441 protein-coding genes, 1 other RNA gene, 32 pseudogenes and 5 riboswitches (2 of these 479 running past the window's edge) are annotated in these 461,373 nt (G+C 40.5%); of the genes and pseudogenes, 341 read left to right on the forward strand and 133 right to left on the reverse strand.

The genetic code is table 11. The annotated features are described in order from the left end of the window. The 3 genes and pseudogenes from LIT25_07615 to LIT25_07625 form a co-directional block, all read left to right on the forward strand. Nucleotides 1-483 (forward strand): annotated as a pseudogene (locus LIT25_07615) (IS4 family transposase); it begins 93 nt to the left of the window's first position. Nucleotides 484-892: 409 nt separating this feature from the next. Beyond that, nucleotides 893-1,948, forward strand: coding sequence for a hypothetical protein (locus LIT25_07620; GenBank protein USK35173.1), 1,056 nt, complete (start codon nucleotides 893-895; stop codon nucleotides 1,946-1,948). Between the two features lie 54 nt (nucleotides 1,949-2,002). After that, nucleotides 2,003-2,251 (forward strand): hypothetical protein, encoded by a 249-nt coding sequence (locus tag LIT25_07625; protein ID USK35174.1) that lies wholly within the window; start codon nucleotides 2,003-2,005, stop codon nucleotides 2,249-2,251. 712 nt (nucleotides 2,252-2,963) lie between these two features. On the opposite strand, the gene LIT25_07630 is transcribed toward LIT25_07625, so the two are convergent. After that, nucleotides 2,964-3,122 (reverse strand): IS3 family transposase, encoded by a 159-nt coding sequence (locus LIT25_07630; protein ID USK35175.1) that lies wholly within the window; start codon nucleotides 3,120-3,122, stop codon nucleotides 2,964-2,966. Here LIT25_07630 and LIT25_07635 point away from each other — a divergent pair. From LIT25_07635 to LIT25_07665, 7 genes and pseudogenes are all read left to right on the forward strand, one after another. Beyond that, a pseudogene (locus LIT25_07635) lies at nucleotides 3,120-3,371 on the forward strand (DNA repair protein RadC). The gene LIT25_07630 and the pseudogene LIT25_07635 overlap by 3 nt on opposite strands. A gap of 214 nt (nucleotides 3,372-3,585) precedes the next feature. After that, nucleotides 3,586-3,753, forward strand: a complete 168-nt coding sequence (locus tag LIT25_07640) for a hypothetical protein (protein ID USK35176.1) — start codon at nucleotides 3,586-3,588, stop codon at nucleotides 3,751-3,753. Nucleotides 3,754-3,846: 93 nt separating this feature from the next. After that, nucleotides 3,847-4,089 carry a hypothetical protein gene (locus LIT25_07645; protein USK35177.1) on the forward strand — a complete coding sequence of 81 codons (243 nt, stop codon included), beginning with the start codon at nucleotides 3,847-3,849 and terminating at the stop codon, nucleotides 4,087-4,089. A gap of 753 nt (nucleotides 4,090-4,842) precedes the next feature. Beyond that, entirely contained in the window at nucleotides 4,843-5,682 is an 840-nt protein-coding gene (locus LIT25_07650) for an ImmA/IrrE family metallo-endopeptidase (GenBank protein ID USK35178.1), read from the forward strand. 101 nt (nucleotides 5,683-5,783) lie between these two features. After that, the gene (locus LIT25_07655; protein USK35179.1) at nucleotides 5,784-6,278 is read left to right on the forward strand and encodes a hypothetical protein; all 495 of its coding nucleotides are present in this window, start codon (nucleotides 5,784-5,786) and stop codon (nucleotides 6,276-6,278) included. A gap of 405 nt (nucleotides 6,279-6,683) precedes the next feature. Continuing rightward, on the forward strand, nucleotides 6,684-7,463 hold the full coding sequence (locus LIT25_07660) for an ABC transporter ATP-binding protein (protein ID USK35180.1): 780 nt from the start codon (nucleotides 6,684-6,686) through the stop codon (nucleotides 7,461-7,463). Beyond that, on the forward strand, nucleotides 7,441-8,244 hold the full coding sequence (locus LIT25_07665; protein ID USK36198.1) for an ABC transporter permease: 804 nt from the start codon (nucleotides 7,441-7,443) through the stop codon (nucleotides 8,242-8,244). Before LIT25_07660 ends, LIT25_07665 begins: the two co-directional genes overlap by 23 nt. A 127-nt stretch (nucleotides 8,245-8,371) precedes the next feature. Here the strand turns inward: LIT25_07665 and LIT25_07670 are convergent. The 5 genes and pseudogenes from LIT25_07670 to LIT25_07690 form a co-directional block, all read right to left on the reverse strand. Continuing rightward, nucleotides 8,372-8,545, reverse strand: a pseudogene (locus LIT25_07670) (alpha/beta-type small acid-soluble spore protein). 216 nt (nucleotides 8,546-8,761) lie between these two features. Further along, complete coding sequence (locus LIT25_07675; protein ID USK35181.1) at nucleotides 8,762-8,971, reverse strand: hypothetical protein; 210 nt, start codon at nucleotides 8,969-8,971, stop codon at nucleotides 8,762-8,764. Nucleotides 8,972-9,669: 698 nt separating this feature from the next. Continuing rightward, complete coding sequence (locus tag LIT25_07680) at nucleotides 9,670-9,768, reverse strand: YjcZ family sporulation protein (GenBank protein USK35182.1); 99 nt, start codon at nucleotides 9,766-9,768, stop codon at nucleotides 9,670-9,672. Between the two features lie 732 nt (nucleotides 9,769-10,500). After that, nucleotides 10,501-10,719, reverse strand: coding sequence for a hypothetical protein (locus LIT25_07685; protein ID USK35183.1), 219 nt, complete (start codon nucleotides 10,717-10,719; stop codon nucleotides 10,501-10,503). 748 nt (nucleotides 10,720-11,467) lie between these two features. After that, nucleotides 11,468-11,785: a hypothetical protein gene (locus tag LIT25_07690; GenBank protein ID USK35184.1), complete on the reverse strand. Its 318-nt coding sequence runs from the start codon at nucleotides 11,783-11,785 to the stop codon at nucleotides 11,468-11,470. A gap of 549 nt (nucleotides 11,786-12,334) precedes the next feature. On the opposite strand from LIT25_07690, the pseudogene LIT25_07695 reads away from it, so the two are divergent. The 8 genes and pseudogenes from LIT25_07695 to LIT25_07730 all read left to right on the forward strand — a co-directional run bounded on the left by LIT25_07695 (nucleotide 12,335) and on the right by LIT25_07730 (nucleotide 17,943). Beyond that, a pseudogene (locus tag LIT25_07695) lies at nucleotides 12,335-12,430 on the forward strand (helix-turn-helix domain-containing protein). A gap of 130 nt (nucleotides 12,431-12,560) precedes the next feature. Beyond that, the gene (locus tag LIT25_07700) at nucleotides 12,561-13,103 is read left to right on the forward strand and encodes a DUF6022 family protein (protein USK35185.1); all 543 of its coding nucleotides are present in this window, start codon (nucleotides 12,561-12,563) and stop codon (nucleotides 13,101-13,103) included. A 272-nt stretch (nucleotides 13,104-13,375) separates the two neighbouring features. Then, a complete protein-coding gene (locus LIT25_07705) occupies nucleotides 13,376-13,873 on the forward strand; it encodes a DinB family protein (GenBank protein ID USK35186.1) in 498 nt (165 codons plus the stop codon). Nucleotides 13,874-14,312: 439 nt separating this feature from the next. Beyond that, nucleotides 14,313-15,335 carry a DUF3231 family protein gene (locus tag LIT25_07710; GenBank protein USK35187.1) on the forward strand — a complete coding sequence of 341 codons (1,023 nt, stop codon included), beginning with the start codon at nucleotides 14,313-14,315 and terminating at the stop codon, nucleotides 15,333-15,335. Nucleotides 15,336-15,372: 37 nt separating this feature from the next. Continuing rightward, a pseudogene (locus LIT25_07715) lies at nucleotides 15,373-15,606 on the forward strand (hypothetical protein). Between the two features lie 1,151 nt (nucleotides 15,607-16,757). Then, nucleotides 16,758-16,871, forward strand: a complete 114-nt coding sequence (locus LIT25_07720) for a YjcZ family sporulation protein (GenBank protein ID USK35188.1) — start codon at nucleotides 16,758-16,760, stop codon at nucleotides 16,869-16,871. A 403-nt stretch (nucleotides 16,872-17,274) separates the two neighbouring features. Then, nucleotides 17,275-17,361 (forward strand): annotated as a pseudogene (locus LIT25_07725) (YjcZ family sporulation protein). Between the two features lie 174 nt (nucleotides 17,362-17,535). After that, nucleotides 17,536-17,943 (forward strand): DUF1259 domain-containing protein, encoded by a 408-nt coding sequence (locus tag LIT25_07730; protein USK35189.1) that lies wholly within the window; start codon nucleotides 17,536-17,538, stop codon nucleotides 17,941-17,943. A 59-nt stretch (nucleotides 17,944-18,002) separates the two neighbouring features. Here LIT25_07730 and LIT25_07735 read toward each other — a convergent pair whose 3' ends face one another. Then, nucleotides 18,003-18,341, reverse strand: a complete 339-nt coding sequence (locus LIT25_07735) for a YmaF family protein (protein USK35190.1) — start codon at nucleotides 18,339-18,341, stop codon at nucleotides 18,003-18,005. An 849-nt stretch (nucleotides 18,342-19,190) separates the two neighbouring features. On the opposite strand from LIT25_07735, the gene LIT25_07740 reads away from it, so the two are divergent. Then, nucleotides 19,191-20,708, forward strand: coding sequence for a flavin monoamine oxidase family protein (locus LIT25_07740; protein ID USK35191.1), 1,518 nt, complete (start codon nucleotides 19,191-19,193; stop codon nucleotides 20,706-20,708). Nucleotides 20,709-21,365: 657 nt separating this feature from the next. Then, complete coding sequence (locus tag LIT25_07745) at nucleotides 21,366-25,523, forward strand: S8 family serine peptidase (protein USK35192.1); 4,158 nt, start codon at nucleotides 21,366-21,368, stop codon at nucleotides 25,521-25,523. A gap of 922 nt (nucleotides 25,524-26,445) precedes the next feature. Here LIT25_07745 and LIT25_07750 read toward each other — a convergent pair. Then, nucleotides 26,446-26,549: pseudogene (locus tag LIT25_07750) on the reverse strand (recombinase family protein). Between the two features lie 1,068 nt (nucleotides 26,550-27,617). Between LIT25_07750 and LIT25_07755 the strand changes: the two are divergent. From LIT25_07755 to LIT25_07765, 3 genes are all read left to right on the forward strand, one after another. Next, nucleotides 27,618-27,950, forward strand: a complete 333-nt coding sequence (locus LIT25_07755) for a hypothetical protein (GenBank protein USK35193.1) — start codon at nucleotides 27,618-27,620, stop codon at nucleotides 27,948-27,950. Nucleotides 27,951-28,118: 168 nt separating this feature from the next. Continuing rightward, the gene (locus LIT25_07760; GenBank protein ID USK35194.1) at nucleotides 28,119-31,790 is read left to right on the forward strand and encodes a KAP family NTPase; all 3,672 of its coding nucleotides are present in this window, start codon (nucleotides 28,119-28,121) and stop codon (nucleotides 31,788-31,790) included. A 442-nt stretch (nucleotides 31,791-32,232) separates the two neighbouring features. Next, the gene (locus LIT25_07765) at nucleotides 32,233-32,706 is read left to right on the forward strand and encodes an SRPBCC family protein (protein USK35195.1); all 474 of its coding nucleotides are present in this window, start codon (nucleotides 32,233-32,235) and stop codon (nucleotides 32,704-32,706) included. Nucleotides 32,707-33,549: 843 nt separating this feature from the next. On the opposite strand, the pseudogene LIT25_07770 reads toward LIT25_07765, so the two are convergent. The 6 genes and pseudogenes from LIT25_07770 to LIT25_07795 form a co-directional block, all read right to left on the reverse strand. Continuing rightward, nucleotides 33,550-33,815 (reverse strand): annotated as a pseudogene (locus LIT25_07770) (lipopolysaccharide assembly protein LapA domain-containing protein). A gap of 27 nt (nucleotides 33,816-33,842) precedes the next feature. After that, a pseudogene (mscL, locus tag LIT25_07775) lies at nucleotides 33,843-34,238 on the reverse strand (large conductance mechanosensitive channel protein MscL). An 81-nt stretch (nucleotides 34,239-34,319) separates the two neighbouring features. Beyond that, nucleotides 34,320-34,937, reverse strand: coding sequence for a cell wall hydrolase (locus tag LIT25_07780; protein ID USK35196.1), 618 nt, complete (start codon nucleotides 34,935-34,937; stop codon nucleotides 34,320-34,322). A gap of 195 nt (nucleotides 34,938-35,132) precedes the next feature. After that, the gene (locus LIT25_07785; GenBank protein USK35197.1) at nucleotides 35,133-36,470 is read right to left on the reverse strand and encodes a UDP-glucose/GDP-mannose dehydrogenase family protein; all 1,338 of its coding nucleotides are present in this window, start codon (nucleotides 36,468-36,470) and stop codon (nucleotides 35,133-35,135) included. Between the two features lie 60 nt (nucleotides 36,471-36,530). After that, nucleotides 36,531-37,424 carry a UTP--glucose-1-phosphate uridylyltransferase GalU gene (galU, locus tag LIT25_07790; GenBank protein USK35198.1) on the reverse strand — a complete coding sequence of 298 codons (894 nt, stop codon included), beginning with the start codon at nucleotides 37,422-37,424 and terminating at the stop codon, nucleotides 36,531-36,533. Between the two features lie 44 nt (nucleotides 37,425-37,468). After that, a complete protein-coding gene (locus LIT25_07795; GenBank protein USK35199.1) occupies nucleotides 37,469-38,830 on the reverse strand; it encodes a glycosyltransferase in 1,362 nt (453 codons plus the stop codon). Nucleotides 38,831-39,530: 700 nt separating this feature from the next. On the opposite strand from LIT25_07795, the gene LIT25_07800 reads away from it, so the two are divergent. From LIT25_07800 to LIT25_07855, 12 genes and pseudogenes are all read left to right on the forward strand, one after another. Then, complete coding sequence (locus LIT25_07800) at nucleotides 39,531-40,196, forward strand: ABC transporter ATP-binding protein (protein ID USK35200.1); 666 nt, start codon at nucleotides 39,531-39,533, stop codon at nucleotides 40,194-40,196. A 4-nt stretch (nucleotides 40,197-40,200) separates the two neighbouring features. Then, nucleotides 40,201-42,525: an FtsX-like permease family protein gene (locus tag LIT25_07805; protein ID USK35201.1), complete on the forward strand. Its 2,325-nt coding sequence runs from the start codon at nucleotides 40,201-40,203 to the stop codon at nucleotides 42,523-42,525. 26 nt (nucleotides 42,526-42,551) lie between these two features. After that, nucleotides 42,552-43,712: a galactosyldiacylglycerol synthase gene (locus tag LIT25_07810; protein ID USK35202.1), complete on the forward strand. Its 1,161-nt coding sequence runs from the start codon at nucleotides 42,552-42,554 to the stop codon at nucleotides 43,710-43,712. A 313-nt stretch (nucleotides 43,713-44,025) separates the two neighbouring features. After that, on the forward strand, nucleotides 44,026-45,141 hold the full coding sequence (locus LIT25_07815) for an acyltransferase (protein USK35203.1): 1,116 nt from the start codon (nucleotides 44,026-44,028) through the stop codon (nucleotides 45,139-45,141). 189 nt (nucleotides 45,142-45,330) lie between these two features. Then, complete coding sequence (locus LIT25_07820; GenBank protein USK35204.1) at nucleotides 45,331-46,557, forward strand: hypothetical protein; 1,227 nt, start codon at nucleotides 45,331-45,333, stop codon at nucleotides 46,555-46,557. 214 nt (nucleotides 46,558-46,771) lie between these two features. Next, the gene (locus LIT25_07825) at nucleotides 46,772-48,886 is read left to right on the forward strand and encodes a polysaccharide lyase beta-sandwich domain-containing protein (GenBank protein USK35205.1); all 2,115 of its coding nucleotides are present in this window, start codon (nucleotides 46,772-46,774) and stop codon (nucleotides 48,884-48,886) included. A gap of 180 nt (nucleotides 48,887-49,066) precedes the next feature. Continuing rightward, nucleotides 49,067-49,390: pseudogene (locus LIT25_07830) on the forward strand (DUF4822 domain-containing protein). 499 nt (nucleotides 49,391-49,889) lie between these two features. Next, nucleotides 49,890-50,642, forward strand: a complete 753-nt coding sequence (locus tag LIT25_07835) for an alpha/beta hydrolase (GenBank protein ID USK35206.1) — start codon at nucleotides 49,890-49,892, stop codon at nucleotides 50,640-50,642. A gap of 7 nt (nucleotides 50,643-50,649) precedes the next feature. Beyond that, nucleotides 50,650-51,234 (forward strand): TetR/AcrR family transcriptional regulator, encoded by a 585-nt coding sequence (locus tag LIT25_07840; protein ID USK35207.1) that lies wholly within the window; start codon nucleotides 50,650-50,652, stop codon nucleotides 51,232-51,234. Between the two features lie 218 nt (nucleotides 51,235-51,452). Beyond that, nucleotides 51,453-51,635 (forward strand): hypothetical protein, encoded by a 183-nt coding sequence (locus LIT25_07845; protein USK35208.1) that lies wholly within the window; start codon nucleotides 51,453-51,455, stop codon nucleotides 51,633-51,635. Nucleotides 51,636-51,798: 163 nt separating this feature from the next. Then, nucleotides 51,799-51,912, forward strand: a pseudogene (locus tag LIT25_07850) (TetR/AcrR family transcriptional regulator). Nucleotides 51,913-52,222: 310 nt separating this feature from the next. After that, nucleotides 52,223-52,540, forward strand: coding sequence for an antibiotic biosynthesis monooxygenase (locus LIT25_07855; protein USK35209.1), 318 nt, complete (start codon nucleotides 52,223-52,225; stop codon nucleotides 52,538-52,540). A 421-nt stretch (nucleotides 52,541-52,961) separates the two neighbouring features. Here LIT25_07855 and LIT25_07860 read toward each other — a convergent pair whose 3' ends face one another. After that, complete coding sequence (locus LIT25_07860; GenBank protein ID USK35210.1) at nucleotides 52,962-54,206, reverse strand: PAS domain S-box protein; 1,245 nt, start codon at nucleotides 54,204-54,206, stop codon at nucleotides 52,962-52,964. A gap of 169 nt (nucleotides 54,207-54,375) precedes the next feature. Between LIT25_07860 and LIT25_07865 the strand changes: the two genes are divergently transcribed. The 6 genes from LIT25_07865 (at nucleotide 54,376) to LIT25_07890 (ending at nucleotide 62,987) form a co-directional block, all read left to right on the forward strand. Continuing rightward, the gene (locus tag LIT25_07865; protein ID USK35211.1) at nucleotides 54,376-55,248 is read left to right on the forward strand and encodes a dimethylarginine dimethylaminohydrolase family protein; all 873 of its coding nucleotides are present in this window, start codon (nucleotides 54,376-54,378) and stop codon (nucleotides 55,246-55,248) included. 411 nt (nucleotides 55,249-55,659) lie between these two features. Then, a complete protein-coding gene (locus LIT25_07870; GenBank protein USK35212.1) occupies nucleotides 55,660-56,577 on the forward strand; it encodes a LacI family transcriptional regulator in 918 nt (305 codons plus the stop codon). Between the two features lie 60 nt (nucleotides 56,578-56,637). Then, nucleotides 56,638-58,401 carry a glycoside hydrolase family 13 protein gene (locus LIT25_07875; protein USK35213.1) on the forward strand — a complete coding sequence of 588 codons (1,764 nt, stop codon included), beginning with the start codon at nucleotides 56,638-56,640 and terminating at the stop codon, nucleotides 58,399-58,401. Nucleotides 58,402-58,517: 116 nt separating this feature from the next. Further along, nucleotides 58,518-59,540: a M42 family metallopeptidase gene (locus LIT25_07880; protein USK36199.1), complete on the forward strand. Its 1,023-nt coding sequence runs from the start codon at nucleotides 58,518-58,520 to the stop codon at nucleotides 59,538-59,540. A 145-nt stretch (nucleotides 59,541-59,685) separates the two neighbouring features. Beyond that, nucleotides 59,686-62,805, forward strand: a complete 3,120-nt coding sequence (locus LIT25_07885; protein USK35214.1) for a S8 family serine peptidase — start codon at nucleotides 59,686-59,688, stop codon at nucleotides 62,803-62,805. Further along, a complete protein-coding gene (locus LIT25_07890) occupies nucleotides 62,802-62,987 on the forward strand; it encodes a cell wall-binding repeat-containing protein (GenBank protein USK36200.1) in 186 nt (61 codons plus the stop codon). Before LIT25_07885 ends, LIT25_07890 begins: the two co-directional genes overlap by 4 nt. A gap of 26 nt (nucleotides 62,988-63,013) precedes the next feature. Here the strand turns inward: LIT25_07890 and LIT25_07895 are convergent, their stop codons facing one another. Further along, the gene (locus LIT25_07895) at nucleotides 63,014-63,655 is read right to left on the reverse strand and encodes an alpha/beta hydrolase (protein ID USK36201.1); all 642 of its coding nucleotides are present in this window, start codon (nucleotides 63,653-63,655) and stop codon (nucleotides 63,014-63,016) included. A 166-nt stretch (nucleotides 63,656-63,821) separates the two neighbouring features. On the opposite strand from LIT25_07895, the gene LIT25_07900 reads away from it, so the two are divergent. The 5 genes from LIT25_07900 (at nucleotide 63,822) to manA (ending at nucleotide 71,708) form a co-directional block, all read left to right on the forward strand. Continuing rightward, nucleotides 63,822-64,769, forward strand: coding sequence for an ABC transporter ATP-binding protein (locus LIT25_07900; GenBank protein ID USK36202.1), 948 nt, complete (start codon nucleotides 63,822-63,824; stop codon nucleotides 64,767-64,769). A gap of 3 nt (nucleotides 64,770-64,772) precedes the next feature. After that, entirely contained in the window at nucleotides 64,773-66,293 is a 1,521-nt protein-coding gene (gene opuFB, locus LIT25_07905) for an osmoprotectant update ABC transporter permease/substrate-binding subunit OpuFB (GenBank protein USK35215.1), read from the forward strand. Between the two features lie 291 nt (nucleotides 66,294-66,584). Continuing rightward, nucleotides 66,585-68,546: a BglG family transcription antiterminator gene (locus LIT25_07910; GenBank protein ID USK35216.1), complete on the forward strand. Its 1,962-nt coding sequence runs from the start codon at nucleotides 66,585-66,587 to the stop codon at nucleotides 68,544-68,546. A gap of 125 nt (nucleotides 68,547-68,671) precedes the next feature. After that, nucleotides 68,672-70,585 (forward strand): PTS fructose transporter subunit IIABC, encoded by a 1,914-nt coding sequence (locus LIT25_07915; protein ID USK35217.1) that lies wholly within the window; start codon nucleotides 68,672-68,674, stop codon nucleotides 70,583-70,585. 181 nt (nucleotides 70,586-70,766) lie between these two features. Continuing rightward, on the forward strand, nucleotides 70,767-71,708 hold the full coding sequence (gene manA, locus LIT25_07920) for a mannose-6-phosphate isomerase, class I (GenBank protein ID USK36203.1): 942 nt from the start codon (nucleotides 70,767-70,769) through the stop codon (nucleotides 71,706-71,708). Nucleotides 71,709-71,909: 201 nt separating this feature from the next. Here the strand turns inward: manA and LIT25_07925 are convergent. Continuing rightward, a pseudogene (locus tag LIT25_07925) lies at nucleotides 71,910-73,267 on the reverse strand (IS1182 family transposase). 937 nt (nucleotides 73,268-74,204) lie between these two features. Between LIT25_07925 and LIT25_07930 the strand changes: the two are divergent. From LIT25_07930 to LIT25_07960, 7 genes are all read left to right on the forward strand, one after another. After that, nucleotides 74,205-74,384 carry a small acid-soluble spore protein H gene (locus tag LIT25_07930; GenBank protein ID USK35218.1) on the forward strand — a complete coding sequence of 60 codons (180 nt, stop codon included), beginning with the start codon at nucleotides 74,205-74,207 and terminating at the stop codon, nucleotides 74,382-74,384. Nucleotides 74,385-75,155: 771 nt separating this feature from the next. Continuing rightward, nucleotides 75,156-76,304, forward strand: coding sequence for a glycoside hydrolase family 76 protein (locus LIT25_07935; GenBank protein USK35219.1), 1,149 nt, complete (start codon nucleotides 75,156-75,158; stop codon nucleotides 76,302-76,304). 12 nt (nucleotides 76,305-76,316) lie between these two features. Continuing rightward, nucleotides 76,317-77,861, forward strand: coding sequence for a hypothetical protein (locus LIT25_07940; GenBank protein USK35220.1), 1,545 nt, complete (start codon nucleotides 76,317-76,319; stop codon nucleotides 77,859-77,861). Between the two features lie 383 nt (nucleotides 77,862-78,244). After that, nucleotides 78,245-78,400, forward strand: a complete 156-nt coding sequence (locus LIT25_07945; GenBank protein USK35221.1) for a hypothetical protein — start codon at nucleotides 78,245-78,247, stop codon at nucleotides 78,398-78,400. A 196-nt stretch (nucleotides 78,401-78,596) separates the two neighbouring features. Then, nucleotides 78,597-78,824: a hypothetical protein gene (locus LIT25_07950; GenBank protein USK35222.1), complete on the forward strand. Its 228-nt coding sequence runs from the start codon at nucleotides 78,597-78,599 to the stop codon at nucleotides 78,822-78,824. A 358-nt stretch (nucleotides 78,825-79,182) separates the two neighbouring features. Then, nucleotides 79,183-80,103, forward strand: a complete 921-nt coding sequence (locus LIT25_07955; GenBank protein USK35223.1) for a patatin-like phospholipase family protein — start codon at nucleotides 79,183-79,185, stop codon at nucleotides 80,101-80,103. Nucleotides 80,104-80,138: 35 nt separating this feature from the next. Further along, nucleotides 80,139-81,767: a M14 family metallopeptidase gene (locus tag LIT25_07960; protein ID USK35224.1), complete on the forward strand. Its 1,629-nt coding sequence runs from the start codon at nucleotides 80,139-80,141 to the stop codon at nucleotides 81,765-81,767. Between the two features lie 49 nt (nucleotides 81,768-81,816). Here the strand turns inward: LIT25_07960 and LIT25_07965 are convergent, their stop codons facing one another. The 8 genes from LIT25_07965 to LIT25_08000 form a co-directional block, all read right to left on the reverse strand. Further along, a complete protein-coding gene (locus LIT25_07965) occupies nucleotides 81,817-82,995 on the reverse strand; it encodes a NupC/NupG family nucleoside CNT transporter (protein USK35225.1) in 1,179 nt (392 codons plus the stop codon). 170 nt (nucleotides 82,996-83,165) lie between these two features. Beyond that, entirely contained in the window at nucleotides 83,166-83,837 is a 672-nt protein-coding gene (locus LIT25_07970) for a hypothetical protein (protein ID USK35226.1), read from the reverse strand. Between the two features lie 252 nt (nucleotides 83,838-84,089). After that, nucleotides 84,090-84,818, reverse strand: a complete 729-nt coding sequence (locus LIT25_07975) for an amino acid ABC transporter ATP-binding protein (GenBank protein ID USK36204.1) — start codon at nucleotides 84,816-84,818, stop codon at nucleotides 84,090-84,092. A 29-nt stretch (nucleotides 84,819-84,847) separates the two neighbouring features. Next, nucleotides 84,848-85,513: an amino acid ABC transporter permease gene (locus LIT25_07980; GenBank protein USK35227.1), complete on the reverse strand. Its 666-nt coding sequence runs from the start codon at nucleotides 85,511-85,513 to the stop codon at nucleotides 84,848-84,850. 33 nt (nucleotides 85,514-85,546) lie between these two features. After that, nucleotides 85,547-86,326 carry a transporter substrate-binding domain-containing protein gene (locus tag LIT25_07985; GenBank protein USK35228.1) on the reverse strand — a complete coding sequence of 260 codons (780 nt, stop codon included), beginning with the start codon at nucleotides 86,324-86,326 and terminating at the stop codon, nucleotides 85,547-85,549. 1,049 nt (nucleotides 86,327-87,375) lie between these two features. Then, complete coding sequence (locus tag LIT25_07990; GenBank protein USK35229.1) at nucleotides 87,376-87,879, reverse strand: GNAT family N-acetyltransferase; 504 nt, start codon at nucleotides 87,877-87,879, stop codon at nucleotides 87,376-87,378. Between the two features lie 162 nt (nucleotides 87,880-88,041). After that, the gene (locus tag LIT25_07995; protein USK35230.1) at nucleotides 88,042-88,305 is read right to left on the reverse strand and encodes a hypothetical protein; all 264 of its coding nucleotides are present in this window, start codon (nucleotides 88,303-88,305) and stop codon (nucleotides 88,042-88,044) included. Between the two features lie 79 nt (nucleotides 88,306-88,384). Continuing rightward, the gene (locus tag LIT25_08000; protein ID USK35231.1) at nucleotides 88,385-88,807 is read right to left on the reverse strand and encodes a pyridoxamine 5'-phosphate oxidase family protein; all 423 of its coding nucleotides are present in this window, start codon (nucleotides 88,805-88,807) and stop codon (nucleotides 88,385-88,387) included. Between the two features lie 164 nt (nucleotides 88,808-88,971). On the opposite strand from LIT25_08000, the gene LIT25_08005 reads away from it, so the two are divergent. From LIT25_08005 to LIT25_08015, 3 genes are read left to right on the forward strand one after another with little or no spacing between them, the layout of a single operon-like run. Continuing rightward, nucleotides 88,972-90,423: an FAD-binding oxidoreductase gene (locus tag LIT25_08005; protein USK35232.1), complete on the forward strand. Its 1,452-nt coding sequence runs from the start codon at nucleotides 88,972-88,974 to the stop codon at nucleotides 90,421-90,423. Further along, the gene (locus LIT25_08010) at nucleotides 90,413-91,021 is read left to right on the forward strand and encodes an MFS transporter (protein USK35233.1); all 609 of its coding nucleotides are present in this window, start codon (nucleotides 90,413-90,415) and stop codon (nucleotides 91,019-91,021) included. Before LIT25_08005 ends, LIT25_08010 begins: the two co-directional genes overlap by 11 nt. Next, nucleotides 90,987-91,430, forward strand: a complete 444-nt coding sequence (locus LIT25_08015; protein USK35234.1) for a GNAT family N-acetyltransferase — start codon at nucleotides 90,987-90,989, stop codon at nucleotides 91,428-91,430. The genes LIT25_08010 and LIT25_08015 overlap by 35 nt, the downstream gene beginning before the upstream one ends. A 36-nt stretch (nucleotides 91,431-91,466) precedes the next feature. Here LIT25_08015 and LIT25_08020 read toward each other — a convergent pair whose 3' ends face one another. Then, the gene (locus LIT25_08020) at nucleotides 91,467-91,892 is read right to left on the reverse strand and encodes a PH domain-containing protein (GenBank protein ID USK35235.1); all 426 of its coding nucleotides are present in this window, start codon (nucleotides 91,890-91,892) and stop codon (nucleotides 91,467-91,469) included. A gap of 222 nt (nucleotides 91,893-92,114) precedes the next feature. Between LIT25_08020 and ggt the strand changes: the two genes are divergently transcribed. The 6 genes from ggt (at nucleotide 92,115) to murQ (LIT25_08050) (ending at nucleotide 99,557) form a co-directional block, all read left to right on the forward strand. Then, nucleotides 92,115-93,872, forward strand: a complete 1,758-nt coding sequence (gene ggt, locus LIT25_08025) for a gamma-glutamyltransferase (protein USK35236.1) — start codon at nucleotides 92,115-92,117, stop codon at nucleotides 93,870-93,872. A 433-nt stretch (nucleotides 93,873-94,305) separates the two neighbouring features. Beyond that, entirely contained in the window at nucleotides 94,306-95,766 is a 1,461-nt protein-coding gene (nagE, locus tag LIT25_08030) for an N-acetylglucosamine-specific PTS transporter subunit IIBC (GenBank protein ID USK35237.1), read from the forward strand. A 224-nt stretch (nucleotides 95,767-95,990) separates the two neighbouring features. Continuing rightward, the gene (gene nagA / locus LIT25_08035) at nucleotides 95,991-97,175 is read left to right on the forward strand and encodes an N-acetylglucosamine-6-phosphate deacetylase (protein ID USK35238.1); all 1,185 of its coding nucleotides are present in this window, start codon (nucleotides 95,991-95,993) and stop codon (nucleotides 97,173-97,175) included. Next, nucleotides 97,172-97,927, forward strand: coding sequence for a glucosamine-6-phosphate deaminase (gene nagB, locus LIT25_08040; protein ID USK35239.1), 756 nt, complete (start codon nucleotides 97,172-97,174; stop codon nucleotides 97,925-97,927). Before nagA ends, nagB begins: the two co-directional genes overlap by 4 nt. Then, nucleotides 97,924-98,649 carry a GntR family transcriptional regulator gene (locus tag LIT25_08045; GenBank protein ID USK35240.1) on the forward strand — a complete coding sequence of 242 codons (726 nt, stop codon included), beginning with the start codon at nucleotides 97,924-97,926 and terminating at the stop codon, nucleotides 98,647-98,649. Before nagB ends, LIT25_08045 begins: the two co-directional genes overlap by 4 nt. After that, complete coding sequence (murQ, locus tag LIT25_08050; protein USK35241.1) at nucleotides 98,649-99,557, forward strand: N-acetylmuramic acid 6-phosphate etherase; 909 nt, start codon at nucleotides 98,649-98,651, stop codon at nucleotides 99,555-99,557. The genes LIT25_08045 and murQ (LIT25_08050) overlap by 1 nt, the downstream gene beginning before the upstream one ends. 115 nt (nucleotides 99,558-99,672) lie before the next feature. Here the strand turns inward: murQ (LIT25_08050) and LIT25_08055 are convergent, their stop codons facing one another. Next, nucleotides 99,673-100,464 (reverse strand): alpha/beta hydrolase, encoded by a 792-nt coding sequence (locus LIT25_08055; protein ID USK36205.1) that lies wholly within the window; start codon nucleotides 100,462-100,464, stop codon nucleotides 99,673-99,675. Nucleotides 100,465-100,762: 298 nt separating this feature from the next. On the opposite strand from LIT25_08055, the gene LIT25_08060 reads away from it, so the two are divergent. Beyond that, complete coding sequence (locus LIT25_08060) at nucleotides 100,763-100,960, forward strand: cold-shock protein (GenBank protein ID USK35242.1); 198 nt, start codon at nucleotides 100,763-100,765, stop codon at nucleotides 100,958-100,960. Between the two features lie 62 nt (nucleotides 100,961-101,022). Then, nucleotides 101,023-101,364, forward strand: coding sequence for an alkylphosphonate utilization protein (locus tag LIT25_08065; protein ID USK35243.1), 342 nt, complete (start codon nucleotides 101,023-101,025; stop codon nucleotides 101,362-101,364). 46 nt (nucleotides 101,365-101,410) lie between these two features. Here the strand turns inward: LIT25_08065 and LIT25_08070 are convergent, their stop codons facing one another. Further along, on the reverse strand, nucleotides 101,411-102,952 hold the full coding sequence (locus LIT25_08070) for an FAD-dependent oxidoreductase (protein ID USK35244.1): 1,542 nt from the start codon (nucleotides 102,950-102,952) through the stop codon (nucleotides 101,411-101,413). Between the two features lie 721 nt (nucleotides 102,953-103,673). Here LIT25_08070 and abc-f (LIT25_08075) point away from each other — a divergent pair. Continuing rightward, nucleotides 103,674-105,539 (forward strand): ABC-F type ribosomal protection protein, encoded by a 1,866-nt coding sequence (abc-f, locus tag LIT25_08075; GenBank protein USK35245.1) that lies wholly within the window; start codon nucleotides 103,674-103,676, stop codon nucleotides 105,537-105,539. 101 nt (nucleotides 105,540-105,640) lie between these two features. Here the strand turns inward: abc-f (LIT25_08075) and LIT25_08080 are convergent, their stop codons facing one another. The 4 genes from LIT25_08080 to LIT25_08095 form a co-directional block, all read right to left on the reverse strand. After that, on the reverse strand, nucleotides 105,641-105,949 hold the full coding sequence (locus LIT25_08080; protein ID USK35246.1) for a hydrolase: 309 nt from the start codon (nucleotides 105,947-105,949) through the stop codon (nucleotides 105,641-105,643). Between the two features lie 213 nt (nucleotides 105,950-106,162). After that, nucleotides 106,163-106,957 carry an ABC transporter ATP-binding protein gene (locus LIT25_08085; GenBank protein ID USK36206.1) on the reverse strand — a complete coding sequence of 265 codons (795 nt, stop codon included), beginning with the start codon at nucleotides 106,955-106,957 and terminating at the stop codon, nucleotides 106,163-106,165. After that, a complete protein-coding gene (locus LIT25_08090) occupies nucleotides 106,950-107,921 on the reverse strand; it encodes an ABC transporter permease (GenBank protein USK35247.1) in 972 nt (323 codons plus the stop codon). Before LIT25_08090 ends, LIT25_08085 begins: the two co-directional genes overlap by 8 nt. Before the next feature lie 12 nt (nucleotides 107,922-107,933). Next, entirely contained in the window at nucleotides 107,934-108,917 is a 984-nt protein-coding gene (locus LIT25_08095) for an ABC transporter substrate-binding protein (GenBank protein USK35248.1), read from the reverse strand. A gap of 508 nt (nucleotides 108,918-109,425) precedes the next feature. Here LIT25_08095 and LIT25_08100 point away from each other — a divergent pair. Further along, complete coding sequence (locus LIT25_08100; GenBank protein USK35249.1) at nucleotides 109,426-109,806, forward strand: hypothetical protein; 381 nt, start codon at nucleotides 109,426-109,428, stop codon at nucleotides 109,804-109,806. A gap of 79 nt (nucleotides 109,807-109,885) precedes the next feature. Here LIT25_08100 and LIT25_08105 read toward each other — a convergent pair. Beyond that, nucleotides 109,886-110,131: pseudogene (locus LIT25_08105) on the reverse strand (FCD domain-containing protein). Nucleotides 110,132-110,452: 321 nt separating this feature from the next. Here LIT25_08105 and LIT25_08110 point away from each other — a divergent pair. The 3 genes from LIT25_08110 to LIT25_08120 are packed head-to-tail and all read left to right on the forward strand — an operon-like array spanning nucleotide 110,453 to nucleotide 112,279. Continuing rightward, nucleotides 110,453-110,782, forward strand: coding sequence for a PadR family transcriptional regulator (locus tag LIT25_08110; GenBank protein ID USK35250.1), 330 nt, complete (start codon nucleotides 110,453-110,455; stop codon nucleotides 110,780-110,782). Next, nucleotides 110,769-111,329: a DUF1700 domain-containing protein gene (locus tag LIT25_08115; protein ID USK35251.1), complete on the forward strand. Its 561-nt coding sequence runs from the start codon at nucleotides 110,769-110,771 to the stop codon at nucleotides 111,327-111,329. Before LIT25_08110 ends, LIT25_08115 begins: the two co-directional genes overlap by 14 nt. After that, nucleotides 111,326-112,279: a DUF4097 domain-containing protein gene (locus LIT25_08120; protein ID USK35252.1), complete on the forward strand. Its 954-nt coding sequence runs from the start codon at nucleotides 111,326-111,328 to the stop codon at nucleotides 112,277-112,279. The genes LIT25_08115 and LIT25_08120 overlap by 4 nt, the downstream gene beginning before the upstream one ends. 40 nt (nucleotides 112,280-112,319) lie before the next feature. Here the strand turns inward: LIT25_08120 and LIT25_08125 are convergent, their stop codons facing one another. Further along, the gene (locus LIT25_08125) at nucleotides 112,320-113,267 is read right to left on the reverse strand and encodes a S8 family peptidase (GenBank protein ID USK35253.1); all 948 of its coding nucleotides are present in this window, start codon (nucleotides 113,265-113,267) and stop codon (nucleotides 112,320-112,322) included. 142 nt (nucleotides 113,268-113,409) lie between these two features. Between LIT25_08125 and LIT25_08130 the strand changes: the two genes are divergently transcribed. From LIT25_08130 to LIT25_08195, 14 genes and pseudogenes are all read left to right on the forward strand, one after another. Beyond that, a complete protein-coding gene (locus LIT25_08130) occupies nucleotides 113,410-113,727 on the forward strand; it encodes a hypothetical protein (GenBank protein ID USK35254.1) in 318 nt (105 codons plus the stop codon). Beyond that, nucleotides 113,691-114,026, forward strand: a complete 336-nt coding sequence (locus tag LIT25_08135) for a DUF2339 domain-containing protein (protein USK36207.1) — start codon at nucleotides 113,691-113,693, stop codon at nucleotides 114,024-114,026. The genes LIT25_08130 and LIT25_08135 overlap by 37 nt, the downstream gene beginning before the upstream one ends. 41 nt (nucleotides 114,027-114,067) lie before the next feature. After that, entirely contained in the window at nucleotides 114,068-115,039 is a 972-nt protein-coding gene (locus LIT25_08140) for a DUF2339 domain-containing protein (protein USK36208.1), read from the forward strand. Nucleotides 115,040-115,607: 568 nt separating this feature from the next. Beyond that, nucleotides 115,608-116,186, forward strand: a complete 579-nt coding sequence (locus LIT25_08145) for a TerD family protein (GenBank protein USK35255.1) — start codon at nucleotides 115,608-115,610, stop codon at nucleotides 116,184-116,186. A gap of 23 nt (nucleotides 116,187-116,209) precedes the next feature. Then, nucleotides 116,210-116,875 (forward strand): VWA domain-containing protein, encoded by a 666-nt coding sequence (locus LIT25_08150; GenBank protein USK35256.1) that lies wholly within the window; start codon nucleotides 116,210-116,212, stop codon nucleotides 116,873-116,875. A gap of 431 nt (nucleotides 116,876-117,306) precedes the next feature. Next, nucleotides 117,307-118,215 carry an N-acetylmuramic acid 6-phosphate etherase gene (gene murQ, locus LIT25_08155; GenBank protein ID USK35257.1) on the forward strand — a complete coding sequence of 303 codons (909 nt, stop codon included), beginning with the start codon at nucleotides 117,307-117,309 and terminating at the stop codon, nucleotides 118,213-118,215. 12 nt (nucleotides 118,216-118,227) lie between these two features. Continuing rightward, nucleotides 118,228-119,085 (forward strand): MurR/RpiR family transcriptional regulator, encoded by an 858-nt coding sequence (locus LIT25_08160; protein ID USK35258.1) that lies wholly within the window; start codon nucleotides 118,228-118,230, stop codon nucleotides 119,083-119,085. A gap of 23 nt (nucleotides 119,086-119,108) precedes the next feature. Then, a complete protein-coding gene (locus tag LIT25_08165; GenBank protein USK35259.1) occupies nucleotides 119,109-120,479 on the forward strand; it encodes a PTS transporter subunit EIIC in 1,371 nt (456 codons plus the stop codon). Beyond that, on the forward strand, nucleotides 120,476-121,486 hold the full coding sequence (locus LIT25_08170; GenBank protein USK35260.1) for a MupG family TIM beta-alpha barrel fold protein: 1,011 nt from the start codon (nucleotides 120,476-120,478) through the stop codon (nucleotides 121,484-121,486). Before LIT25_08165 ends, LIT25_08170 begins: the two co-directional genes overlap by 4 nt. Nucleotides 121,487-121,519: 33 nt before the next feature. Beyond that, nucleotides 121,520-122,881 (forward strand): penicillin binding protein PBP4B, encoded by a 1,362-nt coding sequence (pbp4b, locus tag LIT25_08175; GenBank protein USK35261.1) that lies wholly within the window; start codon nucleotides 121,520-121,522, stop codon nucleotides 122,879-122,881. A gap of 15 nt (nucleotides 122,882-122,896) precedes the next feature. Then, entirely contained in the window at nucleotides 122,897-124,816 is a 1,920-nt protein-coding gene (locus LIT25_08180; GenBank protein USK35262.1) for a glycoside hydrolase family 3 protein, read from the forward strand. A 115-nt stretch (nucleotides 124,817-124,931) separates the two neighbouring features. After that, nucleotides 124,932-126,083: pseudogene (locus LIT25_08185) on the forward strand (DUF1343 domain-containing protein). Nucleotides 126,084-126,508: 425 nt separating this feature from the next. Then, nucleotides 126,509-127,336: a sugar phosphate isomerase/epimerase gene (locus LIT25_08190; GenBank protein ID USK35263.1), complete on the forward strand. Its 828-nt coding sequence runs from the start codon at nucleotides 126,509-126,511 to the stop codon at nucleotides 127,334-127,336. A 20-nt stretch (nucleotides 127,337-127,356) separates the two neighbouring features. Further along, nucleotides 127,357-128,451, forward strand: coding sequence for a Gfo/Idh/MocA family oxidoreductase (locus LIT25_08195; GenBank protein USK35264.1), 1,095 nt, complete (start codon nucleotides 127,357-127,359; stop codon nucleotides 128,449-128,451). Nucleotides 128,452-128,501: 50 nt separating this feature from the next. Here the strand turns inward: LIT25_08195 and LIT25_08200 are convergent, their stop codons facing one another. Next, a complete protein-coding gene (locus LIT25_08200) occupies nucleotides 128,502-129,131 on the reverse strand; it encodes a YitT family protein (GenBank protein ID USK35265.1) in 630 nt (209 codons plus the stop codon). A 1,807-nt stretch (nucleotides 129,132-130,938) separates the two neighbouring features. On the opposite strand from LIT25_08200, the gene LIT25_08205 reads away from it, so the two are divergent. Next, nucleotides 130,939-131,805, forward strand: a complete 867-nt coding sequence (locus LIT25_08205; protein ID USK35266.1) for a GAF domain-containing protein — start codon at nucleotides 130,939-130,941, stop codon at nucleotides 131,803-131,805. A gap of 45 nt (nucleotides 131,806-131,850) precedes the next feature. Here LIT25_08205 and LIT25_08210 read toward each other — a convergent pair whose 3' ends face one another. Continuing rightward, a complete protein-coding gene (locus LIT25_08210) occupies nucleotides 131,851-132,666 on the reverse strand; it encodes a glycerophosphodiester phosphodiesterase (GenBank protein ID USK35267.1) in 816 nt (271 codons plus the stop codon). A gap of 126 nt (nucleotides 132,667-132,792) precedes the next feature. Between LIT25_08210 and LIT25_08215 the strand changes: the two genes are divergently transcribed. The 5 genes from LIT25_08215 to LIT25_08235 all read left to right on the forward strand — a co-directional run bounded on the left by LIT25_08215 (nucleotide 132,793) and on the right by LIT25_08235 (nucleotide 136,575). Further along, nucleotides 132,793-133,491 carry a response regulator transcription factor gene (locus tag LIT25_08215; protein USK35268.1) on the forward strand — a complete coding sequence of 233 codons (699 nt, stop codon included), beginning with the start codon at nucleotides 132,793-132,795 and terminating at the stop codon, nucleotides 133,489-133,491. 39 nt (nucleotides 133,492-133,530) lie between these two features. Beyond that, on the forward strand, nucleotides 133,531-134,871 hold the full coding sequence (locus LIT25_08220) for a HAMP domain-containing protein (protein ID USK35269.1): 1,341 nt from the start codon (nucleotides 133,531-133,533) through the stop codon (nucleotides 134,869-134,871). A 33-nt stretch (nucleotides 134,872-134,904) separates the two neighbouring features. Next, nucleotides 134,905-135,606 carry a PepSY domain-containing protein gene (locus LIT25_08225; protein ID USK35270.1) on the forward strand — a complete coding sequence of 234 codons (702 nt, stop codon included), beginning with the start codon at nucleotides 134,905-134,907 and terminating at the stop codon, nucleotides 135,604-135,606. Between the two features lie 175 nt (nucleotides 135,607-135,781). Further along, the gene (locus tag LIT25_08230) at nucleotides 135,782-136,339 is read left to right on the forward strand and encodes a PepSY domain-containing protein (protein ID USK35271.1); all 558 of its coding nucleotides are present in this window, start codon (nucleotides 135,782-135,784) and stop codon (nucleotides 136,337-136,339) included. A 134-nt stretch (nucleotides 136,340-136,473) separates the two neighbouring features. Further along, nucleotides 136,474-136,575: a YjcZ family sporulation protein gene (locus LIT25_08235; protein ID USK35272.1), complete on the forward strand. Its 102-nt coding sequence runs from the start codon at nucleotides 136,474-136,476 to the stop codon at nucleotides 136,573-136,575. A 332-nt stretch (nucleotides 136,576-136,907) separates the two neighbouring features. Here LIT25_08235 and LIT25_08240 read toward each other — a convergent pair whose 3' ends face one another. Then, nucleotides 136,908-138,440 (reverse strand): flotillin family protein, encoded by a 1,533-nt coding sequence (locus tag LIT25_08240; GenBank protein ID USK35273.1) that lies wholly within the window; start codon nucleotides 138,438-138,440, stop codon nucleotides 136,908-136,910. Next, on the reverse strand, nucleotides 138,437-138,988 hold the full coding sequence (locus tag LIT25_08245; GenBank protein USK36209.1) for a hypothetical protein: 552 nt from the start codon (nucleotides 138,986-138,988) through the stop codon (nucleotides 138,437-138,439). Before LIT25_08245 ends, LIT25_08240 begins: the two co-directional genes overlap by 4 nt. A 300-nt stretch (nucleotides 138,989-139,288) precedes the next feature. Between LIT25_08245 and LIT25_08250 the strand changes: the two genes are divergently transcribed. The 5 genes and pseudogenes from LIT25_08250 (at nucleotide 139,289) to LIT25_08270 (ending at nucleotide 141,851) form a co-directional block, all read left to right on the forward strand. After that, nucleotides 139,289-139,501 (forward strand): hypothetical protein, encoded by a 213-nt coding sequence (locus tag LIT25_08250; GenBank protein ID USK36210.1) that lies wholly within the window; start codon nucleotides 139,289-139,291, stop codon nucleotides 139,499-139,501. Nucleotides 139,502-139,525: 24 nt separating this feature from the next. Continuing rightward, entirely contained in the window at nucleotides 139,526-139,741 is a 216-nt protein-coding gene (locus LIT25_08255; protein USK35274.1) for a hypothetical protein, read from the forward strand. A 291-nt stretch (nucleotides 139,742-140,032) separates the two neighbouring features. After that, nucleotides 140,033-140,146, forward strand: a pseudogene (locus LIT25_08260) (helix-turn-helix domain-containing protein). 5 nt (nucleotides 140,147-140,151) lie between these two features. Next, nucleotides 140,152-140,705: pseudogene (locus tag LIT25_08265) on the forward strand (GntP family permease). Nucleotides 140,706-140,717: 12 nt separating this feature from the next. Beyond that, nucleotides 140,718-141,851 carry a glycerate kinase gene (locus LIT25_08270; protein USK35275.1) on the forward strand — a complete coding sequence of 378 codons (1,134 nt, stop codon included), beginning with the start codon at nucleotides 140,718-140,720 and terminating at the stop codon, nucleotides 141,849-141,851. Here LIT25_08270 and LIT25_08275 read toward each other — a convergent pair. Then, nucleotides 141,834-142,176 (reverse strand): annotated as a pseudogene (locus LIT25_08275) (hypothetical protein). The gene LIT25_08270 and the pseudogene LIT25_08275 sit on opposite strands and share 18 nt — an antisense overlap. A gap of 105 nt (nucleotides 142,177-142,281) precedes the next feature. Between LIT25_08275 and LIT25_08280 the strand changes: the two are divergent. The 6 genes from LIT25_08280 to LIT25_08305 all read left to right on the forward strand — a co-directional run bounded on the left by LIT25_08280 (nucleotide 142,282) and on the right by LIT25_08305 (nucleotide 148,026). Further along, nucleotides 142,282-142,947, forward strand: coding sequence for a response regulator transcription factor (locus LIT25_08280; protein ID USK35276.1), 666 nt, complete (start codon nucleotides 142,282-142,284; stop codon nucleotides 142,945-142,947). Continuing rightward, the gene (locus LIT25_08285; GenBank protein USK35277.1) at nucleotides 142,944-144,302 is read left to right on the forward strand and encodes a HAMP domain-containing histidine kinase; all 1,359 of its coding nucleotides are present in this window, start codon (nucleotides 142,944-142,946) and stop codon (nucleotides 144,300-144,302) included. Before LIT25_08280 ends, LIT25_08285 begins: the two co-directional genes overlap by 4 nt. A 215-nt stretch (nucleotides 144,303-144,517) precedes the next feature. Then, nucleotides 144,518-145,462, forward strand: coding sequence for an ABC transporter ATP-binding protein (locus LIT25_08290; GenBank protein ID USK35278.1), 945 nt, complete (start codon nucleotides 144,518-144,520; stop codon nucleotides 145,460-145,462). After that, on the forward strand, nucleotides 145,431-146,141 hold the full coding sequence (locus LIT25_08295) for an ABC transporter permease (protein USK35279.1): 711 nt from the start codon (nucleotides 145,431-145,433) through the stop codon (nucleotides 146,139-146,141). Before LIT25_08290 ends, LIT25_08295 begins: the two co-directional genes overlap by 32 nt. After that, on the forward strand, nucleotides 146,138-146,857 hold the full coding sequence (locus LIT25_08300; protein ID USK35280.1) for an ABC transporter permease: 720 nt from the start codon (nucleotides 146,138-146,140) through the stop codon (nucleotides 146,855-146,857). Before LIT25_08295 ends, LIT25_08300 begins: the two co-directional genes overlap by 4 nt. A gap of 443 nt (nucleotides 146,858-147,300) precedes the next feature. Beyond that, complete coding sequence (locus LIT25_08305; GenBank protein ID USK35281.1) at nucleotides 147,301-148,026, forward strand: Bax inhibitor-1/YccA family protein; 726 nt, start codon at nucleotides 147,301-147,303, stop codon at nucleotides 148,024-148,026. 35 nt (nucleotides 148,027-148,061) lie between these two features. Here the strand turns inward: LIT25_08305 and LIT25_08310 are convergent, their stop codons facing one another. Together LIT25_08310 and LIT25_08315 are read right to left on the reverse strand one after the other, a co-directional pair. Continuing rightward, nucleotides 148,062-149,393, reverse strand: coding sequence for a DUF4179 domain-containing protein (locus LIT25_08310; protein ID USK35282.1), 1,332 nt, complete (start codon nucleotides 149,391-149,393; stop codon nucleotides 148,062-148,064). Beyond that, the gene (locus LIT25_08315; GenBank protein ID USK35283.1) at nucleotides 149,386-149,910 is read right to left on the reverse strand and encodes a sigma-70 family RNA polymerase sigma factor; all 525 of its coding nucleotides are present in this window, start codon (nucleotides 149,908-149,910) and stop codon (nucleotides 149,386-149,388) included. The genes LIT25_08310 and LIT25_08315 overlap by 8 nt, the downstream gene beginning before the upstream one ends. Nucleotides 149,911-150,471: 561 nt before the next feature. On the opposite strand from LIT25_08315, the gene LIT25_08320 reads away from it, so the two are divergent. From LIT25_08320 to LIT25_08350, 7 genes are all read left to right on the forward strand, one after another. Beyond that, nucleotides 150,472-151,563: a Gfo/Idh/MocA family oxidoreductase gene (locus LIT25_08320; GenBank protein USK35284.1), complete on the forward strand. Its 1,092-nt coding sequence runs from the start codon at nucleotides 150,472-150,474 to the stop codon at nucleotides 151,561-151,563. Between the two features lie 52 nt (nucleotides 151,564-151,615). Further along, nucleotides 151,616-152,641: a Gfo/Idh/MocA family oxidoreductase gene (locus LIT25_08325; protein ID USK35285.1), complete on the forward strand. Its 1,026-nt coding sequence runs from the start codon at nucleotides 151,616-151,618 to the stop codon at nucleotides 152,639-152,641. Between the two features lie 12 nt (nucleotides 152,642-152,653). Continuing rightward, nucleotides 152,654-153,412 (forward strand): sugar phosphate isomerase/epimerase, encoded by a 759-nt coding sequence (locus LIT25_08330; GenBank protein ID USK35286.1) that lies wholly within the window; start codon nucleotides 152,654-152,656, stop codon nucleotides 153,410-153,412. Nucleotides 153,413-153,426: 14 nt separating this feature from the next. After that, the gene (locus tag LIT25_08335) at nucleotides 153,427-154,395 is read left to right on the forward strand and encodes a sugar phosphate isomerase/epimerase (protein ID USK35287.1); all 969 of its coding nucleotides are present in this window, start codon (nucleotides 153,427-153,429) and stop codon (nucleotides 154,393-154,395) included. 169 nt (nucleotides 154,396-154,564) lie between these two features. Then, nucleotides 154,565-155,569, forward strand: a complete 1,005-nt coding sequence (locus tag LIT25_08340; GenBank protein USK35288.1) for a LacI family transcriptional regulator — start codon at nucleotides 154,565-154,567, stop codon at nucleotides 155,567-155,569. 127 nt (nucleotides 155,570-155,696) lie between these two features. Further along, nucleotides 155,697-156,038 carry an AbrB/MazE/SpoVT family DNA-binding domain-containing protein gene (locus LIT25_08345; protein USK35289.1) on the forward strand — a complete coding sequence of 114 codons (342 nt, stop codon included), beginning with the start codon at nucleotides 155,697-155,699 and terminating at the stop codon, nucleotides 156,036-156,038. 48 nt (nucleotides 156,039-156,086) lie between these two features. After that, complete coding sequence (locus LIT25_08350) at nucleotides 156,087-156,488, forward strand: hypothetical protein (protein ID USK35290.1); 402 nt, start codon at nucleotides 156,087-156,089, stop codon at nucleotides 156,486-156,488. Between the two features lie 126 nt (nucleotides 156,489-156,614). Here the strand turns inward: LIT25_08350 and LIT25_08355 are convergent. From LIT25_08355 to LIT25_08365, 3 genes and pseudogenes are all read right to left on the reverse strand, one after another. Beyond that, nucleotides 156,615-157,971: pseudogene (locus LIT25_08355) on the reverse strand (IS1182 family transposase). 126 nt (nucleotides 157,972-158,097) lie between these two features. After that, nucleotides 158,098-158,274, reverse strand: coding sequence for an aspartyl-phosphate phosphatase Spo0E family protein (locus LIT25_08360; GenBank protein ID USK35291.1), 177 nt, complete (start codon nucleotides 158,272-158,274; stop codon nucleotides 158,098-158,100). A gap of 103 nt (nucleotides 158,275-158,377) precedes the next feature. Next, the gene (locus tag LIT25_08365) at nucleotides 158,378-158,818 is read right to left on the reverse strand and encodes a MarR family transcriptional regulator (protein ID USK35292.1); all 441 of its coding nucleotides are present in this window, start codon (nucleotides 158,816-158,818) and stop codon (nucleotides 158,378-158,380) included. Nucleotides 158,819-158,935: 117 nt separating this feature from the next. Between LIT25_08365 and LIT25_08370 the strand changes: the two genes are divergently transcribed. Next, nucleotides 158,936-159,349, forward strand: a complete 414-nt coding sequence (locus LIT25_08370; protein USK35293.1) for an organic hydroperoxide resistance protein — start codon at nucleotides 158,936-158,938, stop codon at nucleotides 159,347-159,349. A 67-nt stretch (nucleotides 159,350-159,416) separates the two neighbouring features. Here LIT25_08370 and LIT25_08375 read toward each other — a convergent pair. Next, nucleotides 159,417-160,744, reverse strand: a protein-coding gene (locus LIT25_08375) for an IS3 family transposase (protein ID USK35294.1) whose coding sequence is annotated in 2 segments (ribosomal slippage) — nucleotides 159,417-160,372 and nucleotides 160,372-160,744 — 1,329 coding nt in all. Because the reading frame shifts where the segments join, the coding sequence is not laid out codon by codon here. 139 nt (nucleotides 160,745-160,883) lie between these two features. Further along, entirely contained in the window at nucleotides 160,884-162,011 is a 1,128-nt protein-coding gene (locus tag LIT25_08380) for a S8 family peptidase (GenBank protein USK35295.1), read from the reverse strand. 301 nt (nucleotides 162,012-162,312) lie between these two features. On the opposite strand from LIT25_08380, the gene LIT25_08385 reads away from it, so the two are divergent. The 3 genes from LIT25_08385 to LIT25_08395 all read left to right on the forward strand — a co-directional run bounded on the left by LIT25_08385 (nucleotide 162,313) and on the right by LIT25_08395 (nucleotide 164,675). Then, nucleotides 162,313-163,566 (forward strand): helix-turn-helix transcriptional regulator, encoded by a 1,254-nt coding sequence (locus tag LIT25_08385; GenBank protein USK35296.1) that lies wholly within the window; start codon nucleotides 162,313-162,315, stop codon nucleotides 163,564-163,566. Nucleotides 163,567-163,586: 20 nt separating this feature from the next. After that, complete coding sequence (locus LIT25_08390) at nucleotides 163,587-163,742, forward strand: hypothetical protein (protein ID USK35297.1); 156 nt, start codon at nucleotides 163,587-163,589, stop codon at nucleotides 163,740-163,742. Nucleotides 163,743-164,138: 396 nt separating this feature from the next. Continuing rightward, nucleotides 164,139-164,675, forward strand: coding sequence for an MCP four helix bundle domain-containing protein (locus tag LIT25_08395; GenBank protein USK35298.1), 537 nt, complete (start codon nucleotides 164,139-164,141; stop codon nucleotides 164,673-164,675). Between the two features lie 79 nt (nucleotides 164,676-164,754). Here LIT25_08395 and LIT25_08400 read toward each other — a convergent pair whose 3' ends face one another. Next, nucleotides 164,755-165,084, reverse strand: coding sequence for a MerR family transcriptional regulator (locus tag LIT25_08400; GenBank protein ID USK36211.1), 330 nt, complete (start codon nucleotides 165,082-165,084; stop codon nucleotides 164,755-164,757). A 188-nt stretch (nucleotides 165,085-165,272) separates the two neighbouring features. On the opposite strand from LIT25_08400, the gene LIT25_08405 reads away from it, so the two are divergent. Then, on the forward strand, nucleotides 165,273-165,428 hold the full coding sequence (locus tag LIT25_08405) for a hypothetical protein (GenBank protein USK35299.1): 156 nt from the start codon (nucleotides 165,273-165,275) through the stop codon (nucleotides 165,426-165,428). On the opposite strand, the gene LIT25_08410 is transcribed toward LIT25_08405, so the two are convergent. Further along, nucleotides 165,420-165,686 (reverse strand): hypothetical protein, encoded by a 267-nt coding sequence (locus LIT25_08410; GenBank protein USK35300.1) that lies wholly within the window; start codon nucleotides 165,684-165,686, stop codon nucleotides 165,420-165,422. The genes LIT25_08405 and LIT25_08410 overlap by 9 nt on opposite strands. 152 nt (nucleotides 165,687-165,838) lie before the next feature. On the opposite strand from LIT25_08410, the gene LIT25_08415 reads away from it, so the two are divergent. From LIT25_08415 to LIT25_08425, 3 genes are all read left to right on the forward strand, one after another. Further along, nucleotides 165,839-166,024: a stress protein gene (locus LIT25_08415; GenBank protein ID USK35301.1), complete on the forward strand. Its 186-nt coding sequence runs from the start codon at nucleotides 165,839-165,841 to the stop codon at nucleotides 166,022-166,024. A 515-nt stretch (nucleotides 166,025-166,539) separates the two neighbouring features. After that, on the forward strand, nucleotides 166,540-167,139 hold the full coding sequence (locus tag LIT25_08420) for a molybdenum cofactor guanylyltransferase (GenBank protein ID USK35302.1): 600 nt from the start codon (nucleotides 166,540-166,542) through the stop codon (nucleotides 167,137-167,139). Nucleotides 167,140-167,322: 183 nt separating this feature from the next. Continuing rightward, nucleotides 167,323-167,787 carry a MarR family transcriptional regulator gene (locus LIT25_08425; GenBank protein ID USK35303.1) on the forward strand — a complete coding sequence of 155 codons (465 nt, stop codon included), beginning with the start codon at nucleotides 167,323-167,325 and terminating at the stop codon, nucleotides 167,785-167,787. A 246-nt stretch (nucleotides 167,788-168,033) separates the two neighbouring features. Here LIT25_08425 and LIT25_08430 read toward each other — a convergent pair whose 3' ends face one another. Both LIT25_08430 and LIT25_08435 read right to left on the reverse strand, forming a co-directional pair. After that, complete coding sequence (locus tag LIT25_08430; protein ID USK35304.1) at nucleotides 168,034-168,390, reverse strand: hypothetical protein; 357 nt, start codon at nucleotides 168,388-168,390, stop codon at nucleotides 168,034-168,036. 251 nt (nucleotides 168,391-168,641) lie between these two features. Further along, a complete protein-coding gene (locus tag LIT25_08435) occupies nucleotides 168,642-170,480 on the reverse strand; it encodes a DNA ligase D (protein USK35305.1) in 1,839 nt (612 codons plus the stop codon). Between the two features lie 76 nt (nucleotides 170,481-170,556). Between LIT25_08435 and LIT25_08440 the strand changes: the two genes are divergently transcribed. Next, complete coding sequence (locus LIT25_08440; protein ID USK35306.1) at nucleotides 170,557-171,090, forward strand: HAD family hydrolase; 534 nt, start codon at nucleotides 170,557-170,559, stop codon at nucleotides 171,088-171,090. A gap of 22 nt (nucleotides 171,091-171,112) precedes the next feature. Here LIT25_08440 and LIT25_08445 read toward each other — a convergent pair whose 3' ends face one another. After that, nucleotides 171,113-171,970 carry a Ku protein gene (locus tag LIT25_08445; GenBank protein USK35307.1) on the reverse strand — a complete coding sequence of 286 codons (858 nt, stop codon included), beginning with the start codon at nucleotides 171,968-171,970 and terminating at the stop codon, nucleotides 171,113-171,115. Between the two features lie 208 nt (nucleotides 171,971-172,178). Between LIT25_08445 and LIT25_08450 the strand changes: the two genes are divergently transcribed. Further along, on the forward strand, nucleotides 172,179-173,669 hold the full coding sequence (locus LIT25_08450) for an aldehyde dehydrogenase family protein (GenBank protein ID USK35308.1): 1,491 nt from the start codon (nucleotides 172,179-172,181) through the stop codon (nucleotides 173,667-173,669). Nucleotides 173,670-173,714: 45 nt separating this feature from the next. Here LIT25_08450 and LIT25_08455 read toward each other — a convergent pair whose 3' ends face one another. After that, the gene (locus tag LIT25_08455; GenBank protein USK35309.1) at nucleotides 173,715-174,485 is read right to left on the reverse strand and encodes an undecaprenyl-diphosphate phosphatase; all 771 of its coding nucleotides are present in this window, start codon (nucleotides 174,483-174,485) and stop codon (nucleotides 173,715-173,717) included. Between the two features lie 158 nt (nucleotides 174,486-174,643). Here LIT25_08455 and LIT25_08460 point away from each other — a divergent pair, with 158 nt between their 5' ends. The 4 genes from LIT25_08460 to LIT25_08475 all read left to right on the forward strand — a co-directional run bounded on the left by LIT25_08460 (nucleotide 174,644) and on the right by LIT25_08475 (nucleotide 178,712). Next, nucleotides 174,644-175,255, forward strand: a complete 612-nt coding sequence (locus LIT25_08460; protein ID USK35310.1) for a DedA family protein — start codon at nucleotides 174,644-174,646, stop codon at nucleotides 175,253-175,255. Nucleotides 175,256-175,357: 102 nt separating this feature from the next. Beyond that, nucleotides 175,358-176,155: a TerC family protein gene (locus LIT25_08465; protein USK35311.1), complete on the forward strand. Its 798-nt coding sequence runs from the start codon at nucleotides 175,358-175,360 to the stop codon at nucleotides 176,153-176,155. A gap of 710 nt (nucleotides 176,156-176,865) precedes the next feature. Then, complete coding sequence (gene sigI, locus LIT25_08470) at nucleotides 176,866-177,612, forward strand: RNA polymerase sigma factor SigI (protein USK35312.1); 747 nt, start codon at nucleotides 176,866-176,868, stop codon at nucleotides 177,610-177,612. Beyond that, nucleotides 177,609-178,712 carry an anti-sigma factor domain-containing protein gene (locus LIT25_08475; protein USK35313.1) on the forward strand — a complete coding sequence of 368 codons (1,104 nt, stop codon included), beginning with the start codon at nucleotides 177,609-177,611 and terminating at the stop codon, nucleotides 178,710-178,712. Before sigI ends, LIT25_08475 begins: the two co-directional genes overlap by 4 nt. Before the next feature lie 114 nt (nucleotides 178,713-178,826). On the opposite strand, the gene LIT25_08480 is transcribed toward LIT25_08475, so the two are convergent. After that, a complete protein-coding gene (locus LIT25_08480; GenBank protein USK35314.1) occupies nucleotides 178,827-179,033 on the reverse strand; it encodes an alpha/beta-type small acid-soluble spore protein in 207 nt (68 codons plus the stop codon). Nucleotides 179,034-179,284: 251 nt separating this feature from the next. Here LIT25_08480 and LIT25_08485 point away from each other — a divergent pair. Next, nucleotides 179,285-180,385: pseudogene (locus LIT25_08485) on the forward strand (FAD-binding oxidoreductase). 2 nt (nucleotides 180,386-180,387) lie between these two features. Here the strand turns inward: LIT25_08485 and LIT25_08490 are convergent. Further along, entirely contained in the window at nucleotides 180,388-181,077 is a 690-nt protein-coding gene (locus LIT25_08490; protein USK35315.1) for a DUF1836 domain-containing protein, read from the reverse strand. A 153-nt stretch (nucleotides 181,078-181,230) separates the two neighbouring features. On the opposite strand from LIT25_08490, the gene htpX reads away from it, so the two are divergent. The 3 genes from htpX to LIT25_08505 all read left to right on the forward strand — a co-directional run bounded on the left by htpX (nucleotide 181,231) and on the right by LIT25_08505 (nucleotide 185,988). After that, nucleotides 181,231-182,109 carry a protease HtpX gene (gene htpX, locus LIT25_08495; protein ID USK35316.1) on the forward strand — a complete coding sequence of 293 codons (879 nt, stop codon included), beginning with the start codon at nucleotides 181,231-181,233 and terminating at the stop codon, nucleotides 182,107-182,109. Nucleotides 182,110-182,498: 389 nt separating this feature from the next. Continuing rightward, nucleotides 182,499-183,845 carry a TrkH family potassium uptake protein gene (locus LIT25_08500; protein USK35317.1) on the forward strand — a complete coding sequence of 449 codons (1,347 nt, stop codon included), beginning with the start codon at nucleotides 182,499-182,501 and terminating at the stop codon, nucleotides 183,843-183,845. Nucleotides 183,846-183,975: 130 nt separating this feature from the next. Beyond that, complete coding sequence (locus LIT25_08505; GenBank protein ID USK35318.1) at nucleotides 183,976-185,988, forward strand: penicillin-binding transpeptidase domain-containing protein; 2,013 nt, start codon at nucleotides 183,976-183,978, stop codon at nucleotides 185,986-185,988. Nucleotides 185,989-187,815: 1,827 nt separating this feature from the next. On the opposite strand, the gene LIT25_08510 is transcribed toward LIT25_08505, so the two are convergent. After that, nucleotides 187,816-188,751 (reverse strand): LCP family protein, encoded by a 936-nt coding sequence (locus tag LIT25_08510; protein USK35319.1) that lies wholly within the window; start codon nucleotides 188,749-188,751, stop codon nucleotides 187,816-187,818. A gap of 274 nt (nucleotides 188,752-189,025) precedes the next feature. Here LIT25_08510 and LIT25_08515 point away from each other — a divergent pair, with 274 nt between their 5' ends. Continuing rightward, entirely contained in the window at nucleotides 189,026-190,582 is a 1,557-nt protein-coding gene (locus LIT25_08515) for a bifunctional metallophosphatase/5'-nucleotidase (GenBank protein USK35320.1), read from the forward strand. Between the two features lie 704 nt (nucleotides 190,583-191,286). Here LIT25_08515 and LIT25_08520 read toward each other — a convergent pair. After that, complete coding sequence (locus LIT25_08520) at nucleotides 191,287-191,622, reverse strand: DUF3905 domain-containing protein (protein ID USK35321.1); 336 nt, start codon at nucleotides 191,620-191,622, stop codon at nucleotides 191,287-191,289. Nucleotides 191,623-191,717: 95 nt separating this feature from the next. Here LIT25_08520 and LIT25_08525 point away from each other — a divergent pair, with 95 nt between their 5' ends. The 3 genes from LIT25_08525 (at nucleotide 191,718) to LIT25_08535 (ending at nucleotide 192,293) form a co-directional block, all read left to right on the forward strand. Then, nucleotides 191,718-191,855, forward strand: a complete 138-nt coding sequence (locus LIT25_08525) for a hypothetical protein (GenBank protein USK35322.1) — start codon at nucleotides 191,718-191,720, stop codon at nucleotides 191,853-191,855. An 85-nt stretch (nucleotides 191,856-191,940) separates the two neighbouring features. Then, nucleotides 191,941-192,117, forward strand: coding sequence for a hypothetical protein (locus tag LIT25_08530; protein ID USK35323.1), 177 nt, complete (start codon nucleotides 191,941-191,943; stop codon nucleotides 192,115-192,117). After that, nucleotides 192,114-192,293: a hypothetical protein gene (locus LIT25_08535; GenBank protein ID USK35324.1), complete on the forward strand. Its 180-nt coding sequence runs from the start codon at nucleotides 192,114-192,116 to the stop codon at nucleotides 192,291-192,293. Before LIT25_08530 ends, LIT25_08535 begins: the two co-directional genes overlap by 4 nt. Before the next feature lie 24 nt (nucleotides 192,294-192,317). Here LIT25_08535 and LIT25_08540 read toward each other — a convergent pair whose 3' ends face one another. Both LIT25_08540 and LIT25_08545 read right to left on the reverse strand, forming a co-directional pair. Next, on the reverse strand, nucleotides 192,318-194,084 hold the full coding sequence (locus LIT25_08540; GenBank protein USK35325.1) for a B12-binding domain-containing radical SAM protein: 1,767 nt from the start codon (nucleotides 194,082-194,084) through the stop codon (nucleotides 192,318-192,320). A gap of 218 nt (nucleotides 194,085-194,302) precedes the next feature. Continuing rightward, nucleotides 194,303-195,322, reverse strand: a complete 1,020-nt coding sequence (locus LIT25_08545; protein ID USK35326.1) for an acyltransferase family protein — start codon at nucleotides 195,320-195,322, stop codon at nucleotides 194,303-194,305. A 322-nt stretch (nucleotides 195,323-195,644) separates the two neighbouring features. On the opposite strand from LIT25_08545, the gene LIT25_08550 reads away from it, so the two are divergent. The 5 genes from LIT25_08550 to LIT25_08570 all read left to right on the forward strand — a co-directional run bounded on the left by LIT25_08550 (nucleotide 195,645) and on the right by LIT25_08570 (nucleotide 201,934). Then, on the forward strand, nucleotides 195,645-197,831 hold the full coding sequence (locus LIT25_08550; protein USK35327.1) for a PAS domain S-box protein: 2,187 nt from the start codon (nucleotides 195,645-195,647) through the stop codon (nucleotides 197,829-197,831). Nucleotides 197,832-197,842: 11 nt separating this feature from the next. Beyond that, the gene (locus tag LIT25_08555) at nucleotides 197,843-198,337 is read left to right on the forward strand and encodes a methylated-DNA--[protein]-cysteine S-methyltransferase (protein ID USK35328.1); all 495 of its coding nucleotides are present in this window, start codon (nucleotides 197,843-197,845) and stop codon (nucleotides 198,335-198,337) included. A gap of 243 nt (nucleotides 198,338-198,580) precedes the next feature. Then, nucleotides 198,581-199,411, forward strand: coding sequence for a tryptophan 2,3-dioxygenase (gene kynA / locus LIT25_08560; GenBank protein ID USK35329.1), 831 nt, complete (start codon nucleotides 198,581-198,583; stop codon nucleotides 199,409-199,411). 1,460 nt (nucleotides 199,412-200,871) lie between these two features. Further along, entirely contained in the window at nucleotides 200,872-201,453 is a 582-nt protein-coding gene (locus LIT25_08565; protein ID USK35330.1) for a metalloregulator ArsR/SmtB family transcription factor, read from the forward strand. A 10-nt stretch (nucleotides 201,454-201,463) separates the two neighbouring features. Further along, nucleotides 201,464-201,934, forward strand: a complete 471-nt coding sequence (locus LIT25_08570; protein ID USK35331.1) for a GNAT family N-acetyltransferase — start codon at nucleotides 201,464-201,466, stop codon at nucleotides 201,932-201,934. 13 nt (nucleotides 201,935-201,947) lie between these two features. On the opposite strand, the gene LIT25_08575 is transcribed toward LIT25_08570, so the two are convergent. The 6 genes and pseudogenes from LIT25_08575 to LIT25_08600 form a co-directional block, all read right to left on the reverse strand. Then, on the reverse strand, nucleotides 201,948-202,955 hold the full coding sequence (locus tag LIT25_08575) for an ABC transporter permease (protein ID USK35332.1): 1,008 nt from the start codon (nucleotides 202,953-202,955) through the stop codon (nucleotides 201,948-201,950). After that, complete coding sequence (locus LIT25_08580) at nucleotides 202,891-204,435, reverse strand: sugar ABC transporter ATP-binding protein (protein USK35333.1); 1,545 nt, start codon at nucleotides 204,433-204,435, stop codon at nucleotides 202,891-202,893. The genes LIT25_08575 and LIT25_08580 overlap by 65 nt, the downstream gene beginning before the upstream one ends. A gap of 2 nt (nucleotides 204,436-204,437) precedes the next feature. Continuing rightward, entirely contained in the window at nucleotides 204,438-205,565 is a 1,128-nt protein-coding gene (locus tag LIT25_08585; GenBank protein USK35334.1) for a sugar ABC transporter substrate-binding protein, read from the reverse strand. 1 nt (nucleotide 205,566) lies between these two features. Further along, nucleotides 205,567-206,625, reverse strand: a complete 1,059-nt coding sequence (mtnA, locus tag LIT25_08590) for an S-methyl-5-thioribose-1-phosphate isomerase (protein USK35335.1) — start codon at nucleotides 206,623-206,625, stop codon at nucleotides 205,567-205,569. Between the two features lie 12 nt (nucleotides 206,626-206,637). Then, the gene (gene mtnK / locus LIT25_08595) at nucleotides 206,638-207,828 is read right to left on the reverse strand and encodes an S-methyl-5-thioribose kinase (protein USK35336.1); all 1,191 of its coding nucleotides are present in this window, start codon (nucleotides 207,826-207,828) and stop codon (nucleotides 206,638-206,640) included. 96 nt (nucleotides 207,829-207,924) lie between these two features. Beyond that, nucleotides 207,925-208,085: riboswitch (SAM riboswitch) on the reverse strand. 293 nt (nucleotides 208,086-208,378) lie between these two features. Further along, nucleotides 208,379-209,177, reverse strand: a pseudogene (locus LIT25_08600) (carbon-nitrogen family hydrolase). Between the two features lie 92 nt (nucleotides 209,178-209,269). On the opposite strand from LIT25_08600, the gene LIT25_08605 reads away from it, so the two are divergent. The 8 genes from LIT25_08605 to LIT25_08640 all read left to right on the forward strand — a co-directional run bounded on the left by LIT25_08605 (nucleotide 209,270) and on the right by LIT25_08640 (nucleotide 216,769). Continuing rightward, the gene (locus LIT25_08605; protein ID USK35337.1) at nucleotides 209,270-210,442 is read left to right on the forward strand and encodes a pyridoxal phosphate-dependent aminotransferase; all 1,173 of its coding nucleotides are present in this window, start codon (nucleotides 209,270-209,272) and stop codon (nucleotides 210,440-210,442) included. A gap of 81 nt (nucleotides 210,443-210,523) precedes the next feature. After that, nucleotides 210,524-210,632: riboswitch (SAM riboswitch) on the forward strand. A 177-nt stretch (nucleotides 210,633-210,809) separates the two neighbouring features. Beyond that, complete coding sequence (gene mtnW / locus LIT25_08610; protein USK35338.1) at nucleotides 210,810-212,048, forward strand: 2,3-diketo-5-methylthiopentyl-1-phosphate enolase; 1,239 nt, start codon at nucleotides 210,810-210,812, stop codon at nucleotides 212,046-212,048. Continuing rightward, complete coding sequence (mtnX, locus tag LIT25_08615; protein ID USK35339.1) at nucleotides 212,045-212,707, forward strand: 2-hydroxy-3-keto-5-methylthiopentenyl-1-phosphate phosphatase; 663 nt, start codon at nucleotides 212,045-212,047, stop codon at nucleotides 212,705-212,707. Before mtnW ends, mtnX begins: the two co-directional genes overlap by 4 nt. Then, a complete protein-coding gene (locus tag LIT25_08620; GenBank protein USK35340.1) occupies nucleotides 212,704-213,342 on the forward strand; it encodes a methylthioribulose 1-phosphate dehydratase in 639 nt (212 codons plus the stop codon). Before mtnX ends, LIT25_08620 begins: the two co-directional genes overlap by 4 nt. Before the next feature lie 17 nt (nucleotides 213,343-213,359). Further along, nucleotides 213,360-213,893 (forward strand): cupin domain-containing protein, encoded by a 534-nt coding sequence (locus LIT25_08625; GenBank protein USK35341.1) that lies wholly within the window; start codon nucleotides 213,360-213,362, stop codon nucleotides 213,891-213,893. 394 nt (nucleotides 213,894-214,287) lie between these two features. Further along, nucleotides 214,288-214,941, forward strand: a complete 654-nt coding sequence (gene cbpA / locus LIT25_08630) for a cyclic di-AMP binding protein CbpA (protein USK35342.1) — start codon at nucleotides 214,288-214,290, stop codon at nucleotides 214,939-214,941. Between the two features lie 1,065 nt (nucleotides 214,942-216,006). After that, the gene (locus LIT25_08635) at nucleotides 216,007-216,291 is read left to right on the forward strand and encodes a hypothetical protein (GenBank protein USK35343.1); all 285 of its coding nucleotides are present in this window, start codon (nucleotides 216,007-216,009) and stop codon (nucleotides 216,289-216,291) included. 229 nt (nucleotides 216,292-216,520) lie between these two features. Continuing rightward, nucleotides 216,521-216,769 (forward strand): aspartyl-phosphate phosphatase Spo0E family protein, encoded by a 249-nt coding sequence (locus tag LIT25_08640; GenBank protein USK35344.1) that lies wholly within the window; start codon nucleotides 216,521-216,523, stop codon nucleotides 216,767-216,769. Nucleotides 216,770-217,256: 487 nt separating this feature from the next. Here the strand turns inward: LIT25_08640 and LIT25_08645 are convergent, their stop codons facing one another. Beyond that, a complete protein-coding gene (locus LIT25_08645; protein ID USK35345.1) occupies nucleotides 217,257-217,988 on the reverse strand; it encodes a ZIP family metal transporter in 732 nt (243 codons plus the stop codon). 280 nt (nucleotides 217,989-218,268) lie between these two features. Here LIT25_08645 and LIT25_08650 point away from each other — a divergent pair, with 280 nt between their 5' ends. After that, on the forward strand, nucleotides 218,269-219,216 hold the full coding sequence (locus LIT25_08650; GenBank protein ID USK35346.1) for an aldo/keto reductase family protein: 948 nt from the start codon (nucleotides 218,269-218,271) through the stop codon (nucleotides 219,214-219,216). Between the two features lie 116 nt (nucleotides 219,217-219,332). Here the strand turns inward: LIT25_08650 and LIT25_08655 are convergent, their stop codons facing one another. After that, nucleotides 219,333-220,838 (reverse strand): two-component sensor histidine kinase, encoded by a 1,506-nt coding sequence (locus LIT25_08655; protein USK35347.1) that lies wholly within the window; start codon nucleotides 220,836-220,838, stop codon nucleotides 219,333-219,335. A gap of 142 nt (nucleotides 220,839-220,980) precedes the next feature. Here LIT25_08655 and LIT25_08660 point away from each other — a divergent pair, with 142 nt between their 5' ends. The 3 genes and pseudogenes from LIT25_08660 (at nucleotide 220,981) to LIT25_08670 (ending at nucleotide 224,852) form a co-directional block, all read left to right on the forward strand. Then, complete coding sequence (locus LIT25_08660) at nucleotides 220,981-222,582, forward strand: bifunctional metallophosphatase/5'-nucleotidase (GenBank protein ID USK36212.1); 1,602 nt, start codon at nucleotides 220,981-220,983, stop codon at nucleotides 222,580-222,582. 90 nt (nucleotides 222,583-222,672) lie between these two features. Beyond that, the gene (locus tag LIT25_08665) at nucleotides 222,673-223,122 is read left to right on the forward strand and encodes a MarR family transcriptional regulator (protein USK35348.1); all 450 of its coding nucleotides are present in this window, start codon (nucleotides 222,673-222,675) and stop codon (nucleotides 223,120-223,122) included. A gap of 370 nt (nucleotides 223,123-223,492) precedes the next feature. Then, nucleotides 223,493-224,852 (forward strand): annotated as a pseudogene (locus LIT25_08670) (IS3 family transposase). A 49-nt stretch (nucleotides 224,853-224,901) separates the two neighbouring features. On the opposite strand, the gene motB reads toward LIT25_08670, so the two are convergent. Together motB and motA are read right to left on the reverse strand one after the other, a co-directional pair. Next, entirely contained in the window at nucleotides 224,902-225,657 is a 756-nt protein-coding gene (motB, locus tag LIT25_08675) for a flagellar motor protein MotB (GenBank protein USK35349.1), read from the reverse strand. Next, nucleotides 225,650-226,441 (reverse strand): flagellar motor stator protein MotA, encoded by a 792-nt coding sequence (motA, locus tag LIT25_08680; protein ID USK35350.1) that lies wholly within the window; start codon nucleotides 226,439-226,441, stop codon nucleotides 225,650-225,652. The genes motB and motA overlap by 8 nt, the downstream gene beginning before the upstream one ends. Nucleotides 226,442-226,605: 164 nt before the next feature. Between motA and LIT25_08685 the strand changes: the two genes are divergently transcribed. After that, on the forward strand, nucleotides 226,606-228,300 hold the full coding sequence (locus tag LIT25_08685) for a M3 family oligoendopeptidase (GenBank protein USK35351.1): 1,695 nt from the start codon (nucleotides 226,606-226,608) through the stop codon (nucleotides 228,298-228,300). A gap of 124 nt (nucleotides 228,301-228,424) precedes the next feature. Further along, a complete protein-coding gene (locus LIT25_08690; protein ID USK35352.1) occupies nucleotides 228,425-229,063 on the forward strand; it encodes a VOC family protein in 639 nt (212 codons plus the stop codon). A 27-nt stretch (nucleotides 229,064-229,090) separates the two neighbouring features. Here LIT25_08690 and LIT25_08695 read toward each other — a convergent pair whose 3' ends face one another. Next, nucleotides 229,091-231,160, reverse strand: coding sequence for an AAA family ATPase (locus LIT25_08695; GenBank protein USK35353.1), 2,070 nt, complete (start codon nucleotides 231,158-231,160; stop codon nucleotides 229,091-229,093). Between the two features lie 1,116 nt (nucleotides 231,161-232,276). Between LIT25_08695 and LIT25_08700 the strand changes: the two genes are divergently transcribed. The 3 genes from LIT25_08700 (at nucleotide 232,277) to LIT25_08710 (ending at nucleotide 235,154) form a co-directional block, all read left to right on the forward strand. Beyond that, on the forward strand, nucleotides 232,277-233,335 hold the full coding sequence (locus tag LIT25_08700) for a hypothetical protein (protein ID USK35354.1): 1,059 nt from the start codon (nucleotides 232,277-232,279) through the stop codon (nucleotides 233,333-233,335). Nucleotides 233,336-233,594: 259 nt separating this feature from the next. Next, the gene (locus tag LIT25_08705) at nucleotides 233,595-234,938 is read left to right on the forward strand and encodes a hemolysin family protein (GenBank protein USK35355.1); all 1,344 of its coding nucleotides are present in this window, start codon (nucleotides 233,595-233,597) and stop codon (nucleotides 234,936-234,938) included. 90 nt (nucleotides 234,939-235,028) lie between these two features. Next, nucleotides 235,029-235,154, forward strand: a complete 126-nt coding sequence (locus LIT25_08710) for a DUF6254 family protein (GenBank protein USK35356.1) — start codon at nucleotides 235,029-235,031, stop codon at nucleotides 235,152-235,154. A 255-nt stretch (nucleotides 235,155-235,409) separates the two neighbouring features. On the opposite strand, the gene LIT25_08715 is transcribed toward LIT25_08710, so the two are convergent. Together LIT25_08715 and LIT25_08720 are read right to left on the reverse strand one after the other, a co-directional pair. Next, nucleotides 235,410-235,754: a DUF2254 domain-containing protein gene (locus tag LIT25_08715; GenBank protein USK36213.1), complete on the reverse strand. Its 345-nt coding sequence runs from the start codon at nucleotides 235,752-235,754 to the stop codon at nucleotides 235,410-235,412. A gap of 49 nt (nucleotides 235,755-235,803) precedes the next feature. After that, nucleotides 235,804-235,962, reverse strand: coding sequence for a hypothetical protein (locus tag LIT25_08720; protein USK35357.1), 159 nt, complete (start codon nucleotides 235,960-235,962; stop codon nucleotides 235,804-235,806). Between the two features lie 97 nt (nucleotides 235,963-236,059). Then, a riboswitch (PreQ1 riboswitch) is annotated at nucleotides 236,060-236,104 on the forward strand. Nucleotides 236,105-236,248: 144 nt separating this feature from the next. Between LIT25_08720 and queC the strand changes: the two genes are divergently transcribed. The 13 genes from queC (at nucleotide 236,249) to LIT25_08785 (ending at nucleotide 243,734) form a co-directional block, all read left to right on the forward strand. Further along, nucleotides 236,249-236,908, forward strand: coding sequence for a 7-cyano-7-deazaguanine synthase QueC (queC, locus tag LIT25_08725; protein USK35358.1), 660 nt, complete (start codon nucleotides 236,249-236,251; stop codon nucleotides 236,906-236,908). Further along, entirely contained in the window at nucleotides 236,908-237,345 is a 438-nt protein-coding gene (gene queD, locus LIT25_08730; protein ID USK35359.1) for a 6-carboxytetrahydropterin synthase QueD, read from the forward strand. Before queC ends, queD begins: the two co-directional genes overlap by 1 nt. After that, on the forward strand, nucleotides 237,342-238,070 hold the full coding sequence (queE, locus tag LIT25_08735) for a 7-carboxy-7-deazaguanine synthase QueE (protein USK35360.1): 729 nt from the start codon (nucleotides 237,342-237,344) through the stop codon (nucleotides 238,068-238,070). The genes queD and queE overlap by 4 nt, the downstream gene beginning before the upstream one ends. A 20-nt stretch (nucleotides 238,071-238,090) precedes the next feature. Continuing rightward, on the forward strand, nucleotides 238,091-238,588 hold the full coding sequence (gene queF / locus LIT25_08740; protein ID USK35361.1) for a preQ(1) synthase: 498 nt from the start codon (nucleotides 238,091-238,093) through the stop codon (nucleotides 238,586-238,588). 183 nt (nucleotides 238,589-238,771) lie between these two features. Continuing rightward, entirely contained in the window at nucleotides 238,772-238,972 is a 201-nt protein-coding gene (locus tag LIT25_08745; GenBank protein ID USK36214.1) for a cold-shock protein, read from the forward strand. Nucleotides 238,973-239,182: 210 nt separating this feature from the next. Next, nucleotides 239,183-239,386 carry a DUF1657 domain-containing protein gene (locus LIT25_08750; GenBank protein USK35362.1) on the forward strand — a complete coding sequence of 68 codons (204 nt, stop codon included), beginning with the start codon at nucleotides 239,183-239,185 and terminating at the stop codon, nucleotides 239,384-239,386. An 80-nt stretch (nucleotides 239,387-239,466) separates the two neighbouring features. Then, the gene (locus tag LIT25_08755) at nucleotides 239,467-239,940 is read left to right on the forward strand and encodes a YhcN/YlaJ family sporulation lipoprotein (GenBank protein USK35363.1); all 474 of its coding nucleotides are present in this window, start codon (nucleotides 239,467-239,469) and stop codon (nucleotides 239,938-239,940) included. Nucleotides 239,941-239,956: 16 nt separating this feature from the next. Beyond that, nucleotides 239,957-240,436 (forward strand): stage V sporulation protein AC, encoded by a 480-nt coding sequence (spoVAC, locus tag LIT25_08760; GenBank protein ID USK35364.1) that lies wholly within the window; start codon nucleotides 239,957-239,959, stop codon nucleotides 240,434-240,436. Then, nucleotides 240,436-241,446, forward strand: a complete 1,011-nt coding sequence (spoVAD, locus tag LIT25_08765; GenBank protein ID USK35365.1) for a stage V sporulation protein AD — start codon at nucleotides 240,436-240,438, stop codon at nucleotides 241,444-241,446. The genes spoVAC and spoVAD overlap by 1 nt, the downstream gene beginning before the upstream one ends. A gap of 5 nt (nucleotides 241,447-241,451) precedes the next feature. Beyond that, nucleotides 241,452-241,802 carry a stage V sporulation protein AE gene (spoVAE, locus tag LIT25_08770; protein ID USK35366.1) on the forward strand — a complete coding sequence of 117 codons (351 nt, stop codon included), beginning with the start codon at nucleotides 241,452-241,454 and terminating at the stop codon, nucleotides 241,800-241,802. Nucleotides 241,803-241,814: 12 nt separating this feature from the next. Then, on the forward strand, nucleotides 241,815-242,021 hold the full coding sequence (locus tag LIT25_08775) for a DUF1657 domain-containing protein (protein ID USK35367.1): 207 nt from the start codon (nucleotides 241,815-241,817) through the stop codon (nucleotides 242,019-242,021). 33 nt (nucleotides 242,022-242,054) lie between these two features. Then, on the forward strand, nucleotides 242,055-242,915 hold the full coding sequence (locus LIT25_08780; GenBank protein ID USK35368.1) for a DUF421 domain-containing protein: 861 nt from the start codon (nucleotides 242,055-242,057) through the stop codon (nucleotides 242,913-242,915). Nucleotides 242,916-243,221: 306 nt separating this feature from the next. Beyond that, on the forward strand, nucleotides 243,222-243,734 hold the full coding sequence (locus tag LIT25_08785) for an undecaprenyl-diphosphatase (protein ID USK35369.1): 513 nt from the start codon (nucleotides 243,222-243,224) through the stop codon (nucleotides 243,732-243,734). 493 nt (nucleotides 243,735-244,227) lie between these two features. On the opposite strand, the gene LIT25_08790 is transcribed toward LIT25_08785, so the two are convergent. Then, entirely contained in the window at nucleotides 244,228-244,383 is a 156-nt protein-coding gene (locus tag LIT25_08790; GenBank protein ID USK35370.1) for a hypothetical protein, read from the reverse strand. Nucleotides 244,384-244,541: 158 nt separating this feature from the next. Here LIT25_08790 and LIT25_08795 point away from each other — a divergent pair, with 158 nt between their 5' ends. Both LIT25_08795 and ssrS read left to right on the forward strand, forming a co-directional pair. Continuing rightward, a complete protein-coding gene (locus LIT25_08795; GenBank protein ID USK35371.1) occupies nucleotides 244,542-244,865 on the forward strand; it encodes an MGMT family protein in 324 nt (107 codons plus the stop codon). Between the two features lie 89 nt (nucleotides 244,866-244,954). After that, a non-coding RNA gene (gene ssrS, locus LIT25_08800) (6S RNA) lies at nucleotides 244,955-245,143 on the forward strand. 261 nt (nucleotides 245,144-245,404) lie between these two features. On the opposite strand, the gene LIT25_08805 is transcribed toward ssrS, so the two are convergent. Continuing rightward, nucleotides 245,405-246,079: an SOS response-associated peptidase gene (locus LIT25_08805; GenBank protein ID USK35372.1), complete on the reverse strand. Its 675-nt coding sequence runs from the start codon at nucleotides 246,077-246,079 to the stop codon at nucleotides 245,405-245,407. Between the two features lie 100 nt (nucleotides 246,080-246,179). Between LIT25_08805 and LIT25_08810 the strand changes: the two genes are divergently transcribed. Together LIT25_08810 and LIT25_08815 are read left to right on the forward strand one after the other, a co-directional pair. Next, nucleotides 246,180-246,971 carry an AAA family ATPase gene (locus tag LIT25_08810; GenBank protein ID USK35373.1) on the forward strand — a complete coding sequence of 264 codons (792 nt, stop codon included), beginning with the start codon at nucleotides 246,180-246,182 and terminating at the stop codon, nucleotides 246,969-246,971. A 133-nt stretch (nucleotides 246,972-247,104) separates the two neighbouring features. Next, nucleotides 247,105-247,902, forward strand: a complete 798-nt coding sequence (locus LIT25_08815) for a peptidoglycan-binding protein (protein USK35374.1) — start codon at nucleotides 247,105-247,107, stop codon at nucleotides 247,900-247,902. Between the two features lie 2,077 nt (nucleotides 247,903-249,979). Here the strand turns inward: LIT25_08815 and LIT25_08820 are convergent. Together LIT25_08820 and LIT25_08825 are read right to left on the reverse strand one after the other, a co-directional pair. Beyond that, entirely contained in the window at nucleotides 249,980-250,486 is a 507-nt protein-coding gene (locus tag LIT25_08820; GenBank protein ID USK35375.1) for a GNAT family N-acetyltransferase, read from the reverse strand. A gap of 206 nt (nucleotides 250,487-250,692) precedes the next feature. Beyond that, nucleotides 250,693-250,881, reverse strand: coding sequence for a DUF2187 family protein (locus LIT25_08825; GenBank protein ID USK35376.1), 189 nt, complete (start codon nucleotides 250,879-250,881; stop codon nucleotides 250,693-250,695). Nucleotides 250,882-251,064: 183 nt separating this feature from the next. On the opposite strand from LIT25_08825, the gene LIT25_08830 reads away from it, so the two are divergent. The 3 genes from LIT25_08830 (at nucleotide 251,065) to LIT25_08840 (ending at nucleotide 252,917) form a co-directional block, all read left to right on the forward strand. Beyond that, on the forward strand, nucleotides 251,065-251,931 hold the full coding sequence (locus tag LIT25_08830; GenBank protein ID USK35377.1) for a patatin family protein: 867 nt from the start codon (nucleotides 251,065-251,067) through the stop codon (nucleotides 251,929-251,931). A 75-nt stretch (nucleotides 251,932-252,006) separates the two neighbouring features. Further along, entirely contained in the window at nucleotides 252,007-252,654 is a 648-nt protein-coding gene (locus LIT25_08835; GenBank protein ID USK35378.1) for an SDR family oxidoreductase, read from the forward strand. A 68-nt stretch (nucleotides 252,655-252,722) separates the two neighbouring features. Further along, nucleotides 252,723-252,917 carry a hypothetical protein gene (locus tag LIT25_08840; GenBank protein USK35379.1) on the forward strand — a complete coding sequence of 65 codons (195 nt, stop codon included), beginning with the start codon at nucleotides 252,723-252,725 and terminating at the stop codon, nucleotides 252,915-252,917. Between the two features lie 58 nt (nucleotides 252,918-252,975). Here the strand turns inward: LIT25_08840 and LIT25_08845 are convergent, their stop codons facing one another. Next, nucleotides 252,976-253,470: a sigma-70 family RNA polymerase sigma factor gene (locus LIT25_08845; protein USK35380.1), complete on the reverse strand. Its 495-nt coding sequence runs from the start codon at nucleotides 253,468-253,470 to the stop codon at nucleotides 252,976-252,978. A gap of 317 nt (nucleotides 253,471-253,787) precedes the next feature. Between LIT25_08845 and LIT25_08850 the strand changes: the two genes are divergently transcribed. The 8 genes from LIT25_08850 (at nucleotide 253,788) to LIT25_08885 (ending at nucleotide 262,248) form a co-directional block, all read left to right on the forward strand. Further along, entirely contained in the window at nucleotides 253,788-254,378 is a 591-nt protein-coding gene (locus LIT25_08850; protein USK35381.1) for a cell wall hydrolase, read from the forward strand. Between the two features lie 273 nt (nucleotides 254,379-254,651). After that, nucleotides 254,652-256,127, forward strand: coding sequence for a spore germination protein (locus LIT25_08855; GenBank protein USK36215.1), 1,476 nt, complete (start codon nucleotides 254,652-254,654; stop codon nucleotides 256,125-256,127). A gap of 19 nt (nucleotides 256,128-256,146) precedes the next feature. Then, nucleotides 256,147-257,247: a spore germination protein gene (locus tag LIT25_08860; protein USK35382.1), complete on the forward strand. Its 1,101-nt coding sequence runs from the start codon at nucleotides 256,147-256,149 to the stop codon at nucleotides 257,245-257,247. Continuing rightward, a complete protein-coding gene (locus LIT25_08865; GenBank protein ID USK35383.1) occupies nucleotides 257,237-258,307 on the forward strand; it encodes a Ger(x)C family spore germination protein in 1,071 nt (356 codons plus the stop codon). The genes LIT25_08860 and LIT25_08865 overlap by 11 nt, the downstream gene beginning before the upstream one ends. 90 nt (nucleotides 258,308-258,397) lie before the next feature. Next, entirely contained in the window at nucleotides 258,398-259,726 is a 1,329-nt protein-coding gene (locus LIT25_08870) for a polysaccharide biosynthesis protein (GenBank protein ID USK35384.1), read from the forward strand. Between the two features lie 82 nt (nucleotides 259,727-259,808). After that, nucleotides 259,809-259,910, forward strand: a riboswitch (purine riboswitch). A 149-nt stretch (nucleotides 259,911-260,059) separates the two neighbouring features. Further along, nucleotides 260,060-261,253 carry a NupC/NupG family nucleoside CNT transporter gene (locus tag LIT25_08875; protein ID USK35385.1) on the forward strand — a complete coding sequence of 398 codons (1,194 nt, stop codon included), beginning with the start codon at nucleotides 260,060-260,062 and terminating at the stop codon, nucleotides 261,251-261,253. A gap of 248 nt (nucleotides 261,254-261,501) precedes the next feature. After that, nucleotides 261,502-261,732, forward strand: a complete 231-nt coding sequence (locus LIT25_08880; GenBank protein ID USK35386.1) for a Ger(x)C family spore germination C-terminal domain-containing protein — start codon at nucleotides 261,502-261,504, stop codon at nucleotides 261,730-261,732. 153 nt (nucleotides 261,733-261,885) lie between these two features. Beyond that, complete coding sequence (locus LIT25_08885) at nucleotides 261,886-262,248, forward strand: cbb3-type cytochrome c oxidase subunit I (GenBank protein ID USK35387.1); 363 nt, start codon at nucleotides 261,886-261,888, stop codon at nucleotides 262,246-262,248. A 383-nt stretch (nucleotides 262,249-262,631) separates the two neighbouring features. Here LIT25_08885 and LIT25_08890 read toward each other — a convergent pair whose 3' ends face one another. Beyond that, entirely contained in the window at nucleotides 262,632-262,976 is a 345-nt protein-coding gene (locus tag LIT25_08890) for a GNAT family N-acetyltransferase (protein ID USK35388.1), read from the reverse strand. Between the two features lie 57 nt (nucleotides 262,977-263,033). Continuing rightward, nucleotides 263,034-263,183, reverse strand: coding sequence for a hypothetical protein (locus LIT25_08895; GenBank protein USK35389.1), 150 nt, complete (start codon nucleotides 263,181-263,183; stop codon nucleotides 263,034-263,036). A 378-nt stretch (nucleotides 263,184-263,561) separates the two neighbouring features. Between LIT25_08895 and LIT25_08900 the strand changes: the two are divergent. From LIT25_08900 to cadA, 3 genes and pseudogenes are all read left to right on the forward strand, one after another. Then, nucleotides 263,562-263,852 (forward strand): annotated as a pseudogene (locus tag LIT25_08900) (sporulation protein). A 23-nt stretch (nucleotides 263,853-263,875) separates the two neighbouring features. Next, the gene (locus tag LIT25_08905; GenBank protein USK35390.1) at nucleotides 263,876-264,292 is read left to right on the forward strand and encodes a competence protein ComJ; all 417 of its coding nucleotides are present in this window, start codon (nucleotides 263,876-263,878) and stop codon (nucleotides 264,290-264,292) included. Between the two features lie 211 nt (nucleotides 264,293-264,503). Continuing rightward, nucleotides 264,504-266,414 carry a cadmium-translocating P-type ATPase gene (cadA, locus tag LIT25_08910; GenBank protein USK35391.1) on the forward strand — a complete coding sequence of 637 codons (1,911 nt, stop codon included), beginning with the start codon at nucleotides 264,504-264,506 and terminating at the stop codon, nucleotides 266,412-266,414. 34 nt (nucleotides 266,415-266,448) lie between these two features. Here the strand turns inward: cadA and LIT25_08915 are convergent, their stop codons facing one another. Next, the gene (locus tag LIT25_08915) at nucleotides 266,449-266,652 is read right to left on the reverse strand and encodes a hypothetical protein (protein ID USK35392.1); all 204 of its coding nucleotides are present in this window, start codon (nucleotides 266,650-266,652) and stop codon (nucleotides 266,449-266,451) included. A gap of 572 nt (nucleotides 266,653-267,224) precedes the next feature. Here LIT25_08915 and LIT25_08920 point away from each other — a divergent pair. Next, complete coding sequence (locus LIT25_08920) at nucleotides 267,225-269,378, forward strand: GDYXXLXY domain-containing protein (GenBank protein USK35393.1); 2,154 nt, start codon at nucleotides 267,225-267,227, stop codon at nucleotides 269,376-269,378. 240 nt (nucleotides 269,379-269,618) lie between these two features. Here LIT25_08920 and crtI read toward each other — a convergent pair whose 3' ends face one another. After that, on the reverse strand, nucleotides 269,619-271,139 hold the full coding sequence (crtI, locus tag LIT25_08925; GenBank protein USK35394.1) for a phytoene desaturase: 1,521 nt from the start codon (nucleotides 271,137-271,139) through the stop codon (nucleotides 269,619-269,621). Nucleotides 271,140-271,559: 420 nt separating this feature from the next. Between crtI and LIT25_08930 the strand changes: the two genes are divergently transcribed. From LIT25_08930 to LIT25_08940, 3 genes are all read left to right on the forward strand, one after another. Further along, nucleotides 271,560-272,663 (forward strand): Xaa-Pro peptidase family protein, encoded by a 1,104-nt coding sequence (locus tag LIT25_08930; GenBank protein ID USK35395.1) that lies wholly within the window; start codon nucleotides 271,560-271,562, stop codon nucleotides 272,661-272,663. 92 nt (nucleotides 272,664-272,755) lie between these two features. Further along, nucleotides 272,756-273,547: a thermonuclease family protein gene (locus tag LIT25_08935; GenBank protein ID USK35396.1), complete on the forward strand. Its 792-nt coding sequence runs from the start codon at nucleotides 272,756-272,758 to the stop codon at nucleotides 273,545-273,547. Nucleotides 273,548-273,918: 371 nt separating this feature from the next. Beyond that, nucleotides 273,919-274,074, forward strand: coding sequence for a hypothetical protein (locus LIT25_08940; protein USK35397.1), 156 nt, complete (start codon nucleotides 273,919-273,921; stop codon nucleotides 274,072-274,074). 345 nt (nucleotides 274,075-274,419) lie between these two features. On the opposite strand, the pseudogene LIT25_08945 reads toward LIT25_08940, so the two are convergent. Further along, nucleotides 274,420-274,891: pseudogene (locus tag LIT25_08945) on the reverse strand (hypothetical protein). A 189-nt stretch (nucleotides 274,892-275,080) separates the two neighbouring features. Between LIT25_08945 and LIT25_08950 the strand changes: the two are divergent. From LIT25_08950 to LIT25_08975, 6 genes are all read left to right on the forward strand, one after another. After that, a complete protein-coding gene (locus LIT25_08950; protein ID USK35398.1) occupies nucleotides 275,081-275,299 on the forward strand; it encodes a DUF1659 domain-containing protein in 219 nt (72 codons plus the stop codon). 33 nt (nucleotides 275,300-275,332) lie between these two features. Further along, nucleotides 275,333-275,551: a DUF2922 domain-containing protein gene (locus LIT25_08955; GenBank protein ID USK35399.1), complete on the forward strand. Its 219-nt coding sequence runs from the start codon at nucleotides 275,333-275,335 to the stop codon at nucleotides 275,549-275,551. Between the two features lie 99 nt (nucleotides 275,552-275,650). Then, nucleotides 275,651-275,788 (forward strand): YvrJ family protein, encoded by a 138-nt coding sequence (locus LIT25_08960; protein USK35400.1) that lies wholly within the window; start codon nucleotides 275,651-275,653, stop codon nucleotides 275,786-275,788. Between the two features lie 60 nt (nucleotides 275,789-275,848). Next, entirely contained in the window at nucleotides 275,849-276,712 is an 864-nt protein-coding gene (locus LIT25_08965) for a cation diffusion facilitator family transporter (protein USK35401.1), read from the forward strand. Between the two features lie 143 nt (nucleotides 276,713-276,855). Further along, the gene (locus tag LIT25_08970; protein ID USK35402.1) at nucleotides 276,856-277,110 is read left to right on the forward strand and encodes a hypothetical protein; all 255 of its coding nucleotides are present in this window, start codon (nucleotides 276,856-276,858) and stop codon (nucleotides 277,108-277,110) included. A gap of 180 nt (nucleotides 277,111-277,290) precedes the next feature. Then, complete coding sequence (locus tag LIT25_08975; GenBank protein ID USK36216.1) at nucleotides 277,291-277,377, forward strand: putative holin-like toxin; 87 nt, start codon at nucleotides 277,291-277,293, stop codon at nucleotides 277,375-277,377. A 250-nt stretch (nucleotides 277,378-277,627) separates the two neighbouring features. On the opposite strand, the gene LIT25_08980 is transcribed toward LIT25_08975, so the two are convergent. After that, nucleotides 277,628-277,765: a hypothetical protein gene (locus LIT25_08980; GenBank protein USK35403.1), complete on the reverse strand. Its 138-nt coding sequence runs from the start codon at nucleotides 277,763-277,765 to the stop codon at nucleotides 277,628-277,630. Between the two features lie 210 nt (nucleotides 277,766-277,975). Between LIT25_08980 and LIT25_08985 the strand changes: the two genes are divergently transcribed. Beyond that, nucleotides 277,976-278,404 carry a hypothetical protein gene (locus LIT25_08985; protein USK35404.1) on the forward strand — a complete coding sequence of 143 codons (429 nt, stop codon included), beginning with the start codon at nucleotides 277,976-277,978 and terminating at the stop codon, nucleotides 278,402-278,404. 142 nt (nucleotides 278,405-278,546) lie between these two features. On the opposite strand, the gene LIT25_08990 is transcribed toward LIT25_08985, so the two are convergent. Together LIT25_08990 and LIT25_08995 are read right to left on the reverse strand one after the other, a co-directional pair. Continuing rightward, nucleotides 278,547-279,359, reverse strand: a complete 813-nt coding sequence (locus LIT25_08990) for an HAD family hydrolase (GenBank protein USK35405.1) — start codon at nucleotides 279,357-279,359, stop codon at nucleotides 278,547-278,549. 175 nt (nucleotides 279,360-279,534) lie between these two features. Further along, nucleotides 279,535-279,954, reverse strand: a complete 420-nt coding sequence (locus LIT25_08995; protein ID USK35406.1) for a hypothetical protein — start codon at nucleotides 279,952-279,954, stop codon at nucleotides 279,535-279,537. A gap of 135 nt (nucleotides 279,955-280,089) precedes the next feature. Between LIT25_08995 and LIT25_09000 the strand changes: the two genes are divergently transcribed. From LIT25_09000 to LIT25_09050, 11 genes and pseudogenes are all read left to right on the forward strand, one after another. Continuing rightward, nucleotides 280,090-280,479: a hypothetical protein gene (locus tag LIT25_09000; GenBank protein ID USK35407.1), complete on the forward strand. Its 390-nt coding sequence runs from the start codon at nucleotides 280,090-280,092 to the stop codon at nucleotides 280,477-280,479. Between the two features lie 303 nt (nucleotides 280,480-280,782). Next, nucleotides 280,783-281,625: a transcription antiterminator gene (locus LIT25_09005; GenBank protein USK35408.1), complete on the forward strand. Its 843-nt coding sequence runs from the start codon at nucleotides 280,783-280,785 to the stop codon at nucleotides 281,623-281,625. A 225-nt stretch (nucleotides 281,626-281,850) separates the two neighbouring features. Next, a complete protein-coding gene (gene ptsG, locus LIT25_09010; protein USK35409.1) occupies nucleotides 281,851-283,950 on the forward strand; it encodes a glucose-specific PTS transporter subunit IIBC in 2,100 nt (699 codons plus the stop codon). Nucleotides 283,951-284,049: 99 nt separating this feature from the next. After that, nucleotides 284,050-284,316, forward strand: coding sequence for a phosphocarrier protein HPr (locus LIT25_09015; protein USK35410.1), 267 nt, complete (start codon nucleotides 284,050-284,052; stop codon nucleotides 284,314-284,316). Then, on the forward strand, nucleotides 284,316-286,031 hold the full coding sequence (gene ptsP / locus LIT25_09020) for a phosphoenolpyruvate--protein phosphotransferase (GenBank protein ID USK35411.1): 1,716 nt from the start codon (nucleotides 284,316-284,318) through the stop codon (nucleotides 286,029-286,031). The genes LIT25_09015 and ptsP overlap by 1 nt, the downstream gene beginning before the upstream one ends. Nucleotides 286,032-286,111: 80 nt before the next feature. Further along, nucleotides 286,112-286,635: pseudogene (locus LIT25_09025) on the forward strand (spore photoproduct lyase). Between the two features lie 110 nt (nucleotides 286,636-286,745). After that, nucleotides 286,746-287,531, forward strand: coding sequence for an SDR family oxidoreductase (locus LIT25_09030; protein USK35412.1), 786 nt, complete (start codon nucleotides 286,746-286,748; stop codon nucleotides 287,529-287,531). 77 nt (nucleotides 287,532-287,608) lie between these two features. Beyond that, nucleotides 287,609-288,082, forward strand: a complete 474-nt coding sequence (locus tag LIT25_09035; GenBank protein ID USK35413.1) for a hypothetical protein — start codon at nucleotides 287,609-287,611, stop codon at nucleotides 288,080-288,082. Next, on the forward strand, nucleotides 288,079-288,579 hold the full coding sequence (locus LIT25_09040) for a hypothetical protein (GenBank protein USK35414.1): 501 nt from the start codon (nucleotides 288,079-288,081) through the stop codon (nucleotides 288,577-288,579). Before LIT25_09035 ends, LIT25_09040 begins: the two co-directional genes overlap by 4 nt. Before the next feature lie 30 nt (nucleotides 288,580-288,609). Further along, nucleotides 288,610-289,485 (forward strand): NAD(P)-dependent oxidoreductase, encoded by an 876-nt coding sequence (locus tag LIT25_09045; GenBank protein ID USK35415.1) that lies wholly within the window; start codon nucleotides 288,610-288,612, stop codon nucleotides 289,483-289,485. Continuing rightward, entirely contained in the window at nucleotides 289,473-289,943 is a 471-nt protein-coding gene (locus tag LIT25_09050) for a GNAT family N-acetyltransferase (protein ID USK35416.1), read from the forward strand. The genes LIT25_09045 and LIT25_09050 overlap by 13 nt, the downstream gene beginning before the upstream one ends. A 33-nt stretch (nucleotides 289,944-289,976) precedes the next feature. On the opposite strand, the gene LIT25_09055 is transcribed toward LIT25_09050, so the two are convergent. Then, nucleotides 289,977-290,732 (reverse strand): CAP domain-containing protein, encoded by a 756-nt coding sequence (locus LIT25_09055; protein ID USK35417.1) that lies wholly within the window; start codon nucleotides 290,730-290,732, stop codon nucleotides 289,977-289,979. A 385-nt stretch (nucleotides 290,733-291,117) separates the two neighbouring features. Here LIT25_09055 and LIT25_09060 point away from each other — a divergent pair, with 385 nt between their 5' ends. The 4 genes from LIT25_09060 to LIT25_09075 all read left to right on the forward strand — a co-directional run bounded on the left by LIT25_09060 (nucleotide 291,118) and on the right by LIT25_09075 (nucleotide 296,414). Beyond that, complete coding sequence (locus LIT25_09060; protein USK35418.1) at nucleotides 291,118-293,235, forward strand: penicillin-binding protein 2; 2,118 nt, start codon at nucleotides 291,118-291,120, stop codon at nucleotides 293,233-293,235. Between the two features lie 188 nt (nucleotides 293,236-293,423). Then, entirely contained in the window at nucleotides 293,424-294,083 is a 660-nt protein-coding gene (locus LIT25_09065) for a carboxymuconolactone decarboxylase family protein (GenBank protein USK35419.1), read from the forward strand. A gap of 55 nt (nucleotides 294,084-294,138) precedes the next feature. After that, nucleotides 294,139-294,312: a hypothetical protein gene (locus LIT25_09070; GenBank protein USK35420.1), complete on the forward strand. Its 174-nt coding sequence runs from the start codon at nucleotides 294,139-294,141 to the stop codon at nucleotides 294,310-294,312. Nucleotides 294,313-294,587: 275 nt separating this feature from the next. After that, complete coding sequence (locus LIT25_09075) at nucleotides 294,588-296,414, forward strand: PAS domain S-box protein (GenBank protein ID USK35421.1); 1,827 nt, start codon at nucleotides 294,588-294,590, stop codon at nucleotides 296,412-296,414. A 67-nt stretch (nucleotides 296,415-296,481) separates the two neighbouring features. Here LIT25_09075 and LIT25_09080 read toward each other — a convergent pair whose 3' ends face one another. Further along, nucleotides 296,482-297,633 carry an aminotransferase A gene (locus tag LIT25_09080; protein USK35422.1) on the reverse strand — a complete coding sequence of 384 codons (1,152 nt, stop codon included), beginning with the start codon at nucleotides 297,631-297,633 and terminating at the stop codon, nucleotides 296,482-296,484. A gap of 146 nt (nucleotides 297,634-297,779) precedes the next feature. Between LIT25_09080 and corA the strand changes: the two genes are divergently transcribed. The 3 genes from corA to LIT25_09095 all read left to right on the forward strand — a co-directional run bounded on the left by corA (nucleotide 297,780) and on the right by LIT25_09095 (nucleotide 299,651). Continuing rightward, the gene (gene corA, locus LIT25_09085; GenBank protein USK35423.1) at nucleotides 297,780-298,751 is read left to right on the forward strand and encodes a magnesium/cobalt transporter CorA; all 972 of its coding nucleotides are present in this window, start codon (nucleotides 297,780-297,782) and stop codon (nucleotides 298,749-298,751) included. Nucleotides 298,752-298,822: 71 nt separating this feature from the next. Then, nucleotides 298,823-299,023, forward strand: coding sequence for a hypothetical protein (locus tag LIT25_09090; GenBank protein ID USK35424.1), 201 nt, complete (start codon nucleotides 298,823-298,825; stop codon nucleotides 299,021-299,023). Nucleotides 299,024-299,090: 67 nt separating this feature from the next. Beyond that, entirely contained in the window at nucleotides 299,091-299,651 is a 561-nt protein-coding gene (locus LIT25_09095; protein ID USK35425.1) for a TIGR00725 family protein, read from the forward strand. 900 nt (nucleotides 299,652-300,551) lie between these two features. Here the strand turns inward: LIT25_09095 and LIT25_09100 are convergent. Both LIT25_09100 and LIT25_09105 read right to left on the reverse strand, forming a co-directional pair. Continuing rightward, a complete protein-coding gene (locus LIT25_09100; GenBank protein ID USK36217.1) occupies nucleotides 300,552-300,881 on the reverse strand; it encodes a transporter in 330 nt (109 codons plus the stop codon). A 270-nt stretch (nucleotides 300,882-301,151) separates the two neighbouring features. After that, complete coding sequence (locus LIT25_09105; protein USK35426.1) at nucleotides 301,152-301,349, reverse strand: hypothetical protein; 198 nt, start codon at nucleotides 301,347-301,349, stop codon at nucleotides 301,152-301,154. A 608-nt stretch (nucleotides 301,350-301,957) separates the two neighbouring features. On the opposite strand from LIT25_09105, the gene LIT25_09110 reads away from it, so the two are divergent. Both LIT25_09110 and LIT25_09115 read left to right on the forward strand, forming a co-directional pair. After that, nucleotides 301,958-303,205, forward strand: coding sequence for an ATP-binding protein (locus LIT25_09110; GenBank protein USK35427.1), 1,248 nt, complete (start codon nucleotides 301,958-301,960; stop codon nucleotides 303,203-303,205). 50 nt (nucleotides 303,206-303,255) lie between these two features. After that, the gene (locus tag LIT25_09115; protein USK35428.1) at nucleotides 303,256-303,741 is read left to right on the forward strand and encodes a DinB family protein; all 486 of its coding nucleotides are present in this window, start codon (nucleotides 303,256-303,258) and stop codon (nucleotides 303,739-303,741) included. 389 nt (nucleotides 303,742-304,130) lie between these two features. On the opposite strand, the gene LIT25_09120 is transcribed toward LIT25_09115, so the two are convergent. Then, nucleotides 304,131-305,417, reverse strand: a complete 1,287-nt coding sequence (locus tag LIT25_09120) for an NCS2 family permease (protein ID USK35429.1) — start codon at nucleotides 305,415-305,417, stop codon at nucleotides 304,131-304,133. 234 nt (nucleotides 305,418-305,651) lie between these two features. Between LIT25_09120 and LIT25_09125 the strand changes: the two genes are divergently transcribed. From LIT25_09125 to LIT25_09135, 3 genes and pseudogenes are all read left to right on the forward strand, one after another. Further along, a complete protein-coding gene (locus LIT25_09125) occupies nucleotides 305,652-306,971 on the forward strand; it encodes an MFS transporter (protein USK35430.1) in 1,320 nt (439 codons plus the stop codon). A 204-nt stretch (nucleotides 306,972-307,175) separates the two neighbouring features. Further along, nucleotides 307,176-307,364: pseudogene (locus LIT25_09130) on the forward strand (chemotaxis protein CheW). Nucleotides 307,365-307,497: 133 nt separating this feature from the next. Continuing rightward, entirely contained in the window at nucleotides 307,498-308,046 is a 549-nt protein-coding gene (locus LIT25_09135) for an HD domain-containing protein (protein ID USK35431.1), read from the forward strand. Between the two features lie 69 nt (nucleotides 308,047-308,115). Here the strand turns inward: LIT25_09135 and LIT25_09140 are convergent, their stop codons facing one another. From LIT25_09140 to LIT25_09160, 5 genes are all read right to left on the reverse strand, one after another. Further along, entirely contained in the window at nucleotides 308,116-308,586 is a 471-nt protein-coding gene (locus tag LIT25_09140; protein USK35432.1) for a hypothetical protein, read from the reverse strand. A gap of 169 nt (nucleotides 308,587-308,755) precedes the next feature. After that, the gene (locus LIT25_09145) at nucleotides 308,756-309,649 is read right to left on the reverse strand and encodes an HD domain-containing protein (protein ID USK35433.1); all 894 of its coding nucleotides are present in this window, start codon (nucleotides 309,647-309,649) and stop codon (nucleotides 308,756-308,758) included. After that, the gene (locus LIT25_09150; protein ID USK35434.1) at nucleotides 309,650-310,102 is read right to left on the reverse strand and encodes a hypothetical protein; all 453 of its coding nucleotides are present in this window, start codon (nucleotides 310,100-310,102) and stop codon (nucleotides 309,650-309,652) included. A gap of 122 nt (nucleotides 310,103-310,224) precedes the next feature. Beyond that, nucleotides 310,225-311,520 carry an MFS transporter gene (locus LIT25_09155; protein ID USK35435.1) on the reverse strand — a complete coding sequence of 432 codons (1,296 nt, stop codon included), beginning with the start codon at nucleotides 311,518-311,520 and terminating at the stop codon, nucleotides 310,225-310,227. A gap of 99 nt (nucleotides 311,521-311,619) precedes the next feature. Further along, nucleotides 311,620-312,117, reverse strand: a complete 498-nt coding sequence (locus LIT25_09160) for a L,D-transpeptidase family protein (GenBank protein ID USK35436.1) — start codon at nucleotides 312,115-312,117, stop codon at nucleotides 311,620-311,622. 143 nt (nucleotides 312,118-312,260) lie between these two features. On the opposite strand from LIT25_09160, the gene ppx reads away from it, so the two are divergent. From ppx to LIT25_09175, 3 genes are all read left to right on the forward strand, one after another. Continuing rightward, entirely contained in the window at nucleotides 312,261-313,793 is a 1,533-nt protein-coding gene (ppx, locus tag LIT25_09165) for an exopolyphosphatase (GenBank protein USK35437.1), read from the forward strand. Nucleotides 313,794-314,014: 221 nt separating this feature from the next. Next, nucleotides 314,015-316,126: an RNA degradosome polyphosphate kinase gene (locus tag LIT25_09170; protein ID USK35438.1), complete on the forward strand. Its 2,112-nt coding sequence runs from the start codon at nucleotides 314,015-314,017 to the stop codon at nucleotides 316,124-316,126. Between the two features lie 74 nt (nucleotides 316,127-316,200). Continuing rightward, the gene (locus tag LIT25_09175; protein USK35439.1) at nucleotides 316,201-316,347 is read left to right on the forward strand and encodes an EAL domain-containing protein; all 147 of its coding nucleotides are present in this window, start codon (nucleotides 316,201-316,203) and stop codon (nucleotides 316,345-316,347) included. A 29-nt stretch (nucleotides 316,348-316,376) separates the two neighbouring features. On the opposite strand, the gene LIT25_09180 is transcribed toward LIT25_09175, so the two are convergent. Then, a complete protein-coding gene (locus LIT25_09180) occupies nucleotides 316,377-317,237 on the reverse strand; it encodes a metallophosphoesterase (GenBank protein USK35440.1) in 861 nt (286 codons plus the stop codon). A 182-nt stretch (nucleotides 317,238-317,419) separates the two neighbouring features. Between LIT25_09180 and fadH the strand changes: the two genes are divergently transcribed. The 5 genes and pseudogenes from fadH (at nucleotide 317,420) to LIT25_09205 (ending at nucleotide 321,378) form a co-directional block, all read left to right on the forward strand. Beyond that, on the forward strand, nucleotides 317,420-318,184 hold the full coding sequence (gene fadH / locus LIT25_09185) for a 2,4-dienoyl-CoA reductase (protein ID USK35441.1): 765 nt from the start codon (nucleotides 317,420-317,422) through the stop codon (nucleotides 318,182-318,184). 120 nt (nucleotides 318,185-318,304) lie between these two features. Beyond that, entirely contained in the window at nucleotides 318,305-319,522 is a 1,218-nt protein-coding gene (locus tag LIT25_09190; GenBank protein USK35442.1) for an EAL domain-containing protein, read from the forward strand. 102 nt (nucleotides 319,523-319,624) lie between these two features. After that, a complete protein-coding gene (locus LIT25_09195; GenBank protein ID USK35443.1) occupies nucleotides 319,625-319,864 on the forward strand; it encodes a hypothetical protein in 240 nt (79 codons plus the stop codon). Between the two features lie 201 nt (nucleotides 319,865-320,065). Beyond that, on the forward strand, nucleotides 320,066-320,749 hold the full coding sequence (locus tag LIT25_09200; protein USK35444.1) for a DUF3993 domain-containing protein: 684 nt from the start codon (nucleotides 320,066-320,068) through the stop codon (nucleotides 320,747-320,749). Between the two features lie 527 nt (nucleotides 320,750-321,276). Next, nucleotides 321,277-321,378 (forward strand): annotated as a pseudogene (locus LIT25_09205) (manganese catalase family protein). Nucleotides 321,379-321,415: 37 nt separating this feature from the next. On the opposite strand, the gene LIT25_09210 reads toward LIT25_09205, so the two are convergent. After that, nucleotides 321,416-321,661: an NrdH-redoxin gene (locus LIT25_09210; GenBank protein USK35445.1), complete on the reverse strand. Its 246-nt coding sequence runs from the start codon at nucleotides 321,659-321,661 to the stop codon at nucleotides 321,416-321,418. 10 nt (nucleotides 321,662-321,671) lie between these two features. Continuing rightward, nucleotides 321,672-322,640, reverse strand: coding sequence for an MBL fold metallo-hydrolase (locus tag LIT25_09215; protein USK35446.1), 969 nt, complete (start codon nucleotides 322,638-322,640; stop codon nucleotides 321,672-321,674). A 203-nt stretch (nucleotides 322,641-322,843) separates the two neighbouring features. On the opposite strand from LIT25_09215, the gene LIT25_09220 reads away from it, so the two are divergent. The 7 genes from LIT25_09220 (at nucleotide 322,844) to LIT25_09250 (ending at nucleotide 327,276) form a co-directional block, all read left to right on the forward strand. Beyond that, a complete protein-coding gene (locus LIT25_09220) occupies nucleotides 322,844-323,080 on the forward strand; it encodes a YkuJ family protein (protein ID USK35447.1) in 237 nt (78 codons plus the stop codon). A gap of 13 nt (nucleotides 323,081-323,093) precedes the next feature. Next, nucleotides 323,094-323,243 carry a hypothetical protein gene (locus LIT25_09225; protein ID USK35448.1) on the forward strand — a complete coding sequence of 50 codons (150 nt, stop codon included), beginning with the start codon at nucleotides 323,094-323,096 and terminating at the stop codon, nucleotides 323,241-323,243. A gap of 681 nt (nucleotides 323,244-323,924) precedes the next feature. Then, nucleotides 323,925-324,443, forward strand: coding sequence for a ribonuclease H-like YkuK family protein (locus LIT25_09230; GenBank protein ID USK35449.1), 519 nt, complete (start codon nucleotides 323,925-323,927; stop codon nucleotides 324,441-324,443). 74 nt (nucleotides 324,444-324,517) lie between these two features. Further along, nucleotides 324,518-324,709, forward strand: a complete 192-nt coding sequence (gene abbA, locus LIT25_09235; GenBank protein USK35450.1) for an antirepressor AbbA — start codon at nucleotides 324,518-324,520, stop codon at nucleotides 324,707-324,709. Nucleotides 324,710-324,770: 61 nt separating this feature from the next. Next, nucleotides 324,771-325,061: a hypothetical protein gene (locus LIT25_09240; GenBank protein USK35451.1), complete on the forward strand. Its 291-nt coding sequence runs from the start codon at nucleotides 324,771-324,773 to the stop codon at nucleotides 325,059-325,061. A gap of 181 nt (nucleotides 325,062-325,242) precedes the next feature. Continuing rightward, nucleotides 325,243-325,689: a CBS domain-containing protein gene (locus tag LIT25_09245; GenBank protein ID USK35452.1), complete on the forward strand. Its 447-nt coding sequence runs from the start codon at nucleotides 325,243-325,245 to the stop codon at nucleotides 325,687-325,689. 72 nt (nucleotides 325,690-325,761) lie between these two features. Then, entirely contained in the window at nucleotides 325,762-327,276 is a 1,515-nt protein-coding gene (locus LIT25_09250; GenBank protein ID USK35453.1) for an MFS transporter, read from the forward strand. A gap of 86 nt (nucleotides 327,277-327,362) precedes the next feature. Here LIT25_09250 and LIT25_09255 read toward each other — a convergent pair whose 3' ends face one another. Both LIT25_09255 and LIT25_09260 read right to left on the reverse strand, forming a co-directional pair. Continuing rightward, a complete protein-coding gene (locus tag LIT25_09255) occupies nucleotides 327,363-327,749 on the reverse strand; it encodes a VOC family protein (protein ID USK35454.1) in 387 nt (128 codons plus the stop codon). Beyond that, the gene (locus LIT25_09260; protein ID USK35455.1) at nucleotides 327,750-328,493 is read right to left on the reverse strand and encodes a sulfite exporter TauE/SafE family protein; all 744 of its coding nucleotides are present in this window, start codon (nucleotides 328,491-328,493) and stop codon (nucleotides 327,750-327,752) included. Nucleotides 328,494-328,614: 121 nt separating this feature from the next. On the opposite strand from LIT25_09260, the gene LIT25_09265 reads away from it, so the two are divergent. The 7 genes from LIT25_09265 (at nucleotide 328,615) to LIT25_09295 (ending at nucleotide 333,735) form a co-directional block, all read left to right on the forward strand. Continuing rightward, complete coding sequence (locus LIT25_09265; GenBank protein ID USK35456.1) at nucleotides 328,615-329,493, forward strand: LysR family transcriptional regulator; 879 nt, start codon at nucleotides 328,615-328,617, stop codon at nucleotides 329,491-329,493. Nucleotides 329,494-329,601: 108 nt separating this feature from the next. After that, the gene (locus LIT25_09270) at nucleotides 329,602-330,087 is read left to right on the forward strand and encodes a flavodoxin (protein USK35457.1); all 486 of its coding nucleotides are present in this window, start codon (nucleotides 329,602-329,604) and stop codon (nucleotides 330,085-330,087) included. Continuing rightward, nucleotides 330,077-330,973 (forward strand): exo-alpha-sialidase, encoded by an 897-nt coding sequence (locus LIT25_09275; GenBank protein ID USK35458.1) that lies wholly within the window; start codon nucleotides 330,077-330,079, stop codon nucleotides 330,971-330,973. The genes LIT25_09270 and LIT25_09275 overlap by 11 nt, the downstream gene beginning before the upstream one ends. A gap of 17 nt (nucleotides 330,974-330,990) precedes the next feature. Continuing rightward, complete coding sequence (locus tag LIT25_09280) at nucleotides 330,991-331,449, forward strand: flavodoxin (protein USK35459.1); 459 nt, start codon at nucleotides 330,991-330,993, stop codon at nucleotides 331,447-331,449. 78 nt (nucleotides 331,450-331,527) lie between these two features. Continuing rightward, on the forward strand, nucleotides 331,528-332,238 hold the full coding sequence (dapD, locus tag LIT25_09285) for a 2,3,4,5-tetrahydropyridine-2,6-dicarboxylate N-acetyltransferase (GenBank protein USK35460.1): 711 nt from the start codon (nucleotides 331,528-331,530) through the stop codon (nucleotides 332,236-332,238). 71 nt (nucleotides 332,239-332,309) lie between these two features. Further along, nucleotides 332,310-333,437, forward strand: a complete 1,128-nt coding sequence (locus LIT25_09290; protein ID USK35461.1) for an N-acetyldiaminopimelate deacetylase — start codon at nucleotides 332,310-332,312, stop codon at nucleotides 333,435-333,437. Nucleotides 333,438-333,492: 55 nt separating this feature from the next. Beyond that, the gene (locus LIT25_09295) at nucleotides 333,493-333,735 is read left to right on the forward strand and encodes a YkuS family protein (protein USK35462.1); all 243 of its coding nucleotides are present in this window, start codon (nucleotides 333,493-333,495) and stop codon (nucleotides 333,733-333,735) included. Nucleotides 333,736-333,851: 116 nt separating this feature from the next. Here LIT25_09295 and LIT25_09300 read toward each other — a convergent pair. Continuing rightward, nucleotides 333,852-334,607: pseudogene (locus tag LIT25_09300) on the reverse strand (mechanosensitive ion channel family protein). 338 nt (nucleotides 334,608-334,945) lie between these two features. Here LIT25_09300 and LIT25_09305 point away from each other — a divergent pair. Continuing rightward, nucleotides 334,946-335,488, forward strand: coding sequence for a peroxiredoxin (locus LIT25_09305; GenBank protein ID USK35463.1), 543 nt, complete (start codon nucleotides 334,946-334,948; stop codon nucleotides 335,486-335,488). A gap of 69 nt (nucleotides 335,489-335,557) precedes the next feature. Beyond that, on the forward strand, nucleotides 335,558-336,013 hold the full coding sequence (locus LIT25_09310; protein ID USK35464.1) for a TlpA family protein disulfide reductase: 456 nt from the start codon (nucleotides 335,558-335,560) through the stop codon (nucleotides 336,011-336,013). Nucleotides 336,014-336,336: 323 nt separating this feature from the next. Here the strand turns inward: LIT25_09310 and LIT25_09315 are convergent, their stop codons facing one another. Continuing rightward, nucleotides 336,337-337,323: an NAD(P)-dependent alcohol dehydrogenase gene (locus tag LIT25_09315; GenBank protein ID USK35465.1), complete on the reverse strand. Its 987-nt coding sequence runs from the start codon at nucleotides 337,321-337,323 to the stop codon at nucleotides 336,337-336,339. A 664-nt stretch (nucleotides 337,324-337,987) separates the two neighbouring features. On the opposite strand from LIT25_09315, the gene cspD reads away from it, so the two are divergent. The 3 genes from cspD (at nucleotide 337,988) to LIT25_09330 (ending at nucleotide 339,448) form a co-directional block, all read left to right on the forward strand. Further along, nucleotides 337,988-338,191: a cold-shock protein CspD gene (gene cspD / locus LIT25_09320; GenBank protein USK35466.1), complete on the forward strand. Its 204-nt coding sequence runs from the start codon at nucleotides 337,988-337,990 to the stop codon at nucleotides 338,189-338,191. Nucleotides 338,192-338,338: 147 nt separating this feature from the next. Beyond that, nucleotides 338,339-338,956, forward strand: a complete 618-nt coding sequence (locus LIT25_09325) for an acetate uptake transporter (GenBank protein ID USK35467.1) — start codon at nucleotides 338,339-338,341, stop codon at nucleotides 338,954-338,956. Between the two features lie 96 nt (nucleotides 338,957-339,052). Continuing rightward, nucleotides 339,053-339,448: a cytosolic protein gene (locus LIT25_09330; GenBank protein USK35468.1), complete on the forward strand. Its 396-nt coding sequence runs from the start codon at nucleotides 339,053-339,055 to the stop codon at nucleotides 339,446-339,448. 36 nt (nucleotides 339,449-339,484) lie between these two features. On the opposite strand, the gene LIT25_09335 is transcribed toward LIT25_09330, so the two are convergent. Beyond that, nucleotides 339,485-339,778 (reverse strand): DUF6509 family protein, encoded by a 294-nt coding sequence (locus tag LIT25_09335; GenBank protein USK36218.1) that lies wholly within the window; start codon nucleotides 339,776-339,778, stop codon nucleotides 339,485-339,487. A 283-nt stretch (nucleotides 339,779-340,061) separates the two neighbouring features. Here LIT25_09335 and LIT25_09340 point away from each other — a divergent pair, with 283 nt between their 5' ends. From LIT25_09340 to LIT25_09390, 11 genes are all read left to right on the forward strand, one after another. Beyond that, the gene (locus LIT25_09340) at nucleotides 340,062-340,952 is read left to right on the forward strand and encodes an acyltransferase (GenBank protein ID USK35469.1); all 891 of its coding nucleotides are present in this window, start codon (nucleotides 340,062-340,064) and stop codon (nucleotides 340,950-340,952) included. Nucleotides 340,953-341,018: 66 nt separating this feature from the next. Further along, entirely contained in the window at nucleotides 341,019-342,335 is a 1,317-nt protein-coding gene (locus tag LIT25_09345; protein USK36219.1) for an NAD(P)-dependent oxidoreductase, read from the forward strand. Nucleotides 342,336-342,535: 200 nt separating this feature from the next. After that, a complete protein-coding gene (gene preA / locus LIT25_09350) occupies nucleotides 342,536-343,822 on the forward strand; it encodes an NAD-dependent dihydropyrimidine dehydrogenase subunit PreA (GenBank protein ID USK35470.1) in 1,287 nt (428 codons plus the stop codon). Between the two features lie 18 nt (nucleotides 343,823-343,840). Then, the gene (hydA, locus tag LIT25_09355) at nucleotides 343,841-345,259 is read left to right on the forward strand and encodes a dihydropyrimidinase (protein ID USK35471.1); all 1,419 of its coding nucleotides are present in this window, start codon (nucleotides 343,841-343,843) and stop codon (nucleotides 345,257-345,259) included. Nucleotides 345,260-345,302: 43 nt separating this feature from the next. Next, nucleotides 345,303-346,778 carry an NCS1 family transporter gene (locus LIT25_09360; GenBank protein ID USK35472.1) on the forward strand — a complete coding sequence of 492 codons (1,476 nt, stop codon included), beginning with the start codon at nucleotides 345,303-345,305 and terminating at the stop codon, nucleotides 346,776-346,778. Nucleotides 346,779-346,793: 15 nt separating this feature from the next. After that, nucleotides 346,794-347,009 carry a hypothetical protein gene (locus LIT25_09365; GenBank protein ID USK35473.1) on the forward strand — a complete coding sequence of 72 codons (216 nt, stop codon included), beginning with the start codon at nucleotides 346,794-346,796 and terminating at the stop codon, nucleotides 347,007-347,009. A gap of 125 nt (nucleotides 347,010-347,134) precedes the next feature. Next, nucleotides 347,135-348,757: a PucR family transcriptional regulator ligand-binding domain-containing protein gene (locus LIT25_09370; protein USK35474.1), complete on the forward strand. Its 1,623-nt coding sequence runs from the start codon at nucleotides 347,135-347,137 to the stop codon at nucleotides 348,755-348,757. A gap of 401 nt (nucleotides 348,758-349,158) precedes the next feature. Further along, nucleotides 349,159-350,628 carry a CoA-acylating methylmalonate-semialdehyde dehydrogenase gene (locus LIT25_09375; protein ID USK35475.1) on the forward strand — a complete coding sequence of 490 codons (1,470 nt, stop codon included), beginning with the start codon at nucleotides 349,159-349,161 and terminating at the stop codon, nucleotides 350,626-350,628. A gap of 18 nt (nucleotides 350,629-350,646) precedes the next feature. Continuing rightward, nucleotides 350,647-352,011 carry an aspartate aminotransferase family protein gene (locus LIT25_09380; GenBank protein ID USK35476.1) on the forward strand — a complete coding sequence of 455 codons (1,365 nt, stop codon included), beginning with the start codon at nucleotides 350,647-350,649 and terminating at the stop codon, nucleotides 352,009-352,011. Between the two features lie 111 nt (nucleotides 352,012-352,122). Then, complete coding sequence (locus LIT25_09385) at nucleotides 352,123-352,878, forward strand: DeoR/GlpR family DNA-binding transcription regulator (protein USK35477.1); 756 nt, start codon at nucleotides 352,123-352,125, stop codon at nucleotides 352,876-352,878. Between the two features lie 13 nt (nucleotides 352,879-352,891). Next, a complete protein-coding gene (locus tag LIT25_09390; protein USK35478.1) occupies nucleotides 352,892-353,452 on the forward strand; it encodes an acetyltransferase in 561 nt (186 codons plus the stop codon). Nucleotides 353,453-353,496: 44 nt separating this feature from the next. Here LIT25_09390 and LIT25_09395 read toward each other — a convergent pair whose 3' ends face one another. Continuing rightward, the gene (locus LIT25_09395; GenBank protein ID USK35479.1) at nucleotides 353,497-353,907 is read right to left on the reverse strand and encodes a VOC family protein; all 411 of its coding nucleotides are present in this window, start codon (nucleotides 353,905-353,907) and stop codon (nucleotides 353,497-353,499) included. A 369-nt stretch (nucleotides 353,908-354,276) separates the two neighbouring features. Here LIT25_09395 and LIT25_09400 point away from each other — a divergent pair, with 369 nt between their 5' ends. The 10 genes from LIT25_09400 to LIT25_09445 all read left to right on the forward strand — a co-directional run bounded on the left by LIT25_09400 (nucleotide 354,277) and on the right by LIT25_09445 (nucleotide 364,045). After that, a complete protein-coding gene (locus LIT25_09400) occupies nucleotides 354,277-354,366 on the forward strand; it encodes a DUF6440 family protein (protein USK35480.1) in 90 nt (29 codons plus the stop codon). Next, a complete protein-coding gene (locus LIT25_09405; protein USK35481.1) occupies nucleotides 354,356-354,943 on the forward strand; it encodes a GrpB family protein in 588 nt (195 codons plus the stop codon). Before LIT25_09400 ends, LIT25_09405 begins: the two co-directional genes overlap by 11 nt. Before the next feature lie 13 nt (nucleotides 354,944-354,956). Further along, nucleotides 354,957-355,505 (forward strand): flavodoxin family protein, encoded by a 549-nt coding sequence (locus tag LIT25_09410; protein USK35482.1) that lies wholly within the window; start codon nucleotides 354,957-354,959, stop codon nucleotides 355,503-355,505. 228 nt (nucleotides 355,506-355,733) lie between these two features. Further along, nucleotides 355,734-357,488 carry an ABC transporter ATP-binding protein/permease gene (locus tag LIT25_09415; GenBank protein USK35483.1) on the forward strand — a complete coding sequence of 585 codons (1,755 nt, stop codon included), beginning with the start codon at nucleotides 355,734-355,736 and terminating at the stop codon, nucleotides 357,486-357,488. Between the two features lie 9 nt (nucleotides 357,489-357,497). Next, a complete protein-coding gene (locus LIT25_09420) occupies nucleotides 357,498-359,318 on the forward strand; it encodes an ABC transporter ATP-binding protein/permease (GenBank protein USK35484.1) in 1,821 nt (606 codons plus the stop codon). A 140-nt stretch (nucleotides 359,319-359,458) separates the two neighbouring features. Further along, nucleotides 359,459-360,166 (forward strand): YIP1 family protein, encoded by a 708-nt coding sequence (locus tag LIT25_09425; protein USK35485.1) that lies wholly within the window; start codon nucleotides 359,459-359,461, stop codon nucleotides 360,164-360,166. Next, the gene (locus LIT25_09430; GenBank protein ID USK35486.1) at nucleotides 360,141-361,289 is read left to right on the forward strand and encodes an efflux RND transporter periplasmic adaptor subunit; all 1,149 of its coding nucleotides are present in this window, start codon (nucleotides 360,141-360,143) and stop codon (nucleotides 361,287-361,289) included. Before LIT25_09425 ends, LIT25_09430 begins: the two co-directional genes overlap by 26 nt. After that, nucleotides 361,286-361,972, forward strand: coding sequence for an ABC transporter ATP-binding protein (locus LIT25_09435; GenBank protein USK35487.1), 687 nt, complete (start codon nucleotides 361,286-361,288; stop codon nucleotides 361,970-361,972). The genes LIT25_09430 and LIT25_09435 overlap by 4 nt, the downstream gene beginning before the upstream one ends. Beyond that, entirely contained in the window at nucleotides 361,969-363,162 is a 1,194-nt protein-coding gene (locus LIT25_09440) for an ABC transporter permease (protein USK35488.1), read from the forward strand. The genes LIT25_09435 and LIT25_09440 overlap by 4 nt, the downstream gene beginning before the upstream one ends. Nucleotides 363,163-363,445: 283 nt before the next feature. After that, nucleotides 363,446-364,045 (forward strand): YdcF family protein, encoded by a 600-nt coding sequence (locus LIT25_09445; GenBank protein USK35489.1) that lies wholly within the window; start codon nucleotides 363,446-363,448, stop codon nucleotides 364,043-364,045. A gap of 82 nt (nucleotides 364,046-364,127) precedes the next feature. On the opposite strand, the gene LIT25_09450 is transcribed toward LIT25_09445, so the two are convergent. Then, nucleotides 364,128-364,766 (reverse strand): LysE family translocator, encoded by a 639-nt coding sequence (locus LIT25_09450; GenBank protein ID USK35490.1) that lies wholly within the window; start codon nucleotides 364,764-364,766, stop codon nucleotides 364,128-364,130. Between the two features lie 214 nt (nucleotides 364,767-364,980). Between LIT25_09450 and lepB the strand changes: the two genes are divergently transcribed. The 3 genes from lepB to LIT25_09465 all read left to right on the forward strand — a co-directional run bounded on the left by lepB (nucleotide 364,981) and on the right by LIT25_09465 (nucleotide 366,864). Continuing rightward, entirely contained in the window at nucleotides 364,981-365,532 is a 552-nt protein-coding gene (lepB, locus tag LIT25_09455; GenBank protein USK35491.1) for a signal peptidase I, read from the forward strand. Nucleotides 365,533-365,600: 68 nt separating this feature from the next. After that, nucleotides 365,601-366,539 (forward strand): DUF4349 domain-containing protein, encoded by a 939-nt coding sequence (locus LIT25_09460; protein USK35492.1) that lies wholly within the window; start codon nucleotides 365,601-365,603, stop codon nucleotides 366,537-366,539. Nucleotides 366,540-366,738: 199 nt separating this feature from the next. After that, a complete protein-coding gene (locus tag LIT25_09465) occupies nucleotides 366,739-366,864 on the forward strand; it encodes a DUF1499 domain-containing protein (GenBank protein ID USK36220.1) in 126 nt (41 codons plus the stop codon). A gap of 162 nt (nucleotides 366,865-367,026) precedes the next feature. Here the strand turns inward: LIT25_09465 and LIT25_09470 are convergent, their stop codons facing one another. Continuing rightward, nucleotides 367,027-367,287: a hypothetical protein gene (locus tag LIT25_09470; protein ID USK35493.1), complete on the reverse strand. Its 261-nt coding sequence runs from the start codon at nucleotides 367,285-367,287 to the stop codon at nucleotides 367,027-367,029. Nucleotides 367,288-367,483: 196 nt separating this feature from the next. Between LIT25_09470 and LIT25_09475 the strand changes: the two genes are divergently transcribed. Both LIT25_09475 and LIT25_09480 read left to right on the forward strand, forming a co-directional pair. Continuing rightward, nucleotides 367,484-369,103 (forward strand): ATP-binding cassette domain-containing protein, encoded by a 1,620-nt coding sequence (locus tag LIT25_09475; protein ID USK35494.1) that lies wholly within the window; start codon nucleotides 367,484-367,486, stop codon nucleotides 369,101-369,103. A 571-nt stretch (nucleotides 369,104-369,674) separates the two neighbouring features. Further along, nucleotides 369,675-370,589, forward strand: a complete 915-nt coding sequence (locus LIT25_09480; protein ID USK35495.1) for a ketopantoate reductase family protein — start codon at nucleotides 369,675-369,677, stop codon at nucleotides 370,587-370,589. Nucleotides 370,590-370,629: 40 nt separating this feature from the next. Here LIT25_09480 and LIT25_09485 read toward each other — a convergent pair whose 3' ends face one another. Continuing rightward, nucleotides 370,630-371,544: a GTP-binding protein gene (locus LIT25_09485; GenBank protein ID USK35496.1), complete on the reverse strand. Its 915-nt coding sequence runs from the start codon at nucleotides 371,542-371,544 to the stop codon at nucleotides 370,630-370,632. Between the two features lie 272 nt (nucleotides 371,545-371,816). Between LIT25_09485 and LIT25_09490 the strand changes: the two genes are divergently transcribed. Next, a complete protein-coding gene (locus LIT25_09490) occupies nucleotides 371,817-372,677 on the forward strand; it encodes a DegV family protein (GenBank protein USK35497.1) in 861 nt (286 codons plus the stop codon). Nucleotides 372,678-372,733: 56 nt separating this feature from the next. On the opposite strand, the gene LIT25_09495 is transcribed toward LIT25_09490, so the two are convergent. Next, the gene (locus tag LIT25_09495) at nucleotides 372,734-373,963 is read right to left on the reverse strand and encodes an aminopeptidase (protein ID USK35498.1); all 1,230 of its coding nucleotides are present in this window, start codon (nucleotides 373,961-373,963) and stop codon (nucleotides 372,734-372,736) included. A gap of 159 nt (nucleotides 373,964-374,122) precedes the next feature. Between LIT25_09495 and LIT25_09500 the strand changes: the two genes are divergently transcribed. From LIT25_09500 to abc-f (LIT25_09510), 3 genes are all read left to right on the forward strand, one after another. Then, entirely contained in the window at nucleotides 374,123-375,298 is a 1,176-nt protein-coding gene (locus LIT25_09500) for an acyl-CoA/acyl-ACP dehydrogenase (protein ID USK35499.1), read from the forward strand. Continuing rightward, a complete protein-coding gene (locus tag LIT25_09505) occupies nucleotides 375,295-376,176 on the forward strand; it encodes an aminoglycoside phosphotransferase family protein (GenBank protein ID USK35500.1) in 882 nt (293 codons plus the stop codon). Before LIT25_09500 ends, LIT25_09505 begins: the two co-directional genes overlap by 4 nt. Nucleotides 376,177-376,462: 286 nt before the next feature. Continuing rightward, on the forward strand, nucleotides 376,463-378,223 hold the full coding sequence (abc-f, locus tag LIT25_09510) for an ABC-F type ribosomal protection protein (GenBank protein USK35501.1): 1,761 nt from the start codon (nucleotides 376,463-376,465) through the stop codon (nucleotides 378,221-378,223). A 42-nt stretch (nucleotides 378,224-378,265) separates the two neighbouring features. Here abc-f (LIT25_09510) and LIT25_09515 read toward each other — a convergent pair whose 3' ends face one another. Further along, a complete protein-coding gene (locus LIT25_09515) occupies nucleotides 378,266-379,099 on the reverse strand; it encodes a VanW family protein (GenBank protein ID USK35502.1) in 834 nt (277 codons plus the stop codon). A gap of 297 nt (nucleotides 379,100-379,396) precedes the next feature. Beyond that, nucleotides 379,397-380,404: a rod-share determining protein MreBH gene (mreBH, locus tag LIT25_09520; protein USK35503.1), complete on the reverse strand. Its 1,008-nt coding sequence runs from the start codon at nucleotides 380,402-380,404 to the stop codon at nucleotides 379,397-379,399. Between the two features lie 155 nt (nucleotides 380,405-380,559). Between mreBH and LIT25_09525 the strand changes: the two genes are divergently transcribed. The 8 genes from LIT25_09525 to ade all read left to right on the forward strand — a co-directional run bounded on the left by LIT25_09525 (nucleotide 380,560) and on the right by ade (nucleotide 389,663). After that, nucleotides 380,560-381,072 carry an acyl-CoA thioesterase gene (locus LIT25_09525; GenBank protein ID USK36221.1) on the forward strand — a complete coding sequence of 171 codons (513 nt, stop codon included), beginning with the start codon at nucleotides 380,560-380,562 and terminating at the stop codon, nucleotides 381,070-381,072. A gap of 284 nt (nucleotides 381,073-381,356) precedes the next feature. Continuing rightward, nucleotides 381,357-381,809, forward strand: a complete 453-nt coding sequence (locus LIT25_09530) for a hypothetical protein (protein USK35504.1) — start codon at nucleotides 381,357-381,359, stop codon at nucleotides 381,807-381,809. Between the two features lie 81 nt (nucleotides 381,810-381,890). Next, entirely contained in the window at nucleotides 381,891-383,198 is a 1,308-nt protein-coding gene (locus LIT25_09535) for a PAS domain S-box protein (GenBank protein ID USK35505.1), read from the forward strand. 15 nt (nucleotides 383,199-383,213) lie between these two features. Next, nucleotides 383,214-384,074 (forward strand): gamma-glutamylcyclotransferase, encoded by an 861-nt coding sequence (locus tag LIT25_09540; GenBank protein USK35506.1) that lies wholly within the window; start codon nucleotides 383,214-383,216, stop codon nucleotides 384,072-384,074. Between the two features lie 131 nt (nucleotides 384,075-384,205). After that, complete coding sequence (locus LIT25_09545; GenBank protein ID USK35507.1) at nucleotides 384,206-385,534, forward strand: cytochrome ubiquinol oxidase subunit I; 1,329 nt, start codon at nucleotides 384,206-384,208, stop codon at nucleotides 385,532-385,534. 15 nt (nucleotides 385,535-385,549) lie between these two features. Beyond that, nucleotides 385,550-386,563, forward strand: a complete 1,014-nt coding sequence (locus LIT25_09550) for a cytochrome d ubiquinol oxidase subunit II (GenBank protein ID USK35508.1) — start codon at nucleotides 385,550-385,552, stop codon at nucleotides 386,561-386,563. Between the two features lie 76 nt (nucleotides 386,564-386,639). Then, the gene (locus tag LIT25_09555) at nucleotides 386,640-387,302 is read left to right on the forward strand and encodes a TrkA family potassium uptake protein (GenBank protein USK35509.1); all 663 of its coding nucleotides are present in this window, start codon (nucleotides 386,640-386,642) and stop codon (nucleotides 387,300-387,302) included. Between the two features lie 475 nt (nucleotides 387,303-387,777). Further along, nucleotides 387,778-387,879: riboswitch (purine riboswitch) on the forward strand. Nucleotides 387,880-387,935: 56 nt separating this feature from the next. Then, nucleotides 387,936-389,663: an adenine deaminase gene (gene ade, locus LIT25_09560; GenBank protein USK35510.1), complete on the forward strand. Its 1,728-nt coding sequence runs from the start codon at nucleotides 387,936-387,938 to the stop codon at nucleotides 389,661-389,663. 79 nt (nucleotides 389,664-389,742) lie between these two features. Here ade and LIT25_09565 read toward each other — a convergent pair whose 3' ends face one another. From LIT25_09565 to LIT25_09575, 3 genes are all read right to left on the reverse strand, one after another. After that, nucleotides 389,743-389,892, reverse strand: coding sequence for a hypothetical protein (locus tag LIT25_09565; GenBank protein ID USK35511.1), 150 nt, complete (start codon nucleotides 389,890-389,892; stop codon nucleotides 389,743-389,745). A gap of 156 nt (nucleotides 389,893-390,048) precedes the next feature. After that, nucleotides 390,049-391,716: a ribonuclease J1 gene (rnjA, locus tag LIT25_09570; protein USK35512.1), complete on the reverse strand. Its 1,668-nt coding sequence runs from the start codon at nucleotides 391,714-391,716 to the stop codon at nucleotides 390,049-390,051. 5 nt (nucleotides 391,717-391,721) lie between these two features. Continuing rightward, a complete protein-coding gene (locus LIT25_09575) occupies nucleotides 391,722-391,931 on the reverse strand; it encodes a DNA-dependent RNA polymerase auxiliary subunit epsilon family protein (protein USK35513.1) in 210 nt (69 codons plus the stop codon). Nucleotides 391,932-392,375: 444 nt separating this feature from the next. On the opposite strand from LIT25_09575, the gene LIT25_09580 reads away from it, so the two are divergent. Continuing rightward, a complete protein-coding gene (locus LIT25_09580; protein ID USK35514.1) occupies nucleotides 392,376-393,146 on the forward strand; it encodes a Cof-type HAD-IIB family hydrolase in 771 nt (256 codons plus the stop codon). Between the two features lie 97 nt (nucleotides 393,147-393,243). Here LIT25_09580 and def read toward each other — a convergent pair whose 3' ends face one another. Next, nucleotides 393,244-393,798 carry a peptide deformylase gene (gene def, locus LIT25_09585; GenBank protein USK35515.1) on the reverse strand — a complete coding sequence of 185 codons (555 nt, stop codon included), beginning with the start codon at nucleotides 393,796-393,798 and terminating at the stop codon, nucleotides 393,244-393,246. A 153-nt stretch (nucleotides 393,799-393,951) separates the two neighbouring features. Continuing rightward, nucleotides 393,952-394,077, reverse strand: a complete 126-nt coding sequence (locus LIT25_09590) for a YjcZ family sporulation protein (GenBank protein ID USK35516.1) — start codon at nucleotides 394,075-394,077, stop codon at nucleotides 393,952-393,954. A gap of 437 nt (nucleotides 394,078-394,514) precedes the next feature. Here LIT25_09590 and LIT25_09595 point away from each other — a divergent pair, with 437 nt between their 5' ends. From LIT25_09595 to lpdA, 5 genes are all read left to right on the forward strand, one after another. Next, nucleotides 394,515-395,201, forward strand: coding sequence for a YkyA family protein (locus LIT25_09595; protein USK35517.1), 687 nt, complete (start codon nucleotides 394,515-394,517; stop codon nucleotides 395,199-395,201). 510 nt (nucleotides 395,202-395,711) lie between these two features. Next, nucleotides 395,712-396,827, forward strand: a complete 1,116-nt coding sequence (gene pdhA / locus LIT25_09600) for a pyruvate dehydrogenase (acetyl-transferring) E1 component subunit alpha (GenBank protein ID USK35518.1) — start codon at nucleotides 395,712-395,714, stop codon at nucleotides 396,825-396,827. Between the two features lie 3 nt (nucleotides 396,828-396,830). Beyond that, nucleotides 396,831-397,808, forward strand: a complete 978-nt coding sequence (locus tag LIT25_09605; protein ID USK35519.1) for an alpha-ketoacid dehydrogenase subunit beta — start codon at nucleotides 396,831-396,833, stop codon at nucleotides 397,806-397,808. Nucleotides 397,809-397,976: 168 nt separating this feature from the next. Continuing rightward, on the forward strand, nucleotides 397,977-399,338 hold the full coding sequence (locus tag LIT25_09610; GenBank protein ID USK35520.1) for a 2-oxo acid dehydrogenase subunit E2: 1,362 nt from the start codon (nucleotides 397,977-397,979) through the stop codon (nucleotides 399,336-399,338). Nucleotides 399,339-399,341: 3 nt separating this feature from the next. Beyond that, nucleotides 399,342-400,754: a dihydrolipoyl dehydrogenase gene (gene lpdA, locus LIT25_09615; GenBank protein ID USK35521.1), complete on the forward strand. Its 1,413-nt coding sequence runs from the start codon at nucleotides 399,342-399,344 to the stop codon at nucleotides 400,752-400,754. 59 nt (nucleotides 400,755-400,813) lie between these two features. Here the strand turns inward: lpdA and LIT25_09620 are convergent. Next, nucleotides 400,814-401,058 (reverse strand): annotated as a pseudogene (locus tag LIT25_09620) (IS3 family transposase). A gap of 40 nt (nucleotides 401,059-401,098) precedes the next feature. Between LIT25_09620 and LIT25_09625 the strand changes: the two are divergent. Both LIT25_09625 and LIT25_09630 read left to right on the forward strand, forming a co-directional pair. Then, nucleotides 401,099-401,323, forward strand: a pseudogene (locus tag LIT25_09625) (DDE-type integrase/transposase/recombinase). Between the two features lie 292 nt (nucleotides 401,324-401,615). After that, the gene (locus LIT25_09630; protein ID USK36222.1) at nucleotides 401,616-402,158 is read left to right on the forward strand and encodes a DUF3995 domain-containing protein; all 543 of its coding nucleotides are present in this window, start codon (nucleotides 401,616-401,618) and stop codon (nucleotides 402,156-402,158) included. A gap of 133 nt (nucleotides 402,159-402,291) precedes the next feature. Here LIT25_09630 and LIT25_09635 read toward each other — a convergent pair whose 3' ends face one another. Together LIT25_09635 and LIT25_09640 are read right to left on the reverse strand one after the other, a co-directional pair. Further along, nucleotides 402,292-402,576 (reverse strand): transposase, encoded by a 285-nt coding sequence (locus LIT25_09635; protein USK35522.1) that lies wholly within the window; start codon nucleotides 402,574-402,576, stop codon nucleotides 402,292-402,294. A 122-nt stretch (nucleotides 402,577-402,698) separates the two neighbouring features. Then, nucleotides 402,699-403,088, reverse strand: a complete 390-nt coding sequence (locus LIT25_09640) for a hypothetical protein (GenBank protein USK35523.1) — start codon at nucleotides 403,086-403,088, stop codon at nucleotides 402,699-402,701. Between the two features lie 239 nt (nucleotides 403,089-403,327). Here LIT25_09640 and LIT25_09645 point away from each other — a divergent pair, with 239 nt between their 5' ends. Further along, on the forward strand, nucleotides 403,328-403,579 hold the full coding sequence (locus LIT25_09645) for a hypothetical protein (protein ID USK35524.1): 252 nt from the start codon (nucleotides 403,328-403,330) through the stop codon (nucleotides 403,577-403,579). A 182-nt stretch (nucleotides 403,580-403,761) separates the two neighbouring features. Beyond that, the gene (locus LIT25_09650; protein USK35525.1) at nucleotides 403,762-404,604 is read left to right on the forward strand and encodes a polysaccharide deacetylase family protein; all 843 of its coding nucleotides are present in this window, start codon (nucleotides 403,762-403,764) and stop codon (nucleotides 404,602-404,604) included. Between the two features lie 26 nt (nucleotides 404,605-404,630). On the opposite strand, the gene LIT25_09655 is transcribed toward LIT25_09650, so the two are convergent. Further along, nucleotides 404,631-405,029, reverse strand: coding sequence for a DUF1885 family protein (locus tag LIT25_09655; protein USK35526.1), 399 nt, complete (start codon nucleotides 405,027-405,029; stop codon nucleotides 404,631-404,633). 150 nt (nucleotides 405,030-405,179) lie between these two features. On the opposite strand from LIT25_09655, the gene LIT25_09660 reads away from it, so the two are divergent. Then, nucleotides 405,180-405,479: a DUF3055 domain-containing protein gene (locus LIT25_09660; protein USK35527.1), complete on the forward strand. Its 300-nt coding sequence runs from the start codon at nucleotides 405,180-405,182 to the stop codon at nucleotides 405,477-405,479. Between the two features lie 201 nt (nucleotides 405,480-405,680). Further along, nucleotides 405,681-405,821 (forward strand): GapA-binding peptide SR1P, encoded by a 141-nt coding sequence (locus LIT25_09665; GenBank protein USK35528.1) that lies wholly within the window; start codon nucleotides 405,681-405,683, stop codon nucleotides 405,819-405,821. Between the two features lie 149 nt (nucleotides 405,822-405,970). Here the strand turns inward: LIT25_09665 and LIT25_09670 are convergent, their stop codons facing one another. Continuing rightward, the gene (locus tag LIT25_09670) at nucleotides 405,971-407,443 is read right to left on the reverse strand and encodes an aminotransferase class I/II-fold pyridoxal phosphate-dependent enzyme (GenBank protein ID USK35529.1); all 1,473 of its coding nucleotides are present in this window, start codon (nucleotides 407,441-407,443) and stop codon (nucleotides 405,971-405,973) included. A gap of 258 nt (nucleotides 407,444-407,701) precedes the next feature. Between LIT25_09670 and LIT25_09675 the strand changes: the two genes are divergently transcribed. The 16 genes and pseudogenes from LIT25_09675 (at nucleotide 407,702) to LIT25_09750 (ending at nucleotide 421,548) form a co-directional block, all read left to right on the forward strand. Continuing rightward, on the forward strand, nucleotides 407,702-408,928 hold the full coding sequence (locus LIT25_09675) for an acyl-CoA dehydrogenase (GenBank protein ID USK35530.1): 1,227 nt from the start codon (nucleotides 407,702-407,704) through the stop codon (nucleotides 408,926-408,928). Nucleotides 408,929-408,939: 11 nt separating this feature from the next. Next, entirely contained in the window at nucleotides 408,940-409,716 is a 777-nt protein-coding gene (locus LIT25_09680; GenBank protein ID USK35531.1) for an SDR family oxidoreductase, read from the forward strand. 16 nt (nucleotides 409,717-409,732) lie between these two features. Continuing rightward, nucleotides 409,733-410,071: pseudogene (locus LIT25_09685) on the forward strand (acetyl-CoA C-acyltransferase). Nucleotides 410,072-410,124: 53 nt separating this feature from the next. Further along, complete coding sequence (locus LIT25_09690; protein USK35532.1) at nucleotides 410,125-410,688, forward strand: TetR/AcrR family transcriptional regulator; 564 nt, start codon at nucleotides 410,125-410,127, stop codon at nucleotides 410,686-410,688. A 76-nt stretch (nucleotides 410,689-410,764) separates the two neighbouring features. Then, nucleotides 410,765-411,642: pseudogene (locus tag LIT25_09695) on the forward strand (3-hydroxyacyl-CoA dehydrogenase family protein). After that, nucleotides 411,639-412,421, forward strand: coding sequence for an enoyl-CoA hydratase (locus tag LIT25_09700; GenBank protein USK35533.1), 783 nt, complete (start codon nucleotides 411,639-411,641; stop codon nucleotides 412,419-412,421). The pseudogene LIT25_09695 and the gene LIT25_09700 overlap by 4 nt, the downstream one beginning before the upstream one ends. Before the next feature lie 17 nt (nucleotides 412,422-412,438). After that, nucleotides 412,439-412,848: pseudogene (locus tag LIT25_09705) on the forward strand (acyl-CoA thioesterase). 24 nt (nucleotides 412,849-412,872) lie between these two features. Then, complete coding sequence (locus tag LIT25_09710; GenBank protein USK35534.1) at nucleotides 412,873-413,931, forward strand: phosphotransferase family protein; 1,059 nt, start codon at nucleotides 412,873-412,875, stop codon at nucleotides 413,929-413,931. Continuing rightward, nucleotides 413,931-414,671 (forward strand): 2-phosphosulfolactate phosphatase, encoded by a 741-nt coding sequence (locus LIT25_09715; protein USK35535.1) that lies wholly within the window; start codon nucleotides 413,931-413,933, stop codon nucleotides 414,669-414,671. The genes LIT25_09710 and LIT25_09715 overlap by 1 nt, the downstream gene beginning before the upstream one ends. A 25-nt stretch (nucleotides 414,672-414,696) precedes the next feature. Then, on the forward strand, nucleotides 414,697-415,461 hold the full coding sequence (locus LIT25_09720) for an SDR family oxidoreductase (protein USK35536.1): 765 nt from the start codon (nucleotides 414,697-414,699) through the stop codon (nucleotides 415,459-415,461). 20 nt (nucleotides 415,462-415,481) lie between these two features. Next, complete coding sequence (locus tag LIT25_09725; protein ID USK35537.1) at nucleotides 415,482-416,255, forward strand: enoyl-CoA hydratase; 774 nt, start codon at nucleotides 415,482-415,484, stop codon at nucleotides 416,253-416,255. Nucleotides 416,256-416,263: 8 nt separating this feature from the next. Next, complete coding sequence (locus tag LIT25_09730; GenBank protein ID USK36223.1) at nucleotides 416,264-417,247, forward strand: quinone oxidoreductase; 984 nt, start codon at nucleotides 416,264-416,266, stop codon at nucleotides 417,245-417,247. Between the two features lie 243 nt (nucleotides 417,248-417,490). Beyond that, nucleotides 417,491-419,164: an AMP-binding protein gene (locus LIT25_09735; protein USK36224.1), complete on the forward strand. Its 1,674-nt coding sequence runs from the start codon at nucleotides 417,491-417,493 to the stop codon at nucleotides 419,162-419,164. A 4-nt stretch (nucleotides 419,165-419,168) separates the two neighbouring features. Further along, on the forward strand, nucleotides 419,169-420,170 hold the full coding sequence (locus LIT25_09740) for a phosphotriesterase-related protein (GenBank protein USK35538.1): 1,002 nt from the start codon (nucleotides 419,169-419,171) through the stop codon (nucleotides 420,168-420,170). 116 nt (nucleotides 420,171-420,286) lie between these two features. After that, complete coding sequence (locus LIT25_09745; GenBank protein ID USK35539.1) at nucleotides 420,287-421,243, forward strand: nitronate monooxygenase family protein; 957 nt, start codon at nucleotides 420,287-420,289, stop codon at nucleotides 421,241-421,243. 35 nt (nucleotides 421,244-421,278) lie between these two features. Next, nucleotides 421,279-421,548: a UPF0223 family protein gene (locus LIT25_09750; protein USK35540.1), complete on the forward strand. Its 270-nt coding sequence runs from the start codon at nucleotides 421,279-421,281 to the stop codon at nucleotides 421,546-421,548. Between the two features lie 34 nt (nucleotides 421,549-421,582). Here LIT25_09750 and LIT25_09755 read toward each other — a convergent pair whose 3' ends face one another. Further along, a complete protein-coding gene (locus tag LIT25_09755; GenBank protein ID USK35541.1) occupies nucleotides 421,583-422,221 on the reverse strand; it encodes a DUF1054 domain-containing protein in 639 nt (212 codons plus the stop codon). Between the two features lie 253 nt (nucleotides 422,222-422,474). On the opposite strand from LIT25_09755, the gene LIT25_09760 reads away from it, so the two are divergent. From LIT25_09760 to LIT25_09770, 3 genes are all read left to right on the forward strand, one after another. Beyond that, nucleotides 422,475-422,663 carry a hypothetical protein gene (locus LIT25_09760; GenBank protein ID USK35542.1) on the forward strand — a complete coding sequence of 63 codons (189 nt, stop codon included), beginning with the start codon at nucleotides 422,475-422,477 and terminating at the stop codon, nucleotides 422,661-422,663. Nucleotides 422,664-422,820: 157 nt separating this feature from the next. Continuing rightward, a complete protein-coding gene (locus LIT25_09765) occupies nucleotides 422,821-423,612 on the forward strand; it encodes an inositol monophosphatase family protein (GenBank protein ID USK35543.1) in 792 nt (263 codons plus the stop codon). Beyond that, entirely contained in the window at nucleotides 423,613-424,068 is a 456-nt protein-coding gene (locus LIT25_09770) for a GNAT family N-acetyltransferase (protein USK35544.1), read from the forward strand. 59 nt (nucleotides 424,069-424,127) lie between these two features. Here the strand turns inward: LIT25_09770 and LIT25_09775 are convergent, their stop codons facing one another. Next, nucleotides 424,128-424,313 (reverse strand): YlaF family protein, encoded by a 186-nt coding sequence (locus LIT25_09775; GenBank protein USK35545.1) that lies wholly within the window; start codon nucleotides 424,311-424,313, stop codon nucleotides 424,128-424,130. A 140-nt stretch (nucleotides 424,314-424,453) separates the two neighbouring features. On the opposite strand from LIT25_09775, the gene typA reads away from it, so the two are divergent. The 3 genes from typA to LIT25_09790 all read left to right on the forward strand — a co-directional run bounded on the left by typA (nucleotide 424,454) and on the right by LIT25_09790 (nucleotide 426,940). Beyond that, complete coding sequence (gene typA / locus LIT25_09780) at nucleotides 424,454-426,298, forward strand: translational GTPase TypA (GenBank protein USK35546.1); 1,845 nt, start codon at nucleotides 424,454-424,456, stop codon at nucleotides 426,296-426,298. Nucleotides 426,299-426,404: 106 nt separating this feature from the next. Beyond that, the gene (locus LIT25_09785; GenBank protein USK36225.1) at nucleotides 426,405-426,659 is read left to right on the forward strand and encodes a YlaH-like family protein; all 255 of its coding nucleotides are present in this window, start codon (nucleotides 426,405-426,407) and stop codon (nucleotides 426,657-426,659) included. After that, nucleotides 426,656-426,940 (forward strand): hypothetical protein, encoded by a 285-nt coding sequence (locus LIT25_09790; GenBank protein USK35547.1) that lies wholly within the window; start codon nucleotides 426,656-426,658, stop codon nucleotides 426,938-426,940. The genes LIT25_09785 and LIT25_09790 overlap by 4 nt, the downstream gene beginning before the upstream one ends. A gap of 84 nt (nucleotides 426,941-427,024) precedes the next feature. On the opposite strand, the gene LIT25_09795 is transcribed toward LIT25_09790, so the two are convergent. Both LIT25_09795 and LIT25_09800 read right to left on the reverse strand, forming a co-directional pair. Continuing rightward, nucleotides 427,025-427,285 (reverse strand): hypothetical protein, encoded by a 261-nt coding sequence (locus tag LIT25_09795; protein ID USK35548.1) that lies wholly within the window; start codon nucleotides 427,283-427,285, stop codon nucleotides 427,025-427,027. A 95-nt stretch (nucleotides 427,286-427,380) separates the two neighbouring features. Further along, nucleotides 427,381-427,581 (reverse strand): YlaI family protein, encoded by a 201-nt coding sequence (locus LIT25_09800; GenBank protein ID USK35549.1) that lies wholly within the window; start codon nucleotides 427,579-427,581, stop codon nucleotides 427,381-427,383. Nucleotides 427,582-427,980: 399 nt separating this feature from the next. Between LIT25_09800 and LIT25_09805 the strand changes: the two genes are divergently transcribed. Beyond that, the gene (locus tag LIT25_09805; protein ID USK35550.1) at nucleotides 427,981-428,436 is read left to right on the forward strand and encodes a pyridoxamine 5'-phosphate oxidase family protein; all 456 of its coding nucleotides are present in this window, start codon (nucleotides 427,981-427,983) and stop codon (nucleotides 428,434-428,436) included. Nucleotides 428,437-428,502: 66 nt separating this feature from the next. Here the strand turns inward: LIT25_09805 and LIT25_09810 are convergent, their stop codons facing one another. Then, nucleotides 428,503-429,120, reverse strand: coding sequence for a YhcN/YlaJ family sporulation lipoprotein (locus LIT25_09810; protein USK35551.1), 618 nt, complete (start codon nucleotides 429,118-429,120; stop codon nucleotides 428,503-428,505). 171 nt (nucleotides 429,121-429,291) lie between these two features. On the opposite strand from LIT25_09810, the gene LIT25_09815 reads away from it, so the two are divergent. Further along, on the forward strand, nucleotides 429,292-430,620 hold the full coding sequence (locus tag LIT25_09815; GenBank protein ID USK35552.1) for a PhoH family protein: 1,329 nt from the start codon (nucleotides 429,292-429,294) through the stop codon (nucleotides 430,618-430,620). Nucleotides 430,621-430,655: 35 nt separating this feature from the next. On the opposite strand, the gene LIT25_09820 is transcribed toward LIT25_09815, so the two are convergent. After that, complete coding sequence (locus LIT25_09820) at nucleotides 430,656-431,150, reverse strand: peptidyl-prolyl cis-trans isomerase (protein ID USK35553.1); 495 nt, start codon at nucleotides 431,148-431,150, stop codon at nucleotides 430,656-430,658. A gap of 117 nt (nucleotides 431,151-431,267) precedes the next feature. Between LIT25_09820 and glsA the strand changes: the two genes are divergently transcribed. From glsA to pyc, 4 genes are all read left to right on the forward strand, one after another. Next, a complete protein-coding gene (gene glsA, locus LIT25_09825; GenBank protein USK35554.1) occupies nucleotides 431,268-432,197 on the forward strand; it encodes a glutaminase A in 930 nt (309 codons plus the stop codon). 124 nt (nucleotides 432,198-432,321) lie between these two features. Beyond that, the gene (locus LIT25_09830) at nucleotides 432,322-432,603 is read left to right on the forward strand and encodes a YlaN family protein (protein USK35555.1); all 282 of its coding nucleotides are present in this window, start codon (nucleotides 432,322-432,324) and stop codon (nucleotides 432,601-432,603) included. 380 nt (nucleotides 432,604-432,983) lie between these two features. Then, nucleotides 432,984-434,186 carry an FtsW/RodA/SpoVE family cell cycle protein gene (locus LIT25_09835; GenBank protein USK35556.1) on the forward strand — a complete coding sequence of 401 codons (1,203 nt, stop codon included), beginning with the start codon at nucleotides 432,984-432,986 and terminating at the stop codon, nucleotides 434,184-434,186. Between the two features lie 75 nt (nucleotides 434,187-434,261). After that, entirely contained in the window at nucleotides 434,262-437,705 is a 3,444-nt protein-coding gene (gene pyc, locus LIT25_09840; protein ID USK35557.1) for a pyruvate carboxylase, read from the forward strand. 182 nt (nucleotides 437,706-437,887) lie between these two features. On the opposite strand, the gene LIT25_09845 is transcribed toward pyc, so the two are convergent. Next, the gene (locus LIT25_09845) at nucleotides 437,888-438,829 is read right to left on the reverse strand and encodes a heme A synthase (GenBank protein ID USK35558.1); all 942 of its coding nucleotides are present in this window, start codon (nucleotides 438,827-438,829) and stop codon (nucleotides 437,888-437,890) included. Nucleotides 438,830-439,344: 515 nt separating this feature from the next. Between LIT25_09845 and cyoE the strand changes: the two genes are divergently transcribed. The 9 genes from cyoE to LIT25_09890 all read left to right on the forward strand — a co-directional run bounded on the left by cyoE (nucleotide 439,345) and on the right by LIT25_09890 (nucleotide 447,773). Next, nucleotides 439,345-440,274 carry a heme o synthase gene (gene cyoE / locus LIT25_09850; protein ID USK35559.1) on the forward strand — a complete coding sequence of 310 codons (930 nt, stop codon included), beginning with the start codon at nucleotides 439,345-439,347 and terminating at the stop codon, nucleotides 440,272-440,274. 98 nt (nucleotides 440,275-440,372) lie between these two features. Further along, nucleotides 440,373-441,452, forward strand: a complete 1,080-nt coding sequence (gene coxB / locus LIT25_09855) for a cytochrome c oxidase subunit II (protein ID USK35560.1) — start codon at nucleotides 440,373-440,375, stop codon at nucleotides 441,450-441,452. Nucleotides 441,453-441,485: 33 nt separating this feature from the next. Continuing rightward, nucleotides 441,486-443,357 (forward strand): cytochrome c oxidase subunit I, encoded by a 1,872-nt coding sequence (gene ctaD / locus LIT25_09860; protein USK35561.1) that lies wholly within the window; start codon nucleotides 441,486-441,488, stop codon nucleotides 443,355-443,357. Next, complete coding sequence (ctaE, locus tag LIT25_09865; protein ID USK35562.1) at nucleotides 443,357-443,980, forward strand: cytochrome c oxidase subunit III; 624 nt, start codon at nucleotides 443,357-443,359, stop codon at nucleotides 443,978-443,980. The genes ctaD and ctaE overlap by 1 nt, the downstream gene beginning before the upstream one ends. 4 nt (nucleotides 443,981-443,984) lie before the next feature. Beyond that, the gene (gene ctaF / locus LIT25_09870; protein ID USK35563.1) at nucleotides 443,985-444,317 is read left to right on the forward strand and encodes a cytochrome c oxidase subunit IVB; all 333 of its coding nucleotides are present in this window, start codon (nucleotides 443,985-443,987) and stop codon (nucleotides 444,315-444,317) included. 224 nt (nucleotides 444,318-444,541) lie between these two features. Next, nucleotides 444,542-445,432, forward strand: coding sequence for a cytochrome c oxidase assembly factor CtaG (gene ctaG / locus LIT25_09875; GenBank protein ID USK36226.1), 891 nt, complete (start codon nucleotides 444,542-444,544; stop codon nucleotides 445,430-445,432). Nucleotides 445,433-445,490: 58 nt separating this feature from the next. Next, nucleotides 445,491-445,952, forward strand: coding sequence for a DUF420 domain-containing protein (locus LIT25_09880; GenBank protein ID USK35564.1), 462 nt, complete (start codon nucleotides 445,491-445,493; stop codon nucleotides 445,950-445,952). Between the two features lie 134 nt (nucleotides 445,953-446,086). Continuing rightward, nucleotides 446,087-446,596: a GNAT family N-acetyltransferase gene (locus LIT25_09885; GenBank protein USK35565.1), complete on the forward strand. Its 510-nt coding sequence runs from the start codon at nucleotides 446,087-446,089 to the stop codon at nucleotides 446,594-446,596. 16 nt (nucleotides 446,597-446,612) lie between these two features. Beyond that, complete coding sequence (locus LIT25_09890) at nucleotides 446,613-447,773, forward strand: GNAT family N-acetyltransferase (GenBank protein USK35566.1); 1,161 nt, start codon at nucleotides 446,613-446,615, stop codon at nucleotides 447,771-447,773. A gap of 39 nt (nucleotides 447,774-447,812) precedes the next feature. Here LIT25_09890 and ytvI read toward each other — a convergent pair whose 3' ends face one another. Both ytvI and LIT25_09900 read right to left on the reverse strand, forming a co-directional pair. Then, nucleotides 447,813-448,871, reverse strand: coding sequence for a sporulation integral membrane protein YtvI (gene ytvI / locus LIT25_09895; GenBank protein USK35567.1), 1,059 nt, complete (start codon nucleotides 448,869-448,871; stop codon nucleotides 447,813-447,815). Nucleotides 448,872-449,038: 167 nt separating this feature from the next. Next, complete coding sequence (locus tag LIT25_09900) at nucleotides 449,039-449,395, reverse strand: YugN-like family protein (protein ID USK35568.1); 357 nt, start codon at nucleotides 449,393-449,395, stop codon at nucleotides 449,039-449,041. Nucleotides 449,396-449,585: 190 nt separating this feature from the next. Between LIT25_09900 and LIT25_09905 the strand changes: the two genes are divergently transcribed. Together LIT25_09905 and LIT25_09910 are read left to right on the forward strand one after the other, a co-directional pair. Then, entirely contained in the window at nucleotides 449,586-450,017 is a 432-nt protein-coding gene (locus tag LIT25_09905) for a CBS domain-containing protein (GenBank protein USK35569.1), read from the forward strand. A gap of 239 nt (nucleotides 450,018-450,256) precedes the next feature. Next, nucleotides 450,257-451,294 carry a CAP domain-containing protein gene (locus tag LIT25_09910; GenBank protein USK36227.1) on the forward strand — a complete coding sequence of 346 codons (1,038 nt, stop codon included), beginning with the start codon at nucleotides 450,257-450,259 and terminating at the stop codon, nucleotides 451,292-451,294. 255 nt (nucleotides 451,295-451,549) lie between these two features. Here LIT25_09910 and LIT25_09915 read toward each other — a convergent pair whose 3' ends face one another. After that, complete coding sequence (locus LIT25_09915; protein USK35570.1) at nucleotides 451,550-452,032, reverse strand: PaaI family thioesterase; 483 nt, start codon at nucleotides 452,030-452,032, stop codon at nucleotides 451,550-451,552. A gap of 157 nt (nucleotides 452,033-452,189) precedes the next feature. Between LIT25_09915 and LIT25_09920 the strand changes: the two genes are divergently transcribed. The 4 genes from LIT25_09920 to LIT25_09935 all read left to right on the forward strand — a co-directional run bounded on the left by LIT25_09920 (nucleotide 452,190) and on the right by LIT25_09935 (nucleotide 453,867). Beyond that, nucleotides 452,190-452,585 (forward strand): YlbD family protein, encoded by a 396-nt coding sequence (locus LIT25_09920; protein ID USK35571.1) that lies wholly within the window; start codon nucleotides 452,190-452,192, stop codon nucleotides 452,583-452,585. Between the two features lie 14 nt (nucleotides 452,586-452,599). Beyond that, the gene (locus LIT25_09925; GenBank protein ID USK35572.1) at nucleotides 452,600-452,839 is read left to right on the forward strand and encodes a YlbE-like family protein; all 240 of its coding nucleotides are present in this window, start codon (nucleotides 452,600-452,602) and stop codon (nucleotides 452,837-452,839) included. 97 nt (nucleotides 452,840-452,936) lie between these two features. After that, nucleotides 452,937-453,356: a hypothetical protein gene (locus LIT25_09930; protein ID USK35573.1), complete on the forward strand. Its 420-nt coding sequence runs from the start codon at nucleotides 452,937-452,939 to the stop codon at nucleotides 453,354-453,356. 61 nt (nucleotides 453,357-453,417) lie between these two features. Beyond that, nucleotides 453,418-453,867, forward strand: a complete 450-nt coding sequence (locus tag LIT25_09935; GenBank protein ID USK35574.1) for a YlbF family regulator — start codon at nucleotides 453,418-453,420, stop codon at nucleotides 453,865-453,867. Nucleotides 453,868-453,890: 23 nt separating this feature from the next. Here the strand turns inward: LIT25_09935 and LIT25_09940 are convergent, their stop codons facing one another. Beyond that, nucleotides 453,891-454,214, reverse strand: a complete 324-nt coding sequence (locus LIT25_09940; GenBank protein USK35575.1) for a hypothetical protein — start codon at nucleotides 454,212-454,214, stop codon at nucleotides 453,891-453,893. 104 nt (nucleotides 454,215-454,318) lie between these two features. Between LIT25_09940 and LIT25_09945 the strand changes: the two genes are divergently transcribed. Further along, nucleotides 454,319-454,591, forward strand: coding sequence for a YlbG family protein (locus LIT25_09945; GenBank protein ID USK36228.1), 273 nt, complete (start codon nucleotides 454,319-454,321; stop codon nucleotides 454,589-454,591). A 385-nt stretch (nucleotides 454,592-454,976) separates the two neighbouring features. On the opposite strand, the gene LIT25_09950 is transcribed toward LIT25_09945, so the two are convergent. After that, the gene (locus tag LIT25_09950; protein USK35576.1) at nucleotides 454,977-455,357 is read right to left on the reverse strand and encodes a methylthioribose kinase; all 381 of its coding nucleotides are present in this window, start codon (nucleotides 455,355-455,357) and stop codon (nucleotides 454,977-454,979) included. A 421-nt stretch (nucleotides 455,358-455,778) separates the two neighbouring features. Here LIT25_09950 and rsmD point away from each other — a divergent pair, with 421 nt between their 5' ends. After that, a complete protein-coding gene (rsmD, locus tag LIT25_09955) occupies nucleotides 455,779-456,348 on the forward strand; it encodes a 16S rRNA (guanine(966)-N(2))-methyltransferase RsmD (protein ID USK35577.1) in 570 nt (189 codons plus the stop codon). Between the two features lies 1 nt (nucleotide 456,349). Continuing rightward, nucleotides 456,350-456,832 (forward strand): pantetheine-phosphate adenylyltransferase, encoded by a 483-nt coding sequence (gene coaD / locus LIT25_09960; GenBank protein ID USK35578.1) that lies wholly within the window; start codon nucleotides 456,350-456,352, stop codon nucleotides 456,830-456,832. 138 nt (nucleotides 456,833-456,970) lie between these two features. On the opposite strand, the gene ylbJ is transcribed toward coaD, so the two are convergent. Beyond that, nucleotides 456,971-458,182 carry a sporulation integral membrane protein YlbJ gene (gene ylbJ / locus LIT25_09965; GenBank protein ID USK35579.1) on the reverse strand — a complete coding sequence of 404 codons (1,212 nt, stop codon included), beginning with the start codon at nucleotides 458,180-458,182 and terminating at the stop codon, nucleotides 456,971-456,973. 169 nt (nucleotides 458,183-458,351) lie between these two features. Here ylbJ and LIT25_09970 point away from each other — a divergent pair, with 169 nt between their 5' ends. Together LIT25_09970 and LIT25_09975 are read left to right on the forward strand one after the other, a co-directional pair. Continuing rightward, on the forward strand, nucleotides 458,352-459,158 hold the full coding sequence (locus LIT25_09970) for a patatin-like phospholipase family protein (protein USK36229.1): 807 nt from the start codon (nucleotides 458,352-458,354) through the stop codon (nucleotides 459,156-459,158). Then, entirely contained in the window at nucleotides 459,148-460,167 is a 1,020-nt protein-coding gene (locus tag LIT25_09975) for a PDZ domain-containing protein (protein USK35580.1), read from the forward strand. The genes LIT25_09970 and LIT25_09975 overlap by 11 nt, the downstream gene beginning before the upstream one ends. A 34-nt stretch (nucleotides 460,168-460,201) precedes the next feature. Here LIT25_09975 and LIT25_09980 read toward each other — a convergent pair whose 3' ends face one another. Continuing rightward, nucleotides 460,202-461,373, reverse strand: the 3' portion of a protein-coding gene (locus LIT25_09980; GenBank protein USK35581.1) for a nucleotidyltransferase. The gene runs 58 nt beyond the window's last position; 1,172 of the gene's 1,230 nt are visible here — the last part of the coding sequence; its start codon lies off the right edge, out of view; the stop codon is at nucleotides 460,202-460,204.

The raw sequence follows: 461,373 nt of genomic DNA on the forward strand, positions 1-461,373 counted from the left end.
AGTAAACGACTCAGTGGTATCAATGTATATATGACAAACACTCCTACAGATATTGTCCCGATGGGACAAGTACATGATTGGTACTCTTTACGTTGGCAAATCGAAATTTTATTTAAAACGTGGAAATCATTCTTTCAAATTCATCAGTGTAAAAAGATAAAACCAGAAAGATGGGAGTGCCATTTGTATGGACAATTGATTGCCATTCTACTCTGTTCTTCTATCATGTTTCAAATGCGGCAATTTATGAAAAAGAAACGAGAACTGAGTGAGTATAAGGCCATATATATGGTTAAAGATTATTTTCTTCTTCTTTTCCAAGCTATACAGAAAGACACCCAAGAGCTATCAAAGGTTCTACTTCGCCTGTTCAACCTCCTACAGCAAAACGGGCGAAAATCTCATCGATATGAGAAGAAAACAGTCTTTGATATATTAGGTGTCGTTTACAATTGTACCATGTCTGATAATCAAGCGGCTTAATTCAAAAAAGGAAACACGTTAGGGTTTATTTCGTATGCAAATCTTTAAAGCATCTACATATAGACTTTCGAAAAAAAGAAACAATCTTGCTTATCATTGACGTTACATGAGCTTAGCTTGATAGCGATGGGGTTTCACCAGCAAAACGCAGATTTACAACGTTAAGGAGATTCAGTCAATCAAATTGCCTTTTTTCACAACGTTAAGGGGTAATACCAGCGTCCGTGACACCAGGGCAAACGTCTGTAATAAATCGGAAATACATATCAAGAAGTTCTAATATGTTGGCCAGGATCTGCTTCTTGGAGAGATCGGCTTTAGGCTCCTCTGCCGCGCATGCATAAGCGCCGTTAGAATAAGGCAAACTATCCCCAACCAGCGCCAATTATCGTGCAAAGGGGCAATAGTTATGACGGTTAAGATGATCGCAAAGTGGGATGGGAACAGCTTTCTAAAGGTCCTCGATGCAGCCGGAAAAGAGACAAAGCTGCCGCAATATCTGAAAGTCGATCACACAGGTACAACTAACGGAAGAGATTATTTCACTGTGCTTGAAGGACGGGCAAAGGATCAAAAATACAGCGTCGATTCTCAGGCTAAAGCGCTCGGCCCTGTGACTAGCTATAAACCCTCAGAAGTTTTGAAATTCCACCCAGCGAAAAATTTGCTCCGCATCCCGCACCAGGTCGAGTATGAAGCGGAAACCGATCCATATAATCCTATTCCTGAGGGGAATCATTGTATACAGGTCGTGGATACTGATCATAAAAACAATTATCCTGAAGCCGGTCCGTATCAATTTTCCTGGTTTCCAATCGGTTTGGAAGGAGCACGCTATCTTCATCCTGGAACAGTTTCTGCGGGTTGCCTTACCGTAACTGACCTCACAAAATGGAATGACATCTACGATTTTTTGATCAACCGACGCAAGAACAATGATTGCGTGAGTATGCTGCAGGTTTGTCCTCCCGACGCAGAGGATTGGTGCAGGTTATTTAACGGCAAATACCAAATTACTGTTGATGGTGTAGCGTATGCTTGGGGCATACTGAACTTAAACTTTTCGAAAGGCGCAGACAACTGGCTCAATGTTGTGGGCACAACAGACAATCATCGCTACACCTTCCGTGGTGCTTTTGCACTCACCAAAGATGCACCGGTAGCCCATTCCTTCGGCCCTCAAGATGGAGGCATCATGGAAGGCAGGCTGACAGATAACCAGCCAAGCTCGCACTGGCCGCGTGAATGTGATCTGCGCGTGGGATGCTGGGAACTCAATTTCCAACCGGGTCTCATGATTCCGGTGCAAATTCAATGGAAAGGAACTATCGCACAAGGATACTGGAATCACGGTGCTCCTCACAGACTTGAATTGAAGGCGCTAGAACTGAGAAAGCGCCCCTGGTACAACTATCCATGGAACTATCCGGTCTGGAGCCCATATCCGCCACCACTGCCAGTTTAGATTCACGTTCCAATAAATGACAAGGACAATACCCTTGCACAAGGAGATGGGAAAATGACAGAGAAAAAGGAAGAAATCAACAAAGAGCTCAGCGAGAGAGACAGAGATACTCGGCCAGCCGAGCAAGGTGGAAGCGGAAACGAAGCAAAAAACGAGGCTGGCACTAAGGACCGCGAGAACTTTTCCTCACTTTACGGAGAGAAGAGCACTGGACCCAGCGAGAAAACGACTGATACTCAGAACGGAGAGAAGAGCACTGGACCCAGCGGAAAAACGAGTGATACTCAGAGCAACGAAAAATGATACGTTTTGAGTGACGCTTGACCAAGCTCCGCAGCTAGATTGCTCAAACCAAAAACAAGCCTTCGAAGGGCGAGCCCCAGCAAGTCTCTCAAATATCTCGCGCCCAATGGGATTCAGACTCCATTGACCAAGCATATACGGCGCGGCAACTTCCGCCAACAAATGTCTTAGCGTGGGTAACGTCATTTGGTTGGCGGTACCCTAAATTCAAACAATCAGGTGGAAAAGAGCATTGTGCGGCTTCATTTTATTCCGATACTCACCGTTTTCGGAACTATCAGCAAGATTGCTCCATTATTTTACAAACGTTTGCGGGTGGTGACAGCTACGCTGGTACTACCCCGTTAAGGATGTCCAATGTCAAAAAGCAAGCTTTATGACATAGTGGGATGGCTCTAATTCGCATGTCAAAAGGCTAATTTTCAAAAATGATTTTCCTTATCCTTAGCGTTTTTTCGCGTTTTGGTTGGCGCTACCCCTGTTAGAATTCAGAAGAGATTGTGAAGGTTTGTACTTAAAGTAACGGGTGCTTATCTTGAATAAGGTTTAGGCAATGATCTTCAACAATAGGGCCCGATTGTGGAACAACATAGGTAGAAAATGATCAAACTTTTTTATGGAAAACAAACTGAAATCTGCTGGAGAAGAATCTATTTTGATCAATCTTTGAACAGCTCCCTGTCAAGTAGACAGTGGAAATAATAAAAATACTTTAAGCGGCTTGAACCCTGTATTCCAATGGGCTCAAGCCGTTTAATCTTTCTTGGTAACGTTCGTTATTGTAAAACTGGATATAATCATCTATTGCTTGTTGTAACGCTTCAAATGTTTCATACTTATGTAGGTAATATTTTTCACACTTCAACGTCATGTTGGAGGGTTGAATGCAAGTCTTGTGATGCCGAGAGAGGTGTTCAAGTCAGCCATCCTGAACAACACTGCTTCCATCATTGTCAGTCACCAGCACCCCTCGCAGGACATTCATCCCTCAAGAGAAGATATGGATGTCACAAGACGGTTGGTGGAATGCGGGAAGATCCTCGGGATAGAGGTACTGGATCATATCATCGTAAATGCGAGTGCCGATTATTACAGCATGAAAGAAAAAGGATACGTCTAAGACATGAAGAGGAGGATTCCGCCCTCTTCTTTCTTTTTTTATTTTTGTGAAAGTCGAGTTGTAGGGGCATTGGGCCCCTACAACTCGAGCTGCATGCAACGTTACACGTTGCTACAGCATAAAAAAAGAACATAAAACAGAAAGGTTGTCTATGTTGACTAAGTCAACAATGGAACACATAATGATGTTGACTAGGTCAACTGGAGGGAGTTACATGAAACAATCAACTGGGCGTATTCTTGAGACTTTCCCTGCATTTAAAGGGAAATTAAAGGCGTATGAGAACGTTTTATCAGCAGAAGAAGCAATGGACGGATTAAATCCTGTAGAAGCAACATTTTTAACATTAGCTTGGTTTTTTGAAGACCCTGGACGCCAATAGTTTAACATTGGTTTGTTGTATAACCATTTAGACGATGACTGGCTGGAACAAGCATTAGAATTAATGGCTCTATTTTTCAGAGAAGATACCTTTTTGATAAAAAAGCCAGCTCTTTCGTTTGTTCGGAAAGGCAGCGATGGCTTCTTTTCGCAAAAACAATTTGCCGATTATTTAAAAGAGAATGGATTGAATTATGATAAACGGAAACTGAATGTGTATTATTATCGAGGCAAGATACCAGAACCGGATTTGGAACTGGGAGGAACGGTCTATTGGAGCAGGGCATCGGTTGAGACATTTTGTGAACAAGAAAAAAGCCGTTTGAAAACGGATTAATCGGTAAGGGGAAGGGTCTTGTCTTAAGGGAATGGCTATATCTGAATCCTAGAAAGATCGTGGCAAAGGGTATGTATTATCATGTTCTTGTTGATGTGCGTTTTTAACCAGGAGTCTAGGGTACCTGTTCTTTTTACTGCACAAATAAAAAGGTAAAGAACGTAAGCAAAGGATATAAAACTAAGTTCATTAAAACCTTGGTACTTTTGGGGAGCCCAAAAGGGTCTGCTCATCGATTGTAAGGCTGCAAAAAACGCATCCTAACATTCCCTGGCATCTCGCTTCACTCTAAAATTCAAGCGAACAACAGTCTGTAAGAATGATAGCCATCATTCAACATTCTGTTTGTTCCAATGCATTTCTTAACGAGTGAACGACTCTGAAGATCAAAATCAAAAACGAAAAGAATTAAGCCAAACATGACAGCAGCCAATCGGCTGCTTTTTATTTTGTGTTTTTCCACCCTTTTGCGCTGCGAATCGTACAAGTACGCAATCCGAGCTAACCTTTCAGCAGCCTGAGCCTCCTAGGCTTGCGCCCTCCACCTGCTGAAAGCTAAGTCGGATAGTCAGCCAGTCAAGGGGCAATAAAGTATTTTGATTACCAACACTTCGTACCATCAAAAAACTTTTTGTGCTTATCCCTTGACCGTCTGCCTATGCTGCTTGTTCGTTCTCCACGTTAAAAGGGCGAAAATCATCCCCTTTAGGGAAGCGACTCGCTCACAGCGCAAAAACAAGGGAGGAAAAATCAATGGCAAAAACAAAAAGTAAAGCACTAGAAGAAATCAAAGATCAATTAGATCAAGGCATTCAGGAACTGATGACGAGTGAGAAGTTTCAAAAGTGGCTGCAATTCCTATCTAGTTTTCATAGCTACAGTTTTAACAATACCATTCTTATCTACATGCAACGACCTAATGCAACGCTTGTCAAAGGCTTTAACGAATGGAAAAAACATGGCCGGTTCGTTGAAAAAGGGGCTAAAGCCATTAAGGTGCTTGCTCCGTTAATTGGGAAGAAAAAAGAGAAAGAAGAAAGTAACAACGAGGAAAAAGAAAAGAATGTTCTTTACGGTTTTCGATTTGTGAATGTGTTTGATGTTTCAAGTACAGATGGAGAAGAGCTTCCAACACCTACAGTCAAAATGTTAGAAGGAGACGGAGAACAGGAAAAAGCCTTGCTGCAGGAATGGATCCAAAAAATAGATGTACCCGTCATTTTTGAAAACACAGGAGAGGCAAACGGCTATTATCACCTCATCCATCATTACATTGCCATTCATGAAGGGAGAAGCACCATCCAGCAGTTAAAAACATTGATCCACGAATACGGCCATCATTTACTGCATGCTAAGGGTGCAAAATTTGAGGAGGAAGGCAGTTGTATCAGAGAAGCACAAGCAGAAGCCGTGGCGTATGTAGTCATGAATCATTTTGGCTATGAGACTGGACAATATAGTTTTGGATACATTGCTGGATGGAGCCAGGATATCAACATCATGAAACAGATTGGGAGCGATATTGTCACCTGTAGCCGTCAAATCATTGAAGTACTTAATCAACAACAGCCTAAAGAAACGGCGACTGCTTAAATGCGGTTGCCCCCTTTCGGGGGTTTAAAATAATGGAAATAATTGACGCAATTATCTTGATGTCACTGCTAAACTGGATAGAAGAGGAAGGATGATAGTGGATGAAAACCTGTGCATATTGTGGAAGCCCGGTTCAATCTATTGATCGATATGAATACTATTGCACTTTTTGTATGATGAAGCTGAAAGATGAGGATGTTCAGGAGAACGGAAAGAGGAAAAACTACCTACCTGCATCGCAGCCTTCTCATTCTGACTTGAACAAAAGTACACCGGAGCTTATGCGTTTTTCCACGGTTGAACTGCTGTTCCTTTTGAAGTTCGCCAGAAAGGAACGAGCGGACATTTACACGCAGCGGTATATCTTTATTCGAGCGATGAAGGAAGGAGCAGACGAATTTACTGATGCAGAGGTATACACTTTTAATGAATATGAAAAAGCCACCCGAAAATGTTTTGTTCTTGAGAACCTAATCCGGGTACGGCTTGGATACTACCCTGCTAAACTGACAGATTCTTATATTCAGACTCTTGCAGCAAGAGTGGAGGAGTCCGTTAAAAAAGATATGGTGATCCAACAGCCAAAACTAATTTAGGGAAAATTATCATTAAAAGTACTAATCATTACATGATAGCGAAGACGATTAATAACCACCTTTAAATTCCAGGTGGTTATTTTGATGATCAATATGTAAGGAGGGTTATCGAATGCTCTTTTGTTGGCTTCCGATATCATGCTACCTTGATACAAGTCAATTCGGTCTAATTTTTATGCTTTCACTTTCACTTTTGAGACAGTTTTAGATTTCTTTCCTAAGGAAAATGGTCTCCCAACTATCTAACAATAAATAAAAGCTTATTTTAATCGTATTACTGGTTTTAACATCCAATCTGTTTTTACCAAACTACCATATGATAAAATATATTCTTTTTCCTAAAAACAAATATTATTGATGAAAGAGTTTACATTTTATTATTATCCTAATTTTGGAGGGATCGCCGTGGTCTTTTTACAGTTAAATTCCATTAGTCAAACCTACTTTTCAAAACGATCGGCCACAACGGCCTTAGAAGATATATCATTATCTGTTCGAGAAGGAGAATTCATCTCCTTTCTTGGTCCGAGTGGTTGTGGGAAAACGACAGTTTTATCGATTATTGCGGGATTGTTTCCTCCCACAGAGGGTTCTGTTACTCTAAGCGATCAACTCATTAAAGGACCACATCCAAAAATCGGATATATGCTTCAACAAGACTACCTGTTCCCGTGGAAAACAGTCAAAGAAAACGTGCTTCTCGGATTAAAATTAAGAGATCAGCTTAACGAACAACATGTATCTAACACCTTTTCGTTACTTAAAGAAGTTGGTTTAGAGGGTACCTTAGATATGTATCCATCACAACTTTCAGGTGGAATGCGGCAACGGGTGGCTTTTGTACGGACACTTGCTACCAACCCTAAGATATTGTTGCTTGATGAACCCTTTTCCGCACTCGACTACCAGACGAAACTAAAGCTTGAAGATCTAGTTTCAGTTACATTAACTGAGCATAACAAAACCGCAATCCTTGTTACACATGACATCAGTGAGGCCATTGCTATGAGTGAAAGGATCATTTTATTTTCAAAGAATCCAGGACGTATCTTTCGTACCTTTAAAATTCCAGAAACCCTAAGGAAGCTTACCCCATTTGAGGCTCGACAGCATCCTGATTTCTCTTTGATGTTCCAGCAAATTTGGGAGGAGTTGGAGCACACTGAACAAAACGACAGTGAATAAATCACATGCTGATTATCTTCAACGTATAAAAAAAGAAAAAAGAAATGTATTGTTTGTCCAGATTTTTATTTTTATTGCGTTTATGGGTTTATGGGAAGTTTCCTCAAATAATGGGTGGATTGATCCGTTATTATTTAGTTCGCCTAGACGGATAGGGTTACTGTTTATGAATAAGGTTAGTGACGCAAGTTTATTTCCTCATTTAGGAGTTACACTATCCGAAACATTCTTCGGTTTCTTGTTTGGAACCTTGTTAGGTACCCTTTTTGCCTCCCTTTTATGGTGGGTACCGTTCCTCTCAAAAGTGCTTGATCCCTATCTTGTCATTTTAAATGCTCTACCAAAAGTTGCGCTTGGTCCGTTATTAATTGTAGCACTTGGACCGAATTTCACATCTATTCTTGCTATGGGTATATTGATTACCGTTATTATTACAATAATTGTGGTATACTCTGCTTTCATAACAGTCGAGCCAAACTATCTTAAAGTAATCCAAACGTTTGGTGGTTCGAAGTTACAATGTTATAAAGAAGTCGTTCTGCCCGCATGTTTCCCAGCGATTATTTCAGTCCTAAAAGTAAATATTGGTCTTGCTTGGGTTGGTGTAATTATCGGGGAGTTCCTTGTTTCAAAACAAGGTCTCGGCTACTTGATCATATACGGATTCCAAGTATTTGATTTCACCCTTGTCATGCTCAGCCTCCTCATTATTGCAGTCCTTGCGACATTTATGTACCAACTTATCGAGATACTTGAACGAAAACTAATTAAAAATAGATAAGAGGCCGGTTGTCAGTCTTATCAACATTTTTATGAAATTTGGATCAATAGAGAATAATTTCAAAGAAAGAGACCCAAAAATGGGTCTCTTTCTTTGAAACAAACGTTACTGCCCTTGTTGTTTGACTAAGTTGCTGTTCTGCCATTGCGATAAGTTGCTTAGTCATTTGGCCTCCAACAGCACCGTTTGCGCGAGCGGTAGTATCTGCTTCAGGTTTAACTCCAATCTCATTGGCGGCTTCTTGCTTCATCTGATCTAGTGCATTCTCTGCAGTAGGTACCAAAAGTTTGTTCCTTGCCAAGACTCCACACGTTTATTTGAGCAATCGAATTACTGGTCATTAAGTTAACCGATTCTTTAATGGAGTAACATGACAGTAGTTTGCCAACATCAACAAGTGCAAAAAGAAAAATCCTGTTTAAATTAATACAGGATTTTGATCAATCTTTATTATAAACGAACAGACTTTTTTATAAATTATCAAACTTTATTCGAAATCTACAGTTTAAACCGGGTTTCATAGTTGACTTGTTAATTCAACTTTTCGGGCATGAAGATATTTATCCTCTTTTTCTAATTTTCTGATCTGCTCTCGGACATTTTCATCTGTTAAATCTTTATCAAGCTCATCTAATAATTCCATTTTTCTTTCCTTGTTATCAATTTGTTTTTGGATGATTTCCTCAATTTCTAATCTGATTTCATTTCTTTCTTCATTAAACCTCATATTCATTCCCCCTTTCGCCTATAAGTATTCTGCGAGAGAAGTGGTTATACTTGTCAGGTTTTTAAAAAAAGTTGTTTAAGGTATGTTTAGAACTCTAAAATTATTGGGATAATGTAATGAGGATGAAAGAATTGGGACATAATCTTGCTCACATTTATAAAATTAATACTTGCAATCTCTTATTTAAAGGGTTTTGATGCTCGTATGAGGTGGACGATAAATTTAACTAAACCTTAATTGGGGTACAGACACACCGCCGTCAAGCTAACAAGAATGAGATGGGCATGGGGTAGCGTCAGGAAAATGCGGATTTACAACGTTAAATATATATTTTCCTGACGCTACCCCTTGGAAGTGGAAAAAGATTTCTGGCGCAGGTTTAATCATTATCAACTTGGTTGGTCTATTCATGAACGGATTATTCTTCATATTGGCATTTATATTCTTATTGATCGCGGGAATCTTGGCGTTCAGAATCAAACCAAAACACAAACCTGAAATAGCTGCATAATTAAAAGGAAAAGCTGGAAAGTAATTTCTCCAGCTTTTCCTTTTAATTATGCCGTCCGATTTCAACTAAAACACACATTCAGTGTCTAAGGCATAAGATATAGAAAATGGCTGCCGATTCTTTATCAGCATCCTAATAAATGAGGTATCTGGTGGTATACCCCATTTGAGAGGAAGATAAACAGCTTTTAGCAGTGATCTTTCTTGAAAGAAGCGCCTACAATAATCAATAAGATAAACAATACAACGATTAACACAAAATCGTCTTTTCTGCGAAAATCACTCATTTATGATTCCTCCCTCCATTATCAGCTACTAATACATTATGTGGAGGAGTTATCAGTTGTTTGGACAAATGTATACAATTTCAAAGTTATTAACGGAAATTTTTATAATTTACTTGCCTTCTCAATTAAGAGTAGGCTTTTTTTATGCCGTCCGGAGGTTATTTCTCCCTTTAGAACACTGTCAGCACCTTCATGTGTAAGCTAAAGGATGCCATACTTCAAGAAGGAAGTATGCCTAGCGATAAACTTTTGATATTATCTGTTTTATGATAATAAAGTTAAAAACTTCAGTCATTCTATTCCACAATCGGGCCATATTCTGGAGTAAAAAAAGGCAATTAGGTGGTTCATCTCGAAATGTATGTTATTCCTTTCTTTATAGAGGGAGTTTAATGGAATAAGGATTGTAGTGTGAGTTATTATAACCTTGCTTGTGATAACAATTTATTATAAACTAAAAATCTTCTATATCTGCTAGTTTGCATGGAGAGCATAAAGTAGATACTGTATCTTAACTGACCTACCTGCCATGGGTCAGTTTTTTTATTCTGTCTCCCTCAATGTAATTTATAAAGTTATAACAACAGTTGTGACTTGAGGCACTTAATTATGGATTGGATAGGGTGGCTATCAAAGAAAAAAGCAACCGTCAATAGGTTGCCTTTTCTGACTGAAAAATAGAAGGTTGGAGGTATGATACTTGGCTTAATCTAATGTATTCAATACTGTTTTTTAGTGTGTTAGTCTTTTCTCATCAAATATTCTTATATAACGTACTTTTGAGGTGGTAATAATATTATTATCACTTTTTATGATAATAAAATCACATCGTTCTATCCTTTTTATAATTTCCTGAAAAACATCATCTTTCTTTATACTTGATTTTTTTCTTATATTTCCCCACTTAACATCACCATCAAGTGTATAACATACCCTGAATTCTTTTAACAATTTAATCTTCCCCTTAATTACTCTATACAGTATTAATTTTCTAGTTTTTAAAAACATTTAATACACAAGAAATAAAGAGTAATATAGATAATAATAAAGCCAATACTGCAATTACTTTAATTAGGTATCCACCTGTTGTATTAATAAATAAGTTATTAATTCCAAACCAAAACCCTATAATAAGTAATAATAAATCATGTATAGTTATTTTAATTTCTCTCACTCCATTGTACTAATTCCTTATTACTACAATTCGAAAAAATAATCTTATTTAATAGGGTTAGGATAATTATTATCTTCATTTTTAAAAAAGACAGTTACTTTTAAGACATTAAACATTTAAAAAACTACATTTATAATGAAATAACTATTATAAGCGACATCTACATGTATTTTCAAATATATGTTGGGGTAGCATCGGATTAGGGCGTCCTGAAGCTTTCTAAGAAAAAGAGGTTCGATTTCAGAATCAGCATGGGGATTTATTATAGCTTAATTGAATTGGTCTTTTGCTTTATATGGGACTGACTGTACAAGGTCATCAAGTCAAGAAAGTAAGGTAGCTTGATGATAAAAAAACGCTATTCTTTCTTTAGAAACCAAAGAAAGGATGGCGTTTTTTAATGAGCCTTATAGCTTCAACATGAGATTCATCTATATGCTAGAGAGTTGCAGAATTATAATATGGGCGAGTATTCTGCTCCCTCGTTTTAAATGGGAAAAACGAGACAAGGGGTTCCTTGTGATATTATTTCTTCTCGACTTTTACTAATCCTTTACCAAAATTATTTTTTTCAAAATAGCATATAACCTCATCATTAACTTGTATCTTATCACCCGAAAGTATGTTTTTAGCAGAAAAATAGATCCCTGTACCGTCATCAGCTTTTCCGTAGTATTGATTACCATTAATATCGCTAATCTTGTATTCCATCGTAATGTACCCAGAGGAACCATTGCTTTTAGGACTTGTATTGTTAACAGGAGCAGCTGTATGAGCTCTATCTAATACTAATACTATTAAAATTGATGAGAGCACCACAAGGATGATCACTTTTTTGAACATGTTGCTCTACCTCCTTCTATGTATTTTAAGAGATGAAAGAGGAAAGTAAATCCTTCTATTTTCCTTTAGTCTTTATACCTATGTCAGGACCAAACCACATTTATTGTAATGATTATCTCCCTCTCCCCCTAATTAAAGCTCTAAGTAATTATTAGAATAAGAGCTTCCCATGCCCAATCGTTAACTGTAAACTTTTCGATGGGAAGTGAATTTTTAATGAACTTATACAGAATGGTGATTTTTAAACTTACGAGGTAACTGAGGAGCCATTTTGCATCACTTTCACATTTTTCAATATTCCGTAATCGGGCGATTTCCTGTAGTAAGGATTGAGCTCTTTTTACATATAAGGGCCATATTCTGGAGTAAAAAAAGGCAATTAGGTGGTTCATCTCGAAATGGTATGTTATTCCATTGATATGAACGTTAGGGTTTATTTCGTATGCAAATCTTTAAAGCATCTACATATAGACTTTCGAAAAAAAGAAAAAATCTTGCTTATCATTGACGTTACATGAGCTTAGCTTGATAGCGATGTGGCGGTACCCCTATAAGGAAGGAAATATGACTGTAAATCAAATTTGTGAAATTACAAATGTGTATAGAGCTTCATTATATAGAAAGCTATCAGAAGGGAACAAATAGTCTTTCTTTATTCCATTTAAACCAATTGTTCATTCCAAAAAAAATAATTACAAAGTTGGTATGATTTGTTAAGATGAATGCGAAAGATGCTGTCGTCACTGAATGAAGAACATTTGGGAGGGGATTAACAATGAATGAGACCAAACCGTTAAAAGAGTTTCTTCAGGAAAGGAAAGAAAGTAGCATTGCCACGATCGCTCAGTACATTGAGGACCATATCGCGGAAAACTGGCAAAGCCTCTTCGAGAATAACCGGGATAAGTTGATGCAAGCATATAATGAGGCAGGCGATAGGGCGTACGGGACGTATTTACATCTGCTGTTTTTATCTGTTCATAAAGAGCTTAATAAGGCAGGATTGCGTGCGGAACCTAGATTGCCAGGCGATTTCGGCATTTCAAGAGAGTGGGGCAACATGGAAGACAGACAACGTTGGATGTGGAGCACCATTTTTTCTATGAATGAAGAGCCTTTAGGTACCTTAGTCACTATTGTGTTTCATGATCACACGCAGTTTCGGGTTCCCCGTCAGCCTGAAATCATCGCTTTACTCGAAACGCACAAGGAGGATGTCGTTGAGGCCCTCTCTTTCCGTTCCATTGACTTCAAGCAGGCGCGTGAATTCAAGATTGAATACGAAGAATACGTGCAGAATCAGCATAACAAAGGCTGAAGAACCAAAGGGTTACGGCTTATAGAGTTCTCAGTCTATAAAAATAGAAGCAGCAATTAACCCTATGAGCCTTCTATTGTATGAAATTAAAATACGAACGAAAAAAGCAGCCGTCAGCTGTCGATCGGACTTCAAAACCGAACAATAAGGGTGATTTCCTCTGGCTTTTCGGATTTTTGGGCGGACTACCTATCTGCTTTTGTTACGACTATAAATAAATTCGACAATATCGAGAAATGTTATGAGATAAAAAAATGGAAGGAGAGGAATTTATGGTCAAACAACTGATCGTCGGCGATGCAACGCATGAACTGGCCACTACGCGCCGCATTCTGGGACGCTTGCCCGAGGAGCATATGTCGTGGAAGCCGCACGAGAAATCGATGACGCTCGGCGGGCTGGCCACGCACCTGATCAACCTGCTGAACTGGCAAATCGCGATTTTTCAGTACCCGGAGTTCGATCTTTCGACCGTGCCGTTGCGGCGGGAGCCTTTGGAAAAACGCGCTGACGTTCTGGAGGAGTTCGACGTGAACGTCGACAAGTTTGAAAAGCTGCTCGCCGAATGCGACGAGAAAACGCTCGGCGAGGAATGGACGCTGCGCCACGGCAACCATATCATCCTCCGCGAGCCGCGGGCGATCGCGCTCCGCACCTTCGGATTAAGCCACATGGTCCACCACCGGGCGCAGCTCGGGGTATACTTGCGGCTTCTCGATATTCCGGTGCCGGGCATCTACGGTCCCTCGGCCGACGAGGAAGCCCAATGAACTAAGTTTCTCGATCCGATACGCGCCAAAAAGGTCGTAGGGCACCGGCATGAACGCCTGTACTCTGCGACTGTTTTTATTGTCGTCGAATACTGCTTTTGTAATCCATCCTTTGTCAAAATAACACCTAAAGTGACACATCCGGATTTAAAAGTTCTTTTTTTTGTTCATTTTGAGTATACTTTTACGAACTTTTTTGATTGTTACTTTCTTTAAAATAGACTCTGTTAAACAATGCTTTTGATTTTTCTTCTTACTAATGAAAAAACGCTAGTTCACATAATCAGATATTATCGGTATTAAAAAAGGATCTTCAAACGAAGATCCTTTTCTACTGCTTATTGACTAAAGATTAGCTTTAGGTAGCTTTTGTCATAATATACGATTATTTACAAAGAATATATCTATCAGAAAAAATATTCTTTGGAGGTAACTAATTATGACCGAAAACCGTACAAAACTAACCTCAGCCGAAATAGGCGCAATTTGGACTGCTTACATGAATGATAGTATGTCCAAGTGCATGTTAGGTTATTTTCTTAAAGATGTAGAGGATCAAGAAATTCGTTCTATTATCCAACAAGCCTATGACCTTTCATCTACCCACATCGAAAAACTTACTTATTTGTTTCAAGAAGAACAACTCCCATTACCTACAGCATTTTCAAGTGAAGATGTGAATATGAATGCTCCTCGCTTATATACTGATACGTTTATGCTTGAATATATTGGCCACATATCGAGAGCTGGTTTACTTGCATATGGTGGCTACGTTGCAATGAGTGCTAGAAAAGACATAAGAGCCTATTTTATGGAGGGGCTTACAGAAGTATCTAACTTATACGACACTGGTGCGGATGTATCTCTTTCAAAAGGATTATTTGTTAGAGCACCTTATATCGCTTATCCAACTAAAACAGACTTTATAGACAGCAAAAATTATTTTAGTGGGTTAAATCCATTTACCAACAAAAGACCACTAAATACAATAGAGATATCTTACTTACATATGAATACCCAAACCAACGTTATAGGAGGAAGCTTGGCACTTAGTTTTGCTCAAACATCCTCGAGTGAAAATATTCAAAAATGGATGTTAAGAGGAAGAGATATTACAAAAAAACATGTTCAAGTCTTTACAAAGATGCTTATTGATAACGATATACAACCACCTCTTTCGTCAGAAGTTGCTATTACTGATTCAACAACACCGCCTTTTTCAGATAAATTAACAATGTTTTTTATGTCATTGTTAAGTGCCATTGGAACAGGTAATTATGCAACGGCAGCAGCCGCAAGTCAGCGAAATGATTTAGCCATAAATTACGAACGTCTATCACTTGAAATCGCTCAATATGCGAAGGATGGTCTCGATATCATGATTAGTAATGAATGGATCGAACAACCACCTGGAACGATGGATAAAGAGAAACTTGCAAGAAATAAGAACCAAAATAGTTAAAATTTATTAGATTGGTTAACCAGTAGGAAGTGGATAAATGTCAAAGGAAGGACGAATGGAGAAAGTCCTTTGGAGTATTGCATTACCTGGCTTTGGACAAATTTTAAATGGTAAGTTTCTCAAAGGACTACTTTTGATACTATTAGAATTTTTAGTTAACGTTCAATCAAATTTCAATAAAGTGATTATGTATAGCTTTCAAGGTGAAATTCAAGCAGCTATTGACCATGTTAACTATCAATGGCTTATGTTTTATCCCTGTCTGGGGTACCGCCAATGTCTGAACCCCTAATTGGCGCTTTTTTTATCATTAAGGCCTATATTGGAAGTTTGAAAAAACCATGGACTCTGTCCAAACCTGCTGGGGAACTCTTCCCCAGCCCCCCTTTAAGGAGACGGCTCAGATATTAACAATACAACTCCGGTGATCCTTGCTGAGAATCCGCATATTAAATTTTTTAACAATTACCGCGGTTATGTACGTTGCACGGTAACTCCTGAAACTTGGACTACTGATTACCGAGTTGTACCCTATGTTAGACGTCCTGATGCACCGATTGCAACACGGGCAACGTTTATCGTGGAAAATGGAAAGAACGAATTGAAGAAGATTTATGATGTACCTCTCACTGTTACATCTCAATAAGGGGTACCACCAGGGTGTACCCTATTGATAAAAAGTACAGTATTGATTCTTAAGGATTTAAAACTTATCAAATACACCTATCAAAATTATATAATGGGATATTTTTGAAGTGTGGTCCTTGAAACCCTAAATCGTTTCCGTACCCCTTTAACAAGAGAAAAGAGCAAATCGAGGATCTCTTCTCACCATACCCAGAGACCATTTTTCACGACGATCCGGCTAAATGGGCAGAATTACTTGCAGCCAATTGGGGACTTGTTAAAGAACGCGAACTCGAATTCGCATAAAAACCACTGGAAAATAACCAGTGGTTTTTATTATATATTTTAAAGATCTCCAAACATCCGTTTCCAAATGCTTTTCTTTTCGATTTTATCTGGCTGTCTTTCTAAGCTTTGTATGTAATCTACATTTTTCGTTATATTATCTCCCAACAAAACGATCGAAATAGATAAAAGCGTATGTATCAAACATACGCTTTTACCTTTGAGGTGACAATATGGGTGGGAGGCACCAGAGATACTTGCGTTCTCTTACTATAAAATATGCCTTAAAACTAAAAAGGTTTGGACAGCTATTGAGAAAAAAAGTGGATATTAGAAAAGATAGACAAAGTTAATCAGAATAATTTATTCCATCTACAGAAATAAGAAAATGACGGACATATGTTGTTACTTTTTTTGTAAAAATCATTGAATGCCCAGAGTGTCTGTCCAATCATTCTCAATCTTTCCGCATAATTTAGAAGTAGCTTATATTGGGGGGAGGAATCATAAATGAGTGATTTTCGTGATGATTTTCGTAGAAAAGACAACGATTTTGTGTTAATCGTTGTATTGTTTATCTTATTGATTATTGTAGGCGCAGCATTTATGAAAGACCACTACTAAAATCGTTTAGATTTACAAAAAACACCTAGCTTAATTGAAAGCTAGGTGTTTTTTGATTTAATGTATAAAACCTATATATAAGCCATAATTAGTCATGCAATCACAAATATGCTCTTGTTGCAGTGGTTTACATCCTGGGCAATAGACTGTGTTTAATCGATTTAGGCTGCGAATAAGCTTCACATAAGGACCGTACAACATATTAATACTTTATCAAAGCTTTATGAAATGGATAATCACAGGGCTTTACAAACGAAGGGAAGATGTGAAAATGTATAATAACGTAAACGCACCATTTACTTCTGGAGAGAATATTCCTTTCTCACCTGCGTTATCTCACGGATATATAGCTCCTGTTTATGGATACGCAGCTCCTGTTTGTGAATATAGAGATCACCGTCATGGATGTCATGATTTCGTGATTATAGTAGTGTTGTTTATTTTACTAATCATTATTGGCGCATGTACTTTCTGTGGTTATAAGTGCTGACCTAATCACAGGCATCCGCCTTCAAAAACTCCAGTATGAGTACTGGAGTTTTTATTGAGAGGATTGACTTAGTTACTTTTAAGTAAGAGATAGAGACACATTTTCATTCAAGTTCCATATATAAATAAGAGGTAAATCGAGAAGTAACCTTATTTCTTTGAAAGGGAATTTTTTATGAAGAGGAAAGATATGGAAAAATTATGTCGGGAATTTGCTAGAATCCTTGGCGGCATTGGTAGTTTAGATGAAAATGGGGTTTGTCTTGTACAAAAGTTTCGCGATATTGACTTTACGATTCTTGGCCGTAAAACGAATTCTCCACTAGTCAACCCTCAATTTTTTACGTTTGAAAATCTCGACAGCAAAGGGAGAGCTTTAAATTTAGGCGAAACAGTACTTTTAGAAAAAGAAATTAACCCATTATTAACTGAACTTCGAAAAAGGGACATTATCGTTACCGCCGTCCATAATCACTGGTTATTTGACGAACCACGGGCGATGTATATGCACTTTGAATCGGTTGAACCACCACTAGAATTTGCTAAAAAAGTAAGAGAAGCATTGAAAGTATTAAAAGATTAAAACATTGACTTCCCTCTAACAACATCAAAAACTCCTTGATAGACAAGGAGTTTTAAATGTTACTTATTCCCTGGGGCTGGTTGATCTACTCCTGTAACACGATGTCGATGTCCGTCATCCTCGGTTGTGTAAAAATCGTAATAATGAACGTGCATGCCGTTCCCAACGGGAATAGCTGGACCTGAATAAGCTTTATAATAATGAGTATGCCCATCTTCAAAGAGAACATATCCTTCTGTATAGTGAATATGACTCCCCTCCCCAGCCGAAATCGGTGGAGATGTCACATCAAGACACTGATGAACATGGTCGTCATTGACAGATGTATAGTCGACAGAGCCATGATTATGATTTGGAACAAACCCTGAGACAAAATCATTCTTTCCTACTCTTTTCATTCCGATCACCCCTAGTCAATATAAAAATTAAACAACACTAAAGTATATGTATTAGAGTCCTTGTTATATATCATTTAAGTGGGAAATTTAAAAAGAACCGAGCACAACACAATATCATTATGTTACATTCAATTCCTATTTAGAATCTACATATCTATCTTGTAGGACTACTGGAGATAAAAAGTATTGTAGCTCTTGCGCGAAAAGATTTAGTTCATTTGAAATGATAGGATTCATCAAAAACGCCATCCTTTCTCGTAAACTTCTTACGATAAGCATAGCGTTTTTTCATTTTGAGGGTATGATTTTAACTTCGCTTGATGGGTATGGGGTGGGACCCCTTTTTGGATAGTCGAAGGAGAAGAAATATTATACACGGCGGCTGCTTGTGTAATGGACACTCCAAAATCGGTCATATAAGTTAGTACATCCATTTTAAATCTACGATCATAGTTTGTATAGGTATGCGTTAACCCCTCTATGCCATGTTCTATATAATGAGCCACCCAATTCTTTAAAGGTGTCAGACTAACATTATATCTATTGGCGACCGTATTAAAAATAATCCTTTCCTTCTAAATAAGCAAAAACAGCTTTTACTTTTAACTCTAATGAATATTTTGTCATAAAAAACAGCACCTCCAATTGTTAGATGGTGTCAAACAATTGGGGTGCAGTTCAACCGACGGTCTCTTTATTTTATTAACTTTCATGAAGCCTATTTTATCTTTTTGGTTTTCAGTGGAATGCTGTTGAGGGAGTTGAATAGGATGATAGTAAGCATCCTTAAAGAATGGTTTATAACTATCATCTATCGGGTGTGCTGAGTAATTGCAAAGGAGACAAAGTATGTTAAATTACGTATTTCCTCAATTACCACCCGATCAAATGGTTTCGTTCATCAGAAATGGACTTAACAAAACACAAAACCCCAAAAAGATCATCATTGTCGGCGCAGGGATGTCAGGACTTGTCGCTGCTTCATTATTAAAGGACGCCGGACACAATGTTACAATCCTTGAAGCAGACGAAAGAATGGGTGGCCGTGTCTACACGTTGAAATCTGATTTTACTGATGGATTATATCTTGAAGCAGGCGCAATGCGTATTCCTCATACTCATTATTTAACATTGGAATACATAAAAAAATTTCACCTATCAGTTAATCGGTTTATTAACAGTACTCCTAACGACATCATCTATGCTAGAGGAATTAAGACCCGATTGAAGTTTTATAAACAGAACCCTGATATTCTAAGGTTTCCGGTAGCTCCACATGAAAGAGGTAAAACGGCTTCAGAATTGCTTACATTAGCAATAAAACCCATCACAGATTTTATCAACCAAAACCCGCAGAGAAATTGGCCTTTGGTCATAAAAGAACTTGATAAATACTCGATGGATGCATTTTTGAGATATAACCCGTTTGGTGTCACTTTATCACCGGCTGCTATCGAAATGATTAAAGTACTTCTTTCACTGGGAGGATTCCCGGAGCTCTCTTTCCTGGAATTATTGCGTGAACTGATGATTTTATTTACCCCTGATGTTCGCTTCTATGAGATCCCGGGTGGAAACGACCAACTTCCTAAAGCATTTCTCCCACAATTGAAGGATAACATTATGTTTGGGCATAAGGTGACGAAAATTACACAGCATCATAACCAAGTAACGCTTGACTCTATCCATACCAAAATCTTGAGACCATTTCAAATCACCGGTGATCTTGCCATCGTGACCATTCCCTTTTCGATATTGCAATTTGTCGAGGTTGAACCCCGGAATTCCTTTTCCGAAAACAAATGGAAAGCGATCCGTGACCTACATTATGTTGGCTCCACTAAAACCGGTATCCAGTTTAAAAGCAGGTTCTGGGAAAGAGAAGGTATGTTTGGGGGAAACACAGCTTCTGACCTCCCTATTACATACACTCAATATCCAAGCCATGGGGTGGGTACATCATCCGGGCCAGGTGTCATTTTGGCTAGTTATACATGGGAAGATGATGCGTTACCTTGGGATAGTTTGAATACTGAAAATCGACTGGAATATGCATTGAGAAATTTGGCCACCATTCATGGGGAACAGGTGTATCGTGAGTTTATAACAGGAACGGGCTTTAGTTGGGTTCGAAATCCGTATTCCGGTGGAGCTTTTGCTATGTTTAAACCGGAACAGATAACAGAACTATCTCCCTATATTGCTTCTCCGGAAGGTCGTGTTCACTTTGCCGGTGAACACGCTTCAACAGTTCACGGTTGGATCCAAGGTGCAATTGAATCAGGTATACGGGTTGCAGATGAAGTTAATGACTTACAGAGGACTCTTTTTATCGAGGAAGAATTAACGCAAATTCTTAAGCAGTAAATGCAAATTTTCTAATATCACCAAACAGAAAAAAACCATTCCTTATGTAATAATTCACAAAAACCAGGCCTTATTTTTATCGTTTTGAGGTGTTAGAGTTTCTTAGCTTGATGGGCATGTGGCTGGACCCCATATACATAAAAATATTGAATGAATTGGATTAGTTGGAACGCCGTATGCTGGGAAACTCGCCTGTACGGTGTGAAGCGGGGGAAAAGCTGGCGATAACGTCAAAAGCTTACCTATCACTATAATTACACTCGGAAGATTTTTATGTTAATTCATAGAGATTGTGAAGAAATAATAGTTTTTTTACAGTATTCCCCCAATTTTTAGCAGGATTACAATCTGAAAAAAATACAATTTCCAACAAAAAAGGACATTTTCGCCGAATTTATATAATAGATCTTCGCTAATTTCGTCAAAGTAAAAATATTTTTTTAATAAATATTAAGAAAATTGTCATTATAAAAATCGGAAATTCCCCCAATTTTAAATATTCTAAATATTCGTTATAATGAGAAATGCATAGGTAACAATTAATAGCAATTAACGAAAGTAAATGTAGGCTATAAATACTTGAACCTTTTTAGAATCATTTTTTCGTGTTGCATTAAATACTTACATATGTAAAAAAGGGATTGGGAGGAAAAAAACTTGGTAAAAAAAGCTATCAAAAGCAAGATTGTAAAAAACTTAACTATAGCAGCCCTATCATGTAGCTTTATATTAAGTTCTATGGGACAAACACCGTATGTTCCAAAGGCTGCTAGTTATTCGAAGGCGGAGGAGATATTAGGCAGCTTAACACCAGAACAAAGAGCAGCTCTTAAGCAGATTTCAACGAATGAAGAAACAGGGTTACAACTTTCTTCCGATATCGATTTAACTTCTTTGGATTTAACTAATGTCATTGTTGAATTTAAGAATAAGCCGGCAAAGGTTGCACAAGTTGTTGCAGGAAAACAAGGTCAACCATTATCTGAAACTGAAGCAGCCGACTTAGTAAATCAGGACCATGAAACCTTTAACAAAGATTTTCAACAATTAAAGGATGAAAATAATAAAAAGGTAGATGTTAAAATTGAACGTTATTATAAGCATGCTTTCAATGGTGTTTCTATTAGTCTGCCTGCAAACCAAATTAAAAATCTATTAAAATCAAATGCAGTTAAAGCGGTTTGGAGTAACGAAACATTTTCCGTTGAACCTCCTGTTCAAGTTGAAGGTAATGGTCAAGAAAAAGGAGATCAAATCACGGTTGCGAATTACACACCATATGATGGCCTAGATCGTTTACATGCAGAAGGTATTACTGGTAAAGGAATTAAGGTTGGTGTTCTAGATACAGGAATCGATTATAATCATCCTGACTTAAAGGATGCTTATAAAGGCGGATATGATTTCGTCAATAATGATGAGGATCCGATGGAAACCACCTACGCAGAATGGAAAAAATCCGGTAAACCTGAAAAGGATGGAAGCTCGATATATTATACAGAACATGGTACGCATGTGGCAGGAATCATTGCGGGCCGTGGAGTTGCTAATAGTGAGTATAAAATGACAGGTGCAGCACCTGAAGCCGATATTTATGCTTATCGTGTACTTGGGCCATACGGCAGCGGGTCAAGTGATGCCATTATTGCAGCATTAGATCGAGCTGTTCAAGACGATATGGATGTCATCAACATGTCATTAGGTGCCGCTATTAATGATCCCAATTCTCCAACTTCCATGGCAGTAAACAATGCCGTCCTTCATGGAGTAACAGCGGTTGTATCAGCTGGAAATAGCGGTGACAAGATGTATACACTTGGTTCACCAGGAGCGGCAGCATTCGCTTTAACCGTTGGTGCATCATCGATCGCAATGGATGTTTATCAATATTCAGGCGTCCAAAATGGAAAAAATTATTCGTTAAGACAGCTGGCAAAAAACTATGCGGATGATTTAACGCAATTAAAAGGAAAAACCTATAAACTTGTGAATGTTAATCTAGGTAACCCAGGTGATTTTACTGGGAAAGGTGTAAGCGGAAACATTGCATTCATTAAGAGGGGATCCATTGCCTTAATTGATAAAATCAAAAATGCAAAAGCAAATGGTGCCGTTGCAGTCATTATGTATAATGATGAAGCCAATCAGGCAGAAGGGGCGATTCAGGCCTATTTAGGAGAATCGATGGACGCGATTCCAGCGTTTTCTGTATCAAATGCGGAAGGTAATGCCATTTTAGCAGCTATGCAAGCTGGTAATGCCAATTTCACTTTTGGTGACTTTACAAAGGTAAAAACGGCCGGAGATGAACTTGCAGGATTTAGTTCAAGAGGTCCATCTCGAGCTAATACTGATATCAAACCGGAAATAACTGGACCAGGAGTGTCCATTCTTTCAACCGTGCCATTTTATATGAATGATAAAAATGCTGATGGTACCAAACCGGAGGACTATAAATTTGCATACGAACGCTTATCAGGAACATCCATGTCTTCACCATATGTGGCAGGTGTATCCGCATTAATGCTTCAATCCAATAAGGATCTTCAGCCAGCTGATGTTAAGACGATTCTAATGAATACGGCAGATCCTCTTTCAAAGGATTATAGTGTTTTTGAAATAGGAAGCGGTCGAATCGATGCGTATGAAGCGGTTCACTCAAGTGTTGAGTTTGCAGTGATGGACAAAACACCTATTAACCTAAATGGAAAAGAAAAATCCTTGGATGATATAACAGGTGCCATGAGCTTTGGAACCTATGGTTTTAAAGATGAAGATATTAAGGATTCCCGTCACATTAAAGTAAAGAGTCTTTCCAAACAAGATAAAACTTTTAATGTAGAGGTTAATTTCCAAACGGGATTAAGAGGATCAAAAGATGCTGCACAAAACAACGTGACATTACAAGGTCCAGCAACCGTAAAAGTTGAGGGCAATAGTGACAGAGAGATCAAATTTGATTTACACATTCCAAAAACAGCAGAAATAGGAACGTATGAAGGAAATATTGTATTTACGAACAATGATAATCCTTCAGAGCAATACCAAATTCCGTTTGGCGGTCGAGTAGTAAATGAAGGAATTGATAAATTTAATCTCTATAACCCTATTTTTACAGCAATCAAAACAGCGGCTGGAAACCCTATACCTTATATAGCCGGAGAAGTATCAATCAAATCATATATGAAAACGTTGGATGTTATTATTTCTGATCCAAAGACAGGAGAAGACTTAGGTTTTGTGGGTGCATTCAATACCGCTGCAATGGATGAAAATAAATCGTATCCAGTTTATAAACTAATCGGTTATATTTACTATCCATTTACTGGTGATAAGAAAAATCCAATCAGCAAGGACTGGAAGACATTAAAACCAGGTCATTATATTGCAAAACTAGTAGGGAAAAATGAAAAGGGAGATACTTTCATAGCATCAAAAGATATTATGCTCGATCATGGAGTACCAAATGTAACGACAAGCTTTGACTCATTAGACCAGAAGGTAATTGAATATAGTGATAGTCAGCTAGATTCAAAAGGACAATTTCTATATGACTTTAAAGTCCATGTAGAGGATCCAGAGATGAAAGAAGCGAAGAGCTACGGTATACCTGTAGATGGAAGGTTTGCAGTAGTTCCTTACTACAATGGTTACCCTAGGGGAGCAGGTCTAACTGATACTAATGGTGACTACGTTGATAAAATTTTAGTTAGAAGTGAATACAAAGTACTGCCAGTTAGTTTTCTTGGGGTGGACGATGCAGGTAATGGACCTGTTGAAAGAAGGCTCGTCTTCACGAAGAATTCAACACCTTATTATTATTTGAAAGCTAATAAACAAGCGGTTACGACTGGCGATACGATCAACTATTCCGTTCGTTCCAATAATATCAAAAGTTTAAAAACAACCAAAATGGAGCTCCAAGTAGTAAATACTCAAGCGACAATTGAAAACGTTACTCTAAATGATGCGGTTAAACAATATGGTGACGCTCAAGTGACCGTAACAGCTGCACCTACAAAGTATTCTTATATGACAGCATACACCTTTACGTTTACGTATTTAGGTAATAAAACATTACCTGAAGATCTAAAATTATTTAACTTCGACTTAAGAACACTTGATAAAGGCTATACTCATAGAGAAGCCTTCTACGTAGAGAGTGCAAGCTCCATTGACCAATCAAATGTAGAAACGAAAGATATTTACTCTTTTGCAGACATTTATGATGTAAAACCAAAAGTCACTAGATTCGTAAGTTCAGTACAGGCAGAAGGAGCAAAAGATCCGGTAACAGGTCAATCGATTATAGGCATTGACTACAGAACACTTGGAGCGAAAATAACTTTAACATCATATGATGGAAAAACAGTCCTTGATGCAGTACCAACACTATCGAGTGTCGGCCTATATGAGTTTGATGGCATTAAAGTTGATCCAAATCCACATACGATTATGGTAGATGTTCCTGGACATTTTACGATGTATAGATCATTGGAATTTTTATCTGATGAAGTTCGTGGTGAATTGGTTGGAAAATACATCCGCGATCCATTAGAATTGTCTCTGGCTGGAGATGTGAATAAAGATAATGTCATCGATGTTCTAGATGCCATCGAGCTGCAAAAAAATTGGGACACCAATAATCCATCTTCAGATTTAAACTTTGATAAGAAAGTGGATAGTAAAGATATGTATTTTATAAAGAAAAATTATGGAATCAGTAATCCTACATTAACAGATGCGCCAAAAGCTAAAACCATTTATAAAGGGGCTACATTGGATAGTATACTAAGTGAATTAAGTTTAAAATAAAAACTAATACAAGGTTAAGTTATAATAATTTGCCACTAGCTAGTGCTGGTGGTTTTTTTACGTTTAGTCATAAGAGCACTTTATAGTTATCATTATCACATATTCAAATAGTCCTTCCTTGAGCACTGTAGAAGCTGTATTTTAATTAAGAAGTAATGGTAATTTTCTTAAGTTAACGGGACCGTTGCGTTTGCTTAATGCTATAATCAAGCCTAATATAGCTTTCCCCTTTGCAAATAATCACTTGCTATGTGAATAGAGATACAATTTATAACCCCGGCTAAATTGCCAGATTGACTAGAACCGCAAACTTATTATCTTTTCAATATTCTCCATAGAACGATGAAATCATGAAACGAGAAAATGGCTTACAAGGACTCCAACCGTTTTTTTATGGGCAAATGTCTAAACCGATAGAATTGTGATTCAGGGTGATGGTATTTTGCTGGAGGTGGAAAAGACCAATGTGAATGTAGACACTCCCCTTTAAACCTTTCAAATACAGCTGCATACCCACATTCCTTATGGAAGTGATCAACCAAATGTATGAGATGTGGATGTCTTAAAGTACTGTATAATGGTATTGCCCTCTGTAATCGTGTTACCGCACCTTGGGGATTCCCTGATAAATCTAATGGTCTTGAACCTGCATACTTCTCGAATCTTTTTTTGCCGTCCTTCTCAACCCCAAAACAAATATTACCTGAATCATGTTCGTCAAACACGCAAAACACATGACCGAGAGGAGATTGTAACCATTCGAAATCATGTTGTTCTTGAAGCTAAAACGTAACATTGTCCAAAGAAATTGTAACTGGAATTCTTCCTGTTTTATTAGATATATAAACTACTTCATCATAAACGATTTTCTTCTTGCCCTTTGCAGCTGCGCGATATGTCTTCTTTCCGCCTTTATATATTCCTTTTTTTTTGCAATCTCGATGCCTTCACGTTGAGCTGTCTTGATTCGATTTCGTTCTTCATCTACCATCCACGAAAAAAGTTTAAAACAAGGTCCGATACTAGTTGACTAAATCTTGGCCAACTGTACTGACTCTCGCATAACCAATCTTCATTATTAAACTCCTTTTGTCTATAAATTAACAATCTTTTATACCTTTGATTATAGACTATCTTTTAGACTAATTTCTACTAAAAAATACATAAAAAATAACTTCCAAACATAAGTGTCTAGACAACTTTTATACAAGTTATTTTGGTTATTAATGGTAAATGTAAATTGATGAAGTAAATTAAATCCTTTATTTATATCAAATTTGCCAATAGACATTTCTAATGAATTTCAGAAAGTATACTTGCACTCCTTTTGGTTTTTGATAGAGAAATAGAAAGGAAGTAAAAAAAAAGTGTAATTAATATTGATGTTCTAATATTTGGATACAAAAGTGTCAGAGCCGACATAGTGGAAAATATTCCAATCAAATTCAATATAATTATTAGAACGTGTAATCTGTAAAGATTATATCCTTTATATTCACTCTCTTGATCGTTTTGGTAAATTGAATGACATCACTAAAAATCAGGGATACATTGATATTTTTGGATGTTCTTTGCTCGATAGCACTCAATTTAAGGATAGTCTTAGTGCTTTCATAGCAGATCTTGTTTTAGCCGGTTCTATAATGGATGGCACAAGAAGAACGAGATCGTTTTAGAAAGGGCAGCGTGAATTTTATAAGTCGGTTATAGAATATGAAAATGAATTTAAAAAAACCACTATTTAAATAGAAGAAACTCGTCAAATAAGTAGCATTTGTTCAACGAGAGCAAATGCTAATCCAAAGTATGTAGATTGGTTTATCGCCTTACCTATTTTGTAGAGGTATTTAAACCCTTAATAAAATAGTTAATTATAATCAAAGAGTTAATCTTAGTTATATGATTCTTATAATTATTAAGACATATACATTATTGAAAAAATAGTAAGGTGGTACTATATCTCTAACATATGGTAAAATATTTAATATGTTTATAGTAAAATATACCAAAATTGGGATGTCTCTAAGTGGATATGAGATTTTTTTCTAGCTGCCTCTCTTACCGTATAAAAAATATGAATGTAGGAGGATTTCTTTGGCTATATGGGAAGTTGAGTTATTAGTTTTATGGACCGGTAAAAGTGGAGGGTGTAATAAGATTCCAAAATTCAATCCATTTTTTAGTGATATAGAAATAAAAAACATACTTGAAGGAGTAGTTGTTAATATAACAGCTTATGCACCAACTAGTGATCTGGCTAATAACGCTGCTCTAGTATTTGTTGGACATATGTTGGACTGTTTAGTGATTAATTTAGTAGAACCATTACCATTGTTCCTAAGTTTTGATGGTAAGAGAAAAAGTAGTTCTCGAAATAGTAACGTTAAAATGTTTGTAACAAAATATGAATGGTCTCTTGCCTTTTAAGTTATTTTTCTAATAATTATGAAAAATATAGATATTTTATTTGGAAACTTAATATTTAAGTGGCATTAATTAAAATTTAAAATTAAAATTAATATTATCCTATATATATTAACTATTAAGTATAATAGTGGAAAAATGATGAATATGCATTAGAAAGGTGAAATATAAATGAATATATTTGACAGGGGATCTAAAACAATAGAAGAGAAAATTTATTTGAATGATCTACCTCTAGAGAATGGTTTAGATGATAAATTTCAAGCAATCCAGATTGGTGAAATATTAAAACAAAGCATTGAGCAATCTACTCTTCCTCTTCATATAAGTTTACTAGGGAAGTGGGGTTCAGGTAAAACAACAGTTATTAAGATGTTAGAAAGTTTGCTCGATAAAAGTGAATATGAATTAAAAGTAATAAGCGTTTGGAAATTTGCAGATGATGCCCCCTCTTTACATAGAAAAATAGTTAGGGAAATAGAAATTCAACTTAAACAAGAAAATCCGGAAAACCTAGATGTATCTACAACTTTTGAGGAACAATTTAGATCAAATGGTGTAATATCAAACCTATTGCTTTTACGAAGGTTAGGAAATTATAAATATATTATTTTGTTTGGAACATTGATTTATTTAGCATTACTTCTCATACAATTTCTCATCCCATTAATATATAAAGATTTAGTTAATAATATTGTTTTAATTGGCATATTAGGTTTAATAACGATTCTACTTTCTAGAAATAGTTATTCATTATTTACTGCTATAAAAAACGTTCGTTCTAATCTTCCTCTAAATCATGGTGATCAGTATGAAAATAGATTTAGAAATGTAGTAAATGAATACTTAGGTAAATCCACTAAAAAAAAATTAATATTAGTGTTTGACGATTTAGATAGGTTACCTCCTAAACAATTATATGGAGCTCTTAATACAGTAAAAACATTTTTAGATTCAAATAGATGTGCATTTATTATTCCGTGTGATGAAGAAGTTCTTAAAAAGGAACTTGCGGATGCATTTGAAAAAAAGAATATGGAACAATTTGATGTTAAGGAATACTTAAATAAAACTTTTGATTTGACTGTTAGATTACCTAAACTTGAACAAGCAAATATGAGAAAGTACGCACTTTCACTATTGGAAAAAAATAATATTTTATGGTATAAGGAAAATTCCCGAATTTACCATGAAATATTAACTATTCTTATTCACTCTGATGTATTAACTCCAAGACATGTTAAAAAGAACATTAATGGGTTTGCAACTGATTGGGAGTTAGCTAAAAGAAGGGATAATGTAAATAAAAGTGGGAATTTCCTTACATTACATCCAGTAGAACTTGCTATATTTGTTGTGCTTAAGTCAGACTTCAGCGAGTTTTACAATATTATGATGGAAAATCCATATATCATATGGGATTTAATTGATGAAAAAGATGGGATAGAAGTGCAATTAAGTGAGTTAAATAACATTAATAGCTTAAAAGGTTTTTTATCGCGGGTAGAACCAGTATTGCCAACTGATCCAAGACCATTTATATATTTTAATAATCAAGAACTTAACCCTTTAACTGGAAGGATCGAACTGGAAAAAATAAAAAAATATATTTTAAATGGCCAAATAAATGAATTTGAGGAAAGTATTGAAGAGATTGATAAAAGTGAACTAGAGTTTGTATTTAATTCCGTGTTAATAGATTTAAGTTCTAGTCTAGATTGTAAAAATGTATTTTCTATTATTTTTAGTTATCCTGAAGTGGTAGATGTATTAAGGGAAGACGATAAGATAAAATTACAAGATATCATTAGGAACAACCTTAATATTGTAATAGAATATAATTTAAATAATATACTCAATATATTTGAAAAGGTTATTCGACATAGCAGTGTTTGGAGCTTGTTAGGTGGATTAATTTATAATCAAGAAGAAAAATATTTTGAATTATTTAATGCTAGTATAAAGTATCCTGCATTAGTTAATAAATTACAGATAAAAGATATAAATAACTTGTTTACAAACCATTCATCCTTAATTGGTTTCCAAGCAAATGATACTTATTTTGTGCCCAAATCATTATTCAATTTACCTTTTGAACATGTTATGGTACAAGAAATTGATTGGTATGCATCCTTAAATAACTGCTTTTCTCAGATTGCAAAACTAAAAGACATTGAAGATGCAGAAGCTTATCAAGAAGAAGTAGAAAGGCTAAAGTTGAATTTCAAACTTTCTGAATGGGTATTAAGTGTAAACGAAAAAACTAATCAAATTATAGAATGTAAAGGGTTTAACTTATTAATAAAAAAATATAAATTTATCGACACAAATAGTTTAGAAGGAATTATTCCTGTATGGATAAACTTATTTAACGATTCACCACAGCCAGAAAATCTAATTTCTTTCTTTAAAGTTATTAAAAATAATTTATTAATCCTGGCTAAAAATAATGGTGATTTAGATCTTTTGGGAAGAGAAATAAGTAATTTTAATGGGAATGAAGAATTATCTAAAGAAATTTACAGCTTTTTAGAAACTAGAAAAGATATAAAAAATAAGGAATTATTTATGAGAATCTTGCAGGGATTTCGGAATGTTGACGCTGTCGCTAGATTTTCATTAGAATCATTTGCTTTTGAGACAGACGAAATAAACGAAGTTTTTCTAGAGATATTAATTCGTAGAGATAAATTCTTTGATGAAGAGTCCAAAGACACTTTATTTAATGCTGCAACCACACATATATTTAATGTTCCTAATAACAAATCATCAAATAATCTGTTAAAGCTACTAATTCAATCTGAAACATGGCTAAAAGCAGCTATTAAATATAGAGACAATTGGTTTTTGAGTAACGATTTAACCTCATGGTTTAGATGGGATGGATCTGAGCAAAATTATTATGATAAATTAGAAATCTACTACCTATTATATATGAACGAAACATATATATGGAAGAATTTAATAGACTGCTTAGTAAGAATAATCTCTAATAATAGTTATCATTATAATATCTCTTCATACCCATTTGCTTCTAATTGGAGAACATTCTTAAATAGTGTAATTAATTTATTTATTAATAAATGCACTAATGAAGAAATTTGGGATCAAGTCTTAAATGATTTAACTTCTGTTAGTTTATATTCAAATAATTCAATTAAGAGTTCGATTTTTGATTTTATGGACAAAGATATGATAAACAAAGTACTAACTCATTGCCCTAATATCATAGCTCTCAATAATGAAAAGTTTAATGAAGTATTATTTGAGCTGGCAGATCTAGATAATTCAAACCATTTAAACCATGTATTGAGTAGATGGAATTACTTTAGCTCTGCACATAGAAAAGAGTTAACATCAAATATCCCGAAAGAAAATGAATCGCTATTAACTAGTTACATTGAAAGGAATCCGGAGCTGAAATATATAAGTGAGTTAAATGATTATGTTTTAGAGGATAATATAAAGCAAGATATTATGGAGACAATCGTTATTAATTCCAGTAAAGATGCTTTTAACCAATGGGTGTTACAAAGTATAAAATTATTTATTGAACAAGGTTTAAATAAATGGAGGTTGACAGCAATTGAATTTGCTATTCAATCGAGAAATGATTTAGTAATACCAAATCTTGAAAGCATAAATTTACTCTTTAGTTTTAAAGACAATAGGACTGCACTAGCAATTAAATTAGTTAACAACCTTTACTCCAAAAGAAATAAAAATAAATCTGAGATAAAAGAAATAAGAAAAAATATATTGTTGTTAGAAGATAATATAGAATTTAAAGAGTTGGTTTTAGGTGCAAAAAGTAAATTTGGTTGGAGAAATAACATGTTATAAATTATTCAATAATAAGCAAACTTAAAATATATATATTAAAATTTTGATAATTTAGGTTAAATTCCCAATTATTTGCTTGTAACCTGTGAATTAGTGCGAAAAAATTTTACTTTTCGTACTGTTTTTTCTTTGTTTACATAATACAGATTATAAACAGCTATTTAAAAAGAGCAGTGAGAGCTGCTCTTTTTGATTGTTGTAAGTTTGATGTCAGCTGCTGCTGTTGAACGACAATAAGATGTTTCATTACAAATAAGGTTGTTTAAAACTCCAGTTATTCAACAATCGGGCCAGATTGTTGAATAAGGGGTTGTTCCTAGAAAGAATGTTTGAAATAATTGTAAGTGAATTATTATATAAATATTTTCATATTTAAATTCAAGGGCTTGTAATCATAGTGATATAGGTTTCAACAAGTCAAAGTCATTTTGGAGGGAAGGACATGAACCAAAACAACGCAACAAACAAAATCGCAACGCAAGTAGGTGAACGCGAGATTGTGATCACCCGCGTATTTGATGCTCGACGCGATCTTGTGTTTGATGCTTGGACGAAAGAGGAGCACCTGTCGAAGTGGTGGGGACCTCGAGGTTTTACGACGACTTTTCAGAAGTTTGATATGAAACCGGGCGGTACATGGCAGTTTATCATGCACGGTCCTGATGGCGTTGATTATCCCAACACCAACGTCTTTGTCGAGGTCGTTAAACCCGAGCGAATCGTCATCAAACATGCTGTGTTTCCCCATTTTCTGGCGACAGTAATCTTTGAGGATCTGGATGGTAAGACCAAACTTACTTATAGCACAGTTTTTGAAGAAAATGCCGCTGTATTCGATAAGGTGAAAACATATGCCGTCCCAGGTGCCGAACAGACCATGGATCGTCTTGAGGAGCATCTGGCAAGTATGTCTTAAAAAACCAAAAGTATTTATCCAGCTATACTGTTCCACGTCATCATAAACTCGGGAATGGCTTTTAATGGTTGGATCATTTGAACTACTGGATAAACTTTTTAATAATCGGGTGCGATTGTGAAGTATCGGGTTGTTTAGCAAAGCACTTTTTATCACGTATTCTTCGTTCAATTACGAGTGCTTACTAAAAATAAAAAACTATTTTTTGGAGTAGCCGCATTTTCTGTTGAGAATAAACAATTTTTTACTGTACAGCTACACTGCTTCTATACGTCTTTTCCGATGACAAAAAAGCGACAAAACAAATGAAAAGTAACAAATTATCAACTGGTTGTTTTTTGATAAAGTTATTTTTAGCAGCATAAACGTCTGTTTATGGATAAAGAGTGCTTTTTTAGTTTTGTTCAGCAAACGGGCCAGATTGTGGAATATCTGTTTTTTAAGGAAAAGGGATTTTGGAATTAACAGTTAAGAATTATATGTCAGGATGGGGTGACTTTAATAAAAGTTTTTGGGATGAATATAACGAATTAATAAACTTTCATTCCAAAGCAAATAATTAAAAAAATTCAGATTACTTATTCAACTCCCTCAGTTTGATAGGTATATCTCGGGTGATACCTCCATAATAGTGAAAGACGAAGGCTATTAATAGATACCCTGGGTATCAAAATAATCATTGTCTAAAGAAAAATGAAACAGGTTAAGTGTTTTTTAAAAATCAGTTTCCTGTAAGAATGAAAGGATTAGTAAAAATAATGAGTAGGGAAATAGTATAAGCGATCTTGCATTCTAGTCAGAGGAATAACAAGATCGCTTATTTTCGTTGTAAACCCTTTGATTTTAATCAAAAAAACCTAGGATATTAAGGTGTTTATCTTCACTTTCTGCTTTTTTTAAAGCTCTTTGAAGCTGATAAATCTTCATCATACCTATTAATCCAACGAATAGGGCTCCCAATAAGACTGACCCAATAATGACGAGGATCAAAGGCCACTCAGCTTTTCCAAATAAATAATTAACCGTTACGGATCAACATTGATAACTGAAAAAATCGCAATAATTAAAACGACAATTAGTGCTAATAATAAGTTCCATTGATATTTTATAAGCCACCTCATTAATAAATTTTTAGATTATGATTGTTCTCTTGCTGATTCAGTTCTTAGCAAGTCACGAATTTCGGTTAATAACTCTTCTTCTTTGGATAGTGTTGGTTCTGTCGCTTCCTCTTGTTTTTCTTCTTTTTCTTTAATCTGCTAATCAATTAGATAAAAATGAAAATAGAAAAGGCAACAATTAGAAAGTCTACAATTGTTTGAATAAACGTTCCATACTTTACAACAGCACTTCCAACTTTAATTTGTAAATGATTAAAATCGATACCACCCATTAATAGCCCAATTAGTGGCATGATCATATCATTCACTAACGATGTGACAACCTTACCAAAAAGCTGCACCTATAATTACACCTACAGCTAAATCAATCACATTTCCTTTTAAGGCAAATTCCCTAAACTCTATTATCATTTTCATTTCCTCCTAACCATATAAAGGATTGTTTACCAAAACTATAATATAAGATTTACTTAGTATTATGTAGGTTAGCTTTTACTTTGCAAATAAGTGGTTTCCTATTCTAATTACTGTTTCCCTAGTAAAAATCCATTCATCAGATGCCAAGAGGGGATTATAATAATAAACAGAACCATGCGTAGGGTCCCAGCCTTTTAAAGCATCAATGACTGCTCGATAAGAATAGCTGTTAGGGGTCAAATAATATTGACCATCATGTACAGCTGTAAAAGCATTCGTCTGGAAAATAACATCGTAAGTATTTTTAGGAAAACCTGGCGTTGACATCCGATTCATAATAACAGCAGCTACAGCTACTTTTCCTTCATAAGACTCACCGCGAGCTTCTCCATGAACAACCCTTGCCATCATTTCTATACTATTTAATTTTTGTTGCGTTTGGAATCCAAAGACTCCATCTGGGAATAGTCTAGTATCTAGCTGAAATTGTCTAACTGCATTATCTGTAATAGAACCATAATACCCTGTCGGTTGACTGGTAAAGTAACCCATTTTCTTTAAATTCTCTTGCAAGTCATAAACTGCTTGTCCTTGACTTCCTTTGTGTAAAACTTCTTGAGCAAAGATTGAATTTGGTATTAAAAACATGAAACAAATAAAAACAACAAACGAAATTTTTACATTTAATCTCAAGATACCACATCCTTCGAGTTTTTTTCTAAGATTTCACTTTATCATACAAGCAAAGTATATTTCTCATAAAATAGTTCTATTTTTAACTAGTCTAATTTTCCCTGAAAAAAAGTTACCGATGTTTCTAATATGTAGTGCTAAAGCGAAAAAGACTCATTCGGTAAATGAGTCCTTCCTTTAAAAGAGGATAATCTATTAAATGACAGCGGCCACTCTGTTTTCCCGTATATTTAATAGGCGTTCTCTTCCAACCGAAATATATTCAACTTCCAGATTGAAAAGATCTTCACTTGTATAACAATTGCGTCCGTCGAAAATGATTGGCTCGTTCATGAACAGGGTGGAAAGGATGAGCGTTTTTTCTACGATTTCTTTCCACTCTGTCAAAATGAACACAACGTCTGCTTGTTTTATTGCTTCCTCGATTTGATCGGCATACAGCACTTCCTCAGGCAGAACTTTTTTTGCATTATTCGCAGCGATTGGATCATATCCGATCACTTCTGCTCCTTCTTCCACGAGTTCGCTGGCAACTGAGATGCTGGCTGCTTCTCTCATATCATCTGTTTCAGGTTTGAAAGCAAGCCCCAATAGAGCGACTTTTTTTCCTGTTAGTGTTCCGAAGCGCTCTTTTGCTTTTCTCACAAGAAGAGTCTTTTGCTTTTCATTTACTGTAATGACAGACTTCAATAAATGAAAATCATGATTGTAGTCCTCGGAGATTTTCACAAGGGCCTGGGTATCTTTAGGGAAGCAAGAACCTCCGTATCCAATCCCTGCGTTCAGGAATTTGTTTCCGATCCTTGAGTCCATGCCGATTCCTTTGGCGACCTCTTCGATATGGGCGTTTGTTTTTTCAGAAAGATTGGCAATTTCATTTATGAATGAAATCTTTGTTGCCAGGAAAGCATTAGATGCATATTTGATCATTTCTGCACTGTGAAGGCTTGTTCGCAAGATAGGCAGTCCAAATGACTTGTTGATTTCTTCCACAATGTCTCCTGCTTCTTGATTGTCTGTTCCGATCACGATGCGGTCCCCATTAAAGGAATCATGGATGGCCGATCCTTCACGTAAGAACTCAGGATTGGATACAACTTCTGCACAGACGTTTTCTTGAAGATTGGACATCACTAATTGACGTACTTTCGCATTAGTACCGATCGGCACTGTACTCTTCGTCACTACCACCACATTTCTCGTGATGTTCTCTCCGATGTTGCGGGCAGCGTTGAACACATAGGTCAGATCTGCTGCACCGTCTTCACCTTGCGGGGTGCCTACAGCAATATAGATTACTTCTTTGTCTTTAAGGCCAATGATGGAATTGTTTGTGAATTCAAGGCGGCCAGCCGCACAATTTTTCTTCATTAGCTCTTCTAATCCTGGTTCATAGATAGGAGAAATTCCTTTTTTAAGCTGATCAACCTTCTCTAGATTGGTATCAATGCATGTTACCTCATGTCCGATTTCTGAAAGGCAAACACCCGTCACAAGACCGACATAACCCGTTCCAATAATAGCAATTTTCATCGTTTTTCCTCCTCAAAAAGTCGCTATTTCCTCAAGTATCCTCAGTAAACTATTGTTATGTTAAGAGCTGGAGACGAGTTCTTTTTCTGCCATAAGCTCTTTAAGATAATCTCTCACATTCTCACTCAAATCCGGACGATGCAGGGAGAAATCAATCGTTGCTTTGATAAATCCGAATTTATCCCCCACATCATATCTTTTTCCAGAGAACTTATACGCCAGTACATTTTGTGTTTCGTTTAAAATTTTGATCGCATCCGTCAGTTGAATTTCATTACCGGAACCCGGCGGCAACATTTCTAAAATCGGCAAGATATCTGGTGTCAGCACGTAGCGTCCCATAATGGCATAATTGGATGGTGCACATTCAGTCTCCGGTTTTTCGACAACGGTTGAAATGGCGACAAGTTGTTCATCAAGCATGTTGTCGAGGGGGGCGACGATTCCATACTTGGATACATCCTCTGCCGGAACCTCCTGTACGCCTAATACGGATGACTGATAGATATTAAAGACGTCCAGCAGCTGCTTTAAGCAAGGCGTTTCAGACTGGACAATGTCGTCCCCAAGCAAAACAGCAAATGGCTCGTTGCCTATAAAACGGCTCGCACAGCCAATCGCATGACCAAGGCCTTTTGGTTCTTTTTGACGAACATAATGGATGTTCGCCAAGTTAGAGATGCCTTGAATTTCTTCCAATCTATTGAATTTTTCTTTTTTAAAGAGAGTTTCTTCTAATTCATAGGATTTGTCAAAATGATCTTCAATCGCGCGTTTTCCTCTGCCGCTGATAATGAGAATATCTTCAATGCCAGATTTGACAGCTTCCTCTACGATATATTGAATGGTTGGCTTATCTACAATAGGCAGCATTTCCTTAGGTTGAGCTTTTGTAGCCGGCAAAAATCTTGTACCTAAACCAGCTGCAGGAATGATAGCTTTACGAACTCTCATTTCAAACATCTCCTTAGAAATTCGTATTTTACGTTACGCTCTGCTTAGCCGCGAGTGCCCCAAGAAGTTGAACGAAGTGTCAACAGTGCCCAGAAACGCATTGGGCATAGGATTACAAGGAATAGAATTCCATAGATCGGCGCAAGCAGGAAGGTGAATGGCCGCTTGTAAGCGTAGAAAACATTTCGCGCATAAGCAGATATCACCACGTATGCCAGGTAATAAACGAGCATAATTAGTCCCATCGTAGACGATGTATAATAAATCGCAAAAATCAGCGATACTCCAAAGGCCAGCCACAAGAACATTTCGAGTACTACCCACACAAACACATTCGGTTTTTGCAATCCGATCTTCAAGGCGATCAAGCTTTCTCTGAAAAAGGATTTGTTCCAGCGATTTTGCTGCTTGATCAGTGTTTTAAGGCTTGTCGGTGCATCTGTGATACATCGGGCCGTTGATTGATATAACGTCTTTCCTTCCCGGATCGCATAGTTCGTTAGACAGCGGTCGTCTCCAAGCTGCACTTGTTGTCCCAGGAATGTCTGACTTCCATAATGTTCTAAATTTTTCATGACGACTTCGCGCCGGTAAGCACTAAGCGGTCCACTGCAAACCAATACATTGTTCGTAACGGAATGCGCTGCACGCTCGACACGAAATGCATTGTCATACCGCATGTCAATTAGGCGAGTCAGAACATTGTCCGTACGGTTTCTGATGTTTACATGTCCCGTTGTTGCCATTACTTCCTTGTCATTGAGAGGTTTTAACAACTCTCTAACCGCATTCGGGAATACCGTACAATCTGAATCGACAGTAATGAATATATCTCCGGCAGCTCTTTCAAATGCCCAGATTTGTGCATGACGCTTCCCCTGATTTTTCGGCAGGCGGTGCACGATAAGATTCGGCATTTGGAAGGAAGGGTTATCCTTTTTGATTTCCGTTAACGTCGCTCCAACTCCAGCTTTTAAATTATCTTGTAATTTCAGAACAGCGTGATAGGCGGAAACTTCTTTACTTCCATCATCAATGACAAAAATTTCATGAACCGGATAGTCCTGCTTCAATATACTTTCGATTGTTCCCAATACTGCATGAGGCTCTTCATTATAGGAAGGTATGATGACAGAGACCTTCAGATCAGGCGGGTCTTCCATGATTTCCTGGTATTTAAAAGATAAAAGCATTTTTCCTAATAAGTAACTGATCATGACAGCACCGTAAATTCCTATAGTTAAGTTCAGCTTATCTGAAGCTGTCCAGTTCACATAGAAAAGGGCCGAGACCGTCAGCAGAAACAACGTAATAACAAATGTTTTCTCCCTCATAGAAAGTTTCTTCTGAGTTTGAAGGGATACTGCTGCCATTCCACCTGAAAGATCTTGTTCCATTTTGGCCATTCGAATTCTCCTCTCTCACCGTAAATTTAAATCATAGCTGGCTGGCTTTACTCTCCCCAATTCTGATTTCCGTGACGAGTAGTTCACACAACCGAGTTTATGAAAGGCTTCAAAGTCTTGCAATCTATCTTTTTACCCTGTGACTATCATCACTATTTTTTGAGTGAATTGAAATCATCCCTTTAGTAACAGCATTGGAAACGCTTTCAAATTAGTTTTTCATAATTCTTCCACTATGTAACATGATTGAAATATTTTCCACTAATCCGATCTTATAAGTATTCACTTGCGTTATGAAAGACCTTTAGAGGTCAGACGTTTGTCCCCAATCTTTACAATCAAAAAGTTTTTGTAATATTTCAGAAAGGAATAGAGTTGAATTTTTTTCTATTTTTTTCATTTCGTGTATTTTCTACATTTTTGGGAGATTTTTTGACAAAATTATTTAAAAAATGAGACATGAGGGCTAACCCTTGTTTGATGAATGCGCTTTCAATTCTAATTTCTTCCAATACGTATGTGATAGATATCCCTTTTTACGATTTCACTCCTGCTTGTCGGTAAATTTGTATGTAAATACGGGACAAATTCTTTGTGAAAAAGGGTTCATACTTTTCCATCATTCTCTTCGGCGTCTGTTGCAGGGTCCCTATTTGAGTGCTATATATGGGGAGAGTTGTTCCCTGAAAGGAGCCTTTCTATGATAGAAGTGAAAAATTTATCGAAAAAATATCCTAACGGAGAACATCAGGAGTACGCATTGAAGGACGTTCAATTCGTAGTGAATAAGGGAGAATTGCTCGGGATCTTCGGAAAATCAGGAAGCGGGAAATCTACCTTGTTAAATATTCTTTCCGGCATAGAGGCTCCGACAACCGGAACCGTGAAAATAGATGGAAAGGATATCGCCGGATTTTCAAACAGAGCCCTGACAAAATGGAGAGGAGCAAATGTTGGGATCGTGTTTCAATCCTTTCATCTTATTCCAACCCTGACCCTGGTGGAAAATGTGATGCTTCCGATGGAGTTCTCTAAAAATCGAAAACGAAAGAGACAGCGTGCTTTGAACCTTTTAGAGCAAACCGGATTATTAATGAAAGCAAATCAGTTTCCGGAATCTGTATCAGGCGGGGAAAGACAGAGAACGGCCATCGCCAGGGCACTTGCCAATGATCCTCCGGTAATTGCTGCAGATGAACCTACGGGTAATCTGGACTCTCAAACATCCAAAGAGATTTTTAACCTCTTCCAGATACTTGCCGAGACCGGTAAAACAGTACTGTTCGTCACACATGATCTCGATTTTTATGGGAAGGTCTCAAGAAGACTCCATGTTCAGGATGGATCCGTATATGAAGCGGAGTGATTGAATGCCTATATATTTGAGACTTGCCTTGAGAAGCTTTTTTCATCAAAAAACAAAAGCATTATTAATAATAGGTTCTTTTCTTTTTTGCTTGGTTTCAGTTGGAACACTGGTCAACTCGAAATACTTGTTTCAGCAGCTGCTGCAGACCAGCCAGCAAGAATCAGCCATTGCGGATATAACCTATTACACTGGTCATTTTAATAAGGAAATCGATTTTATCTCTTCTATGAAAGGAGTCCAACATGCTGAAGCAAAGACGCAGCTAAGAAGCCGTGCAAAGCTGGATGGAAACTATATAAATCTTCAATTACTGGTAAAACCAAATTCGCTTTATGAGATTAATAAAATTCAGCTCATCAAGGGTTCTTCTTTAGAGAATAAAGATATTTGGATAGAAGCATCCACTTCCGAGAAAACGGGTATCAACCTGGGTGAAAAAATGGAAATTATCCTTCCTAATAATCAAAAAGGAACTTCTCTGTCTATGACAGGAGTCGTTCAAGATCCATCAAGAATTCCTACGAAGTACAGCGGAATCGGATATGGCTATATTTCGGAAGCAGCGGCGAAGGAACTGAAGATCCCTCTTTCGAAGAACATGATCCACATGACATTGAAAGCCGGTTATAACGAGAAGGATGTTGTTCAGAAAGTACAAAAACGACTTGAAGCTAACGGAATCGCTGTCTACAGAATTGAAACCTCTTCTGAAACGTTTTTCATTAGAGAAACAATGGTTAACTCGTTATTGAATCTCTTTATTTTACTCGGTATTTTGGCATTCGCTCTTGGATTCATCTTAATCGTACATCTTTTCTATCGCATACTATCCGAAGATACCTATTCACTGAGCATTCAAAAAGTTGTTGGAGCAAAAGATTCACATCTTTGGAAGCAATACGTTTTATTGATCATCGTGATCGGAACGCTGTTAAGTATGATGTCAATTCCGATTATAAGTCTTGTTTCACGGTATTTCGTTTCCTTCTTGGGAGAAGAATTGAATTTCGGCGGCGGATTTTCACAATGGATATCGCCAAGACTTGCGATATCGTTGTTCATCCTATCATTCAGCCTGCCTTATTTAGGTGCGATTGTACCTGTCAGAAGCTTGATATCATCCCCAATAGCGGAAGGATTGAAAAGGTCTGGACAGTTGAACATGAAGAAAGCGGGAAAAAGCCGCAGACGTTTTTTTCACCTATCACTTCTGTCATTCCGAAACACTTTATCAAAAAAATCCCAATCACTCATGAACATCATCATGCTTTCCTTTGGAGGAGCCGTCATTATTGCGTGCTTCTCATTGCATCAGTCCCTTCAGCATTTAATGAATGATATGGATGATTTTTGGCAGCATGATGTTGAATGGTCTGTAAACAGCCCGCTTCCAAAAGAAGATATCACTTCTCTTGCCGGAGAGATCGATGGAGTAAGCAAAGTTGAAGGATGGACGAAAAGAAATACAGAGGTCATGGATCCTTCTTCATCTGATCATATAAATTCGCTGCTATACTCACTGCCGGCATCATCAGAATTCATAAATCCAGAACTATTAAAAGGCCGGTGGCTGAGACCTTCACAACCTGATGAAATCGTGATTAACACAGAGCTGGAAGAAAAAATCGGACCTATTTCACCTGGGGACACCATCCGTTTGCGGATAGGACAAGAAAACAAGGAATGGAGGGTTGCCGGTATTATGAAAGGCTCCCTTACAGGCCCATCTGTTTACATGGATCAGAAATCCTATCAAGGGTGGCTGGGTCAACAATCCATTAATCGTCTGCTGGTGGAAAAACAAAGGAATCAGGGCGTTCGATCTCTTCTGAATGAAGGGGAAAATGAATTATCTTCTGCAGGAGTATTTGTGGAAGGGTCCGAAACGGTTGTGGAAATGAATTCCCGTCCGAAAGAAATGATCCGCCTCGTCATCATGACGATCGTATGCATTGGATTGCTGTTTTCTATCGTTGGGATAGCCAATCTCATGATTGCTGTCAGCATAAATATTTACGAGAGAACAAAAGAGATTGGGATTATGAGAAGCCTTGGAGGCTCAAATGCAAAGATATATGGCTTATTTATTTGGGAAAGCATTTTCATAGCACTGCTGGGCTGGGGATTAGCCTGTGTCATGTCCTATCCCCTTAACTGGCTGCTCGGATGGAAAATCGGAGATTCCTTACTGCAATTCTCTTTACAGCCGCACCTCTCAAAGGAAGGAAGTTTGATTTGGCTATGCGTCAGTATTCTGATCGGATTTGCAGCAAGTATCGTCCCTGTTCGGAAGACTCTCAAAAAGAATATAAACGAATTACTGTAACCATTATTTCCTTGGGGGATTGATTCATGAAACACGTGCTAGTACTGCCGCTTTTTCAAATGGAATCAGGTCACCACCGAACGGCTGATGCATTAATAGAAGCCTTTCATAAACAGGACCCTGACATCGAATGTGAAAAAGTGGATTTTCTTAGTTATGCAAATACGTCACTGGAAAAGTTCACATCACATCTTTACTTAAGATGGATAACGAGGTGGCCATCTGCCTACAGCTTGATGTACTCTTCTTTCTTCCAAAGAAACAAAACCTTTTTGCATTCTCTTTATGAGGCCCTTTTTTTAGAGAAGATGGAGCAGCTTCTGCAAGAGAAGCAGCCGGACGTCATCGTTTGTACCCATAGCTTCTCCTCTTTTTTAGTAGATAAGCTGAAAGGCTATGGGGTCGATACAGCCCCTGTCGTCAATATATATACAGACTTTTTTGTTAACGGGGTTTGGGGAAAACAGCACGTTAATATGCATATTGTGCCTACAGCCGAAATGAAGCAAAAGGTGATAAACGAAGGTGCAGATCCCCAATCTGTCAAGATTTCAGGGATATTGACGAATGATGCGTTTAAAAGGGGTAAACCAATGAAGAAGGACAGCAAGCTTCATATCCTCGTCAGCGGCGGAAGTCTGGGATTGGGGGATTCATTGCAGTCCCTTGTTTCGAAGTCTGCCAACCATATTGAGTATAAAATCCTTTGCGGTCAAAATATGAACCTATTTGATCATGTTCAAGCCTTGCAGTGTCCAAATATTACAGGAATTTCGTACATTACGGAAGCAGAACAAATGAACCAACTATATAACTGGGCAGATGCCCTGATTACAAAGCCAGGCGGAATAACGGTTGGAGAAGCAATCAAAAAAATGCTTCCGATATTTGTTCATTCTGTGCTGCCGGGTCAAGAGGAAAAGAATATGAGTTATTTGGAAGGAGAAGGATTGGTCTGGAGATTGGATCCAAACCGTCCAGTCGATCATCAAGTGCTGACTGTCATGAATGATGCAAGCACCCAATTCTTAATGAAAAAATCAAGATATCAATTCTTAAGGAACATAGATGTCTCATCCTGTAAGGAACTTGCACGTTTATTGACCGAAACATATTTACAGGAAAATCAAAATGAACAGCTTCAATTTATTGATGATTTATTTTCGAAGTTATATAAAAGCCTTTAGTTTATTGCTTCTTAAACAAGTGATAGTAAATAAAACAACAGCCGGTTAACATGATGCCACTATAAATAATGTGGTAAACGTCCCGAAAGACTTCAAAAAAAACAGGCATATTAATTACTCGCTTTTTATCATATTGTTTTCCTTTTATTGCTTGTATGAAACCTGTTCTGTATACATTCATTATCTTACATCAACCGGATCTATCAATCCATAGTAAAAGACTTCAAATCTACTATCGGTATAAAAGAACTATCGTCTATTTTCATTTTTGTTCATCAAACCCGGACTTCCAACATGGAGGAGGAAAAATAACATGACAGCTAAAACAGGAGAACAAAAATCACCCGCACAAAAAAAATATATTTTTGAAATTCACTTCTTGCGCGCCTTTGCCTGTTTACTAGTGGTAGGCGTTCACGTATCTGCAACAAACTATGGAATGAACGAAGAGACATGGAACTGGTTCACGTATTTCATGAATCAATATGGCCGCTTCGGTACAACCATTTTTGCCGTCATCAGCGGTTTCCTGCTCTTTTATCAAGTAAAAAGAAGAGGATTTGAGCTGGGCCGATTCCTGCAATCGAGGTTTTTAAAGATCGTCATCCCTTTTCTGATTTGGAGTGCAGCTTACCGCTGCCTTCTCTACTATTACGATAGGCAGATACTCGGTGACCCTGTGGACGAGATAACGAAAATTCTAATGGGAGAATCATTTTACCACTTATATTTCGTAGCAATCGTTGTTCAGTTCTATCTTATTTTTCCATTCTTGCAGAGGATTTTCCGGACACAGACATTAGTATTGGTCTTCACGGTCCTCGCGTTCATCATCAGCTATAACTTATATGGCTACACCCCTGGAATCGAAGGAAAGCTTGGCGAGTTCCTAGCGAGCAAATCCTTTATGCCCATCTGGATTTTTTATTTTGCCTTTGGCGGCTTTATGGCTTACTTCTGGGATGAGATCGTCGGATTCGCCACGAAACGCCCTTGGAAAATGCTTGCTGTGATCCTGCTGGTTTCAGCTGGTGCAGTCTATGAGTATCAAACAATTGGATACGTATCAAACCGAAGATTGACGAATCTGTTTAACATTCCTGCCCTGAGCATTGCAATTGTCGGGATTTACCCGCTGCTGGCTAAATTCAGCATCGTGAAAAAGACGTTAACCGTGATCGGTCAATATTCCATGGGGATCTATTTAGTTCATCCAATGATTCTTTATTTATTTGCCCGCCTTCTTCCGGATGCTTACTGGCAGTTAGAATATGTTCCTCTGATGTTCATTGCCGTAATGGTGATTGCATCGGTATTTATTCGTATTCTTCAATTCATCCCGCTCGGCGGATTCATTATTCCTGTACCAAAAATCAAGAATAGTAAACTGCAGCACTCCATACAGCCGGAGCAAAAAGAATCGGCGTAAAATTTATCAGGAGCAGTCACCATGACTGCTTTCTTTTTTGGCACGATAAAGGCCTAAGGTCTATGCTTTGATAAGTTAATAGGAAAATATGATTAAAAAATCCTTTCTTTTTTGTGTAAAAGTTCTATACCTGTCCGATACTTTTGGAGGGTAGAGTTTTTATTTTATACAAAAAGAAAGGAAAACTTCATGAGCAAAAGAAAAGGACTGATTGTTTCTTCCATGATTTTAATGTGTGTTTGTGCTGTCTGGGTGTCAGGATTTGTTAATGCAGAGAATGGTATGATCAATGTTAAAGAGTATGGAGCTGCCGGTGACGGGATATCAAATGACACCGCGGCCATCAAAAAAGCTCTCTATTACGGGAAGAATAAAACCGTTTATTTTCCAGAGGGTACCTATCTCATCACCGATACGCTGACGGTAAAGGAAAATACGGAAGTGTATGGAATAGATGCTGTCATAAAGGCGAACGGACCCGGAGATACGATGTTCAGAATTTATGGCGACAATATTACAATCCATGACTTGAAGATAGATGGCAATGATACGTTTTTACGAGGCATGACGGTGATAAATGGCACCGGCAATCTGAAGGTAACGGATGTCCTACTTACCCATTTCAGCCAGCCTGATCATTCCAAGATGTCTACGTCTACACCGATCGCCATACGGATAGAAGGGGGAGTTCAGGATGTGCTGTTCGATCACCTCACCATCAAACATGTGTATGCCAAAAACATGACATCAAGCGCCGGCTGGAACCATAAAACAGCGCGCGGGATTCTAATCAGTCCTGCCTTATCTTCTCAACCGATGAGCAAGAACATTACAATCCAGCATTCATCGATATCAGACATTGGGCCAAAGGATGATGGAGACGGCATCGTCGTCCAAGGATTTCAAGATGACGTACATGTTACAATCAGGCACAATACATTTGAAAAAAACCATAAACGAGCCATCAAAATCCAATCACCGGGGGCGATCATTGCTAACAATCATATACGCAACAGCTTCCATCAGAATAATTTCTATGACACGTATAAAGAAACAAACGAGTATGATATGTGGTCTGCCATATCGGTCTACAGCGATAATGTCGAAATCACAGAAAATACGATCGACGGTATAGGGAGATATTCTGCAGCCATTGACATCGCCGGGGGAAATAACATTAAAGTCATCAATAATTCTGCAGCCAACCGTGAATCTTCACAATCCTCCGATGTGATACGGATCAACAAAGGCAATGATGGCACAAATCAATTCTCCGACATTTCCATAAAGAACAATTCCCTGAAAAATGGCCGCTATGGAATTAACGTTGCAGCTGAAGTAAAACAGCTTACCCTTTCAGGAAATACCTATAACAATGTGAGCCGACCAACAAGCAATGGGATACAGGCGAAATAAACTAACAAAAATAGCTTCCTCAGTGAAGCTATTTTTTTGTTAACGAAACATTAACTCTTTCCTCACCTTTGTAACAAAACTTTTAAAAATTGTAATGTCCGCCCTTTTATTTTACATCCCCTTTTCATTTTGGATTTGAGTCATTATGGGGCCCCTCGATATGTTATGTTAGAAATGAATTTTTCTATCATTCATACAAACAAAAGGATGACAGGTGAGACAATTGTACATATCCAAGAAGACAACGCTGATATCTCTGACAATCATTCTAATGGCAGCAATTATAATGGTCTTTACAATAGATCATGAACGGGAAAAGCCTCAAAGAGAAGATTACCTGCCACAGCTTAAAAAACGGTATTGGTCCCACTTAACGGACTCTGGCAGCGATATTGACATTTCTTCTCTGCAAAAGAAACTGAACAGTGAAGGCAAATTCTCGGATATAGCTTATAAAGATAAGGCGGAGAATCCAAGGGAAACTGTCAGGCACCTGGAACGATTGGAAACCATGGCAATAGCCTATCATTCTGAAAATCACGCGAGCTATCATGATAAAAAACTGAAAAACGAAATCCTGGCAGGACTGGAATACTGGAATCAGCACCCTGTGCAAGCTGAAAATTGGTGGTGGAACAGGCTGAGGATCCCTATGATCTTAAGTAATATCCTATTTCTAATGGATCAGGAACTCCCAAAATACACCGAGGAAACTTCCATAAAACTGCTGCAGGAATATACCGAATCCGAATCACCTCCTTTACACGGGGTGAACTTGATAGAAGCTGAAAAAGTTACCTATATTACCGGTTTACGGCAAGAAGATTCCGTGAAGATCAATGAAGCCGTCTCAGCAATTAAAGAATCATTAAAGGTAAGCAGTATCGGCATTCAGCCTGATATGACCTTTCATCAGCACGAACAATCCGTTCAGACCGGTACATATGGGATTCGCTACTCATTAGAGACAGCCGGCATGTTTACCTTTGTTCACGGAACACCGTACTCTTTTTCCAATGAGGACTATCAATTGTTATCTCACTTTATACTGGATGGAATTCAATGGTTCATTGCTGATGACACCATTGACTACACCTCATTAGGGAGAGGGATTACAAGAAAGAATAATCAAATACAAGATGTGATATCCATCGCCAGGATGATGGAAAAGCTCCCGACCAGCCGGAAAGATGAATTCGAGCGCATGATCGGACGCTTGGAAGGGAAGCGTCCCCCGTTTGTTGGCAATAGAGCTTATAACACATCCGGACTGATGGTTCATCATCAAAAGGATTACTATAGCTCGGTTCGAATCTTGCCTGAGGAAATGAACTCCAGTGAACCGTATTACAACGGAGAAGGGATCAATAATCGTCATATGGCGGACGGAGCCAGTCTCTTCTATTTGAGGGGCAACGGGTATGCAGGAATCTTCCCAGTTTGGGATTGGCGCAAGATCCCCGGAACAACCGTTGTCCATAATGATGAAAAGAAAGAACCGCTTTCAGGCGAAAACAATGAAACGCTCATGTTCAGTGATGGCAAAAATGGGATCTCTGCAATGAATATGAATTATAAAGAACTATCAGCAAAGAAATCATGGTTCTTTTTCGAGGACACGATCGCAGCTCTCGGAGCCGATATACAATCCAATAGCAGCCATCCGGTCGTCACGACCATCGACCAGCGGATTTGGAATCACCCTGTAGAAACGTCGGAAACATCCAGCTTGGCAGATTCCACTCACCAAACGATTGACAAACCCAGCTGGGTGTATCACGATGGCATCGGCTACCTGTTTCCCGGAAACAACGACCGCATCCACCTGTTGCTTAACAAACGGGAAGCCAGCTGGAAAAAAATCAATCAGCGTTATGATGGAGAATCCCCTGTACAAAAAAAGGTACTGGGGTTATGGATCAATCACGGATCCAAACCAGAGCATAATCGCTATCAATATATCGTTGTACCCGGTGCCTCTAAAGAGGAATTCAATACGATAAAAAACGATTCCCCCATTCAGATCATTAGCAATAACGCCAATGTCCAGGCAGTCAAAAACACCAATCTCCAGTTAACTGAGGCCGTATTCTGGAATGCTGATACGTTCAAAACGCCAGATGGCGTAAAAATCAGCATGAACCAGCCTGCTGCCCTCCAGCTTAAACGGGACGGAAAGGAATGGATCATCAAAGCAAAAGCGGCAAATGATTCTAAAAAAGAGCTTAAGTTAATCGTTAAAAAGGAAATAGACAACAGGGAGAGAACACTGATCGGTTGGGAAGATAAGGAAGGATTCATCAGTGGAAAATATAAGGCTCAATTTTGATCAAAATCTGTCTTAGAAAAGGAAAACCAGTTCAATAACTGAACTGGTTATTTACTATTCTTTTCTTTATATTCAAAATTTTTCCTCAATAGAAAATTTTTCAATGTTATTCCCAAAATACCGCTATTAGTACTTATTTGACAAAACCTTTAATCCTTATTAAAATTTAATTGAACATTCAATCAAAATGATGTATCAAGCTATAACAAAAATTACTTAGGTCTTGCAAAATATGACTTTAAAACAAACAAATATGAATTTTTTGATGCCAAAACCGGTGAAAGCCGCGGTGATTACGGATATTTTGATGTTGTACATGGTAATAAGTTAAGAGCCCATGTTTCACTAGGAATGAAGTATGGTGCAGTTCTCGAACTAACAGAGCTAAATGAATATAAATTTACTTATAAAAGAAACGGTAAAGATAAAGATGGTAATGACATAACCATAACCGTTGAGCATATTCCATATGATGGTGATTACAAACTAAAATTCACTAAATAATTTAAATAGGTCTTGACGTGTAGTCAAGAAGGGAATGGATTTCTCCATTCCCTTTTTGTTTTCCTTTAACTAGGCAAGAAATATCCAGAATTTCTTTTGTTGAATTTAAACAGTAAGAAATTCAATTTGAAATGACGGGTTTAGTACAAAAGATGTGAAGCTTTCTATTAAAACTATAGCGGGATTATCTTCAATAAGAAACATAATTGAACTTCCAGAATCGGGCGCAATTCAGCAGCAAGAATTGTGCTCTTTCTTTTATGTTATAACTATTAATTTTGGTATACGGTAAGGATTTATTTAATTAATATTGATGTAAAAAAAATGATAAAAGATCTTGAACCTAACGTGACGTCAGGTTATATAGTACAAGCGGGCCATTTTGCAGAATAGAAATAATAACTTAAATTATTTAAAATTAAATGACGTTTTCTATTGACTAAACGTTCATTCAATAATAAAATAATACTGAAAATTCAGTGAAAATGGAGGGGTTGCATTGGACTTATATTTAGAGATTACTGGCAATGGTCATCCTGTTGTTCTTATTCATAGTGGTGGGGCTGATTTGAGGCAATGGACATTTTTAGGATCTCTTTTATCTAAGAATTACAAAGTGATTACTTTTGATGGCCGTGGTGCCGGTAAATCACCATCCCCTATAAAACATGCAAACTATGTTGAAGATGTGCTGTCACTATTGGATTACCTTGAACTTAATCAGGCAACAATTATAGGCCATTCCATGGGTGGACAGATTGCAACTGATTTAGCTCTTAATTATCCTGAAAGAGTATCAAAACTTGTATTAATTGCTCCTTCTTTGACTGGTTTTCCCTATTCAAAAGAGTTTGAAGAATATCATACCAAAATATTTGAAACTGCTCCCAATATTGATAAAATGTTAGAGCTTGCCCTTCATTCACCAACATATCAAGTCGTTATCAATAGTCCGTTCAAAGATCTCACTGTTCAAATGCTCAGGCATCATTTCGAGCGTATGCTTAAGTGGCCTGTTGATTTCTGCATGAAATGGCCTCAGCCGCCAGCAATGGAACGATTAAGAGAATTGAATCCCGAAACTTTATTTTTTATTGGAAAAAAGGACTTGGCAGATAATTCTCGAGTTGCCGATTGTTTCCTTAAGGTTCCAAACATCCGTTTCATCGAAATAGAGGATGCCGATCATATGCTGCCCCTCACTCATTCTGAAGATTTATATCAAGAAATAACTGCTTTTATGGAGGATTGAATCTAAAATGCCACGTACACCCGAAGAGAATGACCGTATTCGCCAAGCAACCAAAGAAAAAATTCGCGCTGCAGCTATGCAGTTATTTACGAAACAGGGGTATTACGCTACTTCTATAAGCGATATAGCCAAACAAGCGGTCATTTCGAAAGGGTTACTCTATAACTATTACAAAGGAAAAGAAGAGCTGCTTTCTGAAATGGTAGAGGCCAGAATCGGAGAAGTAGTTGAAGTAATGACAGAAGCAGTCTCCCTGGAGACACCTGGTGAACAGCTTAAATATATTATCAATGGTGCCATTGATAATATCCACAAAAACCCGGAAGTCCATCGGTTTTATCTTCACCTGCAAACTCATCCAGAGGCTGATGAAGAGTTGATTAAATACAGTCATCTCATTATCGAAGAAAACACTAGACAGTTTGAGTTGCAATGTGAAATATTTGAAAGAATGGGAGAAAAGGAGCCAAGGAAACGGTCGTTATATTTTTCATCTGTGCTGCAAGGTATTATGTTGATGATATCTACCTATCCACAGAAGTTTCCGATAGAAGAAATAAAGAAACAGATTATAAGTGAGTTTTGTATCTAGTTTACCGTTTAAAAAGGGCTTATCTTCAATAAGCTTTAAGCATGTATATTCAACAAATGGGGCGTTAATCCAAAAAGGGTTAACGTTCTTTTTGTTTAATAATATACATTAATAAAGATTGTTATTTATTATGGGGAGTTTTTATGATTTGGTAATATTTTTTTTTACCTGTATTTATTATTGTTGCTACAGCTGTCTATTTTGAAAAAAAATATTGGATGTTACCACCAGATGAAAGCCAACAAGCAGAGAAGTTAGATGAGGTTATTAAACAAAACACATTAATTCGAATGGAACAGGAACTAATTGATATTCCATTAAAAGGGGGCGTTAATGTAAGAAGAATTAACACTTTTTTTATTGAATATATTCAAGTATCTAATGCTATATTGATTGGCTAGCAACCGGTCGTGGTTGTAGAGATAGTTAAAATTTAAGGATTTTATCCTCAAGTTTTAATTACTTGGCAAACACGTTTGCTATCCAACAGATCTAGAATTTGATGACGAATTTTTTATAAAAAGTGAAATTTCTTTTGACGCTTAACAATAAATGGAATATTATTTAAGCGAAAAGACGCTATTTCGCAACTTTGGCAGCAAGCAAAATCTTCTCCAATCTGCTTTTGACCGTTTTCATTATATCGAAGAGATGAAAAAGCTTTGGGTGTTACGATTGGAACATAGTGGTGATTAATGATTGGGGGGTACACTCAAAACTGAAATGGCCGCGATTTTATATGTCTACTTTAGACCGTGAGAACACTACAGTTTATCGTATTTCAGGAGGCTGGGCCGATTTACGGTGATAGTTGAGTTCGAAGTTGATCCACAACAACAGCAAACATTGATTGACGGTATCGCCAATCAAATCGAACAACACTTTAAGATCTTCCCCGGATTCATCTCATAAGCGTTTCAACAACTGGTCGCTCCATCAGCTAGGCTCGGTGTAGGTAAGATAATTTAAATTTAAGGAGGTTATTTAAATGAATTCTAGTAAATCAATAGTGTGGATAAATGTATTTACTGCAAAGCCAGGCAAATTAGATGAATTGGTCAATATCCAAGCTAAAGAATTACTAAACTTCAAGGGTAAAGCTATTCCTGGTTGGATTAGTAGTCGTTGGCATCGTTCTGTCGATAATAACAAGGCAATTATGATAACTACCTTTGAGAGTATTGAATTTCATAAAAGTTGGTTAGAAAAAACTGACTTCTCGGAACACCTAAACAAGATTAAACATCTAATTGAAGGAGCAGAAGGTGGGTACTACACGTTGGTGGAAAGCATTGAAAACTTGTAAGTCGCCTAAATTCTAAACTTTTACTTTTTAATAGGGGTCACTTTATCTCCCCATCGAACTAAGCAATTCCACCAATAATTCAATCTTTCAAAGTAGATGTTTGTTGAGGAACGTTTTCTGGCAATTAGATTATTCGAGTTTGAATATATCATCAAGATTTTAAAAATTTTTCACTTAAACTACGGCAGGTTTGTTGAAGAAGAGAAATAAAAAGAGGATGCAGTACATTACTACACCCTCTAATCTTCTACTTCACCTGTCCCAGAAAGTGAAGGTATTTTATTGTTCCAGTGATCTATGTCCAGTTCGGCAGCAGCGTTTCTCCACGGTCTGCTGCAGGTTGAGGCGTAACTGAAAGGGAAGATATTTCCTCTAGCCATTCTGGGGTCATGTATACATAGCAATTTTCTGGTCGTATACTTTAAATCCGCTCCTCCCAAACAGGAAAATCCAGATAAAATATAGTACCGTTTTCGTCACTGCTTGCTGTCATTGTACCCTTATGGTTCTCGACAATTTTTTTCGAAACAGAGAGACCGAGTCCTGTTCCGCTGTCTTTTGTAGAGAAGAACGGATCGAATATATGATGCATAGCGGAAGGGATAATGCCCTTTCCATTATCAGAAAAATTGATTTGCAGACGATTTTTCTGGCGTGTGCATGAGATCTGAATTCTAAGCGGATCTGTGTTTTTTGCCTGAAACGAATTTTGAAACAAATTCAGAAAGACCTGAAGCAGTTCATCCTTACTTCCAAGGATATAGATCCCCTCTGCTGAGGGATCAACTTTGATTTGAAACTCAATGGAGTAAAGAAGCGATTCGCTTTCTAAGATTCTTCCTAAATGATTCAGGAGAAATTCTTTCACTTCAAAATGCTCAGACCGAATTTCGGCAGTTTTTGCGATGCTCAGGAAATCTGAAATGATTTTATTTGCCCGGTCGATTTCAGGAATTAAAATCGTCTGAAATAAGCTTTTTGTTTCAGGATCTGCTGAAGCTTGAAGCACCTGGAGAAAGCCTCTGACCGTAGTTAATGGATTTCTGATTTCATGGGCAATTCCAGCGGCAATTCTGCCGGCGATCGCCTGTTTTTCGGCTTCTTTTATCGCATTTAAAAAGTAGAAGGTGCCGATTACCCGTTTAATGGATCCGTCGCTATTCCAGAGGATTTTCGTATTCAGGATTCCATAATTTTTATCAAGCACTTCACGGTCAATGAATTCAATCCCGGTGCGAGCGGTTTCAAGTGTCAGAAGCTGATCGTCTGGAATGCATACAAGCTCCCTTAAATGCTTGCCGATAATCTCGTCCCGGTTGACCCCGTGATCCTTTGCGGCTTGAAGATTGCATAAAGTAACAATGCCCGCTTCATCAATGAAAACAACATGATGGGCAACTAAATCGAAGATATCGGATAAAAAAGCTTCTGTGTGATGAAATGAATCATTAGCTGATGATGATAGGTTGAGGCGCTGATTTGTGTATGCCGTCAGCTGTGTGCTGGTCATTTTCTGAATGGATGGAGGCATGTCTGCCTTATCTTTGCAAACCGCAAGCTCGAGTTCCGGATTTACATAAGTAAACGCAGAGGGCCATTGTGTGATGAGTTCTTTTAAAAGCTGATTTTCTTTTCGTAATGTTTCTAGTTCATTTTCAATTTTCATTCTTTCCAGCCTCATATGAGAAAAATATAGTTCAACCTTTAAAACTATATAACAATTAAACATGTTTGACAATTACTAACAGTCATGATTAAAAATTAGGCGTAAGATAATGTCACAAAAAGTTTAATATTTAAGCCATTTAGGGAATAATCTCATAAAAGCAATCTTTATGGAGGAATTTATTTTGACGACCATTCGAAAACCAGATCAGACGTTAGCCTGTTTTAGCGAATATGATTCATTAAAGCGGGTTCTGGTATGTCCGCCAAACTATATGCGTATCACCGAAGTTATTAATGAAACACAGAGGCATTATGCCGATGAAAATATTGATGTAGACCTCGCAATCAGCCAGCATCAGCAGTTTGTCCGGACATTAGAGAAAAATAAGGCCGAAGTAATTATGCTCACACCTTATGAAAAATACCCTGAGCAAGTGTTCACCCGTGACATCGGGTTCACTTTAGGCAAAACCGTTTACGTTTCGGAAATGGGCCAGGACATCAGACAGGGAGAGGAAGAAGTGCTGCGCAGCTGGCTTGACGTACAGGGCTATCCGATGCAATGTCTGAAAGAGCACCGGATTGAAGGCGGAGACGTGATTATCGACAAAACAGATATTTTCGTTGGGGTGAGTGACAGAACGTGCATGCATGCGATCGAAAAACTGCAGTCGCTTGTTCCAGCCTTTGAGGTTATACCTGTTCCTATCAATGAAAAATACCTTCATCTAGACTGTGTATTTAATGTCCTGTCTGAAACGGAAGCCCTGGTCTTTCCAGATGCTTTTGAAGAGAAAGAGCTGAAAATGCTTAAGTTGCGCTACAACTTAATTGAAGTAACGGGAGCTGAACAGTTTACAATGGGCACAAACGTCCTTTCGATAGGGGATAAAAAAATCATCAGTCTTCCTGTTAATAAAAATGTTAACAAACAGCTGAGAGACAGAGGATATGAGGTTATTGAAGTGGATATCACTGAAATCATTAAATCTGGCGGCTCTTTCAGATGCTGTACATTACCTCTTTTAAGAACAGTATAAATGGTATAAGAGCCTGCTGCCAAAATGAGCAGCAGGCTTTACTTGTAATCAATAAATCTAGCTTTCGGAGAGTTAGGAGCCTTTATCCGGGAGTTAGAACTGGGGACTCCATTCTAATACGTGGCCTTTCAAATAGGTACTTTCTAAAATAAATCGCGGCTATTCTTACATGATTACGCATAAATGTTGTAGAAAAAAGTGCATCAAAACGGGTGAATAGAGCAGAAAAAGTGCTTCTGCGCAGAAAAAAAGTGCATCAAACAGTCAAAATTCACTAGTATGATAGGTAAGCTGGCACACCACTCGAGTTCGCTTTTCGGCGATAATAGGAACTTCAATTTTGGATTCTGGACATTTAAGTCAATGATCTGTATACTCAACTTAAACGATTAAGTGAAAATGGTGAAAGAAATGAAAAAAGCAACAATGAAAGATATTGCGTCTCAAGCGAATGTTTCTGTTGCGACTGTGAGCTACGTTTTAAATAATGCAGAAAATCAATCGATTCCAGCAGAGACAAAGGAACGTGTGCTCCAGATTGCAAAGAAATTGAATTATGTGCCTAACCTTGCTGCAAGATCACTTGTTAAGCAGAAGACGGGGTTAATCGGAATTCTTTTAAACCGCTCTGCACATGAAGGGATATGGAGACGCGCGCATCACGCCGAGTTTATTTTTGAGCTTGAGCAGATGCTGACAAAACAGGGGTATCACGTTGTGCTTTCAAGTATTGATGTGGAGAAGCCCAATTTTGAGATTATCGCAGAACGTAAGCTGGATGGCGTTTTCTTGATTGATGTCCGGGAAGATTTCTTCTACAGCATCTCAAAAACTGTTCCAACAGGAGTGCCGCTCGTTCTCGTTGACAGTGTAATTGATGATGAATTGTTTTACAAGGTCATGTATGATTACAAGAGTGCTTTTTCAGCTGCAAAAAAACAGCTAAAAGGAAAATCAGCCATTTTAATTATGGAGAAGTTTCAAAATGCTGGACTTACTGAGCATATTAAGATCGCATCGGGTCTTGAAGAGGATGACATACATCATATGGAGGATGAAAAAGTCCTTGCTGAATTTTTAGCAAAGAACACCGATCAATCAGCGATTATTCTAAACGAGTTTTTGGCCGCCACTGTATCGAAATACCGGAACGTTGAAGATGATGCCGTGATTTGCACATCCAATTGTCCGGAGATCCTTCCTGCGGGAGCTGAAATGGTTTTATTCAAGGACTCTAAAGCGAATATTGCATTCAAGGTTTTATCCGACCTTATTAAAGACAACAGAGGTCTGGATTTAGAAAAATACACTTATATACCGGCAGAGTAGCTTCTGCTTTTTTCTACCTTTACTTAAACGTTTAAGTCTATGAATGGGGGAACTGAAACGATGTTAAAAGAAGCGGTTTACCACCGTCCTAAAAATAATTTTGCTTATGCTTATGATAAAGATACGCTGCACATCCGTCTGCAGACAAAGAAAAATGATGCTGAAAAGGTGAATTTGATCTGGGGGGATCCATTCACGTGGGAGCAGGAGAGTAAAGGAGTCTGGAAATGGAAGTCTGAGGAGCATATTAAGATGACTAAGCTTGGAAGGACGGAGCTTTACGATATTTGGACGGTTGCGCTTAAACCTCCGCATAGACGTTTGAAATATGGGTTTGAAATGATATCGGGAGATCAAACGCTCATTTTTACGGAGCAGGGATTTTTGGATAAAAAGCCGCAAGATCATAACGGGTACTATTTTACCTTCCCTTATATAAATGAAGAAGATATCTTTGCTGCCCCGTCATGGGTCAAGGACACGGTCTGGTATCAGATTTTTCCTGAACGCTTTGCGAATGGAGACCAAGCACTGAACCCCAAAGATGCTTTGCCTTGGGGAAGTACGGAGCCGACAGCAGCGAACAGCTTCGGCGGAGACTTTGAAGGGGTCATTCAAAATATTAATTACCTGGTGAAGCTTGGCATTACGGGTATCTATTTTACCCCTATTTTTAAAGCTTTTTCGAATCACAAGTACGATACGATTGATTATTTAGAAATTGATCCGCAATTTGGGGACAAAGAAACGTTTAAAAAGTTAATGAAGGTCTGTCATGAAAATGGCATTAAAGTGATGCTTGATGCTGTGTTTAATCATTGCGGCTATGAGTTTCCCCCGTTTCAGGATGTGGTCGTAAACGGAGAAGCTTCAAAATATAAAGATTGGTTTCACATTGATCAGTTTCCGCTGAAAAAAGACGGCAAGGTTCATTACGAAACGTTCGGTTTCTCGGAAAATATGCCAAAGCTCAGAACAGGGAATCCTGAAGTGCGTGAATACTTGCTTGAGGTTGGGCGGTACTGGGTGAAGGAATTTGGCATTGACGGCTGGAGACTTGATGTTGCAAATGAGGTTTCCCATGACTTCTGGCGCGAGTTCCGCAAAGAAATCAAAACGATTGATCCTGAGGTTTATATTTTAGGAGAGGTATGGCATGATGCAATGCCTTGGCTGCAGGGTGATCAGTTTGATGCAGTGATGAATTATCCGTACACAAGTGTGGCAATAGACTTTTTTGCTCACGGAAAAGTAACAGCATCAGAGTTTATAAACCGAACGGCAGAAGCGCTTCTTATGTATCCTGCGCAAGTGTCGGAGGTTGCATTTAACTTGCTTGGAAGTCATGACACCCCTCGTATCGCTACTGTCTGCGGAGAAAATACAGATAAAGTGAAGCAGCTTTTCACTTTTCTGCTCTCATCACCGGGCGCACCTTGTATTTATTATGGGGACGAAATAGGCATGACGGGCATGATGGATCCAGGCTGCCGCAAATGCATGATTTGGGATGAGGAAAAACAGGACGGTGAATTATTGAAATTTATTACGCAGATGATTGAGCTTCGCAAAAACAATCCGGCATTCGGCAACAAGGGGAAAATTCAATTTGTTGAGGCTGGCCGAGAAGATCAGCATATCATGTATACAAAAACGTTTAACGATGAAAAAATCCTGTTTATTTTAAACGGGGCGGATCATCCAATTGATGCTTCTCTTCCTAAAGATTTGAAGAAGGCTTCATGCTTATTAACAGGTCAAGAGATTTCAGGTTCAACGCTTGAACTTGATGCCCATGGGCTCAGCATCATCTCATATGAATAAGGCCAAACAGCCGATTTCACATTTATGGGGAATCGGTTCTGCTATTTTAAGGAGGTCTGAAACTGCTATAATATAGAAAAAGCAACTAAAAGGGGAGAATTCTTTTGAATGAAACGATGCAGCTGATCAAAGAGCTCGTGTCAATACCGAGCCCATCAGGAAATACAAATGAAGTGATTACATATGTAGAAAACTATCTAGCTGAATGTCAAATAGAGACGAGACGCAATCGCAAAGGCGGACTGCTTGCAACTATTCCGGGAAGAGACAATTCCCATCACCGCATGCTGACAGCGCATGTTGATACGCTTGGGGCAATCGTAAAAGAAATTAAAGCAAGCGGACGGCTGACGATTGATTTAATCGGAGGTTTCAACTATAACTCAATTGAAGGTGAATATTGCAAAATCGAATCTTCATCGGGCAAGATGTTTACAGGCACAATCCTGATGCACCAGACTTCTGTTCATGTCTATAAAGATGCAGGAAAAGCAGAACGGAATCAGGCCAACATGGAAATCCGTCTTGATGAGGTTGTGAAAAACGCCGATGATGTCAGGGCACTCGGCATAGAAGTCGGAGACTTTGTTTCTTTTGATCCACGTGTTGAAGTGACGGATAATGGCTTTATTAAATCCCGCCATTTAGACGATAAAGCAAGTGTTGCGCTTTTGCTTCAGCTTATGAAGCAAATCAAGGAAGAAAAATTGCTGCTTCCTTATACAACTCATTTTTTGATATCAAATAACGAAGAAATCGGCTACGGCGGAAACTCTAATATCACACCTGAAACAGTTGAATATTTAGCTGTTGATATGGGTGCGATGGGTGACGGACAGTCAACGGATGAATACACCGTTTCGATTTGTGTGAAGGATGCAAGCGGTCCTTACCATTATGAGCTCCGCAAAAACTTAACGAATCTGGCGAAAGAGCATAACATCGGCTATAAATTAGATATTTATCCTTACTATGGATCTGATGCCTCAGCAGCGATCCGTTCCGGCCATGATATTGTTCATGGATTAATCGGACCGGGAATCGACTCCTCACACGCGTTTGAACGCACTCACAAAGATTCGCTTGAAAATACAGCGAAGCTGCTTTATCACTATGTGAAATCTGCTATGGTGATGTAAAAATAGGTTCACCAGCAAGGAGCTGCGAAAAGCAGCTCCTTGTTTAATTCTACCTTAAATATATAGAAATGTTTTCCAAAAAAGAAATTTCTATGTTTTAATAGAAAATGTTAAATATTATGAATCTATTAAGCGGAGGTTTCAAATGACGAAAAGAAAGTTTAGCAGTTTCATGGCAGTCATTCTGATTTTTGCCCTGTTTTTCAGTCAATTTCCTGTAAATGATGTTAAGGCAGCAGAAGCAGATGTACCGAAAGAAGAAGCGAAATTAACCATTTCAGAACCAGTAGAAGGCTTGTTTGAGGAATCGGAACAAGTACATTGGTACACGATAGATCCAACGGAAGCAGAAATTAAAGATTACACGCACCTGCGAGTAAAGCTTCAATCAGAAGCTGAATTGAATGTAACGGTATATTCCAGTCTTGAAAATGCAGTTGATAATCGCGCATTCGACAGATATATGGGGTATTCTTATGCAGATCAACCGGCAGTCATTGATTTCCCGGTAGCATGGGCGGGACCTTTTTATATTAAAGTAGAGCATTACGCTGGTGAAGAAGAGAACACAGAAGAAGAGAACACAGAAGAAGAGATGACGATTGAGGAAGAGCCGTCAGAGCCACCCGCTTCCTATATGATCGGATATGATGGGATAACACTTCCTCCTTCTGAATATGTAAGTACGGAAGAGTGCCCGGCAGAGCTTAGCACAAAAGAAAGAGAAAACGGCAAAAACATCATAAATGACTTGAGAGCCATTCGTGAGGATGTGCTTGCTAAAACAGAAAATGGACAAGAATTGTCATCCATGTATTACAAAATTGCCCCATTCTTAAGCACGAAAATGGTTTTTAGCAAAACCACCCGTGATAACGTTTATCAAGATTTAATGCAATTAAAAGGCTTATTTACAGATGTTGCTGAAAAAGGCAGCAGCAGTACGTATAAAATTACAAAAGCCGATCAAGATGCAATCAATCGTCTATACACGACTGCACTTGAATCTGTACCGGCTTTCCTTCAGGATCAAATTGAGAAAACCGGGAAAAGCATCGGAATTTCAAACGTAACAAACAAAACAGTTTCTTCCATTTTACAAATGGGCGGATATGCGTTACCTTCTGCAAGCAGCTATGAAAACCGCGTCATTGTAAAATTAAAAGAAGGCAAGAAACTAAGCAGTATACAGTCAAAAACAAAATCATTCGGCATTCAGTCGGCTGCTTCGCTAAAAGCCAATAAATCTGTTTTTCCTGATATGTATGTCATGGAAGTAGAAGGAAGCTCATCAGGCTTTAAAGCTTCAGCGAGTTCTTTAAACACAGCAGCAGGAAAGCTTGCCAAGCTTCCTGAGGTAGAATTTGCCGAACCTGTTCAGCAATATAAAGCATTTACTGCTGACGCTCAATATCCATATCAATGGCCGCTGAAAAACGCAGGAAAAGATGGCGGCACTGCTGATGCTGATATTAAATTTGAACAGCTTCACGAATTAATTAAAGGCAGAGAGCTGAATGATACCGTTATTGCCGTAGTTGACACTGGTGTTGATCATACACTAGCCGACCTTAACAGCAAAGTACTTGCGGATAACGGCTACAATTTTATTGGAAAAAATTCAAATGCAATGGATGATCATGGGCATGGCACACATGTTTCGGGCATCATCGCTGCAGAGAACAATAACCATTACTCAATGTCAGGCATCAATTCACATGCTGAAATTCTTCCTGTAAAAGTCCTTGATGCAGCAGGAAGCGGCGACACGGAGCAAATTGCATTCGGAATTCGATATGCAGTTGATCAAGGTGCAGACGTGATCAACCTGAGTCTTGGCGGAGGATACAGCCGCGTCATCGAGAGTGCATTAAAATATGCTTACGATCATGATGTAACAGTTGTAGCAGCAAGCGGAAATGATGGCATGGAAGAGCTTTCTTACCCTGCTTCTTCTAAGTATGTTATCTCAGTAGGCGGAACAAACCGCATTGATCTAGTATCGGATTATTCCAACTATGGAAAAGGACTGGATCTAGTTGCACCAGGTACTGACATTCCTAGCTTAATGCCTGATGGCAATGTAACGAATATGACGGGAACATCAATGGCAGCACCTCATGTTGCAGCAGCAGCCGGCCTGCTTCTTTCACATAATATGGATTTAACGCCAGGTGAAGTAGAACGAATCCTGACGAAATCTGCTGCTGACATTGCATTTGATGAACAAGATAACCCTATGGATGACTTCGAAGAGTATCCATATGACGAAGAATACCCGTATCCTGAAGAAGAAGTCATTCCAGGTTATGACACAGTTTCTGGCTGGGGCCGACTTGATGTATTCGGCGCTGTTAAAGCATTTGATCGAATGAATATTCCGGTGGAACGCATTTCTGGTTCAGACCGCTATGAAACAGCTGTAAAAGTATCAAAAGAAAGCTTTACTGGGTCCGGTACAGTTGTGATTGCAACAGGCAAAAATTATCCGGATGCATTAAGTGCAGCTCCTCTTGCCCATAAACACAAGGCCCCTCTTTTATTAACAGACACGAATTCACTTCCTGCTGTTGTAAAAGGTGAGCTTAAGCGCCTGGGAGCGAAAAAAGTTATTCTGGTTGGCGGAAAATCTGTCATAACAGCGAACGTAGAAAAAGAGCTGAAGGCTGCAGGCATAACAACGATTTCCAGAATCAGCGGCTTAGACCGTTATGAGACATCAGTTAATATTGCTAAACAGCTTGGTACGGCGGATCGTGCTGCAGTTGTTACAGGAGAAAGCTTTGCAGATGCCTTATCAATTGCACCAATCGCTGCATCGAAAACGATGCCAATATTACTGACAAAGAAAAATGCCATACCGAATTCTGTCAGCCAATACGTTAAATCAAGCAACATGAAGCAAACCTTTGTTATTGGAGGCGCAGCTGTTGTGCCTGATAAAATTGCTAAAGTTTTCCCAAATCATAAACGCATCAGCGGGGCGACTCGTTATGAAACAAACAGCAGCATCATCAGCTACTTTGCAGCTGACTTGAATATGTCCAGTCCGTTTATTGCAACTGGAACAAACTACCCCGATGCATTGTCAGGTTCTGCTGCAGCAGCAGTTCATGGAAATCCTATGATTTTAACAAATCCAAAAGCAGCTGATCAAACAACGATCGATACAATTGCTGCTTATGCTGATTCAGCTAAAATGTATTACATCATTGGCGGAGAAAATGCTCTTCCTGAATCTGCAATCAGCTCATTATTTGAATAAGTTTTGCGGGTTCTGCACTTGCGGCTCAATATTTAAGCCCGGTTGTTTTAACAAATCCAAATACTGCGAACGGCGCAACTAAAACTACTATTCAAAAGTATAAGGAACAAACATTTGTTTATTACATTCTCGGAGGAGAAAATGCTCTTCCTCAAAGTGCAATTGATCAGCTGTTTGAATAAAAGAAGCGCGGCTTGCTGCCGCGCTTTTAAAATGCCTCAATCTTCGCCATCACTTCTTTTAATATATCCACGGAACCTACAGGATCACCATCCAATTCTAAACTATGATTCGCCAGAGGAATAAGGACGGAGTGAAGAGCAGGGTTTTCCTTCAGCTGTTGAAATCTATCTTCCTTATAATAAGGATCCTTATCGCCAATCATGCACAATCCTCGTTTTTTGCTCTTTACGATCGACCAAAAAACATCTTCTCTATTTAATAGCGGTGTTAACCAAATGACTTTTGCATCGAAAAAAGCTGTTCTGCCGAGCTCTGAAGCTAATGCAATGGTTCCGAGCGATTTTCCTATTAGATAAAAATCACTGTAAGTATGTGCGCTTAAGACAGTGTCGATTACGTTTCTTACATCTCTTTTTAAAGCCTCATCGATTTCTTCATTTGTAAAAGATTCATAGAATGCTGAATTGTAATGATAATTGATGTGGAGCACGTCAGCATTCTTGTTTAAGAATACCCCTGTTGAATAATGAAAAAGAGGACCCTGGGCTGTATAGCCTAAGCCTGGAAGCATAATGGCAAGGCTTTTTGTGTTAGAATTTCTGCTGAGAAGTGTATATGGAATGTTAGCATTCTTAAATCCGGTTACAGAATCTGTTTTGATCTTCATCACTGGCTTCACCCTCTCTTTTCTAGTATTATACAGATAATTCCACTTTTGCTTAAGAGAAAGTTTTCGTTATTTGAAAAAAGATGCATAACTCCTGAATATTTCGGGTAATAGAGAGTAAGGTATGACTATTTTTTTCATTATTATAATAGAAAAAGGTGAGCTGATGATCCGCTTTGAGAACGTATCTAAGGTATATAAGGATGGTACAAAAGCCGTTAATGCTTTGGATTTAACCATAGAAAAAGGGGAGTTTTTTGTTTTTATCGGGCCTTCAGGCTGCGGGAAAACAACAACAATGAAAATGATTAACCGTCTGATAGATGCAACGGCTGGATCTGTTTACATAGACGGAAAAAATGTTCATAACTACGACATTCATGAACTCCGCTGGAATATTGGGTATGTGCTGCAGCAGATTGCTCTGTTTCCGCATATGACGATTGAAGAAAATATCGCGATCGTTCCTGAGCTTAGAAAATGGGAAGCTGACAAAATCCGCAAGCGGACAGATGAGCTTCTTGAAATGGTAGGTCTTGAACCTGATACATATCGAACACGGAAACCGAGCGAATTATCCGGCGGTCAGCAGCAGAGAATCGGAGTCATCAGGGCGCTTGCTGCTGATCCTGATATCATTCTCATGGACGAGCCATTCAGCGCGCTAGATCCGATCAGCCGCGAAAAACTGCAGCAGGATATGATTGATCTGCAAAAGCGGATTCATAAAACGATTGTATTTGTCACACATGATATGCAGGAGGCCTTGGCTTTAGGAGACCGCATTTGTGTGATGAAGGATGGAGAGGCTATTCAGGTTGATGCACCTGAAGCCATTATAGCGAATCCTGCTAATGAGTTTGTAAAGGAGTTTATCGGTCATCGTGCCGTGACAAATGTTCTAGAGGGTTCGATTGAAGGGTTTGTTCGTCCTCCTCAAGAAACAGATTCCCTGAAAGTCCCGTTGTCTTATTCAGCAGACATCAAGGAGGCCCTGGCTCGATTAGGAGAAGAAGATATGATTCCAATTGAACGGGATGGACAGATTATCGGAACCATTACAAGAGAGTCGGCCGTACAGTTTCTATCGGGGCAAACGGAAGAAAGAGGTTAACGCATGAATGAATTCATTGATGTTTTTAAAGATAGACAAGGCGAGCTATTATCTGCTTTGTTTGAACATATCCAAATTTCGTTTATAGCTCTTTTGCTTGCTGTCATCATATCTATTCCCCTTGGCATTTATTTAACAAGAAAAACCAAAGCTGCAGAAGGTGTCATTGGAATCTCAGCAGTGCTCCAAACCATACCTTCCCTTGCTTTGCTTGGATTGCTGATACCGCTTGTCGGGATTGGAGTCGTACCAGCAATTATTGCCTTGGTTATTTATGCACTGCTCCCAATCCTGAGAAATACATACACGGGAATTAAAGAGGTTGATCCTTCCTTAATTGAAGCGGCAAGAGCGATGGGAATGAACAATTCCAAGCGTCTGTTTAAAGTGGAGCTGCCTCTTGCCCTCCCGGTAATTATGGCCGGAATCCGGACAGCGATGGTGCTGATCGTAGGAACGACAACACTTGCAGCTCTAATAGGCGCAGGGGGATTAGGGAAACTGATTCTGCTTGGCATCGACCGCAACGATAACATGCTGATTTTACTTGGAGCAATTCCAGCGGCCCTTCTTGCAATCTTGTTTGATGTTCTCCTTCGTTTAGTTGAAAAAACATCAGCGAAAAGATCAATGAAAGCAGTTGGTATTGCAGGATTAATCGCAGTCTTAATTGTTGCTGTGCCGCTTGTATTTGGGACAGGGAAAAAAGATATCGTCATCGCCGGCAAACTTGGATCTGAGCCTGAAATTTTAATCAATATGTATAAGCTGCTGATTGAGAAGGAGACAGATTTAGAAGTGGAAGTTAAACCTGGTCTCGGAAAAACCTCTTTTGTTTTCAATGCGCTAAAATCAGGAGATATTGATATTTACCCGGAATTCACTGGTACCGCCATTACTACATTTTTAAAAGAGGAAGCAGTAAGCAACAATCGAAACGAAGTGTATGAGCAGGCCAAAATAGGTATGATGGAAGAATTTGATATGGCCTACCTTGAGCCGATGAAATTTAACAACACATACACTCTAGCCGTGCCCCAGGAAGCAGCAGAACAATTTGGCCTTGAAAAAATGTCAGATTTAAAACAAGTGGCAGGCAATATGAAGGCTGGTTTTACACTTGAATTTACTGATCGTGAGGACGGATATAAAGGTATCCAAAAGCTTTATGAAACAACCTTTCCAAACTTAAAAACGATGGAGCCAAAGCTGCGTTACGAAGCCATTCAGTCTGGTGAAATCAATTTAATTGATGCATATTCTACAGACAGTGAGCTGCAGCAATACAACTTAACAGTTCTAGAAGATGATAAAAACTTATTCCCGCCTTATCAGGGTGCACCGTTATTGAAAAAAGAAACGCTTGAAGAGCATCCGGAGATTGAGGACGCGCTAAATAATCTCGCAGGAAAAATTACGGACGATGAAATGCGGGATATGAACTATCAGGTAAATGTTGAAGGAAAGCAAGCTTCAGAAGTGGCGAAAGAGTACCTTCAAAAAGAAGGCCTGCTGAAAGAATAGAGAATAAAAAGAGAGAATCCAACTGGAATTCTCTCTTTTTGCTATTTGACCAAGGGAATATGCAATGAAATGATAGAAAACCATACAAATTAAGCTTTCTGAATAGATTTCTTTGTTTATCATAAAAGAAAAATGAGATATGATGAGATTTAATGTCTGCGGTTTTTACAAATTCCCCGTCTAGTTTTTATAGATGTATTGTGTCAATTAGAATATCATCAAATGTATCGTATAAAAAACGGTGTTAAATCCACAATATAATGAATATAGAATTGTTCCAAAGATAAGCAGGTGAACCTAATGAATGCAAGACAGCAAGAAATCCTACATATTTTATTAACTCAATCAGATCAGCATTTGTTAGTGCAGGATATTGCAGAAAGAGTGGATTGTTCCGAAAAAACAATACGCAATGATTTTAAGGCTATCGAAGAGTACATGAAACATCATTCAAATGCTTCTTTAATTCGAAAACCAGGGTTAGGCGTATACTTAGAAATTGAAGAGCGCGAGAAGACAACCTTATTTAAACAGCTGCACCTGGCAAAAAATCCAGTCTATGAATCTAATGAAAGGGTTCTCCAAATAGCCTATCAGCTTCTAATGTCCGTAAAGCAAGTAACAGTGCAGGATTTTGCTTTGCAGTATTTTGTGAATAAATCAGTTATTAAAAAAGACTTGGACAAAATCAATGAATGGCTAAAGAATATGGACTTAACATTAATTTCTAAGCAAAGAGTCGGTCTATCGATTATAGGAACTGAAAAAAATAAACGAACAGCTTTTTCCCGATTCTATCAGCTGACCAACAATATGACATCCAGTATACAATTTATAAAAGAACAATTTTCATCTCATGAAGCTGAAGCAGTAAAAAATGAATTGAAAGAACTTCAAAATCGGCAGTCTTTATATTTTACAGATGAAACAGTTGAAAGTTTAATCATCCATACACTCCTGATGATTAAGCGAATAAAACTTAAACAGCCTATTTCTATCTCAGAAAAAGAAAAATCTCTTCTCAGAGATAAGAAAGAATATGAATGGACTTCTGAATTTCTAAAAAGGCTGGAACCTGTTTTTTCATTGCATTTTCCAGAAGAGGAAATCACTTATTTAGCTTTACATATATTAGGCGGGAAAATTCGTTATCAACAAAGAAACGAGACAGACAAAATGGCTGGTTTTACTGAAAATAACCCTATGCTATTAATGCTTGTGCATCTTTTAGTAAATCGTATGACCGAGTTAAATATGATTGAATTTACAAAGGATCAAACCTTGTTAAGCGGACTGAAGGTTCATTTGTATACAACATTAAATCGTCTTAATTACGGTCTTTCTGTTACAAATCCAATGTTGGATGATATAAAAAAAATGTATCCTTATATGTTTGATATGGTCATTAACGTCTTAGAAGAAATTAATCAATCTTTCGCTTTGTCAATTCCAGAGGAAGAAGCAGCCTATGTCACTTTGCATTTTCAAGCATCGATTGAACGGCTTAAAAGTACTAGAGAAAAGATGAAAAATGCCGTTATTGTTTGTCATATGGGAATTGGTACGTCCCAGTTATTAAAAACTAAAATTGAGAGAAAGTTTTATTCCATCCATATCAAGGGGTGCATAGCGAAGGCAGACTTAAAAGATTTTTTAGCAAAATATGATATCGATCTTGTGATATCCACTGTCTCTTTGCCGGAACTAAAGATTCCGCATCTTGTCGTTTCCCCATTGTTAACGGAAGCAGAAGTAGAGAAATTAAAGAATTTTATCAATCAGTTTGAAGAATCTGTTCATCATGAACTAGAAGAATCTGTTGTGTTGAAATATACGAATCCTTTTTTAGTTTTTTTACAGCAGGATGCAGAACATCGTTATGAAATAATCGAAATGCTTGCTGACTCCTTGTATGAAAAAGGGTATGTGGAAAAAGAATATGCACATAACGCCATTAATAGGGAAAAAATGTCATCGACAACCATTGGTGCAGGCATTGCCATTCCACACGGCAATCCCAAACTGATCAAGCAGTCAGCAATTGCAATTGCTACTTTAAAAAAACCGATTAAATGGGGATCAGAAAAAGTAACACTCGTATTTATGCTCGCTGTAAAAAATGATGAGCATGAAGAGACAAGGCAGCTATTTGGTGAATTGTCCTATATAAGCGAACAACCTGCTTTCATTCAAACTCTCATTAAAGAAAAAGACAAAATGAACTTTTTATCTTATTTTCATGGTGGAAAATAGTAACCTATAAAGGATAAAAAACGATTTTTCCGGAAGCTGCGGTAAAAAGTTAAACTTTTCCCCTTGTTATTTCGCGGTATAGTGAGAATGTAAGCGATTGCGAGATGAATTTAGGAGGATTAGAAATGAAGATATTAGCGATTACATCCTGTCCAAACGGGATTGCTCATACTTATATGGCTGCAGAAAATCTTCAAAAAGCTGCTAAAAAGTTAGGCGTTCAAATGAAGGTTGAAACCCAGGGCTCGATCGGGGTAGAAAATGAATTTACTGAGAAGGATATTCGTGAAGCGGACGGCATTATTATCGCTGCTGACAAAACAGTCAATAAAGATCGATTTATTGGCAAAAAGGTGTTAGTTGCTGGTGTTCAAGACGGTATACGCAAGCCTGAAGAATTAATTAATAAAATAAGCGGCGACGTACCTGTGTACAAAGCATCAAAGACTGCAGAAAATAATCATAAAAAAGAAGATAAACAAAACCCATTTTACCGGCATTTAATGAATGGTGTTTCTTATATGATTCCATTCATAGTGATTGGCGGTTTATTAATAGCGATTGCGTTAACTCTGGGAGGAGAAAAGACTCCTGGAGGGCTGGTGATTCCGGATGATTCATTCTGGAAAACAATCGAAAAGCTCGGTGGAGCATCCTTTACATTCATGCTTCCAATTCTGGCAGGATTCATTGCCGTTAGTATTGCTGATAGACCTGGTTTAGCTCCTGGTATGATTGGCGGATATATTGCAGCAAATGGCAGTTTTTACGGAAGCGAAGCTGGTGCAGGCTTTATCGGCGGTATTATCGCGGGTTTCTTAGCTGGTTATGTAGCTTTAGGTATTAAAAAACTAAAAGTACCAAAAGCCATTCAGCCTATCATGCCAATTATCATCATCCCGATCGTTGCGTCACTCATTGTCGGTCTCATATTTGTTTATATACTTGGAGCACCTGTTGCACAAGTTTTCGAATCATTAACATCTTGGTTAGCAAGCATGCAAGGTACAAGCTCAATCCTATTAGCATTAATTTTAGGTGCAATGATTTCCTTTGATATGGGAGGTCCTGTAAATAAGGTTGCCTTCCTCTTCGGATCTGCAATGATAGCTGAAGGAAACTATGAAATCATGGGCCCAATCGCAGTTGCAATCTGTATTCCGCCTATTGGAATGGGACTTGCGACGTTCTTAGGAAAGAAAAAATTCCAGCCTGCAGAAAGAGAAGCAGGAAAAGCATCATTTACAATGGGATTATTCGGAATCACAGAAGGAGCAATCCCGTTTGCAGCTCAAGATCCGCTTCGTGTCATTCCAAGCATTATGGCCGGTTCTATGATTGGTTCAGTTATCGCGATGCTTGGACATGTTGGAGACAAAGTTGCACATGGAGGACCGATCGTTGCCGTCCTTGGAGCTGTTGATAATGTTCTGATGTTTTTTATCGCCGTTATTGCAGGTTCGTTTGTAACAGCTCTTTTGGTCAATATCTTGAAAAGAGATATTCAAACATTAGATATCCCTGATGCAGAAGAAGCTGAAGAAACACTAGAAGTACCTCAAAAAGCAGCAAATATAGAAATTAAAAAATTAACAGATATTACCGACCTAGAGCTAATTGACGTGAATTTAACCGGATTAACACGTGATGATGTTATTGATGAAATGATACAGAAATTAGATGATGCAGGAGCCTTAAGTTCAACTTCAGATTTCAAACAGGCTATCCTAAACCGAGAACAAGAAAGTTCAACAGGAATTGGCATGAACATTGCTATCCCTCACGGAAAATCAATGGCCGTAAAGAAACCTCGCGTTGTTTTTGGTCTCAAAAAAGATGGGGTAGACTGGAAAAGCCTTGATGGTACAGATGCAAAGCTGATTTTCATGATTGCTGTTCCTAAGGATAGTGAAGGGAATGAACATTTAAAAATCCTTCAAATGCTTTCTCGGAAACTGATGGATGAAAGCTATAGAGAACAATTATTAGCTGTTAAAACAAAAGAAGAAGCATTTAAGCTACTAGAATCGATTGAATAGGTTAGCCGCCAAGAGAGTTCAGTCCTCAAACTAAAGGATAAATTTTAGCCCTTTTTCTCATTTTTGATGGGAAGAGGGCCTGAACTTTTTACTTGAAAAAAAAGATGTTTCAAAGGACACAGTATGACAACTTATATACTTAAAAGATAATAAGGATGAAAGGGAGAGATTTGTTTTGACCATTGAGCCATTGTTTTTTGAACCTATTTTTAAAGAAAGAATTTGGGGCGGAGAGAACCTGACTTCCTTCGGATATGATATTCCATATACTCAAACAGGAGAGTGCTGGGCATTCGCAGCACATTCAAATGGACAAAGTGTTGTAAAAAATGGCGCATATAAAGGGTTATCCTTGGGTGAACTATGGGAAAAACACCGTGAGTTATTTGGAAATATAGCAGGAGACCGTTTTCCTCTTCTTACTAAAATATTAGACGCAAATCAAGACTTGTCGGTTCAGGTTCATCCTAATGATGAGTATGCCAAGATTCATGAGAATGGAGAGTTAGGGAAAACCGAATGCTGGTATATTATTGATTGTAAAGATAATGCCGAAATTATTTATGGACATCATGCAAAAACAAAAGAAGAACTAATTCGGATGATTGAAAATGAAGAATGGGATAAACTGCTTCGTTCGGTAAAAGTCAAACCAGGTGATTTCTTCTATGTACCTAGTGGAACCATTCATGCGATTGGTGAAGGCATTATCATATTAGAGACGCAGCAAAACTCTGATACTACTTACCGTGTATATGATTATAATCGAAAGGATTCACAAGGGAATCTTCGTGAGCTTCATATTCAAAAAAGTATCGAAGTAACCGAAGTTCCTTTCTCAGCAAATAAATTAATTACTCAACCTGAAAAAATTGAGGGTTTAACGATCGATTCACTAATTGAATGCCCTTACTTTACAGTACAAAAATGGGAAATAGATGGATCAGCCAGCTTAAAACAACAAAAGCCATTCCTTCTTGTAAGTGTTATTCATGGAGAGGGTGAACTTATCCATAATGGTAATCATTCCTTCTTTAAAAAAGGAGATCACTTTTTATTACCTGGTGAATTCGGTGAATTCGAGCTTGCAGGTAAATCAGAACTTATTATTTCAAGTATTTAAGAGACAATTCGCCGCTCTCGTATGAAAGAATCATAAAGTTATTTACTTATAACAACTTAAATAAGGAAATGTAAGAAAGGACAACTCTTAGAGTTGTCCTTTCAGATTGTAGACAAAAGGCATTCGGATGAACTCTATCCGAATGCTTTTTGTCATTTCTAGGGCTAATTTGATGTTTGTAGGCCTATTCGTTGACTATTTTTATACCGCTTTCGCTGGCTTCCATGTCCAGGATGCCAACTTTTTCAAGTTCATGGCAGCAAAAGTAAGCATCGCCTGCATGGACAATTTTTTGAGTCCTCTCAACGTTGTCCAACGCATACCATGCTTTTCTTTTGCATCTGCAAAGACACGCTCTATCGTTTCTTTACGTTTTGCATAAATTGTTTTGTTCTCTTCTGTATGACGAAGGTGTTCAGCTTCATCTAAGTATTCTTGCCAGAGATGCCTTTCAATCAATTTCTGATGATTTTGGCTCTCCGTACATTGGCTTAGGAATGGGCAATTTTCACAAACCTTCGGATCGGAAGAGTATTGTCTGTATCCTTTTTTCGTAGTAGTTCTGTAAGGAAGCACTTGATCGTGCGGGCATATGTAACAATCAAAATGTTCGTCGTACACATAATCACTTTTCTTGAAAAATCCATCTTTTGTTTTTGGCCGTGTATAAGGAAAAACCGGACGAATTTCTTTTTCGTTCAAATAGTGAGCAAGAGCAGGGTTCTTGTAAGCAGCATCGGCAGCAACAGCAGCAGGTTTCTTGTGAAGCTCAGTTACTTGATCAAGTAGAGGCTCGAATATTGCACTGTCGTGCACGTTACCAGGCGTAACGATTGTCCCCAGAACAAATCCTTTTTCGTCAGAGGCTGCGTGAAATGAGTAAGCGAACTGTTTTGTTCTTTCATCTTTTACGTAATAGCCACTTTCCGGATCCGTCGTACTTTCTTTAATCTCTTTCTCTTCCGGTTCAAATTTATCTGGGGGAAAAGGCTTTTTTCCGTTTTCTTCGCGGTCTAGATTGAGTTCGTTTTGGAGCCTTTCCTCATATGATTTCGTTTCTTTTCGTACGATTTTTTTCTGATACTTTCGTTTATTAGCACTAGCCTTTACGTGAGTTGAATCAATAAATACCTGTTCTCCATTGACCAGTTTCTTATCAATCGCCTCTTTTAAGATGCGGTAAAATATCTGCTCAAACAGATCTGTATCCTTAAAGCGCCGTTCATAGTTTTACCGAATGTTGAGAAGTGGGGCACCTTGTCATGAAAACCAAAACCCAAAAACCAACGGTAGGCTAAGTTGGTTTCAATCTCTTCAATGGTTCTTCTCATGGATCGAATACCGAAAAGGTATTGGATGAAGGTCATTTTAATCAATATGACCGGATCAATACTTGGACGACCTCGATCTGCGGAATAGACTTTCTCTACTAATGGATAGATGAAAGAAAAATCGAGAGCTTGTTCAATTTTACGGACTAAGTGATCTTCCGGCACCAACTGTTCAAGTGTAATCATTTCTAGTTGATCGCGATTCATTTGATTATTTTTAGACAACATCCAAATCACCTCTGTATTGTTCTATTTTCATTATATAAAAAAACTGCCGACAAATCCCCCAAAAAGGGGGGATTTGTCGACAGTCTGAAAGGACAACTCTTAGAGTTGTCCTTTCTCAATGAAAAATGGTTTTCATTATTTTTCACTGAACGCGATTTGCAATCCAATAAAGCCCAGCAATGAACCTTTTATGACGTTCATTATCTTTGCTATAAACGTTTTTCTTAATAGTAGATTGCGTATTTTATCCGAAAATACACTAACTGCTATAAAAATGATTAAAGCCAGAACCATAAATAAATCCTAAAGTATCCTTATTCTTTTAGCATAATTACCTCAATTCGTTGATAAAACGATGGGGCATGTAATGTTCATCAAAATACCTTTTTTGTACAATTGATCCGTTTTAATGGTTCATGGATTTCAATTTTCTCCCTAAAGTTCAAGGACAACCGGTAATGGTTCGTAATCAAGATAAAGATGTAATATTAATCGGGTTAGAGCCAGCATTCCGTGATCACACAGAATATCTCTTTAGACTCCTTTCAAATGCTATTTTTTAAAAATAAAAAAAGGATTTGACCCATTAGTTAAGCTATTAGCCGAATATTGGAGACTTATAAATCAAAGTTTCCGATATTCGGTTTAATGATTTATTTAACTAACATTCAGCGGTTTTCACAAAAATTCAGATGGATTAATTAGAATAAATTTTTTTCGTTTAGGGGGTAATTATTTGCCTTAGCTTGAAGGGCATGTGGCGGTAGCCCTAGTTGAAAAACAAAAAGTTGCCGGAAATCTTCTTGATTATGGCAACCCTCTAGTGAGTACCCATATTTAACAATTAAATCTTTATTATGTTGAATAACAAGAATAATTATATTGTTTGAAGTTAACATTATGACTTGATTGTTATAAAAAGAGAGGGGGTCTTAATATGAACAAACAACGTGCACAAGAGATTGCTGCATCACCAGTTATGGCTAATGTAACCTATAATGAAGCTCCAATCTATATTCAGAATGTGGATGAAAACAATGAAACAGCTAGAATTTATCCTATTGATGAACCACAGAATGAACAAGTGGTTCCTTTGTCTAACTTAAAAGAACATTAAATCTTCAAAGCGAGTTCATTCGATGTGTTCGGCGAGCGGCTCTCAGGATGGAAGCAAATTAATGAAAAGCACAAGGCAGTATTGACGGGATCACTCCTTAACTCATATGCATGGTATACAGTCGAGAGCATCCTCTTTGTGCGTCCGGATGTGACTGTTGCACATATTCAACAATACCCGGCGACCTCTGAAGGGGAATATTAGAAAATGGTCAAGGCAGTCTAGCTATTTACGTGATGGTCAAAGAACAGGGAACATGGCAGGTCGCCGCATGACAGAATACGCTAGTCCAATAATCTTATTTCAACTAAAGAGTTCGTTAGTAAAGATCTGAGCTGCCTTTTAGGCAGCTTTCTTTCTTTTACCACCTATCTGGTCAGTTTAGCTTCATGCTAATTATAGATAATTAACTTTTATAGGAATAAATTTGTTAGTGGAGTCTTGGTATATGATTAAAGTAATAGCCCTCGTTTTCCTTATGCCGTCTAATAGGAGAAAAGTAAGGAAGGTTTTTCAGAAAATGGATCTTTTATCCATGTTTTAAATTAGACCTATTTCCTTTTTGACGAAATATTCAGATTATATATAATCAATATATAGATATATATTGTTATATTTTTCATATATGTCTATATAACAACATATCAATCGAGAATGAAAACAGCAGAAACGAAAGGATCTGCTGTTTTTTCTTCATAGGAAATGCACCAATCAAATGAAAGGAGGTTAAAAGGTTTAGCCTGTTCAATTAAATTTCCTTAGGAGGTTCTTATGAAATCAATTGTCAGTCTTCTAATTACATTGAGCATCTTCTTATCAATCTTTAGTCCAATGAGGGTTCAGGCAAAGCAGCATCAAACTCAAAATGCAGAAAGAGCCGTTCAATCATATGAGTCTCTGCAGCATTACTTTTATAAGGAAGATTCAAAATTGTATTTAGAGGAATTTCCTTATCAAAGCGGAAATCCATATTCCTATGTTTGGCCTTTTTCTCAAGCGATGGCAGGAACCATTGACTTATCAGGAGTACCAAAGATAGGTTCAGATTATGAAGATGATGTACAAGACCGTTTAGATGCGCTTGAACTGTATTGGAACGTAGAAAAACAGCCTAAAGGCTATGACTCTTATGTCCTTGCTCCGTATGGACATGGGGGAGATTTTTTTTATGACGATAATGAATGGATTGGACTTGAGTTTATTCAGCTCTATAAAATGACTCATGACAAAAAGTATTTAGAAAGAGCAAAAGAAATATTCAATCTTGTAGTCTATGGATGGGACAATGACCCATCACATCCTGCTTCCGGCGGTGTCTTTTGGACACAAGCAGCCTGGAGCAGCGATCGGAATACAGTGTCAAATGCTCCAGGGGCCGAGCTTGGGTTCCATCTATATGAAATAACAGGCAAGACTCATTATTTTCAATGGGCAAAGAAAATGTATGACTGGACAAATGAATACATGCTCGCACCTAACGGGCTTTTTTGGGATCATATTGATTTAGCGGGCACGATTGAAAAAACGCAATGGAGCTACAACCAGGGTGTAATGATTGGAGCGAATGTTCTTTTATACCGTATTACGAATGAGAAAAAATATTTGACAAGAGCAGAAAGCATTGCAAATACAGCTTTAGCCTATTACGAAGAAGAAGAGCGACTGTATAAACAGCCAGCGAGATTCAATGCGATTTTCTTTAAAAACCTTTTATTGTTAGAAGCAGAAACAAAAAACAAAGAATATTCCCGTGCGATGCAAACATATGCAGATAAGGTCTGGGAGCAGTATCGAGACCCTGAAACAGGACTATTTAAATTTGACGGTGAACATCCTGTTACTCTTCTGGAACAATCAGCTATGGTGCAAATTTATGCTTCGCTTGCCTGGAAGAAAAAAGATTACCGGAAAAAAGCTTAATGGAGGTGTTTTATGAATAATCGTAAAAAAATCATAGCTTGGATAACATTTCTGCTTATCATGATGGCTTGTCATCCACTATATACAACAGCTAAAGCACAGTATCCGGAGCATATATACGTAATCAAAACGTCTGAAATGTCGGCTGAAGAAGCGACAATGATTGCCACTCTTCAAGGCTTATTGGCTCAGCAAAACTCAAAAATTCATCTTTACCTTGACCGCGATTATGGCGGGTATCAAACATGGTTAAAGGACTTGGAAGGAAACTATGGCATCCCATACTCTTATACGGACAATCCTTGGGAACTTGTGAAGAAATCTAAAATAAAGGACTATATTCTATTTAAAAAAGGAGATGATTCGATCAATTCCGCAACAAGTTTAGCTGGGGTGACCGGAGCTATTGCGGTTGAGGAAAGTCTTGTGAGCAAAGCAGAATTTTATGGTTTAAAAGAAAAAATGGATGTGAGAGGCAAAGATGAAAAATGGGTAAAGGATCATTATTGGCCTCAATTTAAGAAGGATAAAATTGTTGAACAAAAAGAGGATTTTGCCTTTCAATTAAGAGATTTTGCAGTAAAAGAAAAGTCGATGATTTTTTATGACGGAAACTCGCCTTTCCGTTCTGAGTTAATGGAGGGACTTAAAAAAGATTCAACAGCATTTGGATGGGGAGATGCATCCTCAGGGGAAGATCAATTTATATCTCCATCATCAAAAGCCGGTGTATTTACGATTCCTTCTGACCATGCTTCTAATCTATCGATATTATCAACTATTAAAACCGGACCTCTTAAGCAGAAAACAGCCGATACAAAGCGGGAGGCAAACAAAAACACCCATTATGTTACATTTTTGATGACAGATGGAGATAATGTCCAGTGGCTTCTCGGTGATTTTCAATCAGACAACAGGTGGTATTCGAGCAAAGAAAGAGGCACCTTCAATATGGGCTGGGGAATATCCCCGCTGCTTTCTGAACTCGCTCCTTCCGTTATGAACTGGTATTATGAAAGCGCTTCACAAGGAGAGCACTCTGATCAATTTGTAGTCGGACCATCTGGTACAGGCTATATGTATCCGAGTCAATATCCAGAGAAGGAATTAAATAAGCATGTAAAAAAGCTAAATCAATATATGGGTAAAACAGATCTGCACATTGCACAAATTATTGATTTCAACTCACTGGAAAATAAATCTCTTTGGAACAAATATACCTCGCAGAAGAACATAGACGCCTTGTTTTACCTTGAATATTCAAGGTATGACACCCATAAAGGGAAAATTGTCTGGTCAAACGATAAGCCGATCATATCTGCTAGAGAAATGTTATGGAGCGGACTTGTTGGTGCAGACGAACAAAGTGTCATAGAAAGCATTAATTCAGCACCGCGAAACCCTGAAAGTGAACAAGGCTACACACTCGTTTTGGTACATGCATGGAGCAAGTCGCTTTCCGATGTGAAAACCGTAGTGGAACAGCTCGATTCAGATGTAGAGGTCGTGACACCAGAGGATTTTTCGTCCCTCATTAAAGAGAATGTAACCCATTAACATATGGAAGGTGCCGATAAACACGGCACCTTTCTTTAAATTTTTGTTCGTTTCTTTCCCAATCTATTCAGTATGAGTCTTTCATAAATCCATCTCTTAATAAAAACTCAAGAAGTATGAGCCTTCTTATGCAGTCCCTTGAATTCGGTACTGAGGAATTGATTTAAATATCGCGGGATTTCCTTTTACTTTAATACTCAATTTCTTCGTAATCTTTAGGCTGAGGGAGCGGCTGCCCGTTTTCGCTGATAGAAATATCATTAATTGTTTGCAGCTCCTCTTGCCTTGTTGCACGGTCCTTTTCATTTTGCTTTTCTTTTTTCATCGTGATTAACCCCTTCCAATTATTCTAAAAATTAATATGCACAACTAGGGGTTTCACCATGCATTTAAGAAAAATGCTGCCAAATCTTCAATCGGCTGAATCATTTTTCTATCATAAAATGCCAAGAAAAAAAGCATTGGCTCCTCCTTCGCCAAATACCATGACAGCCACTCTTGCTATCCAGCCTATTTATATTTTAACTGCATTTTATTAATAAATCGGACAGTCTTTATTAAGAAAGGTTATTAAAGGCTCTGTTAAGGAATGTTGAATATTTCAATCCTTGAAAAGGGCAGCTCTTCTTTTTTAATTTAAGAATCTAGACAGACTGGTTGGGAAAAGTGTATAAACAACAATTTAAAGTTCATTCTATATACATAATAAGAGAACAATAAAAAGGAGATTACATCGTGAATCTATATGAAATAAATAACATGATTATTGATGACGGGTTTAATGGCGAAGAATCGGTGACAGCTGATTTTACTCACAATAATAAAGAATATAGTGTTACTTTTAAAAAAGCAGACCTTGAAATAATTAATTCCTGGGTTTTCGAGGATGGCACATCTATTCCAGCAAATTTATCAGACAATATGATTGAATCACTAAGAGAAGATGTTAAAAAGAGGATCTAGTCACATGTACTGGATCTTTTTTATATTGGTCCGGAAAAGAACTATTTTTGATTTTTCTAATACTATGGTGATTAGTACTGATGTCAATTTGGATATGATCAACTGTCATTTTTTGAGAATGTTACATGGCGATAGCCAGAATTGATTTTTGCTGTTTAAACATGTTTCTATCCCAAATACAACTATGAGTTCGAGCTGCCATCTGAAGAGCAATGGCTGGTTCACGAATCATGTTTGAAAAATTGATTCATCTTATTACATTGGGTGAAATGAATCATTTGAACATTGTGAACAGGGATTTTCAAATAGAATCTTGAAGGTAAGAGTATGAAAATTTATCTTGGTGGGGTGACAGCTAATGAAGGCAGATGCCGTATTTGAAGGCGGTGGAGTGAGGGGAATTGCTTTCACGGGGGCTATCCAGGCGATGGAGGAAGAACAGGTAGAGTGGGAAAGGCTTGCCGGTACCTCGGCAGGAGCCGTAATCGCATCACTTCTGGCATGCGGCTATAAGAGCTATGAAATTCGTGATTTGCTGAAAGAAATGGATGTCTCAAAATTTAGAGGAAAATCATTTCTGAACTATATTCCGATTGTCGGAAGCCTGTTTGAGCTTATGATTCATTTAGGATTTTACAAGAATGATTATTTGGAAAAATGGGTGGACTCGCTTCTTGCCGCAAAAGGCATCAGGACATTTGCTGATTTGCCTGAAAATAAATTGAAGATTATTGCTTCTGATGTATCAAATGGTGAAATTCTCATATTACCTGACGATTTAACAAAGTACAGCATGATCCGAAGCGACTTGAAAATATCAACCGCTGTCATGATGAGTGCATCCCTTCCGTTTTTTTTTCGGCCCGTCATATGGAAATCAAAATCGAGACATAAATCTTATATTTTAGATGGCGGGCTGCTCAGCAACTTTCCCATTTGGATTTTTGATTCAAAAGATGAACCCCGCTTTCCGACGTTTGGCTTTCGGTTTGTGAAGGATGAGATTAAGATGGGTGCGGTGATTCCGACACCTGTTCATCTATTTAAAAATATTATTAAAACAATGCTACAGGCCCATGATCTCAGACATTTGACAGAAGAAACTAAGGGAAGGACGATTCAAATTCCAACAGGAGGCATTGCCGCAACAGATTTTGAGCTGAAAGATGAAGAAATAGATTTTCTTTATGAATCTGGATATTCATCAGCAAAGGCGTTTTTAGAAGATTGGAATTTTGAGAAATATAAAGAATTACGAAAAAAAAATAAAAAAGATTAGACCAAAGATTCATAATAGAAAAGAGGAGGCAGTCCATGAAAAAGGTTCTTAAGAAAAGCTCAATTCCAGTATTACTGACAGCCAGTTTTTTATTAGCCCCTGCAGTCAGTGCCGAAACACCTTACTACGGGAAAGATTACAGCCAGCCTGAACAGGTGCGGCCTCTGTTTCCTGAGGTAGAGGCAACGGATGGAACACCTGCATTTGTGAAAGATGAAGAAGCATTTACAACTCAGGAGGAAATGCTTGCTTACATAGAAGAGCTGAAAGGGAAGAGTCCATACGTTTCAGTGAAAAACATCGGCACTTCACAAAATGGCCTTGAAATACCGGCCCTCTATTTTACTAAAGATCAAAAAATCAAACCTAGTGATTTATCAGAAAAACCAACTGTGTGGATTCAAAGTCAGATTCACGGCAACGAGCCGGCAAGCGGAGAGTCGATTTTGGCGATTGCGAGCCGATTGACAGGTGATTTGGGAGACGAGGTATTAGATAAAATTAACGTCATTGTCGTTCCGCGAGTGAATCCGGATGGCTCGTACAATTTCAAACGTCAGCTGCAAAACGGACTTGATGGAAACCGGGACCATGTAAAGCTTGATTCTCCAGAGGTACAGGCAATTCATCATGAATTTAACAAATTTACGCCTGAAGTTGTGATTGATGCGCATGAATACTCCCCGTATACGAGTTCATTTGATCAATTCGGCGAGGATGGGCTGCTAAAGTATCATGATATCCTCCTATTATCGGGAAGAAACTTAAACATTCCTGAAAAAATCCGCGCAATGTCCGACAGCCTGTATGTAGATCCGACTTTAAATACTTTAGAAGACAAGGGCTTTACAGGTGACCGCTATTATACAACTGGGGTAACAAACGGGGAAATCGACATTCTTGAAGGGGGAACTGAACCCCGCATTGGACGGAACTCGTTTGGCCTGCAGACATCGTTTTCATTTTTAGTTGAGAGCCGCGGAATTGCCATTGGGAGAGAAGATTTTGGCCGCCGTGTTGCCGCTCAAATCGCGACCCACGAGCATATTTTAAGGCAGACCGCAGAGAATGCGAAAAAGGTAAAAACGACAGTTGCCCTAGAACGGGCAAAGCTTGTTAGAAAAGGGCTGCTTCCTAATGATAAAGATCCAATCATCGTAAACAGCGAAGCAGCTGAGCTTGAAAATCAAACACTTGAAATGATTGATATTGCTTCAGGTACTGTAAAAGATATTCCAGTGAACTATTTCAGCGCAACAGAAGCAGAACCGACGTTAACGAGAGAACGACCGACAGCTTATGTGCTGAAGCCTGAACAGGCAGAAATTGCTGCCAAGCTTCAGAATCAGGGATTGAAAGGGTTCCAGCTGCCAAAGCAAATGAAGCTTTCAGTTGAAGCCTACGATGTAACAAGCAAAGAAAACACGGAGAAGTATGAGGACAAACAGCTTGTAGAAGTACAAATAGAGCTTAAAAAGAAAGAGATCGTGTTCCCGAAAGGCACATATGTATTCTTATCTGCACAGCCTGAAAACAACTTGCTGTCACTCTCTTTAGAGCCGGAATCGATTGACAGCTATGTCACATTTGGATACATTCCTTCTGAAGTTGGAAAAGAGCTGCCGGTTTACAGGTTTATGTTTGACGGGAAGAAGCTGAAATAAGGGGATAAACAAAAAAAGCAGCGGGAGAAACATTCCCGGCTGCTTTTTCTTATAGTACGATACTAACAATGATCGCAGATAAAATACTTACAAGTGTAGCACCGTATAGCAGTTTCAATCCAAAGCGGGCAACAACGTTCCCTTGTTTTTCATGAAGTCCTTTAACAGCACCTGAAATGATTCCGATAGAGGAGAAGTTCGCGAAGGATACTAGGAACACAGAGATAATTCCAAGTGTGCGTTCGCTGAAGTTCTCAGATACTTTTGCCAAATCTATCATCGCAACGAATTCGTTTGTCACTAATTTAGTAGCCATAATTCCTCCGGCAGCAACTGCTTCACTCATAGGAACACCCATAATGAACGCAACCGGTGCAAAAATGTAGCCCAAGATTCCCTGGAATGAAATGCCGAAAATCATATCAAAAATATTGTTTACAGCAGCAATTAAGGCAACGAAACCGATAAGCATTGCACCTACGATAATTGCTACTTTAAATCCGTCCATGATATATTCGCCAAGCATTTCGAAGAAGGATTGCTTTTCTTCTTGAATCACCAAGATATCTTCTTCATCTGTAACTGTATAAGGATTGATAATCGATGCGATAATAAATCCGCCGAACAGGTTGATGACGATTGCCGTTACAACATATCTTGGCTCGATCATAGTCATGTAAGCACCAACGATAGACATGGATACGGTTGACATAGCGGATGCACAAAGCGTGTAAAGACGCTGTGATGTTAATTGGCCCAGCTGTTTTTTTACGGTGATGAATACTTCAGATTGTCCAACAATGGCAGATGCAACAGCGTTATAAGATTCTAATTTGCCCATTCCATTGATCTTGCTTAGAACAAGTCCGATTCCTTTCATGATAAAAGGAAGAATTTTAAGGTATTGGAAAACACCAATAAGTGCTGAGATAAAGACGACTGGAAGTAAAACATTCAAGAAGAACGGAGCTTGTCCATCATTGGCAATTCCGCCGAAAACAAAGGAGATCCCTTCGTTTGCATATCCTAATAATTTTCCGAAACCATTCGCAATAGCTGTGATCATGACAAGGCCAAATTTAGTATTCAGCAGCAGGAAAGTTAACAGAATTTGAATCACAATCATAAGAGCTACAGGTTTGAATTTAATTTTTTTGCGGTCGCTGCTTGCAACCCATGCTAATCCTAGTACGAGTGCAAGACCGAGTAGGGCTATTAGGTATTTCATTTTTCTTCACCTCTGAGATATATTTAAAAGCATTTTTGAAAAGAATCTGTATACGCTTTCATCTAATTCCAAAAAAGATAGTCAGCGTCATCTGATGTCTGACCTCTGACGTATTCAACTATAATAGATTTATAGGAACAAATCAACTCATATTTAAAAAGAATTTCGTTTTATTTATAAGATAGTTTGCGACTCATTTTAAATAATAAACCTTCAAATTTAGGGTAAAAATACTGAACAACAAACCCTAATGTAAGCGTGACGATAAATGTCCCGATTCCTATAGCACCTTGAAAAATAAAAGCAAGAAGAAGTGCAAATGCTTCACTGATGATTCTTGAGTTTCTTAAGTTCAAGCCAAAACGTGTATGAATGGCTACCATCAATGTGTCCATCGGGCTTGCAGGAAATTTAGCCTGCAGATAAATGGCTACTCCGACACCCATTGAAAGAATGCCGGCGATAAGGGATGAAGCCTGGAAAAACAGAACAGTTGGTGAATAATGCTTAAAAACAACCAATAGCCAGAAATCAATCAGTGCTCCAATTAAAAGAATACTTGCTGCTGCTAGTAGTTCTGGCTTTTTCTTCAGCAAGAATGCATTTATAAAAATTAAAGCGATTCCATTAATGAAAATACATGTTCCGACTGTCAGGCCAAACATGTTTGATTCACCTACAGCCAGTGCATCCCAAGAGGAAGCGCCTAAACCTGATTTAATAATCAATGCTACACCTAATGTTAAAATCAATAATCCTGTGATGAAAAATAAAGCTCTTTCTTTCACTTGAAAATCCCCTCTCATGCTGGCATCTATTGTAAGTATTTGGATGTTAGTCATCAGACCTCTTTGAACCGTTTTCATCATACTCAATTTTGCCTGCAAAATCAATATGAAATTTATTGTAAAGAGAACAAAAAAAGACGCGAGATCCTAAAATCTCACGTCAAGTCTGCCTGTTTAGGTAATTATAAAAGTCAAAAATGTAGTGGGTAAAAAAATAAAATCAACTGCGTCAGCTCCAGCGCCGAGATCCTCAGTCAGGTCGGATTGGCCTGTTGAATCTGACCAAGGCGCCTAAAGCTTTTGTTATTAATTCAGCTGTGTCGTTTTAAGAAATTCTTTCGTACGTTCTTCTTGAGGATTCGTAAAAAAGTCATCTGGGTGACCTCTCTCAACAATTCGTCCTTCGTTCATATAAACAATCCAATCGGCCACTTCACGCGCAAATTGCATTTCATGGGTCACGACAACCATCGTCATTCCCTCTACAGCAAGCTCCTTCATGGTAGCTAGAACTTCACCCACAAGCTCCGGATCAAGAGCTGACGTTGGTTCATCAAAAAGCATAATTTCAGGCTTCATCGCAAGGGCGCGGGCAATGGCCACACGCTGCTTCTGACCGCCGGAGAGCTTATTGGGATACACATCGGCTTTGTCAGAAAGACCTACTTTTTCAAGCAGGGCGCGAGCTTCAGAGGCTGCCTGCTCTTTCTTCATTTTTTTCACCATTAACGGTGCTTCCATAATATTTTCGATCACCTTTTTGTGAGGAAATAATTGAAAATGCTGAAACACCATTCCGACTTTTTGACGAACCTCATTGATATCATGTGTCCCTTGAGTGATTTCCTCGCCATTAATGATGATTTTTCCATTGTCTTTTTTCTCAAGAAAGTTCAGGCATCTGAGCAGGGTGCTTTTTCCCGATCCGCTTGAGCCGATTAGACAGACAACATCGCTCTCATTTACTTTCAAATCAATATCTTTTAATACGTGCAGGTCACCGAATGATTTATTCAGCTTTTCAACCTTAATCATTTCTTTCGTTTCCAAAAATCATTACCTCCTTAGCGGTCGCTGATCGACATTTTCTTTTCAAGACCATTAACGATAAGTGTTAAAATGGCCACTAAAATTAAGTAATAAACGGCAACAATTAATAAGAATGTCATTTCATCAAAGTTATTTGAACCGAGTGTGGTCGCCACATTAAAGAGCTCGTTTATAGAAATAAAGGCTGCAAGTGATGAATCCTTCAGCCCGATAATCATCTGGTTTCCAAGCGGTGGAAGAGCGCGCCTGAAAGCCTGGGGCATAATGATCCGTCTCATTGTAAGGCCTCTTGTCATGCCAAGAGAGCGGCCTGCTTCCATCTGTCCTTTATCAATGGACTGAATGGTTCCGCGAAATATTTCGGCAATATAGGCTCCATTATGAAAAGCAAGTGCAAGTGAGGCAGCCCAGAAATCAGGAATTAGAAAGAGTCCGCTGAAGCCGAAGTACAAGATGAAAATCTGTACAATCAATGGCGTCCCGCGAACTAAATAAATGTAAGCATCCGAGATCATGCCAAGGACTTTTAGTTTCGAAATTTTTAATAGGGCAAAAAAGAGGCCGATAACAATACCGATTAATATTGAAACAACCGTTAACTGCAGGGTAATGAGCATCGCATCCAAAAAGACGCCTCTGTTCGCAATTAACGAATCGAAAAAATGTGAAAAACTAGGCAAAATGAACAACATCCTTTCTGTGCAATTGGTGGGTTATTCAGGCTTCGTCGTAATGTCTTCTCCGAAGTAGTCAATGCTGATTTTCTCAAGGGTACCATCCTGTCTGAGTTTTTCCAGCGCTTCATTCACTCTTTTTAAGAGAAGGGGATTATCCTGTGGAATGACAACGGCCTGCTCGCTTCGTTCAATAAGCTGCTGTCCGATTATGTCAAATCCGCCTTTAGCTGCACTTTTTCCTGTTACAAAATCAGTTATGACCGCGTCATGCCGGCCTGTACTCAGCGCTTTAAGGGCAGTAATATCGCTATCGTACATCTTTATGTTTTTCGTGTATTTTTCTGCGGTTGCAGCATATGTAGAACCTTTGGCTACGGCAACTTCTTTTCCTTCTAAATCTTCTACTGTTTTAATATCACTGTCAGGGCGTGTGAAAATCTGTGGACCTGAGTAGTAGTAGGGAGTGGAAAAAGAAACATGCTTTGCACGCTGATCGTTGATGGTATGGCTTGCAACTGCTGCATCTGCACGGCCGGTTTTCACGCCTTCAACGATGCCTTTAAATTTGATGCGCTTTTGAACAGGCAGAAGGCCAAGCTCCTTTGCGATCGCTTCGCCGACCGCAACATCAAACCCGGTCATCGTCATATCATCCTTAACATAGCTGAATGGCTTGAACTCACCTGAAGCCGCGAACACAAATTCATCTTTATCAATCAGTTCTGTGCCATCTGATAATTTCTCTTTTTCTGCGCAGGCGCTAAGCATGCAGACAAGAAAAAGGGCAGAGAATAAGAGTAATGCTTTTTTTCTCATTGAAGGATATGGCTCCTTTCTTTTTTTAAAATAGTGCGATTATGGTAAACAGGAAAAAATGCCCTAGTTGTATATACCCTAAGTTTCAGGAGACTAATCATATTATTTGAAAAATTTGAAATTAGGGGTGTGAGGGAGATAGGATAGATTCATGACAAGCAGCATGAAGCACTTATCTGGTGTTGAAGCCCGCATTAAGTGCTGCAAATTCGGTTTTGAAGCACTTATCTGGTGTTGAAGTCCGCATTAAGTGCTGCAAATTCGGTTATGAAGCACTTATTTCGTGTCGGAGCCCACATTAAGTGCTGCAAATTCGGTTATGAAGCATTTATCTGGTGTTGAAGTCCGCATTAAGTGCTGCAAATTCGGTTATGAAGCACTTATCTGGTGTTGAAGTCCGCATTAAGTGCTGCAAATTCGGTTATGAAGCACTTATTTCGTGTCGGAGCCCACATTAAGTGCTGCAAATTCGGTTTTGAAGCACTTATCTGGTGTTGAAGTCCGCATTAAGTGCTGCAAATTCGGTTATGAAGCACTTATTTCGTGTCGGAGCCCACATTAAGTGCTGCAAATTCGGTTATGAAGCACTTATCTGGTGTTGAAGTCCGCATTAAGTGCTGCAAATTCGGTTTTGAAGCACTTATCTGGTGTTGAAGTCCACATTAAGTGCTGTAAACTCGCATGAAAGGATTCCACTTAGATCGCCTAATTTGAACGCGTTCATTAAGAACGAGATTGTTATCAACGAAGTTCACCTTTGAATCTTTTGATGAAGCGTATTATCGAATAGATGGCAGCTTAGATTATCTCACTCCTGTTTAATTTCTTGAAAAGTATTCAAATGGAGATAATCCATTAGAAAAGGCGATCAACCTATGATCGCCTCAGAAGAAAGAAAAATTAAAAACTGCGAAAAACAATGAAAACGGTAGAGCGTGTCCAATAATTAGGGAAGCCAAGGCTTTGGCTGTAAAAAATCAAAATTCGGCTGGCATAGCGTCCTCCGCATTTTCTAGCCCAACAAAAAAGAAGCAGATCATATCTGCTTCTCAATACATATCATTCCACTCGATTTCGCCTGCTTGCTTATCATAGTCAATGTTTACTTTGAAGTCGTGTTTTTCATAAAAATGCACAAGACGGTCAACGTGATCCCAGTCTCTTTTGGCAATGTCGCCAGTGATGTAGGGAATGTTTTGATCTTTGGCAAACTCTTTTAAATAATTCATGCAAATGGATCCGTAGCCTTTATTTGCAGGGCCTTTAATATCTCCGATGTGGATCGCTTTATCGTCATTGTATGTGGCATGAATGGAAAAATCCCATATGCCCCGATAAGCTGATTCACAATCATTCAGCATCACTTTGCATGAATCACCGTCATTTTGTGCATAAACCACAACCCATTTATCTTCTTTCGTCTGATCGATTCCGACAACCTGCCATCGCTTGGCAATTTCCTTCAGATTATCCTGCATTCTAAAGAGCTGAAACTGAAGTTCTTCAGCGTCTAAGGATGTCTGATCGCTGCGTGTTAGGACAGAATTATACATACCTGACTCCTCCCATTTTTAAGATCCGAACACAAAACACAGTTCTCAATTCTACTAGATTTAATTAGAAGAATCAACCGTATTGCCCGAATTGGAAGGAGTTACAGAAATGACTATTTTAATGAAAAAGACGGCACCCGCATGAAACAAGGTGCCGTACCTTCATTCTTCTTCACTGTCATAAATAAGATGGTCAAAGCTGTTATTGTGAATGGCGTTGAGCTCGTCAATCTTATAGATTAAAAATTGATGATCGTCACCGTATAGATCAAGTTTATTTATCACTTTATACTGCTCAAGCGCAGTCCGTGCTTTTGTTTCTTCCGTGAAAATCCCGACAACATTCGAAGCTTCTCCGCAGTCAGAACAGCCAATATCCACTACCACGAAATACATCTGATCACCTTCTAGTTTTCGTTCTTGCATCCATTTTCTCATGAGGCTCGTGCGAAAACAAGAAATCGGCACAAAAAGAACCGGCAGACTGATGCCGGTTCCTGATTCCCTATACTTCTAATATCTGCGGTGACTCGTGCTCGCTGTTCATTAATCTGATTTTATGCGGCTTGATTGCTAGAACAATATAATTTGGATCATTCGGACCTTCAAACCAGTTTTTCATATGATCATTCCAGATCTTTTCCTTTAATTTCTGATCTTCGCTGATGCTTGCCTTGCCTTCAAACTCGATATATGAATCCCCATATCCTTCGCCTTCATACCCAATCAGGATATGTACATTTGGATTTTCGTCGATTTCTTCTGCTTTATGAGTGTTTTTATTTGTAGGTGTATAAAGCATTAATTCATCATTGAAAAACGTCATATAACGGGAGTGAGGCTTGTTATCCACTACAGTAGCAAGCGTGCCGACCTTATGCTTCTTCAGTATATCTAATACTTCTTTATTTAATTTCTGCTTATCCAAGTAAAACATCTCCTTTTAGTAGGTGTTAGTATGTATATTCCTTCTTATTAGGAGATTAAAACATTGGAATATGCTCGCAGTTAATAAAAAACAGTATTGTTAAAAATAGCCATTAAGTGTAAAATGTAACTAAATAACACATTTTTCTATTTGGTGGTGGATCTATGAAAAAGAGATATTTAATGCTCCTCACTCTCGGATTTCTCATTGTTTTTGCATGTTCACTAAAAGCAGCTTCAGAAGAAGATAAGATTGATCCGTTAATCATGACCGATGTCAGCGGCTTAATGCCAATAAAAATTGATAAGGTCATAAAAGGAAAAGAGATTGACTCATTCAAAAAAGCAATCAACGAAGCAATAGAGACGAATAAGAAAATCTCTATTGCGGGAAAGCAGCACAGCCAGGGAGGGCATACCTATTACAAAGATGCAATTGTGCTCGATATGACTTCCTACAATAAGATTTTGGACTTTGATAAAAAGAATAAGACGATAACTGTCCAAAGCGGGGCGACCTGGGATGATATTCAGCGCTTTGTCAATCCGCATGGCCTTGCAGTGAAAGTCATGCAATCTCAAAATATATTCACGGTCGGGGGCTCGATGAGCGTGAATGTGCATGGACGGGATATCCGCCATGGTTCTCTTATTGACAGCATTCAATCCTTTCGATTGCTTACCGCCGATGGTGAAATTGTGCGCGTCAGCCGAACGGAAAATGCCGGGCTTTTCCCGCTTGTTATAGGCGGATACGGTCTGTTTGGAGTGATTTTAGATGCAGAAATCAGTTTAACGGATGATGAGCTCTATGTAATGAAAACAAAAGCAATCGATTACAAAGAATATGCCGATTATTTTAAACAGGAAGTCGGAGGCAATGAAAATGTCCGGATGCATCTTGCCAGATTATCCACTGCACCTGACTCTTTTTTGAGCGAAATGTATGTAACGAACTATGAACTTGCAGGTGATCAGGGTGCCCGTGCAGAATATGATGAACTAAGCCAAGAAAAGAATGTTGCGTTCATGAAATTCCTGCTTGGTTTATCAAGAAACTACGATTGGGGAAAAAATGTTTTTTGGAATGCACAAAAGTCATATTTTGTGAAAAAAGAAGATTCCTATATTACGAGAAATAATGTGATGCGGTCAGAGTCTGAGTTTCTGGAGTATGAACATGAAACGAATACAGATATTCTTCAGGAATACTTTGTCCCGGTTGATGCATTTCCTGACTATGTGGACAGTCTGCGGAAGACATTAACAGAGGAAGAGCTGAATTTATTTAATATTACCATTCGATACGTTGATCACAATGAAGACGCTGTTATGTCCTACAGCCGAGATGATATGTTTGCCTTCGTATTATTAATCAATCAGGGGTTGTCTGATGATGAAATAAAGAAGACCAGAAACGTGATCCGGAAAATGATTGATGTCACTCTTACTTTCAGGGGCACATATTATTTGCCTTATCAGCCTTATCCGACTAAGGAGCAAATGAAGCGTGCATATCCAAGAACAGATGAGTTTTTCGGGCTGAAGCGAACGTATGACAAAGAGGAAATTTTTATGAACTACTTTTATGAGGAGTATGGCCGCGATGAAAAATGATTCGTTCAGAAGATTTGTTGCGGCTCAGAGCACGCTGTTTTTTGCGGGTAATTTCATTTTCCCTTTCTATATTTTATTTATAAAAAATGTAGGGTCCTCTTTTTCTCAGTTCGGAATATCGTATGGATTATTTGGTCTTTCAGCAGCGCTTATTCATCCGCTTTTAGGCCGTATGTCAGGGAAGGTAAGCGACAAAGTGATGTTAGCGGTTTCCTCGTTCGGCATGTCTTTGATTCTTTTGTATTACCCTCATATAGGAACGATTGAAGAAGTATATGTATGCCAAATGATCATGGGCATCTTTGGCGCGATGCAGAAGCATGGGGAAAAGATGCTGTTGACGCAGTGGACGACAGAAGAAAAACGGGGAATACAAGTTGGTAATTATCATTTTTTCACATCGCTTATGTCAGCGGCTGCGATCATGGGAGGCGGATTTTTAGCTCAGTACTTTACGGTGATATTCCTATTTTTCATAGCATCAGCGGTCTACTTTATTGGCGGAGTGATCATTTTAAGAATAACAGATACATACTTTGATAAGGAACAGAAGGTGGAACAGCATGCTGATTCAGCTCCATCCCATAACGAAGCATAATTGGGAAACGTGTATATCGCTAAAGGTTCTAAAAGAGCAAGAGAGGTTTGTTGCGAGTAACTTGTATTCACTGGCAGAGTCCAGATTTGAAACCACTTTTTTGCCGCTGGGCATTTATGCTGAAAATAAAATGATCGGCTTTGCGATGGTCGGAAAAGATCCTAATGATGGGGTATACTGGCTGGTCCGGTTTATGGTTGATAAAGCCCATCAAGGAAAAGGGTATGGCTTTGCAGCTTTGCAGATTGTCCTAAGTTTTATGAAATCACGCTATGATGTCAGCCCATTTCTTTTACTTGGAGTCAATCCTGAGAATGTTCAGGCAATAAGGCTATATCAAAAAGCGGGTTTTATCCATACAGGTAAAGTAGAAAACGGCGAGGCCCTTTACCGGCTGGGTATATATTAAAGATAGAGTGCCGAACGAAATTCGTGCCGGCACTTTTTAAGGTGTTGAAAGATGGGGATTTTGCTGCGTCAGCTCTTTGAAAAAGCCATTTTCGTCCTTAGGAAGTGAGACAAGTGCAAATCTCGTGGATGCATTAGGTCTCGATCCGATGGGGGCTGCAAAAATGATTTCAAGCCTTTTCAGCGTCCAGGCGGGAGCTGAGAGCGGATTGTTTGAATAGCGGATTTCCTTTATATCCCTGATAGGTATTTCTTTTTTAATTAATCCGAACACGATCATCAATTTTTGGTTTTTAATGACAAAGTAGGATTTTATTAATGCGTGGGCTAAAAAAGCAGACAGCAAAAAAGGGATAATCAGGGATGGAAGGGTTTCAGACCGGAACAGCAGAAAAAATGGCAGGATGATCAGAAACAGCACAATGGCAACAAGAATCGGGTTTTTCTTTACTTGAAAAATCATATATAAAATCTCCTTTTATGATTCATTTTAGCATATTTTACCTTTTTATGAAGGTATTGTTATCTAGATTTCATACCATACTATATTCCCTATAGATTGAAATCATGAAAAATAAGGATAGGATGAATGAATTAATATTCAGATAATTCAGACGAATTACTTGATTCTCTATTTTCTTTTCCGTATGGTAGAGAGGAGATTCTACATATGAGGAGGAAGGTTATGAAAAGAAGGGTGAGTATTTTCCTGATTGCGATCTTGCTTGCTGGAGGATTTCCGGTCAGTACAGAGGCTAAGAAGCCTGAGAAGAAAGAGGAATACAGTCAGGTCGATGTTGGACGGGATGGCATGGTGACAACGGCCCATCCGCTGGCATCTAAAATTGGAGCTGATGTTCTTAAAAAGGGCGGAAATGCCATTGATGCAGCTGTTGCGATTCAATATGCGCTGAATGTAACAGAGCCGATGATGTCCGGAATTGGCGGCGGCGGGTTTATGATGGTGTATGACGGCAAAACAGAAGAAACAACGATTATCAACAGCCGCGAACGGGCGCCTGCAGGAGCGGCGCCAGATATGTTTCTCGATGAAAACGGAGTTCCAATTCCTTTTTCAGAACGATACAAAGGGGGAAATGCGGTTGGAGTGCCAGGGACGCTGAAGGGATTGGAAACAGCTCTGGAAATGTGGGGGACTCGATCAATGAAGGAACTGATCAGTCCTTCGATTCAACTCGCTGAAAAAGGTTTTAAAATTGATTCGGTTTTAGCAGAAGCGATTTCAGACAATGCTGAAACGTTATCCGCTACAGCTGCAAAGGACGTCTTCCTTCCAAAAGGAACACCGTTAAAAGAAGGGGACAAGCTTGTTCAAAAAGACTTGGCGAAAACGTTTAAACTGATTCGTTCAAAAGGAACCGATGCGTTCTACAAAGGTGAAATCGGGCAAGCCCTGGCTTTCACCGTACAGGATTTTGGAGGATCCATGACGCCGGATGATTTGAAGCGGTATGATGTCACCATTGATGAACCAATTTGGGGCGAGTATCAGGGGTATGAAATTGCCAGCATGCCGCCGCCAAGCTCCGGCGGAGTTTTCTTGCTGCAGATGCTGAAGATCCTTGATGATTTCAATTTATCTCAATACGACGTGCGTTCGGCTGAGAAATATCATTTGCTTGCAGAGGCCATGCATCTTGCCTATGCTGACCGGGCAGTCTATGCTGGCGATCCTGAATTTGTAAATGTACCAGTAGATGGACTGCTCCATCCGGATTACATTGCTGAAAGACAGCAGCTGATCAGTCTAAATACAGTTAATCCAAATCCTCAAGCGGGAGATCCGTGGAAGTACGAAGAAGGTACTGCAGACTATGAACAAACGGTGCAGCCAAATGATAGGCAGTACGGGGAAACGACTCACTTCAGCGTGACAGATAAATGGGGAAATGTCGTCTCTTATACAACAACCATTGAGCAGGTTTTTGGAAGCGGCATAATGGTTCCAGGATACGGTTTAATGCTGAACAATGAACTCACTGACTTTGACGCTGTTCCGGGCGGAGCCAATGAAGTTCAGCCGAATAAACGCCCCCTTAGCAGCATGACTCCGACCATTGTGTTTGAAGATGATAAACCTGTTTTAACAGTCGGATCTCCTGGAGGACCAACGATTATCACATCCGTGCTTCAAACGATTCTTCACACCATCGAATATGATATGGAACTAAAAGCAGCAGTTGAAGAACCTAGAATCTATACGAACAATCTGAATTCGTATCGGTTTGAAAACGGTATTTCTTCAAACCTCATTGCTCGTTTAAATCAAATGGGTCACCGGTTTGGGACAAGCCCTGTTGTCATTGGCAACGTGCAAAGCATCCTGATTGATAACGAAAAAGGAATATTTAAAGGAGTAGCCGACTCAAGCAGAAATGGCGCTGCCATCGGCGTTGATCTAAAAAAGAAGAGAGGTGAGTAAGAGAATGCAGCACCCTATTGGAGAGGGTGCTGTTTTTTTGTTTACAGATTTTGCGGGAGTTCACAATTTTACGGAATTATTTCGAAAAGTATGGGAATTAAATTCAAAAGTCTCGGAATTAAATTCAAAAGTCTCGGAATAAAGGTGTAAAGTCTCGGAATTGCTTGGATAGGTCCTCCCTAGCTCTTTTCATCTGCAATTCCTGATGTGACTTTATCGACGTGTAGTATCATTTCAAGAATTAAGCATATTTTACATATAACATTTGATTGGTGCTCAAAAATGGTTTGAATTGTAAAAAAAAAACAGATTAACTGGTATAGATAACTAGTTGAATCCGTGGTATAGTGAAATTGAAAACGAATACAAGGAGTCGTCTTCATCAAGTTCTAAATCCTTTATTATCCTATACTTTATTTTGGAGGAATGTAAAATGATGAAATATCTACAGAAAATCGGCCGTTCATTGATGCTGCCTGTAGCAGTATTACCGGCTGCGGCGATTCTGATGGGAATCGGTTATTGGATCGATCCTGCAGGCTGGGGAGCAGGGAATCCGATCGCAGCATTTTTAATTAAAGCCGGATCTTCTATCATTGACAATATGGCGATTCTTTTTGCAGTTGGAGTAGCACTTGGAATGTCAAAAGAAAAAGATGGTTCTGCCGCTATGAGTGGTTTGGTGGCTTACTTGGTTATCACAACGCTGCTTTCAACAAACTCAGTAGCGATGCTTCAAGGGGTTGACCCGGAAAATGTCAACGCGGCTTTTGCAAAAATCGGAAATCAATTTGTTGGGATTCTTTCAGGGATCGTAGCATCCATTATGTACAATCGTTTTAGTCATGTACAATTGCCGGCTGCATTATCTTTCTTTAGTGGAAAACGTTTAGTTCCAATCATGACAGCTGTTTCTATGTTGCTGGTTTCAGTAGTATTGTTCTTCGCATGGCCTGTAATCTTTAATGGATTAGTAGATTTTGGAACATGGATCAGTAAGTTAGGGTTTATTGGGGCAGGATTATATGGTTTCTTCAATAGAATTTTAATTCCTACCGGGTTACATCATGCTTTAAACTCAGTGTTCTGGTTTGATGTCGCTGGAATTAACGATATTGGTAATTTCTGGGCAGGAACTGGAACAAAGGGAATTACAGGAATGTATCAAGCTGGATTCTTCCCAATTATGATGTTTGGATTACCAGCCGCAGCATTAGCAATGTATCATACTGCAAAAACGAAAAGAAAAAAACAGGCGGCATCGCTGATGTTAGCGGCAGGTTTTGCTTCATTCTTTACTGGGGTAACAGAACCGCTTGAATTTTCATTCATGTTTTTAGCTCCGGCACTTTATGTGGTTCATGCAGCCTTAACAGGTCTTTCATTAGCTGTTGCAGCATTTTTCCATTGGACAGCAGGATTTGGTTTTAGTGCAGGGTTTGTTGACTTTGTATTAAGTTCAAGATTACCGTTAGCTAATCAGCCTTATATGTTGCTTCTGCAAGGACTTGTGGTAGCGGTCATTTATTATGTATTATTCAGATTCTTAATTATAAAATTCAATTTGGCAACGCCTGGAAGAGAAGAAGATACAGATGAAATGCTTGAAGAAGGTACAGCAAGCAGTGATCAATCTCCCGCAGAAGGCTCTAAATTTGCAGTAATGGCTGCCAAGATCTATGATGGCCTAGGCGGAGACGCCAATGTAACGTCTGTTGACAACTGCGTGACTCGCTTAAGAATTGAAGTGAAAGATATGGATGCGGTAGATCAGAAAAAGATTAAAGGTACGGGTGTACCGGGAATTAATATTGTCGGAAAAAACAGCATTCAAGTAATTGTGGGAACACAAGTACAGTTCGTAGCTGATGAAATAGAAAAAATAAGAAAATGATTGAGAATAGATTATTAAACTACAGTTTATTCAATAAAGTTATTAGTTAATGTGTAATTATTTATAAAGATTAACTCCCTCCAATGACAATTGCTCGCTTACATCATAGGAGGGAGTTTTATCTTCCAATTCATTTCTTCAAAGTAATCTCGGGATACTGGTATAGACAACTAGTTGGATGGGTGTTATAGTAAGTCTGAGAATAGATGCAAGGAGTTGTAACCATGCCGAAAACCTATATAACAAACGCGAAATTATTTACAGGTGAAGTCGTTTACCAGAACGGTTTTATCCTCATTGAAAACGATAAAATTACTGAAGCCGGATACTTAGCTGAAATGCCTGAACCTAAAACTGATGATAAGGTGATTAATCTTAGAGGCAGTGCTTTCATTTTGCCAGGTTTTATTGACATTCATATCCACGGTGCAGATGGTGCAGATGTGATGGATGCGACAAAAGAAGCGATTTTAACGATGAGCAGAGCTCTTCCGAAAGAAGGGACAACGAGTTATCTCGCAACAACGATGACTGCAGATCGTGGCCAGATTACGGATGCCCTGAAGAATGCAGCTGATTATATAAAACGTGAAAATAATGAAGGAGCAGAAGTGCTTGGTATTCACTTAGAAGGTCCTTTTCTGAATCCAAAACGTGCAGGTGCCCAGGCTCCAGGCAATATCATTGAACCATCATGCGAACTTTTTGATAATTGGCTGGAAGAAGCAGAAGATTATATTAAGCTGGTCACACTTGCACCAGAACGCAAGAATGGATATGAACTGGCCCGTCATTTAACATCTGCTGGCATAACGGCCTCAATTGGCCATAGTGATGCCGTCTATTCAGAAGTTGAAAAGGCTGTCGAAAGCGGCGTGAAGCACGCCACACATCTTTTCAATGGTATGAGAGGCATTCACCACAGGGAACCAGGCGTAGCGGGTACTGTGCTTATGATGGATGAAGTAAAAACAGAAATGATTGTGGATGGTATTCACATTGCCCCTGAAATGGTGAAATTTGCTTATAAAGTTAAAGGCAGTGAGGGAACTATATTAATTACAGATGCGATGAGAGCTAAAGGTCTTGGAGCAGGCAAATATGACCTTGGCGGGCAAGAAGTAACGGTTGATGCGGACAGGGCAACGCTTGCTAATGGAACTCTTGCAGGAAGTATTTTGACGTTTAGAGATGCTGCAGTGAACATGATGAATTATTCAGGCTGTTCACTTGAAGAGATTGTTAAAATGTCATCCGTTAATCCTGCTAAACAAATCGGTGTTTATGACCGCAAAGGCAGTTTATCAATCGGAAAAGATGCTGACATCGTTATACTCGATGAAAATTATGAAGTGCTGATGACGTTTTGCAGAGGCAAAATCTCTTTTACAGGAAGTGTTGAACAATGAAGCTAATTGAAGCAAAAGATTATCACGAAATGAGTATGCTTGCTGCTGAGGTTATATTGGCTCAAATCAAGTCAAAACCGGATTCTGTGCTTGGTTTGGCAACTGGCGGGACGGTACTTGGCACCTATAAGCAGCTGATTTTGGATCATCAGCAAAACAAAACAACCTATCAGCATATTAAAACGTTCAATCTCGATGAATATGCAGGCTTATCAAAACAAGATGAAAACAGCTATCATGCATATATGAAGAAACACTTTTTTGATGAGGTCAATATACCTTCTTCTCAAACCTTTCTTCCAAACGGGGAAGCACATGATATGGAAGCGGAATGCAAGAAATATGATCGGGAAATTGAGGAATTAGGCGGAATTGATCTTCAGCTTCTTGGCATCGGTCAAAATGGGCACATCGGATTTAACGAACCGGGAAGTTCTTTTGAATCGAATACTCATTTAGTTGCGTTGGAACAGTCAACCCGTCAGGCAAATGCTCGCTACTTTGATTCAATTGAAGATGTGCCAACTCATGCTGTAACAATGGGGATCGCTTCAATTATGAAAAGCAAAAAAGTGCTGCTTCTCGCTTCAGGATTGAAAAAATCATCTATTTTATATGATCTGTTTCATTCAGATGTTACAAGCTCCATACCGGCAACAATTTTAAGAAATCATCCGGATACAATCATTATTGCCGATCAAGAAGCATTGTCAAAATTGCATCAAGATGAAAGGAAGATGTTTGCCAAATGATTCAAAAGAATTCTCCGCTCCCAATTTATTATCAGCTTGAAGAGGGAATAAAAGAAGCCATTCAACAACTAGAATTAATGCCTGGTGAAATGATTCCTTCAGAAAGAGAATATGCTGAAAAGTATGGAATAAGCAGGATGACGGTGAGACAGGCTCTTTCAAATCTGGTGAATGACGGCTATTTATACCGGCAGCGTGGAAAAGGGACCTTCGTTGCCCATCAAAAAATAGAGCAGCCTCTTCAGGGCTTAACCAGCTTTTCAGAAGATATGCGTTCAAGAGGACTTGAACCGAGCACACGCGTCATCAGTTTTACTGAAGTTGAAGCCAGTCATGATCTTGCTGCCAAGCTTGAGGTTGAAGCGGGAGCTCCCCTCTTTGAACTAAAACGTGTAAGGCTTGCTGATCAGCTTCCAATGGCGTATGAAATGCTTTATATATCAAAAGAACTTGCCCAAGGTCTAACGAAGGAAATAGCTGTGAACTCCATTTATGATTATGTAGAAAATAAGCTTGGATTAAAGATACAGCATGGAAGACAAGTGCTGGAAGCCTCCTTTGCCAGAAAAACGGAGGCTGAGATGCTGGAAGTTGCTGAAGGCGCACCAGTACTGCTGATTGAACGCCGAACCACGCTCGATACAAACAAACCGTTTGAGGTCGTCAGGTCCGTCTATCGCGCAGATCGCTATAAATTCACGATTGATATGGAGCGATTATAATGGTGCGTAAACCAACAGAAGAGAGAAATGAGAGAACTTCACTTATAGATGAAATGGATTCCCTTCAGATTGTGGAAATGATGCACAAAGAAGATTCAGCAATTACTGCGGCAGTAAATGAAGCACTGCCGCAAATCGCCAAAGCTGTTGATGCAGTCGTGAAGCGATGGAATGAGGGAGGCAGAGTCTTTGTAATAGGAGCGGGAACCAGCGGCAGAGTCGGCATGCTTGATGCTGTAGAGCTTGGTCCAACCTTTTCAGTAAAAACCGGCAGATGGACTGCCATTGTATCAGGCGGAAATGAAGCGATGTGGAAGCCGCTTGAAGAGACGGAAGATGATGTAAGCGTTATTCGAAATGACCTCCAATCCTATCAGTTAAACGCTTCTGATTGTGTAATTGGACTTACGGCCAGCGGATCCACACCCTTTGTTAAAAGCGGTCTGTCTTATGCAAAAGAAGTCGGAGGATGTGCAATTTCGATCAGCAACAATAAACATACGGACGTTTCCAAAATAAGTGATGTGTCAGTTGAACTTTCAACGGGTCCTGAAGTCATTAGAGGTTCCACAAGACTAAAGGCAGGCACAGCCCAGAAAATAGCGCTTAATATGATATCTACTGCCGTCATGATCCGGCTCGGAAAAGTGTATCAAAATGAAATGGTGGATATGAAACTCATTAATTTGAAGCTGAAAAAACGGGCTGAAAATATATTAATGGATTTGACGGGAATTGAAGCTGAGGCAGCTGAATCTGCCATGCATCAAACACACTGCAATTTAAAAGAAGCAATCTTTATGACTGTCACTCAATCTTCACAAGAACAGGCTGCAGTTTCTATAAAACAGGCTGAAGGGAAATTGAAACAGGCGATACAGAATTTTTTCGATAAAGATAAAAAGTAGAGGAAATCATTCCCCAAAGAGAAGATAATTGTCCCTTCTAAGGAAAGTACAGAGAATCTGCATTTGGATGGATTGCTAAAAAAAAACGCTCGGACTTATTTAGTCCAAGCTTTTTTTATATAACAAGCTTTAATGAATTCTTTTCCTTTATAAACTGAATTGCAACTGCATTAAATTGCTCAGGCTGGTCGATATTGCAAACGTGGCCTGAATTTTTTATGTAAATGGCTTTGACTTCTTTATGTGAAGCTTCAATTTCCTTAACGGCTGACAAAAATAAGTGATCTTCATCACCCATCACAAAGAGTGTCGGAATCTCGTGGAAATCCTTCTGAAGTTCCATTAAATAAGGATTCACATATCGTGTCAGTGAGAACCACTGAATGAATTCCTTCTGGCACATTTTCTGTGCTTGAGAGATAAACATTGACCGCGCTTCTTTATGATTGGAGTAAGGCATGATGATCCAGGCAAAGAAAGCATACAGCCACATGTACGGCAATATTCGTTTCCCCAGGTTGCCGAGAATGAGCAAAAAGCGGGTAAAAGCATTCAGCTTAGTGACGGCTCCTCCTAATAGCATAGAAGAAAGCAGATCAGGCCTAAGCCTCGCAACTGACTGGATAACAATCGTTCCAAGAGAAATACCTGCAAAATGGGAAGAGCTGATTTTGAGGTGATCGTGAACATCGATGACTTCCTGAGCAATCTCAGTAAAATCATCCCCTTTTTTCCACAGTCCTTTTTCTGATTTGCCGTGACCCCGCAGATCAATCAGCAGGATATTAAAATGGTTTTTAAATTCACGTATTTGTTTGTACCATATGGCAGAACTGCCGCCGGCTCCGTGAATAAACGTAACCCATGGCTTCTGCTCATGATTCCTAAGCGTCCGATAATATAAAATGGTCTACACCTGCAATCTTTCATTTAATTAGAACTTCCATCTTAATATGTTTAGAGAGTGAATGGACAGCAGATTGCCAAATTGTAAGAAAAGCGACACATTTTGAAGTTACCTGAAAAGATTGGACAGCAGTCTAAAAAAATATGAGAAACGGTTGCGGCCAGAGGCCCAATTTGCTATACTAAGAGTAATTATTTTTGTTCGTAATATGATTAAAAAGGCATTCGTCTTGAAGAATATTATCTAGAGCAGGGATAGTAATACAATTGTGCGGATAACGCACGAGGAGGATACACACATGTTACAAGGTAAAGTTAAATGGTTTAACGCAGAAAAAGGCTTCGGTTTCATCGAAGCAGAAGGTCAAGAAGACGTATTCGTACATTTCTCTGCTATTCAAGGCGAAGGCTTCAAAAGCTTAGAAGAAGGCCAAACAGTTACTTTCGAAATCGTTGAAGGCGCTCGTGGACCACAAGCAGCTAACGTTCAAAAGTAATTGAACGAAAGGACTCCCGTGCCGGGAGTCTTTTTTTATGGATGAAAATTGGAGGGAAAAACATGCACGATTTGCCGAATTGCCCCAAGTGTCAATCAGCTTATACTTATGAAGATGGAAGTCTTTTTGTCTGCCCGGAATGTGCTCATGAGTGGACAGCAGATGCGGAAGCTGAAAGTATTGAAGATCAAAAGTATGTTAAAGATGCGAACGGAAACATCTTAAATGATGGTGATTCTGTTACCGTCATCAAAGACCTCAAAGTAAAAGGAAGCTCATCGGTTATAAAAATAGGAACAAAAGTAAAGAGCATCCGTTTAGTAGATGGAGATCATGATATTGACTGCAAAATCGACGGTTTTGGTGCGATGCAGTTAAAATCTGAATTTGTTAAAAAAGTTTAAGTGCAGCTTAAAAAAGGACAAGAAATCGCTCTTGTCCTTTTTCATTCTATTCTGATTCTGGATCCAGCACTTTGAGCGGCTTATCGGCAGGACCCTCAATCACTTCTCCGGTGTAAGAAAACCTGGAGCCGTGGCATGGGCAGTCCCATGATCGGTCGCCGCTGTTCCATCCTACTTCGCAGCCTAAATGAGTGCATGTCGTATCAACGAGATGAAGCACGCCATGCTCATCTTTATAAGCGCCGGCTTTTTTACCCTTGAACATGACGGCGCAGCCTTCATTTACTTTAAGATCTTCAGTTTTTTTAGATGGACGCTTGAGCTTGCCTGAGATTAAATGCTTGGCTACGTCCGCATTTTGTTTCAGAAACTCTTTTACACTCGGGTCGGATTGGAAGCGGGAAGGTGTAAAGAGATCAAGGTAGCGGGATTCTTTTTTTACGATCAGGTCTTTCAGCATAAGGGCTGCAAAGGTTCCGTTTGTCATGCCCCATTTATGAAATCCCGTTGCTGTAAAGATGTTTTTGTGACTTGAAGAAAGATTTCCGATGTACGGCACTTTATCAAGAGTGAATAAATCCTGTGCTGACCATCTATGTGTGATGTTACTTAAGCCGAAAACTTCTTCGCCAAACGTTTCCAGCTTTTCATAAAGCTTATGTGTATCATTCACTTGCCCTGCTTTGTGACCTTCTCCGCCAATGAGGACGTGTTCCTCTCCGCCGCTTGCAGCCGAACGGAGAGAGCGTTTAGGTTCATCTACGCTTAAATACATTCCTCCCGGATAGGGCTTCTTCGTTTTCGCGCTAAGTACATAGGAACGATCGGCATACATTCTCGCAAAATAAAATCCATTCCCATCATAAAAAGGGAAATGTGAAGCAGAAATGACGTACTGACAAGTGATTTCAAAACCTTGGTTTGAAATCAGCTTCGGTTCATCTTCTGTTCCCTTTACATCGATAATCGCTGTGTTTTCAAAAATTTGAACACCACTCTGTGACATTTCTTCAAGCAGGCTATGTAAGTAGTTCAGCGGATGGAACTGAGCTTGATTTTTTACGATCAGTGCGCCCTGGATCTCAATCTCAAGCGGAATGGCATCTGTATATTCATATGGAATACCAAGAGTATCATAAGCTTCTTTTTCTTTAAGCAGTTTTTTTAGTGAGTCATCTGAAACGGCATAAAGAATCGCGTCTTCATCAGAGAAGCCGCAGTCAATCTTCTTTTCATCAACCATTTTACGAATAAAGTCGAGACCGCTTTTATTTGCTTCGTAATAATGTTTGGCTCCATCAGCGCCAAAGTGCTGAATAAGTTCATCATAAATAATATCATGCTGTACGGTTATTTTTGCAGTTGTATGGCCGGTTGTCCCGTTTAACACAACGTCTGAATCGACCAATGCTACCGACAATCCCTCTTTTGAAAGTAAATAGGCAGAAGTAATTCCGGTGATTCCTCCGCCAACAATCGCCACATCTACATTCAAATTTTTTGAGAGCTTCGCATATGATGGCAGCTTGGCAGAATCTCTCCAGTAAGGATCTGGAAATTTAGGCAGCTTTGAATTCTGATTCTTCAAATGAACCCCTCCTTTATTTAAAATTTATCCTGTATTTATGAAGAGTAAACTTTTTCCTTTAAATATCTGATGATGAAAGTTCCATTTTATGATTTCCATAAAATACAAATAAATGTATATGAAATAATTGATTGATAATTTTGACAGTCATCGGTTATACTTGAAGTAACTTAAGGAACGGAGGTGGATAAGAGATGATGAGTTTGAAAGTGTCGCACGGTAAAGAGTTGTCATACCTTTATTTATGTCGTGCAATTTTTCATGCAATTATGATCAACGGGATACGTATGCCCTTTTTCATTAATTGCATAGACACATTCAAACGTTAAGATGATTCTCTTATCCATTCAATCAAAAGTGATGCGGAGAGCTTATTAGCTCTCCGTTTTTTTATGTCATTATTGCTAGCTGCACCGCCTGACTGCTCTGTCAGAACAGATTCGCAAAAAAGTCAAAACAGGACTTTTCTGTCGGATCCTAATCTATCATCGGAGCTTGGCAAGGCGGTTCCGCTTTTCGATTGACCAGGATAAGCAGGAAACTGCTTCTTTCTGGTCTTTTTTAAGTTTTAAGAAAGTATAAGGTTTGCGCATCGATGGCGAGAGGAATCGCCCAATTCCTCTGTCAGAATGGCTTCGCCAAAAAGGTCAAAATCGGACTTTTCTGCGAGCCTAAAGCTAAACGGGCGATTCCGCTTTTCTAATAAAAGGAGATGTCACTCATGACAATATGTTCTGTTCATCAATTAGCAAAATCATATGGAAGCCAGCTTATTTTTGAAAATTTATCCTTTGAAATAAATGAAAATGAAAAAATCGGATTTGTAGGACGAAACGGGACGGGAAAAACAACATTGTTTAAATGTCTGTCAGGAATCGAGCAGCCTGACGCAGGAACGATTTCAATCAGAAAAGGGATGAAGGTCGGATATCTCGCCCAAATTCCGATGTTCCCCGCCGGAACAACGGTTGACGAGGTTCTGAGACAAGCTTTTGCCGAGTTAAATCTTTTATCGAACGAGCTTGCACAGCTTGAAATGGAGATGTCTGGAACAAAGGATCCTGATAAATTGGAAAAAGCCCTTGCACGATATGGCATTTGCCAGGAAACATATGAAAATCGGGGCGGATACGAGATGGATGCTAAAATCAGCGCCGTTGCAAACGGGCTGCAGCTGCAGCCTCTTCTGAACTCGGATTTTGACACGATCAGCGGCGGAGAGAAAACAAAGGTGTCCCTTGGTCTAATGCTGCTTCAGGCACCCCAGATCCTCTTACTCGATGAGCCGACTAATCACCTTGATATTGCTGCTGTAGAGTGGCTTGAAGGCTTTTTAAAAGAATACAAGGGTACGGTTGTTGTCATTTCACATGACCGTGCATTTTTAGATGAAGCAGCTGCAAAAATCATCGACCTAGAAGATGGAGAGGTCACAGTTTACCATCACAATTATTCTGGCTTCATTTCGGAAAAACAGAAGAGGCTGATGGCTGAATTTCAGGCTTATCAGGATCAGCAAAAGAAAATGAAGAAAATGAGAGAAGCCATCAAAAGACTGAGAGAATGGGCAAATCAGGCAAATCCTCCAAATGAGGGACTGCACAAACGTGCACGGAATATGGAGCGTGCACTTGAGCGGATGGAGAAATTAAAAAAGCCCATTTTGAATCACAGGAAAATGGATCTCCATTTTGAAGGATCTGACCGAAGCGGTAAAAAAGTTCTGACCTTTGAAAACGTAACAAAAACTTTTGGAAGAAGACAGGTGTTTGAAAATGTCAGCATGCAGCTTTCCTATAAGGACAGGGCGGCAATTGTCGGAGAAAACGGTTCCGGCAAGTCCACGCTGCTGAAACTGGTCATGGAAGAGTATGAGCCTGATGATGCAGGAGTGCGGATTGGCAGCAGCGTGAAAATAGGGTACCTCTCCCAGCAGTTTTTTCTCACAGATGCAGAAGTTTCGATCATCGATTATTTCAGGGAGGATTTGTCTGTCTCAGAAGACGATGCCCGCCATATATTAGCAAAATTCTTATTTTACGGGTCTGCTGTCTTTAAAAAAATGAAAAACACAAGCGGGGGAGAAAGAATGAGAATCCAGCTTGCTAAGCTGATGCAGAAGGATCTTAATTTTCTCATTCTGGATGAACCGACCAATCATTTGGACATTGATTCAAGGGAAGTGCTTGAGGATGCAATTGAACATTTTGACGGGACCATCCTCGCTGTTTCCCATGACAGGTACTTTCTGAACAAACTTTTCACAAAAACGTTCTGGCTTTATGAAAAACGGCTTCATTCATTTGATGGTAATTACTCATGGGCACGGGAAAAGATGAAGGGGCTCCTGTCTGAAAAAGAGGTGTCTTCAAAGGAAGTTACAAAGCTTGTGGTGAAAAAATCAAACGATATTAAGCAGGGTGCAGGGACGGCAGAAATTGAAATTCAGATTGAACAGCATGAAAACGAATTATTCCGGCTCGAAGAACAGATGCTTTCGCTGACAGATCTTGCGAAGCTGATGGAGCTGAACAGACTGAAGGAAGAAAAAGAAAAGCAGATTGAAAGGTTATATGAACAGCTTTAAGCGATCAGCTGAACAAAGAAAAGGTCCATTGCTTCCGAGCAATAGACTTTTTGATTATTTGAAATTTTCCACTTCATCCGGATTGTTGGCATGATTGTCTTTTAAAATGCCGTGCTCTTCAATATGCGTCTTGCTTCCGCGTCTCCTAGCGTGTAGATCATGGCATAAATCTTTCTCATTGAATCATCATAAGCCTTATTTTCGGCGTCATGATGGTATTCGCGAAACGGAAACTGTGCGCGCTGAAACGTTTGGTAATCCGCAGCACTGCTTTCGCTGTAATATGACTTCAAATCATTCAGTTCGGATTGATTCGCAAAAATTTTAAAGCTTGGACTGGATTCGACCGGGTTTTCAAGGATTTCTCCGCTTACAATATCGACAAAATAAGTGCGTTTTTCTTGTTCCATCTTAATCCAACTCCTTTAGTGTCTTTAGTAAGCATTTACCACTAAAGAGAAAAAGCTAATCCTGAAATGACTAGAATGATGGTAAGTACAAGGTGTTTTAGCATGAATGTCTAGCTCCTTGGTCAGAACGGATCCGTCAAAAAAGACAATGCAGGACCTTTCTGTCTAATCCTTTTCTGCCATGTCTGCGCTGACCGAGACGCCTCCGCTTTTCTAACTTAGCATCACTTTATCAGAAAGAGATCCATTTCCTTTTATTTTTCCAAACTCATTTAAGAGAGCTGTTACGGTCAGTTTTTTCTTCTGCTCGCCTTCTGCTTCAAAGATGATGCGGCCGCTGTCCATCATGATCAGGCGATTGCCGAGATCGACTGCCTGCTGCATATTGTGAGTAATCATCAAGGTAGTCAGACTGCCGTTTGTGACAAGTTTTTTAGTGAGCAGCGTAATCAGCTCAGCACGTGCCGGATCAAGAGCAGCTGTATGTTCATCCAAGAGAAGAATATCAGGATTTGTAAACGTCGCCATCAGCAGGGAGAGGGCCTGCCTTTCTCCGCCAGACAGCAAACCTACTTTTGCGGACAGTCTGTCTTCAAGCCGCAGGCCAAGTGATGCAAGCTGATCTTTAAAGTATTCTCTTCGTTTGGAGGTAACACCGGGCCTGAGTGACCTTTTTTTCACGCGTGAGTAAGCAATGGCCAAGTTTTCTTCAATGGTCAAAGCTGGAGAAGTCCCGGCCATAGGATCCTGAAAAACACGCCCGATATACTTCGCGCGTTTATGCTCGCGGACAAAGCTGACGGTTTTTCCGTTTATGGCTACATCGCCTTCATCAGGAAAGATTCTCCCGGAAATGACGTTCAAAAGAGTCGATTTTCCAGCACCGTTGCTGCCGATGACAGTAACAAAGTCTCCTTTTTGAAGAGAAAGAGAAAGGCCGTTTAAAGCCTTTTTTTCATCTGGTGAACCTTCATTAAACACTTTTTCAATCTGTTTTAATTCAAGCAATTTTGACACCACTCTTTCTCAAGCCGCCTTTTTTCCGTTTCTGCTTGGTAAACGCCTGCGGAACGACAAGCGCTGCAATGACGATACATGCGGTGATCATTTTCATGTCTCCCGTTTCAAGGAAATCGGCTCTAAGGGCGAGTGCAATAATCATCCTGTACACAATCGCACCAACTATGACTGCGAGTGTTGCCCGGATAATGGTTTTCGTTCCAACAAGCGCTTCACCGATAATCACGGATGCAAGACCGATAATGATCATTCCGATTCCCATTCCGACATCGCTGAATCCGGAATACTGAGCAATAAATGCTCCTGAAAAAGCTACAAGAGCGTTTGACAGGCCAAGACCAATAATCTTCATCATGTCGGTATTAGCTGAAAAGCTTGCAATCATCTTTTCGTTATCGCCGACTGCACGAATGGCGATGCCGACTTCTGTTTTCAGGAAATAATCCAAGATTAACTTGATAAATGAAATAAGGATCAGCATTGAAATAAGAATGGACCATGTTTTTGGAATAAAGTTTTCAAGACCGATAGAAAGAAAGAATGATTGCATAAAAGAATCAATACCAAGCTGGTTCCAACCATCAAGCAAGGCAGTAAAGACTGTGCTTTCTTGAAGAAGAGGGACGTTTGACTGTCCCATGATCCGCAGATTGATTGAATACAGGGCAATCATCATTAAAATACCGGAAAGCAGCGGGTTGATGTTTCCTTTTGTGTGAAGGATACCCGTCAGACAGCCCGCTGCAAACCCTGCAAGCAGGGCCGCGAGCGTAGCGATAAATGGATTAATACCGTTTACGATCATTGCTGCACATACGGCAGCTCCCGTTACAAAGCTGCCGTCCACAGTTAAATCAGGAAAATCTAAAATTCGAAATGAAAGATAGACACCGAGCGCCATAATAGCGTAAATCAGTCCGGATTCGACGGACGAGAAAAGAGCAGTAAACATGATGAGACCTCCTTAGTCGATAATTTCTGCGTCTTCCCATTCTTTTTTGATTTCTACATTCATTGCTTCAGCAGCTTTTTTGCTGATCTGAAGTTTCAGCTTTTGCGGGAATTCCACCGGTATTTCGCTTGCTTCCTTTTTGCCGGTTAAAATTTCGGCTGCTTTTAATCCCGCCTCATAGCCAATGTCGTTGTAGTCAAAGCCATAAGCTGCAAATCCTCCGCGCGCCACTGAATCAAGCTCTCCGACAAATAGAGGGATATCTTCGTCGCCTGCTACAGAGATAACCGATTCCAGGGCAGAAACGACGGTGTTATCCGTTATGATATAGAAAGCATCCACTTTTCCGACAAGTGCTTCAGCAGCTTGTTTGACTTCCGCGGAAGTTGAGACAGATGACTCCACGATTTCTAGGTCAGTACCTTTAATCGCTTTTTCAACAAGATCTATTTGGGCAGCTGAATTTTGTTCTCCTGAATTGTATATCATCCCAATTTTATTGCCTTCGACATTATCATCAATAAATTTGACCGTGCTTGGAATCGCATCCGGATGAGTATCGGTTGTGCCTGTGATATTTGCTCCAGGCTCTTCAAAGCTTTTAACAAGCCCTGCTCCAATAGGATCCGTTACGGATGTAAAGACAATCGGTATATCCTTTGTTGCATTCAGAGCACTTAAAGCACTCGGTGTTGAGTTGGCGAAAATAAGGTCAACGTCATCTCCGACAAAATTGCTTGCGATCGTCTGGCTGTTGTTTTGATCGCCGCCGGCAATTTGAACATCATAATCAACCTTCAGTCCTTTTTCATCAAGCGCTTTTTTAAATCCATCCAAAGCAGCATCGAGTGATGGGTGCTCTACAATTTGAGTAACCCCGACTTGGTAGGTCTTTTCACTTCCTGCACTTCCCGCCGTATCTTTACTGCCGCATCCTGCTGCAAGTATCATTCCTGAGATCGCGGCACTCATGCCTAGCTTTGTTTTCCAGTTCATTGTAATACCCCCGATTTTTATTATGCTTTTACGCTTTTATGCTTTTATTCATTAAATTATAACTCATGTTTGGTTTTCTTCAATCATTATTTTCAGACTTAACTGAAATTTCTGCTCTTTTTGTTTTATGATTAGAATTTCATGGAAATTACAAGTAATTATAATTGATTGAGGGGGAGCCGGGGGCTTTGCAGCTTCACTTGCAGGACTCAAAGGCAACAGGATTGGCAAGTACCGTCATTCCCGGTACTCTCCTTTATTTAAACGGCCAGATCCTGATATATATCGCAGTGAATCTGCTGGCCGTTATGGTCGCATTTGTCCTCACCTGGTTGTTCGGTTACTCTGATAAATGCTGGACATTGACAAAAACGGGGTATAACCTCCTAAAAACTCACAAATTTATAACAAAACAATGAAAACTATATTACAAAACGATGATATGAAACATTCGTCCTAAGACAATATGTATACTTATTTGTAACAGTTTGGATTAGGTGGACGGTATATGAACATAAATGACAGAGCATTAGTAAATCTATCAAGGTTATATTCAAAACTATTAGGCTATTTGCTTGTCAAACGGGATGCGGATGGAAATGTGAACTATCAAATCAGCGAGCTCTCAGATGAGCTGGGCGTTTCAAAGCGATCTGCCCTTCAGAAGCTCGATCAGCTCGAGCAGTTCGGGGCTATTCAGACGAAGAAGAGCGGGGTGTGCAGAATTATCAGCACCCGCATTGAAAAAACGCCGATCTGTCTTTGCTATCAGGCGCTTGCTGCCCTAAAAAAAAGTCCGTCGCTTGCCGACAATCCTGCGAAGCTTGCGGATGAAATGAATGTAAGAGAAAAAGATGCTGAGATGATTCTGCATCTGTTATCCAAATAGACGGATGAGAAACCTCGGGGTGACCGGGGTTTTTTGCTGTTTGCAGGAAATTATTATCATTGAATGAATAGGTAATCGTTTAAAAAGGAAGCAAATGAGTTGTAAATAAAACACTCATTTGCTTCCTTTTTTTCATTTTGATTATAGCTAAGAATATGTGAAGATGATTCTTCATCAGGCTCTCGGCTTCCTGCCCGTCTCTTGATTTTATTGCTTCATAAATTTCTTCGTGTTCATCAATTAAACGAGGGCGGCTGTATAGGACCACTGTCTTGCGGAATAGATAAATAATTGACTGCATTCTGCTGATGGTATCAATCATCATAGAGCGCTATGGTTTTACTGCTGGATTTGTTTATTTAATACGATTTATACCCTTTCTATATTTAATTAAAAACCCTTGCTCGATACGCTTAAGGTATTTTTTATTGAGCTGAACATTCTGGTGAGTTATTCAATTAACACGAAGGACAGTGGTTGAAGAGAATCGACATCATCATGTAAGAAAATAGGTAAAAAAGTTACGTTCAGTACCTTGCATTAATCACTACTGTATATTATTATAAGTACATGGAAGTAAATGACATAAACAGGGTGCATGACTACTATACTATATTCAGTACTAAGCACAGAAGAGGTGAAAAGATTGAATGTGCAATTTAAAAAAGGGGTGCTAGAGATTTGTGTGCTGATTCTTATTTCCAAGAAGGATCGGTACGGTTATGAGCTTGCACAAAGCATATCAAGCAAGATTGAGGTGGCAGAAGGGACGCTTTATCCACTTCTGAGAAGGCTGACGAAGGAAGAATATTTAACAACGTACCTTGCGGAATCAAAAGAAGGACCGCCCAGGAAGTATTATTCATTGACGGAAAAAGGGAGAAGAAATATGAATATGCTCGTTGAAGAGTGGAGGCAGTTTTCATTTTCGGTTAATCAATTTATTGAGGAGGGCACTGGGGATGAGGAACAATGAATTTTTATCAACACTGAATTCTCTGCTAAGCAGAGTACCTGAAAAAGAAAGGCATGAAATGCTTTATGACTACCAGGAGCATTTCGAGATTGGCGCAAACGATGGGAAAAGCGAAAAGGAACTGGCAGGAGAGCTCGGCGATCCGCATGTGATTGCAAGGGAACTGCTTGCTGACTATTTCATCAGCAAGGCAGAATCAGATCAAACGGCGACCAACATGTTTCGGGCTATTTTTGCAGCGGTCAGTTTAAGCTTTTTTAACATTATTTTTATTGCAGGCCCTGTTGCAGCGCTTCTTGGAACTTATCTGGCACTATGTGCGGCAGCCATTTTACTTACACTGTCGCCATTTGGCATTATGGCTTCATCGTTCATGGGATTTAGCATCGAAAACTTTGCATTCAATTTTTTCTTCTCACTGACATTAGTCAGCCTTGGTCTTTTAATGAGCATCGGGATGATATACGTAGGCAAATATTTTTACCATTTAATTCTGAGGTACATTAAATTCAATTTAAGAATAGATAAAGGAGACAGGGCAGTATGAAAAAATTGGTTTACGGCTTGCTTCTATTACTTGCGGCAGGGATAGCGGGCACAGTGGCAACTGCCGGTGCGGCTGGGGGATTTTCTTTTAACACAAAAGAAGTGTTTGATGAAAAGATCATTGCAAATAAGGATATCAAAAACATTGAGATTGATTTATCGTCTGCAGATCTTGTTCTTCACCAAACTTCTGATGAGGATATTAAAGTGGAGCTGAATGGAAAAGCCAATAAAAAATACAGCGACCGGTTTCAATTAGATGTAGATGAAAACGGCGAAACCCTTGATATTAGGCTATCAGGGGAAGACAGAATCGAATTTAACTTCGGCATCAATATTGTGGATACGAATGTTGATGTTTACTTGCCGGAACGGGTTTTTGACAGGATCTATGCGAAAACGTCCTCTGGAGATATAGAAGCTTCTAGTATTGAGGCAATGGATATCGTTCTGAATTCGCAATCCGGGGATGTTGGAATGGACAGTTCAACTGCTGAAGGAAAAACGGTTCTTAAAACTTCCAGCGGAGATATACAGTCACTCTCTAATTCCGCAGCTGCTTTTGATATAAAATCCGGCAGCGGTGACTTGATGATCCGTGATCAAAAAGCAAAAGAGACGATTCTGCATATATCTTCAGGAGAAATAAACATCGCAAATGCAGCGGGTGATGTAAAAGCAGATTCTTCATCAGGTGACATTAACATTGAAAACAAGAAACTGACAGGAAACATTGATGCCGAGGCTTCGAGTGGAGAAATTACCATTGAATTGGATGAGAATCCAAATTCACTTGCGGTCGATTACAAGGGCGGCTCTGGCGAAGGCACAATTGATTTGGACGGCTTGAGCTATGAAGAAAAATCGGAAGACGAAATAAAAGGGAAAATCGGTTCAGGAAAATATACGATAAAAGCACGGACCAGCTCTGGAGATTTTCAGCTGAGGTAAAATAAAAGCCATCACTATTTAGCAGGTGATGGCTTTTGCTTTATTCTTCAATTAGCTTGTTCTCGGCTACACTTTCCCTAAGCAAATCCGGAGCAGTCAAGTAAAGCAGACCATTGCCTTCCTGCGTTTTTGGATTGCCGTGCGGAATTGTCCGCTTGATTAATTGCGCATATACTTCTGCTTCCGTAAATTTTCGGTCAAATTCCTGCTGTTCAAGCTGTTTGATTAAGGCAATCGCGCCTGCCACGTGAGGTGTTGACATCGAGGTTCCGCTGAATGCAGCATATTCTCCTCCGGGAATAGTAGAGACGATTCTTTCTCCAGGCGCTACAAGATCAACTTCATTATTAGAGTTTGAGAATGGCGAGGAAATTTTCCCGAAGCCTACTGACCCTACCGAGATGACCTCATTGTAGGATCCAGGATAAGAAAACTCAGATGTTCTGCTGTCATTATCACCTTCGTTGCCAGCAGCGCAAACAACTGCGATTTGATTGGCAACCGCCTTTTTGACAGCCTTTCGCATTTCAGAATGATCAGAAGGTCCTCCAAGTGACATGGAAATTACATCAACTTTTTGTTCAATCGCATACAAGATGCCGTTTGTAATCCAAGCATATTCTCCGCTTCCGGAGTCTCCAGCTAGCACTTTTACAACAAGAATTTTCGCCTGAGGTGCAACTCCCACATACCTTGCCGCCGCAATGGTGCCCGATACATGCGTGCCGTGGCCGTGATAGTCAGTAAGGCTGTTAGGATCTCCATTATCGTCAGTCGTAAAATTTCGCCCGCCGGCAATATTTGCGCGCAGGTCAGGATGATTCACATCACAGCCTGTATCAAGCACCGCTATTGTAATTCCTTTCCCTTTTATCCCCTGTTCCCAGAGCTTTGGAGCACGAATCATGTCTACTCCTTCGGAATTTGTTTTTACATTTTTCACGATAGGTCCGTATTTATGGGGCAGCAGTTTAACTTGTCCTTTCACTTTACCGTCTCCTTTATCTGTAATGATTAAGGTATATGATAAAAAGTGACGATCAATGATAAAGAATGTGGAATTCAAGAGAACTATTCAATTTCATGCATTTGCCATATAATGTAACTTACGAAGATAAAAGAGGTGGCTTATGAATTTAGAAAGAAAAATAGATGAAATTGAAACGAAAATGATGCATTTGCAGCAAGAAGTAAGTGAACTTAGAGCCGAGCTGACTCGGAGTAAAGGAGAAGCCGGAGCAGTGAATACCATATATCACGCTCCGGAAACGGCTTTGACTGAGCAGAGGCCGTCTGCAGCAAAAGTTGACTGGGAGCGCGTGATTGGACAAGTCTGGCTTCCGAGAGTGTTTATTCTGGTCTTGCTGCTTGGAGTGTTATGGGCGTTTAAGGCGCATCAGATGAGGGATTTATTACGGATTCAGTTAAATGCATACTCGGTTTTTTGAGCTCTGCAGCTCTGATTGCAGGCGGTGAATGGCAAATCAGGAAGGGAAGAGCAGCGCTTGGACAAGTTCTGCTTGGAGGAGCCATCGTGATTTTAATCTTAACCACATTTTCGGCAAATGTTTTATACGGTTTGATCCATTCAGCGCTTGCCTTTGTTTTGAATATGATCTGGGTAAGTGGAGGCATATTGCTTTCCAAAAGGCATCATTCTCAGCCGATTGCAGTTTTGGCTGGGATCGCCGGTTTTTTAGTGCCTTTTTTAGTGGAAAGTAATCAAACAATGCTCTTATATTTGTAGCTTACGAGTTTTTGTTTTATGCAGGACTGTTAGTGTATGCGATGAAGAAAAAATATATTGTTCTGTACTTTTCTTCCTTTTTCCTGCTGCATGCCGCCCTGTTTGTATTTGCAGCTTTTGCACAAGGAGGAAACAGTACCATTATCTTATCAGCGATCCTCTTGCAGCATGCTGGTCTAGTATTGGCATTCTTTATCCATTCGCTCTATCAATCACAGCAGAAATCGCTTGTGCTGATCAGCTTTGTCAGCACCCATTTTTGGTTTCAGGCCCTTGCAGATCAGTCCGTCTATTTAGGATTTTTAGCAGCTTCCTTCGCCATTTATGCATCTGTTTCCATATGGCTTTTCTTGAAAAAAACAGAGAGAGAGAAGCTGGATATTTTTGCTCCGATCGCTTCATATGCTGCAGGCATTTACTTGCTGGAAATGACGGGCGAAGAACAATTAAGCCTGCTATTGCTGCTGCATGGTTTAATAGCGTTATATGCAGGCTTTGCGATCAAAGGGATCATTCAAAAATATATTGGTTTGATTGTCTATATTATTGGTCTTTTAGCAAGCTGCACTAAGATGATTTATGCTGTATGGTCCTATGAATCACTCGTGTGGATGTGTATTGTAGCATCATTGATCATAGTGAAGCTTCTGCTCCGTAAATTCAGTGATGAATTCAAGGAAAGTGATGTCAGGTTTCTGAACCGCGTCCTGTTTGCTGTTCTTGCGATTACGACGTTTATTTTTGCGACCATGCTCGTTCTTGCAGCCGCTTTAAACATGTCATTTGAAATCAGAATGATGTCTGTTACAGGGATTTGGGCATTATATGCAGTTGTATGTGTCGTCTTTGGCGTCCTGAAAAATCATCGAAATGTTCGGATCTTAGGGATTGGATTGCTGTTTCTCACATTATCCAAGCTTGTTCTCTTGGACCTGATATCCCTCTCACTTGTCCTGCGGGCTATCTTGTTTATTGCTTTGGGGACAGTTGGTATTGGGGTTTCAAGATTTTAGAGTTTATTGTGCAGGGATCCTGGACTCCTGCGTTTTTCTATTGTTTTAGGAGACAGCTGGAAAAAAGATAGTATTCTATTAAAATCGGCAAGTATTTATTTGATTCCCGCTAGAAAATGTAGCATTTCGGCAAGTAATTGTCCGATTTTAGAAAGTAAAACAGGCTGGACTCTTAGATGCACTCGTATCTGTTGTCGCTATCAAAACCGCAGCCAATTCACGGAAATCATGTTTCAATTCTCAAAATTGTCTTTTTAACTCGCAAAAATGGGTTTCAATTAGAAAAATATAGATTTAAATTTGCAGGCACCGTGTTCTTTCTGATCAAAACAGGCGGTTCCGCATTTCGTGGTGTCCAGCTCATACAATTTATGCTGCTGCATAGTGAGCCTCCTTAAGAGATTGTACTGAACTTTTTCCACTCACTATTAAGACTCAAACATCATTGCCAATTTCAATGTGTTCTAAAAAATCGGACAATCTTTCCTTTTGAAACTTTTTTGTACAAGTTTCGTAGTACAATAGAAGCAGACTTCCTTTTTTGGAAAATATTTAACGAGGTGATATCATGTCAATTTCTTTATCAAAAGGACAGCGTATTGATCTGACAAAAACAAACCCGGGACTAACGAAAGTAATCATCGGTCTTGGCTGGGATACGAATAAGTATTCAGGCGGGAAGGATTTTGATCTGGATGCTTCTGCTTTTCTTGCTGATGGAAGCGGCAAGGTTCAGAACGATTTAGAATTTGTTTTTTACAACAACTTAAAAAGTCCCAATGGCGCGGTTGAACATACTGGAGATAACCGCACGGGAGAAGGGGACGGCGATGATGAGCAAATGACCATTGACTTCTCACTGCTGCCGGACCATGTAGAAAAAATTGGGATTACTGTAACGATTCATGATGCGGATGGCCGCCATCAAAACTTCGGACAAGTTTCCAATGCATTTGTTCGTGTTGTGAATGCCGATAACTCTGAAGAGGTGCTCCGTTATGATTTGGGGGAAGATTTTTCAGTTGAAACAGCAGTAGTTGTCTGTGAATTATACAAGCATGGTCAAGACTGGAAATTCAACGCAATCGGCAGCGGCTTTTCAGGCGGACTTGCAGCACTTTGCAAAAATTACGGATTAGACGTTTAAGATACGAAAAGGGACTGTTAGAAGTGAGCTCGATTAACTTAATGAAAAAAACCGCAGGAATCGTACTTGAAAAAAAGAAGCTGACCGGAGTCGTCGCACGGGTAGGACTAGTACTTGATATCTCAGGATCCATGCGAAACCTCTATAAAAATGGAACCGTTCAAAAAGTGGTAGAACGCATCCTGGCAGTGGCAAGTCAATTTGATGATGACGGCATGCTGGATGTGTGGGTATACGATAATGAGTTTTCAAGACTGCCTTCTGTGACAGAAAGAGATTTTGAAAACTACGTCAGCCTGCGGATTTTAAACAGTGACACCATACATAAATTCGGCCGCAACGATGAACCGCCTGTCATGTACGACGTCATGAATAAATACTTAAAAGAAGATCCAAGCAAAGATCCAGCTTTTATTGTGTTCATAAACGACGGAGGCTGTAAGCGAACCATCAAAAAGCCGGTAGTCTCGTCTTCTGACAAACCGATATTCTGGCAATTTGTCGGTGTTGGAAATTCAAACTTCGAAGTGCTGGAAAACCTGGATACGATGGAAGGCAGATTTATTGATAACGCCAACTTCTTTCATGTTCAGGACATTGATGCGATAACAGATGAGCAGCTGTACGATCGCTTGCTGAACGAATTTCCGGATTGGATTAGAGAAGCGAAAGAGAAGAGAGTATTATAGGAAGTAAGCAGTCTGGGATGTGAATCCCAGGCTGTTTTTTATTATGTTACCCGAGGGGAAGAGGGCGGAAAGCAAGATTAGGGTCTCGGAGAGTGAAACCTAAATTTCAGCTAATTTCGATTTGTTTTCCAATAAAAAACAAAAATCATTCTATTTAACTACTATTAATTGGGAATGAGTGTCAAAATCCTTATTATTATCCATGATTCCTGTATGTTATTATGTCGTAATACCTAATTTCGACATCTATGAACTCTGTTTTCAGTCACTCATTCAAATCATTTCCTCTTGCTGTTTAGTCATAAAAGCGCTATCATTAGCGTATAATCTGAAACATAATTTCAAAAATGCAAAGATTAAATTGAAATTATGTTTAAGATATAATATACTGAAAATTGAGAATTTTAATTATTAGGAGGCATCACCCGTTTATGGAAAAACAACTGCGTTCATTAACGACAGAATTGAGAAATGAACAAACTATGAATATTGACAGCGCAAATACACTCGAAATTCTTTCAATGATGAACAACGAAGATTTGAAAGTGGCGATCGCTGTGCAGGAGGTTTTGCCTGAAATTAAGGCAGCCGTTGAATGTGCATATGAATCGTTAAAGAAGGGAGGAAGATTGATTTACATCGGTGCAGGGACGAGCGGAAGACTTGGAGTCCTTGATGCGGTGGAGTGCCCGCCGACGTTCAGCACTTCACCTGATACAGTTATCGGCTTGATTGCAGGCGGAGAGAAAGCGATCGTCCGTGCTGTCGAAGGTGCAGAAGATAAAGAAGAATTCGGTGTAGCTGATTTGAAGGCTATTGATCTATCAGCTGATGACACTGTAGTTGGAATTGCTGCAAGCGGCCGGACACCTTATGTAATTGGAGCCCTTCGGTATGCTAAAGAGACAGGTGCAAAAGCAATTGCGCTCTCTTGCAATAAGGATGCTAAAATTTCTGAAGCTGCCGATATTGGCATCGAGGTTGTCGTAGGCCCTGAAGTGGTCACCGGCTCAACCAGGATGAAAGCGGCAACGGCTCATAAAATGGTGCTTAACATGATTTCAACAGCAACGATGATCAAGATCGGTAAGGTCTACGAAAATCTAATGGTCGATGTGAATGTCAGCAACCACAAACTGAAGGAGAGAGCGATCAGCATCATCCAAACGGTGACGGATGCTGGATATGATCTTGCAAAAGAAACGCTTGAAAAAGCAGAGCTTAAAGTCAAACCAGCGATTGTCATGATTAAAGCAAACACCTCATTAGAGGAAGCAATAAATCTATTAAATCGTGCGGATGGGGATGTACGAAAAGCCATCTCACTCCATACATCATAAGGAGCGAGAACTATGGCAACAGGCGGATTATCCATCATTCAAACCATGCTTAACAAGCTGCCGCAGTCAGAGCAAAAACTTGCAGATTACATTCTGCAGCATCCGCATGAAGTAGTGAACAGCACGGTAAGTGAATTAAGCACGTCAGCGAAGACAAGCGGGGCAGCAGTTGTCAGGCTCTGCAAATCACTTGGCTTAAAAGGGTTCCAGGATCTGAAAATGAGAATTGCCGGTGATCTGATGAAATCTGTTGAACAGGGCTACCGTGATATTGAACCTTTCGAATCCCTTTACAGAGTGGTTGAAAAAACAACAAGCAACACAATTCAGATTATCCGTGATACAGCTGAAATTATTGATCATGAAAATCTGAAAACAGTCATCGGGATGCTGATGAAAGCTAAAAACGTTCATTTTTGCGGGGTAGGTGCTTCAAATATTGTGGCGCAGGATGCTCAGCAAAAACTGATCCGCATAAATAAAGGAGCAACGGCTTTTACAGACATGCATCTGGTTGCAACCCTGATTGCCAATGCCGATCCGGATGATGTCCTGTTCGCCATCTCTTTTTCCGGCGAGACACAGGAAATCATTAATGTGCTGAAGCTTGCAAAAGAGCGCGGCGTCAAAACAATCGGGCTTACTCACTTTGGGCAGACGACCGTATCAGCTCTGTGCGATGTTTCGCTTCACACGTCTTTTTCTAATGAAGCGCCGTTCAGGAGCGCAGCGACTTCTTCCAGGCTGGCACAGCTTTATATGATCGACATTTTGTTTCTCGCAATGGCTACAGAGCAGTACGATGAGACCGTGCAATATATAGATAATACAAGAGCGGCCATCAAATCAATGACAGAAAAATATAAATAGGCACTTTTAAAGGGGGCTTTAAGATGGCAAAGGGGAATAACAGAAACTTATTGATTGCCGAACAACTATTGGAGCATCTTGGCGGAGCGGCTAACATTGCGACCTCCACGCATTGCATGACAAGACTTCGCGTCGCGCCGCAGGACCGTTCAAAGGTCAACATGGAAGCCATCAAGAAAACAGAAGGGGTTCTGGGTATTGTAGAGGAAGAAACGATCCAAATCATCCTTGGACCCGGTGCTGTAAATAAAGTTTCAGCAGAGTTTGAAAAACTGCTTGCAGCTGCTGATGATTTTGACCTGAAAGACGCAGCTTCCAAAAACAAATCAGAGATTGATAAAAAGAATGCCAAACCTTTTAAACTCTTTTTGAGAAGAATCGCAAGCATCTTCATTCCACTGATTCCTGCCCTTGTAGCTTCAGGTTTGATTACCGGGATTACAAAAGCGATTGTTCAGGCAGGCTGGCTTGCAGCAGATTCACAATTAGCTATTATCCTAACCGTTATCGGATCTGGACTGTTTGCTTACCTTGGTATTTTAGTAGGAACGAACGCAGCTAAAGAATTCGGCGGTTCCCCAGCGCTTGGAGCACTGGCTGGTATCCTCGTCATCAACCCGGCTGTAGGCGACATTGCTTTATTTGGTGAAAACCTGCTTCCTGGACGCGGAGGGTTAATAGGGGTTTTATTCGCAGCCATCTTCATCGCGTTTGTTGAAAAACAAGTAAGAAAATTTGTGCCGCAATCTCTTGACATCATCATTACACCTACCATTGCGCTATTGATCACTGGTATCGTCACTTACATTATATTCATGCCAGTCGGCGGATTTGTATCAGATGCGATAACGAAAGGCTTACTCAGTGTGCTGGATCTTGGCGGAGTTGTTGCCGGCTTTGTTCTTGGCGCAACGTTCCTTCCGTTAGTTGTAACCGGACTTCATCAAGGATTAACACCAGTTCACCTTGAGCTGATTAACTCTATTGGTGATGATCCATTGCTTCCAATCCTTGCTATGGGCGGAGCGGGTCAAGTCGGCGCAGCATTTGCTATCTACTTTAAAACGAAAAAGAAAAGCTTAAAGCGTGCAATCGGCGGAGGGCTTCCTTCAGGAATGCTCGGAATCGGCGAACCGTTAATCTTTGGTGTGACGCTTCCGCTTGGCCGTCCGTTCTTAACAGCATGTTTAGGCGCAGGTGTAGGGGGAGCTTTCCAGGCTCATTTTGATATCGCAACAATCGCAGTTGGCGTATCAGGTCTTCCGCTCACATTCTTAGTTCACACGAATCAAATTATTCTATACCTTGCTGGATTATTAATCTCATATGCAGCTGGATTTATTTTCACTTACCTATTCGGATTTAAAGATGAAATGGCAGCTGAATTCAAGTGATCGGCATTTCATTTTATCTACAGGATCCTCATGCAGAAAAACAAATTGTTCATGCAGCACAATCAGGAGTGAAGCGGGCGTTTACCTCGCTTCACATCCCTGAAGAAAAAGGCAGCCTCATCCAGAGGATGTCTGAGCTTCTAAAGCTTGCACAGTCCCATGATATTGAGATTCATGCAGATGTCTCTTTAAAGACACTTGACCACCTTGGAATCAGCAGGTTCGAAGATTTATCATCGTACGGTATTAAAGGAATCCGTCTTGATGACGGGTTTGACTATGAAACAATTAAATCTTTATCACACGTTTTCTCTCTTTCACTTAATGCAAGCACGCTTACAGAAAAGGAGTTGCTGACTGTTCTTGGCAGCGGAATTAAATCAGACAGTCTCATTGCCTGGCACAATTTTTATCCTAGGCGTGAAACGGGACTTGACGAAGCATTTTTTCATCAGCAGAATCAAATGTTCAAAAAATACGGCATACCGATTGCTGCATTTATTCCGGGTACGCATGCAAAACGCGGACCGCTTTTTGACGGCCTGCCTACACTAGAAAAGCACAGGGGCATAAACCCTTATGCTGCCGCCGTAGAATTGCTGCAGCAAGTTGATGAAGTATTCATAGGGGATCCGGGCATAGAAAAGGAGCTGCTCGAAAATCTTTCTATCTATGAAAATCAGAATATTCTTATAATAAATGTCATCTCCAGTACTTTTAAAAGCGGGACATATCAATTTCGTCCTGACGTTTCAAGAGATGTATTCCGCCTTCAAGGTACACGCATAGCTTCAGAGGTAGAGCCAGAGAATACCATCGCGCGTCAAATAGGAATGATTACGATGGACAATGACGGATACGGGCGCTACAGGGGTGAAATTCAAATTTGCAGACGGGATCTGGAGGCAGACGAACGGGTAAATGTCATCGGACATGTTTTAGCAGAAGATCTGCCGCTGCTTAATCTGGCCCTGCCTGGTCAAAAAGTGAAACTGGTAGTTTCATAAGCGATTAAAATACGATTTCAAAGGGGAAACATGATGAAAAAATGGACAAGCTGTGCACTAACTTCTGTTCTTGCCATCTCATTACTTGTACCTTCTGCTTCTTTTGCAGAGCCAAATGAAAAAGCCTCGCACAAAGCACATGTTCAGTATCCTGTATTAACAAAAGCAAAGAAGCCGGAGGAAGTCGGATTTTCCTCTGAAAAGCTTGAAAAAGTCGATCAGCTGATTGAAAAAGAAGTAGCCGCAGGGTTTCCGGGAGCTGCGCTGATTGTCATAAAAGACGGGAAAATTGTGAAAAATGAGAGCTATGGCTATAAACAGAAATTTGATGGACATACACCGCTTAAGAAATTTTTGAAAATGGAAAACGACACCTTGTTTGATCTTGCATCCAATACGAAAATGTATGCAGCGAATTTTGCCCTTCAGAAGCTGGCAAGCGAAGGAAAGATTGATATTCATGCAAAAGTTCAGGATTACATTCCTGAATTTAAAGACACAGAAGCAGATGTGATTAAAGGAAAAGATACGATGCGCATTATCGATGTGCTTCATCACACTGCCGGCTTTAAACCAGACCCACAGTACCATAACCCTGCGGTCTCAAAAGAGCTTTATTCCCAGGAACGTGAAAAAACGATTGAAAACATTAATAAAACTCCGCTTACATATGAGCCTGGGACACAAAATGTCTACAGTGACGTTGACTATATGCTGCTTGGGACTATTGTGGAAAAAATTACAGGCCAAAAGCTAGATGAATATGTAGAAAACGAATTGTACAAGCCGCTTAATTTAAAAGATACGGTGTTTAATCCGCTGCAAAAAGGCTTCAAGCCTAAGGAGATTGCGGCTACTGAGCTATTAGGCAACACGCGTGACGGAGTGATTCATTTCCCGAACATCCGAACATACACGCTTCAAGGGGAAGTACATGATGAAAAAGCGTTCTATTCAATGGAGGGTGTTTCCGGACATGCTGGCTTATTCTCGACAACCAGTGATCTCGCTGTTCTTCTGCAGGTCATGCTGAACGGCGGCGGCTACGGAAATGAAAAATTGTTTGATGAAGAAACGATTGAAGAATTCGTTGCACCATCTGAAAAGAATGCGACTTACGGTCTCGGCTGGAGATTAAACGGCAATGACAGCATGGACTGGATGTTCAGCAAATATGCAAGCGACAGTGCTTACGGCCATACAGGGTGGACAGGAACGGTGACAATCATTGATCCAGAACAGGATTTGGGAATCGTCCTGCTCACGAATAAAAAGCATTCGCCGCTCGTGAATCCTGCTGCTAACTCCAATCAATTTTTCGGAGATCTTTTCACAACAGGAAGCTACGGAAGTGTTGTAACAGCTGTTTACGAAGCTTTAGAATCAAATCAATAAAAAGGGGATGGGAACATGTTTAAAAAGAAATGGGCAGCAGCCGCTTTGGCTGCAGTGCTATCAGTTTCAGCTTTAGCAGGCATCAAACCTGCTAAAGCGTCAGCTGAAACTGATGTAAAAGCGATTGTTGAAGGCATGACGGTTGATGAAAAAGTGGGCCAGATGCTGATGCCGGATTTCCGCAACTGGAAAAAACAAGGGGAAAGCAAAGCTACTGGCTTTACAGTAATGAATGATGAAGTGGGAAGCATCATTCAGAAATATCATTTAGGCGGCGTCATTCTATTTGCTGAAAACGTCGTTGGAACGGAGCAAACAGCCCGCTTGACAGATGGCCTGCAAAAAGCGAGCCCAGAACTTCCGCTTTTTATTACCATTGATCAGGAAGGCGGAATCGTAACACGCCTTCAAACCGGAACGAATCTGCCCGGCAATATGGCTCTCGGTGCAGCAAGAAGTGAAAAGTACGCCTATCAGACTGGCGAAATCATTGGAAAAGAATTATCGTCACTAGGCGTCAATGTAAACTTCGGTCCATCTGTAGATGTAAACAACAACCCTGGAAACCCTGTAATCGGAGTACGCTCATACAGCTCAAACCCTGAGCTTGTTTCTAAGCTTGGCATCCAAACAATTAAAGGACTCCAAAGCCAAAACATGGCTGCGACAACAAAGCATTTCCCGGGACATGGCGATACGGCAACTGACAGTCATTATGGTCTTCCGCTAGTTACACATGACAAGGAGAGATTGCGTTCTGTGGAGCTTGTGCCTTTCCAGAAAGCGATTGATGAAGGCGTGGATATGGTGATGACAGCCCACGTACAATTCCCTGCATTTGATGATACAACGTATATCAGCAAAAAAGACGGCCAGGAAATTTTGGTTCCAGCCACTCTTTCCAAAAAAGTCCTGACAGGCTTGCTCCGCGAGGAAATGGGCTTTGAAGGTGTCATCGTCACAGATGCGCTGAACATGAAAGCAATCGCTGACAACTTTGGCCAGGAAGAAGCCGTCGTTTTAGCTTTAAAATCAGGTGTAGATATTGCGTTAATGCCTGCGCAGGTCAACTCGCTTGAAATGGAAAAGAATTTAGCCTCTGTATTTAACGCAGTAAAGGAGGCCATTGAAACTGGTGACCTTCCGATTGGGCAGGTAAATGCTTCAGTTGAGAGAATCCTTGAACTTAAAGTCAAACGCGGTATTTTGACTCCTGATCACACACCGATCGACGAGAAAGTAGAAAATGCACTAAACGTTGTTGGAAATCAGGATCATTTGAAAAAAGAAAAGAAAATGGCGGAGGATGCTGTTACTCTTTTGAAAAATGAAGACAATACACTTCCTTTCAAACCGAAGAAAAATGATAAAGTCCTTGTGCTCGCTCCTTTTGCTGATCAAGTAGAAGCGATGACAAGAAGCATTAAAGAATTAAAGGGCAAGAAGAAAGATGTAGAAGTGACTGGCTATGCGTTCTCAAATAAATCATTTAATGATGAAGTAGCTGCGATGATTGATGAAGCGGACTATGTAATTACGGGCTCTTACGTTGTTAAAAATGATCCTGCTGTAAATGATGGCGTAATCGATGACAGCGTTCAGGACTCCAGTAAATGGGCAACGGCTTTCCCGAGAGCGGTTATGAAAGATGCTGAAGCCAAGAAAAAAGAATTTGTGTTAATGAGTTTGCGCAACCCATATGATGCAGCGAATTTTGAAGAAGCTAAAGCTGTGCTTGCGGTTTATGGATTTAAAGGCTTTTCAAATGGAGCCTACAGACAGCCGAATATCCCGGCGGGCATTAAAACAATCTTTGGCGAATCAAAGCCACAAGGTAAATTGCCTGTAGATATTCCATCCGTTACTCAACCAGATGAAATTCTTTATCCGTTTGGCTATGGACTCGATATTCGTTCAGGCAAGCAGCTTAAATAATCCGATTTGAAGGGGAGAGGTTTCATTGAAACGAATTCTTGTGCTGATAACGATTCTGATGCTTGCGCTAAGTGCTTTGCCTGCAGCAAAAGATGTTGCTGCCCATAAGGAAAAGAAAAAGAATAAAGTTACGCCTGGCGTAGAGGTCCTTTTAGATGATCAAAAAGAGCTCTTGAAAGGGAAAAAAGTGGGCTTAATTACGAATCCGACAGGCATTGACTCAAAACTGAACAGCATTGTGGACTTGCTCCACAATGATCCGGATATTGAACTCACAGCCTTATTCGGTCCGGAGCATGGGGTGCGCGGGGATGCTCAAGCTGGGTCTTACGTCGAATTCTATATTGATGAAAAAACTGGCTTGCCTGTCTACAGCCTTTATGGACAGACAAAAAAACCAACACCTGAAATGCTTGAAAATGTAGAAGTACTTCTATTTGATATCCAGGACGTAGGCACCCGGCACTATACGTACATTTACACAATGGCCTATGCGATGGAAGCGGCAAAAGAGAATAACATTCCGATCGTCGTACTTGACCGACCGAATCCGCAAGGGGGACTTTCAGTGGACGGACCCGTTCTGGAGCCTGACGTCGCATCTTTTGTCGGACTTTACCCAATTCCTACAAAGCATGGAATGACTCTAGGGGAGCTTGCCAATTTCTTTAATGAAGAGTTTGAAATTGGAGCAGACCTGACAGTTGTCAAAATGAAAGGCTGGAAGCGCTCCATGGATTACGACGATACAGGACTCCCATTTGTCCTGCCGTCGCCTAACATGCCAACTGTTTCAACAACATTTGTTTATCCGGCAACTGGTCTGATTGAAGGAACAAACCTGTCGGAAGGACGCGGAACAACCAAGCCGTTTGAACTAATCGGAGCACCATATATCAACAGCACAGACCTTGCAGCAGAACTGAACTCCCTCAGTCTTCCAGGCGTGAAATTCAGAGCTGCATCCTTTACACCGACATTCTCAAAACATGCCGGGAAACTTAGTCATGGCGTAGAGATTTATGTAACTGACCGCGAAGAATTTGATGCAATTCCAACAGGTCTTCACATCATCAAAACGATTCATGACATGTATCCAAATGACTTCCAATTTCTATCAAACAACTTCTTCGATAAATTGATCGGAAACGACTGGGTCAGACCAATGATCCTTGAAGGAGCTTCTGTTACAGACATCATGAATCAGTACCAGAAAGAACAGGATGAATTTAAGAAGGTTAGGGAAGAGTATTTGATCTATAAGTGATTGTTGTAAAAGGGTGAAATCATTGTGATTTCACCCTTTTTTTATTGGAAAGTCCGAAATGGAATTTGACCGTATAATCCTGAAAATCGGCCGTAAATAGTCAAAATAGGCAGTTGAAATTGTGAATTTGACCGTATAGGCTGTTTCAGCCAATGAACTGAAAAATTGATTGCAACTTCAGATGCACCTATGTAGAATTAATCTAATAAATCGATTTAGCGGAAGAGATAAAGATTAATTCAAGTACTAATTAAAATTTATTGATTTTTCGTAATATTTTGTGAATTTGTATCATTTATCCTCATTTGATCCTCGCCTATACTTAAAAAAAGAAGATAAAAGGAGGAATTATGAAACCGATAAATGAAAGCGCAATCACAAATGTGATAAATCAAAATTGAGATGAAAACCAAGGAGGAAATGGAATGCTGACATTAACAGGCTTTGCTGATGAAATTTCACCAGACTTGAATGTTCAGATTGAAGTGCTGGAATCTGAAGATATCCGATTTATAGAACTTAGGGGAGTTTGGGAAAAAAATGTTCTTCAATTATCTGATGAAGAATTAAGGAGAATAAAAGAAGAATTGTTAAGAAAGGGATTACAATTATCTTCGATTGGTTCTCCAATAGGAAAAATAAGTATTCTGGACGATTTCGATGAACATTTGATTCAATTTGAACGGGCTTTGTTTGCAGCTGAATTTTTCAATGCAAAATATATCCGCATTTTCTCTTTTTTTATACCTGATGGACATAACCCTGATGCCTATAGAGACGAAGTAATCGGCAGATTGTCCATCCTGGTGAAAAAGGCAGAGCAGGCAGGGATTGTCCTTTTGCATGAGAATGAAAAAGAAATATTCGGAGACAATGCCATTCGGTGCTTAGATATTCTGGAAACGATTCATTCACCTTATCTAAGAATGGCCTTTGATCCTGCAAACTTTGTTCAATGCGGTGTAAAGCCATATTCTGAAGCTTACCCTTTATTAAAATCATATGTAGAATATGTGCACATAAAAGATGCATTGTTTGAAAGCGGAAAGGTTGTTCCTGCAGGTAAAGGAGATGGTGAAGTAAGAGAACTGCTGCAAACGCTTAAAACAAGCGGGTATGATGGATTTCTTTCTTTGGAACCTCATTTGGCTGCTGCTGAAACATTCTCCGGATTTAGTGGACCGGACTTGTTTAAAGTTGCTGCAAAAGCTTTAAAGGATCTACTGCAAGAGATAGAATCAAAGTGGAAATAATCGGGAGAGGATGAAATCAGATGACAGAAAAAATACGATTCGGAATTATTGGATGCGGTGTAATCAGTGACACACATCAAACACAAATAAGGGATATTGAGGAAGCTGAACTAGTTGCTGTTGCAGATGAAAATCCGGACAGAGCTAAAGCGCTTTCAGAGCGTGCTGATGCTGACTGGTACGTTGATTATAGGGATTTGCTGAAGCGAAAAGACATAGATGTTGTTTGCATTTTAACTCCAAGCGGTTCCCATAAAATGATTACCTTGGATGCTGCGAAAGCAGGAAAGCATGTCATCTGTGAAAAACCTATAGATACCACTCTTGAAAAAGCTTATGAAATAATAGAGGCTTGTAAAAAGGCAAATGTAAAATTATCCGTCATTTCTCAGCACCGTTTTGATTCCTCTACTATTGAAGTGAAAAAGGCAATAGAAGAAAACAAGTTTGGTAAGATGATCCTCGGTCAGGCTGCGGTCAATTGGTACAGATCACAAGAATATTATGATAGCGGGGATTGGAGAGGCACTTGGAAAATGGATGGCGGAGGCGCATTGATGAATCAGTCCATTCATACGATTGATCTTCTGCAATATTTAATGGGGCCTGTTGAGAGTGTATTTGCACATGCAGCTACACTTGCACATGAACGTATTGAGGTAGAGGATGTTGCTGTTGCAACGGTTAAGTTTCAAAGCGGTGCATTAGGTACAATTGTTGGAACAACGAGTGCATTTCCAGGTCTTTCAGCAAGGCTTGAAGTATTCGGGACATCAGGTACAGCTGTCATCGATAATGATAAACTAACACATTTTTACCTAAAAGTAGCGGCTGAAAATTTGACAGACCATTATGGTGTCGAAGTACAAAACCTTGTAAAAAGTTCTGATGAAGAACAAGGAACTGGGGCGAATGATCCAGGTGCTATTTCTGGAAACTCTCATCGTGAGCAAATTCTTGATATGATTTCTGCCATTAAAGAGGATCGTGAGCCTTTAGTGAATGGGTTGGAGGGCATTAAACCACTGGAAATCATAGCAGCTATCTATCAATCTGCAAAAACCGGACAGCCTGTCTCCCTTGCATCTATTCGTCAACTTAAGACTGTTCAGTAAAAAAAATTCACCACGAAAAAACACAAGCCTTGGGCTTGTGTTTTTTATGCTTAAGCAGTAGCCGAAGCCCGATCCTCTTCAGAATCTGCTGCCGGACTCTCCCGCTCAAGCGGAGATTTTTTATGATATCTGCCAAGGATAGCAGTCATGACAAAGATTGCAACAGCAGAATAGACAATTTGCATCGGTCCGAAGACAAGCAGTGCTGAACCGACAATCATTAAGTCAGTAATAAGCATGGTTTTTCCAGGGTTAAATCCGAATTTCTTCTCAAGGAAAATGCAGAGAATGTTCATGCCGCCTAAGGATGACCCGTTTCTGAACAGGAAGATCAGTCCGATGCCGATGGAGATTCCTCCAAGGATGGCTGCGATGATCGGATGTGGAAAATGGACAATGAAAGATTGCTGCAGAAATTCTGAGGTGATGGACAAGATACTGACGCTGATAAACGTCCGAAGGGCAAAGGCGATGCCTAGCTGGGTAACAGCGAGAGCATAGAATGGCAGATTGATAACAAAAAAAAGGGTTCCAAATGAATAGGATGTCAGATGCTGAGCTACGATGCCAAGACCGGCCGTTCCGCCAATCACCAATTCTGAGGATGATAGCAAGTGAACGCCGAGAGACACGGCAAAACAGCCAATTAAGATGCTGACCCAACGAATTACGTTTTGCATGTTTCCGGACGACTCCTTCTTAGTTGATATCCTCATTATACATGAAGAATTTAGGTATTCTTTTGTTATTGAAAAATGGAAATGTTATGAAAATTAGTTGGAAACCCCATGGTGATCTAAAGGCAAATCTATTTGGCTGGAAAAAGTTTACCTCAATATGCCGACATTTACTTTGTAATGGAGTTAATCTTATACAGCTTCCCTAAAAAAACACATGAGGTGTTTCAATGGGGAGATATTTCAAATTCCCATTACAAAGGAATGTGAATAACTGAAGGTTTGTCCGATAAACTTGGAAGAGATTCTCCTATTGGGGGAGTCTTTTTTGTTATGTGTATTTTTAGTCAGTAATAAGCATATCAATTTTGACATGGTGCCTAGCTGCATCGCCGAGCCCCCCAATTTTCTGTTTTGGGTACCTGGAATAGCGAATGTGGCAAATCGAGCCCCCCAATTTTCTGATTTGGGTACCTGAAATAGCGAATGTGGCAAATCGAGTATCCCAATTTTCTGTTTTGGGTACCTGAAATAGCGTATGTGCCAAATCGAGCCCCCCAATTTTCTGTTTTGGGTACCTGGAAAAGCGTATGTGCCAAATCGAGTGCCCCAATTTTCTGTTTTGGGAACCTGAAATAGCGTATGTGCCAAATCGAGCCCCCCAATTTTCTGTTTTGGGAACCTGAAATAGCGTATGTGCCAAATCGAGTGCCCCAATTTTCTGATTTGGGTACCTGGAATAGCGTATGTGCCAAATCGAGCCCCCCAATTTTCTGTTTTGGGTACCTGGAATAGCGTATGTGCCAAATCGAGTGCCCCAATTTTCTGTTTTGGGAACCTGGAATAGCGGATGTGCCAAATCGAGTGCCCCAATTTGTTGTTTTGGGTACCTGGAATAGCGTATGTGCCAAATCGAGCACCCCAATTTTCTGTTTTGGGAACCTGGAATAGCGTATGTGCCAAATCGAGTGCCCCAATTTTCTGTTTTGGGAACCTGGAATAGCGTATGTGCCAAATAGAGTGCCCCAATTATCTGTTTTGGGTACCTGAAATAGCGTATGTGCCAAATCGAGTACCCCAATTTTCTGTTTTGGGAACCTGGAATAGCGTATGTGCCAAATCGAGTACCCTAATTTTGAGTTTTGAGTACCTGGAATAGCGTATGTGCCAAATCGAGTACCCCAATTTTCTGTTTTGGGAACCTGGAATAGCGGATGTGCCAAATCGAGTACCCTAATTTTGAGTTTTGAGTACCTGGAATAGCGTATGTGCCAAATCGAGTACCTCAATTTTCTGTTTTGGGTACCTGGAATAGCGTGTTTGCCAAATCGAGCCCCCCAATTTTCTGTTTTGGGTACCTGGAATAGCGTATGTGCCAAATCGAGCCCCCCAATTTTCTGTTTTGGGTACCTGAAATAGCGTGTTTGCCAAATCGAGTACCTCAATTTTCTGTTTTGGGTACCTGGAATAGCGTATGTGCCAAATCGAGTACCCCAATTTTCTGTTTTGGGTACCTGGAATAGCGTGTTTGCCAAATCGAGCCCCCCAATTTTCTGTTTTGGGAACCTGGAATAGCGTATGTGGCAAATCGAGTGCCCCAATTTTCTGTTTTGGGTACCTGGAATAGCGGATTTGCCAAATCGCCCAACTCCTCTTCGATCATGTCCAAATTTCTATTGTCCTTTAATGGAAAAAAACCGTTCATCTTGAACGGTTTTTAGTTTATCTTTACGGCAGATTGGGTATAGAGTAAAGTTTAAATGAACAAGTTAAGACAATCTTATTTCATCAGAAAGGCTGGAAAAGATAGATGACAGAAATGCTTTTAGGTTTGAGTACTCCGATTAAAAAGTATCGTAATTTTGATGAAGCTTCTGAAAGCATTCTAAAGATGATGAGCCAGTTTATTGAGATTAATACATTGTTTATTGCAAAAAATGATAAGCATAAAAATGTGATTGTAAAGGTTTTGAATCAGGAATTGACTCTTTTGGAAGAAGGCTCCGAACTTCCTTTTAAAGAAACGTTCTGTAAATTGAGTGTTGAGAAGGGAAGAGAGGTACTGGTCATTTCTGATTTAATCGGCAATGATTTGGCAAAAGATCTTGATGTAACAAAGAAACTTGGCGGGGGCTGCTTCATCGGAATTCCGATTTTCTATGAAAATGGTGAAAACTACGGAACGATTTGCGGTCTTGATACGAAGTCATTTGCATTTACAGACAAGCATGTTGAGCTGTTCGAAACGATGGCATCATTGCTGTCGTACGTCCTTGAGCTTGATAATGCCAACAAAGAAATTATTCATCTGTCAGCCCCAATTGTTCCGATTACGAAGGGTGTGGCAATTCTGCCGATCATTGGCGATATCAGCGAATACCGTGCTGAAAAAATCATTCATACTGCACTTTCCACAAGCACGGAATTATCTCTGCAATACTTAATTATTGATTTATCAGGTATTCTACAAATGAACGACGACGTTAGTTTCCATTTGTTAAACCTTGTCCAGATGCTGAAGCTTATAGGTGTAACTCCTGCTCTGACAGGTATACGGCCGGACCTGGCGATGAAAGCTGTGCAGCTTAATTTAAATCTGTCGAATGTGATGATTGGCGGGAATCTGGAGGAAATCCTGCACCGCATAGGTTTTACACTGAACCGGAATGGATCATGAACTTCATAATAAAAAGAAAAAGCATGAAGGTTCACTTCATGCTTTTTAAGCTTTAATATAATCCGGAAAATCCGTTGTAATCCCGTCTAAATCAAGCTGCAGAAAGGCTTTTGCTGTTTTGCGGTCGCGAATGGTGTAGGGAATGATTTTCATATCGTGCTCATGAATACGCGCTATTAGTTTTTTTGAGACCAGCCTTTTGTTTGGATTTACATAGTTTGCATAAGTTTTGTATTTAGAGAGCTGTGCGTTTGATATTCCTTTTGGCGTGAATTTTACGAGAACACCAATCGGAATGGTTGGAGCGATTTCATGAAAATGTTTCATTGAATTGGTATCAAATGATTGGACAATGATTTTCGTTTGCGGGTTTTCGATAAGTCCTCTGCTAGATAATGCATCGTATACTTTCTTTTCAATCCCGGGATACATTGCCGGACTTTTCAGCTCAATTAGCAGCCCGCATTTATCAATATAGCGGTCGAGCACCTCGTCAAAGGCTGGAATTTTTTGTCCCGTAAACGAGTCGTGGAACCAGCTTCCGGCATCAAGATTCCGGAGCTGATGATACGTAAGATCCCGTACGTTTCCCTTCCCATTTGTCGTTCTTTCAACTGAGTCATCGTGGATGACCATTAAACGGCCATCTTTACTCACTTGCAAGTCAATTTCTATAAAATCAGCTTTCATCTCGATCGCTTTATCGAAGGACGCAATCGTATTTTCCGGTGCATACCCTGATGCCCCTCTATGAGCAACAGTCAGCATAGTCCGTGCTGCTCCTTTTTGAGGGGCTGCTCTTCTAATTATATAAACAGTTATCAATAAACAAAGGACGATGACAATGATGATGGTTTCCATAGATATACACCCCCAGTCAGCTTGTCTTTTCATAGTACCCCAGTTTGTGAATCATTGCCAACTGGAAGATAGAATCATGCTTATTCTGTGATATACTTCAGTAAAAACGGTGTCAGGGAGGCAGTTATGGAGAAAGAAAAAATCCTGATTGTAGAAGATGAATTGAAAATTGCCAGAGTACTGAAGCTTGAACTGGAATTTGAAGGGTATTCGGTCCATTGCATCCATGATGGTCTGGGTGCGCTTGAACAAATTCGTTCCTCTTCCTGGAATTTAATCCTCCTAGATGTGATGCTCCCTGGTCTGACAGGCATAGAGGTCCTAAGGAGGCTTCGTGCAAATGATAAGGAAACACCTGTCATTCTTTTGACAGCCCGCGATTCGATTCCTGATAAAGTAAGCGGCCTTGATCAGGGAGCAAATGATTACATAACAAAACCTTTTCAAATAGAAGAACTTCTTGCAAGAATCAGGGTTTGTCTGCGGACGAGCAAACCAATGCGTTTAGCAGCTGAAGAAGGTATTTTGAAGGCTGCCGATCTTACTGTGAATGAAAAAACAAGAGACGTAAGGCGTGGAGAAGCAGAAATCGAATTAACGCCGCGGGAATTTGATTTGCTTGTTTATTTACTAAGCCATAAAAATCAGGTACTGAACCGGGAGCAGATCCTAAACGGAGTGTGGGGATTCGACTACTTTGGCGATACAAATGTCGTTGATGTGTATATCCGTTATTTGCGGAAAAAAATAGACAGCGAATTTGATTTTGCGCTTATCCACACTGTCAGAGGTGTTGGATATTCGATTAAGGAGCCTGCTTCATGAAAATCAACCATAAAATTCAGCCTGTTTTCAACCGTCTGGATGCTGATCATCGTTCTTGCAATCAATGCTGCCATCTATTTTCTGTTTTTAACGATTGCCCAAAACAGCGAGCTTGACCGTTTAAAGCTTCAGGCGGAAGCGATCGCAGGAGCCATCAGTCAGGATGAAAAGCAGCCGGTGAACTCATCAGACCTCTTAAGAGCTTATTTGCCTGCTGATGGCATGATCCGGATTATTAATGATCAATCAAAAGAGATTTTAGCTGTTTCAAAAAACGCAGATTATCGAAACATCCTTCCTCCGGAATTTCGTTCATCCGAAAGCAGCGAAGTCGTAAAGGCGGAAGGACTTTCTTTTGCAAAGGCAGCTGTTCCCGTTATTTGGAGTGATGGAAGAGTAGTTCAGCTTGAAGTAACCGAAAACCTTAAGAATGTGAATGAAAATATGGATGTCTTGAAAATCGTTCTGGCCATAGCTTCGCTCCTGGTTCTGCTGCCCTCCTTTTTTGCAGGCAGAATGCTGAGCAAAATGATCTTAAAGCCGATCAACTCTTTGATTGGCACGATGGAGGAAATTGAGAAAAAGGAAACCTTTAAGAAACTTGAGGTTAGCGGAAATTCTAAAGATGAACTGCATCAAATGACAAATACGTTCAATAAGATGATTGACCTTCTTCAGACAAATTTTGAAAAGCAGCAGCAGTTCATTTCAGATGCTTCGCATGAACTTAAAACCCCATTGACCGTCATTGAAAGCTATGCAAAATTGCTGAAACGCTGGGGCACAACAAAACCTGAAGTCATGGAAGAATCAATTGAAGCCATTTACTCTGAAGCGGTGAGGATGAAAGAAATGACGGCTCAGCTACTTCAGCTTGCAGAAAATGATTCCCGTTTGCAGCTGAACGTGGAAAAAATGGATTTTGTATCTCTTTGTAAGCAGTCAGGACAGACCATTGAACAGGTTTACAAACGGCATATTGACTTTCATTTTGATCAAAAAGAGCTGTATATCTTCGCAGACGAGCTTAAAATGAAGCAGCTTCTGTTCATTTTGTTTGATAATGCGATGAAGTACAGTTCGAAGAGCATCATATGTACGGCTAAAAAAGAGAATGAGAAAGTGCACCTCTCAATTAAAGACCGGGGCATTGGAATTCCGAAAGAGGATTTAGAGCATGTTTTTGACCGTTTCTTTAGAGTGGATAAAGCACGGAACAGAGAAACAGGAGGGACAGGACTTGGTCTTTCCATCGCGAAGAAAATTGTACTGGCTCATGGAGGCGAGATTTCAATTGAAAGCACTGAGGGCGAAGGGACAATTGTTCATCTTTTTTTAATAGCCACTCCTTCTCATGAAGTTTTAATCTTAAAAGGCTAAGATGATTTCATGGATACAAAATAGGAGGAAATCATGAACAGAAAATGGAGCATCATCACCGTGCTTGTGATAATAGGTGTTATTGGAATCATCGGAATTGCATCTGTCATAAAGGATAACGTGAAAGTAACGGAGGCAGAGGCCCGGAATCTTGTTGAAGCTCATTATACGGGAACAATTACCAAAATGGCCTTATTGAGGTCAGATGGCAAAGACATTTATCAAGTGCAATTAGAAGAGAAGACAGGGCTATACACTCTCGAAGTTGATGCAGAGACAGGGAGTATTCAAAATCTGCAGCAGGTGAAGAAAACAGACTCTGAAAAGGAAGAAAAACCTGCCATTTCGGAAGCAGAAGCGAAAAAGCTTGCAGAAGAAACTTACCGCGGGAACGTTCAGGCTCTTACATTGCAAAGAAAGATATACAGCATCACAGTGCTGACAAAAACAGAACAAATTAAACTTGAAATGAATGCTGACAGCGGTAAAATTACTTCAGAGGACAAAAGCAGCATTGAGAAAAACACACAGCATGTAAAGCTGACAGAAGAGCAGGCGAAAAAAATCGCATTAGCTGAAGTGAACGGGAAAATAGAAGATATTGACCTTGATGAAGAGGATGACAGTGTTTTCTATGAAGTAGAAATAGAATCAGGACAGCAGGAAGCTACCATTCAAATTGACGCGTTTACAGGTAAAGTTCTGTCTGTAGCGATTGAAAATGAAGAAGACTGAAGACACACCTTTTGATTAATTCAGAAGGTGTTTTTTTTGATCAGACAGGTCCTGAGAGAGGGCTAAATGATAAGTATTTCATGATTTTCTCATCGTTTTCTAATGTTTCTATCTCTTTTTTATCATTTTAGAAGTCTAAGATAAGGATGTAAAGAAAAACAAGGAGGAATAAAACATGAAATTAACAACAGCATTATTAACAGGTGCACTTGTCATTGGAGGAATTGGCGCAGGATCACAGTTTATCGGACCGAATGACCGTGCCCAGGCAGAAAAAAAGGCAGAAGGGCAAAATCTGAAAGTCAGCTATGAGCAGGCAAAAGAAATCGTCCTGAAAGAACAAAAAGGCAGCATTTCAGAAATGGAGCTTGAGCGTGAATCAGGTGTCTGGGTATATGATATCGAAGTGAAGTCGGGCGGAAAAGACTATGATTATCGCGTAAATGCAGACTCAGGAGAAATCACGAAAAAGAAACAGGACGATGCCCGGCAGGATGACGACATGGATGATTCAAACGTTGATTCAAAACAGGTGAAAATCAGTTTGGAAGAAGCGACGAAAATCGCTTCAAATGAGGCAAAAGGAACGGTGGAAAAAGCTGAGCTTGAGGATGAAGACGGAGTGGCTGTTTACAGCTTTGAAATAAAGGGTGAAAACGGCAAAGAGGCAGAAGTTGAAATTTCAGCAGAAACCGGGAACGTTCTTAAAACAGAATGGGAAGATGAAGATTAAAAGCATAAACCCTCAAATGTACTTAGGGCATTTGAGGTTTTTTTATGAAACTCCACTATTGACCTGTGTCAATTCCTGGTAATCCACATATTTTGATAAGGAAAGTGACTAAGAGATGAAAGGGAGGAAGAGCAATGTCTGGTGGACATAACAATAGCTTCGCGCTAGTTGTCGTATTATTTATTCTTTTGATCATCGTAGGAGCTGCATTCTGCTGTGGTTACGGCGGCTATTAATAATGGCGGGGAGCTGCTGATGATAAATCAGCGGCTCCTTTTTACATAAAACCTATTAGGGCACTTGTTGATTTTTGACAAAATGTGCGCGACTTGGACAAAACGCACATGCGAAATAATAGAATGATGAATAGAATGCCTTATGAGAAAGATGCTTTTCTCATAAACCTCATGTTTGTAAGACACCTCTTCCTGCTTGCGCATGCTGAATCAGCATGCGATCTTTTTTTGCCGACAACTATGCAGAAAATATACCGTCATAGTCAAAATACAGTTTCATTCAGTCTGAATGAATAAAACGCCTGGGTGACGTCAGGCGTTTTAAGAACTAGTCAGAATGTCTGATCTTTTTTATCTATTTCTCTTTGTTGACTAACGGCAAGCTGATCGATGCTTTGTTTAATATTCCCTTTGCCAGAGTAATTTTCAATCAGCTCTTTCATATCAATGCCAGAGGATGCTTTCAGGCTTTCCTGAAGTGAGCTCATCAGATTTGTTGCATAACTTGTGACTTTGTTGGCACCGCTGTTTTCACCGCTGCCCCCAGTGTCGACGACTGTGATTTTATCAATATTGGACAGCGGAGCTGCTACTTGCTTCGCATATTCAGGCAGCATTTTCACAATCATGTCCAAAATCGCAGCCTGACCGTATTGCAGAAAGGCATCTGCAATTTTTTCTTTGGCGACAGCCTCAGCGATCCCTTTCAGGCGGATCACTTCAGCTTCTGTTTCCCCTTGAGCGCGCTGTGCTTCTGCTTTGGCTAATCCATCCATGCGGATTCGTTCAGCTTCGGCCCTTGCGAGTGCCTCAATCCGGTACTGATTGGCATCGGCATCTGCAAGCTGTTTTGCTTTTTCAGCAGCAGCAGCCTGTTCGACGGAATATCGGTCTGCGTCTGCTTTTTTCTTTACTTCTGAATCATACTGAAGCTCGCGGCGCCTAATTTCTCTTTCTTCGAGTTCAATTTGCTTTTGGCGCTCAATGATTTTAACCTGCATTTCCTGCTCGGTTACTTGCTGCCTTGCTTTTGCAGTTTCAAGGTCATAGGCCTGGTCGGCACTCGCTTTTGCCGTATCCTGATCTCTGCGGTACTCAGCTATTTTAAGCTGATTAAGCTTCTCCGCTTCAGCAATTTCCGTTGCACGTTCAAGTTCTGATTTTTTCGCTTCTTTTGCTGCTTCTGCCCGTTTAATGCGGGTTTCTTTTTCTGCCTCAGCTGTAGCAATGTCAGCATCGCGCTTCACTTGTGCAATTCTCGGCTTTCCTAAAGAATCGAGGTATCCATTTTTATCACGGACATCCTTAATGGTAAATGAAACGATGACTAGACCCATCTTCGCGAGATCCTGAGAGGCAACACGCTGTACTTCCTGAGAAAACTTTTCACGGTTTTTGTAGATTTCCTCAACGGTCATTGAGCCGAGAATAGAACGGAGATGGCCTTCTAAAACCTCACGTGCTTCCTGCTCGCGGTCTGTTTTAGATTTCCCGAGAAATTGTTCGGCAGCTGTTGCAATCTCTCCGATGGAACCGCCGATTTTAATAATCGCCGTGCCATCTGCCATGACGGGAACACCCTGCTCGGTGTAGACCTCAGGTGTGGAAACGTCAAGCTTGCTTGAAAGCAGGCTCAAAGGCTCTGCTTGCTGAAAGACAGGCAATACGAATGTTCCGCCGCCGCGGACGATTTTGATTTTGTTGCTGTTTTCATCTGTATGAACGTTTTTGCTTCCGAGATAGCTTCCCGTTACAATAAGTGCTTCATCTGGTCCTGCTGTCCGGTATTTCGTCACAAATACCGCAATTAAAGCAATTAGAATAAAAAAGACAATACCTAAAACAATAATGATTGGCATGGTCATAGTGTGTCCCCCTTAATTGTTTCTTCAAATGGCTGATACGATGTGACAGATACAACGCTGTTTTTGCTTTCAATGACTAAAATCTTTGTTCCGCTTGGTATAGGGATGTTATCAAAGCTTGCGGCAATTTTAGAAATAGAGCCGACACTGCTTGAGAGCAGCACTTCCCCGAATCCATCCACGGGAATGGACGTAATAACATGGCCGACACGTCCCTTGAGTTCGGATTCATGATATGAAAGGGACTCTTCCGCTGAGGATAGCGGCACTAGTACAAAGATGTGAAGCAGGGTAACTAAAATTACTGAGCTGAAGATGGAAATGAATACGGAAAGAAACGCTGAAAACAGAGCGGTCATTTCAAGAATGTATCCGCATGCAAAAAAGAATGTCATAAATGCGAGGACAAGCGTCGGACTTAAAAACGGAATACTTCCGGTGATGCCTTCTATTGCATCTCCAAAAAACACTAACAGCAAGGTCAAGCTTCCGGCAATGATTAGTCCGATTAAATAAATCGTCTCAATCGGATAACCAAACATGTCTATCACCCTCTATCTTTTTATTTTGGAAAATTCTCCTTTATTTGGGTTCCACTTACTTATACGATCTAATAGGCGGAAAGTTTCATCTTTTTGGAAAAATTGAATAATTGCCATTTCTTTTTTCAATGATAGAATTTATGAAAACGATCAGCAGTTGAACCAGGAATGAATGAAAAACCCGCAAAAGAAATTGCAGCAAGAACGATGTCCATTATTCCCTACAAATGTTAATGTAATGGATAAGGATGGAATCTTAATAGGCTCAGGTGATTAAACAGGCTTGGGGATGAACATCATGGAGCGCTGAAGGTTCTGCAGACAGGTGAAATAGTAGTATTTACTGAGCAGGACAGCAGGAATTATCCGAGAACAAAACAGGGAGTCAATTTGCCGATCTTTTTTCATCAGGAATTAATCGGCGTAATCGGCATAACAGGAGATCCTGAAGTTGTGGCTCCGTTTGGCGAGCCTGTAAAAATGGCGGCTGAGCTTACAATCGAACAAGCCTATTTATAGGATCAGATGCGATGGAGTGAAACATTGAAGCAGCAGACACTGATTCAGCTCCTTAAAGGAGAAAAGCAGCAAACAAACGGGTTTACGGAACGGGCAGAACGGTTGAATCTAAACCTCTTTGTTGAACGGCAGGCTGTTCTTTTTCACCTTCCCGAACAAATCCCTCTAAAGCAAAGACAGCTTTTTATGAGAAAATTGGAGCAAAAATCAGGCACAAATGATTTGGTCGTATCGATTTAGGCTGCTGAAATTGTATGGTTAAAAGAAAGCAAAACCTTACAACAATCTGTTTTCCCGGAAGAAATGAATGAGATGCTCAAAAGAATGGACCTTGGCATTTACGGTGCACTCGGTTATCAGTATGACGGATTTTATGGTGCATCCATGTCTTATGAAAGCGCAAAAGAAACCTTGGATGCAGCAAAAAAACAATCTGCCGCGGATTTTTTCTATAAATATACGGACTGGGCACTATCCGTTTTGCTCCGGGATAAGAAAGATGAAAAAAAGCATGAGCTGTTTAAACATACTATGGATATTTTTCAGCAGTCAGACCGAAACGGAGAACTGCTGCATACCTTAAGAGCTTTCATTCAGTTTGACGGGGACATGAATAAAACAGCTGAGAAGCTTTTTATCCACAGAAAAAGGCTGTCCTCATGCTTTCACTTAGACCGGTATTTGACGTTGCCATCGAGCCCATTATTGCTTTGCCCCTTGGCGGTATTATCGGAGCGATTGCGACAAAGAACATCTTCCGATTGACAGATTTTGCAGCGTCTGGCCTTTTGAAAATGTCTGATGTTGCAATCATGCTCATCGGAACAGGGACTCTTGCCGGAATTATTGCGAATTCAGGTCTGAATGCTTCTGGCTTGCCAGCATATATTCTGGCTCCGGCATCAGGTATTTTAATGTCGATGGCAACTGCCTCGATAACAGCGGTACAGCGGTAGCTAGCAGTGTCTTTGCACCGGCTATTATGGAAATCGGGATCTCCGGGCTAGCAGGAGCAGCCATGGTCCATGCGGGTGCTACTGTGCTTGACCATCTCCCTCATGGAAGCTTCTTTCATGCAACAGGAGGCAGTGTTTTTATGGGGATGAAAGAAAGAATGAAGCTGATCCCCTATGAATCTCTTGTCGGATTCACGCTTGCGGTAATCTCTACTTTAATATTTGGCGTATTTAAACTGTTAGGATAGGAGCTGAGAGATTTGAAGATTGTTATAGCACCGGATTCATTTAAAGAAAGCATGACGGCGCTTGAGGTTTGCGAAGCGGTAGAGCGCGGGTTAAGACGTTCACTTCCTGAAGTTCAGACGGTGAAAATTCCTATGGCTGACGGCGGAGAAGGAACGGTGCAGGCATTGGTCGATGCTACAAATGGAACGTTTACTTCTTTGACTGTAACAGGTCCATTAGGGCTTCCTGTAGAAGCTGAATATGGATGGCTTGGAGATCAGTTGACTGCTGTCATTGAAATGGCGTCCGCTTCAGGGCTTCATCTAGTCCCTCCCGAAAGAAGAAATCCATTAATGACGACAACAGCCGGGACTGGCGAGCTAATAAAAGATGCTGTGCTAAAAGGTGCAAAGCATTTAATCATCGGAATTGGCGGAAGTGCAACGAATGACGGCGGTGTGGGTATGGCTCAGGCACTCGGAGTGAAATTCCTTGATTCAGAGGGGGCAGAATTATCGTATGGCGGCGGTGCTTTATCAAAGCTTGTAAAGATTGATGCTTCTAAAATGATGAAAGAATTATCAGGTGTAACTATAGATGTTGCCTGTGATGTTGATAACCCATTGACAGGCCCGACTGGTGCTTCTGCCATATTTGGTCCGCAAAAAGGAGCAACAGATGAAACAGTTGCCGTATTAGACCGAAATCTCTCACATTATGCCTCTCTCATTCTAAAAGAGACAGGAATGGATGTTGAAAAAATAGAAGGATCGGGTGCAGCAGGAGGACTGGGAGCGGGACTGCTTGCCTTTTTGAATGCCAATCTAAAGCGCGGTGTCGATATTGTCGTTGAAACTGTACAGCTGGAGAAGCATATGGCGGAAGCTGATCTCGTCATAACAGGTGAAGGCAGAATTGACGGACAGACCATTCACGGCAAAACGCCTGTCGGAGTATCTAAAACAGCCAAGAAGCTGAATATTCCTGTCATTGCCATTGCGGGGTCGATCGGGGATGGCTATGAAAAAGTGCATGAAGAGGGGATCGGTTCTGTGTTCTCCATCGTGCCGGGAATTGTATCATTGGAAGAGGCGCTGCATAGAGGCCCTCTTTATGTAGAGAATCTAATGTATAATCTTGGAAAGGTTTTAAATATAAAAAGATGAGCAAAAAAACCGGTTTTTTTTGCTGTCGCAGAATTTTCGTCCGCTGAAGCAGCAGGCCATGTACTCTTTTTTTCCAGAAATGAACTCAGTCATATAATAAGCGAGATAGACTCCGTATTGATTTTTTGTGTTCTGCAGCAATTCACCCACATAGTAAACGCCATTTGCAAGCTGATCCTTAAGCAATACAGAAAGGCCGGCATATTCCGCAGGCTACATGAAAGTATGTGGCGTTTGTTTGGAATTCTGCAAAGACTGATTCATTGTCGAGCACGTTATACATATAAAGCTCTTCGTTTTCATAGACAAGCAGGACTCCCACTAAAATACGACAAAATACACTATTTTTCTACAAGCATATAAATTTTTATTCTCCCTTTTCAAGGTCATCCATATTTTGTAACATTAAAGGTGAGGAGATGAAAGCAACTTGAATATTTTATACATAGAAGATGATCTGGAAATCGGCAGCTGGGTGAAAAAAGAGCTTCTGCAAAAGGGATATTACGTGGAATGGATAACCTCGGGGCTGTCATTACAGGATGGCAAAAGGTTTGATTTGCTTATCCTGGATGTCATGCTACCGGGACTTGACGGGTTTTCGTTAGGAAGAAGATTTAAAAAGAAAAACCCGGATACGCCGATTCTGATGCTGTCTGCAAGAACATCGATCGATGATAAGCTTGAGGGGCTTGAGTTCGCAGATGATTATCTGACTAAGCCGTTCCACCCCGAGGAACTTGTTAAGAGGGTTGAGGTGCAGCTAAGAAGATATCATAAACATGCGTCTGAAAAAATGATTCTCAAGCATCTTGAAATCGATCAGGCGAACCGCTGCATTCGGAATGCCGAGACCGGAGAAGAAATTATCTTAACAGGAAAGCAATATCATATTTTTACATGTTTCCTGAAGCATTTAAATCAAATTCTGACCAAAGAGCAGCTGTTTGAGCATGTATGGGGCGAGCCATTTTTAGACGGAGACAAGACATTGATGGTGCATATCCGCTATTTGCGCGAAAAAATTGAAAAGAATCCATCTGAACCTGAAATCATTGAAACGGTCAGAGGAGTCGGCTACAGGGTGAGGGGATGAACTGGCGCAGATCGCTGCAATTTAAATACCTTTCTATTATTCTTGCAGCTGTGCTCTGTATTCCTATTTCTTTTTTACTTGCTTACACTTTGGTTTATGTCCCGGGAGTTTTCCTTGAAAAAGAAGCGGGGCATCCTTATGAGGGCTATAATGAACTCACAGAGATGTGGCATAATGAGGCAGGGCAGCTTAAAGCAGCAAATGATCTAGAAATTGCGGAAAAGCTCCAATCTATTCATAAAAAATATCCAGGCTCTCAGCTGTTTTGGGTAGATAAAGAAGGCAGAACAAGAGATAGATTCTCCTATAAGGGGGAGCTTCCCGAAAAATGGACGCCAAGTTATACGATCTCCTATATGAAAAACAGCTTTGATGCGGATCCCTTTACGGTTGTCGCTTTTATCGGAGACGATGAAGATAAAGGGTTTATGGTTATCAGAGTGGACCGCATGATGCTTGAGCCACCGATTCAAAGATTGGGGTATCAATATGATGCGATTTATTTTTCCGTGCTCGCCATGCTTATGCTCGCTTTCTTCTTTCTATCATGGCTATTTTTCAAACGGCTCCATAACCGGATTCTTCGTCTTAAAGAAGCTATGCAGAGAAAAGATCATTCAGGGCTTCCGCTCCCTATTGCACTATCAAATAAGGATGAAATCGGGGAGCTTGAAGTGAGTTTTAATAACATGATTAAAGAACTCGAGGAAAGCAGAGAACGCGGGAAGAAGGAAGAGAAAATCCGCAAAGACTTAATGGCAAGTCTCTCACATGATCTTAGAACGCCGCTCACCACCATGCGTGCTCATCTTTTTAGTGTCAAAAAAGAAGCTGTAACAGACGCAGGATTGGAGGCTGTCCAGGCAATCGATGAAAAAATAGATTTTATCAGCTCTCTGATTGATAATCTATTTTCTTATACGCTTTTGTCATCCGGAAAGTATCATTATTATCCTAAAGAAATTAATCTCAGCCGGTTTGTTCGAAAAAAGGCGGCGGAGTGGTACCCTGTCTTTGAAGATCATAAGTTTGAGGCGGAAATCGATCTTGAGCCGGATACAATCATCTGGTTTGCAGATCCTGAATGGCTTGAGAGAATTCTTGATAATCTGCTGCAGAACATCATTCGCCATGCAGATGAAGGCAAGTATGTTGGCATAACGGTCCGCCAAAAGGAAGTCGGACAGCAAATTATGATTCGTGACAGGGGAAATGGCTTCCGTCAGGAAAGCGGCAATAAAGGAGCGGGCATCGGACTGACAATCGTTGAGATGATGACGAGAAAAATGAATCTCACATTCAGAATCGATTCGGACAGCTGCGGAACTGTTATCTCCATATCGAAAGAAACATAAACGTCTGGTTCAGGCGTTTTTTTTTTGACCAGTGAGTGTAACTTCAAGGTCACCTTGATTTTTTTAGCATTTACCCCTGATTTTATCGCAGGTCTTTTCTGTCTGTCGGAGCTAAAACAGCCGATCCGCTTTTCTTAATTTTAAACTGAATTTAACCCAAATCATCACCGCGTTTTAACTCTCATCTTCTATTCTGGATAAAGAGGTGATAATAAATGGCGGAATTGATGATTTCAACCACCAATCTATCAAAGGTTATTAAGAAAAAAACAATTGTGGACAGTTTGGATATGAAGATTGAAAAAGGGGAGATATATGGCTTCTTAGGGCCGAATGGAGCGGGAAAAACAACAACTATCAAAATGCTTCTGGGGCTTATGAAACCAACTGGGGGAACAATCGAGCTTTTTGGACTGAATGCAGCTGACCATCAGCTTGAATCCTTGCGGAAAATGGGGTCACTCGTTGAGTCCCCTTCTTATTACGGACATTTAACCGCACGTGAGAATTTAGAGACAATCAGGAAAATTCTGCAGGTGCAAAAAAGCCGAATCGATGAAGTGCTGTCCATAGTCAGATTGACGAATGACAGTAATCGACCGGTCAAAGGATTTTCTTTAGGGATGAAGCAGCGTCTTGGAATTGCGTCCGCCATCCTCGGAAATCCTGAGCTTCTTATTTTGGATGAACCGACAAACGGTCTGGATCCTTCAGGTATTCATGAAATGCGGGATCTAATTAAGAGGCTGCCGAAAGATTACGGAATGACCGTTTTAATCTCCAGTCATTTACTAAGTGAAATTGATCAAATGGCAACAAAAGTAGGAATTATTTCAAATGGAAAGATGATTTTTCAGGATTCGATCAGCAAGCTGAAAAGCAAAGCGAAGGTACAGATGATCATCAGGACGGGAAATTCGGTCAGGGCAGCATCTTTGCTGCTCTCAAATGGGCAAACGGCAGAGCTGAGCGGAGACTCTGTTATTTTGCGAGATGTCACAGATAGCAGAATAGCCCAAGTGATTGCCTTATTAGTTAAGTCAGGGATTGAGGTCTACAGGGTCGAAGAGAAACGGAAATCGCTGGAAGAGATCTTTTTGGATTTAACAGGCGAAGGAGGGAACGTTCATGATGTCCATTCTAAAAGCCGATCTTCTTAAAGTGAAACGAAAATGGTTCTGGCTCCTGGTTTTTCTGGGACCTTTTGGGGTCATTGCCCTCCAGCTTGTGAATTACGGGATTCGCTATGACTACTTGATTCAGCAGGAGCCGGATGTTTGGGCGGGACTTCTTGATAATATTAATATGTTTGTTGCGCCCGCGCTTCTGCTGGGAATGACTATTCTCGCTTCGCAGATTTCCGCAATCGAACATCAGCAAAGTTCCTGGAAGCAGCTGCTCAGCCTGCCAGTTCAAAGAGGGTATGTGTTTCTTTCAAAATTTACGGTTGTAGCGATCATGATTTTTATTTCCTCTACCTTGCTGTTTATTGGAAGTGTGCTTTTTGGCATAGGATTACAATTCGGATTGGATATTCCATTCCTTGCTGTCATTAAAAATAGCTATTATCCTTTTTTGGCGGGAATTCCTGTTTTATGCCTGCAAGTATGGCTGTCTATTGTGATGCAGAATCAGGCATTTCCGCTCGCTGCAGGCGTTTTTGGTGCCGTCTTTTCAATGACGGCTGCATTTGCTGCACCGGACTGGATTCCGTGGAAATGGCCATTGCTTATCGGAGAGCATGACCCAATTTGGTACGCTGCGGCAGGACTGATTACAGGGACCGTTATATTGCTCTCAGGACTGATGGATTTTGTCAGAAGAGAGGTGCTGTCATGATGATGCAGCTGCTGTCGGCAGAACTGCTGAAGCTTCGGAAAACCAAGGTTCTCAGCCTTTTGTTTGTGAGTCCATTTTTCGCAGGTGTGCTTGGATTTAAGTTAGGTCAGATTGAGGGTATTCCAAATGAATGGCTCTCGCCTTTGCTGATTATGGTGCCGGCACATGCTTTGATTTTACTCCCGCTGATGATTGGGATTTTAACAAGCTTTCTCTGCAGATATGAACATCTGCAAGGCGGATGGAAGCAGCTGCTCAGTCTGCCTGTAAGCAGGGTCAGTATTTTTATGTCAAAATGGCTGATGATTTCGGTCCTGATATTGATCAATCAGCTTTTGTTTATGACCGCCTGGATTCTAGTTGGAGCTGTTAAAGGATATTCGGATCCATTCCCAGCCGACATTATTATCAAACTGCTGACAGGCGGTTTTCTGGCTGCCCTGCCTCTTGCCGCTCTATTTCTGTGGGTATCCATGGCATGGACTAGTTTTGCTGCCCCATTGGCGCTCAATGTGATGTTTACACTTCCAAATATAATGATCATCAACTCAGAAAAAATCGCTCCATACTATCCGTGGGCACAGCCATTTTTAGCAATGATGCCCCAGAACGAAGGATCCTTTATCACGGAAATATCCTTCTATCTTTCCATAGCCTGCGGGTTTGTCTGTTTTTTTACAGGAAGCTTTCTTTACATTAAAAATAAAGCTGTTTAGATGGAGACCGCTGTATGGCGGTTTTTTTGTTGCTTGCCGTAATCAAATGGCTATGCAGAAAAATCGCCTCAGGTTAGAAAATAAAAAAGTCGCCATCATTTACAGGAATCTCAAAAATATCGAGTCTCAAAATCCTCGGTCAGAACAGATCTTCTAAAAAAGTAAAACGCAGACTTTTCTGCAGGATTCTTATCTATCATGCCTGCGTTAAACGGGCGCTTGCGCTTTTCTTGATGGGAGTGTGAAAAATGAGCTCACACATGATATAGAAAGATTATATTTTTGATACTCATTCTTCATTTCTCTTATTAGTGTTAGCGAAGAAGATTTTCATATCCTGCGAAGAAATGAGATATACTAAAACTAGTATTCTATTTCGTTCATGAAACCTTTTGGCCGATAGAACGTATTACATTCATACCCAAAAGAGAGGAAGATACTTCATGAGAACTTCAAATCCAGCTTTAAAAGCTTTTTCAAAACGGGAAGGGTCCTACTCCAGCAAGCCGATGACGCTGATGGGAGCGATTAATAAATCATTTTTGCTGCTGTTTATTTTAATCACTGCAGCCGGAGCAGCCTGGTATTACAGTGCACAGGGCCAGGATGTGACAGCCATTATGATCGGAGGGGCGATTGGCGGATTTATCGTAGCGCTGATTGTCAGCTTTGTTCCTAAAACGGCTCCTGTACTGGCACCTGTTTACGCAGTGCTTGAGGGGATGTTTGTTGGAGGAGTTTCGGCTAATTATGCATCCCTGTATGAAGGAATCGTCATGCAGGCTGTACTTCTTACAGCAAGTGTTTCCCTTGCCTTGCTGCTTGCTTACCGTTCAAGGTTAATCAAAGTAACACGCAATTTCCGATTAGGGGTTGTCGCTGCTACAGGCGGAATTCTGATTATGTATTTGCTGTCTTTTGTACTTGGCTTCTTCGGAGTAACGGTTCCATTTTTGCATGATGCCTCTCCGATTGGCATTTTAATTTCTGTTGCCATCGTGATCGTTGCGGCACTGAATCTGGTTCTGGACTTCGACTTTATTGAAAATGGTTCGAAGGCAGGGCTCCCAAAGCATATGGAATGGTATGCAGGATTTGCCCTTCTTGTCACACTAGTCTGGCTCTATCTTGAGGTTCTCCGCCTGCTTGCCAAGCTGTGCCGGAACTAATAACAAATGCCCGCTGACTGTCAGCGGGCATTTTCTCATTTTATTTGAATTCTTGTTTTTTTCTCAATATAGCCGGGATAGTCCACAAACTTCATAGATAGCGGGCCTTTCGTTATTTTGCCTCTGTCAAACTGAATGGCAAATCGTTTTTCGCCTGAATCAGAAGTTGGATCTTTGCCTGAAGAGCTTGTTGACAAACTGACCCCATTAGCATCCGTCACATCATTCATTAAGAAGCTTGAAGCTTCTCTATCCTCATAATAGGAAAATGAAACTTCATTCTTCAAAACCTCGATCTTACTGAATACCTCATCTTTCGGTCTCTTCAGCACGGTATTTGTTTCTGGATCAACGATCACTTCTAAATCCGATTTTTTCACCGCACGGATTTTGCTGAATTCCAGATAGAGTTCCTTTGGCTGTTCAAAATAGTTGCTTTCCAGATAAATCATGTCTTCTGTTTCGCTGATTTCCCTTCCAACAAGCCCATTATGATAAATCGACCAGGGTTCTCCTTTTTCATCAACAAGCCTGAGATCTTCAAATGCAAAAAGCTCCATCGCATTATCTTTATCATATTGAACCAGGAGGGAGGCAGAAAGAGGAGTAATTTCGGCTTTCTTAAATGTAACCTTTTGATTTTCAATTGAAACAGTTTGATTAATTTCAATCACTTTCATTTTTTTCGTCACCAAGTCTTGATCAAGGCTAAATGAAAAATGAAAGGCATTTTCTTTTTCATTCGATTGTGCCCTTCTTGTGTGAACCATCATTTCAAGCTGAAAATCTTCATGGTTCATAGACGCTCCAAAATCATACTCCATTGACCAGTCTGAACTTTTATTTTTCTCCATATCCTCTTCGATGTGACCTGATGTGAAAGAAGCATTTTCATTAAGATTCACTTTTCCTGAACGTAATGTCGGATTCACAATTTCAACGTTCGCTTTTTCAGACTGATTGTGGATCGTATAAAAAATCTTCAATTTTCTCTGATCCACAATGGCGGAATCCAGTGTAATTTTTATTCCGTCATGTTCATCTGAAACGCCAATTTCCTGAGCAAAGTTATTCTCGACAGCTGACATCAGTCCTTTGTTGTAGCGGATGATTTCCACCATCTTTTCCATGCCAGGGAATGAACTGACATAAGAAGCAAATCCAGGAGAGACCCGTATAAGTGTGATGAAGATAAATATAAAAAGTGCCGCAGCAAGTGATGCCCATCTGACAAACGGCCGCCGTTTCCGTTTTTGCGCCTTTCGAAACCCTTGTAAGACGGCATCATCAAGCAAGTCTACAGGAATCTGGACAGTATCTATTTTTTCTTTATATCTTTTAATCTCCTGTTCCTCACGGTCAAACATCAAAATTCCCTCCTTTCTCATCAAGCTGCTTCCGCAGTAAGGCCAGTGCTTTTGTGAGCCGGGTTTTTACTGTGCTTTCCGGACAGTTCAGCTGCTGTGCAATGTCTTTGATCTTGAGATCGTGAAAGTATTTCATCAGAATTACATTTTGGTATTTTTCATCCAAATGGTGCAGGGCCTCTTCAATTTCCAGATAAACAAAGGAATCTGTACCGGCAGCAGATGAAGCCAGCTCCTCATTATTTATCTGGATTCTTTTTTTTCTCTTCATTTGATCATGGCAGTAATTAAGCATGATGCGGATCAGATAAGTAGTGAAATAGGCAGGCTCTTTTAATTTATGAAGCGACTTATATGCACGGAAGGTGACTTCCTGAACGGCTTCAAGCGAATCGGTTTCATTTTTCAAATACATGAAGGCTGTCCGGTAAAGCTGTTCCTTATGCTGCTTCATTAAAAGCAGGAAGGCCCCATCATCACCATTGACGGCTTTTTGTGCGAGATTGGGGTCAGTCAAAATAATTCCTCCTTGTTGTGCTGCTTGGCGTGATCGAACAGACGGCACTCGTGACGCAGAATCTGATTGCCCTGCTGTAATCGGCTATAAAAATTAAAAAATCGGCTGGTAAAAGTTCAGGTTGCCGTTAATAAAAACGACATTTTTGCTAAATCCCTTGCTGTCTCTATTCATTAGACTACAATCTACCAAAAAAGTTTTAAAACTAAGCAACTTTTTTCAGAATCCATGAAAAATAAATTTATAGAATAATATTTTAAATTTTTATTTTATTAAAAGCGCTTTCATGTTAGAATGAATTTGTCGAAACGTTTCACATCGTATTCCGCTTATTAAATAAAGGACTTAGTACATATTTTTCCGCTTAGTGTGAAACGTTTCAAATCATATCGCAGATTAACTGGCAGTAAGTCCCCAGATACAAATTTCTAGAATTTCAGAAAGCTGCACGGAGACAACTGCCCATAAAGGCCCGAGCGGTTCAACTAACACTCAGCGGGAAAGAGCTAAAACCCCACTGAGTGAAGTTTCACTGTATCGGAAATAACTCGGAGGTGGACAATGAGTACGATTGTTCGAGTTGGAATTATCGGGTGCGGGGGAATTGCGACCGGAAAGCATATGCCTGCTCTCGCACGACTTAAGAATGTTCAGATGGTGGCTTTTTTTGATCTTGTTGAAGAAAGAGCTATCGAAGCGAAAATGCAATATGGGTCAGAGATGGCCGAACATTATACGGACTTTAAAGAATTGCTTGCAAATCCGGGGGTGGATGTTGTACATGTATGTACGCCGAATGATTCGCATTCAGACATTTCAATAGCAGCTTTGGAGGCAGGGAAGCATGTGATGTGCGAAAAGCCGATGGCTACTTCTGCTGCTGAAGCTCGAAAAATGCTTGAGACGGCAAAGCGCACGGGGAAGAAATTATCAGTTGCTTACCAGAACCGCTACCGGGCAGACAGCCTGCATTTAAAATCACTTTGCGAAGAAGGCGAGCTTGGTGATATCTATTTTGCAAAAGCTCATGCCATCAGAAGACGTGCAGTACCGACTTGGGGCGTGTTTTTGGATAAAGAAAAGCAGGGCGGAGGTCCATTGATCGACATCGGCACTCATGCACTTGATCTGACGTTATGGATGATGAATAATTATGAGCCGAAAATGGTTGTCGGAACCGCTTTTCATAAACTTGGCACAAGAGAAAATGCAGCAAACATCTGGGGCCCTTGGGATCCTGAAAAATTCAAAGTCGAAGATTCCGCGTTTGCTTACATTACCATGCAAAACGGGGCAACAATTTTCCTTGAATCAAGCTGGGCGCTGAATTCTTTGAACGTCGGAGAAAGCAAATGCACCCTGATGGGAACAGAAGGCGGAGCTGATATGGAAAATGGCCTGCGCATCAATGGTGAGCGTCACGGCAAGCTTTACACGACAATGGTGGATTTAGATGAATCAGGTGCATCTGTCATAGACGGCAAGCTTGAAAGTGAAGCAGATATTGAAGCAAGACTTTGGATTGAAGCAATTGTTGAAGATAAAGATCCAGTTGTAAAACCTGAACAAGCCCTTATCGTAACTGAAATTTTGGAGGCGATTTATAAATCGTCTGAAACTGGCGAACCTGTTTATTTTGAAAAAAAAGAATAGCTTTCTAATCTAGGAATCGATTTCATCTTTTAACCCTCAGGAGGAAAAAATCATGACAACTTTAAAAATCGGCGTTATCGGATGCGGAAGCATTTCAAAGCACAGACATTTACCAGAGTATGCAGGCAACAAGTATGTGGAAATAACAGCAGTCTGCGATATTAATGAAGACCGTGCGAAACTCACTGCACAGCAATACAAAGCTAAAGCATTCACAGACTACAGAGAGCTTCTTGCACTTGAAGAGATCGACGCTGTAAGCGTTTGTACGCCAAATGCGCTTCATGCTCCAATTTCAATTGATGCTTTAAATGCAGGCAAGCATGTTCTTTGCGAAAAGCCAATGGCTACTTCAAAGGAAGAAGCAGAAGCGATGATCGCAGCTGCAAAAGAAAATAGCCGCAAGCTGATGATCGGCCACAATCAGCGTTTTGTGCCATCACATGAAAAAGCTAGAGAGCTTATTAAAAATGGTGAAATCGGCAAAGTATTTTCTTTCCGCACAGCATTTGGCCATGGCGGTCCTGAAGGCTGGAGTGCTGACGGGCGCGACAGCTGGTTCTTCAAGAAAGAAGACGCATTTATCGGAGCAATGGGAGACCTTGGTGTTCATAAAGCGGACTTAATGCGCTACATCCTTGGCGAAGAAGTGACTGAAGTTGCGGCATTCGTTGATACAGTTGCTAAAGAAGGCGCAGATGTAGATGACAATGCAGTCTGCGTATTAAGAACAGAAAGCGGCATTATGGGATCCCTTGCAGCAAGCTGGTCTTACAACAAAGAAGATAACGCAACAGTCATTTACGGTGAAAAAGGGGTTCTTCGTTTAGAAGATCATCCAGAGTACTCATTAATTGCTCAATATAAAACAGGTGAAGTTGTAAACTATGAATTAGGCAAAATTCAATCAAACGATGAAGGCGGACAAACTTCTTCAAAAGTCATCGATAAATTCATAGACAGCATTATCGGCAATACAGAGCCGGCGGTTTCCGGTGAAGAAGGCTACAAATCTCTTAAAATTGTTCTTGGCGCATTAGAGTCAAACGAAAGCAAAACAATCGTAAAACTTTCATAAGGGGGAAAAATCATGACGAAAAAAGGACTTCAGCTCTATACAATCAGAACGCTGCTCGAAAAGGATTTTCTCGGCACTTTGAAAAAAGTGGCGGATCTTGGGTACGAAGGGGTACAGTTTGCAGGCTATTATGATACGCCTGCAGACCGTCTGAATCAAGCATTAAAAGAGTATGGGCTGAAGGCTGCGGGGAGTCATGTGCCTTATGACCAAATTACAGGGGATGGGCTTAAACAAGTGATTTCTTATAATCAGGAGATCGGAAACGATCTGATTATCATGCCTTATTTGACGGAAGAGCAAAGAAACTGTCTTGATGACTACAAGCGCATTGCAGAAGAACTGAACAAAGCGGGCGAAGTCATTAAGCAGGAAGGCATGCAGCTTGCTTATCACAATCATGATTTCGAATTTCATACATTTGGAGAGCAGACACCTTTTGATGTTCTGCTGAACGAAACGGATGCGAAGCTTGTAAAGTTCGAACTCGACTGCTATTGGGTTTCCTATGCGGGTCTTGATCCATTGGCGCTGATCAAAGAGCAGCGTGAACGTGTTGTTACGCTTCATATTAAGGATATGAAAGAAACAAATGGCGAGAAGCAGAGTACAGTCATCGGCACTGGACAGCTTGACATGAAATCCTTGCTGAACCTTGGAAAAGAGCTTGACCTTCCATGGTTTATTGTTGAACAAGAGCATTTTGAAGGCGATTTGATGGAGGCAGTTGCGCTCAACTCGAAAAAAATGGATGAACTATTAAAAGCATAGAAAGGAAGATTACGATGAAACTTGGAGTATTCACTGTTTTATTTTCAGATAAAAATCTCGATGAGATGTTAGATTACGTAAAAGCATCAGGTGTTGAAGCTGTTGAAATTGGAACAGGCTGCTATCCTGGAAATGCACATTGTTCTTTAGAGGTATTATTAGGCAATAAAGAAAAGCAAAGTGAGTATTTGGAAAAAGTCACTTCACGCGGACTCACAATAAGCGCGTTCAGCTGCCACGGCAATCCTATTTCACCGGATGCTGCTTTTGCTGCTGAATCTCATGAAACGCTGGTCAGCACGATTAAGCTTGCCAATGAAATGAACGTTCCTGTTGTGAACTGCTTCTCAGGTACTGCGGGCGACCATGAGGATGCAAAATATCCAAACTGGCCGGTTGCACCATGGCCTAACGAATACAATGACGTATTAAAATGGCAGTGGGAGCAAAAACTGATTCCTTACTGGAAAGAAGTCGGCGAGTTAGCACAAAGCCTTAACGTGAAAATAGGTTTAGAGCTTCACGGAGGATTCCTTGTCCATACTCCTTACACTTTATTGAAGCTAAGAGAAGAAACATGTGATGCTATTGGAGCAAACCTTGATCCAAGTCACTTGTGGTGGCAGGGAATCGACCCTGTCGGTGCGATTAAAATCCTTGGAAAAGCAGGTGCCATTCATCATTTCCATGCAAAGGATACGTATCTTGATCAGGACAACATCAACATGTACGGCTTAACAGACATGCAGCCTTACGGCGAAATCCAATCAAGAGCATGGAATTTCCGATCTGTCGGCTGCGGACACAGCATGCAGGAATGGTCTGATATGATCAGCGCACTCAGAACGTACGGCTATGACTATGTTGTGAGCATTGAGCATGAAGATCCGATCATGTCGATTGAAGAAGGTTTTCAGCGTGCGGTTACAAACTTAAAAAGTGTCTTAATTAAAGAACAGCCGACGAATATGTGGTGGGCTTAAGCTGTAATCTAAGGTTAGATCGGTTCTATTTTACATTCAAACTGGCCATTTACCGGCCGGTTTGAATGGCAATAGACCGTTTCCCCACAAACTAAACTCCCCGGGAAGATCCCCCGTTTAGTCATCTCATCAACCAGAATGAAGCAATGAAAGTAAGGTGGAGAATCGTATGGCCACAATCAAAGATGTTGCAAAATTGGCTGGGGTAGCTGTTTCAACAGCATCCTATGCGTTAAATCATAATTCAAGAGTGAATGCAGAAACCGCTAAGCGTGTATTAGAAGCTGCAAAAACGTTAAACTACCAAAAAAACGGAATTGCCAGAGACTTAAAACGAAGCAAAACCGAAACAATCGGGATTATCGTTCAGGATCTTTCCGGCCCTTTTTATTCTGAATTGATGCGCGGTGTTCAGGATACCCTGCTCACTCATCAATATGGTCTTATCGCCTGCAGTTCCATTGGAGGCAATGTGACAACAGCTTCAAAGTTTTTGCAGGAACGCCGTGTGGATGGCGTCATTATTTTAGCTGAAAGCCTTCCGGATGAATTGATTCTTCAATCAGTAAGAGATGATTTTCCGATCATCGTCCTTGACCGAAAGCTTGACAGCGATTCGATTATCCATGTGCTTGTCGATAATTTCTCGGGCGGCTATCAGGCAACGCAGCATTTAATTGACCTTGGCCACAAGGAGCTCGCGTACATTGGAGGTCCCTCTCACAATCGCGATAATCAGCTTCGATTTGAAGGGTATAAACAGGCGCTTAAGGATTCCGGAATTACACTGCACCCAAGCTGGATTCTCCAGGGGCAGTATACAAGGGAAGGCGGCTATTCTGCGGCTAAAATCCTCATGATGCAGGGAAATGCGCCGTCTGCTGTCTTTTGTGCAAATGATGAAATGGCTGTAGGGGCATTAAAAGCCTTTAAAGAATCCGGTTTGCATATTCCAAATGATCTTTCCATCATCGGATTTGACGATATTGAAATTTCACAATATATTTCGCCTCCTCTCTCGACGGTAAAGCAATCGAATTATGAAATCGGCTCTCTTGCAGCTCATCTGATCTATCAGGCTCTAAATGAAGGGCTTGAAGGGAAGGATTACATTCTGCCGACAGAGCTTGTCCTAAGAAAATCGACCAGCGCGGCCAAAAAGATGGAGGCATGAAAGCAATCAGGATCCTCTGATTGTTTTTTGATTTTCGCACTGTTTGCCAGATAACCCTATTAATGCGTTTAACAAGGAAATTCCCGCCTTTCATGATATAATAGAAGGTATCTTTAGAAGGAATGGAGTGATATCTTTGAAAAAAGGTCCATTTTTCGTGAAAATCTGGTCAAATGGTCAAGTGATGATTCCTTCCTACATTCGAAAAAAACTAAACATACAAACAGGTGAGCGGGTCGTCGTTCAAACTGATGGGAAAACGATCGATTTGATCATGGATGATAACAATGCCTTTGAAAACGAAACAACCTTAAGCAGCAAGGGATCCATAACAATACCGAGTGAAATAAGAAATATATGCGAAATTGATGTAGGAGAAAAACTGAAAATTGAATGGAATGAACAGGGACAAAAAGTTACTTTTGTTCCACCTGATGACATGACAGGTTCAAATAAATTATCCAGCTGATCAGCCGGCCGAAACTGGGCCGGTTTCAGTTTGTACGGGGGGAAACCAGTGAAAAACATACATAAGATTTTCATTCTCTGTCTTTTTTCTCTTTTCCTGTCTGCATGCAAGGATGAAGACGAGGGGAGAGACAGGAGGCTTGTTGTGGTAGAAGATATGCTTGAGGCAATCCTTGAGGAAGATAAGAGAGATATGAGAGGCATCTACTTAGAAGGAGCCTACCACTCACCGCAAGAGCTGATCTCCCTTAAAAAGAAATGGAAGATAGAAAACCTGGAACTTGAAGATTTTGAGATAAAAGAAGAAAGCTTTTATGTCTTCCGGGCCTATTATGATCAGGATGATCAAAAGGAAAGCAAAGCCATTGCCTTTCGTGTTAGGGAGACAGATGAAGATGAATTGATCGTGGATTATGTGGATCAGGTGGTTGAAGAAAAAAAGAATCAGTAAAAAGCTTGTATGATTTCATACAAGCTTCAGTTTGTAGACAAAAGGCATTCGGATGAGCTCTATCCGAATGCTTTTTGTCATTTCTGGGGCTAATTTGATGTTTGTAGGCCTATTCGTTGACTATTTTTATACCGCTTTCGCTGGCTTCCATGTCCAGGATGCCAACTTTTTCAAGTTCATGGCAGCAAAAGTAAGCATCGCCTGCATGGACAATTTTTTGAGTCCTCTCAACGTTGTCCAACGCATACCATGCTTTTCTTTTGCATCTGCAAAGACACGCTCTATCGTTTCTTTGCGTTTTGCATAAATTGTTTTGTTCTCTTCTGTATGACGAAGGTGTTCAGCTTCATCTAAGTATTCTTGCCAGAGATGCCTTTCAATCAATTTCTGATGATTTTGGCTCTCCGTACATTGGCTTAGGAATGGGCAATTTTCACAAACCTTCGGATCGGAAGAGTATTGTCTGTATCCTTTTTTCGTAGTAGTTCTGTAAGGAAGCACTTGATCGTGCGGGCATATGTAACAATCAAAATGTTCGTCATACACATAATCACTTTTCTTGAAAAATCCATCTTTTGTTTTTGGCCGTGTATAAGGAAAAACCGGACGAATTTCTTTTTCGTTCAAATAGTGAGCAAGAGCAGGGTTCTTGTAAGCAGCATCGGCAGCAACAGCAACAGGTTTCTTGTGAAGCTCAGTTACTGATCAAGTAGAGGCTCGAATATTGCACTGTCGTGCACGTTACCAGGCGTAACGATTGTCCCCAGAACAAATCCTTTTTCGTCAGAGGCTGTGTGAAATGAGTAAGCGAACTGTTTTGTTCTTTCATCTTTTACGTAATAGCCACTTTCCGGATCCGTCGTACTTTCTTTAATCACTTTCTCTTCCGGTTCAAATTTATCTGGGGGAAAAGGCTTTTTTCCGTTTTCTTCGCGGTCTAGATTGAGTTCGTTTTGGAGCCTTTCCTCATATGATTTCGTTTCTTTTCGTACGATCTTTTTCTGATACTTTCGTTTATTAGCACTAGCCTTTACGTGAGTTGAATCAATAAATACCTGTTCTCCATTGACCAGTTTCTTATCAATCGCCTCTTTTAAGATGCGGTAAAATATCTGCTCAAACAGATCTGTATCCTTAAAGCGCCGTTCATAGTTTTACCGAATGTTGAGAAGTGGGGCACCTTGTCATGAAAACCAAAACCCAAAAACCAACGGTAGGCTAAGTTGGTTTCAATCTCTTCAATGGTTCTTCTCATGGATCGAATACCGAAAAGGTATTGGATGAAGGTCATTTTAATCAATATGACCGGATCAATACTTGGACGACCTCGATCTGCGGAATAGACTTTCTCTACTAATGGATAGATGAAAGAAAAATCGAGAGCTTGTTCAATTTTACGGACTAAGTGATCTTCCGGCACCAACTGTTCAAGTGTAATCATTTCTAGTTGATCGCGATTCATTTGATTATTTTTAGACAACATCCAAATCACCTCTGTATTGTTCTATTTTCATTATATAAAAAAACTGCCGACAAATCCCCCAAAAAGGGGGGATTTGTCGACAGTCTGAAGCTTGTATGATTTCATACAAGCTTTTTTTATGTCTGATTAATTCAATACTTGATTCTTTCGTACCATCGACTTTGATGGTTCTAATCGCATTCCGATATTCAGAATACGGTCCAGCTGCTGGCTTGCTTTTATGGTAGTGATGGAACTAGGTCCGTCTATTTTGGCGCTTTCAAACATTTCCTTCCGATATTTCTCAATAAGAATATCCATCATGTTCAAGAGAATCACCTCACATTTCATGCAAAATATCCGTGACTAGTTTATATATTGTCATGTTATTTCTGTTTTAAACAGCTTTGATCATTTTAAAAAACATTTATAAAGAAGTCAGCTTTTTAAGCAGACTTCGAAATTCTTGATTCAATCTCTCGAAATCTTCCCGCGAAAGTCCGCTTGTTTTCAGCATGAATTCTGGAACACGATGCGCTTCTTCTTTCAGGTTTTGGCCCTTGTCCGTTAAACTGATCTCGACTTTGCGCTCATCTGCTTTAGAACGAATGCGCTCAACCAAACCAGCTTCTTCAAGTCTTTTCAGCAAGGGAGTGAGTGTGCCTGAATCTAATAAGAGTTCCTTGCCTAAATCCTTCACGCTCAATTTTTTATGCTCCCATAAAACGAGCATGACTAAATATTGAGGGTATGTTAGATCAAGCTCCTGCAAAATGGGCCTGTACATTTTTGTCATCTCCCTGGAACACGCGTAAATGGAAAAACAAAGCTGCTGTTCTAGACTGAGAGGGTGTTTATCTGAAGGCATTGGTTAATTACTCCCGACATTTATTTATTGACAAACCCATTATACCCTTGCTATATTAGTTTTTCAAAAACAAATTGCACGCAATTTAATTTTATGAAATGAAATGGGGATACTATCATGCAAAAACTTTACACAGCAACTGCAACTGCGACAGGCGGAAGAGAAGGAAGAGTTCAAACGAAAGACAAACAACTTGATCTAGCGATTGAGATGCCAAAAGCTCTTGGCGGAAGAGGCGGAGAAGGAACGAATCCAGAGCAATTGTTTGCAGCGGGTTATTCCGCATGCTTTGATAGTGCATTAAATTTGGTGGCAAGAACAGAACGTGAAAAAATCGGCCAAACATCGGTTACATCACATGTATCAATTGGAAAGGATGATACAGGCTTCGGATTATCTGTTATCCTTGAAGTTCACATTCCGGATGTAACAAAAGAAAGAGCTGAAGAGCTTGTTCAGAAGGCTCATAACGTTTGTCCATATTCAAAAGCAACAAAAGGAAATATCGAGGTTGAATTGAAAGTTGTCTAATACCTGAAAAAGAGCTCAGTCCAAAGTGAACTGTACCCTTTAAAATGGACAGTGAAATAAAAAGTGCCTAAGCAGCTAGTAAGTGTCCTCGGTATTGAGCCGGGGTCATTTTCTTTAGTCCCCATTGATAGCGATGATGGTTATAGACTTCGATAAATTGATCAACCTCTTTTGTTAACTGCTGAAGATTTTCACATGCTTTATGATGAACATGATCTTTAAAATGGCCAAAGAAAGATTCCATTGGAGCGTTATCCCAACAGTTTCCCTTTCGGGACATAGATTGCATGAGACCTAGATCTTTCACTTTATTTTGGAACAGAGGATGAGTGTAGTGAACGCCTTGGTCTGAATGTAGAATGGCTTCAGGATGAAACAGTTCTGTAGATTTTGCGAGCTTTCTTAACGTCTGATAAACGATATCCATTTCTAAAGAAGTTGATAAGTGGTACGCTAAGATTTCTTTGGTAGCTCCGTCTTTTACACATGACAAATAAGATTTCTGACCCTTTCCGTAATAGAGATAGGTAATGTCGGTTAACAGTACTTTTCCTGGCTCTCTTTGATCAAACTTGCGGTTTACGATATTTTTACACGTTCGATGTTCTTGTGTTGCCTTCGTCATCTTCCGATAAGGATTAGCTCTTCGAATTCTTGTGTTGAGATCGTACTTTTTCATAAGCCTTCTAATTTTTTTGTGATTCATGATAACACCAAAATCATTTTCCAAAATCATTTTAATGGACAATGCGCCAGTACGCCCTTTATGGATACGGAATATTTCTCTGATTAGATGACTTTCCTGATCATCAGAATCTTCTCTCGCTTGTCGTTTATTATCTGACTTTAACCAAGCGTAGAAACCGCTTCTGCTTACTCCGGCAAGCTGACAGAAATAAGATACATGCCCCTGTGTGTGATGCTCCTTCAAGCTTCTCTCGATAAGTTGAAATTTCTTTGCTGCTTTTAACGTCTTTTCTTCAGCGCCTGCCTCTCGAGTTCTTCTAGCTTTTTTAAAAATTCATTCTCTGTTTCAAGATATTTAATCCTAGCCTCAGCTTTTTTCAGTTTTTCTTCGACTGATAACTCTCTTGAACTTGTACGGCCAGTACTAGCCTTGCCCCTGCGATCATCTTGCAGACCATCCTCTCCAAACTGTTCAAACGTCTTACGCCAGCGTTGAAGACATCGTTTCGGTTGTTTTTTTCCTATGATATCCAAGTCAAATCCATGCTCAATAAAAATCTGAGAAGGCCCCTTACCAGTGTGATACTCTTGAACAGCTCTGACCTTAAAGGCTGGTAAATACGTTATGGAACGGTCGGATGCATGCGATACATTAGAATTTATAACTAACTCATTTATTTGGGTTTCAGTAAACAATTTTTTACTCATTTAGGAATCTCCGTTCAAATTAATATTTTAATTATAAACGGGTTAAACATGTTTAGACATAGAAAAACCCGAATATGGGGCACTTTTAATAAGTGTCCATTATTCGGGTAGTAGTTCAAAAGGACCGAGCTCTTTTTCATTATTGAATGGCAGCCTGAACATTGATGACTCCGGCTCCATAATAAAATGGATCTCCAAGTGGAACAGCTGTATTTTTTAAGCGGTTTCTCACTTCGATATTCGACATGCTCGGATATTTAGAAAGAATTAAAGCGGCTGCACCCGCTACGTGCGGCGATGCCATGGAAGTACCATTAAAAGAAGCGTATCTATTGCCCGGAACGGTGCTCAATGTGTTGACACCCGGAGCCATGACTTCAAGCTCTGAGCCGACACTTGAAAAAGATGCCCGATTGTTCGAGGAATCAACTGCACCTACTGCAATAACAGAACTGTATTTGGCCGGATAGCCGATTGTGTTCCGTTTGCCTTTTGACCCGCTGTTGCCTGCAGCTGCTACAACAACAACGCCTTTATTATAAGCTTGATCGACAGCCTGCTGAAGGGCGGCTGAACCCTGGCTGCCGCCAAGACTCATATTAATAACATCCATCCCATTGTCAACAGCCCACTCAATGCCTTGAGCAATTCCGCTATAGGTGCCGCTTCCGGAGGAATCAAGTACTTTTACAGCATAAAGAGTGACATCCGGGGCAACGCCAAGAACACCGGTTGAATTATTCAATGCAGCAACAGTCCCGGCTACGTGCGTTCCATGGCTGTCACCATCTATGAATGGATTCGGTTCAGCCGCAATGAAGCTTGCGCCTCCTGCCACATTCAAATCTTCATGAGAGGCGTCAATTCCTGTATCAAGTACAGCAACTTTTACACCGCTCCCTTTAACTCCTGAAGATTGAACAGCATCTGCTTTAATTTGAGGAATACCGTATGGAACGGTCTGGCTGGTGGCTTTCGCTTCGAAATCTTCTTCAATAAATGTGACATTCGGATTTTTTTGAAGAGCCGCTGCTGCCTGATCCGGCAGAGAGGCGTGGACAACGTTCATATATTTATATTGATGCTTGACCTTACCGCCGGCACCCGAAATTAGATTCGCTTTTACTTTAAAATCTTTGACAGATGCTTTAATTCCGATTAAATAATCTTTCTTTACTGAAATAGCCTCAGCAGACTGTGAGGAAAAAAACATGGACAAAAACAGGACAAAAGCAAATAAAATACTCAGAGCCTTCCACTTTTTCATGAATAAACCCCCTTACATAGTATAGAATAATCATAGAGTCAAAAAAGTTTGACTATTCTATCAATTATGCTACCATTTTAATAGAGTCATTTGTATTGGGAAAGATGGGGCCTTTTTTCCGAATAATAGGGAGAAATAGGGGGGATGTTTCCTGGTGGTTTTTGCAGATTGGGAAATATGGGTCTTTATTTTATGTATTATTCAGAAAAATTGAGGCTATTTTCCCAATACGAAAGCAAAAGGATTCGGCATAATAAAGAGAGAACTAAACATACAGATTAGTATAGATGAGGTGCTGTACATGGAAATAGGAAGTCGAATAAGGTTCTATCGCATTCAGCAAAATAAGACGCAGGAGGAACTTTCACGAGGCATCATTTCCACTTCTTACTTATCGAAAATCGAAAACAATCAGACGACTGCAAGCATCGAAGTCCTTGATTTCTTATGCAACAGGCTTGAGATCAACCTCATCGAAGAAGAAGAAATTCCTCTGATGAAATCCTTATTTGACTGGTATCATGATATCGTTCACCGCAAGCACGATCATCTGAAAAAAAGGTACATTGACCTGCAGAAAGAAATCCTTTCGTCAAGTGATACAACGGCCATGATTTACTTTGTTCTGTTTGAATTCAGGTATTTGCTGACAGAAAGAGAGTTTGCAGAAGCAGATTCGAAGCTTGAAAAAATCAATTTGTACAAAGACATCTTTGAAGAAAAGATGACCTACTATTACGAGAAATTTGTCGGTCTTCATCACTATCTTCAAAGCAAATATTCGACAGCCCTCCTGCACCTCAAGGGAGCGGAGCGGTTTTTAACAAAGCACCTCCCATTTGAAAAGTGGGAGGAAGCAGATCTCTATTATTCAATTGCCCTAACTCTGAGTCAATTAAGAAAAGCGGCACTGGTCATCCAGTACACTCACTTTGCTTTAAATATATATCAATCAAGATACGATTTAATGAGATGCGCAGAGTGTCAGATTCTGCTAGGAATTAATTATTTGCGGTGTGAGGAGCATACCCGCTCAGAAGAAAGCTATTTGCTGGCCAGGAAGATTGCTGAGCAGCTGAATGATAAAAGTCTGCTTGGAATGATCTATCATAATATGGGGTACCTCAGTTCAATTACCAAAAAATATGAACAGGCAATCGGTCGATACAATGAAGCTCTGCAATTTAAAGATAAGAATGAATCATTAAGCACTATTTTTTCTATCCTGTATGCCTATTATCAATTAGAAAATAAAGAAGAAGCTGGGAAGTGGATAATAGAAGGCAAAAACATTTTAGAAAATAACCCTAATCAGGAATATCACTATCATTTTAAAATCTATGAATATTTGCTGCAGGATAATCTATCATCAGAATTTGAATATTTTATGATGGAAGTTGTTATCCCTTACTTTATAGAGCACGAAAAACAGCAGTATATTATCGAGTATTCAGAGCTTATGGCATCATACTTTGAAGATCGCCACAAATATAAATCAGCCGTTCAATATTATCAAATCGTTTGTAGCGCTTTGAAAAGAGCATATGCAAATTAAATAACAAGGGAGAGCTAGTCATGAAAAAAATAGTTATGGGCATCACTGCAGGGATTTTTTCTTTAGCATTTGCAGCGGGAGTTGGATTGTTTTCTGAGCCGGATCATCCGAAGATTGTATCGGAGCCAGATCATCCGAAAATCGTTTCAGAACCAGATCATCCGAAAATTGTATAAATCAGAATTTGAAGGCAGTGCATCTGACAAGGTGCATTGCTTTTTTTGCGGATGAATTTTTTAATTTGGCTGTTTTTCACGTTGATTGGGAGACTATCGGAGGGAATCTTGAGACATCTAAATGGACTAAAGATTAATTCCGATACTTTGAAAGATAATTCCAAGACTTTCCGGATTAATTCCGGGACTTTGAACAATAATTCCGATACATTCGTATTGAATTCCGCACAAATGTGAACAAAACAGATTTCCTCTCCATCTGAACAGTCGATTCTGTTTTTATCTGAATGTTCTGTCAAAATAGCCGATGAACAATATATGAGCCTAATTTCACATTGGAAATCAGGCTGATATGGGGAATATTGTCTATTTTTCAGATTAGAGGGGGCACATAAGATGAAGCGATTAAAAATAAGGAAGCCAAGAGAGAAAAAGCGCTTTGCATCATTTTCTTTAAAAGGGAAGCTGCTGGGCAGTTTTTCGGTTATTATTGTGCTCAGTCTTTTGATGGCGGCGTTTAGTATGATCGGTTTCAGCATGGTTAACAGACAGACGAAGCAGATTGTGCAGGAGGACATGCAGCCGCTTCTTGCGGAAGGGAAGCTCAGTGACAATATTACACAGCGTGTATCTTTAATCAGAGCATATTTTATTTATGGAAAAGATGAATATAAAGATCAGTATTATGAGCTGACCGAAGAAAGTCAGGCGCTTCAGAAAAAACTGCTTGCTCAAAGTGATAACCCGAAAAGCCGCGAATTAATGAAAAAAAGTGCTGAATGGGAAGAAATCATTGAAGATGAAGTCATTAAAAGCTTTGATTCTGGAATGAGGGTAACAGTGAACCAGGACGCTCCGGGGATGTGCAGAATCTTGCGGATGAGCTTACAGAGGGGTTTGATTCTCTCGCAACAATGCGGATTCCTTATCTGACTTGTCCGGAAAACTGAGCAGGCTCGTCAATCGTTTTCAATTTTAGACACCAATAAAATGAGGGGCTGACAACCGCCCTTCACTTTTTATTGCGAAAATGAAATTGTGCATTTAACTGGCCTTCGAGCATTTTTTTGCGGTAATCGGGATTGCTGCGCATTTCTTTTTTTCGCATTTCTTTTAAGATTTCATTTGTTTGTACGCCATCTTCCCGTTTGTTTGCAATCTCCATGAGCCTTTCCACATCGGAAAATGAATATTTTCTTGTACCCCTTGTTGTTCTTTGAGGCGAAATTAAACGTCTTTCCTCATAATAACGGATCTGTCTTAATGATAAGCCTGTTAGTTCGCTGACAATTCCAATTGAAATGACTTTTTTGTCTTTATATGAGTGGTCGTGCTGTTCCATATTTCCACCCCGCACATTAGATTCTTTTTCCAATTATACCTCACCCTCACCGGGGAAAGTGAAGTTTTGTGAGGAAATCTAACATGATTTGTAAGAAAAAAGAAAATAACGTGTGAGGTTTGTTGACAATAATGCTGATATTTCATTTGCTTCTTATTAAACTAACAGTAAGAGAAGGAGGAGACAGCATGGACATGAAGAAGGCAGCTGAAATTGCCAAAAAAATCGTTGAATTAGATGTAAGGAGGGATGAGATGCTTGAGGATCTCCAGACCGTTATCGGGAAAGATGCTTATGAATTTCTCCGTTTTGTGCAAAACGGCTTCTTAAAAAAATCATCCTGATTGACTGCTGAGCGGATAGGAGGAATAGCCTGCCAAAAATTGATTCAGCCCATCGATGTATTCCTCTGTGAATAAAGAGGTTACATCACCAAAGCGATCCAGTTTTGTTTCATAAGCACATATAAAAAGAAGCTTTTTATCAGGAATTGAAAGGCGTGCGAAAAAGAGCTGCTCATGTTTTGGTTCAAGTGTATTAAGAAAGTAAATGTCTTGATTATGCTGATTTCTTCGGAATGCTGCCAGCCGAATGTGCTTCACTGTTTCATCATCTCCCAGAGCGTTTTAGAAACTAGTGTCGACCATTTACATCTTTTTAACACATGTCAGTGAAATTTTACACGTTCTTAATTGAAGAGCAACAATTAACGTGTAGAGTGAAGAGAGAACAAATAGAAAGGGGAAACGAGAAAATGAGTAAATTATTTCAAAAAGCATTGGAAGATCAAAGAGCCTTTTACTGCAAGAAACTATTAGCTCTTTGCATCTATAATCAAGAAGTTTTGAGCAGCATGACGCTGTCAGAATTAAAAAAGGAATACCATTATTTTTATAACAATATCCCTTTAATCAAGCTTTCACATAAAAAGTCTGTATAAGCGTGAGTTCAGAGTGCTTATAAAGAAAGCATTCAGTGTGCATGTGACCTTGTCTTTATTGGGGCTAGGAGGAACTTTTTCGGAGGCAAATTGATCTAGTGCCTGCTGTTTTCGATAAATTCAATGAATAAGAAAGCCTCGGTTCAAAGTCGAGTTCTTCTCCGGCTTTTTTTCTTGCGGGAGAGGCATCACTTCAATCTGCACGCCAAATATGATCGAAGCAGCTTCAGCGCATCCTATCCTAGCCCTTATTGGAAATCCATCTATATTCTCCTCAAGTAAAATCCCTCACCGATCTGCAAAAATCAATTTTTGCTATAAAAATAAAGCGGACAACATAGTCGTTATGATTGAAGTGACTTTCCAAGGCTTACAAACGATGAATTCTTCTTTATCAATCATTTAAAAGTATTTCTTCTACGTTCTTCCACATCAGTTCGCCTGCAGAAAATAGCCTCCGCTTAACATTGTGTGTTAAAATAATGAAAAGATATGAAGGCAGGAGCTAATTGGGTATGAAACTTGCAGGTATCGTTTTAGCCGGCGGGCAATCACGCCGGTTTGGGTCAGATAAAGCCATAGAACCTTATAAAAACAGCACTTTTTTAGAGCTTGCACTAAAGAATTTGAAAGCGGTAACAGAAGTTGTGGCAGTCATCGGGCGAATGGCTTGTTCTGCTGAAAACGTTCAATATATCTTGGATAACGCCAAATATAGGGGGATGGGTCCTCTCGCTGGACTGTATACAGCAATGAAAGAGGTTCAGGCAGAATGGTATCTTGTACTGGCATGCGATATGCCGCTTATTGATCAGGATATTCTGGCAGCTCTGCTATCTGGCATAAATGAAAAACATCCTGCAGTTATTCCTGTCATTGATGGAAAATATCATCCTCTCTGTGCTTTGTATCATTGCACTGTTTTACCTGAGATTGAGAGATTATTAGATCTTAAAGAATTAAAAATGATGACTCTGTTGGACAAGTTAAATCCCGTCTATTTAAATGAATCGAATTTTAAGAATCCCGTCCGTTTTGCCAATATGAATAAAAGAGAGGATTTAATGATTTTAGGAGAGCAGTCACATGAAAATTCAAATCCAGGAGTGGGGTAATCATAGGACCGGAATGAGTCCTCAATACAGTTCAAATCCAGAAATCGGGCAGGCCTAATTGAATCCTATGAATCTGGTAAATCAAAAAAGAAACTACTTCAAAAAACACAGGATTGATAGTAGAATAAATAGTAGAACTGTGTGAATCTTAAGACATTTAAAGAATGTTAAAGTAAGAGGGCGATGAGAATGATGTCTTATACAGATGAAGAACTTGAACTTGCACTCAATTTATTTAAAACGTTTGCAAGGGCTTTTAAAAGTGTGTCAGAGCACTCCATCCGCGACAGCAAAGAACACGGCTTTAATCCGACGGAGTTTTCAGTGCTTGAACTGCTTTACACGAAGGGCCCGCAAAAGCTTCAGCAAATCGGTTCAAGACTGCTGCTTGTAAGCGGCAATGTCACCTACGTGATTGATAAGCTTGAAAAAAATGAATTTATTTACCGTGAACAAGATCCTAAAGATAAACGGTCTGTCTATGCGAAGCTGACTGAAAAAGGACAAACCTACCTGGATGAAATCTACCCGATTCACACGCTAAGAATGGCACGCGCATTTTCCGGACTATCAACAGAGGAACAGCAGCAGCTCATGGCCTTGCTGAAAAAAGCAGGCGTTCATAGCCAGCATTTATTGTTTCGTTAAAAATCCCGCAGATGCCGGGAAGACTAATGAAGTTTTTTTAGGACAAGATCAAACAATATTTACAGCAGTGTGAGAATTCTAAATGAAATCATATATTATGAACCATACATTTCCCAGGTTGAAAATTTTGGGGATTTTTACGAGCAAAAGCTCAATCATTTGATATAAAAAGGGAATAAATGGATAACAGCTGAAGAAAAATGGTCATAAGTTATAAAGAATGCCGATTAATCTTGGCATTCTTTTTTATTTTTTTCTATTCTTTTTTTGCAAGAAAGAAATCCAAACAAGACTGCTTACTCCCGCAATAAACAAATGAAGAGCTGCAAATGAAAAAAATCCATGAAACGATACAACAAAGTCTTTCTGCAGCAGGAGAAGCTGAACAATCAGCAAGCCTCCGATATGATCCCGTGCAGCATCCGAAAACCAGCCAGGCTGAAAATAATACGTCGTAAAATAAGTTTTCCACCAGTAGTGCTCGTATATTTCTAAATACAAAAATAGGACTTCTATAGCGGATATGCAAAAACTGACCAGCAGCATGACCGGAACATCTAATTTGTAAAAGGCGATGACGGCAGCGGACATCGGCACAATCATAACCTGACTGATAAGCGAGCCAAATGTGCTGTCGAAGAAGGGCGCTGCGAAAACCTCAGGCTTATACGTGTATGATTGTAAGAAAACAAAAATGAGAATTTCAAACAGGTAAGCAAGACCTGCATTGAACGTATTTGTTTTAACCTGGTTACTTGCCGATTCTTTTCAAATTCTTTCTAATATAAGCGATTTACTTTCCATATGAGCAAGATTGCTGTCTTTTTTCCTTTGACCGCCTAATTAAAGAGGTGTTACTGCTTATTTTTCTCTATAAAATCTAATACCTGCTGAATCACTTCATCCTGAGGCGAAGTGAAGTAATCTTGAAATGGACAGCCCTTTTTAATCCGCTCTGCTACATAATCCATAGTAAACTGATTAACCTTCAGATCTTGCATCACCTCATCCCAGAATAAAGGGGCCGCTGCATATGCACCCTCAGGATTCCCTCTGACAGAATAGGGCGCAATGATCGTTTTTCCTTCAGCATGTTGAATGTAGTCGACATACAGCCTGTTTCCGCGGTTCTTTTTAAGCCGTTCGATCGTATACAATTCTGGGAATGCATTGACTAAGTAATCCGCAATAAAGGATGTAAACTTTTTTGTCTGGTCATATGAAAACCGATTATTGGTAATGGGAATATGAATTTGTATTCCTTTTCCGCCTGATAGTTTTGGGAATGAAGCAAGTCCGAATGAGTCAAAGAGCTTGCGCATTTCGAGCGCTGCTGAGACAGCCAAGTGAAAATCAGTCCTCGATGGAGGATCTAAATCAAAGACAATTTCATTCGGACAAGAGGAATTAAAAGTCTGGAAAGGGATATGAAATTCCAGGGCGAGCTGATTTCCAAGCCAGATCAAGGTTGAGATGTCGTTGCACATGATATAGTCAATTCCATCCTGCTTTGCGGTTTCCACAAACTCAGGCGCATAATCCGGGCAATTTTTTTGATAAAAGGCTTCATCAGAGGTTCCGTGCGGATATCGAATAACGGTGAGAGGTTTATTTTTCAAAAAAGGAAGCATATAATCAGAAACCCCCACTAAATAAGCCAGATAGTCTGTTTTCGTCCGCAGGGGACTTTCCCACAGCGGTTTATCAGGATGTGTGATCTGGACATCTTCGTGAAACGAAACAGCATTAAGCTTCAGCTGCTCCCAGGTGCATTCATGCGGGGAAAGATCGAACCTGAAGGCAGAAAAAGAGGGCTCACGCAGCTGATTTTTATAGAACTCCAGAAATTGCAGCTCCACGCAGATCGCAGGGGAAATCGTGATCCATTGTGAATCCTCGCTATCCTTATTTTCCTTTAGAATCTTAATTAAAGAGTCACGGTCAGCCCCCTCCAGCCCGTGAGAAAAAACACCCGCGTCTATCACATTCTCTCCTTTGAAAACACCCGCTTTAAAATACCCATTCTTCTTGTCATATCCTATAATGAAAAACAAAGCATATTTGTAATTTTTTATTTTCAGCCAGGACTTCGTGCGCACCCCGGCCTCCCACTTGCTTTTATGTTCTTTTGCAATCATTCCTTCCGCGTCAAATGCACGAATGCCTCTCCATAAAGTCTCATGGCTCGCATAGGAAGGAACGTATTGGATGAGCTGATTGCTCTTACGGGGTTCAAGAGGCAGACCGCATGCAGAAGCGATGTTATTTAAGAGCGTTTTTCGTGAAAGATAGTCATGAAAAGCTGTTTTTTCCTGCTTGCATTCAAGAAGGTCAAAAATTAAATACTGGCATGGATTTGTTTCTGCCTCTAGATTGATCTTTTCTTTGGCCCTCAGCCTTCCGCGCTGCTGAATGACTTCAAAGGATGCTTTATATGGATTTTTTAATGAGACAAGCTCGCCGTCAAACATGCACGGCATAAATTCTTTCAGCCTGTCAAAGATAGATTGGACAGCGTTCATGATTTCGGGGAAAAGAGCGCCTAAATCTTTCCCATTTCGGCTCGTAAACGTGATGCCTTCTTCTGAAATGGACAAAATTGCCCTGAATCCATCATACTTGACTTCATAGCTCCACTTTTCTCCTTCAGGTATTCCTGCTGAAAGTGTTGGAAGCATTGGTTTAACATACATGGCAATCGTCCTTTTTCATTCTTTTTTACTTACTATTTCTCATACGGATACTATTTATGAAAGGGAGCGTTTCAACTTGAATAAAGCTGTTTTTCTAGACCGCGACGGCGTCATAAATGAAGTTTTGACTGACCGTGTCAAATTCGTCAATCATCCATCTCAGCTATATCTTTTAGAAGGGGCGGCAAAAGCTGTAAGCCTTCTCTATAACAAAGGCTTTACCATTTTTGTCGTGACGAATCAGGGAGGGGTGGGGCTTGGATATATGAAGGAGGAGATGCTGCAGAGGATTCATCAAAAGATGATTAAGGAAATTGAACAAGAAGGCGGCCGCATACATGAGGTTGCTTATTGCGCCCATGCTCCGTACGCAGGCTGCAGCTGCAGAAAACCCGAGCCTGCCATGATTACAACACTTGCTGAGAAATATGGAATCAATTTAGAGCACAGTTACATGATCGGCGACCGTGATGTCGATATCCTCGCAGGGAAAAGCGCGGGTGCAAAAACAATTTTAATAGGTTCCGCTGATCACGGTGCGGATTATTGTTTTGATACGCTGCTTGAAGCGGCATATTGGATCATAAAGAAAGAAGAAAACCTCGTTTGACCTGACGAGGGTTTCTTTATGACTACGCTTTTTTGCGGACTGTTTTCGTTTTTTTCTTCGCTTTGGCAGGCTCAGGTTTTTTAGGAGCAGTTTCTTTTTTTGCCGGCTTTTCTTTTGAGCGGTCAATGCTTGCCTGTAGAGCACTCATTAAGTCAACGACATTTTCACGCGGAGCATCTGCCGGTGTTTTTCCTTCGTTTTGGCCAGCTTTCTTTTGAATGAGACCAAGAAGTGCTTCCCGGTAGTCATCTTTGTAAGTTTCAGGGTTAAAGGTCGTTGTTAGCTGATCAATCAGCATAATCGCAGTTTCAAGTTCTTTTTCTCCAAGCTCTGTTTTTTCAGGAACACTTGGCACATCAGAAGTATTCCGGACTTCATCCGGATAATGAATGGTTTCCATCACAATTGTGTTCTGATATACGCGGAGAACAGCGAGCTGCTGCTTAGAACGGATGGTCATTTCGGCAACTCCGATTTTTCCTGATTTTAAAAGGGCCTCACGAAGCAGTGAATAGGCTTTTCCTCCATTTTCTCCAGGGCCGACAAAATATGATCGGTTGAAATAGATGGGATCAATATCTTCCAAGTTCACAAAATCGATAATTTCGACTGCTTTGTCTTCATGCTCTTGTTTAAGCTGTTTCAATTCTTCTTCATCTAAAATGACAAACTTGCCCTTCACATATTCATAGCCTTTGACAATATCGTCATTCCCGACTGTTTCATCACAGTTAGGACATTTTTTTTCATATTGAATGGGGGTATGACATTTACTGTGCAAATTTCTGAGCTTTACATCTTTATCTTCGGTAGCTGCATATAATTTGATTGGGATATTCACCAGTCCGAAGCTGATGGACCCTTTCCACATTGTGTGCATGATTTTCTCCTGCTTTCCTTTTTTTTCTTAGCTTCTGCGTTTACGAGCGGATGATGTGCAGAAAAAAATGGTTTTTAGCTGAACTCTGTCAATTCTTTCAGGAAAAAGACGGTCGTACATTTCGATTCGTTTTTTAAGGTGAAAGTTTATGATCTTTTTTTGTGGGAATACATTTAGAAAATAACGATTCCAAAAAGGAGGGGCTGCAATGTCACGAAATCAGACTATGAACGTCCTGAACCCAGCTACATTAAACAGTGCTGAAAAGATAGATGAAACGCCAATTTATCATATTCAGCAAATATATGAGCTTTCAAAATCAGCCTTTGACACATGGAAAGAAAAAAGTGTAAAGGAGCGGCTTTCCTTCATCCGGAAATTAAAAAACGTGATGCTCGACCGAATGGATGAAATTATTGAGGTGATAGCAGACGATACTGGAAAAGTGAAAGTAGAAGCTGTCACAGCGGATGTTATGCCGGTTTTGGATGCGATTGCTTTTTTAGAAAAGACGGCGGAAAAAAGTCTTGCAGTGCGCCGGGTGCAGACGCCGGTCACTTTCTGGGGAAAGAAAAGCTATATAGAATATATGGCAAGAGGCACTGTGCTTGTCATTTCACCATGGAACTATCCGCTTCAGCTGGCTATGGTCCCGATGCTGAATGCTCTTATTGCCGGCAATTCAGTTATCCTGAAACCATCCGAAGTTACGCCGTTAGTTGGGAAATGCATTGAACATTTGTTCATGCTGGCTGAGTTTCCAAAAGGGATTGTACAAGTTGCCCATGGAGGCAAAGATGTAGGAGCTGCGCTGACTAGAGAAAAACCTGATTATATTTTTTTTACCGGATCTGTTGCGACGGGAAAAAAAATTCAGGAAGAAGCATCTAAAGCATTAACACCTACGACACTTGAACTTGGAGGGAAAGATCCAATCCTTATTTTCGCAGATGCCAATCTGGACCGGGCGGCAAAGGGTGCAGCGTGGGGAGCTTTTACTAACAGCGGTCAAGTGTGCATCAGCTCTGAGCGAATTTACGTAGAACAGAGTGTTTATGAAGAATTTCTTGAAAAACTTCAAAGTGAAACTTTAAAGCTCAAACAGGGCACAGACGTAAATGATGATATTGGATCCATGACCTATCGGGGCCAGATAGAAATTATGAAAGAACAACTGGAAGAGGCAATAGCAGGAGGTGCCAGGTTAGTAAGCGGTACGATGCCGCGTGATTGGGATTTGTCTCAAGGCCTTTTCATTCCCCCAACCATTGTCGTTGATGTTCATCAAAAAATGAAGCTAGTACAGGAAGAAACATTTGGACCTGTTGTAACTGTCATGCCCTTTCAATCAGAGGAAGAGGCAATAGAACTTGCAAATGACTCCATCTACGGGTTAAATGCCAGCGTTTGGAGCAAAGACTTAAAGAAAGCGAAACGGGTTGTTTCAAAGCTCGTTACTGGAAATGCGGTTATCAATGATGTGATGATGTCAGTAGCCAACCACCATCTTCCATTCGGCGGAGTGAAGCACAGCGGAATAGGAAAGTACCACGGGAAGCAGGGTATACGTGTGTTTTGTCATGAAAAGTCTGTTTTACTTGATCGGGGAAAGAAAAAGACGGAGATTCAATGGTATCCCTATCAGAATAAATACCCTAAAATCCGATCATTTCTAAAGGTGCTTTTCAGGAAAAAATAAAAAAAAGTAGCCGTACCTCTTGAGACGGCTAGTTATTATGTTGATTTAAATAGATTGAATGACGATGACTAACACCCCTAGCGCCCAAACATAAACGGCAAATCCTTTTAAGGAGTGCTTTTTTACATAGCCGATCATCCATTTTACTGCGATGTAGCCCGTAAATGCAGCGCTCAAAGTTGCCAGGAGCAAAGGGATGAAGCCGATAGCCGCTGCCTGCCCTGAAAAAAGATCTGCTGATTGAAACACGATGGCCCCAAATATGGCCGGAATGGAGAGCAAAAATGAAAAGTAAGCTGCGGTTTCTTTATCGATTTTTCGCATCAAAGCTCCTACAATCGTCATCCCTGACCTTGAAATCGCGGGAAATATAGCAAGAGCCTGGAAACAGCCGATAAACAAAGCGTCGCCTGCAGTTAAATCATCCAGTTTCTTTGAACCCATTTTTATGGAATCCGCAAACCATAAAAATACTCCTGTAATTAAAAACTCCCACCCGATGGTGACACCGGACTTTGAAATGCCATCAAAAAAATCACTGATAAACACCCCTGCGAAAACGGCAGGCAGTGTTCCTGCAAATAATAAAAATGTCAGCTTGGTAAAAGGATTTTTTAAAAGCTTAAGTAAAATATCTCTGTAAAACACGATGAGCGCGATAAAGGTTCCGATGTGCAGCATCGTATCAAGAAAGATTCCGCCGTCTTGCATTCCGAACAGCTTTCTTCCCAAGTAGAGATGTCCTGTTGAACTTATCGGCAGAAATTCAGTCAGACCTTGTATGAATCCTAATATCATTGCCTGCAGCCAATCCATTTCTTCACCTCAATTAAAGAATAGGCTCTTTTCGTGACCTTCCATCTGCATCATCCAACCGAAAAAAGCCAAAAATTAATAATCTTTAAAGTTGTCCCTTTTTAAACGTATGTGTAGTATGATAGCTTGTAGAACTGAAAAGGAGTTTGGTACTGAACATGGAACATTACATTCTAGCTTTTATTGAATACTTTAAAGACCTTTCGTACTTTGGCGTGCTCCTTGCACTGTGCTTTGAGTTTGTGCCTGCTGAAGTGGTGCTGCCGCTTGCAGGGTATTGGGTTTATCAGGGAGATATGACTTTATGGGGGACGGTTCTTGCCGGAACGGTCGGGGGAACAATCGGTCCGCTTACCCTTTATGCGCTTGGCCGCTACGGGGGAAGACCATTTCTCATAAAGTATGGAAAATATATGTTTATCAACGAAGAAAACCTTTCAAAGGCAGATGCTTTCTTCGAAAAAAACGGAGCGATGGTGGCATTTACCGCCCGTTTCCTGCCTGGAGTCAGAACGCTGATCTCCATACCATGCGGAATGGCTAAAATGAACGTCTGGATTTTTTCCATTTATACGTTTGCTGCAATGCTTCCTATTACGTTTTTATACGTATTTCTTGGGTTTAAACTTGGTGACAAATGGGAGGAAGTAGGCGGAATAGCGAACGACTATTTACTTCCGGCGGGTGTTGTCATTGTCATTATTTTTCTTTTGTACAAGTTTATGACAAGAAAAGCAATCAAGCCTACAACATTCACTCATAAGAATTAAATAAAAACACCTTTTCCAGGTTAAGGAAAAGGTGTTTTTTAGGATAGAAGTGAAATGATATTGGGTATATAGATTAAATACACGATTAGGAGGAGTGAAAGAATGGATGTAGCTCTATTGCTCGAGTATGGCTGGGTACTCTTAGTATTAATTGCCCTTGAAGGGATATTAGCAGCGGACAATGCTTTAGTCATGGCCGTTATGGTTAAGCATTTGCCTGATGAACAACGGAAAAAAGCGCTGTTTTACGGATTGGCGGGAGCCTTTGTGCTGCGCTTTGGTTCCTTGTTTTTAATTTCATTTTTAGTTGAAGTCTGGCAGGTTCAGGCGATCGGAGCGATTTATCTCCTGTTTATTTCGATCAATCATATATTAAAAAAATTCGTCTTTAAAAAGGATCTCCATAATCAAAAGGAACGAAAGGAATCAGGGTTTTGGGGAACTGTTATTAAAGTTGAGCTTGCTGATATCGCCTTTGCGGTCGATTCGATACTAGCTGCCGTTGCTCTTGCCGTTACATTGCCAGAAACCGCCCTGCCGACAATTGGCGAACTTGATGGCGGACAGTTTTTAGTCATTCTTTCCGGCGGAGTTATTGGCCTGATCATCATGAGATTTGCAGCAAGCTTTTTCGTTGCACTTCTGCAAAAGCGGCCGAGTCTTGAAACAGCAGCCTTCGCCATCGTCGGCTGGGTAGGTGTTAAGCTCGCGTTATACACGCTAGCGCACCCTGACATCAATCTTATAGATAAACATTTTATAGAATCAGCTACTTGGAAGCTGATCTTCTGGATTGTCCTTGCAGGCATTGCCATAGCAGGATGGTTCCTGTCAAAAGACGAAAGCGACAAGCCGGAATCAGAAGAAGAGCGCATGATTGAAGAAGCGGAACACAGATAAAAAAGCAGCATCCGAAATGAATTCGGGTGTTTTTATGTTTGGGAATTGAGCATTTTGCTGGCTTTTATATGGTGTACTCGCCTCATTTAAGCAGCAGTAGATAAAACCTGATTTCCGAAAGTGAAACCGGTATTGCAGATAGTTACAAGGCGCCAGCGGATTATGAAACACCGGTTTCGGATAGTTAGGTTCATAGGGCTGAATCGCATCTGCAATATGTGTACTTTTACACTTCTTAACGGATCAATATGCCATGAGCAGCTAGTAAAGGATATTTTCGGGTTGAACTTGGACAATTGGCGAGTCTTTTTGTGGTTTCACACCTCATTTTGGATTCCATATTGGCTAGTGATTTAGAAATAGAAAGAATTCCATCCAGTTATTTGAAATTTATTCCTGTAATTAGATATAAATTTCAAATTACAGCCAATTTTACTATATTTTTCACATACTTTGTAATCTTTTTGTAAAAAAAGAATTTTTACACCCTTAAATTCCGATTTCATTTCGTAGCTGTTTATTGAGAAAAAAATAAATGAGAGGAGTAAATCCGCAGGTTTAAAGTCATCTAACAGCTTCAAATCTTTTTCCGTCTCCCATTTCCATTTATCCGATAGGCAAGCATAATTCCAATTTTCTTCCTTTGCGCTCTCCATGCAAATTAGCTATGATTATACGAAGTAATATGGGAGAAACTGAGGTGAGAACCGGTGCTTAGCCTACTGTTTAAACTTGGCAAAAAGAAACCAACTTTAGAAGATACCGTCTTGCAGATACAAGATGGGGATCAGCAAATGCAGAACACACTAATTGACCAATATAAACCATTCGTGGCAAAAACCGTTTCTTCGGTTTGTAAAAGATACATTGATGAGAGAGACGATGAGTTCAGTATTGGTCTCATTGCTTTTAATGAAGCCATTGAAAAGTATTCAACTGAAAAAGGGAGCTCGCTTCTTGCTTTCGCCGAATTGATTATAAAGAGAAAAGTGATCGATTATATCCGGAAAGAGGCAAGAAATCCCCAAACAGTGAACATTGACCTTCAGGAGCATGAAGAAGGCGAGGCCTCACAAAGCAAGATCGAGGCGGATCTGTCGATTGAAGAGCATCAGAAACTGATTGAACAAGAACAGCGCAGAGAAGAGATTGTTTACTTTCAGACAGTCCTGCAGGAATTTGGCTTGTCTTTTTCAGAACTGATGGAGCAATCTCCAAAGCATATAGACGCAAGACAAAATGCAATTAAGGTGGCGCAAATACTTATTGAACATGATGAACTCAAGCGCATCCTGTTCACAAAAAAACAGCTTCCGGTCAAACAGCTTGAGACGCTTGTATCTGTCAGTCGCAAAACAATAGAGAGAAATAGAAAATATATTATTGCAATGACAATTATTTTATCTGGGGATTACATTTATCTGAAAGACTATATAAGAGGGGTGCTTCAATCATGAAAAAAGGGATCGTCGTTGATCGAAATGATGATTACGTCACATTACTTACCCCCGATGGACAATTTTTGAAAGCAAATAAACAAAAACGTTCATACGAGCTGGGTGAGGAAATTACTTTTTTTCAACTTTCAGATACAAGCGAAAGGGCAAAGCCGTTAAGCATCTTTAATTTGCGCGGAATTAGAACCGGGTTATTGGCAGGTATGGCTCTTATTCTTCTTTTTTTTACAGTGCTGCCCGTTTTTAAAGATGACAAAGTGTATGCTTACATGACAATTGATATCAATCCAAGCTTTGAACTTAGATTGAATGAGAAGCTTCAGGTCGTGCAGATAGAGCCGATGAATGAAGATGGGAAAAAAATGCTTGATGATATAAAAGGCTGGAAAAACCGCGAGATCTCAGACGTCTTTTCCAAGATTGTCGACAAAAGCAAAGATTTAGGCTATTTAAAGGGAGAAAAAGAAATATTCATAACGACCGTGACCACAGATGACAAACATGAATCCGTCAAAAAGAAAATGCGGGCTGATGTTGACCAGTTAAAGGATTCATATAAAAACGAAAATGTAAAAGTCAGTGCAGTTGAATCTGATGTTGAGACAAGAAATAAAGCAGCAGATCAAGGCATTTCAACCGGCAAGTATATGCAATTAAATGCAGAAACTGCTCCCTTAAACGAAAATAAGGGCGAGAAAGAAGAAGGAAAGCAAGAGACACCCAGTCATGCTGATGAAGAAAACAGCAAGAAAACGCCTCCAGCTGTAAAGCCTCCTGCGGAAGAAAAAGAAAAGCAAGCGCCTCCTGAAATACCGGCAAAAAAAGAAGAGCTGAAAGAGACCATTCCGGAGAAGAAAAAAATTACCCCTCTGCCGCCAAAAGATAAGGTATCGATAAAAAAAAACAATAAAGAAGCTGAAAAAGCAAAAAAAGAAGCTAAGAAAAAACGGCGTAAAGAGGAAAAGGGCAAATGGCAGCGTGAGGAAGACATAGACGATGATGATAGACGACACAGGGACAATGATCAATATATTAAAGATAGAGACAGAGATGATGACGATGAAGATAACGACGAGGGGTCAAGATTTGATCGTGATTAATTCTTAAAGTGCCAAAATAAGAGGATGACTTGATCGGATTGGCGCTTATTAGTTTTTACATAACTGGTAACAGAAGAACCGCCGGGGTGGATGCACCCCGGCGGTTTTGCCATGTTATTCAGTTTTAGAGGATTGTCCGCCAAGTCCTGCTTGTGCTTGAGCGACTAAGCGCTTTGTAATTTCTCCACCTACAGATCCGTTTGATCGTGCTGCTGTGTCAGATCCAAGCGAAACTCCAAATTCCTGTGCAATTTCATATTTGATTTGATCCAGTGCCTGTTCAATTCCTGGAACAAGTAATTTGTTGCTGCTGCGTGCCATTATTTTCAACTCCTTTGTTAAATGATCAGCCTGATATGGCTGTTCTTATAGTGTTGATTCATGCAGAAATAATATACTGGCAATTGTCACCGTATGTCTTCTGCGTGAATATGCCTGAATGAAAGGATTTGGAATAACAAAAACTACCTTCATACTATAAGAGGCGGTGAAGTGATGGATATCAGAAGCGGTACGTTTTTTTGGCCTGAAACTGTTACTCACAAACCGATATTAGCTGTGACGTATTAATCATCGGAGGCGGCGAGTCAGGCGCCCACTGTGCTTATTTTTTGAGCGAAACAGATCTGAATGTTGTTTTAGTTGAAATGGATCGTGCCGGCAGCGGAAGTTCCAGTATAAATACCGGACTGCTGCAATATTCGAATGATAAAATGCTTACAGCTTGCGCAAACTCCTTTGGCCGGGAGAAAGCTGTCAGACATTACCGGATTTGTGAACAGGCACTGAAAGGATTAGAAAAGCTGGTTCCGTCCCTATCAATCAATCCCTGACTTTAAATAAGAGAGAGTCTCTATTATGCATCTGAGGAGGCAGACGCAGAAGCATTGAGAAAGGAATATGACATGCTGAAGAAGAATTCCTTTCAGACACAGTGGCTGACCGCTTCCGATATCAAAAGGATGTATGGATTTAACAAACCGGCAGCGATTTTATCGGGAGGTGACGCAGAAGTTAACCCTTATAAGCTCGCACTTTCTCTTATTGATGCTGCGGCAGCTCGGGGCGTGCGTGTTTTTGAAAAGACAGAGGTCACCGGGAGGAAATTTGAGCAAAGCCATGCCATCATGTATACAGCAGACGGGGCAAGTATTAAAACCAAGAAGGTGATCATGGCAGCCGGGTACCGCAATCAGGAAATCAGACGCGAACAGAATGCTGTTTTGTCCAGTACCTATGCAATCGCCACTAACAGGCTTAAAGAGAAAGAAATCTGGCATGGTCAAACGCTTATATGGGAAACAGCAAGACCTTATTTATACATAAGAACGACTGCCGATAACCGAATTTTAGCAGGAGGGCTAGATGAAGGAACCATAGAAGCAGGAAAAATAGATTCGAAGCTGATCAATAAAAGAGATCAGCTCCTGATGGAAGTGAAAAAGCTCTTTCCTGAACTGAAGCTTGAGGCTGAATACTTCTGGGGAGCTGTGTTTGGAAGTACTCATGACGGGCTTCCGATGATTAAAGAATATCCTGAGCTGCCGCACTGCCTGTTTTTGCTGGGCTACGGCGGAAATGGCACAATTTACAGCCACATGCTCGCAAGCCTCATCCGGGACCATATAACAGGGAAGCAGAATGATGACTTGCAGATATATATGCAGAGATAATCTTATTTCTGTTCCAGATGCTGATGAAAAAACAGCTCTGTTCTTCTCTGAAGATAAGAGGCAATCACAGACAGAACGGTAACCGTTAATATGCTTTTTACCTGTATCCATAATTCATTCGAAAGATCTTTAAAAAGATCCCTGGATGCCTCGATCTTTTTTAAGATTTCCTCCTCCATTTCGTGCTCAGATAAGGAGAAAACTGTTATGGACTCCATTCTTTCGAGGATCTCCCCATATGCGGCATAATAAGTCAAAGGAGAGATTAAGTCATCGCTTCGGTCTGATATCGTATTAAATAAGCTCATTAAGAGCTGCCTGATTGTATCAAAATCAAAAACCGATTTTAAATCTCTGACAATCAGCAGGATGGCAGCCTGTTCAATTGAATACTTTTTGCCAAGCTCAGGTGCACCGATCAACTCTTTTATATCCCGCTTAATCCAGTTCTGAATGGAAGTTGACTTCAGCGACGTCAATTCACACAGCTTTGCAAGTGCTACAATTTCATTTGTTGATAGGCCTCTTGGGAATGGTTTCTGATTTTTTATAAAATCAGGCAATACCTCTTCTGATCTGTTTTTCCGGATGCCTAACTGGTTAAGCAGTTCAAGCGGAGTTTGTCCGCTTTCACCCTTTAAAGCAAGCAGCAGTCTGGCCATATCAGATCGCTTTAACTGAATTGTACTCATCGCACACCTCTTTTCTGATCATTTAGTTCCCCTTGAAAAGGTTCGATTTTCCTGAGTTTACCAAAGTGTTTTTAGTTGCTTTCTCTTATGTATTTTAATTATAATACGATTATAAAACAAGTTCACTTGAACTCAAAATGATGGAGGTGCAAGATGGCTAAACGAATTTTCCTTTTTATTTTAACAAATATTCTTGTGCTTATTACAATTGGTGTTGTCCTCTCGCTTTTAGGCGTTGGATCATATGTGAATGCATCGGGTGGGATCGATTTCATAAGCTTGCTTGTTTTCAGTGCAGTCGTAGGTTTTACCGGGTCATTTATTTCACTCCTGATGTCTAAATGGATGGCAAAAATGATGATGAGGGTCAAGGTTTTAAAGCCTGATCAATCACTGTCAGTTTATGAAAGAAATCTCGTAGACCGTGTTCATAGATTATCAAGAGCTGCCGGTATAACGAAGATGCCGGAAGTGGGAATCTATCAATCTCGCGAGGTGAATGCCTTTGCAACAGGTCCTTCAAAAAACAATTCACTTGTAGCCGTATCTACCGGACTCCTTGAGGAAATGGATGATGCAGCGGTTGAAGGAGTGCTTGCCCATGAGGTTGCGCATATATCAAACGGTGATATGGTGACAATGACATTGCTTCAAGGTGTTGTAAATACATTTGTTGTGTTCCTTGCTAGAATTGCAGCATGGGCAGCATCGAGATTTGTCAGAGAATCTATGGCACCAATTGTTCACTACATTGCGATTCTTATTTTCCAGCTGCTGTTCTCGATTCTTGGCAGTCTTGTGGTCTGTGCCTATTCCCGCCATCGTGAATTCCATGCAGATAATGGCGGAGCGGATCTTGCCGGCAAGGACAAAATGGTTCATGCGCTTCGTGCTCTTAAAGGATACACACAGCGGATCAACAACGAACAATCCTCCGTTGCGACGCTGAAAATCAGCGGTAAACGCGGTCTCTCTCTATTTTCAACACATCCTGACTTAGATGAGAGAATTCGCCGTTTAGAAGCCAAATAAACAGGGAAAAGCAGATGGGACTATGATCTCATCTGCTTTTTTCGTTTTTTAGAAGTTATATAGTCAATAGATTTTAGATAATGAAATAAAGTATATACGGCCAGTTCCGGCGCCTAAATCCTCGGTCAGAACGAATCCGCCATAAAAGCAAACCCGGACTTTTCTGCCCGAATTCTTAACTGCCTGTCGGAGCGGGCCTTGGCACCTGCGCTTTTGTCCTTGAAATTTTCTTTAGGTATGATTTATTCGGTTCGTGTTGAAAATGAACATAGGCCGGAAACAAAATCTTTCTGCATAAAATTTCCGATTACCCCTTTTCAGATGCCCTGCTTTTCATTATGATAGAGAACATGCGGTTAACCCCACTATTTAAGGAATGAACAATACCAATGAAACGATTTAAATTATTCTTGCAAAAATTAACTCCGTTTCAGCTGATAGCAGCCTATTACATTATCGCAGTCAGCGTTTCGGTTGCCTTGCTGAGCCTTCCTGTCGCCCATCAAGAAGGGGTGGAATGGGGATTTATGGATGGCCTTTTTACAGCTGTAAGCGCAGTAAGCGTGACTGGATTAAGTGTTGTTAATTTATCAGAAACTTTAACCGTACCAGGTATTTTTATCCTCATGTTTGTTCTTCAGTTCGGTGGAATTGGAGTCATGACGCTCGGTTCTTTTATCTGGCTGATAGTCGGGAAACGAATTGGCCTCAGAGAGAGAAGATTAATCATGGCGGATCAAAATCAATATGCACTTTCGGGAATTGTAAATTTGATGAAGCAAATTTTGCTTTTGATCCTTATTATCGAGTTCAGCGGCGGCATGATCCTCGGCATCTATTTCCTGAAATACTATCCTACATGGCAAGAAGCTTTCCTGCACGGCTTTTTTAATTCTGTAAGTGCAACTACCAATGGCGGCTTTGACATTACGGGTGCTTCGATGATTCCATATGCTGATGATTACTTCATTCAATTTGTCATTATTCTTTTGATTACATTAGGCGCAATCGGCTTCCCTGTTTTAATAGAGGTGAAAACCTTTTTATTCAGCAAAAAGGGAAAATACCGTTTTACGCTTTTTACTAAACTTACGACGGTTACATACGGTTTGCTGGTTATTGGCGGCACAGTAATGATTGCATTGCTCGAGTTTCAATTTTTCTTTCAGGACAAATCATGGCATGAAACCTTTTTCTACTCGCTGTTTCAGTCAACCGCAACGAGAAGCGGCGGGCTGGCAACTATGGATGTCAGCCTGTTTTCAGAGGCAACACTGCTGATTTTATGTATTTTGATGTTTATCGGTGCCTCCCCGAGCTCAGTCGGCGGCGGAATCCGGACCACAACATTCGCGCTGAATTTACTGGCGCTTTACCACTTTGCAAAAGGGAACAAAACGATCAAAATCTTCAAAAGAGAACTGCACGAGGATGATGTGAAAAAGTCACTGGTAGTTACTTTGATGGCTTTCGTTCTTTGCTTCACATCCGTGTTTATCCTATCCATTACGGAAAGTTTTACCTTCATCGAAATCCTGTTTGAAGTATGCTCGGCATTCGGGACAACGGGGCTTTCAATGGGAATTACACCTGATTTGAGCACCATAGGAAAATGCATCATTATGATCCTCATGTTCATCGGCAGAATTGGCATTGTAACCTTTATCTACATTATCGGTTCAAAAGAAGCAAAACCAAATTATCATTATCCAAAAGAACGTGTCATTATTGGATAAATAAAAGAAGCGGGCGTGTGTTATGCGCCTGCTTTTTTATGGGCCTGAAGAGTAAGAACCATCAATCAGGAAAATAATCCCTTGTCTGTGCTATACTTAAACTATTAACAAATGGGAGAGATCAGATATTGTGAAAAAGAGTTATATATTAGCCGCAATTGTCTTGCTGGTCTTCATTTTAGGCGCCTGTTCTAAAGGGCCGACGCCTGAAGAGAGATTTCAGGAATATGTGAGCCTCTGGAATGAGCAAAAATTTAACGAAATGTACGATTTCTTATCGGCAGACGCAAAAAGCAAAATGACAGAAAAAGAGTTTACAGTCCGATACAAAAAAATCTATCAATCCATAGAAGTCAGCAGTTTGAAAGTTACATATGACAAACCGGAAGAGGAAGCAGACAGGGGAGATGAGAAAAAAGCTTCTCTGCCATATGCTTTAAAGATGGAAACACTTGCTGGTCCCGTGGAATTTGAACAGGATGCTGTTTTTGTCCAAGAAGAAACGGATAAAGAAGAAAATTGGTTTTTAGCGTGGAATCCATCGATGATTTTCCCGCAGCTGAAAGAAGGAGATGCTGTCCGCGTTTCTGAAATCAAGCCCCTGCGGGGAAGCATCTTTGATAAATACGGAAAAGGAATTGCCATTCAGGCGAAAGTTCCTGAAATTCAAGTGGTTCCCGGTCAGCTTGGCGACAACCCTGAAAAAGTAAAGGCGGAAGCTGCGAAACTGCTGAATCTTTCTGTTGAAGATATAGATGCAAAGCTTTCAGCCAACTGGGTAAAGCCGGATGTCTCTGTACCGATCATGAAAGTCGATCCAGCGAATAAAGAGCTGCTTAAAAAAGTAACCTCTCTTCCGGGCTTTCAAAAAGCAGATGTTGACAGCAGATATTATCCGCAGGGAGAGAGTTCTGCCCACCTATCCGGATATGTCGGCAGCATTTCAGCGGAGCAGCTTGGGGACTTAAAGGATAAAGGGTATACAAGCACCTCACAAATCGGAAAAGCCGGGCTTGAATATGTGTACGAGGAACGCCTGAGAGGAAAATCGGGCTATAGAATTTTTATTGATTCTTCAAATGAAACAATTGCTGAAACACCTGCGGAAAATGGGGAAGACATCACGGTAACAATTGATTCCGGTCTGCAAAAGCAGCTGTATAATCAGCTGAAAGGGGACTCTGGAACAGCGGTGGCTCTTCATCCTAAAACAGGAGAAACCCTTGCAATGGTCAGCAGTCCGTCCTATAATCCGAATCAATTTGTATTTGGCATGTCAGGGGCAGCGTACCAAGCATTGGCTGAAAACCCGCATAAACCGCTTAGTGCAAAATTCAACAAAACCTTTTCACCTGGTTCTACATTTAAGCCAATAACAGCAGCTGTCGGTTTAAAGACCGGGAGCATTGAGCCTGAAGCTGTTAAGAAAATTACTGGCCCATCATGGCAAAAAGGACCTGAATGGGGCAAATATACAATTACGAGAGTTTCTGATAAATATTCATCTGTTAATCTCGAACGTGCTCTTGTCTCATCAGATAATATCTATTTTGCTCAAGCTGCTTTAGATATAGGACCTGAAGCCTTTAAAAAGGGCTTGGAGGAATTTGGATTCAGTGAAGAGATTGATTATCCATTTCCAATCGCGACTTCCTCCATTTCAACTTCAGATTTAGCAGCAGAAGAAATTCTTCTTGCAGACTCAGGATATGGACAAGGTGAAGTGCAGATGAGCCCTATGCATCTGGCCGCAGCCTATACTGTCTTTTTGAACGAAGGAAGCATGTTGAAGCCTTATCTTGAGAAAAAAGAGCAGCCTGCGCCTGTGATTTGGAAAGAAGCGATTGTCAGCCCAGAGAACACCTCCATTATTTTGTCTGATTTAATCAAAGTCGTTGAAGATCCAACCGGAACTGCTCATGACCCGAAATTACCGAATATTAAGCTTGCCGGCAAAACAGGAACCGCTGAACTGAAAACGACAAAGGAAGAAATCGGAAAGGAAAATGGCTGGTTTGTCGGGATGAACACGGAAAATCCTGAACTTCTGATTACTATGATGATTGAGGATGTGAAGGACCGTGGAGGCAGTCACTACGTCGTTCCGAAGGTTAAACAAGTATTTTCAAGCTATATGAAGTAACAGTACCCTAAAGCGAAGTAGTTCAGATAAAAATGTTGGGCATTAATTGGGTTGGAACCGCGGTATTCAGAGCGCGTATGGTACCTTGAAACAAGCAAAATCTTGGTTTTGTGTACTCATAGAGTGCGTATGGTACCCTGAAACAGGAAAAATCTGTGTTTTGTGTACTCATAGAGTGCGTATGATACCCTGAAACAGGAAAAATCTGTGTTTTGTGTACTCATAGAGCGCGAATGGTACCCTGAAAGAGGAAAAATCTGTGTTTTGTGTACTCATAGAGCGCGAATGGTACCCTGAAAGAGGAAAAATCATAGTTTTGTGTACTCATAGAGTACGTATGATACCCTAAAATGGGTAAAATTTTGGTTTTGGGTACACAAAGAGCGCGAATGGTACCCTGAAAGAGGAAAAATCTGTGTTTTGGGTACACAAAGAGTGCGAATGATACCCTAAAACGGGCAAAATTATGGTTTTGGGTACTCAAAGAGCGCGAATGGTACCTTAAAGAGGCAAACATCATGGTTTGGGTACTCAAAGAGCGCGAATGGTACCCTGAAACAGTCAAAATCGTGGTTTTGGGTACACAAAGAGCGCGTATGGTACCCTGAAACAGTCAAAATCCTAGTTTTGGGTACTCAAAGAGTACGAATGATACCCTAAAAAAGGTAAAATCCTAGTTTTGGGTACACAAAGAGTGCGTATGGTACCCTAAAACAGGCAGAATCCCAGTTTTGGGTACTCAAAGAGCGCGAATGGTACCCTAAAACAGTCAAAATCATAGTTTTGGGTACTCAAAGAGTACGAATGATACCCTAAAACATGAAAAATCCTGGTATTGGGTACTCAAAGAGTACGTATGGTACCCTTAAACAGGCAGAATCCTGGTTTTGGGTACTCAAAGAGTACAAATGATACCCTAAAACATGAAAAATCCTAGTTTTGGGTACTCAAAGAGTACAAATGATACCCTAAAACATGAAAAATCCTAGTTTTGGGTACTCAAAGAGTACGAATGATACCCTAAAACAGGCAAAATCCCAGTCTTGGGTACTAAAAGAGTACGAATGATACCCTAAAACAGTTAAAATCCCAGTCTTGGGTACTAAAAGAGTACGAATGATACCCCAAAACGGGCAAAATCCTAGTTTTGGGTACTCAAAGAGTACGAATGATACCCTAAAACAAGCAAAATGCTGGTTTTGGGTACTCAAAGAGTACGAATGATACCCCAAAACAGGCAAAATCCTAGTTTTGGGTACTCAAAGAGTACGAATAATACCCTAAAACAGTCAAAATCCTAGTTTTGGGTACTCAAAGAGTACGAATGATACCCTAAAACATGAAAAATCCTAGTTTTGGGTACTCAAAGAGTACGAATGATACCCTAAAACATGAAAAATCCTGGAATTGGGTACTCAAAGAGTACGTATGATACCTAAAACATGAAAAATCCTAGTTTTGGGTACTCAAAGAGTACGAATGATACCCTAAAACAGGCAAAATCATAGTTTTGGGTACTCAAAGAGTACGAATGATACCCTAATACAAGAAAAATCCTGGTATTGTGTACCCAAAGAGCGCGTATGGTACCCTAAAACAGGCAGAATCCCAGTTTTGGGTACTCAAAGAGTGCATATGATACCCTATAACAAACAAAATCCTGATTTTAGCAGTCGTAATACTTGAAACCGCAAATGAGGACCACAATCGTAAGCAATGGGGTCGCTAATCAACCACTCAAATTAGAAAAAGAGGTATTCAATCAGCATTTTTGAGGACCTCTTATGTGCTAAAAAAGAAGCTATTGCCGCCGGCAATAGCTTCTTTTTATGAATTCATAAATGTTTTGATCGCTTCTCTATTTTCCTCAATATTTATATCTAAAACAGATCCGGCTCCGTCGTATCTGGCATTTTCAAAGCTGCCGTCAACTGGGATGCGCATGGTTTCAAGATCGGATTTATTCGTGATAATATCTTTTGCGATGAAAATGCCTGTAGACGTATCCACATTCGTATTAATATAAGGTGTTATCACTCCAGCGAGTTTAGGCAATTTGGTTACACCCTCTATAGTGAGCATATCTTTCATTAAAAGATTCATAACTTCCTGCTGGCGTTTTACTCTGCCGAAATCACTGTCGGCTCCGCCGCGGTAGCGCACGTATCCCAATAGGTGCTCACCATCTAGCTTCTGAAGACCAGGCTCGATCGTTACACCGATTTTTTCCGACATTTGACTCTCAACATTTATTTCTACGCCTTCTGGAAATGCTGTATCAATCATGCTTTCAAACCCCTTGAAGTCAATAATGGCATAGTGCTGGATATCGATATCAAAGTTATGCTTGATTGTTTCGCGAAGCAGGTCGGGACCGCCTATAGCAAATGCGGCATTTATTTTGTTCTGTCCGTGTCCCGGAATTTCCACGTAGGAATCACGCATAATGGAAAGCAGCTTTGGCTTATTTGTGTTTTCATTATACTGAGCAATCATGATTGTATCTGTGCGGGCATGCTTTTCTCCTCTTGAATCACTGCCCAGCACCAGAACATTGGTGTTTCCATTTTCATCTTTTTGGCCATTAAATGTATATTCAGTTTTTTTTATGTTTGCTTCTGCTGCTGTTTTATTCATGCCTGATACAAATTGATCGTAGGCGAACCAGCCAATTCCAGCAAACAGAAGAGTCAGGATAGAGAAAAAGACCAATACTTTCTTTTTGCCGCTCTTTTTCTTTTGTATATGAATATCTGAACGCATGAATTACCCTCATTTCTTTAAAACATTGGTACTGTTTATATTATACTTGCTTTTGGCGATTAAATGGGATGTTAGATTGTGGTAGTTATTAATTGCAAGCTCAATATCCTATTTTAAAGGATTTCACGTCTGGTGAAAAGAGAAAGATGAATTAGGATCCTCTGTTAAGGGATATATGTATTTCTTAACAAAACTTAACAATCCTTTACCTGAACTTTAGATGCGCTTCATTCTGGCGTGCTACGTTAGAAGCATCAAAAGGAGGGAAGCCGATTTGAGACATACTGTGAAAATTGCATCCATGTTCTTTTTATTCTTTTTTATCCTTTTTCTTGCTTCTGTCTATGGCGGGAGCCAGGGACGAGCTGGTACAGATGAAAATCAGCTGTCAGAGGTTCATTTGCTTGGAATGAATGATTTGCATGGACAGCTCAATACGCATTCCGTGCTTTCAGGCAAAAAAGTCGGTGGTGCAGAGTATCTTTCTGCTCATGTAAACAGGCTGAGACAGGAACACGAACACACGATGCTTGTTCATGCAGGTGATATGACAGGCGGAAGTCCCCCTATTTCTTCTCTTTTTCAAGATGAACCGACCGTTCAATTTTTAAATCAGCTGCGTGTTGATGTCGGCACTCCCGGAAATCATGAGTTTGACCAGGGAGCAAACGAACTGACACGGCTTGTAGGCGGCGGATTCCATCCAAAAACAGGTTTCTTCAAAGGCACTCATTCGGATTATATATCAGCAAACGTCATCAATAAAGCAACAGGAAAACCGATGTTTCCCTCATATTCCATAAAAGAAATTGACGGGGTCAAAATTGGATTTATAGGAGTCGTCACAACAGAGACCAATCAATTCCTGCTGCCGGAGAATCAAGATCAAATTGAAATCATTGATGAAGTAACGGCTATCAATCAGACAGTTGAACAGCTTAATAAAAAAGGGATCAAATCCATCGTCGTTCTGGCGCACGTTGCAGCGAAGTCAGATAATAACGGGAAGAACGCAAGTGAAGCTTTGACCGAGATGGCGCCAATAATAAGTGATGAAGTTGATGTGATCTTCGGAGCGCACAGTCATCATCATGCCAACACGGTCGTAGATAACAAGCTTATCGTACAAAGCTACTCGTACGGGAAAGCTCTCTCAGACGTGACATTAACGATAGACCGAAAAAAGAAGGAAATTGTTCAAAAAGAGGCTGAGATTGTTTTAACTGATCACAAATCCGTCAAGCCTGATCAATCAGCCCTTCAATTAATTAAGAAATATCAGGATAAGCTTGGAGAAGAATACAGCACACCCATTGGAAGACTTCCTCAAAATTTATCAAGAAAAAAGAATGATCAAGGTGAATCACCATTAGCTGGCTTCATAGCAAGCGCTCTGAACGAGGAAATGAACACAGAGATATCCATGGTGCACCATGGCGGAATACGCGAAAGCTTAAAAGAGGGAGATATTACAAAGCAGCAGTTAATTGCAGCTCTTCCTTTTCACCATTACGCAGTAAAGGTGTCTATGACAGGAAAAGAATTAAAGAACATTCTTGAACAGCAGTGGGCTTTAAAGGAAGAAAATTTGCTGCAGACAGAAGGAATTACCTTTTCCATCAATCGAAACGCTCCTTCAGGCGAAAGGATAAGTGAGTTAAAGACCGCTCAGGGAGAAATGATTCAGGATAACAGTACCTATACTGTCGCAACAAGCAACTACCTTGCTTCAGGCGGTGACGGATTTAAGGGGTTTAAACAAACAGATTTAGTCAAAAAGGGACCTGAACTATCAGAACTTCTCTCAAACTATTTGATTGTTAATCAATAAATAGATGTTTTACCGGAAGCAGCGACATGCTGCTTCTTTTTTTCGACAAAAAACGTATTGAAAATGACCATTTGTTTGTCATCTATGATGGAAGCTGTTTCATCTAGATTCCGATGTACCACGAGCACAACATTCATTTTGAAAAAAATTCAAATGATACAGTGTCAAACCATGATAATATGCCGATTTCAGAAGAAATGGATTCCATCTCATTCAGAAAAATGCTTACTCATGCAAAAGGGCTATTCATAAAAATGACCGTTTTGAAAAACAAATCAGTTTATGGTTATATCACTAACGTATTCACAGGTTAAATTGTTTTTGATTCACCGATCGATGTATATTTCATTTCAGCATATCAAATCACTGATTCCCTATAACAATAATGAAACACCTTATGCACTAGCAGGAGGGGACCTCCCAATTCAACACTCTAATCTCCCGCTCGCAAGAACGTTTGAAGAACAAGTTAAAAAACTGACAGGCAAGGTTGTCATCTTGACCTTGGGGAAGAGGAAAAAAAGGTAGGGCACCTGAAATCCATCAATCAAAATATAGTCACGGTCATCACAGCAATAAGAGAAGAAGTGTACTGCAATACACGCCATATCAAAACTATTCACTTATCATGAAGCTTCTCAGAGCATATTTTCCCCCAATTCGGATGGTTTTGGGGAAAAATTGTGAATGATCCGATACATAAGCTAATCCTGTCCATATCCTGCATCTTTATCAGGATGCGTAAATGGGAAGCTCTCGGGCTTTTTTTTGCTTTCAATCAGCTCACGGTTCTCACTCGAATTCCAGCCGATGTCGTTTGTAGGATGCACCCATTGATCGCCGGACATGATGGCAGGATCGACCTCATCACTCCACTGATTCAAGGGGGATTGTTTGGAATCATAAAAACTGTCTCCAATTACGATGCCATGTTCATTTATGAATGGCTTTTGCATGCTGATACCTGTGCCTTTCCACGAAGGGGCGCTTGCCTGATGTGGAAGCGTTTCATCTAATGAATACTCATCTTTTTTGCTCATCCTGTTCACCTCCATTTTTAGTATGTTCTTATATACGGACTGATATGAAAGATTAGATCAGAAATTGGTTATCCTATTAAAAAGGAGTGATCAGCATGAATCAGGAATTTCCAGTAGCAATGCTTCAGGATGAATACTTGGAAAAAGTAAAGAAAATGGAAAATGAGCTGCGCGCTGAAACAGGCGAAGAGATCGTTCTCATTGCTTATCAGCACAAACAAGAACACAATTGACTCGTTTTCCCTCTCATAAGATGAAGAGAATGACTCACACTAAAAACAGTGAGGAATTCTCACACATCTTATGAGGGGGATTTTCATGAAAAGAAAAACTGCAAGAAATCAAGCGCTTAAAAACAATTTTACTCCGAAAGAAAGCCTGCCTGATACCGAATTCTCAAGCGAGGCTGCATACAGTCAGGAAAATCCGGCAAAAGGCGCTAACCGAAACAGTAAAAATGGAAGCAAAGGGCGTTCTGGAGGATCCTTCTCATGACAAAAAAAACACACAAAAGCGGAGACATCGAGCAGCATAAAAAGCCGATGGAACCAAGTCTTCTTGAAGAAGAGTTTGGAACGGAAATGGGCGATTACAATTCAGCCAAATTTATCGATGCTTTTGCGGAGAAAAAAGCGAAAAAATCTAAAAAAAGCGAAAAGCGAGAGTGTTAAGTCTCTCGCTTTTCGCTTTCCTTTTTAACTTACCTTATCTTCAAGCACTCGCTCAGTAACTGCATACGGTGATGTTATAAGCGTAATTGGATCATAGTGCACAAGCACAATGCTCTCTCCCATGATCAGCTCACCTGTTTTTAAGTAGGTATCCAGCTGGAACGGCACTTTATCAAGGACAGTGTGCTTGTATAAATCTTTTTCAGCAAATGCTTTCTTTTCAAACTCTTTACCAAGTAAACCTGGATTAGAGAGAATGGTTTGATACAGCTTGCTTCTTTCTGTTTTTGACAGCATATCATCCCACCATGGCTTGCGCGGTTTATGCTTTTGAGAAGACAGGTAATCAAACTTCATAAAGCCTTCTGCTATAGCTGCCTGCTCTTTATAATGAGAGGACAGGAAGGTGAAAAGGCGTTTAAATAAGTCTTCAAGCTGATGCCCGATGCGGACCCAGCCCTGTTCGTCCCAATACGTTCCGAATGCCTGGAAGAAGTCGAACGGTGTATCAAAGACATCTTTAATTAAATATTCAATCGTTGCATCCATACGATGGTCGTTCCAATACTTCTCTAATACATCCTCAACCTGCTTAATCTTCACAATGTCCTCAAACGGCAGCACATTGTTTTTCAAAATCTCATATGGAGAGTGATCCATATAGACGTAGTCATGATCGGAAGCTCGCAGGCGCAAACCAGTTCCCCTCAGCATTTTCAGGAAACCAAGCTGCATTTCTTCAGGACGCATTTCAAAGACGTCATTAAAGGTCTTGCGGAAAGAAGTATAATCTTCCTCGGGAAGACCTGCAATTAAATCAAGATGCTGGTCAATTTTTCCGCCTTCTTTCACCATTGTGACCGTACGTGTCAGCTTGCTGAAATTCTGGCGTCTCATGACAAGATCATTTGTCGCATCATTTGTAGACTGAACGCCGATTTCAAAACGGAACAAGCCTTTAGGTGCGTTATCATTTAAAAATTGAATGACCTCAGGACGCATGATGTCCGCGGTAATTTCAAACTGAAACACTGTTCCGGGCAGGTGCTCATCAATTAAAAATTGGAACATTTCCATCGCGTAGCTTCTGCTGATATTAAACGTGCGATCCACAAATTTAATCGTTTTAGCTCCGTTTTTCATCAAGTAGCGGATATCATCTTTTACTTTTTCGCGATCAAAATACCGGACGCCTACTTCGATCGATGAAAGACAGAATTGACAGCTGAACGGACAGCCTCTGCTCGTTTCAATATAAGTAACGCGCTTTGAGAGGTGAGGAATATCTTCTTTGAAACGGAAAGGAGAAGCCAGTTCTGCAAGATTAATTTTATTTCGCTGCGGATTAATGAAAATGCTGCCGTTCTCTCTATAGGCAATTCCGCTCACGTTTTTGAAGTTTTTTTCTGCCTGAAGCTCTTGTAGGAACTGTTTAAACGTTTCTTCTCCTTCACCAATGACGATATGGTCAACCTCTGGAATTTGTTCCATCCATTCTCTTGTATCGTACGTTACTTCCGGGCCGCCAAGAAGAATGATGAGCGATGGATTTATTTTTTTCATCATTTTAATAATCTTGATTGTTTCTTCTATGTTCCATATATAGCAGCTGAAACCGACGACATCAGGCTGCATGCGGAAAAGATCTGTTACGACATTCATCGCAGGATCCTTAATCGTATACTCAGCAAGCGTCACATCGAATTCAGGCTGTGCATGTGCTTTTAAACAGCGGAGGGCAAGACTTGTATGGATATATTTTGCATTTAATGTACTCAGTACAACTTTCATTTAAAACACCACTTCTACCTTAATTTTTGAATCAATCTATTCTATCATATTTTACCCATAAAAAAAGAAGGTTAAAAACATGGAAAAACCATCCCCTGGTACAGGTGATGGTTTGGTTTTTCGCTGGCTGAGATTTTTTCGGCAGCGATGTCCGGCTTCTCCTCTTTAAAGGCGGCGCCTTATCTAGTGTCCCTGGGCTGAAGTCGAACTCCGCTTTTCTAGCGGTATTGAACCTTCTCTTCTCTGTTCTTAAAGTATTTCCTCAAGTTTGTTGCTTTCAGCTCAATGATCGGCTGGGTCACAGTTTTGACAAAGTTTGTTGATAAGATAAACGTTAACAGAATCGACAGGAGAATAATCAGTGTGATGCTCTGATAATCCTTTAGCCACTCGAGAGCTTCGCTATTTCTGAACGATTTGACAATGAAACCGTGCAGCAAATAGACATAGAATGTTCTTGTTCCCCACTGAGTGAAGAAAAAGTTTCTCTTCGGTATAAGGGACAGGAAGCTAAAAGAAAGAACAAACGTCAAACTGTAAAACCCTAAACGAATGAATGCATTTACTGCGCCAACATCACCGAAAGCCGAATATGGCTTAGAGCCAAACAGCCATTCGTAATCAAAGTCGAGAAAGAAATAGGCAATAAACGTAACAAGCAATAATGCAATAGATGCTAAACGAACCCTTGCGGCTGTTAATTTCCTGAAATGTGACTTATTCAGGTAGAAGCCTGCTAAAAATAGCGGGAAGAACACAAATGTTCTTGATACACTTAAATAATTGCTTGCTGAGTCAATATAGCCGATTGCTATGCCGAGACCGATCGCAATCAGCATCGCAAGTCTCTTGTCGAGCTTTGTATAGGCGAATAAGAACAGATTCCAGAAGAACAAACTCATCAGGAACCACAATGACCAATGAGGATCTAATAGGTCAAGCGCAAGCGTATTTCCCGATTCAACTAAGAAGTAATACACTGAATAAATTCCCTGAAAGATCAAATAAGGAATGATCAGTTTTTTAAAGATTTTCTGCACATAGCCCTTTTTGTCATATCCTTTAGCAAAGAACCCCGAAATTAAGATAAAGGCCGGCATATGAAAAGTATAGACAAATTTATATACATTCAGCATAAATTCATTATCATCGATAAACGAGCGAATGACATGACCAAACACTACAAGTATGATCAGAATAAACTTCGCATTATCGAAATAGCTCTCACGATTTTTCATACAATCACCCATTTTCACAGAAGTCATAAGAGGCTTCCGAGTTTAGTTACCCCCACAAGCTATCTCATTTACCCTTTTACCCATCTAATAAAGAGTTTAAAACAGCCAAAATGGAATATAAGCCATTTTAATGGGATTGTAAAGAACATGTAAGGATAATGTAAAATGTTAAAATATTTGCATTTTTTGTCTGAATCGTTCTATTTGTGTAGGACCTTAGGAGTAAAAATGTCACTTAATCGAAAACGATGAAGGACAATTCATTTTTATGTTGAATTTAAGAAGGATGAAATTTTGCCCGGCGGCAAGGAGCGAAAAAAGCATGAGCCAAGTTATTAATAAATGTAAAATTACATCTTTGCAGGAGCAGATCAGGTTGCTGGAAATGGAAAACAAACGCCTTCTGGAAAACAGCCGTCAACATGAAATAGTCTTTGAAAGCGCAATGGAAGCAATTATCATTATTGATGAGACATTCCATTTTATAGATTGCAACAAATCAGCATGTCATCTTTTTCAGCTGACAAAAAAAGAAATGCAGAAGCGGAAAATGTGTGATTTTTTATCTCTTGTTCCTCATCAGCAGCTCCATAAGCAAGTGGAAGAAATGAAAGATCATGATCAGATATCAGATGAACTGATTATCAAGCTCGACAATGGACAAGTGAAATTCATCGAGATTTCCATTCAGAAAAACGCACTCGGAACAAAGCATTTAGCATTAATGCGCGATATTTCCTCAAACAAAATGCTTGAGCGGGAACGAACGATTAATGAGCAGCTCTTTAAAGATCTTTTTCACAGGGCTGTAGACGGAATCGTCATTTTTGATGGCAGCGGCCAGTTTATTGATGCCAACGGATCATTTTGTTCAAACTTTGAAATTGATAAAAGCAAGCTGAGTTCGTTTAAGCTGGATGATTTTATTGAATGGGAAAATCAATTTAAACTCGATAAGCTATGGTCGATCCTGAATGAAGGCGGCCGGGCTAAAGGGGAAATGCCTGTTCTCCTTCAGTCGGGAAGAAAAAAAGTATTTGAATTCACCTCAACATCAAATGTGCTGAGCGGATTCAATATGGCGATTATGAGAGATATTACCGATAAACGGAATATGGAAATGAAGCTCTTTAAAAGTGAGGAACGCTTCAGGGAGATATTTGAGAATGCAATCGATGCCATTATCATCTGGAACAATGACGGCAGAATCATCAGTGCCAATCAGTCAGCCTGCCGAACTTTTGAATTGTCCATCGGGAATTTAATCAGCAGCAGTATTTACGACTTTATAGACTTAAGAGATCTGAAGTTCAGAACTGCAAAAAAAGAATATTTGCGAAAAGGCGCCATCCGGGAGGAATTATTGTTTTACATGCCAAACGGCCAATGCAAACAGCTTGAATTCACATCAAAAATGGACGTAACAGATGGTCATCATTTAACCATTCTGAGGAATGTAAGCGACCGTAAACGCATGGAAAAAGAGCTTCGCGAAAGCGAGCAGAAGTTCAGGAAGATTTTTAACGGGGCAATGGATGGCATTGTGCTTATTGATGACAGCTACACGATTATCGACGCGAATCCGACGGCAAGTCATATCCTTGAAATTCCGCTTGACCAAATTCACAAATATAATCTGCACGAGCTGATTTCTTACGATAAAATAGAAGGGAATTCGATGTATTTTCTCGATGAAACGACAGAAGAAATCCCGTTTAAGCTTCAAAATAATAAAGAAAAAATCCTGGAGTTTTCATTAAAGCGGAACATTATTGAAAACATGAACCTGGCTATCTTCCGCGATATCACGGAAAAGAAAGAACTGGAAGAACGTTTGCGCAAATCAGACACACTGAGTGTAGTCGGCGAGCTCGCAGCGGGCATTGCGCATGAAATCCGCAATCCAATGACTGCTCTTAAGGGATTTATTCAGCTCCTTGAAGCGAATGTCAAAGAAGATTTCTCAATGTACTTCAATGTCATTACATCTGAACTGAGCAGAATTGAATCTATTATTACTGAATTCCTGATTCTGGCCAAGCCCCAGGCGATTTCCTATCAGGAAAAAGATGTGGTCACTATCATGAAGGAAACGATTGAGCTCCTTAATGCACAGGCCATCCTGGTAAATGTCCAGATTCAATTGAACCATAATGGTTCTGTTCCGCTTGTTTATTGTGAGCCAAACCAGCTAAAACAAGTATTTATTAATATTTTGAAAAATGCGATTGAAGTCATGCCAAGCGGAGGCACCATTCAAGTAGATATCATGCTGAAAAATGAAAAAGAACTTAAAATCTCCATTATTGATGAAGGATCCGGGATTCCTGAAGATAAAATCAAGCGGCTTGGGGAACCATTCTATACTACAAAAGAGAGGGGGACTGGGCTTGGTTTAATGGTCAGCTATAAAATTATTGAAGAGCACTGCGGCAAAGTGGAGGTTGAAAGCAAAGTTGGAAATGGGACGGCGTTTCACATCACGCTGCCTATCAAACAAAACATGTGAAAGGAAGCCTGATGCACTCATATACAGCAGTTGACACACCTATTGGCAAGGTGATCATTTCTGCAGATGATCATTTCATTACAAGGCTGTTTCTCACAGAGGAACAATTCGAAGATTATGTGCTGAATCACCCGATGCAGCAAGCAGATGATCATTTTTTATTAAAGGATGCAAAAAAACAATTAACGGACTATTTCGAAGGCATGAGAACATCTTTTCAGCTGCCTTTCAAGCAGGCAGGAACAGCTTTTCAAGAACAGGTGTGGTCTGCACTTTCAGAGATTCCTTATGGAGAGTCCCGTACGTACCTCGATATCGCAGTCAAAATCGGCAAACCAAAAGCAGTCCGTGCAGTCGGACAGGCAAACAAGAAAAATTCGCTGCCGATTTTCATCCCATGTCACCGCGTGATTGGCGCTAAAGGAATGCTGACAGGCTATGCAGGCACAAAAACAGATCTAAAGGCAGTCCTTCTTGATCTTGAAAAAATTTCTTACCAAGCGTAATTTGCTTGTCACATAATTACCCGCGCGACATATTATTTAGTATCGTTAAAAAAGTTGCCTCAGCGCAAAAAGGGTGAGTACGATGGGAATGTGGAAACGTCCGAATAAACTCGCATTCTATGCTGATTTATTTCTAAAAATGAATGTCATTACAGAGGATCAGAAAAAGACGATTTTGACCAAAAAGTAAAGGAGTTAAAGCAATAGCTTGAGCTCCTTTATTTTAAAAAAAGGGGAGTTTAAATGAATGATCCAAAAGACGAAAAGGGGATTCACACCGATTTTATCAATCGGATGACATACGGGGAGTATCTTCATTTAGGACCGCTGCTGAGCAGCCAGAACCGGTTATCTGGCCATCATGATGAAATGCTGTTCATTATCATCCATCAAGTAAGCGAGCTGTGGATGAAGCTGATCCTTCATGAATTGAATGCAAGCATCGAATCCATTGAAAAAGGGGAATTGTCTATGGCTTTTAAAATGCTTGCGCGCGTATCAAAAATTCAATCCCAAATCATTGAAGCCTGGGACGTTCTTTCAACTTTAACACCATCAGAATACGTTCAGTTCCGCGACAAGCTTGGACAGGCATCAGGCTTCCAGTCTTTTCAATACCGGATGATTGAATTTGCATTGGGGTACAAAACCACACATGTCCTGGAAATTTATAAAAAAGATCCAGACCTGCACCGCGAGCTGACTGAAGCTCTCCATAAACCAAGCATCTATGACGTTTCCATTAAAGCACTTTCAGCAGCAGGCCTGCCTATTCCTGATGAAACACTGAACAGGGATGTAACCGTAACTTACAAAGGTGATCCTGCCGTTGAGTCTGCATGGCTTGAGGTGTATCGCAGCCCAGAGGCGTACTGGGACTTATACGAACTTGCTGAAAAACTGATTGATATTGAAGATTGGCTGCAGCAATGGCGCTTCAGGCATATGAAAACAGTAGAACGCATTATTGGCTTCAAAAAAGGAACAGGCGGATCTTCCGGAGTCACCTATTTAAAGAAAGTCCTTGATCACCGGTTCTTTCCGGAGCTTTGGGATATACGGACGAAGCTGTAAAGATTTAAAAAATGCCCATTTCCAGCTGGATTTGGGCATTTTTTAGCGGAATTTTTCAATAAAGTGAACGTTACTCAGTGCAGGAAGTGTCCAACTTGCATCAATCGTGTTTTAACCAGGAAGAACGAGTCTCCAATTCGCAGAAATCATGGTTCAATTCGCAAAAACCGTCTTCCAATTCGTAAAATTGAATCTCCAACTCGCAGAAATTATGATCCAATTCGCAAAAATCGGGATTTAACTCACAATCCTACATCTTGAGCATGAAAACAATGGAAAATTACTCATTTTTTAATGCAGTGCTAATTAGTGTGAACGACCTGTTATTCATAAGGACCAAACCGTATGCAGTGGCTCAATTCGTAAGAAGCGTGTTCCAATTCGTAAAATTGAATCTCCAACTCGCAGAAATTATGATCCAATTCGCAAAAATCGGGATTTAACTCACAATCCTACATCTTGAGCATAAAAACAATGGAAAATACTCATTTTTTAATGCAGTGCTAATTAGTGTGAACGACCTGTTATTTATAAGGACCAACCCGTATGAAGTGGTTCAATTCGCAAAAACCGTGTTCCAATTCGCAAAAAAGAGTCTCCAACTCGCAGAAATTATGATCCAATTCGCAAAAATCGGGATTTAACTCACAATCCTACATCTTGAGCATAAAAACAATGGAAGATTACTCATTTTTTAATGCAGTGCTAATTAGTGTGAAAGACCTGTTATTTATAAGGACCAACCCGTATGAAGTGGTTCAATTCGCAAAAACCGTGTTCCAATTCGTAAAATTGAGTCTCCAACTCGCAGAAATTATGATCCAATTAGCAAAAATCGGGATTTAACTCACAATCCTACATCTTGAGCATAAAAACAATGGAAAATTACTCATTTTTTAATGCAGTGCTAATTAGTGTGAACGACCTGTTATTTATAAGGACCAACCCGTATGAAGTGGTTCAATTCGCAAAAACCGTGTTCCAACTCGCAGAAATTATGATCCAATTCGCAAAAATCGGGATTTAACTCACAATCCTACATCTTGAGCATGAAAACAATGGAAAATCACTCATTTTTTAATGCAGTGCTAATTAGTGTGAACGACCTGTTATTTATAAGGACCAACCCGTATGAAGTGGTTCAATTCGCAAAAACCGTGTTCCAATTCGTAAAATTGAGTCTCCAACTCGCAAAAACCGTGTTCCAATTCGTAAAATTGAGTCTCCAACTCGCAGAAATTATGATCCAATTCGCAAAAATCGGGATTTAACTCACAATCCTACATCTTGAGCATAAAAACAATGAAAAATTCCTCATTTTCTGCTTCCTTTTTGCTTAGCACAACTGTAGCATTTGATTCGGCTGAAAAAATATAAAAAATACCAATTATTTAATTGACTTCTGATTAACAATTAGATTATCATCTAATTAGATAAACATCTAATCGGAGGAAGAATCAATGCAGCTGAACAAACTTGTCACTTTTCACAAAGTCATGGGAGATGCGACCAGGATCCGCATTCTTGCCCTTTTATCCAAGGGTCCTAAAAATGGTCAGGCACTTGCTGGTATTCTTGGGCTGACACCGCCAACCATTACACATCATTTAACGAAGCTGAGGGAAATAAGCCTTATATCTGAAAAAAGGGTCAAGAACACTATTTATTTTCAAGTGAATGAAAAACTTCTGCAGCAGCTGTCACTAGGCATGATGGAAATCGTAACAGGCAAAGGGGAACTTGAAATGAATCAGGAAAAAACAGCCGAGCATACAAAGATACTTGGAAATTACTTAACAAAGGATGGCAAGCTGAAAACCATTCCGCCTCAGCGAAAAAGAAGGCTTATTGTTCTATATCATCTGGCAAATGGTTTTGAAGCAGGCAAAAAATATCCTGAAAAAGAGATCAACGAATACATTAAAAGGTTTCATGAAGATTTTGCAACACTTCGAAGGGAATTTATCGTCAATCACATCATGTACCGGGAAGATGGAATTTATGAGCTGAATCCTAAAGAATTATGGGCGAAAATTGAATAGGAGCGGGAATATGATCAAACTGGAGCCAAGAGGCAAAGAACATCTTCAATATGAACTTGAAATCATGAATTCCAATCCGGATTTCAATCTCATTTCAAGCGGAAAACCGAATGTTACGGAAGAAGACTTGGAGAAGGAACGTGAAGAGGGAAAAGCATTAAACGCAAAACGGTTTATGATCAAACACGACGAGCAAATCGTAGGACTTATTGAATATTGTCCGCTGAATCCGAATGACGGTAAACCATGGATTGGTTTGTTTATCATTCATTGCGATTTTCAGGGCAAGGGACTTGCGAAGCTAGCATATGAAGCGGCAGAAGAAGTTCTTGCTGAGGAGGGTTTCAGTGAAATCAGACTCGGGGTGCTCACCAATAATGAACGCGGGAATTCATTCTGGCAGAGGATGGGTTTTACAGCTTTTAAAGAAGGATTGTATGAGAATAGACCGATTTATCATTATAAGAAGAAAATAAAGTAGAGCGATTTTCGCTCTACTTTTTTTGTAAATGTGACAATGCCAGCGCACCGACCAAAATTGCTCCTTTAATAATGTCCTGAGCATAATAAGGAACGTTCAGCATGGTTAAGCCGTTAAGCAATATGCCGATTAGGATGGCACCAAAGAACGTGCCGATGACATTGGGTTTGCCTGCTCCAAAGACGGAAATGCCGATGAACGCAGCAGCTACTCCGTCCATTAAAAGCGGGGCACCGGCAGAAACCTGTCCCGTCCCAATCCGAGATGCAAGAATGATTCCTGCAATCGCTGCAAAAACGCCGCTCAGCACATAGGCATATGTACGATAACGGTTAACAGGTATACCTGACAGTCTTGCTGCTTCCCGGTTTCCGCCTGTCATATAAAATAGCCGGCCGGGCTTCGTATACTGCAAAAACAGGTGAACAAGAATGACGGTTATGATCATCAGCAGAGCTGAAAAGGGAATGGAAAACAAACTGCCCTGTCCGATGAAAAGAAAGGAAGGAATAAATTTCCCAGTTGCAGTACCGCCGCCTTCAAGAGGCATGCTGTTGTAAATGGAATACCCCTTTGTATACGTTAAATGAATACCGTTTACTATATACATGACTGCAAGTGTTGCAAGCAGATCCGGAAGCTTTACTTTTACGACTAAAAAAGAATTGAGTAATCCAACTGCGATACCGATCACGATTGGAATAAGCAGCGCAACAAGCAATTCCTGTCTGAATAAAACGAGAGCAGCCGCACTTCCAATTGTGGCAAGACTGACAGTCGAGCCTGCGGATAAATCAAAACCATCAACAATCAGAGAAAAGGTAATGCCGATTGCGACAAACGTTACGATTGAAATGGACCGCAGAATGTCACTGAAATTCGAATAGGTTAAAAATTCGTCCACCGCAATGCTGAAGTAGATGGTAACAGCTAAAATGACGAGCACCGTGCCGTGTTTATACAGAAAGGGCAGAATGCTCCTTTGTTTTTTTGTCTTGATGACGACGGCTTCCTCCATCATCTTCACCTCCTGATGCATAATAAATGAGCTTTTCAATCGTTGCTTCCTCGTGTGTGAGGACTTTGGCCACTTTTCCTTTATTTAAAATAATGATGCGGTCGGCGACCTCCAGCAGTTCCTCCCACTCACCGGAAAAATAGACAATCCCTTTTCCTTCACCCGCAAGCTTGTGAATCAGCTGAAATACTTCTTTTTTTGCACCTACATCAATCCCTTTTGTCGGTTCATCAAAAAGAAAGAGAGAAGAATCAGTGTTAAGCCATTTTCCAATTACGACCTTCTGCTGGTTTCCTCCGCTCAGCAGACTTGTGGAAATAGAAGGGGAGGCTGCAGAAATGTTTAACCGGCTGATCAGCCGGTTGGCTAAAGCTTGTTCCTTTTGCTTTGAAATCCACAGGCCGTTTGCGATGGAGCGAAGCGACTGAATCGACAAATTCACCGATACAGGTTCATGAACAAACAATCCCTGTTTTCTTCTCTCTTCAGGAATCAGGCAAATGCCTGATTTAATGGCGGCTGCAGGGGAGGTGATTTTAACCTGTTTCCCTCTAAATACGATCGAAGCTTTAGTGGAGCTTAGACCATATAATGCTTCTGCAAGCTCGGTTTTTCCAGCTCCTGCAAGACCTGCTACTCCGACAATTTCTCCTTCATGAACATTTAAGCTTAGTTTGCTGCCGAACTTTTCAACCACTATATTTTCTGCATGAAATAAAGGTTTATCGAATGTCTTTCCCTTTTTTCTCTTTTCAATTTGAAAAGCGGTGCCAATCATATGCCTTACGATCTCAGCAATTTCGATTTCAGATGCATCACCGGTGTGAACAACGCTGCCATCCCGTAAAATTGTCACTCTGTCGCAGATCTCTTTTACTTCTGAGAGCTTATGAGAGATGTAGATAATCGCTGCACCTTCTGCGCGAAGCTGTCTGATGATTTTAAAGAGAGTCTTGGTTTCGGTATCGCTGAGAGGAGCTGTAGGCTCATCTAAAATGATGTAAGCAGCAGATGCAGAAAGGGTTTTTGCAAGCAAGATCAGCTGCTTTTCCTGCAGAGTGCACTCCTGAACGAGCTTGCTGACATTTATGCTGAGGCCAACCCTCTGCAGCAGTTTTTTTGCGTCAGCTTTAAGCTTTCTGTAAGAGATGGCAGCAGACTTCTGATCAGGGATGTTTGCCACATTTTCATAGACTGTGAGAGTTGGGAAGAGGGCAGTGTCCACTTCCTGGACAACAAACCCAATTCCAGCTTTTTTAGCATCAGAAGGATGATGAAAGACAGAAGTTTTGCCATCTATGGTAATGGTTCCATGATCGGGTTTGTAGTCACCGGACAGGATCTTCATCAGCGTGCTTTTGCCTGCCCCATTCATGCCGAGAAGCGCATGAACCTCGCCTTTTTTGGCAGTAAAGGAAATGCCTTTTAATACAGTTGTTTCACCGAAGGATTTGTAAATATCATCCATGATGAGGGAGCTCATGTTTATTCCCCCTTCGTTTCAAGTAATTTCATCCAAGGTGATGTGGCAACAGCAGATGTGCCCCAGCCTGGAACATATTCAGAAAGGGAGTCCATTTTAATGGATTGCTCCGGAAGAGTTGATCCTTCGACAAGATGCGGTTCCAGGGAATAAATGCTGGGTGTTTCTTCACCTGCAATCTTTTGATAAGCAAAGCGAACCTGTACGCGGCCGACTTCGGCAGGATCCGTGGCTGCAGTCGCTGTCCATGGGCTGTTTTCCTGCTGCATCAGCTCTAGGTCTTCATCACTTAAGTCAATTCCGTACACTTTAATTTCTTCACGGCCGGCTTGCTTGATCGCCCTCGTCGCTCCTTTTGCAAATTCATCCCATGCTGCAAAGACGGCATCAATATCGCCTTTATTGGGGTGTTTTTTCAAAATGGCTTCCATCTGTGTTTGAGTATCTAAAGCGGTATTGGCGCTTGCTGTACCAAATTTCGCCACTTCTTTAATGTTTGGATAACGCTGTTTGAACGCTTCATAGATGGTGTGGCGTCTTTCCATTGGCGTAAAGCCGGCGACCCAAACCGTAACGATTTCACCTTCGCCGTTTAAGTCTTCAGCTAATGTTTTAAGTGATTTCCAGGCAAGGCTGTAGTCGTCCTGATCAATGACGGTTACGCCGTCTACATTGATGTCGCTGTCAAAGGCTACTACAGGGATTCCTTTGGCTGCAGCTTTTTCTACAGGGCCTTGGAGGGCATCTGCACGGCCGTGGTCAATTAAGATCGCATCAACGTTTTGCGTGATGGCCGTTTCTACATATGTAGCCATTTTTGATAAGTCGTTATCTGCGTTGTAAATTTGGACGGATCCGCCGAACTTTTCGACCTGCTCCTGAACACCAGAGATGTATTGAGAAGAAAATGTTCCAATTGACATCTGCATGATCGCTGCAATTTTCAGCGGCTTTTGCACGGCTTCAGGTACTTCGGTGCTGCCGGAAGCAACAGCCGCAGCCGTTTCTTCTTTCTTCTCTTCTGCAGCTTTTGGTTCTGTATCCGATACAGCATCCTGTTCACTTGTGCACCCGGTTAAAAGAAGGGCAAACAATGTAAGTAAAATAAATGCCTGCTTAAACCCTTTCACTTTAGGCTTCCCCCTTAAATACTTTCTGAATTTCTGAGCTATAATCACCGGATAAAACGCCTTTTTCTGTAATGATTCCCGTGATCAAATGATGGGGAGTTACGTCAAAAGCAGGGTTAAACACTTTAACGTGATCCGGGGCGATCTGCTGCCCGCCAAAATGCGTAATTTCCCTTGGATCGCGTTCCTCAATTGGAATTTCTGCACCGCTTTTCGTTTCAGGATCAAAAGTAGAAAGCGGGGCTGCTACGTAAAACGGGATTTGAAAGGCGCAAGCTAAAAGAGCCAGGTTATACGTCCCGATTTTATTGGCGGTATCACCATTTGCCGCAATGCGGTCTGCGCCGACAATGATAGAGGATATGCCTTTTGAGAAAATTGTGTGTGCAGCCATATTGTCGGTAATCAGCGTCACATCGACATCTGCCTGCATGAGCTCCCATGTGGTCAGACGCGCACCTTGTAAAACCGGGCGGGTTTCACATGCATAGACGGATAGATTGATGTCTTTTTCTTTAGCAAGATAGAAGGGAGCGAGAGCCGTGCCGTAACGGGCAGTAGCAATTGATCCGGCATTGCAGATCGTCATGACGGAATCGCCGTTTTTAAAAAGCGGGAGGGCATGCTCGCCAATTCTGCGGCACGTTGCTTCGTCTTCTACTTGGATTTGAATGGCCTCATGAAGAAGGTTGGTTTTCACTTCGTTAACGGAAACGGCACACTGTACGCTTTTTACCAGCCTGCCAAGGGCCCAGAATAAATTAACAGCAGTAGGTCTTGAGCTTGCAAGATAATCATGATCGCGGGCAAGCAGCCGGTGAAATTCATCTAAATTCTCGGTTTCATACTGTTTAGCAGCGAGCGTAAGCCCAAAAGCGGCGGTTATTCCGATTGCAGGAGCACCGCGCACTTTTAATGCTTTAATCGCTTCCCAAACGTCTGAAATTGTCTGAAGTTTGATATATTCTGTCACAGCAGGCAGTTTTTGCTGATCAAGCAGGCTGATATATGTTTCTTTCCATTCGACAGAACGGGGAATAATTGTATTTGTAAATGACATGATGTGTTCTCCTTATCTGACAGGTACTTGTTTAAAAGATTCTGCAAGGTCTGCAGTCGTTTTAATCGATTGACGATTTTTTACAAGCTTGCTTCCTAAATCAAGCGCACGCTGTTTTGCTTCAATTTTGCGCTCATAAGGCTCGATGGAATCAAGATCCGCTACATGAGCGAGCCCGATCGTGCGTCTGACGATTTCAATGCCGGCAAAACCAATTGCATCTTCAAATGCTTTCTCCAGGATAAAAGAAAGATAGCCGTCAACTTTTGCGAAAGCTTCCAGACTGTCATTCTTCCATGCTTTTGAAAATTCTTCTTCAAAAACGGCCCATGCAGTCTCGATATGATCCAAAAGAACCTGCTGATTTGCTTCATCTCTGGAAATGGCGTTCATTAAAAGGTTGGCGAAAAAGTGTCCAAGATCAAATCCAATCGGACCATAGTAGGCAAATTCAGGGTCAATCACCTTCGTTTCCGTTTCACTTGCAAAAATACTTCCTGTATGAAGATCCCCGTGAACAAGCGTTTCAGCTTCCGTCAGGAATTTATGCTTTAATTTAGCTACTTCAAGCTTTAAATGACTATCGTTCCAAATGTTTTCAGCATCTTGTCTCAGCTCTTCTTCAAAGCTGTTTGACTCATAGTCGAAAAATGGATCTGTAAAGACGAAATCTTCAGTTATTTTGCAAAGCTCGGGGTTCGAAAATTGTTTGACAAGCTGCTTTTTTGCCTTCGGATTCAGTGCGAAATCAGAATTATAGAATAATGTCTTTCCTAAAAATTCGCCGATATGCCGTCCTAATAGCGGGAAGTCTCTGCCTTCTATCAATCCGGCTCTAGCAATCTGCAAATAAGAGAGATCCTCCATTGCTGTGATCGCTAAAGTTTCATCGGTATAGTAAATCTTTGGCACATATGCACTTGCAACTTCAGCCTGTTTCAGCAGGGCGCTGCTTTCGATTCTGGCACGGTCAAGAGTAAGCGGCCAGCTCTTGCCGATTACCTTTGCATAAGGAAGGGCTTGTTTGATGATGAATCCTTTTTGATTTTGATTCACAATGTGAAAAACAAGGTTCAAGTTACCGTCGCCAATTTCCCTGCACGTCAGGACACTTTTTTCTTCAAACAACCCAAGTCTGATGGCAAGAGCTGCAGCGGCGCTTTCAGTTAACGGTTCATAAGCAGATGATCGATAGTTTGACATGGTTTATAACCCTCCAGTTTTAAAATTAGAGGCTTTTCAGGCAATAAGAAAAGCCTCTTCCACAGTGAAAGAGGCTTGAAGGCATAGGCTTCGCACCTCTTATCTGCCAGAAAGAACTTCTTTCTGTTGGAATTAGCACCGTGCCTTGTAGGAGTAATCTCCCCGCGCATAAAAAACTGCGCCCCATTTTACAATGGTTTTACGGTCGGTTGCTGGGCGTCATCGGGCCAAATCCCTCAGCCTACTCTTGATAAGAGATAGTATGAAATTAAAGGTTGGTGATAAAGTGAAACTTCAATAGGTTGGTGATAAAGTGAAACTTCAATCAGTGGGGGGGTCATTTCACCCCCCACTGATTGCTAGTTGAGCCAATCGGGCTTTTACGGGCAGTTATTCCACACCTAGGTTTTATTGTTTAAAATCAAAATAGGCTTAGGGTAGAGGAGTTACTGCCCGTTAATGCGGGATAAAAAAATGTATTCGCATAATTTGGAATTTATCACTTGTTCTGAATGTTAACAGGTATGACGAAAAACTGTCAATACTTTTTTTAAGAGTAAAAATGAGGAAGTCTGTCTTTAAAAATAGGAATTTGTTTCCTGATTTCTTTAACTTTCTCCATCTGAAGGACTGCTGTAAGCGAGGTTTGCTCTATACCGGCCTCAGCTAAAATTTCTCCCCACGGATCGATGATCATCGAGTGACCGGCGAATTCATTTTTCGGATCACTGCCTGAGCGGTTGCAGGCTACAACAAAACATTGATTTTCAATTGCACGGCTAATCAGCATGGATCTCCAGTGATGAAGTCTTGGGAGCGGCCATTCTGCCACAACGTAAAGGATTTCAGCTCCTTGTGTCGTATGGACGCGGATCCATTCAGGGAATCGAATGTCATAGCAAATCACTCCGGCACTCTGCAAACCGTCAAGCTGAAACAGGCCATTTGCAGTCCCGCCGTTTAAATACAGGTGCTCATCCATCAGTTTGAAAAGATGCAGCTTGCTGTATTCATGGTTAAGTTCGCCTTGCCGATTAAAAACATACATCGTGTTCGTTACGCCTGACTCTGTTTTTTTCGCAACAGAACCTGCCACAATATTGACTTCATATGTTTTAGCCAGACTGCTTACTAGAGCAATTGTTTTGCTGCCGTTTGGGTCTGCGATCTCATCGAGCCTAGTTAGATCATAGCCCGTTGTCCAAAGTTCAGGCAGAACAATTACGTCAGGTTTTTCGGATGCTGCAATTTTTTCTATTTCTTTTTTTACATTTTCAATATTTGCTTCAGGGTCACCAAAAACAAGGTCTATTTGCAGGCATGCCACTTTTGGATTCATCAATCGTCATCTCCGCCTCGAAATATTTTTCTTTACAAGCTGACTCTAACAATATATGATTTTTCACTAGAATTTCAAGAATTTTTTGAGAAGGTGTAAAACATGAAAAACTTCAATCAATCACAGTTATTAAATAAGCTTCCAAAGCAGTTTTTTGCAAGTCTCGTAGGAAAAGTGAATGCAGTTATCGAAGCGGGACATGACGTTATTAATCTTGGACAGGGGAATCCTGATCAGCCAACACCGCCTCATATTGTTAAGGCTCTTCAAGAGGCGGCAGAAAATCCGGACTATCACAAATATTCCCCGTTTCGCGGACAGAAATTTCTTAAAGACGCAATTGCGGAATTTTACAAGCGGGAGTATGGTGTAACACTTAATGCTGACAAAGAAGTGGCCATTTTGTTTGGCGGAAAAGCGGGACTTGTTGAAATTCCGCAATGTTTACTGGACCCGGATGATTTAGTTCTCGTACCGGATCCCGGATATCCTGACTATTGGTCTGGGGCAGAGCTTGCCCGGGCAAGGATGGAATTTATGCCGCTGGTAAAAGATAATCAGTTTTTGCCGGATTATGGGCAACTTTCAGAAGAAGCGAAGAAACAGGCAAAGCTTATGTTTTTGAATTACCCGAACAATCCGACCGGTGCTGTTGCCTCAAAAGAATTCTTTGAAGAAACAGTCGAGTTTGCAAAAGAAAATGAAATTTGTGTTGTCCATGATTTTGCCTATGGCGCCATTGGATTTGACGGAAAAAAACCTGTCAGTTTTTTGGAAGTTGAAGGAGCGAAAGAGACTGGGATTGAAATCTATACGCTCTCGAAGACGTATAATATGGCGGGCTGGAGGATTGGTTTTGCGATAGGCAATGAAAGTGTCATTGAAGCGATTAACCTGTTTCAGGACCACATGTTTGTAAGTGTGTTCAGCGCTGTCCAGGAAGCTGCTGCAGTTGCCCTGCTTGAATCACAGACCTGTGTGGATGAATTGGTGGAGCGGTATGAAAGCAGACGGCATGCATTCATCACTGCTCTGAATGAAATTGGCTGGCAGGTTGAAGCGCCGCCGGGGTCGTTTTTTGCATGGCTGCCTGTTCCTGCAGGTTATACTTCAGAATCCTTTGCCGAATATCTCCTTCTGCACGCACATGTCTGTGTTGCGCCTGGTGTAGGTTTTGGGAAGTTCGGAGAAGGCTATGTAAGGGCAGGACTTTTAACCTCTGAAGATAGACTGAGAGAAGCAGCAAAACGGATAAAATCTTTGAATTTATTTTGAAATGGCGGTTGACAGTCTTTTGAAAAACTGTCATAATCCAAATTAATTTCAGGTTATTCAGAACATAAAATAAATAAGCCATTCTTATCAAGAGCAGGTGGAGGGACTAGCCCGATGAAGCCCGGCAACCGACTTAAACCAAGGTTTAAGCACGGTGCTAAATCTTGCAGCATTCGCTGATAGATAAGGATCTTAGCCAAGATAGATAAGGTCTCTTTTCGATTAGCGGAAAGGGGCCTTTTTTATTGATTACGAAAGGATAAAATTTTGCGCATTGATGGCAAGCAGTGTAGCCCAACTCCTCGGCCATGCCTCTAGCTGAGGGCGCTTGCGCATTTCTAATATTGTTATGGAAGGCGGTACAAATATGAGCGGCGTTACAGCAACCTATCTCATCCATGATGGAAAAAACTTAGAAAAAAAAGCAGAAGGGATTGCCCTTGGCTTAACCGTTGGGTCATGGACGGATCTTCCGGAACTGACGCAGATACAATTGCAGCAGCACAAAGGGAAGGTCATCTCGGCAGAAGAATTTGAGGCTGATGATAAGGTCTCAGCTTTTTTAAACAAACGCGTCAAAAAAGGCATCGTTAAAATTTTTTACCCTGGAGTAAATTTCAGCCATGATTTGCCGGCGATTCTTGCGACTGTGTTTGGAAAGCTGTCTCTTGACGGCGAAGTAAAGCTTCAGGACCTGGATTTTTCAGAAGATATTCTTGCTGAGTTTCAAGGTCCTAAATTCGGCATCAGCGGCATTCGTGAAAAACTTGGTGTATATGACAGACCTTTGCTTATGAGTATTTTTAAAGGAGTCATCGGACGTGATCTCGCTTTTTTAAAGAATCAGCTTAAAGATCAGGTGCTTGGCGGGGTTGATTTGGTGAAAGACGATGAAATTCTTTTTGAAAATCCGCTGACACCTTTTGAACAGCGGATTACTGCCGGCAAAGAAGTGTTAAGCGAGGTTTATGAGCAGACCGGTCATAAAGCGATGTACGCGGTTCATTTATCAGGAAAAACGTATGATTTAAAAGAAAAAGCAAAGCGTGCGGCAGAGCTTGGAGCAGATGCCCTATTGCTTAATGTTTTTGCCTACGGCCTTGACGTGCTTCAAAGCCTTGCAGAGGACAAAGACATCAACATTCCGCTTATGGCTCATCCCGCTGTCAGCGGTGCATTGGCGTCATCCTCACTTTATGGAATCTCGCATTCTCTTTTACTCGGAAAATTGCTGAGATACAGCGGAGCCGATTTTTCTCTGTTTCCATCCCCATATGGAAGTGTTGCGCTTGAGCGGGAAGCGGCCCTTTCCATAGGTGCAGCTTGTAAAGAAAACGTGCTGCTGAAGGAAACATTCCCTGTGCCTTCAGCAGGGATTCATCCAGGACTCGTCCCTATCTTAATCCAGGATTTCGGGTTAGATAGCGTGATTAACGCAGGCGGAGGTGTGCACGGACATCCAAACGGCGCTGCTGGAGGCGGAAAAGCTTTCCGTGCAGCGATCGATGCGGCATTACAAGGCATCTCCTTGACTGAAAAAGCAAATGAAAATGCCGATTTAAGAATCGCGCTGGATCTTTGGGGGCAGGTGGAAGTGAGCAAATGAGCAAGCCGATTATCATCTGTGATTTCGACGGAACCATCACAAATACTGACAACATTATTGCCATCATGAAGAAGTTTGCTCCGCCAGAGTGGAACGCTTTGAAGGATGATGTATTAAGTCAGCGGATTTCTGTCCGGGCAGGAGTAGGGAAAATGTTTCAGCTGATTCCAACAGAGCTGAAATATGATATTATTCAATACTTGCTTTTTACGGCTCAGCTTCGCTATGGATTCCGTGAATTTGTTCAATTTACGGAGGAGGAAGAAATCCCTCTGTATATTGTAAGTGGAGGCATTGATTTTTTTGTGCACCCATTGTTGAATGGCTTGGTTGACAGGAGCCGCGTTTACTGCAATGAAGGTGATTTCGGCGGTCAGGCAATTGAAATCTTATGGCCAAACTCATGTGATGATCAGTGCAGCAATGACTGTGGCTGCTGCAAGCCGAGTTTAATCAGGAAGCTTGCGGAACCAGATCAGGAAGTCATTGTCATTGGTGATTCTGTTACTGATTTAGAGGCTTCAAAACTTGCAGACTTTGTGTTTGCAAGAGATTTTCTTCTGGGAAAATGCAAGTCTTTGGACCTTCCGCATCAGGAATTTACTACGTTCTTTGATGTAATAGATGGACTTAAGAAAAAGCAGGAGGCGGTATCATGAGTCTTTTAAATCAGCGCTGGAGCGAGCTTGCCGCGGTTAAACGCGAGCTTGCTGAGAGGGATTGGTTTCCAGGTACAAGCGGAAACCTGGCGATCAAGGTAAAAACAGAGCCGCTCTCGTTTTTAGTGACTTCAAGCGGTAAGGATAAACGGATTGAGACGAGTGAAGATTTCCTATTGGTCGATCAGCATGGAGAAGCCCTTGAAGAAACAAAACTGAAGCCTTCTGCTGAAACCCTGCTTCATGTAGAAATCTATAATCGTACGAACGCAGGCTGCAGCCTCCACGTCCATACTGTTGACAACAATGTCATCTCTGAGCTCTACGGCGATGACGGCGGCGTTACGTTTAAAGGACAGGAAATCATTAAAGCATTTGGACTTTGGGAAGAAGATGCAGAGTGGCATATTCCGATTATTGAAAATGCGGCTCATATACCTGCTCTCGCAGCTGACTTTGGCAAGTATGTGAACGGAAACTCCGGTGCTGTTTTGATCCGCAATCATGGCATTACCGTTTGGGGAAAAGATGCTTTCGAAGCCAAAAAAGTCCTGGAAGCATGTGAATTTCTATTTTCCTATCATTTAAAAGTCCTATCTTTAAAACAAGCTAAATCGCTCACAATAAGAGCTTAACAATAGGAGGAAATATAATGGCAACGATACGATTACAGGAAACAAATGAAAGAATCGCGGATCAAAAGGAGGTTGCTGCCTTTCTTGTGTCTCAGGAAGTCATCTATGAGCACTGGGATATCGAGAAGCTGCCGGAAACTTTAAGAGAGAATTACAGTCTTTCTGATGAGCAAAAAGAGGAAATTCTGCAAGTATTCAAGGATGAAATCGCGGACATCTCAGAGCGTCGCGGCTACAAGGCTCAGGATGTCATCTCTCTATCTGACAGCACGCCGAATCTTGATCAACTATTAAAAAATTTTCAGCAGGAGCATCATCACACAGATGACGAAGTACGCTTCATCGTCAGCGGCCACGGCATATTCATCATTCAGGGAAAAGACGGCTCGTTTTTTGATGTCGAACTCAACCCTGGCGACTTAATCTCCGTACCGCCAAACATTCGCCACTACTTTACGCTTCAGGAGGACCGTAAAGTTGTTGCAGTCCGCATTTTCGTTACATCTGAAGGATGGGTGCCGATTTACGAAAAAGAAGAGCAGCAGGCATAATTGGAAAACCTCTTTACCTTTATGGTGAAGAGGTTTTTTTATTATGAAAATAAAGGGTTTTAGCCAGCAGAACAAGAATGAATGACCCGAATATGAAATCAGCTGGAAGAGTGCACAGAAAAACGAATTTACGCACAGATTGCTTCATTCTAAATTATTTTGGCAGCAGGTAATTTGGGTGAAGGAGGAGAAATCCTTGTGAAGCAAGCACAATATGAATCCAATCGAACATAATCTTTAATCTGCAAGTAACAGCCCTGAAATCCCCCAGCTGGATGCCAGAATAATAAGCAAAACCGGAAAAAATTCAATATAATCTTAATTTTCTTTACTATCTGATGTTTCTATGGTAAATTTTCAACAATAAATAAGCATAAAAGGGAGGATTGGAAAGATGAAGATTCGCTACAATTTCGTGAAAAAAGAGGATGTCAGGTACTGCAAGGCGGAAAGCACAGTAAAGGAAGCTTATGAATTGCTGAAGGAGTCAGGGTACCGGAGTATTCCCGTGCTTAGAGAGAATGGCACAGCGTTTGCCGGCTTAATCTATAAAGTGGATCTCCTTGATCATTATGTAGAAAAGCAGGGCAAGGATGAGGATTCGATCGAGGCTCTGATTCAGGATCAGGATGCGTTTATCTATGAAGAGGATTCTTTCTTTAAGACATTCCTTACCATCAGACGTCTTCCATTTTTAGCGGTGCTGAATGATAAAGAGGAATTTTCAGGCATTATTACGCACGGTAATGTCATGGATGTACTTGAGGATTCGTTTGGCATGAAGACAGGCGGCTATATTCTGACAGTCGGCACGAAAGAGCATAAAGGAGCGATTATGGATCTTGTCTCTTCGATTAAGGATGTGAACATCGAAGGACTTCTGACGCTCGATAATGGCGATACATATTTAAGAAGAATCATAATCAACCTCTCTCATGACGTTTCTGAGAAAAAGCTGAATAAAATAATTAAGAAGCTAGAAGAAAAAGATTTCCGGGTAACGTCAGTTGATGATGTGAATCTCGGAGAAAAAGTATTGACAAAGTAAAAGGAATGTCACACTAAAAAACAGCAGGACGAGCTATTCGATCTGCTGTTTTTCTTTGCCAATTAAGTTGTTTATGCCTTTTAATATTAGAAATAAATGGTATATGCACGTTTAGAATGGGAGGTAGGATGGGCAGGCAGAAGATACTTATCTTGCATTTGAGGAGTGGGAAAAATAAGAGCTGATATCAAATGATGCGCTTCAACCCAAAACAGCAAATTGAGGTACTCGATTTGGCAAATACGCTATTCCAGGTACCCAAAACAGAAAATTGGAGCACTCCATTCAGGAAAAACACTATTCCAGGTACCCAAAACAGCAAATTTGGGTACTCGATTCAGGAAAAACACTATTCCAGGTACCCAAAACAGCAAATTGGGGCACTCGATTTGGCAAATACGCTATTCTAGGTACCCAAAACAGCAAATTGGGGCACTCGATTTGGCAAATACGCTATTCCACGTACCCAAAACAGCAAATTGGAGCACTCCATTCAGGAAAAACACTATTCCAGGTACCCAAAACAGCAAATTGGGGCACTCGATTTGGCAAAGACGCTATTCCAGGTACCCAAAACAGCAAATTGGGGCACTCGATTTGGCAAATAGGCTATTCCAGGTACCCAAAAAAGCAAATTGAGGTACTCGATTTGGCAAATAGGCTATTCCAGGTACCCAAAACAGCAAATTGGGGTACTCGAATTGGCGAATACGCTATTCCAGGTACCCAAAACAGCAAATTGAGGCACTCGATTTGGCAAATACGCTTTTCTAGGTACCCAAAACAGCAAATTGGGGTACTCGATTTGGCAAACACGCTATTCCAGGTACCAAAAACAGCAAATTTGGGTACTCCATTCATGAAAAACACTATTCCAGGTACCCAAAACAGCAAATTGGGGCACTCGATTCAGGAAAAACACTATTCCAGGTACCCAAAACAGCAAATTGGGGTACTCGATTTGGCAAACACGCTATTCCAGGTACCCAAAACAGCAAATTGAGGTACTCGACTTGGCAAACACGCTATTCCAGGTACCCAAAACAGCAAATTGAGGTACTCGATTTGGCAAATACACTATTCCAGGTACCCAAAAAAGCAAATTGGGGCACTCGATTTGGCAAACACGCAATTCCAAGTACCCAAAACAGCAAATTGGGGCACTCCATCAGCCCGCAAATCCAGCATAAAATGATTGAATATTTTACAAATTTTGACAAGTATTATGGCGTGAGTTTAGCTGAAAGTCTGGAAAAATCCAGTCAAATGAAAGATCACACCAGTTCTGCAGCTGCTGAACAAACAGTAAAAAAAGCTGAAAAAATGGGTCATGAAGCAGATCCTTATTAAAGAGCCTGAGGGCTCTTTTTTCTTTTTTTATAAAAACTGCAAGTTTAAACCCCCACAAATTCGGGAAAAACGTGGTAACTTAAATAAATTTAACAAAATTGTCATATTATTTCTCAATATTATTGTCGAATATTGCTAATCTATTTACAAGTTTAGAAGTATCTGTAATAATTTATTTGTATATTTATTCCCAATATAGATACTTAAGAGATGAGGCGGAGGGAAGAAAATGACAATCGAAATGAGCAAGTCTCAATTATTGGCGAGTATTGATTCTAAACGCAAGGAAATGATCGATACGGCAAGAGCAGGAGGATATACGTGTGAGGGCGCTGTTCAGTGCAGTCAGGAATTGGACATGCTGCTAAATAAATATCAGCAGATTCTTTTTGAAGAAGAAAATAAAACGAATCCGCCATTTCTGCAATTTATTGAGTCTATGAAGAAATGGACGGCAAGGGATGGCTTGACTATATAAATAACCTAATACTCGCAGGATAAATGGGTTCTGTTTTTTGATGGAAAAAACGGAGACATATAGATGTAAAAGGGTACTAAATTGCACAGCAATTTGTACCTTTTTTATATTGTAATTTTAACAGCTGAAAAATAAGGGGGGAGCGGTTTTACGGACTCAACTTGTCCAAAGCTTGTTTGACGGATTTGAGGTACTGCACTCTTAAAGTATCCAGTACCTTTGAGTGAATCGTGTTTCTGGGAATCAACCCCCTTACCAGTGCATATGAATCAGCAGGTGACAATAGTTATTTCCACGCCGGACTCAAGCCCTAGAAGCTGCGTAATGAAATAACCAGTCTAACTTTTTGGGGTCACTTCAAAAATCGGGCGTTTTTTAATGCGATTGACTTAACCAAATGACCAAATATCTTACTTGCCAACTTGAGAAAAACACCCGTTACTCTCGGGAGTAACAGGTTTTTTGATTAAAGATTTAGGAGCTTTTCTTATAAGGTTTCAATCAGCACGATCATAAAGAGAATGCCGAGAATAAATGAATAGGTCGCATTCCGCTCGTTGCCGTCCCCGTGGCTTTCTGGAATCAGTTCTTTATAGATGATGAACAGCATGGCTCCCGCTGCAAAAGACAGACCATAGGGGACAAGGTTTTCTACAAATGAAGTTAAATAGAAACCAAGCAGCGAAGTGATAATTTCAACCGCACCTGTCAACGTCGCGATTAGCAATGCTTTGAATTTGCCGATATTCTGGTTTATAAGGAACAGGGCAACCAAAAATCCTTCTGGAGCATTTTGAAGCCCGATGGCGAAAGCGATCAAATTTCCAGTTTCACTTTGATCTGATGCGTAGCTTACCCCAACTGATAATCCTTCAGGCAGATTATGCAATGTGATGGCAGCAATAATCAGAATAGCCTTCTGGTCAAATTCGATTCCGTATCTTGAATGTTCAAGATCGATGTGGGGGATTTTCTTTTCAAGTGTTGTTAAAACAAGCACGCCCAGAAAAAGTCCCGCACAAACCTGAAAGACTCCTCCCTGGTTCAGTGCCTCAGGCAGAAGACTCATCATTGATGCCGCCATCATGATTCCGGCTGTAAAGGCGAGCAGGATATCTCTCCATCTATGCGTTATGGTTTTTTGAAGAAACAGGATGGGAAGAGCTCCAAATCCTGTTGCTAGAGCTGATAACGTACTTCCGATTAAAACCTCAGTCATGGCTGAACTCCTTTTCGTGCATATATGTAATAGCCATATTATAGCCGAAAAAAAATCAAAAAAGATAGCGAATGGATTCATTCTTGTTTTTTCGCCATATGAGGTTATTTTTTTCGGGAAATAATAGTATTCTTGCTAATAATCATAAAGATCAAGAAGGAAATGATACATCTTGTCGGTTAATGTCGATAGGTGAACGCTTCTCTCCCTTTACGATTTTTGAAATTTCTGATAAGTTAAAGACAAAGGAATTTCATCATGTACAGCAGGGGGAATAGGGATGCAATATAGAAGGCTAGGCAGATCAGGGTTAAAGGTAAGTGAAATCAGTCTTGGAAGCTGGCTCACATTCGGCAAAACAGTTGATGAGCGGTCAGCAGCAGATATAATTCATAAGGCGTATGAAGCGGGAATCAACTTTTTCGACAGCGCGAATGTGTATGAGCGCGGAAAAGCAGAAATAGTCATGTCAAGGGCACTTAAGCCGTTTCCAAGGGATTCATATGTCCTGACGACAAAAGCTTTCTGGCCAATGGGGGACGGGCCGAACGATAAGGGGTTATCAAGAAAGCATATTATGGAACAGGTCCATGCAAGCTTAAAGCGGATGGATCTCGAATATGTCGATATTTTTTACTGTCACAGATATGATCATGAAACACCGCTTGATGAAACATTGCGGGCAATTGATGATCTTATTCGCCAGGGGAAGATCTTATATGCAGGAGTTAGCGAATGGACGGCTGCGCAAATACAGGAAGCCATGAGTGTGGCTGACCGCTACCTGCTTGACCGGATTATCGTGAACCAGCCGCAGTACAATATGTTTCATCGTGATATTGAAGAAGAAATTATTCCAATGTGCGAAAATGCCGGCGTTTCACAAGTTGTGTGGTCACCGCTTGCACAGGGGATTTTAACTGGGAAATATAAAGAAGGTTTAATCCCTAAAGGAAGCCGTGCATCCGGAGAAAACGTGAATTCATGGATGAAGAAAATCCTGAATGATATGGTGAACCGAAAAGTGGAGCTTTTGGATCAGCTTGCAAAGGAACACGGCATCACACTTGCCCAGCTTGCTCTTGCCTGGACGCTGAGGCAGCATAATGTGGCAAGCACCCTTGTCGGTTCTTCTCACCCGGAGCAGATTATTGAAAACGCAAAGGCTTCGGACGTTGCATTAGGGTATAATGCGCTGCAGCGTATTGAAGAGATCTTAACGAGCTGAAGATTTACATATTAGTAAGCACAAGCGCCTTGGGGAGGCAGGCGCTTCCTCTTTCCATAAATGCGAAAATTTTTATATTTCATCTAACTAAAAAAAGAGTGAAAAGCAGATGCTTTTCACTCTTTTTCTGATAAAGGAAGAGTAATTGTCACTTCCGTCCCTTTATCTAAAGCACTGTCAATGGCGATTGTACCTTTGTACAAGGAGATGATGCGTTTGCATACGACAAGTCCCAGACCTGTGCCGGTATCTTTCATTGTAAAGAAAGGGTGAAAGATTTTTGAAATGACATCTTCCGGTATGCCTTTTCCCGTGTCGATTACTCTGATTACAGCGAAATCTCCCTGTTTTTGCACCTCGATGGTTAATCTGCCTTCATTTTTGTCGATTGCTTCTAATGAATTTTTCGCTAAATTCAGCAGTACCTGTTTGATATGATCCTTTGTGCAATTAATAAGGAGAGGTTCTTTATATAACCGGATATCCATTTCTGTATTATAAAGATTAGCTTCAGACCCCAGCAGCGGGGATAATTCAAGCACAATCGCATTAATATCGTGGTCTGCGTGGTGGTGGGCAGTCGGTTTCCCGAGCACTAAAAACTCGCTGACGATTTCATTGATGCGCCGGATCTCTTTATCGATGACAGAAAAATAAAATTGATCTTCAGAGTCCTGATATTTCTCCTGCAAAAGCTGAATGAACCCTTTTATACCTGTCAGCGGATTTCTGATTTCGTGGGCAGTGCTTGCTGCAAGCATTCCGACAAGCTCTACTTTTTGAGCATCTATTTGGCTTTGTTCAATTAAAGCTCTTCTTCTTAAAAGGAAATTTTGGATGAGAATAAAAATGATGTTTAAGATTCCGAATGTGATCAGCATGTAAATGATCATGTCTTTTGCATGTTTAAGACTTATTTCTGAATCAGGCACACCCTCAAGCTTCCACGCGATCTGATCAAGGTAAACCCGAACAGGCTCCAATTTTGATGGCTCATTCTCGCTTCCAGATGCAAAAAGAACATGATTGCTTTCATTCACTACTTTAATATTCAATCCGGGACTGATGACGTTCATGATATTTTTAAGATAATCTACTTTTAAAGATGCTACTAATAAGTTTGTTGCTTCACCTTTTTCATTAAAAATGGGCGTGCAAATGGAAACAATATATCCTCCGGTAATATTTCCGAAGTATGCATCTGATACAGTCGATTGTTTGGTTGCAATGGCACTTTTAAAAAAATCCCGGTTTTGAAGGTTAACTGTTTTCATCAATTTTCTGGAACCGGCTGTAATGTCACCATTCTTATGAACAAAATAAAGACCTGCAAAACGCGGTTCCTGATCATGCGCCTGCATAAGCACATGCTGAATTTTATCCACGTCCTTTACTTCTTCGAGTACAAGCGCCATCGATTCCAGCCTTGCTTTTGTATCTTGAATTAAACTATCAATCTGATTTTTATGAATGTTGATCATGAATGCTGCTTCAGAACGATGGAGATCCATCACTTTGTCTTTTTGGTAAAAATAAATGCATGTATTGATTAGCAGGGATGGAATCAGCACGACCAGAAAATAGATCGATGCTTTTTTAAATCGATTAGGATCTTTCAGCAAAGTTATCGCCCCAAATAAAAGATTGCCCGATTATGAGCATACTATTCGAATTATAAACCATTTAAATTGAATGTACTAGGAAAGAAGGCTGAATTCCGCACTAAACTAAAAGCGCGTTCCTTCTGTTGTAGAGAAAGGGAATATTGGGTATGATGGAAAGAAAAGGGAGGGGTTTCTCATAGAAACAGTTAGACTGACAATCTTGCAGACGAGTGATATTCATGGTCATATTCTTCCGCTAATATACAGCACAAATGAGGAACAATGCCTTGGTCTTGCAAAAATTTCGACGATCATCAAAAAAGAGAGGAACGAGCATGATAGCGTCCTTCTCATTGATAATGGAGATTGCATCCAGGGAACCCCGCTTACCTACTATTATGCGAAAAAAGCTGCAGATCAGAGGAACCCTGTCATAGCGGCTATGAATACGCTTGGCTATGATGCAGCGGTAATCGGCAATCATGAATTCAACTACGGCAGTGATTTTTTGAAAAAAGCTGCAGATCAATCAGAATTCCCATGGCTGTCCGCTAATATCACAGAAAACGGAGAGCCATTATTAGGCAAACCTTATATAATAAAGACATACTGCGGTGTAAAGGTAGCGGTGCTTGGGGTAACAACCCATTATATCCCGAACTGGGAAGATCCGAAGCATATTAAAGAGCTCTCATTTCACGATGCTTTTCAATCGGCCAAGCATTGGACGGAATATATTAGAAAGAATGAGAAGCCTGATCTGCTCATCGTCTCTTACCATGGCGGTTTTGAACGTGACCTTAAGACGGGAGAACCGACAGAAGCGCTTACTGGCGAGAATCAGGCCTATCAATTTTGCCAGGAGATAAAGGGAATTGATGTGCTCCTCACTGGTCATCAGCATCGCTCCATTTCTGGTGAATTAAACGGAGTAACGGTGGTTCAGCCTGGCTTTAATGGACGCTTTGCCGGAAAAATTGAGATCACCTTTGCGGTTAATGAAAACGGAATTTGCGTTAAAGGGAAAACACCAAAGCTTGTAGACCTAACTATGATTGAAACAGATCAGAGCATAATAGAATTGATTCAGCCTTTCGAAAGAGAGACACAAAAGTGGCTGGATCAGCCAATTGGAAAGATCAACGGGAACATGCTGATCGAAGACCCTTTCGCAGCACGCATGGTGAAAACAGCTTTTATAGAATTTATTAATAAGGTACAAATGGATGCTTCAGGCACGGAGATCTCTAACACGGCTCTTTTTGATAATTCATCAAGAGGCTTCCCTGAAAATCCGACCATGCGTGACATAGTTTCAAGCTACATCTATCCGAATACCTTGAAGGTGCTTCGTTTGAAAGGCAGCGACATACGAGCCGCTCTTGAACGTTCAGCCTCATACTTTATGTGCGGAGAGGACGGCGCAGTCATTGTGAATCCGAAGTTTCAGGATCCGAAGCCTCAGCACTATAACTATGACATGTGGGAAGGAATTGAGTACATACTTGATGTCTCAAAACCAATCGGCAATCGGGTCGCGCTTCTTGAGAAAAAAGGAAAGCCGCTGGAACGTAATGGAGAATATGACGTTGTAATGAATAACTACAGGGCCTCAGGCGGGGGAGAATACACAATGTTCAAAGGAAAAGAAGTCATAAAAGAAGTTCCTGTTGATATGTCTGAGCTGATTGCGAACCATTTACTGGAGAAAAAAGAAGTACAAGCTTCTCTCAATCATAATTGGAAGGTCATTTGTTCATAAAATCACTCTGCTATATTGACATTTCAGCTGCCATTTTGTATCATTATTATTTAGAATTCAAGATATTTAGTTGTCGAAGGATTGATGAAAATGAAAGATCAACAGCAAATCGAACAATCGTTAAAATTATTTATCGTTTTATCCCGTGCACACCGCGCGATAAATGATCAAGTGAATAAACACATCTCAAGCTTCGGGCTGAACCCAACAGAATTTGCCGTGCTTGAGCTCCTCTATCATAAGGGAGAACAGCCGCTTCAGCAAATTGGCGGGAAGATTCTATTAGCAAGCGGAAGCATCACATACGTAGTCGACAAGCTCGAACAAAAAGAACTGCTTGTCCGAAAAGCATGTGATAAGGACCGCCGCGTTACCTATGCTCAAATTACGGATAAAGGAAAGAAATTGATTGAGAGTATTTTTCCATCTCATCAAGAGCGGTTAGATGACATTGTCGGCACTCTGACATCAGAAGAAAAGCAGACCGTCATTGATCTTATAAAAAAAGTCGGCTATCATGCACGGGATCTTCAGGATTAAAACACTTTCTAATTAGGAGGTGTTTTTTTTTTGAGAGATGGCGATAATACTGCGGTTAGCCGGAATGTGTGCTTGAATTGGGACTCTTCGATTTTTTCCATTCGACTGCTATTCCCGCAGAAAATATCCCTTTACAAATGCCTCCTTTTCTAGCCATCCCTTTGGTAATCTAGTTCTGGATATGTACGATATCAGCCGCATTATCATTTGTCCTCGCTCACACCCCAGATTTATGCTCGCTCAGCCATTTATCTCCTAATTGGCAAGCCCGGTGGACAATTACCCATCATCTTTCTATAAAAAAAGTGTCCGCATTGAACTGCCCCCCAAATGTTAGACACGATCTAACATTTGGAGGTGCAGTTTTTTTATGGCTAAATTTACAGAGCAGGAAAAGGTAAATGCCGTTAAGCGATATCTTAATGGCACAGAAGGGCACAAAGCGATCGCAATATCCATAGGAGTAGCTCACGGGGTTTTTCATAGGTGGATCCAGCAGTATCAATATAACGGAGAAAAGGCGTTTAAAAAACGATATACAACCTATTCTTTGGACGATAAACTAAAGGTACTTACCTATATGAACGAACACGGGACGTCCCTCAGTGAGACAGCTGCGATCTTTAAAATTCAATCTCCCTCTACGATTACTCAATGGAAGAGATTATTCGACACACAAGGAGTGGACGGCCTTATTCCAAGAGAAAAGGGGCGGTCATCGATGAAAAAGAAATCCCAAAAGTATCTGAGATAAAAGAACCAGTGGCAGAATCTATTGAAGCTCTTCAGGCTGAAAATGAACGATTACGTATGGAGCTTGCTTATATAAAAAAGTTGAATGCCTTAGTTCAGAACAAAGAAAAATCACCAAACAAGACAAAGCGAAAGTAGTCTATGAATTGAGGCAGGAATTCCCGGTGAAATCACTCTTAAAGCTTACGGGTATCCCTCGCAGTACCTATTACCATTTGACGAAACAGCTTGACCGCCCAGATAAAGATGCTGAATTAAAAACGGTGATTAAAGAGATTTTTCATGAACATAAAGGCCGATACGGGTACCGGCGTATTCGTGCTGAGCTAGCCAACCGAGGACTGCATGTTAATCATAAGAAAGTTTATCGACTTATGAGAGAACTAGGATTGAAGTGCCTTGTCCGCATAAAGAAATATCGGTCGTACAAAGGTGAAGCAGGCAAGGTTGCCGAAAATGTGCTAAATCGGAACTTCAAGGCGTCCAAGCCGAATGAGAAATGGGTAACCGATATTACCGAATTCAAATTATTTGGAGAAAAACTGTATCTTTCACCTATGCTAGATTTATACAATGGCGAAATTCTCACCTATACGATTGGCTCTAGACCGACCTATTCCCTTGTATCGAGTATGTTAAATAAAGCCCTAAGAAAAAAGCACAAAGAAGATACGTTACTCATTCACTCGGATCAGGGATGGCACTATCAAATGAAGAAATACCGTCTGGCTTTGAAGAAAAAGGACATCATACAAAGCATGTCTCGTAAAGGGAACTGTTATGACAATGCGGTCATTGAAAATTTCTTTGGCATTCTAAAATCAGAATTCCTTAATTACCAAGACTTCAAAAATGTGGAACATTTCAAAGAAGAACTAAGGAAATACATCCATTACTATAACCACAAACGAATTAAGACAAAATTAAAAGGCAAGAGCCCGGTACAATACCGGACTCTTGCCCAACAAGTAGCTTAACGAAATCTTGTGTCTAACTTTTAGGGGTCACTTCACATTGGACACTTTTTTACTGGTTCTGCTCAATCGGAAGAATCAAAATCTCGACCCTTCGGTTTTTTTGCTGGCCTTCTTTTGTTTTGTTGTCTGCAACTGGATTGTATTCCCCTAACCCTTTTGCAGAGAAGGCTCTCGGATCAAGCTGCTCGTTTTCAAGCAAAAGCTTCATGAAATTTACAGCACGCATCACACTTAAGTGCCAATTGGATTCATATTCCGCGTTCTGGATCGGCACGTTGTCTGTGTGGCCGCTGACGATAATATTCCTCGGAGGATTCATGACTAAAAGCTTCGAAATTTCCTTCGCCAGCTGTTCATCTTTCTTGCGGATGGAGGAATTGCCCGAATCAAAAAAGATATCATTTAAAATGGTGATGAGAAGTCCTTCATCCGTCAGAGTGGTTTTTAATTGTGTTTCAAGACTGTTTGCCGCAATATAGGCATTCACTTTTTTCTGAATTTCTTTTAATTTCTCCTGCTCGAGTGTTTCCTGCTGTTCTTTTTCTGGATTCTTTTCCTTCTCCTGATCTAGCTTTTCCATCTCACCGTCAGGGATCGGACTTGGGTATTCAAGAACGCCGGTTCCGCCTGTAAACGTGCTGTTGAAAGCCCGGGCAAGCATTTGGAATTTCTGCGCGTCTACTGAGCTCATGGCAAATAGGACGATGAAGAGGGCGAGCAATAGCGTTAATAAATCTGCATAGGGCAAAAGCCAGGATTCATCAACGTGCTCTTCCTCGTGTTTCTGTTTTTTCTTTCTAGCCATCTAAACTCTCTCCTTCCACGAAAAGCTGTTTTCTTTCGTGTGCCGGAAGATAGGTGGCAAGCTTTTGTTCAATTACTTTCGGGGCCTGGCCTTCAAGAACAGATAACACTCCTTCAATAATGACGTGCTTTACTTTTGCTTCTTGTTTGGATTTTCTTTTGAGTTTATTTGCAAAAGGGTGCCATAAAACATATCCCGTGAAAATCCCCATAAGGGTTGCCACAAATGCTGCTCCAATCGCTTTCCCTAATTCATCCGTATTATCCATATGTGAAAGAGCAGCAATTAATCCGACAACTGCTCCAAGTACTCCAAGGGTAGGGGCGTAAGTGCCCGCCTGTGAAAAGATGGATGCTCCTGCTAAGTGACGTTCTTCCATGGCATCTATTTCTTCCGTCATGACATCCCGGATAAATTCAGCATTTTGTCCGTCAACAGCCATGCTCAGCCCATTTTTTAAAAATGGATCTTCAACATCCGAAAGCTTAGCTTCAAGTGCAAGCAGCCCTTCTTTTCTCGCAACCTGGGCCCATTCGGAAAACATGGGAATCAGTTCTTGAATGCTGTGTGATTGCTGCTCTATAAAAATAACGCCGAAGAGCTTCGGCACTCTTTTAATCTCGCTTGTGGGAAATGCGGTTACGACAGTTGCAATCGTTCCGGCAATTATAATCAGCAATGCAGCCGGATTTAACAGGACAGCCGGGCTGACACCCTTCATAAACATGCCGGCGGAAACGGCGACAAGGCCTAAAATTAATCCAATAAGTGACGTTTTATCCATACTCTCACTAAATCCTTCTTTCGTTACGTTTTGTTACTATTTATATCGTCATCTTTTCATAAACTTTAAGAGCTGAATTAAATGAGAAACAGAGGAATCATGACTTTTTTCTCGAATTAAAAGAAGGAGAAGGTTATTCATTTTATGAGAGTGGGGAAATACATATGAAATTTCAGGAATACGGCTACAAAAGACCGGTCAAGGAAGAAGTTGAAGCAACATTCCATGAGGCTCTTGAATTGTTTAAGCAGGCAGAAAGCTTAGAAAAGCAGGAAGAGGCGATTGATCAGCTGAATGTCATTCGCGGCAATCTTTCTACAGCCTTCAATCTTTGCTACATCCGCCATACAATTGATACAAATGATGAGTTTTACAAGGAAGAGCAGGACTATCTTGATGAGCTTGAACCGCATGTTAAAGCAATGGATACGGAGTTTTACAAAGCGCTTGTCAGCTCAATTTTCCGCAATGAACTGGAAGAGAAATACGGGAAACAGCTTTTTGCCCTTGCTGACGCCCAGATGAAAACATTCTCACCTGAAGTACTTGAAGATCTGCAAAAAGAAAACAAACTCGTGACAGAATATACGAAGCTTGTTGCCTCTGCAAAAATTGAGTTTGACGGAAAAGAATACACACTTGCACAGCTTGAACCGCTGCTTGAATCAAAAGAGCGCGACAAGAGAAAACGTGCATCAGACGCATACTTCGGCTTTTATGCTGAAAATGGAGAAAAATTCGATGAGATTTTTGACAAGCTCGTAAAAGTCCGGACACTTATTGCAAAGAAATTAGGCTTTGCGAATTTTGTGGAGCTTGGCTACGAAAGAATGCAGCGCATTGATTTTGATGCAGACATGGCGAAGAACTTCCGTGATCAGATCAAGGAATACATCGTGCCAATGGCATCTCGATTAAGAGAACGCCAGCAAGAACGTTTAGGGCTTGATACTCTTGCTTTCCCGGATGAAAAGCTTCAATTTACAACTGGAAATGCTACTCCTAAAGGGGATTCAGAGTGGATTATCGAGAATGGGAAAAAGATGTATGAAGAGCTGTCGAGAGAAACAAATGAATTCTTTGATTTTATGATTGAACGGAATCTGATGGATCTGCTTGCTCAAAAAGGGAAGGCAGGCGGCGGATACTGCACATATATTGAAGATTACAAAGCTCCATATATCTTCGCGAACTTTAACGGTACAAGCGGAGATATTGATGTTTTGACACATGAAGCAGGACACGCATTCCAGGTCTATATGAGCCGTCATTTCAATTTATCTGAATATCACTTCCCAACACATGAGGCTTGTGAAATTCATTCCATGAGCATGGAGTTTTTCACTTGGCCTTGGATGGAAACCTTCTTTAAGGAAGATACGGAAAAGTATAAATTCAGCCATTTAAGCGGAGCGCTGTTATTCTTGCCGTACGGTGTAACTGTCGATGAGTTCCAGCATTTCATCTATGAAAATCCGGATGCCACTCCGAAGGAGCGCAAACAGGCATGGAGAGAGATTGAACGGAAATACTTGCCGCACCGCAATTACGAGGATAACGAATTCTTGGAAGAAGGCGGATTCTGGCAGCGTCAGGGACATATCTTTAATTCTCCTTTCTATTATATTGACTACACACTTGCTCAGATTTGTGCGCTGCAGTTCTGGAAAAAGATGCATGAAAATAAAGAACAGGCATGGGCGGATTATCTTCATCTTTGCAAACAGGGTGGAAGCCAATCATTCCTGGAATTAGTAAAGACTGCGAACCTGATCTCACCTTTTGAAGATGGATGTGTACAATCGGTCACAGGTGACATTCGAGAGTGGCTTGAGAACGTGGATGACAAAAACCTGTAATGAAAATGCCGTCAGCATATGCTGGCGGTTTTTTCGTCTGTTAGTCGGACAAAAAATCAGTATAAAGAATGAATTCAAACCTTGGCACTTATTTTAAAATAAAGAAAAGACAGGGGAAATGGAAATGAAATTTGTGCATGTGCAGTTAGAGTGCAAGCATCTTGAAGAAATGAAAACATTCTACACAGGTATTTTAAAGATGAGATTGACAGATGAAAAAAAGGATCGTTTTACCGTGAAAGCCGGTTTGAGCAGCTTAACCTTTATAAAAGCAGAAAACCGTACCTATTATCACTTATGCTTCAGAACGAATAAATCGTTTTTTGACGTCATGTTTAAAGAATTAGAGAGTCTTCTGCTGCAAAACGAAGAAGGCGAAGTGAGCTTATACTGGAAAGGAAAACAGGCATATTTTCATGATCCTGAAGGAAATGTGCTTGAAATGCTTGAAAGGACGGAGGTTCCATATCATCAATTAGACTGGCATGATGCATTTGAAGTTGGGCTGCCGTGTGAAAATGTTGATGAAATGCGGCGGGAATTAGCTTTTTTGACTAATCAATATGGGGCTGATTCTGACTCGTTCGCTTTTTTCGGAAATGGTGATGGTTCTGTCGTTGTGGTGAAAGATGGCAGGCACTGGTACCCGACACAAAGAGGTTCAGAGATTCATCCGATTGTTCTTGAAGTCGAGGATAAGGCTGAGTTTGAGTACAGACACCCAGTTTATCCATATAAAATTATTGCAAAAAAAGAGTGCTGATTCCATTGAATCAGCACTCTTTCCATTTTATTTAGCATTTACAGAAATCTCATCATTTGTAATCTCTACAACAAGTTCTGTGATCTCATTGTCGTCAAGCAAGATGTCAGCAATAGAATCTTCTACATGCTCTTGAATCACTCTGCGGAGCGGACGTGCACCGAATGCAGGGTGATAGCCGAGTTCGGCAATTTTTTCTTTCGCCTCATCTGTGTTGCTTAGCGTTATTTTTTGTTCTGCCAATGTGGCTTTCAAATCATCCAGCATAATATCGACGATTTCAAGCAGATGCGGTTTTTCAAGTGATTTGAATTCAATAATGCTGTCAAAACGGTTCAGAAATTCCGGTTTGAAGAATGAGCCCAGAGAGCCTAATAAAGAACTTTCGTTTAAGGCATCATTGCTTCCGAATCCGACTGTTACTTTCTTATGGCCGATGCCGGCGTTGCTTGTCATGATGATGACAGTATCTTTAAAGCTGACCGTTCTGCCCTGGCTGTCTGTCAGTCTGCCATCTTCCATCACTTGAAGGAACATGTGCTGAACATCAGGATGAGCTTTTTCAATTTCATCAAGCAGGATGATGCTGTAGGGGTTCCGACGGACTTTTTCAGACAATTGTCCAGCTTCTTCATGGCCAACATAGCCAGGAGGGGAACCAATGATTTTTGAAATCGAATGCTTTTCCATGTATTCACTCATATCAAGACGGATGAGCGAGTCGCGTGAACCAAACAGTTCAGAGGCTAGGGTTTTCGTCAGCTCTGTTTTACCGACCCCGGTCGGACCGACAAACAGGAAGGACCCGATTGGTCTTTCTTTGGACTTTAATCCTGCACGGCTGCGGCGGATGGCTTTGGCTACTTTTTTAACAGCCTCTTCCTGGCCGATTACTTTTCCTGATAGTTTCTTCTCAAGGTTTTTCATTTGAGCCTGCTCGTCTTCCTGAAGTTTTCCGACTGGTATACCCGTTTTCTTTTCAATGATGGCTTGAATATCTGCAAGATCGACTACAGCTTTAACAGGTGTCTGCATTTTCTCAAGCTTGAGCTCTTCATCGCGCAATTTAGCAGCAAGCTCGTAGTTTTCTTCCTTCGTTGCCTGAGCTTTTTTTCTGGCGATTTCAGCTAACTGTTCGCTGATGTCTTCGCCGCTGCCTGCCTGAAGGTTCTTTTTCGAACCGGCTTCATCAAGCAGGTCAATCGCTTTATCAGGCAAGTAACGATCCTGGATGTAGCGGTTTGACAAGGTTACAGTCGCTTTAATGGCTTCTTCGGAATACGTAACCTCATGGTATTTTTCATATTTATCCTGAATGCCTTTTAAGATTTCAACGGCTTTTTCAAGGGACGGTTCTGAAACCATGACTGGCTGAAATCTGCGTTCAAGCGCTGCATCTTTTTCGATTTGGCGGTACTCTTTTAAAGTAGTTGCACCGACAACCTGCAGCTCTCCGCGTGCAAGGGCAGGTTTTAAAATATTGCCTGCATCCATTGAACCCTCGGCAGACCCTGCACCAACAAGAAGATGAATTTCATCAATAAACAATATGATGTTTTTCTTTTGCTGAAGCTCAGAAATCAGCTGTTTCATTCTTTCCTCAAATTGGCCCCGTATCCCAGTGTTTGCAACAAGTGAAGCCACATCAAGCAAGTAAATCTCTTTATTTTTCAGCTTTGCAGGGACATCGCCTTCTGCAATTTTAAGCGCAAAGCCTTCTACTACAGCTGTTTTACCTACTCCAGGTTCACCGATTAAAACGGGGTTATTCTTATTTCTTCTGTTCAGAATTTCAATTAATCTTTCAACCTCTGCATCTCTTCCAATAACAGGATCAATGACTCCGGCCTTTGCGGCGCGAGTTAAATTGCGGCCTAATTGGTCAAGAAGACCATTGCTTCCTCGTTTCTGAGTTTGCTCTTCTGCGCCTTGCTGGAATGGCTGAGAAGGGGGAACATTTCCGAAAGATCCGCTTGGTACAGAGCTTCTATATTGAGCATAACAATCTGAGCATAGCAGCACTTGCTGACGCTCCTGATTAATTTGAAGAGTTAAATGAACAGATGCTTTCTTAGCTTGACAATGTTGACATAGCATAGTGAAAACCTCCTGATATATAATTTGACTTTGACTATCTTTGACTAATTGAGTGAGTAAAAAATCACCTCACTAGGATGATCTTGATTCATATTATAGTTTGACCTTATTTGACTTTCAAGTATTTTGCTTAAAAATTTTTCAAGTTAAATATTCACTAGTTGAAAATTGGATCTATTTACTTTCTAGAATAAGATCCAAAAGGAAAATACCTCAATAAAGGTGGCCCTATCCATTTGGTTTTAATTTACAATTAGACTTAAGTGATAGCGAGAGTTTCCTTTTTGTGGAATGAGTTTTACTTCCATTCTGCAAATCCAAATGGCTCTTGTTTCCATAGGATTGCCTCTAGGTACCTGGTGATCTGGAGGATTTTGCATTGGCTTCTTGCCACTATTTGCGCGAGTACATGAAGGTAATACAGAATGAGTGCAATGAACACTTGATTCATCTGGTTTAACCGGCGTGATAGCTGTGAAACACTGATTGAATCTAAAGCTGGTGCTGCATAGCTAGTTTGCAGCACTCAATGTGGGCTACTACATGAGTTAAGTGCTTCATAACCAAGTTTGCAGCACTTAATATGGGCTACTACAAGAGTTTAGTGCATCATAACCGCATATGCAGCATTTAATGAAGGTTCCGACACGAGATAAGTGCTACAAAACCGCATTTTCTGCACTTAATATGGGCTTCGAAACGAGATAAGTGCTACATAACCAAGTTTGCAGCACAAAATGTGGGCTCCGACACGAGATAAGTGCATCATAACCGCATATGCAGCATTTAATGAAGGCTCCGACACGAGATAAGTGCTACATAACCGCATATGCAGCATTTAATGAAGGCTCCGACACGAGATAAGTGCTTCATAACCGCATATGCAGCACAAAATGTGGGCTCCGACATGAGATAAGTGCTACATAACCAAGTTTGCAGCACTTAATATGAGCGCCGACACGAGATAAGTGCTTCATATTCTTATTAATATTGAAATATAACTTTTCTTCTGCAAACTAAGCTGACCGCATTAAGGTTGTACTTCTTTCTTAACACCTTGTCTCATATACATGGTAAGAGTTCAGCTAAAAGCATTCATCGTAACGGGGGTAGAAGATGAAGAATCAATGGTTTCAGGTTGTTCAAATCGCAGCTGTATATGTTGGAACGGTTGTCGGGGCCGGCTTTGCAACTGGACGGGAGATTGTAGAATTTTTTACGCAGTATGGCATTTTTGGCATACTCGGTATTTTAATATGCGGGTTCTTTTTTATGCATCTTGGTGCAAAGATTATGATCATTTCAAAACGGATCGGAGCAAAATCGTACCAGGATTTTAATCTTTTCTTATTCGGCAAGTCGTTTGGATTTATTATTAATCTCTTTATGCTGCTTGTCTTATTCGGTGTAACATCTGTGATGCTATCTGGTGCAGGGGCTATTTTTGAGGAGCAGCTGGGATTCTCAAGGAAGTTTGGCGTGCTTTTGACCATCCTTCTGACAATCATCGCGATGTCTTTCGGCTCCAAAGGGCTGTTTAGCGTCAATATTATTGTCGTGCCGCTTTTAATCCTCTTCAGTGTGCTAATTGCGGTATCATCATTTGATGCCCATACGTTTTCATCATTTCAGCTTCATCATGCTCCATCATTTAAATGGCTGATCTCAGCCATCTCCTATTCAGCCTTTAACCTTGCGATGGCAGAAGCAGTTCTTGTTCCCCTTGCTCAGGAGATTGAAGATGAGCGCGTTGTAAAATGGGGAGGAATAGTTGGAGGGGCCCTCCTTACGTTCATTTTGCTTAGCAGCCACTTTGCCCTGTCCACACTTCCTGATGTGATTTTATACGATATCCCAATGGCCGAGGTCATGAAAGCATCTGTTTTATCCTTCTTTTTCATTTATATATTGGTCATTTACGGGGAAGTTTTTACATCTGTCATCGGTAATTTATTTGGTCTTGAACGCCATTTGGTGCGGGTAATTCCAATCCCAAGGATGTTTATCATCCTCATCCTGCTCAGCGGTGCTTTTTTCGTCAGTCAAATTGGCTACAGCTCACTGATTGCCTTTCTATATCCAATCTTTGGCTATATGAGCATCGTCTTTTTGGTCTTATTGATGGTCCGGAAAAACCCTCTTCCTGATAATAATAATAATACGCTAAAAAAGTGAGAATAATCAAACAATTTAAACATAAAGGCTTGATTATCAACATAATTATGAAGAAAACTGGCATATTTCCCGTTTGACTGCTGAAGTTGTTCATATTATGATGTTTTTAAAGTTATCTGAATTTTTTATATCTTTCAGGAGAGGTGATGAGATGGGGTATTAACTTTTCATAGAAGGTTTTGCACCATCCAATGCCTAATAGATTGAAATTTTTCAGGAGGTGACACCTTTTCTGTCTCAGGCGGAAGAGGGAATTTATTTGGACATAGTGAATTTGTTCATTATTGCGATTTTAATTGCTGCCACTGCTTTTTTTGTAGCATCGGAGTTCGCAATTGTTAAAATTCGAAGTTCCCGCATTAATCAGCTGATTGAAGAAGGAAATAAACAGGCATTATCAGCTAAGAAAGTAACGGATAACCTGGATGAATATTTATCAGCTTGCCAGCTGGGAATCACCATTACAGCACTCGGCCTCGGCTGGCTTGGGGAGCCTGCAATCGGAAGGCTGCTTCATCCTGTTTTCAAAAGGTTTGACCTGCCAAGTTCAGGCGTTCAGTTCTTGTCTGCCGCAATTGCCTTTGCCGTCATCACATTTCTGCACGTAGTGGTGGGGGAGCTTGCGCCAAAAACTGTTGCCATTCAAAAAGCGGAGCGAATTACGCTAACCTTTTCAAAGCCGTTAATGGCTTTTTACCGCCTCATGTATCCGGTGATCTGGGTGTTAAATGGCTCAGCACGGCTCCTGACGAGTTTCATTGGAATGAAGCAGGTCTCAGAGCATGAGCTTGCACACAGCGAGGAAGAATTAAGAATCTTGTTATCTGAAAGCTATGAAAGCGGAGAGATCAATCAATCTGAATACAAATATGTGAATAAGATATTTAAATTTGATGATCGTATTGCGAAAGAAATTATGGTGCCCCGCACCCAAATCGTCTCACTTGATATTGAAGAGACGCTGCAGTCGCATCTGAAGATTATCAAAAGTGAAAAATATACAAGATATCCCGTCGTTGACGGCGACAAAGACCATATCATCGGTATGGTGAATATTAAAGAAATTTTTACGGACTTATTTCAATCCAAAAAAACCGATCATTTTTCATTGAAAACCTATATTAGGCCTGTTATTCAAGTAATCGATTCTGTGCCGATTCAAGAACTGCTCCTTAAAATGCAAAAAGAGCATATTCACATGGCCATTCTTATTGATGAATACGGCGGAACCGCTGGGCTTGTAACAGTTGAAGATATATTAGAGGAAATCGTAGGCGAAATCAGAGATGAATTTGATGCTGATGAAGTGCCGCTTGTCCAGAAAATCACGGATGATCAGTATGTGATCGATGGAAAAGTATTAATAAGCGAACTGAACGATTTGTTCGGAATTGAAATGGATGACACAGATGTTGATACAATCGGCGGCTGGATGCTGACTGAAAAATACGATATCAAAAAAGGGGAAATGGTTGAATTCGGATCCTTTACGTTTAAAGTGAAGGACATGGAAAACCACCATATCCGCTATCTCGAAATGACCCGAAAAAAAAAGACGGATAGTTCCCCGCTTTTGCAGAAGGGAATTGCTGCTACACAATGAGATGCTTTTACCAGCATCTTTTTTTGCGTAAAAAGCGTCGTCTGAGGTTAAAATAAGCCTGAATCTCATTTACAAAAGGAGACCGGTAATATGACACAATCCAAAGGCCAAAAGCAGAGACAATGGGACATTCGCAAAGAATCTCAAAATGAGCATGGCAAAGTAAAATCGTTTAAAGAGCTCGAGCAGGAAGGCACTCAGAATAGCAAAAAATAGAAAATGAAGAAGGAATCCGAAGTTTTTGGATTCCTTCTTTATTGAGAGGTTAGTGCATGAATTTTTAGCGCTTTGATGTCTAGCTCCACAGCCCAACTTCTCGGCCAGAACAAATCCGGAAAAAAAGTCAAACCCGGACTTTTCTGCAGATTCTTATCTGTCATGCCTGCGCTAACCGGCGCTTCCGCTTTTCCAGTTTATAGCACCCGCTCTTTTTCCTCTGCCAGACATGCTTTCGCAAGCTTTTTCAGCTGTTTATTTAACAGTTTTATCCAGGCTAAGCCAATCCTGCTGTATTATGCCTTCATAAATATAGGCTGAAAACTCCCAAACCTCTTGTTTTTCAGTCCGGTTTGTTTCCGCTACTAAAATTAACGCTTTCAGCACAGAAGCCATAACGGAGACATCCTCTTTACCATAATGCCGGATCTGATAAAAGCTTTCATATAAGTAGTCGGTAAAAGTGGGTTTAGGCAGAACAATTCTGATCTGATTCTTTCTGTCGCGATGATAGGGAGAAGGGGAATGATTTTTTCCGAACTTCGTCAGAATTTGGGCAAGATGTTCAATACATGAAACGTAATTGTCGTCATCGTTAATAAGGAAGTGGAAGTGGCACTTAGTATGGTATGAGAAAGTTCCTTATCTGTTAAAAAACAGATGGTATATGCTTGAAATAATCGTTTTCTGCAAGAAATCTGTCTGCTATCATACTGAGCACGGCAAGAATGAAAAAGGTGACCGCGTAGATGGCAGGGGTAATCCAAAAAATTGATTTCAATTTGACTAGGATCGGTTTAATAGGCATGAGCTGCCCCCACCTTGAATAAAATAAGATTGAAGTGTTTGTCTGTTCGTGGTATAGTATGAACGGTAAAAATATTGATAAATTCCGCGCAGTTTGTGCGGGAGAGGTTCTAGCACAACCCTCTATAAAAAACTAAGTATGAGCTGTATCTTGATAGAGGTATAGTTTTTTAGTTGGGGATTTTACATGCTAGACACTTCTGAACCTATCAGGGTGTCTTTTCTTATGCCGATTTTTAAATCGGGGTTGTGAAAGAATGCTCTCTTCGAATGAGGAGGATATATAGATGAAAAACGATAAAGCACTTGTTGTTTTCAGCGGCGGCCAGGATAGTACGACATGTTTATTTTGGGCCATAAAGCAATTTAAAGAAGTGGAAGTTGTAACGTTTAATTATAACCAGCGCCACAAGCTTGAAATAGAAGTGGCAGAAGCCATTGCAAATGATCTTGGAGTACGGCACCATCTTTTGGATATGTCGCTCTTAAACCAGCTTGCACCTAATGCCCTTACAAGAGATGATATTGAAATTGAACATAAGGAAGGCGAACTCCCTTCAACTTTTGTTCCAGGAAGAAATTTGCTGTTCCTGACGTTTGCATCCGTCCTAGCTAAGCAAATCGGAGCAAAGCATATCGTTACAGGGGTCTGTGAAACAGATTTCAGCGGGTATCCGGATTGCCGCGACGTGTTCGTAAAATCATGCAACGTCACCATCAATTTAGCAATGGATGATCAATTTGTCATTCATACGCCGCTTATGTGGATCAATAAAGCGGAAACATGGAAGCTTGCAGATGAACTCGGTGCACTGGACTATGTAAGGGAAAAAACGCTCACATGCTACAACGGTATTATCGCAGAAGGATGCGGAGAATGTCCAGCATGTCACTTAAGGAAAAAAGGCCTTGACGATTATCTGGCTGTAAAAGGAGGAGAGGCGTAATGCTTCAGCAAATGTACCCGCAAACACTCCACCCTTATTCTTATGAGCTGAACAAAGATATGCAGATATCTGCCGCTCACTACGTGCCGAATGAAGAAGCAGGCAAATGCCGCCGTATCCATGGTCATACGTATTTTATTAATGTAACGGTCGCGGGTGATGAGCTTGATCAATCAGGGTTCCTCATAAATTTTGCCCATATCAAGGAGCTCGTGCACGACCGCTTTGACCATACAATTCTTAATGAAAATGAATTGTTTGATGATCATGATCCAAAAAAATTTCCTACTACTGAAGTAGTGGCGCGCACGATTTATGAAATGATACAGCAGCATTTGGATACACTGGGGCACAAACCGAAATGTGTCGGTGTTTTTGTCCGCGAAACACCAACAAGCTACGTAATGTACCGCCCCAAGCAGGTGAAAAGTGGATGAAAAAGTTTCCCGTTTTAGAAATTTTCGGCCCGACCATTCAAGGAGAAGGAATGGTTATTGGTCAAAAAACGATGTTTGTCCGTACAGCAGGCTGTGACTATTCTTGCAGCTGGTGTGATTCTGCTTTCACTTGGGACGGATCCGCAAAAGATGACATTAGACAATTAACAGCGGAAGAAATTTGGTCAGAGCTGTTCGAACTTGGCGGAAGCCATTTTTCTCACGTGACAATTTCAGGCGGAAATCCTGCTTTACTTGGGAATCTGAATGAACTGATTGAACTTCTTCACGAAAAGAAAGTAAAAGTTGCAATTGAAACACAGGGCAGCCGTCTGCAGCCCTGGTTCGATCAAATTGATGATTTGACCATCTCGCCAAAACCTCCGAGCTCAGGAATGAAGACTGACTTTGATAAATTGGATGAAATTGTTCGCTATTTAACTGAAAAAAACCGTCTCCATTATGCCAGTTTAAAAGTAGTTGTATTTGATGAGCATGATTTGGAGTATGCGAAAATGGTTCACAAGAAATACCCGGAAATCATTTTTTATCTTCAGGTAGGAAATGATCTGGTCCAAGAACCGGATGATGGAAAATTAATTGCTCATTTGCTTACAAGATACGAGTGGCTGATAGACCGGGCAGTATCAGAAGAAGATTTAAACAATGCGCGCGTATTGCCGCAGCTGCACACCCTTGTCTGGGGAAACAAAAGAGGAGTTTAACAAAGAAAGGACGGCTGATTATGGCTGGAAGACAAGATTCAGAACTAACAGATGTAACATTGCTTGGCAATCAGGGAACAAATTATTTATTCGAATACAGCCCTGATATTTTAGAATCATTTGATAATAAACACGAAAACCGCGATTATTTTGTGAAATTTAATTGCCCTGAATTTACAAGTCTTTGTCCAAAAACAGGGCAGCCTGACTTTGCAGCCATTTATATCAGCTATATTCCAGATAAAAAAATGGTTGAGAGCAAATCATTGAAGCTTTATTTATTCAGCTTCCGCAATCACGGAGACTTCCATGAAGACTGCATGAACATCATCATGAATGATCTGATTGACCTGATGGATCCTAGATATATTGAAGTATGGGGCAAGTTCACTCCGCGCGGCGGAATTTCAATCGATCCTTATACAAACTACGGAAAACCTGGCACAAAATATGAACAAATGGCGGAGCACCGCATGATGAATCATGATATGTATCCGGAGAAAATCGACAATCGCTGAAAAAAACGAAATTATTTTCAAGCAAAATTTGCTTTTTAAAAGAATACATGTTATGTTTATTAAGAATTATTTTTGTTCGGTACGCAAGGAAAGAACAAGTGCTAAAACTTTTCACCTTTTGTTATCAATGAGAGCAAGGATAGTAACACAATGTATGCTAAAGCATACGAGGAGGCAACAACAATGGAACAAGGTACAGTAAAATGGTTTAACGCAGAAAAAGGTTTCGGATTCATCGAGCGCGAAGGCGGAGAAGACGTATTCGTTCATTTCTCAGCTATTCAAGGCGAAGGTTTCAAATCTTTAGACGAAGGCCAAGCAGTTACATTTGACGTAGAGCAAGGTCAACGCGGACCTCAAGCAACTAACGTTCAAAAAGCTTAATTTTAAGCTGACATATAAAACAGTCTCTTTTATAGAGGCTGTTTTTTTGTGTCCAATTTTATTTTCATAATTGCAGACCGAGCAGTAAGAATGAATATGTGCGGGCAGAAAAGTGGAAGAAAGCCAATGCAGTTGATATACATAAAATAAATAAAATAAGAAACAATACAAATTGTACATTAATAAATCAAAAGGAAGAAGGAATCAAAAATGACAATAGGAGCACAAGTTAAGCAAACACTAGCTGGATTAAAAAGCGCCCAGGCCAGTTTAGAAACCTTTGCACTTGGTACCGAAAATCCGCAAGCAAAACAGCTTTACCAACAAGCAGCTCAACAAACTCAATCTATTGTTGATAGTATCTCTCCACGTCTTCAGCAAATTGAACAAGAAGAACCTCAATACAAAGAATAGAACGATATCCAGAAGGTTGGTTGATTCAATCAACCTTTTTTTATACTTCAATTTATGGATAGAAACAGAGGGGTGATCACATGAGAAATAAGATGAAGATATTAAACATTTGTCTTATTATACTAGCGGTTATCGGACTTGGCTCAGGATGTGCTGGAAATCAGAATCGCTTTGCCAATAACAATGATGATGCAAATATCGTAAAGGTACATACAAGCAAGCCAATCGATCAAACTATTTCCAATCAAGCAAAAGAAAAAGTAATAAAAAAAGAGGAGATTTCGGGAGTTAAGGCTGTGAATACAGATAAGGAGCTGTTATTGGCGGTAAAAGTCAACCAATTTGATCGGTTTCGATTAAAGAGTATCAAAAAGAAACTGAAATCAGACTTAGAAAAAATGCATTCCGAGTATAAAATCTTCGTTTCCACTGATCAAAAAATTTATTTGGAACTGGAACAATTAGAACAAAAACTGCAAAAAGATCATACACAAATGAAATCATTAAAAAAAGATTTCGATAAAATTAAAAGTCTTATGAAGGAAAAAGCATGATGAAAGAGGGGCAGGCATGTCAAATAAGCAAAAGAAACAATTAACACCTGTACAACAAGAGTATCAAACCCTTGAAAAGCAGCTGGAAACAAAAAGACCGGTTTTTAAAAATTGTATAAAGGCATTTTTAACGGGTGGATTCATTTGCTTGGTCGGCCAGTGTATTCAAATGTTTTATATTTATTATTTTGATTTTACTGACCAAACAGCTGGAAATCCGACGGTTGGTACTTTAATTTTCATCTCTATGCTTCTTACAGGTTTTGGAGTCTATGATCGAATCGCACAATTTGGAGGGGCTGGTTCTGCTGTTCCGGTTACCGGCTTCGGAAACGCAGTTATATCCGCAGCCATTGAACATCGAACAGAAGGGTTTGTACTAGGTGTAGGCGGTAATATGTTTAAATTAGCTGGCTCTGTCATCTTGTTCGGTACTTTTTCCGCGTTTGTGATTGCTACAATCAAAACCATTCTTATCCAGTGGGGTGGTTTGTAATGTTAATGGGGCATCGTACGTGGATATTTGAGCAAAAGCCGGTCATTCTCTCCACTGGAACAGTCGGCGGACCATTTGAAGCAGAAGGGTTACTGGCTGAAGATTTTGATCTTCTTCATTCCGATTTATGGTTAGAACAAGATTCCTACGAGAAAGCCCATAAAGTTCTAATTGAAGAAGCCAGTCAAAGAGCTATTGAAAAAGCTGGTCTTCAAAAGGAGCAAATTCAGTTTTTCCTTGGAGGAGACCTTATTAATCAAATTACGCCTACAAGCTTTGCGTGCCGGACATTAGGAACACCATATCTCGGGTTGTTTGGCGCCTGTTCAACCTCAATGGAGGGACTTGCTCTTGGCGCTTATCTAGTTAACACCAAAGGCGCCAAATATTTATTAACAGGAGCTTCCAGTCATAACACTGCTGTTGAAAAACAGTTCCGTTATCCGACTGAGTACGGCGGACAGAAACCACCAACAGCACAGTGGACTGTAACTGGTGCAGGAGTTGCTTTGTTAGGTCAATCAGGAGAGGGCCCTCGTGTTACATCTGCTACGATCGGCCGTGTCATTGATATGGGAATGACCGATCCATTTAACATGGGAGGTGCGATGGCTCCTGCTGCGGTTGATACGATTGAGGCTCATTTAACAGAACGAAATCTAGATCCTTCCTATTATGATTTGATTGTAACAGGAGATCTTGGTCAGATAGGTCACGAAGTTTCACTTGATTTATTTAAAAAACATGGAACCCCAATAAATGAAAAACAGTATCAGGACTGTGGAATGATGATCTACCGGGAAGGGCAGCCAGTACTCGCTGGAGCAAGCGGCCCGGCATGTTCAGCAACCGTCGTATATGGTCACTTATTAAACCGAATGAAAAAAGGTGAGTTTAAACGCATATTGGTTGCAGCGACTGGTGCTTTATTATCGCCTTTAAGCTTTCAGCAAAATGAAACGATTCCTTGTATTGCTCATGCTGTGTCGATAGAATACGGAGGTGAATAACGATTATGATTTTCTTTTGGGCTTTTGTCGTAGGCGGTTTGATTTGCGTAGTTGGTCAAATTATGTTTGATGTGTTTAAACTCACACCTGCTCACACATTAAGTACATTCGTTGTCATCGGTGCCCTTCTTGATGGATTTGGTTTATATGAACCGTTTATCGATTTTGCAGGAGCAGGAGCTACGGTTCCGATTACGAGTTTCGGAAATTCCCTTGTGCATGGCGCGATGGAAGAAGCTGAAAAACATGGATTAGTCGGTGTAATATCGGGAATGTTTGAAGTGACAAGTGCCGGTATTTCTGCTGCCATCATTTTCGGGATGATTGGCGCCATGCTTTTTAAACCTAAAGGATAAGGAGGAACCGTAATGACCATCGCATCAGATGTGAAACAATGTTTTGCTCAGCTAAAAGGTATTGAGGCTGATCTATCAAGTTTAGCGTTACGGACTCAAGCTAATGAATCAAAACGTACATTACATGAAACCATGATGATCATGCATGAAATATCGGCAGATTTAAAAAAGCGAATTGGGGAATTGGAACGAGAAGAGTCTCAATATAAAGGTTTTTAGGATAAACCATTCTTAAACAGGAGGTGTTAAACAGTGCCTGAGTGGTTAGATGTAGTAGTACGGTCATTCTTATTTGTAGTTGTCTTATTTCTACTTACAAAATGGTTAGGTAAAAAGCAGCTTTCCGAACTTTCATTTTTTGAATATGTCACTGGCATTACAATTGGAAGTATTGCAGGAGAAGTTGCTATGGGGCTTGAAAAGAACATGTTTCACGGGATAATCGGAATCTCGATCTTCGCTTTAATGCCTTTTATAGCAGGTTTGATTTCTTTAAAAAGCAAAGTCTTTCGCGATTTTATAGAAGGGAAAGCAACCATTTTTATTAAAGATGGGAAAATCATGGAAGAAAACTTGAAAAAGGAAAAATACACAACTGATGAGCTGCTGGAATTGCTTCGAAATAAGGATGTCTTCCAGGTGGCTGATGTGGAATTTGCGTTATTAGAGCCGACCGGGGAATTAAGTGTTCTGTTAAAAAAAGAAAATCAGCCTTTAACTCCGAAAGATGTAAACTTGAATGTTGCTTCCATTAAGGAACCCCAGACCGTCATTATGGATGGAGAAATCTTAGATGAGCCGCTGTCTACTAGTGGCCGAAGTAGAAATTGGCTGAAAACTGAACTGGAAAAACTGGGAGTTACCATTGAAAATGTTTTTCTTGGACAGGTAGATTCTTACGGACAATTAACCGTTGACCTCTTTGATGATAAACTTCAGGTTCCAACTCCTCAAGAAAAACCTTTAGTTTTCGCCGCAATGAAAAAATGTCAGGCGGATTTAGAGCTGTTTGCCCTTGGAACTGAATCAACGGAGGCAAAGCAGATGTATAGTGAAAATAGTGAAAAATTACAAGAAGCTCTAGAAAAAGTAAGACCTATTTTAAAAAGTTAATAGTTAAGGGGAATGGTATTAACTCGAAATATTGATATTCAGAATGATGAAAGCATCGTTTTTCTTAACAATAATGAATGATTAGCATAAGAAATGAAACGCTGTTATGATTTTTTCCAAATGCTGGTTCCAACGAGAAGCGCACTCCTGATATAGTGGAATGTGCTTTTTCCAGACTTACCTATTTAAACCTTGAATCTCTTTAAGGAGCACCTAACCTTTGAGAAAAATCATTTTCCCGATTTTTACATATTTCTCGCTTGAAAGGGAATTTTAGGTATAACAATAAAGTCAGGAGACATTTTTATGAACTACAAAGTATTTAAGACAATCAATCAGCTTTCCGGACGTTGTTCTCCAATTGATTGGCTGATGATTTTGATTTCAAATAAGATTCGTTATGTGTTTATTTTTGTTTTAATTTTCATGCGATTTAGTAATTCTTACAAAAAAGTGTCACGAAATGCAGTGATATCAGCGGGGCTGACTTTATTTATTAATACTTTGGTAAAAATGGTTTATTTTAAACAGCGACCGTTTGTGAAACGACAGGTCGGCATACTCATTCCTTCAAAAATGGATTCTTCATTTCCAAGTAAACATACTCTGCTTGTTTTTGCTGTATCTACTACTATCTTTCTTTATGATCGTATTTTTGGTTCAATCATGTGGGTATTATCTGTGTTGACGGGCTTCTCACGTATTTGGGTAGGACATCATTATCCGTCTGATATTATCGGAAGTGCGTTTATTGCCACCATGACAAGTATTTTGTTAGATAAAATTTCTAGTTGTGCAAACTATTTTGTCCGTCAATAGCAGCTAAATTTAAATCATGTGTGATTATTATTTCTTTTTATACAGTAATCTTTTTTAGATTTAAAAAGTTTTGCTTTCTCTTTGAATTCAAAAGCGCAGGTATCCTTTGGAAAGGACAAGCGTTTTTTATTTAGAGAGGATGAACAGCCAGAAAACCTTTGAACAATAAAAACCCCCGCTCAAATCCTTTGAGCGGGGGGGAGGTATCATGTTACAAGCTTTGTTAAATGGTTGCTTTCATTTTAGCACAGGTTCGCAGGATTACCTAATAAAAAATGATTATTTATTATTTACGTCCTGATTGATGATTTGAAACGGGTGACTTGCTCGTTTTTGGCTTTAAATTCTTTAACCTGCTTTTTATATAGTCCTTCAGCATGTCACGCTTGCGTTTTTTACGCTTGTCTCGGTTCTTCATATAGTCACCATCCTATTTCAAAGAAATTAGACCTTTCTTTTATTATAACTCGAAATCTGGCGGGGCAACATGCTTTTACTTAAATTCAAAGTCATTCTCTCCTTCCATGCGGTTAGCCTTGCGTACATACGAATAAAAAAGCTCCATAGCTTCTGTTTTAAATGCTTTTGACAGTTCTTCAGAGAAATAAAGATCTGGATCCAGCTCATAATGTGGTGTTACGATCTTCAATTCGGTCTGTTCGTTCTGAATGTAATGATGGGTTAAGAGATTTGATGGTATCTGTATCCTTTTTGCGATGATCAGCACCTCTTTATGTCAGTAGTGAAATCCATATTATGATTAGTTTATCATAGAAGGATGAATATTATTGAACAGGGAGATCAAAGATGGAGACTTTTACTCAAAGAGCGTTATTAATGATCAGATCAATACCAGCCGGAAAAGTGATGACATATGGACAAGTTGCGCGGTGCGCCGGTCAGCCAAGAGGAGCGCGGCAGGTGGTCCGCATTCTTCATTCGATGAGCGAAAAGCATCGTCTGCCATGGCATCGTGTCATAAATTCCAAGGGGGAAATCGGCATGAAGGGGACGGAGGCCGGCAGACTGCAAAAAAAATTATTAGAAGATGAAGGCATCTCTTTTATCGGTGAATATCGAATCCATCTTGAGGATTGGATCTATGATCCTGGCATGGATGCGGCTGACTGATAAAAAAGCTAAATTCTGCTGTTTAATCCATATTTGGGGTATAGGAACTTTTCGGTTGACCGCTGCCTTATAATGATGTAATATACTACTACAAGCTGCATTTGTACGTAATGATAATTAAGTTTTAACCTTTAAGCTGTAATAGGGAGTTTTATATCGCATCTGAAATGTCATGCCTCCATTAGCAGAGGAAGACAGGAAAGCTGCTGCAAACACCCACTTTGAGAAGTGGTGGTTTAAAACTTTCTTACGTAAGTTACGGCAATTGTGGCTTCTTTCTTTAATCATTTAAAACCAGTTCCTACCTCAGGAGCTGGTTTTTTGATGTATTACAGTCTTTAAGTTTACTTGGATGGAAGCAAGGAGTTCCTTTATTTTGATGCTTTTGAAATAAATTTTAATCATTTCCGGCATCTCTCCCATTATTCCGATTCTTTCAGAATGAAATTAATATAAATGTGAACAACCCATATTTTTAATATTTGGTCACTCAGTTTCTTTCCCCATTGATCATCGCCGCAGAACCCTCATATCCATATTCAGCAAATCTCCCGAATCAAATGCACCCCATTATTTTTAGGAGAATTTACTTCAGAAGATACTTCAAACGCCTCCATTTGCGTTTGGTCAAAAGGCTTCAAAAACTGATGAAGATAATCTGGATCATGATTGGATGGGTCGAGCCAGCTTGCTTCGTCTTCTGGCTTCAGGATAACGGGCATTCTATCGTGAATGGAGCTCATCAGCTCATTTGGCTCGGTTGTGATAACGGTACAGGAATAGATGGTTTTGCCATTTGGCGATTTCCATGATTCCCATAAGCCTGCCATACCGAAGGGCTCATTTGATTTCATTTTAATTCTCATCGGTGTTTTGCCGCTTTCATGCCGTTTCCATTCATAGAAAGAATCAGCAAGAACAAGACATCTTTTATTTCTGAAAGCATTTCTGAAACTTGGTTTATCGGCTAAAGTTTCTGCTCTGGCATTGATTGTTTTATATCCGATTTTTTCATCCTTTGCAAAAGGAGGGATGAGCCCCCATTTTAATAAACCCATTCGATTTTGAGTGCCATCGTTAATGATTGACAGTACTTCGTGGGAAGGAGCGATGTTGTAGCTGTATACATACTCATCTTCATCAATGGCTGCGCCTATATGAAATCGATCTACAAGATCTGCATATTCTGCGAATAAGGTGTATCTGCCGCACATGGACATTCTCCTTTTTATGTAAAATGATACCGTTATCATTCCCTTTAGACAAGAAGAAAAAAGGTGTCGTATAATAAAAAATAAAAAGGAGAGATCTGTGGTGCATTTAAAGAGAGTCAGCTTTGTCCCTGGTAATAAAAAGCAGGAGTATCCATATGGACTTCCGCTGTTTAAAGAATCTCTTACTCTGTCGTTCGAAGCACCGGTAACGATTCTTGCAGGAGAAAATGGGAGCGGTAAGTCAACACTGCTTGAAGCAATAGCTGAGCATTCCGGTTTAATCCGCATTGCATCAGCAGATGATGACGATATAAATGACGAAATCAGGAGATTTTCCCGTCAGTTAAAGCTTTCATGGAGTGCAAAAACAAAAAAAGGCTTTTATTTAAAAGCAGATGACTTTCTGACATATGCCCGCAATGTCACTCGCATGAGAGCAGAGGCAGCAAAAAGGCTAGAGGAAGTTGAAGATGAGTACCGGGACAAATCGATCTTGGCCCGTCAGCTTGCAGCCTCTCCTTATCATAAAGCGATCGGAGAAATTGAGGAACTATACGGGAGAGGGCTTGACAACCGGTCACATGGAGAGAGATTTTTGGCGTTTTTTCAATCAAGATTTCGCCCAAACGGCTTTTATTTGCTTGATGAGCCAGAGGGTCCGCTGTCCCCGATGAAACAGCTGAGTTTAATTAGTATGCTGCTTGAAATGATCAAAGAGGGCTCGCAATTTATCATTGCGACTCATTCTCCTATCTTAATGGCTTTTCCAGATGCTGTTATTTATTCACTTGATGACTTGCCTTTAAAAAGCGTGCAATATGCTGATTTAGAGCATGTCAGAATGACGAGAGAATTTCTGAATTCGCCTGAAAGATACCTTAAACACTTATGAGTATTTTGTCGAAATACGGACTAATAATTGACATTTTTCTAGTTCTTCCGTTTTGTTTTTTCCTCAATACACCAACACTCCCAACTTTTTCACGTATAGTGTGATGTATTACTATTACATGAGGAGGGGCAAAATGAGGAAAAAGCTTATGGGTTTGATTGGCGCATCGGTACTCAGTGTAAGTGTGATTTTTCCATTGAGCGGGGAAGCGGCACTTGGAGACAGAACGCTTTCACAGGGAATGAGCCATTCAGATGTTAAAGAACTGCAGGAACATCTTTTATCAAAAAGTGTGTTCCCATATTTTGAAGAGACAGGCTATTATGGTCCAATTACAAAAGAAGCGGTGAAAGAATTTCAGGAAAAGAGCCGCATTCAGGTTGATGGAATCGCAGGCCCACAAACGAATCAAAAAATTAAAGTGTTGCGCTATGGCGATATGGGAAAACCAGTAATCAAGCTTCAGCGTCTGCTGAAAGAGTGGGGAGTATACACTGGTATTGTTGATGGAATATACGGGAACGGCACGAAAAGTGCAGTAGCTAATTTCCAGCAGCAAAAAGGAATAAAAAGTGATGGTATCGCTGGACCGCAAACCTTTAGTAAGTTAAATCAAAAATCAAGCAGCGTTTCAGGCACTGTAAAAGAGTTAACGGTTACTAGCACGGCATATACGGCTTCTTGCGAAGGCTGTTCAGGAGTTACGAAGATGGGTGTGGATTTGAAAAAATACCCTGATGCTAAAGTGATTGCCGTTGATCCGAACGTGATTCCAATTGGCTCAACAGTAGAAGTTGAAGGCTACGGAAAAGCGATTGCAGCTGATATTGGCGGTGCGATTTCAGGCAACAAGATTGATGTCTTTATTGCAGGTCAAAGCAGTGCAATCAATTGGGGCAGAAAAACAGTTAACATCAAAGTTTATCAATAATAGATTACTAGATACATAGTAAATGGGAAATCCGCTGCCTGCAGCGGATTTTTGCTTTTTAGAATGGCCAACGGCAGATAGAAACAGGAATTTTATGAGATTTTTCAGATGTGAGAGTTGAAACGCTTTTCTCGCAAAATGAAACGAGATTCTTGCGAGTTGGAGATGCATTCTCACTAATTGGATGAATGTTTTTGCGAGTAGGATGCAACTGTACCCCATCCTATGCCAGATACAGCTTGAGTTTATTTCATAAATTTCGCAGTATCTGAGATAAGTGGCCAACGGCAGCTAGAAATGGGCATTTTCATGGCTGGAATCGAGGTATGCGAGTTGAAAAGCTGTTCTCGCAAATTGAAACGAGATTCTTGCGAGTTGGAGATGCATTCTCACTAATTGGATGAATGTTTTTGCGAGTAGGATGCAACTGTACCCATCATATTGCCAAATACTGTCTGAGTTTATGTCATAGATTTCGCAGTATCTAAGATAAGTGGCCAACGGCAGCTGGAAATAGGCATTTTTATGGCTGGAATCGAGGTATGCGAGTTGAAAAGCTGTTCTCGCGAATTGAAACAAGATTTTTGCGAGTTGGAGATGCATTCTCACTAATTGGATGAATGTTTTTGCGAGTAGGATGCAACTGTACTCATCATATTGCCAAATACTGCTTGAGTTTATCTCATAGATTTCACAGTATCTGAGATAAGTGGCCAACGGCAGCTAGAAATGGGCATTTTCATGGCTGGAATTGAGGTATGCGAGTTGAAGAGCAGTTCTCGCAAATTGAAACAAGATTCTTGCGAGTTGGAGATGCATTCTCACTAATTGGATGAATGTTTTTGCGAGTAGGATGCAACTGTACCCATCATATTGCCAAATACTGTCTGAGTTTATGTCATAGATTTCGCAGTATCTAAGATAAGTGGCCAACGGCAGCTGGAAATGGGCATTTTCATGGCTGGAATCGAGGTATGCGAGTTGAAAAGCTGTTCTCGCGAATAGAAACAAGATTCTTGCGAGTTGGAGATGCATTCTCACTAATTGGATGAATGTTTTTGCGAGTAGGATGCAACTGTACCCCATCCTATGCCAGATACAGCTTGAGTTTATGTCATAAATTTCGCAGTATCTGAGATAAGTGGCCAACGGCAGCTAGAAATGGGCATTTTCATGGCTGGAATCGAGGTATGCGAGTTGAAAAGCTGTTCTCGCGAATAGAAACAAGATTCTTGCGAGTTGGAGATGCATTCTCACTAATTGGATGATTGTTTTTGCGAGTAGGATGCAACTGTACCCATCATATTGCCAAATACTGCTTGAGTTTATGTCATAGATATCGCAGTATCTGAGATAAGTGGCCAACGGCAGCTAGAAATGAGCATTTTCATAGCTGGAATCGAGGTATGCGAGTTGAAAAGCTTTTCTCGCGAATAGAAACAAGATTCTTGCGAGTTGGAGATGCATTCTTACTAAATGGATGATTGTTTTTGCGAGTAGGATGCAACTGTACCCATCATATTGCCAAATACTGATTAAGTTTATGTCATAAATTTCGCAGTATCTGAGATAAGTGGCCAACGGCAGCTAGAAATGGGCATTTTCATGGCTGGAATCGAGGTATGCGAGTTGAAAAGCTGTTCTCGCGAATAGAAACAAGATTCTTGCGAGTTGGAGATGCATTCTCACTAATTGGATGAATGTTTTTGCGAGTAGGATGCAACTGTACCCCATCCTATGCCAGATACAGCTTGAGTTTATGTCATAAATTTCGCAGTATCTGAGATAAGTGGCCAACGGCAGCTAGAAATGGGCATTTTCATGGCTGGAATCGAGGTATGCGAGTTGAAAAGCTGTTCTCGCGAATTGAAACAAGATTCCTGCGAGTTGGATCCTTCTGTACCTCATTATATGCAATAAATAGTGTAGCATCTGCCATAAAATGATCAACGCTGCTAAAAGAGGGCATTATTAAGGAATTCTGACTGAAAAAAATGACTGTTTTCAGTGACTGATTGTGCTCGCTCGCCCAGCCAAATTATCCACCCCAGTTATTTTCCTATCTAAAGCTGCCAATTCAGCGTTCAAGCTCCATGCTCATATAAACCTCATCTACATACCCATCCGCAATTTTCAGGGCTTCTTTGTATTCGCCGTATTGAATAAAGCCCAAAGATTCATATAACGCCTTGGCACTTTGATTATCAACAGCCACCGCAAGATCAACTTTTTCAATGGCCGCATTTTCTTTAATCCGGTCAATAAGAGAGCCCAGTAATTTTTTTCCAAAGCCTTTGCCGCGCATAGTGGGAGAGATGTACATTCCAAGAATTTGGCCGCGATGCTTCATTTTTTCAAGACTCTCCTGTTTGAAACCCGCGATGCCGTAAAGCTCTGAATCCATTAAAGCACCCATAATAAACGCAGATTCTGAAGGAGTTATCTCATGGATTAATTCCTCAATTGATTTTTTCTTTTCCTTTTCATAACTTGAAGCAAAGTTGGATGGCAGCTCATTCAGGGCCTGCAGCCGCAGTGCCCGGTACTGTTCTGTATCTTCCTCTGTCAGCAGCCTAAATTCCATAGCGGCACCTCTTTTCCTTTTTCCTGGAGATAAAAGTCAATCCTGAACATTTTGCCTGCTCTTTATCTGCCTTTCGGAGCTGACCTTGCCGTTTCGTCTTTCTTATTTAGTATGGTTTCTTTTCATTAAAGCAATGTAAAATCATAATAAGAGAAAAAAATAAAACAGCCTGAAAGAGGATCCTCTTCCAGGCTGCTGTTTTTAAATCAATGAAGCTGTTCTTTTACAATTTTATAGTTTTTATGATTGACGACCGTCCGTCTCTCAAGATCTAAATCGCGGAAATTTTCCATATACGTCAAGTCTACAATCACTGAATTTTCATTAACTTTCTCCACGATGCCACGTAAACCGTCTCTGAATTCAATCACATTGCCAACTTTAGCGATTTTCATTTCCTCTCTCCTTCTCTATACAGATCCCCATTAGGACTATTTAACATTATTTTTTCAGTTAAGTAAAGGTTTTCAATCAAAAATGTGTAAGAATTTTGAAAATAGGCCAAACAGATTAGGTGAAGAAGGGGAATTGAACATGTTATAGTAAGATAAAATTGTTTTTGAAAGAGGTGAATTAGCTTGGTTTCATCAGGTCTTGTCCTCGAAGGCGGAGGAATGCGAGGGGTTTATACCGCGGGCGTATTAGAATATTTTATGGAAAAAGATTTATATTTCCCCTATGTAATTGGGGTTTCGGCGGGTGCCTGCATGGGCGCTTCATATATTTCAAGGCAAAAAGGAAGAAATAAAACGGTAAACATCAATTACGCCAATCATAAGAGCTATTTATCGTTAGGCAATTTTATCCGTCATAAGCAGCTGTTTGGAATGGACTTCATTTTTGATGAGATTCCAAACAAACTTGTTCCTTTTAACTTTGATGCCTTTCTGAAAAGCGATCAGACATTTTTAGTAGGAACAACCGACTGTAAGACAGGGGAGCCTGTTTACTATAATAAAAAGGATATCGGCAGGGATATTTTAACGATTTTAAGAGCCTCAAGCTCTCTTCCGTTCATTGCACCAATGATTGATTACGAAGGAAGGATGCTGCTTGACGGGGGGATTGTCGATTCGATTCCGATCAAAAAATCACAAGCAGACGGCAATGCCCGGAATGTGGTCATTTTAACCAGAAATGCAGGCTACAGAAAGAAAAAGAGCAGCATGGAATGGATGGTCAAACGTTCTTTCAGAGCCTATCCAATGCTTGCAGATGCCATGCTGAACCGGTATGAGCATTATAATCAGACGCTAGATTATATTGAGGAGCAGGAAAAGCTCGGCAATGTGTTTGTGATCCGTCCTACTAAAAAGCTCGAAGTTGACCGGATTGAAAGAAACCCGGTTAAACTTGAAAAGCTTTATGAGCAGGGTTTACAGGATGCAGAAGCTTGTTTTGAAGCACTGCGTAAATGGCATGAGCAGCATCACGTCTTAACCTGAAAAACCTATTCAAACGTTTGAAGGAAGTTTCCTGGGGAAGAGTACAATCATACTAAATAAAAGGTGTTGGTTAGTATGAACGTTTTAATTGCAGGTGCTAACGGAAAAACAGGGAAACATATAATAGAACAAATTGCACGCGGCGGCCGGCATCGCGCTATCGCAATGGTACGGGATCCTAAGCAGGAAAAAGAGCTTGAGAAGCTGGGTGCCCAAACCGTTGTCGGCGATCTTGAAGGAGATGTATCTCATGCGGTTCATCTCGCAGATGCAGTCATTTTTGCAGCCGGATCAGGTTCAAAAACGGGACCTGATAAAACAATTTCTGTTGACCAGGAAGGGGCTAAAAACCTGATTGACGCTGCTAAGGAACATCGGATTCAGCATTTTGTCATGCTGAGTTCTATGGGGACAGATAATCCTTCAGCAGGTCCTGAATCAATGGAACAGTATTTTAAGGTAAAGGCAATTGCAGATGAATATCTGCGCGGATCAGATCTTTCCTATACCATTGTGAGACCTGGTGCACTGACGGATGAAAGGGCAATAGGAAAGATTGAAGCGTCCCAAAAAATTGAGAACAAAGAAAACCGCAGCATTTCCCGTGAAGATGTAGCAGCGGTTCTGATTGCTTCGCTTACGCATGAAGAAGTGAAAAACAAAACGTTTGAAATCCTCTCTGGTGAAACAGACATAGAGGAAGCATTAAAATTTATTTATTAAGTCATGGACAAGCGGACTTCTCCTTAGTAAACTTGCATATATGAAAAGATTTGGGGGAAGTACGTTCCATGGATAAACAATTGGCAAATGAGATGCTGGACTCTTTAAAAAATGGCGAAATGAATGAATATCACGTCCCAAAAGAAGTGTTTCTTACCTTTAGGACGGCTCTTGTTGAACGTGAGGATTTTAAGCATTTCCGCGGAATTGCCCAGCAGGGCGGAAGTGTTATATATAGGTATATGCAGGTTCCCCGGAGCTGAATTAAGAATCGGCTGTCACTTGTGACAGCCGTCTTTCTTTTTTTCGAATGGTTCAGACTTATGATTCTTCTGATAAGGCTTTGATCTTCTTTAAAGCCTCTCTTCTCCATGATTTCACACTGGCAGCACTTACTTTTTCGCTCTCCGCAATTTCAGATGGCGTTTTCCTTTCAATGCAATAGCCAATCAGCCATTTTTGCTGCATTGGAGACAGGATATGACTATATGAGCGGACAATTTGCTCGTTTAACATTTCTTTAATAGGATCATTATCCATCATCACATCGTTATGATGTTCACGAAGCTCCTCGTGATCTTGTCTTCTGATTTGTTTGTTCATTTCATTTAGAAGCTGGCCTCTTATGCACTTATAAAGATAGGTACTGAAGGTGCCTTTAGATCTGTCATAGGTTTTTGAGGCATTCCACAATGCGATAAGCCCAATTTGATGGTATTCTTCCTGATTTTTTGTAATGTTCAAATGTTTAATGTGATAATAAATCATTTTTTGATACTGCTTGACAAGTTCTTCAAAACTTTTTTCTTCAATCATTTTCAGGTCTCCACTAAGGAGCGCTCCATTAAAGTATTCCGCGGTAGGTTTATCATAAGAAAGGAATGTGAAATGGTAAAAGGAGAAAAGAACGTATTTCTATATGGATAAAAGCTTCAAGTTTGCTGTTTGTGCATAGGGAAATGTCCGCTATCTTATGTTTCATTTCAGGAAAATGACACATATGCCGCATTTTTTTGAACATTGAATTGGTAATCCTTCCAATTTTTAAGCAATGAATTAGGTGAATAAAGCTGTTAGGCTATAACTTGTACTTCTAACAGACGAATCCGAATGAAAAACTGGGAGGTTTACGAATGAAGAAAGCATTCTTTACTTTTACTATCATTTCTGCACTTACCTTATCATTATTTGGGTTTGAAAAAGCAGAGGCAGCAACAAAACACGAAGTTAAAACTGGCGATACTTTATGGCTGATCGGCAAAAAGTACGGAGTATCCATTAAAGAGATTCAATCCCTTAATCATAAAAGCGGTCAATTATTATATATAGGCGAAAAATTACAGGTTCCTCAATCGATTTCAGATGAAGATAAGGATTTATTGGCCCGAATCGTTCATGCTGAAGCAAAAGGTGAGCCATATGCAGGAAAAGTAGCTGTGGCAACAGTTGTCTTAAACCGTGTGAAAGACGATCGTTTCCCGGATACAATCAGAGACGTTATTTATCAAAAGCAATCTGGCATTTACGCGTTTTCTCCAGTAGAAAACGGCTCAATTAATGAACCTGCTGATGAAGAAGCTAAAGAAGCGGTTCAAGAAGCCTTGGCATATGAGGGTATGGGAATTGATTCTGTCTATTTCTATAATCCTGTAACAGCCGAGAGCGACTGGATTCGTACTAGAGAAGTCACTCTTACAATCGGAAGACACACATTTGCAAAATAAATAAAAGCAGCTCCTTTCCTTTTGGAAGGGAGTTTTTTGTGTTTAGATCTTAGTTTTGTGATTAGCCTTAACTAACAAAGCTGCACCAGCTGATAATCTTTAAATTGAACTTTTTGAAAATAAACTTCTCAGTTTCGCTAATAAATCTGGAAACCTCCTGACTTATTGATGCCTGCAAAAACGATACCATTTCTTCTGGTTGAATAATTTATAAAACGAGAGGAAATATAAGGGAAAGTACGATCGTGAAGCGTGGTGGAAATCGTGAACAAGATGTATAAGCAGAATGGCAAACCAAAACAGTCGATGGCTGAAATCATTACTTGCTTCAAGGCCTCGTCTGATTTTGTCCAATATGAGCACAATGCAAAAGAGATTACATTCTGGGTGTCTTACATTCGGACAGTTGCAGATCCGCAGCTTTTGCATGAGAGCATATTAGCTCCTCTGCTCAAGGAGAAATGGAATACTCTTCATCAACTGAAAGAAATTGTACCAATTGAAGAAATCATTTTCACGATTGACACGGATATTGTTTCGGAGAAATTGCTGGATGGCTATGTCATTATTTCATTCTCTGAATATGGAAGTCCATGTGCATTATTAAGAGCTACATTGAATAAAGCAAGGGACATCTCACTGCCAGAAGTTGAATTCAGTGTAGTAGGTCCGAAAGAAGCATTTGTAGAAGCGATTGAATTTAATATCAATTTGATTCGTAAAAGAATACAAGTGCCGCAGCTGCGAATAAAAGAAATGCAAATTGGTGATTTGTCCAAAACAAAAGTTGCTGTTCTTTATATTGACAGCATAGCAGATGAAGAAAATGTAAACACGATCACGCAGCGGTTAAGAGATATTACGTATGATCAAATAGGGGACAGCGGCTATGTGGCCCAATTCATTTCGGATAATCATAATTCTCCTTTTCCTCAGGTGCTTGATTCTGAACGCCCTGACAGGATAGCTGCTGTGCTCGCAGAAGGAAAAGTAGCTGTTATTGTTGATGGATCGCCGCAGATCTTAATTGGACCGACAACTCTAGTAGAATTTTTCTCATCCTTCGAAGATTATTATTTAAATTGGGTTCTAGCATCTTTTTTCAGGCTGATCAGAGTGTTTGCTGTAGCGTTTTCCATTCTGGTTACGCCAGTATATGTAGCGACGCTGACGTATCATTTTGAATTAATTCCAAAGGATTTGCTGAACACGCTTGTAACATCCAGGCGTGAAATTCCTTTGCCTCCTATTTTGGAAGCACTGTTTTTGGAGCTTACGATTGAGCTGCTGCGTGAAGCTGGAGCACGATTGCCGACAAAAGTCGGACAGACAATCGGTATCGTAGGCGGGATTGTTATTGGAACGGCATCAGTTGAAGCGGGACTGACCAGTAACGTGCTGCTGATCATCGTGGCTTTGTCTGCACTTGCATCCTTTACGACTCCGGTTTACAAGATGGGTAATACGATTCGTCTGCTGAGATTTCCATTTTTAATTTTCGCCCAACTCTATGGTCTTCTTGGCATTGTTTTGTGTTTTTGTTTTTTAACTACTCATCTCTTGAGGCTGACATCTCTTGGAAGGCCCTTTTTGGTGCCGATCTATCCGCCCCGGAGCAGGGACCTCAAAGATGCGATTATCCGATTCCCTTTCACTACATTAAACAAAAGGCCTATGGCCCTGCGGACGAAACAGCCCGATAAATTTTCTGCAAAAAAAGCCAGACAGAAGCATGATATAGATGAATAGCAGATCGTGAGGTGTCCAGATGAAAAAGATAGCAGAACGATATCAAGTCTCCCATTTTCTTGCGTTTTTTCTTATTCACTCCCTTCAGTTTGGTGTGGGAGTACTTGGCTTTCAGCGCTTTATTTCGATGGACTCCGGTCATGATGCATGGATTACGGTCCTTGCTTCAGGAGTCATTGTTCAAATCTCAATCTTTTTAATTTATCAGATCTTAAAGGATCAAGAGGGAAACATCATTGATATTCATAAAAAGATTTTTGGGAAGTGGATCGGCAATGGCTTAAATGGCATTGTCATTCTTTACTTTACGTGTCTTGCTTTTAACGTCCTCCGAACCTATATAGAAGTCATACAAGTGTGGATGTTTCCGGATTTGAAAGTCTGGATGTACAGCTTTATTTTTCTAGTTCTTGTCTACTACATCTTAAATGGAGGGTTTCGGGTAGTAGCAGGGATTTGCTTTTTCGGTGTAGTTCTCCCCGGGTACCTGTTGTTTACATATCTGTTCACACTGAAATTTGCGAATTATAATAACCTAATGCCATTTTTTGATCATTCCATCAGTGATCTTTTGAAAAGCACGAAGAATATGTCGCTGTCAACCCTGGGTTTTGAAGCACTGTTTATGTACTATCCTTTTCTGAAAAATCCTGAAAAATCAAAAAAGTGGGCACACATGGGTGCAGCCTATACAACTTTCTTCTATTTGATCATTATGCTGTTCAGCATTGTTTATTTTAGTGAAGAGCAGCTTCAGAAAAACGCATGGGCAACATTGACTATGTGGAAAATTGTCGAGATGCCTTTTGTGGAAAGGTTTGAATATATCGGGATCGCAACCTGGAACCTCGTCATCCTCCCGAACGTCTGTTTAACCCTCTGGTGTGCAAGCAGAGGCATAAAACAAATTGTTAAGATAAAACAGAAATATACAATCTTGATTGTCCTCCCCGTCTGTTATGCAGCTGTAAATTTTATTAAAGATCGTGACCAGATTAATTCTATAAATAATTTTCTTGGCGAGGTAGGTTTCTATTTCTTTATAGCTTACATTCCGTTGATGTATTTACTCACTTTAATTTACCGAAAATGGAAAGGAGGGCGTAAGGTTGAAACGTAAAATGATCGTCTTTCTCATTCCGCTGCTTTTGACAGGCTGTTTAGAAAAAGAAATATTGGACGATGTCAATATTATTACAGTAATAGGCTATGACATGGAAAACTCCGATCAAATAAAAGGGACCGTTGTCATACCGGTATATACGAAGGATGCACCTGTAGAAAGTGAAATCATTGAAGACACCTCGTCCTTAGAAGTGAGCAAAGACATTTTAACTCACCTTCAGCGTAAATCATCTGACCCTCTTGTTCTGGGGAAAACTACAGTCGTCATCTATTCAGAGGAAATTGCTGAAAAAGGACTGACAAAACTGGTTGATACTCTTGAGAGAGATCCAAGTGTTGGATCGAGAGTCTATTTGACAGTTGGCAGAGAGAGTGCAAATTCCATTATGAAGGCTAAATTTGGGATCAGAGGAGCGGCTGAATATATCTCAAACCTGATCCGTCACAATATTGAAAACAGAGATATCCCAAAAACGAACCTCCACATTTTTCTGTATGACTTGTATGCACAGGACAGTGACCCCTTTTTGCCTATTTTGAAAAAGGCGGAAGGTGATATAGTTGTACTTGATGGACTTGCGTTATTTAAAGGTGACAAGATGGTCAGCGAAATACCAAATGAAAAGCTGATTTTCTTTAAACTGATTGCTGATAAATATACAGAAGGAACCTATGCACTTAAACTGCCGAAAAAGGAACAGGTGGCGATTAAAACGATTTCCTCGGACCGCAAAATAGAAGTAAATAAGAAAGATCCATCAAAATTAACCATTAAGGTGAAAATCAGCGGGATTGTTCAGCAGTATACCGGAAACATAATCACACCTAAAATCAAAAATGGAATGGAAAAAGCGTTTGAAAAAGAGATAATAAAAGAATCTAAACAAATGATCGAACAATTTAAAGAGCTGGACATTGATCCGCTTGGAATTCAAGATTTAATAGAAAGCCAAGTTAGAGGCTTTGGGAAAAAAGAATGGAAAGAGACCTATCCAAAATTAAACGTAGAGATTAAACCTGAGGTTATGATTACTGAAACGGGAGTTATTGAGTAGGGATAAACAATTATAAAAACAAATTTTAAAATAATTCAAAGACTTGTCTCATATCCTTTTAGAAAGTTCTTCCCCAAGGAGTGAGTCAGCATGAATTCTTTTTTCAAAGGAACCCTTTTATTGATCGTTGCCGCTTTTTTCAGTGAATGCATCGAATTCTTCGTCAATATGATCCTCGCCAGAGAGCTTGGAGAAGAAGGGATGGGCAGGTATATGTCCATATTGCCTGTCATATTTTTAGTTGCTGTTCTTGCAAGTCTTGAACTGCCGATTTCCATTTCAAAATACATCGCTGAAAACAAACGGATCCTGCACTACAGTATGCTGCGCCACGCCCTGCAGATGACAATAGTTGTTACCCTTGCTGTACTTCTGGCAAGCGTCGTCCTTTTTTCAGCTACATCTTTGCTTGAGGGATTTCATCCGATTGTAAAATGGCTGATTATTGGCCTAATTCCCATTGCGTCGTTTTCTTCGATTGCGAGAGGATATTTTATGGGTATTCAGCAGATGGGCAAGATTGCGTTTTCTAATTTTTTAAGAAAAGCTGTGCAATTCGGTGTGCTGCTGCTCATTTTCACCATTTTTCAATTTGATCAAAATGCTTTGCTGATTGCGCTCTGTGCTTTTATAGGCAGTGAACTGATCGTATTTGTCTATTTGATCAGTATGTTTTTGGTACATATGCATGCACTGAAAAATGAGAACAACACATTTACAACCGGTAAACATGCAAGGCAAAAGCTGCTGTCTGTATCCCTTCCGACTACAGGCCTGAGAATTTTTCATGCCATTACGAATGCGATACAGCCTTTTTTGATCCAAACAGCCCTAATTACTGCAGGGTTCGGAACGGTTGCTGCAACTGAGCATTTTGGCATGCTGACTGGAGTGGCGATGACAATTGGCTTCTTTCCAGCATTTATCGCCCATTCCTTAATGATCATGCTGATTCCAAACGTTTCTGATTCATACTCAAAGCAGGATACGAAGACGCTGCGGGTTCTGCTGCAGCAATCGATGTCTTTTACGATGCTTTACGGTATACCGGCCGTTTTTATTATTTATCTCTTTGCAGAACCGCTGACATCTCTGTTTTTCTCATCTGATCAGGCAGCCTTTTATCTGAAGCTTCTGTGGCCATACTTTTTGTTTCATTTTTTCGTCATTCCCATGCAGGCTTATTTAATTGGACTTGGTCTTGTAAAAGATGCTTTTTACCATACTGTCTGGTCGCATATTGTCTCGTTTAGCATGATGTTTTTGCTTGGTTCACAGCCCTCGCTGCAAATGGCTGGGATTATTCTTGGCATGAATACAGGCATTGTGTTATTAACGCTCATGCATTATGTGACAATCTGCCAGAAAATCGGGATTACACTGTGGCTTACAGAGCGCAGAGACAGTGTTTACCGATGATTCTGAAAGATTGCAATACATTTGCTAGTTTGATAATAAGAAAAAAGATTGAAAAAGCACTTGTCCCGCTGTAAAATACGAAGATAACTTCATACGTTTTCCTTATATAATCATGGAGATATGGTCCATAAGTTTCTACCTGGCAGCCTTAAAGTGCCGGACTATAAGGAGAGTACGAACAGGTTGTCTGACGCAGAGGTCATTGTTCAAGCTTTCTTTATAAAGTCTTGAACAGAGGCCTCTTTTTTTATTTATTTTTAGATGTCAGACATCTGACCGCGCTAATCATGATTGGAAAACGAACTGATGACTTTAATAGATGGGGGCATTCATTTGACTATTTTATATGGAATCTTATCTCTTGCAGGTATATTATTTCTTGGCTGGCTTTTAAGCAGCAATCGCAAAAGCATTCCCTGGAAAACAATCGGCATTGGATTATTGCTTGAAGCTGCTTTAATTTTATTTGTCATGAAAGTGAAAGCGGGAGAGATGATCTTAGAGAAAGCGGCATTTGCTGTTCAAAAAATCATTGATTTCAGCAGCGAAGGCATTGAATTTGTGTTTGGCGGTTTTTATGGTGAAGGTTCAAACATCACATTTGTTTTTGCGATAAATGTACTTGCTGTCATTATCTTTATTTCTGCACTTATATCCGCACTTTATTATTTGAGAATTATTCCTTTTGTTGTAAGAATTATTGGTTTATCGATTGGGAAACTCCTTGGAACAACCAAGGTTGAAACGTTCAGTGCTGTCGGAAATTCCTTTTTAGGACTAGTTGAAGCACCGCTGCTGGTGCGTCCGTATTTGAAGGATTTAACACGATCCGAATTATTTGCGGTTATGGTAGGAGGCACGGCTTCTGCCAGCGGGGCGATACTTGTAGGGTATTCACTGATGGGAATCGACATGAAATATCTTCTTATCTCCGTTTTCAGCGTTCCTTTTGTTTCATTGATCATCGCCAAATTGCTTGAGCCTGAAACAGAGGTTTCCAAAACAAATGACAATGTTGCCATGGAAAAAACAAAGCATGCGAATGTATTTGAAGCGATTGCTGAAGGAGCCGTAAGCGGTGTAACTCTCGCTTTGAACATTGGAGGTCTGCTGATTGCATTTATTAGCATCCTCGCCTTGATCAATGGAGGACTTGGTCTGATCGGAACGGACTTGTCCACAATCTTTGGATATGTGTTTTACCCATTTGCTATCATGATCGGGATTCCGTTTGAGGATGCTTTCAAAGCAGCTTCTATTATCGGAACGAAATTATCAGTCAATGAATTTGTTGCATATCTTGACTTAAGTAAAATGATTGATGAGTTAGCTCCTAAAACAGTAGCCATTCTATCGATTACTCTTTGTAACTTTGCCAATCTGTCTTCCATCGGCCAGCTGATCGTAGGTTTAGGATCACTTGAGCCGACGAAGCGTTCCCTTGTATCAAAACTTGGATTAAAAGCGATAATAGGCGGAACATTAGCAAGTTTTATTACAGCAGTATTAGTAGGAATGTTTATGTAGGAGAGAAAAGCACCTTGCTTAAGGTGCTTTTTCTTATTTTCTTTTTCATGAAAATGACATTTATGGAAACACTGAAAGAACTACCTGGCATCGGAGTTGTTTGACATGTTTTTTAAGCAAAAGCAGACAGGGGACAGCATACTGCCTCCTTCGGTTCAAGAAGTAAGAGATAGACTGACAAACACGATGTCCAGTAATCCGGATCTGACCGCACCAGACAAGTCCCTGATTTCAATGTCGACCTTAAGATGGAAGCGAGGCTGCTTGAAGTATCTGAAGAACTGGTTTCAGACCAGCAAATTACGACGAAGGTTTTAGAAAAGGCCATCAAACACACGATCAATTCAGAAACAAAGAAATTAATAGAGATTTTAAAGGGAAAAGGATCAGATCCTGCCGGTTTCGGTATAACGTACAAGAGTACATTCGATAAAAGTGATCTTTCCAAGGAGCAATGGAGGATCCTTACCAGAAGATGACCTTAACAACTGTCATAAAAGTTTCAGTCATAAGCATAGGTGTAATGGATTAAAGAAGAATAGATCCCGCTTCTTTTTTTGATGGACAATTTCTAAATAAGCGCCTGCAGAGCGTAAATTAAATTGTATCTTAAAAAGACGGGAGGTAATCAAATGGGGATAAAAACCATCAAGATTTCTGTTCTATACTTGGCTCTAGGTCTTCTGCTCAGTCTTTATATGTCGATTGCTGATGATTATACGCTCACTCCAGTTCACGTCCATATTAATTTACTCGGATGGACGACACTTACGATTGCCGGAATTTTATATTATTTATTCCCTGAGTTAACGGATCATTTTTTGGCAAAGGCTCACTTTTGGCTTCATAATATCGGACTGCCGCTAATGATGATTGGCCTTGTATTTACTGTTTCGGGAACGAACAGACTCTTGCTGCTTACAATCATCGGATCATTCGCAACGGTGATCGGCCTTTTATTTTTTGTGTATAATGTTTTGGTGAATTTAAAGTAGAAAAAGAAGAAGGAAGCATTCTGGAATGCTTCCTTTTCAGTTAAGCTATTGTAATTTAAAAATTTTGCTCGTTTGATGGCAAGCAGATCGCCTAACTCCATGGTCCAAAAAAGTCAGACCCGGACTTTTCTGTCGAATCCTTATCTGCCTTTTGGAGCGGGCCTTTGCGCTTGCACTTATCTTAATTCTTATAGGTGAATTCCTGATATTTGCCGGTACCACTGCACTGCAGGCACTTTTTCGCAAGGGGAATGAAGGGATTCGTTCTGATTTTGCCTGCTCCGCTGCAATGTCTGCAAATGACGACTAGTGCCATCTACATGTCCTCCTCTCAAAATAGAAAAGCTGACTTCTGCTTCTATTTTGGGGATAAAACGGTGTTTTTATACTTTTTTTGCAGATCCATCAAGCCATTCTTCTCTAAGCATGCACATCTTGATGGAGTCGTAATAGGAACCTTTGTAATATCTGCACTTGCGGATTCTGCCTTCCTCTCTCATACCTGTTTTTTCAGCCGCTCTGATCATTCTTGTATTTCCTGACCAGGTTGTTAAACCGATTCGAATCAGCTTATATTTATCGAACAAATGCTGAATCCAAAGCTTCAAGGCTTCCGTGCCGTCACCTCTATGCCAATTAGCCGGCTGATAAATAACAATGCCAACTTCAAGCCAGTTTGATGGCTGATGTTCCCAGTAGCAGGTTACTCCCGGTAGGTACAATGACAAGAAAAATTTTGAAAAACAAAAAAAGAAAGAAATGAAAGATCCGAATCCGAACAAGCTCTACATAGAAGTAGAGCAGCAGTTAATCGTCATGAAAGGGGGCATCCATTTTTTCCATTCAGGCTCTGTCTGTCCATTTATAAACTCCCATAATAATGGGATATCCTCAGGTTTTAATCTTCTCAATGTCACTTTTTTCTCATGAAGCATCCTATAACCAACTCCTTTATTAAGATTTTCTGTATCTTTTAATGGATTCCTTTTCCTTAATAGTTATTATTTGTGAAGAGTGAAGGAAACCATTTCTTTTTCCCTAAACTGATTGAATTCTCTTTAAAGCATCAGGAATAAAAGATTTCTTCAACCATAAGTAGGGTGCTATGAAACTAGATTTACAAAACTGACATTCAGTCTTAACAATCATATTAAATAGGCTTAAACTGCTCTTTTCAATCATGAATTATATTGAAGATGAAGGAAAAAAACACATTGGAGAAGAAATTTGGAAATGAGAAAAACTGTCATTGGACTATTTCTTGTTATGATGGGACTGGTTTAATTGAGGGACAGGCTCCCGGGAAAGCTGGGTATCCTGAAACAGGAGATCATGTCAGGGACGCGATTGCTGCCGGGCATTCCGATGTGTGTACGATTGAACTTAATGGAGCAGAGGAGTGTAGGGAAGAGAGCCTTGCCGGAATCCCTACTAAGACCGGTTACGATCGTGATGAATGGCCGATGGCTATGTGCGAAGAAGGAGTGGCAGGTGCATCAGTCTGTTATGTCACTCCATCTGATAATCGCGGAGCAGGCGCATGGGTCGGCAATCAGTTCGAGGATTATCCTGACGGCACAAGGGTTTTATTTATCACTGACTGAATTTCGTGATGGAGTGTGAGTAAATGAAGCAAATAAAAAGAAAAGATGAAATTCTTGTATCCTATCAGCAAATAATCATTTCTAATATTGGCATCAGTCCCCCGCATTTTGAATGGACGGCGCAGGATTACAAAAAAGGATATGCTGCCGATGAATATGCGGTTTCATTTGCTGCATTGTCCAATTCATCTGCAGACATTCAAGTTGTACAAGATCAGCCCGAGCAGCTGAATTCCAAACCTGAATTTACATGCAAAGTACCGTTTCGTGTCGTAAATGGCGCTGTTGAAATCAAAAGTATTTTATCAAAAAAATTAGTCTGTGAAATTCCGGCTGGAGACTACTATATAACCTTTTTGGCTATACCACTTGAAGAAAAAACAAAAAATGGGCTTTACCGCGTCAAATATATATTCCAATTTTCAAAGGCTGGTTTATGATCAGTCTTTTTTTTACGTTCTTAATGATAATTATTATTAAATAAAAATAATAATAATTTTTAATTGAGTTTTGCGTACGTTTTGGTATAATGAGACATATACTGATTCGACAAAGCGGATTTATAGGGGTTTGCTGCTGTTCATCAGCAGTATTTATATTTTTATAATGCTTAATGAAGATGATTATTTTTCTCAATTAGGGAGGTATACCATGTTTGTAAATGAAAATGTACTTCATCGTGAACATGATGAGAATACAAAATTTGATAGACTAAAAGAATACGGGGAATTGATTGCTGCCATTGTCTCTGGAATCCTTATTTTGATAGGATGGGCCATTCAAACAAATCAGGGGGACTCAGCTGCAGCAGCCGCTTTATTTATATCAGCTTTTTTAATCGGCGGATATGCGAAAGCAAAAGAAGGAATTGAGGAAACACTTGAAGAGAGAAAGCTGAATGTAGAATTGCTGATGGTCTTTGCAGCCATTGGTTCAGGAATCATTGGATATTGGATTGAAGGCGCCATTTTAATCTTTATTTTTGCATTAAGCGGGGCGCTTGAAACCTTTACACTGAACAAAAGCCAGCGTGAGCTTTCGGCACTGATGGAGCTTCAGCCCGAGGAGGCTTCCCTGTTTAAAGATGGCAAAGAAATAAGAGTTCATGTCTCTTCGCTTGAGATTGGAGACTTGATTGCTGTAAGGCCAGGTGAACGAATTCCGACAGACGGTGAAATTGCATCTGGAACAACAAGTATTGATCAGGCAGCAATAACAGGTGAATCCATCCCTGTTGAGAAAAAGGCGGAGGACACTGTTTTCGCCGGCACAGTCAATATTAATGGTTCTATAACAGTAAAAGTAACAAAAAACAGCGATGAAACCCTTTTTCAGAAGATTATTAAGCTCGTTCAATCTGCTCAGTCAGAAAAGTCGCCCTCACAGCAATTTATTGAGAAGTTTGAAGGAACTTATGTAAAAGGTGTATTAATTGCCGTTGCATTGATGATGGTTTTGCCGCATTATCTGCTGGGGTGGAGCTTCAATGAGAGCTTCTACCGCGCGATGGTTCTGATGGTGGTGGCCTCGCCATGCGCCCTGGTCGCATCCATAACGCCTGCGACTCTGTCAGCCATCTCTAATGGTGCAAGAAATGGCCTGCTATTCAAGGGCGGAGTTCATTTAGAGAGGTTAAGCAAGCTGAAGGTGATCGCTTTCGACAAAACAGGGACGCTCACAAAAGGGGAACCTGTTGTGACAGATGTGAAAATCAGCAAACATGCAGATGAAGCTGAAGTGTTCAGAGCGGTGCTGTCAATTGAAAAGCAGTCCAATCATCCGCTTGCAAAGGCGATCGTAAGCTATATCGAAAAGAAATATCCCTCTCTTCATCCCGAAATGCTGGATGTACAGGAGCAATCAGGTTTTGGTGTAACGGCCAAATGGAAGAGTGAAATGTGGAGTGTAGGAAAGCCCGTCGCGGAAAATGAGGAAGAGAACCAAATGACGGCATTTGGCTTAGAGAGGGCACATGAGGGAAAAACCATTGTTTATGTGAAAAATGAGAACGGGATCGCAGCCGTTCTGAGCCTTCAGGATGTGCTAAGAACGGATGCCGTTCAAGCGATTGATGAGCTCAAAAAAGCGGGAATTCACACGGTAATGCTGACAGGGGATAATGAGTCCACCGCACAATCCGTGGCAAGTGCTGCAAGAGTAGACCAATTTATTTCGGAATGCCTGCCTGATGATAAAGTGGCAGAAGTGAAGAAACTTGGAAAGAAGTACGGTCATACAGCAATGATCGGGGATGGCATTAATGATGCCCCAGCACTGGCTGCGGCGAGTGTCGGAATTGCCATGGGCGAAGGGACGGATGTTGCCCTTGAAACGGCGGATGTTGTCCTGATGAAAAATGATTTGACCAAACTGAAAAAAGCCATTGAAGTTTCTAGAAAAATGGATAAGATTGTGAAACAGAATATTATTTTCTCAATGTCAGTCATTGCACTGCTGATTTGCTCGAATTTCCTGCAGGTGCTCGATTTGCCGCTTGGTGTCATTGGACATGAAGGAAGCACGATCCTTGTTATCCTGAATGGACTGCGGTTATTAAGATAAAAAAATGGACGAAAGGGATCTTTCGTCCATTTTTCTATGTCGTTCTTTCCCCTGTGGATTCTTCATCAGGTCTTTTACTCACAATCACATAAGCTGCAGTAATACAAATGAAGCCTATGATCCACCCGATCAGTGAGCTATAGTAAAACCAATCTGTTAATTGAATAAAAATAAAAGGTGATGCAAAACCGATTATACATAAGATGAGGACTATATTTCGTTTCATGACTTTCAGCAATGCCAACATCTCCTTAAGTAGGTAAAGAACGAATTCCCATATTCATTATACCTAAAATGAAAACACTTGGAAAATCAAGATTTCCTTTTTTGGAAAAAAGTGCAGCTAGGTGTTTGGGAGGTTTCTATTCAAAATATGAAACCTGAATAGTGTCTGATAAATTTGAAATAGAGCCCGAAAAAAAGTGAGGAGTGCCCGATAAACAAAGTTACGAAGGATAAAACCCTAAGAGTACCTGATAAAAAATCCTTTTACCTCTTCCGTCACCCGGTATATAAAAAATCCCTTGGCGTTCAGAGAAAAGGGACCCCAAAAAATAAAAATAAAAAATTCACATCATCTAAGTTCAGCTTATATCCGCTGCTCATAAAATGAAATATAAGTAAGTTAATGATGTGGAGGGGATGAAAACAAGCCAAGGACAAATAAGATAAGCCTGGTCAAAAAAGAAGTCACTCCTTTCAAGGAAGAATCTCTTTTTTATACCAGATAATAGGAATTGCCTATATGACTAAGTAAAAAAATGATAAGATGAAAACAGCTATCAGTTCTTTAGGGAAAGTACGGTGATCATGTTGAGCAAACTCATTCCGCTGGGGTATCTCAGTGCAATCATTTTTGTTTTATCCGGCATTCTTTATTTTTTTGCTTCCAATTGGAGCGGTTTTGAACGATTGGAAAAGGTGGGTCTTGCAATTGGTATGATGGTTTTATTTTACGGAGCAAGCTTTTTGAGCGGAAAGATTTTGTCCAATCGGGAGGCTCTCCCAAAATGGCTGCTTGTCGGCGGGACAATCTCTTTCGGTGCTGCTGCAGCTCTGATCGGGCAAATATATAATTCGCATGCTGACAGTTATCTATTATTTTTCATCTGGATGGTGCCTTCGATTGCTCTCGCTGTTATTACGCGATATCAGCCCTTTGCCATTCTTAGCTATGGGCTATTGCTGCTTTCATATTGGTTTTACATGTTTCCGACAAGTGTATCCATCAATCGTTCAGAATTTGAAGAATGGCTCATTTATCTTGGCATGGTGCTCCTTAATGCCACTATATTTGGCTTAGCTTATTTCTTAAAGCTAAAACCTCTGGAATATGCAGCTTTTACAGTCATTCATCTCTTTTTGATCATCATGTCATTTTACGAGGTGTTTGAACCTTATAGTTCCTGGATGAACATCGTGTACTTGTGTGTCATTATTCTTAGCTACTTCCTGTTTATGAAAAAAGACAGCCATCATAAGCTGACAATTATTACCTTTGTGATGCTGGGCGTTTTTGCCCTTTCTAAATATGCAGAACTCAGCATAAGACTAGCGGGTAAAATCGGACCATACAGCTTTTATTTGTTTTCCATTCTTGGGACATTGCTCTTTTTGGGGGGCGGTATTTACCTTGCAGTCCGTGTAACGAGGATAGCGCCTGATGACTCTCTGATGTACAAAGTGTTTAAAAATATTCTGATTGTGATAATAACCTTCACTTCGTCTCTCTTGCTTTCGTTCAGCCTGGGCGGATTATTGTTCCTTATCTTTCAGTCAGAATATAGCCTTGCGGTGTTAAGTCTTCTATTCATAGGCACAGCCGTTTTTTGGAAAAATCTCTATACAGCTGCACGGTACACCTTATTTATTACAGGGATTTTAACAGCATTAGGAGTTCTTTTCATGCTTAATGCCGGCACAGCCATTCTCTTTATTGCGGTCAGTTTTGTGATGATCCTGATCGAACGGGAAAAATTTCTTCAGTTTCTCGCCTATACTTTTATGCTTGCGAGCTTCATCAGCCTATTTTCTGTGCACTTACAATGGATGGAGCATTTCCGTCTTGTTTTAGCCCTCTTATCCATTGCTCAATTCTTGCTGATGCTAGTGCCGATTGATAGAGTGAGACAGCTGAGCAGCTTCTGCCTCTTTTACGGCTTCCTGCTTCTTTATCCGGCCGCCTTCTGGGGTACAGATTGGCAGGAAACGCTTGTCTATCAGATTCTGTATTTTGGACTTAGCGCAGTCATGCTTGCCCTTTATCATAAAAGAGATTGCCTTGTGAAGAGAAATATAACCTGGGTATTTTTTATCCTCTTTTTCATCGGCCTGTATTACGATTTTGCCTGGAAGCTGCTTCACAAATCGCTGACCTTCCTGCTCCTTGGCCTGCTGATTTTTGCAGCAGTGAGATACTTTGATAAAGAAAAACCTGCAGGAGGAAACGTTTTTACAAACAGAACCTGGGCTTTGATAGCAGGAGTATTTACCCTTCAGCTTGCTTTTACAGGTTACCAGAGCTTTTTAAATGAAAAAGCGCTGGATGAAGGGAAAGTAGTTGTGCTTGAACTTGAACCCCTTGATCCAAGGTCAATGCTTCAGGGAGATTATGTACAGCTGAGATATGAAGCCGGAAGATACGAACCGGAAGATGGCGTTAAAACCGGATCTGTCATCACTGTTAAAGTTAAAAAAGACAGCAAGGGGATTTACAGGCCGACTGGAGAAACGGCAAAAGGAAGAGCAGCGGAAGCTTTCAAAGAGCCCGAAGCGGACGAAGCCTATCTGACTGGAAAATACAATGGCTATGACGGTATCATTCTTGGAATCGAATCCTTTTTTGTAGAAGAGGGAACAGGGATGGAACTGGAACGAAATGCAAAATATGCAAAAGTGATTGTCTCTGATGAAGGCAATGCCCTGCTTGTAGATGTGAAAAGCGATTTATCTTCGCTGAAATAAAAAAAATCCATCCGCTGCTGGATGGATTTTTTCTATAAATTAGAATTTTAGTATCTGTCTGCTCTAAACAGGCGACTCTGCAATTTGATTCGTTCGCCAGTTTAACGAGTATATCCTGACCAGACTTTCGGAAACTCAATACCGGAACAGTTAGTGAAGTTTCGTTTCGTTCAGCTGAATTTCTTTTGTTTGGACGGAGGATTGATCATTAAGCAGGATGAATTCCTTCTTTTGCAGTCATTATGAAATTTCCTTATCTTCTTTCAAGTGTTTCAGAACCTTCTCATTTTCAGAAATTAAATCAGCTGTAAGCTGGCCAGACAGAGTAACCATTGGTACTCCGCCGCCCGGATGGGTGGACCCTCCTACAAAATAAAGATTTTCAAGCATGCTGCTTCTGCTCGGAATTTTGAATCCGCCATTTTTCTTGCGGTCGGCGGCAACACCGTAGATGGATCCCCCATTGGATCCGTACAGGCGCTCTAAATCATTAGGCGTAAAGGTGTATTCGAACTCGATATGGTTTCTTAAATCAGGAATTCCCATGCGCTCAAGCTTTGATAAGATGAGCTCGCGGTATGTTTCCTTTCTGAATTCCCAGTTTTCCCCCTCTTTTAGAGGTGGAACATGAGTCAGTACAAACAGATTTTCTTTTCCTTCAGGAGCCTGTGCTGAGTCTGATTTTGATGAGATGCCGACATACACAGTCGGATCATCAGCAAGCTTGCCTTCACCAAAAATCTGCTGAAACTCCTTCTCAGGATTTTCTGAGAAAAAGAAGTTGTGATGCGCAAGGTTATCATATGTTTGGTTGACGCCGAGCAGCATCACAAGACCTGATACAGTTGGTTCAAACTTTTGCAGCTCATCTATTTTCTGGTGCGATTGGGTGTTTTCTTTTAAAAGAGTGCGATACGCTGGAATTGCCTCGAGATTGGATACAACAAGATCTGCTTCAAGAATTCTTCCATTCAGAAGCTCAACACCGGAAGCTTTTTTCCCATTTGTGAGAATGCGCTCCACTTTTGTATTGAGCATGATTTCTGCCCCGAGCTCATGAAGAAGTTTATTCATGGCAAGAGCAATTTTATACATGCCTCCCTCGACATAATGAACGCCAAGTCCAAGCTGCACATGGGTGAGCTGAGACAGGACAGCAGGTGCATGATAGGGGGAAGAGCCTATATACATAATCAGGAAGTTGAAGAGCTGCCTGATTTTTTTATTTTTAAAGTGTTTTCTGGTGACGCCATCCATTGATTTCAATGGTTCCATCTGCAGCAGTTCTTTCACACTGTGCAGGGAACGAAGATCGTTAAGTCCCGAAAGGCTTTTACTGTAAAAGCTCTTCATGCTGTATTCATACATTTTACTGCAATACTGCAAGTAATCAAAGAATCCGTTTGCATCTTCCTCTGAAACTTTCTTTAATTCCACAAGCATAGCGGGCAAATCGCTTGTTAAATCAATCGTTGTTCCGTCTTCATAGAATGTTCTCCAGCCGGGCTCGACTCTTTTAATGGTGAGATAATCCGCAAGGGTGCGGCCTGCACTTTTAAACAATTTTTCAAGCACCCACGGCATCGTTAGGATGGAAGGTCCCGTATCAAACGTGTAGCCGAGTCCGCCGCGCATGTTTAATTTGCCGCCAACGCGCACTCCTTTTTCAACAACTGTTACCTCATATCCGTCTGCGCAAAGTCTGATAGCTGCAGAGAGGCCACCCAATCCGCCTCCAATGATAATCACTTTTTTTTTCAAAAGAATGCCTCCTTATGAGATTTTTATTCATGTCTAAACTGCTAAATAGGTGTACTTAGCAATCCATTCTGCCCTTTTGGATTTTTTCTATAATCAGAAAAGCGGAACTGTGATTTTATCAACTTAAAACGAAAATCACTGATTGGAAACTTCTCACTGGCTGCAGCTGGTGCTTTGTTTATTCTTCATTATTCAGAACACGCCTGCGGCTGGCATTATTAATGTCCTGTACGCTTTTGCGTTTAATATTCCGTTATAATGATTCAGCGCTAAAACCGCGTCAGGCAAAAACGGGTTCTGCAAAAGCAATCTGCAAAAAAAGACGGATGTATTTCCGAAGAAGTCCATCAGCCTTCTTTAAGTTCTGATAAATTTGGCGTATGATAGAGAGGACTTATGCAGATAAAGGAGAGAGGGTCCATGCAAAAAGAAAGATTAACGAAGCTTACTGACTGGCTGAAGCAGCAGGATACAGATGCTGCGTTTATTTCATCAACTGAAAACATTTTCTACTTAACAAACTTTCACACAAATCCCCATGAGAGATTAATGGGTTTATTTATTTTTAAAGAAGAAGAGCCGTTTTTCATTTGCCCTGGAATGGAAGTTTCACAGGCGAAAGCTGCAGGTTTTGACGGAGAAATTATCGGATATGCCGATCATGAAAATCCATGGGACAAAGTAAATGCAGCCATCGTAAAAAGAGGGAAGCAGGACGTTAAAAAAGCAGCTGTTGAAAAAGATCTTCTTTCTTTTGCCCGCGCTCTGCAGCTTCAAAACATTCTGACTGAGGCAGAACTTGTTTCAGCGGAGGAGATCATGAATCAATTGCGTCTGATCAAAGACGACAAAGAGCTTGAGATAATAAAGCAGGCAGCAGAGCTTGCAGATTTTGGCGTTGAGGTAGGCGTTCATGCTCTGCAATCAGGCATCAGCGAAATGGACGTTCTTGCAAAAATTGAATATGAACTAAAACGAAAAGGTATTCGTGAAATGTCCTTTTCTACAATGGTTCTGTTCGGAGAAAAATCAGGACAGCCCCATGGCAATCCTGGCTTGACTGCATTAAAATCAGGGGACTTCGTTTTATTTGATCTTGGCGTCGTGCTTGATGGCTACTGCTCAGATATTACGCGTACGTTTGCGTATCAATCGATCAATGATAAGCAAAAAGAAATCTATGATACAGTGCTAAAAGCTCAATTAAAAGCGCTGGATGCAAGTAAACCAGGCACTAAAATCGGAGAATTGGATCAAATCGCACGGGATGTCATCTCACATGCAGGCTACGGCGATTTCTTCCCGCATCGATTGGGACACGGCCTTGGCATTAGCGTGCACGAATTCCCGTCGATGAGCCATACGAATAATGACCTGCTTCAGGAAGGCATGGTTTATACAATTGAGCCAGGCATTTACATCCCTGAAATCGGCGGCGTCCGCATTGAAGATGACGTGTATATTACAAATATTGGGCATGAAACACTGACAAAATTTCCGAAAGAGCTTCAGATCATCAAATAGTGGGAAAAATAAATAGAGCAGCATTGAATCAAACCGCACATTCGAGCTATCGTGCGGTTTGATTTTTTGATGAATAAAAGGGGAAAAAGAAAATGAAAAAATGGTTCCTGCTGATTTTAGTGGCCTTTTTGTTAACGGGATGTTCAGAAACAGCGAATGATGAGACACCTGCTGCTGAAACTGAAAAGAAGAATATATCCTCAAAAGAAGAGAGTCCATCTGAGGAAGCAGTTCCGGCTGAATCCGAAATAGAAGCAGATTCTGAGAATGAGAATTTCATTCCTGCCAAGGTAGTCAGGGTCATCGACGGAGACACAGTCAAGGTCCTTGTGAATGGGAAAGAAGAGACGCTGCGCCTGCTGCTCGTTGACACACCGGAAACCGTTCATCCAAACAAACCTGTGCAGCCGTATGGACCTGAAGCAAGCAGCTTTGCAAAAAGCACTCTTTCAGGCAAAGAGGTGGAGCTTGAGCTTGATGTTGGAGAACGTGATAAATATGGAAGGCTCTTAGTCTATCTTCACGCTGACGGCAAGATGTTCAATAAACTTCTTATCGAAAAAGGACTTGCGCGTGTGGGGTATGTTTATGCCCCGAATACAAAGCATGTAGATGAGTTTTATGAGCTTCAAAAAGCTGCTCAGAAAAAGGAGATTGGCATCTGGAGCATAGAAAATTATGCCACAGAGGACGAAGGCTTTAATGACGCGGAAAAAAAATCGGAACAAACAGAAGCCTGCACAATCAAAGGGAATATTTCTTCATCAGGAGACAAGATTTATCATCTGCCTGAAGGGCAATATTATGATGCAACAAAGGAAGAAGAAATGTTCTGTTCCGAGGATGAAGCGGCCAATGCGGGATACAGAGCCTCTAAAAGATAAAGCGGGGGAACGGCTTTGGTTCATGTCCAAGTCTGCCGAATAAGTAGCCCTGAACATAATCAATGCCGATATCCATTAATAACTCATATTATTCTTCTTTATCCACACCCACGACGAGCACGTGAACATCAATTTGCGCCATAAATTATGCCAAGCTTGTTGGTGCATTCCATATTTGAAGGAAGACTTGAAACCAAATCGCATGCTGATTTGGTTTTTTTGTGCTGTTTCAGGAGAAATCTAGAAAAAAGTGCGTCAAAGAGGTGGAATGAGCAGAAAAATGGCCTTCACCTTAAAAAAAGTGCGTCAAAACGGGTGAATGGAGCAGAAAAATCGTCTCCACCTAGAAAAAAGTGCGTCAAAGAGGTGGAATGGAGCAGAAAAATGGCACTCACCCTGAAAAAAGTGCGTCAAAATGGGTGAATGGAGCAGAAAAATCGTCTCCACCTAGAAAAAAGTGCGTCAAAGAGGAGGAATGGAGCAGAAAAATGGCCTTCACCCTGAAAAAAGTGCGTCAAAATGGGTGAATGGAGCAGAAAAATCGTCTCCACCTAGAAAAAAGTGCGTCAAAACAGGTAAATGAGGCCATTAACACAAATGAGAAATGCACATGATTATTCTGTTAAAAGAGCCTGAACAGAACACATGTGCACGGTTAATCTATATTTTAGTCGTTATATGTAATTAGGGTAGGTTATTTTGATTCAGCCCGTCTTTGGACACTTAAACAACGTAAGCCCTGCCTCTCATACGTCCTTGCGGTTCCAAGCCCGCGCCAGCTAGTGTAAGTGTAAATCTCAGATGTGCCCGAATCATTGCCTCTAAGCTTTATTTACCCGATCTTTCAGGTGTTAAAACGTCTGGTAAAGAGTTTATCTTTTTTGAATGGTGCGAACTCTCAAAATAACAAATCGGATGAGAAATCCGGTCAGCAATCCTGGAATAAGGGAAAGCATCGGCAGCCAGATCGGTCCGAAGAGTACTCCGAACAGCTTGAGTTTTGGAGAGTACATTAACCCGACTGTGACAAAATAAGCACCGAATGCAAAAGGCAAAAAGGACAGTGGAGGTGCGGGACCATCCGCATTTTTGTATGCATCATACATCGCAAACATGTAAATGCAAGGATAAAACATAAGCCATCCGAATTCAACCGTTTGAATGGCCGCATCAATTTCACCTAAAAAACTAAGCATGATGACCTGACCTGAAGTGACTGCACGTATTAATCAGCAGTTCCAGGGATATAAACAGGATTCCTTTAATCAGCTGGCGGTTCAGAAGCTGTCCAAACCCAGGGAATGCAATGCTCCACAACAGGACTTCTAGTTTACTTGTTTTCACATACGTACCTGCCTATCAGGATTCGTGTGATTTCCATATGAACGAATCAATCTTATGTTATTTTTTGTAAAAATCCCGAAGAACATACTACAAATTTAAGGGATGCCAAACATACAGAAAAAAGTTCTGAATTTCTGCTACTTTAATGATCGTTTCCTTGTATAACGTATACGAAAGGAGGTGATCAGCATGGCAGAAACAATCATTCTTGATTCACAGCTTCGCCTTGTATTCGATATGGGGATGGATGAAAAAGGAGAACAGGTATATAAATACAAGAATTACAACAACGTGAAAACATCAGCAACCGCTGAACAGCTGCTGCAGGCAGCATCCGCAATTACAGATCTGCAAACACAAACCTTATCTCATGTAGAACGAAACGATTCTCATCAGGTAACAGCTTAATCACTAAAACATGCAGGAAAGGAGGGAGTATAAATGGCGAAAACGCTGGAGCTTCAATTTTTAAATGAAGAGGGCAAGCAGGTGAAAATCAACATCGATTCTCCAAAAGAACCGATTGTTGAGAGTGATGTGTCAAATGCAATGGACCTTATCTTAGCTTCAAATGCTTTTACATCTCCGGGCGGAGACATTATCAGCAAAAAAGGAGCACGTATTGTTGAAAGAAATTTAACAGATCTTACAATCGGATAAAGCTAATGAAGGTCAGATCTCCAATTGGGGGATCTGGCCTTTCATCTCTGTATGAAGAAGGAAAATGAACATAAAAACTGGAAAAGGAGGAAACCTATTATGGAACAGTGGATTCAATTAGTAAGCGAAGTCGGATTTCCAATCATGGTTACTCTCTACCTGCTGCACAGGATTGAAAGCAAACTGGACACTCTGAATGCGTCCATTCAAATGCTCCCGAAGCAGTGGAATAAGTAATCTGTCAAACTAAACTTCTCTGCTTATGTAATGGATCTTTAAAATGGGGAAGTGAAATTATTGGACGTTTATCAAGATTTAAAAAAAGGAGAACGCGGTGCCTGGCTGAGCATCGGTGCCTATATCCTTCTTGCAGCAGCCAAGCTTGGCATTGGCTATGTGTATACTTCACAGGCCCTCCTTGCGGATGGTCTGAATAACGGAACAGATGTCATTGCATCAGCAGCCGTTTTAATCGGGCTGAAAATTTCTCAAAAGCCGCCTGACCTTGATCATCCCTACGGGCATCTTAAAGCAGAGGCCATTGCTGCATTGGTTGCTTCATTTATAATCATGTCTGTCGGTATTCAGGTTTTGTTCGCAGGGTTTAAATCCATCATAGAGCCAAAGACAGAATCACCTAATTTGATCACTGCATGGGCAGCCATCATCAGTGCGATTATTATGTATGGGGTTTACCGATACAACAAATCATTGGCAACAAAGATCAATTCCAAAGCACTGATCGCAGCAGCCCATGATAACCGCTCCGATGCCCTTGTAAGTGTAGGCGCTTTTGCAGGAATTGTCGCGTCTCAATTCGGCATAGCCTGGTTTGACACCGTTACGGCGATTACAATCGGATTTATTATTTGCAAAACGGCATGGGATATTTTCAAAGAAACAGCTCATTCCTTAACAGACGGTTTTGATGATCAGATGCTGAGGAACTTTAAAGCAACTGTTGAGTCAACGCCAGGAGTCGACAGGATCAAGGATATAAAAGCGCGATACCTTGGAAGCAGTGTCCTTGTAGACGTAGTTATCGAGGTTCACGCAGGACTGAATGTAACCGAGAGCCACGAAATTACAGATGAAGTGGAAAAAAGAATGAAAATAGAACATCGTATCTCGCATGTACATGTCCATATCGAACCATCCTGATGAAACAGATCAAGCTAAATGGCTTCCTAAACCGGAAGCCATTTTTTTATGAAAAAGTTCCAATAACTCGACAGAATCATACAAAGGGGATCTGATTCAATTGGCGAAGTATTATATATGAGAAAAAAAAGGAGGGTATGAAAATGCCTGAAAAGGAAAAGGTCATGAAAATCAAAAAGTACAGTGATGATATTGTCCGTAAGGTTCTGCATGATGAATACGCCCCAGACGGTGATTCGTTAAAAAATGTGGTCGAGCTGCTTTCGCGATCTGTCTATGATTTATCTGAAATGTATCTAAATGATCAATGCAATCATGAAGAAACCCTCAAAGGCACATTGGCAAAAATGAAAATTGCATGTAATACTGTCGAACAAAACCGAGTTAAAACGACTTAATAAAGGACACCTTGAGTGTTCTTTTTTTATATATAGAGCTTTGGCGGTTAAAGGCAATAATTGTAGGAGAAATGGCTCAAAATACAAACGTATGTTCCTGTTTTGTTCGTTTAGTGATATAATGGACGTGCAGGTCAATCTTAAATGGATCAGTGTGAACCCCTAGGAAAGGGGGATGACATGTTGACAATCTTTGAAAGTTTAGTTGTAATGGTTTCTTTTGCTACGTTAATTGTGGCAGTGCTCGGTTTTGGGCAAAAAAAATAGACCTCGGCAAAACAGAGAGGTCACAGTAAACCGTTTGCGTATTAAGCTGATCCGTTCTAGTGCTGCTTGACTGCTTTGGCTGTAGATGTGGCATCATCTGCAGCTTTACGGAATTAGTATATCATAAAAAGGCAGGGAAATACTTGTCATAAAATCGATTTTATAAAAAACGTCTTGAAATGAAGCCCAAGCTAAAAGGAAAAAGACGGTCAAAAGAACCGTCTTTTACTAGCTTACAAGTATGTAAACCTTATTTTTGTTTTTTGTTCGCTTTTTGCTGATTCATTTCTTGAGAAAACTCAGTATCAGCTTGCTGGTTTTGCTGTTGTTGATTTTGCTGCTGCTGTTGCATGTTTTGCTGCTTGTTGTTTTGGTTGTTCTTGTTCATCGCTCATTCCTCCCTTCATGTAAATTTCCTTTCGTTCGATAGTCTGCATCAAACAGAGAATTTTTAAACATATATTTTGTTGTTTTTTGTCATTGCACACAGAAGAAAGTTTTTAAGAATAAATTGAAATCCCCCTTGAATATCTTTAGATTTGTTCGATATAAGAGATAAGGGGGAATTTTGATTGTTTAACTTGAATGCAGGTTTTTGATGTTCCTTGTACTTGTTCAATCGGTTATCAGTTATCATCTGACGCCGGTGTTTACAAATATATGCAGTCGTAAAACTCAAGATAAACAGTCCAAAATCATGATAATGCTTAGTTTAACCCTTGGATTCTTGTTCTGGCTGACTCACCTGCTAGCCATTTTTTCTGTTCATTTAAAGTATACAGTAGAGCAGCCGTTCCTTTACTTTCTGATTAGCTATGCAGTTTGCAGTTTTGTCGCTTTTTTCTCTATTAGAACTGGCGGCATCCCGCCTATGAGTTCAAAAAGTTATTTTGTTACGGGATGCGGAATGTCACTTGGTATAGTTTTCGTTGATATTATTGGGTATGCAATTTTATTTCAGGATAAGATTGAAGTGAAGCCGCTTGGGTTGAAACAAAAACTCAAAAGGATCTTCTTGCTAATTTAGGATGCCTTGAATTTCAGGGATACCTGGGCGGAAAGCCGATTCCCGCAAAAGAATTTTCTGATATGTATTTATCAGGCAGTAAAGCCGTATAGGCATAATGCAGAAAAAGGGCGAATAGATCGCCCTTTTTTGTCATGCTTAATTATAAAACCTTTGAATGAAGCTGTGTTTTATTCATTTCTGCTACTTTTTTAATGGCTTCATGAACAGTTGCTGCGGTGTAGGCAGCTTGCGCTTTCACTTCAGGAAGGGCATCTTCCATTGTAAAACTGTGCGGGGTCATCTTAAACATGGGAATATCATTGAATGAATCACCGATGCAGGCAACCTCTTCAGGCTTAATTCCAAGGTGTTCAATAAGCATCTTTAGTGCGTTGCCCTTGCTTATGTTTTTAGGCATGACATCAAGACACTGCTTGTCAGATATGTATGTCTCGATTGTATCAGGATGTCTTTCCTGCAGCGTTTTCTGCAGATCGGAAATTGCTTCATATTCACCCAAAATAGTAATTTTAGAGGCTTTGACATCTTCTCCCAAGGCATTAAGGAGATTGACGTTCTCTTCTATTGGAGAGAACATTCTCGATTCAATGCCTGTAATGACTTCATCTCGGCGTTCTGTATAATTTTTGCTGTAGTCTGCAATGATTGTAATAAAGTCTGTAGAACGAACTTGTTCAAACACTTCTTTAGCAATCACATTGTCAAAGGTCAGTGCATGCAGAGATTCATCATTATCTGTATTGATAAAAGCTCCATTTTGACTGATGCGGTGGTACTTTTCACCAATCATCGTCAAAATTTCGCCAATCTCCACATCCATTCTGCCTGATGCTAAACATACATCCACGCCATTTTCCTTTAATTCTTTAAGAGCGGCAATATCCTGCTCCGTCACCTTTTTTTCAAAACTTAATAATGTTCCATCAAGATCACTTACAAATAGTTTTATCATTTCTGATCTCCTCCTTGATGAATCTCTCTGCGGGCGGGGTTTTCCCTGACCTGTCTCATTATAGGGTTAGATACTCGCAGGTGCAATTGTTTCGGGCCGGGTCAGTTCGGGATTAGAGAAACCTAATCAGGCTTCGCCGGTGAGTGGCGAAGCCCGATGAACGGCAAAACATCTGCTACTGAATACTAAGAGTCTGAATCAGATTCTTAGGATCGTATGACATTTCAAAAAATAATGGTTTGTTTTCGTCTGTAAACAAAATGAGTCTCGGAGAATCCTCCTTGCTGTAGACAATCATTCCTTCTGAAACGATGCCGTCATACCATTTGTTTTTCACTTTAAGAGACGCTGTAGGCTGTATTAATATCAAATACCCCTTCTTGGGCAGTGGATTCACTTTTACTGTGATTCCCTTCATTGACTCAATCGCCTTTTTAAGTTCATTTGTAAAATAAGCTGAAGAGGGAACATCTTTAACGACGTCGCCGGTTTCAACATCAATCACTTTGACGGACTTTGTTTCTGCACTTCCTTCATTAATGGGCAAATTGAGAAAAAGGATCAGGAGACAGATACTTATTTTTATTATCTTCATATAAACACCTCATACTTACTTTCCCCAATTATATGAAGTCATCATCTGGTATAAATTACAAGGCTGAATGTAAAACGGATAGATTCAGAACAATGGTTGATGCTAACGAATAACCATTGTATAGGAGGCATTTTGATGAGGACATTCATACTATTACTAACAGCTGTTTTGTTCCTTTCCGGATGCAAGCAGCAGGATCAGTCTCAGCGTACATTTTTAATTCCTGAAGGCTATACCGGTTGGGTAACGGTTCATAACGATCCTTCTGCAGAAGAAAATGTAAAAGAGTACAAAGTGAACAAAGAAGGTCATGCATCCGTGAATGAAAAAAATATCCATGATGGCTGGGCTGCGACAAACTATTTCTACTTGGATAAAGACGGGGACAGAAAAGAACTTTCACCTGGAAAAATGATTCACGGGGCATCAAGCGGTGATGAAACAGGGAAAGATGGAGAAGCATACTTTTTTGTTGGAGATAAAAAGATGTTCGAGACGACCGAATATGTTCCTGAAGATCGATAGTATTTCAGAAATCTTTAATTGGTGATTCACAGGTATTATTTTCTTTGTTCACAATATCGGGGAATGATTAAAAACGTTTCAATTAATCTGGAGAGTACCCGAATGAATTTGAAAAGCCTCAAATCAATGTTGAAACTGCCCGAATTAATATTCAAAATAATTCTACGGGGAATACCAAATTAAGTAAGAATGTTTCTGTCCGATCTACAAGTCTTTCAGTCGATCAGCATTTCGCAGTTGACGTAATCACATGCTATTATGTACGATATGAAGCATTGAGAGATAAAAGGAGCTGAGGATTTCGTGAAGGAGTCCTTTATAATAAAAAAGGTTTTAAATAATAATGTGCTTATTGCCGAGCATGATTCATATGAAGAGGTTGTTCTGATTGGAAAGGGCATAGGATTTGGCAAGAAACGCGGAGACTTGATGCAGGAGGATTCGTATGAGAAGATGTTTGTGCTTACGAATCAAAAAGAGCAGGAACAATTTAAGATGCTCCTTCCTTTTGTCGATGAAGACATGATTGAGGTTGTCAGCGATGTCATACACTTTATAGCAGAGCGGGTGAAGCTGCCTTTAAATGAACATATTCATATCGCGCTGATTGATCATATTACATTTGCGATTAAACGGCTTCAAAAAGGGATGGACATTAAAAATCCGTTTCTGATTGAGACAAAAACGCTTTATCCGAATGAATTCTTAGTCGCTGAAGAAGTTATCCATATGATCAATGACAGGCTCAAAGTGAACTTGCCGGAAGGGGAAATTGGTTTTATTGCCCTTCATATCCATAGTGCCATCACAAATAAGCCGATTGCAGATGTGAACCAGTTTTCTCAGCTGATTAATCAATTGGTAGGAGTGATTGAAGACTCTATGAAAATAAAAGTGAATCATGAAAGCGTCAATTATCTGCGGCTTGTCCGCCACTTAAGATACACGATTGAAAGGGTTCTCTCAGGTGAAACGGTTGAAGAACCAGAAAAGTTTACTTTATTGTTGAAAAAAGAATATCCGATATGCTACAATACATCTTGGAAAATGATAAAAGTGATGCAGCAATTTCTGAAAAAACCAGTCTATGAAGCTGAGGCTGTTTATCTAACATTGCATTTATACCGTTTAACAAACAAAACTTAATGAGAAAAGTACCTTACGTGTTACTGATACGATCAGGCATGAGTGAACAAGTACGTGTTGAAACCGGCTAATAGGGGGAATATACCCTTTGTGCACGGTCGTCCTTGTTGCACCATGCTTTTTTTATTGTTCTTTTTAGGTCTGAAATGTAAACGCTTGTAATTTGCTTTCATGTTTTTTTTGTTTGCTGCTTACACAAACTATTTTTACAAGGAGGTTATGCACATGTTTAAAAATTTTTTTGGTGTACTCCAAAAAATTGGTAAAGCTCTTATGCTTCCAGTAGCGATTTTGCCTGCTGCAGGTATCCTGCTCGCATTCGGTAATGCGATGCAAAATCCGGAGCTTACATCAAAAGTACCATTCTTAACAAATGAAATTGTACAGCTTGTTGCAAAAGTAATGGAATCTTCTGGTGATATTGTCTTTGCAAATCTGCCGCTTCTATTTGCGGTCGGTGTAGCGATTGGCCTTGCCAATGGTGATGGGGTTGCAGGTCTTGCAGCAATCATCGGATACTTTATTATGAATGCAACAATGAGTGCTGTGCTGCTTCAAACAGGGAAAATTCCAAGCGATGCTGTAGAGCTTGCACAATTCTTTCAGCAGCTTCATCCTGAATATGCGAGAGTCCTTGGAATGCCGACCTTACAGACCGGAGTCTTTGGCGGTATTATCGTCGGGGTTCTCGGTGCATACATGTACAACAAATTCTATAAAATTGAATTGCCTCAATACTTAGGTTTCTTCGCAGGAAAGCGTTTCGTACCAATTATGACGGCTGTTTCTGCAGTAGCTTTAGGATTAATCATGCTGTTTGTCTGGCCGCCGGTTCAAAACGGTTTAAACGCCTTCTCAACAGGGCTGCTCGAATCTAATAAAACATTGGCAGCATTCATATTCGGTTTTATTGAACGTTCATTGATTCCTTTTGGTCTTCATCATATTTTCTACTCTCCTTTCTGGTATGAGTTTGGGAACTATACAACTCAGGCAGGGGAAATTGTCCGAGGAGATCAGCGTATCTTCATGGCTCAGATTAAAGACGGCGCTGAATTAACAGCAGGTACATTCATGACGGGTAAATTCCCATTCATGATGTTCGGTCTTCCGGCTGCTGCACTTGCTATCTATCATGAGTCAAGACCTGAAAATAAAAAGTTTGTTGCAGGTATCATGGGTTCTGCTGCTTTAACATCTTTCTTAACAGGGATTACAGAGCCGCTTGAATTCTCATTCTTATTCGTAGCACCTATTCTATTTGCAATTCATGCTGTCTTTGCAGGTCTGTCTTTCATGACGATGCAATTGCTTGATGTGAAAATCGGGATGACATTCTCAGGCGGAGTCATTGACTACTTCCTGTTCGGTATTCTTCCAAACAGAACCGACTGGTGGCTCGTTATTCCGGTAGGTTTAGTATTCGCTCTGATTTATTATTTCGGATTCCGTTTTGCGATCCGCAAGTTCAACCTTAAAACACCTGGACGCGAAGATGCTGAGGCAGAAACAGAAGATAATAAAGCCGGCGAAAGTGCAGGAGATCTTCCATATAACATTCTTGAATCTTTAGGCGGAAGCTCAAATATCAAGCACCTGGACGCATGTATCACCCGCCTGCGTGTAACGGTTAATGATGTGAAAGCAGTCGATAAAAACCGCTTAAAACGTTTAGGAGCAGCAGGTGTCCTTGAAGTTGGAAACAACATTCAGGCAATCTATGGTCCTAAATCGGATAACCTGAAAACACAAATTCAAGACGTGATGTCAGGCAAAACGCCTCGCCCGGCAAAACCTGTTTTAGCAGAAAAAGAAGTGCAGGAGCAAGTTGAGGACGTTGTTGCAGGACCTCTTAAAAACGAAGTAAGCGAATTTTCACTTGTTTCTCCTTTAACAGGTGACATTCATCCAATCACTGAAGTGCCTGATCAAGTGTTCTCAGGAAAAATGATGGGTGATGGTTTTGCGATTACTCCCGCTGACGGCACGATCGTTTCACCGGTTGACGGCAAAATATTAAATGTATTCCCTACTAAGCACGCAATTGGCCTTGAATCAGAAAGCGGCAACGAGATCTTAATTCATGTCGGAATTGATACTGTGAACCTTAAAGGGGAAGGCTTCGAAGCATTTGTTAAAGAAGGTGACATTGTCACTAAAGGACAAAAACTGCTCCAAGTAGACTTGGAATTCGTTAAGCAAAATGCTCCTTCTATTATGACGCCGATTGTTTTCACAAATTTAAATGAAGGCGAATCAGTCGTAATAAAATCATCCGACCGTGTGAAAGCAGGAGAAGAGAACATCATTTCTATAGAAAAATAAAATGAATGAGGTCGCATTACTTGTCTATCAAATGATGCGGCTGTTATGATAAGATATTGTGTACTAGCTTTATTTAAATATGAAGGAGATTGATTAATTATGGCAGAGAAAACGTTTAAAGTAACAGCAGAATCAGGAATCCACGCACGTCCGGCTACAGTGCTTGTTCAAACAGCAAGCAGATTTGATGCAGATGTGAACTTAGCATATAACGGCAAAACAGTGAACTTAAAATCAATCATGGGTGTTATGTCATTAGGTATCGCTAAAGATTCAGAAATTACGATTTCTGCAGCTGGTTCAGACGAAAACGATGCAATCGCAGCTCTTGAAGAAACAATGAAAAAAGAAGGCTTAGGCGAATAATGCTCGAATTAAAAGGGATTGGAGCTTCAGCTGGGATCGCGATTGCAAAAGCTTACCGCTTAGAAGAACCAGATCTGACAGTATCAAAAAAAGAAGTAGCAGATAAAACTGCTGAAGTCCTTCGTTTTGATGAAGCCATCCAAAAATCAAAATCAGAGCTTGTAAAAATTAAAGAGCATGCACTCAGAGAATTAGGTGCAGACAAAGCTGAAATTTTTGAAGCTCATATCTTAGTTTTAAGCGACCCAGAATTGCTTAACCCGGTTAAAGATAAAATCAGCAGTGAAGCAGTTAACGCTGAATTTGCAATGAAAGAAACGGCTGATATGTTTGTAAGTATGTTCGAGTCTATGGACAACGAATATATGAAAGAGCGTGCAGCTGATATCCGCGATGTTACGAAACGTGTGATCGGACACTTGCTTGGCGTTGAGATACCAAACCCGAGCATGATTACTGAAGAAGTGATCATCATTGCAGAAGATTTAACACCTTCTGACACTGCACAGCTGAATCGTCAGTATGTTTTAGGTTTTACAACTGATATCGGCGGCAGAACATCACATTCAGCCATCATGGCTCGTTCAATGGAGATCCCTGCCGTAGTTGGAACAAAAACAGCTACAGCTGACATCAAAAATGGCGACATCGTCATCGTTGATGGAATAGATGGAGATGTCATTGTAAATCCTTCTGAGGATGCAATTGCAGGCTTTGAAAAGAAAAAAGCTCAATACGAAGTGCAAAAAGCGGAGTGGGCGAAACTTGTAAATGAAGAAACGGTAACAAAAGACGGACAGCACGTTGAGCTTGCAGCTAATATTGGCACGCCTGACGATGTTCGCGGCGTTCTTGAGAACGGCGGAGAAGCAGTTGGTCTATACCGTACAGAATTCCTTTACATGGGACGCGATCAGCTTCCGACGGAAGATGAGCAGTTCGAAGCATATAAAGCTGTGCTTGAGCGCATGGAAGGCAAGCCGGTTGTTGTCCGCACCCTTGACATTGGCGGAGACAAAGAGCTTCCATACTTGAATCTTCCGAAAGAAATGAATCCATTCCTAGGTTTCCGTGCGATTCGTCTTTGCTTAGAAGAGCAGGATATTTTCCGCACTCAATTGCGTGCATTGCTTCGTGCAAGCACGTTCGGCAACTTGAAAATCATGTTCCCGATGATTGCAGTTGTGGACGAGTTCAGACAGGCTAAAGCAATTCTTTTAGAAGAAAAGCAAAAGCTTGTCAATGAAGGTGTTCAAGTTTCAGATCACATTGAAATTGGAATGATGGTTGAAATTCCTTCAACTGCTGTTCTTGCAGATCAATTTGCTAAAGATGTTGACTTCTTCAGCATCGGAACAAATGACCTGATTCAATACACAATGGCTGCTGACCGTATGAACGAGCGTGTTTCATACTTGTATCAGCCTTATAATCCTGCCATTCTTCGTCTTGTGACGCTTGTCATTGAAGCAGCTCACAAAGAAGGCAAATGGGTAGGAATGTGCGGAGAAATGGCTGGAGATCCGCTTGCGATTCCAGTGCTTCTTGGTCTAGGACTTGATGAGTTCTCTATGAGTGCAACATCGATCCTTCCAGCACGTTCTCTTCTTAAAAACCTTTCAAAAGAAGAGGCAGCAAGCTTCAAAGAAGAAATTCTTTCTATGAGCACAACAGAAGAAGTTGTTGAGTTTGTGAAAACGAAATTCAATCTTTAAATGAAATGAAAAAGACCTGAGACCTGCTTAAGCAGGTCTTTTTTTAGTAACAGAAAGGACTATTTCCTGCTATTCACTAAGGGAAATTGCGCTTTGTCACAAAGTTTCATCATGTGGATCATTTACTTGATGCAGATCATAAAGGAAAAACACGTTTTCGCTTCAGTATCAATGCTGATTGATTAAAAATTTTGAACCAGGCACATCGCCGCTGAATAAGCGTTTAGAGGCATCCGTCAAAGTAGCGGGGGTGGGATACCCGCTCGGATTTATTGTGGAGCCTATTTATATTCATGAAGGATGGCGGGAAGGGTATTACGAATTGTTTTCGAAACTTGATCGGCTTTTGCCTGAAGAAGCACGGGATGATATCACATTTGAAATGATCCAGCACCGGTTTACAAAGCCTGCCAAGCGCGTCATTGAAAAAAACTATCCAAAATCAAAGCTCGAGATGAATGAAGATGACCGCCGCTACAAATGGGGAAGATACGGAATCGGCAAATATATTTATCAAAAAGATGAGGAAGCTGATTTAGGAGAAACACTTGAAAAGTATATTGATGACTTCTTTCCAAATGCGAAGATTAAATACTTCACTTAAAAAACAAGGTGTACAGCCCTTGTTTTTTCTATTTTCTGAATCCTTATTTAGGCAAAATACAAGTAAGACTGTTACTATAATAATGAGAAAAAATAAGGGGAGTGTTAGCTATGGAACTCGGATTAAAAGGCAAAGTGGCTCTAGTTGCAGCATCAAGTCAAGGATTAGGCAGAGCTATTGCTGAAGAGCTTATAAAAGAAGGCGCGAGCGTCATGATAACAAGCAGAAACCCTGATAAGCTACATATAGTGAAAAATGAGCTTTCTGAAAAAGGTACTGGCCTCGTTGAATATAAAGCATGCGATTTATCAAATGCAGATGAGATCAGCCAGCTGGTGGAAGAAACGGTGAAACGGTTTGGAACAATTGATTTGCTTGTGAATAATGCAGGCGGGCCCCCTTCAGGACTATTCGAGCAAATGAGTGATGAAGACTGGCAAAAATCGTTTGAGTTAAACCTTTTAAGTCATGTGCGTCTTATTCGTTCAGTTATTCCATATATGCGAGGCAAGGGAGGAAAAATTGTAAACATCGCTTCCTCTTCAGTAAAAGAACCGATACCTGGATTAATTTTATCGAATACGTTCCGTCTTGGTATTGTCGGTTTGACTAAAACTCTCGCATCAGAACTTGCCCCTTATCAAATTTTGATCAACACAGTGGCACCGGGCAGAATTTCAACGGACAGAGTCGCTTCTCTAGATCAGGCAGCAGCAGATAAGAATGGCATCAGCGTCAGTGAAGTGGAAGAAGAAGTGAAGCGGAAAATTCCTGCAGGACGCTACGGGAAACCATCCGAGTTTGCAGCCTATGTTCTTTTCTTGCTCTCAGATGCCAACAGTTATATGACAGGGCAGACACATTTGGTTGACGGAGGAATGGTGAAATCTGTTTAGGCGCATAAAACTGTATATAAATGGCTTGACGGAAGTACACTAAACCAGAGAATTCAAAGCTAAGGGTGGCATAAATAATGGCGATTGTCTTCGCTGTGATCTTGATCTGGTTTTCAATTCATTTGTATGTGTATATTCCGAAAAAAATAAATCTTTTGGAATCTGTCTTCGTTTTTATGATTCTGTCCATTGTAAATAACGGCTTTTGTTCTATAATCACCGTGAACCTGGGATGGGCATCGGTTTATGAAACGCCTACTGCCTTAACGGTTATTATTTTGCAGAGAATTATCATTATTCCTTTATTGTTTCTAATGGTCGTTCATGTAAATTTCATGTTAAAAAGTACATTAGCAAAACTTTTCCTGCTGCTCTTTTCTCTTGCTTTGATCGTATCAATGGAAGAACTTTGTTCTTATTTCCGCGTAATGAACTATGAAGAAAATAGATGGCTGATTCCTGCTCTCCACTCTTCTCTGCTCTATTTTTCAGGGATCATAGGTCTTCGCTTATTCCGGCCAATCCTGAAGAAGGGGGTCACTATGAGTTGAAGGATTTCATGAATGAACTCTATATTATCATGACATTAGCAGCGGGATTATTCTTAGCTGTTAAGCTTACCAAAAAGTTTCCTGCTGCTGTTACTATTCTTATTTTTACATTCAGTGCCTTTATAGGACTGACTGCAGACCATATTTTAGCCATGCCTCCTTATGATATTTATGATGTGAATGATTCTCCGAAATTTGAGGTCTGGGATTTTATTTATTACAGCATGTATGGTTTTTTTGGCTATTTTTTTCTCTATCTTTACCAGCAGTGGAGGATCAGAGGCATCATTACGATTGTCTATATTATTTTGTGGTCAATGTTTTCTGTTTTTTATGAATGGATTGCCGTATTAGTCGGTATTTTTGATTTCAGCAAAGGGTATAAAATGCAATATTCCTTTCCGGTTTATCTCTTTATTCAAACCTTCTTTATCATTTTTTTTCATTTTGTCATGAAAGAATATGATAAGCTAAAAGAAAAGTCTTCCATCGTATAGATGGCTTTTTGAAAAGAGAGGAAGATCTGCATGACTGAAAAAAAAGGTGTAATCGGTTTTATCGGGACAGGCGTAATGGGGAAAAGCATGGCTGGGCATTTGCTTCATGATGGATACCCGGTTTTGGTTTATACAAGAACGAAAGAAAAGGCATCTGAACTGATTGAGGCTGGTGCAGTTTGGATGGAGACGATTGAAGAGCTTGCATCCCGATCTGACTATATTATTACAATGGCCGGCTATCCTTCTGATGTAGAAGAAATTTATTTAAGTGAAAAAGGCATTTTGGACTCTGCCAAGGAAGGTACATATGTAATAGATATGACTACTTCTAAGCCAAGTCTTGCAAAAGAAATCTATAAAGCAGCAAAGCAGCGCCATATCCATGCCTTGGATGCACCCGTTTCAGGCGGAGATGTAGGGGCAAGAGAAGCGAGATTATCCATTATGGCAGGCGGAGATCAGGAAGCATTTGACGCATGCATGCCGATTTTTTCTGTCATTGGACAAAATATAGTGTATCAGGGAGAAGCAGGAAGCGGTCAGCATACGAAAATGTGCAACCAGATTGCGATAGCAGCTGGCATGATTGGAGTCAGTGAGGCCATTGCTTATGCGGAAAACGCTGGTCTCGATCCTGAAAATGTTTTAAAAAGCATTTCAGCAGGTGCAGCTGGCAGCTGGTCACTGAGCAATCTTGCTCCAAGAATGCTGAAAGAGGATTTTGAACCAGGCTTCTATGTAAAGCATTTCATAAAGGATATGGACATTGCAATTGAAGAAGCTGACCATATGAAGATGGAGGTGCCAGGATTAACGTTAGCTCATTCACTATACACAGATCTTCAGAAAAAGGGTGAAGGTGACAGCGGTACACAGGCGCTGTACAAGCTATGGAAATCGTAATCAGAAAGCTGCAGGGCAATCGTGCAGCACCGATGGATCTCTTGCTCGAGGCCGATCCTTCCGAACAAAATATAAATCAATATCTCAAAAAGGGGACCGTTTTTCTTGCGGAGCTTGAAAAGAATAAGGCAGGAGTTATGGTGCTGATGCCGATTTCGCCTGCATCTATGGAAATAATGAATCTTGCGGTGGATGAGAAATTCAGGGGTAAAGGAATAGCAAAAAAGCTTATTGCTTATGCTAAACAAGCCTGTGCAGATCAAAACATGGATTTCCTTGAGATTGGTACAGGGAACTCAAGCCTAGAACAGCTTGCCCTTTATCAGAAATGCGGATTTCGCATGCAGAAAGTAATTGAAAATTACTTCATTGCTCATTACCCGGAGCCCATTTTTGAAAATGGCATTCAATGCATGGATATGGTCAGGCTAAAAATGCAAATAAAAAAAGATAGCTAGAATAATCTAGCTATCTTGCAACATGAAAACCTATTATTTACCAATGAACATTTGAGTCCAGTAGTTGCCTTCAGCTACATGGCCTACACCAATGTGAGTGAAGCTTGAGTTCATGATGTTTTTACGGTGGCCTTCAGAGTTCATCCATGCTTGTACTACTTCTTCAGGAGAAGCTTGTCCTTTAGCAATGTTTTCACCAGCTGAGCTGTACTCAACGCCGAACTTCTTCATCATATCAAATGGTGATCCGTAAGTTGGGCTGTTATGGTCAAAGTAGTTCTTGCTTTGCATGTCTTTTGATTTTTCTTTAGCCACTTTGCTTAGTTCTTCATCTAATTGAAGTGGTTTTAAGCCTTGCTTTTCACGCTCTGCATTTGTTAATTCAACAACTTTTTTCTCGAATTCACTTACAGATGCCTGTGTTTGCTCTTGCTTTGGAGCTTCTTGCTTAGAAGCTTCTGGCTTTGCAGGTGCTGCAGGTGCAGCTTCTTGTTTTGGAGCTGCTGCTTGTTGCTCTTGCTGTGGTGCTGGAGCTGCTGCCTGGCCTTGCTGTGCTTTAAATTGGCTTAATTGCTGCTCAATCATTTTTTGAAGCTCAGGATTGTTGATGTTCATTAGTAAATCCTGTGTTTGTGCTTGATTTAAATTGCAGTTTTGACCTGCAATTTGGTAAGCCTTAACCTGCATATTTGATTGCTGCGGAGCTGCTGCATCTGCTGATGTGCCCCCAGCATTAAATGTAAAAATAGTAGCTGCTGCCGCAACTGAAAGTACGATAGATTTCTTCATGAAAAAATTCCTCCTAAGAGTTTTTTTTGGTGTCTCTCTTGCTACAACAACATCGTAACATATGATTTTCGTAACATATGAACCATTGCTTTCCATTGACAGAACTCAATCTTTTAATCTATGAAGCTTACATTAAGTGAGCGGTAACAAACCTTTCGTAACACTAGTTTTATAGCGTAACAAATATAATACTCCTCATTGGCTGCCGTCAAAAAATCTTCCTATAAATATCCAGTGGTACTAACTTTTTCATTGAATTGTTTCTTGACAAAAATTTAACTCCCTTTTTTATGTAACAAGTGTTACACAAGTGTTACAATGGAGTTTGAAATACGTAAAAATGATCTCATAACCAAGGATCGATTTTGAAAGGGGAATAAATTCGTTGACTGAGCCAAGTAATAGTCAAGCTGATCTGCGAAAATTGAAGAAAACGCGCTTAATCCGCATCAATGTTTTCTTTTTCTTTGTGTTTTTACTATTCGTAGCACTAATCATTCGGCTGGGTGTTGTTCAAATTGTTCAGGGTGAGGAATTTTCAAAAGAAGTCAGCCGCACTGAGTCAAACTATGCAAGCTTTCCTGCACCGCGCGGAAAGATGTATGACCGGAATGGAAATGTTCTTGTTGAAAACATTGGTGTTGAGGCCATCACATATACAGTAGAAAAAACAACGAAAGCATCAGATAAAATAGAAACAGCAAAAGTACTTGCATCTCTAATAGAAGTTCCGACTGAATTTTTAAAGGACAGAGATTTAAAAGACTATTGGGTTGCTGCACACCCGGAAGAAGCAGCGAAACTTCTTAAACCAAAGGAAAAAGAGAAAAAGGGGAGCGAAACGTACCAGCTTCAAATTGAGCGTGTCCCTGAAGCTGAGCTTAACAAACTAAAAGGCAATAAAAACGAGCTTGAAGTAGTTACCTTATACACGCGCTTCTCAGCAGGCTATGCCTACGAACCTCAAATTGTAACAGCTACAGGTCTGACAGAAGGCGAGGAGCTGACAAAAGAAGAACTGACTCGTGTAGCGGAAAATCTTGAGCTCCTCCCAGGTGTTGATGTTATTACTGACTGGAAACGGTCATATCCCAATGGAGACCTGCTGACTGGAGTTTTCGGCAGTGTAACGACTCCTAAGCAGGGAATTCTCGAAGCGAGAAAGTCTTACTATACTGCCCGAGGCTATGCTAGAAATGAACGCGTGGGCCGAAGCAATCTTGAATATCAATACGAAGATTATCTGAATCCGAGAAAAGCCAAGGTTCAATATGTAACTGACAGCAGCGGCAAAGTCATTTCAGAAACGATGATCGATGAAGGCCGCCGCGGATATGACCTGAAACTGTCATTTGATCTTGAACTGCAAAAGCAGCTGGATACCATCGTTGAAGAAGAGCTTAGAGTTGCCCGCGGCAAGACTGGAAATCACCTTGCAGACAGAGCGTTTGCCGTGATGATGGATCCGAATACGGGTGATGTTCTTGCGATGTCAGGCAAGAAGTATGATTTTGAAGATGGGAAAATTAATGATTATATCATTGGGAACTATACGTCACAGTATGAAATTGGGTCTACAATAAAAGGTGCGACTGTATTAGCCGGGTATCAGAATGGAATTCCGCGTGGAACTGTTTATAATGATACCCCGTTATTAATAAAAGACACTAAACCAAAAAAATCAGTACGTAACATGGGTCCTGTTAATGATATAACAGCATTGAAACGTAGTTCCAACGTATATATGTTCAGAATTGCTTATGAAATAGCAGGCGAAAATTATATTCCTAATACTACATTCAATGCTTCTTCTGAAGACTTCCAAAAAATGCGTAATTATTACAGTCAGTTTGGATTAGGAGTACCAACGGGCATTGACTTACCTAATGAGTCAATTGGCCAGCAGTCTGTTCCTCCAGATGCGGGAATACTTCTGAACATGGCAATCGGCCAGTTTGATACGTACACTCCTCTTCAGATGGCACAATACGTTTCAGTTATTGCCAATGGTGGTTATCGTGTAGCACCGCGAATTGTTACTAGTATTCATTCTCCTGTTGAAGATAATGAACTGGGTGCTATAGTAACTGAACACGAAACAAGGATATTAAACCGTATCAATAACTCAGAAGAAGATATCAGACAAGTTCAGAGAGGATTTGAAGCTGTTACGCAAACAGGCGGTACAGCAGCAGGTATTTTTGGTGAGTATGATGTTGCAGGAAAAACAGGAACATCACAAACCAGTTATTACGGCGAGCAAAGCAAACGTGCATACTGGGGAACGGAAACGAATAACTTGGCTTTTGTTGGTTATTATCCTGCATCAAAGCCTGAAGTTGCCATTAGTGTAATTGTTCCTTATACCGGTAAAAAAGCTTCCCATCCTGTAAACAAATACATTGCGAAAAGAGCAATCGAAGCATACGCGAACCTGGAACCAAAAGATCCAAATGCTGAAACAGAACAGTCTGCAGAAACTGCGGAAAATACAGAAGAATAAATGCGAGCTGAGCTTTCCTTTATAGGAAAGCTTTTTTTATGAGATAAGCTAGTTCCAGCTCCTAACTTCTCCATCAGACCGTAAAAAGTGATACCTGAACTTTTCTGTCGGATCTATTCCGCTTTTATTATGAGTAACAAATTACATAGAAGGAAAAAATAATGCCATAACCAGAAAAGAGGGATAAAATGGGGATTTACTCAATCGAAAATATACAGCTCATGAAGAAATTTCCCGAGTTAGCGCCGGAGCTTTATCAATCGTATATTGCCTTCAGCAAAGCAGTTTTGAATGAGGGGCATTTATCCAGAAAAGAAAAAGAAATTATAGCAGTTGCTGTTTCACATGTGACCGAATGTCCTTATTGCATTGATTTTCATACAAAAAAAGCGAAAAAAGCTGGAGCATCTCTGGAGGAATTATTTGAAGCTGTCATGGCTGCAGCTGCAATCGAAGCAGGAGGTGCTTATGCTCACCGCACTCAGATGCATCGTGCTTACGATGGAGAGCTTGCCGAATCATTTTATAGCAGGGATGATTTATCAAACATCAATACTTTGACGGATCTTTCTCCTGAAATACAGCAGACAGCAAGGGCGTTTTTTTCAAAATCTTCAAAGGAAGGTAAACTCACCGCAAAGCTGAAACAATTAATATCAGTTGCTGTCGCGCATACATCTGAATGTCCTTATTGCATCGCTTCACATACAGCTGAAGCCAAAAAGGAAGGCTGTTCAAAGGAAGAGCTCTCGGAAGCCATTATGACTGCCGCCCTGCTCCGGTCTGGCGGCGCTGTTACACATGCTGTTAATATGCTGCAATCTTATGAGCAGGGCAGTGAAGAATAGCCTCATCAAGAGATGAAAAGACTAAGAACAATCTTTGATTAGGAGTGAGCTCAGGATGTCCAAAACGAATAAAAACGATGCAGATCAAAAGAATAAAAAAGGTTTTGATTCAAGCAAAATCGACTCTGAATTCAGCGGGGAAATCGGCAGCGCAGCAGCCAACCTTGCTCATAAAGAAAAAGCAAAAAAAGAAAAAGCAGCCAAAAATTTTGGCGAATATAAAGAATAATCGAAAGCCGGGACAATCCCGGCTTTTATTATTTTTATGCTTAACCTGAAAAAAATTAACTTTTTAAGGAAATTAAAAAGGAATTTTGAATAAGAAAATCGAATTTTGTTAAGTGAAATCGAACGTTCTGTAGACGAAGACCAACCTCCAGATAAGCTGATCTGTTCTTGATTCCTCGTCATTGCCGCATTACGCTCATTTTAGCCGTTCCATCCATCCCACCAGCAGGCAGGTACGTTTATCAAATGTGAAAAGGACATTAAGGGGGGCAATGCATGAAGCAGGAGACAGAAAGCGTATATCAAGTATTGCCGCAGGCGGAATTATTTGCAGTTATGAACGATAATGGAAGATTTCAATTCATGTCTTTGAACAGTGAAGAGCATTTGGGCTTTACCAGTGCAGAATTCATTGGAACTTCTTTGAAGGATTATGTCCATAAAGATGATTTGTTTTTAGTTGAGAGCTATTTTTACAACGAACACCACCTCCATCCATGCACGTTTCGTTTTTTATTGAAGAATGGAGCGTTTATTTGGCTTGAAGCAACTGTTGACTTTATCAAATCAACTTCAGGGAAAGAAAATCAGATCATCCTTAAGATTAGACTGCTTAAATCACACGAGCAGGAGTTCTTTTCAAAGCCCGTTCAAATGAATAATCCGCTTTTAATCGATGAGGCAAAGGAAATAAACATAAACGCAAGTGAATTGCTTAAGAGAATGCCATGCCCCTTATTTATCTCGCAAAAAGGTCAATTATGCTATGTGAATCAGGCTTTAATTGATTTGTTAGGGGGAAGCTCAAAGGAAGATCTGCTTGGGAAAGACGTGCTGGATATTATCGATCATGATTATCATGACATTGTCAAAAACCGCATTCAAAGAATGCAGCGGGGGGCGTATGTCGGCCAGATCGAACAAACATGGAGAAGGCTTGACGGGTCTCCTGTTGAAGTCGAGATAAAGGCAGCACCTGCTGTTTTTAATAATCAGCCTGCAGAACTTGTTGTCCTTCTTGATATTTCTTCAAGGAAAAAGTTTCAGAAAATCCTGCAAAAAAGCCGAGAGCGGTATCAGCTGCTCATTCAAAACTCCATCGATACGATTGCCGTCATACACGGGGAAAAGTGGGTGTTTATTAATGAATCGGGTGTAAAGCTTTTTCAAGCAGATGATTATCCTGATATGCTCGGAAAAAACATCTTTTCTTCTCTCGATCCGGAATATCATGAGCAAGTAAAAGAAAAATTGCAAAACATAGTTCATTTGAGAACGGATGTTGAAGTAACAAAGCAATCATGGCATACATATAAGAGCAGCACAATCTATACGGAAATGGTCTGCATCCCAACGACATATTTTGGCGAACCTGCTGTTCAGGTTATTTTAAGAGACATCTCGGATCGTAAAAAAGCAGAGGAGTTAATGCTTCGTTCAGAAAAATTGTCCGTTGCAGGACAGCTTGCAGCAGGAATAGCCCATGAAATCCGGAATCCGCTGACAGCAATCAAAGGGTTTTTGCAGCTCATGCGTTCTGAAGGAAAAGGGGAGATGACCTACTTTGACATTGTCTTCTCCGAATTAAACCGGATTGAACTCATCTTGAGCGAACTGCTTATGCTTGCCAAACCTCAGGAAAGAGTCTTGAAGCAAACAAATTTATTAACACTGATTCAGGATGTTGCAACTCTTCTTGAAACACAGGCTATCATGAATAATGTCATGATTGTACATCAGCACCCGCATGATCAGATGAGCATCAATTGTGATCAGAATCAAATCAAACAAGTCTTTATCAATTTAATAAAAAATGCAATAGACTCCATGCCTAATGGCGGGAAAGTGACGCTGTCCTCCAGGCAAGAAGGTGACTATATACTCATGAATGTAAAAGACGAGGGTGAGGGTATTCCGGCTGAAGTGCTGAAAAAAATTGGCGAGCCATTTTTTACAACGAAGGAAAAGGGAACAGGTCTTGGCTTAATGATCACATATAAAATTATTGAAAACCACAAAGGCAGCATGTCCATTGAAAGCGAGTTTGGACGGGGCACTGTCTTCACATTGAAATTGCCATCGGCTGAAGCCGAAAAAAACTAGCCAGTGATGCCTCAGGGCATTCTCTGGCCAGTTTTTATTTTAGGACTTATATAACTCGGGTAACAGCCTACCTTAATGATGACAGATACTTTTCCATACGATTCAATGCCTGCTCAAGCTGTTCATAGCTGCAGGCATAGGAAATCCGGATAAATCCTTCCCCGTATTTTGAAAAGGCGGTTCCAGGAACAACCGCAACTCCTCCATCTTTTGCCAAAGAATAAGCAAAATCAAACGAAGAAACATTGAATTGCTTGATGCTCGGAAAGATATAAAAGGAACCATCGGGTTTAACGGTTTGCAGACCCATGCTTACCAATCGTTCATACACATAATTCATCCGTTTTTCGTACTCCTCATTCATTGGAACAGCATCATTAATCCCATCAGTAAGTGCTTGATATGCCGCTTTTTGAGAAATAGAAGAAGCGCAGGAGACATTATACTGATGTACTTTTAAAACATGCTTTGCAATAACAGCAGGAGCATATAACAGACCGATTCTAAACCCTGTCATACTGTGGGATTTGGATAATCCATTGATGACGATGGTCTGTTCGGGCAAGAATTTGGCAATTGAATGATGCTTCCCGTTAAAAACAAGCTCACTGTAGATTTCATCCGAAAGAACAAAGATATCCCTGCCCCTGATGACATCGGCTATTTTCTTCAGCTCATCCTCGTGCAAAGTCACACCCGTTGGATTGGAAGGATAAGGAAGGACAATGCAGCGGGTATTTTCCGTTATTTTCAGTTTGATTAGTTCAGCCGTTAACCTGAAATCATGGTCAGCAGTATCAACATGAACAGGTACTGCTCCGCAAAGGGAAATAATCGGTTCATACCCAGGGTAAACAGGGCCCGGCAGGATTACTTCACTGCCTTCTTCAAGGATTGCCCTGAAGGAAATATCTATGGCCTGGCTGGCCCCGGACGTCACGATAATTTCATTATCCGGATCATAAACTAAATCATATTTCACTTTAATAAAGTCAGCAGCTGCCTTCCTGAGTTCTAAATACCCCGCATTGTGAGTATAGGTCGTGAAATTTTCATCTATTGCTTGAATTGCTGCTTCTTTTACATGAGCAGGGGTGAAAAAATCAGGCTGTCCGATTGTAAGCGAGATTGTGTCCTCAAATTCAGAAACCATATTGAAAAACTGCCGTATCCCCGAAATTTGAATATTCTTCACGTTTTTATTAATGAGATGTTCCATCTTGTTCATCCTTTTTATATGTAGTTCTTTTACCATCATACACAATTATTCCGCGTATATCATCCTTTCTTTATGTGTTTAGGAACATAGATTAGGGGGAATGGAAGAAGAATAAAATTCATAGCAAACAGAAAAGATGTGACATAATGATACGTACACTTGCCGTTCAATCAACTGGAGCAGTCATTTATGACCTGCCGCTAAAAGAATTAAAAAATCCCGACATCAAATGGTATTGGGTGGACTTTCAGGATCCGACAGCAGAAGAGACGAAGCTGTTAAGCAAGTTTTTTAAATTTCACCCGCTTGCCATTGAAGACTGTGTGGAATTTGTTCAGAGACCAAAAATAGATACATATGATACCTGCCTATTTGTTGTCATGCATTCGATTCAGCAAAAAACATTAGAAGCTGAAGAGCTGGATCTTTTTGTAGCAAAAAATTACGCTGTAACCTTTCATAAAAGATCGATTCGTGATTTAAATAATATTTGGTTCAAACTAAAAAAAGACTCTCTTCTTCAGGAAGGCGGGCCATCACTCTTAATGCATCAGCTGATGGATCAGCTTGTGGATGAATATTTTCCGCCTGTTTACAAGCTTGAAGATCATTTAAACGAGATAGAGGAGAACACAAAAGACTTGACTATCAGTGAATTAATGGAAGGCGTTTTTGATATCCGAACAGATTTGTACATGCTGAGAAGAACAATCATTCCAATGCGCGATTTATTGTACCGCATCATCAGCTCAAGCAGCTTAAAGGCCTATATAAAAGATGAAATCTACTTTCAGGACATATATGATCACCTTTTGAAACTAGTCGAAATGATTGATGCCAACCGTGAGCTCAGTGCGGATATTCGCGACAGTTATCTATCAATCAGCTCTGACAGAATGAACAGAGTCATGATGACGCTGACCGTGATTTCGTCCATTTTTCTCCCCCTCACATTTATTGCAGGGCTCTATGGCATGAATTTTCAATATATGCCGGAGCTGACCGGAAAATATAATTACTTTATTGTTGTCGCCATTATGGTATTCATTGCAGCCGGCATGATTTACTTCTTTGCAAAAATGGGCTGGTTCAGGTATCACAAGGGCACTAAACTATAAAGCAGCCGTCATAATTTTAAGATCGTAAACGAATTCTTTCCTATAGAATACAAAGCAACCGGAGTGATCCCATGCAAATTGATGAAACCCTGCTGACAGATGAGGAAAAACAGATTGTGAAAAAATTGAACCAGGAGATGTTCTATGCCGTATCCTATGAACATCTTACCTTTTATAAAAATGAAATCAATTCGATTCTGAATCAAGCATCAAGAAGAAATTCGTTTCTGACGAAAATGAAGGAAAGAATGAATGAACCAAGCTGCCTCTAAGGCAGTTTTTTTTTTAGAAAAGATCAGGTCAACATAGTATAATAAAGGAAATGAATCAAAAGGCGGGATGAGCGTGAAGAGAATTGCTGTAATCGGCCAATCTGGAGAAATTCCCGAAGACATTCAATTAATAAGTGAAGAGGTTGGAGCAGAAATTGCATTGAGAAATGCAGTGCTGCTGACTGGCGGCGGCAGCGGCGTGATGGAAGCAGCATCGAAAGGGGCAAAAGATGCAGGCGGACTTGTTATCGGCATTCTTGCAGGAGATGAAACACACGTTGCCAATGACTATCTGGATGTTCCGATCACAACCGGCTTGTCCTTTGATTACCGAAGCTTAATATTAATTCATTCGTCAGACGCCATCATAATGATTCGGGGCGGAAACGGAACGCTTGGAGAACTGTCAGCCGCATATATGAACAAAAAGCCTGTTGTCGTCATCGAAACATCCGGCGGATGGGCGGCCAAAGTAAAAGAAGTGGCCTTTGAAGGCGCCTATCTTGATGAGAGAAGAACCGTAGAAATTCACTATGCAAACACCGCAAAAATGGCTGTAGACAGAGCATTCTTGCGAATTGAACATCCTCTAGATGAAGGGAAGAATACCGGAATCATCGGAGATTAAAAAATCAGACCCGTGTGGTCTGATTTTTTGTATTCCGCTTTTCTCATTGCCCAGCTCCACCTCCTAGACCCCCGGCCAGAACAAATTCCCTCAGGAAAGTCAAACCCGGACTTTTCGGATGAATTCTTATCTGTCTGTCGGGTCTAAACGAGTGGTCTGTTTTTCATGATGTCTAGCTCCACCGCCCAGCTCCTCGGCCAGAACGGCTCCGCCAGTAAAGGCAAAAAGCGCCTTTTCTGTCGGATCCTTATCTGTCTTTCGGAGCTAAACGGGCGTTTCCGCTTTTCACATTGTCCAGCTCCACCTCCTAGCCCCTCGGCCAGAACGAAATCCCTCAGGAAAGTCAAACCCGGACTTTTCAGGTGAATTCTTATCTGTCTGTCGGGTCTAAACGAGTGGTCTGTTTTTCATGATGTCTAGCTCCACCGCCCAACTCCTCGGCCAGAACGGCTCCGCCAGTAAAGGCAAAAAGCGCCTTTTCTGTCGGATCCTTATCTGTCTTTCGGAGCTAAACGGGCGTTTCCGCTTTTCACATTGTCCAGCTCCACCTCCTAGCCCCTCGGCCAGAACGAAATCCCTCAGGAAAGTCAAACCCGGGCTTTTCGGGTGAATTCTTATCTGTCTGTCGGGTCTAAACGAGTGATCTGTTTTTCATGATGTCTAGCTCCACCGCCCAACTCCTCGGCCAGAACGGATCCGCCAGTAAAGGCAAAAAGCGCTTTTTTGTCGGATCCTTATCTGTCTGCCTGCGCTAAACGGGCGTTTCCGCTTTTCTAATTGTCCAGCTCCACCGCCCAACTCCTCGGCCAGAACGGATCCGCCAGCAAAGGCAAAAAGCGCCTTTTCTGTCGGATCCTTATCTGTCTTTCGGAGCTAAACGGGCGTTTCCGCTTTTCTTTGTTAACGGCAAGAGAATGAAGCAATTCGCTGAGTATCTATGCCGAAGTAGACCCATCTGAATTGGCGTGGTCTCCATCTGTATCCTGCAACAGATGTTCTGCCTACAAAGGTTGGGTAAAACCAAAAACTTCTGCCGTTGTTCAGCCAAACGTACGTATACCTGAACAAACAGCCCCTGATGGCTCCTGGATCAACAGCATACAGGGAAGGTGATTGCTGGGGAATATAACTTGGCGGCGGTCCTGTTGGTCCCTGTCCCTGTCCTCCTCCAAATCCAGGCGGGGGTCCTGGCGGCATTCCGCCTCTTGGTCCAAATCCTCCGCCTGCCATTCCGCTGAAAACTTGACGATCATATGGATAATACATATTCACATTCCTCTCCTCATTAGCCTACACAAACACAATATGCATGAATGTATGAGGGAGTGATTGTGTAATTTCACAAGAAATAATTGGGGACCTTACAATTAATCTCTAAAAAAACCCTTCAATGTTTGATTCATTGAAGGGTTTTTATTTTCCTATTGTCCAGCTCCATCGCCCAACACCTCGGCCAGAACGGATCTGCCAGCAGGAGCTAACCGGGCGATTCCGCTTTTCCTAATACCCGAAATCCCAATCCATCTGTGCCTGCCAGACGGTAAATTGAATTTCGGAGCATTTGATTTCCAGGTCATTTATTTTATAGCTGCATGTACCGCAGCCTGATTGCTTTTTTAGTTCTGCATATTTTTCTTCAGGTACATCCTCTAAGATTGTTATTTCTTGATTATGATGAAACAATAAAACGGTTCCCACCGAAAAAACACCTTCTTTTAAATTGATAGAACGAGCTTGAAAACACAGGTTGTATTTTACCATGTTTACGGCCGTGTTCTAACAAATATAAGAAGATGTCATAAAATCGCCCAAATCGAAATCGTTTACAGGAAATTTACAGTTGTTTTTTTCATCTTATAGTTGAATCGATTGATGCGTATTGCTCTGTAACAAGTGAATAGATTTTTTTATAAAAAATGGTTTGGCAGTAATACCGGTACTGAAGGATAGAGATTTGTAGTCTGCTTCTTTTGCAGTTTCTTCAAGTACCTGAAGAAGAGAAATAAAAATATTTGATATTTCCTGCTGATTTCCATGCAGGGCAAAAGGAAATCCCGTAAAAAGGGGATGATATAAATTAGACGCGCTGGATAATTCCTCGAGAATCTGCTTGTGAAACTGCCGGTGTACCTAAGCTGATGCATTAGACTAGTTTGACCATTTTAGCAATGATTTTACTTTGTGATCCATGTTTTAAAAGACAGGGAAAGAAAAGATTATGAATGTTTATTATAATCCTTTCAATTTTTTATTATATCCTGTAAAATAAAGTGTTTGAAAAATATTTCCTTTATGGGGGAAACTAAGTGTTATCTATTATCAAACCTCTGCTTGTTAACATTACGATATTATTTTCACTGACCTTTAACGCAAACCTTTTTTTCCCTTTTAATACAAAGCTGAAGGCATCTGTAAAACAAAGGGTCATATACGGATTGATCAGTGCTTTTGGGGCCTTGCTCTGTATGGCCTATCCCATAGAAACGCTTGGAGAGACTTATTTTGATTTAAGAATGGTCTTTGTCCTGATTACAACCCTTTATTCAGGCTGGATTTCAGGTGGAATTGTCCTTATTGTAACATGTCTTGCAAGATATTTGATCGGGGGAGATTTCTACCTGATCGGCATCATTGTCACTCTGACAGCCTTTTTAATGGGGCTCTTGTTCAGAAAGTATTTTTTCCAGTCAGAATTGAAATACATAAGCGGGACGATTGTAGTTGGTGTCTATTTTCTTTTCTATATTTCAATCATCTATACGTATATTAACTTTCTGGAATTTCAATTTTATTTAGTCTACTTTTTGGCGTTTTATCTTTCCTGCTTGTCTATGATTTTTATCATTGAAAGTTTGATTAAAACCAATAAGCAATTCGATGAAATGGTTTATGTGGATAAACTGACGACAATTGGCCAGATGGCAGCTGCCATTGCTCATGAAATCAGAAATCCAATCACAACGGTCAGAGGATTCATTCAATATATCCAGCAGGATACAAAGGATGATAATTTAAAGAAATTTTCTCCCTTAATTCTGGATGAATTAGACCGGACCAATAAAATCATCACGGACTATTTACAGCTTGCAAAACCGCATCATCATGCATTGACAAAAATAGAAATCGATCGTGTTTTAGAAGACATTATTCAGCTTTTAAAACCGCTTGGATCTTATTCAAATGTAACTTTTTCTTATCAAAGCGAAGAAAAAAGCTCTGTATACGGCGATATTGCACTTTTGAAGCAATCTTTAATGAATGTGATTAAAAATGGAATTGAAGCCATGGAACATGGCGGCGAGATTCAAATTACGAAAAAAACAAATTATATGAACGGTACAGTGATCATTGTCGTTAAAGATACAGGAAAAGGCATGACAGAAGAAGAGCTGCAGCATTTAGGCCTTCCATTTTATACGACAAAATCAAAAGGCACAGGCCTGGGTTCCATGATTACGAATCGGCTCATCCGTGAAATGAAGGGCACGGTAGAATATGAAAGCGAGTTTGGAAAAGGAACAACTGTGACAATCAGCCTTCATTTGTTCCAATAAGAAGGAGAAACGTACGTTCGCGGAGAAGTGAGCATCAGGGGGGGATATTTATGAGAACAATTGAAGAAATGAAAAATCATTATAAAAACTTTGATTCCTGGGTGCTGTCGTTAAAACAGCTGAGTCATGAAGAATGGCTTCATCCTATTGATGATGGGAAATGGTCTTCTGCAGAAATCATCTCTCATATCATTGCCTGGGACAGGTTTACGTTAGATCAGAGACTTGGAAAGCTTATGGGAAATGACGTACTGGATCCTTTTCCTGATTTTCAAAGTATAAATGATCGGGCAGCGGAATATGCAAAAAGCGGTGTGACTAAGGATGAGCTGATTGATGAATTTATTCAGGTTCGCTCTGCTGCAGTTGAGGGCTTTCTTACATTTGAAGAGGAAGTACATCAGTTTCACTTTAAAATTGGGAATCATCCATTTACAATTGCAAGCTATATGGATGATTTTATAGGACATGATCTCCACCATAAAGCTCAAATTGATGCCTTCCTCGCAAAAAACGAAAGCAGCGGGATTGCATGACCGATTTTCTGATCCAGGCACTTGCTGCTGCCGGTGCGATTTTTTTGTTCAGTGCTGTTTTGATCTTTATAAAAGTGAAAAAATAAGCAGAAGAAAACCGCTCAATCGATGAGCGGTTTTCTTGTATTCAGCGGACGATTCCGCTTTTCTATTTTCCAGCTCCGCTCCTAGCCCCTCGGCCAAAACAAATTCCCTCAGGAAAGTCAAACCCGGACTTATCGGGGGAATTCTTAACTGTCTGCCTGCGCTAACCAGGCGGTTCCGCTTTTCATTGTCCAGCTCCGCCTCCTAGCCCCTCGGCCAGAACAAATTCGCCCAAAAAGTCAAACCCGGACTTTTCGGGCGAATTTGTTCTGTCTGCCCGAGTCTTACCAGTCGGCTCCGCTTTTCTAAATTGTATGTGTAATGAAATTTGCAAGGAACAGTAACGCGATAACGTATAAAGGCAGCGCTACTTCTCTTGAACGCTTCATGACCATTTTTAAAATCGGGTAAGCAATAAATCCAAAAGCCATTCCATCTACAATGCTGTAAGTGAGTGGAATGAGAGCGATAATCAGGAATGCTGGAAAGCTTTCCGTAAAATCTTTTAAATCGATGTTTTGGATATTCTGAATCATCAATCCGCCGATTAGAATTAGAATAGGCGCAATGGCACTGTCTGGAATCATTTTGATATAAGGCAAAAAGAACAATGAACTTAAAAACAGCAAACCGGTTGTTATCGCTGTTAAGCCTGTTCTGCCGCCTGCTGAAATTCCAGCCGCAGTTTCCACTGTACTGACAGTAGGACTTGTGCCGAATAGCCCTGCGGTAATGGCAGATATCGCATTTGCCCGAAGCGAGCCTTTGTATCTGTCAGGTCTGTTAATCATGTTAACATGTCCGTGAACAAGTCCGATGTTTTCAAAAACGATGACCATCGTCAGTGAGAAAGTCGCTGTCCAAAAGGCCAGATCCGTTATTTTTTCAAAAGACATCGCGCCAAATACTTCAAAATATGCGCCGATTGAAAATTGAGATGCTGCACCCTGTGTGCTGTTATTAATTAACCCAAATCCGGCAGCGATGGCTGTACCAAGCAGAATGCTGATTAAGAAATTGCCTGGAATGTTTCGTGCAAATAAAGTAATCGTAATAAGCAAAGTGATCAGTGTGACAATCACATGGGGATCAGTAAAATCGCCCAATTTCACAAATGTCGTGTCGCTGCCTGTTACAATTCCGCCTTTTTGGAGACCAATAAATGTAAGGAAAATACCGATTCCAACAGTTATGGCTTCCTTCAGCGAATTTGGGATAGAAGCGCTGATAATGCCTGATAGCTTTGTAAACGCAACGATGGCGAAAAGAATGCCGGATACAAAGACAACTGCAAGTCCTTCCTGCCATGAAAGTCCCATCGATCCGCAGATTGTGTACGTAAACAGTGCATTAACACCCATTCCGGGAACAAGAATGATGGGGGTATTTCCAATAAAACCCATCAAAATGCATCCTGCAAATGAAGTTAAGATGGTTGCAATGATTCCTGCTTCAATCGGTATACCGGCATCAGCGAGAATCGCTCCATTTACGACAACAATGTACACGATTGTAAAGAAGGAAACAATTCCTGCAAGCAGCTCTTTTTTGACAGTCGTGTCATGTTGCTTAAGCTGAAAGTACTTATGCAATTTTTAAAACCTTCCTTGTAAAGTAACCCTCGACCCAACCCGTACAATCGGCAGAAGCCGATTCACATATAGCATTATATCAAGCCGGGGGACTTTGTGCATTATCTTTATTTGTTCTTTTTTGAAAGCCGGCAACTGCCTTCATATTAAATATTTGTAAATAAGCAGGGAGTTTCTGTTCAGGTAAAGAATTTACTATGAGTACTAACTAAACCATGGTATGGGGGAACTTGTATGGCGCAATTAGAACAGCAGCCTGATGCGTTAAAAAAACACCAGAGAGTGTGGCATCTTTATTTTTCCCTGCCCATCTTGTCATGGGCGCTGTATGATTTTGCAAACACAATCTTTTCTTCAAACATAACGACCATCTTTTTTCCTTTTTATCTGCAGGAAGTGATAGGTGAAAATGAACGCTTGGATCAAATTGCAAGCACATTTATTTCGTATGCAAATGCGGCTGCAAGCTTTTTCCTTGTTCTTTTTTCACCGCTGTTCGGTGTGATGATTGACAGATCTGGCAGAAAAAAACGATACATTTTTCCATTTACTCTTATTGCTGTTGCCTGCACTATTTTAATGGGGATCTTCGCAATGACAAGTTTTCCCCAGACCATATTTGGACTCCCCTTGGTATTAGTGTTTGTTATTTTGCTGTTTATCATTGCGAAATTTTTTTACCATTCAAGTTTGATTTTCTACGATTCAATGATCTCGGATTTAGGTACACAGAAAGAAATTCCTTTAATTTCAGGTTTTGGAGTTGCTGTGGGGTATGTTGGGACACTCGTTGGACTTACTGTGTATCCATTTATAGGAGACTCAGGCTATCATCATGCGTTCATACCGACAGCTATGATGTTTCTCATTTTTTCCCTTCCATTATTTCTATTAGTAAAAGAAGAGCCGGTTTCGCAGGATCAGAAAAAGTCCTCGTTCATAAGCGGCTATAAAGAAATTTATCAAACATTTAAAGATATCCAGACACACCGTGCGGCTTTTTTGTTCATGATTGCGTATTTCTTTTTAAACGATGCAATCGCTACAGCCATCACGATGATGGCAATTTATTCAAAAGCAATTGTCGGTTTTTCATCAGGCGAGTTTATTCTTCTCTATCTTGTCTCGACAGTCGCAAGCATTGCAGGTTCATTTATCTTTGGATATATTACGAAGTACGTTGGCACGAAAAGAAGCATTACGGCAGTCGCCCTTGTTCTCCTGATCGCTCTGGCATTTGCAGCGTTTGCTTTCAATCCGCTCATGTTCTGGATAGCTGGATGTTTATTTGGGGCAGCCCTTGGTGCAATGTGGGTCACATCGAGGACCTTTATAGTTGAACTGACTCCAAAGGAGAAGAGAGGCCAATTTTTTGGGCTGTTTGCTTTTTCCGGCAAAGTGTCATCTATTGCAGGACCGCTTCTGTACGGGACGATTACGCTGGTGCTTGCTGATTACGGTGATCTTGCAAGCCGAATTGCCATTGGATCTCTTATGATCCTTGCTTTAATCGGGCTTGTGGTTCATTCATTTGTTCCACATGAGAATAAGTAGCTGATTCCATAATAATCACTGCTGTCTATATATGGATGGGAGAGACACTCATAAAAGGATCCAATGTAAGGAACCCGCTTGGGTGTTGATTCTGCCAAAAAGCTTGAGTGCGTCTCAAGCTTTTCCCTGTTTTTCTTTATAAAAAAGAAGACAGTCCGATAATAAACCTATAACGGATATTTTTACGGAGAGAGGGAGAATACAATGCAGCAAACGGACATCTTATTAGAAAGCGGAACAAATGAACTAGAGATCGTCGAATTTACAGTTGCAGGGCTGAAATTTGGCATTAATGTAATAAAAGTAAAAGAAATTATTCAGCTTCAAAGCATGACAAAAGTGCCCCATGCTCATCCAAACGTGGAAGGGATAACTGAGCTTAGGGGAGAAGTCTGCCGGTAGTAGATGCGGCAAGCATAAGGGCCAAAAAGTTGGAGCCGATGCTCAAGTCAGTAAATCTGAGATTACTGAACTGGTTACTTTGATTGATCAATATATTCTTTAAAAATTGCGCAGGTGAATCACAATGAATTTAACGGATAAAGCAAAACGTTTCGCAGAGGGAGCACATGAAGGGCAGGTCCGCAGGCTAGACGGGGGACCATACTACACCCACGTGGAAAACACAGCGCTTATTCTCTTTAAAGCAGGATTTAGGGAAGAGGTTGTTGCAGCTGGCTTTTTGCACGATACCGTGGAAGATACGGAAACATCAATAGTGCAAATCAGAGATATATTTGGCGGGGATGTAGCCTCTCTTGTTGCTTTTAATACCGAGGATAAATCACTGACTTGGGAAGAACGGAAGCAGCATACCATTCTGTCAGCCAGTCATGCGGGCATCGAGGAAAAAGCGATTTTAGCTGCAGATAAGCTGGACAATCTACTGAGCCTTCTGAAGGAACACAGAAAGCATGGCGATGATATCTGGAGAATGTTTAACCGCGGAAAAGACAAGCAGGCATGGTATCACCGTTCTATTTCTGAAAATCTTTTTAAGAACCTCGAACCAAAAGAGATCCCGAGTTTTTTCTTTGTTTACAAACGCCTTGTTAATGAGTTTTTCAGCGAATAAATGATATGAATGCACTAACGAGATAAGGAGCCTGATCCGTAAATGGATCAGGCTCTTTTCGTTATAGGGTCAGTAGCTTTCGCCCAAACGTTTAAAAACAGGTTTTTTATATGTAGGAGAAGGTTTTTTAGGAGCTGATCCAGTTGGTGATGTTTCCTTTATGCCGACATATTGCTGCAGCAGCGCTTTAGCTTTTGCTAAAGGTAAATGTATTTTTGGGTTCCGGTACGTTTGATTCAGTGAACCAAGATGTGGGAGGTTTTCGAAGTCATCTTTTGTGGGAGGCATATGGAAATAATATTCTCCTGCAGAGACAAGTACATCTGATTGCTGTTTGCTGTTTTTGGGATTATTGGAAAAGTGAAGACCTTCCTTTTTTGCCCTTCCCTCAGTAAGCAGTTTATGAAGTGCACGCTTTTTAAGGGTATATAAAAACTTAGGATCCGGAGCTGTTTTTGCATGGCGGTTAACAATATAAATCGCTTTTGCAATATTTTCAGTTGTCGGCTTTAATGGCTGGTTTCGATTATGATCGTCCATTCTTTCTCTCCTTTGCAGGTTATGTATGCTTAATCTAAATTATACGTTTTCATGTGTAAAATGCAACCTATTCAAAAAAAGCGGACATTTCCTGAATACGAAGGAGTGCTCAATATATTACGGGGCAAGAGAATCTGGTAAAAGCGGCTGCCTCCCTCCCTCACGCCGCTTAAACAGATTTTGATTCTCTTTGGCAGTCCATTACATTCAGAAAAAGCTCTGCAAACACCGGATCCCACTGTGATCCTTTTCCTTCTTCGATAATGGACAGCGCTTTTTCAGCCGGCATTCCGCGTCTGTACGGCCGGTCAGATGTCATGGCATCATAAGCATCTGCAACGGCCATAATTCTTCCGTATAAAGGAATGTCATCGCCCCTGAGCCCTTTAGGATAACCCATGCCGTCATACCGTTCATGATGATACTTAACACCGGGGATAAGCGGCTCCATCATTTCCCCAGGCTGAACATTTGATAAGATGCCTGCACCTATGACGGGGTGCTTCTTAATTTCTTCGAATTCCTCATGAGTTAATCGTCCTTCTTTCAGCAAGATGCTGTCCCTGATGCCGATTTTTCCTATATCGTGAAGAAGGGCGGATTTCCGGAGGGTGTCCAGGCTTTCTTCGCATAAGCCTGTTATTAATTTAGAAAATTCATCAGAATACACTTCATTTCTATAGGAAAGGTGTCCTTGTTCAACCTCTGGCATGCCGAACTGGAGCTTCTCGATCGGTTCAGATATATTTTTGAACAATAAAAAAGCACCGAACACGGCGAACAAGACAGATACGATTAAGATGAAAATCGCCCAGCTCCAATATTCGGATAAAAGAGATACCGCATTTTCCTGAAAACGAATTTGTGTCGCAAGCGTAAATAAGAGGAGAGGAAAGACACCAATATAAATCGCGCTGTAAAGCACCTTCTGCTGAATGGATATATGTATTTTTGCTTCTGATGTTAAATCTGCCCTGTGAAGCATCAGCGCTTTGTTTCTAAGAGTGATCAACAATGGTCTGACCGCTTTTGAAGATAAGAAAAACTCAATAATGCCGTGCATTCAGGCAATCAGGACCGCACCAACTGCTGCGAGGAGAGTATAGTAAAGCGGCAAGCTAAGCAACTCCGTCTGGATAAACAATGCTGCGAGCAGGACAGCAGGGATGGATAGACCGAAGAGATGAGGTCCGAAAATCCGGCACACGGAAAGCGATGGAAAACGATGTGCTTGCCAGAAAGCATTCTCAATGGCTTCAATTGAGAGATCCCCATTTTTAAATACCCGCCTGATGGGATTTATATGCTTTCTTAATACAATCCATTCACAAAGCACCATGCAAACAATGGATATACTTAGTGTAAACAGCAGAATTCCTATTTCAAAAGAAGAAATGACTAAAGTGGAAAACATGAACAAAGAGCCGATTCCAAAGACAGCAATAAAAGATCCAATGAAATAATTGATCAGCAGTTTTTTTAAGAATTCTTTATATGTATTCAGACAGGGACACAACCTTTAAAGTTAGACTCACCTTATATATCGGCCATTAATCCGAAAATTTAACAGTCCGCAATTGAAAGGGGTAAAAGAGGGAAAATAAAAAAGACAGCAAATGCTCTATGCATTGCTGACTTTTAAGAGATATGAACTTGTCCTTTTCTTGTTGAAGCAAGACGAGTTCTTTTAGCTTGAGAATATTCGAGCTCCCTGCTCAGCTTTGGCAGGGTGAGCGCGTAAAAAAGGAAGACCAGCAGAATAACGGTTGCCATGCCGTAATAGAGATACTCAATATTGCTGATGATCTTCGGGAAAAGCACGGCAATCATCCCAAGCGTAATCGATTGTGCGAACATCATGAGAGGATCTATCCAGCCGCTGACCCTTCCCATCAGCTTAGGATGCACAATTTTCGGCATCCAGCCGCCAATTGCTATATTTATAGGACCAATGCATGTCCCAATAATAAAAACAGTAGCTAAAAAAATACCCAAATGATCTGTCAAACCTAATATATAAATCAAGATGCCGCTCAGGAAAATCGGGTAAATCATCATCTGATGCGGTTTAAATTTAGAAGAGATCAATGTCCCAATGCCGCTTCCGGCAAGAAGACCAATCCCAAGTGAAATCGCAAAGTATGAAGCATATTTTTCATAGTTATCAGGTGACAATTCATACTTCATCGTAAAGATTGGCAAAATGGCAAATGCTCCGTTAACAAATCCAAAAACAAAAAATCCAAAAATCAGAGAAGCTAATAGCTTATTTCTCGCAATATAAAGAATTCCATCCTTGAAGTCTCTATACGAGGATCCAATGCTGAAATCTTTCCATTTTAATTTGCCATTTGGCAGCCTTGCTTCCATTGGTATTTTACATCTGCGAATAAGAATAGCAGAAATCACAAAACTGAAAAAATCAACTGCAACAGCACCCTGAAGTCCTATTGTTTTATAGGCAAGGGCTCCGAGTCCTACACCAAATACCATGAAAATACTGAACAGCATTTGATTCAGGCCTGCTGCCTGTGCATATTGTTCTTTGTTTAAAATGCTTTGAACAAGACTTGCTTCTGCAGGATAGAAAAACTTGGTAACGGCACTCCGCAGAAATAATAAGAAAAACACGAGCGGAATAGAATTCAAGAATAATGAGCCAAAAAGAAGGACTGTAAGAATGGCTCTGATCCAATCACAATTTTCAGCTACTTTTTTTCGGTCAAATCTGTCTGCAACCACCCCGACTAAGAAGAAAACAAATAAAGTCGGCAGGGAATACATAAGCTCCGCCATGGTTGCGAAAGAAGGCTGATGGCTGAACCGGTCAAGCAAATAAAAGGCAAAAGCCATATTTCCGATCGTCGTGCCCATTTGTGAGGACAAGGCAGCAAAAAAGAGCTTCACAAAATTTCTGTTTTCAAAGATTTTCATAACACAGCCCCTTATTTTGCAGGATATCGGTCACAGTAGTTATTATAATAGAAAAAAGTATATATTAATATGATGTTTTTGTAAAAAAATTACTGGTGCTTAATTGGGACGTATGATAACCCTTGTACCGTTTGGAACAATCGAGCCGAGTTCAAGAACATCTCTGTTTTGCATCCGGATACATCCCCTTGAGACTGCTTTGCCGATGGAGCTTGGATCATTTGTGCCGTGAATCCCATAATGAATTTTAGACAAACTCATCCAGAGCACGCCGAAGGGCCCGCCTGGATTCGGTACGCGGTTTACTATGACAAAATCACCGATAGGTGTACCGCTCAATATTTTTCCGACAGCAATCGGATAAACTTTCATTACTTGTCCGCTGCGATAAAGAGTCAGCGTTCTCTTTCCAACTGATACTGAAATCGAGTAGGGTATTGAAGCAGGCTCAGGCAGCCCCGGGATGATAATAGTCTGGCCAGCAAGCAGTACGCTTGGATCAGCAATCTGGTTCGCCCTTATAAGAACTGCAGGACTGATCCGGTAATTAAGCGCAATTGTGTTAAGTGTTTCACCGGGTTTTACTAGATGAACCATACATAAATCACCGCTTTTACATAATTTTGACTGTTTATGTTACAGCTTATGTCTGGACAGTTTGTTTGTTTCCCGGCCGCGATAGATGCGAGAACGAAATGCTGTGGTATAATTTTTTGTATATTCAGAGGAGTTGAACAGAATTGATTAAAGAAAAATATGCCATTATCGATATTGGTTCTAATACAATGAGGCTTGTCATTTATCAGCGCGATAAAAGTCAGCGTTTAAAAGAAGTTGAGAATGTTAAAATTGCGGCACGGCTCCGTAATTATTTAAATGATGACTCCTTCTTAAATGACGAAGGGATCAGCGTTTTAGTTTCATCTCTTCACAGTTTTCAGGAAGTCACAAGGCATCATGATCTTAAAAATGTAAAATGCGTTGCTACCGCGACAATCAGACAATCAGAAAATAAAGAGGCCATTTTGAAGAAGGTTCAAGAAGAAACAGATTTTTCAATCCGCATTCTGTCTGAATATGAGGAAGCCTATTACGGGTTTTTGGCGGTTGTCAATTCCACTCAGATTATCAGCGGGATTACGGTTGATATCGGCGGGGGAAGCACGGAGATTACATACTTTGAAAATAGAGAACTCATTCATTATCACAGTTTTCCGTTCGGTGCTCTTTCCCTAAAAAAATATTTTGTGAAGCAGGAGATTCCGACTGAAAGAGAATTGGCTGAGTTAAAGCAGTTCCTTGCAAGGGAATTTCATTCGCTGCCATGGCTCGCAAACAAGGAATTGCCGATTGTTGCAATCGGGGGAAGTGCCAGAAACATTGTGCAAATACACCAGGCTATGCAGGAATATCCTCTGGCAGGGGTTCACCTTTATGAAATGACTCATAGGAATCTGACAGATGTCCAGCACTTTTTATCTACTTTGTCTCTTCATGAACTTCAAAGAGCGGAGGGGTTATCAAAAGACCGCGCTGACACAATCATCCCTGCTGCTCAAGTTTTTACAGTCTTGTATGAGGTCGTCCGTGCCGACAATTTCATTTTAAGCAGAAAAGGGCTTAGAGACGGCGTTTTTTATGAGGACTTGACTGGAGGGACTGGATCGGCCATTTTTCCTAGTGTCATTGAGGAAAGCTTTCATGAACTGCTCAGTGATTATGATATTGATCTTCACCATGTCCAGTATGTAACCAAAATTGCTCTGAAACTGTATTCAGACCTTGCTGAAACAGGATTGCTCTCGTACTCGGATGATGATATTCTTTTAATCAGAAGAGCATCGTTTGTCTATAATCTCGGCCAGTATATTGATTCAGAATCCAGCAGCCAGCATACTTTTTACTTGATTGCCAACAGGACAATAGATGGCCTTCTCCACAAGGAAAGGCTGCAGCTGGCGCTGATTGCTTCATTTAAAAGCAAGTCAGCATTTAAACAATATGGAGAGCCTTATAAGCACTGGTTCTCTAAAGTGGAACAGCGGAATATGATGCTGCTAGGCGCGATCATCAAACTTGCCTACAGCTTAAACGCAACGAGAAGAGATATCGTAAAAACGCTGAAACTTGCTGAAGATGATGATCATGTAAAATGCACAGTCATCTGTGACGGGAATTATAGTCCTGAGGAATATCAGGCGGAAAAGCAAAAGAAGAATTTAGAAAAGATCTTGAAGAAAAATATTGTGTTTCATTTTCAGAATGAAAGCTGAGAGCCTCCTCTCCGTCAGAGTGGATCCGCCGAAAAGGTCAATTCATGACTTTTATGGCGGATGCTCAAACTGGCTAATCTACCCTTAATGCCTTCACTTTTCTTGAAATATATTTACAAAAACCACATAAAATATTTACAATGAATTTACATCTCCATCTTTTACAAGTGCTATCATAACAGGTGAATCCAAATGACTAATTTAAAAGGGTGACTTTTCACATGAGCACATTAAACATCGATCAGACATTGCTTGGTAACCCTATTTATTACAACAACCGCGAATTGAGCTGGCTTGCTTTTAATAAAAGAGTATTAGAAGAAGCCATTGATGAACGAAATCCCCTGCTTGAACGGCTGAAATTTCTTGCGATTTTCAGCTCCAACCTCGATGAGTTTTTCATGGTGCGGGTCGCAGGACTTAAGGACCAGGTGAAAGCAGGCTTCAGCAAACCCGAAAACAAAGCGGGACTCACCCCTAAGCAGCAGCTGACACAAATTGCCGAACAAAATCACTCGCTTGTTGAGCTTCAAACCCGCACATTCAATGAGTTGATCTTGCCTGCTTTAAAAAATGAAGGCATCACGTTTGCTACGGTCAGCAGTTTATCTCCTCAACAAAAAAAGATCATAGAGAAGTATTTTGACGAACATATCTTTCCTGTTCTAACTCCAATGGCTGTTGACGCATACCGGCCATTTCCTATGCTTCTGAACAAGAGCCTCAATCTTGTCATAAAACTGGAAGATCAAAACGAATCAATTGAATACAGAATGAAAACCGCTATAGTTCAAGTGCCTGCTGTTTTAGAGCGCTTCGTTTCCATCTCTCCTTCAGGAAGAGGACATGAATACGTTCTGCTGGAAGATATTATTGCCCATTATATTTTTAAACTTTTTCACGGATTTGACGTTCTTTCAGTCACCCCGTTCAGAATTACACGCAATGCAGATATGACTATACATGAAGAAGGCGCCAGGGATCTCCTTAAGGAAATTGAAAAGGAACTGAAGAAAAGAAAATGGGGAGCAGCCGTTCGTCTGGAAGTGAGAAAGGATTTCTATGATTCTCAAATGATGTCATATCTTCTTGAAGAATTAGAGATTCATAAAGGCGATGTTTATGAGATTGACGGGCCGCTCGACTTCACTTTTTTATTTGGGTTTTATAAAGAGCTCAGCGCGGGCTTTGATCATCTTACATATGAAACATTCATACCTCAGCCTCCCAAGGATTTATCCTCAGATGATGATATCTTTGAAGTTGCAGCGTCACAGGATTTATTTTTGCACCATCCTTATGAATCATTTGAGCCTGTTATTGATTTTGTTCTGGATGCGGCAGATGATCCTGATGTGCTGGCCATCAAACAAACTCTCTATAGAGTAAGCGGCGGTTCGCCAGTTATTGAGGGGCTGAAACGGGCAGCGGAAAAAGGAAAGCAGGTGACCGTGCTCGTTGAACTGAAAGCCCGCTTTGATGAAGAGAACAATGTTCAATGGGCAAAAGAACTTGAAAAAGCTGGCTGCCATGTTATTTACGGGATGACATACTTAAAAACACACAGCAAGATTACACTGGTTGTGAGGCGGAAAAATAACCGCATTGAGAGATTTGTCCATTTAGGAACAGGCAATTACAATGACCAGACCGCAAAAATCTACACGGATATGAGTTTAATCACTTCTAATCATGAATACGGAATTGACGCTACCAACTTTTTTAATTATTTGAGCGGTTATACAGAAAAACCGGAATTTCACCATATTTCAATTGCTCCATTTGACATTCGAAGCGACTTTTTAGACCTTGTCGATCATGAAATCGATTATCATAAGCACCATGGAAATGGAAGAATCATTGCAAAAATGAATTCTCTTACAGACAAAATGATTATCATGAAGCTGTATGAAGCATCAAATGCAGGTGTCAGCATTGACCTGATTGTAAGAGGCACTTGCTGTTTAAGACCAGGCATTAAAGGTGTAAGCGAAAATATTAAGGTGCGGAGTATTGTAGGAAGATTTCTCGAGCACAGCAGAATCTATTATTTTCATCATAATGGTGAGGGAAAATTGTACCTCTCCTCTGCAGACATGATGACCAGAAATATGGAAAAGCGGGTTGAAATTTTATTCCCTATCTTTGACGGCAGCATTAAATCAAGAATTTCAAACCTCTTATCCATCATGCTGACAGACAATGTAAAGGCGCGCGAACAAGATTCTTCAGGGAACTACCGTTATGTCTCAAGAATAGCAGATGAACCTGAAATAGACAGCCAGGCAATCCTTGCCCAGCTTTCATACCGGGTATCGGAAGACGAAGAATAATGAAAAAGAGTGAGGTTTTAAAGAACTTCGTGTGGTACTATTAGGGAAAATGAGATAAAAGCAGGACGAAGTATATGCCCAAACTTGAAGTGGTTGCTGAAGGAATCGAAACACAAGAGCAATACGCTTATTTAAAAGCATTAAATTGTCAAATAGGCCAGGGATATTTCTTTTCCAAACCATTGCCTCCTGATGAAATTGAGCAAAGATATCTTAAATAAAAAAGGCGCTGGTTTAAAACCATGCGCCTTTAGCTTTTTATTAACGTAAAAACAGTAATTTCAGGCACTGAAAAAAAGCGATAAGGAAGTCTTGTGGTACCGAGGCCCCGATTCACATAAAGCTTCATAGAGTCCACTTCATACAGTCCTTCAGTATATACGGATGCGAAGGGAGGCGTGATCAGGGGGCCATAGAACGGAAGCTGTACTTGGCCTCCGTGACTATGTCCTGATAACTGCAGGTCAACAGAAAACTGTTTTGCCTCAAGTGCTGCATCAGGCTCATGTGCCAGCAGAATTGTAAAGAGCCTGCTGCTTGCATCCGTAAACGTTTGATTAAAGTCAGGTCTCCCAAGCATCATATCATCTATTCCCGCAACAAAAACGGAAGATCCATCAAGCAATGAGATCCGTTCCCCTCTATTTTTCAGCAGTTTAAAATTTGAATTTTTCATGATGGTTTCATATACAGCAGTCCCATATCCGCCATGATCATGGTTCCCATAAATGGCATACTTCCCAAGCGGAGCTTTCAATCTCCTAAGAACAGGCGAAATTTGATGCAAATATCCGTACTGATTGGGTTTATCTATAAGATCACCTGTGAAAAAAATGACATCTGGAGACAGCTGGTTTATTTTATTCACAATCTTAACGAGCTGATTGATAGAATATTCTTCACTGAGATGGATGTCGCTGAATTGGACGATTTTCACCCCTGAAAAAGAGGATGGCAGCTTTGTGCTGCTAATTTCTACTTCCGTTGTTTGGATAAGTTTGGGTTCAATGTATCTGGCGTAGCCATAGCCTCCAAAGGCTGCAAGCAAAGTGGCGGCTAATGATGCAAACAATCCTCTCAGGAAGGCTCTTCTTGTAATATCTTTTGTCACAGCGGCTCCTCCTCCGTGATATTTCTTTATTAAACCATTGAATATACAGATGAATGTACAGAAATTTTAATCGGAATTTAGCGTACTCTTTTACTATTACTAAATAATAGTTGAAATAGTTAGAAAATAGAAGGATTATATGATAAAATATGAATGGTCATTCATTTTTGGGGGTGCAGTTGATGAAGGATAAGGTAATTATTGTAACAGGCGGATCAAGCGGGATGGGAAAAGCGATGGCAGAAAGTTTTGCCAGACAGGGTGCAAACGTTGTGATTACCGGCAGAACAATTGAAAAATTAGAGGCTGCCAAAGAAGAGATGATAGGTTTAGAAGGAAAGATTATTCCTTTTCAAATGGACGTTCGTATACCAGAAATGTCAGAGGAACTGATCCGGAAAACAGATGAAGCATTCGGACATATTGACGGTCTTGTCAATAACGCAGCAGGCAATTTCATTTGCCCGGCAGAACAGCTTTCCGTCAATGGATGGAACTCAGTCATCAACATCGTGCTGAATGGGACGTTCTACTGCAGCAGTGCAGCGGGCAAGTATTGGATTGAGAAACAGCAAAAGGGAGCCATTCTTAACATGGTTGCTACATATGCATGGGGAGCAGGGGCGGGAGTCATTCATTCTGCTGCTGCAAAGGCAGGAGTGCTTTCTATGACAAGAACGCTTGCTGTAGAATGGGGAAAAAAATATGGAATCCGTGTAAACGCGATAGCTCCTGGGCCTATTGAAAGGACAGGCGGAGCAGATAAGCTCTGGCAGTCAGAAGAAGCTGCAAAGAGAACGCTTCAAAGTGTGCCGCTTGGCCGCTTAGGAACTCCTGAGGAAATCGCATCACTCGCATCATTCCTCTTATCAGATGCTGCCGGGTATATTAATGGCGAGTGCATTACAATGGATGGGGGCCAATGGCTGAATCAGCATCCTTTTTAATATCTTAAAGAAAATGGATTCTCCTTTTCAGCAGGAGAATCCATTTTTACTTTAGCGTCCGAACCCATGCGAATGTGGTATAATCATACAAAAACAGAGAGAGAAAGTGGGGAATGGCATATGGATCCTTTAGATATTATGACAAACTTAGAGCACGTAAAACCGTTCTATCAAGCCATTTTCAGCGCAGACGAACAAAAGGTGATCGGGTACGAAGTACTTGGGAGAATCCAAATGGGAAAGGAAATTAAAAGTCTCGGACCTTTTTTTAAGGATGAATCCATTCCCGATGAATACCGATTAGAAGCAGATAACTATATCTTACATATGGCACTTGATGCTTTTCTTTTAACTAATGATGACACGCTTATTTTTATTAACCGTGATGCAAATTTATTAATGCTTGACCACGGAGAAAGCCTGCTGAATCAATTATTTGAATGGAAAGAAAAAGGCGGAAATCTTGAGAGAATTGTCATTGAAATAACTGAGCACACGTTTACAGGCGACATTCAGCAGCTGACGCATGTATTCACTTATTACCGTACATACGGCATTAAAATAGCTGTTGACAACGTTGGAAAAGCAAGCAGCAATCTTGACCGGATCGGCATGCTGATGCCGAATATCCTGAAAATTGATCTTCAGCCCCTCAGATTAACTTCACCCCTGCAGACGTATCAAGACGTTTTATACTCCCTTTCTCTTCTGGCGAGGAAAATAGGGGCTACTATCCTGTACGAAGAAATTGAGGTCAATTTTCAATTTCAATATGCCTGGAAAAATGGAGGCCGCTACTTTCAAGGGGATTACCTTCAGACTCCTAAAGATGAATTAATTGAACCATATATGATAAAAGAAAAAATGACCCGGGAATTTCACGGTTTTATCCAATATGAAAAAAAGAAGCTTCAGCAATTTTATGAAATCTCAGAAGCGTTTCATCAAAAAGTGCACCTGTTAATTTCAAAAGAGAATAAGCCGGGCATTCAGTTTGATGAGCTGATCACGAAGCTCTCAAATGAACTTTCAGATTGCTGCTTCAGGATCTATATTTGTGACGGCGACGGATTTCAGCAATCAGGAAATATTTTGAAGATTGACGGAGCATGGCAATTTCAGCCTCACTATTACATGAAAAACTGGAGCTGGAGACCTTATTTTCTTGAAAATATCTTGAAAATGCAAATCAGAAAAAAAGGATTTTTCAGTGATTTATACAGCGACATCGAAACAGGCGAGATCATTCGGACCTTCTCCTATCCAATCGATCAGAAGCACTATCTATTCTTGGATTTGCCGTATTCATACCTCTACGAAAATGAAGCCCTTTTGTAATAATTTCTTTGCGTTGTGTCATTCTAATAAGAAAAGCGGAATCCCCAGTAGTGTATCGGAAAGACCGCTTAGTATAAGTTCTTAAAAAGAAGGAGTGACACAATGGATAAATTCACGATGGCTCTCGCTATTCTCGCTTTTATGATTGTCGCGGGAGGACTTCTCTATACGTTGAGCGTGGGAAGACTGGTAGAAGCAAGGAAAAGTGAAATAGATACTCCAATAAATGAAAAGATTCAAAAGCATCCTTATCTTCGAAATCCAGTTTTTCTGACTTGGATCTTTTTTTTAGGGTTTTTATTACTTTTTATTTTTTATCTGGCTTATACAAGATCCTGGTAAAACAGCGGCATTTGCTGCTGTTTTTTTATTGATTTAAAATTTAAGGATTATCCTTTTTTTATAAGGGTAAAGAATAATATAAGAGAAATTGTCAAAATATGATGGTATTTTGTGGATGAAAGTTGAGTTGAAACGACAATTAGTCTGATAAAATTTAGAGAATAAGACATACGATGTGAAAAAAAGGTGGGAGGATAAAAAATGAAATTCATTTCAAGCACAATCGCCGCACTTATTTTGTTTTTTGGTTTTGGACATGCAGGCTCTGCACAGTCATCGTTTGATCAAGAAGAGGCAGCTGACCTGACAAGGGAAGCTGCTCAGACCCAGCTCACTCTTACGGAAAATGAGCGCTCACTTGAAGAAATCGAAAAAGCATTAGATCCATACTTTACGGATAAATTTATTGATGGGTATATGAAAGAAAATGTTCACAAAGGTGAAGAAAAATATATCGTGTACGGCAGTGATTTCACACCATTCGGCATTCCATTTTTTAATTACGAAGAAAACATGAAGTTTGGAAGTGAAAACAGGAAGCTAAAGCTTTATCAATTTTTCCCGGCTGAAGAAGAAGGACCTGTCAGCTATGATGACCATTTTGAAACAGTTGAATTTATTGAGGAAGACGGAACCTATAAAATTTCCTCCATTCATTACTCTGAAGAAGAGCCGAAAGCTGAAGCAATTGAAGAAAAAAAGGAAGATGATTCAGCGATTAACGTAAGCATGCTTATCTCGAACACGCTTACGGACTTAAAAGAAGCTGAACCTTTTCAAGATAATAAGGAACTTTCCTTTTTGCGGACATCCTATTTTGAAGCCAAAACCTTTTTAACTAATTATTACCAGCCGCAAGCTGATTTTGCCTATTACGGGGAGTAATACACAGGGACATCTTGTTTCTGTGTTTTTTTACGTTTAAATACTAACAGATTTAATTTGAAATGAAGCATTTCCTCAGCTGTTTCAAACGAGAGCTGTTTTTTTGTGCTGATTTTAGGAGGTATCTGGAAAAAAGAAAGTATTGTGCCCAAACTGGCTAGTATTTCCCCGGTTCTTGCTAGTAAAAGAGGCATTCCAGCAAGTAAAAGTCCCATTTTGGAAAGTAAGTCAGAATCACCTCTGAATCTGGAAGGCAACCTAAGTTAGATTCCTTCCCATTCAAAAGAAAAAGCCTAAATAGCCAAGTGCAATTAGAAAAGAGCCCATATTAGTGCAGAAATAGAGAACTTGAGCCAAAAATATGGTTTGAGCTTCCAGCTGCTTCACTAATTAGGAGGTATCTGGAAAAAAAGAAAGTATTGCACCCAAATTGGCTAGTATTTCCCCGGTTCTCGCTAGTAAAAGAAGCATTCCAGCAAGTAAAAATCAGCCGCACATATTATTAACCTCTGACTTACTTTCTGAAAATTCCTGAATTAAATAAAGTTCCCGAAGAATTCGACCCTGGAATTTCAAAAGAAGATTTTGACGAAATTGCAAAAAGACTGCTTCGTTCAGCAGGTATATAAAAAAGCCGGCCATATCTGTGTCCGGCTTTTAAACGTTTTATGAAAGGCCAAGCAATTTTTCAAGCTTCTGCAGGTCAAACCCTGCGACAATCTCTCCATCTACTGTAACGGTGGGGGTTGAATATGACTTCAACTCCTGAACCATTTTGTCTCTTGCTTTGGAATCTTTCGAAACGTCAAATACGGTATAGTCAATCTCAAGATGATCCAAGTATTGCTTTACAATCTGACATGGCGGGCAGTCAGGCTGTGTATAAACTTCAACACGTTTACTCTGTGACATAGAGACTCCTTTATGTACCTGATTTCATTTTTTTATAACATGCATCAACAAGACCCATGGCACAGACCGATAAATCTAAACCTAATATATTATACACGCGGTGAGACCTGGGAATTCCCTGTTGATCAAGGTAAGAAAACACTTGATTTTGAAGCTCTATTTTAACATGCTCTACAGCATTTTCTAAAGAAAAAGGTTTGGTGAGATCCATTCCTTTTTGTGCACATTCGAGGAAAATAGGAAGCCATTCTCTCATCGCGTTTATGGCGTGCTTGGGATTTTTACTGACGCCGTAGTGACTGAAATTAAGAGCATTTAGTTTCATGCTTTCATAAAAGGCAGCTGATTTTTCCATAGCTTCAGGATCGAATTGGTTCGGTGAGGTTGAAGGCAAATAAAATTCAAGGCCATCGGGCAAAAGCTCCTGATAAAAAATTCCGATCGTATCACCTGTGAACATGCTGTTGCTTTTATGGTCAAGAATACTGAAGTGATGATTGGCGTGTCCCGGTGTATCATAAAAGGCAAGGACAGAATCGCGGCCAATCCGGAGTGATTCTCCGTCCTCTTTTATTACAATGCGATCCTCTGTAATCGGTACAATCGGTGAAAACAATTCTTCAAATTTATCTCCGTACACCGCTTTTGCCCCTGCTATTAAACGCGACGGATTAATTAAATGTTTTGCGCCTTTCGGATGCACAATCACTTTTGCTTTGGGACAGCTTTCAAGCAGCAAACCCGCGCCCCCAGCGTGATCGAGATGAATGTGAGTCACGATGATATTGGATATATCTTCAAGTTTTATTCCAAGTTCCATTAACCCATTTTTAATATGTGGGACAGAAGGACTTGATGAAGGCTCAAAAAGTGTGATATCCTCTTCAAGTAATACATAGGAACTTGTCCGACCCGTCATCCCTAAATCATGACTATCAATGATTGCTAAACGTTCATCAATTTTGGTTACAAGCGACATTTATCTTAAACCCCCTTGTGATCGATAAAAAATTTGTTTCTCCCATCACTACCATTTTAAATTTGCAGTCTCCTAATGTAAAGAACGATGCGAATATTCTGAATTATTTTCAGTCTAAAATGGATGGATAGAATAAAGAAGGACGCACAAACTAGATGCGAAGGCGGACCTCAAGTTGACTCACTCTGTTGGAGGTGATACTAATGTCACAGCTTTTAGGTATCATTACTAGACTTCAAAGTCTGCAAGAAAACGCGACTTCAAATGAACCCAACCAGCGCTTCTTTGAAGTAGAGGGTGAAAAACGTTGCAGTGTTAAATACTTTGATAAAACCGATACGTTCGAATTAGAAGTATTTCAAAAAGATGAAAAGCCTCAATCTTATCAATTTGACAATATCGATATGATCGCAATTGAAATTTTTGATTTGCTCCAATAATAGGAGGGAACTGATGAATACGAAACCAAGCGTCATTTGTCCAAATTGTCATGAGCAGCAGCCACTTGATGAAGTGCTGACTGCCCAGTCCAATCAAAATGTCATTTATTCGTGTTCCAACTGCAATTATCATATGCGTAATATTCAAACGAAAAAAGGTTAAGCAGCCAAATTTATTGGCTGTTTTTTTGTTTTATAGGAAATTATAAAATAATCGCTCTGTGGTTAATTGTTGGATAGAATGTTCATACATAAATATAAGGAATGATATTGCCCATTTTGATGGGGATCTTTATAAAGAGTGTCAAATCAGGAATCAAAACGGTAAGTGGAGCAAAAAAAGGGCTTCTTTGCAGAAAAAAAGTGCATCAGGAGAAAAAATGCCTCTTTGTAGAAAAAAGTGCATCCAAACGGCGAATGATGGCAAAAAAAATCGTCTTCCTGCCTAAAATCGTGCATCATAGAATATCAACATAATTAGCAGATTTTCCAAGCCCAGCTTAAGAAAATGCTCACTAAGAAATTTTTTTAATAAATCTTTTACTTTTCATATTGCCATCCAACGATAAAAACTCGTCATCATAATTTTTTTAAAAAAAATTTAAAAAATCGGAAACTTTCACGATGAAACGGGCGTCTTATAGCTAAATGGAATTTCAGAAAAGAGGGCGATGAAAAAAGCTCCATGAGAAGAGGGAAAGGCTTTAATACGGATTCCAGTTTAAAAATGGAAGAGTGAGGAAAAAATATACTATAAAATTTACGCCAATTTTACTCAACACTCCAAACAGCCAAGCATATAATATGTTGTTTCCGTATTCTTTTCTTGAAAAGGAGCTGCCATATGACTGATCACTTTATCTTTTATAATGTGTCTGAAGGAAGTATGTCATTTGAAGCTATGATTGAAAGAATTAAAACGTTCATTTCAAATGATCCGCGTTCTGAATATATATTGTCCATCGGAACGGATTCTCAAGTGCATCAGCACGATACCAAGTTTATAACAGCAGTGCATGTTCACCGTGTTGGAAAAGGGGCATGGGGCTGTTTGAAAAATACGGTCATCCCAAGACCGATTGATAGCCTGCATGAAAAAATTTCAATGGAAACAACATTAAGTCAGGAACTTGCTTACGCTTTTACAACAAGCTATCTTGCAGAGCTTGCAGAAATTCTGATTCCTTTTTCAGATGAAGGGGCAGATCTGCTGTTTGAAATTCATCTTGATATTGGGAGGAAAGGACTAACTAAAGACCTGATCCAGGAGATGACAGGAAGAATTCAGGCGATGGGAATAGAAGCAAAAATAAAGCCTGACTCATATACAGCATTCAGCTATGCCAATCGATTCACAAAGTAAAGAATGTGTCGGAATTTGCGGTTGACGCAAGACGGAAAAATTGATTACTCTAACTAATAAGGAGGCAATAAAAAATGAATTCTGCAGTTGAAATACTCTCATCAGACGATCAAAAATTTTTAGTGGAGCTTTTGCTTAAACAGCAATATGCACTGGAACTGATCAGCAGCGAAATTTACGAAATCGAGAGCGGCACCAAACAAACAGATAACGCAACGTATCAGAAGCTTGTAAGCTTGTATGACCGAATCAGATTTGAACTATAGAGATACATATGTTTGATACTCTGCGTTAGAGTATCTTTTTTTGTGATCTAGTTTAGAATGTATGCGCTTTCGCTGGAGTGGAATCTTTTGTCGGTCACTATTATGCGGAGTTAATTTTAAAAGTCTTGGAATTCAATTCGAAAGTCCTGGAATTCAATTCGAAAGTCTTGGAATTAAATCTGAAAGTCTTGGAATTCAATTCGGAAGTCTTGGAATTCAATTCGAAAGTCTTGGAATTCAATTCGAAAGTCTTGGAATTCAATTCGAAAGTCTTGGAATTCAATTCGAAAGTCTTGGAATTAAATCTGAAAGTCTTGGAATTCATCACGAAAGTCCTGAAATAAATTTCTGAAAGGCATAGGATTGAACATGAAAGTATCCGAATTAATTGAAACCACTTACTGACTGCCGGAGTAAGCAGTCGGTTCCGCATTTCTTGTATCCTTTGTGGTAAAATAAAAAAGAGATGTTTCAAAAAAGACATGAAGGGGTATTATTGTTCGGTCTGAACTTTTTTAGAGAGGAAGAACAAATTGATTAGTCTACATACAACCAAATTATTAAATGATTCAACAATAGAAGAGTATATGATACCAGTTGATAAAGTTGCACATGTGCAAGTGGGGAATAACCTTGAGCACGCACTGCTGGTTCTGACAAAAACGGGATATACAGCGGTACCTGTGCTTGATCCTTTTTTCAGGCTTCACGGGCTGCTCGGCACAAATATGATGATGGATGCGATACTTGGCCTCCAGAGAATCGAATTTGAAAAGCTTGAAGAGATGAAAGTCGAAGAAGCGATGAATTCTGAAATTCCGCGTCTATTAATGAATGATCCTCTGTCAAAAGGATTAGATTTAGTCATCGACCATTCTTTTGTCTGCGTAGTGAACGCGGAAGGTGTGTTTGAAGGGATTTTGACAAGACGCGCCATTTTAAAAGAACTGAAAAAACAAATGAAAATGAAAGACAGATAACAGATGACGCTTTAGAGAAGGAGAGCATGCCTCCTTCTTTTGTTTTTGCTGTCCCCGAGGGAGGGAAATCATATGACACAGGCAGTACTTGAAAAAGAACAAATCAAAAAGCAATCATCCAACATGAAGCGTCCCTTCGTTCTTGCGGCTGTCATGCTTGCTATGTTTATGGCAGCAATTGAGGCGACAATTGTATCCACCGCCATGCCTGCGATTGTAGGCGAGCTTGGAGGCTTCTCTCTATACAGCTGGATTTTTTCTTCTTATTTGCTGATGAATGCCGTGACGGTTTTAATTTACGGAAAGCTTTCTGATTTATTCGGGCGAAAGCCAGTATTGATATTTGGAATTTCCGTTTTTTTAGTTGGCTCCATTTTTTGCGGATTGGTGAATTCGATGGAATGGCTGATTGCAGCGAGATTTGTCCAGGGATTTGGTGCAGGAGCTGTCATGCCGGTAGCGTCAACGATTGTAGGGGATATTTATTCAAAGGAAGAGCGGGCTAAGATACAGGGGTATTTATCCAGCGTTTGGGGAATCTCAGCAATCATGGGACCGGCAATAGGAGGATTGCTCGTTCAATTTGTCAGCTGGCGATTTGTGTTTTGGATTAACATTCCGCTTGGGCTATTGGCGATAGCTGGACTGGTGCTGTATCTCCATGAAGATGTGGAGCGGAAAAAGCATTCGATTGACTACAAAGGCGCTTTCCTCTTATTTGCGTCTATAAGTACAGCAATGGTCGTTCTTGTTGAAGGCGGTATCAGATGGCCGTGGGTGTCTACTCCAATTCTTTTTCTGACTGCTGCAGCCATTCTTTCTTTTGTCCTATTTATTCGACAAGAAAACCGTGTAAAAGAGCCTATGATGCCTTTTGAAATTTGGAGAGAGAAAAGCATCTTTATAGCGAATATGACATCGCTGACTACCGGTGTCATGCTGATTGGCATTTCTTCCTTTTTACCTGCATTTGTCCAGGCAGTAATGGGTCAAACGCCTATAGTCGCAGGTTTTACACTGACAGCAATGTCGATTGGATGGCCGATTGCAGCCACCGTATCGGGCAATCTGCTATTGAAAATTGGTTTTCGGACAACCTCTGTTATTGGGGGAATCGCACTGATTGCAGGAAGTCTTGTTTTTTTAAATTTAAGCGCTGATGACGGCCCATTGTGGGCAGCCCTAGGGTCGTTTATTGTCGGGATTGGCATGGGAATGACGACGACAGCATTTATTGTCTCCATTCAAAGCACAGTCAGCTGGGAGCAAAGAGGATCAGCGACAGCTGCAAATATGTTTATGAGAACGCTTGGCAATACAATTGGAGCTGCCCTTTTAGGAGGGATTCTAAATACAAGGTTACAATCCTATTTTAACAAACAGGGAATCAATGAATCGGTCAATTTGGATTCCGTGAATCAGCTGTTAAGCTCTAAATCTGCATCCATGCTTTCAAACGAGGCTATTCAGGCGTTAAAAGCCGGTTTGACGCAATCTCTTCACAGTGTTTACATGGTTGTTTTTGCGTTTGCAATCATCAGTTTTCTGCTGGTTTTAATGTTGCCTAAAGAAAGAAAAAAAGCGTAGGAGGGGAAACCTCTTATGCTTTTTTATATTGGGCTTCAAGTTAGGTGCCACCCTCAAGAGGTCTAATCTGTCCGCACCGCTTCTCTCTATTGTCCAGCTCCGCTTTTCTGTATTTGAAGCAGCTCTATTCTATTGCCAAAAGGATCAAAAAAAGAAAACCGCAAAATTCCGGGAATCTCTGTTTCTTCTTGAATCTTGATTTTATATTTTTCGAGCAAGCATCTTGAAGCTTCCAGATCTTCTACCTGAAAGGCAGGATGACGTTTACCCTTTGCCCCTTCCATTTCCTCAAGTCCAATATGAAGCTCTGCGTTTCCGGCTTTGCACCAGAACCCTCCATTTTTTAAAAGAGAATTGGGTTTATTTATTTCTTGGAAACCCAATTTTTCCAAGTAAAATTCACGCGCTTTTTCTTCTTTTTCAAATGGTGCACACAGCTGGATATGATGCAGCTTTACGATCGATAAACTCATTCACTTTCCCTCCTGAAAAATAAGATTATAAAATAACTGGATGATGATCAGAACGGTAATCAGCCGTATCAGCCAAGATGCGTGGGAAAAACTGAGCTTACTCGCAAATCTCACCGCAAACTGTGCTCCAATAATGCTTCCGGCCGCCAGACTTAGGGCGATCGTCCAGTTCATGATTCCGGCCATTGCAAATGTGGCAAATGCGCCAGAACAGCTTAAAAACGTTTGAAATCTCGTAAACGCAACGGATTTAATATACGAAAAACCCTGATGAAGGAATGTGTACATCAGAAGAGTGCCCTGACCTGGTCCGAACATGCCGTCATAAGCGCCAATCCCAAAGACAAGAGGATAGAGTCTTTTTTTAATTTTGCTCTCCCCGGAGTTTTGCTCCTTGGGCTTTCTCAAAAAATTTAATCCCAATGCGAAGATCAGCAGAAAAAGAGCGATGTACGTCATCGTGTTCTCACTGATTCTGCTCGTGAAATAAGCTCCGGCAATTCCTCCTGATATCGTAAAAGGGGCTGTATACAAAATTTCTTTAAACTGAATTTCCCGTTTCTTCAGCAGCACATAAAAGCTTGAAAAGGAGCTTAAAGTATTGGCAAATTTATTAGATGAGATGATTGTATGAACAGGCAAGCCGTAAAGCAGCATGAGCGGCATATTGATCATGCCTCCGCTGCCCGCAAGAGTTCCAATAAATGTCGCTGCAATTCCAATGAAAAAAATCGGCCATTCCATGTTGTCATCACATCCTGTTTAAAAATATTTCTCTATAATTAGTATATTCTTCCTTTAATGATTATGAAATGTTGAAAAAATTAGCTTATAATATAAGAAAAACTTATCAAGGAGAATATAGATGCAATTAACAGAATTAAGAATGCTCGTTGTACTGTCTGAGGAAATGAATATGCGAAAAGCATCTGAACGGCTGTTTGTATCCCAGCCTGCCTTGTCTCAAAGACTGCAGTCGATTGAGAAATCATGGGGGTTTCAGATTTTCATCCGCTCTCAAAAAGGTCTCACTCTCACTCCTTCAGGAGAAAAAATAGTGGCCTTTGCAAAAGAAGTAACAAAAAAAGAAGAGAAACTGAGAGAAGAAATATCAGAGCTTGAAGGAGAGGTTCATGGAACGCTCAAGATAGCTGTTGCGTCAATTATTGGACAGCACTGGCTTCCTAACATCTTAAAGCAATATGTCAGTAAATACCCGCATGCAAAAATATCGCTCATAACAGGCTGGAGCAGTGAAATTTTAAAAAGCATGTACGAGGACCATGTTCACATCGGAATCATCAGGGGAAATCCTGAGTGGAAAGGCGTCAAACAGCATTTACTGACAGATACTCTGTATTTAGTAGATACTGAAATTCAGAAGGTTGAGGACCTTATTGAAACAGAAAGACCTTTTATTCAATTTAAAAGCGATTCTTCTTACTATCAGGAAATTCAGGATTGGTGGCACAAACATTTTCAAAGCAGTCCAAAGCGCACCATTGTTGTGGATCAAATCGAAACGTGCAAACAAATGGCCTACAATGGCATTGGCTACGCCATTCTGCCATCCGTCACACTGCTAGATGATGAACGGGATATTTATAAAATACCGCTGCTGAATGAACAAGGCGAGCCAATTGTCAGGGATACATGGCTGCTTGGATTTGAATCCTCTTTTAAGTTAAAACAGGTTCAGGCATTTCTTGATGTTTTAAAAGAGAATAATAAAGCAATTCATTAAGCAGCTTGCATCTGAAGTTGCTTTTCTTTTTGCAAATCACCATTGACGATGAGAATCAATATCATTTATAGTGGGTTATGAAAATGAAAATCATTATCAATTAAAGAGGTGGCTCTTTTGAAAAAAACTCTTATTATATATGCGAGTATGTCAGGAAACACAGAAGATATTGCTAAACTGATCGGAAAAAGACTGCAAGAAGACGAGATGGATGTTACATACGAAGAAATGGATGTTTGTGATAGCGAAAGTATCAAGGAATACGATTATATACTTGCAGGATCTTATACATGGGGGGATGGAGATCTTCCTTATGAAGCAGAGGACTTTTACGAAGAACTCTCTGACGCTGATTTTACAGGCAAAAAAATCGGGTGCTTTGGTTCGGGGGATCACGCATATCCGAAGTTTTGCGAGGCGGTCGACCTCTTACATGGAAGATTTACAGAAACAGGGGCGGATGTTTTTACAGACTTGCTGAAGATAGAGGGTTCCCCTGAAACGGATGAGGACATTTCTGAATGCATCAGGTTTGCTGAAGCCTTTTCTAAATGGTGTGCAAAAAGCGGGAGGGTGGCATTGAATGTTACATAGAGGTGCAACTGCAGTCGAAAAAGTAGCGGGAAGCGGATATTTTGTTTCAATAAAAAATGAAGGGCTTTATTTTTTTGACGGCCATGAGCACTGGGAAAAGCTTCTGAGAATTGATAAGAAAATCCGCTGCTTAAAATTGCTTGGTTCATATTTGTTCGGAGTCGGTGAAGAAGGCTTTATTTTTCGATTAAATACATTGGATTTCACGAGCACTGAAGCATACCTGCCCACAACAGCAGCCATTTGGTCGATTGCAGGTGATGATCACGGAACTGTTATTATTCACGGAAAACATACGATTTATCAATCAAATGACAGCGGGAGGTCTTGGAAGGGCATCAAGCCGTTTAAGCACTTTACGTCAAAGCCTGTTATCAGATCTCTCTATCTTCACGAAAATCAGCTTTTTATCGGCACACAGATTCATGCAGCGCACGGGGGTTTGTGGAAATATGATTGTAATCTCGGCTCCTTTACAAGAATTAAAAAGGAGGTTTATTCCATGATTTCTTCAATAGCTGTTGATAAAAATAGAAACCTTCTTATCTGCAGAGGCTCTGCAAAAGGCCAAGCAGGAAGTATTGAAATGGCAAACTTAAATAATGGGAATAAACTTAACTGGGTCAGCTGTCAAAATATTTACAGCGAGGAAGCCTTTTTGGATGTTTTTTGTGATGAAACGATCACGTACGCCGCGTCAAGCCAGGATAAGTATGGCTTTTCCAGAATATATGCATTAAATGAAGATACCATGGCTCTTTTTCCTGCAGAAACATTAAAAGGACATGCGTTCAGGGTTGCAGGAAGCGGACGTTCTTTTTTTGCAGCAGGACTCCATGAAAGCAAAAAGGGTGACTTGTACGGTTATTCAGCAGTGGTTCATTAAGAAAGGGGATTGAATAAATGGGGAAAACAGCAATTATTTATGCAAGCATGTCAGGGAATACGGAAGCCATTGCCGATTTAATTGAAAAAGGATTAAAAGAAACGGGCGCAGAAGCAGAGAAGTTTGAAGCAATGGATATTGACGGCTCTGCTTTCTCAGAGTACGATCACTTATTAATTGGTGCTTATACATGGGGAGACGGGGATCTGCCTGATGAAATGCTGGATTTTTATGATGAGATGGACGATTATGATTTTTCGGATAAAACCATCGCTTTATTTGGTTCAGGCGATACAGCTTATGATATTTTTTGCGGTGCGGTTGATCTGCTCACTGAAAAAATTCAGCAAAATAACGGCTCTCTTGCAATCGAAAGCCTAAAAATTGAATGTTTTCCAGGTGATGAACAGGAGGAAGCCTGTATAGAGTTCGGCCGTCAGTTTGCACAATGTGTCCAACTTGCTGTGCGCTCATAATTGTGCAGACAATCGGCTTGTCAATAAACACTTCCTTTGATACAGTAATGAAGTACATAGTCTGAAGGAGGAATACATATGAAAATGATGGATGCAAATGAGATTATTTCATTTATTCAAAATAGCACGAAATCGACACCTGTAAAAGTTTACGTAAAAGGTGACATTGAAGGTATTGATTTTGGATCTTCTACAAAAACGTTTTTAAATGGAAACAGCGGGGTTGTTTTTGGTGAATGGGCTGAAATTCAAGAGGCTTTGACAAAAAATGAGGCTAAAATTGAAGACTTTGTTGTGGAAAACGACCGCCGCAACTCTGCGATTCCCCTGCTTGACTTGAAGGGCATCAAAGCCCGTATTGAGCCAGGCGCGATCATCCGTGATCAAGTGGAAATCGGCGATAATGCTGTTATTATGATGGGTGCTTCTATTAATATCGGTTCTGTCATCGGTGAAGGTACAATGATCGACATGAACGTAGTCCTTGGCGGACGCGCAACCGTCGGAAAAAACTGTCACATTGGCGCAGGTTCTGTACTAGCAGGAGTAATTGAACCGCCTTCAGCTAAACCTGTTGTCATTGAAGATGATGTTGTAATCGGAGCTAATGCAGTTGTCCTTGAAGGCGTTACGGTCGGAAAAGGAGCAGTTGTTGCTGCTGGTGCGATTGTGATCGATGATGTTGCCCCTTATACAGTGGTAGCTGGTACACCTGCACGCAAGATTAAAGAAATCGACGAAAAAACAAAATCAAAAACAGAAATCAAACAAGAATTAAGACAGCTATAATACAATTTTCTGTTTTTCGGCGTGGATGACTTTCATCCACGCCTTCTCTATAGGTATAAGGGGGAAACATTATGGATCAATTACCAACATTAATTAATATTCGAAGGGATCTCCACCGTATCCCTGAACTTGGCTTCCAGGAGTTTAAAACACAGGAATATCTTTTGACTTATTTAGGCTCCCTGTCTTCTGAAAGATTGGAAATCAAAACGTGGAAAACAGGAATATTTGTAAAAGTAAAAGGGATCGATCCAGTGAAAACAATTGCCTATCGCGCGGATATGGACGGGCTGCCAATTATTGAAGAAACGGAATATTCTTTTCAGTCAGACCACCCAGACCGCATGCATGCCTGCGGGCATGATTTTCATATGACTATTGCCCTTGGCATTCTCACTTATTTTGTTCAAAATCCGGTAAGAGATGATCTCCTTTTTATTTTTCAGCCTGCTGAGGAGGGACCAGGCGGAGCTGAGCCGATGCTACGCAGTGATATCATGAAAGAGTGGAAGCCGGATCTTATTACAGCTCTTCATATTGCGCCTGAATATCCGGTAGGAACAATTGCAACTCGTCCTGGGCTGCTTTTTGCCAATACATCTGAGCTGTTTATTGACCTAAAAGGCAAGGGCGGACATGCAGCATATCCTCATACGACTCAGGATATGATCGTTGCAGCTGCATCACTGGTCACACAGCTGCAGTCTGTAGTGGCAAGGAATGTAGATCCCCTGGACAGTGCAGTCATTACTTTCGGAAAAATTACCGGCGGGACAGTACAAAATATTATTGCAGAGAATGCAAGACTCGAAGGCACCATCCGCACGCTTTCTGTAGAATCGATGGAAAAAGTGAAGGAGCGGATTGAAGCGCTTGTCCATGGTCTTGAAATCGGCTACTCATGCAAGGCGGTTATTGATTATGGCTCGATGTACCACCAAGTATATAACCATCACGAGCTTACGGAAGAATTTATGGACTTTACGAAAGTAAATACCGATACAGAGGTTGTACTATGCCGTGAAGCCATGACAGGCGAGGATTTCGGATATATGCTTGATGAAATTCCGGGCTTTATGTTCTGGCTTGGAGTGGAATCCCCATATGGACTCCATCATTCCAAGCTGCAGCCAAAGGAAGAAGCTATTGAAGCGGCAGTTCAGCTGATGTGCAAATATTTTCTCTATAAAGCAAATTGAATCAAAGAATAAACGTCCACTCCATGTGACACATTAGTGATAGGAGGTGGATGAAATGCCAAAAATAGGTGTTGAACAATCATTATCAGATGTAACAGCAGCTCTACAGGAAAAAGGTTATGAAGTTGTTCAATTGCGAAATGAAGAAGATGCTAAAGGCTGTGACTTCTGCATCATCACAGGTCAAGACTCCAATATCATGGGGATCAGCAATGCGGTGACAAACGGTTCTGTTTTCAGTGCAAGCGGATATACGGCAGATGAAATTTGCCAGCATGTTGAGAGCAGAATGCAATAACACACAAAAAAAAGATGCCGGATGGCAGCTTTTTTTTGTTGTACTTCATTCGCCTTCTTTTCCACAAAAACCTGATGCGGAAATGGAATTTCAATTCCATGGGCATCAAGTGTTTCTTTTAATTTTTTGCGGAGATTTCGCTCAACACCCCATTGCATCATTGGCAATGATGCGGATCACAACATCTGAAGCTGCTCCTAAACCCTGAACGCCAATGACGCTTGGTCCATCAACGATCGCCGGATCTACCGCAGCAATGCGGCCGCATGCTTCCTGAAGGACGGCGATGCTTCATCTATATTATCAACATATGAAATTCCTATATCTACGAGCGCTCTCATATTTCCTCGCGAATGATTGCTTAAGCTGATAATTTCACGATTCGGCACAAAGTTCAGAGTGCCGTCAAAGCTTCTGATCTGAGTTGTCCGCAGTCCAACCTGTTCAACAATCCCTGAGTATCCTGCAGTTGTAACGTAGTCCTCCACATCAAGCTGTTTTTCAAGAAGTAAAAAGAAACCTGTTACCACGTCGCTTACAAGGCCCTGGGCCCCAAAACCGATGGCAAGACCGACAACACCGGCACCGGCAAGCAGTGCAGTCGCATCATATTCAAATACCTCGAATACCATAACGACAAAAATGAAAATCAGAATATAAGAAAAGAGATTTAATGTTAAGCTTTGAAGTGTTCTTGATCGGCCGATTGAAATGGACTGGCGCTCCTGCACACGTGCAAAGGTCTTATCTACGATCCTTGTGCCAATCGATCTCACCACGATAAATGCAATCAGGATCCCAATCAGCTTTAAAGTGATAATTCCAGCAGTTGTCATAAGGCCTGCCCATTTAATTTTGTTCAGTAAATCAATAAATTCCAATGTACAACATCCTTTCTGTGAATTTAAAAGCAAGACTAATTATTTGGTTACCCGCTGCTCTGCATGTTAAACTTAATTTGTTGAAATGAATCGCATTTTGCAGATATTTGATGATTGATTTTGCACAGAAAAGGGAATACCAATTGATGTATTCATTTTTACTCGGTCTATATTAAATTAATTATTATTTAATATTGACTAGAAATATAGTTTGCTCTATAATTGTCAATGTGAAAAGAATTATGTCGACAGTTGAGAAAATCATTTGATTATTCTCAATTAAGCTGATATCGATCCAGATATCAAAATACATTTTGGAGGGATACATAATGGCAGAACGCATGGTAGGAAAACAAGCTCCGCGATTTGAAATGGATGCTGTAATGACTAACAAAGAATTTGGTAAAGTAAGTCTTGAAGAAAACATGAAAAACGATAAATGGACAGTATTATTCTTCTATCCAATGGATTTCACGTTTGTATGTCCAACTGAAATTACATCTATGTCTGACCGTTACGATGAGTTCGATGACCTTGATGCTGAAGTAATTGGTGTTTCAACGGATACAATTCACACTCACTTAGCATGGATCAATACAGACCGCAAAGAAAACGGTCTTGGCGAATTGAAATTCCCGCTTGCAGCTGATACGAACCATGTAGTATCACGCGAGTACGGGGTGTTAATTGAAGAAGAGGGTGTTGCTCTTCGCGGACTATACATCATCAATCCAGACGGCGAACTTCAATATGCTGTTGTAAACCACAACAACATCGGCCGCGATGTAGATGAAACACTTCGTGTGCTTCAAGCATTGCAAACTGGCGGACTTTGCCCAGCTAACTGGAAGCCAGGACAAGCAACTCTATAAGTTTTTAAATGAAAAGAAAGGTCTAACTCTCGGTTAGGCCTTTTTTAAACAAGTAATGGAGGAGTTACAATGAAATTACGCGAACAAATGCCGGAATTAAACGGTGCTGTGGAGTGGCTGAACGGTCAGCAGACAAAAGAAGATTTAATCGGGGAAAAACCTACGCTTATTCACTTTTGGTCTGTAAGCTGCCATCTTTGCAAGGAGGCAATGCCCCAGGTGAATGAATTCAGAGATCAGTACAAAGATAAGCTGAACGTAGTTGCCGTTCATATGCCAAGATCAGAAGATGATCTTAACATAGAGGATATTAAAAAAGTAGCAGCTGAGCATGACATCACTCAGCCGATTTTCGTTGACAGCGAGCACAAGCTGACAGATGCTTTTGACAATCAATATGTGCCTGCATATTATGTATTTGATAAAACTGGAGCTCTTCGTCATTTCCAGGCAGGCGGCAGCGGCATGAAAATGCTTGAGAAGCGCGTAAATCGCGTATTAACTGAAACAGAAAACGCAGAATAAGAAGAGTGCCCCTTAAGTTAAGTAGTTCCGATAATTTGGAGAAAAACTAAAAGAACATATCAATAACACTTTAATTCGCAGTAAATATTGCCTATCAATTTACAAACATCAACGCTCAGAGATTATCGCTCTTAGCGTTGATTTTATTGTTTTGCTTCAATTAAGAACCCCTTAGCTTAATGATAGCTTGATGTTATCTTAATTGAAAACTCACTTTTGTGTATCCGTGGTTTCCTAACTATAAATATTCCCTGTTATACAGATTTTCAATGAATAAATGAATTTCCTCAGCTCTAATCTTTGATAGAATAGGGCTTCATTTATTAGGATTTGTTGTTATGTTCCACAGTTATGACGACATTTCCCTTCTTGTGTCCTTTCTCGACATACCTATGGGCACAAACGATCTCTTCAAACGCATAGTATCTGTCAATGACCACTATTAACTTTCCCGCCTCAACAAGTTCTTTGAGGAAGTTTAGAGCTTCGGAATTTTCAGGTGAATTTTGACTCAATATTAGTTTCTTGCTGCTTGTCAATTTAGTCCATAGCATTCGAAAACCTGGTAACGGTACAGTGACACTTAGATAGGTTCCGTCCTTCTTTAGCGATTTCATACAAGCTGAAAACGAACTCTTGCCTACCGCTTCAAAAATAACATCATAAGTCTCGCCTTTACTCGAAAAATCTTCTCTAGTGTAATCAATTACCTGATCGGCTCCCAGAGATTTTACCAATTCTAAATTCGCGGTACTGCAGACTCCTGTAACTTTTGCTCCGAGATGCTTGGCAATCTGTACTGCATAAGTTCCTACACTTCCTGAAGCTCCATAGACAAGGACCTTTTGTCCACTCTGAATGTTAGCTTTTCTAAGATAATACAATGCTGTACGTGCCCCAATGGGAATCGCTGCTGCTTCCTCATAAGTTATATTGGATGGTTTAATAGATATTGGTCCATCTTCAGGCAGACATTTATACTCGGCATATGCACCAAAACCCGCTTGGGAAGCTGCAAAAACCTGATCACCGTCCTTAAACAGCTTGACGTCTTTGCCTACTGACTCAACTTCTCCAGCTAACTCCATCCCCAATGTAGTTTTTTTGGGTTGTCTAATACCAAGTGTTATTCGGGCAGGCAGCCAAAAAGAGAGAGGAACTGTAAAACTCCGTACCCGAATATCTGCTGCTGTTACGGTTGTCGCTTTTACTTTTACCAGTATTTCATTATCCCTAGGAGTAGGTTTTTCTGCCTCATTCAGTTGTAGAACGTCGGGGGGACCGTACTTTGTGTACACGATTGCTTTCATTTATCCTCCTCCAATTCGTTATATTCATTCATGTAATTAAACTATCCTGCCCGTAAGTTTAAGTACATTTCTTCATTATCTATATACTTATTTTAATATATAAATTACAATTTACCTTCACAATATTAAATAGAAGGCAGGATTAGCACCATAATTAGTAATCAATTTAACAACCAAAATAGCAAGGATATTAGAATGGGCACTTCAATTCACACCTTCCAAAAATGCTCAATCAATCCAAAATGTTGATTTTCATCTTCTATCAATGTATAATAAAAAAGTTAGTTCATAATATAAATACCCTTCTACCAAGAAATAACAGAGATTCACATTCAATTATCCTTATTGGGTAATCTAGTTTTTCAAGTTCAAATCCTTTGATTTTTGTTAGCTCAATTCAAGCTGGCGCGGTCATCGGAGCCGCAAGGACGAGAGAGAGGTAGGGCTTTCGTTGCTTTGTGTTCACAGTTAAATAAATGAATGACCAATAGATATTGTCAGACTATCAGTCAAATCTTTTTAAGATGAATTCATATGGGGTTTAGCATTCACATGTTATAAAGGCTATCTATTCCTCTTATTGATACTCTTTATAATATGTGAATATTTTATTTACCATGTTGTAAATAGTAGGACATATTAAAAAAATTTTGGAGGTTTTCTCATGCAAGCAACTGGAAAAGTAAAATGGTTTAATTCAGAAAAAGGCTTTGGATTTATCGAAGTTGAAGGCGGAAACGATGTATTCGTTCACTTCAGCGCGATCACTGGCGAAGGGTACAAAACGTTAGAAGAAGGCCAAGAAGTTGAATTCAACATCGTTGAAGGCAACCGCGGACCTCAAGCTGAGAACGTTGTAAAATTATAATGAGCTAAAAAGCTGCCTGATGGCAGCTTTTTTTTTATTTAAAAAATGTAAAAGTTTACTATTTTAAATCCCCTAAAAACTCATTGACACCACTATCCCAATCCTGTATCTTGTTCAAGTATGTGTTTAAAATATAGGAGGTTCATCATGAACAATCAGAATGTACAACAAGTAAAAATGACAACCGCAGATCCTTCAGCGCTTGGACTTTTTGGACTTGCAATAGTTACACTCGTTGCTTCTTCGCAAAAGCTTGGGTTAACGGAGGGTCTTTCTTTTATTTTACCGTGGGCGATTTTTTTAGGGGGATTTGCTCAGCTTTTTGCCTGCATCAATGATGCTAAGCACAACAACACGTTTGGAACGACTGCTTTCGGTGCGTTTGGCCTGTTCTGGCTTGGTGTAGCAGGTTCTTGGCTCATTCAATTAGGTGTATTCGGAGAAGAGCTTGCAGCAAGCGTTGATCCAAAACAGCTTGGCTTTGCATTTGTCGGTTATTTAATCTTCAGCTTATTTATGACAATTGGTGCCATGGAAACTCATAAAGTGTTATTTTTTATCTTTGTTCTCATTGATTTCTTATTTATCGGTCTATCTTTAAGCTCTTTCGGCATAATGCACGAAGCGACTCATATGCTTGCGGCTGTTTCTGAAATGCTGATTGCCCTCTTATCATTTTACGGGTCAGCAGCGGCTGTATTGAATGCGCATTTCGGACGTGTTTTCTTGCCGATTGGGAAACCTTTTGGCATTTTTAAAAAGTAACGAAACGGCCCCTTATTTGAAAAAGGGGTCTTCGTTTTGTTTTTCTGGTAAAAGTGGTATACGATAGGTAAGAATCTAATACATAGGAGAGATATCATGAATCCATTTTCAGTAGAATTTCATAAAGAAGATCAAACAGATTCCATGACAGTCCAAAAGATGAACGAGGAAGATTTTCACCGCGTAACAGAAGGCGGAACGCGTCATTTGTTCGAGCTTGATACAAACGTTGGTTTTTTCGTTTTCTTTGACGGGGAAGACAAAGACGGAAAAGAGTGGTACCTCGTTCTTCATTATGAAGAGGAGCAGGAAGATCCAAGCGCCTGCTATTCATTTGAACTGAAGGATTTCTATCAATTCACTGCTCTTTATTTAAATGATCTGGAGTTTAATGAAGAAACGAACGAAGAGGAAGAAGCATATGGACCGATTCATCATCTAGCGCATCTTCTGTTTCATATCGTTGAAGAAGGCAAAAAAACAGAAGCATAAAAAAGGAGCAGGCGAGTTATATGCGCCTGCTCTTTCTTAATTTTCCTCTGAATAATGCCCTTGGCAAAACTCTTTTATCATGGCTTCTTCTTCTTCATCAAGCTCAAAATCAAGGAATGTATTTGTTTCCTTTTCCATGAGATGATAAACAGAGATTCTTCCGCCGCTGTCATCCACTAAATAAATAACCTTTAATAGCAGACCCTTTTCCGTATAAAGTTCGTCGTCTTCATCAACATCCAGTTCTAAAAAGAATTCATAGCGATCCCCTGATAATATTCCGAATGGATCATGCAATTTTTCAACCGTGTAGGCTGCAATATTCAATATGTATCATTCCAATCTCTCAATTTAATTCACTTGTCCCATACCTATCCTAACGAAAAACCGGCGATAACACAAACTTTACATAAAAACAAAAGAGATGGAATCTGTCTGCTCTTGAAAAAAGTTCCCCTTTTTTACATAGTGCAAGAGAAATGAAAGAAACCTTTTAACAATATGTACAATGTAAACGGACGGAAATGAAAGTAAAATAGAAACAAAGATTGAATTTTTAATATTTTGAATATTTTTTTATTATAAGAAGGATTGTTCCTAAGGAGGCTTTCCCATGTCAGACAAAGTTGTAATTGGATTAATTCAGGCAAGCAATGATGTAGATGGAAATGAGGCAGTCGAAGTTCAAAAGGAAAAAGCCATTGAAAAGCATATCAAGCTTGTGAAAGAAGCAAGCGACAAAGGTGCTCAGATTGTTTGTCTTCAGGAAATCTTTTATGGCCCATACTTCTGCACGGAGCAGAACACGAAATGGTACGACGCAGCGGAAGAAATTCCAAATGGACCGACTACAAAAAGGTTTCAGGAGCTTGCCCGTGAACTTGGCGTCGTAATTGTGCTGCCAATTTATGAACGCGAAGGAATTGCTACTTATTATAATACAGCTGCAGTTATCGATGCGGATGGATCATACTTAGGAAAATACCGCAAACATCATATTCCACATGTGGGAGTTGGCAAAGAAGGCGGCGGTTTCTGGGAGAAGTTTTACTTTAAACCTGGCAACCTCGGCTATCCCGTTTTTGATACAGCTTTTGCGAAAATTGGAGTCTATATCTGTTATGATCGGCATTTCCCGGAAGGTGCAAGGCTCCTTGGGTTAAATGGAGCTGAAATTGTCTTTAATCCATCAGCTACTGTAGCGGGTCTTTCAGAATATTTATGGAGGCTTGAACAGCCTGCTCATGCAGTTGCAAACGGGTATTACATCGGGGCCATCAACCGGGTTGGTTATGAAGGGCCATGGAACATGGGTGAGTTTTACGGACAATCCTATCTTGCCGATCCAAGAGGCCGCTTTGTGGCTGAAGGAAGCCGTGACAGGGACGAGGTCGTCATAGGTGAGATGGATAAAAAATTAATCCGTGAAGTCCGGGATACGTGGCAGTTTTATCGTGACAGACGTCCCGAAACGTATCAGGAAATGACGGCTTTGCTGCCTTAATCGCCGGAAAAGGAGGTTTTTACCTTGACTAGGGAAATTTCTTTAATCGATTTAGAGAGAAATTTTATGGAGGTTGAGCAGGCCCTGTCAAACAGGGTAGCGTTCGAGGAATCCAATCGATGTTTATATTGCTATGACGCTCCTTGTATTCAGGCCTGTCCCACTGGTATTGATATCCCTTCTTTTATAAAGAAAATCGCTTCAGGAAATCTGAAGGGATCCGCCAAAACCATTATGACGGCTAATCCTGTTGGGGCAAGCTGTTCCCGTGTTTGCCCGACGGAGGAGCTTTGTGAAGGTGCGTGTGTACTTAATTCATCTACAAAGCCCATTATGATCGGCAACCTGCAGCGCTATGCGACAGACTGGGCGATTCATAATGAACAGATCCTGTTTCGGGCTGGTGAAAAGAATGGAAAGACAGTGGCTATTGTCGGCGGAGGACCTGCAGGATTATCAGCAGCAAGGGAGCTTGCTTTACTCGGCTACAGCGTAACGATTTTTGAAGCTGAACCATATGCCGGTGGCTTAAATACGTATGGCATTGTCTCTTTCAGGCTTCCTCAATCCATTTCTTTTTGGGAAGTAGAGCAAGTAAAAAGTCTGGATGTTGAAATCAGGACAAATACACGGGTCGGAAAAGATGTCATGGCTTCTGAATTGATAGAGAACTATGATGCCGTTGTTCTCGCTGTAGGCATGTCTTCAGTTCCAAAGCTTGGAATTGAAGGCGAAGATGCAGATGGTGTCTACGATGCGATTGATTTTGTAAAAGAAACGAAAACGGCAAAAACAATGGAGCTGATTGGAAAGAAGGCCGTTGTAATAGGAGCTGGAAACACGGCAATTGATGCTGCAACTTGCTCAGTCAGACTTGGTGCAGAGGATGTCAGCATTCTCTACCGCAGAACTCAGGCAGAAATGACAGCCTACGATTTTGAATATGACTTCGCCAAACAGGACGGTGTTGCATTCAAATGGCTTACTGCTCCAAAGCGGATTGTGACGAATGAGGATAACAGAGTAATAGGAATTGAATGCTTCAAAATGGAGCTTTCTGCAGGAAATGATGGACAGCGTCCGCGTCCTGTTGCCGTTCCAGGCTCTGAGTTTATCATTGAAACAGATGCAGTCATCCGAGCAATCGGGCAATCAAGATATCTTGATTTAATCGAGCAATTCGGCGTAGAACACTCTGACGGGGTGGTGCGGATTTCAGAAGAATCTTATCAAACGTTAAACGAGAAGATTTTTGCCTGCGGAGATGTTATTTTCGGGAAAGGCCAGGGAGAAGCTATGGTTGTTTCAGCTGCTCAGCAAGGGAAGCTGACAGCTTATGAGATTCATAAAAAGATATCTTTTGAAGAACTGAAGCTTGCCTAAATAACACTTGATCTGAACGGATCCGCCTTTAGAAACGGAAGAAGGCGGTTCCGCATTTCAATTTGTTCAGCTCCACCGCCCAACTCCTCGGCCAGAACGGCTCCGTCAGTAAAGGCAAAAAGCGCCTTTTCTGCAGGACCCTTATCTGTCATGCCTGAGCTAAACGGGCGATTCCGCATTTCTTAAAAGGAGGTTCATTCATGGCTGATTTAAGAATTGATTTTGCAGGGATAAAGTCACCGAATCCTTTTTGGCTCGCATCCGCCCCTCCGACGAACTCGGGCTATCAGGTTCAGAGGGCGTTTGAGGCAGGCTGGGGAGGAGCTGTATGGAAGACGCTCGGGGATCCAATTTTAAATGTATCCTCCCGCTTTGCTGCAGTCAGTTTTAATGGGCAGCGTGTAGCCGGTTTTAATAATATTGAATTAATTACAGACCGCCCACTTGAAGTCAATTTAAAAGAAATCTATGAAACAAAAAAAAGATTCCCGAATCATGCCATTATTGTGTCGCTGATGGTTGAACCGAAGCAGGAGAAATGGCATGAAATTGTAAAGCGGGTGGAGGATGTCGGAGTAGACGGACTTGAGCTGAATTTCGGCTGTCCCCACGGCATGGCAGAGCGAGGCATGGGAGCCGCATCAGGTCAGGTGCCGGACCTGGTGGAGAGACAAACGTACTGGGCAAAAGAAGCGGCTAAAACCCCTGTGATTGTTAAACTAACGCCAAACATTACCGATATAACTGTGACAGCTGAGGCAGCCGTCGCGGGCGGAGCTGATGCCATTTCCATGATCAATACAATTAACAGCCTCGCAGGCGTCGACATTGATACGTGGAATACGATTCCGCACGTAGCCGGAAAAGGAGCCCACGGCGGGTACTGCGGCCCTGCAGTTAAGCCGATTGCTTTAAATATGGTTGCTGAATGTGCAAGAAACCCGCGGATCAACGTTCCTATTTCAGGCATTGGCGGAATCTCAAACTGGAAAGATACCGTTGAATTTATGCTGATGGGTGCAATGGGCGTCCAGGTTTGTACAGCTGCCATGCATCACGGATTCCGAATTGTTGAAGATATGATTGAAGGTTTGTCCAATTATTTAGATGACAAAGGCTTATCCTCCGTCATGGATTTGGTCGGCAAGTCTGTTCCAAGTTACTCGGACTGGGGAGAGCTTGATTTAAACTATAAAGTTGTAGCGAAAATTAATACTGATGTCTGCATCAACTGCAATAAATGCCACATTGCCTGTGAAGATACATCCCATCAGTGCATTGACATGCTTAAGGATGAGAGCGGTCAGTCCTATCTGAAAGTGCGCGAGGAAGATTGTGTAGGCTGCAACCTTTGCTCAATCGTATGTCCAGTGGACGGCGCGATCGATATGATTGAGCTTGCAAATGAACTGCCTCCAATGACATGGAATGAAAGGCAGGCAATTATTGGTGCACTTGGAACATCGAGTGCTGACTTTGTGAAGTAAAGGGAGGGCGTGGATCTGATGAAAAAATTAATAAAAAATGGCATAATCGTCACGGCTGCTGATACGTATAAAGCAGATATTTTAGTGGAAGGGGAACAAATTGCGGCGATTGGCTGCAATCTGCCTGAAGAAAACGCAGAAATCGTTGATGCAAAGGGGTGCTACGTTTTTCCTGGCGGTATAGATCCGCATACACATCTTGATATGCCTTTTGGCGGAACCGTCACAAAGGATGATTTTGAGAGCGGAACAATGGCCGCAGCCTTTGGAGGCACAACAACGGTTATTGATTTTTGTTTAACCGAAAAAGGAAAACCATTGAAGGATGCCATTCAGACATGGCATGAAAAATCCAGGGATAAAGCAGTGATCGATTACAGTTTTCACTTAATGATTTCTGAAATAAATGATGACGTACTTGGCGAGCTTCCTGCTGTGATTAATGAAGAAGGAATTTCTTCATTTAAAGTCTTTATGGCTTACAAAAACGTTTTTCAGGCTGACGACGAAACATTATTCCGAACGCTTTTAACGGCTAAAGAACTTGGCGGTCTTGTCATGGTTCATGCTGAAAATGGTGATGTCATTGATTATCTGACTAAAAAAGCCCTTGCTGAAGGAAAGACAGACCCTATTTACCATGCCTTAACACGCCCTCCAGAAGTCGAAGGCGAAGCAACTGGCAGAGCTGCTCAATTAACAGGGCTTGCTGGTTCACAGCTATATGTTGTACACGTGTCTTGTGCTGACGCTGTTGAAAAAATAGCCGAAGCAAGAAGCAAGGGCTTTGATGTATGGGGGGAAACATGTCCTCAGTACTTGGTCCTTGATCAAACGTACTTGGAAAAGCCTGATTTTGAAGGTGCAAAATATGTCTGGTCACCGCCTCTCCGAGATAAGAAACATCAGGATGTGCTGTGGAATGCGCTAAAAACGGGAGTGCTGCAAACTCTTGGGTCTGATCAATGCTCTTTTGATTTTAAAGGACAAAAGGATTTGGGAAAAGGAGATTTCACTAAAATTCCAAATGGCGGCCCTATTATAGAAGATCGTCTGAGTATTCTTTTTTCAGAAGGCGTGAAAAAAGGAAGAATATCTTTAAATCAATTTGTGGATATGACAAGCACCAAAACGGCAAAGCTATTCGGTCTCTATCCTAAAAAAGGAACGATTGCAGTCGGCTCTGATGCGGATCTTGTCCTTTTCGATCCCTCTGCAGAACGCACGATCTCCGCTGAAACTCACCATATGGCGGTTGATTATAACGCATTTGAGGGTCTGCAAGTAACAGGAGAACCAGTATCCGTTCTATCAAGAGGTGAATTCGTCGTACGGGATAGGAAATTTTCCGGAAGGGCAGGAAGAGGGCAATATCAAAAGAGAGCTAAATATGGAGAGCTGCTTGACACGAGCGAAAACGCAAAAATATCTATCTGAAAAATATCCAAAGATATAACCAATTGGAAGGGGATATGCGTAAGTGGCTAAAAATTATTTGAAGTCTCCTGATTTGCTGCCGATTCCTCATCACAAGAAAAACATTGGTTCGCTGGGCTTTGCTTTAATCTGGGTTGGGATGGCAGTTGTACTGGCTGCATTTGCTATTGGAGGAGCCGGTGTACAAAGTCTTCCACTTGGCTGGGTTGTTGCTGCAACCATCATCGGTTCGATTGCCCTTGGTCTTTTAATGACATTGACTGGCGATATCGGAGTTGAGCATGGGTTATCCTTTCCTGTTTATATGAGGGCTCCTTTTGGGACAATCGGGACACATATTCCTTCCGTTGTTCGGGGGTTTGTGGCTTCATGCTGGTTTGGCGTCAATACTTACTTTGGCGCGAGTGCAATGAATGCCATCCTTGCTACTTTATCTGGTTTTAATAATTGGATGGTTTGTTTCTTCATATTTGCAATCCTGCAAGTTGTCAATACAGCTCTTGGAATGAAGGCGATTGAACGATTTGCTGATCTGGCAGCGCCTGTTATCATCATTATTTCTGGATGGATGTATTTTACGCTTTCCGATCAGGCCCTTCAGGAAGGCAGAAACGTATGGTCCTGGGTAGAAAATCCGGTAACCGGAGGAGCAGCTGTTACCGCTTTTATGGTAGTCATTATGTCCAACATGGGATTTTGGGGTACACTCGCTGCGGATATGCCATCGCTTTCCCGTTATGTTAAAGCGCCTAAATTAGAAAAGAACTGGTTTAAGCGGAACAAAAGCCAAATTGCCGGCAATTTAATTGCCTATCCAATCGTTCAGACCTTTATGGTCGTGATTGGTGCTGTTTCTTATATCGCTGTAACGAACTATGATCCTGTTGTTGCCCTCCAGCAGTCTGCAACCGGCATTATTCTTGGGATCTTATTGGTTATGATTGTTTTTGCGCAGTGGTCGACAAATACCTCTGCCAATCTGATTCCTGCGGCTGTCATTTTCTCTAACGTCGGGGGGCCAAAGGTTCCTTTTTGGGCAGGTGTAGCGGTTGCCGGTTTTATTGGAATAGTCGTTCAGCCTTGGAGTTTATTTGGAGTTATTATTGGAATTTTATTAATAGTTGGAGGAATCTTGTCTGCTATTTGCGGTATTCTAGTAGCTGACTATTATCTGATTCGAAAGCGCAGAGTGAATGTGAAGGACCTCTATGAACCCGAGGGTCAATACAAATATATGAAAGGAATAAACGCTGCCGGCTTTATCGCGTGGATCCTTGGCGGGGCAGCTGCAGTCGCTATCCCTTCCTACTCATTTATTGTAGGTTTTGCGGTCGGCTGCATCACCTATTACATCCTGGCTAAATATTGGTGGTTTGTGATCTATACACAAGCTGAATTAAAAGATCCTGATGATCAAAAGTATCTTGGCATTTCAGTGGGAAATGACTGGACAATCGATCTTGAAGATGAATCCGTACCGAACGTCGCGGTTGGCCCTGTTCAAACAGAGCAAATTTAAATAAGGAGGCACCTTATGTCTGATTATCAGGAATACCTGTCTGAAAGAGATAAGATTGATTTTTATCTGGGTCAGGGCTACCAAATTACACGCGTAACTGAAAATTTAAGCGGTGCTTATCTTACATTCAGAAATAAGAAGGATCAGAACGATACAGCTGAAATACATGTGAAAACGGCGGATGCGAGAAAGTATTTTTCAGCAAAGCTGCTGTCTCAAAACTTCAAATGACATTGTTCGACAGAGATGGGGCAGAATTTGTCCTATCTTTTTTGTGAGAAAAACTGACAAACGTATAGTGTTCAAACATGCCCTTCATTATAATAGACAGTAGCGACACAAAAAGGGGTGTGCGGATGAAATCATACATAACGATTGATGAGATTTTAAATCGAAAGCATTTTGCCCAAACTGAAGTAATTGCTGGTGCTGAAGGATTGCACCGCCAATTGAAATGGGTCCATATTGTCGAATCGATCCAAATCAGCAATCTATTAAATGGCAATGAGCTGATTCTTACAACGGGTCTAGGCTTTAAAGATAATCCCCAAAACTTTGTCTCCTTTCTGAGACAATTGATCGAGAGGCATACTGCCGGTCTATGCATCGAAATGGGCACCCACATTCACAGTATTCCGGAAGCAGTAATTGAACTTGCAGATCACCACCATTTTCCTATCATTTTGTTTCATCAAGAGGTTCCCTTTGTTGAAATTACTCAAGATGTGCATTCCCTCATCATCAATAAACAATATCAACTTCTCTCTGATTTAGAAAATTATTCTCAGCAGCTGAACAAGATGCTGCTTGAAATTGAAGACTATGAGCAAATCCTGAAATTTCTCCAGGCCTATTTAGAGGTACAGGTTATTGCTGTATTAAGCGGAAATAAAGCTGATTTCTTCCCAGAGCCAAAGGGAGATGAAAAAGAAGCGCTGCTTTTGAAAATCAAGAATAGAGATGAAAACATAAAATCCAAGATCGCAAGTCAGAATGTACAGATTCTCGGCGAGACCTACGCCGAGCTGCTGATTATCGCTAACTGCCGCGAACTGAACGAATTTGATCTGCTCATTTTAGACAGAACCGCTAACGCATTTGCTCAGCATTTGCTGAGGGATTTATATGTAAAAGAAAAAAAGATGGCAGAAGAAAGCGAATGGCTTACAAACTGGCTTGAAGGCGAATACACAGATGAAATTATCAAAGAACAGCTTTCTTTTATTGATCCCAAACTTCATTTGAATGGCGGAGCAGTCTGTATTTGCAAGCTATCTCCTGATCTGTCGGGCCAGGCGCCAAACGTGGACAGCACCTATCTCAAGCTTTTGTTCAGAACGGTATTTGAACAATTTGGGTTTCATTTATTTACGGTTGAAGTCCGTCATCATCTCATTTTTATCGTGGGAAACAAACGGCACAAACAGGATTGGAAAGAGAGGATGGAAGGTGCCCTTTTAAGAATCCATTCAGGAAATGGATCAGAAAGGATCAGAACCTCCTCTATTTCCACTGGTGTCGGGAAGTTTGCCGACAAACTTGGAAATATTCATCTAAGCTATCAAACTGCCAAAGAAACCCTTGCCCTGCAGGACTCCCTTTCAAAAGAAGGCAAAAGCTACTTTTATCAGGACCTGCATATGTATCGAATGATGTCATTGTTAAAAAAACACGGTGATCTCGAAGAAACGATTCACGAATATTTGGCGCCTGTGATTGAATATGACCGGAAATACAACGGGGACATGCTGATTACTTTAAAAACGTATTTAGCATGCAACGGATCCAAGCAAGAAACATCAAAAAAATTATTTATTGTCAGGCAAACCCTTTACCATCGTATAGAAAAGCTAGAATTGCTGCTTGGAGAAAACTTCATGAACTCAGACAGAAGACTGGCCCTCGAATTTATGCTCATGGCTCATGATTTTATCATGAATACAGAAGGGTCCATTCCGCTTCAGCATAAAATTGAATAGGAGAACAGAGTACTCTTTGGAAGAGTGCTCTTTTTTCTGGCTGGTTTGGTGAACCCGAGTTTGTTCACATTTGTACGGAATTATTTATAAAAGTCCCGGAATTACCATGGAAAGTATTGGAATTAATTGTGAAAGTCTTGGAATTAAGTATGAAACTCCAGGAATTAATGAATAAGGGCATCGGTATTCGTTTTGATAGTCATCGTTTATTGAAAAACATCATAAGAATTCAGGAACGTATTAAAAATAGCCGTTTCCAATATGATTTCTTCATCAAAACAGTCGGTTCCGCCTTTCTATTCAAACTGTAGCGTTATTCCCCTCGTATCTTTTACATAGTGTCTAATGATTGCCGCTGCTTTGTGAGAGATAATGAACATAATTTCAGAATATCAGGAGGGATGACAATGACAGTTGCAAATGAAGCAGCCGCAATTAAGAATTTCATCAATGGAAAATGGGTGAGTGCGACGGGAAAAGAAGTGCAGGACGTAATAAATCCGGCAACAGGGAAGAAGATTGCAGCCGTTCCCATCTCAACCGCCGAAGATGTAGACCAGGCGGCAAAAGCCGCAGCACAAGCATTTAAGTCGTGGAAGCTGATGCCGGTACCTAAAAGAGCAAGAATTCTATTTAAATATCATCATCTATTGACAGAAAATCATGCGGAGCTTGCCAAATTAATTGTTTCTGAGAATGGCAAGGCCTATAAAGAGGCCTATGGGGAGGTTCAAAGAGGTATAGAGTGTGTCGAGTTTGCAGCTGGAGCACCAAGCTTAATGATGGGTGAATCCTTATCTGGAATTGCTGAAGAGATGGATTCGGAAATGTTCCGCTATCCGCTTGGTGTCGTCGGCGGAATCACTCCATTTAACTTTCCAATGATGGTTCCTTTATGGATGTTCCCGCTAGCGGTGGCATGCGGAAATACATTCGTTTTAAAACCATCTGAGCGGACACCGCTGCTTTCCAATAAGCTTGCTGAGATGTTCACAGAAGCAGGTGCTCCAGATGGTGTTTTGAACATTGTTCATGGGAGCCATGACGTTGTAAACGGGTTATTGGAGCATTCGGATATTAAAGCGATTTCATTTGTCGGCTCACAGCCTGTCGCTAAATATGTCTATGAAAAAGCTACTGCAAAAGGGAAGCGGGTTCAAGCCCTCTCGGGTGCAAAAAATCATCATGTCGTTATGCCGGATGCGGATTTAGACAAAGCGGCTCAGCATATTATCAGCTCTGCTTTCGGCAGCGCGGGCCAGCGCTGTATGGCTTGCAGCGCTGTCGTTGTCGTTGGATACGGCGATCAATTTATGCAGACCCTAAAGCAAAAAGCAGATGATTTGGTGATGGGAAATGGATTGGATGAAGAAGTGCTTCTGACTCCTGTAATCCGTGATACTCATCTGAACAAAGTCATGGGATATATTGAAAAAGGAATAGAAGAAGGGGCAACTCTTCTGCGTGATGGGCGAAGAGATATAGAGAATCAAACGGAAGGCTATTTTTTAGGCGCCACGATTTTTGACAAGGTCACACCTGAGATGACCATTGCAAAGGATGAAATTTTTGCTCCAGTGCTCAGTGTGCTTCGTGCGGAAAATTTAGAGGAAGGTCTTGAATATATTCGAAAATCCCGCTATGGAAATGGCGCGACCATTTACACAAAGGATGCTCAGGCTATTCGCACGTTCAGAGAAGAAGCAGATGCAGGGATGCTTGGAATTAATGTAGGAGTGCCTGCGACGATGGCTTTCTTCCCATTTTCGGGCTGGAAGGATTCTTTCTACGGTGATTTACATGTTAACGGCAAAGACGGCGTAAACTTCTATACACGCAAAAAAATGATTACATCCAGATTTGATTTTTAATAGATAAGGAGGATGATTATGCAAAAGAGTACAGATATAAGAGATGCCCTGCAAAAAGATGAGGCATATCTCTGGCATTCTATGAAGCCATTCAATCCTGAGGCGACTATTCTTGCAGAGGAAGCAAAGGGCGCATGGATCAGTGATGCAAATGGGAAAAAGTATTTAGACGGCATGGCTGGTTTGTGGTGCGTAAATGCAGGCTATGGAAGAACAGAGCTTGCGGAGGCCGCGTATGAGCAGCTGAAGAAACTTGCTTATTTTCCGCTAACACAAAGTCATCTGCCTGCTATTCAGCTTTCAGAAAAACTGAATGACATGCTTGGCGGAGACTATGTCATTTTTTTCTCCAACAGCGGATCTGAGGCAAATGAAACAGCGTTCAAGATTGCCCGCCAATATCATCAGCAAACAGGCAGCCATGAACGCTATAAAATTATTTCAAGGTACAGAGCCTATCACGGCAATACGATGGGTTCACTTGCTGCAACCGGTCAGGCGCAGAGGAAGTATAAATACGAGCCGCTGGCACCGGGATTTATTCATGTACCGCCGCCGGACGTCTACCGTTATCCTGAAGAAGATAATGCAGCAGCGGCTGAACTGAAATCGGTTCAGGCCATCGATCAGACCATGACCTGGGAGCTAAGCGAAACGGTTGCTGCGATGATAATGGAACCAATTATAACTGGCGGAGGCATTTTGATGCCGCCTGAGAACTATATGAAAGGTGTAAAGGAAGTGTGTGAAAAGCATGGGGCTTTGCTCATTGTTGACGAGGTCATCTGCGGCTTCGGCAGAACCGGAAAAGCATTCGGATTCATGAATTACGGAGTGAAGCCGGATATCATTACAATGGCTAAAGGGATCACAAGTGCCTACTTGCCACTCTCCGCTACTGCGGTTAAAAAAGAAATCTATGAAGCTTTTAAAGGAACAGAGGAATATGACTATTTCCGCCATGTAAACACATTTGGCGGAAATCCGGCTGCCTGTGCACTTGCCCTGAAGAACATCGAAATCTTTGAAAATGAAAAGCTGTTTGAACGATCAAGCGAGGTAGGGGGGCGCATGAAAGCTGAACTCACATCACGTCTCCAGCATAATCCCTATGTTGGAAATGTAAGAGGGAAAGGGCTCCTGATCGGGATCGAGCTAGTTGAAAATAAAGAGACGAAAAAACCGCTGGATGCGGGACTTGTAAATAAAGTGATTGCCTCTTGCAAGGAAAAAGGGCTGATCATCGGAAAAAATGGCGCCACTGCAGCAGGCTATAATAACGTACTTGCAATATCCCCTCCTCTTAATCTTGAAGAAGAGAACGCCTTGTTTATTGTTGATACGGTTGTAGGGGAGCTGAATGGAATAACCGAAACGAATTAAACGGGAAAAACAGCGCATAGTTTATTGCGCTGTTTTTTTGTGATTTCATATCACTTATAAATGCTTAACGAAACACTTACAATCAGTTAAAATGATGATGGAGGTGATAGGATGTACCAAGAAGAACGTTTACTGAAAATTCTTCATGCTCTTAATGAAAAGCAAATGCTGTCAAATGATGAAATTTGTGAAATGCTGCATATCTCAAGGGATACTGCGAGAAGAGATATAGTCAAGCTTGCAGAACAGGGGGCAGCGGTCAGAACACACGGAGGCATCGCACTGCCGATTATAAAAGAAGAAATACAGGCTTATAAAAACCGGCTAACTTCGTTTTCAAAGGAAAAGCATTTAATAGGCAAATACAGTGCAGGGTTGATTGGAAATCATGATCTCTGTTTCTTTGATGTCTCTACTACAATAAAGTTTTTGTGTGATCACCTTGAGACGCCTGCAACGATTTATACCCATTCGCTTGATAACGCGGAATCCCTTTCGGAAAATGAGAATGCAGATTTCCATCTGCTGGGCGGAAGATTAGACAGAACGCATCGTTTTTTCTATGAGCCTGAATTTCGGACGGCAATTGAAAGCATAACTTTTGATAAAGCATTTATCGGGGCCTGTGCCATTGGCGAAGACGGGATTTACTATGAGACAAAAGAAGACCGGATCATTAAAAAAACGGCTGCGGAACGCTCGAAGCAAGTCTTTTTGCTCGCGGATTACAACAAATTTAATCAAGAGAGCAAGTATCGTGCTTTTGATTTCTCAATGATTCATGTACTTGTAACGGACCGGAGACCTCCCGCAAAGTTTCAGGAAATCCTAAGGGAACACAATGTAAAAATTATGATCAGCAAATAAAGGAGCGAAATGGATGAAAACAGAAAAAGAAAAGATGTTAGACGGAGAACTGTATCTTTCAGGAGACGAAGAATTAATACGTGAACGTGTTCGTGCCAGAAGATTAACAAGGCTGTTCCACCAGACAATTGAAACGGATGACAATGCTCGAAAAAGCATTCTTAAGGAATTGTTTGGAACAACAGGAGAAAACATTTATATCGAACCTTCATTCCGCTGCGATTACGGCTCAAACATCCATGTAGGCGAAAATTTCTACGCTAACTTTGACTGCGTTATTTTGGATGTGTGCAAGGTAACAATCGGAGCCAATTGCATGCTTGCGCCAGGGGTTCACATATATACAGCCGCTCATCCATTAAATGCTGAGGAAAGAAACAGCGGAGCAGAATTCGGAAAACCTGTTACAATCGGTGACAACGTATGGATCGGCGGAAGAGCGGTCATTAATCCGGGAGTGACCATCGGAAACAATGCTGTCATTGCATCCGGCGCAGTTGTGACGAAGGACGTCCCTGAGAATGTTGTAGTTGGAGGGAATCCGGCAAGAGTTTTAAAACATATTGAGAATTGAAAAAGAGGCCAGCGGGGCCTCTTTTGTTTGGAAATCCCTTATATTTATTCGTAATTAATCTGCCAATGAATTCCGAATTTATCTGTTACTTGTCCATAAAGCTTGCTCCAGAATGTTTCCTGAAGATCCATGCCTACTGTGCCGCCATCTTTAAGCTGATTAAAAATAGAGGTCAGCTCTTCTATGTTCTTGTTAACTAATGCAAGTGTGATATTATTCCCTTCAACAAATGGCATTCCAGGAAAGACATCAGAAAACATCACATTGCTTCCATCAATGTTAAGCCTTGTATGCATAATCAAATCTTTCGCTTCCTCTGGCAGAGGGTACCCAGGGTTAGGCGGTGTTTCGCCGAACGTCATAAATTTAGGTTCTTCTGTTTTGAAAACCTTTGCATAAAACTCCACTGCCTCCCGGCAATTACCATTGAAATTAAGGTAAACGTCTACTGACATTTGAATCACTCCTACAATTAAGATTTTTTTGCTGGCAATATTTATCATCTTATCATTTTTCTGGTTTAAAACAAATTCTCCCAAAGGAAATTTAATGAAGCTGTAACTTTTAACATAATGAAAAAGGTTCCATAGCATTTCTTGCTGATTTGTAATAATAAAAGCATGTATCATCCCTTGTGAAAACTGCTAACCAAACATTCAGACTTCAAGATTCTAACAATAATATGATACGATGGATGTGAAATCTGCTCAGAAGTTTAAGAATTATAAGAGGAGTGATCTGGATGGCAGCAAATAAACGCTTTGAAGTAACTCAGTTTCAAGGGACACTCGATGTAATCAGGGTCATCAAGGACACGGAAACAGGTGTTCAGGTACCTGCAGACGATCTCTGGCGGCGGAGTAGGGATTACCTTGCTTGTTGATGCTGAAGGCAAGCCATCGCTTGATAAATAAGATGAAGATCCATCTATCTGAATATAACCCTGACTGGAAAATGCAATTCCGCCTGCACGAGAAGAGACTGAAAATTGCCTTTAAAGATCGTTCTATAAAAATTGAACATATCGGAAGCACCTCTGTTGAAGGACTTTCTGCAAAGCCGGTCATTGATATTTTAATTGGCGTGCCGTCCATTGAAAAGCTGTCTGGTGCAGTTGAGGCTTTAGCTGATTCCTCCTATATTTATAAAAAGGTTTACGACGAAGCTTTGCCTTTCAGACGATTTTTTATCGGGGTAAAAGAAGAATATCTGCATCTTTATCCAAATATTATTGAAAAAGAAGAAGTAAACATTCCGCATGGCCACCGAACTGCTCACATACATACAGTGCCCGTAACCCATCAATGGTGGGAGGATCATCTCCTTTTCCGTGATCATCTTCGCACGCATCCTGAAGATCGTGTGATGTATGAGGCTGTAAAGCAGAACCTTTCAAAGAAGGATTGGAAAACAGGAAATGAATATGCAGATGCAAAGACGGAGTGTGTCTTGCAGATTTTGAATAAAGCTAAACGAAATCACAATAATTAGAGGAAGTGTCAGAATGAACGTTTTAGCCATCTATGGCAGCAGCCGCGAGAATGGAAACTCTGAGAAATTAGCAAGTTACTTGCTAAAAGATATCAATCATACTCCAGTACATCTCAGGGAAATGACAATAAAGCCTATTACTGATCAGCGGCATGATCTAAATGGTTTTCAGCCAGTGGAAGATGATTTTAATGAACTGATTGAAGTTTTTCTAAAAGCAGATGCTGTTGTGTTTGTAACCCCGCTATATTGGTACGGCATGTCAGGAGCAATGAAGGATTTCTTTGATCGCTGGTCACAGGCTCTGAGAGATGAACGGTTTTCTTTTAAAGAAAACGCAAAAGATAAGAAAGCATATGTAATCATTGCTGGCGGAGACTCGCCTAAGATCAAGGCGTTGCCGCTCATACAGCAATTTCAGTACATTTTTGACTTTGTCGGCATGAAACTTGAAGGATATGTGATAGGCGAGGCAAATGCACCCGGGGATATTGAAAAAGATACAAAAGCGATTTCCGAAGCAGTGGTCATGAATGACTGGCTCAAACATAATAATAGATAGTGTGTTTTTAAAGCATGGATCATAGATTCCATGTTTTTTTATGTTCTCAGCCCTATGACTGAGAACCCTCATTATAAGGAAGGAGTCTGAATTCATTAATTAGCATTAATTTTATAAAAATTGCGTAAAATGACTAGAAATATATTTCGAAAGCCGATATATTAAGTAATACGTTGTAAATATTTTGAAAGTTGAAGAAAACAGCAAAGGCCAAAGGAGGGATTTTCATTGGAAACATTTAAAAAACTAAGGGCCTTTTATATGCCTTACAAAAATGATTTTTTGTGGTCAATGGGTTTTTTGCTCATCATGACAGCCATCACAGTTGTGTATCCGATGGTGCTGCAGTTTACGATTGATGATGTCGTATTAAATGAACAGTTTTCTCTTGTGCCATGGATCGCGCTCGGGTTTGTCGGCATTATGACGGTAAAGGGAGTTGCGACTTATTTTCACCAGTATTTAGGGGATATGTTTGGGATAAAATCTGTATACAGAATGAGAAATGAGCTTTACGAAAAGCTTCAGCGCCTCCCTTTTCGCTATTATGACAATGCAAAAACAGGAGACTTGATGTCAAGGCTGACAGCAGATGTGGAAGGATTTCGTTTTTTCCTGTCATTTGGGATTGCGGAGTTAATCCGCTTCATTATTCTGATAGTCATCAGTCTTTGCGTCATGTTCTATTATTCGGTTCCGCTGACATTCGTTACGATTGCAGCTCTGCCGTTTTTGGCCGTCGCCGTTTACCGGTTTGACAAGCGGGTGCACCCTTCCTTCAGAAGCATTCGTAAGTCTTTTGGGAAACTGAATACAAATGTTCAGGAAAATATCAGCGGCATTCATACCGTAAAATCATTATCCAGAGAGGATTTTGAAATTTCAAAGTTTAATTCCTCAAACAACGATTACAAACAGAAGTATTTAGATACATCCAATGTATGGGCTAAATATTTTCCGCTAATGGAGTTCATCGGAAATATTTCAGTAGTTGCTTTGCTTGCTTTCGGCGGATATATGGTGATTAACGGCAGTCTTAAACCAGGTGAGCTTGTAGCTTTTTACAGCCTTGTCTGGTATATCATGTGGCCAATTATGAACTTGGGATTTGTCATCAACCTGTTCTCTCAGTCAAAAGCTTCCGGCGAGCGGCTGCTTGAAATTTTGGAAGCGGATGAAGAAATCAGTGATGCCGATCGTGATTTGTCCGCGGACAAATTATCGGGTCATGTCACATTTAAAAATGTTTCGCTTAAATACAATGATGAAGATGTGCCGGCATTAACAAATGTGTCATTTGATGCGCCTCCTGGAAAAACGATTGGACTGATTGGAGCCACAGGTTCAGGGAAAACAACCGTCACCCAATTAATGACGCGTTTCTATGAACCGACATCAGGCCAGATCCTGCTTGATGGAAAGGATATTAAAGATCATTCTTTAAAATCCCTGAGAGGAAGTATTGGTGTTGTTCTTCAGGAATCCTTCCTTTTTTCAACAACAATTAAATCAAATATTGCCTATGGAAAGCCAAATGCAACAATAGATGAAATCATCGATGCAGCGAAACGCGCTCAGGCACATGAATTTATTATGGAACTTCCTGAAGGGTATGACACAATGCTTGGAGAACGGGGCATGGGTCTATCAGGAGGACAAAAGCAAAGAATTTCCATTGCACGCGCCATTTGTGTTGATCCAAGCATTCTGATTTTGGATGATTCAACTAGCGCCGTTGATATGGATACTGAGTTCCGTATTCAGAAAGATTTAAAAGCGGTGATGAAGGATCGTACGACTATTATTATTGCTCACCGGATTTCATCTTTAAAGCACGCAGATGAAATCATCGTGCTTCAGGATGGCGAGGTAGCCGAAAGAGGAACACACGAACAGCTGCTTCATACAGACGGTTCTTACAAACGAATTTATGACATTCAATATAAAGACCAAAAAGCTGTTGTACAGTCAAATGCAGGGTAGGTGAAAAAGATGCAAAAGAAAGAAAAACAGGATTTAATTAAGCAGAGGTTCTACTACTCTACAGATCAAATCATAGAAAAACCTTTTAACTGGAAACAGATGGGGAGGCTAATGAGGTATATTAAGCCGTATTCGAAAAACCTTTTGCCCCTCTCATTTCTTACCGTTATTTTAACGACCATTGTCCGTTTGATTGTGCCGATTTTAATCGGTGTATACACGCTTGATAAAGCAATCGTTCAAAAGGATCTAGATCTGCTTTGGGTGCTGGTAGGGTCCATTTTTGGGCTTTACCTCGTTTCTTATGTGGCCAATACTCTCAGGATCAGGTGGATGAACATGCTTGGGCAAAATGTGATTTATGATTTGCGCAAGCATTTGTTTACACATGTGCAATCTCTGTCCCACCGCTTTTTTGATTCCAGATCAGCAGGATCCATTCTCGTTCGGATCATGAATGACATTAACTCTCTTCAGGAGCTTTTTACAAGCGGGGTTATCAATCTATTAATGGATTTCCTGCTTCTGATCGGCGTTATCGTTATTCTGTTTACAATCAGTCCGCCGCTTGCTCTTGCGATCATGATTATCCTGCCGGTCATGTTTTTTATCTCAACAAGCCTGCGAAAAAAAATCCGGAGATCATGGCAAACGGTACGTCTGAAGCAGTCCATGCTGAATTCACATTTAAATGAAAGCATACAGGGCATCCGGGTTACTCAAGCATACACACAGGAAAAGGAAAACATCCAATTCTTTGATGGCATCAATACGGAAAACTTCAGCAGCTGGCAGGATGCTACTCAGAAAAATGCCGTGTTCCGTCCATTCGTTGAAATGACAAATGCCATCGGAACAGCTATCCTTATTTGGTTCGGTGCCTCATTAATTGCAAATGAATCGATTACTATTGGTGAGTTTGTTTCATTTGCTTTTTATCTGGGAATGTTTTGGGAGCCGATTTCAAGGCTTGGCCAAGTGTATAATCAGCTTCTGATGGGGATGGCATCATCTGAAAGGATATTTGAATTTTTAGATGAAAAGCCAATTGTATCAGAATCCGATGATCCGGTCGTTCTTTTAGATATGAAGGGGGATATCGAATTTGATAAAGTCGAATTCTCCTATGATGGAAACCGCAAAGCATTAAAAGGGGTATCACTTCAAATCGCGTCTGGTCAAACTGTTGCACTTGTAGGCCATACAGGTTCAGGAAAAACAACGATTGCTAATTTAATCAGCCGCTTTTACGATGCAACAGGCGGCGAGGTAAAGATAGACGGCTATAACATCCGGGATTTATCAATTGGAAGCCTGCGGTCACAAATCAGTGTAGTCTTGCAGGATACTTTTATCTTCTCGGGAACGATCATGGAAAATATCCGTTTCGGCAGACCTGATGCAACAGACGAAGAAGTCTTTGCAGCAGCTGAAGCTGTCGGGGCAGATGAATTTATTAAAGATTTAGTAAATGGCTATGAGACAGAGGTTGAAGAACGCGGCAACGTTTTATCTGTTGGGGAAAGACAGCTTCTCTCCTTTGCAAGAGCCATTCTGGCGGATCCAAAAATATTAATTTTGGATGAGGCAACAGCAAGTATCGATACAGAATCAGAAGTGAAAATCCAGCAGGCATTAAAAACGCTTTTAAAAGGAAGAACCGCGATTATGATTGCCCATCGCTTATCAACCATTCGCGAGGCAGACAATATCATTGTACTCGATCACGGGAATATCATGGAGCAGGGAAGTCACGGAGAGCTTATGAAGCAGCAGGGAATCTACTTTGAGCTTGTGAAGGCTCAATTCAGAATGCTTGATGCAGGGTAAGAACAAAGAGCCAATCAATTGCGGTTGGCTCTTTTTAATGCTTTGAATAAATATATTCAAAGAATAATAGAAATTGTGAAACCTATTTTTATAAAAATCGTATTACTTACAGAATTTATAAAATTGGAGGTAATTGGATTATGGAACAGCAAACAAATCCGGCAGTAGAAGGAAACGCGCCGCAGCCGCCAAAACCGTCCTTATTCGGAATGATTATGAACCCGGGGGAGCAGTTTGAACGTATTCGTCAAAATCCTAAAGTGCTTGTGGGATTTCTTCTTGTCACGCTGATGGTATTGGCGGGGACATTTCTATCATTTGTCTATAGTGCTGAACTTACAGGGGAGTTAACTTCAGAGCTTGGGGTAACAGAAGAAGAAGCGGCCATCTTTGGCACAATTATGGGAATTGTTTCAATCGTTGCCGGAGGGATAGGAGGCATTATCGTTCTTTTGATAATGGCAGCTATTACTTTGGCTATTACGAAAATGGTTGGTTCTGCCGTTAAATTCAACCAAATTCTTTCCATGACGATTTACATCGCATTTGTCACATCTATCGGAACGCTTTTAAACGGTCTTATTGCATTTTTAGTAAAAGAAGAAAATTATATTAATTCATACACTAGCTTAAACAGCATTGTTGGTGCTGAGGGCGGCTTAGGCGGATTGCTCATGACGTTTGAAGTTTTCACGATTTGGGAAACGATTTTGACGGCAATCGGCCTTCAGCGTGTTGCAGGGTTATCTAAAGCAGCAGCCTGGACAATAGCAATCGTTTTCTTCATCATCGGCGCGGTATTAGCCGCTGCTGGAGGGGGGCTTGAAGGGAAGTTCCCTGCAGCATGAAAAAAAAATCTGGATTTCAATCGGTGTCGTTTCAATCATAGCTTTGCTTGTTGGTGTAAACGTCTATCGTGCGATGAGTAAAGAAGAGGTAACGGTCAGTACAGTGAAGCTTTCACAGCAGGAAATTGCTTCAAATGTCATGGTGCCCGGTACACTAAAATTCCAAAATGAAGAGTATATTTATCAAGATCCTGAAAAAGGGGAAATTGCTGAAATTCTAGTAAAAGAGGGAGAGACCGTGAAAAAGGGAACTCCCCTCCTTCGCTATGAAAATGAACAATTCTCTCTTGAAAAAGAACAAAATGCTCTATCCATTGAATCAAGCTATCTTAAAATCAATCAGCTTGAAAATCAGCTGGATGATTTAAGTGAGAAAGAAAAGGATCTATTCAAGCAAGTTGGAAAAGAGGAAGCAGAAAAAACGATCGAAGCAGAGCACGATCAGCTAAAAATGGAGCAAAAGATGGCTGATATTGAACTTCGTCAGCTGCTGCTGCAAAAAGAGACCATAGAAAAACAGCTGAATACTCTCGAAGTGAAAAGCGACATGGCAGGCACTGTTATTACAATCGATGAAAATCCCGAACTGGCTTCAGAACAGGGCGGCATGAAAGCAGTTATACATATTGCAAAAACAGATCAATTTATTGTCAGCGGCGTGCTGTCAGAATATGATTCTTTAAAAGTGGCAGAAGGACAGCCTGTAACCTTAAGTTCTGATGTTGTGCCAGATGCTGAGTGGAAGGGAAAAGTGAGCAAAATCGGACTGCTTCCTGAAGCTTCATCAAGTACAATGGGAACGGAAAATGCGGCCGTACAATATCCGGTTGAGGTAGTCATTGAAGGCAGCGAAATGAAGGCAAAACCCGGCTTTAAGCTGATCATGGAAATTGAAACTGAAAAGCGCAATGTTCAGACGGTGCCTTTAGATGCTGTAAAACAGGATGGCGAGGACTATTTTGTCTATACAGTTGAAGACGGAAAAACAAAGAAAAAGACCATTGAAATTGGAACGGCTTCTTCCGAATATATGGAAGTGAAAGAGGGCTTAACAGAGGATGATGCCATCGTTTCAAAGCCGAAAGATGATCTTCTCAGCGGGACGGAAGTGACGGTAAAATGATCCAGCTTTCCGGCATTACGAAAAGCTACAAGGTCGGAAAAGAATCATTCGACGTATTAAAAGATATCCATCTAACCATTGAAGAAGGTGAATTCATTTCTATCATGGGGCCATCCGGTTCAGGTAAATCGACGCTAATGAATATTATCGGCTGTCTGGACCGGCCGACAACAGGCCACTATTTTCTGGACGGGTTAGATGTAGCCGCATATCAGGACACAGATCTTGCAAAAGTGAGGAACCTCTCCATCGGCTTTGTGTTTCAGCAGTTTCAGCTGCTGCCTAGACTTACGGCCTTGAAAAATGCAGAGCTTCCAATGGTGTATGCAGGTGTAAAGAAAAAAGAACGGGAAGAGCGGGCGATGCTGGCATTGGAGAAAGTTGGGCTTGCAGACCGCATGAATCATCTCCCTAATGAGCTTTCAGGCGGACAAAAACAGCGTGTAGCCATAGCCCGTTCCATCGTGAACAAACCCCGGCTTATACTTGCAGATGAGCCGACAGGTGCTCTAGATACAAAGACAAGCGTTTCCATTATGGAGCAATTTGCGGCTCTTAATCTTGAGGGGACAACGGTCATCATTGTTACTCATGAACAGGAAGTAGCGGACTACACGAAGCGTATAATCATGGTAAGAGACGGGGAAGTTCAGTCTCACGGGGCAGAAAGGAGAAACGCATGAGCATGATAGAAAACCTGCGAATGGCGTTCGCTTCTGTCCATGCTCATAAGCTCAGATCCATTTTAACCATGCTTGGAATTATTATTGGTGTTGCATCTGTTATACTTGTCGTTGCAATCGGACAGGGCGGAGAGCAAATGCTGAAATCACAATTTACCGGCACGAGCAACACGATTGAGGTGTTTTACCAGCCCAGTGAAGAAGAAATGCAGTCCAATCCCAATGCTTATATGGAATCAGCATTTACGCAGTCTGATATTGAAGATTTATCCGAAATCCCTGAAGTCTCTAAAGTAGTGGCCTCAAGCACTGAATTCATGCAAGCTCGGTACAGGGAAGATACGGCGGATACGTCCATTTTCGGCATTAATCAGGCTTACATTGAGGTAAACGAACTGAAAATTGAGTCTGGCAGAAACCTTGTTGAAGGTGATTTTATCAGCGGGCGCCGTGTAGGCGTTATCAGTCAGGAGACAAAGAAAGAGCTATTTAAAGAGACGAATCCTTTGGGAGAAGTGATCTGGGTAAGCGGGCAGCCGTTTGAAATTATCGGTGTGCTTGAAAAGCCGACTGGTCTTTTCTCTTTTGGTTCGATGGAAATTTACCTTCCTTCCAATACGTATCGTGCTTCATTCGGCAAATCTGATTTTAATCAGGTAACGCTTCAGGCGGAAAGCGCTGAAAAGCTTCAGGAGGCAGGAAAAAAAGCAACCGCTCTATTGAATCAAAAGCATGAGAAAGAGGATGAGTATCAAGTCTTTAATATGGAAGAAATCGCTGAAGGAATTGGTCAGGTGACAAGAATTATGACATTAATCATCGGATCAATCGCAGGGATTTCACTCTTTGTCGGCGGCATCGGTGTCATGAATATTATGCTTGTATCCGTCACAGAAAGAACCCGCGAAATCGGCATCAGAAAAGCGCTTGGTGCGACAAAAAGACAAATACTCACTCAGTTTTTAATTGAGTCCATCACCCTTACACTCATCGGTGGAATCATCGGCATCCTGCTAGGGGCTGGAGGGGCGTCACTCGTCTCCGTTTTTGCAGGATGGCCTTCACTCGTTTCGTGGCAGGTTGTACTCGGCGGACTTGCATTCTCCATGATCATCGGCGTCATCTTTGGCATGCTGCCTGCAAACAAAGCAGCACGGCTTGATCCGATTGATTCTCTAAGGTACGAATAGCGTAGCTCATCTCTTTAGATGAGCTTTTTTCTTTAGTAAGAGGGACTATTATTACTGACAAAGGTGCCCAAGTTCTGCGGTGTCTTTTCCCGTCGCATGAAACATGAGCTTGTGTAAGGTGTGCTGTAATTGGAAGTAATTGGATGTGTGGTCAAAAACCAGAGACAAGCGGTCAGAACAGGCGCTTCCGTATTTCTAATAAAAAAAACTCTTGCTCCATGCTGTTGATGATGGTAAAAAGGGAATAGGTATTTCATGTGCAGATGAGATTGGAATGATTTGAATGAAGGTAGGAAAAATTGCAGCATTTCTGGTTAAAATGATGCTGCTTGCCGTTCTTTTGCTGTTGGTTTATTCTACGGTCAGCATCTGGCATTTCGGCAATAAGCACGAATCGGTCAAAACTGATGCAGCAATTGTGCTTGGAGCTGCTGCATGGGGAGCGGATCCTTCGCCGGTATTTAAAGAACGGATCAATCACGCAATCCGGCTTTATAAAAAGGAAGATGTTGATAAGATTATCTTCACAGGCGGCAAAGCGATAAAAACAGACTTGCCTGAAGCGGTTGTCGGAAAAAACTATGCCGTGGAGCACGGTGTGAAAGAATCCGATATTTTAATTGAGACAAGCTCAAGACTGACAAAAGATAATTTGAAATACGCATACGAAGCAGGAAAAGAAGCAGGATTGCAGTCATACACAATTGTAAGCGATCCTTATCATATGAAGCGGTCTATTCTGCTTGCAAAACAGATTGGGATGAATGTTTATTCTTCTCCTACTACGACTTCAGCGTATCAAACTTGGGAAACGAAATTGCCTGTGTATACAAAAGAAGTGCTTTTTTATGCAGGATACCTGGTAACTTCGACATTTGAATAAAAGGAACAACAAGAGGATTCATCCATGGATGAATCCTCTTGTTTTACTAAGTCCTGCTGTAAAAAAAGCGCTGTTTGAGGACTCACATAACTAATTCGATCATTTGATTGAATAATTTCATACTAAAACCAAGCAAGATAATACCTGCAATAAAAGTAACCGCTTTCAGCGTTTTATCCTGAATAAAGTCACGGATAAAATGAACAGTAATTGCGATATTCAAATTCCAGAGGGTAACCCCTCCAATAATAAGCAGACTGTAAATCAGCAGATAAAAAACGGTATGATGCGGCCCAAGACTTGTCAGCGCAGTGCCATAAACACCAAGCCAGAACACAAAAATAAACGGGTCGCCCAGTGCTATCAAAAAGCCCGTCAAATAAGATCCTGCACTGCTTTTTTTTTCGTCTTCTTTCTTTATCATTTTTTCAGAAGACAGAGAGCGAATAATACTGTTTATGCCAAGCCTCGCTAATAGAAAACATCCGGCTGCGCTAATAATTGCAGAAAAAAGCGTGCTTTGAAGAAACGTCACGAGTCCAAGAAATATCCCAAACATTAATAGCATATCGACCGTGATGGCGCCGATTCCAACAAGCATCGCAGGCCAAAAACCTCCCATTATCCCCCTCTTGATCATCTCTAACTTAATCGGACCTATTGGTGCAGCTAAACTTATGCCAAGAACAATCGGCTTAACAATAAAGAGCAGGCTTTCCATCCGCATTCATCCGCCTTTCGATTCCCTGTCCATTAAGTGTATTCAGGCAGGGTGCTTTTATTGTTCATAAATTCTTCAGCTGCATAATAAATAGTAAAATTAAATGGCTTGAATGTATAAAAAAGACGTGTAATTATATCTTTTTTAAAAGGGTTTTGAATCGTCTGCGCCTAACTACTTAAGGAGAAAAATTTCAGGCAAACGGGGGATCAATATGAATAATAAACATAAGTCACACTCTTTACTGGAATGGGGAAAGGCTATCTTGCTTGCTGCTTGCCTGGCTTTTATCATCCGTCTTTTTCTCTTTGAGCCATATTTAGTAGAGGGATCTTCAATGGACCCGACCCTTCATGACGGTGAACGCCTGTTTGTAAACAAATCAAGCTTTATGATCGGGGATGTGAACCGGGGAGATATCGTCATCATTGATGGCGAGGAAAAGGATGTTCATTATGTGAAACGGGTTATTGGCCTGCCTGGAGAGAAAGTGGAGGTTAAAGATCACAAGGTTATAATAAATGGCAAGCTGCTTGAAGAACCGTATTTGCTTCCAAATGAAAAGAAGGCGAAAAAACTCGGACAGTATCTGATGTATGACTTTGATGCCATTACTGTTCCTGATCATGAAGTTTTTGTTATGGGAGATAACCGCACCAACAGTATGGATTCAAGAAACGGTCTTGGCAGCATCGCGAAAGATCGCATTGCAGGCAGGGCAGAATTTGTGTTCTTTCCATTTGAAAAGATAAGAAAAACAAAATAATCTAGAGATGTAACGAAATGGAAAACACTCTCGTCTAATCGTTTATATAAAAGGGGAGTGTGTTGATCATGAAAAAGTCTGGAACTATTATCGTTATCCTATTACTTACATTTTTTAGTGCAGCTTGCAGCAATTCAGAAAGCAAGTCAGATAAAAGTGCGGACAGCTCAGGCGGAGAATCAGCCAAAGAAATAGCAGACTCTGATATGACAATGAACTCAGAAGGTGAGCACGCTGACAAAGCAGAAATTTTTTCACCTGAAAACAAAGCTGTACCGTCTGCACCTGATAACCGCAAAGTTATTTACACAGCTGATCTGTATATTCGAGTGAAAAACTTTAATCAGGCTGTATCAGCTTTTCAAGATACGATTGCCTCACTAGGCGGGTATGTCATTGAATCAAATACATATTCAAGTGAGGATGAAATGCCAAAAGAGGGGTCATTAACAGTCAAAGTCCCTGAGGATAAATTCCAGAGCTTCTTAAAAACCGTTGAAAAAGGAAGCGTAAAAGTGAATCAGCAAACAGTCACAGGCCAGGATGTTACAGAGGAATACGTCGATCTTGAATCAAGGCTGAAAGCAAAAAAGGCCGTTGAAGAAAGACTTTTAAGCTTTATGAAAGATGCTCAAAAAACAGAGGATCTGCTGAAAATCTCCTCGGATTTAAGTGCAGTACAAGAGGAGATGGAACAGATAACAGGCAGAATCAATTACTTGAAAAACCAAACTTCTTTCGCAACGATCACGATGCAGATTTCTGAGGATAAGATTTCTGTGCCCGGACTTGAAAACGAAGAATTGAATACGTGGGAGAAAACGAAAAAACAGTTCATGGAAAGCCTGAACTCTCTGCTTGCGGCAGGTTCTGCCCTGATTGTCTTCACAGCAGGAAATATTCCTGTGCTGCTCGTCCTATTTTTAATCTGTTCTGCAGTGTGGCTTGGAATTAAGAAATACAGGAATAAAGGCAATTCAGCGCCTCCAACTGATATGGGAGAATAACCCCTGGCTTTCTTTTTTCCATGATTGGGAAAAAGAGATAAAGGCGGGATGTAGAGCTGATTGCTTACTTGTGAAGTAAGCGCCGCAATGAATCATTTAAGAAATGCGCTTCACTCAATGGAGCATGCGGAAAATTGCTCGGCAAATCGGTGAAATTTAAGGATGATGTGGAGTTTACCACAAGCCAGGTGAAAAGAAGATTCATTTCAGATCAGCATCACGGACCGGATATTATGATTTTGGCGTCAATCGTAAGCGCATGGAAGGAATAAGAGAACGATTTACTAAAGAAACGCGCAGATTAAGAAAAGCAGACATCCGATGAGGAATGTCTGCTTTTTTTAAGTAATAGGAAAGTTTGCGCACTTGGCGGCAAGCTCCATCGCCTAGCTCCTCGGTCAGACGGCTCCGCCAAAATAGTCAAACCCGGACTTTTCAGTCGGATCCTTAACTGCATTTCGGAGCTGAACAAGGCGTTTGCGCTATTCTATGTGTATATTAATGTCAGAACAAGCATCGTGACAATTACTGCACCGATAATTCCGAGTATTGATTTTAGAAAGGATACCTTAGCATCTATTTTTCCATATCGGGTTAAGATTTTTTTGCTGAAGTAGTGGACGATGAGATAAATGACGAGCAGGCCGATGAAAAAAGTGACATTGCTCGTCTGAAACCCTGTAAAAGCAAGGAACAATCCGGTAAATAGAATATAAAGAGAGTATTCTAGGAGTGTAAGTAATTTCATATGGGATAACCTCCGGGATGTAATACACATTATCCTACCATAAAAAAGTACCCTTCAAAACGTTTTGAATGTGAACATTAGATGGACTTTGCGGAAATGCCCGGAATATTTTTGCGGCAAATCTGCAATTATTATTTTTTTTCGCCAGTTCGTGTTATAATTTTGTAGATTATGTATAGATGGAGGACTAATTTTAATGATTACAGTAAGCAATGTGGGATTGCGTTATGGTGACCGCAAACTTTTTGAAGATGTTAACATAAAATTCACCCCTGGCAACTGCTATGGTTTAATTGGAGCAAATGGTGCAGGGAAATCTACTTTTATTAAGATTCTCTCAGGCGAGATTGAAGCACAGACAGGAAACGTGAGCTTAGGACCTGGCGAACGTCTGGCTGTTCTTAAACAAAATCACTTTGAATATGAAGACTATGAAGTGATGAAGGTTGTCATAATGGGCCATGCCCGTCTTTATGAAGTGATGCAGGAGAAGGATGCCATTTATATGAAAGCTGATTTCTCAGATGAAGACGGCATGCGTGCAGCCGAACTTGAAGGCGAATTTGCAGAACTTAACGGGTGGGAAGCTGAGAGTGAAGCTGCGATTCTATTAAAAGGACTTGGCATTACTGAAGAGCTTCATTCGAAAAAAATGGCTGACTTAACAGGCGGAGACAAAGTGAAAGTATTACTTGCTCAAGCATTGTTTGGCAAGCCTGACGTTCTTCTTCTTGATGAGCCTACGAACCACTTGGACATCAAAGCGATTCAATGGCTGGAAGAATTCCTGATCAACTTTGAAAATACTGTTATTGTTGTATCCCATGACCGTCACTTCCTTAATAAAGTATGTACGCATATTGCAGACCTTGATTATGGGAAAATTCAGGTTTATGTCGGAAACTATGATTTCTGGTATGAATCAAGTCAGCTTGCGAGCCGCATGGCTTCTGATGCAAACAAGAAAAAAGAAGAGAAAATCAAAGAGCTTCAAGCGTTTATCGCGCGATTCAGTGCAAATGCATCGAAATCAAAGCAGGCAACATCAAGAAAGAAATTGCTTGATAAAATTTCTCTTGATGATATCAGACCATCTTCACGCCGCTATCCTTGGGTCGGCTTTACACCTGAGCGTGAAATCGGCAATGATGTTCTGCGCGTTGACGGCATTTCAAAAACAATTGACGGAGTAAAAGTACTTGATAATGTAAGCTTTATTATGAATAAAGAAGATAAAATCTCTCTAGTCGGCCGTGATGAAATCGCGATTACAACTCTATTTAAAATTTTGATGGGTGAAATGGAAGCAGACAGCGGAACATTCAAATGGGGAGTGACAACTTCTCAAGCGTATTTTCCTAAAGACAACAGTGAATTTTTCGAAGGCGTAGAATCAAACCTTGTAGACTGGCTTCGCCAATACTCGCCGAACGACCAAAGCGAAAGCTTCCTTCGCGGTTTCCTTGGAAGAATGCTCTTCTCAGGCGAAGAAGTTCTCAAAAAAGCAAGCGTCTTATCGGGAGGAGAAAAAGTCCGCTGCATGCTGTCTAAAATGATGCTCAGCAGCTCAAATATTCTGCTTTTAGATGAGCCTACGAACCATTTAGACTTAGAATCAATTACTGCACTTAACAACGGATTAATCGCATTCAAGGGCGCAATGATTTTCACATCTCATGACCATCAGTTTGTTCAAACGATTGCAAATCGCATCATTGAATTAACACCAAAGGGCGTTATTGACAAACAAATGTCATATGATGAGTACCTTGAGAATGAAGATGTTCAAAAACAGATTCAAACAATGTATGCATAGAAAAGCGAAGCCGGCGGTTTAGCCCAGGCATGGCAGATTTGTTCTGACCGAGGGAATAAGAGGCGGAGCTATAAAGCATAAAAATAGTGACTTCACCTGTTTACTTCAGGGAGTTTGATAAGGATCCGGCAGTATAGGTGCTTAGCACCTTGGCTGCCGGATTTTTTTGATCTGGGAGTTTGGTGTTGAAGCAGGATGATTCAGGAAAGCGCATCATTCTAGTGATCACCGTTGGCCAATTTAGCGGAAATCTTATCTTTATTAGCTGAAATTCTATTCTTTATCGCCGATTAAGTAAAATAATTAGCCGTATTTTCCATTTTTATAGCGAAACGATTTTTTTATTTAGCTAGTTGCTATCTGCAGTCTTTCTTAAAAAGCCAAAATGATCTTTTTCTAGCTGAATTTAGACTGATCTAGCACAAATCAAAAACCGCCAATCGGCGGATTTTATTTTTCCTCTATCCAGCTGTCAAGATGTATAAGAAGAAATCCTGCTTTTTTGAGCAGGATTTTTTGTTTTTTCTCAATGGATTCTATAAACTTATGATGTAGGGAAGGGGATGGAAAAGTGAAAGTGTTAGTTGTTGGAGCAGGAGCGGTTGGCGGATATTTTGGTGCTCGTCTCACAGAAAAAGGGGAAGATGTCACATTTTTAGTCAGAGAAAAAAGGGCACATTTGCTGAATGAGCATGGATTGCAAGTTAAAAGCATACACGGAGACTATCACTTTCATGCTAAAACATTGCTTGCAGGAGAAAAAAGGGAAGCATTTGATCTCATTCTGTTATCTGTGAAAGCTTATCATCTGGAAAAGGTCATGGAAGAATTAATTCCATTTACGGGAAATCAAACACTCATTATGCCGCTGCTGAATGGAATCGCTCACTTAGACATGCTGCAGGAGAGGTTTTCAAAAGATCGTGTTATCGGCGGTTTATGTTTTATTGAATCGACAGTAGATCAGGAAGGTGCGATCGTGCAGACCAGTCCGATCCATGAACTTGTCTACGGCGCTCTATTTGCGCAGCAGACGGAAAAAGTTGAAAAACTTAAATCATTATTTGCTTGCGCAAATGCTGAAATTCGAAATAGTGACAGGATTCTTGCTGATATGTGGCATAAATATATGTTTATTTCAGGATTGTCTGGTGTAACCACTCTGTTCCGGTCACCAATCGGGCCTATTCGCGAAAATGCATTCGGCTTGAATGTTATTGAGAAACTCTTTTATGAAATCGGATCGATTATGCGTGCTGAAGGTGCGCCAATTTCTGACGGCATTGAAGATATTCAGCTTAAAAAAATACATAACATGACAGAGGGAATGAAGTCCTCCATGCAAAGGGATATGGAGAAGCTGACAGAAGTTGAAGCGGATCATTTGCAGGGGTACCTTTTGAAGCTTGCCATTAAACACAAAATAGATGCGCCGATTTTATCCATGGTGTATTCAAATTTAAAGATATATGAGAAAAATCGCTAAAAAGAACCGTTCTGCTGATGCAGGACGGTTTTTAAATGAGCTATTGCTGCAAGTCATTCAGCTGATTCTTCAGCCACGTATGATCTAAATGTTCTCCGATAAAAACAAGCGTCTTTTTCATGTTAACAGGCTCTTTTAAGTAGAGCGGCATGCCGTATGAATACTGAAACAGATACGTATCCTCGGAATGTGTAAAGGAAAGGTAACCTTTTATGCGGTAGATTGTATCAGGCATGTTTCTCAGAAAATCCTCAAAAGCTTCAAAATCAATTTGCTCTGTAAAAGTATGAATATATGTTTTTAAATGCAGATCAAGCTGCACATGTGTTTTCTGATGCTCTTTCTGCTGCGTGCGGGTCAATTGCTGAAAATCGCTTAATCTTATATTGGCGTACTGAGTCAGCAGCACCTTGGAATCGGGGGCATTGTTCTGAATGTCAAAGACAAGAGATGCCTGTTCTGATTCTGAGAGATTGTCCACTTTATTTAAGAGGAGAATGTCTGCATGATGAATTTGTTCCTGCAGCAGTTTTTGAAGCTGAATACTTAAGGCATGGCGATCCTGATATCGGGCGCCATCAACAAGCGTTACAATGGATCCTATCGCTAATTTTTCAGCAAAAACCGGCGATAAACAAGCATCCAGCACTTCAATTGGATGTGCTGCCCCTGTTGTTTCAATGTAGATGGCATCAAAATCGTATTGTGAGAGCATACCCTGGAGCTGTGCTTCCAGCTGGCCTTGCATTGTACAGCATACACATCCATTCAGAAGCTCTTTTAAGGGAATATCATCTGAGACGGCGTCCGAATCGATGGAAACTTTCCCGAGTTCATTCATAATAACGGCAATTTTGCGGTTCTTGTCTTGTTCTTGTTTTAAAATGTTTTTTAAAAGCGTTGTTTTACCCGCTCCTAAAAATCCGGATAATATGTATACTTCAACAGATTTCATCGTTATACGCTCCCGTTCAGGTTGATATGTCTCATCGTACATGAATGCTGCTTTTTCCGTCAATCTTATTCATGAAATAAGATAATTCAATGAACATGTAAGTCTTTCTATTGTTTATTCCTTTAGTTCACTATAGAATGAAAACTGTTGAAATTTTTCCTGGCAATCTAGCAGGAATTGGCAGTATGTGTTAATGAGACGCTGTTTATCAAAGACTGATATAGAAACATGGTCTTCGTAAAGAGCTAGTGAATAGGCCTGGGGGTAAAGATTTGTTGAAAAAAATTGCATGGGTAACAGATAGTGTTTCTTGTATTTCAGAAGAAGCTGCTGAAAAATATGGAATATATGTTGTGCCGCTTTCCATCATATTTAATGGGAAATGTTATAAAGACGGCATTGAACTTACAAATGAAGAATTTTATAAAAAGTTAAAAGCATCGAAGGTTTCACCAACAACAAGTCAGCCTGCTGTCGGTGATTTCGTCAAATTATATGAGAAACTGAAACAGGAATACGAAATGGGGATCGCCATTCATGTTACTTCAAAAGTAAGCGGCACCCTGAATGCATCCATGCTTGCCGCAGAAATTGCAGGCTTTAACATGGTGCATATTGATTCTAAAATCGGTGCAAAAGCCCTGGAATTCATGATGCTAGAGGGCATTCGCATGGACCTTGAAGGGTATTCGGGCGAAGAAATAGCCAAACATCTGCAGGAGCTTCCGGAGTGTGTAAGAGGACTTAACTTGATTGGCAGTCTCGAACAGCTTCACAAAGGAGGACGTGTATCCGGCGTGGGTATGGTGATTGGCAATCTGCTGCAAATTCGTCCGATTATTAAGTTTCAGCAAGGTGAATTAGTTCAGCTTGAAAAAGTAAGAACGACGAAAAAAGCTGAAAACCGCATTTTAGAAATTTTTAAAGAATCTTATATAACAAAGGGTGTTTATGGAGCAGCTGTTATTCACAGCAATCTCTTCGAAAAAGCGAGAGAGTGGAAGGAAAGACTTTTACAAATCGACCCTGCATTAGAAATAGAAGTTGGAGATTTAAGTCCTGTAATTTCAGCACATGTTGGTGAAGGAACGATCGGTCTGATGTGGTTTGAAAAGAAAACATCTGACAAATAAGCAGAAACCGCCAGGAAATCATCTCCAGGCGGTTTTTAAATCTTTTATGCGGTCGCTTAGATTGCCCAAGTGCCTTTTCTGAATAGAGGCTCGCTCGTGCCGTCTTCCAGAATGCCGTCAATGTCCATCTCTGCTGAACCGATCATAAAATCAACGTGAGTGATGCTTGAGTTGACGCCGTTTTTCTCCAATTCTTCGCGGGACATTTTCTTTCCGCCTTCAATACAGAAAGCATAAGCATTGCCGATTGCTAAATGATTGGATGCATTTTCATCGAAAAGTGTATTATAAAATAAAACATTAGACATAGAAATAGGAGAATCATGAGGAACAAGAGCCACTTCTCCGAGGTAATACGAGCCCTCATCTGTTGCTGTGAGTTCTTTTAAAATTTCTTCGCCTTCTTCTGCCTTGACGTCTGTAATCCGGCCGTTTTCAAATGTAAGAGAGAAATTGTCAATCAAATTACCACCGTAGCTAAGAGGCTTTGTGCTTGCTACAATGCCATTTACGCCTTCTTTATCGGGAACTGTGAACACTTCTTCTGTTGGCATATTAGCCATAAATTCGCTGCCTTGTTCATTGACACTTCCTGCGCCAATCCATAAATGCTTCTCAGGAAGTTCGATTGTTAAATCTGTTCCCTGTGCACGGTAATGGAGCTTTTTATATTTTTTGCCGTTTAGATATTCTACCTTGCTGTTCAGTGATCGATCATGTTCCTTCCATGCTGAAACAGGATCTTCAAGATCTGTGCGGGTTGCTTTGAAGATTGCATCCCACAGCTGCTCAACTGCTTTTTCGCCAGCTTCAGGGAACACTTTTGCAGCCCATTTCTCAGATGGAACTGCAATCACAGACCAGCTTACTTTGTCTGCCTGAACATAATTTCTGTATGTAGATAATGCAGTGCCTGTAGCTTTTGAACTGGCAGCAATTTTCTTCGAGTCAATGCCCTTTAATAAATCAGGGGACGATGAAACGATCGACATAAAAGCAGCGCCATTTTCGGCAAGCGTTTCTAGACCTTTTGCACGCCACTCAGGAAATTCTTCGAAAGCTTCCAGCGGTGCAAGCTCAAATCTTGTACGGGTTACTTCGTCATCATTCCAGTCTACCTGCACGTGTTTTGCGCCTGTTTCATAGGCTTTTTTTACAACTAAACGGACAAATTCTGCTGCATCAATGGAAGCGTTGATGACAAGCGTTTGCCCCTTTTGAATATTCACTCCGACTTTGACAGCAAGCTCTGCATATTTTTCGAGATTTTTTTGAAATGAAATCATTAGTTTATCTCCTTTAACCAGAATTAGTTCTATTTTATCAGAACTGCTAACATTAGGAAATAAAAAGACTGAGTATTCTATATACTAATAGATATCAGATCGGAATACTTTATCAAATGGGCGGGAAAAGGTAGAATAGAAGGGAAGGAAGGTGGAATCGTGCTTGATCAGCAATTCATCAAAACGGACAGACAACTGATATTATTGGAGAAGGCTACTGAGCTTGCACAGCAGTTCTCAGTGCGTGCCGATTATTACGATCAGCAGGCTCTTTTCCCTTTTGAAAATTTCAATGATTTAAAAAGAGCGGGCTTTTTGAAATTATCAATCCCTCAGAAATATGGCGGAGACGATCTGACTCTTTATGAATTCGTGTTAATACAGGAAATGCTTGCACAGGGTGACGGAGCAACAGCTTTATCACTTGGATGGCATCTTGGAATTCTTATGAATATTAGAGAAACTGAAAAGTGGGAAGAAAAAACGTACGCACGGATTTCCCGAGAAATCATACAGTTCGACAAATTACTGAACAGTGCAGCGTCTGAACCGAATGGAGGAAGTCCTGCGAGAGGCGGAAAACCTGAAACGACAGCAAAACGCAATGGAGAGAAGTGGATCATAAACGGCAAGAAAATATTCACATCCCTTGCTCCTGCGCTTGATTATTTCCTGATTACCGCAACAATTGAGGATACAGGCGAAGTGGGGGAATTTATTATTCCAAGAGAATCTCCCGGGCTGTCCATTGAAGAAACGTGGAATACGCTTGGAATGAGAGGAACAAGAAGCGATGATTTAATTCTTGAGAATGTGGAAACTGATGCAGAAGCGATGACAGGTTTGAAAACGAAGCCTTCTAAAGGACCGGCACAGCAAGGCTTTCTGCTCCATATACCGGCATGTTATTTGGGAATTGCCATTGCAGCAAGGAATTTTGCTGTCCAGTTTGCAAAAAAACATCAGCCAAACAGCTTAAATCATCCAATTAAAGATCTGCCTGAAGTGAGAAGAAAGATAGCAAAAATGGATCTTTCGCTTCTGACGGCGAGACATCTTTTATACGGTACAGCAGAAAAATGGGACGCTTCACCCAATGAGCGAAATAAGCTCTCAGCGGAGCTTGCAGCTGCCAAGACAGTTGCTACAAATACAGCAGTCGAAGTGGTCGATCTAGCCATGCGTGTAGTTGGGGGGCAAAGCATGTTTAATTCCCTTCCCCTCCAAAGATATTACAGAGATGTGAGAGCGGGACTCCATAATCCCCCGGCAGATGAAATTACGTATTCGATCCTTGCAGACCAGGCTTTTCAAGGAGAGGAACAAGGAAAATGAACCTTTCAAGTGAGTTTAAACAGACAATTATCGGAGTTCATGGAGATAAAGGAGAAGCATGGCTTCGTGAACTCCCTTTCCATATTGCCCGCTGTGAGCAGACTTACGGTTTTAAAATAGGTGATCCTTATAAATTGACGTATCATTATGTGGCACAGGCTAGTATGGAAAATGGAGAAAAGGCTGTTGTTAAAATCGGGCTTCAAAACCACAAAGATTTAATCGCAGAGTGCATCGCTTTAAAGATAATGGGCAGCGGCGATGGCATGGTAAAGCTGATTGATGACCATTTAAATCACGGTCTATTAATCTTGGAAAAATTAAATCCAGGCACCATGCTGAGAGAGGTGAGCAGCGATGATACGGCTGTTTCAATTGCTTCATCTGTTATGAAGAAAATTTGGCAGCCTTATGCAGGTGACCATTCTTTCCCTCACTTGTCAGATTGGATGGCCGGCTTGAGGCGGTTCGAGCAAAATATCATTGCTGAAAAATGGATTCATAAAGCGGAGGTTCTTTTTGATGATTTAATAAACTCTATTACTAAACCCATTCTTCTGCATGGAGATCTTCATCAGGACAATATCTTGAAAAAGGGCCAGGACTGGCTTGCCATAGACCCTAAGGGTGTTATAGGGGAAGCAGAATATGAAGTAACAAGCTTTTCCAAAAATTATCTATTTGATAAAAAAAATCCTAAGGATGTTCTCAGAAAGAGACTTGACCTGTTCGAAAAAGAATTAGGCCTTGACCGAAGCCGGATGATTGGCTGGGGCTTTTGTCAGGCTGTACTGAGTGCATGCTGGTGTCTGGAGGATGGGGCAGCATGTTTTGAAGAGAATCTTCACCTTGCCAAGCTGTACGATGCCATGATGTAACTGCTTTCATATGGTGTTGACATATTTAGTTTTTTTATCATATACTAATATCATTCTAATATCGGAAAGGAAAAGGTACGGGAGACATGTGGAACTAATCTTATTTTCTAAACGTTTTTTGAATAAGCAAAAAAACGAGACCTAGAGAATAGGATGAGTACGCTCATTTTTCATACCATTTCCAGATGAAGGCCAGAAACATGCATCTTTTTGCATTTTTTTCTGTACCCTTCTGTCTATTTCATATGGTTGAAATCCTCTCTAGGCGAACTTGGGAGGTTTTTTTATGGGTAAAAATGAAAGATTATTAAAACAGCGAAGTGCAAATACGATTCTTAATGTGAAGGATGTAAAAAAACAATATGGAGATCAAGTCATACTCGAAAACATACAGTTTGAATTGAAACAAGGAGATTGTGCCGGATTAGTGGGATACAACGGGGCAGGCAAGACGACCTTAGCCAATCTTATTTTTGGGAAGCTTCTGCCTGATGAAGGCAGCATCTCCAGAAAAAAAGACCTGAAAATCGGATATCTGATGCAATCAGTTGATTACACCGTACATGATTTTAAGGGCGTTTTAGAAGATCGCAGCGGCGACAGGATCTTTGAAACGACAAAAAAATTAGGACTTGAAAAAGTGCAGAATTGGAAGGATGACCGGCTTCATCATTTAAGCGGCGGTGAGAAGCTGAAGCTCGCACTCGCTCATGTATGGGCCACAAACCCCGATCTGCTGATTCTGGATGAACCGACAAATCATTTGGACTACCACGGAATAGAATGGCTTGTGGATCAGCTGAGGACGTTTAGTGGAGCTGTGCTGATTATCTCACATGACCGGTACTTTCTCGACAGAACCGTATCTCATATTTTTGAACTGGAAAATAAGAAGATAAAGGAGTTCAAAGGGAATTACACGGCATACAGGGACGAGAAGAAAAGACTTTTAGAAGAACAAAAGCATCAGTATGAAGTGCAGCAGCGGTATAAAGCAAAAATTGAAGGGCAAATGGAAAATTTAAAGAATTGGTCTGATAAAGCTCACCGTGAATCAACCAAGCAAGGAAGTCCTTCTGAACGGAAACAAATGGGCTTTAAAGAATACCACAGAGTAAAGGCGAAAAAATTGGACATTCAGGTCCGTTCTAAGATGAAGCGGTTAACGGCTGAGCTTGAAAAGAATAAAATAGAAAAGCCGCAAGAAGAAGCGAAAGTCTTGTTTCAGTTCGATTCAAGCGGCAAGAGGGGCAAACGTGTACTTGAAGCAAAGGATCTTGAAAAAACGTTTGGGCAGCTGCCCTTGATTAAGAAAAGCCATTTTTATATTAAACATGGCGAGAGAATTGGCATGATCGGAAAAAATGGAGCCGGTAAATCGACGCTCATCAGGATGATTCAGGGCATGGAAGACGTGACCGGAGGCGAGTTATGGAAAAGCGAAACGATGAAGATCGCCTATTTAAGTCAGGATGTGAATGATTTAAAAGAAGATGCAACGGTTCTTGAGGCTCTTGATCTTCATGAGAGGGAACAGATTCTAAGAGCGCGGACCATTTTCGCAAATATGGGGCTACCTGAAGATAAACTTCAGCAGACAATCGGTTCACTGAGCCTAGGTGAACGCACAAGGGTAAAGCTCGTCTCTATGATCCTCAAAGAATATGACGTTCTCATACTCGATGAGCCGACAAACCATCTGGACCTCCCGAGCCGCGAACAGCTAGAGGAGACCCTTGATGAGTTTGAAGGGACCATCATCATTGTCTCTCACGATCAGTATTTTATAAATAAATTATGTGATAAACTGCTCGTATTTGAAGATGGGACCGTAAGAAGAGTGGAAATGAAGCTTGATGACTATTTTTCAAAGAGCAGAAGTGAATCGAATGAAACAGATATTGAGAAAGAGCTGCTTAAAATAGATCATCAGCTGACAGCTGTTTTAAGCAAGCTGAGTGTAATCAGCAGAGATGATCCTTCTTTTGAATTGCTTGATATAGAGTACAGCAGACTTCTTAAAGCTAAGAAAAAGTTAACAGGCTGATCATAAAAGGCTGAGTCACGATGACTCAGCCTTTTATAATAATTAGATTTTAGAAGCTGCTATAATTTGAACCTCTAGAGTGCCGCTTTTTTGATCGGTTATGGATTTAATAATGACAGGATAGTCTTTATTATTCATGAATTTAAAATCGTAGCCTCCCCAGGAAACAGTTGCATCCTGATTAATCGGGACATAGCCGACTGTTTTGGAATGGTGATGAAGTTCGATTATTTCAAGACCTGCCTTGGCAACAGCGTTGTACAAAGTGCTTGATGTCTGGCAGATGCCTCCGCCGATTCCTTCGACAAATTCTTTATTTACAATCTCAAGCGCTTTTTGATATCCGCGTGCTGGTGTTCTCTCACCGACGATTAAATTAAAATAAAATCTGTCTCCCGGTCCAAGTACGATTTCATTAATCGCATTCGAAGAAATGGCGATGTTGGTGCTTCTGCCTGCTACAGAAGGATTGAAAGTTGTTTTGTAGCTTCCGATCACGGTTTGTTTAGCGCCATTTAAGGCTTCCTGCGTAATATTTGGAGCTGTTTCCGTGATAGGGAGCGGGATTTCCTGATTAAAAGCCGATAGATTCAGCAATTGATTTAATAGAGCCTCCTCATCCAGGACAACTCGGCTTTGACCCGGGAAAAGCTTGCCGTCTTTAACTTTTGAAGGGGTCATCGGCTGATCAAATTTATCTGCCATCTGCCGGACCAGCGCCTTCATATCCTTTTCATGCTGCTCTTTATCTTTATCTGCAGCTGGTATAAATGTGGTACCTGTGCTGCCGTCTCTGCTGTCAATCAGAGCAAACTCCCGGTTCACTTCCATCGCCTTTGAAGAAACAGCTTTTGCGCTCACAGCATTATTCGCCATGATAAGTTTTTCTCTTTCCGCCAAACCGCATCCGCTTAGAACAAAAGTAATTGATACGAACAATAATAAGCGTTTTATGTCGTTCTCCCCCAGTGAAAATGTAGATGTTTTTATGTGAATCATACAATAGGTAAGACGCATATGAAAAGAGAAAAGTTTCAAAAATTTGGAGAAAAAAAGAATTATTTCAAGTAATTGATTTTTTTAGAAAAAGAAAGTAGAATAAAAACAAGAACAAACGTTCTTGTTTTAAGCAAGAAAAGAACCGCAGTAAAATGCGGCTCTTTCATTCATACCTTATTTTGAAACTTTTTGAAGCTTGTGAATGACCTGAAGAGATCTTCCAGTTCCGATCGCAACTGATTCAAGCGGGCTCGGAGCAAGGTGTACAGGGACTACAATTTCTTCACTGAGCCATTCCTGCATGCCTTTCATTAATGCACCGCCGCCTGTCAGAATAACTCCGCGGTCTACAATATCACCGCTAAGCTCAGGAGGACAGTCTTCAAGGGTAGCACGAATCGCTTCCAGTATATGAAGCAATGATTCTCTCATTGAATTCTGCATTTCTGTTGATGAGAGAGTAATCGTCTTTGGAAGGCCTGTAACCAAGTCACGTCCTCTGACTTCCATTAACAGCTCGTCATGCTTGACAAGAGCATAGCCGATTTCCATCTTAATGTTTTCAGCAGTGCGCTCGCCGATTAACAGGTTATAGTTTTTACGGACATATCCAATAATATCCTCATCAAGCTGATCTCCGCCGATTCTGATGGAGTGGCATGATACAACTCCGCCAAAAGAGATAATGGCAACCTCTGTTGTACCGCCGCCGATATCAACAATCACATTTGCGATCGGTTCATCTACAGGAAGATCTGCGCCAATAGCAGCTGCAACCGGCTCCTCAATTAAATGAACGATTTTAGCACCTGAATTTTTTACCGCATCGTGAATCGCACGTCGTTCAACACTTGTTGCACCTGAAGGAGTACATACAACAACAGTAGGCTTTCTAATAGAAAAACCTAATTTTTTTGAAGCTTTTTTCATAATTTGCTTAAGCATTTCAGTTGTTACATCATAATCAGCAATTACGCCATCTTTTAGCGGTCGGACCGCCACAATTTTACCAGGCGTTTTGCCAATCATGCTTTTTGCTTCCGTCCCTACAGCCAAAACATTTTTTGTTACTGTATCAATCGCCACAACGGACGGTTCATTTAATGCGATACCTTTATCCTTGCTGTATACAAGAATATTTGCTGTACCTAAGTCAATACCAATTTCAGAAGTAGAAAACATATATCTTCACCCAATCCTCATATATTTCGAGTCTTTAATATTCATTCTGCGAACAGTGTCGATTTATGGGGGTAGCAGGCTGTTTTTTCAGGATGTATTTTTTGGGAACTTCAGGGAATAAGAAAAAGAGTATTAAAAAAGGAAGTGCATCTAAAGTGGAAGAAAAATTCTGTAGACATTCATTTGTAGTAAAAACTAGTATAGTGCTCCCCTCTGATACGAACAATTATGGAACATTGTTCGGAGGGAAGCTTATGGCTTATATCGATGACGTAGCAGCCATTTCTGCAATCAGACATGCCCGGGCGCATGTTGTCACCGCTTCGACTGATTCTGTTGATTTTCTTCATCCAATATATGAAGGAAACTCTGTTTGTCTTGAAGCGTTTGTGACATATACGGGAAGAACATCAATGGAGGTTTTTGTAAAGGTTATTGCAGAAGACCTCCTGAACGGAAATCGAAATGTTTGTGCTCTTTCCTTTCTTACAATGGTCGCCCTTGATGAACAAAATAAACCTGCTCCCGTACCAAAAGTTATTCCTGAGTCAGAAACAGAAAAGATGCTAAACGACTCTGCACTTAAGCGTGCAGCAATCCGGAAAAAACGAAAAGAAGACACCGAATCAATGGCAGCCGCATTCGGAACCGATTATCCCTGGCTGTAAGAGTAAAGAAAGTGATGCACAGCCTAAAGGAGCAGGATGTCCTGTTCCTTCAGGCTGAAAGCAGAATGGGGGAACCTGAAACCCTGTTCTTTTTCATTCAAAATGAATTACTATAGAAATCATATTCAATGCATGTATAGAGGAGCAGGAATCTTTCATATATAAACAGTGGAAAGAAATCAGGATCTTCTGATAAAAAGAAGTATATCTTTCTACTAACTGATCTATAAACCTATTAATGACGATTATCAGGTAACACCCTGAAACAAAAAGGAGAATCGAAATTGAAGCAGTTATGTGTTATACCATGCGGAAATAAAAAAATTTGGGATAAGGAGCCTCATCTTGGACAAGTTGAAGCCCAAAATGCCTATACGGGAACCTTTCATTTGCTCTGCCGGCAGTATGCCGAAATGTTCTTCGATGATTGGGTCATTCTTTCTGCTAAACATGGCTTCTTATTCCCTCAGGATCTTGTTCCGGGCAATTACAATGTCTCGTTCAGCATGAAAACAGAAGTAGTGATAAGGCTTGAAGAGCTGAACAAGCAGGCTGATGAAAAGAACCTGCATCAATTTAATAAGTTTGTTGTGCTTGGAGGAAAGAAATTCAGACCCATTATAGAAACGGCAGTTGAAGGGGAATACATTTATCCTCTGCAGGGCTGTAAAGGAATCGGATACATGCAGCAAATGCTAAAAAAGGCGGTTCTAACAAATCATAGTCTCCATGATTGATAGTGAGATATAATATAGTTGAATATACTGATAAATCAGAAAATGTTATACTTTAAAAAATAGAGACAAAAAGGTGCTGCGATGAACAAATATACGGGCAGAATTATGATTACATTAATAGCAGTATGTATTCTGATTTTATGGAATATCTTAGACTATTATTTGGGGAGTCAGTCCGTCCCATTGGTGCTCCGCAGTTTATTCTGCATATTAATCTTGGCTGTTGTCTGGAAATTAGGCACTTATTTTGACCGGTCCAAGCTGTTGATTCATCAGCTGAGCGAAAGTCAGCGCCGCTATAAAAATCTGCTTGTTGAGACGAAGATGGTCCTTGAAAATATTCAGGAAGTCGTGTTTCAAACAGATGGTGAAGGGAATTTTATTTACTTAAATCCTGCATGGACGGACGTAACAGGGTATGAACGAACTGAAAGTCTTTATTCAAGTTTTTATCATTACATTACTTTTGAGGATAAAAAGCGGGTGAAAAGCAAGCTTGTTGAATTTACGGCTGCGAAACGAGTCGAGGGAAGACTGGAAACATCCTATCGCAAGAAAAGCGGCGGAGAATTTTATGCTTATGTTCATTTCAAAATGTATTATGACAATGAAGGCTATTTGATCGGAACAGTCGGGACAATTCAGGATATTACTGACAGAAAACTGGAAGAGCAGGAATGGAGAGAAATGAACGAGCACCTTGCCCTGAAATCCCAAAAACTGTCCATTGCCGGGCAGCTTGCAGCCGGCATTGCACATGAGGTTAGAAATCCGCTTACATCCATCAGCGGTTTTCTTCAGCTGATCAAAAAAGAATTTCCTGACAAAGATACATATTTTGATATTATCTTTGGAGAAATAAAGAGAATTGAGCTGGTTCTTAGTGAAATGCTTGTCTTGGCCAAACCGCAGGCGATTCATTTCAGGGAAAAGAATATGATTTCAATTTTGGACCAAGTGGCTGTGCTGATTGAATCCAATGCCATTTTACATAATATCCAGCTTTTAAAAAGTTTGCCTTCAACAGAAATTATGGTTGAATGTGATGAAAATCAATTAAAACAGGTATTTATCAATCTTATTAAAAACGCGATTGAAGCACTGCCAGATGGAGGAAATATCCACATGAGCTGCAGATTAAAAGGCGAATACGTGATCATAGCAATTGAAGATGATGGTATGGGAATACCAAAAGAAAAAATCTCAAAACTTGGCGAACCCTTCTTCTCTACAAAAGAAAAAGGGACTGGTCTTGGTCTGACCGTTTGCTTAAGGATCATAAAAGATCACTATGGTCATATCAATGTAAACAGCAGCTTGAATAAGGGGACTACCTTTGAGGTTGTACTGCCGGTTGTGAAACGCCAAACGATATTAGAACCAGTTTAAGAGGAGAATGGTAAGATGAACTGTCATTTATTTGTTTATGGAACACTGCGCTATTTGGAGAAAAATCATCATTTTTTAAAGAATGGTACGTGTATTGCCGAACAGGCGTGGACAAATGGATCGCTGTTTGATTCGAATGACGGCTATCCTGCGATGACTGTGGAACAGGAAACAGTTTACGGAGAACTCTATGAAATTGGTGAGGAACTGCTTCCTGAAGTTCATGAACTAGAAGGGTACAATGGACCTGAAGCAGATGACAACCTGTTTGAATTTGTGCCAATTCGTGTCTATACAGATACAAAGGAATATGATGCCTTTTGTTATGTAATAAAGCGGGAACAGGCTGAAACAATGAAAAAAATAAAGAGCGGCGACTGGAAAGAATATCAGTTTATCTTGAATCCGCCAGCTGAAACGTTTTATTTTGCTTATGGCTCGTGCATGGATACTGAACGATTTCAAAAGGCAGCTGTTGACCATCATTTTGCCGATGTAGTCGGCGGAGGAAAAGCAGAAAAGTATTCTGTTAAATTCACAGTTACAATGCAAGATGGGGGCCGCGCTGACCTAGTTGAAGATGGCGGAGGGGCTGAGGGCATTTTATACCGTGTACCTGAGGAAGCAGTGGACTATCTTTACATGCGTGAAGGAGTTGACTCTAAACTGTATCGTCCAGCCTTCATCAGAGTGGAAATGGGAGGAGTGTTCTATGAGCAGTGCCTTACCTTTACAGTGATTCAGAAAAAAGAGGAGTTCCGCCCGCCTGGCCATTACTCAACAGAAATATTAAGAGGTGCAAAAGGCAGACTTGGAGAGGAGTATGTTGAAAAAATCCGGGCATATATGGCGGCTCTTCCTGAATATAAACCATGATAGGCAAAGGAGATATCTTCTTTGCTGACCATGATTTCAAAACATGTTCAGCACATCACAATCTTGGTATGTTTTGCTTTTGGAAATCTGTGATATAAGATCATTAGAACATTAAAAGGAGATGTGGCCCTTTGGCTGAACTTGATAGCGTCATACTTAGCCGAATGCTTACGACATTGACACTTGCCTTCCACATTATTTTTGCAACAATTGGAGTCGGAGTTCCTGTTTTAATATCTATTGCAGAATGGATGGGAATCAGGAAAAACGATCCGCACTATATTCTGCTAGCAAGACGCTGGACGAGGGGCTTTGTTGTTACAGTGGCAGTAGGCGTCGTTACTGGAACATGTATTGGATTGCAGTTATCTTTATTATGGCCGAGTTTCATGGAAATTGCCGGTCAGGTTATTGCCTTGCCGCTTTTTATGGAAACATTCGCTTTTTTCTTTGAGGCCATCTTTTTGGGAATCTATCTTTACACATGGGACAGGTTTAAAAAACCAATTTACCACTGGCTTATCTCCATTCCGATTATTATAGGCTCGTCGATGTCTGCCGTGTTTATCACCACAGTCAATGCTTTCATGAATACTCCTCAGGGCTTTACGCTGAATGGCAGAACGATTACAGGCATCGATCCGATTGCTGCAATGTTTAATCCTGCAACACCTTCAAAAGTCTTTCATGTGCTGATGTCTTCGTATATGACTTCAGCCTTTGTGCTCGCTGCTATAACTGCTTTTATGATCCTTAAAGGAAGAAGAACAGACTATCACCGTAAAGCCTTGCAGGTGTCAATGGTCTCGGCTCTTGTCTTTTCGCTTGGTACGGCCCTCGCTGGTGATCTCTCTGCAAAATTTTTGGCGGAGCATCAGCCTGAAAAACTTGCAGCAGGGGAGTGGCATTTTGAAACAGAAGCCGGAGCTGATTTAATTTTATACGGAACACTGAATGAAAAAGGTGAAATCATCAATGAAATCAGGGTTCCAAAAATGCTCAGTTTCTTATCATTCAGTGATTTTAATGCAGAAGTAACAGGATTATATGAAATAGAAGAAGACTTAAGACCCCCTCTCTGGATTCACTATATGTTTGACGTAATGGTGACTATTGGGATGTTCGGTCTGGGATTGTCTATGCTGTTTGTTCTATTTGGAAAAATAAAAAGGCTGAATGGTTTCCAATCGCTGCTTTTATGGCCGATTGTAGCTGCAGGACCTCTTTCCATGATTGCAATCGAAGCAGGCTGGATTTTTGCCGAGGTAGGACGTCAGCCATGGATTCTCAGAGGTTATATGAAGGTTGCTGAAGGAGCAACGACATCTGATCATGTAGGGTTAATGTTTGTGCTGTTTTTTGGCCTGTACACCTTGCTTGGAACACTGTGCATCATTGTGTTAAAACGCATGTTTAAAGAAAATCCGGCAGAAGCGGAGCTTGAGTACCGGTTTAAATAGGAGGGAGAAGTCTAAATGGATATTCCAATCGTTGGCATGACGGTTCTGTGGGTTTTTCTTTACGGATATTTAATTGTTGCTTCAATAGACTTCGGAGCTGGTTTCTTTGCTTTTTACGCCCAGCTGACAAAGCGGGATGATATCGTAAATAACTTAATCAGCCGCTATTTGTCGCCGGTGTGGGAAGTGACAAATGTCTTCTTCGTCTTCTTTTTTGTGGGGATCGTCGGTTTTTTTCCGCAAACAGCGTATTATTATGGCACAGCACTGCTGGTTCCAGGCAGTATAGCGCTGGTTTTAATCGCGATTCGCGGTTCCTTTTACGCATTTGGGAACTACGGGGCTAAGGACAGTCTTTTTTATACGTTTTTATATGGAGCTACAGGACTTTTAATTCCTGCATCCCTGTCTACGGCTCTTTCAATATCAGAAGGGGGCTTTTTGGAAGAACGAAATGGCACTGTCGTATTTCTTGCTAATAAGTTATTTACAAGTTTATATTCGTGGAGTGTGGTATTCCTTGCCATTGTATCCGTTTTGTTTATCAGTGCTTCTTTTTTAACCTACTATGCAGATCGTGCGTCAGACAGCAAAGCTTTATCGCTGCTTAGAAAGTTTGCGCTTTTTTGGGCGACGCCTACAATCCTTGCAAGCTTTCTTGTCTTTCTTTCCCTGCAGCAGCATAATCCCAGGCATTTTAATCAAGCGCTAGATCTTTGGTGGATGTTCGGATCCTCACTCTTGTTTTTTATGATATCCGTTTGGTTAATCTATAAAAGAAAGAATCTTGGAACGGCCTTTATTATGGTGATGCTGCAATTTTTCTTTGCCTTCTTTGGCTACGGGGCATCACATTTGCCTTACATTCTTGATCCGTTTGTTACGATTTATTCGGGATATACCAATGAAACGATGGGGATTACACTTGTCATCGTTTTTATAGCCGGGCTGCTGCTTTTGATTCCCTCACTGATTTTGCTTTTGCGCCTGTTTTTATTTGATGCAGAATATGTAAAGGGCAAAAAGTAAAGCTTCAATTTGTTTTAATAAGGAATAAAGTTATGTTAAAATTTGTTTATAGTATGATGGCTGGAGGAACGTACATATGAAAAAGGATTTTGCAGTTATTGGACTTGGGCGTTTTGGAGGCAGTATTTGCCGTGAGCTGAGCGAAGAGGGCATGGAAGTAATGGCCATCGATATGGATGAAGATAGAGTGAATGAGTATGCCAATATTGCTTCCCATGCTGTTGTCGGAGATTCAACTGACGAAGCTGTTTTAAAAAGCCTGGGCATCCGCAACTTCGATCACGTCATCGTGGCAATTGGCGATAATATTCAGTCAAGTATTTTAACAACACTGATGCTGAAAGAGCTAGGCGTTAAATTTATTACTGTAAAAGCGCAAAACGATTATCATGAGAAAATTTTAAGGAAAATTGGAGCTGATCAAATCGTTCATCCAGAGAGAGATATGGGCCGAAGAATTGCTCATAATCTGATCTCCAATAACGTTCTTGATTACCTTGAACTTTCCGACGAACACAGTATTGTAGAGATTGCCGTAAATAATAAACTGTCAGGAAATACATTAATCGACCTTGATATTCGCGCTAAATACGGAATTAACATAGTTGCCATAAAAAGAGGCAAAGAAATATTTGTTACTCCACAGGCTGATGAAGTGATTCAAAAAGACGATATTTTAATTGTTATTGGTGCAGATACAGATATCGACAGATTTGAAAAAAGGGTTTTAGAAGCTTAATCGGGAAAAGACACTTGAAGGTGTCTTTTTTGTTTTTTGCAATAGAACGTTTGTTCTTTGTAGATTGTGGTATAATGGAAGATGTATACATTCGTGAACATATGGGTGGTCGGCTAGCCCCTGTCTCTTTTCTTTGTGAAGCAAGGAAAGGGGGTGATGCCCGGGTGACAGTATATGAGAGCTTAACATTTGCTATTTCATTTGCTACGCTTATCATTTCAGTTCTGTCGTTTGACCAGAAAAAATAGACCTCCCAGCTTTGTCGATTGCGGGTGAGGTCTATTTTTTAATTGATTGATAAAAATGGCCGACCCCGAGCGTGGGACCGAATGTATGCATGGCCGTAAGTGTTGCTGCACTTGCGGTCATTTTTATGTTATTCAACTTTATGTGTATCATACCACAGAATAAATAATTATAAAACGAAAACAAAAACCGTTGACTGCCGGTCAATTTACCATTACTATATGTTACTAAATACTTATATTCATGAACTCGTATAATATTGGAGATATGGTCCAAAAGTTTCTACCGAACTGCCGTAAAAAGTTTGACTACGGGGAATGAATAAAAAAGGCATTATTCCATTGCCTTTATTTATCTCACTCCTCCATAACAGCGAGGGGTTTTTTTATGAAAAAAAATGAATTCATTCAATCAATAGAAGCAAGTACAAAAAGAAAAAAAGCCGATATCGTTTTTAAAAATGCTCAGATTGTCGATGTGTTTAATTCGGAGATTATAAGCGGCGACGTAGCCGTCACAAATGGAAGAATTGTAGGTATAGGCGATTATGAAGGCAAGGAGGAAATTGATGTAAGCGGGAAGTATCTTTGTCCCGGATTAATTGATGGTCATGTTCATATTGAATCGTCAATGGTACCGCCGCATGAATTTGCCAAAGTGGTGCTTCCTCATGGTGTAACAACGGTCATTGCAGATCCTCACGAAATTGCGAATGTTTCCGGGGTAAAAGGGATTCAATATATGCTGGACAGTTCAGAAGGCATTTTGCTTGATGTATTTGTCATGCTGCCGTCCAGTGTGCCTGCAACAAGCTTTGAACATGCAGGAGCAAGGCTGGAAGCTTGTGATTTAGAACCCCTTTTTGACCATGAACGAGTCATTGGGCTTGCAGAAGTCATGGATTATGTTGCTGTTCAAACAGCTTCTGACAGCATGCTGAATAAACTTGAAATGACTTCACGGCACTCGCGCCTGATTGATGGACATATGGCTGGCCTTTCTGCAGATATGATCAATGTCTATCGCTCTGCGGGGATAATGACAGATCATGAGGTGACGAATGCGGCAGAGGCGAAGGAGAGAGTGCAGCGGGGCATGTATGTGTTAATCAGACAGGGCTCCGTGGCAAAAGATCTTCCGAATGTAATAGGAGCTGTCAATGAACGTAATTCCGGACGGTTTTTATTCTGCACGGATGATAAGCATTTGGATGATCTAGCAGCAGAAGGCAGCATCGATCATAATATTAGACTTGCTGTGCAGCATGGGGTTGATCCTATTACAGCTATACAAATGGCTACATTAAATGCGGCAGAATGCTATGAACTTAAGAATAAAGGGGCTGTGGCGCCTGGGTATGAAGCCGACCTGCTGATTCTAAACAGTCTCAGCGATTTTCAGATTGAGCAAGTTTATAAAGCTGGGAAATTAGCAGCACATGAGGGTGTGATAAAAACGGATGATCTGAGAACAGTGAAAACACCTTCTGCATTATTAAATACAGTTCATCTGCATGATTTGCAGCTTTCAGATCTTGAACTCTCTATAACGAAAGATCAGCCGGTACCGATTATTGAAATCATTCCAAATCAGCTTGTTACAAGAAAAATATTCGAGCAAACAAGTGTCAGCGATGGTATTTTCCATCCTTCCACTGAGCTTGATCATTTAAAGCTAATCATGGCTGAGCGTCATAAGAATACGGGATTAGTCGGAAAAGGAATTGTGAAAGGCTTTCAGCTGAAAAGAGGGGCACTCGCAACTTCGATTTCGCACGATTCACATAACCTCATTGCTGCCGGTACGAATGATTCAGACTTGCAGCTTGCTGTCAAAGCACTGAAAACCAATGCAGGAGGATTAGCCGTTGTACAGGATGGAAACATTCTAGCACAGCTTCCGCTCTCAATCTCGGGTTTAATATCTGATCAGCCGTATGAAGAAGTGCTTCACGGCCTAAAATCGATACATGAAGCATTAGAAATGATAGGACTGCCTGGCACCTTTAATCCATTCTTAACGTTATCTTTTCTTGGGCTTCCTGTCATTCCGGAATTAAAAATAACGTGTCAGGGAATCTTTGATGCCAATTCTTTTACACATTTAGAGTATTAACCACGAACAACCGGTCTCGAAGTGAGGCCGGCTGTTTAAATTTATGTATGATCGCCAGGGAGCTTCGTGCGAATAAATATTATTGCTCTAATGGAAATTGCTTCATTTGCTTGCCGTCTAATTGAAGGAGAGTCACTACTTTTTTTGTGGCAGGGCTGATCAGATCTGCTTTAACTCCTTTATCCTTTAGACGCTGTACGAATTTTTCAAGAGAGGACGGCTTTTTCATAGTTAGGCACTACCTTTCTTTCGTCTTAAAATTTGACTGAACGGTCAGTTCAGTTTATTATACAGCATATTTTCTGATTCTTCAATATGATGGAGAATACTTGAAGACAGATCTTTTGATACAAAAAAACTGCCGGATTTCCGGCAGCTCTGCTGATTAAACCTCCATGATGATAGGTAAAATCATCGGGCGGCGTTTTGTTTTTTCGTATAGGAATGGTGCAAGTGTATCTGTAATTTCATTTTTAATTTCAGACCACTGGCTTGTGCGGCGTTCCATCACTTTATTTAAATGCTTAGTAATCAGCACTTGAGCATCATTAATAAGATCACCTGATTCTCTCATGTAGACGAATCCGCGTGAGATGATGTCAGGACCGGCAGAAATTTTAAATTCCTTCATATTAATGCTGACAACGACAATAACTAGTCCTTCTTCCGAAAGAATGCGGCGGTCACGAAGTACGATGTTTCCGATATCGCCAATTCCGCTCCCGTCAATATAGACAGAGCCAGAAGGAATTTTGCCTGCTACAGATACTTCGCGGTCACTGAGTGCAAGAACTTCTCCATTATCCATGATAAAGCAGTTTTCTTCAGCAACACCACAGTCCTTGGCAAGTCTTGAATGCATAATCTGCATGCGGTACTCACCATGAATTGGCATGAAGTATTCAGGCTTCATTAGTCGAAGCATCAGCTTTTGCTCTTCCTGGCCGCCATGGCCAGACGTATGAACATCGCTTAAAGAACCATGAATGACTTCTGCGCCTGCACGGTAAAGCTGGTTGATTGTTCTGCTTACGCTGATTGTGTTTCCAGGGATCGGCGAAGAAGAAAATACAACCGTATCTCCAGGAATGATCTGAATTTGACGGTGTGTTCCATTTGCAATACGGGATAGAGCTGCCATAGGCTCGCCCTGGCTTCCAGTACATAAAATAGTTACTTTATTAGCAGGCAGGCGGTTAATTTCATGTGGTTCAACAAATGTTTCTTTTGGACATTGAATGTATCCAAGATCTTGTCCGATTGCAATTGCTGATTCCATACTGCGGCCAAATACAGCAATTTTACGATTATGCTGAACAGCTGCTTCAACGACTTGCTGAAGTCTGTGAATGTTTGATGCAAAAGTTGCGAAGATGACACGTCCATCAACTTTGCGGAAGATCTCCTGAATGCTCTCGCCGACACGGCGCTCAGACATCGTAAAGTGAGGAATTTCACTGTTAGTGCTGTCTGAAAGCAGACATAAAACGCCTTCTTTGCCGATTTCAGCCATTTTTGTTAAGTTTGCAGGTTCGCCGACCGGTGTAAAATCAAACTTGAAATCTCCAGTATGTACGATATTTCCAGGCGGTGTCTTTACAACGATTCCGTACGAATCCGGGATGCTGTGTGTTGTTCTGAAGAAGGTAACAGACGTCTTTCTGAATTTAATGATGTCATCTTCTTTAATTTCATATAATTTAGCCTGACGCAATAAACCATGCTCTTCAAGTTTGTTGCGGATTAAGCCGAGTGCAAGCTTGCCTCCGTAAATTGGCACATTTACTTGCTTCAATAGATAAGGAATCCCGCCGATATGGTCTTCATGGCCATGTGTAATGAAAAGACCTTTAATCTTATCTTCATTTTTGACTAAATACGTGTAATCCGGAATCACGTAATCAATTCCAAGCAATTCCTCTTCAGGGAATTTAATGCCGGCATCTATCATAATAATTTCATCCTGGAATTGGACACCGTACGTGTTCTTGCCGATTTCTCCGAGTCCACCAAGTGCGAATACCGCAACTTGATCATTTTTAACAAATTTCATAAAAATCAAATCTCCAATACTTTAAAGTTTTCGTTTTGTTTTTCATATTCAAGAAAAGCACCTTCTACTGATTGAATAAATTCAATGTTATAAAAGCGGTCTTTTAGTTTATTTCTTGCGTCACCTTCTGTTTTAGCTTCAACAAAAAGTGTTTTTGTTTTTTCGCGGACAGGAACCTGATTTAATTTCTCCTGATAATAAACTTTATATAGCATTGCCAAATCTCTCCTTAACTGCCGTATGTTAGACTAACTTGTTCTATTATATGCGATAATCGTCCCTAAGCCAACCCTCATGAGCTCTAGGCCCATTTCAATTAGAAAAAAAACCCTCTGCATCTAGAAAGGGTTTTTGTTAAGCCATTGTTTTTCTGCCAAGAATACTATTCCATTGAGATCTTAATCTGCGCCGCAATCTTTTCATCATATCTGTCTCACTCCTTATCTTGTCCAATTCGATGTCTGCCGAGCCTTCGTGAATCTGCCAGACTTAGTATATGTGATATAGAGCAAAGTTAACATGGGTATTTGTGGAAAAGGTTTTGTGTTTTATGATTAAATAAGAAGAGATTAAAGAATTTCGGTTGAGAAGCTAAATTTTTTCCTTTATTATGGGTCTAGTTATGGTTGATTAATTCAGGACAGGTTAGGAGACGTTTTATGAATGGAAAAGTAATATTTTTTGATATTGACGGAACTTTATTAAATCACGATAAAGAAATACCGGACTCCACACGGGCAGCCATCGAAGAGTTAAAAAAAGAGGGTCATCATGTTGCCATCGCGACAGGCAGGGCTCCTTTCATGTTTGAGGATCTTAGAAAAGAACTTGGAATCGATTCCTTCGTCAGTTTTAATGGCCAGTTTGTAGTTTTTGAAGGAAATGTCATTTATAAAAATCCTCTTAATACAGAAAGACTTGAAGAATTATATGAATTTGCACGCACGTCAAATCACCCGTTAGTTTTTATGAGTGATGACACTATGATGTCAACAGAAACGGATCATCCCTATATACACGAGAGTATGGGCAGCCTGAAGTTTATGCATCCGGAGCGGGATCCTGACTTTTACCGCCATCACGAAGTTTATCAAACGCTGCTTTTTTGTAAAGAGGGCGAAGAAGAAAACTATAAAAAATATGAAGACTTCCATATCATCCGCTGGCATGGGCTTGCTACCGATATCCTTCCTTTTGGAGGTTCTAAGGCTGAAGGCATTAAAAAGCTGATGGAACGCCTGGAGATTGAGAAGAAAGATGTTTATGCATTCGGTGATGGATTGAATGATCTTGAAATGATTAAATATGCTGGTACAGGCGTAGCGATGGGGAATGCAGTGCCTGAACTGAAGGAGCTTGCAGATGAAGTGACATCAGATGTAAACCAGGACGGCATCCTTAATGGGCTGAAAAAAGTGGGACTGCTTTAGAAAAGCATAAGTTTATTGGTCTGCAATTAAAATAAGTAACAAGAATTAATCTTTCTTATGCCTATAAAAAACCTGTCTGCTTTAGCAGACAGGTTTTTTAGCGCTCAATGGCAATGGCATCTTCGGGTTCTTGCATAGGATCTTTTTCATTCATATGATCATAAAACATGACTCCATTAAGATGGTCTATTTCATGCTGAAATACAATAGAAAGCATGCCGCGGAGTCTTAAGTCGAGTTCTTCTCCCTCAAGCGAAACCGCTTTGACGCGAATTCTTGCATAGCGGGGCACATATCCCGGTACAGGGCGATCAACTGACAGACAGCCTTCACCGCTTGTTAAGTAGCTTTTTTCAACGGAATGGCTGATAATTTTTGGATTAAATAAAGCGTAGCTGTGCAGTGTTCCTTTTTCATCTGTCAGCCGAATGGCAATCATCCGTTTTGAAACGTTTATTTGCGGTGCAGCAAGTCCTATACCAGGTCTTAAGCCGTACTTTTCGATCATTTCAGGATTTTGACTGTTTGAAACATATTCAAGCAAATCCTGCAATGTTTTTTTGTCTTCATCAGAAGGCGGCATTGCAACTTTTTCTGCCACTTTGCGAAGTGCCGGATGGCCTTCCCTGATAATATCATCCATTGTAATCATGGGGACTCACACTCCATTTCTTGCTAAATCATCTATATAAGTATAATGGAATTCCTTTAAAACGAAAAGTATTGCTTGTCCATACAGGATAAGCGTCATCAATTATGCGGCTTGCCCACATAAAATGTGGGCATCTTCGGCCGCAATCATCCATTAGTAGTGTCCTACGAAAGCTGCACCAACGATAATTAATAGAATAAACAATACTACAATTAAAGCGAAAGTGCGTCCGCAACCACCCGCGTGGCCGTAACCGTATCCAGGATAACATCCGTACATGCAAAAACCTCCTTTAAATATGACCCTCACCTTCTGTGCATTAGCCTGAGTGTCTAATATAAACTATGTCACGGCATGGGAAGTGTATAGACAAAAGCCCAGATATCCAATAAAAAATTGGGAAATGAAGATGATCAGAATAAGGGGATTTAACATTTAATTGTATAAAGTTTGATTTAACCTGCTAACCGCCTGAGTTTAGGCAAGATGGCTCAGTAGAAAGGCTGGTTCCAAATTTCTCACTGTCAAGCTCCATCTCCTGGCCCCTCGGCCAGAACAAATTCCCTCAGGAAAGTCAAACCCGGACTTTTCGGGTGATATCTTATCTGTCTGCCCGAGTCTTACCAGTCGGTTCCGCTTTTCTATTTAAAGAAGATATTGTAAAAAACCGAAGAACGTCTTATAGTTAAAGTGTTGAATGGTTAGGGGGACCCACGGTGACAAAACTTTCAAAAGCAATTTCAGCAGCAGCGGCAATCTTGATTGGTTCGGTATTATTATCTGGCTGTTCAGGCTCTTCGCCAGAAGAAGAAATGTACAGTGCTCTTGAGAAGGTAGTATCTCTTGAAGATACATTTGAGCAGCAGCAAAAGCCTCTAATTGAGCTTGAAAAAGAGGAAAATGAACTTTATGAAGAAATTATTTCTTTAGGTATGAAAGAGTACGATAAGATTGTTTCTCTTTCAAAAGAAGCGTCAGCTGTTGTAGAAGAAAGAGAAAAGCGGTTAGAGGATGAAAGGCAAAGCATTCTTGATTCCGAGGAAGAATTTAAAAAAATTGCAGATCTTTCAAAGGAGCTCAAAGAAGAAGGAGCGAAAGATAAGGCTGATAAGCTGCAGGGGCTGATGCAGAATCGCTATGATTCCTACGATGCCCTTTATGCTTCATATAAAGAAGCGATTGTCCTTGATAAAGAGCTGTATCAAATGTTTCAAAAAAAGGATTTGAAGCTTGAAGAGCTTGAAGCGAAAATTACTGAAATTAACAGTACTTACGAAAAAGTATTGGCCGAAAATAAAAAATTTAATGAGTATACAGAACAGTATAATCAGGCAAAAATGGACTTTTATAAAGAAGCAGAGATTGAGGTAGAACAACCGGAAGAAAATGCATCAAAATCATAACCATAAAAGCTTGCTTTATAGAGTATGGCCTGCAGAGAGATCTTTCTCTGCAGGTTTTTTGTTTTCAGCAGTAAACCGCTGTGTATAATGGCAGCTGCATCAGCATTTTTCGACATTCACTTACAAGGATAACTGTATCGATTTTTATAATACAGATAAAGAATTAGTTATAGTACAGATTGATAAATAGGGAATAAAAGTAAAATGAAAACACTTAATATCTTTTAAGAATATCGATATAAATCAATTGACGAACTTATTTTTTATGGTGTACACTAGGAAATGTTGAAACGAATTGTATTAATTTCTTTCATCACTTAAATTAGTACAGATATTTGTACTGTCCAATACATAGAAAACGTTTCGGCATTCTCTCAGGTGGTATAAAGATATATAGAGAATAGCCTAAAAAAATGTGTCAGGCGTACTCATTTTGGGTAGGCTAATGCTGTATGTGTCAGTAATTATCTAGAACTATTTTTTTATAAGAGAAAGGATAGGTGACTAAAGATGGCTGCTAAGACTAAAAATGCTGTAGTTGACAGCAAAAAGCAATTCGAAGGAATTGCAAAGCAGTTTGAAACATTCCAAATTCTGAATGAACAGGGCGAGGTTGTAAACGAAGCTTCAATGCCTGATTTATCAGATGATCAATTAAAAGAATTAATGCGCCGTATGGTTTATACGCGTATTTTGGACCAGCGTTCTATTTCACTAAACCGTCAAGGACGTTTAGGATTTTATGCTCCAACAGCAGGACAGGAAGCATCTCAGATCGCTTCTCATTTTGCACTTGAAAAAGAAGATTTTGTTCTTCCAGGATACCGTGACGTTCCGCAAATCATCTGGCACGGACTTCCATTATACCAAGCATTCTTATTCTCACGCGGACATTTCCACGGAAACCAGTTCCCTGAAGATGTAAATGCAATTTCACCGCAGATCATCATAGGTGCACAAATCATCCAGACTGCAGGTGTAGCTCTTGGAATGAAAAAGAAAGACCTTAAATCAGTTGCAATTACTTACACTGGTGACGGCGGAGCATCTCAAGGTGACTTCTACGAAGGAATCAACTTTGCAGGCGCTTATAAAGCACCGGCGATCTTTGTTGTGCAAAACAACAGATTTGCGATCTCAACACCTGTTGAAAAGCAATCTGCTGCTCAAACAATCGCTCAAAAAGCTGCAGCTGCAGGTATCGTAGGAATTCAGGTTGACGGAATGGATGCATTAGCTGTATATGCTGCAGTACGTGATGCACGCGAACGCGCTGTTAATGGTGAAGGTCCTACATTAATTGAAACGCTTACTTATCGTTATGGCCCTCATACGATGGCTGGTGACGACCCAACCCGCTATCGTACGAAAGAACTTGATAACGAGTGGGAAGAGAAAGATCCTCTTGTACGTTTCCGTAAATTCTTAGAAAACAAAGGCTTATGGAACGAAGAAGAAGAAAATAAAGCGATTGAACAAGCAAAAGAAGATATTAAAGAAGCAATCAAAAAAGCGGATGAATATCCAAAACAAAAAGTAACAGATCTAATGGATAACATGTACGAAGAAATGCCATACAATCTGAAAGAGCAATATGAAATCTACAAAGCAAAGGAGTCGAAGTAAGCCATGGCTCAAATGACAATGATTCAAGCAATCACTGATGCGCTGCGCTCAGAATTAAAAAATGATTCTAACGTCTTAGTGTTTGGAGAAGATGTTGGTGTAAATGGCGGCGTATTCCGTGCTACTGAAGGATTACAAAAAGAATTCGGCGAAGACCGTGTATTTGATACACCTCTTGCTGAATCAGGAATCGGCGGTCTTGCGATCGGTCTTGGATTAACAGGATTCCGTCCTGTAGCTGAAATTCAATTCTTCGGTTTCGTTTATGAAGTAATGGACTCTATTTCAGGCCAAATGGCTCGTATGCGCTACCGTTCAGGCGGACGCTGGTCTTCTCCAGTTACAATCCGTTCACCATTTGGCGGAGGCGTTCATACACCTGAACTACATGCTGACAGCTTAGAAGGCCTTATGGCTCAGCAGCCTGGTGTCAAAGTTGTTATTCCTTCAACTCCATACGACGCAAAAGGACTTTTAATCTCTGCTATTCGTGATAACGATCCTGTCGTTTTCCTTGAGCATATGAAGCTTTACCGTTCTTTCCGTCAGGAAGTTCCTGAAGAAGAATACACGATTGAAATCGGCAAAGCTGAAGTGAAAAGAGAAGGTACTGACCTTTCTATTATTACTTATGGCGCAATGGTGCATGAGTCATTAAAAGCAGCAGAAGAGCTTGAAAAAGAAGGGATTTCTGCTGAAGTGATCGACCTGCGCACAATCAGCCCATTAGATATCGACACAATCATTGCATCTGTTGAAAAAACAGGACGTGCGATTGTTGTGCAAGAAGCTCAAAAGCAAGCTGGTATTGCAGCTAACGTTGTTGCTGAAATCAATGACCGTGCAATCTTAAGCTTAGAAGCTCCTGTACTTCGCGTGACAGCTCCAGACACTGTATTTGCTTTCTCTCAAGCTGAAGGTGTATGGCTGCCAAACTTCAAAGATGTGATTGAAACAGCTAAAAAAGTCATGAATTTCTAATTATACATTCTGAGAAAAGAAATCAGAGGGCCCGGAAGAATGCGTGTTTATGTTCCATGATCAGCGCGGCAAGCTGCGTGAAAGCACTTGAACAAACATCAAATGGTAATTCTTTTGAAACCTGCAAACTGGTTTCTTTTCCATATGAAAAATAGGAGGTAATATACCGTGTCATTCGAATTTAAAATGCCGGATATCGGTGAGGGTATCCACGAAGGTGAAATTGTAAAGTGGTTTATCAAGCCAGGCGATGAAGTAAACGAAGATGATGTACTGGCTGAAATCCAGAACGATAAAGCTGTCGTTGAAATTCCTTCTCCTGTAAAAGGAAAAGTTATTGAGCTTAAAGTTGAAGAGGGAACTATTGCGACAGTTGGACAAACTCTTATTACATTTGATGCTCCTGGTTATGAAAACCTTAAATTTAAAGGTGATGACCATGGAGATGAGCCTGCTAAAGAAGAGAAAACAGAAGCACAAGTTCAATCTACAGCTGAAGCTGGCCAAGATGTGAAAAAAGAAGAAGCTCCTAAACAAGAAACAACAGAAGCTACAGGCGCAGGTGCACAGGATCAGGCTGAAGTCGATCCAGACCGCCGCATCATTGCAATGCCTTCTGTACGCAAATATGCCCGTGAAAAAGGCGTTGAAATCCGCCAAGTATCAGGATCAGGCAAAAACGGACGCATCGGCAAAGAGGACATTGATGCATTCTTAGAAGGCGGCTCTAAACCTGCTGAAACGCAAACTGTAGCTCCTCAAGCAGAAGCTAAAGAAGAAAAAGCAGAGCAGAAAGCACCTGCAAAACAAGCTGTTCCAGAAGGCGACTTCCCTGAAACACGCGAGAAAATGAGCCCAATGCGCAAAGCAATTGCTAAAGCAATGGTTAACTCAAAACAAACAGCTCCACACGTAACATTGATGGATGAAGTGGATGTGACGAAACTAGTTTCTCACAGAAAACAGTTCAAAGGTGTTGCAGCCGAGCAGGGAATTAAGTTAACATATTTACCGTACGTAGTGAAAGCTCTTACATCAGCGCTTAAGAAATATCCGGTTCTAAACACTTCTATCGACGACAAAACAGAAGAAGTGATTCAAAAGCATTACTACAACATCGGTATTGCTGCTGATACAGAAAAAGGACTTATGGTTCCAGTTGTTAAAAATGCAGAACGCAAATCAATCTTTGACATTTCTGATGAAATTAACGGCTTAGCTACTAAAGCACGCGACGGTAAACTTTCTGCTGCGGAAATGAAGGGCGCTTCTTGTACAATTACAAACATCGGCTCAGCTGGCGGACAATGGTTCACTCCAGTAATCAATCACCCAGAGGTTGCAATCCTTGGAATCGGCCGCATTGCTGAAAAAGCAATCGTAGTTGACGGTGAAATTGTTGCTGCTCCAGTGCTTGCTTTATCATTAAGCTTTGACCACCGCATGATCGATGGTGCTACAGCACAAAATGCATTAAATCACATTAAGCGTTTATTGAACGACCCACAACTTATTTTAATGGAGGCGTAATCGATGGTAGTAGGAGATTTCCCTATTGAAACAGATACTCTTGTCATTGGTGCGGGACCTGGTGGCTATGTAGCTGCCATCCGCGCTGCACAGCTAGGACAGAAAGTAACAATCGTAGAAAAAGCAAACCTTGGCGGTGTTTGCTTAAACGTTGGATGTATTCCTTCTAAAGCGTTAATCGCTGCTGGTCACCGTTTTGAGAATGCTAAGCATTCTGAAGACATGGGAATCAAAGCTGAAAACGTAACAGTTGATTTTACGAAAGTTCAAGAATTCAAAGCTGGCGTAGTGAAAAAGCTTGTCGGCGGTGTTGAAGGACTTCTTAAAGGCAACAAAGTTGAAATCGTTCGCGGCGAAGCTTATTTTGTAGACAGCGAATCTATTAAAGTAATGGATGATAACTCATCTCAAACTTATAAATTCAAAAATGCAATCATTGCTACAGGTTCACGTCCGATTGAAATTCCAGGATTCAAATATTCTAAACGCGTTTTAGATTCAACAGGCGCGCTGAACTTAAATGAAATTCCTAAGAAAATTGTTGTTATTGGTGCAGGCTACATAGGCACTGAGCTTGGAACAGCTTACGCTAACTTCGGTTCTGAAGTCGTATTCATTGAAGCAATGGATGAGATCTTAATGGGCTTTGAAAAGCAAATGAGCTCACTAGTAAAACGCAACCTTAAGAAAAAGGGCAACGTTGAAATCCATACAAAAGCTAAAGCTAAATCTGTTGAAGAAACAGAAAACGGCGTAAAAGTAACATTTGAAGTAAAAGGCGAAGAGCAGACAGTTGAAGCTGACTACTTGTTAGTAACAGTTGGTCGCCGTGCTAACACAGACGAACTTGGCCTTGAGCAAGTAGGCGTTGAAATGTCAGACCGCGGCGTGATTAAAATTGATAAGCAGTGCCGCACAAGCGTTTCTAACATCTTTGCAATCGGTGATATCGTTGAAGGTCCTCCTCTTGCACACAAAGCTTCTTATGAAGGCAAAATTGCTGCAGAGGTAATCGCTGGCGAACATGCTGAAATTGATTACTTAGGAATTCCTGCTGTTGTATTCTCTGAGCCTGAACTTGCTTCAGTAGGCTACACAGAAGCACAAGCTAAAGAAGAAGGACTTGAGGTTGTTGCTGCTAAGTTCCCATTTGCTGCAAATGGACGGGCACTATCTCTTAACCAGACAGACGGATTCTTAAAACTAGTTACACGTAAAGAAGACGGTCTTGTTATTGGAGCGCAGATTGCTGGTGCTGCAGCTTCTGATATGATTTCAGAGCTAAGCCTTGCAATTGAAGCCGGCATGACTGCTGAAGATATCGCGATGACAATTCATGCGCATCCAACATTGGGAGAAATCACAATGGAAGCTGCTGAAGTTGCAATCGGAAGCCCGATTCACATCGTGAAATAATAAGAGTAAAACCCCCTTAATGCTTTTGAAGTGAACCCAAAAAGTTAGACACTTTATTATTAGGCAACGGGTAGGGCATGAGTTCGGTATTCAACCGGACTCATGCCTTTTAATTTTGCTTTAATCCGCTCATGATTGTCATAGTGGATATATGCTTTAAGCTCATGCTTAAAATGTTCAATATCCTTAAATTCTTGAAGATATACCAGTTCTGATTTAAAAGCCCGAAAAAGTTTTCAATGACCGCATTATCCAAGCAATTTCCCTTTCGGGACATACTTTGAATAACACCGTGTTGTTTCAATGTTGTGGTGATTGATGCACTAATCGCTTTTGGTATTTCACGGCATCATCTTAAGCCAACCAATGATTCTTGGCGGGTCGATGAGACATATGTGAAAGTCAAAGATCAATGGATGTACCTATATCGTGCCGTTGATTCAGAAGGAAATACGATTGATTTTTATTTAAGTAAAACAAGAGATCATAAGGCTGCAAAGCGCTTTTTCAAGAAAGCTTTGCGGTCTTTTCATGTTTCAAAGCCCCGTGTTATCACAGTAGACAAGAACCGCTTTTTTAATATTGTTCAGCAATCGGGCCATTTAATGGAGTAAGAGTTTGCATAAAATCTCACTTTTTTATTAGTTATCAGGTGTAGTTGAGCATGTGCAAACGTTGATTTATCAACAATATATAATATCATGCATAACTATAAATTGTGACAAGTTGAAATCCCTTGGCGCAAAGGGTGTTTGTGATAGGCCGATGGGAATCATTATGTAAAATTCACGTGATATTAGTGACATCACTCATTTTCATGATAAAATGGAATAAAAAGGTATATGAGGAGTGGATCTATTGATGTTTCAAAGGAAGATAGCCCAACAAGTAAAAACGAAATCAACAACTTGGAGTTATGTGGCATGCATTTCGGCACTCTTATTCGCAGCACCACATCTTTGGTGGGGGATGGGAGTATCTGTAGCTTTCCCAGGCGACTATAAATCATTCCCTGATAACGTTTGGTCAGTAGCTATTGGATTTTGGACAATGGGTTTCTTAGCGATTCTTGCAGCACTCTTTGCACTTTCTTTTATACAACCATGGGGTCGAAGAATTCCTCGTTCAATGCTACTCATACTCGGATGGATTGCATCAGTCGGGTTGACGTTTTGGGGTCTCGGTTTTTTTTACTTAAGATTTTTTATAGAAATTGGTCGCGTGATATCTTCCCAACAGTTTACTTATCAAGATTCAAATATTTACCCTATAATTTGGGGTTACATTTGGTATTCATTGTTCTTAGTTTGGGGCATCTCGCTAGGTCTTACCGTTTTGCAGTATCAAAGAAGATCTCGTGTACAGAGTGAGGAAGTTAATAAATCCATATCTATAGACAACTAAATGAGTAATGGCAGTTATAATAACGAATTTTATGTTAAAAAGACATGGGGAACAAAAAGCTTTTTTGTTCAACAATCGAGCCAAATAGTGAAGTGAGGCGTCAACACCTCCACTTTCGTAAAGAGTTATCCATCTACGAATTGTACTTGGATCCTTGATGCCTGAAAACAGCAGCTGTCACTCTTGTTGACTTCCTATGTTCGTGCATATAGTTAAGTACGTTCAGTTTATCGCTTGCAGAATAGATTGTATATGCCTTTTCAAATGCTTCTTCCCCGTAATATTCAAATCGTTTAAGCCAAGTACGTAAATCCCCTGTATCTGCACCAATAGAATTAGCGATTCCCTTAAAAGAATCTTCACCTGCTAGATATCTTTTAACGGCCATTATTTTTTCTTCTTTTGAAAATTCAGCCATAGAAAAACTGCACCTCCAATTGTTAGATTATGTCTAACAATTGGGGTGCAGTTCATTTATGATTAAGGGGGTTTTTTGACAAAATAAAAAGGCGGCTAATTAAATAGAACCACCTAAAACACTTAACGCTGTCCGCTGCTCTTAGACAGAGCTTTAATGACAGGATTAATAATCTCCTCTTTATTACCTACATGCCCTTCAATTTGGAAGATCACTTGATTATCATCCACAACAACAAGAGAAGGATATTTGTCTACATCAAACGGATAATTTTCTTCCGCACTTGACTCGATAAATTGCAAACCTTCAATTTCTTCTGGGAAATCCCGTTTTAAATCGATGAGTGCGTCATAATAAACGGATTCCCGATATTCATCCTGTTCATCTGAGAAGAATAATAGCTTTCTTTCTTCCGGTTCCGGCTGTTTAATCGCTTCAGAAGTGAAATTCAAACTGCAAGATGATAGAAGAAATACTGGCATGATGAAGGCGACAATAACCGACTTTGCCATATTGCCCACCTCTTTAAAATGAAATGGTCTAAACATACCGCTCTATTTGTGAATGAAAACCAATACTTACTACCCAGTTTTAGTGTGCCGTCATGCTAAATTAATGCTATTCTATCATGTTTTCCGAATATTCCCCTGAATGTTACCTATTTGTTACATAAATGAAAAATATACAGTAGGAATGTCGCATAACCTAAATATAGGAGATAAAGCGGCTGAGTCAAAGAAGGGGAGTAAAGATGAAATGGCCAATGATTATTATTCTGCAATGTTTCATGTGGGGCGGTTATGTATTGGTGGAATGGATATCTGAAAAAGATTCGCTGCAGGCTAAATTGATCTTGCTTGGGGTCTTTCTCTACATAGCATATATTGTGGCAGCATCTTTTTCACAATCTAAAAAAATCGCTCTATTCGTGACGGCTGCAACTGCAGCAGCGGCATTTTTATGCAAGGATGAATTCTTACTGCTTATTAGGACGTTTATTTAATAACACTGTCAGAATAATCAAAAAACACTTTTCCCCAAACTAGAAAGTGTTTTTTGATATTTTCTTTTATATAGAATTATTCACAGTAAGCAGGTGCTTTTGTTAATTAATTCCTCTTTTTATATAGTGAAGCAATCAGCCTTATATTATACTTATAAAGGAGAATGATTGGGGGATACATAATGAAGCATTTGCTTTGCGTCTTGGCTGCGATCTGTTTACTTGCAGCGTGCAGCTCAGATCAAACTGTTAATCAAGCAGCGAAACATGAAGAAGCGGACAAGGAAAAGGAAAAGGAAGGACAAAAGAGTGACAAGGCACCAGAAGAGCCTGCACCTGAGGAAGAGGAAAAAGAAAGCGCGAAGACCGCAGCTGAACCAGAAGCTCTTCCTAAATACAAGATAAATCCGGCCAATTGGACAATTGAGCCTCTGAGTGCAAATATCAATGCAAAGGCTGTCCTGATTACGATTGATGATGCTCCTGATAAACACAGTCTGGAAATGGCTCATACGCTAAAAGATCTTGGTATAAATGCGATTTTTTTCGTTAATGGCCACTTCTTAGATTCAGATGAAGAAAAAAAGACACTGAAAGATATTCATAACCTCGGGTTTCCGATCGGCAACCATACGATGACACATGCTAATTTGAAAGCTCTTTCTGCAGAAGAGCAGCGAAATGAAATCGTTCGGCTGAATGATCTAGTTGAAGCGACAATTGGAGAAAGACCTCGTTTTTTCCGTGCTCCATTCGGGAGCAACACAGACGAAAGCCGGAAGCTTGCAGAGGAAGAAAAGATGGTTTTGATGAACTGGACATACGGTTATGATTGGGAAAAGGCGTATCAATCAAAAGATGCCCTTACAGACATTATGGTCAATTCACCGTTCCTGACAGATGGAGCGAATCTGCTAATGCATGACAGGGAATGGACAAACGAAGCATTAAAGGGGATTGTAGAAGGATTAAAAGCTAAGGGATATGAAATAGCTGATCCCCATTCAATCGAAAAAATTTCATAAAAAAGCGGTCCTAATAAGGATCGCTTTCATCTTTTATAATAGTACATTTTTCTGCCGTTAAATAAGGTTAATTCGCCTTTAAGTTTTTTTGCAAGGAACTTTGAAAACTCATTTGCTTTATTCTTGTCGCCGTATTTTGAATCAGAGGGGAGGGTGATTTGCAGAAAAGAAGGCTGCTCATTACCGGCTGAACTGACTCCGACATACATTTTGGAATATCCTCGTTCATCTGACGATAAGGAAAGATATCCATCCACTTGTTTACATTCATAAGGGAAAGCAGAGCTTTCATATTCGAAGTTTAATTGCTGGCCGGTTTTACCCGTTATGTCCTTGTAATAGTGAAAAAGCTCTTCTACTTCATCAACCGTTATATGCTGTTTAATGGATCCGCCGACTAATTTAATAAATGCGTGAGAGGCCATTCTGTCAACTCCTAATATTTCTGACTGATTAAATTAAATTTTACAAATATTTAAACAGTCTGACAAGATAAAGGTGAAATAATTGTGCTGAGACACAATGTAGGGTATAATTAATCTGAATAATCAGATAACAAACAGGAGGAGGCCGTCATGAACGCTTTAGAAAAGTTTTATGATGATACCGAGCAGGCTAACGTAAGGTATGTGGGATTTGCTTCAAGTGACCGGAGGTATGATTTGGCCATTGTTTACTCAAGTATGTTTTTTGGCAAACCGCTCGTCATATGTCTCCAAACCGGTAAAGCAGCTCTCCTTGACTCGTCTGATATCGAAGACCTCGAACTCCTCAAGCACACATTTCGCACTGAAACCCTGCAGCAGGCATCAGAACTCTCTGATTTCTTCAAAGAAGTGATCCCTGCCGTCCAATTGACCACCCAATATGAATAAGAAAAAGACTGGCGTATTTCAGCCAGTTTTTTTATATGCTTATATTAAAAGAAAGATACATAAATTGATAGAAAATGCATAAATGTGTTATACAATTTAGGCTTGACGAATTAAATGTGTTATATTATTATAGAGTTACAAAGTATTAAGCGTTTTCAATAATTCTTAAAGCGCTAATCCATTCAAAAAAGGGGTATGGAAATGGGAACAATCGTATGTCAAACATGCAATGGTACTATCGATCATTTTGAGGACGAAAAGGTCAGTGTTTTGTATGGGAAGTGCACAAGCTGCGATTGCCAAGTACTCGAGAGAGAAATTACAGTTATTAAAGGGGTTTAAATAGAGGATAGATGAAAGCATGCGGGATTTCCTGCATGCTTTTATTTTTTTAGATGATGTCTGCCCTTCGTTTCTGCGCGCATTCATGCTGCAGTCAGTTTCTTATACCCGCAAAAAAGACGATTCATAAAAGAATCGCCTTTTTACTATTATCTGATTGCTTTATGCTCTTTAATCACTCTCAAATAGTTAAGCTCTGGATCTTCTGGTCCTTGTACAGGGAGACCAACTTCCAGGTTCTTGCGCACATATGCAAGATTTTCTTCAGATATGATTTCACCAGGGATGAAAATTGGAATTCCTGGGGGATAAACCATGATAAACTCAGCAATGATGCGTCCTGCTGATTCACTGAAAGGGACAACTTCCGTTTCCGCGTAAAATGCATCACGGGGTGTCAGTGCTAAAACAGGAATATCAGGCAGCATGACAGTCGGTTTTACCAAGTCTGCAGATGCATTCATAAATTCTGTAGACAGAGCCTGCAGCGCTTCAACCAAAATGCCTGTTTCTCTTTCAGAATCCCCTGGTGTAATGATGCAAAGAATGTTATATAAATCTGACATTTCAACTTCAATATTATAGTTTTCACGCAGCCATTTTTCTACATCATAGCCATTTAAGCCGAGCTCTTTAATGGAAATGATCAGCTTCGTCGGATCGTAATCAAATGCCGCTTTGGTGCCGACAATCTCCTCGCCGATGCACTCGATTTTATCAATCTCATTAATCTTTCTGCGTGTATCCTCTGCAAGCCGGATTGCCCGTTCGACGAGCTCGCGGCCTTCTGTTGCCAAACGTTTTCTTGCTACATCAAGTGAAGCTAAAAGAAGATATGACGTAGATGTTGTTGTCAGCATGCTCAGGATGGTTTGAACTCTTTGAACAGATACCAATCCTTCGCGGACGTTTAACACAGAGCTTTGTGTCATTGATCCGCCCAGCTTATGAACACTTGTTGCTGCCATGTCTGCACCTGCCTGCATGGCTGACATCGGGAGGTCCTCATGAAAATGTATATGAACTCCATGTGCCTCATCGACAAGAACAGGGACATTGTACGAATGGGCAATTTCTACGATTTTCTTTAAATCAGCCGAGACTCCAAAATAAGTAGGGTTGATGACAAGCAGTCCTTTTGCATCTGGATGCTGCTCAAGGGCATGTTCAACAGATTCAGTTGTAATACCGTGTGAAATGCCGAGCTCTTTATCAATTTCAGGGTGAATAAAGATTGGTGTAGCCCCCGAGAAAACGACAGCGGACATAACCGACTTATGAACATTGCGGGGAACAAGGATTTTATCTCCAGGTCCGCAAACAGCCATCACCATTGTCATGATCGCACCGCTTGTTCCCTGTACAGAGAAGAATGTATAATCTGCTCCAAATGCTTCAGCTGCCAAGTCTTGAGCTTTTTTGATCATTCCTTTTGGAGAATGAAGATCATCCAAAGGTCCAATGTTGATTAAATCTATGGAAAGAGCAGGGTCCCCGATAAACGAGCGGAATTCAGGATCAATTCCTGCACCTTTTTTATGTCCTGGGATATGGAATTGAACAGGATCTTTTTTTGCATGCTCTTTTAATCCTGTAAATAAGGGTGTTTCATATTGCGACAATTTGTATTCCCACCTTCTTTAATTAAAAATAGTATCTATTTTCATCATTTCAATTTAGTTATTTACACATAAAACAAGTGAATTATATCACTTAATAAATAGATTGAAAAGGTATTTTTCAAAAGGGGAAAACCGTGCAAAATAATTAATTTGGCAGAATTTTTAGAATAATGGTTGTCTTTTTTGCCAGTTACATATTATGATAGAAGCAGCTTTACATACCAACCGGTTAGTAAGTTATTAGAAAGGGTGATTTAGTTGAACTTTACTTACTCAGATAAAGTGATTGACTTACAAAAACAAGCAGCATCTTTTATGGAAGAATTCGTTTATCCAAATGAGAAAAAGTACGAAGAACAATTAAATGCGCAGGAATCCAGATGGTCTGAGATTCCGGCCATAATGGAAGAGCTGAAAACCAAGGCAAAGAAAAGAGGATTATGGAATTTATTTTTGCCTGAGAGCGAGTACGGGGCAGGACTTACAAATTTAGAATATGCTCCGCTTTGTGAAATTATGGGACGCTCATTGCTTGCACCTGAAGTGTTTAACTGTGCAGCACCTGATACAGGAAACATGGAGGTACTTGTGCGCTACGGCACAGAAGAACAAAAAGAGAAATGGCTGAAGCCTCTGCTTGCCGGAGAAATCCGTTCATGCTTTTCCATGACTGAGCCTGATGTTGCCTCAGCAGATGCGACGAATATTGGAGCAAGCATCATCCGGGACGGGGATGAGTATGTCATTAACGGAAGAAAATGGTGGTCTTCAGGAGCCGGCGATCCCCGCTGCAAGATTGCAATTGTGATGGGAAAATCCAATTTTCAAGCCCCTAAATATGAACAGCAGTCGATGATTTTAGTGCCGCTTGATGCTGAAGGCGTCAAGATTGAAAGAGTGCTGCCTGTTTTCGGCTACGATCACGCTCCTCACGGTCATGCTGAAATTACATTTGATAACGTAAGGGTGCCGGTTTCTAATATGCTGCTCGGAGAAGGAAGAGGATTTGAAATTGCCCAGGGCCGACTTGGACCAGGAAGAATGCATCACTGCATGAGATTGATCGGGGCTGCAGAACGAGCTCTTGAGGAATTGTGTAAGCGTGTACAAACCAGAGAGGCGTTTGGCAAACCGATTTCAAGCCAGGGTGTCATCAGAGAATGGATCGCAGACTCCCGCATCGAAATTGAGCAGGCGCGCTTGCTTACTTTAAAAGCCGCCTACATGATGGATACGGTCGGAAATAAAGCGGCTAAAACGGAAATCGCGATGATTAAAGTCATTGCTCCGAATATGGCACTGAAAGTAATCGACAGGGCCATTCAGGCATTTGGTGCTGCTGGAGTCAGCGAAGATACTCCGCTTGCTGCTCAATGGGCAAGTGCAAGAACCTTGAGAATCGCTGACGGACCGGATGAAGTGCATCGTGCTCAGCTGGCAAGGCTTGAGCTGAAAAAATACGATGTGAATATGCAGACAGTATAAGGAGGGGTAGTATGCATGTGAAAGAAATGTTTGATCTGACAGATAAAGTAGCTATCATCACGGGCGGAGGACGAGGACTTGGCGAGCAGATGGCTGAGGGATTTGCACAGGCAGGCGCATCTCTTGTCCTCTGTTCCAGAAAAGCCGCAGCCTGTGAAGATGCAGCTGCCCGTTTAAGCAGGGAGTATGGAGTAAAAGCCATCGCTTTATCATGTGATGTGACAAACAGTGAAGATGTAAAAAATGTTGTAAAAACTACAATCGAAAAGTATGGAAAGATTGATATTTTAGTCAATAACAGCGGAGCAACATGGGGCGCGCCTGTTCAGGAAATGCCGCTTGAAGCGTGGAATAAAGTTATGAATGTGAATGTTACCGGCACATTTCTAATGTCCCAGGAAGCCGGCAAACAAATGATCAAGCAAAAGAGCGGGAAAATCATTAATATCGCCTCTGTTGCAGGACTTGGCGGAACAGACCCTCGCTATATGGATACCATTGCCTACAACACAAGCAAGGGCGCTGTCATCACTTTTACAAAGGACCTGGCTGTGAAGTGGGGACAGTACAACATTAATGTTAATGCCATTGCACCCGGTTTTTTTCCTACTAAAATGTCTCAGGTGATCATAGAAAACGGGAGAGATCATTTCCTGAATATCACACCGCTTAAACGATTCGGAACAGATCAGGATTTAAAAGGCGCTGCCCTGTTTTTGGCGGCAAGAGCTTCTGATTTTATCACAGGTGATGTTCTTGTCGTAGACGGCGGAACACATGCCATGTAAGAAAGGGGGAAGTTAAATGAATCGTGATCCGGTCATCGCAGCTGCCGTCAGAACCCCAATTGGGAGACAGGGCGGTGCACTTTCATCAATAGAAGCCAATGAATTTGGGGCAATTGTAATAAAAGAGGCAATGAACAGAGCAAAGGTATCAGCAGACATGATCGATGATGTCATTTTTGGAAATGTCCTCTAAGGCGGAGAAAATATTGCAAGATTAACAGCCTTGTCCACCGGACTATCACTGGATATACCGGGGCTGACAGTTGACCGTCAATGCTGCTCAGGGATTAATGCTGTGAATCTAGCAGCACAGGCGATCAAAGCAGGTGATGGTGATATCTATATGCAAGGGGGCACTAGGGCTTATGGTATAATCTCTTTAATCTAGGCTAGAGAGGATTAGGCATAATGAAAGAAAAAATCATACAGCAAAGCATACAGCTATTCGGAGAAAAAGGATTTAAAGAAACATCCATACAGGATATTGTTGACAGCCTGAGTGTAACTAAAGGCACCTTTTATTATTACTACAAAAGCAAAACAGAGCTGTTAATGGCGATTCACTTAAAGTACATTGACGATCTTCTGCGAAAACAGGAAGAAATCATCCGGGATAATGATAAAATGTACAAAGATAAACTGCATGAAATTGTTTATATGCTGATTCATGACATCGAAAAAGAAGGATTAAGCGCGAAGGTCTTCTTCAGGGAAATGAGAAATTTAAGTGAAGAGGATATGGCGGAAGTAGTAGCCAAAAGAGATCTTTTCAGAGTGAAGATTCAGCAGGTTATTGAAGCGGGAATTGCTGCCGGAGAATTCCGTTCAGATCTCCCGATAGATATTGTCACATTCGGGATATTGGGCATGACGAACTGGAGTTACTTCTGGTTTGATCCGAACGGCCGTGTATCTGATCGTGAAGTATCGGGAATTTTTCTGAAAATGGTGCTTGAAGGACTAAATATGTAAAGGGATTTTCGGGAGACCGGGAATTTCTTCGCCTGAAACATACCGACTGGTTAGTAGTCATTGAGGGAGGATAATCATGAAAAAAGAGGACATTCAGCAAATTTCGGTCATTGGAGCAGGACAAATGGGACATCAAATAGCTATGCTGTGCGCGCTTGGCGGCTATGAAACCATCCTTCAGGATGTTCAGGAAACCGCCTTGGAAAAAGCCGAGTCGACCTTGCATTCCATCATGGATAAATGGGTGAAAAAAGCTGACAGAAGAAGCGAAACAGGCTGCTTTTGCAAGACTGAAATTCACATCTTCACTTGAGCGGGCAGCAAGTCATGCAGATTTTATTATTGAAGCTGTAGTAGAGAGACTGGATGTGAAGAGGGAACTCTTTGCAAGGCTTGATCAGCTTGCGAAGCCTCATGCTATTTTCGCTTCAAACAGCTCAACGATTGTCAATTCTCTGATCGCATCAGCGACAAATCGGGAAGACAAAGTCGTGAACATGCATTTCTTTTTCCCTCCGCTTGTCATGGATTGTGTAGAGGTTGTTATGAGTGAGCAGACTTCAGGTGAAACTGCCGAGTTAACAATGGAAGTCTGCAAAATAATCAACCGCACCTGTGCTTTTGAAGAAAGAAATTTCAGGATTTATCGCCAATCGCATTTTAGGAGCACTACAAAGGGAAGCGGTTTTCCTATATGAAGAGGGATATGCAAGTTATGAAGATATTGACATTATTTGCCGCAAAGCCTTAAACCATCCAATCGGTCCGTTTGAATTAATGGACTTATCCGGCATAGATGTTGGCTATTACGTTATGCAGCAGCGGTTTGCAGAGTCGGGAGATCCTGCAGATAAACCGTTTGCCTGCATTGAGCAAAAGGTAAGGCAAGGCGAGCTTGGCAGAAAAACGGGCAAAGGCTGGTACGAGTATCAAAAAGAAGAGGTGAAAATATGATGAATTCTGTGGTCACTTCAGAAAAAAATGGATCAATTGCGATTGTCACAATTAACAATCCTCCTTTGAACGTCATGAATCAGCAAGTAACTAGGGAACTGAAAGAATGCTTTCGGGCTTTGAAAGAGGACAGTGAGGTTGTCGCCGTTATTTTAACAGGTGCGGGCGAGCGGGCTTTCATGGCCGGAGCAGATATTAAGGAATTTCCGCAGCTGATCGGGAAAAAAGGCATCAAAGCAAATTTCCTTGAAGGACACGCATTTTTAAATGAAATTGATCAGTTTCCAAAGCCTACAATCGCTGTTTTAAACGGGGTAACGTTTGGAGGCGGATGTGAGCTTGCGTTAACATGTGATCTTAGAATTGCAGAAGAGCATGCTCAAATAGGGCTCCCTGAAATTAAGCTTGGTTTATTCCCGGGCGGAGGCGGAACGCAAAGACTGCCAAGAATTGTGGGCGATGCAAAAGCAAAAGAATTGATGTTCACTGGCGACCCAATTGAGGCAGAAGAAGCGAAAAGGTTAGGGCTTGTATCCTATGTTGTTTCTAAAGGGGAAGGACTTCAAAAAGCGCTGGAGCTTGCAAACCGCATCAGCCGTCATTCTCTGCCTGCTCTCTCAAAAATTAAGAAAGCAGTCGATCAAGGTTTAAACAGCACTCTGGAGGAAGGTCTTGACCTTGAAGCCGGTTTGTTTGAAGAGGTGTTTCAGACAGAAGATATTAAAGAAGGCGTACAGGCTTTTATTGAAAAAAGAAAACCAGCGTTCAGCCATAAATAAGGCGATGGGGGTGATCCATGCACGAAGCAAAAATGAGAGTGCGATTTTGTGAGACAGATGCGCAGGGTCATGTGAATAATACAAGCTACTTTATCTATTTAGAGGATACGCGCGTTCAATTTTTTGAAGCTCTTGGCTATACAATGACTTCTGGAGACTGGCCATTTATATTAGCACGCGCAACATGTGATTTCCGCGGTCAGGCTTATTTTAACAATCATTTAATTATTAAAACCGCAGTTCAGAAAATCGGCTCAAAAAAAGCTTCACTGTTTCCCATGAAATCACTGAAGAGCAATCGGGACGACTAATTGCAAAAGGAGAAGCTGTTATTGTAACATTCAATTTTAAGACACAGGAATCGGAATGGATGTCTGAAGAGCTTAAAGATCAATTGAAGAGGTTTGCTGCGGAAGTAAAAATCTGAATATTTAAATAAAGGGGTGATACGATGTCTCAAATTATACCTGTCCAAACCGGGGAAGAACTCAATGCCCAGATTCTAGAAGAGTGTTTACGAGCAGAAATCCCTTCACTTCCTGCTGGTACATTACATATTGAACAATTTGGGACCGGCGCTTCAAATTTAACCTATGCCCTGAGAATAGGAGAGTGGGAGGCTGTTTTAAGACGGCCGCCGCTCGGACCAGTGGCGCCTAAAGCTCATGATATGGAGAGAGAGTATAAAATCCTGAAAGATCTGAATCCTCTCTTTCCACTAGCTCCAAAGCCATATTTTTTCAGCGGTGATGATTCCGTGACAGGCAGTACGTTCTTTGTAATGGAAAGACGGCACGGTTTTCTCGTCGATACAGAACTGCCTGAAAATAGTGAATGTACGGTTGAAATAGGCCATTCTCTTTCCGAAGTCATGGTTGATACGCTTGTAAAGCTTCATGATGTTCCTTACAAAGGAACGGCGCTCGAAACATTAAGCAAGCCTGAGGGATTCATGGAAAGGCAGGTGCACGGATGGATTGGCAGATATCACAAGGCAAAAACAGACAAAATCTTTGAAATTGAGCTGCTGACAAAGTGGCTGCAGGCGAATTTGCCCGTTTCAGGAGAGCCAGCTGTCATTCATTATGACTTTAAATTCAATAATGCCTTGTTCTCTCAAAATCTGAAAGAAATGACGGGATTGTTTGACTGGGAGATGACAACGATCGGAGATCCGCTTGCAGACCTTGGCGCTGCCATGAGCTACTGGATGGAGAAGGATGATCCTGAGTCTCTTAAAAAAGGAATGGGCAAACCTTCAATCACAACAAGCGGGAAGTTCTATACAAGAGATCAGTTTATAGAGAGCTATGCGAGGAAAAGCGGAAGAGATGTTACAAATATTCACTATTACACAACATTCGCAACGTTTAAACTGGCGGTAATTTGTCAGCAAATCTACTATCGCTACAAAAAAGGCCAGACTAATGATCAGCGTTTTGCCCGCTTTGGGCCATTTACGCAAATCCTCATTCAGCATGCCCTTCGCATGGCACATAAGGAGTCATGATGGGGAAAATTCATGTTATTACAAGAAAAGAAGAGATTGATTCTGTAAAAATGGAAAACAAAATTGCTGTTGTCTTCGACGTTCTGCTTGCAACATCAGCTATTACAACTGTTCTGCATCACGGTGCCCTATCAGTTATTCCTGTACTGGATGGGCAGCAAGCAAATGAACGTGCCAAACGGTTAAACAAGGATGAATACATTCTCGTGGGTGAGTATGAAGGGAAGACCATCGAAGGGTTTCTTGATCCGAATCCGTCTACACTTAAGGATGCTGCAGCCGGAAAAAAGGTGATTCTATCGACAACAAACGGCACGGTTGCTGTTCATAAAAGCAGCTCAGGTCTTAGGGTATTTGCATGTTCATTATTAAATGCACGGGCTGTCTCAGAAAAATTGATAGCTGAAAATGCGAATGAAACGATTGTAATTGTCTGTTCGGGGTCGTCCGGTCATTTTAGTTTAGAAGATTTCTATGGTGCGGGATATTTGATTGAGCTGCTGACCTCTCTGGCTGACTGGGATTTAAGCGACTCCGCAAGAACAGCCAAATTATTTTACGAAGGCAATCGCGAGGATCCAGTTCAAGTGCTTTCTCAGTCAAGGGTAGGAAAAATGCTTTTGAGATACGGTTTTGGAGAGGAAATTCAGTTTATCAGCAGGCGCAGCTGTTTTGATGTTGTCCCAATCCTTAAGGGGGATGGGCTTGTGAACATCGGGAAGGCCATAACCAGCATCTGAACAATCTGGGAAAGGAAGTGAATACATGAGATTTCAGCAGCAAATCGCCGTCGTAACAGGTGCCGGAAGCGGCATCGGCAAAGAAACGGCAAGAAGACTTACCTTAGAAGGTGCCAAAGTGATTTTGGTTGGCAGAAATGAGAAGAAATTAACATCAGCAGCTGAAGAGCTGAACCGGGAAGAAAAAGCGGCATTTCCTTTCACAGCTGATGTGACGAAGGAAGAAGATGCAGCTTCTCTACTTACTTATGTAAAAGAAGAATTCGGGAATTTGCATGTGCTTGTGAATAATGCAGGAGGGTCTGTTCATTCGAGAATTATGGATACTACTTCTGATCAGTGGGATTTCGTCCAAAATGTGAATTTGAAAAGTGTCTTTCTTATTTCTAAAGCACTTGGAGGCTATATGGCAGAAAAAAGTGCGGTTCAGTCTGAGTGCAGGGCCATAGTGAATGTAGCTTCTCTCTCTGGCTATAAAGCGGGAGCAGAAATTCCGCATTACAGCTCAGCAAAAGCAGCTGTGATCAATTTTACGAGAGCGCTCGCCTATGAGTTTGCCCCTCACGGAATAAGAGTCAACTCGGTCTCACCAGGATTTATTGAAACACCTCTTACTGAAAAAGGTCTCCAAAATGAGAGATTTACACAAGCCATTAAAAGGAATACAGCGCTAAAGCGTGTAGGAAGACCCGAGGAAATTGCAAACATTATTGCGTTTGCCGCTTCACACGAGGCGTCTTATATGACTGGCTCCGATTTGCTTGCAGACGGCGGCTGGCTGATTACATAAATTTTTAAGGAGGAATTATGATGAGTGATTTATTGACAGAAAAAAATGGGCATGTCCTGTTTTTAACGTTAAACAGGCCTGAAAGATTGAATGCATTCAGTGCCGATATGATTCTTGCCCTGACAAATGAATTAAATAATGCTAAACAGGATGACAGCGTGAGGGTTGTTGTATTAAGCGGATCCGGAAGGTCATTCAGTGCCGGAGGAGATGTGAAAACAATGGGTGAAGCAGACGGCAAGCAAGTATATGATCATATTGGACGCCTGAACGGATGCATCAAAGCTTTTAAGGAATTAGACAAACCGATTATCGCAGCTGTGCATGGATTTGCAGCAGGAGCTGCCTTTAATCTGGCCCTCGCATGCGATCAGATCCTGGCTGCGGAAGACAGCAAATTTGTCATGAGCTTTTCGCAGGTAGGGCTCATTTCAGATGGAGGCGGTTTGTACTTTCTTCCACGCATCATCGGTCCCTATAAAGCAAAGCAGTTATTTTTCAACGCAGAGCCAATCACTGCAAACCAGGCGCTTGAATACGGCATCGTAAATAAAGTTGTCCCTTTAGAACAGCTGAAAGATGAAGCTGTATCTTATGCTCATAAGCTATCGCAAGGTCCGGTCAAAGCGTACGGGATGATGAAAAAAATCATTAACTCCTCAGCTGTTTCAACACTTGAAGAGATTTTGGAGCAAGAACGGATTGTCCAGACACTGATGATTTCAACGGAGGATCATCAGGAAGGCATCCATGCATTTAAAGAAAAACGCAAGCCAGTCTTTCAAGGGAAGTGATGATGATGATGAGAGCGATCCAATTAGTAGAATACGGCGGTCCAGAGGTTTTAAAAGTGGTGGAAATGGAAGTTCCGGAGCCTGCAGCAAAGGAAGTTTTAATTAAAATAGAAGCAATCGGCGTTAACTATGCAGATACAGCGAGGAGGGAAGGACAATATGTGATTGATACACCTCTCCCGTTTGTTCCGGGTGCAGAGGTGGCGGGAACGGTTGAGGAAATCGGCAGTGATGTCACCCGCTTTAAAAAAGGAGATAAAGTCGTCACACTTCTTGGATCCAGCCGAGCGACAGGCTATGCGGAGTTCACTGTAGCTGAAGAAAAGGGATTAATTCCTGTTCCAGACGGTGTGGATGTTAAACAAGCGGTGTCGCTTCCTCTTCAAGGGCTCAGTGCTTATCATATTTTAAAAACAATGGGGCGGATTGAACAGGGAGAAATCGTTCTGATTCATGCAGCTGCAGGTGGAGTTGGGACAATTGCCGTACAGCTTGCAAAGCTATTTGGAGCATCTAAAGTCATCGCAACGGCGAGCACACCTGAAAAAAGAAGCCTTGCCATTGAAATGGGTGCAGACGAAACGGTTGATTATACTCAAGAAGGCTGGGAAAAGGAAGTTCTTCATCTGACTGGAGGAAAAGGTGTAGATGTAGCCCTTGAAATGGCTGGAGGCGATGTTTTCAGAAAAACATTATCTTGCATGGCGCCGTTTGGCCGTCTTGTGATCTATGGAGTGGCGAGCGGTGAACAATCACGGCTATACCCTTCTTCACTCATGGCACAAAATCTGTCAGTCATCGGGTTTTTCCTTCCGCAGATTATGAGAAAGAAAGAGTTATATTTACGAAGTCTGTCAGATCTGCTCGGCTATCTTCAAAATGGAGAGTTAAAGCTGACAATCGGGGGCGTCTATCCTTTGGAAAGTGCGAAAGAAGTACATGAGATGCTCCAGGGAAGACAAACAAAAGGGAAACTGATTTTAGTTCCCTAAAATCATTAAAATCTGCAAATCCTTCTACTTAATCCGCCTATGTGCTGAAACCCGTCGAAGATGGAAAGCTTGTCAATATCAAAAAATAACAGCTGGAGTTTCCCGGTTATCTTTAGGGAAACTCTATTTCATTGCCTAGATCAGAAATTTTTAAAAATAGTTTAATTAGAAAAAGGTATTTATCAGAAAAGTTAGAAATTAAACTGTAAGCGTTACCAATAAAGGGGAAGAGGTGTGATAACGATGATTCAATCTCATTTTGAACATTGGCCGGTAAGAGTGCCGTATACGTTAACAGTTCCCGAAACGACGCTTTATGACAATCTGGAAATTTCGGCGAGGAGATACCCTGAAAAAACAGCGGTTTATTATTATGGTGCAGAAATTACATACAGGCATTTAATGCGTGAGGTTGATTCGCTTGCAGGGTTTCTGGAAAATAAATTATCCGTTGCCAAGGGAGAAAAAGTCCTGTTATTTGTACAAAATTCCCCTCAGTTTGTCATCGGTTATTATGCCATTCTGAGAGCGGGCGGGGTTGTTGTTCCGATAAATCCTATGAATACGGCAGAGGAACTCAGGTTTTATATTCATGACTGTCAGATGAAGACAGGTATTATTGGACAGGAGCTTTACGAACGAATACAGCCTGTTTTTGATTCGACCACACTGAAAAATGTTATTGTCGCTGCTTACTCTGATTATCTTTCTCAAGATTCTCTGAATGAGGACATCCCGGAAGAGGTAAAAAAAGGAGCGATAGAGCTTTTAAATCATGATCATATGAACTGGAAAGATGCTGTGCAGGGATTATTTGCACCTTCTGAAATGGCTTCTCTTGCAGATGATCTGGCTGTTTTGCCTTACACTTCCGGGACAACCGGACTGCCAAAAGGATGCATGCATACGCATCGGACAGTTCAGGCTAATACGTTTGGAGGCTATCATTGGCTGAACGCTGCTTCTGACGCGATCTGCTTAGCAACTTTGCCTCTTTTTCATGTGACAGGAATGGTTCACAGCATGCATATACCTATTCTATCAGGAGCAACGGTCGTGATGATGACTAGATGGGATAGGGAATATGCAAGAAAAATCATTCACGATTTAAGAGTGACACACTGGATTAACATCAGCACGATGCTGATTGACTTTTTGGCAAATCCCGCGCTTGTAAAGGAAGATATGACATCCTTGATGAACCTTGCCGGAGGAGGAGCAGCTCTCCCTGCGGCTGTAGGAGAAAAGCTGTATAAAATGACCGGTCTCAAATTTATTGAAGGATATGGGCTGTCAGAGACAATTGCCCAGACTCACTTCAATCCGCCTGATCGTTCTAAGCTCCAATGTCTTGGTATTCCATCGTTTGATGTGGATGCAAGAGTAATCGATCCAGTTCATCTAACGGAGCTTGGAACAGGTCAGGAAGGAGAGATAGTTGTTTCCGGCCCGCAGATTTTCCTCGGCTATTATAATCGCGAACTGGAAAATGAAAAGTCTTTTATTGATATTGAGGGCAAAAAGTTCTTCAGAACAGGTGATATCGGCAAACGTGATGAGGAGGGGTATTACTTCATTGTGGACCGTGTCAAACGGATGATCAACGCATCAGGATTCAAAGTGTGGCCGACGGAGATTGAAGGTGTCCTGTATCAGCATCCAGCTGTCCAGCAGGCATGCGTCGTAGGAGTACCTGATAAAAGACGGGGTGAAACTGTAAAAGCATTTATCATATTAAATAAAGAGTTTGAAGGTGAAATTGATGCAGAGGAAATCGTGAACTGGGCAAAAGAAAAAATGGCGGCTTATAAATATCCAAGACTCATTGAATTCAGAAAAAGCCTGCCAATGACATCAAGCGGAAAACTGCTGTGGAGAAAGCTCCAGGAAGAAGAAAAACAAAAGGTTTTGGGGTGAGAGAATGAAACATATGGTTGAAACAGTTACTGGGCCAATAGCAGCCGATCAGCTTGGCAAAACACTAATTCATGAACATTTTGTATTTGGCTATCCCGGATTCCACGGTGATGACTCTCTTTTGGGATTTGATGAACAGGATGCTCTTGAGACAGGGATTACCATTGCCCTTCAGCTCTTGAGCTTCGGGGTTGACACGGTGGTCGATCCAACCCCGAATGAATGCGGCAGAAACCCTGAACTATTAAAGGAAATCTCTGAACGTACAGGACTGCAAATTGTGTGCGCAACAGGTTTTTATTATGAGGGAGAAGGTGCAGCTCCTTTTTTAAAATTCAGGCAGGGACTCGGTACAGCTGAAGAAGAAATATATGAAATGTTTAAGAAGGAAATAACAGAAGGAATCAGGAATACCGGAATAAAGCCAGGTATTATTAAGCTTGCTTCAAGAAAAGGTGTCATTACCGAATATGAACGAATGTTCTTTAAAGCCGCTGCAAGGGTACACTTGGAGGAAGGCACGGTCATCCTGACGCATACACAAGAAGGAACAATGGGGCCTGATCAAGTGGAATTATTGATTGATCTTGGATGTGATCCTAAAAAAATAGTGATTGGCCACATGTGCGGCAATACGGATACAGATTATCATGAGAAGGTTTTGGAAAAAGGAGTATTCATCGCATTTGACAGGTTTGGCATACAGGGCATGGGAGGGGCTCCGAACGATAACGAAAGAATAAGAACCCTTATCAAATTAGTATCCCTTGGCTACACAAATCAAATCATGCTGTCTCATGACACGGTTAATCATTGGATGGGACGGCCGTTAATTCTGCCTGAGGTGATACAGGGAAAAATGAAAAACTGGCATCCTGTTCACCTTTTTGAAAATATTATCCCTGAGCTTCGGGAACAGGGGATGCCTGAAGAAAACATCCGAACAATGCTTGAAACCAATCCGTCAAGACTGTTTTTTCATCAGGAAGCTAAAATCAATTCTTAATTTTTTGAGGCAGCCAGAGCTGCCTTTTTTTATTGCCTTTAAAAAAGGAGTTGAAACAGAAAAAGAGAATTTGAATAACACAAGGGATTTCTGCATCAAAGAAAGGGGATTTTTAAATGGAATGGAAGACTAGAATTACAGAGCTTTTAAACATTCAATACCCAATTATTCAGGGAGGACTTGCATACCTTGCATATTCTGATTTGGCAGCTGCTGTATCAAACGCTGGCGGACTGGGCCAAATAACAGCGATGTCTCTTGGGGAACCTGAACTGCTTCGGGAAGAGATTGCAAAAGTCCGCAAAAAAACAGATAAGCCGTTTGGTTTGAATTTTGCGGTAGGCCAGCACGGAAGACCATTCTCAGATCTGCTGGATGTGGCAATTGAAGAAAAAGTACCTGTCATTTCTATGACAGGAGGCAATCCTTCCGCTATCTTTCATCAATTAAAAGGGGCAAACGTAAAAAAGCTTGTTCTGGTGGCTGCCAGAAGGCAAGCTGAAAAAGCAGAAGAACTTGGAGCAGATGCTGTTATGGTTGTAGGACAAGAAGGAGGAGGCCACCTTGGAAGAGATGACACCGGAACGTTCGTTTTAATACCTCAAGTGGTTGATTCTGTGTCCATTCCTGTTATTGCATCCGGAGGAATTGGTGACGGCAGAGGATTGATGGCTGCACTCAGTCTCGGAGCAGAAGGAATTGAAATGGGAACGAGGTTTATTGCTACACAGGAATGTGTACATGCGCATTCAGAATACAAACATGCCCTTGTAAACAGTTCAGAACGGGATACTGTTGTCATTAAACGCAGTATTGGAGCGCCGGCTAGAGCACTAGCGGGACCTTGGACAGCTAAAATATTGGAGATGGAGCAAAAACAAGCTGATTATGAGCAGCTAAAAGATTATATTAGCGGCCATGCTAACAAAAGATACATATATGATGGTATGATAGACAATGGTTTTGCGTGGGCTGGACAAGTTACAGGCTTAATCCGCGACGTACCGAGCGTTGAACAGCTTCTCTCGAGGATGATAGCTGAGGCCAGCGAGATAAGACAAAGATGGACTTAATAACTAATCAAGCAGGAAATGGCAGGTGAGGAACAATGGATTATCAATATCCGATTCAGCCTGATTGGAGCACAAATGAAATCATTGATGTGATTGCATTTTTCCAATCGATTGAAAAAGCATATGAGAGCGGGATCAGCCGGGAAGACTTGATGAAAGCATATCGGAGATTCAAGGAGATTGTCCCAAGCAAAGCAGAAGAGAAGAATCTCTGTGATGATTTTGAAGAAATGAGCGGGTATTCTTCTTACCGCGCCATTAAAAAAAGCAGAGAAAGCAGCGATGCTGATAAAATTAAAATGTAAAAGGACGGGTTCATCCCGTCCTTTTGTGTATTTCTTATGACACAGCAGCCTTTTGAGCAATAGTATATAGAGGAAGCAGCGTTTTAAATGTCTCTTCCATTTTGTCTGTAAATTCTTTTCCGCTCATTTTAACGGCATCTTCTCTGTCAATTTTTATTCCGCATAATAATTCCGCTTTTTTGACATTTTCAACGCGTTTAAACATTTCTTGGAAGTCTTCTTGGCTCATGTCTTTTTGAACAGATACTTCCGGTTTTGTATGGTCCCCAGACCAGACGAAATGGTCGGGGATTTGTGAACGCAGCCTGGTCCAGTTTTTTGCAAGCCCAGCTCCGTATTGGTCTTTTACAGGAGACTCATAAATAACCGCAAACCAGGCGAAAGCGTGAGTTTCCCATAAGCCGATTTGAAAGTGGGGAAGCATTTTATATCCGCGCTTATTGCTTGCGAATGCAACCCAAGTATCTTTAGGCGGGTTAACCGACCGGCGTGCGTGCTTTGCAACGTGTGCAAACATTTCATCCCCCGTCATTCCTGAGAGTTCTGAGGAAAATTTTTCACCTAACTGCTCAAGCTTTGGCCTTACTGTATGAATTAATGCTTCCATTCGCTCATCTAAGCCGTCAATTTTAAAAACATCGAAATCTTCATTTGTAAATCCTTTGAAGTCCATTTCTTACTACCTCCTGATCGCGTTGCATGCCAACATTTTAGCATATCAGCCAGCATATCCGAAAGAAACTTGCACGTTTCGACACTATGAAAATGTGGTATTAACTAAATAATAGGTAAATACACAATTTTCACTTCCAAGTTGCATCCTATTTTCAAGTTTCATATCATATATAAAAATATCAGAAAATTACGTTAAACGAAAAGTCGCTGGTTAACAATTATAGACAATATTTGAAAGGGGCGGTAGAAAGATGAAGCAAATTGTGAAAACTACTGGACAAAAGGAATCGGATAATCGTATTGGGGTGCTGAAACTTGAATTAGATTACGAATTGGCCACCCTTTATGACGCCATGAGCGAAAATAATGAAACAAAGAAGAATGAATGTAAACGGAAGCTTGAGAGACTAAGAAAAGAATGGCTCAGACTGCAGGCTTAAATGCAGCATACAAAGCGAACCGCGCATAAGGGTTCGTTTTTATCTGAGTAGCTGATTTTTGAACAGATGAGTGCGCCATTTGCTTGCTTTCCATATTTTCCTTGCGTTATTCTTATTTTATATAAATAGCTTACCTACATAGAAAGAAGGTTTATACATGGCAAATTGGTCTAAGATCGAAAGTGATGCAAAAACATGGATTTACGCGGCAGGAGAAACGATCAGACAGTCGTTTCAAAATGTGCTGCAGATCCAGTCAAAATCTAATCCGGATGATCTTGTTACCAATATGGATAAAGAAACCGAGCAATATTTAATTTCGAAAATTAATGAAACATACCCGGAACACAGGATCCTTGGGGAAGAAGGATTTGGTCACGACATACAATCTTTAGAAGGAATTGTCTGGATTGTGGACCCGATTGACGGAACAATGAATTTTGTTCATCAGCAAAGGAATTTCGCCATTTCAATCGGAATTTATGAAGATGGGGTGGGACAAGTCGGTTTGATCTATGATGTTGTTCATGACGAGCTGTACCATGCAGTCAAGGGCAAAGGAGCCTATATGAATGATTACAGACTCCCCGAGCTGAAGGATGTTCCTTTAAACCAGGCTGTGATTGCTTTGAATGCAACATGGGTCATGGAAAATAAACGATTTGATCATAACTTATTAGTTCCAGTTGCAAAAGCGGTCAGAGGAACACGGTCATATGGTTCTGCCACACTAGAATTTGCCTATGTTGCATCAGGAAGGCTTGACGCTTATATTACGCTGAGACTTGCTCCATGGGATTTTGCTGCCGGTCTGATTTTACTCGATGAAGTTGGGGCTAAAGCAACAACGTTAGATGGTGAAAAAATAAATCTGATTGGACAAAACAGTATTTTCGTTGCAAAAAAAGAGATTCACTCCACTATTCTAAAGGATTATCTGCATAAGTAGATGCTGAATTACCGTTTATTTGAAGAGAAAGATTATTCTTTCTTTGCAGAGCTGATTTCAGCAAGCGAAGTTTGGCAAGAAGAGGAATGCAGGCCAGATCAGGCAGAAGAATACATGACATCATATAAAATGTATAACGGCACTTGGCTCATTTGGATGAAGTCAGCAGAAAAAATTGGCATCTCCTTTCATCTTAACTGGGCTCCTTCCAATGAGAAGGCGTGGATTGGAACGGTCCTGATTCATCCTCAGCACCGTAATCAAGGTCTCGGTATGAAAATAATCGAGCAGATATCGGCACAATTAAAAGACGATGGCCATAAAGCAGTATTCGCTGGCTGTCCGGCTTCGAGGCTCGACTGGCTGAAGTTTTTAGGGACATGCGGATTTGAACAGCTTAAATCAGAAAAAGATTCTGAAGGCAAAGAATATATAATCACTGTAAAACCTGTATAGCCCCTTATTTAGGGGTTTTTTAATGTGGAAAAGCCTGGGAATCAGAGCCCAGGCTTTTGTTAAAGAATTCCTTTATCCCGCATTTTCTTTTTTGTAGCAAATCCAAATCCCATTGCCGCAATAAGGGCAATAATAGAGATCACTATGCCTAAAATACTTCTTTCACCAACCGCTATGCCTACGCTTACCATCGAGGCAGCTGCAATGAATGCTAAAAGAAAGAAGACCCATTTTCCAGATTTCATCTGATATTTCATCCCTTTCAAGAACCGTTTGGACAGCAAATTTTGTCCCTTTTATCAGTTTACATAAAATGATTCCTTTTTTCTATAAAAGTTTGTGGTATAATACATAAGGTTATTTTAATTTTTTAGGAGATGAAAATGTGAAACTTCGAAATGATATTCGAAACATTGCTATTATTGCCCACGTAGACCACGGAAAAACGACCCTAGTCGACAAAATGCTTCATCAGGCTGGTACGTTCCGTGCGAACGAACAAGTTGCTGAAAGAGCGATGGATTCCAATGATTTAGAGCGCGAGCGCGGAATTACGATCTTAGCAAAAAATACGGCAATTAATTATAAAGATACACGCATCAACATAATGGATACACCAGGACATGCCGACTTTGGCGGCGAAGTTGAGCGCATCATGAAAATGGTTGACGGCGTATTACTTGTTGTCGACGCTTATGAAGGCTGTATGCCTCAAACACGCTTTGTGCTTAAAAAAGCACTTGAGCAAAATTTAACGCCTATCGTAGTAGTTAACAAAATTGACCGTGATTTTGCCCGTCCAGAGGAAGTAGTGGATGAAGTTCTTGACTTATTTATTGAACTTGATGCATCAGAAGAGCAGCTTGAGTTCCCGGTTATTTTTGCTTCAGCTATGAACGGAACAGCAAGCACTAGCCCGGACCCTGCTGATCAGGAAGAAAACATGGTTTCATTGTTTGATTCTATTGTTGAGCACATTCCAGCTCCTGTTGATAACACAGATGAGCCTCTTCAATTCCAGGTAGCTCTTCTTGATTACAATGATTATGTTGGACGAATTGGAATCGGCCGCGTATTCCGCGGAACGATGGAAGTTGGCCAGCAGGTTTCATTAATGAAAATTGACGGTTCCTTCAAAAACTTCCGTGTAACAAAATTATTCGGTTTCCAAGGGTTAAAACGCGTTGAAATTGAAAGCGCAAAAGCAGGAGATCTAGTTGCTGTTTCCGGAATGGAAGATATAAACGTAGGAGAAACAGTCTGCCCGGTTGAACATCAGGAAGCATTGCCAATCCTTCGTATTGATGAGCCGACTCTTCAAATGACATTTGTTGTAAACAACAGTCCATTTGCAGGCCGCGAAGGAAAATATGTCACTTCACGTAAAATTGAAGAGCGTTTAATGGCTCAATTACAGACAGATGTAAGTTTGCGTGTTGAAAACACGGAATCTCCGGATGCATGGATCGTTTCAGGCCGCGGAGAACTTCATCTTTCAATCTTAATCGAAAATATGCGCCGCGAAGGCTTTGAGCTTCAAGTATCTAAACCTGAAGTTATCGTGAAAGAAATTGACGGAGTCAGATGTGAGCCAGTTGAGCGCGTTCAAATTGATGTGCCTGAGGAGCATACTGGTTCTGTTATGGAATCAATTGGTGCCCGTAAAGGTGAAATGCTCGATATGATTAACAATGGAAACGGTCAAGTTCGTTTAATTTTCAACGTGCCTGCACGCGGATTAATCGGTTACTCTACAGAATTCATGTCAATCACCCGCGGATTCGGTATCATCAACCATACATTCGACAGCTATCAGCCAATGCAGCCTGGTCAAGTTGGAGGACGTCGTCAAGGCGTGCTTATCTCCATGGAAAACGGAAAATCAACAACTTACGGTATTCAAGGTGTTGAAGACCGCGGAATTATTTTCCTTGATGCTGGTAAAGACGTATATGAAGGTATGATCGTTGGAGAGCACAATCGTGAAAATGATCTGGTTGTCAACATCTGCAGAATGAAACAGCAAACAAATATCCGCTCTGCAAATAAAGACCAAACAAGCACAATGAAAAAACCACGCATCATGTCTCTTGAGGAATCTCTTGAATACTTGAACGATGATGAGTACTGTGAGCTTACTCCAACATCTATCCGTTTAAGAAAGAAAATTCTTGATAAGAATGAGCGCGAAAAACAAGCTAAGAAGAAAAAATTAGCTGGCTTACTGTAAGAGATAACCCTAGACATGCAATGGAGGGGAACACGGGATGAACGTTTACGAAAGTATGTGGCCGGTTGCGTATTCCATCTATACAGCAACTGAACCTGATACTCAAATGGGGGCAAATATTTTATACTTGGTCATTCTCGGATTATCAATTGTCGTATTTAAGCTGGGGTTTGCTAAAAAGCTGCCCCTTCTAAAGGCAATTGTCATCTATTTGTTCTTAATGTTCGGGTGTACAGTTTTAACCTTTTTAGGTGCATTTCTTCCTGTCGCTGAAGGACTCATTGTTGCAGCACTCATCTTAATCATCTATAAGATCCGTCTGCATCAGTCCAAAAAAGCTGAGCGGGATGCCGCAACATGAGATCACTTCAGGACTCTCTTTATAATTGGCTTTCCATTAAAGTTGTAGCGGATGCCCGTCCTGAAGATACTGCTGCAGGTGATACATTCAGGCTGTTTGATGAATTGCTGAAGGAAAACCATGATTTGAACGATGTTCAAGTTCAGAAAGATGAAGTCATGTATCTTGTGTGCTACACACTGAATGGCGAGTCTAAATCATTCAGATTTCCGGTAGAATTAATTGACAGCATGATTGATCAAATCGAAGCAGAACCTGAAAAATATGTGAATTATAAATAAAAACACCTCTTAATGAGGTGTTTTTTTGTGCATAATTTGAGCTGAGGCAGCCATTACAGCTGCAAACAGGATGTGACCTAACGTTCACCAGGCAATCGCTTCAAAGTCGTTAATTGCTGGCGTCTCTCTTACGGCAAGTATAGTTAAAGGCAAATATAATAATAAGGCCGTCAGAGTAAGTGCAAATGATGTCAGCCATTTAATCAGAATAGCTGAGATATTAAAAAAGTTCAAAGTGAAAATATACAGAATTCCTATAACAACAGCAACAGCTAAATGAAGAACAAATTCATAAAGCTCAGGGAGAGGCTCTCTGTAAATAAAATCAATGTTAAGTAAAAGCACATACACTTTCACTTCACTGACTATTTCAGCGAATTTCAGAAAAAGACCAAGAACAATACCGCTGAACAGGCCAATAAGAGCTCCCCGTTTAACAACTACCAGTTTTCTTCTGTTTTTTTATCTCTGTACAATCTGAAATTACCCGTGTTTGCCCGTTCAATCGTCCGATTTTCAATCCTCAGATCGCATTCATTGCACATATACGTATGGATCGGGCGGTTTCTCAGCCTCTTCGCCTGAAGCGTTTCGTCACTAATGGTTTCGACTTTATCGCATAAAACACATTTTACTCTCATGGTACACCTCATTATTCTTTTATGATAAATACATTTAGTTAAGTTTCTTTTTTAGTTTTGGTGAATTAACCTTAGATCAATTTTTATTGTCAAAACAGGTTGAAAAGATTCTGAAGCCGGCTGATAAAAATGAATTGTGATTTATGAACCGCTACTGTATATATGTTTTTCTGCCTGAACTAAACAGGCGGTTCCGCTTTTCTGTGTGTCTAGCTCCACCGCCTAACTCCTTGGCCAGAACGGATTCACCAAAAAAGTCAAAACCGGACTTTTCCGGTGAATCTTTATCTGTCTGCCTGCGCTAAACAGGCGGTTCCGCTTTTCCATGTGATTTTACAGTTGGAAACAAAAATAAAAAAAGGTATGATAGCATTATACAACTTTAATGGAGGGAAGAAAATGGCTAATAAGGTAGAAACAAAATTGATTCAGCCTTTGTTTGACAATCTCCAAAAAGAAAGATTTGCTGTTTTTGCAACTCTTGATCATGAAACAGGATCTCCGAATGTATCAGCCGTTTCGTGGGTGTATGCACCCGATTTAGAACGGGTTTACCTGGCTGTTGACAATCGTTCCAGAATCGTTGAAAACGTCAAAAAGCATCCGGCTGCGGCCATTACGCTGCTTGCAAATGAGTCTACATATTCTATTAATGGAAATGCCCATGTAAAAATTGAAAAGCTTGAGGGAGTCCCGTTAAAGCTTGCATTAATTGAGCTTAGCATTTCTGAAGTCCGGGATGTAATGTTTTACGGCTCAAAAATTTCAGCTGAACCTGCATATGAAAAAACATATGATGAAAAAGCAGCAGCAAAGCTTGACAGCCAGGTTTTAGAAGCAATGAAAAAAGCTTAGAAAGATACGCTCTAAGCTTTTTTTAAGTGCATTTTTTTTTATCCTTGGACCTTGAGCATTTGGTCATCAGTTTTGATTTAAATGATCCTGAGATTGATCTTCCTGTTCACGATCAAGCTCTTTTTGCTCCTTTTCATTCAGCTGATCGTTATCTTGTTCCGTTGGTCTGTTTTGATTATTATTATTATTATTCAGCATATCATTTGGAATTTCAGGCATGACGCGGCCTACTATTGCGGCAAGCTCGTCAAGAATGCCTCCAACTGGCTGTCCTTGCTGAAGATCTTTACCCATTTCCCGCAGTCTGACTGTTGTATCCGCATCAGCAATGATCACCGCGTTTGCTCCATATGGATCATGCTGAATGCTTTCAGCAACAGCATATTTAATGGATTCGACTTTGTTGCGGTCAAGTTCAGAATTTACATCAATGCCTACTACTGCATACTTGCCAAGAACAACTGCGCTGACGTCATTTACACCTGGAACACGTCCTGCAAGATTGACCAGGCGCTTAGAAATCTGTTCACCTGATTTTTTTTCCACTGGTTCATTTACTGTGTTTCTGACATTAATGGGCTTTCCGTTTTGATCTTCGGGTGTGTCGCCCTGAGAGCCCTGATTCACTGAGCATGCTGTTAAAGCGAGCAGAATAAACAGTGCTGAAAAAACAAAGTTGCGCATGAAATCACTCCTTTTTAGACCATGCTTTTTAATTTTATTGTCTAATAAATCTTCTATCTTTATGCACCATTTCATATATTTTAGCAACGCTTCAATTACAGCTTGATTATCTTAGTCTGACATTTAAGTGCAGTACACTATAAAAACCTGAACTGGGTAGGAGGCGGAAGGTTGAGTAAAATCTATGTTTTGGATACGAATGTCTTACTGCAAGATCCGAATTCCATTTTTTCTTTTGAAGAAAACGAAGTAGTGATTCCGGCAGTCGTTCTTGAAGAGGTCGATTCAAAAAAGCGGTATATGGATGAAATAGGACGAAATGCAAGACATGTTTCCAAACTGATTGATAGCCTAAGGCTGATTGGAAAGCTTCATGAAAAAATCCCTTTGCCAAGCGGCGGTTTTTTAAGGATTGAGCTGAATCATCGCTCTTTTCATGAACTTCAGGAGATTTTTATAGAAAAAACAAATGATAATCGCATTCTTGCAGTGGCGAAAAATCTTTCAATTGAAGAGGAAACAACGGAAAACGGAAGACCTGTCATTTTAGTGAGCAAAGATACGCTGGTCAGGGTAAAAGCTGATGCAATCGGACTGCTTGCAGAGGATTTTCTTAGTGACAGAGTCGTTGAAATTGACAGAATCTATACGGGATATCTTGATTTGTATATAAGCGGTGATGATTTGAATCGATTTTATGAGAAAAATGAATTGATTTTGTCTGAGGTAACAAATCATCCATTTTATCCGAATCAATTTGTCATTATGAAAAATGCGCTTGGCGGCTCTGCTTCTGCGATAGGAACCGTGGATAAAACCGGAAAAAAGGTAAAAAGACTCGTTTTTGATCACGATCACATATGGGGGATTCGGCCAAGAAATGTTCAGCAGACGATGGCGATGGAGCTGCTTCTCAGAAATGACATGCCTCTGGTCACATTAATTGGAAAAGCAGGCACCGGGAAAACGCTGCTTGCTTTAGCTGCAGGTCTGATGCAGACAGAAGATTTAGGCACTTTTAAAAAACTGCTCGTTGCAAGGCCAATTGTTCCTGTTGGGAAGGATATTGGCTATCTGCCTGGTGAAAAACAGGAAAAATTAAGGCCTTGGATGCAGCCGATTTATGATAATCTAGAATATCTTTTTAATGCTAAAAAACCTGGGGAGCTGGATGCCATTTTAGCAGGCATGGGATCAATTGAAGTAGAGGCCCTCACGTATATTCGCGGAAGAAGCATCCCTGAGCAGTTCATTATTATTGATGAAGCCCAGAATTTAACAAAACACGAAGTTAAGACGATTTTGACCAGAGTAGGGGAAAAAAGCAAAATTGTATTAATGGGGGATCCTGAACAAATTGATCATCCTTACCTTGATGAATACAATAATGGTTTAACCTATGTTGTTGAGAAGTTTAAAGATCAGCATATTGCGGGTCATGTAAGATTAGTAAAAGGAGAGCGCTCAGGTCTTGCGCAGCTCGCCGCAGATTTATTGTGAAAAATGGGAAAAGCCGCTGATAATAGCGGCTTTTCTTACTCAATTATTATTTCTCTTGTGTTTGTAATAGGGTTATCCCTGTTGCTGCCATCACCATAATAAAGGGTAACAGGTCCTTCGTCAGTCAGCGGTTTCCCATTTTTACTGAATCCAAGGATGAGGGCTGATGCTTCCTCCAGTGTCATTCTAACCTCTCCTTGATTGGTTTTAAATACAGCATATTCAGCTGTTGGAGCAGGCTCGGCATTTCTTAGGAAAGGAAGCAGCGGAATTCCGAAAGTTCCGTTTAAGATTCTTTCTTTTTCGGTGCGCTTTTCGTTTTTGCTGTCTGGGAGCTTTGCTCCTTCGCGTATTTCCTGGTCCCAGTGTTTTGAGACGGCCTTCGTATACTCTTCTAGTTCGTTTCTCTCTTTGTTATTCTCATCAAAATAAACAGTCAGATCGACTTTTCTGTCGTCAAAAATCCATACACCGGGATCCAGTGTGATTGGAAAGGCGATATTTCCTTTTATCATAATGATTGAGTGCATTGCTACACGTCCTTTCATAAAAAATTATAAGCGCTTTCTGTGATTTTGTCATGGGGGTCATTGGCATGAAGTTTGGGCAAACTAACACCTCATACTGAAAGAAGAGGTGAACGGGTCATGCCATGTCAAACTAACGAAGAGCTTGAGCGGCTTGTGAGCATTGCGAGGGAGGTTACGAAGGAAGGAAAGATAGCTGACTATATTCCCGCACTTGGCGAAGCAGATCAAAATGATTTGTCTGTTGCGATTTATCATGTTGAAAACACATGTATGTCAGCAGGGGATATTGAAAAAAGCTTTACCCTGCAAAGTATATCAAAAGTGCTGACTCTTGCACTTGTGCTAATGGATCATGGTGAATCCTTTGTGTTTGATAGAGTGGGCATGGAGCCGACGGGAGATCCGTTTAACTCAATCGTCAAGCTTGAAACTCATGAAAATCAGCGGCCGCTTAATCCGATGATCAACGCAGGCGCTCTTGCGGTTACGAATATGATTAAAGGATCTGACAAGGAAGAAAAATTATCCCGTTTTTTAGCATTCACAAAAGAATTAACCTTCAATAAAGATATTAAAGTCTGTCATGAAATAGCTTCTTCTGAATTTGAAAATGCGTGGCTGAACCGGTCACTTTGCTACTTCATGAAGAAAGACGGAATCATTGACGGTGATGTTGAGGACTTAATTGATTTATATTCAAAGCAATGTGCCCTACAAATGCACAGTCTCGATCTTGCAAAAATCGGAGCAGTCTTCGCTCTTGACGGCAAGCATCCTCAAACAGAAAAACAAATTATCCCCAAAGATATTGCCCGTATTTGCAAAACGTTTATGGTGACATGCGGAATGTACAATGCATCAGGGGAATTTGCAATAAAAGTTGGAATACCTGCTAAAAGCGGAGTATCAGGAGGTATTATGGGAATCGTGCCTTATCATTTTGGAATCGGAATTTTTGGACCATCTCTTGATAAAAAAGGGAACAGTATTGCAGGCATTAAGCTACTTCATCTTTTGTCTGAAAAGTATGAATTGAGCATTTTCTGATGTATCTTTGTCCGGGAACAAGTTCACTTAAGAATAACACCTTGTTTTTTCTTGATTTTTTACTGTTTTCACTATAATATTAATAGATAGATTAGGGTATTCGCTCGGGAACGGAGGGGTTCAATTGGCGTCTGAGATTGCAATTGATCATCGAGAAAAAGCACTTGCGCTCTTAAAGGCAGATGCTGATAAAATTACGAAGCTGATTCAAGTCCAAATGGACAATTTGACGATGCCTCAATGTCCTCTTTATGAAGAGGTTTTAGATACACAAATGTTTGGATTATCAAGAGAAATTGATTTTGCCGTCAGGCTTAATCTGATTGATGAACGTGAAGGAAAAGTAATCCTTGACACACTCGAAAGAGAAATGTCGGCATTGCATGAAGCGTTCACAAAGAAATAACAATAAAACTCAAACTGTTCATTTAGACAGTTTGAGTTTTTTTATAAAGCACTTATCGTAAACTTTGCTGTTTTCACCAGTCAGTAATAAATCTGCTTTTGCATTTTCATGAAATAGGACACGAATGGATCTGCCGTAAAAAACTTCTGCGTAAAAAACAATTTATGCGAAAACAGCATATTATTAGCCGTAAAACAAACCATAACAAAAGACCTACATACTTTTTTAACTTGTTTGCGCACGTTTGCCGGGTTACCATAAGGCGTGCGTTCGGAAGAAGAAAACATAATGGAAGGAATTTTCGCTTAAATCTCGAATTTCTAACTAGGAAAATAAAATCATCCAGAATGCAGCAACAAGTCACGATAGGAAGCGATAAAATGATAAAAAAAATTCTAAAATCATATGATTATTCACTACTTCTTGCTGTTATCCTCTTATGCGGGTTTGGTCTCGTGATGGTGTACAGTTCAAGTATGATTTCTGCCGTTGCCAGGTGGGGCTATGAAAGTGATCACTTTTTCCAAAGGCAGGCAATTTTTATTGCACTGGGGTTTGTGGCCCTTCTAATTACCATGTTCTTTCCTTACAGAGCTTATTTAAATCCTTTTTTTATCAGGGGCGTAGTCATGCTTTCCATCCTGATGCTCCTTGCTATTTTCGTATTCGGCTCTGTTGCAGGCGGTGCAAGAAGCTGGTTTTCGCTGTTCGGATTTAAGCTTCAGCCGGCAGAATTTGTAAAGCTCAGCGTCATCCTTTATCTTGCAGCGGTGTACGAAAAAAAACAATCCTACATTGATCATTTCGGAAGAGGTGTGCTGCCTCCCATTATTTTTACAGGGTTTATATGTGTACTGATTATCCTCCAGCCTGACATTGGCTCGGCATCTATCATTGGCATGATTGCTCTTTCAATGGTCGTTTGTTCGGGACTTGGCATGAAAAATATTTTCAAGCTTATTATATTGGGGCTTGCCGGTCTTGTAGCGATCAGCCCTTTAGTTTTGCTGAAATGGGACAAGATTTTTACAACAGAGCGGGTCAGCCGGTTTGTAGGATTTATGGATCCTTTCGGAGATGCAGCGGACTCGGGCTTCCATTTAATAAATTCTTATTATGCCATTGGTTCTGGCGGATTGACTGGGCTTGGCCTAGGGGAAAGCGTTCAAAAATACGGCTATTTGCCTGAATCGCACACAGATTTTATTCTGGCAATCATCTCTGAAGAGCTGGGGATATTTGGAGTGGCGTTTGTCCTGATCCTACTTGCTTTTATCGTGCTGAAAGGTTTGCACATTGCCAGAAACTGTGAAGATGCATTTGGAACGCTGCTTGCAATTGGCATTTCAAGTATGATTGGTATACAGACAGCGATTAACGTTGGAGGAGTAACGGGGCTGTTGCCAATCACAGGAGTTACGCTTCCATTTATCAGCTACGGAGGCTCTTCTATGATCCTATTAATGCTTTCAATGGGGATTCTCATTAACATCTCCATGTTTATTAAATACCGGGCTACCTATCAGAAGACTGAACCTAAGCCGGTAAGTGAAATACACGGAAATACAGTCCCATTTCAATAGAATAAAAGTGTTATACTAATTATAAATGTGTTATACTTTTAGTGATGCAAGTGATGAAGCTTAAGGAGGATTCGTATGTCGCAGAAAAACATTCAGAAAATACTTGTTGCAAACCGCGGTGAAATTGCCATCCGTGTATTCCGTGCCTGCACGGAGCTTAATATCCGGACAGTAGCTATCTATTCTAAAGAAGATTCAGGATCGTTTCACCGGTACAAAGCAGACGAAGCATACATAGTTGGCGAAGGGAAAAAACCGATCGATGCTTATTTGGATATTGATGGCATTATTGAGATTGCCAAAGCCAATCATGTGGATGCCATCCATCCTGGCTATGGATTTTTATCGGAAAATATTCACTTTGCGAGAAGATGCGAGGAAGAGGGAATCATCTTCATTGGCCCAAAATCCAAGCATCTCGATATGTTTGGGGACAAAGTTAAAGCAAGAAAGCAGGCGGAGCTTGCAAATATTCCGGTCATTCCGGGCAGCAACGGACCTGTGCAAAGCTTAGAGGATGTTGTAGAGTTTGGCCGTGAAAATGGCTATCCTTTCATAATTAAAGCTTCACTTGGAGGCGGCGGACGCGGCATGAGAATTGTGCGCAGCGCTGCAGCTGTTAAAGAATCCTATGAACGTGCCAAATCTGAAGCGAAAGCTGCATTTGGCAACGATGAAGTTTACGTTGAGAAGCTAATTGAAAACCCTAAGCACATTGAAGTGCAAATTATTGGTGATGAACACGGCAATATCATTCATTTGTATGAACGTGATTGTTCCGTGCAAAGACGTCATCAAAAAGTGGTTGAAGTAGCTCCAAGCGTCTCTGTTGATGAAAAATTAAGACAAGACATTTGTGATGCTGCCGTTAAACTGATGAACAAAGTTGATTATGTAAACGCAGGAACCGTGGAATTTTTAGTTGCAAAAGGAGAGTATTACTTCATTGAAGTCAACCCGCGTGTTCAAGTAGAACATACGATTACCGAAATGGTCACAGGAATTGATATTGTACAGACTCAAATTATGGTCGCAGAAGGCTATCCCCTACACGGAGAAAAAATTGGCATTCCTGCACAAGATCAAATCAGAGTAACAGGCTATGCCATTCAATCAAGGGTTACAACAGAAGATCCGCTGAATAATTTTATGCCGGATACTGGGAAAATCATGGCTTATCGCTCAGGCGGGGGCTTTGGAGTAAGGCTTGATGCAGGGAACGGATTCCAGGGAGCTGTTATCACTCCGCATTATGATTCATTGCTCGTTAAGCTTTCGACACAGGCACTGACGTTTGAACAGGCTGCTGCAAAAATGATCAGAAACTTAAGGGAATTCAGAATCAGAGGAATTAAAACCAATATTCCATTTTTAGAAAATGTCATCAAACATGAGAAATTCATGTCAGGTGAATACGATACATCTTTTATTGATTCATCACCAGAGCTATTCGTATTTTCAAAGAAAAAAGACCGCGGAACGAAAATGCTTTCCTACATTGGAAATGTAACAGTTAATGGCTTCCCGGGCATTGAAAAGAAAAAGAAGCCGGTCTTTGATAAACTTTACATTCCTAAAGTTAAGCTTTCAGAGCCGATTCCAAGCGGAACAAAGCAGATTCTTGACGAACAGGGTCCGGAAGGTCTTGTGAAATGGCTGAAAGAGCAAAATGAAGTGCTATTAACAGATACTACGTTCCGTGACGCTCACCAATCGCTGCTTGCAACACGCTTAAGAACAAATGACATCAAACATATTGCGGAACCTACGGCAAGACTTCTGCCTAATTTATTTTCGCTTGAAATGTGGGGCGGAGCAACATTTGATGTAGCATACCGTTTTTTAAAAGAAGATCCTTGGGACAGACTTCTCACGGTCAGAAAACAAGTTCCGAATATTCTCCTGCAAATGCTGCTTCGTGCATCTAACGCAGTAGGCTATAAAAATTATCCGGATAATGTTATTGAAGAATTTGTGGAGAAGTCCTCCTATGCAGGAATAGATGTATTCCGTATTTTCGACAGCTTGAATTGGGTTGAAGGAATGCGGCCTGCGATTGAAGCGGTCAGAAAATCAAATAAAATTGCTGAGGCTGCGATCTGCTATACCGGAGATATTTTAGATCCATCCCGCAGAAAGTATGATCTTGAATACTATAAAAATCTTGCTAAAGAACTCGAAGAATCAGGTTCTCATATCTTAGGAATTAAAGATATGGCAGGATTGCTTAAGCCGCAGGCTGCTTATGACTTAATTTCTGCTTTAAAGGAAACAATTTCGATTCCTATTCACCTGCACACACATGATACGAGCGGAAATGGTATTTTCACTTATGCAAAAGCAATTGAAGCGGGAGTAGATGTGGTGGATGTAGCAGTAAGCTCAATGTCCGGCTTAACTTCACAGCCGAGCGCCAATTCTCTCTATCATGCTCTTCAAGGAATGGACCATCGGCCAAAAGCAGATATTGAAGCATTAGAAGAGCTGTCTCAATATTGGGAAGGCGTGCGCCACTACTATCAGGATTTTGAGAGCGGAATGAATTCTCCTCACTCAGAAGTTTACATGCATGAAATGCCGGGAGGACAATACAGCAATCTTCAGCAGCAGGCAAAAGCTGTCGGACTTGATGACCGCTGGAACGAAGTCAAAGAAATGTATCGCCGCGTAAATGATCTGTTCGGAGATATAGTCAAGGTAACACCTTCTTCGAAAGTAGTCGGCGACATGGCCCTCTTTATGGTCCAGAATAATTTGATAGAAGACGATATTTATGAGCGGGGAGAAACGCTTGATTTCCCTGATTCCGTTGTTGAATTATTTGAAGGATACCTTGGACAGCCTCACGGAGGTTTTCCAAAAGAGCTTCAGCGCATTATCTTAAAAGGCCGTGAGCCTATTTTGGTCAGACCTGGTGAATTATTGGAGCCGGTTAACTTCAAAGCATTGAAGGAAGAGCTTTTCCAAAGCTTAAACAGACAAGTGACAAGTTTTGATGCTATAGCGCATGCACTATATCCAAAAGTGTTCATGGACTACACAAAGACATTTGAACAATTTGGAGATATTTCAGTTCTCGATACGCCAACCTTCTTATATGGAATGAGACTTGGCGAAGAAATTGAAGTTGAAATTGAACAGGGGAAAACATTAATTGTAAAGCTTGTTTCAATTGGGGAGCCTCAGCCTGATGGAACACGTGTTGTCTACTTTGAATTAAACGGTCAGCCTCGTGAGGTCATTATTCGTGATGAAAGCATTAAAGCTACGATCACAGCGAAAATGAAAGCTGATAAAGGCAATAAAGATCATATTGGGGCGACAATGCCTGGTACAGTCATCAAGGTTTTGGTTGAAAAGGGCGAAAAGGTCAGCAAGGGCGATCATTTGCTCCTGACTGAAGCGATGAAAATGGAAACGACCGTACAGGCGCCATTCTCAGGTACAATTAAGGATATTCACGTATCGAACGGTGAAGCGATTCAAACTGGAGATTTATTAATTGAATTAACCCATTAAAAAGACAGCCTACGGGCTGTCTTTTTTTTGACTCTGCGGCTAAGTTCCATGGCCTATCCGTTTGGCGGCAGGATTGGCTAGGACTATCAAGAGCCTACAGTCGAACACAGCGAGCAAAGAAAGAGAGCCATAGAAATGTTTAAGGGTATGTAAAAAGAGGGGCGCACATGGCGTCCCTCTTTTTAGATTACTTTTTTATTATCCTTATTCAATTGAGCCTGCCGGTTTATTTTATTTCTGCTTATAAGCAGGATGAAATAGCTGAGAACCCCGAAAAGACAAGAGATAATTAAAGCGTGGGCTAGTGCGACAGCCAAATTTAAACCGGTCAGTACTACTAGAGCTCCTGACACTACTTGCATGGAAATTAGCGCAAAAGCAATCATCCAGCCATAATAAACGACTTTTTGATGTTTATAGTATTTAAAAGCTTTGTAGGCAGCTATGGCAACCCAGATAAAGATTAATGCGGCCGCAAATCTGTGGCCCATTTGAATCCACTCATGCAGGGTGGCCGGAAGACCATATGTCCTGTTACTGCACATTGGCCAATTTGGGCATGCAAGACTTGCTTCTTTATGCCTTACAAATGCGCCGGTATACACAACAATATAGCAGTAGGATATAATGCCGATCATATGAAACTTCATTCTTTTATCAATTATCAAGGATTCCGTATCAAACTTTTTATCTACTTCAAAAATAAGCAAAGTAAGAAGCAGAACGGATGCAAATGATATAAGCGATATCCCGAAATGCAGGGCAAGAACAGCATCGGACTGTCCCCACTTAACTGCGGCAGCGCCAATCAATGCCTGCAGAACCAGGAAAAAGAATGATAAAGCAGCAAGAAACTTTGTCTCGCGTTTATGTCCAATCAAAATCCATGATGAAACAGCTAATAGAAGGACGAGAATGCCTGCTAGCCCGCTTACAACCCGGTGACTGAGCTCAATGACAAGCTCAGGGGTAATCTCTGACGGAATCAGTTCGCCATGACATAGCGGCCAGGAATCGCCGCATCCTGCTCCGGATTCCGTTTTTGTAACTAAAGCTCCTCCTAAGAGTACGAGAAGCATAACGATAGATGTGAGCACGCCTAAACCTTTTAATGCTCGCTGCAAGATGTTCACCTTCTTATTCGTAATAATGAGTTTATCTAAATCGACAAAAATCGAGGGCAGGCGCTTGATTTTAAAGCGGCAGCCTCAGCCGATCAGGCAACAAAAAACATGACTGATATCATCTCTGTTTATTATAGTAGAAAAACAGGCACATTAATAAGGAATTATATGGGGGATTCTTCTGCCGATGTTTTTTTCGCAAAAGATTCCATAATCTATAAAAAATTCCTAATAATTATGATAGAATGTTATCGTGGTCAAAAAGTTATGCCATCATTTTTTAGAGTATCAGTGAATGGGCTGCTTTTCAATTAATTAACCTGTGCAGCTCATCTGCTTCACAATTTCGACATAACTTCTTCATAATTTGTTCACAAAACATTTGCTGATTATGGTTTAATATCAAGAAGGAAGCATTTTGTAAATATTGTTTTATTTAGTATGATATAGAAAGTCTCCATCCTACAGAAGATTCTTTCTATTAGAAACAGAATTGAAAAGGAGGTCTATAAAACGTGCCTGATTCAAGGACCTTATCAGAAACACATCTGAGCGGACACCGCCCGGAAGAAATCCATGAAACGACAGCTCTTAAAGACTTCTTAAGTCTCATTAAAATGGGAATTGTCAATTCTAACATGATTACTACCTTCACGGGACTGTGGCTTGCCTTGCATTTTACAGGACAAAGCTTTCTGCAGAATATAGATAGTGTTTTATTTGTTTTACTTGGTTCATCTTTAATTATTGCTGGTTCATGTGCCATTAATAACTTTTACGACCGTGATATTGATCATATCATGGAAAGAACAAAAATGAGACCGACAGTTACAGGGAAAATGAACCCAATTCAGGCTTTGTGGATTGGTATTTTATTGCTTACGTTCGGCTTTATTCTTCTGCTGATGACAACTGTAACAGCCACGTTAATCGGGTTGATCGGCGTAATTACATACGTCTTTTTATATACAATGTGGACTAAACGCCATTATACACTGAACACTGTTGTAGGAAGTGTATCCGGTGCGGTTCCGCCGCTTATCGGCTGGGCTGCAATCGATGCTGACCTGAGTGTGATTGCTTGGGTATTGTTTATGATTATGTTCATATGGCAGCCTCCGCATTTTCTTGCTCTTGCAATGAAAAGAGTGGAAGAATACCGTGCTGCAGGCATTCCTATGCTGCCGGTCGTTCATGGTTTTGCCATTACAAAAAGGCAAATGATGGTTTGGGTGATCTGTCTCCTGCCTTTGCCGTTTTACTTATTTCAGCTCGGGGTTCCTTTCATTATTCTTGCAACTGCACTGAACATCGGGTGGCTTGTGCTTGCTTTATCTGGCATGAAGATGAAGGATGATCTGAAGTGGGCAAAGTGGATGTTTATTTATTCACTGAATTACTTAACGATCCTTTTTGTGGCGATGGTACTTTTCACGATCAACTAAGTTAGAAATTCTTTCTTTTAGGAATTTACATAGAAGGAATTATCGATTCCTGTGAAACTACGGGAATTAATTTACTGAAAGAGGGGTTTGATTTAGCTATGGAAAAGAGGCTGACAAAATTGCGTCTCGTTGCCATTTTTGCAATGTTGACACTTGTCCTAGCCGGCTGTGGTGAACCATATCTTTCCGCTCTTCAACCAGCTGGTGAAGTTGCGGATATGCAGTACTCATTAATGGTGCTGAGTACACTCATCATGGTCATTGTAATCGCAGTCGTAACTGTGATCTTCATTTATGTAGTTCTGAAATTCAGACGGCGCAAAGGTGAGGAAAATAAAATTCCTGAGCAAGTAGAGGGAAGTCATAAACTTGAAATCATTTGGACTGTTATTCCTATTCTTTTACTACTTGTGTTAGCGGTTCCAGTTGTATCTGCAACATTTGAACTCGCAGATGTGAAACCAATGGAAAAGAAGGACCGCAAACCTGAAGATGCAGTTGTTATTAATGTCAGAGCGAATCTTTACTGGTGGGAATTCGAATATCCTGATGCTGGGGTAATCACAAGCCAGGATTTAGTTGTTCCATCAGATGAAAGGGTTTACTTTAATCTGATTGCTTCTGATGTGAAGCATTCTTTCTGGATTCCGCCAGCAGGCGGCAAGATGGATACAAACACTGAAAACATAAATCAGTTCTGGCTTAATTTTGACAGCAAACGTGCAGAAAAAGCCGGAGAATATTTTTACGGGAAATGTGCTGAGCTTTGCGGCCCTTCACATGCTTTAATGGATTTTAAAGTGAAAACAAAATCCCGCGAAGAGTTTGATCAATGGCTTGAAGAAATGAAAAATGCTAAAGCGGTTGCAGATTCAGATTTAGCTAAACAGGGTGAAAAATTGTTCCAGGAGAAAAGCTGCATCGGCTGTCATGCTGTGACACCTGCTGATAAGCGTCCAAAAGAAGCAAGAACAGCACCTAACTTAGCTACCTTTGGAGAGCGTGCCAGAGTAGCGGGCATTCTGCCTCATAATGAAGAAAATATCAGAAACTGGCTGAAAGATCCTGAACAGTACAAACCAGGAAACAAGATGACAAAAACGTATCCTGAACTTAACGATGAGGAACTTGATGCACTTACTGAATACTTAAGCGGCTTAAAAGTCGAAACGAAGTAAGATGTCTCAGCAGAATAAAAGGGAGGTAACACTGTGAGTACGTTAACTCAGAAAAAGGGGTTCGGCGCTGTGCTATGGGACTACTTAACAACAGTAGACCATAAAAAAATCGCCATCCTTTACCTGATTTCCGGCGGCTTCTTCTTCCTCGTAGGTGGATTAGAAGCGATGCTTATCAGAATTCAGCTCGCTGTGCCAAATAACGATTTTATCGCAGCTGGCCTTTACAACGAAATCTTAACTATGCATGGAACGACCATGATTTTCCTGGCAGCCATGCCGCTCATATTTGCTTTTATGAATGCCGTCGTACCGATTCAGATCGGAGCGCGTGACGTTGCATTTCCATTTTTGAACTCATTGGGTTTCTGGCTGTTTTTCTTTGGAGGACTATTCCTGAACCTAAGCTGGTTTTTAGATGGAGCTCCTGATGCAGGCTGGACGAATTATGCTTCACTTGCACTGAACTCGCCTGGACATGGAATAGATTTTTATTTGCTGGGACTTCAGATATCAGGAATTGGTACGTTGATTGCGGGTATTAACTTCCTTGCAACAATTATTAACATGCGTGCACCTGGTATGACTTACATGCGCATGCCGTTGTTCACTTGGACAACATTTGTAGCTTCAGCACTTATCCTATTTGCTTTTCCACCGCTTACAGTTGGGTTAGCAATTATGATGTTTGACCGATTATTCGGTACAGGATTCTTTGTTCCGGCACTTGGAGGAAATACGATCATCTGGGAGCATTTATTCTGGATTTTCGGACATCCTGAGGTTTACATCTTAATTCTTCCTGCTTTCGGGATTTTCTCAGATGTTCTTCCTCACTTCTCGAAAAAGCGCTTATTTGGATATTCATCAATGGTTTTTGCTACAGTTCTAATCGGATTTTTAGGGTTTATGGTGTGGGCGCATCACATGTTCACAACTGGTCTTGGACCAATCGCAAATGCGATTTTCGCAGTAGCAACAATGGCCATTGCCGTTCCGACAGGCATTAAAATTTTCAACTGGATGTTTACAATGTGGGGCGGAAGCATCCGCTTTACAGTACCAATGATCTGGTCAGTTGCTTTCATTCCTACGTTTGTAATGGGCGGAGTAACAGGAATCATGCTTGCAGCTGCACCGACAGATTATCAGTATCATGACACCTATTTCGTAGTTGCGCATTTCCACTATGTTATCGTAGGCGGAGTGGTTATAGGATTATTCGCTGGCCTGCACTACTGGTGGCCAAAAATGTTCGGAAGAATGCTTGGTGAAAAATTAGGTGTTGTTACGTTCGTATTATTCTTTATAGGCTTCCATTTAACGTTCTTTATCCAGCATTTCCTTGGATTGATGGGTATGCCGCGACGCATTTTCACATTCCTTCCTGGACAGGGTCTTGAAACGGGGAACCTGATCAGTACCGCTGGTGCTTTCTTGATGGCTGCCGGTACAATCGTATTGCTGTACAATATCGTTATTTCTTCTATAAAAGGAGAAAAAGCAGCAGGAGATGCATGGGGAGATGGACGCAACCTGGAATGGGCTGTATCATCACCTGCACCTGAATATAACTTTAAACAAACACCGCTAGTACGCGGTCTTGACGCTTTATGGGTTGAAAGAATGGAAGGAAACAAAGGAATGACTCCTGCTGAACCGCTTGGAGACATCCATATGCCTAACGGATCAATTCTGCCTCTGATCATGTCTTTTGGACTTTTTGTTGCAGCATTCGGATTGTTATATCGAGAGGATTTCGCTTGGGGACTTCCAGTCATCATTATCGGATTCTTAATCACATTAGGGTCTATGTTCCTTCGTTCAATAATTGATGATCACGGTTATCATATTCACAAAGAAGATTTAATGAATGATGATGAAGATAAGGGGGTAAAGGCATAATGCATGTTGAGGAAAAATTGACAGCTGAAACGTTCCCTGCCTCTCCTGAAAAGGCGACCCTTGAAGGTAAGAATAAATTTTTAGGCTTCTGGCTTTTTCTTGGAGGAGAGACTGTCCTGTTTGCTTCTCTGTTTGCAACGTTTTTAGCTTTAAAAGATTCAAACAACGGCGGTGCGACTACTCAGGAAATGTTTGAACTTCCGCTTGTTTTTGCAGCAACTATGCTCCTTTTGACGAGTTCGTTAACAAGTGTGTACGCTATGTATCACATGAAGAACTTCCAATTTAAAAAAATGCAGCTTTGGATGGGAATTACCGTTCTGCTAGGAGCGGGATTCCTGGCTCTTGAGATTTATGAATTCAATCATTATATTCATCATTTTGAATTTACTATTACAAGCAGTTCTCTTGGATCCGCTTTTTACACGCTGGTCGGAACACATGGCGCCCACGTTACATTTGGTTTACTTTGGATCACTACTTTGATGGTACGCAATGCAAAAAGAGGATTGAATTTATACAACGCGCCTAAATATTACGTTGCAAGTTTATACTGGCATTTTATCGACGTTGTATGGGTGTTCATCTTTACAGTTGTATACTTAATGGGAATGGTGGGATAAACTGATGGCAGCTAATCAAAATTCAGGTAACCCAAAAGTTGATCTTGCATATCGCCGCAAGAAAAATAAAGAAGATATGAAGTTTCAAGTTGTTACGTTTGCATTAATGATTTTCCTTACAGTCATTGCATTTGTAGCAATTGGCTATGATGGCATTGCAGAATGGTTTAAAGTTCCGTTTATTCTATTGCTTGCTGTTATCCAGGTTATTTTCCAGCTTTACTACTTTATGCATATGAGCCATAAAGGCCATGAAGTGCCAGCGCTCTTCCTTTACTCTGGGATCGGTGTAGCATTTCTGACAGTTCTTGCATTCGTAACAATTATTTGGTGGTAATCTGAAAATCGGCTGAATTCTCAGCCGGTTTTTTGTATGTTTAGAGGTAAAAAATGAATGTGGCTGTAAAAGTGCATGGATCACTCTATTCAAGGAGCTGAATCTAAGTGCTTCCGCTGTTCTAATGTCATAGAACGTTCATTGATAGCGCTTCATTGAAGGTGTATAATAGTTTGCAGGAGTTATAGCAGAAATAGGAGATGAACTCATTGTTAAATTTAGAAATGTTTGGTTTTAGAGCAATGTGGAGCCCTTATTTTTTCCTGTTTGTTGCGGTCATTCTTGGCATTTATTTTCTATTAATCGGACCTCTTCGAAATCGATTTCATGATAGCCAGCCTGTCCCGTTCAAACAGAAGGCACTTTTTTCAGGCAGCATGATCCTTTTATATGCTGTAAAAGGCAGTCCGCTGGATCTAATGGGACATATAATGTTCAGTGCACATATGACACAAATGGCCCTTTTATATTTGCTGATTCCGCCTCTGATGATCTATGGCATTCCGGTCTGGATGTGGAGAGCAATGATTTACAGACGGGGCGTAAAGCAAATCGTATCATTTTTGTCTAAGCCGCTGATCGCTTTAATTGTTTTTAACGGTGTTTTCTCACTCTATCATATTCCGCTTGTCTTTGATTTTGTGAAGACAGATCATATCATTCATGCCTCAGTAACGATTTTTATTTTTATTGCGGCGATGCTGATGTGGTGGCCATTGTTAAATGAATTGCCTGAATGGAGAGAGCTTGGCGGAATTAAAAAAATCGGATACATATTTGCCAATGGAATGCTGTTAACACCGGCTTGTGCCCTTATCATATTTGCTGAAACTTCTCTTTATTCCACGTATTCGGATCCTAGGGCATGGACGAGCGCCCTTGAACTTTGCGTTCCGGCAAGTATGCTGTCAGGTCTGAATTTGACAGGTCCGGAAATGTTCAATACATTGCCTCTTGTAGAAGATCAGCAGCTTGGGGGCATCATGATGAAAATTATCCAGGAGTTTGTTTATGGAATCCTCCTTGGAATTATTTTCTTTAAATGGGCCCGGCAGGAGAGAGAGCGCGATGATCTTGAGGAAAGAAAGAGATTTACTCCGCAGCCCATTAAGTAATTTCCGCTCTCATTTTCTGCTTATCAATTTATAATATTTATTTTTAGGAGCTGCAAAAATGAATGTACCTATTTTACCTACTATTAGTACAGCCTTTATTGTTTTAAGTGCTGTTTCTGTTGCTGTTGGCTGGTATTTGATCAAGCAGCGCAAAATTGAGGCACATCAGAAGGCGATGCTTACCGCAGCTGTTTTTGCGATTATCTTCTTTGCCGTGTACGCCTCAAGAACGATCTTTGTAGGAAACACTGCGTTTGGAGGACCCGATCATATTAAAGTCTATTATACTGTTTTCCTGATTTTTCATATTACTCTAGCAACAGTAGGTGCAGTCTTTGGAATTATCACCTTGATATCAGGTTATAAAAACAATCTCTCAAAGCACAGAAAATTAGGTCCTGTTACGAGCCTGATCTGGTTTTTCACCGCGATTACCGGGGTGGCTGTCTATTATCTGCTTTATATTCAGTATAAAGGCGGAGAGACGACTTCCGTATTCAAAGCGATTTTAGGTTTTTAATGATGGCATGAGATGTTATGGAATTTATCATTCTATAACATCTTTTTTGTTTCTTTTTTTCTTTAAGTATAGGACGTACAGAATGGCCATAAAATGAAAGTAACAGACGGTTTATGAAAGGGAGTGACTGTAAGATGATTGAAATTGTAACAGATCGGCTCCTCATTATCCCCTGTTCTTTGGATATTGCAAAATCTTTAGTCTTTCACCGAAAAGAACTGGAAAGCCGCTCCCCAATTGGAATACCTGTTACTTGGCCTTCAATTGCGGTCAAAGGAATGCTCCCGCTCTATATTGAAAGACTTGAGAGAAATGAAAAAGAATATGGCTGGGGACTTTGGCTCATTATTTTATATCATGAAAAGAGAATTGTAGGCGACTTATTCATTCAGGGCATGCCGGATGAGCATGGCTGTGTGGAACTATGCTACAACATCCACGAGGTCGATGATGAGGAAAGTTTAACATATGAAGCGATTGATGCAGTTATTGAATGGCTGACAAGTGAAAAATCAGTCAAACAAATCAGCATGGAATGCATCGATCATAATAAAAAATCTATCCGCCTATTTGAGAAGCTTGGCATGATCTGCACCAAAAAAGAGGACGTTTTTTTATCCTGGGAACTTAAAAAGAAAGCATAGCTCAGAAGGAGACGTTATGATTCGTAAAGCAGAAGAGACCGATTATGAAGAGGTTGTCCGTTTATCACAATACTCATCGAAGAACGATCAGACAGAAATAAGCCGCTTCCCGAAGGAAATGATATTGGGTGACTTTGACAGTGAGAGGCTTATTGCTAAAGTCCACATTCTGGATCTTGATATCTATTTTTCAGGGAAAAAAGTAAAGATGGGAGGGCTGTCATCTATTTCTTTTTTGCCGGAAGAGCGGCGCAAGCAAAAAATGGACAGGCTTCTTTTTGAAGCTTTACTCAGGATGAAGAATCAAGGCTGTTCCATTTCGTATCTGAATCCCTTCTCCATCCCTTTTTACAGAAAATTAGGATGGGAATTGATTTCAAATGAAAAAAAATGGACGATGAACAAGAAAGGTCACCACCTTCGTACATTTGGCGGAAGCAGCAATGTTAAAGAGCTTAGCCGGGATCTCGCTTTGCCGTTCCTGCAAACGGTTTATGACCGTTTCAGCAAAGAAAATAACGGTATGATCGGCAGATCGGAAGAATGGTGGAAAAAAGGAATATTAAAAGAAAATCATTTTATTTACCTTCATTTCCTTAAGGATGGCAGCGCTGATGGGTATATGATTTATAGGCTTGAAAATCATAATCTGTATGTAGATGAGTGTATCGCCCTTAACGATGCTGCCAAAAAATCACTTTGGACTTGTATCTGTCAGAAGGAATTTAGTTATGAGCAGCTGATTTGGCGTACATTCGAGCGGGATCATTTTTCTTTTTTCCTGAAAAATCCTTTCATTCTATCAGAGGTTAAGCCCACGATAATGGGGAGAATTGTGGATGTCGAATCTTTTTTAAAGCAATACATATTTGAGCCTCATGAGAAACCGCTTTTTTTGCACATCCATGATTCCTTTGCAGCCTGGAACAGCGGAACGTATCTTATAAAAAAAGACGAGACCACTCATTTTCGGAAGTCTTCTGCTGGAAGCGTCTGTACACACCCTCCCAAACGCGGCCTTCAGCTGGATGTAGCCACATTAACAGCCGTTCTTTTCGGATACATGAAACCTGCCTCTCTCTATGATGCAGGTCTTATTAAAGGACCAAATGAAGATCTGCATTTGCTTGTGCAAATGATTCCATCAAAAAAATCCATGTGCATGGATCGAATTTGAAAAGGGCTGTTCGATAAACATTCAGCCCTTTTTTACTGCCTATAATTTAAAATGAAAACGGATAATGCCTGCTTCTCTCGCGGAATTATACACAATCAAAATCATCGGGCCGATGAAAAAACCAAGGACACCAAACAGCTTTAATCCAAGGTACATTGAGATAAGAGTCGCAAGAGGGGATAACTCAATATGGCTTCCCATCACTTTAGGCTCAATTGTACGTCTGATAATCAAAAGAACAGCTGTCAGAATGCCAAGCTTTGCTGCAAGCACCAGATCGCCCGAGATGAGATGATAGAGGGTCCAGGGGCCCATAATAATGATCGATCCAATGATAGGTATGACATCAATAATCCAAATAATAATTGACATAACAAGCGCAATTTCAGGCGCTATCAGGAGAAGTCCAATAAAGGATGCCACAAAGATAATAATGCTGACTAAAAACTGAGCTTTTGCAAAACCAAAAATGACATAAGACATGCGAGTAACCATAAAATTTACTTTTTGAGCAGTATTTTCCTTCATATGTTTATACATTCGTATTTTAAGGTGCGGGAGCTCAATCATAAACAGGAATAATGCAATTAAGTAAACCAGCATGTTTACCATATAATTAGGAATGTTTGTAAAGATGCTTTTAACATTATCTATATTAACTGAGCTTGCAAGATCGGTTTTTGTTTTTTCAAGAAACTCTTCTATCTGATTGCTGATTTCATTTACAAACTTCGGCGGAAGATCCTTTGCAGAATTCGTAATCCGTTTTTCAATATTGTTCCACGCTATCGTAATTTCATTTATGTAGCTTGGTGCATTTTCAATTGTCCTAATGCCTTCGCCTACTACTTTAGTAGTAATAAAGTAACTGCTGATGGAAATGGTAAACAGAAAGATTAAAAATGCTGCCAATACGGCCATTTTCCGATTGAGCTTAACGTGGTTTTGGAATTGCCTTACGAGAGGTTCCAATAATAACGCTGTGATAAAAGCCATAATCAAGGGAATCGAAAGGGGCAGAAGAAAATAAACAATCAGCCCTATCACAATAATGGATGAAATGATGAGGAAATTTCGTTTTGAGAGTATTGTATACAATCCCTTGCTCCTTTCAATGGTTCTCTTTAAATTATAGTACGAAAGGACAGTGTGCAAAAAGGCTTTTTAATACAATTATGAAAATATAATTGTCAATATGAGGAGAATGATGGTTTATTAAATCAAATAAAAAAGCAAAAGCAGTGAATGCTTTTGCGTGTATGGCTTTAAACGATTCGTCCAATTTCTTCTTTCAGCTGCTTAAGCAATTTCTGGCTTGTACTTAAAACGGCATTTGGGAAGTTTTCGCCTTCGCCATATTCTACTCCGTGCGGATAATAGTGCTTGCCGAGAAGCGGTGTCATTATTTTAACTACTGCATGCTTTCCGCCAATGTCGCCTTCAACGGCATATCCCGGAATGCGAAGATAAAACGTCTCATCTTTGTTTTCGAATTTACGATCATATGTAACACGCTCATAATCCCACTGACCGGCACGAACAATGCCAAGCTCATCCATAATTTCATCCAGTCTTGCTAATTCAACTGTCAATCCATCCAGTCCTGTGTTTTCCAATTTCATTATGTATTCCCTCCTAAACCTTCTAACGGCATTTTCATTAGTAAAGCGCTTTAATGAACTCCCCTTCAATCATAGTACGAATGCATGGAACTTTCAATCTTTACCTGATAATTTACATCTTTATCTTATTTTGGGCCAAACTACATTAGCAGAATGAACATTTTTTATTTACTATCAGGGAGGTTTTTTTATGCAGAAGGTTCGAGATATTATGTCTAATGACATCCAGGCATGTACGCCGCTTGATAATGTATTCGAGGTAGCGGTCAAAATGAAAGAATGGAACGTAGGATCCATTCCAATCGTTGAAAACAATCAATTGCTCGGGATGATTACGGATCGTGACTTAGTCGTGAGAGGGATCGCAGAAAAACATCCTGGATCTTATCAAGTGACGAAGGTTATGAGTGATCATCTTTGCACCATCAGTCCGGATGCATCTGCAGATGAAGCAGCACAGCTTATGGCGGAGCATCAAATCAGAAGGCTTCCAGTTGTAGAAAATGGACATATAGTCGGAATGGTCTCACTTGGAGACTTATCCCTAAATCAGCTGACAGATCAGCAGGCTGGGGCAGCCCTGACGACAATTTCCGAAAAGAATGATCATCATCTTCATTAAGCGATGAAAGAACATGCCATTGATTGGGCATGTTCTTATTTATATGGAAGGAAAAACTGGTGAATCATGAGCTGGAAAAATTTTATTTCAAACATCTTAATTGAAAAAAGCTGCCATTTTTGATTAAATGACCTATAAAAGGATATACTATCTGCCAATCTTGTGAAATACTGTTTAGTAGTATAATGAATCTAATGGATCATATAATGGTAGAAATGAGTGACCTGGAGGGATTTAAGCTGAGCAGTATATTAAAAACCGTTTTTTTATTGCTGGTTATTTTTATTACTTATATTCTTTTTATTCAATATGGAAATAAGGAACCGATCAAACAAATAGATGAAAATGAACAAATTGCAAAAGAATCAAATGAAGAATTAAATATGCCGGATTCAGGAGTTCTTTCTTTTGTCGGAAAATCTTCCAGTGAGATCATTGAAACGCTTGGGGAACCTGCAAGGAAAGATCCTTCATCCTATGACTACGAATGGTGGATTTATAACCAGAACGATCAGCAGTACCTTCAGGTTGGGGTATTTGATAACAAAGTCGTCACGGTATATGCCATCGGGACAGAGGTAAATGTAAAGCCTTATAAATTAGGCCAGCCTGTCGGTGAAGTTTTTAAAACAAATTCGATCTCTTCAAGTATATCAATAGATTTTGACGGCAATTCTTACCGATTTGAAATGTCTGAAGAAGATATGAATACGAGACCAATCGTTAAAATGGGAGACATTTATGTTCAGCTTTATTTAGATAAGTTTGATGGCGAACTTTCAAGCGTCAGAGCTTTAGATGAAGAAACATTAGTAAAGCAGCGTCCTTATGAGGTTGTTTACCGGGGTGAACTCATTCAGCCCAAACAGCTTAACGCGGAAGAATGGAAGGCTGTTGAAAAAGGTGCGGAGAATCAAATCCTTGATCTGACAAATATCATTCGAAAACGGCACGAAATTCCTCCTGTAGAGTGGGATCAAATGACATCAGAAGTAGCTTTTTTGCACAGCAGCGATATGCTTTCAAATGAATACTTTTCACATGAGTCCCCGACGGAAGGGTCGCTTGCAGACCGTTTGAAAGAAGGGGATGTAGCTTATCAGATGGCGGGAGAAAATATTGCAGCCCAATACATTGACGGAATAGCGGCGGTTGAAGGCTGGCTCAACAGCAAAGGCCACCGCGACACACTTTTGAACCCAGATTTTACGAGACTTGGTGTCGGAGTGAATAAGCTTTACTATACACAAAATTTTATCAGGCCTTTTAATGACTGATATTCACTACAAAAAGACATCCATAGCGGGTGTCTTTTCTGCTGAGTGAAAAATGGTATTTATGCGGCGGCAGAAACTATAGCCGGAAGATTATCTATGCTTTTTTAAAAGCACGTCTCTCAGCATAGCCTATACAAAGATGACAAACTTGAATTTTTGCCTGTTTATCACCAAAATAGGTTTCGGTGTTTTTTGATTTTTTCTTACAGAGATAACATGTCTTTTTAAAAAAAGGGAACATTGCTTTCTCCTTACTTATCGTTTAGGACGATCGATAATAAAAAAGCTTGCTGTACAATGAGCCATTAATTTGCCGTCATCACGGAAGACTTTGCCCTCAGTAACAACTGTTTTGCTGCCCTTATGGATAAGAGAGGCTATACATTTTAGTTCGGTGCCGATTCCTGGTGCAACATAATTAATTTTCATTTCAGATGTAACAGCAGCAAGATGGTCCGGCAAAACATGATGTACAAGCGATCCCATTGCAGAGTCCAGCAGTGTAGCAGTAATTCCTCCATGTACAATATGCAGGGAGTTTTGAATAATTGCCGTATTGGGAATTGTTAATATGAATTGATTTTCGGTATATTCGCCTTGTGCATGCAGCAATGCACCTATGTATGATCCGTTTTCTTTGTCCGCTTTCTTTTTCAGTCCCTCAAGAAACAGCTTTAAAACCGGAACATCTTCTTCTTTTAATTCAGCCAATAAGCGCGTCAGTTCTTCCTTTTCCATCTCTCACCAAATCCTTTCTATCCTCCACTTCATCTTATCAGTACTCCCAAATATTGTGCAATCAGGATTTTTATAAAAGTTTGCTCAAAATGGGCGAACCGTTTTCATACGGTCAAATAAAATATAGTAGGCGAAGGTAAACAGAGGTGATCAGATAATGACAGAAAAAAAAGAACATCCTTCTATTGGAGAATTTAAGGAATTTGTAAAAAAACATCCTAAATTAATTACTGAGGTCAGAAAAGGCGAGAAAAAATGGCAGGAACTATTTGAAGATTGGTATTTGCTTGGAGAAAATGATGTTTCATGGAAGAAGTACAGAGAAGAGTCAGATGAGTCTGAAAGTACGGCAGAAAAGAAGTCCGATTTTATGTCCAGGATGATGACAGCTGTAAAAAGCATGGATGCCAATCAAATGAATCAGCATTTGTATAATATGAACAACACCATTTCATCTATTCAAAAATTATTTTCAACCTTCGGGCTTACAAAAGGCACATCATCTAGTAAGTCGAACACACCAAACCATCCCTTTTCTTTCAGGAAAGATTGAGCAGGAGCGACAGCATGAGAAAAGAAATTCAGGAAATGATTGCAGCAGACAATGAATTAAAAATTTTTTTGCGGGAACAGCCGCATTGGTACAGAAAGCTAGCCAGAAATCCTCAAGATACAGAATCGATGAAACTTGCCATGATGAATTATTATCAAAAAACCATCCCGCATAAAGTTGCTCAGTTTTCAAACTCAGTACAAATGGCTTCCATGATGCTTGGGATGTTTCAGTCGATGAGGCAGCAGGATTGATTGAAAGAAAGTCTTCACCATGACTTTCTTTTTTTATTTAAAAACATATTTGATATAAATCTGGTGAAACTACCTCCATAAGGAGGCGTTGTCATTAATGAAACACTTTATACTGCTGATTTTATTGCTCGTATCTTTAACAGCCTGCACGAATGAAAAGCCCCGTCCAGAAGGAGACGCTGTTCCCATGGAAATCAGCATAACACAACAGGATGCAGTTGAAGCAGGTGCTCAAACAGGGAGACAGCTTTTTGTCAATCATCATCTAAAAGGGCGCAATGTTTATATAGAGTGCTTTGTTCCCAATTTTACTTTTTCAGATGAGCGCGGGAAAAAAGTAAATGGTGAAGGATATATGAATCTGTATGTTGACGAAAAAAAAACGGATGAAATACATACAGCTGCATTTATCATTAAAGGTTTAGAAAAAGGAACACATACGATTTCCCTTGAACTTTTGCACAATGATTCTTCGAAATATCACTTAAAAAAAACGTGGAATGTCACTGTTCAGTGAGGCGCTGCATTTACCATTCCGGCAGAAACATGTTAAAATATAGCTGGAGGTGATGCCGTCTATGTTTGCTACTATAGAAAGCGTCAATTTAATCGACGAAGCTGAGCTTCTTGGATCGTTAGTTGTTGAGTCAGAAATTGCGGAAGACTATCGCCGCACTTTAAATACATTAAATAAAGATAAATCAGCACAAAAGGTGATATCCAAATTTGTTGAAATCAAGGATTTATACGAAGATGTCCAGCGTTTCGGCAAATATCATCCGGACTATAAAGAAATCACAAAGGCCATGAGGGAAGCAAAGCGCGAGCTTGATCTTCATGATGCAGTGATTGCCTTTAAAAAAGCAGAGAAAGAGCTTCAATCGCTGCTTGATGAAATAAGCGCCCAACTCGGCAGAGCCGTTTCGCAGCATATCAAAGTGCCTACAGGAAACCCGTTTTTTGATACCGGGTCAAGCTGTGGAGGGGGATGCGGCTCAGGCGGGGGATGCGGCTGCAAAGCATCTTAAAAAACGAGGCCAGTCCTCGTTTTTTAAGTTCCTTTTTTAAGACGGATACAGTCTTCGCACAAATTTCCGCAGCAGAACATTTTTTCCTGAGGCACATAAAAACGATGCCGAAATACATATAAATTCTTGTCTTCTCTGACAAAGATGCAATCAAACGTAAGCCGTTTTCCCTTCATTGCAAAACGGGACTCTTTCTCAATCTTGAGCGTAATATCCGCGATTGACCTCCCGGATTTCACCTGGACATACAGAAACGGAATACCTGCAGCTTTTTTTATCCAGCATGAACATGTTTCATCTGCATTCATCCTATCTAAAAATAATTGGACGGTATGGCTCAGATTCAAAGCATTCAGCTCCTTTTGCAGAGATGTTTTCAGGTGCTTATTGTAAAAAAATTAGAAAATTGGTACACTTCAAGTGGAGAATATAAAAAGGGAGATTATTTATGATGTTTGAAAAGCGTCAAGGCATTATCATCTGGATGCATTCTTTAAAGCAGATCAAAATGCTCCGTAAATTCGGAAACATCCATTACGTATCCAAGAAATTAAAGTATGTTGTCTTATATTGTGACATGGAACATGTTGAACATACAATAGAGAAGGTATCATCCTTTTCATTTGTAAAGCACGCTGAGCCGTCATATAAGCCCTTTCTGAAATTGGAATTCGAATCAAAAATTGATAAAGCAAAAGAATATGACTATAAACTTGGTCTATAGAAGAAAAAGCGCAATCCATCTTTGGATTGCGCTTTTGCATGTATTCAAATGGCGAAGAAGAGTTTTGAGAAGTTTAAAAGTGCAGCAGAAGAAAAGCTAAAAAGGGAGGATTCCGGCTATAAAATAGAAAATTAGTCCAGAAAGAAAATCAGCTAATAGATCAAAAGCTGATCTTAAAAAAATATTAATACGGTTAATAAATATATAAATTGGAAAATAAAAAGTGCATTTTGGCTAGAAAAGATAGTGAATTTCGTTTTTCATTTTGTCCAGCTCTGCTTCCCGGCTCCTCGGCCAGAACGGCACCGTCAGTAAAGGCAAAAAGCGCCTTTTCTGCCGGATCCTTATCTGTCTGTCTGCGTTAACCGGGCGATTCCGCATTTCGTTATTGCCAAGGCGGCAAATACCGGTTCATTCTGAGAATGCCAGTCAGGTACTGAAAATATAATTCTTTTTCGGCAAATTGACTGGAGGATTTGACATCCAGCTCTATTATCGATTTCTCAAGCTTTTTTGCGAGATTTTCAAATAGTTCACGGCGTTTGCTGCTTCCTGAGGAAATACCTTCAAGGCATAGGTAAATAGCCTGGAAATGTCCAGGGTCTGTAGGATTCATAGTGACTGCAAAAGATGACATTTTTCTTTCATTTATTGTTGTATTCAGTATTAAAAACCTTGAAACACGATGAGCATTCGCCTGTGTGGTTTCAATTAATTCATACAGATCCGAATAGCCTGCTCCAAGCTCAATAAAGCGCTGTATCAAACTGAATTCCTCCTGTTCTTTCTTTCTCATCATAATGTAACATGTTTGATTTCAGTTAGATAGATGATGCCCTGATTTTTATCCAGAAAAAAGTTTATAGAAATGTATAGTGTGAACGCTATTGGTGGATAATGTATAGTAACAACATCGAATCGAAGATGTTGTTGCCAACCGCGGAGAAGACTTACGTTTCCCCATAAGTTCTTCCTCCGGTTTCTCCTCTCCCTTTGCCTTCTGCCCAAAAAAAGTCCGCTTTTTTTGGATTAGAAGGACCCTGCAGGTTTCCTGCGGGGTTTTTTTATTTGCCGATTGGTCAAGACCAGCGGGCACAGCTTTTCCATATTGTCTCTGCCCACGCACTATGATACGATAAAACAGGCTAAATTCTAGCAGCAAAGACAAAATAACAGTGGTGAGAAAGATGAGAGTAGTATCAGGAAGCTGTAAAGGGCGGCCTTTGAAAGCAGTGCCGGGTATGTCCACACGCCCAACGACGGATAAAGTGAAAGAATCGATCTTTAATATTATCGGCCCCTATTTTGACGGCGGGCTTGCGGTCGATTTGTTTGGCGGAAGCGGCGGTCTTGGGATTGAAGCTTTAAGCAGAGGCATTGATAAATGCATTTTTGTGGACAGGGAAGCCAAAGCAGTTGCAACTATACATAAAAATTTAGAAGCCTGCCATTTTGAGGATCAGGCAGAGGTTTACCGCAATGATGCGGAGAGAGCGTTAAAAGCCATTGCGAAGAGAGAGCTTGCTTTTAAGCTTATCTTTTTGGATCCTCCGTACAAGCAACAAAAATTGAAAGCGCTTATCGAATTGATTGATTCATTTCGTTTAGTGGAAGATGGAGGCATAATTGTGGCCGAACATGATGCCGGCATAACATTGCCAGATGAGATTGGTACCTATAAGCTCACTCGTTATGAATCATACGGCATAAGTGCAGTGTCCATCTATCTATTTAAAGAACAAGGGATGGGGGAGTAAAATGGCAAGCATTGCTGTTTGTCCGGGAAGCTTTGATCCTGTGACGTACGGACATTTGGATATTATTAAACGCGGAGCAAAAGTATTTGATAAGGTGTATGTTTGTGTGCTGAATAATTCGTCGAAAAACCCATTGTTTAATGTGGATGAACGCTGTGAACTCTTAATGGAAGTGACAAAGGATATGCCGAATGTTGTGGTAGAATCGTTTAAGGGTCTATTGATTGAGTATGCAAACAGCAAGAATGCCAGCACAATTTTGAGAGGTCTGCGGGCGGTATCAGATTTTGAATATGAAATGCAGATCACTTCCATGAACAGGGTGCTCGATGCCAATGTAGAAACGTTATTCATGATGACGAACAACCAATATTCATTTTTAAGCTCAAGTATCGTTAAAGAAGTGGCTAAATACCGCGGCGATATTTCGGAGCTTGTTCCTAAAGCAGTTGAAAAAGCGTTGAAGCAGAAATTTAACCGATAAAAAAAGAGTGACCTCTTGATTAGATTGCGTCTAATGGGGTCACTTTTTTTGATAAGTGGAAAAATAAATAACTGGGAGATAAATCTTGAAAATGGGTTGATATACCATTTAGTGCTTCGTCCATCCATCGCTCATATGCTAATTCCTTGAAATAACCCTCCCTGCATATATGAAAACATAAATGAACAACGAGGCAATCGTGATTATCGGTCCAATTTCTGTGAGAAGACTCCAGATGGACGCAAGAAGAACGGGGGTATCCTCTGTGAGAAAAACGGGCAGAACAGAAATGTTTGAGGCTGCCAGTTCCAAATAAACAGGCTTCCAGAAAATCCATGCAAAGCATGCAGCATAGCCTCCCTGCAAAATTCTTGCGATGAAAAACGGCTGAAAGCGGATGTCCGTCTCTGCAAGAATACTTGCAACCTGAGCTTGTATCGACAAACCGCTGAAGCCGAGCAAAAAGCTTGTCACGATTGCTTTTTGGAGCAAGTCGGCATCAGCCGCACTTGCCAGCTGACTTCCAAGTGTCATCTCAAACATACCTGATACAAGCGGAATACTGAGTTCAGCAGACAATTGAAAAAACGCGAGCAGCAAGGAGAAGGCTAAAGCGATGAAATCTGTTATCGATATTAGGGATAATAGTTTATTTAAAACAGAAAATAAAATAATGAATCCTCCTACCATCAGCAGCGTTTGGATAGAGGAAAGAACAGCATCGCCAAGCATTTTTCCAAATGGCCTTGTGTCATCGATCCGCGTCTGATGCATTTGTCTGAACGCTTCTCTTATGGAAGGTCGCTTGTAGCCGGTCTTTGACGGATCAGCCTGTTCCCGTCCATGAAATCTCATGGTTAAACCCACAGCCAAGTTGCCGGAATAATGGGCGGCAGCCAGAAGCAGACCAAGAGCCTGATTGTTGAAAAATCCAATTGCGACGGCTCCGAAAATAAATAATGGATTAGAAGAATTCGTAAACGATACAAGTCTCTCAGCTTCAAGTGCCGTCAGCTGATTTTTTTTCCGCATCTCTGCCGTCAGCTTTGCGCCTGCAGGTGAACCTGATGCCCATCCCATTGCCCAGACAAAGCCTCCAATTCCAGGAACTTTAAAAAGAGGTCTCATGACCGGCTCTAAAAGCACACCAATGAACCTGACAATACCAAAACCGATCAGCAGATGGGAAAGAATGAAAAAGGGCAGCAAAGACGGGAATACGATACCCCACCAAAGCTCAAGCCCTGCTTTAGAAGCAGTAAAAGAAACTTTGGGGCTGATGATCATAGCAAATGCCAGGATGATCATTGAAAATCCCAGCATGAGTGTTTTTAGTTTAGCTGCGTTCAAAATATGTCCCCCTCATGCTTCTTTCTATACTTTTCAAAGCGGATAATGATAAAATATAGTCAATCTTCCCTGTAGGGTTGTACACTCTTTGATAGTTCAATATACGAGAATAGGGGACCATTTTAGACCATAGAATTGACTAACGAATGAATTGACATTAGAGGAGGATATCTCTTTGAAGAGAGAACCTAAAATTGGTCTTGCCTTAGGATCTGGCGGAGCACGCGGTTTTGCTCATCTGGGAGTATTGAAGGTACTTAGTGAAGAGGGGATACCGATAAGCATGATTGCCGGCAGCAGCATGGGAGCTTTAGTCGGCAGTTTTTATGCGACAGGGCTCGGATTTGATCATTTATATAAGCTTGCAACATTATTTAAACGCAAATATTATTTGGATTTTACGGTGCCTAAAATGGGCTTTATCGCAGGAAACCGGGTAAAGGATTTTATTAAAGTCTTTACAAGAGGCAAGCATATTGAAGACTTGGATATACCGCTGTCGATTGTTGCAACAGACTTATACGAAGGAAAAAAGGTGGTTTTTACGAAAGGACCGGTTGCAGATGCCGTGCGGGCAAGCATCGCCATTCCTGGTATTTTTGTTCCTGAAAAAATAGATGGAAAGCTCCTCATTGACGGCGGAGTCATTGACAGGATTCCCGTTTCGGTTGTAAAAGAGATGGGTGCAGATCTTGTCATTGCTGTTGATGTTTCTCATGTGAAAAAGACAGAAGAAATCACGTCTATTTTCGATGTGATTCTGCAGAGCCTTGATATTATGCAGGATGAGCTTGTTCATCACCGCAAAATTGCCTCGGATATTATGATACATCCTCATGTAGAGCAATATAGTTCAAGGGCATTTAAAAACATAAAAGAAATCATTGAGATTGGTGAAAACGAAGCAAGAAAGCATGTAAACGAAATAAAAGAGCTGATAAAGAGTTGGAAGGGGTCACAGCAAGATGAAGAATAACAAAACAGTCAGGGCCATTATAATAGGAGTGATCCTCGCTGCGGTCCTGAATTTTATTAAACTCCCTTATTATGTAACAAAGCCCGGCATGGCAACAGAGCTCGAGCCGATCATTGAAGTTGATGGCGGCTATGAGGAAGAAGGCAGCTTTTCGCTTACAACCGTTGGATTCGGAAGGGCGAATATTTTTTCCTACATCCTTGCAAATGTCCTTCCTTATCATGAACTTTTGCCACTTGAAGATGTCATTCAAGAAGGTGAATCAGATGATGATTATCTAAATAGACAAATGCATATGATGGAATCTTCTCAGGAATCTGCTGTGTCTTTAGCATATGAAAAGGCAGGCAAAAAAGTGGATTACAAGTTTCACGGAATCTACGTTATGCAGGTTGTTGAAGGGATGCCATCAGAGGGAAAGCTTAAAACAGGAGACCGCATTTTTAAAGTCGACGGGAAGGAATTTAAAACAGCGGAAGAGTTTATAGCGTACGTCAGCCAAAAGAAAAAAGGCGATAAGATAAATGTTACATATGACCGCAATGGCAAAGAAGGCAAAACCGAAATAACAGCAGCTGAATTTCCGGATAACAAAAAGAAAGTCGGGATCGGTATATCTCTTGTGACAGACAGAGAATTGATTACAGACCCTGATATTTCGCTTGATACAAACAATATAGGAGGTCCTTCTGCAGGCCTGATGATGACACTTGAAATTTATAATCAGCTGACGAAAGAAGATTATACAAAAGGCTATAATGTTGCAGGCACCGGTACGATTGATGAAAATGGAACAGTCGGGCCAATAGGCGGGATCTCGCAGAAAATTGTTGCTGCCGACAAATCAGGTGCAGAAATCTTCTTCGCCCCGAATCAGAACGGAATTGCTGCATCAAATTATAAAGAAGCAGCCGCAACTGCCAAAGATATCAAAACGGATATGAAAATTGTGCCGGTTGATACATTTGATGACGCGGTAGATTATCTTAAAACATTAAAAGAGAAATAAAAAAAGTGACTTCATCGCGAAGTCACTTTTTTGCCTATAAAAACAGTTTTTCTTTTTCGTCATATTGAACAGGTCTTGTTGAATATTCGCTGTGCATAAACTGAGACCGAAGCGGTTCAGGGAAAATCATGGCGTATACTGATGCTGCTTTTATGTCCAGATCAAGCAGCGGGTGGCTGAATGCGGACAAAGTTGAAACGATTGGTTTATCAACCGATTTTTTTATTCTGTTTAAATATGTCCGTCCCTGCGAAGACATGCCGAGAAGTCTCAAATAAGGGGCTGCTGCTTCCTCGAGCTTCATTTGCTCCTTGGTTGTTCTAGTTAAAATATGAAGACAAAGACGCTGAAGCCTTGTCCACGTGTACCGTTTTGTTTTCAGCTGTTCCATAAAATCCTTAAATGAAGCAGCCTGCTGAATGAGAGATTTAACCCGATTTTCAAGGCCTTCTTCCACTTCATAGATTTGTCTCAGTTCATCGTGCGTCATCGTGCAGATTGTATACTTCAGGAATCCGAAGTAATCCTCCCATTGATGAAAGGTGTCAAAATTATATTTATACTGCTTAAGATGATCCCAGGTGGTTTCAGGTACAAAGGATTGGATATCTTTGTTTTCTTCTGAGAAAATGGCCTTGCGTATGCTTGTCGCACTCGCGATGGGGGTTTCATTAAATTCTTCATCATGATAGCCGGCAGCTGTACGTTTAATCGTGAGGGGGGATATAGCAGCTCCCTGTTTTTGAATGGCTTTTACATAGTGATACCCGAGTATATTATTCGGCAAAGATAAATCAAGCGTATGCCCGCCTGTATTCAGTGATTGATACGCTTTTGTCTGAGCGCTTGGATAACTTATCCCTTGTTTCATATAATATTTAATGGCATCCTGATAGTCTGAATCAAGTTCTTCAAGTGTTTCAGCCGTCTCCAGAAAAGGGGAGATGTCTCCATTCTCACTGCCAAAGCAAACAGAATCGCATTTTAATGCTTCCAATATGGAGATGGCGCCATCTGCAAAGATTTCTGCTTTTTGGGTCGCAAATGCATATGGAAGTTCAATGACAAGATCAGCTCCTTGCTGAAGGGCCATTTTAGCACGGCTCCATTTTGAGATAAGCGCAGGCTCGCCCCGCTGCAGAAAATGACCGCTCATTACGGCGATGACGGCATCAGCCTCTGCATTTACCTTCGAAGCATGAAGGT

The sequence above is a fragment of the Bacillus sp. F19 genome (genome assembly GCA_023823795.1).
In the GTDB taxonomy this organism is placed as follows: domain Bacteria; phylum Bacillota; class Bacilli; order Bacillales; family Bacillaceae; genus Bacillus_P.

Coding starts and splice junctions, on each gene's coding strand:
- LIT25_07620 (USK35173.1), top strand. CDS start 893: ATGACGGTTAAGATGATCGCAAAGTGGGATGGGAACAGCTTTCTAAAG.
- LIT25_07625 (USK35174.1), top strand. CDS start 2,003: ATGACAGAGAAAAAGGAAGAAATCAACAAAGAGCTCAGCGAGAGAGAC.
- LIT25_07630 (USK35175.1), bottom strand. CDS start 3,122: ATGACGTTGAAGTGTGAAAAATATTACCTACATAAGTATGAAACATTT.
- LIT25_07640 (USK35176.1), top strand. CDS start 3,586: ATGAAACAATCAACTGGGCGTATTCTTGAGACTTTCCCTGCATTTAAA.
- LIT25_07650 (USK35178.1), top strand. CDS start 4,843: ATGGCAAAAACAAAAAGTAAAGCACTAGAAGAAATCAAAGATCAATTA.
- LIT25_07655 (USK35179.1), top strand. CDS start 5,784: ATGAAAACCTGTGCATATTGTGGAAGCCCGGTTCAATCTATTGATCGA.
- LIT25_07675 (USK35181.1), bottom strand. CDS start 8,971: ATGAGGTTTAATGAAGAAAGAAATGAAATCAGATTAGAAATTGAGGAA.
- LIT25_07680 (USK35182.1), bottom strand. CDS start 9,768: ATGAGTGATTTTCGCAGAAAAGACGATTTTGTGTTAATCGTTGTATTG.
- LIT25_07690 (USK35184.1), bottom strand. CDS start 11,785: ATGTTCAAAAAAGTGATCATCCTTGTGGTGCTCTCATCAATTTTAATA.
- LIT25_07700 (USK35185.1), top strand. CDS start 12,561: ATGAATGAGACCAAACCGTTAAAAGAGTTTCTTCAGGAAAGGAAAGAA.
- LIT25_07705 (USK35186.1), top strand. CDS start 13,376: ATGGTCAAACAACTGATCGTCGGCGATGCAACGCATGAACTGGCCACT.
- LIT25_07710 (USK35187.1), top strand. CDS start 14,313: ATGACCGAAAACCGTACAAAACTAACCTCAGCCGAAATAGGCGCAATT.
- LIT25_07720 (USK35188.1), top strand. CDS start 16,758: ATGAGTGATTTTCGTGATGATTTTCGTAGAAAAGACAACGATTTTGTG.
- LIT25_07730 (USK35189.1), top strand. CDS start 17,536: ATGAAGAGGAAAGATATGGAAAAATTATGTCGGGAATTTGCTAGAATC.
- LIT25_07735 (USK35190.1), bottom strand. CDS start 18,341: ATGAAAAGAGTAGGAAAGAATGATTTTGTCTCAGGGTTTGTTCCAAAT.
- LIT25_07740 (USK35191.1), top strand. CDS start 19,191: ATGTTAAATTACGTATTTCCTCAATTACCACCCGATCAAATGGTTTCG.
- LIT25_07760 (USK35194.1), top strand. CDS start 28,119: ATGAATATATTTGACAGGGGATCTAAAACAATAGAAGAGAAAATTTAT.
- LIT25_07765 (USK35195.1), top strand. CDS start 32,233: ATGAACCAAAACAACGCAACAAACAAAATCGCAACGCAAGTAGGTGAA.
- LIT25_07785 (USK35197.1), bottom strand. CDS start 36,470: ATGAAAATTGCTATTATTGGAACGGGTTATGTCGGTCTTGTGACGGGT.
- galU (USK35198.1), bottom strand. CDS start 37,424: ATGAGAGTTCGTAAAGCTATCATTCCTGCAGCTGGTTTAGGTACAAGA.
- LIT25_07795 (USK35199.1), bottom strand. CDS start 38,830: ATGGCCAAAATGGAACAAGATCTTTCAGGTGGAATGGCAGCAGTATCC.
- LIT25_07800 (USK35200.1), top strand. CDS start 39,531: ATGATAGAAGTGAAAAATTTATCGAAAAAATATCCTAACGGAGAACAT.
- LIT25_07805 (USK35201.1), top strand. CDS start 40,201: ATGCCTATATATTTGAGACTTGCCTTGAGAAGCTTTTTTCATCAAAAA.
- LIT25_07810 (USK35202.1), top strand. CDS start 42,552: ATGAAACACGTGCTAGTACTGCCGCTTTTTCAAATGGAATCAGGTCAC.
- LIT25_07815 (USK35203.1), top strand. CDS start 44,026: ATGACAGCTAAAACAGGAGAACAAAAATCACCCGCACAAAAAAAATAT.
- LIT25_07820 (USK35204.1), top strand. CDS start 45,331: ATGAGCAAAAGAAAAGGACTGATTGTTTCTTCCATGATTTTAATGTGT.
- LIT25_07840 (USK35207.1), top strand. CDS start 50,650: ATGCCACGTACACCCGAAGAGAATGACCGTATTCGCCAAGCAACCAAA.
- LIT25_07845 (USK35208.1), top strand. CDS start 51,453: ATGTTACCACCAGATGAAAGCCAACAAGCAGAGAAGTTAGATGAGGTT.
- LIT25_07855 (USK35209.1), top strand. CDS start 52,223: ATGAATTCTAGTAAATCAATAGTGTGGATAAATGTATTTACTGCAAAG.
- LIT25_07860 (USK35210.1), bottom strand. CDS start 54,206: ATGAAAATTGAAAATGAACTAGAAACATTACGAAAAGAAAATCAGCTT.
- LIT25_07865 (USK35211.1), top strand. CDS start 54,376: ATGGAGGAATTTATTTTGACGACCATTCGAAAACCAGATCAGACGTTA.
- LIT25_07870 (USK35212.1), top strand. CDS start 55,660: ATGAAAAAAGCAACAATGAAAGATATTGCGTCTCAAGCGAATGTTTCT.
- LIT25_07875 (USK35213.1), top strand. CDS start 56,638: ATGTTAAAAGAAGCGGTTTACCACCGTCCTAAAAATAATTTTGCTTAT.
- LIT25_07880 (USK36199.1), top strand. CDS start 58,518: ATGCAGCTGATCAAAGAGCTCGTGTCAATACCGAGCCCATCAGGAAAT.
- LIT25_07885 (USK35214.1), top strand. CDS start 59,686: ATGACGAAAAGAAAGTTTAGCAGTTTCATGGCAGTCATTCTGATTTTT.
- LIT25_07895 (USK36201.1), bottom strand. CDS start 63,655: ATGAAGATCAAAACAGATTCTGTAACCGGATTTAAGAATGCTAACATT.
- LIT25_07900 (USK36202.1), top strand. CDS start 63,822: ATGATCCGCTTTGAGAACGTATCTAAGGTATATAAGGATGGTACAAAA.
- opuFB (USK35215.1), top strand. CDS start 64,773: ATGAATGAATTCATTGATGTTTTTAAAGATAGACAAGGCGAGCTATTA.
- LIT25_07915 (USK35217.1), top strand. CDS start 68,672: ATGAAGATATTAGCGATTACATCCTGTCCAAACGGGATTGCTCATACT.
- LIT25_07930 (USK35218.1), top strand. CDS start 74,205: ATGAACAAACAACGTGCACAAGAGATTGCTGCATCACCAGTTATGGCT.
- LIT25_07935 (USK35219.1), top strand. CDS start 75,156: ATGAAATCAATTGTCAGTCTTCTAATTACATTGAGCATCTTCTTATCA.
- LIT25_07940 (USK35220.1), top strand. CDS start 76,317: ATGAATAATCGTAAAAAAATCATAGCTTGGATAACATTTCTGCTTATC.
- LIT25_07945 (USK35221.1), top strand. CDS start 78,245: ATGCATTTAAGAAAAATGCTGCCAAATCTTCAATCGGCTGAATCATTT.
- LIT25_07955 (USK35223.1), top strand. CDS start 79,183: ATGAAGGCAGATGCCGTATTTGAAGGCGGTGGAGTGAGGGGAATTGCT.
- LIT25_07960 (USK35224.1), top strand. CDS start 80,139: ATGAAAAAGGTTCTTAAGAAAAGCTCAATTCCAGTATTACTGACAGCC.
- LIT25_07965 (USK35225.1), bottom strand. CDS start 82,995: ATGAAATACCTAATAGCCCTACTCGGTCTTGCACTCGTACTAGGATTA.
- LIT25_07970 (USK35226.1), bottom strand. CDS start 83,837: ATGACTAACATCCAAATACTTACAATAGATGCCAGCATGAGAGGGGAT.
- LIT25_07975 (USK36204.1), bottom strand. CDS start 84,818: ATGATTAAGGTTGAAAAGCTGAATAAATCATTCGGTGACCTGCACGTA.
- LIT25_07985 (USK35228.1), bottom strand. CDS start 86,326: ATGAGAAAAAAAGCATTACTCTTATTCTCTGCCCTTTTTCTTGTCTGC.
- LIT25_07990 (USK35229.1), bottom strand. CDS start 87,879: ATGTATAATTCTGTCCTAACACGCAGCGATCAGACATCCTTAGACGCT.
- LIT25_07995 (USK35230.1), bottom strand. CDS start 88,305: ATGCAAGAACGAAAACTAGAAGGTGATCAGATGTATTTCGTGGTAGTG.
- LIT25_08005 (USK35232.1), top strand. CDS start 88,972: ATGAAAAAGAGATATTTAATGCTCCTCACTCTCGGATTTCTCATTGTT.
- LIT25_08010 (USK35233.1), top strand. CDS start 90,413: ATGAAAAATGATTCGTTCAGAAGATTTGTTGCGGCTCAGAGCACGCTG.
- LIT25_08015 (USK35234.1), top strand. CDS start 90,987: ATGCTGATTCAGCTCCATCCCATAACGAAGCATAATTGGGAAACGTGT.
- LIT25_08020 (USK35235.1), bottom strand. CDS start 91,892: ATGATTTTTCAAGTAAAGAAAAACCCGATTCTTGTTGCCATTGTGCTG.
- ggt (USK35236.1), top strand. CDS start 92,115: ATGAAAAGAAGGGTGAGTATTTTCCTGATTGCGATCTTGCTTGCTGGA.
- nagE (USK35237.1), top strand. CDS start 94,306: ATGATGAAATATCTACAGAAAATCGGCCGTTCATTGATGCTGCCTGTA.
- nagA (USK35238.1), top strand. CDS start 95,991: ATGCCGAAAACCTATATAACAAACGCGAAATTATTTACAGGTGAAGTC.
- nagB (USK35239.1), top strand. CDS start 97,172: ATGAAGCTAATTGAAGCAAAAGATTATCACGAAATGAGTATGCTTGCT.
- LIT25_08045 (USK35240.1), top strand. CDS start 97,924: ATGATTCAAAAGAATTCTCCGCTCCCAATTTATTATCAGCTTGAAGAG.
- murQ (USK35241.1), top strand. CDS start 98,649: ATGGTGCGTAAACCAACAGAAGAGAGAAATGAGAGAACTTCACTTATA.
- LIT25_08060 (USK35242.1), top strand. CDS start 100,763: ATGTTACAAGGTAAAGTTAAATGGTTTAACGCAGAAAAAGGCTTCGGT.
- LIT25_08065 (USK35243.1), top strand. CDS start 101,023: ATGCACGATTTGCCGAATTGCCCCAAGTGTCAATCAGCTTATACTTAT.
- abc-f (USK35245.1), top strand. CDS start 103,674: ATGACAATATGTTCTGTTCATCAATTAGCAAAATCATATGGAAGCCAG.
- LIT25_08080 (USK35246.1), bottom strand. CDS start 105,949: ATGGAACAAGAAAAACGCACTTATTTTGTCGATATTGTAAGCGGAGAA.
- LIT25_08090 (USK35247.1), bottom strand. CDS start 107,921: ATGTTTACTGCTCTTTTCTCGTCCGTCGAATCCGGACTGATTTACGCT.
- LIT25_08095 (USK35248.1), bottom strand. CDS start 108,917: ATGAACTGGAAAACAAAGCTAGGCATGAGTGCCGCGATCTCAGGAATG.
- LIT25_08100 (USK35249.1), top strand. CDS start 109,426: ATGAACATAAATGACAGAGCATTAGTAAATCTATCAAGGTTATATTCA.
- LIT25_08115 (USK35251.1), top strand. CDS start 110,769: ATGAGGAACAATGAATTTTTATCAACACTGAATTCTCTGCTAAGCAGA.
- LIT25_08120 (USK35252.1), top strand. CDS start 111,326: ATGAAAAAATTGGTTTACGGCTTGCTTCTATTACTTGCGGCAGGGATA.
- LIT25_08130 (USK35254.1), top strand. CDS start 113,410: ATGAATTTAGAAAGAAAAATAGATGAAATTGAAACGAAAATGATGCAT.
- LIT25_08140 (USK36208.1), top strand. CDS start 114,068: ATGAAGAAAAAATATATTGTTCTGTACTTTTCTTCCTTTTTCCTGCTG.
- LIT25_08145 (USK35255.1), top strand. CDS start 115,608: ATGTCAATTTCTTTATCAAAAGGACAGCGTATTGATCTGACAAAAACA.
- murQ (USK35257.1), top strand. CDS start 117,307: ATGGAAAAACAACTGCGTTCATTAACGACAGAATTGAGAAATGAACAA.
- LIT25_08160 (USK35258.1), top strand. CDS start 118,228: ATGGCAACAGGCGGATTATCCATCATTCAAACCATGCTTAACAAGCTG.
- LIT25_08165 (USK35259.1), top strand. CDS start 119,109: ATGGCAAAGGGGAATAACAGAAACTTATTGATTGCCGAACAACTATTG.
- pbp4b (USK35261.1), top strand. CDS start 121,520: ATGAAAAAATGGACAAGCTGTGCACTAACTTCTGTTCTTGCCATCTCA.
- LIT25_08180 (USK35262.1), top strand. CDS start 122,897: ATGTTTAAAAAGAAATGGGCAGCAGCCGCTTTGGCTGCAGTGCTATCA.
- LIT25_08190 (USK35263.1), top strand. CDS start 126,509: ATGCTGACATTAACAGGCTTTGCTGATGAAATTTCACCAGACTTGAAT.
- LIT25_08195 (USK35264.1), top strand. CDS start 127,357: ATGACAGAAAAAATACGATTCGGAATTATTGGATGCGGTGTAATCAGT.
- LIT25_08200 (USK35265.1), bottom strand. CDS start 129,131: ATGCAAAACGTAATTCGTTGGGTCAGCATCTTAATTGGCTGTTTTGCC.
- LIT25_08205 (USK35266.1), top strand. CDS start 130,939: ATGACAGAAATGCTTTTAGGTTTGAGTACTCCGATTAAAAAGTATCGT.
- LIT25_08210 (USK35267.1), bottom strand. CDS start 132,666: ATGGAAACCATCATCATTGTCATCGTCCTTTGTTTATTGATAACTGTT.
- LIT25_08215 (USK35268.1), top strand. CDS start 132,793: ATGGAGAAAGAAAAAATCCTGATTGTAGAAGATGAATTGAAAATTGCC.
- LIT25_08220 (USK35269.1), top strand. CDS start 133,531: ATGCTGATCATCGTTCTTGCAATCAATGCTGCCATCTATTTTCTGTTT.
- LIT25_08225 (USK35270.1), top strand. CDS start 134,905: ATGAACAGAAAATGGAGCATCATCACCGTGCTTGTGATAATAGGTGTT.
- LIT25_08230 (USK35271.1), top strand. CDS start 135,782: ATGAAATTAACAACAGCATTATTAACAGGTGCACTTGTCATTGGAGGA.
- LIT25_08235 (USK35272.1), top strand. CDS start 136,474: ATGTCTGGTGGACATAACAATAGCTTCGCGCTAGTTGTCGTATTATTT.
- LIT25_08240 (USK35273.1), bottom strand. CDS start 138,440: ATGACCATGCCAATCATTATTGTTTTAGGTATTGTCTTTTTTATTCTA.
- LIT25_08285 (USK35277.1), top strand. CDS start 142,944: ATGAACTGGCGCAGATCGCTGCAATTTAAATACCTTTCTATTATTCTT.
- LIT25_08290 (USK35278.1), top strand. CDS start 144,518: ATGGCGGAATTGATGATTTCAACCACCAATCTATCAAAGGTTATTAAG.
- LIT25_08295 (USK35279.1), top strand. CDS start 145,431: ATGATGTCCATTCTAAAAGCCGATCTTCTTAAAGTGAAACGAAAATGG.
- LIT25_08300 (USK35280.1), top strand. CDS start 146,138: ATGATGATGCAGCTGCTGTCGGCAGAACTGCTGAAGCTTCGGAAAACC.
- LIT25_08305 (USK35281.1), top strand. CDS start 147,301: ATGAGAACTTCAAATCCAGCTTTAAAAGCTTTTTCAAAACGGGAAGGG.
- LIT25_08310 (USK35282.1), bottom strand. CDS start 149,393: ATGTTTGACCGTGAGGAACAGGAGATTAAAAGATATAAAGAAAAAATA.
- LIT25_08320 (USK35284.1), top strand. CDS start 150,472: ATGAGTACGATTGTTCGAGTTGGAATTATCGGGTGCGGGGGAATTGCG.
- LIT25_08325 (USK35285.1), top strand. CDS start 151,616: ATGACAACTTTAAAAATCGGCGTTATCGGATGCGGAAGCATTTCAAAG.
- LIT25_08330 (USK35286.1), top strand. CDS start 152,654: ATGACGAAAAAAGGACTTCAGCTCTATACAATCAGAACGCTGCTCGAA.
- LIT25_08335 (USK35287.1), top strand. CDS start 153,427: ATGAAACTTGGAGTATTCACTGTTTTATTTTCAGATAAAAATCTCGAT.
- LIT25_08340 (USK35288.1), top strand. CDS start 154,565: ATGGCCACAATCAAAGATGTTGCAAAATTGGCTGGGGTAGCTGTTTCA.
- LIT25_08360 (USK35291.1), bottom strand. CDS start 158,274: ATGATGGATATTCTTATTGAGAAATATCGGAAGGAAATGTTTGAAAGC.
- LIT25_08365 (USK35292.1), bottom strand. CDS start 158,818: ATGCCTTCAGATAAACACCCTCTCAGTCTAGAACAGCAGCTTTGTTTT.
- LIT25_08370 (USK35293.1), top strand. CDS start 158,936: ATGCAAAAACTTTACACAGCAACTGCAACTGCGACAGGCGGAAGAGAA.
- LIT25_08380 (USK35295.1), bottom strand. CDS start 162,011: ATGAAAAAGTGGAAGGCTCTGAGTATTTTATTTGCTTTTGTCCTGTTT.
- LIT25_08385 (USK35296.1), top strand. CDS start 162,313: ATGGAAATAGGAAGTCGAATAAGGTTCTATCGCATTCAGCAAAATAAG.
- LIT25_08390 (USK35297.1), top strand. CDS start 163,587: ATGAAAAAAATAGTTATGGGCATCACTGCAGGGATTTTTTCTTTAGCA.
- LIT25_08395 (USK35298.1), top strand. CDS start 164,139: ATGAAGCGATTAAAAATAAGGAAGCCAAGAGAGAAAAAGCGCTTTGCA.
- LIT25_08400 (USK36211.1), bottom strand. CDS start 165,084: ATGGAACAGCACGACCACTCATATAAAGACAAAAAAGTCATTTCAATT.
- LIT25_08405 (USK35299.1), top strand. CDS start 165,273: ATGGACATGAAGAAGGCAGCTGAAATTGCCAAAAAAATCGTTGAATTA.
- LIT25_08415 (USK35301.1), top strand. CDS start 165,839: ATGAGTAAATTATTTCAAAAAGCATTGGAAGATCAAAGAGCCTTTTAC.
- LIT25_08420 (USK35302.1), top strand. CDS start 166,540: ATGAAACTTGCAGGTATCGTTTTAGCCGGCGGGCAATCACGCCGGTTT.
- LIT25_08425 (USK35303.1), top strand. CDS start 167,323: ATGAGAATGATGTCTTATACAGATGAAGAACTTGAACTTGCACTCAAT.
- LIT25_08430 (USK35304.1), bottom strand. CDS start 168,390: ATGATTGTGCCGATGTCCGCTGCCGTCATCGCCTTTTACAAATTAGAT.
- LIT25_08435 (USK35305.1), bottom strand. CDS start 170,480: ATGTATGTTAAACCAATGCTTCCAACACTTTCAGCAGGAATACCTGAA.
- LIT25_08445 (USK35307.1), bottom strand. CDS start 171,970: ATGCACACAATGTGGAAAGGGTCCATCAGCTTCGGACTGGTGAATATC.
- LIT25_08450 (USK35308.1), top strand. CDS start 172,179: ATGTCACGAAATCAGACTATGAACGTCCTGAACCCAGCTACATTAAAC.
- LIT25_08455 (USK35309.1), bottom strand. CDS start 174,485: ATGGATTGGCTGCAGGCAATGATATTAGGATTCATACAAGGTCTGACT.
- LIT25_08460 (USK35310.1), top strand. CDS start 174,644: ATGGAACATTACATTCTAGCTTTTATTGAATACTTTAAAGACCTTTCG.
- LIT25_08465 (USK35311.1), top strand. CDS start 175,358: ATGGATGTAGCTCTATTGCTCGAGTATGGCTGGGTACTCTTAGTATTA.
- LIT25_08475 (USK35313.1), top strand. CDS start 177,609: ATGAAAAAAGGGATCGTCGTTGATCGAAATGATGATTACGTCACATTA.
- LIT25_08480 (USK35314.1), bottom strand. CDS start 179,033: ATGGCACGCAGCAGCAACAAATTACTTGTTCCAGGAATTGAACAGGCA.
- LIT25_08490 (USK35315.1), bottom strand. CDS start 181,077: ATGAGTACAATTCAGTTAAAGCGATCTGATATGGCCAGACTGCTGCTT.
- htpX (USK35316.1), top strand. CDS start 181,231: ATGGCTAAACGAATTTTCCTTTTTATTTTAACAAATATTCTTGTGCTT.
- LIT25_08500 (USK35317.1), top strand. CDS start 182,499: ATGAAACGATTTAAATTATTCTTGCAAAAATTAACTCCGTTTCAGCTG.
- LIT25_08510 (USK35319.1), bottom strand. CDS start 188,751: ATGCGTTCAGATATTCATATACAAAAGAAAAAGAGCGGCAAAAAGAAA.
- LIT25_08520 (USK35321.1), bottom strand. CDS start 191,622: ATGAGCAAAAAAGATGAGTATTCATTAGATGAAACGCTTCCACATCAG.
- LIT25_08525 (USK35322.1), top strand. CDS start 191,718: ATGAATCAGGAATTTCCAGTAGCAATGCTTCAGGATGAATACTTGGAA.
- LIT25_08530 (USK35323.1), top strand. CDS start 191,941: ATGAAAAGAAAAACTGCAAGAAATCAAGCGCTTAAAAACAATTTTACT.
- LIT25_08535 (USK35324.1), top strand. CDS start 192,114: ATGACAAAAAAAACACACAAAAGCGGAGACATCGAGCAGCATAAAAAG.
- LIT25_08540 (USK35325.1), bottom strand. CDS start 194,084: ATGAAAGTTGTACTGAGTACATTAAATGCAAAATATATCCATACAAGT.
- LIT25_08545 (USK35326.1), bottom strand. CDS start 195,322: ATGAAAAATCGTGAGAGCTATTTCGATAATGCGAAGTTTATTCTGATC.
- LIT25_08550 (USK35327.1), top strand. CDS start 195,645: ATGAGCCAAGTTATTAATAAATGTAAAATTACATCTTTGCAGGAGCAG.
- LIT25_08555 (USK35328.1), top strand. CDS start 197,843: ATGCACTCATATACAGCAGTTGACACACCTATTGGCAAGGTGATCATT.
- kynA (USK35329.1), top strand. CDS start 198,581: ATGAATGATCCAAAAGACGAAAAGGGGATTCACACCGATTTTATCAAT.
- LIT25_08565 (USK35330.1), top strand. CDS start 200,872: ATGCAGCTGAACAAACTTGTCACTTTTCACAAAGTCATGGGAGATGCG.
- LIT25_08570 (USK35331.1), top strand. CDS start 201,464: ATGATCAAACTGGAGCCAAGAGGCAAAGAACATCTTCAATATGAACTT.
- LIT25_08575 (USK35332.1), bottom strand. CDS start 202,955: ATGATGGAGGAAGCCGTCGTCATCAAGACAAAAAAACAAAGGAGCATT.
- LIT25_08580 (USK35333.1), bottom strand. CDS start 204,435: ATGAGCTCCCTCATCATGGATGATATTTACAAATCCTTCGGTGAAACA.
- mtnA (USK35335.1), bottom strand. CDS start 206,625: ATGTCATTTACAAATACAATTATTCCCCGTTCTGTCGAATGGAAAGAA.
- mtnK (USK35336.1), bottom strand. CDS start 207,828: ATGTCAAACTATCGATCATCTGCTTATGAACCGTTAACTGAAAGCGCC.
- LIT25_08605 (USK35337.1), top strand. CDS start 209,270: ATGAAAAACTTCAATCAATCACAGTTATTAAATAAGCTTCCAAAGCAG.
- mtnW (USK35338.1), top strand. CDS start 210,810: ATGAGCGGCGTTACAGCAACCTATCTCATCCATGATGGAAAAAACTTA.
- mtnX (USK35339.1), top strand. CDS start 212,045: ATGAGCAAGCCGATTATCATCTGTGATTTCGACGGAACCATCACAAAT.
- LIT25_08620 (USK35340.1), top strand. CDS start 212,704: ATGAGTCTTTTAAATCAGCGCTGGAGCGAGCTTGCCGCGGTTAAACGC.
- LIT25_08625 (USK35341.1), top strand. CDS start 213,360: ATGGCAACGATACGATTACAGGAAACAAATGAAAGAATCGCGGATCAA.
- cbpA (USK35342.1), top strand. CDS start 214,288: ATGAAGATTCGCTACAATTTCGTGAAAAAAGAGGATGTCAGGTACTGC.
- LIT25_08640 (USK35344.1), top strand. CDS start 216,521: ATGACAATCGAAATGAGCAAGTCTCAATTATTGGCGAGTATTGATTCT.
- LIT25_08645 (USK35345.1), bottom strand. CDS start 217,988: ATGACTGAGGTTTTAATCGGAAGTACGTTATCAGCTCTAGCAACAGGA.
- LIT25_08650 (USK35346.1), top strand. CDS start 218,269: ATGCAATATAGAAGGCTAGGCAGATCAGGGTTAAAGGTAAGTGAAATC.
- LIT25_08665 (USK35348.1), top strand. CDS start 222,673: ATGAAAGATCAACAGCAAATCGAACAATCGTTAAAATTATTTATCGTT.
- motB (USK35349.1), bottom strand. CDS start 225,657: ATGGCTAGAAAGAAAAAACAGAAACACGAGGAAGAGCACGTTGATGAA.
- motA (USK35350.1), bottom strand. CDS start 226,441: ATGGATAAAACGTCACTTATTGGATTAATTTTAGGCCTTGTCGCCGTT.
- LIT25_08685 (USK35351.1), top strand. CDS start 226,606: ATGAAATTTCAGGAATACGGCTACAAAAGACCGGTCAAGGAAGAAGTT.
- LIT25_08690 (USK35352.1), top strand. CDS start 228,425: ATGAAATTTGTGCATGTGCAGTTAGAGTGCAAGCATCTTGAAGAAATG.
- LIT25_08695 (USK35353.1), bottom strand. CDS start 231,160: ATGCTATGTCAACATTGTCAAGCTAAGAAAGCATCTGTTCATTTAACT.
- LIT25_08700 (USK35354.1), top strand. CDS start 232,277: ATGAAGAATCAATGGTTTCAGGTTGTTCAAATCGCAGCTGTATATGTT.
- LIT25_08710 (USK35356.1), top strand. CDS start 235,029: ATGACACAATCCAAAGGCCAAAAGCAGAGACAATGGGACATTCGCAAA.
- LIT25_08720 (USK35357.1), bottom strand. CDS start 235,962: ATGCCTATTAAACCGATCCTAGTCAAATTGAAATCAATTTTTTGGATT.
- queC (USK35358.1), top strand. CDS start 236,249: ATGAAAAACGATAAAGCACTTGTTGTTTTCAGCGGCGGCCAGGATAGT.
- queD (USK35359.1), top strand. CDS start 236,908: ATGCTTCAGCAAATGTACCCGCAAACACTCCACCCTTATTCTTATGAG.
- queE (USK35360.1), top strand. CDS start 237,342: ATGAAAAAGTTTCCCGTTTTAGAAATTTTCGGCCCGACCATTCAAGGA.
- queF (USK35361.1), top strand. CDS start 238,091: ATGGCTGGAAGACAAGATTCAGAACTAACAGATGTAACATTGCTTGGC.
- LIT25_08745 (USK36214.1), top strand. CDS start 238,772: ATGGAACAAGGTACAGTAAAATGGTTTAACGCAGAAAAAGGTTTCGGA.
- LIT25_08750 (USK35362.1), top strand. CDS start 239,183: ATGACAATAGGAGCACAAGTTAAGCAAACACTAGCTGGATTAAAAAGC.
- LIT25_08755 (USK35363.1), top strand. CDS start 239,467: ATGAGAAATAAGATGAAGATATTAAACATTTGTCTTATTATACTAGCG.
- spoVAC (USK35364.1), top strand. CDS start 239,957: ATGTCAAATAAGCAAAAGAAACAATTAACACCTGTACAACAAGAGTAT.
- spoVAD (USK35365.1), top strand. CDS start 240,436: ATGTTAATGGGGCATCGTACGTGGATATTTGAGCAAAAGCCGGTCATT.
- spoVAE (USK35366.1), top strand. CDS start 241,452: ATGATTTTCTTTTGGGCTTTTGTCGTAGGCGGTTTGATTTGCGTAGTT.
- LIT25_08775 (USK35367.1), top strand. CDS start 241,815: ATGACCATCGCATCAGATGTGAAACAATGTTTTGCTCAGCTAAAAGGT.
- LIT25_08785 (USK35369.1), top strand. CDS start 243,222: ATGAACTACAAAGTATTTAAGACAATCAATCAGCTTTCCGGACGTTGT.
- LIT25_08795 (USK35371.1), top strand. CDS start 244,542: ATGGAGACTTTTACTCAAAGAGCGTTATTAATGATCAGATCAATACCA.
- LIT25_08805 (USK35372.1), bottom strand. CDS start 246,079: ATGTGCGGCAGATACACCTTATTCGCAGAATATGCAGATCTTGTAGAT.
- LIT25_08815 (USK35374.1), top strand. CDS start 247,105: ATGAGGAAAAAGCTTATGGGTTTGATTGGCGCATCGGTACTCAGTGTA.
- LIT25_08820 (USK35375.1), bottom strand. CDS start 250,486: ATGGAATTTAGGCTGCTGACAGAGGAAGATACAGAACAGTACCGGGCA.
- LIT25_08825 (USK35376.1), bottom strand. CDS start 250,881: ATGAAAATCGCTAAAGTTGGCAATGTGATTGAATTCAGAGACGGTTTA.
- LIT25_08835 (USK35378.1), top strand. CDS start 252,007: ATGAACGTTTTAATTGCAGGTGCTAACGGAAAAACAGGGAAACATATA.
- LIT25_08840 (USK35379.1), top strand. CDS start 252,723: ATGGATAAACAATTGGCAAATGAGATGCTGGACTCTTTAAAAAATGGC.
- LIT25_08845 (USK35380.1), bottom strand. CDS start 253,470: ATGATTGAAGAAAAAAGTTTTGAAGAACTTGTCAAGCAGTATCAAAAA.
- LIT25_08850 (USK35381.1), top strand. CDS start 253,788: ATGAAGAAAGCATTCTTTACTTTTACTATCATTTCTGCACTTACCTTA.
- LIT25_08855 (USK36215.1), top strand. CDS start 254,652: ATGTATAAGCAGAATGGCAAACCAAAACAGTCGATGGCTGAAATCATT.
- LIT25_08860 (USK35382.1), top strand. CDS start 256,147: ATGAAAAAGATAGCAGAACGATATCAAGTCTCCCATTTTCTTGCGTTT.
- LIT25_08870 (USK35384.1), top strand. CDS start 258,398: ATGAATTCTTTTTTCAAAGGAACCCTTTTATTGATCGTTGCCGCTTTT.
- LIT25_08880 (USK35386.1), top strand. CDS start 261,502: ATGGAAGCGAGGCTGCTTGAAGTATCTGAAGAACTGGTTTCAGACCAG.
- LIT25_08885 (USK35387.1), top strand. CDS start 261,886: ATGGGGATAAAAACCATCAAGATTTCTGTTCTATACTTGGCTCTAGGT.
- LIT25_08895 (USK35389.1), bottom strand. CDS start 263,183: ATGCTTCATGAGAAAAAAGTGACATTGAGAAGATTAAAACCTGAGGAT.
- LIT25_08905 (USK35390.1), top strand. CDS start 263,876: ATGAAGCAAATAAAAAGAAAAGATGAAATTCTTGTATCCTATCAGCAA.
- cadA (USK35391.1), top strand. CDS start 264,504: ATGTTTGTAAATGAAAATGTACTTCATCGTGAACATGATGAGAATACA.
- LIT25_08920 (USK35393.1), top strand. CDS start 267,225: ATGTTGAGCAAACTCATTCCGCTGGGGTATCTCAGTGCAATCATTTTT.
- LIT25_08930 (USK35395.1), top strand. CDS start 271,560: ATGCAAAAAGAAAGATTAACGAAGCTTACTGACTGGCTGAAGCAGCAG.
- LIT25_08935 (USK35396.1), top strand. CDS start 272,756: ATGAAAAAATGGTTCCTGCTGATTTTAGTGGCCTTTTTGTTAACGGGA.
- LIT25_08940 (USK35397.1), top strand. CDS start 273,919: ATGGAGCAGAAAAATGGCACTCACCCTGAAAAAAGTGCGTCAAAATGG.
- LIT25_08950 (USK35398.1), top strand. CDS start 275,081: ATGGCAGAAACAATCATTCTTGATTCACAGCTTCGCCTTGTATTCGAT.
- LIT25_08955 (USK35399.1), top strand. CDS start 275,333: ATGGCGAAAACGCTGGAGCTTCAATTTTTAAATGAAGAGGGCAAGCAG.
- LIT25_08960 (USK35400.1), top strand. CDS start 275,651: ATGGAACAGTGGATTCAATTAGTAAGCGAAGTCGGATTTCCAATCATG.
- LIT25_08970 (USK35402.1), top strand. CDS start 276,856: ATGCCTGAAAAGGAAAAGGTCATGAAAATCAAAAAGTACAGTGATGAT.
- LIT25_08975 (USK36216.1), top strand. CDS start 277,291: ATGTTGACAATCTTTGAAAGTTTAGTTGTAATGGTTTCTTTTGCTACG.
- LIT25_08980 (USK35403.1), bottom strand. CDS start 277,765: ATGAACAAGAACAACCAAAACAACAAGCAGCAAAACATGCAACAGCAG.
- LIT25_08985 (USK35404.1), top strand. CDS start 277,976: ATGTTCCTTGTACTTGTTCAATCGGTTATCAGTTATCATCTGACGCCG.
- LIT25_08990 (USK35405.1), bottom strand. CDS start 279,359: ATGATAAAACTATTTGTAAGTGATCTTGATGGAACATTATTAAGTTTT.
- LIT25_08995 (USK35406.1), bottom strand. CDS start 279,954: ATGAAGATAATAAAAATAAGTATCTGTCTCCTGATCCTTTTTCTCAAT.
- LIT25_09000 (USK35407.1), top strand. CDS start 280,090: ATGAGGACATTCATACTATTACTAACAGCTGTTTTGTTCCTTTCCGGA.
- ptsG (USK35409.1), top strand. CDS start 281,851: ATGTTTAAAAATTTTTTTGGTGTACTCCAAAAAATTGGTAAAGCTCTT.
- LIT25_09015 (USK35410.1), top strand. CDS start 284,050: ATGGCAGAGAAAACGTTTAAAGTAACAGCAGAATCAGGAATCCACGCA.
- ptsP (USK35411.1), top strand. CDS start 284,316: ATGCTCGAATTAAAAGGGATTGGAGCTTCAGCTGGGATCGCGATTGCA.
- LIT25_09030 (USK35412.1), top strand. CDS start 286,746: ATGGAACTCGGATTAAAAGGCAAAGTGGCTCTAGTTGCAGCATCAAGT.
- LIT25_09035 (USK35413.1), top strand. CDS start 287,609: ATGGCGATTGTCTTCGCTGTGATCTTGATCTGGTTTTCAATTCATTTG.
- LIT25_09045 (USK35415.1), top strand. CDS start 288,610: ATGACTGAAAAAAAAGGTGTAATCGGTTTTATCGGGACAGGCGTAATG.
- LIT25_09050 (USK35416.1), top strand. CDS start 289,473: ATGGAAATCGTAATCAGAAAGCTGCAGGGCAATCGTGCAGCACCGATG.
- LIT25_09055 (USK35417.1), bottom strand. CDS start 290,732: ATGAAGAAATCTATCGTACTTTCAGTTGCGGCAGCAGCTACTATTTTT.
- LIT25_09065 (USK35419.1), top strand. CDS start 293,424: ATGGGGATTTACTCAATCGAAAATATACAGCTCATGAAGAAATTTCCC.
- LIT25_09070 (USK35420.1), top strand. CDS start 294,139: ATGTCCAAAACGAATAAAAACGATGCAGATCAAAAGAATAAAAAAGGT.
- LIT25_09075 (USK35421.1), top strand. CDS start 294,588: ATGAAGCAGGAGACAGAAAGCGTATATCAAGTATTGCCGCAGGCGGAA.
- LIT25_09080 (USK35422.1), bottom strand. CDS start 297,633: ATGGAACATCTCATTAATAAAAACGTGAAGAATATTCAAATTTCGGGG.
- corA (USK35423.1), top strand. CDS start 297,780: ATGATACGTACACTTGCCGTTCAATCAACTGGAGCAGTCATTTATGAC.
- LIT25_09090 (USK35424.1), top strand. CDS start 298,823: ATGCAAATTGATGAAACCCTGCTGACAGATGAGGAAAAACAGATTGTG.
- LIT25_09095 (USK35425.1), top strand. CDS start 299,091: ATGAGCGTGAAGAGAATTGCTGTAATCGGCCAATCTGGAGAAATTCCC.
- LIT25_09100 (USK36217.1), bottom strand. CDS start 300,881: ATGGCAGGCGGAGGATTTGGACCAAGAGGCGGAATGCCGCCAGGACCC.
- LIT25_09115 (USK35428.1), top strand. CDS start 303,256: ATGAGAACAATTGAAGAAATGAAAAATCATTATAAAAACTTTGATTCC.
- LIT25_09125 (USK35430.1), top strand. CDS start 305,652: ATGGCGCAATTAGAACAGCAGCCTGATGCGTTAAAAAAACACCAGAGA.
- LIT25_09135 (USK35431.1), top strand. CDS start 307,498: ATGAATTTAACGGATAAAGCAAAACGTTTCGCAGAGGGAGCACATGAA.
- LIT25_09140 (USK35432.1), bottom strand. CDS start 308,586: ATGGACGATCATAATCGAAACCAGCCATTAAAGCCGACAACTGAAAAT.
- LIT25_09145 (USK35433.1), bottom strand. CDS start 309,649: ATGCACGGCATTATTGAGTTTTTCTTATCTTCAAAAGCGGTCAGACCA.
- LIT25_09155 (USK35435.1), bottom strand. CDS start 311,520: ATGAAAATCTTTGAAAACAGAAATTTTGTGAAGCTCTTTTTTGCTGCC.
- LIT25_09160 (USK35436.1), bottom strand. CDS start 312,117: ATGGTTCATCTAGTAAAACCCGGTGAAACACTTAACACAATTGCGCTT.
- LIT25_09170 (USK35438.1), top strand. CDS start 314,015: ATGAGCACATTAAACATCGATCAGACATTGCTTGGTAACCCTATTTAT.
- LIT25_09175 (USK35439.1), top strand. CDS start 316,201: ATGCCCAAACTTGAAGTGGTTGCTGAAGGAATCGAAACACAAGAGCAA.
- fadH (USK35441.1), top strand. CDS start 317,420: ATGAAGGATAAGGTAATTATTGTAACAGGCGGATCAAGCGGGATGGGA.
- LIT25_09190 (USK35442.1), top strand. CDS start 318,305: ATGGATCCTTTAGATATTATGACAAACTTAGAGCACGTAAAACCGTTC.
- LIT25_09195 (USK35443.1), top strand. CDS start 319,625: ATGGATAAATTCACGATGGCTCTCGCTATTCTCGCTTTTATGATTGTC.
- LIT25_09200 (USK35444.1), top strand. CDS start 320,066: ATGAAATTCATTTCAAGCACAATCGCCGCACTTATTTTGTTTTTTGGT.
- LIT25_09210 (USK35445.1), bottom strand. CDS start 321,661: ATGTCACAGAGTAAACGTGTTGAAGTTTATACACAGCCTGACTGCCCG.
- LIT25_09215 (USK35446.1), bottom strand. CDS start 322,640: ATGTCGCTTGTAACCAAAATTGATGAACGTTTAGCAATCATTGATAGT.
- LIT25_09220 (USK35447.1), top strand. CDS start 322,844: ATGTCACAGCTTTTAGGTATCATTACTAGACTTCAAAGTCTGCAAGAA.
- LIT25_09225 (USK35448.1), top strand. CDS start 323,094: ATGAATACGAAACCAAGCGTCATTTGTCCAAATTGTCATGAGCAGCAG.
- LIT25_09230 (USK35449.1), top strand. CDS start 323,925: ATGACTGATCACTTTATCTTTTATAATGTGTCTGAAGGAAGTATGTCA.
- abbA (USK35450.1), top strand. CDS start 324,518: ATGAATTCTGCAGTTGAAATACTCTCATCAGACGATCAAAAATTTTTA.
- LIT25_09240 (USK35451.1), top strand. CDS start 324,771: ATGCGCTTTCGCTGGAGTGGAATCTTTTGTCGGTCACTATTATGCGGA.
- LIT25_09250 (USK35453.1), top strand. CDS start 325,762: ATGACACAGGCAGTACTTGAAAAAGAACAAATCAAAAAGCAATCATCC.
- LIT25_09255 (USK35454.1), bottom strand. CDS start 327,749: ATGAGTTTATCGATCGTAAAGCTGCATCATATCCAGCTGTGTGCACCA.
- LIT25_09260 (USK35455.1), bottom strand. CDS start 328,493: ATGGAATGGCCGATTTTTTTCATTGGAATTGCAGCGACATTTATTGGA.
- LIT25_09265 (USK35456.1), top strand. CDS start 328,615: ATGCAATTAACAGAATTAAGAATGCTCGTTGTACTGTCTGAGGAAATG.
- LIT25_09275 (USK35458.1), top strand. CDS start 330,077: ATGTTACATAGAGGTGCAACTGCAGTCGAAAAAGTAGCGGGAAGCGGA.
- LIT25_09280 (USK35459.1), top strand. CDS start 330,991: ATGGGGAAAACAGCAATTATTTATGCAAGCATGTCAGGGAATACGGAA.
- dapD (USK35460.1), top strand. CDS start 331,528: ATGAAAATGATGGATGCAAATGAGATTATTTCATTTATTCAAAATAGC.
- LIT25_09290 (USK35461.1), top strand. CDS start 332,310: ATGGATCAATTACCAACATTAATTAATATTCGAAGGGATCTCCACCGT.
- LIT25_09295 (USK35462.1), top strand. CDS start 333,493: ATGCCAAAAATAGGTGTTGAACAATCATTATCAGATGTAACAGCAGCT.
- LIT25_09305 (USK35463.1), top strand. CDS start 334,946: ATGGCAGAACGCATGGTAGGAAAACAAGCTCCGCGATTTGAAATGGAT.
- LIT25_09310 (USK35464.1), top strand. CDS start 335,558: ATGAAATTACGCGAACAAATGCCGGAATTAAACGGTGCTGTGGAGTGG.
- LIT25_09315 (USK35465.1), bottom strand. CDS start 337,323: ATGAAAGCAATCGTGTACACAAAGTACGGTCCCCCCGACGTTCTACAA.
- cspD (USK35466.1), top strand. CDS start 337,988: ATGCAAGCAACTGGAAAAGTAAAATGGTTTAATTCAGAAAAAGGCTTT.
- LIT25_09325 (USK35467.1), top strand. CDS start 338,339: ATGAACAATCAGAATGTACAACAAGTAAAAATGACAACCGCAGATCCT.
- LIT25_09330 (USK35468.1), top strand. CDS start 339,053: ATGAATCCATTTTCAGTAGAATTTCATAAAGAAGATCAAACAGATTCC.
- LIT25_09340 (USK35469.1), top strand. CDS start 340,062: ATGTCAGACAAAGTTGTAATTGGATTAATTCAGGCAAGCAATGATGTA.
- LIT25_09345 (USK36219.1), top strand. CDS start 341,019: ATGGAGGTTGAGCAGGCCCTGTCAAACAGGGTAGCGTTCGAGGAATCC.
- preA (USK35470.1), top strand. CDS start 342,536: ATGGCTGATTTAAGAATTGATTTTGCAGGGATAAAGTCACCGAATCCT.
- hydA (USK35471.1), top strand. CDS start 343,841: ATGAAAAAATTAATAAAAAATGGCATAATCGTCACGGCTGCTGATACG.
- LIT25_09365 (USK35473.1), top strand. CDS start 346,794: ATGTCTGATTATCAGGAATACCTGTCTGAAAGAGATAAGATTGATTTT.
- LIT25_09370 (USK35474.1), top strand. CDS start 347,135: ATGAAATCATACATAACGATTGATGAGATTTTAAATCGAAAGCATTTT.
- LIT25_09375 (USK35475.1), top strand. CDS start 349,159: ATGACAATGACAGTTGCAAATGAAGCAGCCGCAATTAAGAATTTCATC.
- LIT25_09380 (USK35476.1), top strand. CDS start 350,647: ATGCAAAAGAGTACAGATATAAGAGATGCCCTGCAAAAAGATGAGGCA.
- LIT25_09385 (USK35477.1), top strand. CDS start 352,123: ATGTACCAAGAAGAACGTTTACTGAAAATTCTTCATGCTCTTAATGAA.
- LIT25_09390 (USK35478.1), top strand. CDS start 352,892: ATGAAAACAGAAAAAGAAAAGATGTTAGACGGAGAACTGTATCTTTCA.
- LIT25_09395 (USK35479.1), bottom strand. CDS start 353,907: ATGTCAGTAGACGTTTACCTTAATTTCAATGGTAATTGCCGGGAGGCA.
- LIT25_09410 (USK35482.1), top strand. CDS start 354,957: ATGAACGTTTTAGCCATCTATGGCAGCAGCCGCGAGAATGGAAACTCT.
- LIT25_09420 (USK35484.1), top strand. CDS start 357,498: ATGCAAAAGAAAGAAAAACAGGATTTAATTAAGCAGAGGTTCTACTAC.
- LIT25_09425 (USK35485.1), top strand. CDS start 359,459: ATGGAACAGCAAACAAATCCGGCAGTAGAAGGAAACGCGCCGCAGCCG.
- LIT25_09435 (USK35487.1), top strand. CDS start 361,286: ATGATCCAGCTTTCCGGCATTACGAAAAGCTACAAGGTCGGAAAAGAA.
- LIT25_09440 (USK35488.1), top strand. CDS start 361,969: ATGAGCATGATAGAAAACCTGCGAATGGCGTTCGCTTCTGTCCATGCT.
- LIT25_09445 (USK35489.1), top strand. CDS start 363,446: ATGAAGGTAGGAAAAATTGCAGCATTTCTGGTTAAAATGATGCTGCTT.
- LIT25_09450 (USK35490.1), bottom strand. CDS start 364,766: ATGGAAAGCCTGCTCTTTATTGTTAAGCCGATTGTTCTTGGCATAAGT.
- lepB (USK35491.1), top strand. CDS start 364,981: ATGAATAATAAACATAAGTCACACTCTTTACTGGAATGGGGAAAGGCT.
- LIT25_09460 (USK35492.1), top strand. CDS start 365,601: ATGAAAAAGTCTGGAACTATTATCGTTATCCTATTACTTACATTTTTT.
- LIT25_09470 (USK35493.1), bottom strand. CDS start 367,287: ATGAAATTACTTACACTCCTAGAATACTCTCTTTATATTCTATTTACC.
- LIT25_09475 (USK35494.1), top strand. CDS start 367,484: ATGATTACAGTAAGCAATGTGGGATTGCGTTATGGTGACCGCAAACTT.
- LIT25_09485 (USK35496.1), bottom strand. CDS start 371,544: ATGAAATCTGTTGAAGTATACATATTATCCGGATTTTTAGGAGCGGGT.
- LIT25_09495 (USK35498.1), bottom strand. CDS start 373,963: ATGATTTCATTTCAAAAAAATCTCGAAAAATATGCAGAGCTTGCTGTC.
- LIT25_09505 (USK35500.1), top strand. CDS start 375,295: ATGAACCTTTCAAGTGAGTTTAAACAGACAATTATCGGAGTTCATGGA.
- abc-f (USK35501.1), top strand. CDS start 376,463: ATGGGTAAAAATGAAAGATTATTAAAACAGCGAAGTGCAAATACGATT.
- LIT25_09515 (USK35502.1), bottom strand. CDS start 379,099: ATGGCGAATAATGCTGTGAGCGCAAAAGCTGTTTCTTCAAAGGCGATG.
- mreBH (USK35503.1), bottom strand. CDS start 380,404: ATGTTTTCTACTTCTGAAATTGGTATTGACTTAGGTACAGCAAATATT.
- LIT25_09535 (USK35505.1), top strand. CDS start 381,891: ATGAACAAATATACGGGCAGAATTATGATTACATTAATAGCAGTATGT.
- LIT25_09540 (USK35506.1), top strand. CDS start 383,214: ATGAACTGTCATTTATTTGTTTATGGAACACTGCGCTATTTGGAGAAA.
- LIT25_09550 (USK35508.1), top strand. CDS start 385,550: ATGGATATTCCAATCGTTGGCATGACGGTTCTGTGGGTTTTTCTTTAC.
- LIT25_09555 (USK35509.1), top strand. CDS start 386,640: ATGAAAAAGGATTTTGCAGTTATTGGACTTGGGCGTTTTGGAGGCAGT.
- ade (USK35510.1), top strand. CDS start 387,936: ATGAAAAAAAATGAATTCATTCAATCAATAGAAGCAAGTACAAAAAGA.
- LIT25_09565 (USK35511.1), bottom strand. CDS start 389,892: ATGAAAAAGCCGTCCTCTCTTGAAAAATTCGTACAGCGTCTAAAGGAT.
- rnjA (USK35512.1), bottom strand. CDS start 391,716: ATGAAATTTGTTAAAAATGATCAAGTTGCGGTATTCGCACTTGGTGGA.
- LIT25_09575 (USK35513.1), bottom strand. CDS start 391,931: ATGCTATATAAAGTTTATTATCAGGAGAAATTAAATCAGGTTCCTGTC.
- LIT25_09580 (USK35514.1), top strand. CDS start 392,376: ATGAATGGAAAAGTAATATTTTTTGATATTGACGGAACTTTATTAAAT.
- def (USK35515.1), bottom strand. CDS start 393,798: ATGATTACAATGGATGATATTATCAGGGAAGGCCATCCGGCACTTCGC.
- LIT25_09590 (USK35516.1), bottom strand. CDS start 394,077: ATGTACGGATGTTATCCTGGATACGGTTACGGCCACGCGGGTGGTTGC.
- pdhA (USK35518.1), top strand. CDS start 395,712: ATGGCTGCTAAGACTAAAAATGCTGTAGTTGACAGCAAAAAGCAATTC.
- LIT25_09605 (USK35519.1), top strand. CDS start 396,831: ATGGCTCAAATGACAATGATTCAAGCAATCACTGATGCGCTGCGCTCA.
- lpdA (USK35521.1), top strand. CDS start 399,342: ATGGTAGTAGGAGATTTCCCTATTGAAACAGATACTCTTGTCATTGGT.
- LIT25_09630 (USK36222.1), top strand. CDS start 401,616: ATGTTTCAAAGGAAGATAGCCCAACAAGTAAAAACGAAATCAACAACT.
- LIT25_09635 (USK35522.1), bottom strand. CDS start 402,576: ATGGCTGAATTTTCAAAAGAAGAAAAAATAATGGCCGTTAAAAGATAT.
- LIT25_09640 (USK35523.1), bottom strand. CDS start 403,088: ATGGCAAAGTCGGTTATTGTCGCCTTCATCATGCCAGTATTTCTTCTA.
- LIT25_09645 (USK35524.1), top strand. CDS start 403,328: ATGAAATGGCCAATGATTATTATTCTGCAATGTTTCATGTGGGGCGGT.
- LIT25_09650 (USK35525.1), top strand. CDS start 403,762: ATGAAGCATTTGCTTTGCGTCTTGGCTGCGATCTGTTTACTTGCAGCG.
- LIT25_09655 (USK35526.1), bottom strand. CDS start 405,029: ATGGCCTCTCACGCATTTATTAAATTAGTCGGCGGATCCATTAAACAG.
- LIT25_09660 (USK35527.1), top strand. CDS start 405,180: ATGAACGCTTTAGAAAAGTTTTATGATGATACCGAGCAGGCTAACGTA.
- LIT25_09665 (USK35528.1), top strand. CDS start 405,681: ATGGGAACAATCGTATGTCAAACATGCAATGGTACTATCGATCATTTT.
- LIT25_09680 (USK35531.1), top strand. CDS start 408,940: ATGCATGTGAAAGAAATGTTTGATCTGACAGATAAAGTAGCTATCATC.
- LIT25_09690 (USK35532.1), top strand. CDS start 410,125: ATGAAAGAAAAAATCATACAGCAAAGCATACAGCTATTCGGAGAAAAA.
- LIT25_09700 (USK35533.1), top strand. CDS start 411,639: ATGATGAATTCTGTGGTCACTTCAGAAAAAAATGGATCAATTGCGATT.
- LIT25_09710 (USK35534.1), top strand. CDS start 412,873: ATGTCTCAAATTATACCTGTCCAAACCGGGGAAGAACTCAATGCCCAG.
- LIT25_09715 (USK35535.1), top strand. CDS start 413,931: ATGGGGAAAATTCATGTTATTACAAGAAAAGAAGAGATTGATTCTGTA.
- LIT25_09720 (USK35536.1), top strand. CDS start 414,697: ATGAGATTTCAGCAGCAAATCGCCGTCGTAACAGGTGCCGGAAGCGGC.
- LIT25_09725 (USK35537.1), top strand. CDS start 415,482: ATGAGTGATTTATTGACAGAAAAAAATGGGCATGTCCTGTTTTTAACG.
- LIT25_09730 (USK36223.1), top strand. CDS start 416,264: ATGAGAGCGATCCAATTAGTAGAATACGGCGGTCCAGAGGTTTTAAAA.
- LIT25_09735 (USK36224.1), top strand. CDS start 417,491: ATGATTCAATCTCATTTTGAACATTGGCCGGTAAGAGTGCCGTATACG.
- LIT25_09740 (USK35538.1), top strand. CDS start 419,169: ATGAAACATATGGTTGAAACAGTTACTGGGCCAATAGCAGCCGATCAG.
- LIT25_09745 (USK35539.1), top strand. CDS start 420,287: ATGGAATGGAAGACTAGAATTACAGAGCTTTTAAACATTCAATACCCA.
- LIT25_09750 (USK35540.1), top strand. CDS start 421,279: ATGGATTATCAATATCCGATTCAGCCTGATTGGAGCACAAATGAAATC.
- LIT25_09755 (USK35541.1), bottom strand. CDS start 422,221: ATGGACTTCAAAGGATTTACAAATGAAGATTTCGATGTTTTTAAAATT.
- LIT25_09760 (USK35542.1), top strand. CDS start 422,475: ATGAAGCAAATTGTGAAAACTACTGGACAAAAGGAATCGGATAATCGT.
- LIT25_09765 (USK35543.1), top strand. CDS start 422,821: ATGGCAAATTGGTCTAAGATCGAAAGTGATGCAAAAACATGGATTTAC.
- LIT25_09770 (USK35544.1), top strand. CDS start 423,613: ATGCTGAATTACCGTTTATTTGAAGAGAAAGATTATTCTTTCTTTGCA.
- LIT25_09775 (USK35545.1), bottom strand. CDS start 424,313: ATGAAATCTGGAAAATGGGTCTTCTTTCTTTTAGCATTCATTGCAGCT.
- LIT25_09785 (USK36225.1), top strand. CDS start 426,405: ATGGGGGCAAATATTTTATACTTGGTCATTCTCGGATTATCAATTGTC.
- LIT25_09790 (USK35547.1), top strand. CDS start 426,656: ATGAGATCACTTCAGGACTCTCTTTATAATTGGCTTTCCATTAAAGTT.
- LIT25_09800 (USK35549.1), bottom strand. CDS start 427,581: ATGAGAGTAAAATGTGTTTTATGCGATAAAGTCGAAACCATTAGTGAC.
- LIT25_09805 (USK35550.1), top strand. CDS start 427,981: ATGGCTAATAAGGTAGAAACAAAATTGATTCAGCCTTTGTTTGACAAT.
- LIT25_09810 (USK35551.1), bottom strand. CDS start 429,120: ATGCGCAACTTTGTTTTTTCAGCACTGTTTATTCTGCTCGCTTTAACA.
- LIT25_09820 (USK35553.1), bottom strand. CDS start 431,150: ATGCACTCAATCATTATGATAAAAGGAAATATCGCCTTTCCAATCACA.
- glsA (USK35554.1), top strand. CDS start 431,268: ATGCCATGTCAAACTAACGAAGAGCTTGAGCGGCTTGTGAGCATTGCG.
- LIT25_09835 (USK35556.1), top strand. CDS start 432,984: ATGATAAAAAAAATTCTAAAATCATATGATTATTCACTACTTCTTGCT.
- pyc (USK35557.1), top strand. CDS start 434,262: ATGTCGCAGAAAAACATTCAGAAAATACTTGTTGCAAACCGCGGTGAA.
- coxB (USK35560.1), top strand. CDS start 440,373: ATGGAAAAGAGGCTGACAAAATTGCGTCTCGTTGCCATTTTTGCAATG.
- ctaE (USK35562.1), top strand. CDS start 443,357: ATGCATGTTGAGGAAAAATTGACAGCTGAAACGTTCCCTGCCTCTCCT.
- ctaF (USK35563.1), top strand. CDS start 443,985: ATGGCAGCTAATCAAAATTCAGGTAACCCAAAAGTTGATCTTGCATAT.
- ctaG (USK36226.1), top strand. CDS start 444,542: ATGTTTGGTTTTAGAGCAATGTGGAGCCCTTATTTTTTCCTGTTTGTT.
- LIT25_09880 (USK35564.1), top strand. CDS start 445,491: ATGAATGTACCTATTTTACCTACTATTAGTACAGCCTTTATTGTTTTA.
- LIT25_09885 (USK35565.1), top strand. CDS start 446,087: ATGATTGAAATTGTAACAGATCGGCTCCTCATTATCCCCTGTTCTTTG.
- LIT25_09890 (USK35566.1), top strand. CDS start 446,613: ATGATTCGTAAAGCAGAAGAGACCGATTATGAAGAGGTTGTCCGTTTA.
- LIT25_09900 (USK35568.1), bottom strand. CDS start 449,395: ATGAAATTGGAAAACACAGGACTGGATGGATTGACAGTTGAATTAGCA.
- LIT25_09905 (USK35569.1), top strand. CDS start 449,586: ATGCAGAAGGTTCGAGATATTATGTCTAATGACATCCAGGCATGTACG.
- LIT25_09915 (USK35570.1), bottom strand. CDS start 452,032: ATGGAAAAGGAAGAACTGACGCGCTTATTGGCTGAATTAAAAGAAGAA.
- LIT25_09920 (USK35571.1), top strand. CDS start 452,190: ATGACAGAAAAAAAAGAACATCCTTCTATTGGAGAATTTAAGGAATTT.
- LIT25_09925 (USK35572.1), top strand. CDS start 452,600: ATGAGAAAAGAAATTCAGGAAATGATTGCAGCAGACAATGAATTAAAA.
- LIT25_09930 (USK35573.1), top strand. CDS start 452,937: ATGAAACACTTTATACTGCTGATTTTATTGCTCGTATCTTTAACAGCC.
- LIT25_09935 (USK35574.1), top strand. CDS start 453,418: ATGTTTGCTACTATAGAAAGCGTCAATTTAATCGACGAAGCTGAGCTT.
- LIT25_09945 (USK36228.1), top strand. CDS start 454,319: ATGTTTGAAAAGCGTCAAGGCATTATCATCTGGATGCATTCTTTAAAG.
- rsmD (USK35577.1), top strand. CDS start 455,779: ATGAGAGTAGTATCAGGAAGCTGTAAAGGGCGGCCTTTGAAAGCAGTG.
- coaD (USK35578.1), top strand. CDS start 456,350: ATGGCAAGCATTGCTGTTTGTCCGGGAAGCTTTGATCCTGTGACGTAC.
- LIT25_09975 (USK35580.1), top strand. CDS start 459,148: ATGAAGAATAACAAAACAGTCAGGGCCATTATAATAGGAGTGATCCTC.